Below are 461,373 nucleotides of genomic sequence, written 5' to 3'. Positions count from 1 at the left end.
ATTGGCACTGGCATTCCATCCACAATTCCTTCGAGACCTATTGGAAGGGACTTTTGAGCCATGACCTTGAGCCGAACCCGACGTACGAGGAAGCCGGGGTTTTCGGGCGTGAAATCGCGCAACCTGAGGTACAGAAGCATCTCAAGCACTTGAGGAAACGCAATCAGGTCGCCATCATGGTATCGAACGAGGCGTTGACGGCGCTGGACTGGTTTACGCTGGAAACCGGGTTCCCGGCTGATGGCGGGCTGCGTTATAACGACATCGTGCGTATGTATTACGATGCGTTGTTCGAGCTGAATGTCGAAGCCGATTTCGTGCCGACGGACGTCGATGCCGAAAATCTGAGCCAGTATAAACTCGTGGTGACGCCGGCGCTTTATTGCGCGTCGCAAAGCACCATCGACACCTTGCGTTCATACGTCAAAGCGGGCGGCCATCTGCTTTCCTCGTTGCGTTCGTTCGTCGCCGACGACGATGTCACGGTCTGGCATGATTCCGCCCCGCATGGGCTTACCGACGTGTTCGGGATGAGCTACAACCAGTTCACCCGGCCGAACGATGTCGGTGTTGTGGCTGCTGGAGACAGCGGCGAGACGGCTGCAAAGGCCGGAGCGCAGCTCGAAACACAGTCAGGAACGCAGAATGAAGCGAAAAGTGAGGTCCAAGGTGAAGCGAAGCCCGAAACCAAGGCCGAGGCACTTATCGAATTGCTCAAGCCGAACGACGGCAATACGCAGGTTTTGGCCAGCTATCGTCATCCGGCGTGGGGAGCGTATGCGGCGATTACGCGCCACGCCTTTGGCTCCGGTTGGGCGCAATGGGTCGGCACTGTACTGGACGCGGGTGCGACCCGTAATGTTGTTCGTGACACCGTTGAGGCGGCGGGCGTCGAATCGCTGGGTGCCGATCTGGCTGGCCAAATGACGGTGCGGGTTGGCTTCGACGAGCAGGGTGAGCGCATCGTGTATCTGCTGAATTACTTGCCTGACCCGGTGCAGTTTGTCGCCCCGATATCCGGCAGGGTCATTGTCGGTGGTGTCAAAGTCGCTTCCGACGGGTCGTCGGTAAAGGACGGTTCGGCAGGCCCTGCGTCCGGATCGCGGATTGAAGCCGGAGACGAGTTGGCGATTGGTCCGTGGAATCTGGTTGTGGTAGCTGAGGGTAATGCCATTGATGCCTAGGTGTCTGTTGAAGCCAAAAGCTTGCTCGATTGGTTTTCTTGCGAGTCGAATAATCGCCTACAAGGCACTACACGTTCTTTTATAATAAATCAAAAAGTCAAGGATGATAATAATGACTGAAAATGAACAACTTCCGTATCAAAACCCGAAACTGACCGACAATGAGCGTATCACCGACCTGTTGGGACGCATGACGCTTGAGGAAAAGGTCGGGCAGATGTTGCAGCTCGATGCCCGCGGCGGTGATCTGGAGCACCTCATCGTCGAGCGGCATGTAGGCTCCATCCTGCATACCAGCCCCGAGGATTTGCCGAAGTCGGTCGAGATGGTGCGCACGCAGACCAGGTTGGGCATTCCGCTGGTCATCGGTGACGATTGCATTCATGGCTATTCCTTCTGGCCTGGTGCCACAATCTACCCCGAAGAGCTCGGCATGGCCTCCTCCTGGGACCCGGCCAAGGTCGAAAAGGCGGCTCGTGCCACCGCCGAGGAAGTCTCCACTACTGGTGTGCACTGGACGTTCTCGCCGGTGCTGTGCATCGCGCGCGATACCCGCTGGGGACGCGTCGGTGAGACCTTCGGCGAGGACCCGACACTGATCGGCGAATTCGGCTCCGCCATGGTGCGCGGCTATCAGGGTGGTGCCAAGGCGGGGGAGCCGCTCGCCAAAGACGCCATCCTGGCCTGTGCCAAGCATTTCGCAGGATATTCCGAGACGCAGGGCGGACGTGACGCCAGCGAAGCCGACCTTTCCCACCGCAAACTGACCTCGTGGTTCCTGCCGCCTTTCGAACGGGTGGCGCGCGAGGGTGCGGGCACGTTCATGCTCGGCTATGAGTCCATCGAAGGCGTGCCGGTGACCTTCAACCACTGGCTGCTGAGCCAGAAGCTGCGTGGTGACTGGGGCTACAAGGGCATGCTGGTCACCGATTGGGACAACGTCGGCCGTTCGGTTTGGGAGCAGAAGATCAAGCCGGACTTCGTTCATGCCGCGGCCGATGCCGTCAAGGCCGGCAACGATCTGGTGATGACCACCGAACAGTTCTACGACGGGGCGCTTGAGGCGATCAAGTCCGGTCTGCTCAAGGAAAGTGAAATTGACGAGGCCGTGTCCAGGATTCTGGCGGTCAAGTTCCGTCTGGGGCTTTTCGAGGACCCGCGTCTGCCCGACCAGAAGCGCATCGATGCCGTCATTGGCAGCGAGGCGCACCGTCAGACCAACCTCGAACTGACCCGTGAATCGATTGTGCTGTTGCGCAACGGTTCGCAATCTTGGGGTTCTGTTGCTGCGACGGAAAATGTGGATGATTCTTCCGATGATTCTGCCAGTGGCTCTTCTGAAATCGACCGGCAAAAGACTGAAGGCGCTGACCAAGAGTGTATTGCAAACGTGGGAACGGATGCCGCAGTGAGCGCCGGGAACAATACCCAAGTCAACGCTGACTCCAATGATCTCCCCGAAACCGACAAGCCGGTGCTTCCCCTAGATGGCAAAGCCATCCGCCGTATCGCGGTGGTCGGGCCGCTTGCCGATGACGCGCAGACGCAGCTGGGCGACTGGGCCGGCAATTCCGGTCAGGTTTCCTGGATGCCGGAAGGCCAGCCGCGCGACATGATTACAACGGTGGTAGACGGCCTCAAAGCCATCGGCAAGGACGACGATTTCGAAGTCGCGTACGCCAAAGGTGCCGAGGTGGTCGAGCTCGTCGACGACCCGTCCGGTCCTGTATTTCCGGACGGCCAGCCGCGTCCGAAAGTGGCCCAATCCGCACCGATTAATCAGGCCCAGCTTGACGAAGCCGTTGTTGCTAGCAAGGCTGCCGATGCCGTGGTCGCCGTCGTAGGCGATGTCATCCCGCTGATCGGTGAGGGACGTTCGACCGCAACGCTCAGGCTTCAGGGCGGCCAGGTGGCGCTGCTCGATGCGCTCGCCGACGTGGCCAAAGCGCAAAACAAGCCGTTTGTCGTCGTCCTGATGAGCTCCAAGCCGCAGGTGCTTCCGGACAGCGCTTTGAACGCCGACGCCTTGCTTTGGGCCCCGAGCCCGGGCATGGAAGGCGGGCGTGCCATCGCCGAAATCATCATGGGCATCACCGCCCCGAGCGGCCGCTTGCCCATCACCTTCCCGCGCGACGCCGGCCAGTTGCCGGTCTATTACAACCAGATTCGCGGACAGCACGGCTGGCGCTACGCCGACCTCACGCAGGACCCGGCCTTCGCGTTCGGCGAGGGTTTGGGCTACACCACCTTCGCTTACGGCGAGCCGCACATCGAAGGCGGGGATACGCCGTTCGGCACCGACGATACGTTGCATGTTTCGATAGATGTGACCAACACCGGCAAGCGCGTCGGCACCGAAGTGGTGCAGGCCTACGTCGGTGATTTGGTGACGTCGGTGAGCTGGACGGACCGTGAGCTGAAGGCCTTCCGTAGGGTTGATCTCAAGCCGGGGGAGAGCAAGTCGGTCACGCTCGATATTCCGGTTTCGGCCTGCTCCATCGTCGATGCGGATGCCAACCGCATCGTCGAGCCCGGCGAGTTCGAGCTGCTGGTAGGCCATTCCTCCCGTCGCCGTGACCTCAAACGCACCACCTTCACGGTCGAGTAATCATCCGAAACGGTGAGTTCAGGAATGTGCGTGAATCTGTATCGGATGCTGGTGGGTTCACACACATTTCTCTTTGGTGCCTATCCGGTGTTCTCTATGTGCATGGTCCGAATAGAGTAATGCGCAACCCGCGTAATTGCTCGATAAAACGGGTGTGAGTGAATACGATAGAGGTTATGAATACTACTCCACGGGTGAGTTACGCACATGTCGGTGCGAAGGTGAACAGCAAGCATGTGGCCAGTCTGCTGCGCTTCTTCGAATCTGGCGCCAAGCCCGAGCGCAACGATGGCTACGGTGTCGAGATCGAGCATCTTCCCGTACGCAACGGCAGCGACCAGGCGGTCAGCTATGCTGAGCCGAACGGCATCGAAACGTTGTTGAAGCGGTTGCGGCCCTACTATGATGCCGACAAGGAATTCGTCGAAGACGGTCATCTGCTGGGGCTTGCGCGTCCGGGCATCAGTCTGTCGCTGGAGCCGGGCGGTCAGTTCGAGACCTCCATTGGTGTATTGCACGCGCCACAGGAACTACTTGATATTTATGGTAAGTTCCGCAGTGAAATCAATCCGATTCTTGACGACCTGGGCTTTCGCCTGATCAATTACGGCTACCAGCCGGTCACCAGTTTTGCCGATATCAAAATCAACCCCAAGCGTCGCTACGCCGCGATGAACGATTACCTTGGCCATGTCGGCGCCTACGGCCCCTGCATGATGCGCTGCTCAGCCTCAACTCAGGTGAGCATCGACTACAGTGACGAGGCGGATGCCATCGCCAAAATGCGTGTCGGCAGCGCGCTCGGGCCGATCATTTCCATGTTCTTCCGCAATTCCCCGTATTTTGAGGGGGAAAAGAATCCGTTCCCACTGCTGCGCCAGCGCATTTGGGACAAGGCCGACCCGCAGCGCACCGGCATCACACCGGGGCTTTTCGATCCGCGCTTCGGCTGGGAGGATTACGCACGAGACGTCTTGGCTACGCCGATGATGTTCGCCGACCTCACCCACACTCCCGAGGCCGAAGGGCTGAGCGAGGACGAGCAGGAATTTGTCGCTTTCAAGCGCAACGCGGCCGATATCTACCCCGACCGTGAGCTCAATGCCTACGAGGTCAGCCACATTCTTTCGACGCATTTCAATGACGTGCGCCTGAAGAATTTCGTGGAGCTGCGGCACTGGGATTCGCTGCCCATCGAGCGCGCGGAACTGCTGACACAAACCGTCAAAAACGTCTTTTACGACGATGCTAATTTCACCCGGTGGAAGTCATTTGTCGAAGGCCTTTCGATTGTCGACGTCGAGCTGGCCAAGGACGATTTGCAGGCGCGCGGCATGGATGCCAAGCCGTTCGGAAAGTCCATGGATGAATGGCAGGATGCGCTGGGGCTCAGAGATACCCGAGCCGACATTCCCGGCGACCCGCTTCATCCCGACGTGTTTCAGCGCTGAGGCTCACATTTTTTAGGGCGCACGAAAAAATGAGAGTCAAATGAACATTTGAGGGAATCGCCCAATCTTCGAAAACCCTTGATATTCCAATCTTTTCATCGATTATGCTGGCGGCAAATGTTCGGTTTGGACTCACATTTTTTCATGAGCCCTAAAAATGTGAGCCCGGCCGGTTTACCGATACCCTTCCCACATCGGTATCGGCATTAATTCCTTCTCGCACTCGGCCCACATCTCGTTCAAGTCACGTTCGGGTGCACGCAGCCATCGCAATTGGATGCCGTCCATCATGCTGAAACCGGCCTCAAGCAGGGCTCCTATATTCGTGCTCTGTGGTACGTACCAAGGAATCTGCAGCATCTCCTCGAGCAGATTCTGGTCGCGCTTTCTGAAGTATTCGTGAGCCGGATGCTTGGGGTCGATTGCCTCGGCGTCGAGCGTCGAAAACATGTGGACCTGCTCGGGCCGATTGGCGTTGATGGCCACGACTTCGCGCCACATTCGCGCCACATTCGGCCGGTCGGTCATCCTGAAATTATCCATGATGGTTTCGGTGCCGGGATCGTAGATTTCGTCGAGCACGATGTCGAGCAGCCCTTCTTTGCTGCCGACATGATGAAGCACCCCGGCCTTGGTCATCCCCACGGTAGTCGCGATTTTCTGCAGCGAAGTCCCGTAATATCCGCGTTCCCCGAACGAGATGACGGCGGCATTGAGTATGGCGGTGCGGCTATCGACGTTGGTGTCACGTTTTTTTGCACGGGAAAGATGCAGCATAATGGAAAGGCCTCTTTTATATACGACGAGTTCCTATTATTCCTTAAGAGCTAGACCGAAAGCGGCCCGATGTCGTATATCACAATTCGGATAATTTCGTCGCCGAATACAGTGATGCCGTGCCCTAACGGAGTTGAAGGACACGGCATCACTGGCGAAAATCGTCGGTCTTACTTGACCTTGCGAATCATCATGATGAAGATGGTGCCCACAAGCAGGAAGACGATGGCGACCGGGAAGACGCCCTTGTAACCGCCCGAGAGGCTGATGAACAGGGAAGTGCACCAAGGTGCAATGGCCTGGCCAACAGTGTTGGAGAGGTTCAGGATGCCGAGGTCCTTGCCGGCTTCCTTCGGATTGGGCAGAACGTCAACGTTCAGTGCCTGGTCGACGGACATGTAGCAGCCGTTGCCGATGCCGGCGAGTGCCGCATAGAGGTAGATGCCGGTGGTGGTGGGAACGAGCCATACCACGAGCATGCCCAAGGCGATGATGACGCAGGCGATGGAGACGATGACCTTGCGGCGCTGCAGATAGTCGGAGATGGGGCCGGAGACCGCCGCTGCGATGATGGTGGTGATTACGGTGATAATGGCGATGATCTGGGTGGCGTGGCCGGCATCATCCCTGTTCAAGTGGATGTAGCGCTCGAGGATGAGCAGCTGGAATCCGGAGATCATGAAGCAGCCGACGGTGAAGGTGAAACGACCGATGAGAGCCAAATAGAAATCGCGGCTGTTCTTGGTGGGAGGGATGAAGGAGCGTGCGACATCAGCGGCCGAGGTCGCCTTGTCGTTGTGCTCTGCAGACTGCTCACGAGGCCAGATGATAACCGTCAAAATACCGGAGAAGAGGAAGATGATGGTGCCGACAACGAGGCCGGTGTTCAGGTGACTCAGGAAGAAGCTGCCGATGAAGTTGCCGACCTGCATGCCGACGATTTGGCCGGCGCCATAAAGCGCGGAATAGGTACCGCGAACGTCTTCGGGGATGCGGTCGGAGAGAACGGCGACCGCAGGGGCGATCAGGCAGTTGATGCCGATCTGCACGATGCACCAGCCGATGACGATCCACAGCAGGGTCTTGGATTCAGCGGTGAGGAAGTAGCCGGCGGCGCCGATGATGCCGCCTGCGACGATCCATGGGGTGCGCTTGCCGATTTTGAATTTGGAAACGTCGGAAAGCGTACCGAAGACGATGTTGGCGACGAGTGCGAAGATGACGCTCACCGAGCTCATGGTGCTGACGGCATTCTCGGCGGAGACGCCGGAAAGGTGCTTGAACGTTTCGGGAAGAAGCACGCCGGAGCCCATGGCAAAGGGTGCCGCCCAGAGGACGGAAACCAGCACGAAACCCAATGCGAAACGTACCTTGTTCTGCAATGGCTTTTGGGTATCCGGTGCCAGGTTCGATTTGGTGACCTGTATTGTTGAGTCCATATACACCCTCCTTGGTTGGAGGTAACTTTCCTAGTTACCGTACGGTCGGTAAGTATTGTATCAGAGTAATTATTAGTGAAAAATAGTATACTTGAAAATGTATTACATTGATATGTCCGCATAATTGGAAAATCAATAAAACGAGGTATTGCTAAGTTTCTGGAATACTCTGCCAGCATAAAATGCTAAATAGTTGAACGTTGCAAGAATGGCGAATTATGGCTTGTTTGACGCGCGTTTCGGCGGTCCATATTGTAGCCGGTTTGTAATAGCGTTATATAGTCTGTCGGCTTCAGTAGTCCCTCGCTTCTGGCCGGGTACGCGCTTTGCATTACACGTCGTATCGGCATGGGCGGGACGAAAGTCATGGGGGAGAAGCGGCGGTTCGCGTCAAAGCAAGAAAAGAAAGAGGAATGGATGAGCAAGGCACTTGATGCTCCCCAGAATACACAGGTGATGGCAACGGATCAGGAACACCCCAAGCATCTGATACGCACGTTGCTGCACAGCCTGCGCGAATACAAGCGCGAAAGCCTGTTGGCTCCGGCTTTCGTGATGGTCGAAAGCGTCCTCGAAATCGTGATTCCCACCATCATGGCCGAGTTGATTGACCAAGGTGTCTCCGGCGGCTCCATGCCGGCGATATGGAAATTCGGCATTATTCTTCTGGGTTGCGCCGTCGTCTCACTGTTCGCCGGGTTCATGTCCGGGCGTTACGCGGCCATCGGCTCGTCCGGTTTCGCCAAGAACCTGCGCCACGATCTCTTCGAGAAGGTGCAGTCCTTCAGTTTCACCAATATCGACCGGTTCTCTACCGGTTCGATCATCACCCGCCTGACCACCGACGTCACCAACATCCAGTTCGCCTTCCAGATGATCATTCGCGTGGCCGTGCGTGCCCCGATGATGGTCATCGTCGCATGGATTTTCTCCTTCAGAATCAGCCATTCGATTTCAATGGTGTTTTTGGTTATTATCCCGATTCTCGGGCTGGCTTTGACGGGGCTCGCGCTTTCGGTTCATCCGATTTTCGAAAAAGTCTTCCATACGTATGACCACCTGAACAACATCGTCGACGAGAACCTTCAGGGTATCCGCGTAGTCAAGTCCTACGACCGCGAGGAGCACGAGGACCGCAAGTTCGGCCGTGTTTCGGAGCGGATCTTCAAGCTTTACTGCAAGGCCGAGCACGTCATGGCCTTCAACTGGCCGATTCTGAACACCTGCATTTACGGCGCGATGCTCGTCATCTCGTGGATGGGCACCAAGCAGATCGTCGCCTCGCACAACAACCCGCTGCTCGGTCTGACCACCGGTGACCTGACCGCGTTGGTCACCTACGCCATGCAGATATTGATGTCGCTGAACATGGTCTCGATGATTGTGGTCATGGTCGTCATCTCCCGCGCCGATGCCGAACGTATCTGCCAGGTGCTGAACGAAGTGAGCACCGTGCGCGACAACAGCCACCCGATCATGCAAGTGCCGAACGGTTCCATCAAATTCAACGACGTCACCTTCCGCTACTCCGAAGGGAGCGAACGGCCGGTACTCGAAGATATCAACCTCGACATCAAGGCCGGCAAGACCGTCGGCATTGTCGGCGGCACCGGCTCGTCCAAATCCAGCCTCGTTCAGCTTATCCCGCGACTTTACGACGTCAGTTCCGGATCGTTGGAAGTCGGCGGACACGACGTACGCGACTACGACTTGGTCGCCCTGCGCGACGCGGTGGCCATGGTGCTGCAGAAGAACGTCCTCTTCACCGGCACCATTGCCGAGAACATTCGCTGGGGCAACCCGGACGCCACCGACGAGGACGTGGTCCGCGTCTGCAAGCTCGCTCAGGCCGACGGGTTCATCCGCGAGTTCCCCAAGGGTTACGACACATATATCGAGGAAGGCGGTTCCAACGTTTCCGGCGGGCAGAGGCAGCGTCTGTGCATCGCCCGAGCACTGTTGAAGAAGCCGAAGATTCTGATTCTCGACGATTCCACCAGCGCCGTCGACACCAAGACGGACAAGCTGATTCGCAATGCTTTCTCCACCGAGATCCCGGACACGACGAAGATCATCATCGCCCAGAGGCTCGCTTCGGTGCAGGAATCCGACGAGATCATTGTGATGGAGGAAGGTCGTATCCTCGACCACGGCACGCACGACGAGCTGTTGAAGACATGCGAGGAATACCGTTCGATTTATGAATCCCAGACGAAGAACCAGGGCAAGGGGGATGATGACAATGAGTGAAGCAACGATGACTACGAAGAACAGCAACGAGCAGGACGTAACTGCTCAAAATGACACGAGCCAAGCCAAGGGTGCGATGAAAAAGAACAAGTCCGGCAAGTCCGGTATGCCTGCGGTGCAGAAAGCGCCGAAAGGCACCACCAAGCGGTTGCTCGGCTATATCTTCCACTATCGATGGCAATGCGTTGTCGTCATTATCGGCATCCTGATTTGCGCCTGCACCCAGTCGCTGCCCTCGTTCGTCTTGCAGCCGCTGATCGACAACTGCATCATGCCCTTCATCCACGCGCAGACACCCGACTGGGGTCCGCTCATCCGTATGACCATCATCGTTGGCTCGATTTACGCGCTGGGTATGGTCGCCTCGTTCATCTGGAACTATATGGTCGTCGGCATCGAGCAGGGCGTCTTGAAGACGGTGCGTGACGAGATGTTCGAGCACCAGCAGAAGCTGCCGATCCGCTATTTCGACACCCATGAACACGGCGACATGATGAGCCGCTACACCAACGACACCGACACCTTGCGTCAGATGGTCTCTCAGGCCCTGCCGCAGCTCCTGATTTCCGGTGCCTCTGTGGTGGCCGCGCTGTTTGCGATGCTCTGGCTTTCCGTGCCGTTCACCATCTTCACCATCGTCTTCGTGGCGCTGATGATGCTTCTGGTGCGGGTGATCGTCAGCCGTTCCGGTCGCTACTTCGTCAGCCAGCAGGAGAAGATCGGCGACGTCAACGCGTTCGTCGAGGAATCCGTCAACGGGCAGAAGGTCATCAAGGTCTTCAATCACGAGGACGCCACGCAGGCCCGTTTCGACAAGAAGAACGAAGAACTTTTCGAGGCCTCTTCCAAGGCGAACATCTACGCGAACATCACCATGCCGGTTATCGGCAACATGGGCAACGTGCTTTACGTGCTGTTGGCCATCGTTGGCGGCGTTGCTGGCATCAACGGCTGGTTCAACTTCGGCATCTCCGGGTCCGGCACGCTGACATTGGGCATGATTGTCTCGTTCCTGACACTTTCCAAGGCTTTGATCAACCCGATCAGCCAGATTTCCTCGCAGATCAACATGATCATGATGTCGCTCGCCGGTGCGGCGCGTATCTTCAACCTGATCGACGAACCGGTGGAATCCGACAATGGCACCGTGCGTTTGGTCAGCGTCGAGCTTGCCTCCGACGGTCGCACGATGACGGAAACCGACCGCGAGACCGGTCACTGGGCTTGGAAGCGCGCAGCGGACGACGATGGTACACGTTCGCTCGAGGCCGCCAAGAAGCTCAAGGGTTCGGCCCGCGAGGTGGCCTTGAAGGCGCATGAAAAGGCGATCACCTCGCCCGACGGCCGCCTGACGCTGTTGCGCGGTGATGTGCGATTCACCAATGTTTCGTTCGGATACAATCCAGACAAGGTCGTTTTGCACGACATCACGTGGTTCGCCAAGCCAGGGCAGAAGATGGCTTTGGTCGGCGCCACCGGCGCAGGCAAGACCACCATCACCAACCTCATCAACCGCTTCTACGACGTGCAGGAAGGCCAGATCCTCTACGACGGCATCGATGTCAACAACATCAAGAAGGCCGATTTGCGTCGTTCGCTCGGCATTGTGCTGCAGGACGTCAACCTCTTCACCGGCACGGTGCTCGACAACATCCGCTACGGCAAGCTCGACGCCACCGACGAGGAATGCATCGACGCCGCCAAGCGCACCAACGCCGATGGCTTCATCCGCATGCTGCCACAGGGCTACAACACCGTGCTGCAGGGTGACGGATCCGGGCTTTCGCAAGGCCAGCGCCAGCTGATCTCCATCGCACGCGCCGCCGTGGCCGACCCGCCTGCCATGATCCTGGACGAAGCCACCAGCTCCATCGACACCCGCACCGAGGAAGTCGTGGAACAAGGGATGGACGCGCTGATGAACGGCCGTACTGTCTTCGTCATCGCCCACAGGCTTTCGACCGTGCGCAACTCCGACATCATCATGGTGCTTGACCATGGCCGCATCATCGAGCGCGGCACGCACGACGAGCTCATCGCCCAGCACGGTGAGTACTACCAGCTCTACACCGGCAAGCTCGAACTGGAGTAGCGCAATAACCAAAAGCAGATAGAAGTTTCCCGGGATTTTCGGTGCCCGTCATGGTTCAACGACCATGGCGGGCATCTTGCTTAAATGAGGGCTCGAATTTTTATCAGAAGATATGGATGGTAGTTAATAATCTGCTTACAGTGATAATAATTAGACGGTTTGATTTCCAATAACTATTGCCTTACTATCGAGCCTGTTCGAATGTAGGTCAATTCACATACGTGTGTCGGTTTGACACGACTTGTGTGACGTATTAGGTTTATTTAGGAAAGAGTTTTAGGAAAATTGTTTCTTAACGGGTATAGCTGTTGGCAATGATGCTGTGCCGGTCATGAAAGATTGGTAAAGGTGGCATGAAAATGACGTTATGGCGTAGGATGCTTCATAGTATCATTTCTCAATTCTCCACGAAATCCCTCGTTTTGATTCCTATCGCTGTCGGGATCAACCTCATCGGCGGAACCTTGTGCTCGACGCTGAAACTGCCGTTGTTCATGGACATGATCGGCACCATGGTCATTGCCTGCCTGAGCGGGCCTTGGGTCGCAGCGCTGTGTGGTCTCTTGACCAACGTTTTCCTGGCAATTGTTGCGAACCCGGTTTATCTGCCTTACGCGCTTTCCAGCGTGCTGTGCGGCCTCGTCGTGGGCTTCATGGTCAAGGCGGGTCTGCTCAAGAAGCTGTGGGGCATCCTGCTGATCTGGCTGGCCTGCTCTGCGGTCAACACCGTCACCGCCTCCATGATTACCGTTTTCGTCTACGGCGGAGCCACGGGCGTCAATGGCACTTCCATCCTCACCGCGGCGCTTACCGTGGCCTGGAAGAACATCCTCATCTCGGTCTTTTCCTCGTCGATGCTCGAGAATCTGATCGACAAGGGCATCACACTGATCATCGTTACCATCGTCGTGGGCAAGATCCCGCGTCGTTTCATGAGCCAGTACGCCTCGGGCAATATCAAGACCACCAATTTCAAGCCGATCAAGGCCGACGTGGCGGCTCGCGGCTACGACCTCGAATCCATCCTCGCCGATTTACGCAAGGGCAAGAATGGCGGCAGCACCAACGCCAATGCTTTGCCGAGCGACGCTCAGATGGAAGAGCGTTTGCGCCGAGCCGATGCGGTGCACGATGCGCCTGGAGCGATGGGCAAGGCCAATCCGTTGGTCAAGTTCCTCGGTGTTTTGCTCTTCGGGCTTGCTGCGCTGATCTGGCCGGATTTCACTTTGGGGCTGGTCATCGTGGCGGCGCTGTTCGCTCTTGCATGGCGTATCGGTAGCCTCAAGCCGTTCTCAAAGCTGATGTTCGGCTTCGGCCTGCCGATGACCATCATGCTGATGTTCATCCAAGGCCTTTATAGCCCCAAGAACACCACCGTTATCGCCGATTTCGGCTTTGCTCAGCTCGGTCTTCAGGGCGTGTTGTACGCGGCGAAAATCGTGGTGACCGTGCTGGTCTTCCTTGGCAGCTTCTATATCGCCAACAAGACCACCTATATCGGCTCGCTGGTAGCGGCTTTGACGCAGATCGGCTGCCCGAGCAAACTTGGCTATCTGATTTTTGCCTCGCTGAACGTGGTGCCGCAGATGCAGCGCAAGATGACCGTGATCCGTCAGGCGCAAAGCGCGCGCGGGCTTTCCACGGGCGGTGGTTTGGTCTCGCGCTTCAAGGCCTTCCTGCCGTTGATCGGCCCGGTGGTCATGTCGTCGTTGACCGATGCCCAAGAGCGCGGCATGACGCTGGAAACCCGTGGTTTCGGCATCAAGGGTGTGCGCCGCACGAACTATGTCAAGGTTTCCTGGACGTCCAAGGACGCCGTGGCGTTGTGGTCGCTGATCGCTGCTTTCGCTGTGATCTTTGTCCTTTCGATTCTCGGCCATACCGGAACGCTTCCGGTGACCTATCCGTGGGGAGGTGTGCGATGAAAACTGTTGTTGAAGTCGAACATTATTCATTCACTTATCAAGATGCCAAAGTCCCGGCGATCAAGGACGTCAGCTTTATCGTGCGTGAAGGGGAGTTCGTCTGCGTCGTCGGAGCCAACGGTGCCGGTAAAACCACGCTGTGCAATGCATTGGTCGGGCTTATCCCGCACTACTTCACCGGCAAAACCGAGGGCAGCGTACGCATCAACGGTGCGGATACCGCTGACGCGAGCGTGGCCGATCTGTCGAACTATATCGGCCTGGTCTTCCAGAATCCGTTCAACCAGCTCACGTATGCCTCGGGAACCGTCGCTGAGGAACTTGCGTATGGCTTGGGCAACAGGGGCGTCTCGCGCGATGAAATGCGTCGCCGGGTCAAACTGGTCTCGCAGCTGATGCATATCGAGGACCTGCTCGACCGCGACCCGCTCGAACTTTCCGGCGGGCAGGTGCAGCGAGTCGCGTTCGGTTCCACCTTCATTCTGGAACCCAACATTCTCGTGCTCGACGAGTGCACCACACAGCTCGACCCGCTCGGCGCCTCCGAGATCTTCGATATCGTCAAGCAGCTCAACGCCTCAGGGGTCACCGTCATCATGGTCGATCACGACATGGAACGGGTCGCGCAGTACGCCGACACCGTCGTGGTGATGGAACACGGCCAGGTCAGGCTCACCGGAAGCCCACGGGAAGTATTCTCCACTTCCGATATCGAACGCTACGGCATCGATACTCCTGATTACGTCAAACTCTCGAAAGGCCTTGACCGGCGCGGTTTGGGTGACGGAAAACTCGCGATGACCTACGACGAAAGCCTCGCGATGGCCAAGGAGGTGCTTGGACGATGAAAATCGAATTGCGTAATGTGGGCTATAGCTATCAGTCCGACCGTCAGGCGCTCCGCGATATCAACCTCAGCTTCGAAGGCGACCAGTCGGTGGCCATCATCGGGCAGAACGGCGCGGGAAAGACGACGCTCGCCAAGCAGTTGAACGGGATACTTCGTCCAACGCAAGGTTCGTTGACCATTGACGGAACCGAGATTTCCGAGCGCACAACGGCAGAATGGTCCAAGCGAGTGGGCTACGTTTTCCAGAATCCCGACGACCAGCTCTTCCTGGAAACCGTACGCGAGGAGTTCGCGTTCGGCCCGAGGAATATCGGCATGGACGAGGCGACCATCGAGCGTCGCATCGCCAAAGTCGCGGCGTTGACCGGGTTAAAGGACAAGCTGGACGTCCATCCAGCCGACCTGAGCCCCACGGAGAAGAAATTCTGCGGCATCGGGGCGGTGGTGATGATGGATCCGGACGCCGTGGTCTTCGACGAACCGACCTGCGGGCAGGATTACGCGGGAGATGTGCGGCTGCACGACCTGATCGCGGAACTCAAGCGCGAAGGCAAGATGTGCATCGCCATCAGCCACGATATGAAATTCGTGGTCGCCAACTTCGACCGCGTCGTCGTGATGTGCCAAGGGCAGGTGCTCGTCGACGGCACGCCTGAAGAGGTGTTCTCACAAGTCGACGTATTGCGCAAATCCTACGTCACGCCGCCGCCAATCACCAGGGTGGCGCAAGGCGTCGGTCTCAAGGAAACCGTCTTTACCGTTCCGCAATTCGTTGAGGGACTCGAGGATGCCTGTTCAGCGCAGAATTCTTGAAATCTGTTCAAAAACAACAGCAAGAAATAGCCGGCCATGGTGGGGAATCGACCATGACTAAACACAAAAACAAGGGGAATGAATGTCAATGAAAATTCTGAATTTTGGCTCATTGAACATCGATTTTGTCTATGATGTCGTCGATTTCGTCACCAAAGGACAGACGATCACTTCAAGCGCTCTGAACCGATATCCCGGTGGCAAAGGGCTCAACCAATCCATCGCGGCAGGCAAGGCCGGCGCGTCAATCAGCCACGCCGGGCTGATCGGTCAAGACGGTGTGTTCCTGCGCGACCTGCTTGGCAAGGCCGGGGTCGACATCACCGACGTGAGGATAAGCGACAGCGAGCGCACCGGTAACGCGATCATCCAGCGCAACCAGGATGGCGACAACTGCATCATCCTCTATAGTGGCTCCAACCGCGCCTTCACCGAGGAGTTCGTCGATGAGGTGCTCCAGAAATTCGAAAAGGGCGACTGGCTGCTGGTGCAGAACGAGACCAATCTACTGCCCTATATCGTTGAGCAGGCGCATCGACGTGGCATGAAAGTGGCCATGAACCCTTCGCCGGCCGACAAGCTCTTGGATGAGGTTGATTTGAGCCTGGTCGATTGCTTTATTCTCAACGGCGGCGAGGCGGAGGCGATAACCGGCAAGACCGGTACGCCGGAAGCCTTGCTGGACGCGATGTGCGAGAAGTTCCCGAGCGCCGCCACCATCCTTACTTCAGGGTCGTGGGGTTCCGGTTATGGAAAGGGAACCCAGCGCGTCCGCCAGCGCGCCTATCGAGTGCCCGTGGTCGACACCACCGGTGCGGGCGATACCTTTACTGGCTATGTCCTGGCCAATCTGGTGGCCGGACAGGACATCGCCACAAGCCTTGATCGGGCCTCGCGTGCTGCGGCGATTGCGGTTTCTCGCCACGGTGCGGCCCCTTCAATACCGCTGGCCGACGAGGTCGAGCGTTTCCAATCTTCACCGATTATTTCAACGGAGGAATAACACATGAATACCAGAAAACCATTGATCATCGATACTGATCCCGGCATCGACGACGCCGCCGCCATCACCCTTCTGGTTGACGAGCCCAGCGTCGATATCAAACTCATCGCCTCGGTTTCGGGCAATGTCGGCATCGGGCACACCACCAACAACGCCTTGAAACTGCTGACCTTCCTCGGCCGCAGGATTCCCGTCGCCAAGGGTGCCGTGGCGCCGTTGATGCGCGACAACCAGTTCGCCACCGAAGCGCACGGCAAGGGCGGCATGGGCATGTTCGATTTCCCGGAACCCGACACTTCCCTTCTGACCGTCAACAACGCGGTTTTGGAAGAGCGTCGCGTCTTGATGGAAAGCAAAGAGCCAGTTACCATCCTCACGCTTGGTCCGCTCACTAACATCGCGCTGCTGTTCGCCACGTTCCCGGAAGTCAAGGAACACGTCGAGCGCATCGTGATGATGGGCGGCTCCACCAGCCGTGGCAACATCGGCGTCTACGGTGAATTCAACATCTCCGTCGACCCGGAAGCCGCCAAGATGGTCTTCCGTTCCGGCCTGCCCATCACCATGGTGGGGCTTGATATCGGGCGCAAGGCGCACCTGGTCGTCGACGATCTGGAACGCATGGAGCAAACCGGCGAAGTCGGCGTCATGATCGGCGCGCTCTTCCGTTCCTACGATGGCGGGCATATCGAAAACGGCATCAAGATGTACGATCCCTCCGCCGCTCTGGCGATGGTCGAGCCTGATATGTTCACCATGCGCGACGCCTTCGTGGACGTGGAGATCTCCAGCCCGCTCACCATTGGTGCCACCGTGGTCGACTTCGACGGCATCATCAGCAACAACCGCAACGTCTCCGTCTGCGTGGACGTCGACGTCGAGCGGTTCCGTAAACGTTTCGTCCAACGAATCGCATCCGTTGAACGCGAACAAAAATAAATAAGAATACTTTTCGAAAGAGAAAGGAAAGTACATGACTGAAACAACAGTCAAGGATGAGAGCAACGGAATACCGGTTCCTGAGGAGGGAACCCCGGAGTTCGAGAAAATGAACAAGATGGCCAAGGTCGCCATCCCGATTATTCTGGCATTGTTCACGCTCGGCGTGCTGCAGCAGCAGGCGTTCGGCATGATCTATGTCAACATCGGCAAGCAGCTGGGCCAGCCGAATCTGGCACCGTTGATCACCTCGATCCCGGGCATCGTGCTGGGCATCGTCTGCGTCATCTACGGTTCGTTGGGCGACTTCGTGTCGCTCAAGAAGATGGTCTGCCTCGGCACCATCGTCTTCATCCTGGGTTCGGTATTGGGCTGCTTCGGCACCTTCAGCATCTGGATTGTCATCGCGGCTCGCGTGCTGCAGTCCATCGGCTGGCAGGTCTCCGGCTCCATCTTCCTGGTGCTGGTCTCCAAGTACGTCGAAAAGCGAAAGCGCGTGCTCTGGTACGGCGTGTTCGTCGCGGTCTTCCGTATCGCCGCCGCGCTGGGCGTCTTCCTCGCCGGCTACATGACCCTGATCGATTGGCGTTGGCTCTTCGGCATCGGCATCGTCGCGGTCTTCTTCCTGCCCGCTCTGGCCAAGAACCTTCCTGACCAGCACGCCAAGGGTGCCCACATCGACGGTGTCGGCTTCACGCTCATCGGCCTGTTCGCAGGCGCGGTGACCATGTTCTTCACCGACATGAACTGGGGCTGGGGCATTGCCTGCATCGTCACGCTCGTGGCGTTCGTCATTTACATCAACAAGGCCAAGAGCCCGTTCATCACCCCGAAGATGCTCACCAACCCGGCATTCGCCGTGACCATGACCGTCATCTTCGTCGGCTACTTCTTCAGCTACACCCTGAACGCCGGCGTCAACAACATCGGCATGAACGTCTACGGCATCGACTCCTCCAAGGTCTCCAACCTGCTGGTCTGGTCGATCATCCTCGCCGCCATCATGGGCTTCGCCGCAGGCCCAATCATTCAGCGCATCGGCCGCAAGGCCTCGATCATCCTCGCTCTCGCCTGCATGGGCGGCGGCCTGATCGCCATCGCGTTCCTGATTCCTGCCGGCAAGATCTGGGCGCTCGCTGTGGCACCGTGCATCTACTACTTCGGTACTTCCTTCTTCTATCAGCCGATCGTCGATACCGCGACGTTGACTGTGGAGCCTGAGGAATCCGGACGTGCGCTGGGCTTCAACGATCTGATCCAGGCCATCACCGGCTCCATCGGCGTGGCGCTCTTCGGCCAGATGATGGCCAAGACCTCCATGGGCGGCGGCAGCATTGCGGGAACCCCTGCGGGCGCTGCGTCCTCGTACGCCAATGTGTTCATCATCGGCGGCCTGGTCATTCTCGCGGCCCTCGTCATCTTCGTCTGCTCGATGAAGATGATCTACAGCCACTCCCGTGCAGACAACGAGAAGTGAGTTGCCGTCCTTCTAGGACATTGAGATAAGCCGTAAAGGCAGATTATCGTGGGGCCATCATGGATGAGGTCCGTGGTGGCCCCACATATATACCCGTAAACGACAAACCCAACAAAGACGATGACGGTTAAGCAGTCGTCCGATAACGAAGTCGGGAATCCGGTTTTTATCGAAAAGATCCAACGATGTATGGTCTCTTTCGATTCCCGCATTCATCAGAAACCATATAGGAGAGTAAACACATGGCTGATGTAATTGCACAGATTTATGGAATACGTACCGTGGAAGATGCCAGGATGGTCATCGACTACGGCGGCGAACACATAGGCGTTTCGTATGGCAAGATCAAGCGTACGCCGGGCCAGCTTGATTGTGCACAGGCCAAAGAGATTTTTGAGGGCGTCCAGCCGCAGGCGGTACGTATCGGGCTGACCGTGGCCGAGGACATCGATGAGATCAGCGATAACCTTCGCGCGGTATTGCCCGATGTGCTTCACCTTTCCGGAGATATCGAGGCCATCGACCCCGATCAGATTCGCGAACTCAAGCGCCGTTTCCCGTCGCTGAAGATCATGCAGGCCATTCCCGTCCTGGCGGGTGTGCCGTTGGACGGGCAGCCGGTGATGGACTACGTGCGCGATTATTCGCCGGTTTCCGATTTCTTCCTTATCGATACCAAGATCGCCAAAGCCACTGATATCGGCGCCACCGGAGTGACGCACGACCGCGCGATTGACAGGAAGATCGTCGAATCCACCGATGTTCCCTGCATCATCGCAGGCGGGCTCGATGCCAGCAACGTGGCACAAGCCATTGCGGAAACACACCCCTATGGTGTCGATTCCTTCAGCCTGACCAATTATGACGACGAGCGTGCCGACACCCTCAGGTGCAAGGATCCCGCCAAGGTAAAGGCGTTCATCGAAGCGGCGAAAAATGCATGATGTGATTGTTGCCGGTGACGCCAACACCGATATCATCGTACCGTACCCGCGTTTTCTCAACAAGGAACGCACCAGGGTGAAATATCCCGAGCCGGAAATCCATGGCGGAGGCACATGCGCGAACACGGCTGTGGCGCTTTCGCGTCTTGGAATGGACACCACCTTTATCGGCACCATCGGTGATGACCAATACGGCCACTTCATCCAGCGCGATTTTGAAGACGCCGGTGTCGACGATTCCGGCTTGGTCGTGGATGCGTCGTTGAATACGGTCGGGGTTTTCGCTTTTGTCGACGAGCGTGGAGAACGCTACCTTTGGGGTTGGCCTCGTGTCGACAGGTCGTTCACCGTTTTGGACGAGTCGAAAGTCGATTTCAACGCTTTCAACGGGGCCCGTTGGCTGCACACTTCCGGCATGATGCTGACCTATGACACCAGTGCACGCCAGACGATCATCGACATCATGAAGGCGGCGCATGAGCGGGGCATCGCGACTTCGCTCGATCTGAACCTTCGCGTTGACGACGGGGTGCTCGACCCGGGCTTTGCCGCAGCCTTGCAGCGGATCATGCCTTACGTGACCTATCTGCTTGGTTCAGGCCCGGAGGAATTCTCCTATCTCGGCGATCAGGATTGGCAAGCGAATGCTGCGGCCCTCGCCGTCGATGGCAGGGTTGTGGTGGCACGCGACGGCTGCCACGGTTCGGTGGCCTTCACCGACGGCAAGCGTATCGATAGCCCCGCATACCACGTTGAGGTCGAAGACACCATCGGTGCCGGAGACGTGTTCAACGCAGGGTTTATCGCGGCCTTGCTCAACGGCAGGAATCTTCAACGTGCCTTGCAGGCCGGCAATGCCGTTTCCGGCTACAAAGTGGCCCGCAAAGGAGCCAGAAGCACGCCGAATCTTACCCAATTGGAGGACTTCATGGCGGCCACGCACGCCTCCGTGGCCGAGGAGGGTAAAGCCTCGTGAGACCTGCGGTGCTGGCGAAAGGAAAGGCGAATGGTGTCAGGCTATGATCTGATTCTTTGGGATTTCGATGGCACGCTTGCCGACAGCAGCGCCGACGTGTGGCAATCGATAGGGTATGCCGCCAAGCGTTGCGGGGCCATCGTCCCGGAGGAATACAGGAATGATCCGCGTAATCTGTCGGCTGCGATGACTGATATATTCGCCCATTTGCGTCCGTTCCCAGGTGCCGGGCGATTCGCTGCCTTCGACGCCGACGTGACGCGGCATTACCGTTCGTTGAACGCTTTCGACGCGACGGTGATGTATCCGGGCATGGAAGGATTGCTGACCCGGCTCCATCGACGCGGGACGCTTGGCGCGATTGTGACCAACAAGCCGTTGGAGGCGTTGGAACGCATTCTTGTCACGAAAGGTTGGGCTGATCTTTTCGACGGTTGGGTTGCCGTGGATTCGGATCCGTCTTTGCCGGACGGCATGTCGAAGCAGGAGATGATGCGGCGGATGGTCGATCGGTTTCACACCGACCCCGCGCATGCCTTGGCTGTGGGGGACAGCAGGCATGATATCGCGGCGGCGCAAGCTGAAGGAATCGATTCCTTGGCCGTGACCTACGGCGATGGCGACACCGCCGAATTGCTTGGCCAAGCCCCGAAATATGTCGCCGACGACGTGGCGGCAATAGCGTCAATAGTAGAAAGGGAATAATCAATGTTCCAGGATTTCACATTATGCATCAACACGAAGTTCGTCTTCGGTCACGATGCGGAAACCAAAGTGGGGGAGGAACTGGCGGCGCTCGGTGGGGTGCATACCGTCTTGCTTCACCACGACGGCGGGGCATATCTGACGCAACTGGTCGACACGATCAAAGCGAGCCTCAAGGCCGTTGGGATCGGGTTCGTCGAATTCGTCGGTGTCCAGCCCAATCCTCGACTGAACACAGTGCGCAAGGCGATTGATTTTGCTCGGGAAAACAAGGTCGACGCGGTCGTGGCGATTGGCGGCGGCAGTGCGATCGATTCCGGCAAGGCGATAGCCCTCGGCGTCGCCAACGACGGGGATGTCTGGGATTTCTTTACCGGCAAGAGAAAGGTCGAAAAGACGCTTCCCGTGGCAGCCGTGCTCACCAACCCGGCTTCCGGCAGCGAATCCAGCCAGGTCACGGTGGTCAACAACGAAGACGAGCACATGAAGCTTCTCGTCAGCGTACCGGTGATCCGCCCGGTGCTGGCGTTCATGAACCCGGCCCTGACCGCTTCCGTTCCGGCTTTCCCCACAGCCTGCGGCATCGTCGACATGTTCTCGCATATCTGCGAGCGGTATTTCACCGACAATGACGATTTCGGCGTCATCGACCGCATGGCCGAAGGTGCGCTGCGCACGCTGACCCAAGTCGGGCCGCAGTGCCTCGCCGATCTCTCCAACTATGAGTACCGCGCCCAGATCATGTGGACGGCCACCGTCGCACAGAACAACACTCTTGGCATCGGTCGAGAACAGGATTGGTCGACCCACCTGCTCGGCAACGAGCTGAGCGCTTTGTATGACACACCTCATGGCGCGACGCTTTCGATCATGATGGGAGCCTGGATGAATACCGCGTGCAAGAAGAACCCGCGTCGTTTTGCCCGCTATGCCCAGGAAGTGTTCGGATTGCACGACGAGACGATGGACGCCATGGTCTTGGCCCGCAGGGGCATCGAGGCCACGCAGCGCTTCTTCGTCTCCCTCGGGATGCCGATTTCGTTCGATGACTACCAGGTGCCGACCGACGGCGTGGAGCAGATGCTCGACAACATCGAGTTCTACGGGCCGGACCACACCATCGGGGCCGTCGCACGTCTGAACAGGGACGATTGCCGTCAGATCTACCGCGATGCCTTCCATCGCGCCGATGCGGCTTCGTTCTGGAAGTAGCCGGTTTGGTGGCGGAATGGATTGCGACGATCTGTTCCGCCATCATTTCCGTCAAAAAGTTGGATTTAAGACTTGCCGCATTGCCGGTATCGGTGTGCGGCATGGGCTGCGAACGAAGGTTCGTGGCGTGAATAGTAAGTAATAAGCAACGTGCATCAAGCGATGATGCAGGAAATACCAAGGAGCAAACAATATGAGCAAGAAAAAAGTGATTCTTGACTGCGACCCGGGTCATGATGACGCGTTCGCCATCATGCTGGCAGTGCAGAACCTCGACGTGCTGGGCATCACCACCATCGGCGGCAACTGCACGCTGGAGAACGTGACACGCAACGCCATCAAGACCCTTGAGGTTCTGGGCAAGGCCGATGAGATCGGCGTCTATCCTGGCCACGAGCGTCCGCTGGTGGCCCCGCTGGTCACCGCACCTCAGTTCCATGGCGAGACCGGACTGGACGGCCCGGTGCTGCCGGAGCCCACGCACAAGCCGCAAGACAAGTTTGCCGTCGATTTCATCGTCGACACCGTGATGAGCACCGACGACGTCACGCTGATCGCCACCGGCCCGCTGACCAATATCGCCGCGGCCCTCAACCGCGAGCCACGTCTGGTCGAGAGGGTCAAGGAAATCTGCATCATGGGCGGTTCGGTGACCTTCGGCAACTGGACGCCGGCGGCCGAGTTCAACATCTACGTGGACCCCGAAGCCGCCTACCGCGTCTTCAATTCCGGTCTGCACGTCAAGATGACCGGCATCAACCTCACCCGCCAATGCTGCGTCACCGAAAAGCATATCGCCAAGTTCCGCGAGATTGGCACCAAGGCCGCCAACTTCGCCGCCGATCTGGCCGATTACTTCCTGGAAACCTGTGAGGACGAAACCCACCTGACCGGCGCCACCATCCATGACGCGTGCGCCGCCGCCTGGGTGATTGACCCGAACCTGATCAAGTCCGCTCAGATGCATATCGACGTCGAGCTCGACGGGAAGCTGACCCGTGGCATGACGGTGTGCGATTACCGTCATCTGCGTGGCGTTGATCCGGCGGTCGACTTGGAGCGCGAGCCGCAGATGGACTTCCGAGGCGAGGCTCCCAACGCCGAAGCCGCACTGGAGCTGGATTTCCCGGGCTTCATGGATCTGCTTTACACCACGCTGCGCAACTACAACTGAAGCGAGCATGTAACTGAGGCTTCGCCGAAGCCGATATGTTATTGGAATATGCCCTGATTCCTTGATATTGAAAGGGAATCAGGGCACATTTTTATATACTCTTACATATTTCTGATTTCAGGTATGCGGCATATTGGGCCAAACAGCCGTTTCAATCGAAGGAAGAAATCAGGCCGGGAACCGGGTTAAAATCAGGCTAAAAATTAAGCCGCTTTCTCGTTTTCCCGCTCTTTTCCCTGCCGGTTTTCCTGTTGGACGCGCTCGATAAAGGAATCCAGGGTGAATCTGTCGATCAACGAGTCGATCACGCCCTGACGTGTGGTGGAAAAACCGGCGGCGTACGTGGCGATGGCCACCGCCTCGCTCAGTTCATAGCCGTAAAGCAGGTACGAGGCCAGGGCGCTGACAAAGGCGTCGCCTGCGCCAGTGGTGTCCACTGATTGGAAAGGTGCCGCGTCGTAATGGCGTTGCGTCGTCTCGTCGAGCAGGTAGCAGCCGTCAGCGCCTTGGGTGACGATGACGCATTTTGCGCCCTGCGTCCGAAGGTTTTGGGCCTTTGCCCGTATCGTTGCTTTTCCTGGCTGCAGAATGTCGAGCTCGTAGGTGTTGAGGATGATGATGTCGGTTTTGGCGAGCAGCTCATTGGGCAGGTCGCTGCCGGAGGAAAGCTTGAAAATGACTTTGGCTCCATGCGCGTTCGCCAGGTCGGCGGCGGCGATCATGGCATCAGCGGGTATTTCGGATTGAATGAGGCAATAGGCGGCATTGTCGAACAGCCGCTCGTTATCGTGTATGCAACGCCCGTTCAACGTCGCGTTGGCCCCGGATATCACCGAAATCATCGAGTCGCCGTCTGGGCTGACGAAAATATATGATTTCCCGGTGTTGGCGTCGTGGGTTCTGCGCACGCCCGAGGTATCGATGTTTGAACGGTTCATGGCCTCGAAAAGGTAGTCCGATTCGTTGTCGGAACCGACATTGCCGATCAACGCGACTTCGTGCCCGAGCTTCGCGGCGCCGATGGCCTGGTTGATGCCGTTGCCACCAGGCCTGCGGGAAGTGGTCTGCGAGATGGTCGTGGTTCCCTCGCTGGGAAGTTGGGGAACCGACAAATAGGTGTCGATGCTCAAGTCGCCCACCACCAGAATCTTGCGTTTGGTGCCCTGGGACGGTGCGGCGATGCTCTCGGTGTTGTCGAGGTGGAAATCCTGTTGCAGGGAGGAAAGCTGCGGCTCAGTCTGCTCCATGCTGGCAATGAGTTTTTGGCAGATATAGCTTCCGAAATAGGCGTTTTTGATGGTATAGGTGGAGATATTGGTATTGGTGGGGTAATTGAATATCTCGTTCGTGTCGTTTTTGATGGAAACCAACGATACGTCGGCGGGGATTTTATAGTGGAACGAATCCATCAAACGGCTGAATTCGAGCGCCTTGCGATAATGTGAACTGACAAAGCCCGTGAGGCCGTGACTGCCGATTTTCGTCAGAATCGACTTGTCCAGATCGTAGTAGACCAATGAATCGTCATACGATATGTCGTGCTCATAGAGGCTGCGTTTGAAGCCGTCGAGGAATGCTTTGGTGCGGCGGCCTTTGATCATCAGGCATCCGATTTTGCGGTGTCCGCGGTCGATGAGCTCGCCGGTAAGTTTGTACGCCGCCTCTTCGTAAGGCATCAATAGCGTTTTGTCGCCGCCGAAGGGGCCGATGGTGATGACGGGAATCGAGTTGTCGTCGAAATGACCTTTGAGCTTCAGGCTGTTTTCATTCACCGGTTCCCAGATGATGCCGTCCACATCCTGGCCGCACACCGCGTTGATGTTTTTGAGTTCCTGTTTTTCGTCGTTGAAGCCGTCGAAGACGATAACCGAATATCCTTGTGCCTGCGCGGTTTCCAGAATGCCGTCGAGCGTGGTGTCGAAAGAGATCGAAGAGCGCAGGAGCACTCCGATGACCCAGTGCTTGGCATGGGTCGCCTGAGTGGAATATGGCCGGTAGTGGTATTGGCGCACGAGCCGCAGGACTTTTTCGCGGGTTTTGTCGCTGATGGCGTCGTCTCTGCCGTTGACGATTTTCGAGACAGTCGATGGCGAGACTTTGGCGATACGCGCGATGTCTTTGATGTTCACTGATGCTCCCTGCTGCTCCTTAGCCGTATAGCATCATTGTAACTTGTCTAAAAAGAGGCCGTGTCGGCGCTCTCGCGGCTGATATAAATAGTGGCTTACGAATACGGATTCTAGGGTTTAGGACTTCACCAATCGTGTGATGGCGGCAATGGCCTCGTCCATCTTCTCATCGGCGACCGGCCCGCCTTTGGCTGCGGCCGTGGCCACGCAGCTGTTGAGGTGATCGTCGAGTAGCAGAAGTGCCACCGATTTCAAGGCGCTGTTCGAGGCGGCGATTTGGGTCAGGATATCGATGCAATAGGTGTCGTTTTCGACCATGGCGGTAATGGCCCGCACCTGCCCTTCGATGCGACGCAGGCGGGTGACCAGCTTTTTCTTGTCGTGGACGTAGCCGACGTGGGGGCATTTCTCGGAAGGGACTGAAGGCTCAGAAGGTTCGGAAGTCTGCGGATTATTGTGGGATTGCTCGTTGCAATGAGCGCAGGTGGTTTTGTTTTGCATGGCTGCTGGAGCCGTGTTGACGGTTGCTTGCCCGGATTTGTGGTTTTTGGCTTCATTTGTCGCTTTGTCTGGATGCTTGTTTCCGTTGTGTGCAGTGGATTCCATCGTTGTTCTCTTTCCGCTTGTTCTTGCATTACTTTCGTGTATCATGCATTGCAATGCTCGGCTGAATATATTGACATCATATACCCTAGGGGGGTATTGTAAGTTTTAGTTACAGTTGAATACATCGAAGCGGCCGGAAGGGATTCCGGAAGCGGATTGCGGGGGAATATGGTTGGCAACATCGCGGTGATTCTGGTGGCGCTGATAGTAAGCGTGGCGATTATCTGGTACTTTTTCGCGCCCCGGAAAGCGGCTCAGGCCAGCCGTGAAGGCGCGTTGCAGACCGCCCGAATCGTGGTCAAAGGCGGCTATACGCCCGCCGAAATCGACGTGGAGGCCGGTTCGCCGGTCCGCCTGCAATTCGACCGTCAGGAGGATGGCGAATGCTCGTCTCACGTCATCTTCAGCGACCTCGGCATCGACCAGACACTGCCGCCGTTCAAGACCACCGATGTCGAATTCACGCCGACGAAGCCCGGTGATCTGCCGTATGCCTGCGGAATGAACATGCTGCACGGCATGGTGCATGTGTTGCCGAAAGGCGCGAAAAGCAAGGAATAAGTTTAGGTTTTACGTGTCCTCGATATTCTGAGTAATTAGGTAGGCGTATCGGGCTCGCAGATACAGCGTGATGGAATCGTATTCAACACAAGAAAAGTCGAAACGGCAAAAACAATACCGCCAAACGAGGCGAGAAACGATACGGAGCAAGCAATGAGTCAAGTCAGCAAGCGGGCGGCGAAGCAATCTGTCGCAGCCAACGGGCAAGCCCAGGAAGATGACCCGGACGCGGTGCGCAAGGCCGAGATCAAGGCACTCGACCGCAGGCTTATCGTCGCCGCGGTCCTGACGATTCCCGTCTTTGTCTTTGCCATGTTCCACATGTGGCTCAAGGCGTTCATCCCCATGGGTGTCATCGATTTCTTTACCAACCCCTGGGTCGAGTTCGTCTTCATCACACCGGTCATGTTTTATTCCGGCTGGCCGATTCACCGCACCGGCTGGCTGGCACTGATTCACCGCGCTCCCGAAATGAACTCGTTGGTGGCGCTGGGAACCGCCGCGTCCTACACGTATAGCGTCGTGGTCACCGTGATGCCGGGTATTCTGCCGCCGAGCGCGCGCGAGCCATATTTCGAATCCGTCGGCACCATTATTACGTTGATGCTGCTGGGGCAGTTGCTTGAGGCGCACGCACGTTTGGGCACAGGCGAATCGATTCGCGCGCTGATTAATTTGACGCCGAAAACCGCCCATGTTGTGCGCGACGGCAAGGAACTCGACATCAACGCCGATCAGGTTGAGGTCGGCGATATCGTCGTCATTAAGCCGGGGGAGCAGCTTCCGGTCGACGGCAAAGTGATTTCCGGCCAGACTTCCATCGACGAATCCATGATTACCGGCGAATCCATCCCGGTTGCCAAAGGTGTTGGCGATACCGTCACCGGCGCGACCATCAATGGCAACGGAACCTTACGATATCGTGCTACGAAGGTCGGGCGAGATACGGTGCTCGCGCAGATCATCAAGCTCGTGCGCACGGCCCAGACCTCGAAGGCACCGATTCAGAAACTCGCCGACAAGATTTCCGGCTATTTCGTGCCGGGCGTCATCCTTATTGCCATTTGGACATTCGTCATCTGGTGGGTCTTCGGTCCCGCGCCGCAAGGTTTGTATGGTCTCGTTTCGGCCGTGGCCGTGCTGGTCATCGCCTGCCCGTGCGCGTTGGGTATCGCCACTCCGCTTTCAGTGACTATTTCCACTGGCAAGGCCGCGCGTTACGGCGTGCTCATCCGTTCGGCCGAAGCGCTGCAGACCGCGCGTGATGTCGATACCGTTGTGCTCGACAAAACCGGAACCATCACTCGTGGCAAGCCGGAACTGACCGACATCGGTTGGGTCGGTGATGCTGCGAGCAAAGACGACAGCGACAAGGCGAATACGCAAAAGCAACGGGACAATCTGCTCTCGCTAATTGCTGGGGCCGAGCAGGTTTCCGAGCATCCGCTTGCGCAAGCCATCGTCAAAGGCGCTGAGCAACGCAAACTGACCGTGCCTGCGGCAGATTCGTTTGAAGCCGTTCCTGGCAGCGGGGTAGTGGCGAAAGTCGCCGGCCACAATGTCATTGTTGGCAATGCCGGACTGATGAAAAGCCGCAATATCAGTACTTCAGAATCGTCGCCTGCGAATGGTGACAGCGAAAATCTTGCTGCTGCCGAAAACGGTAAAAAGGCGAAGGTATCAGATTCTGATAAAACTGGATTCGGGCATGATGCCCATTCGCAATCCAACCATGTTGAAAAGTTGTTTGCCGATTACGCTCAAAAAGGCAAGACCCCGATTCTGGCTGCTGTCGATGGCAAGTTGGTCGCCGTGCTGGCGGTGGCGGATACTGTCAAGCCGGATTCGGCCAAGGCTATCGCCGCGCTGCGTGAGCGTGGGCTTCAGGTGGTCATGCTGACCGGCGACAACAAGACGACGGCAACGGCGATGGCCAACGAAGTCGGCGTCGACCGCGTCATCGCAGGCGTGCGTCCCGAACGCAAGGCCGAGGAAATCGTGCGGCTGCAGAACGAGGGCCACATGGTCGGGATGGTCGGCGACGGCATCAACGATGCTCCGGCGCTCGCGGCCGCCGATGTCGGCTTCGCCATCGGCACCGGTACCGACGTGGCCATCGAGTCCTCTGACATCACGCTGGTCTCCGGAAGTCTCACCGGCTTGGTGACCGCCATTGATCTGTCGCGTGCGGCCATGCGCAACATCAAGCAGAACCTCGGCTTCGCCTTCGGCTACAACGGCATCGGCATCCCGGTTGCCGCCGGTATCCTCTACCCGCTCTGGCACATCATGCTTAACCCCATGATTGCCGGCGCCGCGATGGCGTTCTCTTCGCTTTCCGTGGTCCTGAATGCGAACCGCTTGCGTTCGTTCAACCCGGCCACGGTCAAGCCGCGTCGTTTCACCTTCAAGCTCCACGAACGCCACGTCGAGCTCAAAGGTGCTGTGACGACTGATGGCGAAGGCTCGAAGGACAAGTCTTCGACCGGTTCACAGGCCGACGGCACGTCACGAGTTTCGTCCCGTCCGTCAGCTTCGGCTCGGCCTTCCACGTCAGCCCGCCCGTCGGTTACATCTGCTTCCTCAGCATCGCCCTCTCAGCCCGTTTCGGCAGACTCGACTTCCATCCCCGCCTTGTCATTCGACGGTCGCAAGGTGACCACCCAATCTGTTGGCGCGTCTGAAGATACGCCGCAAAAGAACAACCAACCCGCGAAAGCGAAAGAAGGAACCACTATGGATATGAACATGAGCGGTAGCGCCAGCACCGTCAAGGACCCGGTCTGCGGCATGATGATCGACCCGAAGACAGCCGCCGGCAGCCAGGAATACAACGGCAAGACCTACTACTTCTGCAGCGACAACTGCGCGAAGTCCTTCGCCGCCGACCCCGCCAAGTACGCGGCGTGACGTCGAAGTAATCTTCGAAGATTTAAGGCTGTGGCCGTTCCGATTGTGGACGGCCACAGCCTTTTCGTTTTAGGTGCTTGCATCAACGCGTGATTATCAAAAGCCAAGGGAATACGCAGTATTTTTAGTAACCATGAGTCAGTGTAATCCGCTTTATTTGTAACTCCTCGATTGCGACGCAATGTCGCCTTTTAAGGCGCGACACGCCGGGAAATCCGCGGAATAAGTTGTTTTGAGACTAAATATTAACGAAATGTCTCAAAAGCTATTTGGAACGTGTACCATATTTCTTGTGACTTGAGAAGTCAAACCTTCTAATAGATATTATAACAGGTTTTTGTTAATCGGCCTGCGTTGATAGTTATTTGAAGATATTCAGCAGAAAACAGCCGTTTTCGTTGTAATTGTTGGGGTTTCTCGTGCCGATATTGATAATCACATTGGTGATAAAGCAGTGACGCTGATGTGATTACCGAAACGACATGGAAGGTTTGACGTAACCTGTCGGATGTATCTGACTGGTCTTGTCGACAATGACGTGCAACAGCGCCGTGCCGCGAGCCGGCAGGCATATCCGCATACAAGCAAAAGGAGAGATGAGGATATGCAAGAACCAGTAGCGACATTGGATGGTTGGTATTGCCTGGATTTGTGGTGGACGATGGATTGGCCGTCGTTCCAGAAGCAGAGTCCCGAGGTGCAGCGCAGGGAAGTCAACGAGTTCAAGCAGATGCTTGCCGAATTCGAGGCCAACGAGGAAGCCGGCAAAGGTAGCTGGTACCTCTTCGACGTCAGCGGCACCAAAGGCGACCTTGGCCTGATCCTCTACCGTGAGACGCTCGACGAACTCAACGAAATCGAGAACCGCTTGGCGAAGCTACCCCTTTCGGCGTACCTGACCAGGTCGGGTTCGTTCGTCTCGATCGGCGAGTCCGGCACCTATTCCGGCAAGCCGAAGACGGATCGCGGCTGGGGTTATGTCAACCGCGCGGTCAAGCCGAAGCTGCCGAAGAAGCCGTACGTCTGCTTCTACCCGATGTCGAAGACACGCAACCCGGGCGCCAATTGGTACACGCTTCCCTTCGAGCAGCGCCAAGCCTACATGAAGGACCACGGCAAGATTGGTCGTTCGTTCGGCGGCCGTGTGCTGCCGTTCATCACCGGCGCGATGGGGCTTGACGACCACGAGTGGGGTGTCCTGCTTTTGGCCGACGATCCGCTGGTTTTCAAGAAGATCATCGAAGCGATGCGTTACGCCGAAGCGAGCGCCATTTATGGTGAATTCCCTTATTTCGTATCGGGAACGTATTTGCCGGTCGAAGACCTTGATCACTTCTTCCTTGACGGCTGGGAGGTAAGTCGCCCGAAGCCGGGCGCCCGCCACACGCTCGAAGGAGAGGTCATCCCTGCCGGAGCCGATGAACCGGTCCCTTCGCAACCAGTCATGCCACAGCACCCAACCGCGTCGGAACAATCCGCCGCATCCGCACCAAACCCAGAGGCCAATCATCATGAGTGACGCTGTATCCAAAACCGCGACCAAAGCAGCTAATAAAGCCGCCGACGCAGCGAAAACCGTAGGTCGCGCCGTGCGCAAGCCACCAATCTGGTTCTACGCTCTGGTCGTCTTCGTCACCCAGCTCGACAGCGGATCGGCGGGCACGCTGCTTTCCTCGATTGTCAAGACCTTCGGCCTTACGACACTGAGCTCCTCGTGGGTCGCCGGCATCTACACGCTGGGCCTCGTGGTCGGCACGCCGATCATGGCGAACCTTTCCGACACCCGCGGCACCAAGAAGGTCTTCCTCTGGGAGCTTGGCTTCTGGTTCGTCGGCTGCCTGATTACTGCCCTTGCACCGATGTACCCGCTGATGCTCGCCGGCCGCTTCATCCAGGCCATCGGCGACAGCGGCATCATGGTGCTCGCGATGAACGAGCTCATGCAGGCCGCTCGTAAGAACCATCAGGGCCGCAGGGTTTCGTTCGTCGGCGTGGTCGCAGGGCTTTCCGCCGTGGCAGGTCCGGCGCTGGCAGGTATGGCTATCGGTGTGGCCAAGAACTGGCGCGTCTTCTATTACGGCATGCTCCCCGTTCTGCTCATCCTCTTCATTTTGGCTTGGTTTGTCATGGACAACCAGCTTGCAGCGACGAGCACCAAAACCGATTTGGCCGGCCTGTGCTCCTTCTCTGTAGCGCTGTTGACGCTGATGCTCGGCATCACGATGAGCCAGCACTTCAAGCAGTACTGGATTATGGTTCTCGCACTCTTCGTCATCGCCGTGGTCGCGTTCCTGCTCTTCCTCTACTTCGAAAAGAAGCTCGACAAGTCCACGATGCCGTTCCTGCCGATCAGCCTGTTCCGCAATCGTTCCTACGTCCTGACCCTCGCGCTCGCAATGGTCGGTGGCAGCCTCTTCTCGCTGTTCGTCTACATTCCCACCTACGTCTATGTCGTATTCCATCTTTCCAAGGCGCTTTCCGGCATGACCATGATGGGCACTGGCCTTGGCAGTCTGATCGGTTCATACGTCGGTGGCATTTTCGTCGATAAGCTCGGCAACAAGAAGGCTTTGATCGTTTCAAGTGCCATCAACGGCATTTCCGTAATCGGCATCCTTCTTACGGCGCACAGCCTGCCGGCATTCTTCGTGCTTTCGACCCTGTTCGGTTTCGGCCTGGGTGCGTTCATGTCTTCGCCGCTGCAGGTCATCGCGGGCCGCTTGGCCGCACCGGACCAGCGCATGCAGGCCATCGGCGGTGTCTCGGCGTGCAAGAAGATCGGCATGACCATTGCCCCGCTCATCTTCGCTTCCGCCCAGCTCGTCGGCAGCGTGCACGGCAATCCGACGTTGACCTCATTCCGTTGCATGTTCCTCGTGGCGCTCGCCATCGCCGTAGTGTGCATCGTACTGACCCTATTCATCCCCTTCAATAAAGGAAACATCGATAATGACAAGTGAAAATTCCGGCAACGCAACCTCCGCCCCCAAGAAGGCGGTGCTCCTCATGGCCTACGGCACCCCGTACAAAACCGAGGATCTGATGGGCTATTACACCAACATTCGTCACGGCGTAAAGCCGCCGCAAAAGCTGTATGACGAACTTGCTGGACGTTACGAAGCCATCGGCGGCACCTCGCCGCTCGCCAAGATTACCGACGACCAGGTGGCCGGCCTGCAGGCTGCGCTCGACCGCGATCATCCCGGTGAATACGTGGTGCGCAAGGGCTTCAAATACATCGAGCCTTATATCGCCCAGACCATCGACGAATTTGCCGAGGCCGGTATCACCCATATCTACGGTCTTCCGCTGGCCCCGCAGTATTCGGTCTATTCTGTGGAAAACTATCACGAGCGTGCGCAGGAAGCCCTGAAAAAGCATCCCGAAATCGCCTATCATCCCATTCGCAGCTGGTGGAAGGACGAGAACCTCATCAAGTTCTGGGCCGACCAACTCATCGCCATGAAGGATCTCACCGACCGTACCGACACCAAGGTCATCTTCAGCGCCCACAGCTTGCCGATGCGCATCATCAACGGCGGCGACCCGTACCTCGACGAAGTGACCAACAACGCCAAGACTGTCGCCAAGGCCGCCGGCCTGCGAAGCGACCAATACACCATCGCTTGGCAGAGCGCCGGGCGCACCGGTGAGCCGTGGATTGGGCCTGATTTCAAGGAAACCGCCAAGGACCTCATCCAAAACGGTGGGATTTCGACCATCGTCTCAGGTTCGCTCGGCTTCATCGTCGACAACCTCGAGATTCTGGACGACGTCGACATCGAGCTGAAAGGCGAAATCGAATCCGTGGGCGGCAAACTCCGTCGCCTGCAGATGCCGAATGCCGATCCGCTGCTGGAAGCTGCGCTCGAAGACGCGGTTTTGGCTGCCGAATAAAGACGGCATAATCCAATAAACAAATCAACATAAAGGAACAACGATGGGCCAACAAGTCACGGCGGTGCTGCTGATGGGTTTCGGCACGCCATATCAATCCAGCGACATCATGAATTTCTGCACCTGCATGTTCGGCGGGCACAAGCCGAGCGAGCAGGTCTACGAAGGCGTGAAATCGCATTATGACGCGCTGAACATGGGCGGCATCTCGCCGTTGGCCCACGTCACCGACGATCAGGCCGAGGCATTGCAGCACCGGCTCGACCGCGATTTCCCCGGCCGGTACAAGGTCTATACCGGCTTCAAATACATCGAGCCCTTCATCGAGGACGTGGCCGACCAAATCGCCGCCGACGGCATCACTGACGTGCGTGGCATTGCGCTGGCGCCGCAGTATTCCACTTCGACCAACGAGGGTTACCATCGCCGGGCCGAGGCTCAGTTCGCCAAGCATCCGCATATGGTCTACACCGCGGTGCGCGGCTGGTGGTCCGACGAGCATCTCGTCCGTTTCTGGGCCGACCGGCTTGAAGAAGTTCGCGAGACGGTGGACAAGCCGAATACCAGAGTTTTGCTGGTCTCGCATAGTGTCAAGAACACCGTGATCGAAGGCGGCGACCCCTACCGCGACGAGGCGGTCAACAATGCCAAGGCCGTGGCCGAGCGTGCCGGCCTTGTTGACGGAAAGTGGTCGGTGGCCTGGCAGTGCGGCGGTCCGTCCGCCGACAAATGGCTGGCGCCGGACATCGAGGTCGCCGTGCGCGACTTTATCGACAGGGGCGAGGCGGACACGTTCGTCGTGGCCCCACTGAGTTTCATCGCCGACAACGTCGAAGTGCTCTACGACATCGACATCGAGCTCAAGGCCAACGTCGAAAAGCTCGGCGGCACGTTGATTCGTCTGCGTATGCCCAACGATGATCCGCTGCTCGTCGAGGCGTTGGAGGACTTGGTATGTGAAGGCGAGATCAAAGCTCCGGCGAAAGCCGCCATGCCTTGTGCTCGTTGCATGAAAAGCGCGTAGTCGCGGTAATCACTGTCGTGCGGATTTCGCTGGCCTGCTTCGGATTTCAAGGAATCCTGTCAGCCGGAATTCTGCGAATAATTTCGACTGCTTTAAAGGCGAAGAAAATCCGCGCACTAATAATTATCGAATATTAATAATTTATAGTAATAAACGTTGATACCAACAGAAGAAGGTTGACAATCATGGCAGAGAACAAAACGGCTGTGTTGCTTATGGGCCTCGGTGCTCCCGACAACGTCGAGGAGATCCGGGATTTCTATACCGGCATCCACGGCGGCAAGCCCAGTGAGGAAATGTATCAGTCGGTGAAAGAACATTACGAGATCATCGGCGGCACCTCGCCGCTTGGTCGCATCACCGGCGAGCAGGCCGAGAACTTGCAGCAAAAGCTTGACCAGGATCATCCCGGCGAATATAAGGTTTATTTGGCATTCAAATATGCGGAGCCCACGATTTTCGGGACCATCGACCAGATTGTGGCAGACGGCTATACGAAAATCGTCGGCCTGCCGCTCTTCCCGGAGCGTTCCTACGCCAGCGGCGACTACCACAACCGCGCCGAAACCCGACTTGCGCTCTATCCGCAGGTCTCGTATCGTGCGGTGCGCGGTTGGTGGCTCGACCACAATCTCATCGAATATTGGGCCGACAGACTCAAAGACGAGCAGGAAGTGATTGACCGCCCCGACACGAAGGTCATCCTGAGCTCGCACAGTCTGCAGACCCGAGTCGTTAAAAGCGGCGACCCGTACACTGACCAGGCCGTTGAAGTCGCCGAAGCCGTGGCGAAGGCGGCCGGTCTTGACGAAAGCAAGTACGTCATCGCCTGGCAGAACGGCGGCAGCACGCCGGAGGAGTGGGTTCTGCCAGACATCAATGACGTGGCCAAAGACCTGGTCGAAAACCAAGGCATCAAGACCATCGTTTCGGGTTCGCTGAGCTTCATCGCCGACAACCTTGAGGTGCTGTTCGGCGTGGACGTTGGCTTCAAGAAGACCGTCGAGGGCTTGGGTGCCAAGCTCATTCGCCTCCCACTGCCGAACACCGACCCGCTGCTCATCGCCGCGCTGGAGGATGCGGCGCTCGGAATTTGAGAACGACATGGCAAAAGTGGTGCATAAATTCAGCTTTATGCACCGCTTTCTGTATTTTACTGCGAACCATCTAGGTTACGACGGATATCAGCGTTCTATTTTCTCCTCAAGATAGGCAGCCACCTCATCCACGGTATGCACGTCCTTCTCGTTCCATGAGAATCCTCTATCGGTTTCTTGCCTACGAATCCTGCAGAAGATGCCTTCGGGGTCTTCCGGATCGGCGAAAAAGGCGAAACCGTAACGGGCCGACGGCCACTCTTTGGAATAGGAGATATCCAAACAGCGCGGATCTATCAAGCCATCTTTGTTCATATAAGAGAACTCGGTGTCACCGTGGACGCCGTTAGCGTATTCAAGGTACGTCGTCCATTTGTGCTTCCCATGCACCCCGTTGAGCCGGGCGAGCGGTTCTCCGCGTTGCTCCTCGATTTTCATCCAACGGCTGATGAGATTGATGACATCGTTCGCCTTGCTAACGATTTGGTGGTTTTGTTCGTCGATGAACACGTCATCTGAGCCGCACGCGATATCCAATGCCTTTGCGGATTGGTTTACTTGTTGCAGTCTGTATGCGAGCAATGCCATTCTGCATATGGCCTTGGGCCGGTTGGCGCTTTTGAGCAACGTTAGATACCCGGAATCTTCGTCGCCGGCTTGCGAATGAAGCGGGCAGTAGACGAGATCGTAGATTGCCGTGTCGTTTTGGCCGGCATCTGTTGCCGTAACTACAGGAGTGGCCGTATGCGCCTTAACCAGCGAAACTGCCCCCGGCCTGGGTTTGTCGAATGAGAAGTATCGAGGACTGACATTGTATTGTAGAAAATCGATCGCCGCTTGCGGGTTCGTAGTAAAGTCATAGATGCTTAGCGCTGCCTGCCGCGCGCGGTCGGCGGTAGAGGAATCCGAGGCGAGCAGCAGATATAGGTAAAGGCTTTCCGGCTCTCGAACCGGCATAGGGTCGAACCTGCTTCCGTCGCATAATATGATTTGGTAGCCCTCTTGGCTTTTGACGACAGCCGAGATGGTCTTGCTGTCCAAGCCGTTGGTGAATATCAGCGGGTCGAGTTCGGCGAGGATGAAGAGCAGGGCCTTGTCGATGGAGCTGAATCGCAGAATGGCCTCGGCTCTTTGACCGGAAGGCTCTTCGAACGGCCACGTCACCTGCTTGCATGGCAGAGAGTACGACAGCGTGACGTGTCCGTTGCCGGTTCTGGGCACAGCGATGGTGATGATGAACGGTTTGCGACCTGGAGAAAAACAAAGGATGCGCTGGATTCCCGCCGTCTCTTGTGTCAATTCCGTGATTGCTTCACTGACGGGATCTCTGTTCGGGACGCTATTCTTCTCTGCGGTTTCCGCTTTGTCGTTTGCAGGCGTGCCCGGGACGATGGAATCGGGAATGAACCACCAACCGCTTCCGGCAAGCAGATATCGGAGACTGTCAAAGAGCCAATCCATGTCATGCTGGTTCTTGCTGCAGTTTTTGTCAACGTTTTCGTCAATTTCGTCATCAATGTCACTGACGTTTTGGGTGGCTTCTGTATCACCCGGAGTGCTGTTGAAAGCATTGGCAATGACATTCGCATCGGGTTTGACGTTTTCGGATTTGTTGTCTTCGGGTTCATTGTCTGACTCATCATTGCCGGAATCCTTGCTAAGGTCGGCAATGCCCGGATTGGCCAATATTTCATGAACGTCCGCGCAGCTGAATTTCCGGATGTCGATGTCGATTCGTTCCGCCAATTCATAGAGATTTTGCAGACGCCACGCCCACAAGGTGAATGCAAGGAGATAGTGCTTTTTTGAAGAGTTGTCCGGGTCCCATCCAAGCGGGTAGTTGTGGTTGCTGTAGTGCTCTCCCTCAGTGCAGACGAAGTCCAGGTCGTAATTGCTATATTCTTCACTCTGCGTGTATGTGAGACAGACCTTGCCGTCCGTGTCCTCACCCAACGAGTAATACTGAGGTTTCACCAGAGATGTGAGGAATTCCGGAGCGTTGGCGAGGTCATCGTAGTTGTCTTCGTTGCGTTGGCAATAGAGTTCGACCTTGTGTCTGAGCGTTTTGTGATCAGGTTCTCCATACGGGTCATCCGTCGGCTTTCCGGGGTTTGCGCGTCCAAGGTAAGTGACCAGATACAGTCTGGCCGCCTCGATTCCGTTCACGCTAACACTGCCGAGATCGACGTTTCCTTCGTTACGCAACAGATGGCAATGGTAGATATCGGTGGCATCGTTGGACATCTGCTCAAGATAAAAATGGAACGGATACGCTTTGTCGTTCGCAGTGATCAGAATGCCTCCGCAGCTTTTGATTTGGTCGGGCCAATGAGGGTAATCGGCACGATCGGCCGGTTCGTAGCCCAGTGGCAGCTCGGTCTGTTCGAAGTTTCGTTCGTCGAGGAGCGCCGAAAGGGTTGCCATGTCACGCCGACGGGTCGCAGCATGGTTGATGACGTTCCACATGTGGTCCATCCCATGCGAACAGCTTCTGGCATATCTCACCACGACGTCCTCGAGGTTCGCGTCGTGCTTGATTCCCAGCTGGTCGGCAAGTTCGTAGGCGGATCGCATCAGCATGGAAAGAGCCGTGAATGCCCTGAACGCATCTGTGTAGGTCGTCCTTGCAGGGATGTCGTCCTTTTGCCAAACGCTCCATTTGTAGGGTTCCGGGCTACTGATGTATTCGGAGGTCCCGTCTTCGCTTACGTAGTCGATTTCGTAAGTAAAGCCTTCTTTGATGTGCTTCCATGGGTTTTCGTGGATTTGTCCGTACATGTATATCTGCCCGCGGTTCGGTGGGCAAAATGAGAAGGAATCCCTGTCCGAGCGCCCGGGTGAGTATGCGAGCATCTGCTCCGGATCGACGTCAATTTCGTCGAGCTTTCGCGCCTCATCCAGCGCTGTCTGCGCCGTACGTGGGTCAGAGAAGAAACGTAGATAATAATAGATACTTTCCGATTGGTTGAGCTCGATTGACGCGATGCCCTGGCCGTCTTTGAAATAGACGGTGAAGCCGTCATCGTGAAGGCTGGCGAACGTAACGTCGTTGGGGGAGAGGGCGTGGTGCGTAAGGAGTGGGCGGAAATTCAGCGCCAGATAAAGAACGACCATTCCCGCTTCGCCTTTGATGTCGTAGTGCCGGTATTCGTGCTTGAATACGCAAGGAGCATCTAAATCAACAGAAGGGGTTACCTTGGTTTCTCTGGATTTCAGCTTCTTGGTTGCCTTGGTGATGAGGGTATGGATCCGGAAGCCGTTGAGCTTGGGGACGATGCAGATCATTTTCAATGTGGGTTCGGGCGAAATGCAGATGATGCGCTTCGCTTGCGGCATGTCGGGTTCGGGATCAATTTTCGTGTCGCGGAAGGCCAGTTCCGCTTCCATCCGCTTGTCTTCCGTGTCGAAGACGGTGTCTCCGCCGTAATCGTCCATAAGCGTGCGCCAGCCGTAATGGTCCATGAAGGGCTCGAGCAGTTTGAAAAGCTTGTCCATTCTCGCGTTGAGTTCGTTTTCCGGGGTTTCGGAGTTTTCCGGGGTTTCGCGGTTCTCGTGGTTTGTATCGTGCGTGTTGCTGTCGGCGTTGCTCTTTTTGACGCTGCCATCGTCGTTGTCGGCAGTCGGATTGTTGGGGTTTGTGGTGGTCATGAGCTTCTTCGTTGTAGATATTGCGCGGAATTTGGGCATTTACCTTCTTATGTCTACGATAGCATCCCTCTTGCTGGTGATCGCTGGAATACCGTGATGTAATGCGTTTATAAATTACTGCGAAATGATGGCGTCAATGATCAAAGTTTGAAAGCGAGTTGGGGGCGGGAACGCGATTGCCTTAAGGCAGAGGATTGCAGCCGCCGTCGTATCTGCCGAAGCCTTTGCTCCCACGAAGTTTTGCTGCCCGATGAATTCGCGAGAGGGTTGCCGGATTCTCTATTGGCCGGGCTATCTTTAGGGGCATAGCGTAAAACGGTTTTTCTCATTATTCTGTAATAAATTTTCATATTTCGAGACGAAACTTTGTTGAAGTGTCGCAAAAGACGATAAAAGCGTGTACACTGTAATCAGTGATTCGATGAAGGCCTTGTCTCTTATCTTTCGCTGGTTGTAACGGGTATCCGGTTTTACTGGAGGACTGGAAATCCGCAGGTTGTGTGGTGAAGCGGCGTCGCTTGTTCTTTCTTCCCAAATTCTTTTGGCGGGCTTCACCATGCCCGTTTCCTTCTGTCTGCTGACTTCTCTGTGATTGTGAATCGTTTGTTTGTTGAATTTTGTTGTGGGTTTCAGGAAACTTCATTTTCGCAAAGACATGATTTCATTTCTCATGTAAGGCTCGTTTTATGATTAATCGGGAACAGATTGTCGATATGGTTTTCAGGAGTGACAATGAGACGAGCAGTGGTGGGGATTGCGGCGCATGTGGACGCGGGAAAGACCACGCTGTGCGAGGCGATGTTGTATCGCGCAGGTGAGATTCGCAAGCTTGGGCGCGTGGATCACGGCGACGCGTTTCTTGACACCGATGCGATGGAGAAACGACGCGGCATCACCATTTTCTCGAAGCAGGCCATTCTCGATATCGGTGCGGGCAATGCTGACAGCACTTCGGTAAAACAAGGTGGAAATTCGAAAGCCAGCGCAAGCGAGAACGGCTTTGAATTCACGCTGCTTGATACCCCTGGGCATGTGGATTTCTCGGCCGAGATGGAACGGACGCTGCGGGTGCTGGATTACGCGATTCTCGTTATCGGCGCTAATGATGGATTGCAAGGTTATACCGAAACGTTGTGGCGGCTGCTGGCTCGCTACAATGTGCCGACGTTCATTTTCATCAACAAAATGGACGCGGCAGGTGCTGATAAAGCCGGGCTTATTTCGCAGATGCAGCAGCGATTTTCCGAGGGGTGCATTGATTTCGAAGGGGATACTGAGCCGGGCGAGCAGGAAGAAGTCGCCTTACTCGATGACAGCGGATTGGCGATGGACGAGTTGCTGGACGGCGGCAAGATTTCGGATGACACCTTGCGCTCGATGGTCGCCTCCCGTCAGCTTTTCCCATGCTATTCCGGGTCGGCGCTGAAACTTGAGGGCGTCGATGAGTTCTTGACTGGGCTGGAACGATTCACGAAGCAGAAGAATTACCCGGACGCATTTGGTGCTCGCGTCTACAAGATTTCGCACGATGAACAGGGCAATCGCCTCACCTGGCTCAAAGTTACGGGCGGTGCGCTGAAAGTTAAGGAAACGCTTAGTAACAAGCGTGACAGGGATTTTCAGAATGCAGAAAATGCCAGCGAAAATGTCGGAGATGACACTTTCGGCGAACGTGGGAATGATAATCAGAGTAAGGGCAATTCGGCTGAATCCAATCGCGGGTTGTCTGATTCCGATACCGAAATCTGGCAAGAAAAAGTTGACCAGATTCGGCGGTATTCCGGGGCGAAGTTCGAGCTGGCCGACGAGGTTGCGGCCGGTGATGTCTGTGCGGTGACCGGTTTGACGAAAACTTTCCCGGGTGAAGGCTTAGGATTCGAGACAGATGCTGGGGAATCCGTACTTCAGCCAGTGCTAACGTATACGGTGTTGCCGGGAGCCACGGATTCTAGGAATCCAGTAAATACCCAGAATGCTGGTAAAGGTGGTCAAACGGCAATTTCTTCGATTGCTGACGATGCTGGGAGAAAAACAGACGCTGGCAGCGGTGCAGGAAAGACCAAGAGATCCGCAATAAACGACGCTTCTGATGATGCTCAAGGCGCGCACAATCAGGGCAAGCCCGCCGAAGTCACGCCGGAATTGCACAAGATTCTGGTGGCGCTGCGCACGCTCGAGGACGAAGACCCGGCGTTGCACGTGCGCTGGGTGGCGAGGCTTGGCGAGATACACGTCCAGCTGATGGGTGCGGTGCAGGTTGAGATCATCACACAGATGATGCACGACCGCTTCGGCGTTGACGTGCACTTCGGTCCCGGTGGCATCCTTTATCGTGAAACCATCACCTCGCCCATCGAGGGCATCGGCCATTTCGAGCCGTTGCGTCACTATGCCGAAGTCCATTTGCTGCTCGAACCGGGAGAGCCGGGCAGCGGCTTGCATTTTGAATCGAGTTGCAGCCTTGACAATCTCGATCGCAATTGGCAACGCGCGATTTTGACTCATCTGCGCGAGAAAGAACATCTTGGTGTGCTCACCGGTTCTCCGATTACGGATATGAAGATTTCCTTGGTCGCCGGCCGAGGTCACGAAAAACATACGGAAGGCGGCGACTTCCGCGAGGCCACGTATCGCGCCGTGCGGCAAGGTTTGATGGAACTCAAAGCGAAGGATGAATGCCAACTTTTGGAACCGTGGTACAGTTTCCGCCTCGAAGTTCCGCAGGATATGTTAGGCCGTGCGATGGCCGATATCCAGCGGATGAGCGGTACGTTCGACGCCCCGAAATCCGACGGTGATTATGCCGAACTGGAAGGCCAAGCGCCGGTCTCTGAAATGCGCGACTATTCGATGGATGTCAACGCCTACACCCACGGCCGTGGCTCGCTTACTTGTGTTTTTGCCGGATACCAGTCCTGTCACAATGCCGACGAAATCATCAAGCAAACTGCCTACAACCCGGAAACCGACCTCGAAAACACCCCTGATTCCGTATTCTGCGCCCACGGTGCCGGCTATACGGTCAAGTGGAACAAGGTTCCGGACTTTGCCCACGTTGATAGTGGTCTGCAATTATAAATCGTGCTTTATCACGGACGAAGATTGATTCAGCATTAACGTTGATGGGGGCTGCGATTATCGCAGCAGCTCATCATGGCTGCCGGTACGCATCATGGTAATCAGCAGTACCCGTCCCTCGACGCGATAGATGAGCAACCAATCGGCGGCGATGTGCAGCTCACGATAATCCTTCAGACTCCCCTTGAGCTGATGATCACGGTATTTACGGTGAAGCGTCTCGGTGTCATCTCGCTCAAGGACGTGGAACACCTCGTAGAGTTTGCTCAAGTCGTAGTGCTTCTTCTTGAGTTTCTTGGCGTCGCGCAGGAACTCGTTCGAGAACGATATCTCATACATGCTCGATCATCCTTTGCGCCATATCGGCGTCTCCCGCGTAAACGAACCCGCTATTTTCCGCCTTGCGCACGGCTTTTTCCAGTGGGGTCATAGCCATTGGTTTGAAAGGCATTCCGCCTTCCTTCACCGCTTGCGAAAGGAACATGTTGATTGCCGCCGTCAGGTCGATGCCCATGTCGGCAAAAACTTCCGTCGCCTGTTCTTTGAGTGTTTTGCTGGTCCGAATCTGTATGCGAGTTTGGTTTGCCGCTGCTTGTACCATGATGACCACCTTTGTTGATTTAAAGTCGTTTGTCAGTATGATCGACTCTGAATTGAGTATATCAGAGTTGAATAAGCAAGCTTGTATCTTATGTTTCGATGGAGCGTTTTCAGTTCTTTAAGCGTAATATTTGCAATTTCGTGTCGTGCGGAACACTCTTTTTCGTAATAATTAGGCAGAACGGTAAATTCGTTCAATCTTTTAAAGCGCCGCGCATAATTTCGCACGACATTAATATCATGGGGTGAGCGCGGGTTTGCCGTGCGTAAGGCTTGGGGCTACAGGAGGTCGTGCGATGGCATATATCGACGTGCGAGGTGAAACAAAGCGATACAAAACCGGTGATACCACCATCTACGCCAATCACGATGTGACGTTTTCCATCAACCAAGGCGAGCTGGTGGTCATTCTCGGCGCGTCCGGCGCGGGCAAATCGACATTGCTGAATATTCTGGGCGGGATGGATACCTGCGACGCGGGTCAGGTTATCATCGATGGCAATGATATTGCGCAATATAACGCCCGGCAGTTGACGACCTACCGCCGTTACGACGTCGGCTTCGTCTTCCAGTTCTATAACCTCGTTTCCAATTTGACCGCGCGCGAGAACGTGGAGCTTTCCGCCGAAATCGTGCCGCATGCCGCCGACCCGACTCAGACGTTGATTGACGTCGGGCTTCAAAACAGACTTGACAACTTTCCGGCCCAGCTTTCCGGTGGGGAGCAGCAGCGCGTTGCCATCGCCCGAGCTGTGGCCAAGAAGCCGAAGATCCTGCTGTGCGACGAACCGACAGGCGCGCTCGACTATCACACCGGCAAACAGGTGCTGCGCATTCTGCAGGATCAATCGCGTGAGTTCGGCTCCACCGTCATCATCGTCACCCACAACGCCGCCATCGCGCCGATCGCCGACCGCGTCATCCACATGCGCGACGCCCGCGTGCAGGGCATCGAAGAGCACGCAACACCAGCCGATATCAGCGATATCGAATGGTGATAGGCATGGCAAGTGATGATACGATAGGCTCTGATTTTCGGCAGGAAGACACCGTTCGGATACCTCCTGTCACGTCGCAAGGTGCCACTACTTCAAATAATGCTGGAAAAGATTCGGAGCCGTCGCAAGGCCACACTTCGAAACGGATGTTGTGGCGCGATATCCGGCAGGCGTTCTCGAAATCCAAGGGCCGGTTCTTCTCCATTGTCTGCCTTGTGGCGCTGGGTTCCTTTGCGCTCGTCGGGCTCACCGTCTCCGGGCCGGATATGCGCGACACCGGCAACGATTACTTCGCCGATCACCATCTGGCCGATCTGAGCGTTATCTCGAGCTATGGGGTCGACAAGGCCGACCGACAACAGATCGACAAGGCGCCGGGAGCCTCGCGTATCGAATACGGGTATCTGAAGGATGTTGTCATACGAAATAGCGATGAAAGCGTTCGCGTGCTTTCCGCGCCGAAGGATATTTCGACCTACCATCTGGTGGCAGGGCGGATGCCGAAAACCGCTCGCGAGACGGTTATCGATTCGTCGCATCAAAGCAAATATCCGATTGGTTCCACGTTACGTTTGAGCGAAAAACCTGACGCGCTGGGGCGTAAAGTGTTGCGTCGCGACAACTTCAAGGTCGTCGGTTTCGTCGATTCCACCGAAATCCTAAGCTCGGTGAATATGGGGCCCTCGACCTCCGGTTCAGGCTCGCTGGACGGTTACGCGGTGGTGACGCCGAGTGCTTTCAAATCAGACGATTATATGATCGCAAGGCTTACCTATACCGACCTTGACCATATGCACGACCACTATTCATCGAAATATAATGACGCGTTGCAGGCTCACAAGAAGGCGCTTGATAAAATCTTGGCCGGGCGGCCCAAAGCGCGGCGGCAGAGCATCGAAAAGCAGGTCAAGCCGCAGATTGACTCCGGGCGGCAGCAGGTCAACGACGCCAAGCAGCAGCTCGCCAGTGCACGGCAGCAATTGACCGACGGCAAAGCACAACTCGATAGCGGCAACCAACAGTTGGCTACTTCCCGGCAGCAATTGGCCACGCAAGTCGCTTCGGCGCAACAGCAGATTGCCACGGCGCAGACGAAGATTGCGAACGGGCAGAACACCTACAACACGAACAAGCAGCAGTATGATATCGGCGCCGCGCAGGTCGGTGCGGCGGCGCAGCAGGTCAGCAACGCGTACGCGCAGCTCAATGCCGCGCAAGCGCAGATCGATACCAATTCGGGCAAACTTGCGGCGGGCAAGAAACAGGCCGATGACGCGGTGGCGCAGGTCGAGGCCGCGCAAACGGCCAATCAGCAGGGGATTGACGCTGTGCAGGGGCAGATTAATGCAGGCAATGCGCAGCTTCCATCACTTTCCGGCCCCGCTCACGACGCTCTGCAAGCTCAGCTTGCCCAGCTCAATACCCAATTGCAGCAACTTCAGGTTCAGGCTCAAGCCATCGCGCAAAAGTCGGCAGAAGCCAAGGCCGGACGCGACGCTTTCGTTGCCAATACCTATAACCCTGGCATCGCGCAGATTCAGGCGGCTCAGGCGCAGCTCAACGCCCAACGTGCCCAGGTGAATGCCAGCAATGCCCAGCTTGCCTTAAAGCAGCAACAGCTTGCCGCGGCCAAGACGTCGCTTGATCAGGCCGCGTCGCAACTTGTGCAGGCCCGCGCTAAAGTCCAACAATCGCAGCAGCAGCTTGCTACTAAACAACAGCAGGCACAGGCGCAGATTGACGCTGCTCAAGCCCAACTGACCGATAAAACCAACGAATACAACACCAAAAAGACGCAGTTCGATCAGGCCGAGCCCGGCGCGCAAAAGAAGATCAAGGACGCGGAACGCAAGCTCAACGATGCCACCGCGATGCTCAATGCCCTTGAGGATCCGGTTTATTCCGTGGATTCCAAGCGGGAGACGCCCGGCTCAGACGGCTACAAGATCTACGATTCGATTTCCGTGATCGTCGACTCGCTTTCGCGCATTTTCCCCTACTTCATGTATCTGGTCGCCGCTCTGGTCACGTTCACCACGATGACCCGCTTTGTCGACGAGGAACGCATCAATGCCGGCACGCTCAAGGGGCTGGGCTATTCCGACCGCGACGTGATGAAGAAGTTCGTGGTCTATGGCTTTGCCGCCTCGATTCTGGGAGCGGTTATCGGTATTTTCGCCGGCCACACGCTGTTGCCGATGATTGTTTACAACGCCTATAAGGTCGGCTTCAATGTGCCGGTGATCCATCTCGGATTCCACTGGCAGGTCACGTTGCTGGCTTTCGTGCTGGCCATGATAAGCGCCGTGGTTCCGGCCGTGTGGAGCGCTGCTCGCGAGCTCAAAGAACGTCCGGCCGCGCTGATGCTGCCCAAGCCGCCGAGTGCCGGTTCCAAGATTCTGCTGGAACGCATACCGTTCATCTGGAATCATCTGAACTTCACCCACAAGGTGACTGCGCGCAACATCTTCCGATACAAGCAGCGCATGTTCATGACTATTTTCGGCGTCTGCGGATCTGTCGCGCTCTTGACTGCAGGCTTCGCGGTGCAGGGCTCGATTTCGGCCATCAATCAGCATCAGTTCGGCGACGTTATGCACTACAATCTCATCGCCGCGGAGAATGCGCATGTCACCGATTCACAAGGCAAAGCCATCAGCAAGCGGCTTGAAAAGTCTGATATTAAGCGCTCGCTGCCGGTTCATTACGAATCGATAACCAAGGTCGCCGGACGCAACGGCGACAAGCAGTCCGTCACCATGCTCGTGCCGAAGAATACTTCCACGTTTAACGACTACATCAAGCTCAACACGCGCAAAGGCCACCACCCGCTTTCGCTGGAATCGAACGGGGCCATAGTTTCCGAGCGCTTTGCAAGCCTTGTGCACGCCAAGAAGGGCGACACCATCGACTTCCAGAACGGCGCGGGTAAAACCTACCGAGTCAAGGTAACCGGTATCTGCGAAATGTACCTTGGGCACTTCATGGTGATGAGCCCGTCCGCCTATCGTTCTGTGTTCGGGCAACGCTACCAGACCAACGCCTATATGGTGACACTCAAAGACGGCAGCATGGCCAACACCAAGCGGCAGGCGGCCTCGTTCATGCGGCTGGGCGGCATCGAGGGCGTGGTACAGAACACGACGCTGATGCACCAGATCGACGTGGTCGTTAAAGCCCTGAACCAGATCATGTGGGTGCTCATCATCGTGGCGGTGATGTTGGGCGTCGTTATCCTTTACAATCTCACCAACCTCAACGTCTCCGAACGTGTCCGCGAGCTTTCGACCATCAAGGTGCTGGGCTTCTATAACGGCGAAACCACGATGTACATCTACCGCGAAACGATTCTGCTTTCGCTGCTTGGCATCGTCGTCGGCTACGGTTTCGGCGCATGGCTGCACCGCTACATCATTACTGCCGTGCCGCCCGATGACGTGATGTTCGACCCGTCGATCGTCTGGCTGGCCTTCGTGGTGCCGCTGGTCGTGGTAGGCCTTATTACCGCCGCCCTCGGCTGGTTCGTCAACACCAAGCTCAAGCACCTCGACATGCTCGAAGCCCTCAAGTCCGTGGACTGATTATGCGGCTATAAGCAAATAAGGAATATAAGAAAAGGCCTGTCAGTTATTGCCGCTGGCAGGCCTTTTCCGTTGTAATAGTCGCTATTGGCGAGGTCTGATTAACGCCTGATTGAAGAAGCGGTATTCGTGCTCGGTGGAACCTAGGGCAGCATCCATCATGCGGTTGTAATCGGCCATGGTGCCCTTGGCAGCAAGCTTGTCGCAGATGCGCAGCTCCTCGAGTGTGCGCGAGGCGAAACCGGGGTCTGCATACATGCGGATCCACAAGCCGTAAGGATGGTGGTCAAGATCGAGCTGGCGCTTGCGGACCTGCACCTCCATCTCTTGTCCGATGACGGAATAGACCCAGTAGCAGGGCATGACCACGGCTACCAGCGCGGAGTAGGAGCCGAAGTCGGTGAAGCGGTGCTCGTGGCCCAGATAGGCGGCGGTCGTCTCGCTCATAGGCGCGCGTTCGACGCTGAAGCCGTGCTCCCGATACCACTGCTTGTGGAACGTGAGCCCCTCCTCAAGTCCGAACGAAGCGGCATCGGCGAAGAACGCACGTTCGTGCGGGTCGGTGGCACGGCTGCTCGCCAGTGCCAGCAGCGACGTGTAGTCGGTCAGGTAGAGGTCGTCCTGATGCAGGTAAAACGAGAAATCGTCAAGGGCCAGAGTCCCGTCGAGCATGCGTTCGATAAAGGGCATCTTGGCGATGCGTTCGCGAATTTCGGCGGTACGGCGCCAATAATCCTCGGTGAAGCTCAGCCCGGTCGGGGAGTGCTGCCAAGTGAAATCGACAGGACCGTGGCCGCATCCGACATGCAGACTGTCCGCTGCGGCGATGGCTCCGGTCATCCACGCCTTCGCACGTTTCGCGGTTTCGATCCAGTCTTCGCACTGTGGCCGCAAGGCCGCGAGCGTGCTCGACAACGTATCTCCGGTTCCGTGCACGTTCTGCGTCGGCACGGCATCGCCTTCGATGCGGGTAACGACTATTGGAGTTCCGTGTTCGGAATCGTGTTTGAGTGAGGGCTGGTGTGTCGAATTAAGTGCCGAAAGTGGGGTTGGCGAAGACGGCGATGCCGAAGTTGACGCGGTATCAGACGGACTATCGGGGTATGTTCTAATAGGTGATTCATCCGGGCAAACAGTTGAGTTGGCTGATTGGTTTGCGCTAAAAGTATCGGCTGCGTTATTTCTGGCGGTTTTACCTGCGGTTGCCGGGACGGCTAGAATGTCGTTGCATTCTTCATTGCCGTTAAGTGCCAGCGCGCCGCCTTTCGCGTAGACGGCCACATCGAAGTGAGCCGCCACGGATTTCGCCAACCGTTCCATCTCCTCGTAGGAACGTGGAGTTTGCGGAGCGGTGTAACCAGTGCTTGTCGAACTATCTGACGAAGTAGGGTTGCTTAATGGCTTGTTTTCAATATTTCTGATGGTTGAAATATCGCTGTCTAATTTTGTATCATTACCCAACGTGTCAAACGCAGCCAGCTCCATCGCATTCGGCGTGATGATGTCGGCCAGAGGAATCAGCGTGGTCAGCGTCTGCTCCGCTTCAGGGGTAAGCAGACGGTCGCCGGACTTGGCGTACATCACCGGGTCAAGGACCACGATCGGCTTGCGTTTGCCGCTAGTTTTGTAAGCATCCAGCAGTTCGACCAGCCATTCTCGCACGGTATCCACCAATTCCGGAGTACCAAGCATGCCGATTTTCATCGAGTCGATCTCGGCATCGTCGCTGACGGCCTTGAGCTGGGCGAGCAGAAACGATGGTTCGACGTTGACGATGTCGGTGACACCTTGCGTGTTCTGCGCCAGCACACTGGTCATGGCGGCGTAGCCGAAGACGCCTTGCGCGGTGAATGCCTTCATATCGGCCATCGTGCCGGCCCCGCCAATCGGGTCGGAGCCTTCAATAGAAAGCACGCGCAGACGCGATGGTTTGGTCTGATTCAGTTCGTCGTCATAGCGTTGCTGCATACTAAGCAATTCGACAATGGCTTGACCTGAATCGTCGTTCAGTTGGTCTGTCATATTTTTGGTTTCCGTTGTTGTTGGACTTTCGTTTAACGCGTCTGTCGTATTTTCCATATCTGTTGCACTCGAATCATTCGGATTTTCGTTGTAATTGGCAGGATTAATGGCATCAATTGTCATTAAAAACACTCTGTCTAATTTTTGTCACTGCGCCAAGCCCAAGCATGGTCCATTGGTCCAGAGCCTGCTCCGAGGTCGAGACCGGCAGCGATGCAACCGGTGAGATAGTCTTTGCCGTTTTGTACAGCTTCAGCAAGCGATTGGCCTTTCGCAAGGCCAGCGGCGATGGCGCTGGAAAGTGTGCAACCTGTACCGTGGGTATTGGGATTGGCGATGCGTTCATGGCGGAACCAGGTGATTTGTCCGTTGTCTAATAACAGGTCATTGGCGCCGTCGTGTCCATGTCCGCCTTTGACAAGCACTGCGCAACCTCCGCAACATTCCGTGATGCGTTGCGCGACTTCGACGGTGCTTGCATCGCTGGTAATTCTGATTGGTCTGGTGTCGGTCGTGATGTCTCGGTGGTTATCATCTGTATATTCAGCTTCACTGTTCATCGCTTCGGTGCTTGTATCTGTCTGTGTAGCTTGAGAAGTCGGGTCTTTGCTATGAATGCGTTCCGCGTCGAAGTTTGCCAATACCTCGGCTTCGGGAATATTGGGCGTGACCAAAGTAACCAACGAAAGCAACTGCGTACACAGCGTGTCAACTGCACTTTTACTGCTCAGCCGGTCGCCGCTGGAAGCAATCATCACCGGGTCGACCACAATATTGCTTGCGTGATAATGCGAAAGCCGATCAGCAATGATCTCGATGAGTTCGGCATCAGGAACCATGCCGATTTTGACGGCGTCGGGTCGGATATCCTCAAATACGGCATCAATCTGTGCAGCCAGCATGTCCGGAGATGTTGCCGCGGAAGCGCGTACGCCGGTCGTATTCTGAGCGGTCAACGAGGTGATGGCACTCATCCCGTAAACGCCGCAAGCCATGAACGTCTTAAGGTCGGCCTGAATTCCGGCCCCGCCGGACGAGTCGCTGCCCGCGATGGACAGAACTACCGGCAGCCTATATGGCTGGACAGCCGTGGGCTTTGCTGAATCGTTCATTGATTGTCTGCTTGTCATCTGTCTGAAGCGTATCTCCTGTGCTTTAGTCATCTACACGCCATGCTCTTGATTTACGAGACTTAAATCTCTCAATCGAATGCTTCTTATCGCTTTATGGTGTTCTCTCAAGGTTATTTCGCTTGGTTCACTATAAAGCGATAAGGGTGATTCGTGAGATCATCTCGCTTGTTTCAGCCACGCTTTGCGCGTGCGGCGTTCCACGAGTCCACCATGGCCTTGGTGGCGGCTTGCGGGTCGTCGGCCCCTGCGATGGCGGAGACCACGAACCAGCCTGCCGCCTCGGTCTGCGCCAAATCCGGCAGATCCTCAAGCTTTACGCCGCCACCCACGACGATGGGGTAGTGAGACTCGGTGCACAAGGCGTTGATGGATTCCGTGTCCTGCGTGTGGCGCTTGTGGTCGGCTCCGATGACGATGCAGTCAGGCTTGGTGGTGCTGGGATGCAGAGGGCCCGCGCCGATGTAGTCGATAGTGCCGGCGGGCAGGGCGTTGGCGGCTTTCACCTCGTCGAGTACCTTGCAGCTCAGTCCGATGATGGCGTCTGGGCCGAGCAGCTTTCGTGCCTCAACCGGGTTCATGTCATCCTGTCCGATATGCACGCCGTCGACCTTGATACCCATGTCGCGGCACTGCCAGGCCACGTCCGCACGGTCATCGATGACCAACGGCACGGAGTCGGACGCACCGGCCTGTGCAATGACGTCGGCGGTTTGCCGTGCGATTTCGGTGATGTCCCTGGCGTCACCTGGCTTGACGCGAATCTGGACGAAGGTGATGCCGCCGGCCAGTGTCTGCCGCACGATGTCGGGAACGGGTCGCGATTTGGTGTCCGCCGGGCCGAGCACGAGATATGAGCTCAGGTCAAAGTGGTCGCGCATGGACGGGGATGATGTCGAATTGGTTGTAGTCAAGATGGACTCGATTCTGTAAATAATCAATATTTGCGTCTATAAAGATTGTGTGATTGGCGTAAGCGCATCATGATGTCAGATTGCGCCAAAACAGGATATTCAGGCCAAAATCGGCGAAGCGGCGATCTGGTCGGGGGTGGTCGACCAGAGTCCGTCAAGGAACGCGACCTGGAAGGAACCCGGGCCGTGCGAATTGGTCTCGCCGGTTTCGCTGGCACGGTTGTAGAGCGCGCTCGCGGCGACGGCGGCGGTCAGCGGGTCTGCGACGGCCAGATAGGTTGCGACCACGCCGCCCAGCGAGCAGCCGGCACCGGTGATTTTGGTCATCATCGCGCTGCCGCCGGGCAGACGATAGGTGTGTTCTCCGTCGGTAACGAGGTCGGTTTCGCCGGAAACGGCCACAGCACCCTGGCGCTTCGCGTCGCCCTTGGCGATGAACCGGGCCAAAACTCGTGCGGAGGCTTCCGCGGCCTCGACGTCATCGGCTGATTCCACGCCGACAGGTCCGCTGGATTTCTTGGATTTGCCGGAATCCTTCTCATTTTCATCCAACGGCAGCTCCCACATCTCGCGCAGCTTGATGATTTCCGAAGCGTTGCCGCGAATGATGGTGGGCGGTGCCGCCTTGAACGATTTCAGGATATCGGTGCGGGTCGTTCCAAGCCCTGCGGCCACGGGATCGAGCACCCAGCGGTGATGGTCCGCGTGGAAATGCCTGGCGATTTCCTCGAGTGCGTCCTCGTAGAACGGCAGCAGCGTGCCGACGTTGATATAGCTGGCGCCGCTGGCCACCTCGCCGTCGGCGATGTCGTCGGGCAAGAAGCTCATCGCTGCCGTGCCGCCCGCCGCCAGTTGCGCGTTGGCCACGAGGTTGATGGTGACGAAATTGGTGAAGGACTGCGCCAAAGGCGTGGTGTCCCGTACGGTCTGCGCGGCCTTGCGGATGCTTGTACGCAACGGATCGTCCGTCGCCAAATCGTTCAGATTGCTGAGGTTGTTATTTGCTGATGAGTATGCGTCATTGACCATATTCGCGTCTCCCTACGATGGTATTAACCAACAGGTTCCAAGGGTCGAGCGTTGTGCTCGTCTCAACTTGCGCGCCCGCCGAAACGGGCCCGCAGGTTCCCCTGCACTTACAATCCACGACGCTATGCGCTTCATTGGACAAGCCGTTTCCATCTCGACACAGCTGGCATAGGGTAGTTGTTGCGACGGCTATTTTAGTCAATAATCCGGTAAACTTGACACGGTTTGCATAAGGGAGTTGCGAAAAGGTTAAGTCGCGTCTCCATCCCCGTCATAGAAACGAACGCAAGGCATAGCGATATACTTGGACGGTTGCTGCTCTGATTCATTGCGTTCCGGGAGATTCGTCTATGGCTTCGAGGATACGGTATTTCGACATCGCCAAAGGTATCGCCATGATTTGTGTGGTTCTCGGCCACAGCGTGCTGATGGTCGTCCCGATGAGCGAGGCGGCCCGGCTGATTTATGTCTTCTGTTTCTCGTTCCACATGCCGCTGTTTTTCATATTGTCGGGCTATTTCATGCATCCCGACCACCCGTTCGCCTGGCGCAAGGAATCCCATGAGCTGCTGTTCACCTATGTGCTGACCGCTGCAGCCGTGGTGGTCCTTCACGCCTTGCTCGCCTTGGCCCTGCACCATGATGCGGCCCATGTTACGGGCACTTGGTTTGTCGCGGCACTGTACGGTTCCGGTGCTGATGTCAGCAACGCGCTGATACCCATGTCCAGAAGCATCGGAGCCATTTGGTTTCTCCTGGCGCTGTTTTGGGCCCATTTGCTGGTCCATATTGCCTACCGCTTGCCTGCCACGCCCTTGTGGGTTATCGGTTTCTTTGCGCTTGGATATGTTTCATCGCGTTATGTTTGGTTGCCGCTCAGTGTTCAAGCGGGCTTGACCTCGGCGTTGTTCGTTTATCTTGGTTGCCTGGCGAAGCGTTTTAATGTAATGGGTCTGCTGCGTCGCAGGCCTTATCTGTGGATCGTGGCGGTAATTCCATGGGGCCTGGCCATGTGGAAATTCAGCTCGTTCGGCTTGGCGACCAATGCCTTTGGCAATACCCCGGCCCTTTCCATTATCGGTTCTGTTGGCGGCACTGCCTGCATCGTCGGCATTTCCATGGCGATTGACCGCTGGGCGGCTCCCATTGGCAAGGCACTGTCATTCGTCGGACGATATACTTTGGCGATTTTCTGCGCGCATCTGCTGGAAAACGACGTTTTGCCATGGGTCACCATCATGAGCAAGACCCAGCCGGCCATCGGCTATCAGCTTGAACCGTTCTTTATTTTTGCCGTCAAATGCGTGCTGATTGCCGTAATTGCAGTGGTGCTCTATCGCATTCCCGCAATCAATTCTGTCTTCTTCCCAACGCTGCTTAAAGACAAGAAAACAGCCGCGCTTAAAGAACAAACCGCCTGAGGCTAAGCCACAGACGGTCTATGAAAGGCTGGTATCAGCGAGATTGCCGGCACGCGATCAGTCTCGATGGTTGCCGGCCATATGCTCTGATACCGGTATCGGCGATTGGATTACCAGCGCACGGAAATGCGCTCGTGGTCGTGCGGCTTGTCCGCATCGATTTCGTCGACCATCGCCACCGCGTAATCGGCGTAGCTGATGGCGCTTTTGCCGTCCTTGTCGGTGGTGTATTCCTCGCCGGCCAGAACGTACTTGCCGGTGCGTGGGCCATCGGCCTGGAAATCGCTGGCAGGGCTCACGTAGGTCCAATGCACGTCGTCGCGCTTGCGCAGTGCATCCAGCGCCTTACCCATCGCCAGCGGCACACCCTTGATGTTGTCGGGGAACGAGTCGGAAAGCTGCTTGGTATGGGCTTTGTCGGTGTAGAGGCTTCCCGTGCCGCCGACCACCAGCAGCCGGGTGTTGCTTCCGGACAGGGCGTCGGCCAGGTGCTTCAGCGAAGTGCTGTGCTCATCGAGCTTGGCAGGGTCGAAGATGCCGAACGCGTCCACCACGGCGTCGAAACCGGTGAGGTCGGCGGCCGTCAGATCATAGAGGTCCTTGATGATGGCGTGTTGTGCTTTGGTTTTGTTCTCGCCTCGCACGATGGCGGTGACATCCATGCCACGGTTGACGGCCTCTTCGACGATCAGACGTCCGGACTTGCCATTGGCGGCGACCACTGCGATTTTCTTGCTCATAGATTCTTCTTTTCGTTGGAATTATTGGTTGGTTGTTGATATAAAGCTGATGACTCTACTGCCTTATCGGTTTGTGCCATTGCCGAAGCGGAATTGACTTTGGTGTTCGTGCAGATACCAAGATGCCCTAAATGCGTTTGCGATTCGGGCATGGTTAAGTATCGTTGAAGTTCATGGCAATGTCAAGGAATAATCGCTGGAATTATCCCTTGACGATAAGCCGCTCCATATTACTTGACGACTTTGAAACCGCTGGTCCACTGCGTGCCGCCGTTCATGGCCAGCACCATCTGTAGCGCGCCGAAGCCCTCCATGTAGGAGGCACGCTTGAGCGGACCGGCGTCCACGAAGCGCAGATCCGCGCCTTCGACGACGGCTTGCAGCGCCTTCTTCGCTTCCTCGCTGTCGGAAGCCGCCATCACGGTGGTCGGCGCACCGTCGTTGGTTCCGCTGGCCAGCGTTGCGGCAAAGTCGGTGTTGAACGCTTTGACGACCTTGGAATTCGGTAGCTTGGAAGCCAGTTCTTCGGCTGCCGAATGCACACCTTGCGGCAGAGCCAGGTCCATGGTGCTGAAATCGACGGGATTGCTCGGGTCCACGACCACCTTGCCCGCGAGCTGCTTGCCGTATTCTGCTACCACGCTCGCTTCGGCCGGGTAAGGCAGTGCCAGAATGACGATGTCGCCGGTGATTTCCTCGCTCCACGCTGCAGGCGTGACGCCCGGAATGGCTGCGGCCTTGGCCTTGTCGCGGTCGATAACCTGTACGTCGGCTCCCGCCGCGACGCCGATGCCGGCGACCGCCGCGCCGATGTGTCCTGATCCGAAAACGGTGATGCTTGTCATGATGTGCTCTTTCCTTTTGAAGGCTTAGTGAAGTGCTGCAATGGTCCCGTTTAGATCGAAATCATGTCATACACTGTGGTTTTCACTCTACCGAAGAACGGTTCGGAAAAACGGGAGTTACTTTCAACGCTTAGAGATATGGGAAATTTGGTGTAAAGAGACTAATTAAATGGTGAAAATAGTCGATAATATTCGTCAATAAACAGTTGTGTCACTAAACTTGCTTTAGATATTTCGCTGAATACAGGTGCCCTTTTTGAAGTTGTCAGTGTGCAGCTGTTGAAGTTCGCCAAAGGCGTCTGATAGAGGTTGGCACGGGTGTGCGTTGGGGTAGAGTGGCAGAACCGAGTTTTGGTGTGGCGAGAGACGCGACAATTAGGCAGGCAGGGAATTCGTGCTACAGATCAAAGACATCAGCAAGCAGTATAAGACGGGCGATTTCGTTCAGCAGGCGCTGGATCATGTGAGCCTTACCTTGCGCGACAACGAGTTCGTCGCGATTCTGGGGCCGTCCGGTTCGGGCAAGACCACACTTCTGAACATCATCGGTGGGCTCGACCGTTACGATTCCGGCGATTTGGTGATTAACGGAACGTCGACCAAGAAATACAAGGACCGCGACTGGGACTCCTACCGCAACCACACGGTCGGCTTTGTCTTTCAGAGCTATAACCTCATTCCGCACCAGACCATTCTTTCCAACGTCGAGCTGGCGCTGACCATCTCGGGCGTCTCGCGCGCCGACCGCCGCAAACGTGCGGAAGAGGCTTTGCAAAAGGTCGGTTTGGGCGAGCACGTCAACAAGAAGCCGAATCAGCTTTCCGGCGGCCAGATGCAGCGCGTCGCCATCGCCCGCGCGCTGGTCAACGACCCGAGCATCGTACTTGCCGACGAGCCGACGGGTGCGCTCGATTCCGAGACTTCTGTGCAGATCATGGACCTGCTCAAAGAGGTGGCGAAGGACCGCCTGGTCGTCATGGTCACGCACAACCCCGACCTCGCCCACCAATACGCCAACCGTATCGTCGAGCTCAAGGACGGCGTGATTCGAGGCGATTCCAGACCCGTCGAACCCGAGGAAATGGTTGATGAGAAACCCGCTGTGCACCGCACGATGGGCAAGGCTTCGATGTCGTTCGCCACCGCGGTCGCGCTGAGCTTCAACAATCTCAAAAGCAAGAAGGCCCGTACCATCCTGACCTCGTTTGCAGGCTCGATTGGCATTATCGGCATCGCGCTGATTCTTTCGGTTTCGACCGGCGTGAACCGCTATATCGCCGATATCCAGAAAGAAACGTTGACCTCGTACCCCATTGAGATCAATGAACAGACCTTCGATATGAACAAGATCATGGACACCGCGCAGGCTGCGGCCGATTCCAAGGAAAAGGCGAAGCCGCGCAACGGTATCTATCCCGATGATTCAAGCGTCAAGGGCGCCGCGTCGGTGACCAACGGCATCACCAGCAACAATCTGAGCCCGTTCAAGACGTATCTTGACAAACCCGGCAACGACGTGCGCAAATATGTCGGCGACGTCGGCATCCAATATTCCTATTCGCCGAAGTTCTCCGTGTTCACCCACGATTCGAAAGACACGCTCGTGGATGTGGACGGTGTAAAGGTCGGTGGCAGCTCTGTCGCTTCACAGTCTGCGGCCAGCACGTTCGCTGGGCTGAACTCGTCTTCCAACGACTTCGGAAGCCTGCAATCCCTGCAGATTTCCAAACTTACCGGCAAAACCGACAACAACAAGGCGCCGTCCACATTTTCGGAGATTATGCCGGGCGAGCATGCCGACAAGCAGCCAATCAGTTCGGTGATCACCGATAACTACCAGATGGTCAAGGGGCATTGGCCGAAATCGAGCGATCAGGTCGTGCTTGTTTTGGATAAGAACAATCAGATTCCGTTGACCCAGGTCTACGAGCTTGGCCTGCTTCCAAGCGCAGATTACAACGATATGATGAACAAGCTCAACAGCGGCGAAAAGGTTAAAACCGACACCTCTCGCATTGATTATTCCAAGGCGATGAACCAGTCGTTGACGCTGCTTCCCGCAGCCGACCAGTACGTCAAGGGTGCCGACGGCCACTTCAAATACGTGGGCAATGACGCCGATCAGGTCGGCAAGCTCATGGATTCGCAGGCTGCAGTGAAGCTCAAGGTCGTGGGTGTCATCCGTGCCGACGCGAACGCCAAGACCACGCCGTTGTCGCCGGGCATCGGCTATACGCGCATGCTCACCAATTCCTTGATTGACTATGCCAAATCAAGCGAAATCGTCAACGCTCAGAAGGCCGACCCGAACCATAACATCTTGAACGGCATGACCTTCGCGCCTTCCGACGACGCGACCAAGGCGGCGAATGCCAAGGCCTACGTGGCATCACTGCCGGTCTCCGAGCAGGCGAATATGGCCAAAAGCCTGATGACCCAAGCACCTGGCGGCATGGGTGCGGCGAGCTCCAACCAGTCGGCTGAAGTGACCCAACAGCGCAACGCCGCAGCGGCCGCAGCGGGCAATGCCGCCGTCGCCAGCAATCCTCAGGAAGCAGTCTCCGGAATGGGCGAGCAGCAGGTGGCACAGGCCTTCAGCAACTACCTTGCCACGGCTCCCGAAAACGTGCTGGTCTCGATTTACAACCAGTACGTCTCCACCGGCACCTACAACGGCAATCTTGCCGATTTCGGCGTCATCGGCCGCGACGCACCGAGCTCCATCAAGATCTACGCCGACAGTTTCGAAGCGAAGAACAAGATCGAGGATGCCATCAAGCAGTACAACAACGGCGCCAAAAAGAAGGACCGCATCGTCTACACCGACTACGCAGGCCTCATGATGAACTCGGTGACCACCATCATCAACGTCATCACCTACGTCTTGATTGCTTTCGTCGCGGTCTCGCTGGTGGTCTCGTCAATCATGATCGGCATCATCACTTACATTTCCGTGCTCGAACGCACCAAGGAGATTGGCATCCTGCGCGCCATGGGCGCCTCGAAGCACAACGTTTCCACGGTCTTCAACGCCGAGACAGGCATCATCGGGCTATGCGCCGGCGTCATCGGCATCGTGGTGACGCTGCTACTCATCATTCCCGGCAATGCGGTGATGCACCACTTCATGGGTACCAACCGCGTCAATGCCGCTCTGCCTCTTTCCGGAGCGATAATCCTCATTATCCTTTCGGTGGTGCTGACATTAATTGGCGGGTTGATTCCGTCGCGCAAGGCTGCCAAGCAGGATCCGGCTACCGCGTTGCGTACGGAATAATCCAGTCATAATTGCTGCATATGCGCATGCACTCCAAGGTGTATGCGCATATGTTTTATCTCCATGACAAGCCGTTTCTGTTGTGCCGTGTAGCCTCGTGAACCTTGTATAGATTTTTGATATGGCAAGGTGCGTGGCGGCGAAGGCGTGACACGGTAACCTAGTGCCCAATACGTTTCGATAGAGCGAAAATATTGGGGGAGCACTATGTCCAGTGACACCGAAAACGGCTTGGCAGGCTGTCCGAAGCCCGAGGATTGCCAAACCAACGATGCACCGACTGCTGATTTCCAAGCGGTAAAGCGGAAGAAACGGCAGCAGCAGGAACGACTAGGCTTCGAAACCCGTGCCGTCCACGCCGGCTATGATCCTTACGAACACAACGGTTCGGTGAGCATCCCGATCTATCAGAGCGCCGCTTTCGCCATGCACGACGCGGTTCGCGGCGACGGCCTTTCCTCCGGCGAAATCGAAGGATTCTCGTACTCACGTTGCGCCAATCCTACGGTCGATGCGCTGGAACGCCGCTTGGCTGACCTCGAAGGTGGGGTTTCGGCGGTGGCGTTGGCCTCGGGCATGGCTGCGGTTTCGTTCGCGTTGCTCTGTGCAGCGGAAGGCGGCGGCAGGCTCATCGCTCCGAAGGACCTCTACGGTGCCTCCATCGATGCGATGGAAAGTTTCTTTCCGCAGTTTGGTATCTACACCGATTTCGTCGAGGATATCAACGATATTGCCGAGGTCGAATCGAAAATAACGCCCGAGACCCGTGCCGTTTTCGCCGAATCCGTGGCCAACCCCTCCACCAAGATCACCGACATCAAGCCACTCGCCGACATGCTTCATCGCCACGGCGTCGCCCTCATCGTCGACAACACCGTACCGACCCCGTACCTGTTCCGCCCGATCGAGTTCGGTGCCGATGTTGTCGTTCACTCAACGACCAAGGGCATCAGCGGGCACGGCAACGCCTTGGGCGGGGTGGTCGTCGATTCCGGCAAGTTCGACTGGGCCAACGGACGTTTCCCGCAATTCACGAAAAAGGAACTGGTGGTCAGCGACGAGAGAAAAGGCATCTGGAAGAGCTTCTGCGAAGCCTATGGCAATGCCGCTTTCGCCGGCCGTGTGCGCATCAAATACCTGCACAACCTTGGCGCGGTGATGTCGCCGGCCAACGCCTATCTGCAGCTGATCGGTTTGGAGACGCTTCCGCAGCGTTTTCGTCGCGAAACCGACACCGCGCTTGAAATTGCGCGTCATCTTGAGACGGTGCCACACATCACCCAGGTCAATTACTCCGGTCTCGATTCCAGCGCCGACAAGCCGCTTGCCGACCGCTATTTCCCGGACGGCATCGGCCCTGTGCTTTCATTCCGCCTGGAAGGCGACGAATCGCATATCAATCGCGTCGTCAATGCCGTGCGCGTGTTTTCCTACGTTCCCAATATTGGCGACACACATTCGTTGATCGTCAATCCCGCACGCATCACCCACCGTGAGGTTCCGGGAGACTATCGTCGTGCCGCCGGCGTCGACGATCATTTGCTGCGGCTTTCCATCGGGTTGGAAGAACCGGTAGATCTGATTGGCGATCTGGACCGGGTTATCGCCCAAGCGTACTGACTGGCTATAATCCTATTCCTCAATGCCCTCAAGGTCTTTGCTGCGCTTGTCTGCAGCGGTTATCGCCAAAGAACTCACGAAGTTGACTGGCTGGTCGAAGTTGGGCTGGAAGAGCATGTCGGTGGAGGCCAGTTGGTCGACGGTGAATCCTGCCTGAATGGCCACAGAAATGAGGTTCGCGGCCATCGAGATGTCGTGCTTCGCCGCGAACTGTGCGCCCAAGATGCGCCCGGTCGCGCGGTCGTAGACGATGGTGGCGGTCACCGGGGTGGTGGAAAGCATGAATTCCGGACGGTAATTTTCCTGGATGGTCACGGAATCGGCTTCGATATGACGTCGGTCGGCCAGATCCAGAGTCATGCCGCTGGAAGACATCGACAGGTCGTAGAGCTGGACGGCGCTGGTGGCCTGTGTGCCCGCGTACGTCTTGGTGGGCTCGTCGATGTTCTCGCCAATCAGCATCGCCTCGCGGATGGCGTTGGTGGCCAGCGGGCGGTATTCGTCCGTGTTCGTCGGGTTGAAATGCACGGTCGCGCAATCTCCTGCGGCGAAGACGTCGTCGAGGACGTCGTTTTCGGGGGTGGCGGCACGCATGTATTTGTCGACGATGATGGCGCCGTAACCCAATGTGCGCAGCTGGGCGGCGACCAGACTGGTGTTCGGTACGAAACCCGCGCCCATAACGGCCAGATCCGCAGTGTATTCGCCAAGCTCGGTGACCACGGTGACTCCGGAATCAGCCACTCCGTCGCTGCCGGTTTCGGGACGGAAGGCGACGACCTTCTGGTTCATGGCCAGTGTCACGCCATGCTCCTCGAATGCGGCCTCAGCCTGATCGGTGACCGACTTGTCGTAATTGTTGTCGAGCACATGCGGCAGTGCGTCGACGAGCGTCACCTTGATGTCGCGGGTGCTCAGCTGTTCGGCCAGCTCGCAGCCGATATAGCCGGCTCCGACCACCACGACCGATTTGATTTTCTTGGCACGTTCGACGATGCGCTTGCCGTCGTTGAAGTCCTTGCACAACATGGCGCGGCCGTTGTCGAGCGCCTCGCGCAGTCCTTGGATGAAAGGAGCCGCCGGCGAGGAACCCGTGGTAATGACGAGTTTGTCGAACCGGTATTGCTTCGACTTTCCGGTTTCGAGATCGGTGGCGTTAAGCCTCTTGCCCTTGACGTCGATGTCGGTGACCTCGGTGCGCATATGCATGCTCGCCCCGGTTTCTTCGAGCTCTTCGGGGGAGGTGTAGAACATCTTTTCGGTGCTGCTGACATGGTTGCCGGCCCACAGGGCGATGCCGCAGGAGAGGAAGGAGACGGTATCGTTCTTCTCGAAGACATCAACCGTCCAATCAGGGTGATTGCGAAGAATGGAAGTGGTGGCGAACGTGCCTGCGTGCGTGCATCCGATAACAGCAACTGTAGTCATGAAAATCCCCTCTGATAATTCCGATGTGCCATGTTGTACTCCAAAGGGGGTAAAACTTAGGCTTTCTTAATATCATAGCTAGAAGGCTCGACGAATGCCTTGTAAACGTAGGTTTATTAAAACGTTTTAAGTGCCATTTTGGTTTGAAATTTTTACCTGTAAGTCAACAATATCAAACAGGCCAGCAGATTCTGAAATTGTGGTTTGACTTTAACATAGAAAGTTTTCTTCAAAAAGAAAATGCAAATATGTAAATAAATATGCAATATTCTGACATTTATTGTATATATAAATCGATTTGTCATATAGACGGATTATTTTTGTTGGTTCGGATAATGTATTGGCTTGCAGGTGGTCTTGGCATATATCCGGCATCGGATGTTGCCGGTGAATGGGGGATTGGGTCATGGCAAGAAAGTCGGGTTCCTTCACCGTTTCCACGCTGATGGTCGCGGCGAGCCTGTTTGTCGGCGGGGCCTGCGGGTCCTTGGTACGTTTGGCGTTGAGCGCGTTGCAGCCGGCCGATGTTACCTGGCCGTGGATGACCACAACCATCAATCTCACCGGTGCTTTTCTGCTCGGATTCATCACCGCATATATGGCCGCGCTCGGTCCTGATATCGGCGTGTGGAGGGTGACCAGACTCGGGCTCGGGACCGGGCTGATCGGTGGGTACACCACGTATAGCACCTTCATGCTCGAAGTCGCCAAACGCATCAAAGGCGGCGAGGCGGCAATCGCCGTGGCGTATCTGCTCTTCAGTATTATTATCGGGCTTCTTTGCGCGATGTTGGGCCTGGCCGTCGGCAAGGCCGTGGGCAAACACCGTGCCCGGCGCAATGGTCTGGAACTTGATGCCGCCGAGAGCCAGGGGAATCAGGGCAATGGCTCTGACGGGATGAACAGCCGGGTAGGAATGTACGTTTCTTCCGTTTCTGCCGCTTCTCGAGATTTGGCAGGATTGGTTGATGCCGATGAATCTGGTGAATCCGTTAAACCTGTTAAGCCCGATGAACCCGCTGATCTTGCTGAACCAGCCGAACCCATCAAGTTAGCCGAACCTATCGAGTCAACCGAGCCCAATCGCGGCCGGTTGGTAGGCGTCACCTTCTTGCTCTTCGCCTGCGTGACCGCCGCCGCGTTGCTGCTCAACCCGCATTGGCGGCAGGATATCGCCGCCCTTGGCCTGCTTCTTGTGGCCTCGCTGCTCGGCGGTTTGGGCGCGTTCGCCCGCTACGGCGTCGACGCGTGGGTCAACAACCGCATCCATCTCCCCTTCCCGTGCGGCACCATCGTCGTCAACCTCACCGCCTGCCTGGCCATGGGTTTTGTGGCCGGTTGGTGTGCGACGCACGTAGGCCTGACGACCTTGCAATACCTGCTCGCGTCTGGCTTCCTCGGAGGCTATTCGACCTTCAGCACCGCCAGCGTAGAAGGCGCGAAACTGGTGAATGGCGGCAAGCTGCTCTGGGCTTTCGTGCACACGGCGGGCATGATGGTCGTCTCTCTTGCGTTGCTGATGCTCGGCATGATGGTCTGAATGCCTCGTGACGCTGGCTATTTTCTGTATCGCTCAGTATTCATCGGGAATGGATACCAGAGGTTCTGCTACGATTTGACTAAAGGATGTATCCGGAAATCGCGAAAACGCACGATTGACGGGCATCGTTTTGATGTAATCCATACAGAAAAGAGATTGAAGGGAATATCATGGTAGGGCTTATCCTCCTGATTATCGTTCTGGTAATCATTATCGCGTTGATTATCTCGGGTATCTTCGTGGTGCCGCAGCAGCAGGCGTACGTCATCGAACGCTTTGGCAGGTTCCTCAAAGTCGAGCTGGCCGGCATCCATCTCAAGATTCCATACGTCGACCGCATCGCCACCAAGACGAACATGCGTGTCAACCAGCTGAACGTCAAGCTCGAGACCAAGACGCTCGACAACGTTTTCGTCACCGTCGTTGCCTCCACCCAGTTCCGCGTGGACCCCAACAACGTGGCCACCGCCTACTATGAGCTTCGCGATCCGGCCGGCCAGCTGCGCAGCTACGTCGAGGATGCCTTGCGCTCCGCGATTCCTGCGCTTTCGCTCGATGATGCCTTCGCCAAGAAGGACGACGTGGCCGCCGACGTGCAGAAGACCGTGGGTGGAGAAATGGCGAAGTTCGGCTTCACCGTCGTCAAGACACTGATCACCGCCATCGACCCGAGCCCGGCTGTGAAGACCGCCATGGACTCCATCAACGCCGCCCAGCGTGAGAAGGAAGCCACCCGTCAGCGTGCTGACGCTCAGCGCATCCAGATTGAGACGCAAGCCACCGCCGATGCCGAAAAGACCCGTCTGCAGGGCGAAGGCCAGGCCAATTACCGCCGCGAGATTGCCAACGGCATTGTCGACCAGATCAAGAGCCTGCAGGGCGTGGGCATGGATATCACCGACGTCAACAACGTGGTGCTTTTCAACCAGTACCTCGACGTGATGCGTTCGCTGAGCGAATCCGGAAACGCCAAGACGGTCGTGCTTCCGGCGTCCACGCCTGGCGGCTACCAACAGCTTTTCGACGAGGTCACCAAGGCGATGGTTACTTCCAACGAAGCGAAATAAAAATAGGTCGGATACGCTAATCGGCAGACCATTTTCTGGTGAGTTGCAAACGGTGTATCCACTATACTAAGCAGTACCGGCCAAGATGCCCAACAAATCCGGCAGCTTGACCAGGGCACAAGGATGTGTCAACAAGCTGGGCGGACCCCTCACTCACCCGAGGAATCCGCCCAACACTTATTTTTCGGCAGTTTGACACTTTGGTGCTGGTAAACGGCATGTCAATTGCGATAAGAGTCCGTTTCCCAGCACCAGTCACGAAGCCAGTTTCGACGGCCGATTAGTTCGTGAGGAATTCCGGCACGGCCTCGGCCGCGTCGAGCCCCTTCTGATACATCTTCTCCAAACCCTCGGCGTTCTTGCTCAACGTGTCCAGGCCACACAGGTCATCAGGCGCCAAAATCAGCACCTTGCCTTCGGCGGCAAGTTTCTCAGCCACTTTCATCTCTTCGTTGTAAGTACGATAACGATTCTTGAGCCGTTCCGCGGCAGCGGGGTAGGAGCGCTTCAGCAATGCGGCCGGAGCGGCGTCCTTCTTGGCCTCGCGCACGAAATCGCGCTGGTGGGTGAGGATGAGCACGATGCGGTCGTAGCCCTCGTCGGCTGCCAGTTGCACCGGAATCGGATCGGCGATGCCGCCGTCGTAATAGGGAATGCCGTCAACGACATACGGTTCGCAGGCGACCGGAACCGCGCTGGAGGCCTTCATCACGTCGTAATTGTCTTGATGCACATCCGACTTGTCGAAATAGCGGGCGTAGCCGTTGCGCGCGTCGCAGGCCACCACGGTGAATTCGATGGGTGAGGCGGCGAAGGCGGGGTAGTCCACCGGGTATTCGCCGTCCGAATTGGAAAGCGTGCCGTAGATATAGTCCAGATTGGCGTAATTGTGCAGCTTGAAGAAGTTGTTGGCGCTCGCGTATTCGGGGCGGAAGGCGTATTCCGTATAGAACTTGTGGGTGCGTCCGCGCTGGCCGGAAATGTAGGAGATCATGTTGGCGCTGCCTGCGGAGACGCCGTAGCACTTGTCAACGGTGATGCCCAAGTCCATGAGCCGGTCCATCACACCGGCGCCGTAGATGGAACGGAAGCCCCCGCCAACATCGATCAAAGCAGTTCTCGTCATCGTCTCACCTTTCCTTTGGAGCCGAAGTCACTATCTATAGTTAACCGAGCATACGTCTGCCTTACGGACATTATTTCGATGCTGGTTGAAGACATACAAAGGATGATTTGGTGACGAATTCTTATTGGCTAAGAAAGCCTGCAAGGGTTTATGAGATCGGTTTTCTCCGATAAAGTTACGCATTGAGGCGCTTGGCGGCCAGGACGGCCATGCGGGCACTCGTGTCAGAGTTTTCGAGCGTGACGCTGCCTTGGGCATCGGGGGCAGCCAGGGCGTCCGAGGCGGCGAGGAGGTCGTGCAGGCGGTGGGCGGTGCCTTCGTTGCCGTCGATGATGGCGGTGGAGGCGGGGAGCAGCTCGCGGAAATAATCGCGATAGAAGACGAAATGCGTGCAGCCCAGCACCACCGAATCGATGGTATCGAGGTCGTAGCTATCGAAATAACGGTGCAGCGTACGCATCACGAGATTGTGGTCTTCAAGTTGGTCGTGCTCCACGATTTCCACCAGGTCGGGGCAAGGCTGGCGATAGATGGTATTGGTGGCGCTGAAACGCTGCATCAACGCGGTGAATTTCTTCTCGCGCAGTGTCAATGGGGTAGCGGCGACGATGACCTGCTGTGGCTTTCCGTGCCCTCGGTCGCAGGCCACTTTAAGTGCCGGTTCCATGCTGATGATAGGCAGGTCGTAGGTGGCCCGCAGATCGTTGACGGCGGCTGAAGTGGCGGTGTTGCAGGCAATGACGATGGCCTTGACGCCCATGGCGACGAATCGCTCGACGATATCAAACGAAAGTTTGCGCACTTCTTCCGGGGTTTTGGTGCCGTATGGTGCGTTGGCGGAGTCGCCGAAATAGATGATGCGTTCGTTCGGCATTTCCCTGCGGATTTCGCGCACAACGGAGATGCCGCCCAGCCCCGAATCGAACACGCCAATGGGAGCGTTTAATGCCATGCCGTCCTCTTTCACCGCGATTTTTCAACCAGTCTGATTGTAAGCTTAGCGATTTTGCTCTTGTATCGTACTGGCTTGAGCGAACATCCACACGATAGGCAACTGCGCCGACTGAAGTGATTTCGTTCCACCGGTAATCCGAAAGCCATCTACTTACGAATTATTATTATTGTTTTCATTGCTGTTTTATATCTCGGTTCTCGGCATGAGGTGCGGGAGCAGGTAGACTTGTCTGTTATGAGTCTTCCGCAATTCGTCTATAAAGGGCATGGCACCGGCAACGATTTCGTCATCTATATCGACCTCGAGGGCAAGCTTGAGCCGACTGCCGACGAGGTTCGCCATATCTGCGACCGGCATTTCGGCATCGGTGCCGACGGTCTGATCCGCCTGACCAAGCCGGAATATGTCAGCGACCTTTCGGCAGTTGCGGCCGAGCAATGCCGCGAGGGCGGGGCCGATTGGTTCATGGATTACCGCAATGCCGACGGAACTCTTGCGGAGATGTGCGGCAACGGGACACGGGTGACGACGTTGCTTGCTCAGCGTGCCGGTATAGCGGATGTTCCCGGCGGTGCGCCTTTCAAGCTCGGCACACGGGCCGGGGCCAAGACACTGCGCTCGCTGGGAGCGCTTGAGCCTTACGGCGACGACGTGTTTCAAGTGAGTCTTGGTGCCGGCAAAATCGGGGAGTTGGATACCTACAAGGTTACTATTCCGGGAACTGACGGTGAGGCTGCCGGAACGTTCGTGGATATGGGCAATCCCCATGTCGTCTCCATTCTGGAGGATGGCAAGGCCGCACTGCCTGCCGTCGAGGATTTGAACCTCATCGTCAAGCCCGTGGTAAGCCCAATGATCGAGACCGACCAGAACGCCGAATTTGTACGCATCGACGCTTGTGACAAAGCCGCCGACACGGGCCGTGCCACCATGCGCGTGAACGAACGAGGATGTGGCGAAACGCTTTCCTGCGGTACCGGACTTGGCGCCACGGCAGTGACGTTGAGGGCGAAGACCGGTGTGAGCCATTGGGATATCAGCATTCGTGGCGGCCTGGTGCATGTCGACGTCAGCGATGAGGATGTGCTGCTTACCGGTGCGGCGGTCATCGTGGCGAAAATCGAACTGCTTGAGAAATAAGTGGTTGTAAAGGCTCAATCCGTACGACTGATCAGTGTCGTTATCAGCAGCAAACAAAGAAACCCGCATGGCCGTCTATCGTGACGAACGTGCGGGTTTCTTTTAAAGGTTTGTCAAACACTCAGGCGAAGATCGCGGCGCCTTCCTTGACGAAGATCAGCGCGATGATGGCGAAGATCCAGACGATGTTGACCATCCAGTCGTAGCGCATGCGGTAGTAGGTATTGAGCCCCTTGCGCCAGTGTTTCCGCGGTATCTTCTGCACCGTAACCGTCGCATGTGTTAGCGCCATGAACATAATCGTCGTGGCGAACATCATGGTCATGCACCAGGGGCAAAGCGCCTTGATGACGAACATGGACTGGCTCATCAGCCAGTAAGCGTAGGAAATCGCGGCCACACCGCCCCACCAGGCTGCCATGGAGAACCAGTAGGGAAGCTTGACGTTGCAGGCGCCCACCACGGCTACGGTGACGAAGACGGAATAGAAGCAGATGCCGAAGAACGCGTTCGGGAAGCTGAGCCCGCCGAACTTGATGATTTCAGCCTGCCAGGATTCGGCGACGGTGGAGCAGGAAAGCACGGAGTTCACGTCGCAACCCAACGCCTTGTTGGGGTTACGCGCCAGTTTCAGCGTATCGGCGGCCAGCATCAGCGAGGCGAACAGGCCGACGCCTGCGCCCAAGCACATCATGCCGTAATTCCAGATGGGCCCGTGGAAGAATCCGGTGGGTTCCCGGCTTTCGTTCAAGTTAGGGGGCAGCTGACCGTTCGGGTCTCTCGGCCCACTTTCCATGCTCCTCACGGCGGCGGCGCTGTGTTTAGTCGACATGCATATCCCTGCTTTCTTTTCCCCTAACATTCCATAGGCTGTCGGGCTCATAGGCCTACGATAGGTCTATGACTAGCGACGAATATAACGATTGCGGTCCGGTTTCCGGCTGGGACCTTCACTGTCATACGGTCTTTTCCGATGGTACCAAGACCCCTGCCGAACTTGTTGACCTTGCAAAAGCTAACGGCCTGCATGGTATCGCAATCACAGACCATGATACCACCGCAGGATGGGGTGATGCTCAAAAAGCCGCTGAGAGTCGCGGTTTTCCGTTGCTGCGGGGCAGCGAGATCACCGCTCAGGACCATCGCGTTTCGGTGCACATGCTGGCTTATCAGTATGACCCGCAAGACGAGGGTATTGTGAACCTGTTTTCCTCCACGCGTGCGGCGCGTATCGAGCGGGCGAAGCACATGGTATCGCGTCTGTCGAAGGATTTTCCTATTACGTGGAACGACGTGATGAATCAAACCAAAAAAGGCGACGAGACGACGGTGGGCAGGCCGCATATGGCCGATGCGCTGGTGGCGGCGGGTTTCTATCACACGCGTTCCGAGGCCTTTGCCGGAGCTATTTCCTCTTCGAGTAAGTATTACATACCGACGCCTTCGCCGAGTGCTTTGCAGGTCGTTGAAGTCGTGCGGCAGGCCGGCGGGGTGAGTGTCGTTGCGCATCCTGCGGATTACAGCCGCAACAAGGTTTTGCTTTCCGACTTCCAGATTCGTGAGTTGGCCGCGGCGGGGCTGGGTGGCCTTGAGGTCTGGCATCGCGGCAATGGCGCCGAAGATCGCAAGCGTCTGCTGGGTCTTGCGCGCGAACTTGGCCTGCTCGTTACGGGTGGTTCGGATTGGCACGGGGACGGCAAGCCCAACAAGCTGGGGGAGAATCTGACCGCTGACAGCGTCGTGGCGCAAATTGTGCAGCGCGGGGCCATTCCGCTGGTTTCCTGAGCTTGGGCTAAGTAGGACTGAATTGAGCTGGGCCGGGCAGAACTGGGCAAAGCTCTGGGCTTGTTGCTGCGTGTTCACCGGAAACTTTTCTGGGCGGTAAATCGCCATTCTGATAATTGATTTCGGCAATGCAATATCGTTGTGAAAATAGCCGGGTTGGCCTAGAAAACATCTTTGGAAAATGAAAAATACCCAGCTCGTGAATTGTGTCGCGAGAGGCTGGGCATTATCGATAAATATTATTCCGCAAGCGTAATTATATATTTGCGGCTGGTGTGTCTAAAGAGCTCCGAAGCCGACGGCGTGTTTGGTTTCCGAACCGATGATGGCATAGCCCAAGGCGCCGGCTGGCACCATGATGTGGCGGTCCTTGTCGTCGACCAAATCGATTGGTTCGCCCTTCGTCACTGCATCCGAAATGGCGCGGCTGACTTCATCGGCGCTCTGCTCGGTCGTGAAATTGACCGGACGTGCCACGTTCTGAATTCCGAGTTCGACATCCATGTGTTACCTCTTTCGTGTTTGAATGGTTCTTAGGTTTTATTGTGCCCGAAGGCTGGTCATTACGCTTCTGGCTAGGATTGGCGCGCTTGTCCACTGGCGGGGGAACAGGCCGAATCGGTTTCGTCTTTCGTCTCTGTGGGCGAAATCGGTGAGATGGAACCGATTCTGCCTCAGTCGGAAGTGTCTTGTTCCTTGCCGTCTTTGCTCGAGAGCGAGGTTTTGGCGGTGTCGGAGATGTCGGAGTTGGTATCGTCGGTCTCGTTGTCATCGCTGGAATCCGCGTCATCGGTTTCGACGGCAGAAGATACGCTTTCCTTGGCTTCCGTATCATCGTCCTTGCTCGCGTCGTCCTGTTCGGCCGCGTCATCGAGTTCATTGACGATTTCGGAATCCAACCCATCTTCGTCGTCTTCGCTCTGGGCGTTGATGTTGGTTCGTGAAGCAGCGCGTTCCTTCTCCGCCTTTTCCTCGACTTCTTCAAGCCCCATCTCGGCGTCGTGCAAGGCTTGCTGCTCCTGCTCGAGCAGAGGAATCAGCGTCGTGGGCGCGTCCCGGTCGACATTGCCCTTCTTCGCAGCCTCACCATAGGCGTCGTCTTCTTCGGAATACTGGACGTGCCAAGAAACCTTGCGTTCCCCGGTTTCGTCCTCGTCCTCTTCCGGCTTTGCTCCGGACCGGCTTTCGCTGTCGGCACGCTCGGTGCGTTCTGAACTTTCTGAGGCCTCGTCGGCATCGGTTTCGATGCCCTCATCCTCGGCCCTGGCCTGTTTCTCGGCTTCGCTTAAAACAAGCGTGGCGGAAGAGGAAGGATTGGGCATGTTGGCATAGAGAGGCTTGGATTGCGCGACGGGCTTCTTGTCGTCGGTGCGATCGTCGTCATCTTCGGATACGTCTGAGGTGGCGGGCTTGAAATGCACCGGGCAATCCGCGGTGCTGTCGCTCAAGTTCACCAATTTGGTGACTTCGGCGGAACCGGTTTTGTCGTCGTCTTCCTCTTCTTCTTCGGCACGTCGCGCATTCCTGCGCCCCGAAGCGGAAGAGACTTTGTCGTCTTTCGGCGGAACGACCGCCGAAGCGGCGGTGGCGGCGCCTGCGGCTTTGTTGGCCACGACGGTGAGCTGATGCGCCAGATGCTCCACCTGCGCCTTGAACTGCAGGATCTTGGTATTGTCCGCGCGCCCGAGCGCTTCGATGAAATCGCCTACCTGCTCCATCTGCAGCCAAAGGTTGGCGCGAAGCAGGATGAGGTCGTCGATGCGCGAGCCCATCATCGCGCCGTAGGCGTTCATCAACGAGTTGCGATGAGATTCATCCATTTTTGCGAATATCCATGCCAAGTCGCGAGCTGGATCGTTGACCTGCACATCCTGCCAGTTGCCGACTTGTGTGATGGTGGAGTCGGTGAAGAGGAAATCGCCGTCCGCGAACCCTCCGTGGGTCAGCGTGGTGGAGAAAGACCAAAGGCCTTCGGTCTCGATGATTTTAGCCCAGCTGGAAGTGATGGCGGGCGGCACATGGCCAGCCTGCTGCAGACGTTTGATCCAGCCGGTCAGTTGGGCGCGAATCTGCCCGGTGGTGAAAGCCGGATATTTCGCCTCGGTCAAAAAATCGGTACGCTGCCGATGAATGGCGCCGATGGCCGTCCCAACGCTTGCGGCGTCCTGAATGGTCAGCAAATCAAGCTGCCGTGGCTCGCCTTCCACATGGGGGGTGACCAATACCGAATTCTTGCCGGTCGGGCTGCCGGTTCCAGCAGCGCTGAACGCCAACGCACGGTCCACGGCGAAGCCCAAACCGCTCATTTCATGGGATTTGGCGAGGACTTTCGCGGCTTTCGCACGCCCTGCGAGCAGCTTTTTGCCTTTCGGCTCGCTCGAAACGAAGACGTCGTAACGTCGTCCTGCGGTATCCTGCACCACGACATAATCGATACCGACGGCGTTGTCGGCCTTGTCGCTGCGGTTGTGTTCGCACACCCCGGCCATGGAGGTCTCCGGCATGGCGGCGGAGGCGAGGGCCGCCAGCATAAACTTGCTTCGTAAAGTCACATGTACCAGATTAATACATCGTATGTCCTAGAGTTTGCGCGCTTTCAAGGGATTGCAAGACTATCGGGTGTGGCTGGCACAATAACAGATATGACCACCCGCGATGCCCAAGAAATGCTTGAAGGACTTGACGACGCCCAACGTGCTGCCGCCACGGCCCTCGACGGCCCGGTTCGCATCATCGCGGGAGCCGGCGCGGGCAAGACGCGCACCGTCACCCGGCGCATCGCCTACGCGTGTGCCAAAGGCGAGTGGGATGCAAGTCGCGCGCTCGCGGTGACGTTTTCGGTGAAGGCCGCCGACGAGATGAAGCAACGTCTGGCTGCGCTCGGCGTGGGCGACAAGGTCACCGCCGCCACCTTCCATTCCGCCGCATTGCACCAGTTGCGTCGCGTTTGGTACGACGTGAGCGTCGCCCCGTTCCCGCACGTCATCGAAGATGCGCAGGAGATCATGGCCCGGGCGCTTAAACGCGCCACTGGAACCGACGAATACGATGGAATCGCCAGGCGTAATCTGCTTGCCGAAATCAACTGGGCGAAGGTCTCGCTCGTTGCTCCGGAAGATTATGAGCGGGTCTGCGCGGCCGCGCATCGCCTGCCTCCAGCAGAGCTGGCCCCGCAACGTTTCACGGACGTTTACACCGCTTACGAGCAAGAGAAAACTTCGCGCGGCGAGATGGATTTCAACGATATTCTGCTTTTGTGCTGCCACGTGCTTGAGGCTTTCGACGAACAGGCCGCGCAGATCAGGCAGTCCATCGGCTGGCTCACCGTCGACGAATACCAGGATGTCTCGCCGCTGCAGCACCGCCTGATGGACCTGTGGCTCGGAGGCGATAACCGCAACGTGTGCGTGGTGGGCGACCCGGCCCAGACGATTTATTCCTTCGCGGGGGCCTCGAGCTACGACCTGCTCAATTTCGTGGGGGAGTTCGGTAAGCTTTCCGCTGACGTCAATCTCAATACCGATTACCGCTCCACCCCTCAGGTCGTTTCGATGGCCAACCGCGTGCTCGCCGCCGCGCCCGACCGAGACCAATACCTGCGTCTGGTTTCAGCAAGAAGCAAAGACGAGGGCATGCGCGTGGTGAAAACCGCATACGAAAGCGACGAAGAGGAGGCCCAAGGCGTGGCCAAGCGTATCGCTCAATTCATAGCCGAAGGTGCGAAACCTTCGCAATGTGCGGTGTTGACGCGGCTTAACGCCCAGCAGCAGGTGGTCTGCAAGGCCTTGAAAGCACAGGGGATTGCGTATCGTACGCGTCGCGATGCCAGCGGGCAGGACACGGTGCTTGAAGACAATAATGAGAGCCGCCGCGAAGCCATGGAAATTTTGGCAAGCAGGCGCGAGCCTGGCGTCATGATCTCGTCGATTCACGCGGCGAAGGGCCTGGAATTCAAGCATGTCTTCATCATCGGCTGTTCGGAAGGGCTGCTGCCGTACGGTTCTCCCGCGCCGGGGGAGGCTTTGGAAGAGGAACGCCGGCTTTTCTACGTGGCTGTCACCCGTGCCGAGGATTCGCTGCACCTTTCCTACGCGCGCAGCAAGGATGGCGCCTCCACTTTCTCCCGCACGCCGAGCCGTTTCTGGTGAATTCGAGGATTCGATGTCCTTATGGGATTTGGCGTTGATTAATGCTGCTAAGACAATAAGAAAAGCCGTTATCAACTTTCGATAAGTTGGTACCGGCCTTTTCTGTTGCCTTTATCGTTGTTTTTCAGCTTTGCGGTTTGTTGTCATCGTTGGGCTGGTTGCCGTCGGCTTGACCGGATGCGTCATTGCCGTTATCGGGTGTCTTGGAATCATCGGATTTCGACGAATCGTTGTTGCCGTCATTACCGTGCTCGCCAGCATCCTGATTGTTTTCATCGTCGTCGCCTTGGGCGTCGAGCAGCTTCTCGAGTTCGGCGTCCCAGTCGATGCCGGGCTTGGATGAAGAGGTGGCACTGCCGTCGGCGGCGAACGTGGTGATATTCGCGTCCGGATTCGTGACATTGTCGGATTCGGGGGTTTCCGTGTCGGCGATTTCAGCCTTCTGGCCGTCGATATCCGGCAGTTTCGGCAGCAGGTCGGGGTGCGACCACTTCTCGTCACGAGCCGCGTCGCCTTCTTGGGTGCCGATTTTCTCCCAGATATCAGCCGCCTCACGCATGCGCTTCGGGCGCAGTTCCATGCCGAGCAGGCTTTCGAACGTGCGTTCCGCGGGACCTCCGACAGCGCGCTCGCGGCGCACCATCTCGCGCAGCTGATCGATATGCGGAAGATGGGCCACGCCGGCTTTCCACGTCACTGCATCGACCCAGCCTTCGACCAGCGCCAGCAACGTTTCGAGGCTTTCGAGCGCCTCTTTCTGCTCCGGGGTATCCGCGATGCCGACTTTCGTCAGGTCCACGGCACCGGAAATCGAATCCGGATCCATCGAAGTCGCGTCGCGTAGCTGCTCTTCCATCGCGTCCAAATCGATATTGATACCGCGCGCATACTTGCCGATCAGCGCCTCGAAACGCGGCATGAGCCACGGCACGTGCGCGAAGAGGCGGGCGTGAGCCACTTCCTCAAGTGCCAGGAACGCCAACACCTCGGACTGGTCGATTTCCAGCGTCTTGGCATATTCGATCGAGTTCTGCGCGATCAAAGCCCCCGCCGGATTCTTTTGCAAAGCGATGCCTTGGTCGAAGCTGCCGCGCACCTCGTGCGAAAGCTGGCCGGCCGCATGCCCCAACTGCGTGGAGAAAGCCGTGTTGCCTAGAATCTTGATGAGATTGGCCGGGTCCTTCATATTGTCGGGAATCGGCACAGGAATCGGGCCTGCGAAAACTCCCGCGATTTCCCCTTCGCCGAACTCGTCGCCGAAACGTTCGGAAATGACGCTGGAGAGCGCATCGCTCATGGACTGCTCGACCGGGCTGGCGAATTTCGCCCAGGAATCGACCGTCGCATTGACCCAATCGGCGCGGGTGAAGACCTGTGGCTCGCCAGGAGCAGGATCAATCGCACTGGCCGTGTCAAGCCAAAGATTCGCCTCGCTCATCGCCTGCCGTACGGCTTCGCCTTCGGTTGCGGTGACGGTCTGTTCGCTGCCTTCGTCGTTGGCGATGGCCAGGGCCAGGGAGGTCGCCAGCTTCACGTTGACCGGACCTTCGTCGGCGCTCTGCTGCATATCGCCCATCGTGTTGAGTCCGCTGGTGGTGAACGCGTTCATCAGCGCCTTCACTTCGGCCGGCTTGGGCAGCTTGGAAGGATCCTGGCCGAGGAGCTGGTCTTTGACCGCGTCAGGCAGCGCGCTCAACTGTTGGAAGGCCATGTTGCCCTGCATCTGACCGAAGCAGTCGATCAGCCATTGGTGAATCGCGTTTTCGTCCATCGGTATCGTCCTTTATCTTGGAAGTCCTATCAAGCAATATACAGTCCGTATGTTGATTCCATATTATGGTCTTCCATGGTCTTCTCGGCGCAAACTTCCGCTACCGACGAGATTGCGGCAATGTCGGGAATATGTTGGGTGACGGGTGCTGTTTTCGTCGTTTCGTCGGGACTCTGAACAAAGGCGCTGCGTCTGGGCAAGGCAGCATACTGGTGAGTTATGGCACGCAGTAATCAGGACCAACGGCATTCGGGCGAGCAAACGCCGATATCTCCGTCAAGCGAAGGGACGGCGGATTCGTTGTCTTACAGCAGGAATGATTTCAACAGCATCATCGGATCATCCCAAACGGATAACGGTGCCGCCGGAACTGTCGGAGCCCTCGGGGCTGCCGAAAACTCAAACGATGCCGATGAAAATTCCCTACTTGACAGCAGTGCCGAAACCGAAGAGAGTGCTGTTTTCGTTCCCGGCCATTATGGAATCTGGCATCGTTTCATCTGCTATTGCTCGCGCCATTCGTTGCGATATTTCGCGGGAATTATCTGTGCGGTGCTGTGTTTCCTGGTATTGCTGCTTCCCAGCCCTTACGTTATCGAAATGCCAGGCCCCACCCAGGATGTGCTTGGCAAAGCCGACGGCAAAGAGGTCATCGCCATCACCGGCGCAGCCACGCACAAAAGTCGGGGCAAGCTGTTGCTACTCACTGTTAACGCACAAGGCATTCCCGGTGATCCGGCGCTTGGCATCAATACACTGATTGCGTGGATCGACCCCCAGCAGCAGGTCATGCCCAGCGAGGCCGTGTTCCCGGTCGGCCAGAGTACGGATGAATACAAAGAGACCGCTACCAAGCAGATGACCGGATCCCAAGATTCCGCCACGACCGCGGCGCTCGCCTTTGCCAAAAAACACAATATAGCAGGAGCGAAAACCGCCAAGGTCCAGATGCACGTCGACGACATCGGCGGCCCGTCCGCAGGCATGATGTACGCGCTGGGTGTCATCGACAAATTGACCCCGCAGGATGAGACCGGCGGCAAGACAATAGCGGGCACCGGCACCATCGATAACAAAGGCAAAGTCGGCAAAATCGGCGGCATCCAGCTTAAGATGCTCGGGGCCAAGCGTGACGGCGCCACCTACTTCCTTGCGCCAGCCAGCAATTGCGACGAGGTCGTGGGCCACGTGCCGAACGGTCTGCGCGACGTCAAGGTCTCGACGCTCGACGAAGCCTACCGCGCTTTGGTCGCCATCGGGCAGGGCAAGGCCGATAGCCTGCCGCACTGCACCGCGAATTAGCGGGCCGATACAAGCGATACAAATGTCTAGTAATGCCCGCAATGTGGATACGCCCGAACGTTGTTGCGTGCGCTGTTCCGTATCTTTGCTATATTGGAAGGGTGAATGAAACGGCATCAAAAAACGCTGAAGAGTTCGGTTTTCACGAGGGCGACATCGTGCAGGAATGGCTGTGGGATGACGACGTGAGTGAATCCACTCGAGAGAAAATCATGGATTTGACCGGTCAGGATCTGGTCGACGAGGATTATGATTCTGCTGTGGATGGCGTCATCATCTGGTGGCGCGACGGCGATGACGAAGACGCCTTGGCCGACACCATCATGGACGCACATGGAGTGATCGGCGAAGACGGTCCGCTGTGGATTCTTACCCCCAAGCCCGGTCGTCCGGGTGCTCCAGCCTCGAATACAGTGCAGTCCGCCGCCAAGACCGCCGGCATGAACGCCGCGACGCCGTTGACGGTTTCCGAGGATTGGAACGGCATCCGTCTCCGTGCCTTCGGCAAAGGCCGCTAAAGCAGCAATAGATTTTTCAGGCTGTATAAAATCCCCACCGGCATTTGAACCGGTGGGGATTTTGACTACTTGAGTTTTGGCTGCGATTTAAAGGCCCGGATACAGCGGGAAGTCCTCGGTCAGCTTGGTGACGCGGGCGTGCAGCGCGTCGACATCCGCGTCCTTGCCTTGGGCGAGAGCGGTGCCGATGATGTCAGCGACTTCTTCATACTGCGGGGCAGCGAAGCCACGGGTGGCCAGAGCCGAGGTGCCGATACGCAGACCGGAAGCCACGGAAGCCGGGCGCGGATCGAACGGAACGGTGTTGCGGTTGACGGTGATGCCGCATTGAGCCAGCAGGTTTTCGCCCTGCTGCCCGTCCATTTCGCTGTTACGCAGGTCGACCATGACCAGATGCACGTCGGTGCCTCCGGTCAGCACGGTGATGCCCTGGGCCTTGACATCGTCGGCGTTGAGGCGGTCGGCGAGAATCTTCGCGCCTTCCAGCGTGCGCTCCATACGGTGCTTGAAGGCTTCGGTGCCGGCGACCTTGAAGGCCACGGCCTTGGCGGCGATGATGTGCATCAGCGGCCCGCCCTGCTGGCCGGGGAAGACGGCGGAATTGATCTTCTTGCCGTACTCCTTCTTGGCCAGGATGAAGCCGGAACGCGGTCCGCCCAGCGTTTTGTGCGCGGTCGAGGAAACGACATCGGCGTAGGGGACAGGGCTCGGATGCAGGCCTGCGGCCACCATACCGGCGAAGTGGGCCATGTCGACCCAGAACTTCGCGCCGACCTCGTCGGCGATCTCCTTCATCGCTTTGAAATCCTCGATGCGCGGGTAGGCGCTCCAGCCGCCGATGATGAGCTGGGGATGAACCTCGAGCGCGCGCTGGCGAATGATTTCGGGATCGATGAGGAACGTGTCTGGGTTCACGCCATAGGATTCGGCGTGGTAGAACTTGCCGGAGAAGTTCATCTTGGTGCCGTGGGTCAGGTGCCCGCCATGGTCGAGCGCGAGCCCGAGCACGGTATCGCCCGGCTTGATCAGCGCCTGATAGACGGCGGCGTTGGCCTGCGCGCCCGAATGGGGCTGCACGTTGGCGAACTCAGCGCCGAAAAGCTCCTTGGCGCGGTTGCGGGCGAGCGTTTCGATGCCGTCGACGAATTCGCAGCCACCGTAGTAGCGGCGTCCGGGGTAGCCTTCCGCGTATTTGTTGGTCAGCACAGAACCTTGCGCATCGAGCACAGCGCGGGGCACAAAGTTTTCGGAAGCGATCATCTCAAGGCCGTTCTGCTGGCGCTTGAGTTCGTCATTGATAAGCGACGAGATTTCGGGGTCCGCTTGCGCGATGGGTGCATTGAACACGTCCGACGGACTCTGCACGACTGCAGGGTTGGATGTGTCGGCTTTATATGGTTCAGCCATTTCGAACTCCTTTTAATACTCGTTAATACTTGTGCTTGCCGGGAATACAGCAAGTTGCTTCCGCTTCGCCGCCCTTTATGAAAGGAATGGATTCTACGGATTGTGCAGTCTATGGATTTTGCCTCATTGCTGCACTATTTTATTATGCCAGAAAAGAGCATGAACATGCCCCGCTTGTCCTTTTTATGGACGACCGGCTATCGCAAGAATTGATAATCCGTTATATACAAGGAATACTCGTAAGCCGTTATCGATAAAACGGTGAAAAGGAAAGTGGGCAATAAGGGATTCGAACCCCTGACATCCACCGTGTAAAGGTGGCGCTCTAACCAACTGAGCTAATTGCCCGAAGACCTCATTTACTTTACCGCAACCGTTGCCCAGCGGGGTGTCGGGGAATAGCATGCCGATTCGTAGTGCGAAAAATATACAGATTTCGTTGTAATTGATATTTTATGATAAACGTCAGTCTTATATGATATTTTCGAGTAAGCTGTAATCGATTTATATCGAATACTTCGTTTCTGCCAGAATCGACGGAATCTTGTCAGGGGGAGAGGCTGGTGGCGAATAACGGCAATAGGTGGGTCGGCAAACGTTATGAGTTGCTGACGGAGATCGGGCGCGGTGGCATGTCCACCGTGTATCTCGCCCTTGATGCCACGCTGCACAAGCAGTGGGCGGTCAAGGAGATTCGCCATATCCCCGATAAAGAGCAACGTCGCTTCATCATCGACGGCCTGATCAGCGAGGCCAACCTTATCAAGACCTTCGACCATCCTGCCATACCCCGCATCGTCGATCTGATCGAGGAAAACGGCAGCCTTTATATCGTAATGGACTATATCGAAGGCGAAACGCTTTCGAAAGTGCTTGCCGACCAAGGCCCGCAGGACGAGGAAACAGTGACCTCCTGGGGCATACAACTCTGCGATGTGCTCGATTACCTGCACCAGCGCAACCCTCCCATCGTCTATCGCGATATGAAGCCTTCCAACGTCATGGTGACTCCGGAAGGAGCCGTGCGCGTCATCGACTTCGGCATCGCCTGCGAGATGCCTCCTGCCAAAGGCCCGTTGCCGCAGGGCTACGAGGCGAGGATGGGCACGCCGGGCTATGCCGCTCCCGAGCAGTACGACGAGTTCGGCCGCAGCGACGCACGGACTGACGTTTACGGCCTGGGCGCCCTGCTTTACGTCATGCTTACCGGTAAGCCCATCAAAGGCGAGCCTTATGACGCGGCGCCACTGCGGCAGGTGCTCCCCAACGCGTCGGCGGGCCTGGAGCGTGTGTTGAGCAAAGCCATGCAGCGCGATCCGGAGCAGCGATATCAGGATTGTGCGCAATTCGCCTACGACCTCGAGCACTATTCGGACAGGGATGCGAAGCGGCGCAAGACCATGCAACTGAAGTGGCGGACGTTCTGTGTGCTGTGCGTGGCGAGCGTGGTCGCTTTGGTGGGTGGAGGCGCCACATTGGCGGCCGGTGCGGTCAATGCGAATTCGAACTATGACCTGAAAATGAACCTGGCCGCGCAGTCCAGCGATGACAATGCCGCGGAAGCCTACTACGTAACGGCCGCGAACATCAGGCCGAGTTCCATCGATCCTTACGAAGGGATGATCAAGAGGTACGAATCCGACGGGGTGTTCAGCGCCTCCGAGGAACAGCAGTTGCAGCAGTCGCTTGATGACCATTCCGCGGTCCTGCAGAAGCAGGGTGGCAATTGGGGCCGTCTTTGCTTCGATGTGGGCAAGCTTTATTGGTATTACTATTCCGTCGATCCCTCCAAGAGCCCCGAAGTGGGCGGCGACACCATCGCGCAATCGCAATATCTGCGTATCACCGCCGCGTCGCATTGGATGAATGAGGCCAGCAGAACGAGTTTCAAGGATCAGAAGCTGGCCAAACTCTATGCCACCATCGCCGATTTCAACACCACGATAGTCCCCCTGATCAACGAAGGCTCCGACGCCGGAAAGTATGCGCCGTATTTCAAGAGCATGAACACGCTCATGCACATGATGCAGTCCAGCAACAACGACGTGATGAAGCTTTCGACGGTCAATACCGTGCTTGAAGCGCTGCGCACCTATTCCCGTAAGTTCCGTGCCGACGGCGTCACCCAGGAGCAGTTGAACAAGGCGATTGACGCCGCGCAGAACCTTTCGCAAAGCGTCGATCCCACCACGACCAAGCTGCGGCAGACGAAAGATCAGGCGACCAGCTCCATCGCACCCGCGCGACAGGCGGTGGCCGAAGCCTTTGTGGACATCGCAGGAACCAATGGTGCAGGCAGTGCCGCCAATACTGGCGGAAAGGAGACCAGACTATGAGTTCGGGATTCAAGATTACCGCCGTCGTGCTGTTCTCACTGGCCGTGGTCTGCGCCATTGTGACCGTCATTCTGTATTTCGCTTGGAACGTCAGAGGGATTCGCGACACGTTGACGGGTAAGACGGCTGAGCTGCGCATCGCCGAGTTGCGTCGCGAAAGCGGGCGTTGGAAGACGGATGTAAGGCGTTCTGAGGCACCGGAAGGCGGTACGCCTTGGCGAGCCAGCCAGATACACGGCGTATCCGATTCATTGGATTCTTCCGATTTGCAACCGTTGGGTAGCGGCCAGCCCTCCGTTGGGGATTCTGCCTCCGCTGCGTTGGTGGATGACGAAAACGTGGGCACCACGATGTTGGATCAAAGCCAGCGCTCGCAAACCGGTAACGGTGGAGCCGATGGCGATGAACAGCTTTCGACCACCTTGTTGAATCAGGTTCGTCAGGCTGGCGTTGGCGACGACGAAGGCGCGACAACGCTGCTGAAGGGTTCGAAGCACGTGGGGAAGCACATTGCACCCAGCGCGGCGGCTGACGGCGAGGGGCTTGAAACGACATTGCTTGGTGGCACTTCCACCCGCTCGGCAGATGCCGGCGAGGAGTGGGTTCCGACCACGTTGCTTCCTGAACGCAAGCCGGAAGGCGGTGGTCGACGATGACGCTCGATGGCGGGGCGGCGCTTTCGCTGGGTTGCGTTGGCGGCTGACTGTCGTGTTTTTAATTTTTGTAATTGTTGGTTTCGGTTGGGTCTGAGAGGTTTGGGGCTTGGCTGGTTGATTGAAAGGAAAAGAAGATGAGGTTTACGAAGAACGGTCTGCGTGGGTCGTTGGCGGCCTGCGTCGCGGGTGTCGCGGCTGTGGCGATGTTGGTGCCGGGTTCGGCGAATGCCGTGGAGACGAGGGGGAGTTGTTCGGTGGGCACGAGCACCATCGCCCAGTGCTTCCCAGATACGAGGCTGGCCGCTGATGTGGCAGTCAAGGGCGGTGTCGCGGTCGGCGACGTGTTTACCCAGCACATCGCCGACACAGTGCTTGAAGTAGACGGCAATTTTAATTCGTTACAGGGAGTTCAGCACCTCACCAATCTGGCCACGATTCATTCTCAGTACAGTGGCGTTTCTGATTTGTCTCCTTTGTCGGGGCTCAGGCATTTGACGAAGATAACCCTTGAACATTCCAGTGTTTCTGATTTGTCTCCATTGGCCGGCTTGACGCAATTGGTTAGGCTGGATTTTACCTATGGTCACATCTCTGATCTTTCCCCGATTAGAGGGCTTACCAATCTGGAGGTGCTGAATGTGGATCGTAATAATATCACTGATATCACTCCACTGTCCGGTTTAACGAGACTTCGACACATCGAAGCATGGGATAATCATATCCGTGATCTTCGGCCCGTAAAGGCGGTTGCGCCATATCTTAGTTGGACAGACCCCGATACTGGTGGCGGTGAGAATCCCTTTGCCGGGCAGTTTGAAGAATCCACTCCTTCGGCGACGTGGCTTCAGGCTCCCATGGGGCTTAATGGTGAATACATCGAACCTTATCAAATTACTCCTAGTTCCGGTACATACAATCCGACTACCGGTGTGGTGAGCTGGTCTGGACTTAACGAAGGTGATGAAATCAGCATCGATGTTGATTATCATTTCCCCAATGAGCCAGATCCGATTGCTAGTTACACCTATTCGGCAGTAGGGACTTATTCCACTTCCGGTCCTGCGGCCCCGCAGGCTCCTGCACATGCACAACAGCCAGGTTCTGGTCCTGCTCCTGTGAATCGGCAGAAGGCACAGACTGCGGCAACGAAGGCTTCTGGTGCTCTGCCTGAGACGGGCATATCGGTGCTCGGCATTGCCGGTGTGACAACGTTGATGCTGCTGCTCGGTGCAGGCCTATTCATGGCACGTCGCCATGCCTGAACGCTAATCCCATTGACAATCCGATGGTGGGTTATCTGTTAAAAAAGATGTTTTTTGTTTTGTGTTTTGTTGGTTTCGGTTGGGTCTGAGTGGTTTGGGGCTTGGCTGGTTGATTGAAAGGAAAAGAAGATGAGGTTTACTAAGAAAGGCGTGCGTGGGTCGTTGGCGGCTTGCGTCGCGGGTGTTGCCGCTGTGGCGATGTTGGTGCCGGGTTCGGCGAATGCCGTGGAGACGAGGGGGAGTTGTTCGGTGGGCACGAGCACCATCGCCCAGTGCTTCCCGGACACGACTTTGGCCGCTGATGTGGCGACTAAAGGTGGTGTCGCGGTCGGCGACGTGTTTACCCAGCATATCGCTGACAGTGTCGTTTCATTGCGAAACCATTATGTTTCGTTGCAAGGGGTCCAATATCTCACTAATCTGGAATATCTGAAGACCTCCAATACTACGTTGAGCGATCTTTCTCCGTTGGCGGGCTTGATCAAGTTGACTCATCTGAACGTGGCGTATTCGTCTGTTTCGGACATTTCCTCGTTAAGGGGGTTGACGAATCTCACGGATCTCGTTCTTGAGCGCGATGAGATTGTCGACATTTCTGCCATTTCCGGGTTGACGAAGTTGACGACTCTGATGCTTGATGGGAACCATATCGCTGATCTTCGGCCGATGAAGCCGCTTCTGGCCTTGCCTAATTTGCAGGATGAGAATGTCGTTGATCAAACGCCGGCTACGGATCCTCAGCCGGCTGCGACATGGCTGCAAACTCCGAGGGGCTTGGATGGGGAATATATTCGGCCGACGACCATCACCCCGAGTTCCGGGGTCTTCGATCCTGTGACGGGTGTGGTCAGTTGGACCGGCCTGAATGAGGGAGATTCGATAAGTTTTGTTGCTGATTATCATTTCCCTAACCAAGCACCCAATATTTATAACTATGATTATACCAGTTTTACGATGTATTCCACTTCAGGCCCTGCCGTTCCACAGGATCCCTCATCTGTGCAGCAGCCGGGTCCCGGTCCTGCTCCTGTGAATCCGCAGAAGAAGCAGCAGCAGGCTGCGACGGCGAAGGCTTCCGGGGCTCTGCCTGAGACGGGCACGCCGGTGATTGGTGTCGCGGGTGTGGCGGCGTTGACGCTGCTGCTTGGCGCGGGCCTATTCATGGCACGTCGCCATGCCTGAACGCTAATCCCTTTAGCGGATAGGTTTCTGTGGTTTGAGGCATTTTCAGTTTTATAGATGAATGATATGAGGAATTAGGATGAGAAACAAGCATTTTCATGGTATCCGTACAGCGGTTTGTGCGGTTGCGTTGTGTGCCGTGTTCGGATGCGGTGCTGCCGTTGCAGCGTCAGCTGCCGGGAATTCTCCGAGTTCTCAGCCTAATTCCTCACAAACTAATCTATCGTCAGGTTCACAAACTAATCCATCGTCAGGCTCACAGACCAATCCGTCAACAGGCTCGCAGCCTCAACCTTCTACGCCATCGGGTCCCAGTGCTCCTCCTGCTACGCCACAGCCTTCCAATATTCCCGATAGTGAGATTGCCGTGGCTCCTTATGCAAGAACCCCACAAAATATTCTGGCCTCTCATATCAAGATTACTTATGGCAATTTAGAAACATCTCCGGATGCGTATTGCTCGGGGAACTGGTGGAGTAGTGACGCAAATAGCCAGGATCCACAAAACGCCCCATTACGTATTTGGGCGAATAAAAAGTATCCTAAAATAACAGTAACTGTGGATTCTGCTTTTGCTGCCCAAGGATACCAAGTCTCTAAGGTTTCTCCTGTAGAGGGAGCAATTTCCTTCCCTGGCAACCCGAACTTAAACACCGTGACTGTCAAGCCAACTCCTTCGGATAAACCGATGTATGTTTATGTGAAAATTGGTTCAGACTTTACTGAAATTCCTGGAACAGGGAGTCCGGTGACATTTGTAAAAGGACAATTCGTAAAACTTCCGATTTATGCAGATACTCAAGCTCCTGACTTTACTGTTTCTCCTGATGAAATACATTATGCTGATGATCTTAACCCAGAAGGGATAGTGCCCTTACAAGGCTCATCAAAAGATTCCAGTGGCATCGGAATCACGATTCAGGTCAGGGCTTCAGATTCGCAGCAAAAAATACAATCAACTTCGGGTCAGCCGGATACCTTTGCCCCGGCTTCGGGTCTTGCCGGACAGAAGATAAACATACAATATCCATCTTATAAGGGCAGTTTAACGGATATTCATACTGAAACTTGTGCTATCAAACCTAATTCTCAATGTGTCCAGTTCACAATAAATCTGGACACATTGGTGCAACTCAAATATATACAAAGTAATCAGTACGGTCAAAGTATTTCTGTGGATCTGAGCAAGCTTGTTTTTTCAGTATCTGATAGGGCGGGCAATGAATCGACTCCCTCTTCTCTCGCCGATATGCCTGCATTTAAGCAAAATGGCATAAAAAAATGGAACATATACAATACGCCGAATAGTAATGATTTGCCTAATAATATTTCCGAAGTAATCACACCTTTGGATGACTCGAATAATATTCCTGACAATCCCGAAACAGCTCCTTGCTCAATATATGATGATAACCAAGGCGTTTGCACGCAAAAGACAGGAACAGCGCATTCTGTCTTGCTGACTGCACAGTTCAAGCCGGGCTTTCAAACACTGATTTATCAAATAAGGAATTTCGATCCGAGACTTACTTATACGTATACCGATACTACTTCTGTCCCTCAGAAAACAATCACATCAGATCCGATTGATATTTGCCCAGTTTCCGGAAATGATAGGATTTGCAAAAATCTAACTGGAATTGAAAAAGAATATTCCATGATGCTTCTCCACGAAGGTGGGTACACAAAAGTGCAATTCACCCTTTCCTATAGGAAATCTGCTAATTTACAAGGGCAAAACACCGATGATGAAAATGCTTCACGTGAGCGTTGGCCTATTCCTGAAGCGAATATTCTTGTAGATGGCACGGGTCCAAAAGTGACGGGTACGAAACTGGATTCTTCTCCTGCCGCTACCGACGATAATTCGTTCAGTCAGAAGCTATCCGGTAACAAGTCGATACCGGTTCTGGCGACTATTGTGCAAAAGCCGATGGCATACAGCATAAGGATGCAGGATATATTGCCAAAGGATATTTCCTCGGACAACATATCTGTTATGAACGAGAAATGGACGTCCCAAGTCAAGCTCACCCATAAATCCGACTCCGACAAGAGCAAAGAGTCTTGGATTGAGTATCGGAAGTATGATACATATGCGGAAGTCCTCGATGCGGCGAAGCGGGAAGGAAACAGCCCGGAACCGGCTTGCGTGGCGGATAATGGATGTCACTTGACGCATATTGATCTGACCGAAGACAAGTTTGACACTAGCAGCGGCTGGCTGAACGATGAAAATGCGTTGAAATTTAATGAGGATGGTGCATACCTGCTTTCCGACGTCGTTGTGCATGCCGCCGATAACGCCGGCAATGTGAGCGAGAAAAAGCTCAGTCAGCTCACTGATGGTGGCAACGAGATAATCGTAATAGACGGGCAAAATGAGACCGACAAGAAGGTGACTCTTCAAGTCTGCGACGTGGTGAAAGGCAAGCAGGAAGGTTGTACAGAAGCTAATACCTGGCACAGAAATTCCGCAGCGCTCAAAGTCACAGTCAATGACAAATGGTTCCCGGTCGCTTCCAGATTGGCGACCAACAGAAGCATGCTTGCTCCTCAGCTAGGCAATCCGGGTGAAGTCTCTTTGGGTGAATTCGCGGCTGGCCAAGGCAATAACTGGATTATGAATGTGCAATTGCCGACCAACGGCAGCGGAGATGGCGCGGGCAAAACCGTGGAAGGCCGATACGTCTTCGATCTGACATACCGAACCATTGGAGGAGTGCCAATTCAGAGTCCAACCCTTAAATTCGGTGTGGACTACACGCCTCCGAAGATCACCAAGGTGAATTTCGCGTTGGTTAATCCTTCGCAATGGAACTGGGTATTTGCGCCTGAGCCGGAAACCGTCGACATATCCACTTCCGATGACGTTTCGGGCGTCTGCAATGTCAATGACGACCAGTGCCAGGATGCCGGCCCCACATTCCATGGAGTCTTTTCCGAGCACGGAACCAACAATCCTCCCAGCAAGGTCGATAGTCGAGATGCCGGCAACCATACCACAGAGGTATCGGTGAATTTCGGTGACGATTCCGAGCGGTTGACGCTCAAAGGTTCAACGCTGCGTATCAGCGACAGGGCCGGCAACGTCAGCTCGCTGGACTTGGGAGACACGGTGATGCCTTCCGGCTATGTCCCCGAAAAAGACAAGCCCAAGCTGCTTTCCAACCTGCCCAAGGGCACCACGGGTATCGCCATCGATACCAAGGCGCCGACAATCGGTGTGGTCTATGACAACAACGACGTGCGTAATGGAAAGTATTACAAAGCCAAGCGCACGGCCACGGTGACCATCAACGAATCGAACTTCGACTTCATCAAGGGCAACGACAAATACCGCGATATCGTCGTCACCCGGGCCGATGGCTCGAAGTCGACGGTTGACGCCGACAAATTCGACAACCCGAGCAAGGACGGTTCGACGTGGGTGGCGCAGGTGCCCTGCGACCATGACGCCGACTGGACCTTCGACGTCTCGCTGACCGACCCGGCAGGTCATGTCGCAGCTCCGTACCATTCGGAATTCACCATCGACACGCAAAAGCCGATACTCGAGATGAAATTCGACAACAACTCCTCCGAGAACGGCAATTACTACAAGGCCACGCGCACCGCAAGCATCAAGCAGACGGAACGCAACTTCAGCCCTGCCGACACCGCGGTGACCGTGAGCGCGAAGGACGCCAACGGCACGGCTGTGACTCCGCCGGCTGCGGCGCCTTGGTCGGCACCCAGCAAGGACTACGAGCGCACCACCTCGGTTGCCTTCACCGGCGAGCTGCACTACTCGATCAAGGTGACGGCCACCGACTTGGCGGGCAACACCGCCGAGGCTGTCGAAGAACCCGAATTCATCATCGATATGACCAAGCCGAAACTGGCGATCAGCCAGGTCACCGACAAAACCGCCTACGCGGGCAAGGTGACTCCGCAGATCGATTTCAGCGACACCAATTTCGATCCGATGTTCGCCGACTACAAGCTGACGCGCACCAGAAACCCCGACCCGAGCAAGAAAGACCAGAACGCCAAGCGCGGCAAGTCGAACGCCAACGACGTCTACTTGCAAAGCAAGGAACAGGACAGCAGCACTTCGAAGTCCGTGGCCCTGCCGGACGTGGAGCACACCGTCGACAACGACGACGTCTACACGCTCGACGCGAAGGTGAAGGACAAGGCCGGCAACGAGAGCGAGCAGAAAGTGGTGTTCAGCTTGAACCGCTTCGGCTCCAACTACATCCTCGACGGGGCCACACAGAACATCTTGGGGCGTTACATCAAGGTTCCGCAGGAAGTCCACGTCACCGAGATCAACGTCAGCGGCCTCAACTTCGACAAATCGCATACGGAACTGGTGCACAACCAATCCGTCAAATCGATTTCGTCGGCGAAGGACTACCACCTGGTCAGCGACAGAACCAGCGGCTGGCAGGAAGACACCTACGATTTTCCCGCGAGCCTATTCAACGCCGACGGCTATTACCGGCTTCGTCTGACTTCCGTCGACGCTGCGGGCAACCTCTCGCAGAACACGATGAACAAGAAGAACGAGGCTCGCAACGGCGATGCCCAGATCAACTTCGCCGTGGACCAGGACATGCCCAGCGCTTCGGTGGACGAGCTCAAAAACAACTCCGTGGTTTATGCGCCTTCTCGCGCCCTTGTGGTCGATGCCAAGGATGACGTGGCGCTCAAGTCGGCCGAACTCAAGGTCGACGGGCGAACCGTGGGGCATTGGGAAGGCAAGCGGACGCTCTCTCCGATGAGCTACCGCCTCGAGGCCGACCAGCACGAGCACTCCGTGGAGGTCATCTCCACCGATATGGCGGGCAACCGCACCAAGACCGAGTATTCCGGCATTGTGGTGGCTACGAGTTGGTGGGCCTACATGATGGCGCGCGGGCTGCTGCTGCCGCTGATCTTCGGAGGCATCATCGTGGTGGCACTGGTGGCTATCGGCGCGGTCGCTGCGGTGCGTCGCAGCAAGTCCGTCGCCTATAGGAGGAACGTCTTCAGGCACTCCAAGTCGAAATAGACCGTGAGGGGTTCTTCGCCGGCTGCCGCTGTGGCAGTGCTTCCGCTTTGGAATTGATACACCGCTAGACCACTACTTAGCCATTGCGATTGCCGGTGGGTGCGGTGGGCTTGACGACAGGCGATAGGCAGCGGCCGGCGAGGAATAACAATTAAAGATTTTGCGTCGAAATCCGGCGCAAGCTTCTCCGGGCTAACCGGAGGAGACAAGGAAAGGAAATGAAAATGGCAGGACAGATTCGAATTACGCCGGATCAGATGCGTAGCCGTGCAGGTGAGTATGACCAGCAGGCCAGTGCTGTCGGCGATGTGATCAGCAGAATGGACACTCTGCTCAATGAACTCCAGGAAGAATGGGAAGGCGCTTCGAGCCAGGCCTATGCTTCGCGTTTCGCCGAGCTTCGTCCTAGCTTTACCCAGGCTCAGCAACTGATCAACGATATCGCCACCAGCCTGCGAAACACCGCGCAGTCCCTGGAAGAGACGGATCAGAATATCGCTTCTCAGTTCCGCGGCTGACATGGTTTGCCGTATCTGGTGAGGGAACGGCTGCGGGTAGCTGTTTCCTCACCAGATTACGCGGTGTTCTATTGGTTCATATCCGCCGTCGGTAGTGGCGGAACAGGGCGACCAAGCCAATCTTGTCATGGTTTTTCGGGAGGTAGCTATGCCCAGCAATGCGTATGTAGTGACATTGATCGATGCCCGGCAGCTTGAAAACTTTGCCGTCGAAAGCGGATCGTTCGGTGTCTGTCATATAGGCTTCAGCCGGCAGGGCTTGAACACTCCAAGCGCCACTGTGCGCACCGATAAAAACGGGATGACGCTGACTGCGGATTCCGGTTGCCGCCTGTTCGGCGATGACGGCAAGGCCGTTGAACGTTACGATGTAATGCGTAACCCACAAGGCTGTGTGGTTACGTTGCGGCAGATTGCCCATGATACCGTCGCATTGCTTTTCATCCACCCGTTATCACCAGGTGCCAAGAAATTTCATAAAGTCGCATTTGCGCAGCCTGCCGATATGCCGATCGGGCGCGGGGCGGACAATGCGCTCGTCTATCCGATTTCTTTTGTTTCGGAGCATCACGCCACACTGCGTTATAGGGATGACGGCTTTTCCATTGTCGACAACGGGAGCGTGAACGGTACTTTCGTCAACGGCGAAAGATTGGCCGCAGGGCAGGCAATGAGCCTGAATCCCGGCGATTTGGTGCAGATCATGGATCTGGTGTTCACCGTCGGTCTGCGTTTTATCTCGCTCAATGCCCCTGAGGGCGTGCTCCTCAGGACTTCGCGCAATTGGCACGAGGTTTCGCACGAGAACATCGCGGCCTCCTCTCCCAAGCCGGATGATGATGTGGAAGAGCCGGAACCCTTCTATCCCGCTCCCAGACTCATGCATACCGTGCATGTCAAGACCTTCCATGTCGACGAACCGCCGCAATCGCCGAAGCAGAAGGACCAGCCGGCGCTGATGCAGCTGGGGCCTTCGTTCCTGATGGGCATCGGCTCGGTGTTCATGGCCATTTCGGCGATGTCCAATATCTCGCACGGCGGCAATATCATGACCGCGTTGCCTTCCTTGGCAATGGCTGTGGCCATGATCGGTGGAACCGTAATCTGGCCGATGATCAGCAAGCGGTATACCAAGAAAGTGGAAGGCCGGGAGGAACGTCGTCGTCAAAACAAATACACCGATTATCTCAATTCGATAACCGCCAAGCTGTTGCAGGAGCGCGACCGGCAAATCGCGATCTTGAATGAAAACCGGCCTCCGCTGGCGCAGGTGCTGCAACGGGCCTACGACCTTTCGCCGCATCTGATGGACCGCAATGCCACACATGATGACTTCCTGCAGTTGCGGGTGGGGATGGGCCAGCAACACGTGCAGGCCAAGATCGAGGCCCCGCACCGCGGATTCAGCATGGATGATGACGCCCTGCTCGATCAGGCGGAGGCGCTCGCCGACAAGCCGACGATGATGGAAGCTCCCGTGGCCGTCGATTTGGCGGCGACAAAGACTTTGGGCCTGGTGGGGTCGCGCCCGCTCACTTGGGATTTCGTCAGAGGGCTTTTGACTCAGGTCTGCGGGTTCTACAGCTATAACGAGGTGAAGATAGCCGCTATCGTCAATCCCCAGGAAGAGCGTGAATGGGGATTCCTCAAAGACGCCCCTCACGCACGCAGCAACGACGGGAAAGTGCGGTATCTCGCAGGGGATTCCACCGAATTGTTGGCATTGGACACGATGCTGGGCAAGGTTTTGGCGGACCGCGCGGATGATCATGAAGCCTCTGCACGCACGTGCATGCCGTTCTATGTGGTGCTTTGCGCCAACAAGGATTTGACCTCGGGCTCCTCTAGTGTCGCGAAGCTTTCCCAAGTCGGAAAGAACAAAGGTTTTTGTGTCATATTCCTGGCCGATGAACTCAAGGATTTGCCGAGGGAATGCTCGCAAGTCATCGAACTTGCCAAACCCGACGATGCTCAATTGGCGCGTGGGGATTACGCGTTGGGTACTCCGGGTGTGCTTGCCGGGGTTTCAAGAATGTTCGACCGGAGCGACGTCGGGGGCACGGAACGCGATTTTCGCCCCGATATCCTGTTGTCTGAAAGCCGGGCGCAGGCGTTTGTTTTGGCGCTTTCGCGCGCGCATCTTGGCGCGTCTCAGGCTGAGGGGTCGATGCCCGAGTCGTTGGGCTTCATGGAGATGTTCAAGGCGGGCAGCGTGTTGCAGCTCAACGTGGCCGACCGTTGGAAGAAACATGATTCGTCACGTTCGCTGGCGGCTCCGGTGGGAGTGGGGGCCAAGGGCGAGCTGGTCGATCTCGACCTGCACGAGGACGCGCATGGCCCGCACGGTCTGATTGCCGGCACCACCGGTTCCGGAAAGTCCGAGTTCATCATTACGTGGATTCTTTCGATGTGCGTGAATTTCTCGCCGGACGAGGCCGCGTTCGTGCTCATTGATTACAAGGGCGGCGGTCTGGCCGGCGCGTTCGACAACGACCGGTATCGTCTGCCTCACCTAGCTGGCACGATCACCAACCTCGACGGGGCCGCGGTGACGCGAAGCATGGTCTCGATCCAGAGCGAGCTGAAACGTCGCCAGGCATTGTTCAACAAGGCCTGCGATATCACCGGCGAAGCGACGATGGATATCGGCAAGTACATCTCGTATTGGCGTCAAGGGGTATTGAAGGAACCCTGCCCGCATCTGTTTGTAGTGGCGGATGAGTTCGCGGAGTTGAAGCAGCAGGAGCCGGCGTTCATGGATGAGCTGGTTTCGGCGGCGCGTATCGGGCGCTCGTTGGGGCTGCACCTGGTGCTGGCGACGCAGAAGCCGACGGGTGTGGTCTCCGACCAGATCGCGAGCAACGCGCGGTTCCGTGTGTCGTTGAAGGTGGCGGATGCGGGAGACAGCCGCGAGATGATTCGTCGTCCCGACGCGGCCGAGCTCGACCGGCCTGGCGAATTCTATCTTTTGGTCGGCTACGACGAGCTGTTCGTGGGCGGGCAGGCGGCGTACGCGGGCGGCTCGTATGTGGAACGCGAGGTGTACGAACCCAAGCGTGACGTGTCGGTGGAGCTGGTCGGTCTGGCCGGCGAACCGTTGGCGCGGCTTCGTCCGGCGTCGGGCGGGACTTCGGGCTCGAAGGTCTCGGAACTCAACGCGGTGTTGGCGCAGGTGTGCGAGGTGGCGGGGGCGTCGGGGCTTTCGGCGCATGCCTTGTGGCTCGACCCGCTGCCGTCTCGTGTGGTCATCGACGGGCTACGGGAGAAATATACGAATGACTGGCCCGGGGATTCGGATCTGGTGCTGGTCGGCGGCGAGCTGGACGATCCGGAGCAGCAGCGACAGGCGTTGATGACGTTGGACCTCGGGCACGACGGCAACCTGTGCGTCTATGGAGATGTGTCCACCGACCCGGAGGGATGGCTGGCTGCGATGCTCACCGAGCTTGCCGGCCGGATGGACCCTGCGCATCTTCGTTTCTATGTGCTTGATTTCGGTGCGGGCGTGTTCTCGGCGTTCGCACACGACCCGCATTGCGGAGGGGTGGTGCTTTCCGGAGACGTCGAGCGGGTGGAGAGCCTGTTCCGCCTGCTGGAGCGCGAGATTGAGCGTCGTCGTGACCTGTTCGCCCCATATGGCGGTTCCATTGGTGGATACAACGACCATGTCGACGCCGGAGCCGTGGAACCGGAGCTTCTGGTGCTGCTGGTAGGTGTGCCGGCGTTCTACGAAGCATTCCCGGACATGGAGGATCGTCTGAATTCGATGACGCGCGACTGCGTGCGTTACGGAGTGCGTTTCATCGTCACGGCAGCCACCGCCAACGGTCTGCGTATGCGTCTGAGGGCGAATATGGGGGCGAGCGTGGTCACCGCGTTCAATGACGAGAACGATTACGGTACGGTGCTGGGCAGCGGGGCGCGCAAAATGGTGCCGCCGCATGCTTTGCGTCGCGGGCTGGTCGCCTCGGGCAAGAAGGTCTACGAGTTCCAAGGGGCGTCGTTGTGTGACGACCCGTCGGGTGAAGGTGATGTCATACGCAGTTTCGCGGATTGGGACGCGGGCCAGTGGCATGGACAGTCGGCACCGGCGATTCCTGTGCTGCCGAAGGTCGTCACGCCGACAATGTTCGCCGGGCTTTCCTTGGGACGTTCTTGCGTGCCTGCCGGTATTTCCGTCGAGGGCATCGAACCAGTCTGCTTCGATGCGCAGCGTACGCCGGTGATGCTGGTGGCCAGCAACGATGCGGACCAAATCGGTTCCTACTTCCGCGGTCTGGCGCGTGCGCTCTCCGACGCGGGAGTGCGTACCGTGACGTTGGACATCGACGGGATCGTTCCGGAAGGTTGCGGCGATGTGCGTTCGAAGGATACCGGGGTGCTCGACGCCCTGCATGCCGTCGAGCAGGGCGGCTTCGATTTGGTGCTCGTTCCTTCGGTGATGACGCTGGTCTCCGGTCTGTCGCCGGATACCGGGGCCCTGTTCACCCGTCTCGTCTCCTCGGACGAGATCAGGAGGCATACCGGTTTCGTGGTCGGCACCGAAGCGTGGAGAGCCAAAGGTGTTTACGAGGCGTGGTTCACCGCCATGACCGCCTACAAGGACGGCTTGTGGCTGGGGGCCGGATTCAACGCCGGCCAGACGCTGGTCAACACATACGGCGTGCCGCTGTCCGCTTTGAAGGGGGTCGGCGCCAAGGACGCGGTATTTGCCTCTCGCGGCAGCGTGATGAAAGTGAGGCCTTTGCAATATGAAGGGAATAAAGACGAATCTGAAAAGGAGGAGAAACAATGAGTGGTAAGGAAATCAAATCGAACGAGGCCGCTTGGCAGCAGGTTTCGAACAACTTCAAGCAGATGAGCGACGACATTGTGGCTTCTGCGCGCTATATCAAAGATGCGTCACAGGCCTTGGAATCGTGGCAGAGTGAATCCGGAGATATGGCACGGCAGATGTGTCAGCAGGCGCGAACTCTGGTGGATGTTCTGGCTCAAGGATTTGCAAGTTTTTCGTTACAATCGACGTCTGCGTCCGACGCTTTCATCGCGGCCGACAATGCGGCTGCCAGCAGCAACACGGGAGAGGTAAAATGCTGAATGTAAATACCGATGATGTCCTCGATGCCAAGAATGCCATGGACAGTTTGCATGACACCATTGCCTCGGTTGCCCAAAAATACAATACTGTAGATGTCTCCAGCCTCAATGCCGGAATGGCTTCAAGCTCGGCGGATGTGATGGCGAGGGGATGGTTTACTAGTGCTGATGCTCTTGCCATCGGTCTTAAGCAGTATTCGGTTAACTTGAGTCTTGCACACTTGGATTTGACTACTGATATCTCATTCAAAAGAGCTGCGGTGGCAGGGCTGCTGGGTGGTGGTTCTGTGGCCAATCCAGTCAATATTTTCTATGATGATGAGGCAAAGGTCGATCAGACTTCCACTAGTTTGGATCGAGCGTTCGCCTCCTTCATATTGGCGGTTGAGGCTGCTAAAGGCTTTGCCTTGATGTTGGACAACGGCGGAGGTGAAAAGGAAAATATTCTTGCCGCGTTGTTCCTGTTGTCAGGCAGACTGGTGGAAGAACAGATCCAGGTCAATTCCGCAAAGGAAGCGTGGGACAATTATGGGCAGGCGGTGCAGGATTTCGATGACAAGTATAAGGAGGAGTTCAGCCACTCGATAGTCGGTAATATTCCGAACTTGACGAAGACGCTTCCATCTCAAATTAAGGATAAGGTGTCGAAATTCCTCTCGGATTTCGTCGAGTATACCAAGGATCCGAGCAAAATTAAAGATCTCCGGAACCCCGAAAAAATGCTCGAAAACTTTAAGGATGAATTCAAGGATTTCCTGCCATATGAGACGTATTTTAAGAAATATGACGTTGGTGTTAAAGGGCATGAGTCTGGGGGACGCAAGATATGCAACGACTTCGATGAAATCGTCAAAGACTTAGATCATGGAGACGAATTTGGTGCGCTGGGTAAGGGCATGAAATTCGCAAACAAAGGCCTCGGCGTCGCAGGCAAGGCCATGGACCTGTACGATGTGGCGTCCAAGGGTGTTGGTGCATTTTTGGGTACCAATGGCTCCATCGGCGACAGGCTGGGTGCCGGTTTCAAGGCGTCTGGTAAAGAAGGCGTCAAGGTTGGTGTATCGACCGCAATAACAGCAGTAGCCACGATAGGGGTAGGCGTAGCTCTTGGAGGTTTGACCGGTCCGTTTGCCCCACTGGTAGTTGCTGGTGTCCAAGTCGGTGCCAGTGTGCTTATCAGTGGTAAAGCCGATGAATTTGGAGGTAAAGTCAGTGAACGTTTATTCGGACGGTAAGTATATGCACAGGCAGACTTCACCCGTTCAAGTTTCTTCATCTGATAGTAGCGTGCCAGAAGTGTTTTCGATTCCGAGTCGTGAAGAGGATCTGTCCGTTGGACGTTCTGCCGATGCTTGGTCGTTTGATTTCACGTTGACTGGGCCGATGTGGTGTCGGTTCGCGCAGGCGTCGAACGCGTATGGCAGGGGAATACGCCTCATCGGTGTACTCTTGGCCTTTGTTGGTTTTGGCTTTATGGCTCTTGGGTTCATTATTGGCATTAAATACGATTTGGGCATGTTTCTTCTTTTGGCGGCTATCGGTGCGGTTGGCTTGTTGGCGTGTACGCGGTCGTATTCGTGTTGGCTGCTGATGCATACGGTGTTGTGGTCGGCGTGTGACTGGTTCGATGTGCCGGCGTTGAATACGTGGCAGGCGAAGGAGACGGTCTCGGCGTGGCGTGAGCACCGGTTCGACGCGCGCTGGCTGACGCCGTGCCGCCTGTGGGTGGACGCGAACGGGGTGGTGCTGCTGCGCCGGGTGCGGGGCGAGGAGCATGAGGTGCGTGTCCCGTGGTCGCAGCTGGGATGTGTGCGGCTGACGGAGGAGGCGGTGGTGTTGTCGCCTTCGGCGAGTGGCCTGTCGGGTGTGGATATCATTCCGGCGGTTGCGGATGTGAAGTTCGCGGATTTGTCCGGTTGTGTGCTGGTGGACCGGCGTGTGATGCCGGATGTGGATGGGTTCGTGGTCTGGTGCCGGGAGCGTATCGCGGCGGCGTCGCCGCGGTTGCGTGGCCCGCGTCGTTGGTGGCGTGGGTTGTGTTCGTGGCTGTATGCGGACGGGAAGTATCTGGACGGCCCCCCGGCATGGGCGGCGAACAAATGAACGAGACGCGGCACGTGGTTGTTGACGGTGGCGTTAGTGGAAGGAGTCGGTGATGGCTGATGGTTTGGCCGGAAGTTTCCGTCCCGAGTGGACGTCGGGATCGATAGGTTCAATAGCGTTCAATCCGGAGCAGTTGTATATGTTGATTGGTGGCCCGGATTATCTGCGTTTCCTGGTGCCGGAGAGTTTGTTGCCGTTCTCGTATGTGGGTGAACCGGATACGTTGGAGAGGTTGCGTAGTCGCCTGGTCTTCTCGTTCCAGGGTCTGGGTTTGGTCGATGCCAATGGCGTCCCTTGCCCGGCGTTGGCATCGTTGGTGGCCCCGGTGCGTGACTGTGCGTTCGCGGTGGCAGACGGGCTGATGCCCGTTGTCGACAAAGGCGAAGAGGAGTACCGCTCGTTTGCTGCATATTTCGGTGCCCAGTCCGCTACGTTCACGCGTTTCGCGCCGGGGCAGCCTAGCAAGGACGAGTTCAATCTGGTTGGTCTGGGCGGTGCAGATGGCTGGGAGGATGCGTTCGCTCAAAATTCGGGTCTATCCTCGGTGTTCAGGTTCGCGCCCGCGTCGTTGTACGTGCGTTGCAAAGACGATGATGAGAAAGGGATGTTGGCCGGGTTGAGGGATGGCAGCGCGGACGCCGCCCGCGCGTTAGCGTCCGCCCATGGTGTCGATGCGGGACTGCTGGCGGGGTTGGCGGACGGGATCGCTTCAGGCCGGTACCGGGTGTATCCGGTGCAGGGAGTGGATTACCAGCGCACCAGGCTCGAGGGCATCGCGCAGGCGCGTGACCTTCGTGTGGGGCCGCAGCCGTGGGTGTTCTCGTTCGTGGTTCCTGATGCCGGTGTGATAATGCGTTCGGTGTATGTGCCCAACCCGGATCCGGATCTGTCGGTGTGGGACGAGCATCGGACGTTGTATTCGTATATGGACATCGAGTTCGTGGCGGGCGGGAGCCTGCTGGAGCGACTGTCCGGTGTGCCGCGCGCCGAATGGGGCGTGGTGCCGGGCCGGGTTGCCGGCCCTCATCAGGGAAAGGAAAACGGATGAGCAGGACAACGGAGCGGTTGCGGCGGGAGATTGATTCGAGCAACAGATCGGCCCAGGCGCATAGCCAGAACGCCGCTGCGGCGCAGAACACGGTCAATGCGCTTACCGGGCAGATTGATGCGGCAAACGCAGCCATTCAATATGCGAGGGATTTCAAGAACGGCGCGCTTAAAAATCTCAGGGATCAGAACGATGCCCTCATCAAGTCGTTGAAGTCGCTGGGCGATGAGGCCGGGAAGGGCATCGGCTGTCAGTCCGCCTGCTCGAACGCAAAGGATATCAGCAGCGGCAACGCAGGTGTCCTCGATACGGTTGGCTCGCAATGTGACTCGATCATCGGCCGTCTGCAGGGTCAGGTCGCAGGTTGGTCGAACGCCCGCACCGCCGCGCAGAACCAGGTAAACGCAGAGAATGATGCCGCGCGGAGCTGTTCGCAGGCGGCCGCACATGCCCAAGGTCAGCTATGGCAGATGCAGAACTGAGCCGTCGCAAACTTGTCCGGGGATTCACACGGGCATGGATATGGGAAAATACAAGGAAAGGTGAATAGGTATGTTCAGGACTGATGAGTGGCTTCCGATTGGCTCGGTGGTGCATGTGGAGGATACGAACCGTTTGCTGATGATTGCGGGGGCGATGCAACGTGACGAGGCGACGGGGAAGCTGTGGGACTACATGGGCTACCCATACCCAGAGGGAAGCACGGATCCGCTGAAGGGCGTGCTGTTCAACAAGTCGGGTGTCGACGGTGTCTATTCCATCGGCTATCTGCCGGCCGAGGGGCTTAATTATCTGCAGATGCTCAAGGAGAACGAGCCCGAGTACCTCAAGGCCAAGGAGCAGGCCGGTTCTGGCGCTGATTCCGTTCCGGCCGATGACGGGGATGAACCGGCCGGTGACGGTGGCGAGGCGTAGCTCCTCCGCGTGACATGGTTGTGGCGCGTGGCTTGTTCTGAACGTGGGCGCCCGATGATGGTGGTTTCGTTTTGGTGGTGAGAAGGGTCGTGCTGGATGGCTGAGTCTGGTGTGTTGGATGGCAAGGTGTTGGTGGAGGTGTTGTTGCCGGCTGATGGGCGGGTGTATTCGTTGCGTCTGCCGTGCGCGTTGCGGGTGGGGGCGGCGGCCGATCTGGCGGCGCGTCTGGTGGCGTCGCGCGCCTCGGGTGTGTTCTCGTATTCGGGTGGTGCCGACTTGGCTCGTCGTGACGGGTCGCCGGCGGGGCAGTTGCTGCCGCCGGGGGAGCTGGTGGGTTCGCTGGTGGCGCGTGGCGTGCTGGTCGACGGCAGCCCGCTTGTGCTGGTATAGGTGGCCGTATATCTGAGATCTGTTATGTATCGGTCAATGGGGAGAAAGCGTTGGCGCGTCCGATGTTGGAATGGCTGGTCGAGGAGGATATTAGGCATGGGTCTGGTGGGCGGTAGCCGGGTTACACTGGTGTGATGGTCGAGGGAGAACGTCGCAACTGGGAGCGCGGACGGCAGGCCGATGACGGTGCCGTGTCCGAGGAGGCTGGGTGCTGATGGATGGTGCTGAAAATGTGGAGTTGCCGGCGGATGGGTCCGCGGGCGCGCAAAGTTCCGATGGGTTGGGTGGCCAGTCTCTGGATTCATCCCAATCTGGTGCTTGGTCGTTTGATTTTACGTTGACCGGTCCGATGTGGGGTGAGTTTGTGGAGGCGGCGAATGCGTATGGGCGTGGGTTGCGTCGTATTTTTCTGCCTTTCGTTGTGTTCTTCGGCGCTTTGTGCCTGATGATTGTCGGGGTCATGCGGTCCAGGTTTTTCGGCGATAACGAGTCGGTGAAGTTGTTCGCTGGGTTATTTGCTTTCATGGTCCTTACTTTGCTTTTTTGTTGGGGTCGGTTGGATTCTTTGGTGGTGTTGCGTGCGATGTTTCGTTCGGTGTCGGATTGGTTTGCGGTGCCGAGCACGAGCACGGCGGAGTTGACGCGTGTGTTCGCCACGTGGCGTTACAAGAGTTTTGATGCTCGTTGGCTGACGCCATGCCGTTTGTGGGTGGACGACGCTGGCGTGGTGCTGTTGCATCGTGTGAATGGCGAGGAGTTTGCGACGCGTGCGGCGTGGTCGGATTTGGCTTGTGTGCGGCTGACGGAGCATGCGGTGGTGTTGTCGCCGTCGGCGGGTGGGAAGGCGTCGATGGATATCATTCCTGCGGTGGCGGAGGTGCGCTTCGCGGATGTGGATGGTTGTGTGCTGGTGGACCGTTCTGTGATGCCTGATGTGGACGGCTTCGTGGCGTGGTGCCGGTCTCGTATCGCGTCTGCTGCGGTCCCGTTGCCGTCGCGTGGCCTGCGTGCGTGGGTGCGCCGTTTCTGGTCGTGGCTGTATGGGGACCGTGAGTTCTTGGACTGCCCGCCGGCGTGGGCGGCGAACAAATGAACGTTTCGGAGACGCGGTAGGAGCTTTGGTCAAATGCTGACTATGTGACAAGTTTTCGGGCTTGTTCTAGGTTTTGGGAAGGAAGATAAGCAGTGGATATGACTGGTTCAAATTCTGATTTCGGAATGCCATCTTCTTCGGCGTCGCCGTTTTCTTCGGTAGAAGAGATGTTTGATTTTGTCTTGACGTCCGACATGTGGGATGAGTTTGTTGACGCGTCCAATGACGACGGGTACGGCATGAAGAAATTCGGGTTGGTCGCATTGCTGTTGTTCGGGAGTTTCGGAATTGTCGGTTTGGTGGCGGGGGCGGCTTCTCGTCACAGGATTGGTGGTTTTATCCGTCGGTGCTTTTGTTTGTGGCTTTTGGTTTGGTGATGATGTTCTCGCATGGCTGCCGTCATGTTCTGGTGATGAGCGAGATTGCGACGACCACGGCGATGTGGTTCGATATCGATCTGGCGCAGGCGTTTTCTGGGATTTGGCGGACAAGTGACAGGAATTGCCCTCCGACGCCGTGCCGGCTCGAGGTGACGGAGCGCGGCCTGTGCCTGTATCGTTGGCCGGGCGGCCGTATGGGCAAGACGGTGGTCTCTTGGAAGGACTTGCGTTGTGTGAGGGTGACGGATTCGCTGGTGGTGGTGTCTCCGTCGGCTCGCGGCAAGTTCCATGTGGACTGGCTGGCCGCGTATCCGTCGACGCGTTTCGGCGATGTCGATAATTGCGTGATGGTCGCTCGTTCGGCGTTGCCGGACCAGGACGGGTTTGTGAAGCTGTGCCGTATGAATATCGAGAGGGCCTTGGAGGATGCCGAGCCACCGAGCCGGTGGCGCAGGATGGTATATCGTTTGTCCGTCAAAAGAGGAGAAAAGTACTGACTGGTGTGGTACTCGAGTTCCATGAGGATTGGACGGCTGAGCAGCTGTCGTCTCTGGTTTTCACCAGTGAACAGTTGTACACATTGATTGGTGGCTCGGTCGGTGCGGTAGTGGGCATCGCGGCCGGCATTGCGATTAGCGATTGTATTGATTGGGTACATAAGCAGCCTTGGTATAAGGATGGTAAGAAGTGGGTCGGCTCGCAGACCGACAAGCTGTTCGGAAGGAGCAAGAGCGATGGCAAGTGAAGGTTATTCTGGTGTTGTTAAGAACAGCGAGAACTGGTTGGGTCCGTTTCGGTTCACGATTGATTTTGAGGGTTTCAAAAGGCTTTATCATGCTGAAAACGATAGATATCTCCGAAAAATAGGATTTTGGGGCTTGGTTTTCTCCACTCCGTTCGCTGGCGGAAGCTTTTTGGAGCTTATCGATCATAATAGGTTTGGTGGCCCTGGTACTGGAGGGGTGGCGGATGTGCTTTGGCCGTTAGCCTTTATCGTGTTGTGGTTGTTCTTCTTGTTGTTCCTAGTCCGCCCTCCGGTGGTGTTTGCGACGCGTTTCGACGAGGCGGTGTCGTTCTTTGCCGATCTTGGGTTGCGTGATGTGCCTGATGACCCCCGCGGGGTGTCGGTGTCGATATCTGTGTCGTTGGGAATATATGGGTGTGAAGAAGTGCTCGCGGATGAGTCAGTGGGCCGCGTGCCTTATGAGTTATTGCGCCGACCTTCGGTAGCGCATGGCTTCGTGTTCGCGGGCGTTCGTGATAGAAGCCGTGACTCAGTATTATGTAATGTCTGGGCTGGTGCGGCTAGCGCGGCTTATCGGAAGGCGTGGAATGGTTCGGGAGTGTTCGTGCCATGTGCCTTGCTGGATCATCCGTGGCAGGTCAGGTGGATGCTGGCTCGAAAAGTGCGGGAGTCGAGGCGTCGTTGCCGCCGTGCGGGATGGCTGTCGAGGTCCGGCCGCGGCGGTGAGGCTAGGGCGTTGCTGACCGATGAGGTCGCATGGCTGGCCGGTTCCCCGGGTTCAGCAGGCTCGGGTCATGGTGGTGATATCTCATGGATATCCAGCGAGGGAGATGCTCCTGTGCTTGGGGGCCAGCCATCCGGAGCATCGAGTGATAAGGATTTGTCGGGACCTGCCGTTCCGGCTGTGTCATCGGATGATTTGTTGCCTGTTGGAGCCGGTGTCGGGAGGACGAATGATGGGGAATTGGTGGAATGAGCAACGGGCCGAGGGGCAGATTTCGAACTTGTTGGCGGATGGGTCTGCGGGCGCGCAAAGTGCAGCCGGGTCGGGCGGCCGGTTTTCGAATTCGTCTCCATCTGCTGCTTGGTCGTTTGATTTCACGTTGACCGGTCCGATGTGGTGGGAGTTCGCTATGGCGTCGAACGCCTATGGGCGTGGGTTGAGGAAGATCTTCGTGCCTGGGGCGATATTCTTGACGGTGCTTGACATGATTCTTTTTGATTTACCGATAACCACTCATGATGATGTGTGGGAGCTGGCTTTTACGCTGGTCTTGACTTGTGTCTTCTATCTGTTTTGTGGTGGTTTGTTGCCTCGTCGGCTGGTGATGAACCAGTCGGCGGCGTTGGTGTCGGTCTGGTTTCCGGTGTCGAGCCGGAGCGGTCCGGAGATGCGCAGCGCTTTGGCCCAGTGGAAGGACGGTGATTTCGATGGGCGTTGGCTGACGCCGTCTCGGCTCCAGATGGACTCTGACGGGTTGACATGGATGTGGGCTGTGGCGGGTGATGTCCGTTCCACAAGCGTGCGCTGGGCGGATTTGGATTGTGTGCGTCTGACGGATCATGCGGTGGTGTTTTCGCCTTCGGCTGGTGGGAAGGCGTCGATGGATATCATCCCGGAGGTGCCCGATGTGAAGTTCATGGATCTGAATGGCTGCGTGATGTTGGACCGTTTGGCGGTGCCTGATGTGGACGGGTTCGTGCGCTGGTGCCGGAAGCGTGTGGCTGAGGCAGACCGTGGTGCGCGTCATGCTTCGCGTGGTTCGTCCTCGCGTGGCCCGGGTGTGTTGGCTGTGTGGTGGGGCCGGTTCCGGCGTTGGCTGTATGGGGATGACGAGTTCCTGGATGGCCCGCCGAAGAACTGGCTGCGTGGCTTGGGGTTTCGTGACGGTTCCGGCTCATCTGTCTGAGCGTATGCTGGTGACCTTGTCGTTGTGTTTCTGTTGTGGTTTCAATGGAGAAAATCGGTCATGGCTGAGGGTCTGGCAGGAAATTTCCGTCCGCGTGAGACCAACAGGGGCGTACTATTGCTAGAGATGGCCAGTTGGCATATGGGTTTGGCTGCCGGTAGAGTGATGGCGAATTACTTCCTTGGAACGGTGATGTCAGGGAGCGTGGATGGTTCCGGAGAGAGGACTGTTTTATGAGGTTTTTGGATGAGGGTCGTAAACCCTGTTCGTCTATTGTTCGTTACCGTGTGCAAGCGCGGTTGTATTCTGTGCTTTGTGTAGTTTCTGGCGTTTTGTTATTTATGGCGTTCCATTCAAAAATTGTCGGAACTGATTCCGTCCGGTACACGTGGATTATTCAAGGCGTGTCATTGTTGTTGCAGGGTCTGATGTTGTTGTTGCTTTCGCTCAGGCCAAAGGACAAACTATATGACTGGTTCCGTATTGCTGGGTGGTGCGGGATTATATTCCCCGGAACGATAATTGTCGCATGGTTTTTTGATTCTTCTCTTCGCTCTGGAATTCTGTATGTGTTACCGGGTTTGTTGGTTTCGGCTGTGGCTTTGTTTGGCGGGGATTGTCTGTTCGGGGAGGACTTGCCGGAGGACGTGAGGCGTCCCAAAACGATGCCGGATACTGCGGCGGTGCTCAAGTCGGGGCATGGCCTGATCTGGAGTGACGAGGCTGAGCACGGAGGCTCGGCCGAAGAGCATGGGTATGTGCCCTATCGCCGAAGGGCGCGTCAGTTCTCGTTTGTGATGTTCGGTATGGCAGCGCTGGCTTTGGGGATGGGCGTGTGGTTCCTTTGGATGGGGCACGGCGATTTCTCCGGCGGTAACCGTGCGGTGTCGTTGCTGGCTGTCTCGCTGGTTGTCCAGGCCGTGTTCATTGCGATATCAGGGTATTGGTATTTCAAAATTTCTGGCTTCTTGTCGGAGGGCTGTCTTTCGGGTCTGAAAGCTTCGTGCTGGCTTTCGGCGGGTGTGGGGCTGGTGTGCTTGCTGCTGCTGGTCGTGCTGCTTGACGGCGATGAGAAGGCGTTCTGCATGGCGGGGCTGTTCGGCTTCTTCCCGCTCCTGTGGGTCGGGCAGGTCAACCAGTGGATACTCAAACGGTGAAGAGCGGTGCATGCTGTACTAATAAACGAGAATGTGATGAGGGCAGGCATGGGAATGGCTTTCTGTCGGGTTTGGGATTAGTCTAAAGGGACAGGTTTGTATAAGAACGTGAAGAGACGGGTTCGGGAACGGTCCTGAGGTTTGCTGCTGGGAGGAGGGTGGTTTATGGGTGGCGGTTTTCTGTCGGATGGGTCTGCGGGCGTGCACAGTGCCGCCGGGTCGGGCGGCCAGTCTTCGGGTTCGTCTCCGTCTGGTGCTTGGTCGTTTGATTTCACGTTGACCGGTCCGATGTGGTGCCGATTCGCGCAGGCGTCGAACGCGTACGGCAGAGGGATACGCCTTATCGGTGTGCTTCTTGTCCTCGGTGGTTTCGCGGCCTTGTGGGTGGGGTTCTCTGAGTATACGCCGTTTGAGGCCCTTCTTTTGGCGGCTATCGGTTTGATCGGTTTGTTAGCGTGTACGAGGTCGTATTCGTGCTGGCTGTTGATGCATACGGTGTTGTGGTCGGCGTGTGACTGGTTCGATGTGCCGGCGTTGAATACGCGGCGGGCTCAGGAGACGGTTTCGGCGTGGCGGAGCGGCAATTTCGACGAGCATTGGCTGACGTCGTGCCGCCTGCTGGCGGACGGGGATGGCGTGGTGCTGCTGCGCCGTGTGCGTGGCAGAAAGCGTAAAGTGCGTGCCTCGTGGTCGGATCTGGCGTGTGTGCGGCTGACGGAGGAGGCGGTGGTGCTTTCGCCGTCGGCGGGCGGCCTGTCGGGTGTGGACATCATCCCGGCGATCGCGGATGTGAAGTTCGCCGATCTGTCCGGCTGTGTGCTGGTGGACCGTTCGGTGGTGCCCGATGTGGACGGGTTCGTCTCCTGGTGCCGGGGGCGTATCGCTGCGGCGTCGCCGCGGTTGCGCGGCCCGCGTCGTTGGTGGCGCCGGTTGTGGTCGTGGCTCTACGCGGACGGGAGGTACCTGGACGGCCCGCCGGCATGGGCGGCGAACAAATGAACGTGCCGGAGACGCGGTAGGAGTCTTGGCCAAAGGCTGGCCAGGAGGCAAGCTTTCGGGTTTGCTCTAGGTTTCGGGGAGAAAGAGAAGCAATGGATATGACTGGTCCGAATTCTGGTTCTGGAATGCGGCCTTCTTCGGCGTCGCCGTTTTCCTCGGTAAAAGAGATGTTTGATTTTGTCTTGACCCCTGAAATGTGGGATGAGTTTGTTGATGCTTCCAACGATTATGGCCGGGGCAGTCGAAGGTTTGGTTTGTTCGTTGTGGTGTTTTTCTCTGCGATCGGGATTGCCTATGTCGTTTTGTCCGGTGGTTTTAAGTTGAGTGACTGGCTGGTCTATCTTGTGGCTGGCATATTTGTCCTCATCGGCTTGGTGTACATGTTCTCTGACCGTTGGAATCATGCGCTGTTAATGATGTCGCTTTTGCTGGTAACGAGGACTTGGTTCGATGCCGGTGCTCCCGGAAGCGAATATGCCGCTGTTTTCCGTCCCTCAGGTCGAGACTGGCAACCAACCCCTTGCCGTCTTGAGGTGAGTGACCAGGGGTTGCGCTTAAGACGCTGGGTTTCGGGAAGGATGTTTGACACATTCGTTCGGTGGGAGGACCTGCACTGTGTAAGGATAACGGATTCGCTGGTGGTGGTTTCCCCCTCCGCTCGGGGAAAGTTTCATGCCGACTGGTTATCCGTGATGCCGGATGTGCAGAATGGGAACGTCGATAACTGTGTGATGGTGGCGCGGGCAGCGCTACCTGACGAGAAGGAATTCGTCAGTTATTGTCAAAACAAGATAGAGCTCGCCGGGCTGTCGCCTAAAAATTCCAGGGGCTGGCGGTATTGGCTTCTTACTCGTAACGGGAAATAAAAATGAATAGTGCCATATTGATTCCTCATAATGATTGGACTGTGGCTGAGCTGTCTGAAGTGCTATTTACCAGTGAACAGCTTTACACGTTGATTGACGGGCCGGATTATAACCGCTTTGTGATTCCGCAGGCTCTGGTGCCGGTCGGTTACATGGGTGACGACGCCGTGATGGAGGAGATGAGGTCGAAGCTGATATCTGCTTTTTCCTCCGTGGGAATTGTAGATGAAGGGGGTCGGCCGTGCCCTGCGTTGGCAAAGCTTGTTGAGCCTATAAGGGAGTGCCGGTTGGATCTTTCCAACGGTTTTCTGCCATCGGATGAGCGTGAGGATATGCGCACGTGGAGCATCTGTTTTGGAACGCGTTATGCAACGGTGTCCACGATTTCAACTGAACCATATCGTGTCGGCTATTGTTTGAGGAGTCTGGGGAAGCCGAAAGATTGGGAAAGAGAATTTGCTACGTTGACAGGACTGGACAGATTGTTCCATTACTCGCCTCAGCCGTTTGCATTTGTCTGTAACGGGGAAAAGGAAGGAAGACTTCTGGTTTCTACAATGAACGGGAATACGAAGGACGCCGAAAAACTCGCGTGGATCAAAGAGGTACCGCCGGATATGTTGAGAATATTCGCTGCTGGTATGGTTAGCCCTGAATCCGGATACGAGGTTTTCGAAGTCAACGATTATCGCCGTCAACAGCTTGCAGGGCCGGCTCAAGTACGTGATTTACGCCAAGGTCCACAACTAAAAACTGCTGTTGGTGTGCTGCCGAACATGGGTTTCGTCTGCCGAGATGAAGTTGAGTTTAGTCGCGCTATTGAAGACGGTTCATGGCAGTTCTCCGATTCTACTCAGCGAAGGCATTCTTTCGAATCTGTTGGTTCCGGCAGTGTCTTGGCTCGAGTCCTTGGGATTGATCAGCAGGGTTGGAACCAGTTGGTTTCAGGAGGAGAAAAATGAGTCCAGAGACTGCGGCAGATGGCCAGCTGGATATGGGTTTGGTTGTCGATAGAGTGATAGCGAGTTGCTCCTTTGGAGCGGTGATGTCGGGGAGCATAGATGGTTCCGGAGAGAGGAACGCTTTATGAGGTTTTGGATGAGGGTCGTCAATCCCGCCATAGCATGATGTGTTATCAGGTACAGATTGTGTTGTTTGCGTTGACAAGGCTGTCCGGCTTCTTTCCGCTCCTGTTTGTCGGGCAGGTCAATCAGTGGATACTCAAACGGCGAGGGATGGTGCGCATCGTATACCAAAGCGGAATATAATGTGGATAAAACGACTGGAACGATGCCGCTGTAACCAGTTTTGCAGAATCAAGTAAAGGCGCTGAACGCTGAGAATTCATCGATTGATGAGCGGATTCAATGGTTTATAATGATCAGATGTCTAAATATTTTGGTTGGAAGAATTGGGCGGAGGTAACGTTATGGCTGATTTTCCTCAGAGCGAGTGTTTGGGGCTTGCCCCTTACACGAAGACGTCCTATGAGCCGAATATGGGCCGATCTGGTCATGAACGGGTATACGAGTTCGTCCTTTCTCCTTCAATGTTTTCCGATTTTGCGTTCGAGGCTTATGGGAAGGGGATTGTTGATGTAATCGTCGGCGCGGTGTGTCTGTGTTTTATTGGCGTTTTCCTGTTTTTTGCCGTACCTGATTTCCCTACTCTGAGTATCACGCTGAAATGTGCTGTGGTCTTTTTCGGTATTGCCGAGCTTTTCTTAGTTGCAAGTCTTTGTTTCCCGGGTTTCCGTAAACGTTTTGTGACTTCCGGCCGTATACAGCGAGAGGTGGATTTGTTTGATTGGTTTGATTATGGCGGGCCGATGTTTCCCTCTCTGTATTCGGCGGAGCATCAGGGTACGTCGACGCCATGTCGTTTTGTGGTGATGGACGATAGGGTGCGTCTGATGCGTATGCCCGCGGGCCGGATGGTGGTCGAGGATGTGCCTTGGGCCGCATTCGGCAAGGTGACGGTCACGCGTTCGTGTGTGGTCTTACGTCCCGGTGCGCTGGATCGTGGCAGCATTCATTTCAGTGGCCCGTATTGGTCTCATGTGAGCGCTGGTGGAATCGGCTGTTCCGTATTGGTCGGCTTGGATGCGGTATCTGATGTGGATGCCTTTGTGAAGGATTGTCGTTCACGCATCGCCGAGGCGACGAGTCGTGTGAAAGAAGAGGCAATGATGGGTGGGGAGAGTGAATCGTGAGTGGTGAGGGTGCCATTCAAGGAACAGGCGATCAATGGTCAACGGAAGCCGTGAGCGGTGTGGCTTTCACGACCCAGCAACTGTATGTGTTGTTGGGCGGGACGGACTACGGCAGGTTCGCGGTGCTGCCTTCGCAGGCGACGATGGACAGTGTGGGTAATGATTCAGTGCTGAACAACATGCGTCGGGATATGGCGGCCTCGTTGTCTCCGTTGGGTTTGGTCGACGATCAGGGTGAGCCTTGCAGGGCGTTGGCGTATCTGCTGGATCCGATCCGTGACTGTCGGTTCGATGTGATGGATGGCAGGATTCCTGGCGGGGGAGATCTGGATGATGCCGAGGCAGCTGACATGCGTACGTTCTGTGTGTGCTTTGGCAGGAGTTCCGCCACGATGATGTGCCATGTATTTGCAGCTGACCAGCCTGGAATAGCTTTATTGGACTTGGGTGCGCCAGACGGATGGGGAGCTGCGTTCGTGCATCGTACGCACTTGGACACAATATGGCAATATGCCGATGAGCCGATGCGGGTTGAATGCGATAACCAGCGGGAACTGGATTCCGCTGAGGCCATGATGCGAGGCGATTCTTCGTCGGCCTCCAATTTTGCGTCGGGTCGTAAAGGTGGAGAAAGACTCATAGCCTTGGCGGATGGGCGTAGGCGCACGATGAAACCGAATCTTCGTATGGGGTGGATGGTGTCGCATGATTATCGTCGCACTAGCGGTTTGGCTGGTTCCCCGCAATTGCGGGATATGCGGATAGGGCCGGAGCCGAAAGTGGTCACTCAGATTATCCCCGAGGCAGGCGCGATGTTCTGCCGGCAGACCGTCTCTGGCTCTGATTTAGACGAGTCGGTCTGGGGGTCGGGTGGCAATGAGGGAACGCGTGGCGTGTTCGAGTTCGTTGCTTCGGGCAGTGTGCTTGAGAGACTTCTCGGTATCCCCCAAAGTCAGTGGGGCGAGGGTGCAGCATCTGCTCGAGAAGGCGATATAGCCGCAAGTGAAGCGCTTGACGGAGGGTGGGCATGATGGATGAGTCAGATGCAGACAGTGTTGTTGCCGGTGGCGGTAAGGTTCCGGTTTTTGGTCCTGCGGCCGATCGGGATGGTGCCGGCGATTCTGCTGGTGCTGGTGGCGATTGGGACTCGGTTGTCGGCCCGTTGCCGGCGGGTGACCGGTGGGACAGGCTGGTGGGCCATCTCGACCGTGTGGACGATCCGGAGTGGGATGACGACGGCCGCCCCGTGAAGGTGCCGTGGTATGCGCCTCATAATCCTCGAAAGTCTCATGTGCTCACGTATGTTTTGGGAATCACGGAATGCCTTGTCTCGCTTTTCCTGGCTTACGAAATGGTCGATTCGATTCGTGAGAAACTCGACCCTTGGGTCATTGACATGGTGTTGGTTGTGGCTGTTGCCGCGATGTTCGTTCAGGGGCTGTTGGCATGCGTCTTCGCGTTCCGTCTTACGCGCAGAACGCTACGGGTGTTTGGAATTGGCTGTAAGGCGTTAAGCCTGGTGTGTCTTCTGTGCCTTGTCTTCATGCTGGTGCTGGAGCGTGATTTCGCTTATCTTTCTGTTTGTATCACGGCTTTGTTGTATGTGGGGTTTGTCTCGCCGCTTTATATGAACATGGCTGGCGATCTGGAATTGAAATCATGAGTTTTGATATTGGTTTTCGAATCTGGTCGCCTTGAGCCGGATGCTGGTGGGTATATATATGAATCGAGCGGATACTGCTCGGAAGAGAACTGCAAGGGTGTGAACAAAGTAGCCAGGGAGGGAGAGCGGTGATGAGAGATAAAAGACGTACGGAACACCGGAGTATCTGGGAGGGCACGGACGACGAGGCGTTGATTGCGCAAAGGGCCAAGGGCAGAGTGTTCGGGGTCGGTGTGTTGCTGTTACTGTATATGGTGTTCATCACGGTGGTGATATGGTTCACGGATATAGCGGGCAGTGTGGGTGATTCTTCTTCGGCAGTGGTGGCTCAGGTTGCCAGCATGGTGGGTTCTTGTGTGTTTGGTGTGCTTGCGGTGGTGTTTGCGCATTGGCCGACGACGGTGTGGTACAGGCGCCTGTGGGTGAGCTATAGAGTGTTGATTGCCGTGATGGTGGTGTTGTGCATGCTTGTGGCGGTCGTGGCGCATGGCGAGAAGTATGTGGGCGACTATCTTGCTTTGTTCGGTGCCCCGATTTTTTGTGCTGTCGGTATCCTTCGCGAGGCCGCTTTGGTGAATGTCACGAATGCGGGGAGGCCCCGTTTAAGGCGGAAGACAGGCGGGCCGCATGGAGGGTGACGTGGGTGTCTGCGGTGCGTGAGGTGCCGGCTGCGGGTTTGTGGGAGCTAGGCGGTGCTATTTGGCACGGGATCACTGGATATTGCTGGATGGTGGCTGGGCACGCTGGTGTGACGGGCGGTTGGATTTGTGGGGAAATAAGCGTGGGAATGGCTTTCTGTCGGGTTTGGGATTAGTCTAAAGGAACAGGTTTGTATAAGAACGTGAAGGGACGGGTTCGGGAATGGTCCTGATGGCCTGTTGCCTGGAGGAGAACGGTTATGGGCGGAGGGTTTCTGTCGGATGGTCCAGTTGCGGGCTCTTCACCGAAGGTGTTGGGGCCTTTCCGTTTCGGTGTGGGTTATGACGATTTCGTGGAGCTGTACCATGCGGAGAACGACCGGTACATGCGCACGCTGGGGCTGGTTATGTCGGTGGCGGGTATCGCTTATGGCGGCATCTCCCTTCGGGTCCTTTTCGACTATGCCGTCGGGGAAGAGGTCCCGAACGGCTTCGGGGATGTCCTCGCACCGTTGATTATGATATGCCTGTGGCTTCTGAGTCTGTGGTGTTTGGTGTGTCCGTCGTTGCCGTTGACCACGCGTGGGGTGGTGTGTGGCCGGTTTTTTGTGGCTCATGGGGCGGTGGTGCCTGAGGGTGGTGTGCCGGATGGCTGGTCGGTGTCGTTGCAGGTGTCGTTGGGCGCGTTGGGCGGCGAGGAGGTGGCGGCGGACGGCAGGCTGGTGCGTACGCCGTACGCGTTCATGCGGCGTCGTCCGGTGCTGACGCGGAGGTTTTTGTTCATGGGGCTGCGTGATGTGTCGCGTGAGTCGGCGTTGTGGAACATGGTGGGTGTGAACTGGGCGTTCCGCAAGGATTGGAATGGCGAGGGGGTGTTCGTGCCGAGGGCGGTGCTGGGCGGCGCGCGTCGGGTGCGTCGCGGGGTGCGGCGTCGTGTGCGTGCGGGGTCGCGCCGGTATCGTCGTGCGGTGTGGCTGGCGCGTCTGGGGCGTGTGCGTCCGGAGTGCGGGCGTCGGGCGTTGGGGTTGATGCGTCCGGAGCTGGAGTGGCTGGCGGAGGGCGAACGCCTCAACCGGCAGCACAAACGGCAGAAAGAGAGCGATGCCGTGTCCGAGGGAGGTGGACGTTGATGGCGATGGATGGTGAAAGGCCCGTAGGGGTTGCTGCGGGGCCGTGGCTGGGTCCGTTCCGCTTCGAGATCGGGTTCGACGGGTTCAGGCAGCTGTTCCATGCGGAGAACGACCGGTACATGCGCAAGCTGGGGTTCTGGGGAACGTTGTTCTTTTCTATTGGCGGAATCTGTTCTATTTTCATTCTTGCCGATCCGAGGAAGAACGGCACAGGAGATGGAAGGATACATATCACGGATATAGTGTCCGCCATTGGGCTTTTGGCCGTTTGGATATTTTTTATTGTCTGTTTGGTCCGTCCTCCGTTTGGTTTTTCGTTTCGTTTGGATGAGGTGGCTCGGTTTTTCGTGGTGCATGGGGCGGATTTCGTGGGGCAGGATGTGGATCCGCGTGGTGTGGCGGTGTCGGTGTCTACGTCGCTGTGCGAGCTGGGCGGCGAGGAAGTGACGGCTGACGGGACGGTGATTCGTACGCCGTTCGCGTTCATGCGGAAGCGGCCGGCCTGGACGCGTGATTTCCTGTTTCTTGCCGTGCGTGACACGGGCCGGGATTCGGTGTTGTGGAACATTGCGGCCGAGGGCGACGGCGTGTTCCGCCGGGCGTGGGACGGTGACGGGGTGGTGTTGCCTCGCGCCTGCGTACCGGATCGGCGTGCGGTCTCGCGTGAGGTGCGGGCTCGGGTGCGTGAGGCGTCGGGCCGTTATAAGAGGGCGGTGCGTCTGGCGAAACGTGCCGGGCATAACAAGGCGAAGCGTGATGAGGCGCTGGCGTTGGTGGCTCCTGAGCTGGCGTGGCTTGGGGAGGCGGACCGGCTGAACGCGGAAAACAGGCGGTTGCGGGAGGCCGGTGTCGCGCCGCCGGTGGCGCAGAGGCTGGTGCCGGTTCCTGGTCCGGGCCTGGCGGGCCGGGCGCTTCGTGTGCTGTGGCGTTGGGTGAAAGGGGCGGCGAGGCGGCTGCGGGTTCTGGCCGTCAGATACAACCGGCCACTTTCCGAGATCATAGCCAGTAGACGCGTGCTGCGGAGGAAGGGCGGCGTCAGGGGTTCCCGGTCGCAGGAATGCGGCGAGGCGGGGCCCGATATGCAGGGTTTTGAGAATCACAACCTAAATATTTCGCAGGAGACGTCGCTTTCTGAGGATCAGATTGTGGACTGGCGGAAGGAGGACAGGTGATGATGGACGAAGGTTTTCTACCGAGTGGCGGAGCTGCGGGTTCGTCGTCGAGGGTGTTGGGTCCGTTCCGTTTCGTGTTGGGCTACCGGGAGTTCAAGGAGCTGTTCCGTGCGGAGAACGGCGTGTACATGCGCAAGATCGGGCTGATCGGCACGGTGTGCGCCGGGTGGGCTATCCCTGCCTCGTTCATCGGTGGAATAGTGCCGATGCTTAGGGGGCGGATTGAATGGACCGTGAGCAATGTCGCTGGGAATTTCGGCGCTTTTTTGATTGGTTGTTTTTTTGTGTGGTGTCTGGTGCGTCCGCCGTTTCTGTTCGTGTTCCGGTCGGGTAAGGCGCGTTCGTTCTTCCGGTTCCATGGGGCGCGTGTGCCGGAGGGCGCGGACCCGCGCGGGCTGTCGGTGTCGGTGTCGACGTCGTTGTGCGCGCTGGGCGGGCAGGAGGTGGCGGCTGACGGCACGCTGGTGCGTACGCCGTTCGCGTTTATGCGCAGGTGGCCGGTGGTGTCGCGTCGTTTCGTGTTTTTGCCGGTGGCGGATTGGCGCAGTGATTCGGCGGTGTGGAACATGGTGGGGGTGAACTGGGCGTTCCGTCCTGAGTGGGACGGTGAGGGTGTGGCGTTGCCGCGTTCGGGCGTGCGGGATGCGTGGCGTCTGCTGTGGGAGGTGCATGGGCGTGTGCGTGAGGCGTCGAAGCGGTACCGGCGTGCGAAGCGACTGGCCTCCCGCGGTGTGCGTGACCCGTCGGCCAGGGCGGAGGCGTTGGCGTTGATGCGTCCGGAACTGGAGTGGCTGGCCGAGGGCGAACGCCTCAACCAACAACACGAGCGGCAGGCGGATGGCGATGTCGCGTCCGATGAGGAGGAACGATGAGGCTGCGTGATCGTTTTCCGAAGCTGATCGGCCCGTTGGTGATGTCGGATGATGAGTTCTGGTCGTTGCATCCGTTGCGGCTGCGCGTGATCATGGGGGTTCTGGGGTTCGTCTATCTGCTGATGAGCCTCATGCTCTGGTGTTTGGTGGCGATTGGCCTGGGGGCCGGTGACCTGCTGGTGCATCATCCTGTCCCTTTGGGGCGTGTGATGCCGTGGTCTGATTTGTCGGCGCTGGCGGTGGCGGCGCTGACGATGACGGCCATGGGCGCAGGGATGTTCGTGCTGGCGTTGCATAGGAGCGTGGGCGTGAAGCGTGTGGTGTCGTTGCTGTGCCGTTATATGCCGGTGTTGTGTATGTTGACTGCTGTGGGCGTGTTTGCCTCGCGTGACCGTTATTGCGGGGTCTTCGGTACGTGTCTGTTGGCGATTGGTTCGTTTCCCGGTTTGATGTTGAACCGGTATGTCAGATGGGTGGAGGTCAAATGAGTTTCACGGTGATCAGGCTTGAGATGGCGGTTAAGGCCGCTGGCAACGCGTTTGGCAGAGGGCGGTCATGAAAGATGAATGAAAAGCGTTGAAGATGACATGGGTGTTGCGATGTGCTGGGGGCCTGCTTGGATTCGTGCCCTTGTTGTTCTTTTCGGTGGCGAGGCCGTGGGTGGTGGACGACTGACAGGTGTTCCGTGCGGGATTCCGAGGATTGTGACGAATCATCAAGCAATACAGTGATGTAGTGATAAAAGTGATGTAGCTATAAAAAGAAATATGAAGTGGTAAGCAACGGCTTATTCCGAAGGTGGCATGATGGCTAGGAAAGCATTTTGCTATGAATCGGTCTCAACGAGGTTCTGACGAACGGAAGTCAATAGCGTGGCCGTTGTTGTCGTAACAGAGAGGTGACGAAGATGAGAAAGCAAAGTAATGCGGGCCAGGAACCGGATCGTCAAGATGGCAATCGTCCGGTATATCGGCGTGGAGATGCGGTGCCGGTGGTGCCGTCGCGTGCCAAGGGTTGTCTGATTGCGATGGGCGTGCTGAACATGTGCGCGGCGGTGTTTCTTGGCGCAGCGATGGTGATGGCAGGCACGTCGATGTTCAGGCCGGTGGAAATGGTATCGCTGGGCGCGGCGGCTTTGGTGTGTCTGGTGGTGGGCGTGGTGACGTTGGCGTTTGTGGGTGTGCGTTCGGCCGCATTGCGTGAGGTGGTGCGTTGGTCATGCCGCGTGGGAATTGCATTGCTGGCTGTGGTGGCTGTGGTGGACGTGGTGCTGCGATCGAGCAGCGAGTATATCGCGGTGTGTTTCTTTGCCTTGTTCATGGGCGCGTTCTTGGTCGATGGCGTGCTGCATTTCCTTGATTCTGTAGGGTTGAAATCGTGAATCCCGGCACGGGCGTCTGTGATTTCTTGGCTGCGCATTGTCGGTATTATCATTAATGAATTAGAATGACTATATTCAAATAATTCTGCCAAGCCGTATCTCAGGATGCGCGTGTTGGAAGTGCTTGTTGCTCAGGCTTGAGGGGGAGAGCGTGAAAGAGAAGAAAGTAAAGGACCACCGTTCCGGTGCGCGCACGCTGACCATCCACACCACGCGCGGCGAGCAGCTGGATTATGAACGTGCCGAATGGCTGGCCACGTGGCCTTCCCCCGTGCTGCTCAGGTTCAAATACGAGGTCAAGGGCCATAACAACCTTTTCTATTACGACATCACCGGTTTGCCTACACTCAAGGAATATTTGGGCATGGGCATCTCGCGCTCGCAGTATGTCTCGCTGCTGCGCTCGCTGGGCAGGCTCGGCGACCTGTGTTCGAAGGCGAACCTGCCGATGGAGATATTGCGTTTCGAACCGGAAAACGTGTATGTAGCCAACGACGCAATGCTGTTCTGCTGCCTGCCTATGGCCCCTGTCGTCCAACAGACGCCTGTGCTCGGTCTCTTGGGGCTTCTCGCCGATGTGAACAAGGTGAAATTCGTGTTGCCCGCCGATCGGGAGCTCACCGCGCGCACAATGGATTTTGTGCGGCGTTCTCGCGTATTTTCCGCGTTTGATTTCAACGAATTTCTGGCTGATAACTTCGGTGTCGGTTCAGGCCGTTCGTCCGGGCTGTCTTCGCCGTCGCAGGATTTTTCGGCTCGAAGTCACCCGCAACAGGCCGTGTTTGATCCGTTTGCCGCTGATGCGCAACGTTCCGACGCCCGTCGTCAAAGCGTACACGACGATATGCGCCGGCAGGCCCCTACCTCGAATCCTTCGTTCGGGCAGACTGCCGCCAATCTGAATCCGGCTAATGCGTCGGTGGGGCCTGGAGGTGTGTCACTTCCTCCTCAAGTTGCTCAGATGCAGGCTCAGGCCCAAACTCATGGTCAATCTCAAGTTCAGAGGCAGGTTCAGGCTCCGGCCCAGGTTCAATCTCGAGTTCAGAGACAAGCAGCGTTTGGTGTCGGCATGCCGGCAAATCCGTCTTCGACCAACGCCGATTCCACTTCCCGCACCAACGAACAGACCAGACCCGGCCTCAAATATTCCGCTTCTGTGCCCGCCCAATCGTCACAGCCTTCAGCTCGTCCCAACCTACCCGCCGTTGAAGGTCATGAAGCCGAGAATGCAACGAACGATCGCGCAGGAAAGACGGAAGCCTCCTTTGATTCCGGTACCCGTGCGCTCTCCGGGGCTTTGCGGCCTTCAAACCCCGGTCTTGCCGGTGCAGATTCAGCAGGAAATTCGCAGGCGGATAACTACCCAGCGGCGTTGAATACGGCCGCGCCGAGCGGTATGAGCAATCAGGTCTTCCCCGTAAATTCCGGCTTTTCCCCGCAATCTGCAGCGCCCCGTTCCTTTGCGGTGGTGCGTGACCGCGACGGTTCCACGCTCTGCTCGGCTACCACTACGGTGGTCATCGGACGCTCAAAGCGTTGTGCCGCAAGGGTTACCGGCAACACCAATGTCAGCAGGATGCACGCTTCGGTCACCGATCTTGGCAATGGCCGGTTTAGTGTCGCCGATTTGGGGTCGGCAAATGGCACCACTGTGGCGGGCAGGGTTCTTCATCAGGGCGATCAGGCGCAGATAGCGCTCGGCGAGCATTTCAGCGTGGCTGACGAATCGCTTCATCTCGAATAATCCAACCAGGTGGTTGCAAGTTTGTTTGCGTATATATTCCGCCGTGTTTATGGTTTTCCGTTGTATCGGATAAGGGGATATGCCGGTATTTTATTGATATGCAACGCTTTTAAAAGATAACGTTTTGTGTATTACGAGAAAGCTTTGCCGTGAATCCTGGCTTTAAGTTTTACGACACTGGTAGTTTTCGTTTCCTGTTTGCAGTCGAAATGCGACAAGATGCCTGAAATGCCTCGCAAATCCAACAATTGTAATGCGTTTGGATTGTTTGGGACTTTTCCTTTAAAATGTGTCTTGAAAGGCGCATTGTCCTTTTTCGTCAAGTAGTATTAATATATGTTTGTATTAGTGTTTGCGATATTTACGTGAAGGCAATCGTATTGCGTCGCAGCGACCACGTATACTGGCAACTATGCATAGACCACCTCAGGAGGCAGAACTGATGGCTGAAGAGTCGGAGAACAACCAAAGCTCGACGGGAATAGAATATGCGGGAAAACGCAAGTGGGGTTATGACGTTGACCAGGTAGACGATTTCCTTGAGCGCGCCCACGAAATGTACGACAGGAATGATGGCGAGCTCACTCAGCAGGATATTCAGAGCGCTGCGTTTACCTTTACCAAGGGTGGTTATGTCATTGCCGAGGTCGACGCCGCGTTGGCGCGCCTTGAGCATGCGGTGGTAGACAAGGAGACGGCCCGTCAGATTGTCGGCAACGGCAACGTAGCATGGCAGGCTCGTACCCAACAGCTTTACAGCATGATTAGCTCTCACGCCAAGCGGAGCCACAAAGATCGCTTCATGCGCGGGGAGAAGAAGCGTCCTTCCTACGACGTCAAGCAGGTCGATCGCCTCGTCGACCAGATCATCACCAAGACGGCCGACGATTTGGGCGTCAGGTCGATGAGCAGTGAAGAGGCCAAGGATCTGGCTGATCTCAACTCCAGCACCGTTGCCAATGTCATCTTCACTCAGCGCAAGGGCAGCAAAGGTTATGACGAGCGTCAGGTCGATTATTATCTCGATGCCTGCGTCCAGCTTCTGAGCCGCGTCGAATCCTATGCACGTATCACCGATTACAACGAAAAGAACGTTGCTGCAGGAGCGGCTGCGCCTTCTGGTGCGCCTGTCGCCGCGCCGGTAACGGTTCCGGTCGTTCCTGAGACCCAGTCCACTGCTGCGCTCAACAATGGTTCTGTGAGCCCGTTGATCGACAGCAACGATACGACTTCGTTTGTGGATCCCACGATTCCGACCTCTCAATCGCAAACGGCGCAGACCACTGCGACCGCAACATTTGATTTCAATTCTACGGCTTCCAATACCGATGCTCCGGTAATCCCGAATTTGCCTGAGGGTGTCGCCGCGGCGACCAGTACTGCTGCTCCGGCGCAAACCAATGCTTCCAGCGCCGATGCCAATTCCTCGTTGGCGGCTTTGGCGAATATGGCTAATGCCACCAGTACTTCCAGCGAGCCCGAGACCGAGGCTTTCGTGCCTAAGGTCCCGACGCTCAACACCTCGCTTCAGGGCACGGCCGGCGCTGACAACAGTGGCGACCAGAAGATCGGTGAGTGACACTTACACCAGAAGCGTACGCTGTGCCATGGGTCGTTTATCATGAGCACTGTGGCGAACGAACATGACGTTTCTTCGGCGGTCAATGATTCCACGAACAAATCCAACGTATCGTGGGGCCTTGGCCGCCGTCTTTTGGTAACCATTCCGATTTTCATTGTGCTGCTTGGTGTTTTGGTCACGGTTTCCAACCTCACCAGCGTGCCATGGAAAAGGGAACCCACGGGGCAGTCGGTGTCCACGCTTTCACCCAATACCGCCGTCACGTTCGATAATCCGAATAATGTGCCGCTCGCGCATCGTGATAGCTTCAAGGTTTCCTCCCGGACGGTCTCGCTGGACATCAAACGTCCGGCCACAGGCGAAGTCCAACGTATCAACGTTTTGATTCGTGCGCCTAAGGACGTTGCAGGTGCGAACGTAAAGCACCCCGGCGTCGTTTTCATGCACGGTGCAGGTTACGGAACCGCGGAAAACAGCTTTGGTGATGCCGCCGCAGACCTTTCCTCAGCCGGTTTCGTCACTGCCGTGCTCGACAAACCCGTCTGGTCGACCAACGATCTGACCCGCGACTATCCGGGAAGTGCAAAGGCCTACGACCAAGTTGTCCGGTATCTGCGCACGCAATCCAACGTCGATCCCGACAAGGTCGGCCTTTACGCGACTTCCGAAAGCACATGGATTTCGCCTTACGTCATCAAATACGACAAGCGCATCGCTTTCCAGCTTCTCTTGAGTCCGATGGTCTACGGGCCCCGGCAATCGTTGGGATTCTTCGTTGGTCAGGATTTTTCGTTGGTCGGGGCCAATAACGGTTACCAGTCCATCGTCCGCCGGCTTTTCCACGCCGATACGAATATGATGGGGCTGACCAATCTTGACTTTCCAATGGATCTGCCGCAAGCCTATGCCGTGCCGACCATGGTGGTCTACGGTTCCAAAGACGTCTTGACCGCACAGGTCGAGGGGCTTCAGCACATCCTTTACTCGGCTCAACGCGCCGGCAACCAGAACGTGACGGTACGCAGCTATTCCGTGGCCAACCACGTCCTGCGGCTTGGCGACGAGGCGGACACCGGCACGCCGTTTGCCGACGATTACATCAATGACGTCATTTCGTGGGCCGTCGGCACTACCGCCGGGCTCAAGCAGACCAGCGAGCTGGTCGCCGGCACCACCATCCGCCAGTCCATCGCCGTGCCGCTGGAACTCAAAGCGGACCGCAACCTCACCATCTATGGGACCATCGTCAACGTCGGCATGGTGATTCTGCTTCTCGCGGCGCTGCTGATGGCGCTGGCTGGTTGCGGCATCAAGGCGTTCCGCATAATTCGCGGCAATCATAGTAAGGTGTTCGGTTTCATGCGCGGTTTCGGAAGCGAGCTGTTGGCCGTTGCTTTGACTACGCTGGCCACATTCGTGCTCTTTGCTGCGGGCCTCGGGCAGGTCATCATGGCTGTGGTCAAGCTCGGCTGGGGCGGTGCGCCTACGGAGAACCCGGGCATGATGTATTGGAGCTGGCCGGTCATCCAAGTGGTTTCGATTCTTGTGGTATGGGCGTGGGCCCGTATCCTCGCGCGTTGCATCGAGGTCGCGCAGGTGCGTGGTCTGGCGCAGATTCCACCGCGTAAAGGCGCGATTCGCGATGTGTTCAGCGGCCGCGACCCGGTCTTCGCCTCCAAGCGTTTCGGCCGCGTCTTCTTCTGGCTGGTCGCCGCCGCGATGTTCAGCGTCCTGCTTTTCTTCGCCTTCTGGGGCTTGTTCATTTTCTAAAAGTAGGCTTATAAGTTCGTCGATGGTCGCCGACATCCCTAGTATGGGTGTGGTGTTGTCATCATCGGGAGGTGGTTTTCAATGGCGCTGTATCGCGACGAAGGTGTGGTGTTGAAAACCGTCAAACTCGGCGAGGCCGACCGCATCATCACGTTGATGACCAAAAGCCATGGCAAAGTTCGTGCCGTTGCAAAAGGCGTTCGACGCACCAAATCGCGTTTCGGTGGCAGACTTGAACCTTTCATGCGCGACGACCTGTTGATTGCCGAAGGCCGTTCGCTCGATGTGGTCTCGCAGGCCGCTTGCATTTCCTCCTACGCCGCGCGGATCTGCGTGGATTACGATACCTATACCGCTGCCAACGTCATCGCCGAAACCACAGACAAACTCGTCTCAACCGAGCATGAACCTGCCCAGCGGCAATATATGCTTCTGATTTCCGCATTGGCGGCGCTCGCCCGCGCGCGTCACCCGGCCGAAGCGATCAGCGATTCCTACGTGATGCGGGCCTTGGCCCAGGCCGGCTGGACCCCGCGCCTTTCCTCATGCGCGGTGTGCGCCAAACGCGACGACCTCGATTATTTTTCCGTGGCTTCCGGCGGCATCCTTTGCTCCACCGACCATACTCCTGACTCACGCCGTATCGATGTCGACGGCCGCGAGCAGATGGAAGCGCTTATCGAGGGAGACTGGAATATACTCGACCGCGTGCCTTTGAAGGCCGAAATTCGCCGATTTGTTGAAGAATGGGGTGAATATTACCTTGAGCGGCCCATCCGTTCGCTGAAGTTGCTAGATTCGTAAGTATGGCTTTTGAACATGTGGATTACACGTCGCTCGACGTTCCCGCGGCACCGTTCTCCGACCCCTCGATCATTCCGGCATTTCCGAAAAACAAGGTGCCGTGTCACGTCGGCGTCATCATGGACGGCAACGGGCGTTGGGCCCAACAGCGTGGCCTGACCCGCACCCACGGCCATCAGGCCGCCGAGCCAGTCGTTTTCGACACCATTGCCGGTGCCATCGAGGCCGGTGTGCGTTATCTAAGCCTCTATACGTTCTCGACGGAAAACTGGAAGCGCAGCCCGCAGGAGGTCCGTTTCCTGATGGGCTTTTCGCGCGACATCATCCATCGTCGCGTGGCGCAAATGGACGAGTGGGGCGTGCGTGTGCGCTGGTCCGGCCGTCGCCCGAGGCTTTGGAAATCGGTGATCGACGAGCTCGAGGTCGCCATGGAGCGCACCAAGCACAATTCCACCATTGATGTGGTCTTCTGCATCAACTACGGCGGTCGTTCCGAGATCGCGGACGCTGCGGCGGCCATCGCCAAAGAGGTGCGAGACGGAAAGATCAGCGGCGACCGCGTCACCGAATCGATGATTTCCGATCATCTTTACAATCCCGATATTCCCGATTGCGACCTGGTCATCCGCACTTCGGGCGAGCAGCGCACTTCGAACTTCCTGCCGTGGGAAGCAGCCTACGCTGAGCTCGATTTCGCGCCCGAACTGTTCCCGGACTACGGACGTGAGGCCCTTTGGCGTTCCATCGACCACTACGTTCACCGCGACCGTCGTTTCGGCGGCGTTAAGACCAAGGCGAAGTGACGGGTCGCTGAACCAGATGCGATCAAACGCGCATCAAGTGCATATCACAGCATAGAACTGCAAATGATGACATAGAACATACGAATATGGGCTTCTTCCGGAATACTGCGGAAGAAGCCCATACTATATGACGATTTATTTGCTAAGGTAGGTAATCCTTATCAAGCCGACAATATCGCTGTGTCAGTGTTGCTCGACGACCGATTGGTTCTCAATGATTTGGCAATGAATGCATGCCGGAATCGCGGAGTTGATCGGCGGCAGATCGATGAGATTCTTCGGGAACGGATCGTCGCCCAAGGAACGCTTCTCAATCAACGAGACCAGCTTGCAGACCGCCCAATAACCCATTTCGTAATATGGCATGGCGACGGTGGTCAGCCTGGGGGAGAAGGTGTCGGCGATGTTGCTGTCGTTGCCCACGCCGATGACCGAAAGGTCTTTGCCCACGGTCAGACCGCGGCGTGCGGCGCATTCGTAGATGTACCAGGCGCGTGCGTCGTCGTAGCAGAAGAAGGCGTCGGGCTTCACTTCGTCGAAAAGCGAGGAAACCATTCCGAGCGCGTCCCCGTCCTGCGAGACGTTGACGACCAGCTTCTTGTCGAACGGCATTTCCGCTTCCTTCAGCGCCTTACGATAGCCCTCGAGCCTCGTGGCCTGGGCGATGGTCGGCGCAGCGTTGCCGATATACGCGATCTTCTTTCCGCCCGCATCGATCAGCCTCTTGGTGGCGTCGTAGCCGATGGCGAATTCGTCGGGCTCGACGATGGGGAAGCGGTTGTCGACGGTATTGGTGGAAATCAGCACCAGCGGCGAATGGACGAGGTCTTCGGGAACCTCGGTGACCTGGCTGGAAGGCTTGGAATAAAGGAATCCGTCCATGCCGTAACGCTGGAGCACGGAAATCTGGTCCGCCTGGCTGGCCGAACCGTCCGTATCGACGAACAGGATGATGTAGCCGTAATGGCTTGCGGCATCCTGCGCGCCTTGCAGCGTTTGTGCGGTATAGGGGATGTCGTAGATTTCATCGGCGATGAAACCCAGAATCCCGGTTTTGCTGGTACGCAGGCTGCGCGCCATCGGATTGGGCTTGTATCCAAGCTCGTCCGCAATTTCCCGCACCTTTGCGGCTATCTGTGTTTTTACACGTCCGGCATCCCTGTTGTTGAGAACCAAGGAGACAGTGGAGATTGAGACTCCGGCCTTCTCCGCGACGTCTTTCATAGTCATCATGATTTTTAATCTATACCTATTTACGGACTAAGTAAACCTCTTGGCTACAATTTGAAATAAATGTCTATTTCGTTGGAAATCGGTGTTTATTTCGTTTGACCTAAAATCTCGTCAACAAGCTGTTGCTTTTCTTTGATTTGACCGGAAAAACCGGGACGTATGTCAAGTTTAAGCGTGACTTCGGTACGATACCCTTGACCTGCCAGCGCCATGGTCGCGTTCCGAACGGTGTTGAGCACATCGTCAAGATCGCCCTCGATATTGGTGAACATCGCGTTGGTTTCATTGGGCAGTCCCGATTCGCGGATGACGTTGACGGATTGCGCGACGTATTCGCTGAGCTCCGAGCCGGTGCCGCTAGGCGCGATGGCCACGGCGGCGACGGTGTTGATATAGGGCTTGCCGGTTTTCGGGTCGGTCGGAACGGCTTGTTTGACGGCATTGCGGTCGAAGTTTTCGCTCATGTTGATCTCCTTGGATTGCTGATTGCATGCTACCTTCAAGGCTTGGCATTGCCGTCCGCCGCGTTCTCGCCGTGTGTCAGGCTGTGTCGGTAAAGTGGGCACACGAGTAAATGTCATGAAATGGCTGATTAAAGCCGAAAGCGGAAGGTGTGTCGTGGCTCAATCCAAACTAGATGAAGTCGTATCGCTGGCCAAGCGTCGTGGTTTCGTGTTCCCTGCGGGGGAGATTTACGGCGGCACGCGTTCCGCATGGGATTACGGCCCGCTCGGCGTCGCGCTGAAAGACAATATCAAGCGCGAATGGTGGCGCTCGATGGTGGTCACCCGTGGCGACGTCGTCGGTGTCGACACTTCTATTATTCTGCCGTCCGCTGTCTGGGAGGCTTCCGGCCACGTCAAGGTCTTCAACGACCCGCTGATCGAATGCCTCAACTGCCATAAGCGCCAGCGCGCTGACAAGCTCGAGGAATCCTACGCCGAGAAGCATGGCGACAAGATGCCGGAAGACGGCCTCAAGTCGATTGTCTGCCCCGACTGCGGCACCCGCGGCCAGTGGACGGAACCGCGCGATTTCAACATGATGCTGCGCACGCATCTCGGCCCGGTGGATGACGAGAACTCGCTGCACTATCTGCGCCCGGAAACAGCCCAGGGCATCTTCGTGGACTTCAAGAACGTGATGACCTCCTCGCGTTCGAAGCCGCCGTTCGGCATCGCCAACATGGGCAAGTCCTTCCGCAACGAGATCACGCCTGGCAACTTCATCTTCCGCACCCGCGAGTTCGAGCAGATGGAGATGGAGTTCTTCGTGGAGCCTGGCACCGATGAGGAATGGCACCAGTACTGGATCGACACCCGCACCCGTTGGTACACCGACCTTGGCATCAACCCGGAGAACCTGCGCCACTATGAGCATCCCAAGGAGAAGCTCGCACACTATTCCAAGCGCACCGTCGACATCGAATACAAGTTCGGTTTCAAGGGTTCCGACTGGGGCGAGCTCGAAGGCGTGGCCAACCGTACTGACTTCGATCTTTCCGCGCATCAGGAGCATTCCGGCGAGGATCTGGCCTTCTTCGACCAGGCCAGCGGCAAGAAGTACATCCCCTACGTCATCGAGCCGGCTGCGGGCCTGACCCGTTCGCTCATGGCCTTCCTTGTGGATGCCTACGCCGTCGATGAGGCGCCGAACACCAAGGGCGGCGTCGACCGTCGTACCGTGCTGCGTCTCGACCCGAGACTTTCGCCGGTGAAGGCCGCCGTCTTCCCGCTGAGCAAGAAGGCGCCGCTGCAGGGCATCGCCCACGACCTGGCCGCCGAACTGCGCCAGCATGACTGGATGATCGACTACGACGAGGCCGGCGCCATCGGCCGTCGCTACCGTCGCCAGGACGAGATCGGCACCCCGCTTTGCATTACAGTTGACTTCGACACTGCCGACGATCACGCGGTCACCATCCGCGAACGCGACTCGATGAAGCAGGAGCGCGTCGACCTCGACAACGTGGCCAAATATGTCGCCGACCGCATCGGCGAAAAGCGCGTGCGCTATCCCGAAGGCCCGGCTTCCATCGTCGGCACAACGGCAGCCGATGGCGGCGTAGACTTCGCCAAGGAATCCGGCGTCGATGAGTCCGCTCCCGTCAAGGTCGCAGAGGCCGGCGGGCTGTACTGAGCACTCTCGTTGTAGCCTTAGACTGACGTGTTTGGGGTCGGGGCATACGATGTCCGACACGCTCCGGGCCGCTCAGGCCAAGTCTTTACGGTCTGACATCGCATGCCCCGACCCCAAACACTCAGCGGTAGCTAACTGCCCAGAGAATGACTTTAGATCATTCGTTTTGAGATTTGTCTGTTCATTGTTCATTTAACTATCAGTTACGATGATGCGGTTGAGTGCTTGGGGCTGGGATATGCGATGATCGGGCGTAAGACACGGCCGAGCGGCCAAGGAGCGTCCCGAGCATTGTATATCCCAGTCCCAAGCACGTCAGTCGAAGTATTGTTTCGGCGAATATTGGATAAATAAAAATAAAAATAGGTGATACGTGAAGGATTTTAAGGAATGGCTGAAGCGAGTCGATTATTCGGAGGCTCGGCAGCGGTTTGATGACGGCTGGGACGAGGTACTCAGCAATCTGCCCGGGCTCGACTCGAGCGAAACCAGTGCGCAGGATGGCGAATACGAAGCAGCTGACGACGGCAAGCCCGTACCGAAGATCGCGCCAGTCGATTTGGGGCCGCTGCATATCGAGACCCCGGTCGTCCTCTCTCCGATGGCGGGCGTGACCAACTGGCCGTTCCGCACGCTGTGTCGTGCCTATGGTCCCGATGGGCTGTATGTTGCCGAAATGATTACCGCGCGTGCGCTCGTCGCTCGCAATCCCAAGGCGTTCAGGCTCTGCCGTTTCGCACCCACTGAGCAGCCCCGCTCGCTGCAGCTCTACGGCGTCGACCCCAACATCACCGCTCAGGCAGCGCAGATGGTGGTCCATGGAAATCTGGCCGATCACGTCGACCTCAACTTTGGCTGCCCGGTACCCAAGGTCACGCGTCGTGGTGGCGGTTCTGCGCTGCCCTGGAAAACCGACCTTTTCCGAGAACTCATTCACCGCGTGGTCGAGGTCTGCAGCGACGCCAATATTCCGGTCACTGCCAAGATTCGCGTCGGCATCGATGCCGATCACACCACGTTCCTCGATGCCGCCCGTATCGCCGAGGACGAAGGCTGCGCCGCGGTAACGCTTCACGCCCGCACGACCGCAGAATATTATGGTGGTCACTCAGACTGGAGCCGTATCGCCGAGCTGGTTCAAGCCGTGGATATTCCGGTTTTCGGCAACGGTGACATCTGGGGCGCCGAGGACGCGCTGGAGATGGTGCGGCAGACCGGTTGCGCCGGCGTCGCCATCGGTCGCGGGTGCCAAGGTAGGCCGTGGATCTTCTCTGACATCAAGCACGCCTTCGCCGGTTCCGAGGAACGTTTCAGCCCGACGCTTGGCGGTGTCTGCCAGATCATCCTGGCCCACGGCGAGCTCTTGCTGCGCTTCTACGACGGCGACGAGACCATGGCCGTGCACGACTTGCGCAAGCACATCGCGTGGTATCTGAAAGGTTTCCCGGTCGGTGGCAACACTCGTCGTGAGTTCATGGAATCCGAAACGTTGGATGACGTGAAGAAAGTAATGGACAGACTCGATCCCACTGTCACATATCCAGAACGCATTACAGATAAGCCCCGCGGCCGTGTTCGCTACGCGAAAAAGGTCCACGTTCCGTACGGCTGGTTCGATTCGCGCACCACGACCCATGAAGAACGCGAGCAGCTTTTCGGTGACGACCCGATGGATGCCAGCTATTAATTCATAAGGATAGATTTAACTATTTCGCAATCAAACATTTTGTGTTAAGAAACGAATCATCGCCCTTAATTGAAGATGTTAATTTTTGTCAAGCAATTACTATTGTAATGTCAAAAAATAATGACTGAAAGAAAAAAAGTTCGTTTCATGAGTTCAGTAATTGAGGTCTTGCAGTTCTTATATTCTATGAAAGGAGGTAAGGAAGCTGAGTCAAAGGGGATGAGGGTCGTATGTTGGATTCCGCTTGGAAACAGTGGTATTACGAAAGGCATAAATTTTTTTGTAATCAGACTGGAACCGATTTTGAACGGTATGTTACACATGCGCTTTCGTTATTCCATTCAGATTTCGACAATCCTAACCCTGCTGGGCGTTTAGGCGATCAAGGATGCGATGGATTGGCTGAAAATGGTACGATTCTTTATGCTTGTTATGGACAGTCGCCATTAAGCCCCAATCAACATAATCTCAAAGCGAAACTGCAAAGTGACTTTCAGAGGGCCCTTGAATGTTGGCCTGACTTTGTTATTTGGAGATTTATCACAAATGCAACCTTTGGTCCTACAGTACTAAAAGAATTCAGGAAGCTTCAGTCAGAGCATAATACTGGGGTTAAGTAAACAAAGGTGTGTCTTATTCTGTCCGGATGGTGGTCATGTTGACTGTCCGGCCCATCCTTTTCTGATGCCGAATCCTGATTCGTAGGGGTCGACGCCGGGGTCGTCGGGGGCCGGTTGTTGCACAGATCGGCGGTCGAGGCCGGGCAGGGCGATGGCGTCGCCGGCCTTCCTTGGTTCCGGTTCCCCGCGGCGGAGTGCGTTTTTGGCGAGCCGTTCGGGTTCGGGGTCCCGGGTGCGCATGTAGAGGATCCATTCGCAGACGCGTCTGGCGTGCTCCGGGCTGAGCCCGTTGTGGCGTCGCATGGCGTCCTTGATCGGCTTGTTGGTGCCGCCCTCGAGCATGTTCGTGTTCCACGCGACCGGCCCGCCGGCATTGAGGGCGGGGTCGAGCCAGGTGAAGAGCATGCCGGCGGCGTTGAGCCTGGCGAGCCGGTGGTAGGCGTCGCGGGCGCGCTGGTGGGTGTACCAGGTGCGGTGGAACCCGGTGTCGGGGTCTCTGGCCACGGTCCGCTCGCCCAGCCAGTCGCGGTTCTCCCGGTACCATTCGTTCAGGTCCGCCAGCCACTGCCGCGCCTGTTCCGGGGTGCCGCAGCGTTCCGTGTCGACGAGTCTTTTGGCCAGCCGGTAGAGCGCCCTGCCGGGTTCGGTGCGCGGCCTGGAGGTCAGGTCGGTCCTCGTGTTCCTGAGCACGTGCACGAGGCAGCGCTGGACCCTCATGCCCGGCCAGCGCGCGCCGATGGCGGCGAGGCAGCCGCGCCCGCCGTCGCAGACGATGACGTCCGGCCGCGGGATGCGCCTGAACAGGGCGAGCCAGGCGGCCTTCTTCTCGGTGTCGCACCACTGGAACGCCAGCGGCCTGCCGTCGCCGGCGTCGACGGCCACGAGCAGGCACCAGCCGTTCAGGTACGTGCCGTCCACCTCCACGCAATGCGCCCTGGCCGGTTTCGGAAGCCTGGGCCTGACGCTCCAGCACCAGGCGGTGCGTTTCGCGAACCCCTGACGGCTGGTCACCCCGATCGCCCGGGCGGCCTGCAGAACGTCCGTCCTTCCCAGCACCCACGGCAGCCATGCGCGGAACTCGGCCAGGCGCGTGGCGTCCGGCCTTGCGGCGACCCCGCTCGCCGAGCACGCGTCACACCTCCAGCGCTGCCGCCCGGCCTTCGTGTATCCGTTCCTGCGCATCGGCAGCCCGCACAGCGGGCAGCGCCTCGCCCTCGATGATCTCCTCCTGGCCATACCGCCATGCAACAGCCAGCACACAACCGCACGAAAGTCAACCCGGGAAGCAAAAGACCCGTGTTTAACACCACGGGCGTTAAACACAGGCCCGCACGCCTACTCCCGCAACACCAAACCCCGAAAATAAGACACACCTTTGTTTACTTAACTCTAATACTGCTTCTGTTCGTCCAATAAAAATGGAGCATTGGAACGGACAGAAGTTGTGGGATGATGTTGTTTCTGAACTAAATGAAAAGCAACGGGAAAAATTACTTCCAGGAGTTCCTCATGCCCAGAACGTGAATTTTGAAGAACTCGTTGGGTTAATAATGAATATTGAAAATGAGCCAGTTGTGTATAACCGACGTATCGGTGAAGTATCGCCTAAAAAAATGGATTGGAATGCGATTCCAGCTACAAAAAGGGCTGAATTTGAAGAGGGGCGGTTATCTGTACCTAGAATAGATCAATGGTTTGCAATGCAAGGAGACCCTGATTTGTGCGATCGGAAGGCTCAGTCTTTCCATGATAGATATGAATATTTTAGAAAAGTAAGTAATACGCCTGATGAAATACTTGAGGGATTGTATGTTGATTTGGGAGGACCGGATTTTCGTTACGATTCAGGACTTGCCAATGCTGTATACGCAGTAGTTGTTTACTTTTTTGATAGATGTGATATCTTTGAAGATCCTCTAGCTGAGACAAATGATGGAGGGAGAATTGCCGATGCTAATTCTCAATTACCTGAGTCCAATAGACAAGAGAAGTTGGCTACGGATAAATTAATCCAAGGAGCTTTCGATGATTTTACCGACTAAAGGGATTGAAAGTAATCGGGCCCTTCTTTCAATTGGTGCTGAGATAATAGAGTTACTTCGTCATGCTACCCCTGTTTCTGATTTATGGGAAAATTTTAGAGAAAAAACTAGGCGAGAAAATGTAGAGAAGGCGCTGGTAACTTTCGATTGGTTTGTACTTGCTCTTTCAATGCTTTTTGCTGTCGGAGTTGTAAAATTTGACGATTTAGGACGATTGGAGCTTCATCATGTTTCTTGAGAAGCTAGGTGCTGATGATTCTCGGTTCAAAACTCTTGATTTTCATGAGGGGATGAATCTGATTGTTGCTGACCGTGATGCTGAATCGACTGACGAAGATAGTAGAAATGGTGCCGGGAAAACAAGTTTCGTCCGTATTCTGCGTTATTTGCTAGGCGGGAAAATTAGTAAAACTGATGCACTAGCAACGTCTGCATTAAAGGATTTCGTTTTTAAAGGTTTTTTTGATTTCCCGGGTAGTAAGCGAGCTGAGAGTTACGTGGTCGAGCGTCCATTACATCCACAAACTAGATTAAAAATTAATCATGTCGATAGAAAAATCGATGAATGGAGAGGCCTACTGTGTGAGGTTTATGGCTTAACTCCTGGTATAGTGCGTCCCAGTTTAGGTCAGCTTGTTGAACAAACAGTCCGGCTTGAATTCGATGATGCCGTAAAAGTGAATTCTTGGGATTCTAAATGGGAAGATGGAGCTAGAATCGGATATTTTTTCGGATTTTCCCCGAAAGTTTTAAGTGCTGCTGGTGAAATTTCAGCAATAAAGAAAAATCAAAGACAAATCAAAAAAGCTGTGAAAGATGGAGCCCTCCCCGGAGTCTCGTTAAATGCAGCAGAAATTCGTCCATCATTGGTAGCCGCAAAGGCAGAACGAGATAATCTTGCTAACCAGTTACGTGAATTTACTGTCGATGAAGAATATGCAAATCATCAGAGATTAGCCAATTCTCTTTCAAGAAAATTAAAAGATTTAAGTGACGAGATTATTTCGCTTGGGCAAAGACGAGATGATTTGCAACGGGCTATGGATGAAGAAGAAGTTGCTTCTTCTGATGTTGTTGATAATGATGTTGATGTAAATCGACTGAGTGCTATGTATAAGGAACTCGGAGTCTTGCTCCCCGACACAGTATTAAAAAGGTATGAGCAGGTTGAAAAGTTTCATTCCTCGGTCATTCAGAATCGAAGATTATATCTGCAGTCAGAATTAACTGAAGTAAAACAAAAATTGAAAGAAGCAGAGAAAAAACGTAAAGAACTTGACAGCAAACGTGCTGAAACGATGCAGTTGTTGGAATCTAGTATGGCTCTTGAGACATTCATGAGTGCCCAAAAAGACCTGAACGACCTAGAAGTGAAAGTCGAGCGGTTGAACAATCAGCTGAAGCTCGCCCACGATTTTGAGAGTAATGGACTTGACCTTACAGAGAAAACTGCCGCAGCTCAACTTGGAGTGCGTCGGGAGATAGATGAGCATCAACTGTTAGTTGACGAGGCTATTGGTCTATTTTCACAATTCGGAACCGAAATATATGGAGACCGAGATGTTGAACTGATTATTAATGATTCGAAATCAGGAATGCTTGAGATTGACCCAAGGATAGGCGGCGATAAATCGGCTGGTATAGGTCAAGTTAAAACTTTTATACTTGATATGGTTTGCACCATTATGGGCATTCAGAATGGTCGCTCACCAAGGCTTCTCGTTCACGATAGTAAACTTTTTGATTCCATGGATAGTAGACAGGTAGCTTCATGTCTCAATATCGGCGCGAGGCAGGCAGAAAAATATGGTTTTGAATATATAGTTACAATGAATTCGGATCGTCTTGAACAGATAAAACATGAATTCAATAGTGAACGGTATGTGATTAATACTAAGCTTAGTGATCAAGGCTCTGATGGAGGATTGTTTGGTTTCCGTTTCGAATGATACTTCTTGGTGTTTTGAATTAACGCTATTAAGATTTTGGTAAGTTTGTGGATTGTGATTGATTAACCTCAATCTGTGTAATCACCGATAAGCCCCGCGGCCGTGTTCGCTACGCGAAAAAGGTCCACGTTCCATACGGCTGGTTCGATTCGCGCACCACGACTCATGAAGAACGCGAGCAGCTTTTCGGTGACGACCCGATGGATGCCAGCTACTGATTTCAAAAAATTCATAAAAAATATGTGGTACACCCCGGGAAATACTCTTAATTTAGGCGTGTTCTGCGATAGAGTAATAGGCATAACCGTGAAGTGACAGGAGACTATGGTGAGCGAGATTGCCCAGAATGACAATTTCAACGATAAGACGAGCATCAAGGTGGTCGGTGTCGGTGGTGCCGGGGGTAACGCCGTCAATCGCATGATTGCCGAAGGCTTGCAGAACGTTGAATTTGTAGCGATTAATACTGATGCGAAAGATTTGCTCCGCAGCGACGCGGATGTGAAGATTTCCCTGAGCGATCATTCGAGTCGAGGGCTTGGAGCGGGGGCCGACCCCGAAAAGGGTGCTAAGGCTGCGCAAGATCATCAGTCCGATATTGAAGAGGCGCTGAAGGGTGCCGATATGGTCTTCGTCACATGCGGTGAAGGCGGCGGCACAGGCACAGGCGCAAGCCCTATCGTCGCTCGTGCGGCGCATCAGCAAGGTGCGTTGACCATCGCTGTGGTCACTCGTCCGTTCGCTTTTGAAGGCCCGCAGCGTGCGGCCTCCGCCAAGCTGGGTATCGAGAACCTGCGTAAGGAAGTCGATGCGCTCATCGTCATTCCGAACGACCGTCTCTTGGAGCTTTCCGACAAGACCATCGGCATCGTCGACGCCTTCAAGACCGCCGACACCGCGCTTCTGGCCGGCGTGCAAGGCATCACCGACCTGATCACGATGAACTCCTATATTCACGTCGACTTCTCCGATGTCACTGCCATCCTGCGTGGCGCAGGCACGGCGCTTTTCGGCATCGGCTCGGCTCGCGGCGAGGACCGCGCCACCCAGGCCGCCGAGATCGCCATCAGCTCGCCGCTCTTGGAAGAGAGCATCGAGGGCGCTCATGGTGCGCTCATCAACATCGCCGGCCCCACCGACCTGAAGCTGCAGGAAGCCAGCGACGCCACCGAACTGGTGCGCAAGGCCATCCACCCCGAAGCCCAGATTATTTGGGGTCTCGCACTCGACGACGCTTACGGCGACGAAGTCCGCGTCACCGTCATCGCGGCAGGGTTCGATGCCGAAAGCAAGAAGGATGCCGAGAACCTCGATGAGGTTTCGAAATCCAACTCGCGCAATGCCAGCGAGCCGTCAGGCCAGGGCTATGGCTCCGAACCTGAGACTCCTCTGGTACATCACGTGCCCGATCTGGACACCCCGAACGTCTCGCATACCCCGGAGACCCAGTCCTACGACGATCCCGATGAATCGTCCTCGCCCGATGATCCCGGCGATCTCGATATCCCCGATTTCCTGCGCTAAAGAGTAGACGAAAGGATTTTTATGGCTGGATACATGAAAAAGGCGATGTCATATCTTGGTATGGCTGACGTTGTCGACGATGACGACGACGAAATGCAAGAGACCGGGGATGCCGCACCTACGGCTTTCGACTCGGACAGCAACGTGACGCCGATCGCCACGCAAACCTCCCCGGTTTCCACCCAGGAGAGCACCTCGTCTTCGCGCGCCGCCAAGCCTTTCCCGGGCCGCATCAACCGCATCACCACCATTCATCCCAAGTCCTATGACGAAGCGCAAAAGGTTGGCCGCGCCATCCGCGACGGCATTCCGGTGGTTTTGAACCTTACGGGTGTCTCCGAAGCCGTCGCTTACCGCATCGTCGATTTTTCGGCGGGTGTGGTCTTCGGTGTCCGTGGCTCGCTCGAACGCGTCACCCCCAGGGTCTTCCTGTTGAGCCCCGCGCAGGTCAACATCAAGGTGGACCAGTCATCATCCGATGAGTCCGAAGACGGCCTGTTCTGAGGCTTTATGTTGATTACCGTCCTTAGTCTGATCAAATGGGTTATCGCCGTCTACTCGACGGTGCTCCTCATCAGGGTGCTTATCGATTGGGTGTTCGCGTTGATACCTGGTTGGCGTCCAGGCCGCGTGATCAGGTCGATTGTCAATGTCTTCTACATATTGACCGATCCGCCGCTGCGTTGGTTGGGGCGCTTCATCCCCGTTATCCGGATGGGCAACATGGGTTTGGACGTTACGCCCGTAGTTTTGTGGTTTATCCTTGCGGTAGTGGATTTCATCATTTAGCTAATATCAATTTGGTTTATGTGTACTGAAAGGTCATCATGGCATTACTCTCTGCAGAAGAAGTACGTAATAAAGCGTTCCAGACGGTTCGTTTTAAAGAAGGCTATGATGTCGAAGAAGTCGATGATTTCCTGGATCAGGTCGCGCACACCTTGGCCGAAGAGGAACGGCAGATTTCCTATCTGCAGGGCCAACTTTCAGGCTCACCTTCCGGCATGGGCTTTGCTGCGGGAACCGCTAATCAGAATTTCGTGTCGCAGGCGTCGTCGCCGTTTTCCTCGCAAGGCCCGCAGACCGGACAACCAAGTTATGGGTTCCCGTCTTCACAAGGTCTACAGAGTGAACAAAACGATGGCGGATTCTCGTCTTCGCAACAGGTTTCATGGGAGCAATAGACAAACTTATAACAAGTATCTATGCGGGATTCCCGAAACTGACGGTAGACTGTATGGTATAACATCTATTCAAGAGTCAAAAAATCAGAGGCATCATGCCCAAAGTGAGGTGTAAAAGTTTATGGCACTGTTAACGCCGAAAGATATCAGGGAACATGCCTTCCAAACCGTACGTTTTAAAGAAGGGTACGACGTTGAGGAGGTTGATGACTTCCTCGATCAGGTCACCGAGACCGTCGAAGCTCTCGGCAAGCAGGCTATGGCAAACGGCAACGGACAGTCGACGCAGTCGCTCGGCCCGGATGTCAGCAAACTCAATTCCAAGATTTCTGATCTGACCAGTCAGGTCCAGACCCTCAGCCGTGAGAACCAGACCCTGAAGACGGCGGCCAGTCAGCAGCAGAAGGCTGCCAATCAGGCTGCAACGGCAAGTGTCGATGCCTCCAAGCTCGCAGAGGCCGAGGAAAGCAACAGGGCGCTGGCCGAACAGAACAAGCAGTTGAAGGATCAGGTCGATCGCTTGAATTCCCAGATCGATCAGCTCACCGCCCAGGCCGCTCAGGCCCAAGGCAAGAAGGACATCGACAATCAGCTTGTCGCCGTCCAGCACGAGCGCGACGAGTTCCGCGCCGGCAACGAGAAGCTTTCCCGCGAGCTCGAGCAGGCCAAGAAGCAGCTTTCCAGCACCAGTCAGCAGTCTCAGCAAATGCGTGATCTTTCCCGCCAGCTCGAAGAATCCAGGCAGCGTGAGAATCAGCTGCGTGCACAGGTCTCCAAGCTTGAACCGAGCACCGAGACCGGCAGCTTGCAGAAGATTGCAGGGGCCGCTGCTGGAGCCAACAGCGAACCTGAGCGCGCGACCGCCATGCTGACGCTCGCCATGCAGCTGCACGATCAGTATGTCGACAAGGGCAAGGCCAAGGCCAAGGAAATCACCGACGCGAGCCAGACCAAGTATCAGGAGCTGGTCAACAAGGCCAACGACTATTCGACCCGCACGCGCAATGAATCCGACGAGTATTCCAAGCAGATTCGCGGCAAGGCCGAGGACTATTCCAAGCAGACCCGTTCCGAGGCCGATGCATATGCGCAGAAGACCCGTGGCGCCGCCGACGATTACTCCACGCAGAAGCACACTTCTGCCGATAACTACGAGTCTGAGGTTCAGCGTCGCGCTGCCGAGTACGATCAGAAGACCCGTTCCGCTGCCGAGACCTATGCCCAGCAGGTGCGCGATAACCTCGCTTCGCAGTCCAAGGTCATCGAGGCCAATATCCAGAGCCTCAAGCAGTTTGAGACCGAATATCGTACCCGCTTGACCGAATTCTTGGGCCAGCTTGTCTCCCAGGTCAGTGATACGAATACGTACAACAAGATGGAAGAAGCCAAGAACTGATTCGGCCATCGATATGAAAAATGTATCACCTAAACGGCCGCGCACTCGTGTGGCCGTTTTCGTTATCGTGGCGGTTGTGGCGCTTTTGCTCGACCGCCTTACCAAGCTGTGGGCGCAAGCCGCACTCGGTGACGGCAAGACCGTCATAGTCATTCCCAGGTTCCTTGGCCTGACTCTGATTCATAACCCTGGTGCGTCGCTGGGGATGGGCTCGTCGGTCACATGGCTGATTTCCTGCCTTGCGTTGGTGGCCTGCGTGGCGCTTGTGTATCTGGCATTGACCACGGTTTCACTGTGGTGGACGGCAGCTTTGACTATCGCTTTTGCGGGGGCTTTCGGCAATCTCATCGACAGGGTGATTTTCGCGCATGGATTCCTCAACGGAAAAGTAGTGGATTTCCTCAACTATGGTTGGTCCGTGGGTAATGTGGCCGATATCGAACTGGGGATTGCCGCCGTTCTCATCATCATCCTGCTGTTGGTCAACGTGCCGTTCAGCGCGAAAGACGTCAAAGACGGTGACGATAGCGGCGATGCCCACAATCCCAACGACAGCCAAGAGCGTAAGAACATTCAGGAAGAACCGGTGAAAGCTGTAGAGGATAGAGGAGCGGACGGCCGATGAGCCGCCTGGTGCCAGCCCCCGATGCGTTGATCGGCAAGAGATTTGACGTGGCTGTGGCGAAAATGCTGGGTGTCTCGCGGTCCAAGGCTGTTGAACTTATCGAGGCCGGCGAAGTAAGCGTTCTTCAGCATAAGATTTCAAAATCCGGCACACTGTTGGGCGGCGATACCGTCGAATTCGACATCGAGGAGAAACAGCCGGAACCGGAACCCTTGGCTGAAGGCATGGCCGTCGTCTATGAAGATGACGACGTCGTTGTGGTCGACAAACCCGTTGGTGTCGCCGCGCACGCTTCGACCGGCTGGACGGGGCCGACGGTGCTCGGCAGCCTCTTGGCCCGCGGAGTGCATATCACATCTATGGGCGCTCCCGGCAGGCAGGGTATCGTCAGCAGACTCGACGTCGGCACCAGCGGGCTCATGCTGGTATGCAAGTCCGACTTGGCCTATCGCGAGATGCGCCGCCAATTCGCTCATCACGAAGTCATCAAGATTTATCACGCCCTGGTACAGGGCAACCTGACCCACGACAAAGCGACTATCGAAGCGCCTATCGGAAGGGCGAAAGTCTCAGACTTCCGTTTCACCGTCACACCGCTTGGCAAAAAAGCAGTCACTCACTGGGACGTGCTGGAACGCTTCAGCGAGGCTACGCTCGTGAGCGTCAATCTCGAAACCGGCCGTACCCACCAGATCCGTGTGCATTTTTCTTCCATCGGCCACCCGTTGGTAGGGGACTCGATGTACGGCGCGAATCCTGTGTTGGCTGAACGTCTGGGCTTGACCCGCCAGTGGCTGCATGCCATGCGTCTTGAGTTCAGGCATCCCCGTACGCACGTTCGCACGGTAGTGGAATCCCGCTATCCCGGGGATTTGGCGCATGCGCTCGGTATCGTGCGCGAGGACAAGCGCGAAAAAGAATAGATTTTGGTAGCGAATAACATCTAGTCGAAAATGGTTCGCTAAAGGCTTTCAGCGTCTGACCGGCTCGGTATCGTGGAGAGCATGGCTCATTCGGGAAACTTTGTTCAATTGCATAACCATACGCATTACTCGCTGCTTGACGGCGCATCCAAGATTCCCGATTTGGTCAATCGTGCCAAGGAACTCGAAATGCCCGCCATCGGCATCACCGACCACGGCAATATGCACGGTGCCTACGAAATGTGGAGCACGGCTGTAAACGCCGGTATCAAGCCGATTATCGGCATTGAAGCCTACGTTACGCCTGAAACTTCGAGGACGGACAAGGGCCGCGTGCATTGGGGCACGGAAGCCCAGCGCAGTGATGACGTCTCCGGTGGCGGCTTCATCACCCATATGACGCTCTGGGCCGAAAACGACGAGGGGTTGGTCAACCTGATGAAGGCCTCGTCCGTGGCCAATCTCGAAGGCCGTGTGGGCAAGTGGCCCCGTATGGATTATGACGTGCTTCAGACCTATCACAAGGGTGTCATCGGAACCACAGGATGCCCGTCGGGTATCGTCCAGACCAGGTTGCGTCTTGGCCAATACAAGGAGGCCTTGCGTGCCGCGCACCAGCTGCAGGATATTTTTGGCAAAGATAATTTCTACGTCGAACTGATGGATCACAATCTGGAAATCGAAAAGCGCGTCTCCGCCGACCTGCTCAAGATCGCCAAAGACCTTGGTGCCCCCATCATCGCCACCAACGATTCCCACTACGTTCACGAAGCCGATCGCGGTTCGCAGGACGCGATGCTCTGCATCAATTCCGGTTCGCATCTGGACGACCCGGACCGTTTCAAATTCGACGGTTCCGGCTACTACATCAAGTCGGCCGAGGAAATGCGTGCACTGTTCAAGGATCTGCCCGAGGCCTGCGACAACACGCTGGAAGTGGCCGAACGTTGCAACGTGATGTTCGATGACCATGAAGACGGCGCGTTCATGCCGCTTTTCGACTGCCCGGACGGTTGGGACGAGACCTCGCTCTTCCTGCACGACGTGCAGCAAGGTCTCGAAAAACGTTACGAGGGTAGCGTTCCCGACAATGTTCGCAAACAGGCCGACTACGAGTGCGGCGTGATCTGCCAGATGCAGTTCTGCGGCTACTTCCTCGTGGTCGCCGACTACATCAACTGGGCCAAGACCCACGGCGTGATGGTCGGCCCCGGCCGTGGTTCCGCGGCAGGCTCGATGGTGGCCTACGCCATGGGCATCACCGAACTCGACCCGCTGAAGCATGGCCTGATCTTCGAACGCTTCCTCAATCCTGAGCGCGTCTCGCTGCCTGATATCGATATCGATTTCGACCCGGAAGGCCGCCAGAAGGTACTCGATTACGTGGCCGACAAATACGGGCACGACAAGGTGGCGCAGTGCGTCATCTATGGCACCATCAAGACCAAGCAGGCGCTGAAGGATTCCGCGCGAATCATGGGCTATGAATTCTCCGTGGGCGACCGCATCGTCAAGGCGCTGCCGCCGAGCAAGAACGGCAAGGACGCCAGTCTCAAGGAGATGTTCGACCCGGCCTCCAAGAAGTACGCCGAAGCGCGCGAATTCCGCGAACTTTACGATTCCGACCCCGACGCCAAGCGCATCACCGACGAGGCCAAGGGCATCGAAGGCCTGATTCGGCAGACCGGAGTGCACGCCTGCGCCACCATCATGTCGGCCACGCCGATCACCGACACCTCGCCGCTGCTGGAACGCACCGATGGCACGGTGACCACGACCTTCGAATACCATACCTGTGAAACGCTGGGGCTGGTCAAGAACGACTTCCTCGGCCTCTCCAACTTGACGGTCATCCGCGACACCTTGAAGAACATCGAGCTCAACGGCAAGGAGCCCATCGACTACACCAAGATTCCGCTCGACGACAAGGAGACCTACGCGCTTCTGACCCGAGGCGACACCCTCGGTGTCTTCCAGCTCGATGGCGACGGGATGCGGGCCCTGCTCAAGAGTCTCAAGCCCGATAACTTCAACGATATTTCGGCACTCATCGCCCTCTACCGCCCGGGCCCGATGGATATGGACTCGCACAACAACTACGCCAAGCGCAAGAACGGTTTGCAGCCCATCACCCCGATCAACGACGAGGTGGCTGAGGCGCTCGCCCCGGTGCTCGACGAGACCTACGGCCTGATCGTCTATCAGGAGCAGGTGCAGTCCGCCGCTCGAATCCTCGCCGGCTACTCTCTGGGCCGAGCGGACGTGCTGCGACGCGCGATGGGCAAGAAGAAGCCCGAAGTGCTGGCCAAGGAGCAAGGTCCGTTCTTCGAGGGCATGAAGGAGCACGGTTACTCGCAGAAGGCCGCTCAGGACGTCTGGGACATCCTCGTGCCGTTCTCCGGTTACGCGTTCAACAAGGCCCATTCCGCGGCCTACGGGCTTATTTCCTACTGGACCGCGTATCTCAAGACCCACTATCCGGTGGAATTCATGGCCGCGCTCCTGCAGAACGAACGCACCAACAAAGACAAGACCGCGCTCTACTTGGGCGAAGCGCGGCGCATGGGCATCAAGGTGCTGCCGCCGGACGTCAACGAATCCCGGCTCGAATACGCCCCTGTCGGCAACATCATCCGTTTCGGCCTCGGTGCCATCCGCAACGTCGGCGACAACCCGGTGCAAGACATCATCGCCGAGCGCGAGAGCAAGCGCGGCAAATACATCAACTTCATGGACTTCATCCGTCGTGTGCCGTTGAGCGTGCTCAACAAGCGTCTCGTGGAATCGCTGATCAAGGCCGGTGCCTTCGATTCCATCGATCCGAACCGCCGTGCGCTCTTCCAGATTCACGAACCTGCCATCGATTCGGTGATCAGTCTCAAACGCAAGCAGGCCGAAGGCCAGTTCGACTTGTTCAGCGACCTCGGATCAGACGGCGACGGCGGCGATGGGTCCGGTGAGGACGCGATGGGTGACGCTCAGGTCAGCGTGCCCGACATCGAGGAATGGGACAAGAAGACCAAACTGAACTTCGAGCGCGAAATGCTTGGCCTTTATGTCTCCGATCACCCGCTTTCCGGCATGGCTTCCGTTTTGAACAGCCTGCGAGACATGTCCATCGCACAGTTGATCAACAGTGCTCCGAAGATGGACGACCGCCAGCAGGTCACCATCGCAGGGCTTATCACTTCCGTCGATCGGCGCGTCTCCAAGAAGGGTAACCCTTGGGCCATCGTCACCATCGAGGATATGGAAAGTTCCATCCAGTGCATGTTCTTCGGACGCGCCTATACTTCTGCGGCCGAATCGATGGCCGTCGACGAAGTGGTGCAGATTCGCGGTCAGATCGAGCTGCGAGACGAAACGGTGAGCATGCGCGCCAACGAGATGAACGTCCCGAACCTAGTAGCCGAAGACGAACGGCCGTTGGTGCTCACCTTGCCAAAGACCGCGTTGAACCGACCGCATGTCATGCAACTGGGAAAGATCATCACCAATCATCCCGGCATGTGCGAGGTCAAATTGGCCATTATGGATTCCGACGGCAACGCTAGGGTGCTGACGTTCGGCGACAGGTTCCGCGTAAAACGTGACACGTCGCTGTTCGCCGAGATCAAGATTCTCTTCGGCCCGAAGTGCCTGCCTGCGGCGTAGGAGCAGTATTTTGCACCGCAAACGCAAAGTGATGCAACACGTTGTTCAGATGGACAATGAATCTCAGAATGTGAGTTGTGTCTCATACCGATACATCGCGCGGAATACGATATAGAGGTATGGAAAATAACACAATGCGAATCATTGACCTGCGCGGAAAGCGCCTCACCAGAGCACAGATGCTGGAGGCTATGCCTCGTGCCGAAATGGGTACGAACGAAGCCAGCAGCGCTGTGCGTCCCATCCTCGACGACGTAAAGGCCCGCGGTGCTGCGGCCTTGCGCGATTTTGAGGAGAAGTTCGACCATATCCGTCCGCATCATCTGCGCGTGCCCGTCGAGGCGATGCAGAGTGCGCTCGAAGAGCTGGATCCGGAGGTTCGTGCCGCTATCGAGGAATCGGTGCGTCGTATCCGCAAGGTCTGCGCTTCGCAGGTGCCGAAGGACTTCTACACCGACTTGGCCGAAGGCGCTCGCGTTGCCGAACGCTGGGTTCCCGTCGAGCGTGTCGGCCTCTATGTGCCCGGTGGCAAGGCGGTCTATCCGACTTCTGTGATCATGAACGCCGTACCGGCCCAGGTCGCCGGTGTCTCGTCGCTGGCCATCGCCACACCTCCGAACGCTGATAACAACGGTTTGCCCAACAAGACCATCCTCGCAACCTGCGCCATTCTTGGCGTCGATGAGGTCTACGCGGTCGGTGGGGCACAGGCCATCGCCATGTTCGCATACGGCGCCAACGGAAGCGAGCCGCAGGACGGCGAAGTGCTTTGCGAACCGGTCGACAAGATCACCGGTCCGGGCAACATCTTCGTGGCTACGGCCAAGGGCATGGTTTCAGGCATCGTCGGCATCGACGCGGTGGCGGGACCCAGCGAAATCGCCATTATCGCGGACAAGACCGCAAACCCGAGCTGGGTGGCGGCGGATTTGATCAGCCAGGCCGAACATGACGAGCTCGCCGGATCCGTACTGTTTACCGACAGCGAGGAGCTGGCCAAGAAGGTGCAGGAAAGCCTTGATTACCGCGTGCCGCGCACCATGTCGCACGAACGTGTCTCCACTGCGCTCACCGGTCGTCAGTCGGGCATCATTCTCACCGACAATCTCGATCAGTCGGTGGATGCGGCCAACGCCTATGCCGCCGAGCATTTGGAGATTCAGACCGAGAACGCAGACGAGGTCGTCAAGCGTATCAAGAACGCCGGCGCCATCTTCCGCGGCCCGTATTCGCCGGTTCCGCTGGGCGACTACATGTCCGGCTCCAACCACGTGCTGCCCACCGGCGGCACCGCTCGCTTCGCCTGCGGTCTCGGCGTGCACACCTTCATGAAGCCGATCGAAGTCATCGAATACGACGAGCAGGGCCTGAAGCCGCTGGCGTCGCTGATCAACGCCTTCGCCGTCTCCGAAGACCTGCCTGCCCACGGCGAATGCGTGCTGAGCCGCTTCATCGACGACCCGTACGACAAGGCCACGATCAAAGAGCAGGAACGCAAGGCCGGCCTGCGAAAGTAGGTCATTCCATTTTCAGCCTCGGGTTCGGCGGTCTGAAGCCGCTGACCCGAGGCTATTGAAATTATCGCGAGGAAACCGGATATGATCGCCTACACGCATGAGCGGAGCATCACTGCCGAGCAGCTTGCTGCTGTATTCGATCGATCCGGAATCCATCGGCCGACCAAGGATTTGGCCAGGTTGCAGGCAATGCTCGATAATGCCGATGTTTTATGGACGGCGTGGGATGGCGAGCGTCTTGTCGGCGTGGCACGTGCCCTGACCGATTTCAGCTATGCCTGTTATCTCTCGGATCTGGCAGTCGACAAGGATTATCAGCGTCGGGGCATTGGCTCCGGACTGGTGGACGGACTTCTTCGTCAGCTTGGGCCGGATGTCTCGTTGGTGTTGCTGGCCGCGTAAAGTGCGATGGAATACTATCCGAAACTGGGTTTCGACCATATCGGCAACGCATTCTCGATCGCCAGGCGGCCTTTTTAGAGTTAACAGGATTCACACAGGATTGCCATATAATTGCGGGAATGACCGGTGAGGATAAAAGTTAAGGGGAACATCATGACCAATTCGATTCCACAGGAATTGCCGCTGCGCAACGACCTCATTGGGGAGGAGCCCTACGGGGCGCCACAACTTGACGTGCCGGTGTGCCTGAACGTCAATGAGAACCCGTATGCGCCCGCGCCCGCCGTGGTCAACGAGATCGCCGAGGACGTGCGCAAGATCGCCCCGACCCTAAACCGTTATCCCGACCGTGAGCATTCCAAGCTGCGCCAGGCGTTTGCCGACTATCTTGAGCGCGAGTCCGGTGTGAAACTCGGCGTCGAGCAGCTCTGGGGCGCCAATGGCAGCAACGAGATTATGCTCCAACTGTTCCAGGCTTTCGGTGGACCGGGACGCAAGGCTCTGGGTGCCGATCCGACCTATTCCATGTACCCCGAGTATGCGCGAGACACGTTCACCAAGTGGATCACGGTGAAACGAAACGCCGATTTCTCGCTGAACCTTGAAGCTCTGCTCGACGCAATCGAACGTGAGCAGCCGTCGATTATCCTTTTGACCAGCCCGAACAACCCGACCGGGACCATTCTGCCGATGTACCAGCTCGAAGCGGTGCTGAAAGCCGTTCAAAACGCCAAGGTGAATGGGGCGGCCGAAGGTGTGCACCCTGTGGTTGTGGTGGACGAGGCCTATATCGAGTTCCGCACCCCTGGTACGCCAACTGCGCTGGAATTGCTGGCTAAATACCCGAATCTCGCCGTCAGCCGCACCATGAGCAAGGCCTTCGCCTTCGCCGGCGCGCGTGTAGGTTATCTGGCAGCTTCACAGGGCATCGTCGACTGCGTGCGCATCGTGCGCATGCCCTACCATCTTTCCGCTGTTACCCAGGCCACGGCGCTCGCCGCGTTCAAGCACACCGACGAGCAATTGAGTCAGGTGAAGCACCTGCGTGAGACCCGTGAATCGACAGCAGCGTGGCTTAAGACTCAGACTTGGCACGGCAAGCCGCTCAAAGTCGCGGATTCCCAGTCCAACTTCGTGCTTTTCGGCGGCTCGTTCGAAGACCGCGAACGTATCTTCGACGAGCTGTTGAAACGTGGCGTGTTGATTCGAGTGGTGGGCCCCGACGGTTGGCTGCGCGTGTGCATGGGCACCGACGAGGAGATGGCCCGCTTCCGCGAGGCGTTGACACAAGTGCTGGAAATGCTCGAAAAGGAATAGCGGCTGTTCCGACTTGCGGCAATCTAGACGAATCGTGATTTCCGCGGAGTTGGATCTATTCTTGTCTTCGTCGGCACGATTAATCGCACGATGGTGCGATGTGCGCTCTTTGGCCTTGACTGTGTCATCGATATGACGAATAGCTGTAATGATGAAAATAGTTACTTCATAATATCGGCGGAACGACTTGGAAATATGTCGTTATCAAGATGATGCAGTACGATGTCTCCGCTTGACTTTGTAATGAATTATGATGGTAGAAGCGTTGAAATGTTTGTGAACAGCGACAAAGGAGCAGTCATGGCAAGAACCGCGACAATAGTACGCGAGACCAGCGAATCCAAGGTCGAGCTGAGCCTGGATCTTGACGGCACCGGCAAAACCGACATCGAGACTTCGGTACCTTTTTATAACCATATGATGACCGCGCTCGGCAAGCATTCGCTGATTGATTTGAAGATTCGCGCCAGCGGCGACACCGACATCGACGTGCACCATACCGTCGAGGATACGGCGATCGTTTTCGGCGAGGCGCTCAAGCAGGCTCTTGGTGACAAGCGTGGCATTCGCCGATTCGCCGATGCCACTGTGCCGCTTGATGAGGCCTTGGCGCGTGCTGTGGTCGATATTTCTGGGCGCCCTTATGCTGTGTGCATCGGGGAGCCCGAAGGCTTTGAATACGCCATGATCGGCGGGCATTTCACCGGCTCACTGGTGCGCCACGTCATGGAATCCATCGCCTTCCACGCCGACCTCTGTCTGCACATGACGGTGCTGGCTGGGCGTGACCCGCATCATATCGCCGAGGCCGAGTTCAAGGCGTTGGCCCGTGCGTTGCGTTTTGCGGTCGAGCCCGACCCTCGTATCGCCGGCATCATTCCCAGTACGAAAGGGGCGCTGTGATGAGCGAACGTCGTGATGACGACGAACAAGGCGACGATTTCAAGGATTTTGGCGATGAGAACGGTTCCAATAACGTGAACGACGCCAACGATTCCAACGCGTCTAGTAATGCCAATGATTTCAACGATTCCAGCGATGAAAATGGCGGATTGTTCAGCGACGAGGAGCTGCAGGAAGCACTCGCCGGCTTCGAGAAGGAATTCGCGGACGACTCGGACGATAACAACGAAGCACACAATAACGCGATGGGTTCCGACGATTCGGGCAACCCCGGCAGCGGGTCCGGCGTGAACAGCGAGAACGGCAACACCGAACAATCCGATCGCAAAATTACCGACGAACTAGACCAGATGGACTTCGACGAGGAGCTGGAAGGTCTTATTGGCAACCGCGCCAAGGTCGCCATCCTGATCACCCGTCTGATTTCTTCGGAGCTGCTCGCGGCGTTCTGCCAGATCGCGGACATTTCCGCCGATTGCATGGCCGACGAAAACGGGGCCGTCGCCATTCTGCACAACCTCGACGGTGACGCTCCGGAAAATGCGGCAAGGGATCTGACCCAAGTGGTCAACGGCATGCCGGTCGTGCTTTCGGTCAATCGCGCCGACAAACTCGTCTCCACGCTCTATGTCAGTGGCGAGCCGGGCCAGCAGTTCGCTCCTCCGGTGCTCTTCACCACCACGCCCAGGTGCGTCGAAGACCTGATGCTTGGCATCACCACCGTCGCCGAGCTCAAGGAGCAAAGCGAGCACATTGTGGCTACCGCCGATTTTGACCGCAAGAAGGCACTAGGGGTGATTGCCGATCACACGCGTTCGCGCGGTCGCGGCAAACCAAGCATTCAGTAAGCGACGGTTCGGCAACAAGGTATGCGAGCTGGTAAAAGGCTGAGAGACGGGAAAGTAAAAAAGTAACACTCAGACGGGCGCGACCCTGCCGATTTCTCTGCTTCTTCGTCTGAACCATTTCATATCGCATCGTGAATGATTCTCATGGAATGCGCGAATACGGACGATACTTGACATATCCAAACAAACTTACGGCAAACTTAGAGGAACGGGGAATGGCAATGACCGCAGTGGTGGTGTTCGATTACGGCTTCGGCAACGTGCGCTCGATGATGCGTGCGCTCGCGCATATCGGTCTTGAACCGACGCTGACGAGCAACCGCCGGCAGGCGCTCGAAGCCGACGGGCTGGTGGTGCCTGGCGTCGGCGCTTTTGCGGCGTGCATGGAAGGGCTCAAGGCCGTGGGCGGCGACCAGATCATTCTCGAGCGTCTCAAGGCGGGGCGTCCGGTGCTCGGCGTGTGCGTCGGCCTGCAGGTCATGTTCGCGCAGGGCACGGAAGGCGGCTCGAAAGCCGCGGGCCTCGGCGTCATCGACGGCAGCGTGGACTTGGTTGACGCCGACGTGGTGCCACACATGGGCTGGGACACAATCAGCGCCCCCGACGATTCGGTGATTTTGCACGGGCTTGAGGATGAGCGTTTCTATTTCGTCCATTCCTACGCTGCCATGAGCGCGAATATTCCCGAAAAGCCTGTGACGGCGGCAAATACCACGGTCGAAGATATTGACGGCTATCACGGCCATGCGCAATCTTCCATCGACAGCGTAGACGCGCAGAAAGTCGGTTTTTGCGATTACGGGCGCAGCCATTTTGTGGCATCCTACGAGCGCGGCCCGCTTTCGGCCACCCAGTTCCACCCGGAAAAGTCGGGGGAAGCCGGCGCACAACTGCTCAAGAACTGGGCTGCGACGCTATAGAAATCATCACTTCATTCAAAGGAGAACAACATGCTGACATTGCTTCCGGCCGTTGACGTCCGAGGCGGTAAAGCCGTGCGCCTGAGGCAGGGCAAATCCGGATCCGAAACCGATTACGGCAGCCCGTACGAGGCCGCGCAGACGTGGTTCGACGAAGGCGCGAGCTGGATTCACCTGGTCGATCTCGATGCTGCGTTCGGCACCGGCGACAATCGCTCGAAACTGCGTGAGATCGGCGAAAAACTCGGCGACAAGGTCCATATCGAAATGAGCGGCGGCATCCGCGACGACGCAAGTCTCGAGGCCGTTTTCGAGGCCGGTGCGACACGAGTCAACATTGGTACCGCAGCGCTGGAAAACCCCGAATGGACCGCCAAAATCATCAAAAAATACGGCGACAAGGTGGCCATCAGCCTCGACGTCAAAGGCCATACGCTGGCCGGGCGCGGCTGGACCAGCAAGGGCGGCGACCTTTTCGAGACCATGGCCATGCTCGATAAAGCCGGCTGCCGGCGTTACGTGGTCACCGACGTCGCCCACGACGGCATGATGGACGGGCCGAACCTCACGTTGCTGCGTGAAGTCGCCGAACGCACGCCGGCTCACGTCACCGCTTCCGGCGGCATTTCCAGCCTCGAGGACATCCGTGCGGTGGCTGGGCTCGAAAGTGTCGGCGTCGATGCGGCGATTCTCGGCAAGTCGCTTTATGCCCATGCGTTTACGCTCAAAGAGGCGCTCGCGGCAGTGGGGCAGAAGTAGCACGCCTGCCGAATATGATGTTTTGCGCTGGCTGAGTATGATGCTTTGGTGGATGCAAACGTTGAAACGAAGATAACCAAGAAAGAGAAAGAAAGAAGAAATCGATGGAAGGTGCACTTTTTGATTTGGACGGCGTCATCGCCGATACGGCCGTCTACCATTTTCAGGCCTGGCGCAAGTTGGCGAAAGACCATTTCGACCGTGAGCTGCCCGACGAACTCGAGGAAAAGACCAAGGGTGTCAGCCGCGTCGATTCGCTCAAAGTGATTCTGAATTATCTTGGCGTCACAGTGTCGCAAAAGGAGTTCGAAGCGATGGCCGCCGAAAAGAACGAGGCCTACCGTGGGCTTCTGGCAGGGCTCACTTCGGCCGACATTCTGCCGGGCATCCCAGAGCTCATCGCGCAGATGAAACAGCACGGCGTGAAGCTTTCGCTGGCTTCGGCGAGCATGAATGGTCCGTTTATCCTTGAAAAGCTTGGGCTTTCGAACACCTTCGATGCCATCGCCGACCCGAGCAAGGTGGCCGCTGGCAAGCCCGCTCCCGACATTTTCTTGGAAGCGGCTTCGGCCATCGGCGTCGAACCGGACCAGTGCGTCGGTCTTGAGGATTCCGTCGCGGGTATCACCGCCATCAATGCCGCCGGTGCGTTCTCGGTGGGTGTCGGCAGCCCCGACGAGCTCGGCCATGCCAAGTTGCTGGTCCCCAATACGGCCGCGTTGAAGTATGACGATATCGAAAGCGCGTGGGAGCGTCGATAATCCCAAAATACAGCAAAGAGGTCGGTCGATAGCAAATCGAACATGGCGGAATTCCGACAAATCGAAATTGCTATCGATTGACCTCTTTGCCGTCCGATGCCGATGAACGAGAAATGTGCGATCCGTTTTGAAACCCAATGACCGAAACCAGATATGAAACGGCTGAATCTTGCCGACAACCCAAAGTTTAACTGGAATGTAATAATGCCGTGAGACCATAGTGATTATGGATAAACAGCAAGAATTCGCCTTGCGTACCGTCGAGGAACGCGATGTGCGATTTATTCGTTTGTGGTTCACCGATGTGCTGGGGACGTTGAAGTCCGTGGCCATCGCTCCTGCGGAACTTGAGGACGCCTTCGAGGAAGGCCTTGGTTTCGACGGTTCGGCGATCGAGGGCATGACCCGCGTCTCCGAAGACGACATGATCGTCAAACCGGATCCGTCAACGTTCCAACTGTTGCCCTGGCGCGATGGTCCGCAAGGTACCGCCCGCATGTTCTGCAACATCCTGACCCCTGACGGCGAGCCCTCGCTCGGCGACCCCCGTCATGTGCTGGAGCAGGAGCTTCAAAAGGCCAAGGAGAAGGGCTTCACCTTCTACGTTCACCCGGAAATTGAATTCTATCTCTTCGAGCAGCAGGACGATTGGGGCGAGCCGCCCACGCCCGTCGACTACGGCACCTACTTCGACCACGTGCCGCGCAGCCCCGGGATGGACTTCCGCCGTGCCGCCGTCAATATGCTCGAGCAGATGGGCATTTCCGTCGAATACTCGCACCACGAGGTCGGACCTGGCCAGAACGAAATCGACCTGCGTTACGCCGACGCGATGGCGACTTCCGACAACATCATGACTTTCCGCACCGTGGTCAAGGAGATTTCACTGGAGCGTGGCATCCACGCCAGCTTCATGCCCAAGCCTCTGACCGACGAGCCGGGCAGCGGCATGCACACCCACCTGAGCCTTTTCGAGGGGGATTCAAACGCCTTCTACGAGGCCGGCCAGGAATTCAACATGTCGCTGATTGCCCGCCAGTTCGCCGCCGGCATCCTTTACCATGCCCGTGAAATCAGCGCGATCACCAACCAGTATGTCAACTCCTACAAGCGTCTTTGGGGCGGCAACGAGGCCCCGAGCTACGTCTGCTGGGGCCACAACAACCGTTCCGCCCTGCTGCGCATCCCGCAGTACAAGCCGGGCAAGGGCAATTCCGCGCGTATGGAATACCGTGCGCTCGACCCCGTGGCGAACCCGTACTTGGCGTTCTCGGTATTGTTAGCCAGCGGCCTCGACGGCATCGAGCAAAAGATGACACTGTGCGAGCCCACCAGCGACGCGGTCTGGGATCTGACCGACGCCGAGCGCAAGGCCATGGGCATCGAACCGTTGCCGGAAAGCCTTGACGAGGCGTTGAAGGTCATGGAAAAGTCCGACTTCGTGGCCGGAGTTCTGGGCGAGCACGTCTTCGAGTATTTCCTGCGCAACAAGCGTCAGGAGTGGGACGATTACCGTCGTCAGGTCACCCGCTACGAGCTGGAGAAGTTCTTGCCGAAGCTCTGACATCACATAATATGTAATACGGAATGAAAATAGTGCTATCGAAATAAGCCGCTTGCCTTTGAGGGGTAAGCGGCTTATCTATTGATGAACGATGAATATCGAGATTATTGTGTTGGTAAACGGAACTGCGCGCTTATTTGTATAGCCGTGCGGTTCTTCCCGAACGGCTTATTTGCGCGGGTCACCGAACCAGTTGTCATAGATCAGGGCGAAGTTGCGGTTGCCGTAGCTTGAGCACGAATCACCCTCGTTGAAGCCCGCGGCCAGCGCGGCGGTGTTGGGCTGGTAGGGCGTGTAGACGTAGAGCAGTGCCGTGGCCTGATTGCGGATGTAGACCTGCGAGCCGCCGCAGCTCTTGTTCGGATGGTACTGCACGTAGTTGAGCGTGCCGACGTGGTAGCCGTACTCGCTTTCGTGCGCCTGATAGTACTTGAAACGTTTCGCCGCGCCGTAGACCTGGTTGAAGAAGCCTGCGAAGTGCGGGTCGCAATCGGCGTCATCCGGGCAGCTCAGGCCCATGGCGGCCTTGTACTGAAAGTCGGTGGGATTGGCCGAGCCGATGAGATGCTGTTCCTTTTGCATGACGGTCAGGAGCACTTTTTCGCTGACGCCGCAGGCCTGCGAGGATTTGTAGATGATGGCGCTCGCGGATTCGGCTTTGGCACCCTTGTAGGCCTTGCAAAGACTATTGGCGGCGATATCGGTGGTGTCGAAGGTCTTGACGGGCAAGCAGTTGGTGGTGGTGCAGTTCGGACCATGTTTGATGATAAAGGCTTGCACTTCGGCCTGGCTCATGGCGTCAGCGTTGAAGAACTGCGCGTCGGAGATGATATTGCCGGGGTCGAAATCGTATTTCTGGACCAGCTCTTCCTGCCGTTTTTGCGCATCGGTGACTTCAATATGCCACTGGACCACGCGAATCAGTGCCATCACCAGTGCCATCACGCAGATTACCGCGACGATGCCGCCGAGCACCACACCCACTTTTGCAGGCACACCGGCCTTGCGCCACTTGCGTTTGCAGGTGCGGATGAATTTGCTGGGGGAGTGGGAACGGCTACGGGATTTGGAAGATGATGTCACAATATCAATATTATCGTTCGCCCCTGAGAGTTTCCCTATAGAAAAGTCAAGGTTGCCGAAGTTGTCGGCATGATTATGCCAAAGTCAAGACAGCAGCTTGCGGATGCGCTTGAGGCTGGCAGGGGACTTGGTGCCCAGTTCCTGCGCCCAGAGGGAAACGTAGAACTCCTCGAGCATCCAGCGGGCCTGCTCCACCTGTTTGCCGAATGCCTCGCGGCGAGGGCCGGCAGGTTCGGCCTTGAGCTTTTCCTGGGCTCGTGTGACCAGGTCCTTGGCTTCGTCGGCTTCCCAGGCCCAGCGGACGTCGCGGTTCTTGTTGGCCTTGGCCTTTTCCAAACGCATCAGGTCGGCGTGCAGGTAACGTTCGATGTTGGGCATCGCTTCGGGTGGGGTCTTGCCGATAAATCCCGGGTAGACGAGCGTGGCGATGTGTTCGCGCACCGATTGCAGCACAGCCAACATCGTCAGGTCGGCCTTGCCGCCCACCGCCGAGTCGACGGCGGCATAGCGTTTGAGAATGGCGATGACGTCGTGAGCCACGGCGTAGACCGTGTCTTCGAAGGTCTCGGACACCCCGCTCACGGCCTCGGCCAGAGCGGTATCGTCGGCGAGCTTGTCGATATGGGGAAGCAGACGCTTGACCGCCGCCAGCTCGAGGTCGTTGACAAGTAGTTTTGTCGACTTGTATGGCACGCTCGCCAACATCAGCGCTTCACTGCCAAGCCAGCGTGAGGAGATGCGGTCTTCGGGCAGCTTCAGCTTCTCGTATGCGGCTTGCCAGAGCATTTCGGCGCGGGAGACCGTGGTGGCTCCGGCCTTATTCAGTAGGTTCGCCTGAGCGACCACCTTGCCCTGTGACTTGGCCTTGCTGGCCTGACGTTCCACGGTTTTGCGGGCGCTGGCCTGTGCCTGACGGGCGAACTTGCGTTGCAGCTCGACCAGCGATTTTCCGGTGCCGAGCACTCGGTAACGCTGGGCTTTGCCGTGACGCTGGCCGCGGAAGGTCGCGTCGTCGATGATAACTGGATTATTGGCATTGCCTGAATTGTTTCGATTATCCCGTTCCGATTGTGCGTTGGAGTTGGCGTTATCCTTAGCATGATTCGAACTGGAACTGCTTGCGTACTTATTGCAGGGTTTCGTTGTGTTGCTGGTATTGGCGGCATCAACGTGGTTGTTGTTGCTTTTGCTGTCATGTTTAGCGCCGTGGTGATGGCCTTTGCCCGGTGCCGGCGGCAACGGTTCCTCGACGCTGAACGTCACGCGCAGATATGGCGAGAGTTTATCAAGCTGTTCGCTGTTGAAGTCTTCAGGATGGATGGTCGCGTTGACGCTCGTGATGGCGGCGTAGGTGAAGGCGTGCGCGAAGTCGGGCCAGCGTGAAGTGCCGGTCGCCTCGTCCACTGGGGGCAGGTTCGGTTTGCCCTCCGTACCCGAGCCGGGCAGATTAGGGTAGTGTTCGTCGATGGCGGCACGGATGGTGCGGGCCGTGTCGGGTGCGGGCACGAACTGGACGCGCAGCGACTTCGGCAGTGACTTGATATAGCCCAGGATAAGCTCGTCCAGTAGCCCGGGAACGTTCCAGGTGAATTGCTCGGGAGTCAGGCGGGACAATGCCTTGATGGGAATATGCACGGTCACGCCGTCGGCCGGGTCGCTGGGATTGTAGATATAGCTGAGGCGCAGGTCGATGGGGGTGCCGTCGGTTCCTAGCGTGTGCCACTGGTCGGGGTAGTCGCGCAGGTCCACGGATTCGTGCGATTGCAGTCGCTCGACCTTGTCCGGGTCGAAGTCAAGCAGATGCGGCTGCGCTTCGTGGATGGACTTGACCCACTTGCCGAGGTCGGCCACGCTGGTGACATCTTGAGGGATGACGGCGTTGTAGAAGTCGAAAAGATCCTCGTCGCTGACGGAATCGGAAATCTGGCGGGTGCGGTTGGTATCGTCCACCGCTTCCTGCAGAATGTCGCGATTGGCCTCGACAAAATCGTCGTAGGAGAAACGCTGCTGGATATCGCCTTCGACCAGCCCTTGACGAATCAGAAAATCACGGGCTTCGGGAGGATTGATACGTCCCCATTGCACCGGCCGGTCCTGTACAATCGGCAGACCGTAGAGCAGTACCTTCGAACTGGCGATGGCGCTGCCGCGCGAACCTGACCAATGCGGTTCGGCGTAGGTGACGCGGGTGAGGCTTCCGGCCAGCGGTTCGGCCCAAGCCGGATCGATGGCAGCCGAATAGCGCGCCCATAGACGCGAGGTTTCAGTCAGATCGGTCGACATCACCCAAGGCGGCGTTGACTTGGCCACCGAGGAGGCGGGGAAGAGAGCGAACCGTGTGCCGCGTGCCCCCTGGTACTCGTTCTTCGACTGCTTGGCAGCACGCTTCATCGCTCGTGCCTTTGCGGCGCCTTTGAGCCCAGAGAAGTCCGAGGCCTTAGGTTCGCGCACTACCTGCATGCCCATCATCGACAGCAGGCCGGCGAGCATCGAAGAGTGGATGCCTTGCGAATCCCACGAGCAACAGAGGGCGTGGGCCGCTTGCTGGTTGACCGGCAGCATCAAGATTTCCGGGGCCGGACGTGAGATCGGTGCGGGCTTGCCTACTTTGAAATGCATCTGCCGGCACATCTGCCGCAGCTGGGAGACCAGATCGCGCCATTGCCGCAGGCGAATGAAGCTGAAGTATTCGGACTTGCAGATTTTGCGCAGCTTGGCGTTGCCGGTATGGTTGCCGTCGTTGCCTTCGTCGGGGCCGAAAATATGGTCCCACATGTTGAGCGCCGTGAGGAAATCACTGGTCTCGTCGGCGTAGCGGTTGTGCACGCGGTCGGCTTCGGCTCGGATTTCGTCCGGTCGTTCGCGCGGGTCTTGCAGACTCAGGAAGGCGACGATGACCAACACCGCGGCGAGTGTGTTGGGCGTGGCCTTTTGCGCGGCCTCGAGAATCATACGGCCGAGGCGGATGTCGATGGGAATGCGTGAAAGCTGCCGGCCAGTGTGGGTCAGGCGCACTTCGCCGTGCTTGCGTGCGATGGCCTTGAGTTCGGTCAGTTCGTTGAAACCGTCGGAAACGGAACGGGTATCGGGTGGATCGATGAAGCCGAAATGGGTCACGTCGTCGGCCGTGCGGGCCACACCCACCGAAAGCATATGCAGCACTACTGCGCCCAATGAAGTACGCAGGATTTCCGGCTCGGTGAAGCGTGGACGGGACTCGTAATCATCCTTGGAATAGAGGCGGATGGCGATGCCGTCGGCGATACGCCCGCATCGGCCGCTTCGCTGGTCGGCGCTGGCCTGGCTGATGGCTTCGATTGGCAGGCGCTGCACCTTGGCGGATTTGGAATAGCGTGAGATACGTGCCTCGCCAGGGTCGACCACGTAGCGGATGCCAGGCACGGTCAGCGAGGTCTCAGCCACGTTGGTGGCGATGACGATGCGCTGATGGGAATGGTGCTCGAAGACGCGATGCTGCTCTTTGGAAGAGAGACGGGCATAAAGCGGTACGATTTCCAGTGCGTCCGGGCGGCGCATGTCGGCGGCACGGGGCCCAAAATGATGACGGATGGCATCTTCATACTCATGGATGTCGCGCTCGCCGGAAGCGAAAACGAGGATATCGCGCGGCCCGCGGTCATGCGAGGAATGGATGACCAGCTCGGCGCAGGCGCGTGCCACGGCTCGGGGCATATCCTCGCTGCCGGTGCTGCCGCCGGAACCGTTGCTTCTGTCGGCTCCCGGAATCTCGCCGTTTTCGTCCGGCAGCGAGCCGTCGGCAAACCCAGGTACGTGCCGCATCAACGCCGGCATGCCACCCAGCGGCTCGTAAACGATTTGCACCGGGTACGTGCGTCCGGAAACTTCGATGACGGGAACCTTGGTATGCAGCGCGTCCTCGAAATGCTCCTTGAATTTCACCGAGTCGATGGTGGCCGAGGTGATGATGAGTTTCAGATCGCGACGCTTCGGGAGCAGCGCTGTCAGGTAGCCGAGCAGAAAGTCGATGTTGAGGCTGCGCTCGTGCGCTTCGTCGATGATGATGGTGTCGTAGCGCGAAAGCCTTGGATCGTGCTGGATTTGCGCCAGCAGAATACCGTCGGTGACGATACGCAGGCGGGTTTTCGGTGAGCTTTCGTCGGTGAATCGCACCTGATAACCGATTTCCTCGCCAAGCTTGACTTCCATTTCATCGCAGATACGTTCCGCCACGGTGCGTGCAGCCAAGCGTCGTGGCTGGGTGTGCACGATCTGGTGACCGTGCGTGCCACGGCCCATTTCCAGCAGCATTTTCGGAATCTGGGTGGTCTTGCCCGAACCGGTCTGCCCGGAGACGATGACGACCTGCGAATCCCGCACCGCGTGCTGAATCTCGTCACGCGCCGCGCTGACCGGCAAGTCTGAAGGATAATGGTATTTCATAAGCTCTCTAATAGTACGCACAACCCCGGCGAACCGGGAAATATCGACTATCTCGGTAGCCGTTCAATAAATCATCGGTCACCATGACAGCGTAAAACTTTATCGAACGTCATGCATATTTTCGTAGGGTTTTACCTTCGGCGTCTTCTCAGCCGCGGCTATTGGTTGTGGTCTCTATATTTTTCGTTATATTGCTTGGTTTACTCTATGGTTTCGTTGCCTAACCGATGGGCTTCGATGACGCGGTAACCCTTGGAACTCGCGTATTTAGTCACGGCGAAATCGTCGCCGAGCTGCGCCGAAAGCCACTTGATCAGCGAGTCGCTGCCAAGGTTTTTCTGTACGACCAAATAGGCGTATCCGCCTGCTGTAAGCCGGGGAAGCCAAGCCATCAATAGCGTATGCAGCTCGTCCTTACCCACGCGGATCGGAGGGTTTGACCAGATGAGGTCAAAGGTCAAATTTGCCGGGATTTCCGTAGCTTTTACGGCGTGGATATGTTCGCCAAGCCCCAGTTTTTCGGCATTGGTCTTCGTCAGTTCCAGTGCGCGTTCGTTGACATCCAGTGCCCAAATATCAGCCTTAGGGGATTCCAACCCAAGAGCCAGCGCAATGGGTCCCCATCCGCATCCGATATCAAGGAAAGTCCCATTTTCCGGTGCTTGTGGCGCGTGCCGTAGCAACACAGAAGTGCCCAGATCCAGCCGATGACCCGAAAACACCCCGTTGGAAACTTCGACGTCCACGTCATGTCCGCGCAAGGAAACGTGCAAGTTTCGCCGCACGTCGCGTGACCCTGGTTGCGCCGAAAAATACTGTTCCACATGTTGTTGGTGCTCTGTGTCCGTTTTATCTTGTTGCTTTCCCGCTGTTTCGCTCATTGTACCCCGTATATTTCATTTTCCGCTTCTAGCCTTGCCGCAATAATAGGTTTCCAATATTAGTGGCATACCGGAACAGTGAAACGAGTTCACCTCACCGAATATGCTTGAGACCAGACAGATGTGTTGACTATCGGAAGGTTGATTTATTGGCGACAAACGACGGGCGTAAAGTCGAACGCGACGATCAGCGTGAGCAAAATGAGGTCTTGGGGCGCAAGTCCGACATCTTGCAGGAGCAGAGCGATGGCCGTGCTCCGGGGGCTGAGGAATGGAGCGAGCGCGAGTCGCGCAATGAGCTCAAGCACGTTACCGGTCTGGGCGAGATGCAGGACGAGACGGACGTCGAATACCGCAAGGTTCGCCTCGAACGGGTCGTGCTGGTGGGGGTGTGGTCGAACGTCGACACCACCATCGAGCAGGCTGAGGAATCTCTGCGAGAACTCGCGGCGCTCGCGCACACCGCCGGTGCCGTGGTCTGCGACGGCGTCTTGCAACATCGTCTGAAGCCCGACGCCGCCACGTACGTCGGTCGAGGCAAAGCCAAGGAGATCGCCGGCATCGTCGCACAGTGCGAAGCCGATACCATCATCGTCGACGGCGACTTGGCTCCCAGCCAGCGTCGTGCGCTCGAGGATGCCACCAAGGTCAAGGTGGTCGATCGCACTGCCGTCATCCTCGACATCTTTGCCCAACATGCCACCAGCCGCGAGGGCAAGGCGCAGGTGGAATTGGCGCAGCTGGAATACATGCTTCCGCGTCTTCGTGGTTGGGGTGGTTCGCTGTCCCGTCAGGCTGGCGGTCAGGCCGCAGGTGTCAACGGCGGCATCGGCTCCCGTGGCCCGGGCGAGACGCAGATCGAGATGGACCGTCGTGTCATTCGCACCCGCATCGCAAGGCTCAAAAAGCAGATTCGTGCCATGGCCCCGGCCCGTGCCGTTAAGCGCGGTTCCCGCCATCGTTATGGCTTGCCTACGGTGGCTGTGGTCGGCTACACCAACGCCGGCAAATCCTCGCTGGTCAACCGCCTGACCAATTCCGGCGAGCTGGTCGGCAACGCGTTGTTCGCCACCCTCGATACCGCGGTTCGTCGTGCCAAAGCCGACGATGGACGTCTCTACGCTTACGTCGATACCGTCGGATTTGTGCGCCGCCTGCCCACCCAGCTGGTCGAGGCATTCAAGTCCACACTTGAGGAAATTGGCGAGGCCGACGTCATCCTGCACGTCGTCGACGCCTCCACCACCGACCCGTTCGCCCAGATCGAGGCGGTCAATGACGTGCTCGCCGGCATCGACGGCGCCTCAGATATTCCTCGTATTCTTGCCTTCAACAAGGCCGATCAGGTCGACCAAGGCACGCTCGATCGTCTGCACAACATCCGCCCGGACGCGCTTATCGTTTCAGCTGCCGACGAAAGCGGACTGGATGATCTGCGAGCGACGGTCGAAAAGTCGCTTCCCGTCCCGCAAGTCCATGTTGAAGCGCTGTTGCCGTATACCGACGAAGCCGGTTCTTTGCTCTCCCGTGTGCGAGAGTACGGCAAGGTGGAAAAAGAGGATTACCGGGCCGACGGTGTCGCGCTGCAGGCAGATGTCGATTCGCGTTTGGCCGCGCAGTTGATGGATCAGGCGGTCGACTAAACAGTTACGTATGCTATTTGACTTTAAGACAATACAAAAGTCTTGCGATGGTAACGCTTCAAGAAGGCAATGGCGGTAGACAAGTCAGACTCAATTCCCATGTTTGATGCTCGCAAATATGCCGGTAAATGAGACAAAATCGCAACTGTGACGAATTTCAAATTATGTATGCCATCTGCTAAAATAAAGCAAGCCACAAATTCCGTTTTGTTGCCGATTGAACTTCGGCAGAGCGGAAACCGTCGGCGCCGCAAGCTTGCGATTATTCGCGGTTGGAGTGTGCCGGTCAAGGTTTGCGGCAATCACAATGACGAGATGCATGGCGCTGCTATACGGCGGTGTTCGGCATGCTCGCATAACTGTGTGAAAGAGGTCCGAACGAATGGACGCAACGTACCCGCCGGTCATCGCGCCTCTTGAAAACACTTATTTTGAAAGGGTTCAATCATATGTCCAATTCGATTAAACCGACCAAGCTTGCCATCATCGGAGCCGGTGCCGTCGGCTCAACGCTCGCCTTCGCCGCCGCTCAGCGTGGCGTCGCCCGCGACATCGTGCTCGAAGACATCAACAAGGAGCGTGTCGAGGCCGAAGTCCTCGATATGCAGCACGGTTCCAGCTTCTATCCCTCCGTCTCCATCGACGGTTCAGACGACGTGGAGATCTGCCGTGACGCCGACATGGTCGTCATTACCGCAGGTGCGCGCCAGAAGCCGGGCCAGACCAGGCTCGACCTCGCCAACGCGACCGTCAAGATGATGAAGTCCATTGTCCCGGGCGTCATCAAGGTGGCTCCGAACGCCATTTACATGCTCATCACCAACCCGGTCGACATCGTCACTTACGTGATGCTGAAGCTCTCCGGCCTGCCGGCCAACCAGATTTTCGGCTCGGGCACCAACCTCGACACCGCCCGCCTGCGTTTCCTCATCGGTCAGCAGACCGGCGTCAACGTCAAGAACGTGCACGCTTATATCGCCGGTGAACACGGCGATTCGGAAGTACCGCTGTGGGCCTCCGCCACCATCGGTGGCGTCACCATGTGCGACTGGAAAGCATTGCCAGGCCACGAGCCGCTCGACGCCGCCAAGCGCGAGGAAATCCATCAGGAAGTCAAGAACGCTGCCTACCGCATCATCAACGGCAAGGGCGCCACGAACTTCGCCATCGCCATGTCCGGCGTTGACATCATCGACGCGGTCCTCAACGATTCGAACCGCGTGCTGCCGGTCTCCTCGCTGCTACAGGACTTCCACGGCATCTCCGACATCTGCATGTCCGTGCCTACGCTGGTCAACCGTTCCGGCGTCAACTCCCACATCAACACTCCGCTTTCCGACCACGAGCTTGCGCAGCTGCGCCGTTCGGCTGATACGCTCAAGGAAACGGTTGCGAAGTTCGGCTTCTGATTGCCTTTGCAGCGTTGATGTTTTCGGACATGCCGTTTTCGAATGGCCGTTCGGAGGTTGTTTGCTTGAAACGGATAATCGCGGATTTTGACAGTTGAATTCGTCGTTATCGATTGGCACTGAACGATAATCCGCTGCTCGATATATTACGTATGCCGCTTCTGCCTTTATCGAGGTAGAAGCGGCATACGTCGTGTTGGAAGGTCAAAAACGCGAAGGCCGTTGTCCGTTCATTGAGACGTGAAACGCCCGGAAAATATCGGTTGTGTATAGTATCCATAACTCACGCAAAGAACGTCTGCCTGACATGTCGCGATTAACGATGCTCGCATGGACGCCGAAAAGGGGAGAGAGCGTGGGCGAGATGGAGAAATAATTTATGCTGAAGACTGTCATATTTGCGTTGTTGCCGATACTGGTCACCATGCTGCTCGGCGCCTTTGCCGCCAAACGCGGCGATTTCGATAGTACCGACAGCAGCCGGCTCATCAAATTCGTGATGAACTATGCGCTGCCCATGCACGTTTTCGGTGGTATCTGGGCCACCAAACGCAAACTGATCGTCGAGGATATTCCGCTGGCCTTATGGATGCTCGGCGCGATGCTCGTCTCCTATTTCCTGCTGTATTTCATTTATTGGAAGATCGTCAAAAACCAAAGCGGGCTTTCCTCGCTGCGTGCGCTTTCGGTGGCCGACCCGTCCATTCCGTTCATTGGTTCCGCGGTGCTTCCGCTCTTCTTCGATGAGACCATCAGCGCCATCGACATCGGCATCGCCAGCCTCATCATCAACGTGGTTCTGGTCCCGTTCGTTTTCGAAGCGCTCGCTGCGGACGTCAACAAAGAGGGCGGGCCGAAGATTTCCGTAGGCAAACGCCTGGTGAAAGGGCTCACCAAACCGTTGGTGCTGGCGGCTTTCCTTGGCTTTATCCTTTCGATCTGTGGCTTCTCGATGCCCAGTGTTCTCGAACCGACGTTCACGGTGCTCGGCAAGACCGCAGGAGGCGTGGCTATGTTCGCCACCGGCATCGTGCTCGTGACCCGCAAGATTTCCTTCAACCCGCACGTCTGGTTGACCGTAGGCCTCAAGAACATCGTCTATCCCGCCATCATCTGGGTGCTGATGGTCGCCACCGGCATGCCGAGCGAGCTGACGCGCATCGTCGTGATCACCATGGCCATCCCCACCGCCACGCTGCCGACGAACCTCGCCATCGATTACGGCATCCACGAGTCGGAGATGGCTTCGACTCAATTCTTGAGCACGGTGCTTTCGTTCATTACGTTGAGCTGCGCGATGCTCTTGTTGCAATAACGAGAATCGTTGGCATACAACAGGTTTTAAAGAATTCGGTGCTGGAACGTTGTTGATGTGGCAATGATTCTATCAGTCAATACAACCGATTGTTGACGGTTTCTTGGCTGACTGTCGCTCGATTCTTGACAATGAAAAAGATTGTCGGTTTTAGTGTCAAAGCAATACGAAATGCACAATATTGTGCGACCTGTTTGTTCTTCGGCTCTGAGTCGTAAAACCCAACTCCCGCTGAGGTTTTGACGCGTATAGTGTCACCAGTGGCGTGACGTTTTCGGCACACGAAAAGTGCATTTGCGTCAATCGACAAGGCTCAGGAATATCGGGTTCCTGGCTTGTCATGGACGATGAGTTACGGCAGGAGAGGATATGGCTTCGCAAGGGCAAGAGACAAGCACACGGACAGGCAAGGGGACGCAATCGGCGGATAGTCAGGGCAAGACGAAGGAGCATCAGACCAGACTTATGGTGACGCTGGGCCTTACCCTGACGATTTTCGTGGTCGAGGTCATCGGTGCCGTCATCACCGGCTCGTTGGCACTTCTGGTCGATTGCGCCCATATGCTCACCGATGTCGCAGTGCTCACTGCTTCGACGATTACGGCTGTGTTGATGCGCCGCCGGCCGAACAAGGAACGGACCTGGGGCTGGGCCCGACTCGAGCCGATTACCGCCGGTCTTGGCGCGCTGATTTTGATGGCAGTCGGCATTTACGCGCTGGTCGAGGCGGTACTGCGCCTGGCCGGTGTTTCCGGCGACGAGGTGCAGAGCGTCGGCATGTTGCTCGGTTTCGGCATTCTTGGCTTGGTGTTCAATGTGATTTCAGTGCTCGTGCTTTCCGGCCAGCATAAAGACAACATGAACATGCGCGCCGCCTTCCTGGAGACCATGAACGATGCCCTCGGATCGTTCACCGTCGTCGTTTCGGCCGTCGTCATCATGACCACCGGTTGGCATGGTTTCGATGCCGTCGCCGGAGCGGTTATCGCGTTGCTTATCGTCCCGCGTGCGTTCGTTTTGATGAAGAACGCCGTCAAAGTATTGCTTGAGGAGACGCCCGAAGGTCTTGATCTGGACGAGGTACGCAAGCACATGAAAAGCGTCGACCATGTCGTCGACGTTCACGATGTGCACGCCTCCACGGTGGCCACCGGCATGCCGATTCTGACCGCTCATGTCGTGGTGGAGCCGGGCCTGACGATGGCCCAGGGCGCCGATATCCTCCACCAGCTGCACACCTGTCTGACCGACCATTTCTCTGTTTCGATTCCCCACACCACTTTCCAGCTGGAGCCGCAAGGCTTCAGCCAGCTGCAGAGCGAGAAGATTCATCGCTGATTCGATGTTGAAACGTGGGGAGTGAGGCCTGGTAAATCAAGCTGTCTTTTGTTGACGTTGTGCTCTTGTCATAGAGCATTGATGTAGAACCTCATGTCTAGCCGATGCCGAGGCTCGATGTACTGCGTTGGCAAGAGTGATTGCGCAAATCAAAATGCCGGTATGCGGATTAACCCCGATACCGGCATTTTGGTTGAAGAAGAATTTGGCTCAGATCTTGCGCAGGACGGTGACGACCTTGCCCATCACCTTGGCATAGGTACCGTCGATGGGGGAGTAAGCCGGGTTGTGAGGCATCAGCCAGACGTGGCCATGGTCTTTTTGAAAGGTCTTGACCGTGGCCTCGCCGTCGAGCAGCGCGGCAACAATGTCGCCGTTTTCTGCCGTCTCTTGCTCGCGAACCACCACGAAATCGCCATCGCAGATGGCGGCGTCGATCATCGAATCACCGTGGACTTCAAGCATGAAAAGATTACCGTTGCCGGTGAGCCGTTCCGGCAGCCTCATCACATCGTCGACGTGTTGTTCGGCTGTGATGGGCGTGCCGGCGGCGATGCGGCCGACCAGAGGGATATCGTGCGACTGGGCGATGGCCTCGTCTGTTTCATCCTCAGAGCTGAACGGGAGCACGGTAGAGGTGCGATTGCCATTGGCGATGTTGGACTCGTTCTCCACCAACTCGATGGCACGGCCTTTGTTGGCGTTCATTCTGATATAGCCCTTGTCTTCAAGGACCTCAAGCTGGTGCTTGACCGAAGACGGGCTCTTGAGACCCGCTTCCTCACCGATCTCGCGGAATGACGGCGCGAAACCATAACGGGAAACGTGGCTGCGCACCGCATCCAACACTTTGTGCTGCCGGTCCGTCAACTGCTGGTTCGGCGTGGCCTGAGCGAAGTTGCCATGCTGGTTATGGATGGGTGGGAGGGTGCTCACGATAGTTCCTTTCGGCGTTTGACTTACAGCATAACCCATTTTCGCAGGAATTTCAAACAGATGTTCGATTTCACCTTGCTTTTTTCGAACAAGTGTGCCAATATAGAACAAACGTTCGTTAGTACAGATGTTCGAAGGAGTGCAGAGATGAGTGAAAAAGCAAGTGATTCCAAGACTCGCAGTGCCGCCAATCGTCGTCGCATCGCGCGCAACAGGGTTGTCGCAGCGATTGTGTTGGCCTTCGTCGTGTTCTTCGGATGGCAGGCCCTGGCCCCGCATGTCGCCAATTCCGCCACGGATGATGCCAACGTCGTCAGTTATACGGTTCGTCCGGGCGATACGTTGTGGTCGTACGCCCAGCAGATTACGCCGAAAAACAAGAACGTTGGAGATACGGTCGAGGAAATCATGGATTTGAACCAGCTGGATTCGGCTCAGCTGCAGCCGGGTCAGAGAATTGTGGTGCCGGAAGAGTCCTGAGTCCGTGTGCGGTTATCGTTTTCTGTTTTCTGCATCGCGAGATTGGCGAGTCGCGTCGAATGATAGGTAGATAGAATTGATATGTCTAATGAGAATATGGCTTTGAATCTGCATTAAAATAGACAATTGAGGTCAAACTTGTGAAAGTGCAGACACACCGGTTCTCCCACCCTCTGGATATGGTGACAGTATGCATTGTCCTTTTTGCCAGAATAATGACACTAAAGTAGTCGATACGCGTATCAGTGAAGATGGTCATTCCATCCGGCGCAGACGCGAATGCCCTGAGTGCGGCCGCAGGTTCACCACGGTTGAAACGACGATGCTTCTGGTCACCAAGCGTTCCGGCAGTCTGGAACCGTTCGACCGTAAGAAAGTCGTCAACGGAGTGCGCAAGGCGTGTCAAGGCAGGCCTATTGATGAAGATGCGCTGAAGCAACTTGGGCAACAGGTCGAAGAGGATTTGCGCAGCCAAGGCTTGGCGCAGGTCAAATCCGAAGATATCGGCAAGGCCATCTTGAAACCATTGCGTGAACTTGACGAAGTGGCCTACTTGCGTTTTGCCAGCGTCTATCAGAATTTCAATGGTCTGGCCGATTTCCAGAAGGCCATTGACGATCTCAAGCGCGATAAGGAAGCTACGGGGAAATAGGGCTTTCAAAGAGTAACAAGATTTCTGCGTATTCCAATGTTCTCAAATATGGGAATCAGACGATTTCAGTGGTTTCTATCGTTGCGTGCCTGAGTTACGGCGAGTCATTTTTCCAAACAACCAGATTTGCCGTGACAGCTCGATACTCGGTCGATGACGATTGAATGGAATTCACTACGGTTCCGATTATGTCTTTCTGCTATTAAATGCTCAACAGACGTTTGTCGCTTTGAGTTTCGACGATGACCAGGCGCTGGGTCGGGCGTGTCAGCGCCACGTAGAGATCGGCCGCGCCGGAGAGACGGGACGGGGCATCCTGTGCGATTTCGCCCGGCTTCACAAGAACCACCGCGTCATATTCTAGGCCTTTGATCATTTGCGTATCGCAGACGCTTAACGGCGCGTCGCTGAGTGATTCGGTGAAACGGGAGTCTGCATTCGCTTGCTCGCCCTGCCCGGAGATTCCCATTAGTTTCGAAGCGATTTCCTCGCCTTTAACGTCTGTCAAACGGTGGTAAAGATTCCGACGAATCTCGGTATTCAGCGAATCCGGAGCAATGACGGCGACACGTCCCGTGCCATCATCGGAGATGAACTGTTGAACCAAGTCCATCGCCTCATCGCCGATGGCGTGCAGAAGGCTGCCCGCTGAACCACCTTGGCTATCAGAGCTCAAATTTACACGTTTCACTGAATCGGCCATGGTGCGCACGCCCTTGGTGGTGGAAACGTAGAGCCCTTCGTCTTCGGCGAAACGGGTGGCCAGTTGCGAGACCTCCTGAGGGTTTCGATAGTTGATCGTCAGTTCCTTCAAGTCCCAGCCGTCGTGCCCGAAGAGACGGTCCATGGTCTTTTCCCAGCGTCGCGTTCCTCCGAGCGCCGAAGTCTGTGCCACGTCGCCCACAATGGTGAACGAACGCGACGGGCAGCGACGCATGAGCATCCGCCAGTCCATGGCGGTGAGTTCCTGAGCCTCGTCGATGACGATATGCCCGTAGGTCCATTCGCGGTCGGCGCCGGCTTTTTGCGCCACGGCCTCGGCGTCAAGCCCATTGATGTTGTCGACCAGCATTGAAGAAGTGACGATGCCGGAGCCGATGCCGGCCTGTGCCAGCGTGTCCTTGGCGAACTGTTCCTCTTCGGCGCGCTTGGCTTTGGCGGCGGCTTCGCGGGCCGAGACCTTTGGGTCGGGTCCGAGCAGCTCCATGGCCTCGTCGAGCAGCGGGATATCGGAAACGGTAAGCGGCGAACCCTTCGGCCGTGTCAGCGCCTTGATATCGGAATCGGACAGCCATGGGGCGAAACGACGCAGTTGCGCCGGCTTGGCGAAAAGCTGGTCGATGAGCCATGGCGCGTTCATGGGCAGCCAAGCGAGATTCAGGGCCTTGCGAATCTCGTCGTGCATTTTCAGCTGCATCGCCGCGTCGGAGATTTCCGACTGTTCCGGCGTGTAATCAAGGTTTTCGACGTATCGGTTGCGCATCGCGCTCAAGACGCTGCGAACGAAAGTTTCCCGTGCCTTGTTGTGTGGGGAATGCGTGCGTTTGGCATCTTCCAATGCCTGTATTACGTCACGTTTGAGCATCGGCACATCCATACCGTTGATGCGAACCGTCGGTAGATGCTTCAAAACACGTTCGCGTGCGGCGACGGCGTTGGCGACGGCGTGTGCCATGCGCGCTTCGCCCTTAAGCTGCGCGGCACGTGGCGAATCCAGCCTCTGCGCTGCGAAGCCCGGAACGAGGTCGCCGATGGTGCGCGAGACCACGCCGGTTTCACCCAACGAGGGCAGCACTTGGTTGATATAACGCAGAAAAGCGGGGCTCGGCCCCACCACGAGCACCCCGGAACGTTCAAGCCTGCGACGGTGGGTATAGAGCAGATAAGCTGCGCGATGCAGCGCCACTGCGGTCTTTCCGGTTCCCGGTCCGCCCTGCACCACGATGGCGCGGTCCATCGGGGCCCGGATGATGCGGTCCTGCTCGCCTTGGATGGTGGCCACGATATCGGTCATCTTGCCGGTGCGCTTGGAGTTGAGTGAGGCAATCAGTGCGCCTTCGCCGGTCAGCGTCCCGGCCTGCTGGGCGACGCCCACCTGCCCGGAATTGACGTCGAGCACCTCGTCCTCGATGCCGACCACCTTGCGGAAATTCAACGTGATATGCCGGCGCATGACGATATCGCCGTGATGCGATGGTGTCGCCTCGTAGAACGGCCGTGCAGCCTCGGCCCGCCAGTCGGTAAGAATGGGCTCGTGGTTCTCGCTGGAAAGTCCCATGCGTCCGATGTAACGTTTTTCGCCCTTGTCGCTGTCGATGCGCCCGAAAACCAGCCTGTCTTCGACGCCGCGCAGCTGGGTGAGCCTGTCCTCGTACATGGTGGCGAAGGAGTCGCGTTCGGTGCGCATGGTCGGGGAGCCGTGGGCACCCGCGGCGCGGACCGCATCGAGTCGTGAGCGTGTCTGGGAACGCAAAGAGTCCAGCCGCCCGTAAGCGCGATCGACCGCGTGCTGTTCTTCGTCGATTTGCGAGGAGTAGCTCGACATGTATACGTTCCCCTTTATCTGGGCGGTTCAGACTGTGTTTGTTGCTTGAAAACTCGAATTAATAATCTTAGACCGTGCTCTCTATTTCTTTGGGCCCGATTGTGCTCTTGGAAAATGCCGTTCCGATTGATGAAAATTTTCATTATTTGGACATTGCTCGGATATGTGCGTCGTTTTGATGTCCGACAAATTTTAAGTATTACGAAAGCGTTCTGCCGATTGCGTTTTTCGTATCGCAAAATGTTGAAATTGAATTACCGGTGATATATAAAAACGGCTCGATTGTCGCAATACAAAATTTTTTAAAGGAAAAATTGTGTTTTTTGCGTTTCTGTGGGGAAGAATGGTGATTAGTGGGGTAAAGTGGTGAACTAGTTGTAAGACTTATTACAAATGTCGGCAAACGTTAACAGGGGGGAGGCGGAATGGCGGGACGCGATACAAAATCCATTGACGGCGAACCGTTCCGTAATTCCTCAAGTTCTGCCAACCCTTCTGTGAGCGCTGAAACGGCTTCTGGTTTTGCCGATTCTGGCACCCCATCGACGCAAATTCCCGCGATGGCAAACGTTGCCGTTGCGGCGGACACGCCTCAAATGGAACCTTTGCTGCTAGGCACCTACACCCCGAAAATTGATCAGAAGGGACGCATGGCCCTGCCGGCCAAAATGCGCACCCAGCTCGGAGCAGGCATGGTGATGGCGCGCGGCCAGGAAAAGTGCGTGTATCTGCTTCCACAGACCGAATTCCGGCGTATAGCAGCGCGAATCCAGCGCGCTTCGATGGGCAACAAAGCCACCAGAAGCTACCTGCGTGTCTTCCTTTCCGGTGCCGTTGAAGGCGAGCCGGACAAGCAGGGCCGCATTTTGGTGCCGCAGAACCTGCGCAGTTACGCGGGCCTGGGCAGCGACATCGTCGTGATTGGCGTGGGCACCAGAGCCGAGATTTGGAACAAGGAATCCTGGGATGCCTATCTCGCCGCTCAGGAGGAAGGCTATTCCGATATAGCCGATGATGTGTTGCCGGCGGTGGAGTGGTGATGGCGGATCTGACGAATATTCATACCCCGGTTCTCTTGGATGAGTGTGTCCGGTTGGTCACCCCTGCGCTTGAACATCCAGGTGCCGTTGCGGTCGATTGCACCCTCGGCCTGGCCGGTCACGCGACGGCGTTTTTGAAAGCCGCCCCGCGGGCCCGCCTCATCGGTATCGATCGTGACGAGGAAGCGCTTTCCATGGCCACGCAACGTATGAAGGAAGAAGGGCTCGACGCCCGGTTCACCCCGGTTCACGCCGCGTTCGACGAATTTGACGATGTGCTTGAAACTCTCGGATTGAGACGCGTCGATGCCGCCTTCATGGATCTGGGGCTTTCCAGCCTGCAGATCGACGAGACCGACCGTGGGTTCTCCTATTCCCATGATGCCCCGCTCGACATGCGTATGGATACCAGCCAAAGTTTCGACGCCGCTCAGATTCTTGCGGAATACAGCGAGGCCGAACTCGTCCGGATTTTCCGCGAGTACGGTCAGGAGCGCTTCTCCAAGCCGATCGCCCGGGCGGTCGTCCGCGAGCGCGAAAAGGAACCGCTCAAGACCTCCCGCCAGCTGGATCAATTGGTCGATCAAGTGGTGCCGAAATTCCACCGTGGAAAAGGCAACCCCGCCAAGCGCGTTTTCCAGGCCTTGCGCATCGAAGTCAACGGCGAACTTGACAAGCTCAAATGCACGCTGCCGCAGATTGCCAACCGGCTCGCCCTTTCCGGCAGACTGGTCGTCGAATCCTATCATTCGCTCGAAGACCGCACGGTCAAGACGTTCATGGCCCAAGGCCTTAACGTCGACGCGCCGGCCGACCTGCCGGTAATCCCGGCAGATGCGCAGCCGTTCTTCAAGGAACTGACCCGTGGCGCGATCAAGGCCGATGAAGCCGAAATCGAGCACAATCCGCGTTCGGCCCCCGTCAGATTGCGTGGCGTTGAGCTTTCGCGAGAGCTTCCGGAGCGTTGGCGCCATCGATTTGCTCAGGATGCCAAAGGAAACCCTGGGCATAGTCCCGATAGGCGCGGCGAATTTTCGCATGACAAACGTAACTATCAAGAAAAACGCAACCATCAAGACAACCAGAAGAAAAGGAGGGGATGATGAGCAGCGCAACAGCACGATCGGTTCGTTCCCATGTCGCTCCGGCCGGGCGTGAAGACGATACCCGCGCGGCATCGTCACGTCCCCGGCTTCAGGTCGTCGCCGGCGGCAAGGAGAAAAAGGAAAACGAGAACGCGGCTTTCGGCATCTTGGGCCGTATCAAAACCGTTTCGGTGGTCCATGTCATCATCGCCGTTCTCTTCCTTTTCGCCGCCTTGCTCGGCTCGCTGGCGCTGCGCACCCAAATGGTGCAGAATTCCTTCGAACAGGCGCAGGTGCAGGCCAACATCAACAAGCTCAACCAGGATGTCGAAGACGATCAGGCGCAGCTCGACAGCCTGCAGGCAAGCCTTCCCGACCGCGCCCAGAAGATGGGCATGGTGCCGCAGTCCGGCCCATTGTCGATAGATCTTCAGGGTTATCAACCTACGGATAAGGGCCAGTGATATGCGTTCACCCGTTAGCACAACCAAAAGCAAGCAGTTTCTGTCGCGTTGCGCCGTGATCGCCACGGTGCTCGCACTCGTGTTCGTGGTCTGCTTCGGCCAATTGGCCAACCTTCAGCTGCTCAACGGCCGCGAGATGGCCGAGGCCGCCACCGCGGGGCGCACCCTCAAAGTGCCCGTCCACGGCATGCGCGGCAAAATACTTGACAGCAACGGAGCCGTTCTCGCACAAAGCGTGGAGCGCTATACGATCATCGGCGACCCGAAGGCCGCGCAGGAATACGATCCGATCTGCAGCACACAGATCACCGACAACTGCACGCAGACCAAGAAGCAAGGCGGCAAGACACTCGGCGTGGTTGGCGCCGCTCGTGTGGCCAGGATGGCCGCGCCGATACTTGGCATGGACGCCATGGAGCTCGGAGGCAAACTCGCCGGTCCCGGTCGTTACGTGGTCTTGAAAAAGGACGTGGAGCCTGCGGCCAAACGCAAGCTCGATAAACTCGGCTTAGGCGGCATTGTCTATGGAGAGCTTTCGCAGAACCGCGTCTATTCCGACGGTACGCTGATGGGCGCCTTCCTCGGTGGCGTCAACGACAAGGCCGACGGCGTTTCGGGCATGGAGCAGGTCCAGAACACGGCGCTCGCGGGTGCCGACGGCTACAAGATTTACCAGCAGGGCAACAACGGCGTCGAAATTCCCGGTACGTTGACCGATTCGAAGGCCGCGCGCAACGGCAGCGATGTCAAATTGACCATCGATTCGGACGTCGATTGGTACCTCAAGAAAGTGCTGACCGAAGGCAAGGCCCAATACAAGGCGGACTGGGCGATAGCCTGCGTGGAGGATATACGTACCCACCAGATCATCGCGCTTGACGATTCCGACGAAATTCAGGCCGGCAGCGACCAAGCCAAATTGAGCGTTTCCCGCGCGGTCTCGGAGACCTTCGAGCCCGGTTCCATCGGCAAGACCTTCTCGATGGCGGGACTGATGCAGCATGGCATCCACCAGATGACGGATCATTTCCAGGTTCCCGACAGGCTCGACAAAAACGGCCAGATTTTCACCGATGTCTCCCCGCATCCGCTTTCCAATTGGACACTGGCCGGCATCCTCCAGCAGTCCTCCAACGTCGGCATGGTCATGTCTTCCAACGATTACAAGGACCAGGACCGTTACGACATGCTCACCAAATTCGGCATCGGCCAGCCCAGTGGGCTGAACCTGCCAGGCGAGTCGCGAGGCACGCTGACCAATCCCAACGCATGGGACAAGCGCACCCGCGACACCATATTGTTCGGCCAGGGTTATGCCATCAACGTGGTGCAATTGACCAACGCGATTGCCGCCATCGGCGACGGCGGTATCTACCGTAAGCCCACCATCATCGATTCCACGATCGACGCCGACGGCCACGTTACCAAGCAGCCGATGGACGAGGGCACGCGCATCATGGACGCCAACGTCAACGCGCAGCTGATGAACGCGATGGAGTCTTCGGGCGAGGAATACGCGAAGACGACCGGCGTGGCTGGTTACCGGGTCGCCGGTAAGTCCGGAACTGCGCAGGTGGCCGGCCCCAGCGGCAAGCTCGACAGCATCATCAGTGATTTCACAGGCATCCTCCCCGCCGACAACCCGCGTTTCGTGCTCACTGTGGTGATGCGCAACCCGCAGGGCGTCTACGGCGGCCTCACTAGCGGCGCGTTGTTCAGGCAAATCGGTGAATTCCTTATGCAGAAGTATGAAGTCCCCGCCTCGCAGCCGCGTAACAATGCTATTCCTGTGACATGGTGACGATGACGGCAAGCGGTGACAATCGCATGAAACCAAGCAAGGCGTCGGCGGTTGAAGGCTGCCCGGCGCTTGCGGTGTTACCAACGCTTGTAGCGTCCGCAACGTTCCGAGCACTGCTGGCGTTTCCGATGTGTCCAGCGTTTCCGATGGGAAAGGTCGAAGCATGAGCGTGGTAAGCGAATCGATTTCGCGGCGTGTGACCTTGGGCTATATCGCCAGTCACTACGGTTTTGATCTGGAGCCCAGGTTCGCTGACGGGGTTACGGTCACCTCGATTGCCGATACCCCGGATTCCGTGCGCCCCGGCGCCCTTTACGTTTTGAAAGCCGATGGCGATCCTTCGCTGCTTGCCGTGGCCGTGGCGCGTGGCGCATACGCGGTGTTGGTGCCACCGTCCCTTTCTGCGCTCGCTCAAGCTGCGGGGGTTCCGGCTTTGCTGGCAACTCCCGACCCTGAGACGATGGGCGCTTTGGCCTCAGATATCGCCGGAACGCCGGCCAATACCATGGCGGTATTCGTGGTCTGCGGCGATGATGACGAGGAGATTCAGGCCGATGTGGTGCGTCTGGCCGATTTCCTGCATATGCTCGGCAACCCGGTGGGCATCGTGAGCCGTGCGGGTTCCAGCTCGCTGGAACGCGAACTTCAGATGACTTATCCTTTGGGAATCCTCGACGTTCAGCACACGCTTTCCGTCTGTTCCGAGGATGGGGCGGCGGCGATGGTGATTTCCGCTGACAGCGAGACTTTGCGCTCCGGCGCGCTCGAAGGCGTCAACGTCGATGTATTGGGCTCCATCGATAACCTTGACAAGGCGGAATCGGCGGATATGCTCAAATCGGCACGGCAACGTTACGGGTTCTCGATCGACGAACGCAAGCGCTTGGTCACCTGTTCCGATGAATCCAGCTGGCTGGTCGGTCAGACCGCGGCTTCAGGCAGTCTGCAGGGGCAGAGAAGGCTTTCGTTGGCGATCGCGATGGCGTTGGACGCCGGGGTGCGCCGCAGCAATATCCGCAACGCCCTGCGCGTCTCGAAGGAATTGCGATGAAGGCTTTGCTCGAAGGCATCGCGGATGATACGTTGAGCATGGGTTGATTGCGGTTTTATATTGCAAACAACATTGAAGTAAGACGAAAAAGGTGGCATACGTTGAATGTTAAGAGGACCGGGGCTTCGGATTGCCGACCCGGCATGATGCCGATGACGATTGGGGAAATCGCCGAAGCCGTGAATGGCCGTATCGTTTTAGGCTCCGGACGCAAAATGCCGGAGGGGGCCGTGGCCACTTCCACATTCAGCGATTCGCGGCAGATCAAGCCGGGGTCGGTTTTCGTGGCCATCAAGGGCGAACGCGTGGACGGGCATGATTTCGTTGCTTCCGTTGGAGCAAAAGGTGCGGTGGCCGCGTTGGTCGACCACGCTGTGGACGGGGCCGGCGATATCGCCCAAATCGTGGTTTCCGACACGATAGTGGCTTTGGGGCTTTTGGCACACCATAATATTGTGCGTCGGCGTCAGCTTGATTCGGCCTTTTCCGTCATTGGCATCACCGGTTCGGTCGGCAAGACCACCACCAAGGACCTGCTGCGTTCGCTGCTGGCCTCGCTTGGCGAGACGGTCGCCCCCGTTGGTTCATTCAACAACGACATCGGCCTGCCGCTGACCGCGCTGAAAGTGGGCGAAGGCACCCGCTTTTTCGTGGCTGAAATGGGAGCCAACCATGTCGGCGAAATTGCCAATCTGACCCGTATCGTGCCTCCCGACCTGGCCGTCGTGCTCAAAGTCGGTGTCGCCCATCTGGGAGAATTCGGTTCCGTCGAGCGCATCGCGCAGGCCAAAAGCGAGATCGTGCAGGGCTTGGTGCCGGGCGGTATCGCCGTGCTCAATGCCGACGACGAACACGTGGCGGCCATGACGAAATTCGCACCGGGCAAGGTGCTCTGGTTTGGACTTGATGGCAGTGCAAAGCCTGACGTCGCACGGATGAGTGCCACCGATGTCACTGTCGATGCGCTGGACCGCCCGAGCTTCACTATGGTAGCCCCGAACGGTTCTCGCGTCTCGGTGTATCTCGGTATCGGCGGGGCTCACAACGTCATGAATGCACTTGCCGCAGCGACAGTCGCCGATTATTTTGGCATGCCCTTGACCGATATCGCCTCCGGACTCGGCGAGGTGAAGCATATCAGCCCACATCGCATGGCCGTTTCCACCGTTTCACTTCCAGACGCCGATTTCACACTTATCGATGATTCCTTCAACGCGAATCCCGATTCCATGCGGGCGGGGCTCGACGGCTTGGCTCGTTGGGAGGCTGCGGAAAACCCTGCTAATAATTCTTTAGACAAATCTCAACCTGCAGATAACGCCGCTGCAAAGACCTCAAAACCCTACCGTATCGCTGTTCTGGGTGCGATGCTCGAGCTGGGAGGCGACGAACTGAAACTGCACCGGCAGATCGGTGCCTATGCCGCATCCCTCGGTATCGACGAGATCATCGCCGTAGGCAACGAAGCCGACAAGCATTTCGACCGGCTCGCCGAAGCCTTGGCACAGGGTGCGAAGCAGGAAGAGGGAAACGCGAGCGAGGGCGTGGCGGAGAGCCAAACGCGTACCCCCGTCGTGGTGCAATGGGTACATAGTTCAGTTCAGGCCGAGCGGTTGGTCGCCGAGGCCGCCCGCCGGCATGAAAATACCGTCGTGCTGCTCAAAGGTTCGCATATTTCCGGGCTTTCCACCTTGGCCGAACGTTGGGCGCACGCGCAAAAGCAGGAACGTAAAGAAGTGGAGCCGAAACATTGATTTCCCTCATCATCGGCATCGTGGTCTCGCTTGTGGTCACGATGGTTGGCACACCGCTCATGATCAGAGTGGTGCATCGGCTGCACTATGGCCAGTACATCCGTCAGGACGGCCCGCAATCGCATCTCTTGAAGCGTGGCACGGCTACCATGGGCGGCGTCGTCATTATTCTCGCCGTACTGCTCGGCTGGGGTGCTTCAGCGGTGTACCGCGGGTTGACCGGTGGCCAGGCCGTTTCGTGGTCGGCCGTATTGGTGCTTTTCGCGATGGTCTCGATGGGCAGCCTCGGATTCATCGACGATTTCGCCAAAGTGCGCAAGAAGCAGAACACCGGGTTGAGCGTCGGCGGCAAGTTCTTCGGCCAGTTCGTTTTCGCCACCATCTACGCCGTGCTGGCTTTGCTGATTCCCACCAAGTCGGGATTTCCCTCGGCCCAGGCGGGCATGAGCTTCATCGAGCATCCTTTCTTCAGCTTTGAATTCGCAGGCAAGGCCGTCGCCATCGTCGTCTTCGTCATCTGGGTCAATTTCCTGATGATCGCGTGGACCAATGCCGTCAACCTGACCGACGGGCTTGACGGGCTTGCCACCGGTTCCTCGATGATTTCCCTGGCCGGCTACACCCTCATCGCGTTCTGGGAGAGCTACCACGTCAAGGGTGGCCCGAAGGTAGGCTATTCCTACGCCGTTTCTGATCCGCTTGACCTGACGATTATCGCCGCCTGTGCCGCCGTCGCCTGCTTCGGTTTCCTCTGGTACAACTCCAACCCGGCCACCATCTTCATGGGCGACACGGGTTCGCTGGCTCTGGGCGGGCTTTTCGCCGCGCTTTCCATCGCCACGCATACCGAATTCCTCGCCGTCATCATCGGCGGCCTCTACGTCATCGAAGCGATGAGCGATGTCATCCAGGTCGGCTGCTTCAAGCTCACCCATAAGCGCGTTTTCAAGATGGCGCCAATCCATCATCACTTTGAGTTGATGGGCTGGAGCGAGCAAAAGGTCGTCGTCCGCTTCTGGATGATCGAATTCATGTTCGTGCTGATCGGCCTCATGATTTTCTATACGGATTGGGCCTCGCATACCGGTCTGTTGCTTTAGGGCGCGAATGCTTACGGCGTTCGGCGACGACAGGATAGAGGACAAGGAAAGGTGATTGGCATGCAGCATGCAGGGGATTCGGGATTTTCGCAGGTTAATCGTATCGGTTCGGCAAACGGTTCATCGCGTTTGGATGTAAGCGGTAAAACCGTCTTGGTGGCCGGTCTCGGGGTTTCCGGGCGCGGTGCCGTTGAGGCGTTACAAAGCCGGGCAGGTCGTGTGCTGAGCGTCGACGAGAAGAAGCCGGAAGCCGACTTGCATTCCTTCGACGATATCGATTGGGATACTGTCGATATCGTGGTGGCTTCCCCGGTGTTCAACCCTCGCACGCCGTTTATTCTCGAAGCCCAGCGTCGGAGCATTCCCGTGGTCAGCGAAGTCGAACTGGCTTGGGCGCTGCGGGTTCCCGCCGAGCATTCCGCTTCACATGAACCGGCACCTTGGGTCGGTATCACCGGCACCAACGGCAAAACCTCAACCACGCAGATGGTCTCCGCCATGCTCACCCATTGCGGCATGGACGCCCCAGCCGTCGGCAATATCGGCAAGTCCGTGAGCCTGGCTGCCGTCGATCCGAAACACGACGCGCTGTGCGTGGAACTGAGCAGTTTCCAGATGCATTTCACCGATTCCCTTGAACTTGATTGCGCGGCCATCACCAATATCGCCGCCGACCACCTCGACTGGCACGGTGGCATGGCCAACTATGCAGCCGACAAATCCAAAGTCTTCCATAATGCTCGACGCGTGCTGGTATTCAACGCCGACGATGCACGGGTTTCGGCTTTGGCCGACGAAGCCCAAACCGGCCCGGAATGCCGCAAGGTTGGCTTCACACTCAACGCCCCCGAACCCGGGCAGATTGGCGTATCCGACGGCTGGATCGTCGACGCCAGCGGCTTGGCCGGAGCTCCGACCGGCGATATGAATGCGCTGGCCAAAGTGACCGAATTCTCGCATCTGTGCGAGCCGGACGGGACGGTTTACCCGCATTTGCTGGCCGACTCCATCACCGCACTTGCTCTGGCGATGGGCTTGGGTGCCGACCCGGGCCATTGCCTCGACGCGCTGCGCGCCTTCGCACCCGGCGGCCATCGTATCCAGACCGTCGCCACCGCACACCTGCAGGACGGCGGCATCGTGCGTTTCGTCGACGATTCCAAGGCGACCAATGCCCACGCCGCCCACGCCTCGCTTTCCAGCTACAAGCCCAAATCCGTGGTCTGGATTGCCGGAGGGCTCGCCAAAGGCGGTCATTTCGAAGATCTCGTCGCCAATCAGGCCAAAACCATCAAGGCTGCGGTCATCATCGGCGTCGACCAGCAGCCGATGCTCGACGCATTCAAAGCCAGCGCCCCGGATATCCCGCTTACAGTGATCGATCCAAACGACAAAGCCGGCGTCATGGCCCGGGCCGTAGAGGCTGCCGGCAACTATGCCGAAAGCGGTGACGTGGTGCTGATGGCGCCGGCCTGCGCTTCGATGGACCAATTCGTCTCCTATGCCGACCGCGGTTCGCAATTCGCCGATGCCGCCCATGACTGGGTGCAAAAGCATGGCTAGACGCGTATACGATCGGGACGAAAAGTCGGGCAGGCAAGCACGAAACAAGCCGCGTACCGGCCGCAATGCCGTATCCAGAAACGCGCGAGGCGAAAGCATAGCCCCACGAAGCGGAAGTAGGGGTAAAAGCGGAAGCGCAAGTAGAAGCAGAAGCAGCGATAACGATAATAGGAAACAACCGCAATCGCGCCTCAGTATGATCTACCAAAAAGCCAAAGCCGTGGGCGTTTCCGACCAGCCGGACGATACTGGCGCAACCGACGTGCTCAAAGTCGATGACTATACCGGCATCCATGCTCTGCTAAACCCTCTCTGGTGCTATTACGGCTTCCGCATTTCGGTGATCGCCCTGACCTGCTTCGGCGTGGTCATGGTCTTTTCTGCTTCTTCGGTGACCATGATCGCTCTGGGTCTTTCGCCTTGGAAACAGGCGCTGTTGCAAGGCGTGTACTGTGTGCTCGGCTTTGTGTTCTGTGTCGTGGCGATGCGCATCCACTCCGAAAGCTACCGCAGATTTTCGTTCGTGTTCGTGATTTTCTCGATTTTCCTTCAGCTGCTGACCATGACGCCGCTCGGCGTTGAAGTCAACGGCAACAAAGGCTGGATCGGCATTCCCGACAAGTTCACCATGCAGCCGGCAGAGGTCATGAAACTCGCGCTGTGCATGTGGATGCCTTGGGCGGTGGCATCGGCCGCGAAACACTACAAGCTCGAAGGGCTGAAAGCCTATGTGCCCATGGTGTTCATCTTCCTGGCCTGCCTTGGTGCCGTCATGCTTGGCGGCGATCTCGGCACGGCGATGATCTTGGTGGCCATCGGCGTCACGGCGATGCTCGTCGGTGGTTTTCCGACAAAATGGATGATTGTTTCCGCCCTCGTGCTGGTGGCGCTGGTCGTGCTGTTCGTGGTCACCAGCCCGAACCGTATGCTTCGTATTACAGCAGCGTATCGTCCATGCCCGGCTTCGGCCTTGCAAGGGGAGTGTTACCAATCGATGCACGCAAAATACGCCATGGCTTCCGGTGGTTTTTTCGGCGTCGGCATTGGCAATTCGCGCGAAAAATGGAACTATCTGCCCGAAGCCCACAACGATTTCATCTTCGCCATCATCGGCGAGGAAACGGGGTTCGTCGGTGCCGCAGCCGTTATCGTCCTTTTCGCCATTCTCGGCTGGTGCATGTTCGTCATCGCCCTGCAGACCCCCGACAAATACGCCTCGCGGGTACTCATCTGCATCGCCATCTGGATTGTGGGCCAGGCGCTGGTCAACATCATGGTCGTCATCGGCCTGCTGCCCGTGATGGGCGTGCCGTTGCCGTTCGTCTCGGCTGGCGGGTCGAGCCTGGTGATGTGTCTTCTCGCGGCAGGCGTGGCTACCAGTATGATGAGGAAGCAGCCCCAGATTCAAGCCAACATTGCGGCGCAACGTGTCTGAAAGATGTCGGATAATTCTTATTAGAAGATGTTGAAAACAAGGTTTTTGAGGCAAGCCGAGGGAAAGAGCATATGAAACATATCGTATTGGCCGGAGGCGGTACGGCCGGGCATGTCAACCCGTTGTTGAGCGTTGCTGCAGCGATCAAGCGCGAAGATCCGCAGGCCGCCATCAGTGTGGTCGGCACCGACGTCGGGCTGGAACGTAATTTGGTGCCGCAAGCCGGTTTCGAACTTGACACCATTGCCAAGGTGCCGTTCCCACGGCGCCCCAATATGCAGGCGCTGCGTTTCCCGGGTCGCTGGCACCAGGAGCAGAAAAAGGTACGCGCGATTCTTGAACGTCGTCAGGCCGACGTAGTGGTCGGCTTCGGCGGTTACGTTTCGGCTCCCGTCTACGCTGTCGCGCATTCCATGGGGCTGCCCATCGTCATCCACGAGCAGAACGCCCGTGCCGGCATGGCCAACAAACTGGGCGCCCGTTGGGCCGATTTCATCGGTACTGTTTACGAAGACACCGGGCTCAAGGCGCATGGAAATGCCGAAATCCGGCGTGTCGGGCTTCCATTGCGGCCGGTGATGGCGGAATTGTGCCAAAAACTGGAAGATGACAGAGAGTCTGCACGCAAGCTTGCCGCCGCACAGCTTGGCATCGACCCATCGCGTCCGCTGGTGGTCGTCACCGGAGGCTCTCTGGGAGCGGTGAGCCTTAATGAAGCTGTAAGCGGTGCTGCCGCCGAGCTCTTGAAAGTCACGCAGGTGATCCATCTCACCGGACGCAAGAAAAGCGCCGAGGTGAGTCGGCGTGTGCGTGACGTTGCGGGAGAGCAGGTTCTTACCGATTTGGACCCGGCCCACGCTGGTCTTGGGGATTATCATGTCGCCGAATACTTGGAACGCATCGATCTGGCGTTTGCCGCCGCCGATTTGGTCATCTGCCGCTCCGGTGCAGGAACCGTGAGCGAACTGGCTGCCATCGGCATGCCCGCGGTCTATGTGCCCCTGCCTATCGGCAATGGCGAGCAGCGATTCAACGCGCAGCCGGTGGTCGATGCCGGAGGTGGGCTGATGGTCGCCAATGACGATTTCTCATCGGATTGGGTGCGCCAGCATGTCCCGGCGTTGATTGCCGACCGTAAGCGTTTGCAGGCCATGGGCCGCAAAGCCTACGATTACGGCATTCGCGACGCCGCCGAAACCATGGCCGGCGTGGTTTTGAATTTCGCAGGCCGAAACCGTTAATCATTCCAACCCTCAATGATTACATCCGAAGTCTCTCCGAAGTGCTGGTAAACGGCATCTTAGTGGCTTTTGAATGCGGTTTCTCAGCATGAATGTAACTTGCTGCTGGTAAACGACGTTTCGATAATTGTTATGTGTGGTTTTCCAGCATCAATATGATCAGCTGCTGGCAAACGGCATCTGGATCGTTGTTATGTGCCGTTTCCCTGCATGAATACCATTTGCGGCGCATGCTGCCGGTGCAGTTCGTCAAGTCGACAAGGCAATTGCAAGCAGTCTGCGTGGGTTTTTGACTTGCGGTACGACAAGGCCGGATTATCGGGTATAACAGCATCAGAGATGTTTCGCATCTTCAAAAACCTAGCGTCCAAGGAGCGTATCGTGCAGTCAACTATCGGCTCTGAAACTATCGTGCTTGACCCGACAAAGGCCGCGTTCGGCCCGTCGGATTCGTTGGCATCGTTGGGACGGACGCATTTCATCGGCATCGGCGGAGCCGGCATGAGCGTGCTTGCCGAAATGCTTCACGAAGAAGGCGTCGAAGTCTCCGGTTCCGATCGCGCTGCCAATGCCAAGACCGATCGGTTGACCGCTCTGGGCGTGAAGGTGTATTTCGGTCAGCGTGCCGAAAACGTGACGGGTGCACAGACCGTCGTCTATTCCAGCGCCATCAAACCCGATAACCCGGAAATCGTCGCCGCTGCAGCGGCCGGGGCTCGTATCGTTCATCGTAGCGACATCCTCGCGCTGCTGATGGCCAGCAAGTGTGCGGTCAGCGTCGCCGGTGCGCACGGCAAGACCACCACCAGTTCGTTGATTTCCCATATTCTCGTCAATGCCGGGGTTGAGGCTGATGCGGAAGATGGTGCACGAACCGGTATGAACGACAAGCCGAGCGCCGAAAGCAATGGGAAAACCAGTATGGGAGCCGTCAAGCTCGCCGACCCGAGCTATGCCATCGGCGGTTCCATCCAAGGACCTGACGGTGTCGCCATCGATGGCGGACATGCTGGCAGCGGCGACGTTCTGGTGGCTGAAGCCGACGAATCCGACGGTAGTTTCGAAAAGTACCGGCCGCAATTCGCGCTGATCACCAATGCCGAAGCCGATCACCTTGACCATTATGGCGACGCCGAACACTATCAGCAGGCGTTCGTCGAATATGCCAGCCATGCCAAGGGCTTTGTCGTCATGTCCATCGACGACAAAGGTGCCCAGGCTATCGTGCGTGCGCTGCCGGACGAGGTCGCCGCCAAGACAATCTGCTATACCATAGCGCCAATTGGTGATATTGCTCAAATCGTCGGGATGAATGACGCGGATAATAGTACTGACGTCGATAAAGAAGTCATGCAAAATGTTGCAGGCAGCGCCTGCCCACAGCTTGTCCGTATCCTTTCGGAACAGGAAAGTGCGGGAGACGGCACGGAACGATTCACCATCGAATTGCCCGCTGGTTTCGCCGGAAGCGACCAAGTGCGTCGTATACCGGTTACTCTGCGGATTCCCGGCATCCACAACGCTCGCAACGCGACTGCGGCACTGATCGTCACAACGTTGCTGGGCATGGACCCGGTGCTCGCCGCCCGCACGGCTGCAACATTCAGGGGTGCGTCGCGTCGTTTTGAGGTCAACGGCGTCGAGGATGACGTTACGGTCGTCGACGACTATGCCCACCATCCCACCGAAATCGCGGCGTTGCTCGACGCCGCACGTCGCCGCTACCCGGATTCGACTATCCGTGTGCTCTTCCAGCCGCATCTGTTCAGCCGCACCAAGTTCTTCATCAAGCGTTTTGCCGAAGCGCTGGCCAAAGCCGACGATGTCGTCATCGCGCCCATCTACCCAGCGCGCGAACGGCAGGAGGATTTCCCGGATATCACTTCGCAGATCGTCGTGGATGCGGCGGGCAGTCTGGATCACAACCCTGCCGAAGGTTGGATTTGCGTTTCGAAGACCCTTGAGGAAGGTGCCAAGACGCTGGTTCGCCACGCCAAGCCTGGCGATGTGCTCATCACTGTCGGAGCCGGCGATGTCACCACAATGGACGATGTTATGCTCGAAATGCTCAAAGCGCGTGCGGGGGAGTCGCGCTGATGGCCGGCCGCCGTGTAACCAGCGGAAGCGGGGGCAAAAGCGGTTCGCGCCGTCGCGGGCGTAATGGCCGTAGTTCTGCTTCATCGTCGTGGAGGTCTTCGGCTTCTGACGACGAGGAGATGGTCAATGATTTTGGTGTAGCCACAGGAAAGCGCAGAAAATCAGCGAATTCGGATTTCCGTTATAACGAAAAAAGGCACACATCCGCTGACCAGTCGAGAAAGAGTTCCGACGGCGGCTCCGGGCGTCGGGCGCGTTCCGTGGTCTCTGGTTCAACTGTCGGCGATGACTCGACGATAAATCCTCGCCGCAACAGGCGCAGGGTTGCCGTTTCGAAAACGGCGTCGGGTAGCGGACGATCTGGCCAATCAAGCCAATCTGATCAAACTGTTCAATCCGGACAATCTGGTCAAATCGTTCAATCTTCCCATTCCCCAAAATCCCGCAACAAAAAAGCCGTCGGTTTTTTCCATCGCCGTCAATCCGCTAAACCAAAATACGGAATCGACGAACCGTTGACTGATGCCGACCGGACTGCGCAGCCCCACGCTGTTCGCTCGCCGCGTTCGGCTTCTTCACTCGGCGGCCCCACCAAAAGCGCTCCTGGGGGCTTCGTCGATGCCAGAGCGCTTAAAAACGAGGATCTGGTGGGGGAGACCTTGAACCAGACCTCCAGTCCGTTGGGGGTCGCTGCGCGTCCGAAGATCATCGATTTCAACGCGCGTCTGAAGGAACGCCGACGGATCAGCGCATGGAAGACGGTGACCAAAGTCTTGGCTGCCCTCGTTGTTGTAGCGCTTCTTGCGGTGCTTGGGTGGGTGCTCGTCTTTTCTCCGGTCTTTCTGCTCGACCCGCACCAGATTTCCGTATCCGGCGAAAACCAGTGGGTCAGCAAATCCCGGGTCGTTTCCATCGCTGATAAACAGGCTGGCAAATCGCTACTGCTGGTTTCGGGCGGGGATGTCGAGCAGGAGCTGAAGGACATTCCTGGCGTTTCGATGGCCAAGGTCGAGAAAATATATCCTAAAGGGTTGAAAGTCAGTATTACTGCGCAAGAGCCGGCCGCCATGCTTAAAACGCCCGACGGCAGCGAAACCGCAGTTGACGGCTATGGCCGTGTGCTCAACAAGGTCGGCGATGTTTCCACCAAGGGCATCCCGGTCATCGAAGTCGACAATGTACAGGCAAGCCTTCGCGATCGTTCCGTCCAGCAGGCGTTGAAGGTCCTGAACCTTCTTCCACACAATATGCGCGGCTCCATCACCAAGGTCACCGCCAAAACGCAGGATTCGATTACCACGGAGCTCAACGGCGGTCAGCGCGTCATCGTATGGGGCGATGCCTCCGACATGAAGCTCAAGAAGGCCGTGGTCGACAAGATCATCAATGACCCCACCAAGATCGGTGACAAGCATCAGGTCGACGTTTCTGCCCCGCTGCGCCCGATTATCAAATAAGCGAACGCGCATGCACGGCCGAGGTACGGCACGAAGATGCGGTGAAAATCAGTGTTTTGTGCTGTTTTCCCTGATTGTGCTCGTATCCTCGTGCCGCTTTACCGGACAATGTTTGAGTATGGCCACCCATTCCTTTTGAAGCGAAATTGCACAGACGAAAATGTCACTGCCATTGGAATCGTCGGCTTCACATGTTGCCGTTATTTTTTGGCCATCAGCTCGTCGGTATCGAAGAGGATGGTCACCGGGCCGTCATTGGTCAGGCTCACTCGCATGTGCGAGCCGAAACGGCCCTCCTTGACGTTGATGCCTTCCGCCCGTAAGGCCTCATTGAATTGAAGCCAGATACGTTTGGCATGTTCCGGTTCGCCGGCGTTGATGAAACTCGGGCGGTTGCCCTTCCGTACGTCGCCGAACAGCGTGAACTGTGAGACCGACAGGATTTCGCCGCCGACCTGGGCCAGCGAAAGGTTCATCTTCCCGTTCTGGTCCTCGAAGACGCGCAGCTTGCTGATTTTTCGCGCGAGCCAGTCGATTTGTTCCTGCCCGTCTTCGTCGCTGACTCCGACGAGCAGCACGTACCCAATCCCGATATGCTGCGGCTCGAACGAGACATCAACCTCCCCGCTGATTTCATCGACGACGTCGATATCGGCTTTACTGACTTTCTGCAACACGATTCTCATAGTTACCAAGTCTAGCGCGACCTGATTGACGTTATGTCAACGAAAAACGCCGCCAAGGATAATCCTGGCGGCGTTTGATGAGTGGAGATGCGGGGAATTGAACCCCGGTCCGATGACCGAACCCTCAGTCTTCTACGTGCGTAGTCCGCTGGCCTTTTGGCAGTTTTTCTGCCCCCATCCGTGTCGCGGACAATGGATGGCGAGCATATCTACAGTTAAAGTCCCTGAGTCACCCTGTGGTTCAATGGCTCAAGCAAGTCCTCTAATGACGCCCAACATCCTCCCGAAGACGAGAAGGAGTGGACGGAGCAGCTGCTCACTGGTTAATCCTGGCGCGAAGCTCAGGCAGCGAGAGCGAACTCAGTGCGATTAGATTTAGCACTTGTTGTTTCGTGGAGGTCATCTCGAGTGGACTCCACATTCTCGGCACGCTTCCCTGCGACGAACAGGTCATCGTCGAAACCGATCATCCCCAAATCTTGAATTATCAAATATCAAGCCCGATTTGCACCGGAATAGTTCATATTAGCATCTGGCCCGGATCCAAGGCGATTTTGCTGTCGGAGTATGCAGCTGCTTTCCTAGTTGCTGACATAGTTTTGGGCGACGATGATGGCCGCTCCGGTCAGTGAAATGTCCGGGCCGCACTGGCAGCGTCGGATGGTGGTGTGCTTGCGGAAGCTTGAAGCCGTGGTAAGGTCAGCATAATGCTGTGCGGCGCCGCAGAACGTGCTGTTGACGATATCCGGCGGACCGTAGATGCAGACGTCTTCCACGTCGAGCAGTCCGATGGGCATCGACAAGGCCGATGCGAGTTGCTGGCCTGCATGGCTGATGATCTGGGTTTGTTCCTCCGCATCCTTGCCTCGCAGCTGTTCGCGCAGGGCAGGTGCCGACAACGTCATTTCCAAGCAGCCGCGTTTCCCGCAACGGCACAACGGTCCGTTCGGATTAATGGAGATATGTCCGATTTCACCACCCGCATGGTTTTCGCCCACAATCACCGTGTCGTTGAGGAGTGTCGCCGAACCGATGCCGCGATCGATTTTCACGAACAGCACGTTCGGGCCCGCCTGCCCGAAATAGCGTTCGGTCAATACCGAAGCCGCCGCATCGTTGGTCAGGAATACCGGCATTGAGAAACGGTGCTCCAAAGGAGTTTTCAGGTCGAGATTTTCCCAGCCTAGCTCGGTGGAGCGCCGAATCACGCCATCCTGCACTACGCCGGTTGTGGAGATTCCTATTCCGATGATGTTGTTCGTCCGCTTCGATAGTTCTTCGATGAGTTCGATGACAGTCTCGATTTGGACCTTTTCCTCGGCTCCCAGCACGGTTTCCGAGTGAATAAGCGGCGCTCCCAGAAGATTGGTCACAGCGCCCCGCACCAGATGCGCCTGTGAAAGGTCGATGGAGATGATGTGCAGCTGTGTGGTGTCGATGCCGAGCAGGGTGCCGCGCTTGCCTTTGCCGGTATTGTGCGTCTCTTGGCCGGTTTCGCACAGTATGCCTTCGTTGAGCATATCCTTTACGACGTCGGAAACCGCCACTCGTGAAAGCCCGGTTTTGCGGCCGAGCTCGGCACGTGAATATTGGTGGGAGGGAAACAGAAGCCCGAAAATGAGTAGCCGATTGTTTCTACGGACGTCAGTGGGGCTGGCCTTCATGTTTTTGCCGGGAGTGTGAAGGGTAAGGGAGGTAGCTGGCGAAGAAGTCTCCATATGTCCTCCTTATCGCAATTACGTTTTATTTTAGCCTGTGGCATTGAAATTATAGGGATATATACCTTCTTTATTATTTTTTGAATACGGTAAAACATGCCATAAACCTGAGAAATTGCATATTTTTAATTATGTAACTATTCTTAACAATTAACCAATGTGGACGCAGTTTTAGCTGTTTTAAAAAGTCCGCACAGCCGTAACGACACATACGAAACCGTAGACAAAGCCTGGTCTGCGGGGTCAGTGCTGCGGGCTGAATTGGGACGTGAACCTGAAGACAGGGAAGAAAGGAACCGATGAACACGGACAATGAGGTCACCCTGGCGAACGTTGCCGGGCACTTTCGGCTTGAGGGAAATCTTTCGACGATCGAGCCGTACGGCGACGGCCATATCAACCGTACATATCTGGTGACGACCAACGCAAAACGCTACATTCTCCAGAAGATGAACACCAACGTATTCCCGGATACCAAAAACCTCATGCGCAACATCGAACTGGTCACCTCGTATCTGCGTCTGAAAGGCAAAGAGACATTGGATATCATCAGAACGGATGAGGGTGCCACCTACTATTGCGATTCCACGGGCTCGTGGCGTGTCTACGCGTTTATCGAACACACGATTTCCTACAACCTGGTGCCGGATGCCATGGTCTTTCGTAACGCCGGCGCGGCTTTCGGCGGCTTCCAGAACGACCTCGCCGCGTTTGACGCCTCGCAGCTGAACGTAACCATCGCCCATTTCCACGACACTCCAAGCCGTTTCCATGATTTCAGGGCTGCGGTTAGCGCAGATTCGCAGCAGCGTGGCCAGACCTGCAAGGCCGAGATTGACTTTTATCGGCAGCATGCCGACTGGTATCCGCTGATTGTGGACGGCCTGGCCGATGGTTCGATTCCGCTGCGGGTGACCCATAACGACACGAAGCTCAACAACATCCTGATGGATGCCACCACGCATAAGGCCCGGGCCATCATCGACCTCGACACCATCATGCCCGGCTCGATGCTTTTCGATTTCGGCGATTCCATCAGATTCGGCGCATCCGCGGCGTTGGAAGACGAACCGGACCTCGACAAAGTGCATTTCAGCACGAAGCTGTTCGAGGCATACGCGCGTGGATATCTAGGCGAGGTCAAGCCGAGCATCACCGATCGTGAGCTGGCGTTATTGCCTGAAAGCGCCATCATGATGACGCTGGAATGCGGCATGCGTTTCCTTGCCGACTATCTTTGTGGTGATACCTATTTCGCCACTGCCTATCCGCAACACAATCTGGTGCGTTGCCGTACGCAGATCAAGCTGGTACAGGAGATGGAAGAGAAACTTGAGGTCAGCCATCATATCGTTGACAACGTGATGGAGGATTTGCGATGAGTGACGAACTGCAACGAGATCTGCAGAGCCGCAAACCCGAAGACGGGAATGGTCGTAAACAAGTCATGAAATCGGTCTGCGCCGCTCTTGACGCGTTGCTTGCTTACGCCCAAAGCTATCTTGGCTTGGACGCGCAGGATGTCGATTGGGCCAGGAACCGTGTGCTCTCGTGCTTCGATCTGACTGCGTATGCTCCTGTTGGCGGTATGGCGGAAAGTGCGGAGGAACCGTCCGGGTTCCCGAATCCCGAACCGTTGCTCCATCGCTTCTACCGGGCCTTGAAAGAGCTGGACGTGGCTGGCCTTGAGACCGAAGAGAGCGTCGATGACATGGTCATGGGCGAGTTCAGCGCTTCACCTTCCTCGCTGCAAAGGCGATTCGCGGATATCGAGTCCGGGGATGGCGGCATGAAGGCCATGCAATGGTTCTATCGTTATTGTGTCGTCGACACCTACGTCAAAAAAGCTAGGCTCGAGAGCAACCCGCGTTTCGAATCGCACGGGCTCGTAATCACCATCAACCAGGCCAAGCCGGAATTCAAAAACATGAAGAAGGCCGCTTCGGGCAATAGCGTATCCGGCGGCTATCCCCGTTGCACGATCTGCCATGAGAACGAAGGTTTTTCCGGTCGCGACAAGCGCACATTACGTACGATTCCGCTACAGCTTGGGGATACGCCGTTCTTCTGGCAATTCTCTCCATACGGGTATTTCCGCGAGCATGGCATCTGCGTCAACTACGAGCACACGCCCATGCATGTCAATCGCGAGACGTTCGGCAACCTCATGGATTTCGTCGACCGATTTCCCGGCTATTTCCTTGGCTGCAACGCGGCCCTGCCACGTATCGGCGGATCGGTGCTGGCCCACGACCATTATCAAGGTGGCGGCGAGTTGCTGCCGATGCACAAGGCTGCTGCTTGGCGCACGATTGAAGTGCCAAGCTATGACGATGCGTGCATCGAGATCCTTGACTGGCCGGGAACGGCGGTCCGCGTGGTCTCGCGCTCGCGGCAGAGCATCGTCGATATTTCCGACGCCATACGACATGCGTGGGAAGGCTACACCAACCCTGATCTCGACATCGTCTGCAGAGGCGAAGACGGCAGGCGTTCGGCGGTATCCCCGAGTGTCTGCGTGACCTCCCGGGGCTACGAGATGAACCTTATCCTTCGCAACAACGGTGTGAGCGCACAATATCCCGAGGGAATCTTCCATGCCCACCCGCAGTTCTGGGCGATCAAGCAGGAACCGATAGGTCTTATCGAAGCGCAAGGGCTGTTCGTCTTGCCGGGGCGTCTTGTCGCCCAGCTTTCCGTTCTTGAGGATGCTTTGGTACAAGGTGGCCCGTTGCCTGCGCAATATGAAGAGTTCGCTTTTCAGTGGGATGAATTGCAGAAGCTGACGCAAGGGGCCCGCGACCGTGAAAGTGTGCGTGCCGCAATGCGTGATGAGCTCGGCAGCGTTTGCGAACGTATTCTTGGCAACACCGCGGTTTTCAAACGCAAAGACGACACCCTTTCCTTCCTCAAAACGGTCGCCTTTGCTGGGTGACTGTTATCTATGACCAGATACTAATCACGTAAGGAATCAGGATATGACCGGCAAACAGTACGGCAATGAAGCGGAATCAACAGGAAAACGCGGTAGGCATCGTCCCGTTTTGGAAATCGCGGTGCAGGATCTGCAGGGAGCGCATATTGCGGCCCATGAAGGTGCGGACCGCATTGAGGTGTGCGCGGCGTTAGGGGCTACCGGCGGAATCACGCCCAGTTATGGAACGATCAGGCTTTGTGCGCAGGCTGGTGTCCGGCTGGGGGCGGAAGTGCTGATTCGTTCGCGAGGCGGTGATTTCGTGTTCGACCGGGACGAAAAGGTGACCCAGCTGGCGGAGATTGGATCTGCGCTGGAAGCTGGGGCGAGCGGAGTGGTCGTCGGCGGACTTGACAGGCGCGGAGATATCGATTTGGGTTTCGCCCGCGACCTTATCGACGAGGCGCATGCCCAGGCGGATCGTTTGGGACGAAGGGTCGACGTGGTGTTCCACCGCGCCTTCGATGTGGCCAGAAATCAGGATGACGCTTTGGAGACGTTGATTTCATTAGGCTATACAAGAGTCCTCACTTCCGGTGGGGCTCGCAGTGCACCTGCCGGCGCGGCGACCATCGCACGTTTGGTGGAGAAGGCTGATGGCCGTATCCAGATCATGGCCGGGGGAGGCGTGTATCCGAAATCAATGGCGAAGCTTTCGATGACCGGAGTCGATGCGTTGCATCTTTCCGCGCGTTTGCAGATTCACTCGGCAGGTGGCCCCGGTGGCGGTGGTGCCAGTGCTTTGGTCGAGCGCACCGATCCGGCGATGGTCCGTCGGTCTGTCGAAGCGGTGGGAACCATATAGATGGGCTTTGGCCCGCTACGGGCTATGCCGAGATATCGTTATCGGAATGAAGTGACACGCCGACATTAACTAAACCGTTTTAGTCCTCTCATTCTTGTAAAACAGAAACACAAACCGGTAACGTACCGGACGTTGCGGTTCGGTCGGTAATCGATCATTTCCAAGAAAGGCTTCATCCATGTTTCTTGTTCCTGACCAGGAGCTCTCGCGTTGTGATCGTGTGCTCCAGCAGCGTCTCGACCCGCATATCCATTCCGTGCTCTGCCATTGCCAGCTGCGCAGCGCCGCCAATCCCGGCGAGCCGGAACCGTATCGGCGCTTCCTTGAGCGTGCGCGTGAGGGACAGGTGGATTTCAAGCCGTTCGAGGTTCCCGGGCTTTGGGGCACGACTTGGGGAACGACGTGGTTCGAAGTCAAAGGGCGCATCGACCTCGATGCCGTCAATGGCAAAAAGGTCGAGCTTCTGGCCGATCTGGGATGGCTCAGCGAACGTGGTCCGGGATTCCAGTCCGAGGCGTTGGCCTATCGTGCCGACGACAAAGTCATCAAGGCCATCAATCCTCGAAACGGCTGGGTTCCGCTGATTGATGCCGATGGCACCAGGCATATCGATATCGATCGGGACGGCGGGTTCACCATCTATCTTGAGGCTGCCGCGAATCCTGTCGTGGAAGGGCCCACGCCCTATTCGCCCACACCACTCGGCGAAGGCCCGACCGGCCGGCCTGATCAGCCGTATACCTTGCGGCGTATGGACGTCTGTGTGTTCAATACCGACCTGTATGAATACCGGATGGATCTTGAAGTCGTCTCATCCCTCATCCGCGAGCTCAGTGACGACAATCCGCGCTATTGGCAGCTTTCCAAGGCACTCCAGCGTTCGCTCAATGTCTACGACGAACGCGACCTGGCGGGCACGGTGGCTCCCGCGCGAGCCGAGCTGGCCGACGTCCTTTCCAAGCACGCCGCGCATTCCAGCGTCAAGCACACCGCCGTCGCCCATGCCCATATCGATTCCGCATGGCTTTGGCCGGTGCGTGAGACCAAGCGCAAGGTGGCCCGCACCGTTTCCAACGTCCTGGCGCTGATGGACGAGGATCCCGATTTCATCTACGCCATGAGTTCGGCGCAGCAGTATGCCTGGCTCGAGGAGGAACATCCCGATCTTTTCAAACGTGTGCAGGCGCGGATTGCGGAAGGCCGGTTCGTGCCCGTCGGCGGCATGTGGGTCGAATCCGACGGCATGGTGCCATCCGGCGAGTCGTTGATTCGTCAGATCAGTTTTGGCCAGCGCTATTTCAAAGAGCATTTGGGGGCAAAAGCCCGCGGCGTATGGCTTCCCGACAGTTTCGGCTACACCGGTTCCTGGCCCCAGATCGCGCGCCGGGCCGGCTACGAATGGTTCCTCACGCAGAAGATCTCGTGGAACGACACCACGAAGTTCCCGCATCATTCCTTCATCTGGCAAGGTATCGACGGCACCGGCGTCCTCACCCATTTCCCGCCGTCGGATACCTATGATTCGCCGGTCGAGGTCAAGGATGTCGTCTATTCGCAGAAGAACTATCTCGACAAGGATCTTTCAGACCATGCCATCATGCTCTACGGTTACGGCGACGGCGGTGGCGGCCCCACGCGCGAGATGAACAGCCGAATCCGCCGCATGCGTGACCTTGAAGGCGTGCCGCAGATCGATTTCGGCACACCTGACGATCTGTATGCAAAGGTCCGCCATGACATCGTCGACAACGCCCGGGGCGAAACGCCGATGTATCGCGGTGAGCTGTACCTCGAGCTGCATCGTGCCACGCTGACCGCGCAGCAGGACATGAAACGCGGTTGCCGTCAGGAGGAATCGATGCTGCGCGTGGTCGAATACCTGTGCGCCGCGGCCAGCCTGAAGGACCCTGACTATGCTTATCCGCGCGAACGGCTTGATGCCATCTGGAAGACGCTGCTCTTGAACCAGTTCCACGACATTCTTCCCGGCTCGGCGCTCGCATGGGCGGAACGCCAGGCCCGTGAGGAATACCAGCGCGATATTCGTGCGCTTTACGCTATTGCCGACGAGGCTGCGGCCGCCGTCCACAAGGCCAGTCCGCAGCTGCCGGTGATGCGAGATGCCGTCGTGCTTCCTGTGGCCGACGGCGATGAAGGCGAAGCCTGGTCCGTGCAATCTGGCGAAAACGCACATGCCGTGCGCAACGTGTGGGCTGACCGGATCGAGAATCTTCCTGCCGGTGACCGCGAGCTGAATTTGGCGTCCGCGCCCGAAGTCCCGGATACCATCGCACCTGACAAGGTGCAGGCGGAACGTAATGACGACGGCACCGCGACCATGTCCAACGGTTTGCTCAGTGTCAAGATCGAGGCCGACGGCACTGTATCGTCGTTGGTCGATGAGAAGGCCGGACGTCAGCTGGTGCCTGTCGGAACCCGTCTGGGCCGTTATGAGCTGTTGCGTGACGAGCCGTATCAGTGGGATGCCTGGGACATCCATCGTGACGCCTTCCTGATGGCCAATGGCTTGGATGAGTCCAAGCTGGTCGAAGTGACCAGGAACGAGTCCGACGGTGCGGCAGTGGCAACGGTCAAGGCCCACGCTGCCGGTGTCGATATCGAAACGCGAATCATCCTTCATCCCGGCTCCCGCGCCCTCGATTTCGAAGCTGGTGTGGATTGGCATATTCAGGAGCATTTCCTCAAAGTCGACCTGCCGTTGGCTCTGGACGCGCGCAACGCCCAGTACGAGGCGCAATACGGTTTGGTCGAACGGCCGGTTGAGAAGAACTCGCGCAGCGATGAGGCGAAGTTCGAAAGCTGCACCCACCGTTTCGTGCGTCTTGCCGAATCCGGTTATGCCGCAGCCGTGGTTAACGCCACGACTTACGGCTCGGATGTGAGCCCGATCGGCAATGTCGTCGGTGCCAACACTGCGCAAGATGTCGATGAAGTCACGGCACCTTCGCGAGGCACGATGGTGCGTCTCTCCCTGCTTTCGGCGCCGCTTTATCCCGATCCGCACACCGATCAGGGCCACCATGAATTCGCATGGTCTCTTCTGGCCGACGCCAGTGTCGAAGAGACGCTTGCACAAGCCTCTCGTCTCAACGCTCCGACGTTCACTGCAATCCCCGCTTTCGGTCCCTTGGCTTCGATCGAGGCCGACAAGGGTGACATTGTGTTGGATTGGGTGAAGATGGCCGATGACGGTTCGGGCGATCTCATCCTGCGGCTTTATGAGCCTGCCGGGGGAGAGGCAAGCGGCACATTGCACGTCTGCGATGAGCTGGCCGAAGCCAAGGTCCGTGAAGTCAGCGAATTGGAGGATGACGAGTCATTGCCGGCAGACTTGCCAAGGGTTTTGGCTGGCGTGCGGAGCGTGCAAGGCGCGATATTAAAGTTCCGCCCGTTTGAGCAAGCGACGTTACGCATCACCAGATAAAAGGTCGAGCAAGAGGTCTGTGGAACTTAACCGATAAAGTTACGATGAGGAGTGAATAAAGACGCGACTTAAGTGTTGAAAATATGCGTCTATTCACTTCTTGTCGGGACAGAGCGGTGAAAGCTAGGGGCAGAAGTGGTTGAATACCTTGTAAATGTATGGCAATTCAAGGTTAATGACGATTTTGTATAGCTGGATTGACGACACACGATTGGTCGTTAACGATTTGACAAAACGGATGAAAAAGTCTTTAATATAACTAAAGCGTTTTAGTTATATCTTCATTTATATGACGATTCTGCGCTTTGATGTCCAGAGTAGGACAGAAATAAGAAGAAAGGAAAACAGATGTTTTCTCTGAAAAAAATCGTGGCCGTTACCGGCGCCGCAGCGATGTTGCTTTCTGTGGCGGCTTGCGGCAATTCCAGTAATAGTGCGGGTGGCAAGACCGAGGTATCGTTCCAGACGTGGAATCTGAAAAACGACAAGTACACCCCGTATTTCAAGGGACTCATCGCCGCCTATGAAAAGGCGAACCCGGACGTCACCATCAAATGGATGGATCAGCCCTCGGACAATTACGAGCAGAAGCTCTCCTCGCAGGCCGCGTCCAACGAGCTTCCCGACATCGTCGACGCCGCTCCCTCGCTGCAGTATGGCCTGGCCAAGGCCGGCGCACTGGCCAATGTCAGCAAGGAAGACCCTTCAGCGCAGAAGCAGTTCTATCCCAATGCATGGAAGGCCGTGACCTTCCAGGGCAAGAAGATCGAAAAGGCTGCCTATGGATTCCCATGGTATGTCAACGATGGTCCTATGTATTACAACACGAAGCTTATGCAACAGTGCGGCCTCGATCCCAACAAGCTGCCGGTGACTTATGACGATTACTTCGAACAGGCCAATACCATGGTCAAAAGCCATTGCGGCGCGTATATGTCGACCCTGACAGGCGGCGGCAGCGCCGATCTGTCGGCTGCAGGCGTCCCGATCATGAACGACAACGAGACCAAGTACGTCTTCAATAGTCCAAAGGCCGTCGCCTTGGTCCAGCGCTTCGTCGACCTTTACAAGGCCGGTGGCATTCCCCGCGAGGCTCTGAGCGTCCAGTGGTCGCAGCAGGGCGAGTTCTTCCAGAAGGGTTCCCTCGTTTCCATGAGCGGCAGCGCATACTCCGCCGATGACTTCAAGAAGAACTCCCCGGATCTGTTCAACAACCTGACCGTCGGACCGAAGATCAGCGATATCGGTCGTTCCGTCTACGTCTCCTATGAGATGCTGAGCGTCAGCTCGCAGTCCAAGCACAAGGATGCCGCCATGAAGTTCGCCCAGTATGTCACCAACTCGAAGAACCAGCTGGAGTTCGCCAAGAAGTCCAACACCTTCCCGTCCAGCAAGGGCGGGCTCGAGGATCCCTACTATCAGAAGATCGACGAGAGCACCCTGCAGGGCAAGGCTCTGAAGATCACGCTCGACGAGGTGAAGAAGGGCTTCGCCAGCCGTCCTCCGCAGTTCACCGACGAAGCAGGCAGCCTTTACATTCAGCAGCAGGTCGCCTTGGCGCTGCAAGGTCAGCTGACCGCCAAGCAGGCGCTCGACAAGAGCGTCAATTACGCCAACGAGAAACTCAATAAGTGATGAAACACTCGGCTGATTCAAGTGTCGGGCCAGAGGCTTCGGCCTCCGGCCCGACCGCCGGGCATGATGGGGAATCCAAGGCAGGGAAGCCCAAACGCTCCTGGGGCACGACCTTGGCTCCCTATCTTTTCGTTTTCCCGGCGTGCTTCATCGTCTTCGTCTTCGTGGTGATAGCGGCGCTCAACACGTTCCGCTTGGCGTTCACCGATTCGACATTGCTGGTACCGGGCAAGTTCATCGGGCTGCAGAACTTCATCGAAATCTTCCACGACGAATACTTCTGGACCGCGTTGCTCAATTCCTCGCTGTACGTGATCTGCGTGGTGCCGTTCATGGTGGTGCTACCCCTCATCCTGGCCAATATGGTCAAGGGCAATTCCAAGATCATGGGCTTCTTCCGCACCTCGTTCTATACGCCGGTGGTGATGAGCGCCGTGGTCGTCGGCATGATCTGGACGAATCTTCTGGACACCAAAGGCCTGGTCAACTCCTGCCTTGAGGCCATGCATATCATCACCAAGCCGATCCCGTTCTTAAGCGACCGCTGGCTGATTCTCTTCAGCGCGATGTTTGTGACGATCTGGCTGGGCTTGGGCTACTACATGGTCATCTATCTGACGGCCTTGGCCAATATCGATGATTCGCTCTACGAGGCTGCCTCGCTTGACGGAGCCGGTCCCGTTCGCCAGTTCCTGTACGTGACCATGCCCGGCGTGCGTTCGACCATCATGCTGATCCTGATGCTTTCGACCATCGCCGCGTTCCGCGTGTTCAACGAAATCTATGTGCTGACCAACGGCACGGCCGGGCCAGGCGGCAAAGACATCACCATGTCCATGTTGATCCAGCAGGAAGGCACGGGCATCCAGGCCCATACCGGCTATGCCAGTGCACTGTCGATCATCGTGCTTGTCATCGTCGGTGCCCTGCTCATCATTCAGCAGATCGTGCAGAGGAGAGGAGATGACGAGGTATGAACAGGAAACACAGAACCGTAACCGTCGGTAAGGTCGTTCAATACGCCGTCCTGATACTGGTGTTCATATTGCTCGTCGGACCTTTTGTCTGGGAGCTCTCCCTGTCCCTGAAAGGACCGGGTGACAACGTTTACGCGGTGCCGCCTTATGTCATTCCCAAGACGCCTACCTTGGAGAACTACAAGCAGGTCTTCCGACAGGTGCCGGTATTCCACTACATGTTCAACACCATTATCGTGGCCATTATCACCATCGCGGGCAACGTCGTTTTCTCCACCATGGCCGGCTATGCGCTGGGAAGGCTGAAATGGCGCGGTCGTGGCCTGGTCTTCGGCATGTTCATGGGCACCATGGTCATCCCCGTCGAGGGCGTCATCATCTCGCAGTTCCTGATTCTGCGCAGCATCGGCTTGCAGGACACGCTTCTTGCGGTCGCATTGCCCAATACGGTCGGGGCGCTGAACATCCTGCTGATGACCAATGCTTTCCGAGCCATTCCCATGGAACTTGAGGAAGCGGCGGAAGTCGACGGTGCCAATCTCTGGCAGCGTTTCTGGGATATCTGCATCCCGCAGGTCAAAGGCACCATGTTCGTCGTCGGTATCTTCTCGTTCGTCGGCGCCTGGAATGATTTCCTGTGGCCGTTGATCGTGCTTTCCGACGAAAAGAACTACACGTTGACATTGGGCATGAACAGGCTCAAGGGCATGTTCGTCTCGGATCCGCGTCTGATTGCGGCCGGCGCCCTTGTCTCGCTCGTCCCGATTCTGATCTTCTTCGCCTGCTTCCAGCGTTACTTCTTCCAAGGACTGGAAAAGGGCGGACTCAAAGGATGAAACGAATGCGATTCGGAGTTAACTACACGCCTTCCTCGGGGTGGTTCTACACCTGGCTCAAACCTGATTGGGACAGTATCCGTAGGGATCTGGACGCCATCAAGGGCCTCGGTGTCGACCATGTCAGGCTCTTCCCGTTGTGGCCGGTCCTGCAACCGAACCGTACGTGGATCAATGAGGATGGTCTCGCCGATGTACGCCATATGGCGATGCTGGCCAGCGAACGCGAGCTGGACGTCTATTCGGATGTGCTGCAAGGGCATCTGTCGAGTTTCGATTTCGTGCCTTCATGGCTGGTCTCTTGGCATGAAGGCAGCATGTTCACCGATGATAATGCGGTGGCTGCAGAGGCAAAACTCGTATCTGCTCTTTACGATGCGCTCGCCGACATCCCGCATTTCAAGGGGCTCAACATCGGCAATGAGTGCAACCAGTTCGCCGATGCCACGCATCCCCGACGAATGGCCGCCGACGAACACGGTGTCCAGGCTTGGCTTGAGGCGCTGATGGCGCCGGTGCATCAGAAAGCCCACGCGAACGGACATGTGTTGATGCACAGCGAGAACGATGCCATCTGGTATGAGGACGGTCATCCGTTCACTTCCCGTCAGGCCTGCAATATCGGCGACATTTCCATCATCCATTCCTGGGTGTTCAACGGTACGGCCCAGCATTATGGACCGTTGTCCGCCCAATCGCTGCGGCATGCGGAGTATCTTGCGGAGCTGTCGAAGGCGTTCGCCGACGATCCCGGTCGTCAGGTGTGGCTTCAGGAAATAGGTGCGCCGCAAAATGTCATCGACGAGGCGGATACACCCGAGTTTTGCCGCAAGACGGTGGAACATGTGCTCGATTGCGAAAATCTCTACGGCATCACTTGGTGGTGCTCGCACGACGTGAACCGAGGTATGAAGGATTTCCCTGTCTTCGAGCATGATCTCGGTCTTTTCGACGAGCAAGGCGAGCTCAAGCCCATCGGAAAGGCGTTCGCGGGTTTGGCAAGGCAATACCGTGATATGCCTGAGCCGGCTGCACGACGCCAGGCCATTGTTGTCAAGGTGGGGCAGGACGGTAACGCCGTCTTGAAATCCGCTTGCGCTCCTGGTGGTTCGGTGTTTGAGCGCTGGATGGAGATGAGCGAGGCCGGTCAACGCCCGGCGTTGGTCAGTTCCGCACAGGCCGTTGATCGGGACTTCTGCAAGGCACGCGGCATCGAGGAGTGCATTGAGGTTCCCATGACCCCGGGGCTGCAATATAATGCGGTCTCCGATCCGTCGTTGGAATCGAAGAAGCAATAGCGTTTCCTGACAAGCAGCCGGATTAGAACAAGAAATTGCGGCACCCCGGGTTTAGGCCTCGGGTGCCGCGATTCTTGCCTCGGGTTCTTGCTATAAATGGGAACTGAATTCTTTTAAAGTGGTTGGTTTGCTGTCGATGTCACTAAAACGTATCAGTTGGCTTATATGCCGGCAATGGGGTTCGGTGCGGGGGATTCGCAAATATCGTAAGTGTGACGAAAGAAGATGAGCGTTGTTGAGTGATATGGTTCCGCCTCATCGGGTCAGTCTCAAGGACGTGGCCGATGAGCTGGGTATCTCGCAAACCGCCGTTTCCTTCGCCGTCAACGACAAGCCCGGCGTCTCAGAGGAGACCAAACGCAAGGTCAAGGAGACGGCCGAACGCATGGGTTGGAGCCCGGTCTATGCCGCCCAGGCGTTGAGTTCGTCACGCACCATGACAGTGGGGTTCGTCCCATCGCGTTCCGGGGGCAACCTGCAGACCGAATCCTTCATGCTGCATTTCATGGCAGGCCTGCACGATTCGCTGAGCCGCAAAGGTTACGGCATTCTTTACCGTCCTGCGCAATCGCTGCAGGAAGAGCTGTCCATCTACCGGGATTGGAGCAAACGCAAACGTGTGGACGGCGTGGTGTTGGTCGATTTGCGCTCCGACGACCCCCGTCCGCAATTGCTCAACGAGCTCGGCATTCCGGCGGTGCTTGCAGGTGGTCCCGATCCCCGCGCTCTGGTTCCTTCGTTATCGATTGACGATTCCGGGACGATGGACAGGATTCTCTGCCATCTGATCGATGTCAATCGGACCCGAATCGCCTATTTCTCCGGAGACAGGGATCTTGATTACAGCAAGATGCGTGCTGCTGCGTTCAATGAGCTTTCCACCAAATATGCTTTGGAATTTTCGGCGGTGAGCTATACGAATTTTGATTGCGAGGCGGCTGCGGCCCAGACCTGTTCGATGATGAACGGCAAATTCGCGCCGAACGCGTTTATTTACGAAAACGAGACCATGGCTGCCGCGAGTCTGCGCGCCTTGGAGCGTCTGACGTTCTCGGACGAGGTGCCGGCCGGTTTGCAGAATCCCGACGGACGAACCTTTCCCGATAATCTGCCTGCAATCGTCAGTTTTGAGGACAGCTTCATCTGCACGGCGACCTACCCTTCGATTACCGCCGTGCATCGTGACCCGGGGGAGTATGGCAAGCGTGTCGCCAAGCTCTTGATCAAGCGTCTGGCAGGGGAGCCGGTATCGGGCAGCCGGCGCATCCTTCAGCCGAAATTGGTGGTACGAGAAAGCACGACGAATGGCAGTGATGGGGCCGTTCCAGCCGAGTCGTGAGGAAGACGGCATAGTTTAGATGACGTCTTGAACGCGATGACTGTTTGATAGCAAAACGAGGGTGTGGAACGGATAGAAATCCGACCAACATCCTCGTTCGGTTTTTAGATGACCATTGATTGGGAATCAACTCCGCCCTACTCTGCGTTCTTCACCGCCGTGGCGATCGAGACCGACGGGTCGAGGAACGGCACCAGCGTGGACTGGAAGGCATGATAGACGTCGGATTTGCCCGGCCATACCGTGCCGATGACGTGGTTGTTTTGGTCGAGCTGATGGAACCAACTGCCCTTTTCGTGGTCAATCAGGTGCTCGTCGACGTACCTGGCGAAGGTCGCATACCAGTCGAGGTACTCTTCCTTGCCGGTGACCTTGTAAAGCGTCGAGGAGGTATTGAGTGACTCCGCGAGCGTCCAGTGCATGCGGTCGGTCACCACCGGCTCGCCGTTCCAATCGACGGTATAGGCCATGCCCACCGTTCCGTTGCGGTTCCAGCCGTCGGCAACGGCCTGTCGGAAGAGGTGTTCGCCGGCGTCGATATAAGGTCGTGCGCCCGCACGGTTGGCAAAGGAGCTCAGCGCCCATTGCGTGATCAGACGCGCCCATTCGATGCCATGGCCCGGAGTGGCGCCGTAAGGCTTGAACTGGTCGTCCTTCTTGTCGGCGTTGTATTCGAGGTTGATCGACCAATCCGGTCCGAAATGCTCGGGGATGCGCCAGTGATTGTTCTTGGCCCACTCGACGACGTGGTCGATGATGCGACCGGCGCGTACGCGGTACTTGTTGTCGCCGGTGGCGTCGGCGACGGCGAGGAAGGCCTCGGTGGTGTGCATGTTGGCGTTGATGCCGCGGTAGTCGTCGAGCGTGCTGAAGGTGGAATCCCAGGTGTCGACAGCCAATCCGGCTTCATCGTCCCAAAAGTACTGGTCGTAGGTTTTCAAAACCTCATCCAGAAGCTCTTTGGCTCCGGGGCGTCCCGCGAGCAACGCGGAAGACGCGGAAAGCATGACGAAAGCGTGCGGATAGCAGGTCTTGCCCGCCTCGGGCGTGCCGTCGGCTTGGATCGAGGGATACCAGCCGCCATTCTCGTCGTCGTGCAGGATGCCGGTAAGTCCCTTGAGTCCCGCGTCTACGAGCGTTTCTGCGCCGGGGTAACCCAGCATCGCGGCGATGGAGTAGACGTGCGTCATGCGTCCGGTGATCCAGGTCTGAACGCCGTGCGACGGGTCGATGCGTCCTTCGTCGTCAAGCCAGCCTGAACCTCCTTGCGGCACAGGGAAGCCCTTGCCGAAGTTCAGCAATTCGTAAGTTTCGTTGGCCATAAACGTACGGTTGGCAACGGTGCCCAACTCGTATTTCGGATTCGTCATTGTATTCCTTTCATCTGCGGTTTCGGCGGTGAGGGAGGTGGCCTTCACTGCCTTGTCGCTTTGTTCATATCATGTGGGAACGTGCCGACAAACAGAAAGTCGAAATCCGTATATTTGTGTTTATTTGTTTGGTAAGTATACATAAACAGTGTTATATTGGAGTTGTTTCGATTTTAATCGTTATTTTGCTGAAATTCGGCGAAATTTCGAAAATGATAGCATTGCTGTGATCTTTCGAATAGTTAATTTTGAAACAAATAAGTAAACAAGGTAAACAATTCATTGATGCATTGTGCGACATGGCTTTGTGCTGTGAAGAAGCAAGGGGAGCAAAGGCTTTATGCAATTTCAAACTGTCTCATCGTCCGAACTGTCGGTGTGCGGCAAACCGGTGGCGCTGGTGCCGTGGCCTAGGAAAGTATCGGTAGCACCGGGCGAGACCGTTTCGTTCTTCGACGGTACGGTGGTGGAAAGCGATGACGTGGTCGAGCAGCCGGGATTCCTTGCGCTTGAACTGTCTAATGAACTTGAAAGGGCGACCGACGGTTCATGGCGGGCGGCCCGAGGGGGTTGGGACGGCGAAGTGACGCTCGATATCCGGCCCTCGTTGGGTGAGCAGACCTCTCTTATCGACATCAACGACGGTTCGATTGCGATCTGCGGCGGTGATTTCGCCGGGCTGCGTTACGGGGTGCAGACCGTGCGCCAGCTGATTCGTCAGTGCGGTGGAGTGCTGCCGGTGCTTCACATCGAGGATTCGCCGACATTCAAAGTCCGCGGCTATTATTTGGATACGACCCGCGGACGCGTGCCCACGCTGGATTGGCTCAAACGTTGGGCCGATATGCTTGAGGAAGAGAAGTACAATCAGCTTCAGCTTTACATCGAGCACTCCTTTGCTTTCCCTGGTTTGAGCGAGGCGTGGCGCGGCCTGGATCCGCTGACTCCCTCCGAGATCATGGAATTCGACCGTTACTGCCTCGAGCGCGGCATCGAGCTGGTGCCTTCCATCTCCACGTTCGGGCATCTCTACGTCGTGCTGCGCACCCAGAGCTTCCGCGAGCTGGGCGAGTTCCCTGAAGATGCCGACCGGCCCTTCAGCTTTATCGAGCGTCAGGAGCACCACACGCTGAACGTCGCGCTTGACAAGGCGTTCGAACTTTCCTGCTCGTTGATTGACCATTACCTGCCGTTGTTCACTTCGAAGAAGTTCAATATCTGCGCCGACGAGACCTTTGACCTGGGTCGGGGCCGTTCGCGTGCCTCGATGGGTGGGAAAAGTGAAAGCGAGATGTACTCGGATTACGTCAACAGGCTCAGTGCCTATATTTCCGCAAAAGGCCACGAGCCGATGATGTGGGCTGACATCGCCTTGCAGCATCCCGATATGCTTTCCAGGCTTGACAGAAAGACCACTCTGCTCAACTGGCAGTATGCCCCGCAAGTCACCGATGAGACCATGCAAACGCTGGAAAAGGCCGGGGCGCGCCAATATGTCTGCCCGGCTGTACAGGACTGGAACCAGTTGCTGCCTTCGCTGCACGACGCTTGGGAGAACATCACCAAGGTGGCTCGGTATGGTGTCGAGTGCGATGCTGCCGGTTACTTGGTCACGGATTGGGGGGATTACGGCCATGTCAATGACACTTGGTTAAGCGTTCCGGGCATGTACTATGGCGCGCAATGTGCCTGGAGCGGTGCCGGAGCAGGGTTCGACGAGCTCAATTCGAGGGTCGAGCGTCTGGTCTTCGGCGACACGCAGCCCGCGGTGCTCAACGCATGGAACGAGAGCCGGCTTGCCGCGAGTTTCACTTGGGCCGATGCCATTGATTTCCTCGAGCTTGACTATGGTGATGGCACGTTGAACAAGGACGTGCAGCACATTTTCGACGACATCGTCGATGCGAAACGTCAGGCCGTGGCCGATGCGCCTGATGTAGCCGGTGCTCGGAAGAATTTCCTGATCACTTTGCAGGAGCGTCTACGTCAGGTGCCCGGCAAACAGCGGGCACTCGAGGGTGTGCAAAAAGCGCTTAGCGTGGCAGATGTCGATGTCGCGCATCGACCTATTGCGCGCGTTTTGTTGCGTATGGCTCAAGGACAGGACCTTTTCGATGCGTGTGGCTGGCGGCTCGCCGCGGATTGTGGACTGCTTGAGGATGATGCGCGTATGGAGCGCCCCGAGGCTCTGGCCGCTGATCTGGAACGTTGGTTCGAGTGCTATCTTGCCCTTTGGCGCGAGACCAGCAAGGAATCCGAGGTCAAGAAAGTCGGTGGTGTGGTCTGGCGTTTGGCTGATTTGCTTCGGGGTGCCGCAAAGCGTTCCTAGGGATGGTCTCGTCATTCGTGTCGTTCGTGTTATTCACGCACGGCAGGTTTCGACTGCATCGTACATCAATGATTTCAGGAGTATTCATACAAAGTTATGGATTTGACAGCAATATGGTGAGCAATACCAAGGGATGCTATCTGCGACCAGCGATACAAGCTTGTGTCCAACAGTTGCGCGAAGAGGAAGAACGATTACGGAGATGAAAGGAGTTGAGACGAAATGAAAGAACATAGCACAGACTGTGCCGGTGATGCCGGTGAGTCGGATGAGATGGAGCAAAATGCTCGGTCAACCGCCCATGATGCCAAAACATTGTGCCGGCCGGGACGTTATATCGGCATAGACATCGGCGGCACCAAAATCGCTGGCGCCTTGTTGGATTTCGACTCTCAGGGCGTTTGCTGGGTGCTCGATACGGCTCGCGTACCGGCGCGCAGGGGAAGCCGGCAGGTTGTGCAGGACGTGAACCGTGTCGTCGGTTTGCTGGTTGATGGGGAGGCCGGAGCCCGGACTGAGCATGAAAGCGGACACCTTGAATCGGGCCAAGGCGGAAAACCGCGGGTAGCAGGCATTGGTTTATGCATTCCCGGCCGTGTCTACCCGAAAACCGGCGTGGTGGAGAATGTGGCGAACCTCGATATCTCGCGACTTGCGTTGACTGATGCGATCAGTGAAACCACCGGGTTGCCCGCCCACCTTGAAAACGACGTCAACGCGGCGACGTTGGGCGCCTACGTTGTGTTCGGTGGCCGAAACAAATCGAAAGCAGAAAGCCAATCGAAAAGCGATGTGTTCGCGTTCCTCAACCTCGGCACCGGACTGGCCGCAGGGGTGCTGCGTGACGGCATGTTGGACAACGGTTTCAGCGGCGTGGTCGGCGAAATAGGGCATATTCCGGTCGAGCGGCATCGCTGGCGTTGCACATGCGGGCAGATTGGTTGCCTTGAGACCGCGGCCGGCGGCAATGCCATCAAACGTCTGTGGCCGCAGGCTGACCCGCCAATGCCGGATATCATCGCCAAGGCGCATGATGCGGGCGAAAAGGAGCATGAGACGGCAAGCGAGGTCTTGGCTGCCGTTATCGGTGCCATTGCCGATGCCATTGACGTCCTTGCGCTCGCCATCGACCCGAGAATCATCATGATTGGCGGAGGAACGGCCAAAACCGGGGCTCCGTTGGTCGAAGCGATACGCACCGAGCTTCGTGCCCGCGCTCGCAACAGCCCGTTCATTGCCTCGTTGCATCTGGACGAACGGATCGCTTTGGTTGATGCCAGTGAACCGATCGGATGTATCGGAGCCGCGTACGCCATGGCCAAAACCATCAAAGGTCGGGCCTGATAAAGCTTGGGCCGCTTGCCCAATGGAACCATTGAAAATGTCGGAAATATAAAAGGAGTAATAATAACATGGCAGAAATCATCATCACCAAGAACGAAGACGAGGCCGGCGAGATCTACGCCAAGTGCGTGGCCGATCTGATCGAAAGCAAGCCGAATGCGGTGCTGGGCTTGGCCACGGGTTCAAGCCCGTTGGCGGCTTACCGCCATCTGGCCGCCGAAGTGAAGAGTCGCAAGCTCGACGTCAGCCAGGTCCGCGGCTTCGCACTCGACGAGTATGCCGGACTTGACCCGGCTCACCCACAGTCCTACCGCAGCACCATCACCCGTACGGTGGTGGAGCCGCTGGGCCTCGACCCGACCAAGGTGCGCGTGCCCAACGGCAAGCTGGAAACCATCAAGAACGCCGGACGTGAATACGATGCGGCTATCGAAGCTGCTGGAGGCGTGGACGTGCAGATTCTCGGCATCGGCACTGACGGCCATATCGGTTTCAACGAACCGGGCTCCTCGCTGGCCAGTGGCACCCGTATCAAGACGCTCGCCGAACAGACCCGCATCGACAACGCCCGCTTCTTCGATGGCGACATCAACCAAGTACCGACCCATTGCATCACGCAAGGCATCGGGACGATTATGAAGGCGCGCCATCTGGTGCTGCTGGCATTCGGTGACGGCAAGGCCGAAGCCATCAAGGAAACCTGCGAAGGCGGCATCAGCGCCTTCTGCCCGGCCTCCGCGCTTCAGCTGCATCCGCACGCCACCATCATCGTCGACGAGGCCGCCGCTTCCAAGCTCGCGCACAAGGATTACTACCGCTATGCCTACGAACACAAGCCTGAATGGCAGGAAATCTGAGCACAAGACCCTGCTTTAAGGATGCGGAACCGAAAACGAGAGGACGGGAAGCTGCAATGTCGGTAGAAAACAGGCAGGAGATGGTAGAACAGGTCACAAAAGCCGTTGAAGGTAAGGTGTGCCCTTGGCTGGTGGTGCACAACGCACGAAAAGTCGACGCGTGTGGCATTCAGGACGATTTCTGGCTCGTCGCACATGACGGCGTCATCGTGGCGACCGGTTGCGGGAAAGTGTCGCTGTCTTCGGCCTGCCGAGGGCTCGGCATCATGGATGAGGGCTCTCGCAATGGTGCAGACGATACCGATGACGGCAATGGTGAGATGGTATTGTCCTCGATTGCGTCGTTGCCGTTGAAAACGGACGTGGTCGTGGTCGACACAGAAGGCAAGAACCTGACTCCCGGTTATATCGATATCCACGCGCACGGTTCCTGGGGGCGTTCATTCGACGACGGGCCCGAGGGCATCGATATCGCCCGCGCCGGGCATCTGGTTCACGGCACGACGCGACAGGTACTCTCGCTGATCACCAACCCGATGGACGTGATGTGCTCGAATCTCAAGAATGTCAAGGCCGCTATGGGCAGGCGCCCAGACGTGCTCGGAGCGCACTTGGAAGGGCCGTTCCTGGCGCTTTCCCGCAAAGGGGCCCACGACCCGAACTGTTTGAAGGACCCGACCGACGATCTGGTCGATGAGCTTCTTGAGGCCGCCGACGGTTCGCTTCGGCAAATTACCATCGCCCCGGAGCTTCCGCACGGCATTAGCGCCATCAAGCGGTTTGCAGCTGCCGGCGTGGTTCCGGCCGTCGGCCATTGCGACGCGGATTACGAGACCGCCAGGCGCGGTTTCGAGGCCGGTGCCGGCATCATGACCCATATCTTCAACGCGATGAACGGTTTGAAACACCGTGAACCGGGCCCGATTCCGGCGGCCGTGGAAGACCCGCGCGTCACCATCGAGATGATCAACGATGGCTTCCACGTCCAGAACCCGGTGCTGAAAATGGCAATCAAATTCGCGCCGCACCGTATCGCCTTTGTCACCGACGCGATGTCGGCTACTGATTGCCCTGATGGGGCCTACAAGCTGGGCGCGCTTGACGTTACGGTGAAAGAAGGCCATGCTCGTCTGGTCTCCAACGGTGCCATCGCCGGCTCAACGCTGTTGCTCGAGCATTCCGTCGAGCGCGCCGTCAATGTGCTGGGCATGGCGCCAAGTGACGCGGTCGAGGCGGCAACACTCACACCGGCCCGCGCGTTCGGTTTCGATCATTCCAACGCTGTCACCGGAGCCCCGCTCGGTCTGCTCTCGCCAGGCTATGCTGCCGACCTTCTGATCAGTGACCCGGAAACGTGGCAGGTCGAGCACGTCTGGTGTGCCGGGCGTCAGGTTCGCTGAAATCGTTCTGTTCTGTGCTTTTTGAACACCTGGAGTTATCGGAAGAGAATATATGACATTTTAAATGTTTGATTGTTGAGCACAGAGCTGTTGCAAAGAAACGAAAGGCCGACACCGCAGAAACCATCTCTTGCGGTGTCGGCCTTTTATCTACCGGGTTATATACCGTTCGATATTTCGGTTTATATCCCGATATCGACGCTTACTTCTATTGACGCTTACTTCTCGGCTTCAGCCAGGTAGTCGGGGATGTTTTCCGGATACTCGGGCCAGGCGCCGTTCTGCGTGCAGACGAAGGCGGCGGTGTTGACGGCGGCGCGGTGCGCATCCTGCAGCGACGAGCCGGTGAGAATCTTGGCGGTGAACGTGCCGGAGAAGGAATCGCCGGCACCGACGGTATCGACCACGTCCACACGCGGGGTATCGAGAGTCGAGGATTCGCCGTCCTTGGCGATGATGGTGCTGAAGGTCGAGCCGCCGGTCAGGATGACGTAGTTCAGATTGTACTTTTCCATGAACCAGTTGCAGGCCGCCTCGTCGGAGGTGCCGCGGATGTCGAACATGTCGCGCAGCAGCAGGAGTTCGGCGTCGTTGATCTTGAAAACGGTGGCGTAGCCGAGCAGCTCCTCGATCAGTTCCTTGGAGTAGTGGTCGCCGCGGATGTTGATGTCGAAGAACTTCATGGCCGTGGGCTTGGCGTGCTTCAGGAGCTCGACGATGGTGTCGTGCGATTCCTGGCTGCGCAGTGCGAGCGTCCCGTAGCAGATCGCGTCGGCTTTCTGCACCATGTTGATCAACTCACGGGTGTAGAGGATGTGGTCCCAAGCCACGCCTTTGATGATGGTGTATTCCGGGATACCGTTTTTGAGCGCGACCTCGACGGTTGAGGTGGGCCATGCGTTGCGCTGCACGATGGATTCGACGCCGGACTTCTTGATGGCTTCGACAAGCTCGTCACCCAGCGGGTCTTCACCGACGGCGCTGATGGCGTGGCCTTCCGCACCGTTCATCGCGGCGTGGTAGGCGAAATTGACGGGGGCGCCGCCTGCGCGTTTGCCGGTGGGGAGCATGTCCCAGAGCAGTTCTCCCAGAGAGACAACGATTGGCTTGGTCATAATATGATCCTTTCTTACATCTTTTATAAAATTTTTAAGTTATAGTGTTTGAATTTTTATTCCGTTATCCGTTTTGATTCATGCATTCACTGCGGATTCGGTTCTATTGCGTTTCATTTTGTCTCGTTTCAACCGGTGTTTCCTGGCGGATGGGCGGCGCGGAAATAGGAAGGACGATCCAAAAATTGGGTGATGGCCGTGGCGGCAGCGCCGAGCACGGCCGCGTCGGTGGGAAGGCTGGAAAGGGTGATTTCGGTGGATTGCGCGATTTCGGGGATGACCCGTTCATTGACCACGGCCTGCGCTGCGTCGAGCAGCCGTTGTCCGCCGAGCGCTCCGATATCGCCCAAGACGATGCGACGCGGATTGAAGGCGTTGCAGATGGTGACGCACCCGAAGCCCACGTAACGGCCGATGTCGGCGACCAGATGGCGGGCTTTTGCGATTCGTTCGGCATCGTCGTTTTGTTTTTCGGCAAGTTCGAACAATGCTTGGCAAGCTTCGATATGAGTCATCGACCCAGAATTTTTGATAATGCCGAGCCTGTCGATCTGTTCATGAATCGCGCCTGCGGAACAGTAGCATTCAAGACATCCGACATTGCCGCATTCGCATTTCTTGCCGTTGACCGCGTCGATGGAAACGTGGCCGAGTTCCGTGGAGGCACCGAGATTGCCGTAGATCAGCCTGCCGTTTTCGATGACTCCGAGGCCGACACCTTCGCCGAGCAGGAAGTAAGCCAGACTTCCGGCATCGTCGAGTCCGCCGAAAAGCCGTTGCGCCAGAGCCCCGGCACGGGCGTCCTGTTCGATAAAAACGGGAACGGGACAATCCTGTCCGAATTCCTTCTGGAAGTTGATATTGCGCCAGTGCGGCATGCTGGAAACCAGCGCGGCGTAACCGGTGCCGTGCAGATACGGACCTGGAACCGCCATGCCGATGGCGACGATATCGGGGTCGGAGCTCAGCAGCGAATCAATGGTTTTGTGTGTGGCTGCGATGGCGGCGTCTATAGTGTCATCGCTGACGCGTGGCATGTCTTCGAGGCTCAAACGCTTGCCGTTGAGGTCGAAAACGCCGATTTGCACAAGGCTGCGCGCAAATTTGACGCCGATGAAATGGAAACGTGTGGTATCGATTTTCAGTCCGATCGACCGCCGGCGTTTGCTGCCTTTCATATCGCCGGTTTCGCTGACGATGCCGGCATCGATAAGCCGCGCGGTGATTTTCGTGATGGCGGCGGGGGTGAGGCTCAATGCTTTGGCGATTTGTGCTCGTGAGGAAATGCCGTAGTGATAGAGATGCCACAAGGTTCGTGAGCGGTTGCGTTCGGAGACGACGGATTGCGGCGCGTTGGCATGGCTTGGGCTGTCCGAAAAGTCCGGAGTAGAAGGGGCCAGATGATCGTTGGAGAAGGTTTGTGCTGCAGACGGGGGTGTCAATGGTTCGCTGCTTTCGCGCATCTGACACCTCCTCGGGCCATTCCTGCATCTGCAATCGTCGTTATGCGATTCCACATTGATGAACTGACTTCATATATTAACGAGGTTAACGCAAAACTGCAAATCCGATTGTGAAGAAGGTTATGTGAAACGAAAATCTAACTGATTGGTGTTTCACGCTGAGGTACCGGTACAGCAGTTAGGATCATCGTGGCTGAAGGCGCTATTGACCTCTGTGGTCAGTAAAGCTTTCCGTCGGTCATGAAGAGGGCATGAGCATCGCCGGTGGCCTTGTTGTGTAGGTATTCGTCGAAAATCTTGAGACGTTCGACGGTACTCTTGGCGAGCGGCTGGGGCAGGGCGTTGCATGAGAACCAGCCGACCTTGAGGCTTTCGTCGTCGCCGACAAACGGATCGGCGTTACCTCCTGGCTTGAGCCGGCACAAGAAGGAATGGTCCATATACTGCGTGCGGTCGCCGTTATCATAAGTGATGATTTCGGACGACGAAACGACGGCCACCAGGTCGGTGACTTCGGCGTCGACGCCGGTCTCCTCCTTGATTTCACGCACCACGGTGTCGGCAGGCTGTTCGCCGGGTTCGTTGATGCCGTATACCATCGCCCATTCGCCGGTATCCGCTCGTTGCCCAAGCAAAATTCGTCCCTGCGAATCCTCTACGAGCCCGGTAACTCCATTGAGCCAGAGCAGTTCGTGCCCGATTTTCTTGCGCAGATTCAAAATGAACGATGGTGTAGTCATGAATATTCCTTGCTATTACTTCCTTGCAGCCGCGCGCTGTGCCATCCACTCTTCTACGTCGTCGATCTGCTTCGGGATGTCCTTGGAGATCCATTCCGGGCCGTTTTCGGTCATCAAGACGTCGTCTTCGATACGCACGCCGATACCGCGCATCTCCGGAGGAATCAGCAGGTCGTTCTTGGCGAAGTAGAGGCCGGGCTCGATGGTGAAGACCATGCCCGGGGTGATCTTCGCGCCCTGGTAGGACTCATAACGTGCCTGCGCGCAGTCGTGTACGTCGAGGCCGAGGTGATGGGCGACGCCGCAGGCAAGCCAACGGCGGTGCTGCTGGCCTTCGGGGGAAAGCGATTCCTCCACGTCAACCTTGAGGATTCCCCAGTCGTGCAGTTTTTGCGCGACGACGCGCATGCAGGCGTGGTGGATGTCGGAATAGGTGGCACCCGGCCTGGCCGCTTCAAAGCCGGCCTGCTGGCTATCGAGTACCGCCTGATAGATCTTCTTCTGCAGTGGCGTAAACTTGCCATCCACCGGGAAGGTGCGGGTGATGTCGGCGGTGTAAAGGCTGTCAACCTCGATGCCGGCGTCGATCAGCAGCATCTCGCCGTGACCGACCACGCCGGTGTTGCGCATCCAGTGCAGGATCGGCGCGTGCTCGCCGGAAGCAACGATGGTGTCGTAACCGACGGTGTTGCCTTCCTCGCGTGAAACGGCGTTGAACTCGCCCTCCAGCATGCGTTCGCTGCGTGGCTTGCCGACGGCTTCGGGCAGACGAGTCAAAATGCGGTCGAAACCGTCCTTGGTGGCGGCGACGGCCTTGCGAATCTCGCCGACTTCGTAGGAATCCTTAACCATGCGGGCGGTCGAGGCGAACTCCTGCAGCTCGTCATCGGCCTTTTCGTTGGCAGCCGGGTCGGGGAAACCGTTGGCTTCGCGCACGTTCTCGACCTCTGCGGTCATTTGCGGGTCGGCCAGGCGAACCACGCGCATGCGCACTGCGCCGGCCTCAGCGCCGACATCCTTGCCCAAAGCATCGGGCAGCTGGGCGATATCGTGGGTGGCGATGCCGGTCATCGCGTTAAGCTCTTTCAGGCCTGCGCGCGGGCCGACCCAGTACTCGCCGTAATGGGCATCGACGTAATAGGCTTCGGTGCTGTTGTCGGCGCGGGGGGCGACAAACAGTTCCGGCGTATGCGTCTTGCCGGCCTTGGCCTCGTCGCTTTCTGGATCGACCGGGTTCAGCACGAGCACCGCTCCGGCCTCGTAATCCTGCCCAAGCCCTGTGTAATACGAAAACTCGGTGTTGGGGCGGAACGCGTAATCGTCATCGTTGTTGCGCACTTTGGGCGTACCGGCTGGAATGACGATGCGCTCGCCAGGGAAACGCTTGCCCAGCGCCTCGAGACGTGCGGGAATGAACTTGCTGGACTCCAGCGGCTCGATTTCCGGCTCCTGATTGTCCCAGCCGGTTTTCATGAATTCCGCGAATTTTTTGGACGTGGTGGGTCGCAACGTGCGGTTGTTCGTCCTGTCTTCCATCGGTTGGTCCGCTCCCGGCGCCTGTGCCATTTCCTGTGCCTCGTATTCCTTATCGTTTGCTGTGATGACTTCGCTCATACGTGTTCTCCTAATTAGTGAAATCTCGATTGCCATTCTAATAACCTGTACGGTCCGAGTGAAAGGGAATCTCAGGAACGCCATTTGTCATTCGCCGTTCGGCTTAGCGCTTTCGAGGCCGTTTCGTACAATTGGTATGTCTATTTTCCAAGGGAATCAAGCCAAAACGAGGTCTTATGTCATTCGAGCATCCGAAAACCAATGGGGTCACCATTCGCGAGGTCGAGCGCGAGATCATGAGCCGGCGCACCACGCACGAGGAGCTGGGTCACGACCTCGAAGTCATGGACCTGATGCTTGACCTCTTGGGACACCCGGAAGATACGTTCCGTATCATCCATATCACCGGTACCAACGGCAAAGGCTCCACCGCCCGTATGGCCGAGGCCATCTGCCGAGCCTACGGTATGCGCACGGGCCTTTACACTTCGCCGCATCTTCAGAAGATCAACGAGCGCATCGCCGTGGATGGCCAGCAGCTTTCCGACGACGATTTCATCGACACATGGATGCAGATCAAGGATTTCGTCGCGCTGGTCGACCACAAGATGGAGGCCGACGGCAAGGCGCCGATGAGCTATTTCGAGATTCTGACGGCGATGGCCGTCTGGAAATTCGCTGACGCACCCGTTGACGTGGCCATTTTCGAGGTCGGTATGGGTGGCAAGTGGGACGCCACCAACGCACTCAACGGCGATGCCGCGGTCATTGGGCCGGTCGATATGGACCACATGCAATGGCTGGGGGACACGGTCGAGAAGATCGCCACTGAGAAGGCCGGCATCATCAAGCACGAATCCACAGCCATCATTGGTGCGCAGCCGCATGAGGCCGAGGTCATGCCGATTTTGGAGCAGGCGGCGGTGGCCGAGCATGCCACGTTGATTCGTGACGGCGAGGAGATGGAAGTCGTCTCCCGTCAGCCCGCGGTCGGTGGCCAGCTGGTCACGTTCCGTACGCCGAACGGCACCTACGAGGACATTCCGGTCGCCAAGTTCGGCGAGCATCAGGCGCACAATGCCCTGGCAGCGCTCGCGGCGGCCGAGGTCGTCATGCCGGTCAACGGACAGCTCACGCAGGACGTGGTGGCCGAGGCATTGGGCGGGGTCAAGATTCCCGGACGCATCGAGCAGGTGCGTACTTCGCCGACCATCATCGTCGACGGCGGCCACAACGTCAACGCCGCCGAATCGCTGCGTGCAGCTCTCGAAGAAAACTACAACTTCGAGCAGCTGGTCGGCGTGGTCGCCATGATGAAGGACAAACAGGTCGAGGAATACCTCGGTACGCTGGAGCCGATCCTGAGCCATATCATCGTCACCGAAAACTCGTGGCGAGATCGCGTGATGCCAGCCGAGGAACTTGAAAAGATCGCCGTTGGCGTCTTCGGCCGTGACCGCGTCACCCGCATCGACAACCTTCCCGACGCCATCCAGGAGGCCGTCAACATGGTGGATGCCGACGACGAGCTGGGCGTCGGCTATGGCCACGGCGTGCTCATCTGCGGCAGCTTCGTCACCGCCGGCGATGCCCGCACACTGCTGATGGAAAAGAAGAATCCCGAACTGGCGCTACCCAAGGCGCAGCGTGTGTCCGGCAAGGCTACGGACAAGAATAAGGACGATACCGAAACTGAGAACGCCAAAGACGAAGATGAAGACATCGTCTCCGAGGTCTTCGGCGACGCGTTCGGCGATTTCGGCGTCAAGCAGGTTCCCTTTGAAGGCGAGCCTGAGCCCGGCAACACCGCCGAGCAGCTTCGTCGCAAACAGAATGGCGACAAAGACAACGACTGAGGTGATATAGCTCCGGCAATCCTGCTTGATTTGTTGGGTTGCCCTAAACGGTAAGATAGCTGAAGATAGCGAAAACGTCGTACAACGACGCTCAAGGGTAAGCGGGAAACAGAGGAAGTCAATAATCCATGTATTTGAAGGAACTGACGCTCAAGGGATTCAAGTCCTTTGCCTCCGCTACCACTTTGCGCTTTGAGCCGGGCATTACGGCCGTGGTGGGGCCGAACGGTTCCGGCAAATCCAATATCGTCGACGCGCTGACGTGGGTGATGGGGGAGCAGGGTGCCAAAAACCTGCGTGGTACCTCGATGGAAGATGTGATTTTTGCCGGCACTTCCTCGCGTCCGCCGCTGGGGCGCGCGCAGGTGAGCCTTACCATCGACAATACTGACGGCACGCTTGACATCGATTACACGGAAGTCACCATCAGCCGCACCATCTACCGCAATGGCGGCTCCGAATACGCCATCAACGGCTCGGCCTGCCGTCTGCTCGACATTCAGGAGCTTTTAAGCGACACAGGCCTGGGGCAGCAGATGCACGTCATCGTCGGGCAGGGGAGGCTTGACGAGATTTTGAAGGCCGACCCAGCCGGGCACCGCGCCTTTATCGAAGAGGCCGCGGGGATTCTGAAACATCGCAAGCGCAAGGAACGTGCGATACGCAAGCTCAAGAACACCGAGGCGAACCTTGCCCGCACTGACGATCTGCTGCACGAGATTCGTCGGCAGCTGGGGCCGCTCGGACGGCAAGCCAAGATTTCGCGGCGTGCGGCAAGTATTCAGATTTCCCTGCGAGACGCGCAGTCTAGGATTTTCGCTGAAGATGCTCAAAAATCCATGGAAAGTCGTGCTAAACTGCGCAACGATTTGGGCGACGTGCGGCGCGAGCTGGAAACCGCGCAGCGAGATTTGGCGAAAGTCAAGGTGCATATCGAGCAGGTCGAGGCGCTGAGTTCCGAGTCCAGCCCGGCCATGGAGAAAATCAACGAGACATGGCATGAGCTCTCAAGCATTGAGGAACGGTTCCGTTCGCTGGCCTCGCTTGCTGACGAGCGCGCACGTTCCCTCGCCGGCCAGATGATTACGAACTTCGGTGAGGATCCGGATATTCTCGAATCCCGTGCCAAGGAACTGGACGGACAGGCTGAAGCCCAGAAAAAGAACGTTTCCGACATGCGCATTGCGTATGACAAGGCCACGGAATCTCGCGCCGGCAATGAAAAACAGCTCGCCGCAGCCCGCCAGACCTTGACGGAACTGCGTAAGGCCGCGCAGGAGCACACTTCGAAAGTCGCCAATCTGCGTGAGCTCAAGACGCGCGAGGAATCGGCCATCGAACTGGCGCAAAGCCGTGCCAAGGATTTCAACGGGCAGCGCGAAGCCATTGCCAAACAGCGTGACGAGGCTACGGCCCAGCGTGATGCCCTTGAAACCGAAACTCAGAACGCTGGTGAAGAAGACAGCGCCGCGGAGCTTGAGGCCGCGAAAACCGCGATGCAGCAGCGTCAGGAAGAGCTTGACGCCTTGCAGGAGCAGCTTAGGGCCACGACCGCCAAGGTGACGGCGCTCAAGGCCAAGGCCGATGCGTTGAATGAGACGTTGGAAAGTCGTAACGCTTCCGGCGAACTGGAGCGGGATGACGCCGTGGCCGCGTTGGGCAGGCTTGCCGACTTCATCCACGTTGAGGATGGCTGGGAAGAGGCCATCGCCCACGCGCTCGATCAGTTCGCCAGTGCCATCGTGGTGCCGGGCAAATCCAATATGGTTGAGGCGTTGCGTCGGGCCAGCGAAGGCAAGCTCGGGCAGGCGGTTGTATTGCATCCGCTTGAAGGAAGTGTTGGTGATGACGCAGAAACTCAAAATACCAACGAAAAAGACAGCCGATATCCGGTTCGTTGTGCTTCGACTTTGGTAGGTGCCAATGATTCCGCCAAAGACACTGATTTTGCCGCTAATGTTGTGCGTGCCGTTCGGCTTTTGCTGGATGATGTAGCCGCTGTTCCTGATATGAATACTGCGCTGGAAGCCGTGGAAGGCAAACGGTTCAGTCAGGCCGTCACCAAATCCGGCGAAGTGGTCAATGCTGTGGGCGCCATCGGTGGTTCGTCGCGCTCGCAGAGTGATTTGTCGCTGGCTGCACGACGTGATAAAGCGGCTGCGGAAGCCAAAAAACTTCAAAGTGAAGCGGATGCTATACAGCCGAAAATCGAGGCGGCGCAAGAGGCTCGTGACAAGGCTCGTCTTGAGGTTGACAAGCAATCGCAGCAGCGCATCCAAGCCAAGGTCAGGGCCGATCAGGCGCGTAAGAATCTCAAGAATATCGAGGAACGGGTTAAGCAGCTCAATCGGCAGTTGAACGGGCTTGATGAGAAAATCAAGCAGACGGATGATGACCGGCAGACGCATCAGCTCAAGCTTGAGGACTTGAGTCAGGCGCTGGAAACCGCGGAACATTCCAACACTGAAAACGAGGACTTCGAAGATCTGGACAAGCGCGTCCATGAACTGGAGACTACGCTCGACAAGGCTCGTGAGCAGGAAGTTTCGGCGAAGATTGTCTGGAACGATGCCACTCGTAAGGCTGATTCGTTGGTGCGGCAGGCCGGTCTGCTCCACGATCAGTCAAGCGAAGCCGTCGCGAGGCGCGCAAAAATGAAGGCGCTCAACGAAAAGCGCGAACGTCAGCAGACGCATGACCAGCAGATTGCCGCCGATGCAAGAGGCATGGCTACGTTGGTTGCTGCCGAACTCAAGACTGTGGTCGCCAAGCGCGATGAGCTTTCCAAGGCCGCTTCGAGTCATGATGCTGAGCTGAAGCAACTGCGTGCGCAGCGCGATGAGGCTGAGCCAAAAGTGGCCGCCCTGCAGCAACGTGAACACGAACTCGATGTGAACCGTGAGCGCTTGGCCGCGCAATATGGTCAGATTGAGCAAAAGGTCTCGGATACGCTGGGCATGGATCTAGAGGCGTTGGTCAGTGAATACGGTCCGGACAAGCTGGTTCCGGTGCTTGACGACGAAGGCCATCCGATTCTGCTGGCAAGCAGTGGCGAAGAAAATGGCTCTAATGTTGAAAGCGCAAGAAGTAATACATCTAGTAATAATCACGATGATTCTGCTTCGCGTGCACAGTCTGTTGTTGAAAATGCTGAAATGCCAACAGTTGTAACGGATAGCGCTGATAATGGCGAGACCGTGGGCCATTCAGGGAATGTGTCTGGTTTCGACGGTTATCGTGATTCAAGCGAGGATGTATCTGACATCGATAACCAAAGTGATTCAGATGATGAGGCGTCTAACGCTGACGGCTACAACGATTCAAACCAAGATGCCCCAATTGACGCCGAACATTACCAGATGGTGCCGTACGTTCGTGCCGAGCAGCAGAAGCGTCTGCAGAAAGCCGAACGTGATCTTAAGGCGCTGGGCAAGATTAACCCGTTGGCAGCCGAGGAGTTCGACGCACTCGAAACGCGCAACCAGTATCTGAACGATCAGCGCAACGATGTTGCCAAGAGTCGCGATGACCTGCTGAAACTCATCAAGGACCTCGACCACACGATGATCGAAGTATTCAAGAACGCCTTCGACGATACGGCTGCTGCGTTTGAAAAGGTCTTTGCGACACTCTTCCCGGGCGGCAAGGGACGCTTGCGTCTCGAGAACCCGGACGATTTACTGACCACTGGCGTTATCGTTGAGGCGAGCCCGGCAGGCAAGCGTGTCAAGCAGCTGAGTCTGCTGTCCGGTGGCGAACGTAGCCTCACGGCCCTAGCGCTACTCTTCGCCATCTTCACCGCGCGCCCAAGCCCGTTCTACGTGATGGACGAGGTGGAAGCCGCGCTCGACGACATCAACCTGACCCGCCTGATTAACGCGTTCAACGACCTGCGCAAGCACGCCCAGCTCATCATCATCACCCACCAGCAACGCACCATGGCCATCGCCGACGCCCTCTACGGCGTCACGATGCGCTCCGACGGTGTCACTGCAGTAGTGAGCCAAAAACTCGAGCATGAATAGTAAAAAAGCTTCAGTCTTGGGTACCGTGGGGTCTTGGGATATACAATGTTCGACACGCTCCGGGCCGCTCAGGCCAAGTCTTTACGGTCGAACATCGCATATCCCAAGACCCCACTACTTAAGCGGATTAGGTTACGTTGGGAACAGGGTTAGTTCGTTCGCAACGCTGAAATAGCAAAATTTAGTTTTGCAGCGCCTTTGCACGGGTGACAGTGTCCTCCGCCAAAATCGTCTGGGCGTCGATGATTGGCCGGTCGGGGAGCGGGAAGGCTTCGTTCAAGACTGAGAGCTCAGTGCAGCCTAGGACCACGATATCGCAACGATAAGGAGCCGATGCGGACTTGTCGAGGAACGTGTCGACGACGTAACGGTAGCGCCCCAAATCAAGCGGCCCGCCGCTTTTCACGTCGTCGTAGATGAGAGAATCGATGCGCTTTTGCAGCTCGTCGTCCGGCTCGATGAAGATGTAGCCGGCGGCTTCGATTTCGTGCTGGTAGAGGCCGGAATGACGGGAGCCTTCCGTGCCCATGAATCCCACGCGCGGGTGTGTCGAAACGGGCAGTGTCGCCTTCATGCGTTCCACGGCGCCGGTCAACATGTTGAGAATCGGCACGTCGGTGAGCTCTTGGAAACGCGGCAGCATGAAATGGGCGGTGTTGCAGGGAATCGTAATGAAACTGGCACCAATGGCCGTCGCCTTAGAAATGTCATCGGCAATGACGGGGAAGGGGTCATCGGTGCTGTCGCCCAGCATGAAATCGGTGCGGTCGGGCACGGATGCGTCGTTGAACACCACGTAGTCGAGGAAATCCTGATCGGTGGTGGCGTCGCTCATCTTGTCAATGAGCCGGATATACGATTCGGTTGCCAAGGTCCCCATGCCGCCGATGACGGCGAAAAACGGTCGTCTCACTTAAGATCTGCCTTCTGCTTGAAGTATTCCGCATAGCGCTTTTTGTAAATCGAGAACGCGTGACGAATCAGGAGCCACCGCATAGGGTTCATATCCTTGCGATATTCCAGCGTCGTGCCCCAATCGCCGTTGGCGATCATTTTCATGCCGCGTTGCTTGTCCTCGCCATCAATCACGTAATCGCGGAAAATCGATCGCGGAATTTCCATCCAAAGCTTGTCACCGCGGCCGATGACGGTGTTGCCGTCGAACGCAGTGTCTTCCACCAAATCCTCGACAAAATAGCGGGCCAGATTGTAGCCGTTCAAAGTCACGAAATAGCTGGAACGGCCCTGCCGCAGGTTGATCTCGAAGAGCTTGTAGGTCTTGTCCCGGTCGTCGTATTTCATGTCGAAATTGGCGACGCCCTCATAGCCGATATCCTCGAGGAACGTCTTGATTTTCAGACATATTTCCTCGTTGTAATCAGGGATGATGGCCGCGTAATTGCCCACGGCCTCTGGGGTCGGGTCCTCAAGTAGCGGATGGCCGAGGAACATCATGCGCACGCGATGATGGCGGTCGACGTAGGCGTTGAGCACGCGCATATGCGAGTCATCGCCGGGAATGAAGTCCTGCAGAATCATTTCGGCGTGATAACCGGCACCGTAGGCGAGGTTGATGAGCTTGTCCAGCTCTTCCGGCGTCTCAATGACGAACGCCTTCTTGCGGCCCGGGAAATCGATATCGAGCCATGCCGCGGAATCGGCGGGTTTCATGGCGATGGGGAAGTTGAACGGCAGATCCTTGTATTCCCCGTTTGCCACGCCTTCCTCGGTCATGACCTTGGTCTTGGGGTAAGGCAGCCCGTAGCGTTCGCAGGTCTCGTAGAACGTGTTCTTGTAGCTCAGCTGCTTGTTGAGCGCCGGGTCGAGGGTGTTGAAAACGTAAAACAGAGCCAGGCCTCCGCTGTTCTCGCTCAAGAGGTTCGCATAGAGGTCGCCGCAGGGGATGAGTAGCAACGTGGTGTCGGGATGGCTGGATTTGAACGTTTTGGCGTAGTCGATGAGCGTCTTGCGGAACGTCACGGCCTCGCCGAATCCCTCGACGATATGGACGTCGACGATTTTGCTGAATCTGGTGGGCGCAAGCTGGAAGTGGGCGAAGGCAGTGGAGACGACGCCGTAAGCCTCGTGGAAGGCACGGGCCATGCCGTAGGCGTTGATATCGCTGCCCAAAAGTACCGGTTGGAATTGCTGCATGGTAGTTAGCTTACCTCTTAAAAAGTACGAAAACGGTGGATGATGACGGATTAACGCGGGAACAGCACGTTTGTGCCCTGGCGTGTTTCCGGGACGGCAGTATGTACAAGCCTTGACCTGAACGAACCATTGCGTTTTGCTGTCTTTGCAGGGACTAAAGCGAGTGCGTAATCCAGTGGTCGCTGGTGTCGTTTTTTCATATCGCTTGGAATCGGCAGATTATCGTCGTGGCCCGTGCTGGGTTCGCCGCCCGCTCGGTTTTATGAATCCGTCTGGCCGAACAGCCTGGTGACGATATGGGTATCGCCTTCGTAAGGGGCGTGTTTGCCGTCCACCTTGAGCCATTGCTCTTCGCCTTTGCCGACAATCAGCAACACATCAAAGCCATCGTGCGCCTGCGCCTCATTGATGGCGGTTTCCACGGCCTTTTGACGGTCGACGATGATGGTTGATTCCACATTGGGGTCGTTGACGGCAGCTTGCATGGTCTCGCAGATATCTTCCGCGCGTTCCCTGTCGGGATCGTCGCTGGTGATGATGATGCGGTCGACGCGGTGTTGCGCGGCATCGATGATTTCTTTCCTGCGGTCCACAGCCTTGCCGCCTGCAGATCCACTTACCAACGTAATGCGTGGTTTGTTCGCGCCATACCGTTCCATCGCGAAATCGATCAGCGCGGAGACGCTGGCATAATTGTGGGCGAAATCGACGATGGCGACGTTCGGTCCGTGCGTATCCTTGAACTGCTCCATGCGCCCCGAAATACGAACGTTCTCGAGAGCGTGCGAGATTTTCCTGTCATTGAGATCGGCACCGGCGAGCTGTGCGATGGTAAGCGCGGCGGCCGCGTTGGCATAGTTGAAATCGCCATCCATCTCAAGCCGGTAAGTATCGGCCGTTCCCGCAACGTCGATATGGAATGCGGTACGGTCTTTGTCTGCCGGCCACGCAACGGTATCGGCCTTGGTCCCGCTGTCACGTTCGTCAGCGGTGTGCAGCGCAAAAGTAGTGACGGGAACGCCCGCGGCCGCAGCGTCCTCTTCAATCAAATCGGCGTGGTCGCAGTCGGCTCCCAGTACCAGTGCCTTGCTGTTGACAGTAATCTGCCGTTTGCAATACAGATAATCCTCAAATGTGGGATGCTCGATCGGGCTGATGTGGTCGGGGGAGATGTTCAGGAATGCCCCGACGTCGAAGGTGAGCCCGTAGACGCGATCGACCTTGTAAGCCTGCGAGGAGACTTCCATGACGAGGTAGCGCATCCCGTTATCGAGAGCTTGCCTCATCATGCGGAACGCGTCCATCGATTCCGGCGTGGTGAGCGCTGAGGCCGTGTAGGTATGGCCGTCAAGGCAGTTGTCGACCGACGAGAACAGGGCAGCCCTGCCGTTGCTGGCAGCGTTCAGAATCGCCTGGACGAAGTAGGCTGTGGTCGTCTTGCCCTTGGTTCCGGTGATACCGATAACCGTCAGCTCATCCTGCGGTCGTCCGTAGAATTGTGCGGAAAGCAGGCTCATCGCCTTTCGTATGTCGCCCACGATAATGCCGATGGCGCTGGTTTCGGCGCTGAAATCCGTTTCCGCAACATAGGCCTTGAGCCCGCGCTCGTCGCAGCCGGCCAGATAGTCCGCCTTGAAATGGCCTTTGCAGCACAAAAGCGAGCCTTCACACACCTGCCTGGTGTCATAGGTGATGGAAGTGAAAGCATCGGTGGCGCCGCCAAAGCGGGCGGGGTTTCGCGACCAAGTCTCGCCTTGTATGATTTCCCGCAAAAGATGATGCTTTTCAAGCAATTCAACCGCAGTCGCCAACGTCAGAGCCATGCTAAACCTTTCTTGCCATTCACAAGGCTAGCGCATGGTGAGCTCGAAAATAAAGCGTGCGCGACACAATCGAATGGAACTTACACATCGCTATGATTCTTCCATCCGTTTGTGTGGGAAACCGGTACATACGATTATTCCCGATTGATATGGCGAAAACTGATGTTGTGCAGGGATTGCTGCGCCGTCCTGGAATCGCTGCCGAAGTACCGAAATTCCCGCTTACTGCGCAGTAGTCCCCGCCAAGTCAAGGAAATCGAATCACCTTGATCGCGTCGTTTTTGCCGGCAAACCAGTAGCGCCCTGGGCCTACAGCCAGGTGTCGTTGACCGGCCTGCGGCCGCGGGAAAGCATCCACTTGTTGAACGATTCCTTCCACTTCTTGTGTGCCTCGCGCTGCCAGTCCATGAGCTCGCTGAGTTTCAGGTTGCCGACCTGCGGGTAGAGCGTGGACATCGGCTTGATGAGGTCCACGGCCGCGGTGGTGTCGGCGGTGGCGTCGTGGAAATCGCCGTGCGGCTCCACACCGTAGTATTCCGTGGTGTAGGTCAGTGTGCGTTTGCCGCTGCGGTGTGAGATTTCGCGGTCGATGACCAGCGGGTCCACCACCAGAAGTTCGTCCGGCAGCGCTTGAAGCTTCCAGCGCTTGAGATCGCCGGAAAGCATGCGCACATCAAAAGGTGCGTTGTAAGCGAGCAACGGAATGCGTTTGGCCTGCGCTGCGTTGACGATGGAGCCGATGGCCGCGATGGCGTCGGCCGGTTCTGCGCCGTTGGCCTCGAGGAATTCGTCGGTGAACCCGTTGACCCGGCTTGCGCCGGCGCTCATGTGGTGGTGCGGGTTGACCACCCATTCCGCCACGGCGTCGCCTTGGTAGCCTTTGGCCGGGTCGCGCAAAACGAGGGAGGCCGATACGATGGCATCCGTGACGTGGGTGCCCGTGGTTTCTGTGTCGAAGCCAAGCAGCCAGGCTTGGCCGAGGGTGGTGTCGTCGCCCTGTGTAGGGGCTTGAGCTATGGCATCCAACAAAACTGCCGAGTTGTCACCATTCGATGTTTTTGGTGTTGAAGTCATAGTAATATTGTGCGTGTCGATTCCGACATTAAATTATCTTTTTCTCAAGATGAACCGGATTTTATGGTTTATTTTCGATTTTTACAAGTGGTTTATGATAAACGAATGCGGATTATAACAAAATAATATCGAATATCTGTCTAATTAAACATATGAAATATTAAGAAATGTCATAATAAAATCCTGAGAAGGCGCGTGTCGGACGTCGTAAGGTCAACGTTTAGAATGGTACTGTGACACGAACGGATGAAGCACAGCCCAAGCAGTCAGAGCACGAGACCACCGCGCAGAAGCGCGCACGTTTCGAAGCGCTCGCGATGCCTGCCGTCAACGCGCTCTACCGTCAGGCGATGAAACTGACGAACAATCCGGAGGATGCCCAAGACTTGGTGCAGGACGCCTACGAGCGTGCGTTCAAGGCCTTCGACAGTTTCCGCCCCGGCAGCAACTTCGAAGCGTGGATGACCACCATCGAGCGCAACGCCTACTTCAACCAGTACGCCAAGGCCAAGCGTCGTCCTCAGCGCGCCAACGATTCGACCGGGGAGTACGATGATTGGGATATCTACTCCGCCTCCGATCATTCCTCGGAAGGGCTTAAATCCGCGGAGCAGGAATACTTGGACGGTTTCGCGCCGGCCGAGATTATGCAAGCGTTGGACTCGCTTTCCCCCGAGCGTCGACAGGTTTTCATCGACACCGCCATCGATGGCAAATCCTACAAGCAGGTTGCCAAAGAGCAGGGTATCAAGATCGGCACCGTGATGAGCCGTCTCAATCGCGCGCGTTCGCAGCTCAAGGACGAGTTGACCGAGTACGCCCGGCAGCGAGGCTACGGCAAGGAGACAGGCACGGAGCCCGTGAAATCAGGGGAGAAGGATAAGCCTTCGGAATCGGCAAAATCTGCAACATCCAAGAAATCTACGAAATCTGTGGAGCTGACAGAAAAAGCCGAACCAACGAAGCCTGCAAAGCTTACGAAACCTACGAAACCTACCAAAGAGGCCGATAAATAAGTAAGTAAGCCGAAACCGCATCTTCACTATCCGCGAACCCCAAAACGGCCAAAATGAGTAATAATAGTCAATTAGATGTAACGAAAGGAGAACGACGATGGACGGACGAATCGAGCGTACCAGCCGAGTGGTGGTGAGAAGTCAACATTCCGATGGCATGACGCGTACCGACATCGAAATCTCCCGTTACGATTCCAGCAGCCGCGTCTCCGACGACGAATGCTTCAACCCGGAATCCTGCTGCGATGCCCGCGAAAAGGCATTGATTGCCGAACTGCGCGATTTGCTGCGTCCTACTTCTGCTCCGCAATGCCTGATCGCCAAGCTTGAGGCGACACTTGATCGCTGCTGCGTCGAGGAATCCTGCGGCGGCGAAGTCGCTTCAGCGTAAGATTTTGAGACCTATCAAATTCGTTTCCGGCCACGCTTCCGTGCGTGGCTTTTTTGTAGACTCCAGCTGGCATCATCGTCGCGGTCACCGATCAGGCAGCATAATTCGTATACGAAAAATGCCCCGCACTTGCTGCGAGGCATTCTTTTTATTCGCTTAACCTAACGAACTCAGGCATTTGGCCTTTTGCCGTGGTTGGCCGCCTTTTTGCGGCGTGCCTTACGCTTACGTCCGCGCATTCCCATGATGGACTCCTTTACCTTTAATGAATAAGCCTTAGGCATTATCGCACGTTGTTGCGACTTCGTGCAAGCCAACGGCAAAGATTTGGCGTTGGCTTGCAGTATAAGCCGTGTTGATTCAGCGCTGCTCGGCCTTGAAATAGAGGTTGGTCGAGCTGGTCTCGCCGGGCTTGATGACGATGAGATCCTTGCCGCTGTTGAACGCGTTGGCATAGGCGGTCTGCGGCTCGATGGCGACGCCGGCCGGGTGCGATTCGGGCGCGAAACCGGTGCCGGTGCACATCTGGAAAGAGGTGATGGCCTTGTCGCCACCGACGCTCACCGTCAGCCCGTCGGGGCGTGTGAGCGTAGCGAAAGTATTGCCGTCGGAGTCCCGCTCGACGTCAGTCCACGCGTCATCGTACGGCTGTTCGGTGAGCGCCGTGGGCTGACGCAGATCGTACTTGCCGCTGACAGGTTCGGTGCGGGTGGGCAGCAGCCGCTCGTTGACGGTGACGTGCGTGCGCGCCGGAATGGTGACCGAGCACTGCGCGTTTTGTCCGTCGATTTCGTCGCCGTAGCCGCCGAACCCGTTGGCGATCCACGGGTGGATGGCCAGGGCCCAGGGCGCATCGATGCTGTCATTGTTGGTTGCGCAGAGGGTGAGTTGAAGTCCGTCGTCGCTCAGGCTGAACACGGCGCGGACCAGCAGGTCGAAGGGATAGCCTTTCATGTTGCCGGTTCGCCAAGTAAGCGCGACGCGATCCTCCTCGAGGCTTTCGAGGTTCCAGAACGCCCGGTAACCGTAGCCGTGGATGGCATTGTGCTTCTCATGCTCGTCGATGGGCAGTGTGTAGGTCTTTCCTTCAAAGGTATAGACGCCGTCTTCGATGCGATTGGGGAAGGGGACAAGCAGCTCGCCATTGGTGCAGGGAACGGGCTTGTCTGCGTCCCACGAGGCGATCATGTCTTTGCCGCGGTAGGTGAGTTTGCGCAGCGTCGCGCCGAGTTCGGTGACCACCGCTGTGTAGTCGCCGTGCGAAATGGTGAATTGCTGGCCCGAGCGTGGGGGCAGGTTTGGTGAAGTCATGTCAACTCCTGTGTAGAAACGTTTTTGTTGCCGTTCACTATTCTAATGCATTGTCTTGGTCTACCACGTGCCGATTTTGGCGACGGTCGCGCCGAGTACTTTCACCAGATCGTTCGGGTTCACGCCGACGCTGAAGCCGCGCTTGCCTCCGGAGACGATGATTTCGTCATATTGCATCGCGCTTGCGTCGATTACTGTCTTGTGCTTGGTGCGTTGACCGAGTGGGGAGATGCCGCCGACCACGTAGCCACTTTCGCGCTGTGCCACCTTGGGTTCGGCCATGGCCGCCTTCTTGGCGCCGACTGCGGCCGCGAGATATTTCATATCCAAGTGCCCGCTCACTGGCACCACGCCGATGACCCGTTCGTCGCCCGTGTCGGCCATAAGCGTCTTGAACGAGCGATGCGGGTCGACACCGAGCTTTTCCGCACCTTCAAGCCCGTAGCCTTCGTCCATGTGGTCGGAGGAATGTTCGTATTCATAGATTTTAAAGGGAATTCCCGCTTCGGTCAGTTCCCGCGTAGCCGGCGTAGAAGCTGTCCCCGCTGCCTTTTTGTGTTTCTTGCTCATAACTCTCAAGTCTAATCTTCTGGTTTATCAGTATCGTTTCCAGATTCGTGCTTTGGCGATTCGATGAACTTTCGTGCGGAATGTCGGTTTGGTCAAGTCCCGAGCATAATTCATGTCAGGGCACGATTTACAGAGACGAATAAAGATTGGTCGCATAGGAAAGAACACGTTTCACATACAAAAATCCCCAACCGTTGGGCTGGGGATCTTTCGTTACGAATCACGTTTCGCTAATGGAAGCGAAACGGTTCTGCAGCTTATCGCCGCGACTTGCTCACTTGCTGATTTCGGCGAAGTAGAGCAGGGTGCGGATCATGTTGCAGGTGAAGCCGTACTCGTTGTCGTAGAAGGCAACCGTACGAGCCAGCGTCGTGCCGTCAATGGTGTTGACGTCGGTCTGCGTAGGATCGAAAACGCCACCGTGGGTGTCGCCGATGATGTCGGAGGTCACGATGCTGTCAGCGTTGTAGCCGAAGGTGTCGTTGTTCTCGAAAGCCTTCTTGGCGGCGGCGTTGATGTCGTCGGCGGTGACTTCCTTGTCGAGCACGGTGAAGAGCTCGGTGATGGACCCGTCCGGAACCTGAACGCGCTGGGCGTGGCCCTGCAGCTTGCCGTTGACCGAAGGAACAACCTTGCCGATGGCCTTGGCGGCGCCGGTGGAGTGCTCGATTGTGTTGATCGCGGAAGCGCGGTTGTTGCGCGGCTTGGAGCCACGGGGGCCGTCAAGCAGCATCTGGGTGCCGGTGTAGGCGTGGATCGTGGTCATGAAGCCGACCTTGATGCCGAACTGGTCGTCGAGCAGCTTGACGAGCGCCGCGAAGGAGTTCGTGGTGCAGGAGCCGGAGGAGACGATGTTGTCCGTAGGCTTCAGGATGTCCTGGTTGACGCCGTAGACGACGGTCGGGGTGGTCTCGTCCTTCGCCGGAGCGGAGATGAGGACCTTCTTGGCGCCGGCGTCCAGGTGAGCCTGGCTCTTCTCGGCGGAGGTGTAGAAGCCGGTGCACTCGAGCACGAACTCAACGCCATCGTTCTTCACCCACGGAATGTTGCGGGCGTCCTTCTCGGCATAGACCTTGTATTCCTTGCCGTCGACGACGATCGCGTCATCAGTGGACTTCACGTCGACCGGGGTGCCGTCATCGTGACGGAAGGTGCCGTGGGTGCTGTCGTACTTCAAGAGGTAGGCGAGCATGGAAGGCGTGGTCAAATCGTTGATTGCTGCGACTTCGATGTCACCGGCCTCGCCACCGCGGGCCTGAAGTTCGAAAATACGACGGAACGCAAGGCGTCCAATGCGGCCGAAACCGTTAATACCAATCTTTACTGTCATGTAATTCTCCCTAAAGGAACAGCTTGGAGACGCGGGCTCGCGCCTCATTGCTGTATATTTACCAACACTTGTTATTTTAACGTGTCTGCTGTACCAGAAAAGGCGTTTTGCCACGTTTCAGGGCTGAAACCGACCAATATTTTGTTAGCGTTCACAACTATCGGGCGCTTGACCAGCATCCCATTGGTTGCAAGGAGTTTCAGTTGCTCATCCTCGCTCATTTCAGGCAGTTTGTCTTTAAGTTTCATCTCGCGATAGGGCATGCCTGAGGTGTTGAAGAAACGCTTGAGCGGCAGGCCGCTCGCCTTCCACCATCGCTTGAGCTCGGTAGCTGTGGGGTTATCGCCTTTGATGTCGCGTTCGGTGAAATCGACGTCGTTTTCATTGAGCCATTTGCGTGCCTTGGCGCAGGTGGAGCAGTGGTTATAGCAGACAAAGAGCACCTTGCCGTCCTGCTGGGCGGGATCAGGCTTCGGGCTCGTGGTTTTTGCCTTGGTTTTTGCGTTGGTCATCGTGGGTCCTTTCATCGCGTTGTTGCTTTGATTCTAGGGTTTCTTGCGGTGGCGTGAAAGCAAGAAATGCGGGAAGCGTGACCAATATTGTGTTCGATGGCCCACAGTCAGGTTAGGGATGGGTGGCTTTACTCCAACCGGCTGGATTTCCAGTAAAAATTGTTGGGCAAATTTCAAGCTTTGCCCGATAGAAACTTTGTATCTGTGCGCGGTTTCGTCAGCGTGACTTATTGAGCAGCGCCGAGACGTGCGAAGCCAGCGGTCCCAGCGTTTCTGAGGCTTTGATATTCGTTTTGGACGTCGGCAGCGTCGCTTCGAAGGGGAAGGTGACGATAAGAGTGCCGTCGGAGACGCTGATGGATGCCGGGCGTTCGTCGAGTAGTTCATTGCTGACGCCGAGAACGGTATCGCTGCGCATCGTGCCGTTGTCCAGCTCGTATTTGAGTCCGGTTTCACTTACCCCATATGAGGTATCGGCGTGAGAAAAGACTGAGACCATGCGGTTTGCGGCATCGTCTTTCAGGGCGTCCGAAGCGAACGATAACGAGCCATTGCAGATGGCGGTGACCACGGTGTGTTCGCCGAAAAGCATCCCGTGCCCGCCGTTGTGCGCGAGTAATGCGAGCATCTGGATGTTGGCGATGGTGTGGTCGATTCGACCGCCCAGTCCACCGTAAATGCGGAAGTCCCTATATCCTCTCGACCAGGCTGCTTTCAGTGCAGATAACATGTCCGGATCGTCATGTTCCGGCGGAAGCTGTATGGTCTCTACGCCCTGTGGAATCTGTGTTTGCGTGGAGTCGAAATCACCGATGACCAGATTCGGACGTAGCCCCAAGGTACGCGCATGGTCGAGCCCTCCGTCGGCCGCCACGACAAAGGCGTCCCCAGGAAGTTCGTCGGCACATGGCTCATTGCCGAAATACGTTCCCGCGGCAAAGATGATGCAAGGCTTTAGAGAGGTCATAATATGGAGGTTACTCTTTTGAAGGCTCACATTTTTTCGGGCCTTTCAAAAAATGTGAGTCAAATGAACATTTACCATTTTTTCAATAGCCCGGAAACGTTGGGATTATGGTATTATGCCGTGAGCGATGTTCGTTTCGGGCTCACATTTTTTAAGATCCTCGAAAAAATGTGAGCCGGGAATATGAAGGGATTCATCCATGCCAGACCGTCACTTGGTCGTTCGTCACATCACGCCGGCCGATTTTCAGACCAAAGCCGAGGTGCACTCGCGTACTTGGCGCGAGACCTATCAGGGCAAGCTTCCGCAATGGCTGGTAGACAAGATCACCCCGGAGTTCGCGCTTGAGGTCACCAAACGCCATGATCCGGCAAACGTGTTCGTGGCGCTGGCGGACGGCGAAGTGGTGGGTTACGCCGAGCTTGTCAACCCCGCACGCGAACCGAGCAACTATCCCGATACTGGCGAATTGGCTGCAATCTATGTGCTCAAGCGTTGCCAGGGTTTGGGCATCGGGCGCAGGTTGGCTCAGGCGGTGTTCGATGCTCTGCCCACCAAGCGTGTCGTGTTGTGGGTGCTGGAAAGCAACGAAAAGGCGCAGGGTTTCTACCGTCATATGGGTTTTCATCCCACCGGTGAGGTACAGGTGGAGGACAATGGCGCAATGAAAGACCTTGAATACGCCAATTTCGATACGTCGGTGTGAGATGAAAAATGGCGGGCAACTCCGATTGAGTACCCGCCATTTTTTATTATTGCCTGCTACAGGCAATCACATTTGCACGATAATCTTGACATGGTGCTCGGCATCGTTACGCAGGGCTTTGAAACCTTTCTCCACGATGTCGTCGACTTCGATCCGGTCAGTGATGAACTGCGAGAGATCGATGTGCTTGTCGTGCACCAGTTTGATGACGGGTTCGTGATCGTGAGCATAGCCGATGGAAGCCCCGACGAGCTTTTCAGGCATGATAAGTTCAGGAAGCACGTTGAACGTGACGGGCTTGGCATGCAACGCCACGATTTCCAGCCTTCCTTCAGGACGTAGGGCGGAAAGCAACTGGTGAACCACAATTTCGGAGCCGGCCGCATCGAACGCGATATCCGCGCCGGCGCCGTTGGTCTCCTCGTGCACCCGTTTGCCAAGATCTTCCTTGCTGGGGTCGATGACGATGTCCGCAGACTTGGAGCTCAAGGCCTTTTCCTTACGGGCACCGGAGAGCTCGGAGATGATGACGCGGACGCCCTTGGCTTTCAGCACAGTGCCAATCAGCAGGCCGATGGGGCCGGCACCGCCGACCACGGCGGTCTGGCCAGGCTGGGGATTGGTGCGGCGCACCGCATGATAGGCCACTGACATGGGTTCGATGAGCGCAGCTTGGTCAAGCGGCAGATCTCCGATGGGGTGTACCCAGCGGGACTCGACCACGATATGCTCGCTCAGGCCGCCGCCGCCACCGTTGACTCCGATGAATCCCATCTTTTCGCAGGCGTTGTAATTGCCGGACTTGCAGGCATAGCATTTGCCGCAAACCATGAGCGGTTCGACGACAACATGGTCGCCGATCTTGATGGTGGTGTCGACGTCATCCGCGATTTCTTCGACGACGCCGGAAAATTCATGGCCGAAACCTGTGGGGAGTTTTTCGCCGGAAAGTGGATGGGCGACGCCGGGTGTGATGCCGCCGCTTTCGGGGCCGTCAAAGTAAAGATGCAGGTCTGATCCACAGATGCCGGTGTAGGCCGGTTTGATTTTGATGGTTCCCGGTTTCAGCTCCGGTTCCGGAATATCGTCAATCTGGATATGTTCTTTGCCGTAATAACGTACAGCTCTCATACCTTCTCCTTTTAAAATGTGATTGAAATCACATCTATGATAAGTCTTTGACATCGATGAGCCGGTTCGGGAATGTCGCGGATTGTCTGCAGGCAGGGTATACTAAAACAGGCTTGAGAAATCAAGAAAGTGGGTGCGCTCCACCTGGAAGCTTTTCGTAGCTTCGGGTTCAAGACATTCCTATGTTTAGTGGGAATCGAAAGCTCGGCATTTGCCGTGGCTTTTCGTTGCATCAATTAATTCGATGCCTGTGTTTTGAATCCCTGTTGCGAGTGATGCCGAAAACATTCGGTGTTATGAACTTTCCGCCGGCGGCGCGTCCAAGAGCAGCAAGGATTGGAGTTCATCATCAGCGCAGAACCACGCATTAACGACGAGATACGCGTTTCCAAGGTACGCCTGATCGGCCCGAACAGCGAGCAGGTCGGGGTCATCGCGACCTCAGTCGCATTGAATCTGGCCAAGGAAGCAAATCTCGATTTGGTTGAGGTGGCGCCGAATGCGGATCCTCCGGTGGCCAAGCTCATCGACTATGGCAAGTACAAGTACAACGAGAAGATCAAGCAGCGCGAGGCGCGTCGCAACCAGAGTGCGGCCGAGATCAAGGAAATCCGTTTCAGGCTCAAGATCGACGAGCATGACTTCGAGGTCAAGAAGAGCCATGTCATTCGCTTCCTGCAAGGCGGCGACAAGGTCAAGGTCACCATCATGCTGCGCGGCCGCGAACAGTCACGCCCTATCGGTGGCGTGGAGCTCCTGCAGCGTCTGGCCGATGAGGTCTCCGAGTACGGTACCATCGAGTTCTATCCGAAGCACGAGGGGCGCAACATCTTCATGACGTTGGCTCCCAAGGGCAAGAAGGTGCACGCCAAGTCCGAGCAGCGTCGTCGCGGCGCCGATACCCGTGCCGACCGTCAGGCCCGCCAGAAGGCAAGGCTTGCGGCCAAGGAGAAGGAAAAGGCACAGGAAGCCGGAGCGGCGAAAGCTGCGGTCAATGAGATTAAGGCAGCAGAAGCTTCCGCTCCTGCAAAGTCTGCGAAGGCAGCGGAACCGAAGGCCCCTGTCAAGGCAGCGTCCAAGGGCAGCAAGGCCGAAGCGCCTGCCAAGTCGGAGAAGCCTGCAAAATCCGCAAAGTCGGCTACAAGTGCTGCAAAGTCTTCCGCCAAGCCGAAGCCAGCGGCTTCACCTAAGTCTGCCAAGCCTGCGAAACCGGCCAAGCCGGCACCAAGGGCAAGCAAGAAGTAAATAAATTTTTGTGCCGGCCGATTCAAAAGTCGGCAGGTACAGGGCATCGAAGAATGATTCGATATCCGAAGATAAATAGGAGGGCAGCAATGCCGAAGATGAAAACCAATTCCGCCGCGAAAAAGCGCGTCCGCGTCACCGGTACGGGCAAGCTCATGCAGGCTGGCACCTCGATGCGCCACAACCTTGAGCACAAGTCCGCGCGCAAGCGCCGCAACCTCTCCCGCGACCAGGTGCTGGCCACGTCGCAGAGCAAGAACATGCGAAAGTTGCTTGGCCGCTGAAATCGGCTTGGTTTACAAGGGTATAAAAGGTTTATAGAAAGCTAGAGGAAACAATATGGCACGTGTCAAGCGCGCAGTGAACGCTCATAAGAAGCGTCGCGTCGTTTTAAAGAGGGCTTCGGGCTACCGTGGCCAGCGTTCCCGTTCGTACCGTCGTGCGAAGGAACAGCTGCTCCATTCATTTAACTACAACTTCCGCGACCGCAAGGCCCGCAAGGGTGACTTCCGCAAGCTGTGGATCCAGCGCATCAACGCCGCCGTCCGCGCCCAGGGCATCACCTACAACCGCTTCATGCAGGGCCTGCGCCTTTCCGGCATCGAGCTCGACCGTCGCGCGCTTGCCGAGCTGGCCGTTTCTGACCCGGACACCTTCAAGACCATCGTCGACAAGGCGAAGGCCGCGCTGCCCAAGGACGTGAACGCCCCGGTGGCTGCCTGAGCGATTTAAGCGTCTCAAGCGATTTATAGCAAGCCCTGCATTTCAAGATGTGGGGCTTGTTTGTTTGTGTATTCATCCCGAAGCAGTGATAATGTCATGCAATGATATATGACATGATGAAATCAGATCGATGTCGATTGCCTGTGGCTTTGGCTGCCGCATTTGTTTGATCAGGGCAAGTACTGGGCGTCGTATGACCCCTCAGGGGAGGGCGTGGAGATCATGGGCGAATTGAATCCAACTGACGGTAGTGGCAAAGTTGCCGGCTACGTGTCCAATCCAGACGGCGGCATTGCAAATACCGACATCTCGAATGACGCCATTGCTAATCGCGACATTGTCTTCGAAGACGTGCTCAGGCGTGGCAAAGTCCACTATCAGGTTATTCGCCGCAAACGCAAGGTCATCAACGCCCTCAAAACGGTGATGGCATTATGTGTGGTCGCGGCGGTGGCGCTGGCATTGTGGCTGCCAGCGAACCAGTACGTCAACTCCCGCGAGCAGGAGCGGCAGGCCGTGGCCGCCATGAACCGGGTCAAAAAATGGCCGCAGGGCCGCGTTGCCCAGGAACTTAACAAGGCCAGACAATACAATGCCGGCATCGCAGCCGGCAACCAGTCATTCGGCGAGTATACCGACCCCTTTGCTTCCGATTCGGCGGGTAAGAAAGACAAGAACAAAGCAGTCACTCGTTCCGAACGCGACACGGTCTATCAGGGACTGCTCAACAGCGGCAGTGGGGTGATGGGCATGGTACGAATCCCCAAAATCTCCGTGAAACTGCCGATTTACCACGGCACTTCGGATGCGGTGCTCGACAAAGGTGCCGGCCATCTTTACGGCACCAGCCTGCCGGTCGGCGGGAAGTCGACGAACGCCGTAATCACCGGCCACACAGGGCGACCCTATGAGCTGTTGTTCACCCGACTTGACGAGCTGAAAAAAGGCGATGTCATCTATATCAATACGCTCAACCATACCTTCGGCTATCAGATCACATCCATACACGTCGTGTTGCCCGATGACACGCGCTATTACAAAGTCGTGCCCGGCAAGGACCTCCTCACGTTGATGACCTGTACGCCTTATGGCGTCAATTCGCACAGATTGGTGATCACTGCCGAGCGGCGTCCGATTCCCCAGGACATCCCATACCCTGATGACGCATCTGGCGACGGGGTGCTTGCAGGAGGTTGCGCGGCTCTGGCGATTCTTGTTTTGGGTGTGATCATCAATGTAATTCGCCACCGGCGTAAATGGCCGGTGCGTCATGGCAGATGATTTTTTAATTCATTTGATGTAATAGTTTGACGTGATGCAATTACATGATTTGAGATATTTTATCAAACCTTATATGTCTAGTTGAAGTTGCCTAAGAAAACGCATAAATTCGGGCAAAAAATGAATTTGACGACCGTTTTGATTCTCCGGTGTACCATTTGTTATACAATATTTATTAATTAAATTTGTTAAACAATAGATGTTTGTGTAGTGCCGAAGGTGGCGACTATGTTACGCAATGGTGAAAGAATCAACAGGCTGGCGACCTCCCTGTGTGCGCTGTTGCTTGCGGTTTTCCTCGTCGTGACGCAGGGTGCAATCGGGACACTCGGCTCCGCTTCCTCAAAGAACGTCGCGAACGCAGCCGAGGTGTCGACGCAGGATGTTCCGCAGACCAGCAAGCCGAAGCTGACCAAGATGCTGGCCGACAACCAACATATTGTGCTCAACAACTATTATGTTCTGCCCCTCACGCCTACGCGTGAACAGATGCGTGCCGATTTTGTTGTTCGTGTGCGTCATGGCCAAGTCAATGTCAATGCGACGAATTGGTCGAATATGGCTTGGCAATGCTCCGACGGAACGTATCACATCGGTCAAAGTTGCGGCATGATTATCCGATATGCCTACAACATGAACCTGCTGCTCAGTGGTGCCATCAACACACTTGATTACAAGAACACGATGTCGGGTAAGACCGGCGCCATGAACTGGGCGGCCAATCAGGACGATTGCTTCACCATCCACAGCGTGCTGACGGCAGGGAATTATGATTATCTCACCATCTCGGTGACCTGCGCGCTTGATGTGACGGGGCTAACGACCAGTGCGTATGACGTAGGAGGTTCGAAGCTCAACCAGTATCTATGGGTTGAGGTGCCGACGGTGGCTTTGAATTCCATCCCACCCAATTATGGCGGGATCTATCCCGTGTTGACCACAGAGCAGCTGGGTGTCGACACCGACTATATGACCAATGTTCTCGCAGATTATCCGGCCTATATCTATCAGGATACGTTATGCGGCGATAATTCGGATGGACAGGGATGCAACGGACCTCGTGCCATGGTCGGTTGGAACAATAAACCGGCTTTGTGGAGCAACGGACAGGCCAATTGGGGGTTGGTCACCGATTTCGGCTTGACCGCCAACAGTACTGATTACAATCCCGGGGTCGCGCCGCCCACATCGTTCTTCGTCAAATGGTTCAATCGTGCATCGAACTTATCGCCATGTTCCAACACGTCTTCCTATTATTTCCAGTGGATTGGCTTGAAAGACGGCCAATGGGTGCCGGTAACCGATTTGACGCCGCATGCCCAGTTGGTCTCGCAGTCGGCGATCAACAGCGAACGGATTCAAGAGGCCGCAAATGATAATGCCGGATTCGCGTTTAACAACAATAGCTCCTCCTTGCATCTACGTTCGATGCAAGGTTCCGGGGGCGGATTGAGCATCGCGCAGAACGCGGACGGATCCATCGATTTTGCGAGGGCCAGGGCCGATCAGGGCCTTGACGGCTATTTCAAGCTGGTTACGTGGCCTGTTACCAATCCTGGCGACACCAGATGTACGACATCCACTATCTCTTCTTCCCCTTGGACTCAGAAATTCAGCCCACGCGATATTTTCAACCCGTTGCTTACCCAGTTGAACAACAATGAGGATCCCGGAATTTCGACTTCCATGACCCAGACCGAAATCGCCACTCTGGTCAACAAGGCTTGGGTGATCGATACGGTCTTCAACAAGTACGGTCTGCCGGTCCGCCCGCCGGTCATCACCACGCCGGTTGAAAATGCGTATGTCGGCTTGCATCCGACGATCAATGGCACCGGCGAACCGGGAGCCACTATCAACCTCTACGCCGAAGAGGACGGCAATCTTATCGATCCGAACAATCCCAACGATCCCGATAGGGCCGGTCGTCTGGTAGGAACGACGACCGTGGACGGAAGCGGCAACTGGTCGATCGTCGATACGGGCAACGCCAAGGTCACAGGATCCCAGCGCTACCATGCCACGCAGACCGCGACGAGGGATTCGGATGATATCACTTCGGAGTTCTCCAACATCCGCACGGTTCAATTCGCGGTGCCGAGTACCGCGCCGCCGGTGACGACGGTCGATGTTCCGCACACGACGAATCCCAATGGCGGTGTGCTTGTGGGTACCGATAGGGTTGTCATTCATGGCACGGCGAGTCCGAACTCACCGGGTGAGACGCTGAAGGTCTACGTTCGGCATGCGTCCGACCCGCCGATGAGTGAAGGCGATATCATCAGCGGCTGCACGCAGATCCTTACCAATGCCGGATCGCAGAATTGGTCGTGTGAGGTGGCTCCGTCGTTCTTTACCAGCGAGTTGGCTCAGGGCGAGGATTATGTGTTCGTCGCAAAACTGGTCAACACTACGGGAGGCGTGGATTCCGGCTTCTCCGCAGACAAGGAACAGATCGTCGATATGACAGCGCCTTTTGTCGCCTTTGATGCTTTGCAACCCTTGAACACGATCAGCGGCACTGCATATCTCGACGCGGCTCACACTGTTCCAGCCACCGGAGCGACGATTCATATCCATTGGCCCGACAATTCCGAGGATACGGCGACCGTTCAGGCGGGTGGCACCTGGTCGTTCTCTGTACCGTCGGGCATGACATCCGGCCAGGTCAGGGTGTATGGAATCGATCCGCAGACCAACGAGTCCGATTGGATTGTCCATGATCTTGAACTGTCGGCACCGGTCTACTCGTTGCCGTTGACCGGCGATCACAGCAAGCTTGTGTTGATCATCGCGGGAATTATCGCGGCGTTGCTGGCGATCGGAGCCGGTGTCTATGCGGTGATCGGTAAAAAGATGAAGTTTGGAAAGGCGGTGGCCGATGATCCCTAAATTGGTGTGTTCCCGGGCGACAGCTGTGTGGGTGCTGATGTCGCTCCCCGCCGCCCGGGGACGTCCGGCCGACTGCAGGCCGAGGAGGTATAGCGGCTGAATAAACAGTTGATTGCCGGACATCATCAATATCAATATTTGAAAAAACGAAATTTCACAGAGAAAGTGAACCATCATGAATATCAACAAAGGATTGAGACGCGGAGTTGGCAGCGTTGTCGCCGCTGCGGCTCTTTTGGCGCTGGCGATGGTGCCTGCGGGCACAGCGTCGGCGGATGACAACATTCCCATCGATCAGAACGCGACTACGACGTTGAAGATCAAGGGCAAGGGTGCCAGGCTACGTGGGCATTACTTCACCGCAATGCGTATTGGTGCCTATAGCAATGCACAGACCCCGACCGTCGGTGGCGGGAAATTGTCCTCGGTTGGTGTGGATTCCAGCCAGGTCGATGCCGGCAGCGTGCCGGCCAACGAGCAAATCATGCAGGCCATGAAGGATGCCTATACAACCACCAGCACCAGCGGCTCTTTGCCTTCCGGTTATTCTAACAACCCTGTTGGCGCGGTTGCGGTTACGTGGCTTGGCTTCCCCTCGTCTATCACACCTCCTTCCGGAGAGACGGCAGATACCACCTCGAATTCAAGCTTGGCGGCTTGGAGTGGCAGCCTTCGTAAGTTTGTCACCACGTTGACGAAGAACACGAATTTCAAGAATCGTCTTGCCGATGCCACCCATGGTCACGAGGTGCAGGCTTCGACTACAGTGCTTGATGATGCTGACACCACAGTTGACTTCAACGTCAAACAGGGCATCTACATCATTGTCGACACCACCGCCAATCACGGCACGGTGAGTTCCACCAAGATTCCGGCATCGATTCCGATGCTGGCAAGCACTGCAGTGGTTGACACCGCAAGCACTCCGAATGTCTACGATGCCTTCTCCACGAGTCCGTTGGTCAAGCTCGGTGAGGTCAGTGTGAAGAACGACCCGCTGATCGTAAAGAAGAAAATGATTGACCCGACCACTGGTAATGCTGCCGTCGGTGACACGTTGACCTATATGATCGTTGCCAAGGTCCCGTTGACCACAGGGTTCAGCCACTATACCTACGTGGTCCAGGATGATCCTTCGGCAGGTTTGACCTATCAGGGAGTAACCAGTATCAAGTTTTCCTCTGACGCCAATTTTACGGATACCGGGATTGATCATACATTGGGTTCTACCGATTACGCAGTGTCCGGTGGCGCCTCTTCCGGTGCCCCTGTACAGTTCAACTTCTCCGGGAGCATCATCAATTTCACGCAAGGTACCCCTTCGTATTACAATGACTATATCAAGATCACCTATACGATGAAGATCGATGACAGCGCACGTGAAGGCACCCAGTTGCAGAACGGCGTGTCGTTGACCCATTCCAACGATCCGGGCAATCCGCCAAGCGGCAACGGCGGAACTCCTGGAGACGGTACGACCACCACCATCGATAACAGCGGTGACCCGGTCGGCACTGTCAAGACGTATATGTACGGCTTCAGTCTTGCAGATGTCGATAAGAACAACCATGCGACGTATTTGACCGGTGGTGAATTCCAGATCAAGCAGGGCGCCACGGTGATCAAGTTCATGAAGCTGGGTGATGGAACGTATCAGAAGGCGGCGGACCAAACGGCTACTGTCGATGACATCACCGTATTCGATACGTTGACTCCTGCTGCCGGCGGTGGCAGTGGAACCTATGACCTGGCTATCGGCAGGATGCGGTTCACCGGTCTCGCAGAAGGATCCTACACTGTTGTGCAGAACACGGTGCCGGTACCGTATTCGTCTCTGGGCAAATCGACCTTCACCGTCACGGTTTCGACCGATACGGGTACCACTTCCGTTCCTTCTCCAACCGCTGAGACGCCTGCGTACTCCAACTCCCATGATGGATGGGACCTGGTTGCTGAGGATAACTGGAACCCGACAACCGAGCCTAATCATTACATCCTCGTGCAGGAGATCAACTCCTTCTCGCAGCTGCCTATGACCGGCGGTGCTGGTGCGATAGTGGTCGGCCTCGTTGTCATCGTCTTGCTCGGTGGTGCTGGAGCGCTCTTCTTCATCACCCGCCGCGGCGAGAAGTCCCTGAGCCAGGAAGTCTGATGTTCTAGCTTTCTCATCCGAGAAAAACCTGTGCAGCCCATATGCCGTCGCAAACGGTGTGTGGGCTGTGCGGGTTTTCCTGTCTGTTAGCACAATGGGGAATTGTGGCTGAAGAGTATGGCTATATTACGGGACGGGATATCTCAGTTATATATGACACGTTGATAGCGCTATGTCAAAGTCGTCTAATGAAGTGAAAATGGAACCATGAACGGATCGGACGCACTGCTTGGCCAGTTTTTGGCGCATATCGACGTGGAACGCGGGTTGGCGAAATCCACGGTAAAGGCGTACGCGGCTGATATCCGCAAGTATCTTGGATGGCTTGATTCCAACAATATCAAGGATTTGGCGGATGTCACCAGCCATGATGTCGAGGCGTACGTCGCCGCGCTCGACAAGGCGGGGGAGAGCGGGCGCAGCAAGGCGCGTCGGCTCGCCAGCGTCCACGAGTTCCACAAGTTCGCGCTGATGCAGGGCGTGGTAGCTGACGACGTTTCTGCGCGGGTCAAGGCGCCGAAGGCGAACGGGCACCTGCCGGACGTGCTGAGCATTGATGAGGTAGCGCGGCTGCTCGACGCGGCTTCGATGGGTGGTTCCGACGACCCGGTGGTCTTGCGCGACAAAGCATTGCTGGAGTTCATGTATGCCACCGGTTGCCGAGTTTCCGAAGCGGTCGATGCTGATCTCAACGATGTCGACACCGACGAGCGAGTGGTGGTGCTTACCGGCAAGGGCTCGAAGCAACGGCTCGTTCCGCTTGGGGAATACGCAATCAACGCCCTGCAACGCTATGTTTCGTTGGGGCGTCCGCAACTTGAAGCCAAGGCCAAAGGCGGCAAGGAACGTCGTGCGATATTCCTGAACAAACGTGGACGGCGGATTTCTCGGCAGTCCGTCTGGGAAGTCGTCAAAGTGGCGGGGGAGCGCGCCCATATCGACAAACCGCTGCACCCGCACACGCTCCGCCATTCCTTCGCCACCCACCTGATTCAGGGCGGTGCCGACGTGCGCACCGTGCAGGAGCTCCTGGGCCACGCTTCCGTGACCACCACGCAGATTTACACCCACGTCAGCCCCGAAACCCTCATTGAAACCTACCTGACGGCTCATCCCCGTGCGCGATGATATTGGCATGCGAACGGATTATGATGATTGGTGGTATGACGTTAGGCGATGAGGCGGGAGAATTCGATGGCACAGAACAGCGCAAAGTCTCGCAGGGCCAATAATAAAGGTATCGGCAAAAACGATCCCAAAGGCGGCAACGAGAATAAAGATGTAAAACGTAATCCTGCCAAAGGCGGAAACGGCGGTAAAGACGCAGAACGCAACTCGCCCAGAAGAGGGAACAGCAGTAAAAAGGCAGGTCGCAACCGCGTCAAAAACGGGAAGAGTGCTAAAGGAGCAGGCCGTAGCCGGGCGAAAAGCATGAGCAAGAGCGCGTATAAGTCCAAAAACGAATATCGCGACGGGGGATTCAGCGAGGAGCGATGGCTTGGTGAGGAGAAGCCGAAACGCGCGACACAAGGCAAGTTGCCGTTGCCGGGTACCGTGCATGTGCCGCCCGTTTCCGACGACGTTGCCAAGAAACCTTCGAACGGTTCAAAATCCCCTGCCCAAAGCGTGAACAGGCCTGTTGATAGCATAAAGGACATGCCTACCGATCTTCTTGGACGAAATTATGAGACTTTTCCCGCACCATTGCCGCTTGACCATCACGGCCCGGCGCGCATCATTGCGATGTGCAACCAGAAGGGCGGGGTCGGCAAGACCACCAGTTCCATCAACATCGCCGGGGCGCTGAGCCAGTACGGCCGGCGCGTGCTCATCGTCGACTTCGATCCGCAGGGTGCCGCCAGCGTTGGTTTGGGCATCAACGCGAATACCGTGGACGCCACTATTTACGACGCCTTGTTCGACACGTCACTCGACGTTCACGACGTGGTGCAGCACACCGATTTCGAAAACCTTGATATTATTCCGGCGAATATCGATTTATCTGCCGCCGAAGTCCAGCTTGTCACTGAGGTTGGCCGCGAGCGCATTCTTGCCAGCGTTTTGCAAGGGGTACGTGACGAATACGATGTCATTATCGTTGATTGCCAGCCTTCGCTGGGACTCTTGACCGTCAACGCCCTGGCTGCTTCCGACGGCGTGATCATCCCCGTGGCCGCAGAATTCTTCGCCCTGCGCGGCGTCGCGCTGCTGATGCAGTCCATCGAAAAAGTACGCTCACGCATTAACCCGCAGCTCGAGGTCTACGGCGTTCTGGTGACGATGTATACCTCGACCTTGCACTGCGAGGAAGTGCTGCAGCGCATTTACGAGGCCTTCCAAGACAAGGTCTTCCATTCGGTGATTTCCCGTTCCATCAAGTTGCCGGATTCTAGCGTTGCGGCTGCGCCGATCACGATTTATGCGCCGAATCACAAGACGGCCAAGGAATACCGCGAAACTGCACGCGAGCTTATTGCCCGTGGCATCGTCGACTGAGAAAATTTTCCGGAATATTGTTGAGCGACACTGCAAGTTCATTCTGTTCCCGAATGTATTATGTAAGTGAGGTGTCATGAGCGAAAACGAGCTGAGCGCTTCCGTTGATGACACGGCTTCGACGTCGGTTCCATCAGTCCAGTCGACCCCGGTGAGCGACAGCAATGCCGAAGACTTGCAAAAGGCTGAAAACAAAGGCTTTTCGGTCAATCTATCTGTCTATTCCGGCCCATTTGACGCACTGCTGGCGATGATCGCCAACCGCAAGCTCGAGCTTACGGAGGTCTCGCTTTCGGCTATCACCGAGGAATTCATCGAATACGTGCGCGGTCTCGACATGGCCCGCGATATGGAGCAGGTCAGCGCCTTCCTCGACGTCGCCTCCGTCTTGGTGGAGGCCAAAAGCGCCGCGATCTTGCCTGGCGACGAGAACGGGGAACGTGATGAACAGAGCATGGAGGCCTTGCGCGAGCGTGATTTGCTCTTCGCCCGGCTCGTGCAATATCGTGCGTTCAAAAGCGCGGCCAACGATTTCCGTGAGCTGTTCGCCGCCAATTCCGGGCGTTTCCCGCATCCCGCCTTCACTGACCCGGCCATCGCCGCCATGCTTCCGGAACTGGCGTGGACGCTTTCGTCGGAGGATCTGGCGAAGATTACCGTCGAAGTATTTCTCAATGCTCCGGCCGACCAGGTTCGCCTCGATCAGCTGCACGTCTCGCAGGTCGATTTAAAGAAGCAGTCACAGGTTGTGCGTGACCGGTTGCGAGGGTTGGGCGACGGCGATTCGATGACCTTCGCCGAACTCACCGCCGACGCCAAAAGCACGTTGGTGGTCGTCGCGAGATTTTTGGCAATTCTGCTCTTCTTCAAGCAAGGTGTATTACAGTATAAGCAGGCCGGTCCTTTCGAGGATTTGCACTTACGATGGGTACCGGGTGCCGATGACGGGGAAGCCGTTGAAGTGAATGAAGGTGATTTCGCATGAGCGAGACCAATGATATGGCCGAAAACGGCATGGAATCGACAAACGGGAACGTGCGCGACGCGAGCAGTGTCGGGATTGATATGGAAGAAACAAACATCTCTGAAACCGATAATTCTGTATTGTATGACGCTCCTAGCGAAACCCAGAAAATGAATGGGGAAGGGCAATCTGCCTCTGATGCCCCCGCGGATCCCAACCCTGCTCCGGCTTCCGCTCAAGGGCCGGATGCGGCACCCACGCGCCCCGAATATGTGGACTTTACCGTCGAGGATTTTCCGGGAGGGGTGGAATCCTGCCTTGAGGCGATTCTGATGGTCGCCGACCAGCCGCAGCAGGCCGCTGACCTGGGCCGTGTACTCGCCCTTGACGAGGACGAAGTGACGGCGGCGCTGGAATCGATGCAGCATGAATACGACGGCGATGAAACCCGGAATCTCGCGCCTCGCGGCTTTGAGCTACGACACACCGCACGTGGCTGGCAATACGGCAACCGTGCGGTCTTCGAACCGGTCGTTTCCGCTTTCGTCACCGATGGACAGATGGCTAGGCTTTCGCAGGCGGCACTTGAGGCGCTGGCCATCGTGGCCTACAAGCAGCCGGTCACGCGCGCACAGATCGCGGCTATCCGCGGAGTCAATTCCGACGGGGTGGTGCGTGCGCTGAGCGTCCGCGGGCTGATTCGCGAAGAGGGTGCCGACCCCGATTCGAGAGCGGCGCTTTTGGTGACCACCGGGCTTTTCCTTGAGAAAATGGGGCTCGATTCGCTTGACCAACTTCCCGAACTCGCGCCGTTCATGCCGGCGGCCAGCGATGTGGTCAACCAAGCTGAAGAGGCGCAACAGGCCGAAACCGAGCCGTCCGCTGCACTCTAGAAAATCCAACCCTCGCCGGTGAAGCCGTGATATGTCGTACTGGGTAATCTGGACTTGGTAGTCTTGGTTTGGGTAATGGCACCTAGGGATAATGAAGGAGAGCGGCGGCATGTGGCAGGGCAATGTGACGGAACGCAAGGCAGGCCCGCCCGAAGTCGGGGTCTCCGTCATCATTTTCGCGCTCGCGCATACGCACGCCGAAAGCAATGGCAAACCCAACCGCGACGAGCTGTGGATACCGCTTGTGCGGCGGGTACGTGAGCCGTTCAAAGGTAGGTGGGCACTGCCGGGCGGTGATCTGCTCGCCGGACGCTCGCTGGAATGGTCCGCTTACGTCGCGCTGGAATCGACCACAAACCTGCGCCCCCGCTATTTGGAACAGCTCTACACGTTTGGCGACCCGCATCGTTCCGGCTCAGCCCTGCCCATGGTCTCCATCGTCTACTGGGCGTTGATCGGCAGCGCGCAGGTCGACGATCTGCGCGACGGCGACAACGTGCAATGGTTCGCCGAATCAGCATTGCCGCAGCTGGCTTTCGACCATGCCGAAATCATCAAGTACGCGTTGGATCGTCTGCGATCCAAAATGTCGTATCCCGATGTGGCCTCGAAACTGGTTGGCCCGCGATTTACGCTCCGCCGTCTTCACGATGTCTACGAGGCCATCGCCGGACGCAGCTTCGACTTGGGCAATTTCCGACGCAAGATGCTCGCTTCCGGCCAGCTTGAGGACACGGGGGAGAAGCTGGCGGAAGGACGGCACAGGCCCGCTGCCGTTTATCGTTACATACCCGGGGTGGTCGCCGTTGGCAATGAAGTATGGAAACCGTGGGATACGCAGCTCAACCCGAAAGTAGGCGATGGCAGCGAAAGCCGTAGTGGTTCTGGCAATTCCGATGACATACTTTCTCCGCTGACGACGGACTGAACTGGTCGCGGACCGAGCCGGCTGCGGATTCAAGTATTGCAAATAGAGTGTTTTGCAAACTTTAGACAAGTTCGGCGCGAATCCGGCTTTCCGGCGCTTTGCAAATAGCGTATCCGTGTCGGGATACGTGGATACTATTGTGAAGGTTTGTGTGTAAGTAGAAGGTTAGAGTAGTTCTATCTGATAAGCACCCAAGAAAAGGTAATTAGGAGAGGCTTTTATGGCGGTACGTGGTGATATTCGAAATGTGGCGATCGTGGCTCACGTCGATCACGGCAAGACCACGCTGGTCAACGCGATGCTTCAGCAGTCGCATGTGTTCAGCGAACGCGAGGAAGTGCCGGACCGTGTGATGGATTCCAACGATCTCGAGCGTGAGAAGGGCATCACCATCCTCGCCAAGAACACCGCTGTGCAGTACACTGGCCCGTTGGCCGCCAAGTACGGCGAGCCGGAAGGCATCACCATCAACGTCATCGACACCCCCGGCCACGCCGATTTCGGCGGCGAGGTCGAACGCGGCATCTCCATGGTCGACGGCGTTGTGCTCTTGGTCGACGCTTCAGAAGGCCCGCTGCCGCAGACCCGTTTCGTGCTGCGCAAGGCGCTTGAAGCCAAGCTTCCGGTGATTCTTTGCATCAACAAGGTCGATCGTCCCGACGCGCGAATTTCGGAAGTCGTCAGCGAGACCACCGATCTGCTGCTCGGCCTGGCACAGGACGTCACCGAGGAAGGCGTCGACCTCGACGTCGACTCCCTGCTCGACCTTCCGGTCATCTATTGCGCGGCGAAGGCGGGTTATGCCTCCACCAACCAGCCTGCCGACGGCGGCCTGCCCGACAACGACAATCTCGAACCGCTTTTCGACACCATCATCTCCAACATTCCCGCGCCGGAATACACGGAAGGCGCGCCGCTGCAGGCGCACGTCACCAACATCGACGCTTCCGACTACCTCGGCCGTCTGGGCCTGGTCCGCATTTACAACGGCACCCTTCAGAAGGGCAAGCAGTACGGCCTTTCCCGCGTCGACGGTTCGATCGAAAACTTCAAGCTCACCGAGATCCTGCGCACGCAGGGCCTCGACCGCACCCCGGTCGAAGAGGCTGGCCCCGGCGATATCGTCGCCGTCGCAGGCGTTGACGACATCATGATCGGTGAGACCATCGTCGACCCCAACGACCCGAAGCCGTTGCCGTTGATCCACGTCGACGATCCCGCGATCTCCATGACCTTCGGCGTCAACGATTCCCCGTTGGCCGGTCGCGAAGGCAAGGACCACAAGCTCACCGCCCGCATGATCAAGGATCGCCTCGACCGCGAGCTCATCGGCAACGTCTCCATCAAGGTCTTGCCGACCGACCGCCCCGACGCATGGGAAGTGCAGGGCCGTGGCGAACTCGCGCTCGCCATCTTGGCCGAACAGATGCGCCGCGAAGGCTACGAGCTGACCGTCGGCCGCCCGCAGGTGGTCACCAAGACCATTGACGGCAAGCTCAACGAGCCTATGGAAAACGACACCATCGACGTGCCCGAGGAATACATGGGTGCCGTCACCCAGCTCATGGCCGATCGCAAGGGCCGCATGGACTCCATGTCCAACCACGGTTCCGGCTGGGTTCGTCTGCAGTTCACGGTTCCGTCCCGTGGTCTCATCGGCTTCCGCACCGCGTTGCTGACTGCCACCCGCGGCACCGGCATTTCAAGCTCCATCTCCGCCGGATATGCCCCGTGGGCCGGCGAGATCACGACCCGTCAGAACGGTTCGATGATCTCCGACCGCGCCGGCACCGCCACGCCTTACGCCATGCAGCGTCTGCAGGCCCGCGGCAACTTCTTCGTCGAGCCGCAGTCCAACGTCTATGAAGGCCAGGTCGTCGGCATCAACAACAAGCCCGACGAGCTCGACGTCAACATCACGCTGGCCAAGCACATGACCAATATGCGTTCCTCCACCGCCGATGTGCTCGAGACGCTCACCCCGCCAATCAAGATGAGCCTCGAAGAGGCGCTTGATTTCGCCAACGAGGATGAGTGCGTCGAGGTCACCCCCGAGGCCATCCGTGTGCGCAAGGTCATCCTCGACCGCGACGAATGGTACAAGTGGCACGCACGCCAGCGTCGCCAGAACGCTGCGAAGGCCAACAAGTAAGTTTTTGAAATTTCAGCAACCGCACCTCCTGAATCTTTATGTTCAGGAGGTGTTTTGTATTGGGCGAGACAAGCAGCAGAACCCGACTTATGCTATTTTTGACCGCCCGATGGGGCATACTGGCACTATGACTTCTCCTGCTGCAACCCCGAAAAACGCCGCACGCAAGGCCGACCTGCCGTTCTCGTTCCAATACAATGCGTGGATTCGTGCACTGATTTGTGTGGTGGCGGGCATCGTTGCTGGGGTGTGTGGCACGCTGGTGCACCGGCTCGGAGCGCAATACAACGTGCCGATTGGCTTGGTGATTGCCCTGCTGATCATCGGGCTTTCAGCCTGGAGCGCCCGCGCACGCAGTGGGGTAGTAGGGCTCGCATTGCATCTGATTGCATCTTCCGGTGTCATCGCCGTCGCGTCGATTACCGCCACATCGGGTGACATCCTGCTGCCGATGGGCTTCTACAGTTCGGGCATCCCGTTCTTCAGCCAGAACGCATTCTGGTTCTGGTTCATTGGCATGATTGCTATCCAGTTCGTGATGGTGTTCCTTCCCCGACGCTGGTTCACTATTCCCGCGCCTAAAAAGTCTTCAGCCGTCCATCGCGATGCTGCGTCGGACGAGACCATTACCGACGAGGTGCCACGGCCATGAATGCCAAGAATTCCATGAACGAGAGCGCAACCCGCGATAAAGACAAACAACCAAATCCGTCGGTTCCGAGCAAACTGTTCTTCCTGGGGCCGGAAGGTTCGTTCACCCATCAAGCGGCGGCAAGCGCGGCGGAGACGTTGGATCGACGAGGTGGCAGCGTCGGGCTCGAGGCGCGTGAAAACGTGCCGGCCATCATTCTCGACGTCGAGGCAGGCCGTGGCTGGGGTGTCATTGCGTGGGAAAACAGCGTCGAGGGTTATGTCGTGCCGAACCTCGATGCCGTGATCGATGCGAAGGATTTGGCTGGGCTGACCCGTCTGAGCGTGGATATTGCGTTCGACGCTTTTGTACGGGAGGATGGTGACGAGAGTACGCTGAATGCCGATGAGAACGGTCACACGCCGCTGCGCGAGATCACGGCGCATCCCCATGGCCTGGCACAATGCAAGAAATTCGCCGCAGCGCACGATCTGACACCGGTGCCCGCTTCCTCCAACGCCGCAGCGTGTCGCGACGTGAAACCCGGGCAGGTGGCGCTCGGGCCAGCTTTGTGTGGCAAACTGTATGGTCTCAAAACATTCGAACACAACGTTCAGGATTTCGGTGGTGCCAACACCGATTTTCTCGTGGTCGCTCCGAGGGACGACGTACGTGCCGTTCTGCAAGCCTACCGGCAAACTGACATCGTCGATTTCGAGACCATCATCGCGGTGATTCCGTTGAGCACTGGCCCCGGCGTCATCGCCAAACTGCTTGACTCGGTGCGAGACGAGGGCCTGAACATGACCAGCTTGATGTCGCGGCCGATCAAGGGCCACGCTGGCACCTACAGCTTCATCATCACGCTCGATGCCGCGCCTTGGCAGGGCAATTTCAGCCGTTTGCTCCATCAGATTGTCGATGAGGGGGACTGGGTCAAGACTTTGGCCGTCTATCCGAGAGGCGAACATCCGAATCCACCGGTCGACACATGGATGCTGCCGCAAGGTGGGATATGCCGCAAACGGATTCATTCGAGCGATGTAGAGACGAAAGAGGAAAGGGAACTGCTGTGGTGAAATCGGTCGGGATTGTCGGCCTTGGACTTATCGGCGGTTCGCTGGCGAGGCGATTGGCCGAGCGTGATGTGGAAGTGGTGGCTTGGAATCACCACGAAAAGCCGTATGCCGCCGCGCGCCGAGACGGAATTGACTGTGTAGGTTCGTTGGAGGCCTTGGCGGCAGCCAAACCTGAAGTGCTTTTCCTGTGCAATCCGCTCAAGGTCATGCCCGAAATGCTGCAGCGGCTCGCCCCGGTGCTGGATCGCGAGACGACCACATTGAGCGATGTCGGCAGCGTCAAAGGGATGGTGCGGCGGCAAGTCGAAGAGGCCGGTCTTGCAGATTGCTTCGTCGGGGCGCATCCGATGGCCGGCACGGAGTTTTCCGGGTTTGCGGCCAGCGACCCCGCCATTTATGACGACGCGCTGTGGGCGATTAGCGTTGATGAAACCACCGATTATGAGCGTTTCCTCAAGGTGGCGACGCTGATTACCGGCGTGGTCGGCAACCGCATCATCGTTCTGGACGATAAGACACACGATCGTGCCGCCGCCATGATTTCGCACGCTCCGCACGTCGTTTCGACCGCGCTCATCAACGAACTCAGTGCCAGCCCCGACCGCAACATCGCCGCCGCGCTCGCCGCCGGTTCCTGGCGCGACATGACTCGCGTGGCCCTGACCGACCCCGACCGCACTCGCGCGATGATCGAGGAGGACGCTGACAACGTCGAAGTGTTGCTGCGCGATTTGGCCGGCAGATTGACCTCGTTCGCCGACGATCTACACGCCCATGACGATGCCGCGTTGACTCGATTCTTCGCGGCAGGTCAGCCCTTCCGTGATTACAAGCTGCGCGAACGAGAATTCGGCAAGTCTCAAGATTCCGGCAAATCCGAAGAGTTGAAAGAGTCGAATGAATCCGTAAAACCAAAAAATAATGATATTGAACGTATCGTTATCACCGTCCCTAAATCGGGCTGGCAACGAGCGTTCCTGGATTCTGCCCGCCGCGGCGAGCACGTCATCCGTTTCATTCAGCCATGGCAGGTCGAGGTCGAGACACGTTCGAAGGTGTGAGTGCTGAGAAATATGAAGGGCCGGTTTCTGATATATCACTCATTTGATATTGCGCGGCTTCCGTTCGGGAATCGGTTTTAAGGCGACGATGCGTTCCTGCGGAATATCGACGTCCTGCGCGGGCCGTGAGCCGTTGGCGGCAGGGTCGCGGGTGATGGAAAGCGTTCTGCCATTCCATGAGCGGACGTGGCCGATGAAATCGCGGAACTGCTGGCGGCCGGTCTGTGGGTCGGTTCCATCGAGGGTACGCACCATCAGCCGTGCTCCGGCGGGTATGGTTTTCGGCAGTGGCATGTTTCCTCGTTTTGCAGTTCGAATGGTTTGTTGACGTTCTTTTATCATAGGTCCTCTTGCGTCATCGGTGACAGAGTTTGTGATCCTGCTTGGACGTGGGGCAAAAAGGCTATTGTAGATATGTAGATATGTTGAAATGTTGAAATAAAGATATAAAGAAATCAAGAAATAAGCAGGTTGCGGAAAATCCTGATGCGTTCAAACTGCGGAAAGGGAAGCTATGGAATATCAGCGGGAGATAGACCGGTTTCTTGACTATCTCAACGCCAATCGCGGGCTCGCCGACAACACCTTGAAGGCCTACCGCACCGACTTGCTGGAATGCATGGGTTTTCTTGCCGATAATGGCGTCGGTAGTTTGGGCGAAGTGAAACTTGAGGATTTGCGCGGCTGGATGGCGAACGAATCCGGCAACCACGCCCGCAGTTCCATGGCACGCAAGACCGTGGCGGTGCGTAACTTCTTCGCCTGGGCCGACGAGCACGGCGTCATCGCCACCAATCCCGCGGCGACGCTGATGACGCCGAAGATTCCGCAGACCTTGCCGACTGTCTTGAACGAATCGCAGGCCGAGCGGCTGATGGATACGGTCGATGCCGACGGCGTCGAGCCGCAGAAATCCGAAAGGGGAGCTACTGGTCAGCTTAAAGTCCAGGCCAATGATGACGTCGTACATGACGGTAATCAAGAAAAACTTCGAGATGATTCGACAAGACGCACGCCTAAAGACGAGGCGCTTGCTTTACGCGATGCTGCGATGGTGGAGCTGCTCTATGCCACCGGCATCCGCGTGGCTGAGCTAACCGGGTTGGACTTGGGCGATGTCTCCTTTGATACCAGGACCATTCGGGTCACCGGCAAAGGCGACAAACAGCGCGTTGTTCCGTTCGGCGCTCCTGCCTCCCGCGCGATTGAAGCCTGGCTGAGCAGTGCGGGTCGGCCGGTACTTGCGAAGTCACGAAAGCAATCTGCAAAATTCAAAAGGAATACTCAAGGAACAAGAAAATCCTCTGAAACCGCAGGGGCAGGCCGAGGAAAAGCAAACACGGCCAAGTCGCAAGACTCCGAAAACGCATTGTTCCTTGGTGCTCGCGGGGCGCGCATCGACCAGCGTATCGTACGCGAGGTGGTCCATGAAAAGGCCGAAGAGGCCGGTGTGCCAGACATCGGCCCGCACGCCTTGCGGCACAGCGCGGCGACCCATCTGCTTGACGGCGGCGCCGACCTGCGTGAGGTGCAGGAGATGCTTGGCCACTCCTCGCTCAAGACCACGCAACGCTATACGCATGTCTCAATCGAGCAATTAAAATCACGTTATCAACAGGCTTTTCCGCGAGCATAAAATAGGAAAATCCGTTTCATGCTGAATTACGTTGTGTGTGCTGAATTTCAGTTCTTTATTACATGAATGTTAACTTGCATAATCCATAAGCCAGCGTATAAATTAAAGTGAAAAGCAATGAGGTTGACATATTTGTCGACCTTTTTTGTTTGATGCACAGGTTTCTGTGCAATAAGACAAAAGGATAGGAGAAATCTTATGAAGAAGAAAGGTCTGGCCCTCGCAGCTGTAGTCTGCTCGGCGGCCATGCTCTTGAGCGCTTGCGGCGGCTCCGGCTCCGGTTCAAGCTCTTCGTCGAGCTCGGCGTCCAAGGACGGCAAAGACATCATTTCCATCTTCAACACAGAACCCCAGAACCCACTCGTTCCGGGCAATACCAACGAATCCGGCGGCGGCATGGTCCTGCGCGGCCTCTTCTCGCAGCTGGTTCGTTTCGACTCCAAAGGCAACCCCGTCAACGACGAAGCGCAGTCCATCAAGCCGAATGCTGACGGCACGCAATACACGATCACGCTGAAGCCGGGTCTGAAATTCAGCGACGGTACCCCGGTCAAGGCCGAAAACTTCACCAAGGCCTGGAGCTACGTGGCCAATGTGAAGAACGCGCAGAAGTGCTCGTCCTTCTTCTCCACCATCAAGGGTTACAAAGATCTGCAGAAAGCCGATTCGCTCAAGGGCGACGAACAGCTTTCCGGCCTGAAGGTCGTCAATGACACCACCTTCACCGTCGATCTGGATTCCCCGGACGCCACTTTCCCGGTCAAGGTCGGCTATTCCGGTTTCGCACCGCTTCCTGATGTCTTCTTCAAGGACCCGAAGGCCTTCGGCAACAAGCCCGTCGGCAACGGCCCCTACAAGTTCGATTCCTGGAACCACAACACCGATATCAAGATTTTGAAGAACCCTTATTACAAGGGCGAAGACAAACCGCAGAACGATGGCGTCGATTTCAAGGTCTACACCAAGTCCAGCGCTGCCTATGCCGATATTCAGGCCGGGCACCTTGACGGCATGAACGCCATCCCGCCGGAGGACACCAAGAGCTTCCAGACGGATTCCAACCTGCAGGCCTACAACAAGCCGGGTTCCTCGATTCAGCAGTTCACCATTCCTTCCGATCTTCCTCACTTCCAGGCCGGTACCGAGGAAGGCACGCTGCGTCGTCAGGCCATCTCCATGTCCATCGATCGCAACACCATCGTCAAGAAGGTGCTCAACGGCACCGGCGAGCCCGCCCATGAGTTCACCGCCCCGGTGATCCCGGGCTATTCCGCAACGCTCAAGGGCAACGAGAACCTCAAGTACAACCCGAAGAAGGCCAAGGAACTGTGGGCCAAGGCCAACGCCATCTCGAAGGACACCGATACGCTGAAGCTCGCCTACAACTCCGACGGTACCTCCAAGCCCGTCTTCGACGCGATGGTCAACTCCATCAACAACACCCTTGGTTCCGGAGTCACTGCCACCGATCCTCTGCCTACCTTCCAGGAATTCCGCGACGCCATCTCGAACCGCAAGGTCAAGGGCGGTTTCCGTTCCGGCTGGATGCCTGATTATCCTTCCGCCGAGAACTATCTGGTCCAGAACTTCTCGAGTTCCGCAGGTCACGGCAACGGCTCCAACGACGGCGATTACAGCAACCCGAAGTTCGACGAGCTGACCGACAAGGCCTATGCCGCCAAGTCCGTCGACGAGGCGAACAAGTACTACCAGCAGGCTCAGGAAGTGCTTCTGAACGACCTGCCCGCCATCCCGCTCTATTACATGGCGAATGACGGTGTGGCCGCGAAGGGCGTCAAGGGCTTCGCCATCGATTGGCAGTCCTACCCGACCTTCATCCAGATGCACAAGTGATGCATCGCTGAACGTTCCTCCCGGCCCGTGTTGTTGAGCGCCGGGTGGAAAGTCCGATGATTGCAAGGGAGCGCGTGTTCGTACATGCGCTCCCTTTTCATATGTTTACCCACGTTTTCACATTCCATGCCGGCCGGGGCGGCGTCTTATTGGGCGTCACGCTTTTCGTTGTCGGCTTTTGGTGTCCGTATAGTGTTCGTTTTTGCACTTTCGTAACATGAATGCGCTTCAATGACAGTTTACGGCTGAACTTATCACAGACGTAACAATTTCCGTCCGGATCGTGGTTGATATCCGGGCATGACGATAACAGATAGCAGAGAAGGACAGAGGGATGAAGAGAAGACTGTTGGCGGTTTCCGCCGTGCTGTGTTCCATGGGTATGCTGCTCGCCGGTTGTGGCGCGAACGGCGGAAGCGATTCCGGGCAAAAGGACTCGAAAAGCGTCATCACGGCATTCGACACGGAGCCGCAGAACCCGCTGATACCAGGTAACACCAACGAATCCGGCGGCAACCGCCCGGATTCCCTGATTTTTGCGGGGCTGGTCTCTTTCGATGCCAAGGGCAAGGCTTCCAACGAGGTGGCCCAATCGATCGAAGGCAACGCGAACTCGACGCAATATACCGTCAAGCTCAAGCCGGGCTGGAAGTTCAGCGACGGCACGCCGGTGACCTCGAAGTCCTTCACGAAGGCGTGGAGCTATGTCGCCAATGTGAAGAACGCGCAGAAGTGCTCGTCCTTCTTCTCCACCATCCAGGGCTATGACGACCTGCAGAAGGTCGGTAGCCTCAAAGGTGACGAGCAGCTCGCCGGTCTCAAGGACGTCGACGATACGACCTTCACCGTCACGATGTCGAAGCCGGACGCGACGTTCCCCATCAAGGTCGGCTACCTCGCCTTCGCGCCGTTGCCGGAAAGCTTCTATAAGAATCCCAAGGCGTTCGGCAACGCTCCTTTGGGCAACGGCCCGTACAAGCTGGAAAGCTGGAACCATAACACCGAAATCCGTCTGGTTCGCAACAACCTGTACAAGGGTAATGTGAAGCCGAAGAACGACGGTGTCACGTTCAAGATTTACACCAAGGTGGACTCCGCTTACGCCGATGTGCAGGGAGGCAACCTCGATGTACTCGATACCGTACCTACCGCCGACACCAAGAGCTTCCAGACCGATGCGAACCTGCAGGCCTACAATCAGGCCGGTTCGGTGATCCAGATGTTCACCATTCCTTCGAACCTGCCGCATTTCGTTTCGGGCACCGAGGAAGGCACGCTGCGCCGTCAGGCCATTTCCAAGGCCATCGATCGAAAGGGGATCATCAAGAAGGTACTCAACGGCACGGGCACCCAGCCGGTCGATTTCACCTCACCCAAGACCCCGGGATTCTCCAAGGATCTTAAGGGCAAAGATAACCTCGTCTACAACGCAGCCCAGGCCAAGGAGCTTTGGGCCAAGGCCAATGCCATTTCCAAGGACAATGACAAATTCACGATCTCCTACAACACTGACGGCGGCAACAAGGCCATTTACGACGCCATGATCAATTCCATCAAGAACACCCTGGGTATCGACGCCTCCGCCGACCCGATGCCGACCTTCCAGGAATTCCGCAACGCCGTCGACAAGCGCAGCATCAAAGGCGGCTTCCGTTCCGGCTGGCAGCCTGATTACCCTTCGGCCGAGAACTACCTGTTCCAGGAATATGATTCCGCCGCGGCCCACGGCAACGGTTCCAACGACGGGGACTACAGCAACCAGAAATTCGATGCGCTGATGGATCAGGCCTACGCGGCGCCTTCCACCGACGCAGCCAACGCCATCTACAGCCAGTCGCAGGAAATCCTCCTGAATGACCTTCCGGCGATTCCCATGTATTATGACAATGCTCACGGCGTGGCTTCCAAGAAGCTGAAAGGCCTGGTGGCCGATTGGGAGAATATGCCGGTATACAGCCAATTGCATAAATAACCATAGGTCTGTTTCGCTTTGAAATAAAAGGAAAATCCGTGTGAAGGTGATCTCGCAATGACATCACCTTCACATTTTTTAAACATTCTTGACTTGTGTCTGCGCTACACTTACAGGCATATGTCTAAAAGCCGAAAGGGTTATCAGTGCTTTCAAGCCATTTGGCAGATCCTCGGCTTAGGAAAATAAGGAGTTAACCGATGGGCAAGTATCTTCTGCGCCGTATCCTGCAGATGATCCCCGTGGTTCTCGGCACAACATTGTTGGTCTACGCCCTTGTTTTCGCGCTTCCCGGCGACCCGGTGAAGGCGATGTTCGGCGACAAGCCAGTCAATGCTGCGGTCGCAGCCCAGATTCGCGCGGAATATAACCTTGACAAGCCATTCATCATCCAGTATCTGCTGTTCCTGAAGAACGCGCTGACACTCAATTTCGGCAACACGTTCGCCGGTCAGCCGGTTATCAGCGAGATCGGCCGGGCCTTCCCGGTCACGATCAAGCTGGCGCTGATGGCGTTCGTCTTCGAAGCCGTTTTCGGCGTGGTCTTCGGTATCATTTCGGGCCTGAAAAAGGGGAAGTGGTACGATTCCGTCATTCTTATCGTCTCCCTGCTTCTGATTTCCGTGCCGACCTTCGTCACCGGTTTCCTGGCTCAGTATTTCCTCGGTGTCAAATGGCGTCTGCTGCCGGTCACCGCGGGCAATGATCCCGGTTTCCTCGATTTGCTGATGCCGGCCGTAGTGCTCGGTTCCGTTTCGATGGCCTATATCATCAGGCTCACGCGTTCCGAAGTCTCCTCGAACATCGCCGAGGATTACGTACGCACCGCACGCGCCAAGGGCATGAGCAACCGCTCCGTCATCGTGCGCCACGTGCTGCGCAACTCGTTGATTCCCGTGGTCACCTACCTTGGGCAGGACTTGGGTGCGCTCATGAGCGGCGCGATGATTTCCGAAACGATCTTCAACGTGCACGGCATCGGGTTCCTGACTTACCAGAGCATCCTCAAGGGCGAAAGCAACATGGTCGTTTCCATCGTTACTCTGCTGACCTTGATATTCGTGGTATGCAACTTGATCGTCGATATGCTTTACGCGGCGCTTGATCCGCGTATCAGGTACGCGTGAGTAAGGGAGGAGACCAAATGAGCGACAAGAATTCAGAAACTACTATGGCCAATTCCCGTGTGCTTCCCGGGCAGGAACGTTATGTGGCGCCTGCCGATGCAGTGAAGCTGCAGGATGTCGATTCGGTCGACGAATCGGCACCCGCCACCAGCATGTGGGCCGATGCGTGGAGGACGTTGCGCAAGAACCCGCTGTTCATCGTGGCGGCGATATTGATTCTCTGCGTCATCTTCGTGGCGCTGTTCCCGGGCGTCTTCACTCGCCAGAACCCCAATTTCTGCCAGCTGGAACATTCCCTCGACAAAAGCAGTCCCGGCCATCCCTTCGGCTATGACACCCAGGGTTGCGACGTCTTCACCCGCACCGTCTACGGCACCCGCACCTCGCTGAGCGTCGGCATCCTGACCACGCTCCTGGTCATGGTCGTCGGCTCCCTGATCGGCGCCCTCGCCGGCTTCTTCGGCGGCTGGATCGACGCGGTGCTGAGCCGTTTCACCGACATCTTCATGGCCATCCCGCTGCTGCTCGGCGCCATCGTCGTGCTGCAGATGTTCCGCACCTCCGGGTCGGTATGGAAGATCGTGCTTGTCCTGACGCTGTTCGGCTGGACGCAGACCGCGCGAATATCGCGAGGAGCGGTGATGGAAACCAAGAACCTTGAGTTCAACACGGCTTCCACCGCGCTGGGCTCCACGCCGTGGCGCAACCTGATGCGGCATATCCTGCCCAACTCGATGGCCTCGATCATCGTGGTGACCACCACCTCGCTGGGCACCTACATCGTTTCCGAAGCGACGCTGAGCTTCCTTGGTATCGGCCTGCCGAGCACCACCGTGAGCTGGGGCGGCGATATCTCCAATGCGCAAACCATCCTGCGCACCGACCCCTCGGTTCTCTTCTATCCGTCGGCCGCGCTGGCCATTACGGTGCTCGCCTTCATCATGATGGGCGATGCCGTCAAGGACGCGCTTGACCCCAAGAGCCGTACGGCGTGAGTGCGGAGGAAAACACGATGAGCGAAATGAATAGCGAAAACGAAAAGAACGACAAACTCTTCGAAATGCAGAAGGAGCAGGGGCCGATTCTCGAGGTCAAGGATCTCAAGGTCGACTTCACCACCGGCGACAAGCGCGCGGTACACGCGGTGCGTGACGCCTCCTTCAACGTCTACCCGGGCCAGTGGGTGGCAATCGTAGGCGAATCCGGTTCGGGCAAGTCCACGTCGGCCATGGCCGTTCTGGGTCTTCTGCCCGGCACCGGCCATGTTGTTGGCGGCTCCATCAAGCTGGAAGGCGAGGAGATCTCGCACTATACGCGCAAGCAGTATGAGCAGATCCTCGGCGACAAGATGGGCCTGGTCCCGCAGGATCCGATGAGCAACCTGAACCCTGTCTGGCGTATCGGCACCCAGGTGGAAGAGGCTTTGAAAGCCAACCACATGGACATCTCGCACGAGAAGCGCTCGAAGCTGGCCAAGGCGTTGGCCGGCGGCGAAGTCGCGGTGAAAAGCGAGGACGACGAGACCTTCATCGGCTCCAAAGAACTTCCCGACCTGCTCAAGGCCGCGCAAGCGGCACTTGCCGAGGCAGGTGTGAGTGACGACAAAGCCAAGAAGAAGATGGACTATTTCACGGCCGAATGGGTTCCCGGTTCGGAAACCCGTTGGCGCGTGGCCGATGACCTGATCAAGGCCGGCGTGAGCGACGACAAGGCGTGGGGAATCGCCAAGCAGTACGTGCTCGGCAGCACCATGACCGACCGTATCGCAGGCCTTCTTCAAGAGGCCGGTCTGCCCGATGCGGCGACCCGTGCCCGCCAGTATCCACACGAATTCTCAGGCGGCATGCTGCAGCGCGCGCTCATCGCCATCGGCCTGGCCTGCCGGCCCGATCTGCTGATCGCCGACGAACCCACCAGCGCCCTCGACGTCACCGTGCAGAAGAGGATTCTCGACCACCTGCACACCCTGACCGACGAGCTCGGCACGGCAGTGCTCTTCATCACCCACGACTTGGGTCTGGCCGCCGAACGCGCCCAGCACATCGTCGTGATGTACAAGGGTCAGGTCGTCGAATCCGGTCCTTCGCTCGAGGTGCTTCAGCACCCGCAGCATCCTTACACCAAGCGCTTGGTGGCGGCGGCGCCGTCGCTGGCCTCGCAGCGCATCATCTCCGCCAAGGAACACGGCGAAAACGCCGATTCCCTGATGGAACATCATGTCAAGGGCGAGGAAACGCTTGAAAAAAGTGAGCACATCATCACGGTGAGCCACTTGACCAAGGAATTCAAACTTCCGCGCAAGAAGGAAATGTTCAAGGCCGTCGACGACGTGTCGTTCTCGGTCAAGCGCGGTACCACGCTCGCGATCGTGGGCGAATCCGGCTCCGGCAAATCCACCGTGGCCAACATGGTGCTGAAGCTTCTGAAGCCGACCAGCGGAACCGTGACCTACGAAGGCAAGGACATCAGCGAGTTCGAAGGCAAGTCGCTTCTGGACTTCCGCAGGCACGTGCAGCCGGTCTTCCAGAACCCGTACGGCTCGCTTGACCCGATGTATTCGATCTACCGCTCCATCGAGGAGCCGCTGCGCATCCACAAGATCGGCGACAAGAAGAGCCGTGAGAAACGCGTGCGCGAACTGCTCGACCTTGTGAAGATGCCGCAGTCGGTGATGCAACGTTACCCGAACGAACTTTCCGGCGGCCAGCGTCAGCGTATCGCCGTGGCACGTGCCATGGCGTTGAACCCCGATGTCATCGTCTGTGATGAAGCCGTCTCCGCTTTGGACGTGCTGGTGCAGGATCAGGTGCTGCGACTTTTGAACGATCTGCAGGCAGAGCGTGGCCTGAGCTACCTCTTCATCACCCATGATTTGGCGGTGGTTCGTCAGATCGCCGACGAGGTCGTGGTGATGCAGAAGGGCAAGCTCGTCGAGCATGCCACCACCGACGAGGTCTTCGACCATCCGCAGAAGCAGTACACCAAGGATCTGCTTGACGCGATTCCTGGCGGCCATCTGAAGCTCGGCTTGGACTGAGGTTCGTTTCGGTGGGCCTCGGGCTCGTTAACGAAGCTTGAGATTCGCCGATAAATCCGATAGAAGGTTCTATTAATCCCGTCACCTTACGTGGCGGGATTTTCATATTCTGCAAACGAACGTAAAGTTGTGCCCGTCGCGACCACGCAAGCGTGTATCGTCGGGACCATGAGCATAACAGTGACTACTTCGAATCTCAACGGCATCCGTGCGGCCAAACGCAAAGGCGTTCTCGACTGGGCCGACGCCAATACCCCCGACATCTGGTGCATGCAGGAGGTGCGCGCCCCGCAGGAGGAGATCGACCCAATTTTCGATGCCATGGCTAAAGGATATGAGAAAGCCGGCAAAGTGGATGCCGCCGACGGGCTGGGACGGATGGACGAGGTCTGCCGTATCAAAGGGCGTGCCGGTGTCGGGCTGCTTTCGGACCTGAAAATCGAAGAACAGCGCTACGGGCTGATGGACTTGAGCGACGACGTGGATTCCGGCCGGTGGATCGAGGCCGACATCACCACGCCTAAGGGTATGAAACTTACCGTGGCCAGCGTCTACGTACATGCCGGCAACACCGATGACCCCAACAAGATGACCCAGAAATACCGTTTCCTCGACCGCATGCTCGAGCGTATGGAGCAGCTGCGCGACGAGGCCGAAAAAGGCGGGCGTCAGGCGCTGCTGTGCGGCGATATGAACATCGCTCACACCCCATTGGATATCAAAAACGCCAAGGCTAACGAGAAACATTCCGGATTCCTGCCCGCCGAACGTGCCTACGTCGACAAGTGGCTCGACCCTGCGCAATGCGGTTTCGTTGACGTGATGCGAAATCTCGCAGGCGACGTGCAGGGCCCCTACACGTGGTGGAGCCAGCGCGGACGTGCCTTCGACAATAACGTCGGCTGGAGGATCGACTACCAGCTGGCCACGCCGGGTCTGGCGCAAAAGGCCGTGTCATTCGACATCGACCGCGCCCCCTCCTACGACACCCGCTGGTCGGATCACGCGCCGCTGAGTGTGGTGTATAAGATATAGACTCCCATTTTTTTCAGGCGTTTAAAAAATGAGAGTCAAAGTGAACATTTTGCTATCGGCATACTCCTATGAATCGTTGTGACTCTTAGGTTTGTCGGTAATGTGATGGAAAAGTGAATGTTCATTTGGCTCTCATTTTTTAAAACGCTTCAAAAAATGAGAGCCATACTGGGGTGCAACCCGGGTGATAGGCTTGAAGCATCATTTTAGGTTTTGAAACGAGGAACTATGGGATTGTTCGGATTCGGCAAAAAGAAACACAACAAAGACGATGACGAGGCCGAGGAAAAGGCGAAAGATACCGAGGCGAAGGACGAGGATTCAGCTGCAGAGGCCGAAGATAACGGCACCGATGCTGACGAAGACGCCGCCAAAGATAGTGAAAGTGCAGAATCCGAGGATACGGAAACGGATTCCGACGAGGATGAAGACGCTGACGAGGACGCGGCGGACGAGCACAAGGTTCCCGACGAGCCGCGCGAGGAATACCCGGACCGCGGCGAACTGTACGGTCCGTGGGACATCGAAGAGGAGGAAGCGCCGAATTACGACGAATACCTCGATATGGGTGCCTATTACCTGCCTTTCATGCCCGGCATCGAACTGCGTGTGAAGGCCAATCGTGCCAGCGGCCAGGTGCTCGGCTGCACCATTTCCTACAAGACTTCCAGCCTGGAGATCGAAGCGCTTGCGGCCCCGAAGACCTTGAGCCTTTGGGACGGGGTGAGGGAGGACCTGCTCGCCGCCAATCCCAAAGCCAGCAAGGAACCTGGCATTTTCGGCACTGAAATCAAGCTGCCGGTCGTCGTCAAGGGTGGTAAAAAGCTCATCACCCGCATCGTCGGCGTCGACGGTCCGCGTTGGATGCTTCGCGGCATCTTCTCCGGACGTGCCGCTACCCACCCGGAAAGTCCCGAGACCAAAGCGCTGAACCAGTTCTTCTCCGATATCGTGGTCGACCGCGGCGAAGAACCGCTCGCGCCGCGTGACGTCATCCCGATGCATGCCCCAGTTTCTCCCGAGGAGCGTCGCAAGGCCGACGAAGCCGCCGCTGAAGCCGAAAAAGACGATAAGGGCCACAAGATTCCCAAGCGCATCAAGGGCCCGTTCGTCGCCGATCAGCAGACTGAGGTACAGACCACGATTTCACGTGGCCCGATGTTCTCGGAACTGCGCTGATTCGCTCGCTTTTCGATTCGCCGGTTTGCCTTTGCGGGCGGGCCGGCGAATTATGTACGGGCATCAACGAAATGAAAAATAAAAACTATCGGAACGTAGTTCTCTCGCAATTTTGATGGCAACGATATGGGCGCCGGTAATTGCGAATATCGGGCGATATCGGGATAGAACGATAGCGAGAGACAATAGATCTGATAACGAAACGAATAGGGAATCATGACAGAAACGAAGAAGCGTCAGGGATTCGCAGCGCTGGCTGCAGCGGGCAACGGCGAGGATTTTTCCGTCATTGACGCCATCGGCGGCATTCGTGGTGTCGTCGAGTCGATGCTGCCCGGTTTCGTCTTCGTAGTCATGTTCGTCATTACTTCCGACCTGAAAATGACGATTATCGTTTCGGCAGTGTTGGCCGTGCTGCTGGTCGTGGTGCGTCTTTTCCAACGCCAGACAGTGCTTGGCGCGCTGGCCGGGCTGATTTCCATCGCCATCTGCCTGATCTGGGCTTGGAATACGCATGAGGCCCGCAACTACTATATGTACGGGTTCCTTACCAACAGCATTTATATTGTCGTCCTTGTCATCACCTTGGCCATTCGTGTCCCCGGAGTCGGCTTTCTGGTTGAGTTCATCCGTTCGCTGCCCACCGAGCATTTCCGCGCTTGGCTGGCCGATTGGCGGGGCGACCGGAAGCTTATGCGTGCTTACGATATCGTCACTGCCATGTGGGTCGGTGTTTTCGCCCTGCGGCTGGTGGTGCAGGTCCCGCTCTACCTCACCAACCACGTCACTTGGCTCGGGACGACGCGTCTTTTGATGGGCCTGCCGTTCTGGGCGTTGGCGATTTGGGTTTCGTATCTGCTGATTGCCGACCCGATGAGGCACCATCCCAAATTCAAGTCAGAAGACAGCGATGGCGAAGACGACGATGATGATGCAGTCGTGGTAGACGCAAGCGCAGAAGCAAACGACGGGAAAGCCGATATTGATGCCAGTGTTCATACAAAAAATGAAGGCATTGCCGGCGACGCGGAGGCAACAACTGTTACGGATACGATGAACTGAGATTATCGCGAAATCTAGAAATGGCGCGAAAGCCGTAGGCGAGGGTGAACGATAGACTGGGATTCCAGTCGTGGGGATATGCTGCTTCGATACTCATTAATATCGGCGGCAATATGCCGTACAAAATGAATGGTTAGACACGGAATCTCATATTTCCCGTGTCGTTATTGAATTTTTAGAAGCAGAGGTTAATATGCAAGCCACAGTACGTATCGAACGTTACGCCGACCAGGGGCGCTGCGTCGCCCATATCGACGGGCGGGTGGTTTTCGTACGGTTCGCGCTGCCCGGCGAGCTGGACACGATCGAACTGGACGAGCCACACAATCGCGACGACCGGTTCTGGACGGGTGAGGTCGTTGACGTCGTGGAAGCCTCGGAGGATCGGGTTGAACCGCTGTGGCCGCTCGCCGGTCCGTTGGCGCAAGGTGGGGGAGTCGGCGGTGCCGATTTGATCCATGTCTCGCTGCCGGGGCAATTGAAGTGGAAGTCTGCGGTTATCACCGACCAGATGCGGCGTATGGGCCATCTCGATATGGATGATGTGCCGGTCGCCCGCATGGACGGCGACGTGGACGAAAAGGGTCTGCACTGGCGCACCCGTATCGAACTGATCGCCGACGAAGAAGGTCGTGTTTCGATGCGTCGCCGCGCCTCGCATACCCGCGTGCGTATCGACACGATGCCGCTGGCCACTCGCGCGCTGTTGGCCGTCGCTCGTGACCAGAAACTTTGGGATGAGCAATTCGAGCCTGGTGCCAAAATCCGCATCGCGGTGCCTGAACCTCGCGATATCCACACTTCCCGTGCGTCGGGCAAGGCGTTGCTCGAAGCTGTTGGCGACAATTTCGCCATCACGGTCGACGGGCATCTGCATGCCGGATCGAAACGGCTCAAGGAAGTCGTGGACGTGGACGGCAAACGCTACAAGTACGGCGTCGAGGCCGACGGGTTCTGGCAGGTGCACCGCATTGCTCCGCCGACGCTCGTCAAATACGTGATGCGTCTGGTCAGCCAGGAACTCTCTGGCGTGCAGTCCGCGACTCTTTGGGATCTGTTCTCCGGTTCCGGCCTCTTTACCGTGCCGTTGGCCAAGACCTTCGCCCATACGAGCATGCTTTCCGTGGAAGGCGGCCGTATGGCCGTGCGCAACGCGGCACGCAATTTGCATATCGCCAAGGACGCCAACGTCACCGTGATGCAAGGCGACGTTTCTCATTGCCTGCGCCGTGTGCCCGAAGAGCTTGCCAATCCCAACGTCGTCGTGCTCGACCCACCGCGCGCAGGAGCCAAGGCGCAGGTCTGCCGCCAGCTTGCCGAAGCCGGAACGCACGCCATCATCTACATCGCTTGCGATCCGACCAGCCTCGCGCGCGACACCGCCACACTGACCAAGCTCGGCTACACCCTGAAAACCATTCAGGCGTTCGACATCTACCCGATGACCCACCATGTCGAGACGGTGGCGTTGTTCGTACGTAACAGCGAATGAAGTAGGATGTTGTGATGCGTCGGGGATTGTCAATCGTGCTAAGCGTGTGCCTGGCGTTGTCGGCCGTGCCGGCACTCGCTTCGTGCGCCCCGAAGAATGCCGCGGTAGGGGATACCACTTCCGCTTCCCGACACATCAACCACGACAGCGTCGACAAATCAGACCTGCTGATCGGCGTGGTCACCACCGGCGACGAAGATCTTGACCGTACGGTGTTGGATGCCTTTAGCAAAGCCGATATCAAGGCCGTCTATGCTCCCATGCCCGATGGAACCACAACGCTCGATCCGGTTCAATCGTTCAAGGATATGGCCCGCAGGCCTGTCAATGCTTTCGTGGTCAATAGTCTCAATATGCAAGGCAACCAGGCGAACGGCTGGGATGAGGCCTTGCAAACGGCTCGGGACGCCGGTATTCCGGTGATATTGGTCAATGCGGGCAAAGTTCCGAGCGACGCGAATCTGTATGCGGAATCGCTGCAAATCGTTCCAACCGCGGAAGGCAAAGGCACGGTTCCGTTTGACCAAGCGGTGCAAGCAGCAATCAATGACAATCCGCACAGTAAGACAATGAGCGTGACATTACCGTAAATATGCGGCTGCGGCTCACCGCGAACGGGGCCGACACGATAGAGTGCAGAACATATACTAAAACACAGAAACAGGCCGCCTGCGGGATTTGAGATGGCGGTGGGTGAGTATGACAAATCACGGCAGTGACCGTGGTCCGACTTATGAGATCGGGCACGGGTAAGGGGCAATCAATGAGCGCAACCGGAATGTTCGGGCAAGGCGACAATGGCGGGAACGCTGGTAACAACGTGAAAAAAAACGGCAATGGCAAAAGCAACGCCAACGGCGGGCAGCAGGGCGCGTCCGCGATTCGTCTTCCTCAGATTTCCGAAGTCGGGCTGACTTCCGCTGAAGTCGCCGAGCAGGTGCAGCAGGGCAACGTCAACAAGATCGACACCGAAAGTTCGCGCTCGCTCGGGCAGATTATCCGCGAGAACGTCTTCACGCTCTTCAACGCCATCATTTTCGTGGCGATGGTCTTGGTGCTCCTGACGGGCCAGTGGAAAGACGCCGTTTTCGGGCTCGTTATCATCATCAACTCCGGCATCGGCGTCTTCACCGAAATGCGGGCCAAGCACACGCTCGACAAGCTTTCGATTTTGGTCGCCTCGAAATCGCTGGTACGGCGCAACGGGCAGGACGTTGAAATCGAGCATGAGGACATCGTGCTTGGCGACCTGCTTTGGCTGCGCAGCGGTGAACAGGTGCCGGCCGACGCCACCATTGTGCATACATGGGGGCTCGAGCTCGACGAATCGATGCTCACCGGCGAATCGCGAACCGTCAAAAAAGGCGAGGGAGCCGAGGTCTATTCCGGTTCCAACGCGACTTCCGGCATGGCGTTGGTGCGCGTGGACGCGGTGGGCGAGCAAGGCTATGCCGCGAAGCTGACGGCCAAGGCGAAGGTCTATAAGAAGACCGTCTCCGACTTGAGCAAGGGCATCAACACCATCCTGAAGGTGATGACCGTCATCGTCATTCCGCTTTGCATTTTGCTCGTTGCCTCGCAGATTCGCACGGTTGGCGGCTGGCAGGTCGCTTTCACGACGGGCGCGTGGCGTTCGGCTATCGTCTCTGCCGTGGCCGGTGTAGTCGGCATGATTCCCGAGGGTCTGGTCCTCCTGACCTCGCTTAACTTCGCCATTGCCGCGATGCGTTTGGCCCGTCAGCACACGCTCGTCCAGGAGCTGGAAAGCGTCGAGACGCTCGCTCGCGTGGACGCGCTGAATCTCGACAAGACCGGCACCATCACCGACGGCGGCATCGTCTTCAATCAGGTCGTGATGCTCGGTGAAGCGGATGTGGCAAGTCCGGCCGCCGACGCCGATATCGTCGTCGATGCCCCGTCTGGCGAGAACGCCGTGCACGCTAGCGTGACCGTCGGCACCACCGACGACGAGAAATCAGGTGCGGTGCAGGCTCTGTATGATCTTTCCAACGAGGAGAACCCCAACGGTACGGGTGCGGCGGTACTCAAAGCGTTGAATGCCAAGGGCGTCCATGCCCAAGCCGTCGACGCTCGCGTGCCCTTCTCCTCGGCCCGCAAATGGAGCGCCATCGTGCGCGGCGGCGATGTGTGGTACATGGGTGCCCCGGAAATGCTCTTCAGTGGATTCGTTGGTGATAGCACGGCTGCCAAGAACATGGTGGCCAAGTATGCCAACCAAGGCATGCGTGTCCTGTTGATCGCCCGTGCGGCCGGAGCTTGCGCTAGCTCCGAGGCTGCAAAGAACTTTGAAAATGACCCGCATCTGATTGCCGTTTCCCAGCCCGTAGCGCTGGTGCTATGTCAGGAGCACATCCGCGACGATGCCGAGGAGACGTTGGAATGGTTCCGCGAACAGGGCGTGCGCTGCCGTATCATTTCCGGCGACAGTCCGGCCACAGTCGGCGCTATCGCCAGAACCGTCCGACTGACCGGCGACCGCGAACCTGTGGCCATGGACGCCCGCGAACTGCCGAGCGATGTCAAGAAACTCTCCACTGTCATGGAGAACGTCGATGTGCTTGGCCGCGTCTTGCCGGAACAGAAGAAAGCCATCGTCGACGCGCTGCATGAAAGCAAACACGTCGTGGCGATGACCGGCGACGGCGTCAACGATGCGCTGGCATTGAAAGAAGCCGATCTGGGCATTGCAATGGGCAACGCCGCGCCTGCCACCAAGGCCGTGGCGCAGGTCGTGCTGGTCGATTCGAAGTTCTCTCATCTGCCCAGCGTCGTGGCCCGCGGCCGTCAGGTGATGGCTAACATGGAACGCGTCTCGTCGCTCTTCCTCGTCAAGACGGTCTACTCCGCGCTGATTTCGCTCGGCGTGGTCTGCACGTTCATCCCCTTCCCGTATCTGCCACGCCACATCACTTATATCGGTGCGCTGACCATCGGCATCCCGGCTTTCATCCTTGCGTTGGCCCCGAACAACCGCCGCTATATTCCGGGCTTCCTGGGTCGTGTGGTGCGTTTCGCCTTGCCGGGCGGCATCGCTGTGGCGCTTTCCGTTTTGCTTACTGCATGGACGTTGCCGGGCTTCATGAACTGGAACCTTTCCAAGCCGGGTGATTTGCTGAAACTGCGCGACATCTGCGCCATCATCGTCTTCGTGCTGGGCATTCTGGTGATGGCCCGCGTGGCCCAACCGCTTAAATCGTGGCGTGGTGTTCTCGTGGCTGCGTTCGCGGCGGCAGGCTTGATCGGCATGTTCATCCCGATCGTCTCGAACTTCTTCGAGCTGGTCATTCCGACCGGCTGGACCTTGGTCGCCACCATCATCGTGCTGGCCCTTTCCATCGTCATCTTCGCCGGCATCCAGACGATTGCCGATCTGATTGGCCGCCTGTATTCGAGCATTGCACATCGCAAGAAGAACAAGTAAGTTCGCGCTTGGTATGCGATTATTCTCCACTCACACGTGTCTGATGTCTTCGGAAATCAGAGAGTGTAAGACATGTTTTTGTATTTATAGATAATATTTATCAGATAATGTATCTCATTTCTGCTGGTATTTGCGCCGAGATTTGACCGTGCTTTTACAGGTCTCACATAGTGAATTGACCGCTTTCGTTGATTTCCCAATGGTTTTACCTTGTAATTATTGCAGAATCGACGAGGAAACGGCATTATTAACGTTTCCGACTTTCGATTGACCGATAATAAAAAGGGAACATCGTCAAAACGTTCGGAGGGTTCAATGTCATTGCGGGACGAGCAGCTGGATACATTGCAGGTCGGTGACAAAGAAGTCGATTACTATCGGATCGCGGATCTGCCGGGCATCGAACATCTGCCGTATTCGCTCAAAGTGCTGGTCGAAAACCTGCTGCGCCGCATCGACGGCGTCAACGTTACCGAAGATCAGGTCAATGAGCTGCTCAAATGGGATCCGAACGCCGAACCCAGCCATGAGATCGAATTCGGGCCCTCGCGGGTGCTGATGCAGGATTTCACCGGTGTGCCGTGCATCGTTGATCTCGCCACCATGCGCGACGCGGTGGCGGACTTGGGCGGTGATCCCGAGGTCATCAACCCGCAGGTCGAGGCCGACATGGTCATCGACCATTCCGTGCAGATCGACAATTATGCCGTCGCCGACGCGGTGGCGCGCAATATGGACCGTGAATACCAGCGCAACGGCGAGCGTTACCGCTTCCTGCGTTGGGGGCAGCAAGCGTTCAAGAACTTCCGCGTGGTCCCGCCGGGCACCGGCATCATCCATCAGGTCAATATCGAATACCTCGCCAAAGTCGTCATGAGCAAACCGGGGGAGCGTGGACGCGACCTCGCCTATCTTGACTCCTGCGTTGGCACTGATTCGCACACCACCATGGTCGGCGGTCTGGGCGTGCTCGGCTGGGGCGTCGGCGGCATCGAAGCCGAGGCGGCCATGCTCGGTCAGCCCATCTCCATGCTCGTTCCGCGCGTGGTCGGCTTCAAGCTCACCGGTTCCATCCCGGAAGGTGTCACCGCCACCGACGTCGTGCTCACCATCACCCAGATGCTGCGCGAGCACGGCGTGGTCGGCAAATTCGTCGAGTTCTACGGCGACGGCGTCGCTTCCGTGCCGCTGGCCAACCGCGCCACCATCGGCAATATGAGCCCCGAATTCGGCTCGACCTGCGGCATCTTCCCGATCGATCAGGTGACGTTGGATTACCTGCGCCTGACGGGTCGCAGCGACGAGCAGATCGCGCTGGTCGAAGCCTATGCTAAAGCCAATCGTCTTTGGGGCGACACCAGTGACCCTGATTATGTGGAACCGGAATATTCCGAATATATGTCACTCGATCTCGGCACGGTCGTCCCGTCCATCTCCGGCCCCAAGCGTCCGCAGGATCGCATTCGCCTGGATGAAGCCAAGGCGACCTTTGAAAAGACACTGCCGGATTACGAGACACCGAAGACCAGCCAGAACCCGGTGCCGGTACATACCGATTTCCGCGGTGATTTCGAGATTCAGAATGGTGACGTTGCCATCGCATCCATTACCAGCTGCACCAATACTTCCAACCCATCGGTGATGATCGCCGCCGGACTGCTCGCCCGCGCAGCCCGCAAGCATGGTCTGAAACCTAAGCCGTGGGTCAAGACCTCGCTGGCCCCTGGCTCGCAGGTCGTGGCCGACTACTTGAAGAAGGCCGGCCTGCAGGAAGATCTGGACGCCTTGGGTTATGAACTCGTCGGTTTCGGCTGCACGACCTGCATCGGCAACTCCGGCCCGCTGCTGCCCGAGATCTCCAAGGCCGTCAACGACAACGATTTGACTGTGGTCTCGGTGCTTTCCGGCAACCGCAACTTCGAGGGGCGTATCAGCCCTGACGTCAAGATGAACTACTTGGCCTCGCCGCCGCTTGTCATCGCCTACGCCATCGCAGGCACGCTCGATTTCGATTTCGAGACGCAGCCACTCGGCACCGATGCCAACACCGGCCGCGAGATTTTCCTGCGCGACATCTGGCCGAGCAACGAGGAGATTGACAAGGTCGTTTCGGCTTCCGTCAACCGCGAGATGTTCGTGCGTGACTACGCCGACGTCTTCGAAGGCGACGAACGCTGGAAGTCCCTCGATGTGCCGAAGGGAGAGCGTTTCGCTTGGGACCCGGATTCGACCTATGTGCGCAAGCAGATCTTCTTCGACGGCATGAGCGCCAAGCCGCAGCCGGTCGAAGATGTCCGCGGCGCTCGCGTCTTGGCGTTGTTGGGCGATTCGGTGACCACCGACCACATTTCGCCGGCCGGTGCGTTCCCCGCCTCGAGTCCTGCAGGCAAATACCTGCTGGAACACGGCATCGAGCCCAAGGACTTCAATTCCTATGGTTCCCGGCGTGGCAATCACGAAGTCATGGTTCGCGGCACGTTCGGCAATATCCGCCTGCGCAATCAGCTGCTCGCTTCGGTGGGTGAGGAAGTACGCCCCGGCGGGTTCACCTACGATTTCGATACTGGCAAGCCTTCAACGATTTTTGACGCCTCGCTTGATTATCGTAAGTCCGGAACCCCGTTGGTTGTATTAGCAGGCTCCGAATACGGCACCGGCTCCTCGCGTGACTGGGCGGCCAAGGGCACGCTGATGCTTGGCGTCAAGGTCGTCATCGCCCGCAGCTTCGAACGCATCCACCGTTCCAACTTGATTGGCATGGGCGTGCTGCCCCTGCAGTTCCCCGAAGGCCAGTCGGCCGAGTCGCTATGCTTGGACGGCACGGAAACCTACGATTTCCAAGGCATCGAAGCACTCAATAATGGCACGATTCCCGAAACGGTCCACGTTGTCGCTACCAAGCCTGCAGCTAACGGTAAGCCTGCTACCAAGCCGGTCGAATTCGACGCCACGGTCCGTGTCGACACCCCGGGTGAGGCGGAATACTACCGCAACGGCGGCATTCTCCAGTATGTCCTACGCAGGCTGATGAAGTAGCTTCCAACAAAAAGGTCGGTCGATATAAAACGAAAATGGCTTTATTCCGCCATTCTGATATTTCTATCGACCGACCTTTTTGCTGATTCTTAAAGATCCGCTCGTTCCACAATTCTGCCAAGCAACACCCGATTGACATCGAGCTTGGCACAAGCCGATGAGAGCTCTGCTTTCACTGTGCGTTCGGAAATGAACATGCTCTTGGCGATTTCGGCGTTCGAAAGCCCCTCCGCAGCCAGCATTGAGGCCTTGCGCTCGCGCTTGCCAAGCGAGTCGAGCAGCCTTCTCGCCTCGTCGCGACGCGAGCGGAAACAATCTTTTTCGAGGTCGTTCATGAGCTGGCGCTGGCTGTCGGTGTTGAATTGCGGACTTCCCATGCATACGTCTTGGATGTGCTTGACAATGTTTTCGGCTGGGTCAGTTTTCGAGACAAATCCTTCGGCACCGGCCTCAACAGCTCGTTGCACTGTGCTCGAGGGGCTCAAAGCCGTGAGAATTAGCACGTGCGGTCGCGGCGTGAGAGCGAGCATGAGGCGCGTCGCCTCAATGCCGTCCATGCCGGGCATATCGATATCCATCAGCACCACGTCGGGATGTTCCTGTTTAGCGTGTTCCAGAGCCTGAGCGCCATCTGTCGCCGTGGACAGCACTCCGATCGCGCCGTCGGAGGATTCGGCGAGGATCATGGCCAAGGTCTGGCAGATCAGCGGATCGTCATCGATGATGCTGACGGTGATTGGCTTGTTGGTACCAGTGCTGGTTTTGGTTTCTGTGTTGGTGCTATTGGCTGTTTCCTCGCTCATAGTTGCAATTCTAGCGAATCATGGGCCGCAAAGGCCTTCAGATATTGATTTTCCGGCTTGCGGTATATCGAAACCGTGGTTTCCAGTACAGATGTCACTTCGCGATCCACGGCAACGACACCTCAAGATTGAATTGTCGACGTTGATCAAGTCCGTAGGAACAGTTGCCTCCGGCCGTATGTACGCGTTCGGTAAGTCCGGGTAGTCCTGCACCGCCGTTGCCTTGGGTCAGGCCATTTTGAATCTTTTGTGGGATGGGGTTGGTCAGGTGTACGTGGATTCCCGACTCCGGACGGGCCGTGACCTCCAGGGAGACCGGCGCTCCCGGCGCGTGCTTGCGAGCGTTCGTCAATCCTTCCTGAATGGCACGATAGGCCACTTTGCCAATGCTCTCGTTCAATTCGCTGAGCTGGTTGATATCGATCCAGGTCGAAAGACGCATCCCGTTGTCGGTCGACGAAGCCAAAAGCTCCTCCAGGGTGGCTCGGCTCAACGAGGTCTCGTCGTTGGCCACCAGTGCATCCACCGCCGCCTGCGGGTCGCGTAGCATATCGATGACGATATGCGCTTCGTTGACCGCCTGCGCCGCTTGACTTCGTATCTGTTCGGATTCCTGTTTTGTCTGGTCAATTAATGTCGTCAGTGCTTTGTTGCTGTCCGTTTGCTGACTTGAACGTGCGATTTTGGCCAGTTTTTCCGTCTGTATGGTCAATGCGTTGGCGTTGAGCGCAACCAGTGAGAGGGTGTGCGCCAATGTGTCATGGGCTTCGGCGGCGATGGCGTCGGATAGTTGCTGGTTGTTGAGGCTTGTCTGCAAAGTGTCGGCCTGGGTGCGTGCCGCGTCGGCTTTTAGGGTTTCGGCCTTGAGATTGGCGCGCGAGCGGATATGCAGACCGATCAGCGTGGCGATGAGTACGCTGACAAGCGCCGCGATAATGGCGGTGATGCGCATGGTGGTGACGCTGGAAGCCAGAACGATGGGGTCGCGGGCGGTGTCTGCCCTCGGCTTGGCGAAGGAAATCGCCCATACCGAGCGATTCAATGGCTGGAAGCTATCGCGTGCTTGAGCGAATATCGCGATGACGGTGGCTATGATTATCGCCACTATCGAGCGTCGCCGTCCCGCTCGGCGTGCCAATAGTGCGCTTAACGCCATCGTAGAGATGATGGAATCAAACGGAAATATCAGCACTAGCGCGCAAGCGAGAAGAAAAACATATTCCGGGTATGTCGACCGTTTGAGAAAGATAAATCCCACAGCCATTGAGAGCAACATCGACAAGACACCCCAGAGCAAACCAAGTCCGCCTTGTTTGACGGCGTCGGACATCAAGAACACCGTTTCCACAAAGCACAGCAGATCGGCAACAACAATCATTGCGACGGTGCACCACCATTTGGTATTCAACTCCACGATTTGTGAATCATCCGAGTGCATACCCAAACGTGAAAGCAGATGCTGCAAGCGGGATGTTAAAGAGGTCATAAAAACCATTCTATGGGATGGATATAGGGAACGCTATTGGGCGTTTGGGTTGAGAATTCATGAGATTTTGCCTTTTTGGGTAATCATATTTGCCTACTAGTCCAATAGAAAAAGTCTTAGCAATAAAGAATAATCAATTGTATGGCGTTGCTTGAAATACAGTTATTCGTTTCTTGCACGCGTCGGTCATTATTGGAATGAAAGAGAGAATATTGTGTCAGATTCACCGAAACCCTTTAATAGTGGATATCAAAATCCCAAAGGTTCTGGAGACAATGTGTCGTATGATGGTCCCTCTGTTTCTTCTCAAGGAGCAGGTTATATACAGTCTGGTGGTAATCGGGCTAATATGACTAATCCGGCTGCAGAGCATTCTTATGTTCCCAATCCGGAAAATCCCTTCCCGGTTGCGGGAAACAACCAGCAATATCCAAATGGTAAAGGAGACCATAGTACGGTTCATAACAAACCTGAGCATCTCTCGGCCTGTGGCGTGACTGCTCTTGTGTTGGGCATTGTGGGTACCGTATTAAGTTTTATTCCCATAATCAACAACTTAGCCGCGGTTCTTGGTGTAATTGGGCTTGTGCTCGGTATCATCGGCTTGATTGGAGTATTCAGGGGAAAGAAACGTGGAAAAGCTCTCACCATCGCTGGTACAATACTCAGCGTTGTCGCTATTGTTGTTACATTGGCTATGCAATCAGCCACAGGCAAAGCCATAGACTCGGCTTCAAAGGGGCTTTCCTCCTCTTCTTCTCAGACTCAGTCTTCTGGTAAGCAAAATTCTAAACAGACGAAACCTGCAACCGGCAAACAAGACACTGAAGGTGATTTGTCAAATGCTCACGTCAAGATAGCGTCTGTCATCCGTAGCAGCAATGATTACAACAATGCACAGACTGTACTTGTGACATATCAATGGACTAACAAGACTGACAAGAACCAGGCTTTTCAGACTTTGCTGAATGCAAAAGCGTTCCAAAATGGTCAAGAGCTTGATACGGCAATTTATTCCCAGCCTCCTCAGGGTTATGACGCCCAGTCGGGGCTGTCTCAGCTCCAGCCCAATGCCCAGGGCACCGCCACGATTGGCTATGTGTTAAAGGATGATTCGCCGGTTACTGTCGAAGTAAGCGATTTGTTCGCCGTCAATAGCAATGCAAAAGTTACACACGTCTATAACTTGTAGATGAACAAAAAGGTCGGTAGATAGAAAATCAAAAATGGCTTTATTCCGCCATTCTGATATTTCTATCGACCGACCTTTTGACTCGATACGCCGAGAGCTGAGCATTCGACCACAGTGATCGAGATTTTCGCTGTAACTGTTGAGTTTCTGTTATGTTCGAAGTATGTATGAAATACAATTTGAACCACATCCCATGCAGCTGATGCGTCATCGTGCTTGGCAGATTCAGCAGTGGACGCTTCAATGCTGTCATAAAGCCAAGCAACAGTTAGGTTTTGAGCCGATTTTTGGTATGGATACGGCATTGGCTCTTTTAGGGATATCTCGGAAATCTGAAGAATCAACGGTGACTATTGTGCTCCCCTCTTCTCAGAAAAGGAGCCGTTTCCCTAGGGGAATTGAATGTCGTACTTGGTCGAAAATAATGACTGACGGTTATTGCGTCCGAGTTTTTGATGTTTGGTGCACTACGCCGGAAGCTACGTTTGCGCAAATGCAGAGAAAAATCAATCTTGAAAATAGCATTATTTTGGCTGACAGATTGTTGTGCCGTGATCAGTTACTGAGACGCTCTACACTCTGGAAGTTGCAGGATTTTCTGTTGGCGACAAAATACTTGGTTAAGGTTGACCAAGGGATTCGTGCGTTGCGGCTTGCAGAAACAGGCACCGATTCGCCTGCTGAGTCCCGTCTGCGTCTTGAACTGCTCCAGAGGGGCTTTCCCAATCCCAAAGTGAATTATGAACTTAAAGGAGAGGACGGAGAGAGCAGGTTTTTGGATTTGGCATATCCGCAATTCAATATCGCTCTGGAATATAACGGACAGCATCATTTGAAACAATATATTCAAGATTCAAGTAGGTTGAACGTACTACAGGCCCAGCAATGGAAGGTTTTCTATGCGTGGGACTCGACTTTATATGATGAATACGAAGCTGATTGTTACTTTGCTAATATCGAAACAGCTATGCGTAATGAGGGTTTGAAAGGCGTTTTGCGCGCTCGGACGCTTACGGAATTGGTGGATGGGAGAAGAAGAAACAAAAAGGTCGGTCGATAGAAAATCACGAATGGCTTTATAATGCCATTTTTATTTTGCTATCGACCGACCTTTTGGCTATTGCTCAGTTATCGCTGTTGCCGAAGATCTGAAGCAGATAGAGGAACATGTTGATGAAGTCGAGGTAAAGGTTCAGCGCGCAGATGATGGAGATGCGGTTGTACATCGCGGTGTCGCCGGAACGCTCGGCCACGTCGAACATGGCGCGCGTCTGCTGGGCGTCGTACATGGTCAGGCCTGCGAAGATGACGAGGCCGATGGCGCCGGTCACCATAAGCGTGGTCTGCGAAGGCGCGAGGAACATCATGATGACTTCGCCGATCAGGAGCACCAGAAGCGCGACAAAGAGAATCGGGCCGGCCTTGAGCATGTCTTTCTTGGTGGTCAGCGAAAGCATGGTGAGCACGAAGAAGAACGCGACGCACATCCCGAGCGCGATGCCGATGGACGGCAGGCTGTAGGTGTAGAAAATGGTCGCGAGCGTGAAACCGGTCAGCGCCGCGTAAAGGTAGAACAACACGTGTGCGGTGCTCACCTTCATCTTGTCGATGCGCCAGCCGAGCACGATGGCGATGGCGACCTGCACTACGGCGAGGCCGATCCAGCCGACCATGCCCGTGGCCATCAGGAAGCCCTCAAGCGCGCCGGTCATCTGCGTGAAGATGGCGATGACAGCGGTGAGCAGCAGGCCCAGTGTCATCTCGCCGTAGGCCTTGGTGGTGGAGACGTGACGTGCGTGTTCGAAGGAATAGGCGGTCTGCCCGTTCATCGTCGTCGGCGCGGCGGTTCCGGCGCCCGCACCTGCGTAGGCCGGCTGCCCATACTGCGGCTGCTGATACTGCGGCTGCGCGTAAGGCTGGCCGTACTGCATGTTGCCCTGGCCTTGGTTGTAGGGCTGTCCGTAAGGCTGACCTTGCGGCTGGGACTGCTGGTTATATTGCGGTTGACCGTAATTCTGTCCGTACGCGTTCGGCTGCCCGTAATTTTGTCCGTAGTTCTGCCCGTATGGCGCCGGCTGTCCGTAAGGCTGCTGTGCGTTGTTGTTTTCAGGCTTGTTCCCGAAAGCCATACCTGCTCCTTTTATCGATTTCCGATTGAAATTTTATTTATGACTAAATAATACCGGAAGACTCTGGCAATTGGCTGAGTGTGAACAATAAAATAGGGGAATAAAATTTCGCCGGCTTCTTGGTATATAGAAACCGGCGAAACGATTACCCAAAACGGCGCTTTGATGACCTTATTATTTCGTTATCCTCGCTATTCCTTCGGATTTAACGCTTGAGGTGATTGCGCTATCTTCGCTATTTCTTCGGGTCGAAGGCCTGCGAGGTCGGCGCTTCCTCTTGCTGGGGCGCACCGTTGATGTCGCGGTGGATGTTCTGCATCTGCGTCTCGATGTTCTGCAGGCTGCGCGCGCAATCGAGCAACGTCTGTGAATGTTCGGTCAGCTTGGCGTCCGGCAGGTTGGACTTGTAGCGCAAGGCGTGCTCAAGGCTGGCCCAGTAGTCCATCGCGATGGTGCGGAACTGCACCTCGACCGGCGTGTAATGCTCTCCGGTGGAAAGGAAAACGGGCACGGCGTAGATGACGTGCAGGCTGCGATAACCGTTCTGCTTCGGGTTCTTGATATAGTCCTTGACGCGCAGCACCTGGATGTCGGACTGGCTGGAAAGGTAGTTGGCCACCGAATAGACGTCGTCGCGGTAATTGCAGATCACGCGGATGCCAGCCACGTCGAAGAGGTTGTCGCGAATCGATTTCGTGCACATCGGCAGGTTGCGGCGCTGCAGTTTGCCGAGAATCGAATTGACGGATTTGAGCCTGCGTTCCATATGGTGGATGGGGTCGTGGGCGAAGTGGACGTGGAACTCGCTGTCAAGCACCTCAAGTTTGGTGCTGATTTCGTACATCGCGCCTTCGTAGACCTGCATCATGTCGATGAATTCGGTGATTTCCGCAGCCGGGAAAAGCGGTTTTTCCGGCTCTACGCTGCCGGTTTCGGCCACCTTTTCGAGTCTTGCCTGGATTTCTGCGGTGTTAATGCGTTCGTGTCGATCAAGTATCACGCCTTCCCATCTTAACGAGAGCCGTCTATCTAAACTGGACGTTTCCTTAAAAACCAACGTAAAAATCATAGGTTATGCCCGTCGTTAGAATCGCGAATGAGAGGTTGAACATCGAGCACCGGGAGACGAAAATATGGAAACGAATGGCAGCAACGCACGTGTCGTTTCCATTATCGGGCCTACCGCTTCAGGCAAAACCGGGTTGGGTATCGCTTTGGCACGACGGCTTGGTGAGCGTGGCCAGCGTACGGAAATCATTAACGCCGACGCCTACCAGATGTACCGCACTATGGATATCGGCACCGCCAAGGCGAGCGCCGAGGAACAGGCCGCGGTGCCGCACCATCTGCTCGACATCATTGATCCCAGCGAGACCATGACGGTCGCCAGATTCCAGAAACTGGCACGTCAGGAAATTTCGGACCTGCAGGGCAGGGAGGTGCGGCCGATTCTGGTCGGCGGTTCCGGCCTGTACGCCCGGGCCGCCATTGACGATATCTCGTTTCCCGGCACCGACCCCAAGGTACGTTCGCGCCTCGAGCAACGGGCTGACACCGAAGGGGCAGGTGCGCTTTACGACGAATTGAAAAGCAAGGACCCAGAAGCTGCCGAGCGTATGGACCCGCACAACGCCCGTCGCACCATCCGTGCGCTTGAGGTCATTGAAATTACCGGCAGGCCTTATTCCGCAAGCCTGCCGCGTTACCGTTACGTTATTCCGTCCGTACAGATTGGCTTGGATTTGCCGCGCGAAGAACTCGATCGTCGTATCGATATCCGTACCGAGCAGATGCGTGAGCAGGGATTCGTCGATGAGGTGCGCCGCATCCGCCCGGAACTCGGTGTCACTGCTTCGCGTGCCTTGGGTTACGCTCAGATTGAGGCGTATCTCGACGGAAACATGAGTGAGGATGAGGCGTTCGCCGACATCGCGCAGAAAACCAAGCGCCTGGCCCGCAAACAGATGGGCTGGTTCGGCCGCGACCCGCGTATCCATTGGCTCAATGCGCTTGACGATGATTTGGTGGACAAAGCGTTCGATGTCGTCATGCGAGCCGATGCCGGCGACTACGACGAGACCGACGCCCATGCCGACGACCACCATGTCACCCATCACTTGGGCGACATCGCCGACTAGTGAGAAAAGCACCAAAAACAACCGATAATGGTGCTTTTGGCACGGAACGAGTGAGAAAAGCACCGAAAATGGTCGAAAATGGCGCTTTTCTCCGCAGTAAACCGTAAATCAGTGCGAAAAGCACCAAAATGAGGCTAAAAAGGTGCTTTTCACACGGGTTTCCGCTCAGTGCGCCGGGCCTTGGTCCCAGCCGGAGATAAGAAAAATGCGCGTCGGGTTGGCCAGTCTGGTGATTGAGCCGAACATGCGTTCCAGCCCTGAGATGTCGTGCTCGAGCAGCGCAAGGTCGGTTGCGTTTCGATAGCTTTCGCATGTCACCGTGCCCCAGTTCAAATCCCAACCCACCGCGTGCGTGAGTTCTGAGATGAACATGCGCAGCACCATCCCGTTGCCGTAAGCAAATGGGCGCAGCGCGTTCAACTCGTCGTAGATGCTTGCCAGAGCACGGATGAATCCGGCACGGTCAAGCCCGGCGAAATAGTTGCCTTCGTCGAGTTGTGAGAAAATATTGGCCGCACCGGTTTCGATGAGCGGGGACGGGAAATAGGGACTTTGCTGTTGACGATACTGACGGGTTTGCAAGTCATCATTGCAGTTTGATTGGTTCGTAGCTCTTCCGTTGCCTCGGCTTGCGGCGTTGCCGTCATCGCTGTTGCTGCCATTATCACTCCGTGATTTTCCGGCACCAGCATCGTTGAGTAACTCACCGGTATTGATATCATCTCGCAATTTTCCCGCGCCGGCCATCGCTCCGACGAACAGCCCACGATGGATGATTTTCAGTTCGTCAAGCCCGCCGCTTGCCGGCCACTCGTAGTCAATCAGCCGCACTGAACGGGCGAAAATCCGGTCGTCGCGCAACTGCGATTCATCACGCTTCTTGGCTCGGCTTCCGCTGCTGTCATCATCGATACTTGGATCGGTACGTTTTGTCGACGGGCTTTCATCATCGTCGTAAGATCGAGTATTCCAAGGTCGCGATTCCACAGCTTTCCTGTGTTTTGTCTGGTTCTCAGGTACTCTGACGAAATCAGAAAGTTCCAGCGTCCCGCGCTGATAACCGTTCGCGGCCGCCACCATTGCGTTACTCGGCACGATTGCCGAAAGTTCGCAATTTTTATAGGAGAACGCGACGGCGCTCGCACGTTCTGCAGGGGTCATGACCATATCTCCATCGTAAGGCCCAAGGCGAAAGTTTCTGGCTTTGCGTGCCGTTGCGAAACACGAATGCAACGGACGGGCTTCAAAGGATAACCATAAGTATTACAAATTCATATGGAAGAATAATCCAATAATCTTTCTGGCATTTTGAAAGGGTTGGGCAGGTTGGCGGCCCAACGCGCCCAACGGGACGGGCTTGAAGTAGAATCGCTGTTGTTATGGCACGCAAGACACAAACGAATGGCAAGAACGCAAAGACCCGTCGCAGTAAGGCGAACGGGTCTTCTTCGGATAGTCAAACCGCGGCGACGAAGGTTATGCCGCCGGCCGACACATCGTTCTTCGTGCGTCACGCCACGCTGTGCCGCATCGCCGGTTTCTTCGCGTTGGTGATTGTCGCCATCATGTTCTGCGCCTCCGAATGGTTCCATGTCGACGGGTTCCTGGGCCATTGGCTGCACATGGTCGCCGCCGGCCTGTTCGGCGTGATGAGTGTGGTGCTGCCGATTTTTTTGCTGGTCGTGGCCTATCAGGTGTTGCTCGACCCGGCCAAGCACAAGCGCAACCTGCGTCTGATTATCGGTTGTGCGCTGCTGTTCTGGTCGATCTGCTCGATTATCGACGCCATTGTCGCTTCTCCGTCGCGCGATTTCAATATGGACGTGCTACGCGGGGCCGGAGGTCTGCTCGGTTTCGTGCTGGGCTCGCCTTTGGCTTGGGGACTTTCCAGCGTATTCGCCGTTATTATTTTCGTCGTCGTCGCGATATTTTCGGTGCTGCTCATCATCAAACTCGATATCACCAAGATTCCCGAACAGCTGCAGGATTGGTCACAACGACGGAAAACTGGCGTTGGTAACGAAAACGATGCCGATACCGGAAACGCTGGCGTGGATGCGCAAAGCGAGCAATTCCCCAACGAAGTACGTGTCGGCGATGAGACATTGCAACTTGCCGAGGGTGTGCCGGCCTACGACGGCGATGATACGAAAGAATCGGGCGATACCGTTCCCGAACAGCCTCGCAAGCGCGGTATTGGCGCGTTCTTCTCCCGCATTTTCGGCCATTCCGATAATGCCGGCGACGATGTTACGAAACTTGAACGTTACGCCGGCGATGAGGCCTTTGACCGTGCCGCTGACCTTAATGGTCAGAGTGACGAGACGCAGCTGATTGAAGGGCATCCGCAGGATCTGGTCAACCCGGTCACCGGTGAGATTCAGAGTGTTGCCGGCGCTCCCGCTTCTGCTTTAGCCGGTATGCCCGGTTTCAACGCAGGAAATAACGGGGTTGGCGCAACGCAGGCTGTGCCGATGAACGGCCAATCCAACGGTTTTGGCGCTCCGAAAGCCGCAAGTTCCACGGGTCCATACGGCTCAAGCGCTGAACCCGATGCTTCTGCTGCCGGAAACGCTATAGATCCGTGGGCCGCGGTCGGCAAGGACGGCAGCGCAACCGAGCCCGTACTTCCCCAAGTCAAAGGCATCGCCGGAGGAGCGGCCAACCTGCCCGCCTCCATTGCCAATCATGACGGTGATGATTCACTCGCCCGCCATGAGGCGGAGAACGCCGCGGACGAAGAGGACAACAGACCCTATCAGCTACCCAGCCTCGATATCCTGGTGAAAGGCAAGCCGCATCTGGCCCGCACACAGGCCAACGACAACGTCATCAAAGCCTTGACCGCCACCTTCCATCAGTTCCACGTCGACGCCAAGGTCGTCGGCTTCCTGCGCGGCCCGTCGGTCACCCAGTATGAGGTCGAGCTCGGCCCGGGCGTCAAGGTCGAGAAGGTCACGAACCTGCAACGCAACATCGCTTATGCCGTGGCTTCCACAGATGTGCGCATCCTTTCGCCGATCCCCGGCAAATCCGCCATCGGCATCGAGATCCCGAACATCGACCGTGAGATCGTGCATTTGGGCGATGTATTACGCAGCGACAAGGCCATGAACGACCCGAACCCGATGCTCGCCGGCGTCGGCAAGGACGTCGAAGGCCATTTCGTCACCGCCGATTTGACCAAGATGCCGCATCTTCTGGTCGCAGGCGCCACCGGTTCCGGCAAGTCCAGCTTCATCAACTCCATGCTCACCTCAATCATCATGCGCGCCACCCCGGAGCAGGTGCGTCTGATCATGGTCGATCCCAAGCGCGTCGAACTGTCCGCCTACGCCGGCATTCCGCACCTGCTGACACCGATTATCACCGACCCGAAGAAGGCCGCGCAGGCATTGGAATGGGTGGTCAAGGAGATGGACGCCCGCTACGACGATCTCCAGTATTTCGGCTTCCGCCACATCAAGGACTTCAACAAGGCCGTGCTCGCCGGAAAGGTCCATGCCCCGCTCGGCTCGAAGCGCAAGGTGGCTCCGTACCCGTATATCGTCGTGGTCGTCGACGAGATGGCCGACCTGATGATGATGGCCAAGAACGACGTCGAAAGCTCCATCCAGCGCATCACGCAGCTCGCGCGAGCCGCCGGCGTGCACCTCGTGCTCGCCACCCAGCGTCCGTCCGTCGACGTCATCACCGGTCTGATCAAGGCCAACATTCCCTCGCGACTGGCTTTCGCCACGTCGTCGGCCACCGATTCCCGCGTCATTCTTGACTCCACCGGCGCCGAATCGCTGATTGGCCAGGGCGACGCCCTGTTTCTGCCGATGGGTTCGGCCAAGCCGATTCGCGTGCAGGGCTCGTGGGTCGGGGAGTCCGAAATCCGCAAGGCCGTCGAATTCGCGCGCACCCAGCGCAAGCCGCACTATCGCGAGGACATCGAGGAGATGGCCAAGAAGGCCGAGGAGAACGAGACGCACCCAGACGAGGAAATCGGCGACGATATGGACACGCTCTTGGAGGCCGCGAAGCTCGTGGTCACCACCCAGTTCGGCTCCACTTCGATGCTCCAGCGCAAGCTGCGCATCGGCTTCGCCAAGGCTGGCCGCATGATGGATCTCTTGGAATCGCGTGGCGTCGTAGGCCCGTCAGAGGGCTCCAAGGCCCGTGAGGTCCTGGTCCAGCCGCAGGACCTGACCCAGGTCCTCGACTTCATCCAAGGCAAAACCAGCGCGATTTCGCCGACGTCTCTCGATGACAACGCACAGGCTCAATAAATGATTGCGGTATCGTAGCCGCGCTAAGGTATTGGTTATGCAACAACGAGATGGGAAACAATCACTTCTGGACGGGTGGAACAGTCCACCGAATCTGGTGACCTACACGCGCATCGTGCTGGTCCTGATATTTTTGTGGGCCGACATCGCCGCAGGACCATGGGGGCAGCGCAACCCGTGGCTGCGTTTCGCCGCAGCGATGCTGTTCATCGTGGCCGCTTCGACCGACAAACTTGATGGTTGGATGGCCCGTACCTATAACCAGGTTACGGAGCTGGGCAAACTGATGGATCCCATAGCCGACAAGCTGCTGATCTGCTCGGCCCTTGTCGTCGCCTCGGTGTTCGGCGAGGTGCCGTGGTGGGTGACGGTTCTCTTCCTCATCCGTGAAATCGGCATCACTGTCATGCGCTTCTTTGTCATCGACACCGGCGGCAAGGTCATTGCGGCCGAGAAAGCCGGCAAATACAAGACGCTTACCCAGTGCATTGGTTTGGGCATGCTGTTGATGCCGGTCTGGGCACTATCCCCGAATATCACCAATCCGGGCCTGGTCGCTTTTGGCGGTGGTGTTCCCGCATTCTCCCATATCGGGGCGGGGGTTCCGGTTTGGTGGTTCTGCTATTACACCGTCACCGATATGCTTATCGGTATTGCGTTGGTTCTGTGCCTCTATTCCGGATATATTTATGTCCGTAATGTGGTGCGGGCGCGAAAAACCAAGTAGGAGCTTGTAGAATCTGCCCCAAACCAATTACTTACCGAATGGTAGGCGGGTTTGGGGCGTTTTTATCGGTTGAGATATGTCGGATATCCTTGTTACCTATAGATTGCCCATTGAAGGAGGGAACATGCGGGAATATATGGAAACACCCGATGGGGCCTCGCAGGCTATACAAAATCTGAAAGGCATGATTGCCAGCGGTGCAGTCTCGGAAATCCAACCGCGTTGTGACGAGCTGGCTGCCCATATCCTTGACGGAGCCAAAGCTCGAGGCTGGAAGATTGCCGCGGCCGAATCGCTGACCGGGGGGCTACTGGCCGATGCCTTCGTGCGTATTCCCGGGGCTTCCGACGTTTTCCTCGGTTCGGCGGTGACCTACGATATCAACGCCAAGGCGAGCGTACTTGGAGTGGATGCGGATTTGCTGGAGCATGAGGGTGCCGTGCACCCGGAAGTGGCCCGGCAGATGGCGTTGCGAACTTCCCGACTTTACCGTCAGCCGCAATATGGTGATAAAGTTCTAGGACTATCGACCACCGGTGTGGCCGGTCCGGGCCCTGACGGCGACAAACCTGCGGGCCTGGTTTATATCGGTATCAGTGTTCCCGCTAACAGTAATACCGATATTCGTCGGACGGCCGCCGCCAAGCTGCGGCTTTCCGGCTCGAGAGAAGAGGTTCGGAGACTTAGCGTACTGAATGTATTGCAGCTTGTGACGCAGCTCACAACGCTCACAGAGGAATAAATGCTCCCCTCAACTGTTGATGAAAGTGACAACATGAACAGCACTAGGTAAAAGAGGGGTGGCGTAATGGAAACGATGACTCGACCACAGGAGCAGATGGGAATGAACACGCTTGCATCAGGGGCGACGCGCCCAAGCAATGCGCGCAACAGGGACTTGACCCCTGCTCAGCGACGCGCGGTGGCTTTCGCGCAACAACAGGTTTTGAAAGCACGTGCCGCCAAGAAGGCGAAGGATGAACGCCAGGCGGTACTCAACAGGATGTGGCAGGAGGAGGACGCCGAGCAGTCCAAGCCTCGGGCGGCCGCACGCAAACACGATACCGACGGCGAAAGCCGCGACATTTCGTTGCGTGAAGCCATCGGGCACGTGCTGCGCGACCTGCGTACCCGCGACCACAAGACCCTGCGTGAGGTCAGCGAAAAGGCCGGCGTCTCGCTCGGATATCTTTCCGAAGTCGAACGCGGGCAGAAGGAGGCCAGCTCTGAACTGCTGGCGTCCATCGCCGAATCGCTGGGCCTGAGCACCTCGCAGATGCTGCGTATGGTGGCGGATTACCTCGATTATAACGAGGCGTGACCTGCAGGTTTCATACCACTTTATTGAAGAGCTCATCGGCTTAGGCCGGTGGGCTCTTTTGGTGAATGTCGATATATCTTACCGATATTGGCGCTGCCGTCATTTCCCTTTTATTGCGTTTCGAATCCGCGGTTGCAATTAAAACCAGCGTTGCGAACTCATTGACAGACTGTTGCCGTTCTGGTACAGAAGACGTTGTTTGATACGGCAAAGTCAAGGATTGTCCCGAGAATTTCGCGCATAGATTCGTATTCGACTGCGCTGATAGACTTTTCGGTGTGAAAGAACGTGAATTTTGGCAGTTGTTGGAAGAAGTGCTCGGGCGAACGTATGGGCGCTCGCTGGCGCATGATCAGGTGTTGACGGCGCTTGACGACATGACGGTGGTTGAGGCGCTCGCTGATGGCGTCGAGCCCCGTGTCGTCTGGAATGTGCTGTGTGACCAGTTGCAGATTCCCGATTCGAAGCGTTGGGGCAAGGACCACAACGCGCCGCCGCTGCCGGCGAAATAAATTCTGCAGGCTTTAGCCTTCGGCAGCCCTTCAGCGCGCCTATTCGAACAAATGTTCGTATGTTGTTCTATGATTATTTTGTCAGTCAGGAACGGAAAAACGGGGTTAGGGTCTCAAAAGCCCGGAAAACCACGGCGTGTCGAAAAGGCAAGCATTCGACCACATAACCCCGTTCAGCTTGCATTTATGACGAATTGCTCCGTATTCTGGTAGTGCAGGAGCGGACGTAAAGGAGAACGATGGCACAGCAATCAAAGACTGCGAAAGGCAGCAAAGCCAAGAACGCCGAGTCTCAGGCCAGCAATGGCGGGCATGGCATCGATCCGCGCAAGCAGGCGGCGCTCGACACCGCGTTGAAGCAGGTTGAAAAGGACTTCGGCAAGGGCTCGGCGATGCGGCTTGGCGACAAACCGGTGCAGAACGTCGAGGTCATTCCCACCGGTTCCCTGGCGCTCGATATGGCGCTGGGCATCGGAGGATTGCCGCGTGGCAGGATCGTTGAGATCTACGGCCCGGAGTCTTCCGGCAAGACCACGCTTGCGTTGCACGCCGTGGCCAACGCGCAGAAAAACGGGGGAGTGGCGGCCTACATCGATGCGGAGCACGCGCTTGATCCGGTATACGCCAAGAAGCTTGGCGTCGATACGGATTCTCTGATCATTTCCCAGCCCGACAACGGCGAACAGGCCCTCGAAATAGCGGACATGCTGGTGCGCAGTGGCGCGCTTGATGTCGTAGTGATTGATTCGGTGGCGGCTTTGGTGCCGAAGGCCGAAATCGAAGGTGAGATGGGCGACAGCCACGTCGGCCTGCAGGCTCGTTTGATGAGCCAGGCGCTGCGTAAGATGACCGGCGCGTTGGCCCAGTCCAATACCACCGCTATCTTCATCAACCAGCTGCGTGAGAAGATCGGTGTCTTCTTCGGCAGCCCGGAGACGACCACCGGTGGCAAGGCATTAAAGTTCTATGCTTCGGTGCGTCTCGACATCCGCCGTATCCAGACGTTGAAGAACGGTGACGAGGCCGTTGGCAACCGCACCAAAGTCAAGGTCGTCAAGAACAAGATGGCGCCGCCGTTCAAGTTCGCGGAGTTCGACATTCTCTACGGCGAGGGTATCTCCAGGGAGGGCTCCGTGCTCGATATGGCGCTGCAGTGCGATGTCGTCAAGAAGTCCGGTTCCTGGTTCACCTATGAGGGTGATCAGCTGGGGCAAGGGCGTGAGAACGTCCGCCAGTTCCTCAAAGACAATCCGGCTTTGACAGACGAGATTGAGCGTAAGGTCAAGATTAAGTATGGTCTGATCGAAGATGATTCCAAGTCTGATGACGGTGGGGATGGAGCCGGCGACTCGGCCCAGTCCGATGCCAACAGCAGTGCCGGTGCTTCTGATGGTGGCGGCAGTGCCTCGTCGTCTGCGTCGGGTTCGAAAGCCTGATTAACCGGAGTTGGTTCGATGATCAGCGTCGAGGAATTTCTACAGGGCCGTCATTTGCCAGATGCATCCGACGATGGCGGCCATGCTCCAACTGATGCGGATGATTCAGCCCGTTTGCAGGATACTCAAGATGTTGCTGCATCCGATTCGCCGGATATTCGTGCGATGGACAGAAGCCCTTTGTTGGCAGGCGTTCGCCGGTCTGAGGCTGGTCGGGAGAGTCAAGGTAATTCCGATAACGGTGATGAAGACCGTTCCGCTGATTGTTCCGGTGTCGGCGTCTCCCCGATCGGCAGCGCCGGTGAATCGAGTAGGGCTTCCAAATCCATGCGGTCCAAGCGATCGAATCGGGCCCACACCCATGCGGTTGCAGTGACTAGCAACTACACCAGCGGATTCGGTGGCAGTCTTGATGCCGAGGACGTGTCCAACGGACGGCCTCAAAGGCGCAGGAGATACGGCAAATATGGTCGCGGGCGCGGTAATACTCATTACCGAAAATACCGCACTGGTGCGCCGACGAGGCGTGTGCCGGACGATCCGGCCGACGTGGATGCCTGCCGTGAAGCGGCGCTGACTCTGCTCGATGCCGCAGCCCGTTCTTCCGGAGCATTGATCAAACGCCTGGTCAGCAAAGGCTACGACCCGGTGGTCTCCGAAGACGTGGTGATGCGTCTGGTCGATGTCCATCTCATCGACGATGAGGAATACGCGCGCTCCGTCGTGCGCAGCTGTGCCGGACGGATGCTCGGTTTCAGAGGCACGACTATGGAACTGAAACGCAAGGATGTCGACGATCAGCTCGCGCAGAGCGTGGCGTCTGAAGCCCAAGAACAGGGTGTGTTCGAAGATGCCGCCTGGCAGCTGGGACGCAAGGTTGCTGCGAAAACGGAAGGCCTGGATCTTCAGGTCCGCCGTCGTCGTTTCTGGAGTGCCGGCGGTCGCAAAGGCCATGACCCTGAAACGCTGCGTCGTGTCGCCCATGAACTGTTCGATAAAAAGTGAAGTGAGACCTCGTATACCCCGGGTTCTGTCGTGTGTTGCCACACGGATGATCATCCATCTCGACCTGACGTTGCCGCCAGGCTCCAGCAGCCTACCCGAAGGCCGGGCGAGCAGCCCGTGCCGGGAAACCCCGACGTGCCTTCTGCTTGGCCTTGCTCCCGATGAGGCTTGCCAGCGGCCAGCTGTTGCCAGTGGCCCGGTGGTCTCTTACACCGCCGTTTCACCCTTACCCGGCCGAAGTCGGGCGGTCTGCTTTCTGTTGCGCTTGCTCTCAGGTCACCCTGGGCGGACGTTATCCGCCATCGTGCTCTGCGGAGCCCGGAAGTTCCTCAGCCGAATCGGTAAACCGAATGCGGCCGCGACCATCAAGAGGTCTCACAAACACCTGATTATAGCAAACGTGAAAGCACGGCGTTGCGGAAAAGCGAAAGGCGTATTTTCCGGGTAACATTCAGCTTGCCTCAAGGTAAGACGCTAGACTGGAACTAGCAGCACAGCAGTGATGTTGCTGCTGGCACATCAGGCGGGGCAGACCCGCCGAACCTAACAGGAGGTCGACCATGGATATTGTCGTCACCGGACGTCACATGCAAGTCAATCAAAAGTTCCGTGATGTTGTGGACACGAAGATGAAGCGTGTCACGTCGATTGCCCCGGACGCCGCGCGCGCCCAGATCGTCGTTTCGCGCGAAGGCAACCCACGCCAGGCCGACACTGCCAAGCGCGTAGAGATCACCATCGAGGCCGGCGCCACCGTGGTACGCGCCGAAGCCTCGAGCTCAGACGAATACAGCGCCCTCGATATCGCGCTGGACAAGCTGACGCTTCGTCTGCGCCGCGTGCGTGATCGCCGCAAGAGCCATCGCCCCACCCGCAAGGAACAGAAGACCGTCGACATGGGTGTGGTGCCAATCGATGAGCCGATCAACCCTGAACCCACCGCGCTGCAGGAACCCGAAGAGATGGAGCATCCGCTTTCCACCGATCTCGGCCCCGGCGAGAGCGTCGAGGTGCAGGTCGGGGATACCCCGATCGTTATCCGTCGCAAGCTGCATATCGCCGAGCCGATGACCATCGACGAGGCACTCTATGAGATGGAGCTCATCGGTCATGATTTCTTCCTCTTCGTCAACAGCGAGACCCATCGTCCGTCCGTCGTTTATCGTCGCCACGGCTGGAGCTATGGTGTCTTTGAAATCGATACCGCTGAAAACGTCAAGAAGGCGCAAAAGGCCGCGAAGAACAAGAAGTAGATATTGGGGTCCACATTCGGCAGGTTTTGAAGCCGACGGCCTGATGAAGGGCTTATAAGTAAGTGGATGCCAACGATAGATTCTCATCGACCCACCGGAAACAGACCGGTGGGTCGATTCATGTATGGTTGTAAATCATCGGATTTTGCAAGGTTGTGCAGACGATAATGCGGAAAATCTGCGCCGTCGCGTAAGATAGTCGCTAGTCTGTGCCAAGCCTCGGTTGGCTTGGTCTTGCTCGTTTATGGGAAACGAACTAGGGAGCGAAATTGGTAGATATCGTCGATAAGGCCCTCCGTATGGGCGAAGGCCACCAGATCAAGAAGCTTGAGAATGTGGCCAAGGCGACTAATGCGCACGAAGATGAGATTGCGGCGCTGAGCGACGAGGAACTCGCCGGACAAACGGCGAAGTTCAAGCAGCGTCTCGACAACGGCGAGGATTTGGACAAGCTCATGCCCGAGGCTTTCGCGACGGTACGCGAAGTCTCCAAGCGCACGCTCGGCCAGCGGCACTTCGACGTGCAGCTCATGGGCGGCGCGGCCCTGCACTGGGGCAACATCGCCGAGATGAAAACCGGTGAAGGCAAGACCTTGGTGGCGACGCTTCCTTCCTACCTCAATGCACTGAGTGGAGAAGGTGTCCACATCGTCACCGTCAACGACTACCTCGCCAGCTACCAGAGCGAGCTGATGGGCCGTATCTTCCGCTTCCTGAAGATGAACGTCGGCTGCATCATCACCGACCAGAAGCCCGCCGAACGCCGCAAGCAGTATGAAGCGGACATCACCTACGGCACCAACAACGAGTTCGGTTTCGATTACCTGCGCGACAACATGGCGTGGGAAAAGAACGAGCTGGTGCAGCGTGGCCATCATTACGCCATCGTCGATGAGGTCGACTCCATCTTGATTGATGAGGCCCGTACGCCTTTGATCATTTCCGGCCCTGCCGAAGGCGGCGTCACCCGCTGGTACCGCCAGTTCGCCAAGCTCGTCACCAAGCTCACGCGCGACGAGGACTACGAGGTCGACGAGAAGAAGAAGGTCGTCGGCATTCTCGACCCGGGCATCACCAAAGTCGAGGACTTCCTCGGTATCGACAACCTTTACGAGCCCAGCAACACCGCGCTTATCGGTTACCTCAACAATGCCATCAAGGCCAAGGAACTCTTCCTGCGCGACAAGGACTACGTCGTCACCGGCGGCGAAGTGCTCATCGTCGACGAACACACCGGCCGTGTGCTTCCCGGCCGTCGTTACAACGAAGGTCTCCATCAGGCCATCGAGGCCAAGGAAGGCGTCGAGGTCAAGGCCGAAAACCAGACCTTCGCGACGATCACCTTGCAGAACTACTTCCGTATGTACGACAAGCTCGCGGGCATGACCGGTACTGCAGAAACCGAAGCCGCCGAGTTCATGAACACCTACAAGTTGGGCGTGCTGCCGATTCCGACCAATAAGCCGATGATTCGTGTCGATCAGGACGATTTGATCTACCGCACCAAGAAGGAAAAGCTCACCGCCATCATCAAGGATGTCGCCAGGCGCTACAAGAAGGGCCAGCCGGTCCTGCTCGGCACCGCTTCCGTCGAGTCTTCCGAAGTCGTTTCCTCGCTGCTTGACGTAGCCGGCATTCCTCATCAGGTGCTGAATGCAAAGCACCACGAGAAGGAAGCGGCGGTCGTCGCCGTCGCCGGTCGTAAAGGCGCCATCACCGTGGCCACCAACATGGCTGGCCGTGGTACCGACATCATGCTTGGCGGCAACGTCGAGTTCCTTGCCGATCAGAAGCTTAAGAGCGAAGGCTATTCCGCCGACGATACCCCCGAAGAGTACGAGAAGCGTTGGCCTGGAACCTTGGCCGAGATGAAGGAACAGGCCAAGGATGAACATGAGGAGGTCACCAAACTCGGTGGTCTTTACGTGCTCGGCACCGAACGCCACGAATCTCGCCGTATCGACAACCAGCTGCGTGGCCGTTCCGGTCGTCAGGGCGACCCGGGTGAGTCCCGCTTCTACCTGAGCCTCGAAGACGATTTGATGCGTCTCTTTAACACCCAGCTCGTCGCGCGAGTCATGGCCAAGGGTCTTCCGGAGGGCGAGCCTATCGAGTCCAAGAGCGTTTCCAAGGGTGTGCGCACCGCGCAGAAGTCCGTGGAATCCCGCAACTTTGAAATGCGTAAGAACGTCCTCAAATATGATGACGTGATGAACAAACAGCGCAAGGTCATCTATTCCGAGCGTCAGGCGGTGCTGCGCGGTGTCGACATCCATGAAGATATTTTGCGCTTCATCAACGAAACCGTTGAAAGCTACATCAAGGGCGCCAACAACGGCAGCGACAAGCCCGATGAATGGGATTGGGACGGTCTGTTCAGCGCGCTGAAGACGGTCTACCCGATTTCCGTTGAAGAGGACGACGCCAAGAAGAAGGCGGAAGGACTCAAGGGCGAAAAGGCCGTGGACGCCGTCAAGGAGTTCATCGTTGACGATGCCAAGAAGCAGTACGCCGGCTATGAAGACAAGATCGGTGCCGACGGGCTGCGTCAGCTTGAACGTCGCGTTGTGCTCGCGGTGCTTGACAAGAAGTGGCGTGAACACCTCTATGAAATGGATTACCTGAAGGACGGCATTGGTCTGCGCGGTATGGGCCAGCGCGATCCGTTGGTCGAGTACCAGCGCGAAGGCTTCCAGATGTACAACAAGATGATCGACGCCATCAAGGAGGAGAGCATCCAGCTGCTCTTCCATGTCGACATTCAGCAGGTCGCCCAGACCGAGGATGCCGAAGCCGAAACATCTGCCGAGGATGAGGCTGTCGATGCTGCTGCGCAAGCCGCTGGAGTCGGGTCTGTCGATGACGGTGAAGCCGCTGAATCCGAAGCCACGGTCGCCTCCGCGCCTTCCGATCCTGATGCCACCGATGAGGACGCCGAGGAAGCCGATATCGCCGAAACCGAAGAGAGCGACGAAGGCAACCCCGAGCCGAGCATCGTCGGTCCGGAGCCGATGAGCCACGCCGAGGGCAAGGTTCCGGCCAATAAGCGTCCGAAGGCCGAAGAGCTTAAGAGCCCGTGGGCCGATGGCAGGACGTTCCCCGGCACCAAGAAGAACGATCCGTGCCCCTGCGGTTCGGGTCGCAAGTACAAGATGTGCCACGGTCAGAACGAGAAGAAGTGAAGTTCACAATGATTATCCGGTAGACCGAAATCGCCGGATATGAGAAGCGGTGGCTGACAATTGCATTTGTCAGCCACCGTTTTATTCGTCTATATGGTGCGAATTTTCAGACCCTGGACCCGTCGTCGTAATAATCCGTCTGCGTCTGGTGGAATCCTTTGTGCCGACTTAAAAGGCCCACGCCGCCGATTAAGGCGCACAGACCGAAAATGATGCCAAGGGTGGTCATGAATCTGCGGAAAAACAGTGCGGCGATCAGTCCGATAATGCCGATGATGAGCAACGCCCAGAACACGACCTTGACAGGATTGAGATGGCCGAGGTCGGGGTTCGGCGGCGTGAAGTCGTCCAAACTGTCCATGTCATCAACGGTGTCCAGCCAGCTTTTACCTTCGAAATCGCGTGGTCCATGCGCTTTTGCGGACGAAGATGATGATGAGGAGGAAGAAGAAAATCCGTCGGTGAAGGAATCCGGCGTGATGTCATCCACGGAAAGAAAGGCCTTCTTCTCCTCGCGTTTCGCATGTTTCTCGAAGCGCTTGGCATTCCTGGAACTGCTGATGTCGTCGAGATCATCGGCATGCTCGGCCTCGAACTGCTTCCAGGCGTCCTCAACGGATGCAGCGTCGGAAGGGGTGCTATGAACGCTCCCTTTTCCCCCCGATGCGGCATCGGAACCGGCGCTGGAATCGGCGTCGTCTCGCTTGTCGTCACTGTTGTTGCTATCCTTGAGGCTAGTCATACCGACCACTCTAACCCAGCGGTCGGCCAATTGTGTTTCTAAGTGCATGCCTGTGAGACGTGCGTGAACCAGGGAGGGAGAGCTCGTGCTCTATTGGTTCTTTGTCAAGGGGCTTGGCCCGATTGCTCGGTGGCGTATGCATCCGAAAGGCGTCGGCGTTGAAAATATTCCCAAGACAGGTGGTGGCATCATCGCCTCGAACCATCTGGCCGTCATCGACGACGCGCTGATTCCGCTGACCAGCCCGCGCATGATCCATTTCATGGGCAAAGCCGAATATTTCGAAGGCAAAGGCATCAAGGGCAAGTTCATCAAATGGTGGTTCACCTCCGTCGGCGTGTTCCCGGTGGACCGTTCCGGCGGCTCGAAATCGCTTGGCGCGCTGGCTCACGCTCGCGAGATCATCGAGGACGGGCATCTCTTCGGTATCCATGTCGAAGGCACACGTAGCCCCGACGGCAGGCTCTATCGCGGCCATACCGGTGTGGCCAAGCTTGCGCTGGAAACCGGTTGCAGCATCATTCCCACGGCCGTCATAGGCAGCAGAAAGATACAGATGCCCGGTCAGGTCATCCCCAGCTCGGGGCATACCAAGGTGATTTATGGCAAGCCGATTTCGGTGCGTAAAGTCGACCCGGAAACCATCACCCACGACGAGCTGCGCGAGCTGACCGACCACGTCATGGCCGAAATCGACAAGCTCAGTGGTCAGGAATACGTCGACGAATACGCCCAGACCGTCAAGGCGCGGATGAAGAAGGCGCAAGAAGCCAAGCAGACGAAATAATCCTCAGACTACGGTAAGCGTGACGACAGTGGGATTGCCGTCGTTGCCGCGTACGCGAACCTGCGCTCCGGGATCGGGGGACTGGAAACGGACCTGGTGGGTAAGGTCGCCCAAAGGTGCCGAAATCTTGACCTTCAGCCCCAACGCCTCCAGAGTTTTCTGTGCGTCGCTTTCGTTCTTGCCGCGCACGTCGGGTATGGTCACCGTCTCGGGCCCTTTGGAGACCACGACATCGACCTTGTCGCCCCAATGCAGCTGGGTGCCGGCCTTGACCGATGTGGAGATGATGGAGCCGGCCGGGACCGTATCGTTGAATTCCTCGGTGTAGTTCGGCTTGAGTTTCGCGTCGTTGAACGCCGCCTGCGCGTCGTCTTTCGAACGTCCAATCACGTCGGGCATGCTCACCGGCATCGGCCCCTTGGAAAGGATCAGCGTCACCTTGCTGTTGTGCGCGATGGTGGTTCCGGGCTTGGGGGAGACGGATTTTGCAGCTCCGGCGGGAAGGTCTTCGGAGTATTCGTCCTTGCTTTCCTCATGGACGATGTTCGTGAAACCGGCTTGGGAGAGCGTTTCCATCGGTTTCTTGCCGTCGGCGCTCGATGGGTCAAGGATGTCTTTGGGAATGGTGACGTGTCGGACGCCCCTCGAAACGACCACCTTGAGCGTCGCCTTGGTGCGCTTGCTTACGTGGTCTCCCACGTTGCTGGGATCGGTTGAGATGACCGAGCCCTTGGCCACCTTGTCGCTGAATTGCTGGGAGACTTCATAGGGAACCCCGGCCACCTTGAGGGTGCTTTCGTACGGTTTCCATTTGACGTCGGTGATCTGGCATACGCTGCTCTTCTCACAGCTCAGGTCTTCGGGCTTTGGCACGTTGTAGTAGCTGCCGGGGCCGAGGAAATACCACCATGCCACGCCGCAGGCTGCGAGTACCGCCAAAAGCGCCAGAATGATGGTGGTGATGACCACCGGTTTGCGCAGTTTCGAACGCTTCACAGGCTTGGTCTTGGTAACGGGATTATTGCCAGCCAAATCCTCGGACTGACCATTAGCTGGCGCATCCATCAAACCGATGGTCATGGTCGGGTTGTTCGCTGCGGCCGATCCGTCGTTGGCCAGTGTGCGGCCCGCAATGGCCTGCGTGGCGGCGTTGGGCGCCGATTGGCGCTCGTACGTGTCCGGTTGTATGGTCTGCGTCGCCCCGAACGCCGGTGCGTCGGCCGAAGCCGTCGGCGTTGTAGCGTTCGTCGAAGACTCCGGGGTGGTAAAAATGCCGGAGGCAGCAGAAGACTCAGCTGTAGGGGATGTTGACGCCAGTACTGAATTGGGTTGCGTGGGATTTGAGGATATGCCGTTTGATTCGGTTGCAGATGTAGGAGGAGCTGGTACTGCATTTTGGTAGATGGCCTCGCCGCCATCGTTATGTGCGAGGTGGGAAGGTGCGGTGTCGGCAGCCGTGGAAGCCAGTGGCGCCGCCGTGCCGACGAGTGGGGAAGTGGTTCCTTTCCCGGCGGTGCCGTCGCGTTGATTCGACGGAATATAGCGGTATTGCCATCCATCGACTCCGATACGTGAGCTCAGCGTCTTCAACTCCTGCAGCGCGGCCGCGGCATCGGCGGGACGGCCTTCGACCGCACGGGCCGTCAGATGACTGATAAAGGAGGAAATCGAAGGGTCGATGCCCGGGCAGACGGTTTGAAGCGACGGCACGTCCTCGTGGACGTGCTTGAAAACCATCGTCACGGGGTTGTCCGAAGTGAACGGCACCTGCCCTGCCAGCATCTCCCAGGCCATGATACCCACGGAATACAAGTCGCCCTGTGGGGTGGCGATATTGTTTTCGATCATTTCCGGGGCGAGGTAGGCCGCTGTGCCCAAGAGCATGCCGGTGGTCGAAAGTGTCGCCTCGCTCATCGCTTTGGCCAGCCCGAAATCGGTGATCTGGACTCGTCCGCGGTCGTTTAAGAGAATGTTCTCGGGCTTGATATCGCGGTGAACCACCCCGGCCCGGTGCGCGCTGGCAAGCCCGTCCAAAGTCTGCGAAATGATGCGCACCGTCTCGTGGACGCTGAAGGTGCCGCGCTCGTTCATCTCGTGGCGCAGGTTGACCCCGTGCACGTATTCCATTACCAAGTAGTCGCGTCCGCCGGCCGTTCCGGAATCATAGACCTGCACGATATGTGGATTGCTGATGGCCGCGGCGCTGCGGGCCTCGCGGTGGAACCGGGCGACGAACTGGTCGCGGTGCGGGCCTTGCGCCAGCTGCGTGTGCATCACCTTGATGGCCACGACGCGTTCGAGACGTTCGTCCTTCGCCTTGTAGACCGTAGCCATGCCGCCGTCAGCGATCGGTCCCAAGACGCGGTAACGTCCGTCGATCAGTTGGGTTTGCGGCTCGTTTTCGGCTTCGCTCATGACTTGGTTGCGTTCCTTGGCTATTGGTGGGTACGAATGTCTCAATATTACATGCCGCAAGGTACGGAAAGGGTTTCAGACGGACGAATTATGAATGTATTACTTTAATTCGTCGGGGATGAAGTGCGTGCAAGCAGCCGTCAAGGTCGCGCGGCCTGCGGAGGTCATGTCCGTTTTGTCGATGGCGTTTTTGGTTTGCTTCCACAAATCATGGATGCGTTTGCGCGAAATATCGATGGCTCCGGTTGAAGCGAAGAGGTCGAGTACATTAGCCACTTCGGCCTCGTTGCGTGTCGGCTGCTGGTAAAAGTTGATCAGTCTGTCTCGGTCCGGGGTGTCCGCCGATTTCAAAGCATCGGCGAGCAGCACGGTGTGCTTGCCCTCGCGGATATCGCCGCCGACGGGCTTGCCGGTGGATTGCGAGGTGCCGGTTACGTCGAGCAGGTCGTCGGCCAGCTGGAACGCGATGCCCAAAGGCAGACCGATGTCGTGGGCGGCCTGGCAGGCGGTTTCCGGGCTCATGCCTGCGGCGCACAGCCCAAGCTCGAGAGGAGCGATGGTGGTGTAGCTCGCTGTTTTCCAGGCAAAAACGTTCAGTGAGGCGTCAATCAGCTTGTCCGGTTGCTTGAGACTGATGGTTTCCGCACCCAAATCCAGCGTTTGACCGATTTCCACGGCCCGTTGCATCTGGGCAAACGTATGCAGATTGTCGTTGGCATGTTGCAATTCCGGGCTTTCCAGAGCTCTTGCAGCGATATCGAGCGACGCGGTGGCAAGCATATTGCCCAACATCAGCGCCAGTCCGGTTCCGAGGTTGCTTGGTGCGTCCTGCCGTGTCAGAGCGACGTGGGCACTGGGCCGGCCACGCCGCAGCGGTGAATCGTCGATGATGTCATCGTGGACCAGAGCGCTGGTCTGATAGATTTCGATGGCGCAGGCCAGGTCGAGTATGGCGTTTGGGACGTTGTGGGTTGTTGCAAGGTTTTGGCCGGAAGCGTTGACTTCGGCTGCGGCTGCAGGGTCGCTATGGTTTTGTATTGCAATACTGCTGTCTTTGCCGATGTTTGCCGGAGCCGTTGAGACCTGATAGGACTCGAACGCGGCCAAGGCGAGTAGTGCCCGGAGCCGTTTGCCGCCGCGATTGGCGGTCAAGCCCTCGTTGAAGACCGCTTGCAGGGTCGGTTTGAGATTCGCCGACACATCATAGTGGCTATCCCCATCCATCCATTCCTTGCAAAGTTCGGCGATACGTCGGTCGATGACACGGTTATCCACACTTGCTTGCATAAGTCCCAAGATTATCCACATCAGCCTACTTGACTATTCACATCGCCTTGTAGCCCACTAAAACGTTGGAATTCCAACGCTAAGAAGCATCCGACCACAGTGGCCGGAATTTGCACGGAAAAGAAGCGAAGTGTGCCATAGTGAATCGGACAGGATGGTTTATCCGTTTTCCGGCGATTACCGGCAAGACGGATACCAATAAAAAGAATACAAAGGAGCAACCATGGCAAAGCAAACATCAACGAAGTCGAACGGCAAGACCTCGCAATGCAAACCGGCGTCAATGCCTTCGGATTCACGGTCTCATCGTGCGGCGGATAGCCGCAGAAAACCGAATACGGGCAACGGTTCCACTGCTAAGAACAAGCGGGGGACCAAGTCAAGGAAACGGGCGATGTATGGCATGCCGATGAATGCATCTGGGCCGAGCAAGAGCAAGAAACAAGATCAACCGTATCGCTGCTGTGACCAGTTTGACAATCAAGCCCGGCATGGTTGCAGTGATCGGCGCGAGGAATTTGGCAGGGGCGTCGATCTGGATGCCGTGGATGAGCAGATCATCGACGCCGCGATAGCGCACCATGCCGCGGACGTGCTTGGGGATTTCGCACAAGATTCCGAAGGATCTCGAGATCCCCAATTGGAAGCCTTGGCCCGTCGCTTGCAGAAGTGCAAAATGGAGAAAGGCATCGCGCAGGCGAATCGCGACTGGCTCGATGAGCCCTTCGAGGAATGGAACGACAACCTGCGCAATCATGTGCACAGCATGTCGGAGGAGCATGCGCTGGCGATTTGCGTGGCCATGGCGGATATGCTTTCCTCTCGCGATGCCCTGATTATGTCGTTGGTTGGGGCGAACCAAGCAAAAGTGGGGGTCAAGGCGATGCTTGATTTGGCGGCCGAACCACACGACCCTGCCAATGTCATCCGGCTTTATCGGCTCTTGGACGCCGCTTTCAACGACGCGGACGCCTCGCCCGACCTTGAACGTTGCGTCTGTGGAATCGACATGCTTGCGGATATGGCACAGCTGGTCTGCGGACGTTTCGAGGTGCAGCCGCTGACCGTCGCGGCGTATGGTTCTTGGTGGGTGGGCAGCGATGACGCGCTTGATTATGCGCGCGAGGCGCTGTGCCTGGATGAACAATGCACGCTCGCCCGCATTATCTGCTCTGCGATAAATCAGGGTTTGCGCCCGGCATGGCGGATGTAAACCGCAAAAGACATTCTCGCGCCGCGAAAAGACCGTCTTTAGCCATGGCTGAGTGCGAATCGAAAATGGTATGAATTACAAATAAGACATTTTCGCTACTTTTGACGAAGCCATTTGCTTTCGACGGGAATAATCGTCCTTGTTAGATGGTTGACTTTTATAGTCACGGAATTTGTAATGTGGTGGATTCGCGCTGTCTTGTAGGCGTGGGGATAATTTTCATTCACTTGAGGAGGGTACGTTTGGCCAAGAAGGAACAGGCAACAACCGTAGAGTCTGAGCAAAGCGAGGATACCAAAGTCACTCGCAAGTCGAAGGCCACCCGTTCGTCTTCTTCAACTGCGACGCGCAAGGCGACGGCCAAAACGAAGAAAACCGAGAAAACCACTGCTGCGAAAAAGCCGACAAAGACTTCAAAGTCGTCAAGAAAGTCAAAGAAGGACAAGGAAGCGACCAAGCAAAAGCCGGATAACGTTGATATCGAGGAGAATTCCGAAGATATTACTGACGACGACGAGCTTCAGGACGCCGATCTCGAAGACGTTGAGGAAGTCGACGAGGATGAGGATTTCGACGATCTGTCGGACGATTCCTCCGCTTTGCCCGATGAAGATGACGAGGACGAGAATTCTGAGCCCGAGGACGATGACGAGGATGATGCCGCTTCCCATCGCACGGCTGCCGCGTTGCCGAAGGCGAAGGGTGCGTTCGTCGTCAGCAATAATGACGACGATGATGACAATCTGACCCCTTCGGGCAACCCGAAGCGCCGTGTGGTTGCGGCCGGTGCCACCGCCGATCCCGTCAAGGATTACCTGAAGCAGATCGGCCGCGTAAGCCTGTTGAACGCCGAGCAGGAAGTCGATCTTTCCGAGCGTATCGAGGCCGGGCTTTACGCCCAGCATCTGTTGGATACGCAGAGCGAGGGCATGGACTTCAAGCGCAAGCGCGAGCTTAAGTGGGCGGCGAACGACGGCAAGAAGGCCAAGGACCATCTTCTGGAGGCCAACCTCCGTCTGGTCGTTTCGCTGGCCAAGCGCTATACCGGCCGTGGCATGCTTTTCCTCGATCTGATTCAGGAAGGCAACTTGGGCCTTATCCGTGCCGTCGAGAAGTTCGATTGGAAGAAGGGCTTCAAGTTCTCCACCTATGCCACCTGGTGGATTCGTCAGGCCATCACCCGCGCCATGGCCGACCAGGCCCGCACGATTCGTGTGCCCGTCCATATGGTCGAGGTCATCAATAAGCTTTCCCGCGTCCAGCGCCAGATGCTGCAGGACCTGGGTCGCGAGCCCACGCCCGACGAGTTGGCCCGCGAGCTTGATATGCCTGTCGAGAAGGTGCAGGAAGTGCAGAAGTACGGCCGCGAGCCGATTTCCTTGCACACTCCGCTCGGTGAGGACGGTGATTCCGAGTTCGGCGACCTGATCGAAGACACTGACGCCATCGCACCGAGCGAAGCTGTCGCATTCTCCCTCTTGCAGGAGCAGTTCAAGCAGGTGCTCGAGACGCTTTCTCCTCGTGAAGCCGGCGTCATCAAGATGCGCTACGGCCTCGAAGACGGCCAGCCCAAGACGCTTGATGATATCGGTCGTGTCTACGGGGTCACGCGTGAGCGCATCCGTCAGATTGAGTCCAAGACCATGTCGAAGCTGCGCCACCCGTCTCGTTCGCAGACGCTGCGCGACTTCCTCGACCAGTGAAATCACGTTTGGATACCCGCCGTTCCGTTACGGCGGGTTTTCCATATTGTATGGATGCTGAATCACAGGGAATCCAACGTTTTGCGACATCTTTTCGATTGGTGTGAAACGGTGTTGGCGAGGCTGTTGGGTATTCTAATAACTCGTGGCTAAAAGCCTGATAGTCATTGGTAAGGTAGGTATAGAAGCGAATGGTTGAGGAATACAGTGCCAAGAATTTGTCCGTGCTGGAAGGGCTTGACGCCGTGCGCAAGCGGCCCGGCATGTACATCGGCACCACCGACAGCCAAGGACTCATGCACTGCCTCTGGGAGATCATCGACAACTCAGTCGACGAGGCGCTCGCCGGTGCCTGCGACAAGATCGTGGTCACCCTGCATACGGACGGATCCATCGAAGTGGCCGATAACGGGCGTGGTATCCCGGTGGACGTCGAGAAGAAAACCAAGCTTACCGGTGTCGAGGTCGTGCTGACCAAACTGCACGCTGGCGCGAAATTCGGCAACTCCTCCTACGGTGCTTCCGGCGGCCTGCACGGCGTCGGTTCCTCTGTGGTCAACGCGCTGAGCTCGCGTTTGGACGTCGAGGTCGATCGCAATGGCAAGACCTACCACATGGCGTTCCATCAAGGCCATCCCGGGGTCTACGACGATCCGGACGCCGAACATCGTTCACCGGACAACAAATTCAAGAAGACCCGTAAAAACAAGCCGACCGAACTTGAGATTATCGGCAAGGTCACTCCCAAGACCACCGGCACGCGTATTCGTTATTGGGCCGACCCCGAGATTTTCAACGACACCGCACGCTTCAGCTACGAGCAGCTGATTGACCGTGTACGTCAGACCAGCTTCCTGGTGCCGGGACTCAAAATCGTGGTCATCGACGAGAACATTCCCGAGACCGGCGATGCGGCCGTTGACGACATGTTCGAGGTCGATACGCCGCAACCGGAGGAATCGGCTGCTGGCAACGGTTCCGGCGGCGTGGATGCCGCTGAGACTTCTGAAGCGCCTACATTGGCTTCCGTTTTCGATGGCGATGATGATTCTGAGGTTCCATTCGATGATTCTGAGGTTCCATTCGATAATTCTGCGGTTTCGTTCGGTGATTCCGAAAATGATGGAGCCAGTGACGGCAAGGAATTATCAGAAGAGAATGATGACGAAGCCAGCGATGCTGATGATGACGCTGAAACCTCAGAAAAAGACGATCGTTCATCAGATGAGTCTCAAGGCGAGAGTGACGTCGATAAATCCGCAGAAGCCAACGCTTCTCTGAGTGTCGAAACCGATGGGAGACCGGCACATCCGCATAAGCGCGTCGAGGAATTCCTCCATACCGGTGGTGTGAAGGACTTCGTCGATTTTCTCTCCCACGGAGAGCCCGTCTCGACCGTCTGGAGCATTGCCGGCGACGCCACCTATACCGAGGAGACGCAGGCAGTGGACGCCGACGGCGACCTGCATGCGGAAAAGATCAAACGCGACTGCTCCGTCAACATCGCCCTGCGTTGGGTCAACGGCTACGACACCACCATCCGCAGTTTCGTCAACGTGGTGGAGACCCCCGGTGGCGGCATGCACGTCGACGGTTTCCTGCAAAGCATCACCAAACAGGTGCGCAAGGCCGTCGAGGCCAACGCGCGCAAGCTCAAGGTCAACCTCAAAGATTCGAAAAACAAGGTCGAGCGCGACGACATCCTCGCCGGCCTCGTCGCCGTGGTCACCGTGCGTATCGCCGAACCGCAGTTCCAAGGCCAGACCAAGGATGTGCTCGGCACGGCTCCGGTGCGCCCGATAGTCTCGCGAATGACTGACAAGCAGTTCGGCGAGATGATCAACGGCTCGCGCCGCGGTTTCAAGGAACAGTCCGGCCGAGTGCTCGAAAAGATCGTCGGCGAGATGCACGCCCGCATCCAGGCGCGTAAGACCAAAGAGGTCACCCGTCGCAAGAACGCGCTCGAATCCGCCTCCATGCCGGCCAAGCTTTCCGATTGCCAGCCGGGCAACGACGACGTGGCCGAACTGTTCATCGTCGAGGGCGATTCCGCACTGGGCACCGCCAAGGCCGCGCGCAACTCCGGCTTCCAGGCTTTGCTGCCGATTCGTGGCAAGATCTTGAACGTACAAAAGGCCAGCATGACCCAGATCCTCGCCAACAAGGAGTGCTCGGCGATCATCCAGGTCATCGGTGCGGGCTCCGGCGCGAACTTCGACGTCACCCAGACCCGTTACGACAAGGTCATCATGATGACCGATGCCGATGTCGATGGTGCGCACATCCGCATCCTCCTGTTGACGCTGTTCTACCGTTTCATGCGCCCGCTCATCTCGCACGGCCACGTCTACGCCGCCGTGCCGCCGCTGCACCGTATCGCCTTGGCCGGAAAGCACAAGGGCGAGTTCATCTACACCTATTCCGACGACGAACTGGCCGGCAAACTCGCCGAGCTCGACAAGAAAGGCATCGCCTACAACCCTGACGTGCAGCGCTACAAGGGCCTGGGCGAGATGGACGCCGACCAGCTGGCCGACACCACCATGGACCCGCGCACCCGCATGCTCCGCCGCATCTCGATGGAGGAGGCTGAGGATGCCAGCGGCATCTTCACGCTGCTGATGGGCGACGAGGTGCCGCCACGCCGTCAGTTCATCGTCGACAACGCCGATGATTTCGATCGCACCAAGATTGACACCTGATCGTCTGATAACGATTTCGCTGTTCCTTGCCCATACTGCAATAATGACGGTATGGGCAGGTTTTTTATACAAGACGAAAACAGCTGTCTCGCAGTGTTTTCAGAGTTGCGGATATGTCCCATATCGTGAGATACGGTCGCTTGGTTGTGTCGGGCTCGTCCCCACCTGTATGAGAGAATGAAAACGTTGTCTTTGGACGGCTGAGGAACCGCCAAAGCCTGAAACCGTAGTCATGGCCCAAAGGAGCTATCGTGACCAATCTGTTGCTGGCCGTCATATACCTCGCCTTCATTTCGCTGGGGCTTCCTGACTCGTTGCTTGGCGCCGCGTGGCCCAGCATGCGCCCGCAGATGGGTGTGCCGCTTTCCTGGGTCGGCGGCATTTCGATGATCATCTCGGCTGGCACTATCGTCTCAGCCTTGCTTTCCGACAGGATGACGCTGCGTTTCGGCACCGGCAAGCTGACCGCCGCCTCGGTAGGACTCACCGCCGTAGCGCTGTTCGGGTTCTCCGTGGCACCCAATTACTGGGTACTTGCCTTGATTGCGATTCCTTATGGTCTTGGAGCCGGCGGTGTGGACGCGGCACTCAACAACTACGTCGCCATCCACTACGCGAGCCGGCATATGAGCTGGCTGCACTGCATGTGGGGTATCGGCGCTTCCGTCGGCCCATACATCATGGGATTCGCGCTTTCCAAGGGTCAAGGCTGGCCGTGGGGGTATCGCTACATTTCCATCATCCAGATCGTGCTGACGGTGATTATCGTCTTCTCGCTGCCGCTTTGGAAAGGCCGAAAGGATGTTCCGGCGGCGGCCGGTTCGGACCAAAGCGAGGGCGAAGCTCCTGTCGATGAAACCGAAGCCGTTGCGGAAACCGAAGCCAAGGCTGAAACAGAATCCAAGTCCGTCAAGCCGTTGGGCGTGCGCGGGGTGCTCGCCATCCGCGGTGCCAAAGAGATCCTCGTGATGTTCTTCTGCTATTGTGCCATCGAAACCACCTCGGGCCTCTGGGCCTCGAGCTACATGGTCGGCCACGACGGCATCAGCAAGGTCACCGCTGCAAGCCTGGCGAGCCTGTTCTATCTGGGCATCACCGCAGGTCGTGCGCTGAGCGGGTTCATGACCATGAAATTCGATGACCCTACGATGATCCGCATCGGCCAGGCCGTTCTTGGCATCGGCATTGTCGTGATGCTCATTCCGTTGCCTGGGCATGCTGCCACCGTTGTCGGCTTGATTATGATTGGGTTGGGCTGCGCACCGATTTACCCGTGCGTTATCCATTCCACCCCTGCCTATTTCGGTGTGGAACGCTCGCAGGCGATTGTCGGGGTGCAGATGGCCTGTGCTTACGCGGGTTCTATGATTATGCCTCCCGTCTTCGGCCTCATTGCCCAGCATATTTCGATAGCCTTGTATCCGTGGTATCTGTTGGTGTTGCTGGTGCTCATGGTGGCGATGCACGAGATGCTGCGGCGCAAGGTGGGCCATAAGACCTGATATCTGAGTGTTCCGGATAGTTTAAGGGCAACGTCGTGAGGCGTTGCGATAATCGAACATATGTACGAATGTCTGGATCTGTTTTCGCCGCCTACCGCGGCGTGGTTCAGGCATGCGTTTGCCGCGCCCACCGATGCTCAGCAAGAGGCATGGCCACGTATCAAAGCGCGCGAGAACGTCTTGGCGGTCGCGCCTACCGGCTCCGGCAAGACACTGGCTGCGTTCCTTTCCGCCATTGACAGGTTGATTGGCGAACAATTATCGAAGCGTGATGAGTTCGTAGCCGAATCCAAAAAGACAGACACAGCTGGAGAGCAATCAGGCAGGTTCGCTGAAACCGATGACTCTCATAAACCGGCGGCTAAGTCCAAAACGACTAAGTCCGGCAAATCCGGTAAGTCGGGTGTCAAAGTACTCTATATTTCACCGTTGAAGGCGCTGGGAGCAGACGTCGAACGCAATTTGCGGGTTCCGTTGGAAGGCATCGCCGCGCAATGCGTTGCGGAAGGACTGGAACCGCCTGACATCGATGTGGCGATTCGTTCGGGGGATACCACGGCCAAGGAGCGTCGCCGCATTGCTACGCATCCGCCGGATATCCTGATTACCACTCCCGAATCGTTGTATCTGCTCCTGACTTCGAAGGCGCGTCGCATCTTGAAAAGCGTCGAGACCGTAATCGTTGACGAGGTGCATGCGCTCGCGGCCACCAAACGTGGGGCGCATCTGGCGTTGAGCCTGGAACGACTCGATTTGTTGACCGGCCGGAAGGTGCAGCGTATCGGTCTTTCGGCGACGGTCAATCCGCCGAAGGAAGCCGCGTTCTTCTTGGGTGGCGACCAGCCGGTCACGATTATCGACGCTACGGACCCGGTACATATGGACTTGAAGATTGTCGAACCTGTCGCGGATATGGGTGCGTTCGGAACTGCCTCGGATGACGAGGGCGGATTCCATGTCGGCGGCGCTGGTGGAAAAACCGGGATGCTGAGCAAAAGTGCTGGTAATAGCGGTGGGGGCGCTCATCACATTAGTGGTGTCAGTCCCGCCATGCGAGCGCTGGCTGAGGCTCGCAAGAATGATGCAACCGGCGATTTGGACATGCATGCAAGCCGATACCGCGAAATCGAAGCGGACATCGAGGATTCTGGCGAATCAGGCCAGGCCGCGAATCCGAAGGCGATTGCAGTTTCAAATTCGGATTTCTCGGATAAGGATGGCCGACTCGATAGTTTAAATTTGCCTGTCAAACACGGTGATTATTCCTCGCCGAATGCTTCAGCCTCTCATTCCATCTGGCCGGCAGTCGAGCGCAGCATTCTCGACGAGATTCTGAGTCATCACAGCACATTGGTGTTCGTCAATTCGCGCGGACTGGCCGAGCGGCTCACTGCGCGTATCAACGACCTGTACGCCGAAACCGAATGTGGCGTCGAAGTCGACAATCGTTCCTACGGTGACGGCAAACATTACGATTCCGTCGTCGGTTCTTCCACGGCGCTGGTCGGCTCGCACCCCAAAAGCGAGACCATCGCCATGGCCCACCACGGTTCCGTCTCCAAGGAACGACGCAAGGTCATCGAGGATGATCTGAAACACGGGCGTCTGCGCTGCGTGGTCGCCACCAGCAGCCTCGAACTCGGCATCGATATGGGTTCGGTCGATATGGTTATTCAGGTCGCGCCGCCCCTGTCTGTTTCGTCCGGTCTTCAGCGTGTTGGCAGGGCCGACCATCGTGTCGGCGGAGTCTCGCACGCGCTGTTCTATCCGTTGACCCGTCAGGAACTCATCACTTCCACGGCAACCGTGGAAAGCATGAGACGCAGTGAGATCGAACCGTTGGCTGTTCGTCATAATCCGCTCGATATTCTGGCTCAGCAGACTGTCGCAGCAGCGGCGATGGACGATCTGAAAACTGACGATTGGTATGCTGCCGTGCGCCGCACCGCGCCGTTTGCCACGCTTTCGCGAGACATGTTCGACAATGTCATCGGCATGCTGACGGGTGCCTATAATTCCGAGGAATTCTCGGCTTTCCGGCCTCCACTGCAACTCAATAAAGAGGAAGGCATCATCTCCGCTCGTCCGGGAGCTCAACGCCTTGCCGTCACCAGCGGTGGCACCATTCCCGACCGTGGCACCTACACCGTCGTCCTGCCTGAAGTCGATGCCGGTTCGGGGCGCAAGAAGGTGGGGGAGCTTGATGAGGAGATGGTCTACGAGTCCCGCGTCGGCGATGTCATCACGCTTGGCACCTCGACTTGGCAGATTGACGAAATCACCAACGACCGCGTGGTGGTTACTCCGGCTCCGGGTCGCACCGCGCGTCTGCCGTTCTGGCATGGGGAGGGGCCAGGACGTGATGCCGGTTTCGGCGCGTTGCTGGGCGCGTTCGTCCGTGAGATCGGCAACGGCCTGATACCGGCGTCATCGTCAGTGGTGGATATATCACAATCTGATAACGATAACGCTGAGACATTTTCTACTGATACTTCGTCGGATGTTGCTGACTTGTCGGGTTCTTCAAAGCATACTGACAGCAAATATTGGAGCGACGATGGCGAGCCGCATTTCGATGCATTCACCGAGAAACGCTTACGCGACAACGGTTTGGACGACAATGGCAGAGCGAATCTTGCGCGTCTGCTTGCCGAACAAAAGGTCGCCACGGGAGCGCTGCCCACTGACAAAACCATTGTCATCGAGCGTTGTCAGGACGAGGAAGGTGACTGGAGAATCATCTTGCATTCGCCGTTCGGCCGTCGTGTTCACGAACCGTGGGCGCTCGCCATCACCAACCGGCTCAAGCGCAAGTATGGCTTTGACGGCCAGACGTATGCCACTGATGACGGTATCGTGGTGCGATTGCCCGAGCAGGACAGCCATGTCAGTGCCGCTGAACTCTTCCAATTCGATGCCGACGGGCTGCTGCGTGACGTGGAAGAGGAGATCGGTGATTCGGTGCTCTTCGCCACTCGATTCCGCGAATGTGCCGCCCGTTCGCTTTACATGCCGAGGATGAACCCCGGCAAGCGTGTGCCGTTATGGCAGCAACGTCTGCGTGCCTCTGAGCTCTTGGCTGCGGCCAAGACCCAGCACAATTTCCCGCTGGTTCTGGAAACCGCCCGCGAGTGCCTGCAGGATGTCTATGATCTGCCGGCATTGAAGACGTTGATGACCGGTATCGATGACGGCAAAATCGAGATCGTTGATGTTGAGACGCAAAGCCCATCGCCGTTCGCGCAGAACCTGCTCTTCGGTTTCGTAGGTTCTGTGATGTACGAGTACGACTCGCCACAGGCCGAACGTCGCGCTTCGCTGTTGGCGATGGATCCGGAAGTTTTGGAGGAGCTTCTGGGCAGCGGGCATATCGCCGACGTCCTCGATCCGAAAGCCATCGAGCAGGTCGAGGACGAACTGAGTCATCGGCAGTTCTGGAATGAGCTCGACCCTGATGATATTAACGGAAGAATGGTTCGTTTCGCCAAGACCCATGGGCCGTTTACCGCTGATGAAGCTGTGAGGGAACTTGGCTTGGACGCAGCCACGGTCGTTCATGAACTTGACGATCTGAAGGCCCGTGGCGTGCTCATGACCGGGACGTTTGTCAAAGATTTGCCAAGTCCGCAATATCTGCACCGCGAGGTGTTCCGACGGATTCGCTCGCGCTCACAGACGTTGACCCGCAAATCTTTGAAACCCGTCAATCCTGAAATCTATCAATCGTGGCTACTTGTCCGGCAGGGAATTGGCACAAAAACCGGCGAAGGTGCTTTTGCACATGGTTTCGGCGATAAACGGCATCTGATCCGTGATGAGCAGGAAGCCGATGACGAAGCAATCGAAGATGTGCCATCGGAGATTCGGGCTGCCTGGCCGCGCTTTACTGGAACGGATGGCCTGTTGCGCGTCATCGAACAGCTGGAGGGCATGCCCTTGCCTGCTGCAATGTGGGAGTCGTCGGTATTTCCCGCCAGAGTGCCTGATTTCGACACATCCATGCTTGACGAGCTGCTTTCAGCCGGTGAAGCGATTTGGGTAGGGTCCAAGGACGAAAACGCAACTGTTAGTCCAGAATCGGCCATGAAGCCCGGCAAAATCGCGTTCTATCTTGCCGATTCGCCGTTGCTCACAAGTATCAATGATCAGCAAGATTTGCATGGTCGACCGGCTGATGAAAACATAAAACCCCAACTTCCGCAGAATTCGTCGGTTGACAAGCATACTGACAATAGCCGGTTGCAAGCTGATACTGTTCCTGCCGATCAGGAAAGTTCCGCCGACAATGGCATCGTCCCATTGCTGGCTCTTGGAGGCTCCTATCGTGCGGAGCAGCTGGAACATCAATGGCAGCTTCAAGGTGGAGACAAACCGCAGGAGGTCGTGAACCCTCTGACCGGAGAAGTACGAATGTCATCTGTCGGCGACTCTGGTTTCGAACGTGCAGTGTGGTCATTAGTGTGGCAAGGGCAGGTCACCAATTCATCATTCGCCCCGATTCGTGCATTGCTGCAAAATGGCAGCGGTTCTCAATCTTTGCGTCGTTCATATGCAAGAGCATCAATGAGCCGTCACCGGCTATACGGCCGCGCACGAGTGGAACGTCGGCCGCAATTGCCAGGGACGTTGGCCGGTCTCTGGTCGGCGGTGCCGAAATCTGAGGATGTGCGGCCGGAACAACGTGCCATCACGCAGGTCGAAACCCTTCTTGACCGTTACGGCATCATCGCACCGCCTCTGATGGATATGGACCCCGAATCCTTAAGTTTTTCGGATGTCTATCCGGTCTTAAAACAGATGGAAGCCACCGGCACGTTGGTTCGTGGCATGTTTGTGAAAGGCTTGTCGGCGGTCCAATTCGCCGAACGCGCCACGATCGACCAGTTGCGTCAGTGGCGTACGCAAAACGCTCCGTTCGCCGTGGCGTTGGATGCAGCCGACCCAGCCAGTCTCGCCGGTGGTGCCGTCGCATGGCCATCGTTAAATGCACCAACGGATGTTACGGAAGATTATGGGGATAATCCAGACGACCCCAATCAGGACAAGAATTCTTCAATGGTTCGTAAGCATGGAAAACCAGTTCAACCGATGCGCAAGGTCGGTTCCATGGCCATCTTCATCGAAGGCAAGCCGATACTCTACGCCATTCCGTCCAGCCACCATCTGCGGTGTTTCAAGGCCACCGATTTCGAGCTGCAACGTGCCATCACTCAGCTGGCTGATACCCTGCGCTCGCAGTATGAATCAGGTCGAAGAAGTGAGAATAAACGTGGCAGCGTCACTTTCCGCGATGTCAACGGTGAGCCTCTTACGGCCTTGAACCACTATACGCAACTCCTGCGTACCGCCGGTTTCACTCCGTCACCGCAAGGCATGAAACTCTATCGATAGAGCAAAAGTCTTGATAGCTGGACCTTGCACATCTTAATATTTCTTTATTTTCGCCTTTTAGTCTGAAATTGACCCGATAAAAATACGGTATTTTCGCTAAAAGGAGGGAACAATGTCTCGACTGAAGTTGCAAACCGTGGGATTGAGCAAACGGTTCGGTTCGCAGATGGCCGTGAATGAAGTAAATCTTCATGTCAACGAGGGTGAAGTCTACGGTCTGTTGGGGCCAAACGGCGCAGGTAAATCGACCACGTTGAAAATGATGACTGGCATGTTGCATCCGAGTGGAGGGGAAATTCTCGTCGATGGCCATCCTTGGTCACGTCGCGATTTGTACCATATCGGAGCGCTCATCGAGGAGCCGCCCTTGTATCCGAACCTCACTGCTCAAGAGAACCTGCGAGTGAGAACTCTTCTACTGGGATTGCCTGAGACTCGCATTGCGGAAGTCCTCTCGATCGTTGGTCTGCCAGATACCGGTGGCAAACGGTCTGGCCAGTTCTCCATGGGGATGAAGCAGCGGCTTGGCATCGCCTGTGCTTTGCTGGCCAATCCGGGGCTGCTGATTCTCGATGAGCCCACCAACGGTTTGGATCCCATCGGTATCGAAGAGCTGCGAAGGCTTATCCGAATGTTGCCACGTCAGGGAATAACGGTCATTATTTCAAGCCATATTCTCTCGGAAATCGCTCAGGTGGCTGATTGTATCGGTATCATTGCCGACGGTCGGCTGGCCTATGAAGACCGATTGGATAAGAATATCAATCTTGAAAAGCTCTTTATGGATGTCTGCAGGGAGACGAGCCGATGAACAATCCTCAATATCAAAGAAACTACTACATCGACGTAAGACAAGCGCAGGCCGCGATAAGCCCGAACCGGTTGCCATTTACCAGAATCTTGAAAGCGGAAAACCTCAAAAGCCGACGTTCGCCCTGTCTTAAACTCGCCTTGATCATGCCGTTGCCGCTCGCGTTTCTGGGTTTGCTTATGGCCGTTTCTACTCCGAAAGCGCTCTTGGCGACCTATGCATGGAATTATTGGGTGTTCCTGCTGTGTCCCATCATGCTCGTCCTTATCTGCAGCACGACAGCTAATCTTGATCGCAAGCAGCATCTGCGCACGATATTGGCTCTTCCGATAAATCCCGCGCGGATTTGGTTGGCAAAATGCTGCCGAGTGGTCATGTTGCTGGTTCTGTCCAATTTGGTGGTCTGGGTGCTTACTACGGTCTTTGGCTCGGCTTTTGGGCTACAGGTCCCAAAACCTCTTCAGGGGTTGGCAGCAGTCTTCTGTAGTACTGTGATGCTTTCCTGGATGGTTCCCGTCAGTTTATGGTTGGCCACGTCTTTGGGCAATCTCGCGGGTATCGCCATTCCTTTTCTCATTGAATTGGCGGGATCCGTTTTGGCCGGTGGAATATCTGTTTGGTGGCTTATTCCTCCTTGTGGAATCATGCGTGTCATCGCTCCGTTGATTGGTGTACTTCCGGACGGCAGTCCTATCACTGCCGGTGATCCGCTCAACTCGTTCGGCCTGCTCAATTGGCTGGCGTTATTGATGGCGCTGCTCATTACGGTCGTGCTCGTCGCGTTGACTGCTGGATGGTTTAGCCGCAGGGAGGCGAGATGAGCCGGGGAAAGATGAGCCTGTTCAGGGCGACACGTGCGGAATCGTTGAAAATGAAACGATCCATGCTGGTCTGGGTTCATGTAGGAGCAGGTGTCGCGGCAGGAGGACTCTGCGGAGCGTATTTTGCGGTCGCTTCCTGGGACACCAGTTATGGGACGGATGCCTTCGTACAGGTTCTTGGCGCAGTCCTTCCCCTTATGGTGGGGTTGGTATGCGGTCTGGCGGTGGAAGCCGAACAGGACGCCGGGGGAATGGCTAATCTTCTGCAGCTGCCAACACGGCGGATAGCATTGGCAGCGAAACTAATCGTGCTCGTGCTGTGGGGTCTGCTGGCACTTGCTCTGGCTGTGGGGCTGTTTGCGCTGATACTTTTGGTCGCCGGGCGCAATCACTTGCCGTTGCAAGTCTGGCTGGTCGCTGTCTTTGGTCTTTTGCTCGGTTCGCTCAGCAGCTACCTGATCGCTTTGTGGCTGGCTTTGATAGGCGGGCGCAGCCTTGCCATCGGAATCGGCGCCTTGGGCACCCTGGTCGCTGTCATGTCCGTCGGAGGGGTAGCGCATGGCTTGGTTGCCGGAAAACTGACGGCGGGACAATCCAGCATGGTCATGTCGTGGATGCCTTTCACCTGGCCCACCAGATTCGCCAGTCTTGCCGTTGAATATGGGATATCCGGTCAATATCACATGGGACAGGAAATTAGGCGACAACTTGGCGCGGCTTTATATGCTAATCTGTGTGCGTGCAGCGTGGTTACGGTTTCGCTTGCTACGATTTTGCTGGTGTGGATCAATTGTTTTGAAAATCGAAGAGGACGAAGCGTATGAACGCGCGTACAGACGATTCCGCTCATGCCCGGATATTGGTGGTTGATGACGAGCCTGCCATCACTGCCATGCTTTCCGCGATGTTGAGTAAGGAGGGCTATTATCCAACGACCATCAATGATTCGAGAAAAGTCAAAAATCTGGATTTGGAACATTTCGATGTGATGTTGATCGATGTGATGATGCCTCATTTGAACGGGTTTGACTTGGTGGGCCAAATTCGCGATCGGGTGGATTGTCCGATCCTTTTCCTCACCGCGAAGACCAGTGAGCAGGATGCGGTGGACGGATATGGTTTGGGGGCGGACGACTATATCCGAAAGCCTTTCGGCAAAGCCGAGCTGATGGCCAAGATAGCCGCTCACATCAGACGCTATCAACACCAACATCATCGGGCTTTGATTGTTGGCCCATATCGATTTGATTTCATTACCGAAGCATTGACTTACGCGGGTGACTCTGTGTCGCTCACCGGTGCCGAATACCGGATCTGTGAGTATCTGGCTCGTCATCGGTCGATGGTGGTGAGCAGACGGACGCTTGAGGAGATCCTGTACGAGGAAACCGACCATTCGGATTCATATCCATATAATGGTGGCGCACAGGTGATTGCCGTGCATATCAGCAATATAAGAACGAAGTTTAAGCGCTGGGGCGTTGACCCGATTCGTACGGTAAGGTCCAGCGGCTATCAATGGATAGGATGCTGATATGTCGGTTTCCGACGGACGGACGCGAGACAAGAATAAAACAATACGGTTTATTCAGCCGATAAGTCTGCTTATCATACGATACTTTCTGTATATCCTGGTCGGATTGGCCGGGTTGGCTATGGTCTACGCGATATTATTCAGCAATCTCGTCGTTATCTGGCCCTCCTCATGGGCGAATAATCATATTGATGCGACCATGGACTCGCTCACGCTGAAACACGCACGTGAGGTCAATGATGATGATATTCCTTCCGCCTATCACTGGCAGACGATGACCAAGCAGGGTGAGCCCATTGCCGGGGACATGAGTCCTCAGATGACATCGAGCGCTCGCAAGGTGATTTCGTTGTCCAAGCAGCAAGATGAATTCGGTAAGGGCTTTGTCTCTCTGGTGGATGGCAGACTAAGCGACGCCAGTACTCTGTTTTACCGGGGATTCCGACTTGCAGATGGCAATTGGTGTGTGCTCGCCTATAATACCCATCCCCAGTTTGTCAGCAGACAGTGGCGCGATCATTTGCCAAATCCCGATATCATGGCTTCCGTCATCGGCATAGCGGTATGTACGTTGCTGGTTGTCGGTGTCGCGATTCGTGCCGGCAGAAGCGTCACCAAAAGGTTGCGGCCTTTGCAAGATGCAGCTCAATGCGTTCAAAACGGCGATCTTCATTTTGTCATGGCACAGACCGATGTGCGTGAGGTCAACGTCCTGCTACGTGCTTTCGGCGATATGCGTGATGCATTGAACCGGTCTCTGACCAAACAGCGTGAGGCTCGTCAGACGCAGGAAAGGCAGATATCTGCTCTGGCCCATGACATCAAGACGCCGTTGACGATTATTCGGGGCAATGCGGAGCTGCTTCAGGAAACCTCATTGGACGATGAGCAGCAGTCCTATGCCGCTTCCATCATCCGAGCGAGTCAGCGGGTGGATGGCTATGTGCAGGAAGTGCTCGACATCACCGTCAACAAAGCGGAGTCGAGCAAAACGCAGACTTGTAATCAAGAGCGGGACCTGCAGTCACCGGATAGAGACGAGAAAGCCGAGCTTGTGCCCGTACGGCAGTTCGTCAAGCAACTTCTGGGGGAGGCCAGGCAATATATCGCTCTGGCAGATCTGAAGGTTCGCATTGTTGCGCACGGAGTTGATGGTATTCCTGAAGACAGTGATTTAGAAACAGGCATTGCCGGTTCTGATATGGAAGATACGGAAACGAGGAATATTACTTCCACCACTTACGTATTCATCAACCGACAAGAGGTTACCCGAGCCTTTATGAACATCGTAAGCAACGCGGTCTCTTATGCGCCGCAACATTCTGTCATAACGTTTGTCATCGTCAATGGCAAACAGAATCTGTTGTTGAACCTTAGGGATAACGGGCCAGGGTTTTCTGAGGAATCGCTGCGGCATGGTACGGAATGGCTGTATCAAGGCGATCACAGCCGAAGTGATTCCGCCCATCATGGAATGGGTCTCACCACAGCCGCAGCCATCATCGAGCGTAATCAAGGACATCTTACGTTGGGAAACCAATCCCAAGGCGGAGCGTCGGTGACCATCTCGTTGCCAATCAGGTCAGGAGAGACCGCATGAAAAGGAAAGCAAATGTTATGGCAAGGGATTGGTTTTGCTTTCGTAAATATTTATCAAGTGACTTAGGAACCGGGATTGTCTAGACCTTTTAGGAAACGTCGACGACGACAAATACGAGCGTGAATGGTCGCACCCACACCGCAGGAAATGAAGTTCTACGGGTAATCATAAATAGATAACGACAGGCAACCACAAAATCGACAGAATTGAATATTTATTGAGTCTGTGATAATGTCATTGACATCATTCTGGTACATGCAACTGGTGGTGTATGTACTGTAAAAGGCACCGTAATACTATTGAAGAAGATGGTTAAGGTGTCGGTAATTCTGCCTTCTATCAAAACCACGTCCTGTTTGGACGAGATAACTAATGCTACTGTGGCATGTAATCCTCGTTTGGAAGTACTGGTAAAGAACCCAGACGTTGGAACTCACCGCTCGCGAGTAGAAAATGCAATTGCGGGTGGTCGCAATACCGGTCTGGCGCAGGGAAGATCGATTTCGGTTGCTCGAACGGTCGGGGTTGATACCGATGACGAGTGAGGATCGTGGTTATTCGCTGCTGCTTGTCGTCGTGGTCACCGGAATGACGACCTATATGCTCTACCCGTTGCTGACCGTCCAGTTGCTGAAACAGGGATTCGATGCCGCCGATGCCGGCCTTATCCTCGGTGTGCTGTCCGGGGTCGGCCCGTTGTGTTCGTCGGTCTGCGGGCAGGTCATGTCGAGAACCGGAGCAAAGCCCATCGCGGTTGCCGGTCTTGCCTTGCGTGCCTGCGGATTGGCCGTGTTCGCCACCAACGCCACGTTGCCCGTGTATCTGCTATGTTCCGCGGCGGCATCGCTGGGAAGCAGCAGTGCCAGTCTGGCGGTCAAGACGGAACTGATGCGCCGCGCCACATCGCGTAGGATGGTGACCTTGCGGTCGATGGCGGTGAACTCTGGCGCATTGGTGGGGCCGGCGGTTGGTGCAGGTCTCTTTGCGCTATTGGGGTTCAGACGTTTGGTATTCGTATCGATTGCGCTGTATGCCGTTCTTGCGTTGCTGATGACCTTGCTAAGATTCAGTCCGCCGGAGGAATCGCGCAAGGCATCCAAGGGTTCATCGGCTGCGCAAGACTGGCGTGAGCAGAGCCGGAAGCTGTTCGGCCGTGCTAGCGCCTTCCCGATTCTGCTGGTATTGACTTTCATCTACTGGACCGTCTACGCGCAGTGGTCGCTGGTCGTGCCCATCGGTTCCTACGCGGGGTTCCATACGCAGACCGCCTCCAATGCGGTGTATATGGGCAATGCGGTCTTCATCCTTCTTTTGCAATATCCATTGCTGGTGCATGCGCTCGGTAAGGTGAAGGACACTACGATTCTGCTTTTGGGATTTGCTAGCTTTGTGTGTGCATTCGGTGTCTTGCTGATTCCGACCAGTGCGTTGCAGGTTGTGGTTTTCGCTTTGTCGTTCAGTCTTTCGGAACTGTTGATCAGCCCGACGCTTGATCTGTTGACGGGGAAGATCCGTGCGGTAGATTCCATGCTTGGCTGTGCGTACGGATGGACCGGCACTTTTTCAGGCATTGCCTCATTGGTGGGCTCGTTTGTCGGCGGATGGCTCATCAAAGTGTGCAATGGGATTTCCGGAGTGCCGCTTCTCTGTCTGCCTCTCGTGGCCTGCTCATTGTTGCTGATTATGTTGTTCAAAAAGAAGGAGCCATCACTATGATGCATTTTCCCTGTTCGAATATAAGCGTAATGCAATAGTAATGTGACGTAAGTGCTCAGATAAAACAATATGGCCGCAATCTGGACAAAGAATTCAGATTGCGGCCATATAAATTATCAATTCATTTTTATGCCACGTACTCGATCGGTGCAGGGAGATCAACGCCTGAGGCATCGCGACGCATATCCGGCTTGGGCAGCTCGACAGGTGCGCCACCAGACGTGCTGGCGTAGAGCGGGTAGGTGCCGATGGCTGCGCAGGTCAGAGTGTTCTGGCCCTTGAGGAAGCGCTGGGAACGTACGCCGCCGGTGCCGCGTCCCTTGGTCGGGTACATTTCCAGCGGGGTCACCTTGGCCGCCCCGGTTTCGGTACCAGGCAAGGCGCCGTCATCGCCGGCAACGGTGAGTATGACGGCTCCTGAGGCCGAATACAGACCGTTCTCTCCTTCGTCGTAGGTCCAGGCGATTTTGCCTGCCGACACCACGTTGAAGGCCACGACATGCTGATCTTCGGCCAACCTGATGCCGTTCATGCCACCTGCAGTGCGGCCTTGCGGGCGCACCACCTTGGTCTCAAAGGTCAGCAACGAGGAATCCGAGGAGATGAAGACGATACGGTCGTCGTCGGCTGCGGGTGCGGCGAATACGACGACGTCCCCGTCCTTCAAATCGATGACCGGCCAGGAATCCATGGTGCTGGGGGACTCTCGGTTCCAACGCTTGACGATGCCATTGCGCGTTCCGATGGCCAGCGGGATGTTGGTGGTGTCGGAGGCGTTATCGGAATCAGATGATGCAGTCTTCTCGGAAACATCGCCCATGGCAATCGCTGCCACGACGTGTTCGCCCGCAACGGGCTCGGTGCTGGTGGTCATGCCGAGCAACTCGTCGGCATTCACGCCGCCGGAGACGTTCAGATTCTCGCTTGCAGGCAGCGACGGCAGGTCGGCGACATGAGCCAGAACCAAGCGCCCTGCAGAAGTGATGAGCCCATAGCTGGAAAGCGTTGTGCTGGCGAAGATGGAGACGATTTGATCGTCGTGCGCACGCTTGCCGTTCGCTTCGCGCGTCTGCCAGAGGTCGACGGCGCTTGGCGAGGTGCGTGCGATGAGTCCGGTGGCGCTGAGCATCACGGCGCAAGGTTCGTCATCAAGACGCAGTGCCGCCGTAGCTTCCTCGACCTTGCCGGCCTTCTTGGCCTTCTTCGCAGCTTCAACATCCTGTGCTGCCTGCGAAACGGTATTTTCCACGCGAATTGCGGCCAAAGCGGAAGAATCCGGGTTGGCGTTGGCACCATCGTTCGCTGAAGCAGAGGAAGCCAGTGAACGCACCGGCGTCAGACTGCCGTCCTCGTGACGTTCCAGCAGCACCGTGCGTCGCGGGTCGCCCCACTTCTCCACGGCCTCGTCCATCTCGGAAACGATGACCTCGTCAAGCCGCTCGCCCGAGGCGAGGATGGCGTTGAGCTCATCGATCTGCTTCTTCAAATCGTCCTGTTCGGCCTCGAGCTCGATGCGGCTCATCTTGGTGAGTCTGCGGAGACGAAGATCGAGAATGTATTGGGCTTGGATCTCGTCCAGATCGAAGACGGCCATCAAGCGTGTTTTGGCGGCGTCAGCGTTGTCGGAGGTGCGGATGACCTGGATGACCTCGTCGATGTCGACCATGGCGAGCAGCATGCCTTCGACCAAGTGCAGCCGTTCCTGCGCCTTGCGAAGGCGGTATTCGCTGCGCCGGTGGATGACGTTGCGCCGATGCTCCACCCACACTTCGAGCATTTCCTTCAAGCCCATCGTGTGCGGCCGTCCGTGGACGAGCGCCACGTTGTTCATGGTGAAGTTGTCTTCCAATGGCGTGTTCTTGAAGAGCTGGGCGAGCACGGCGTTGGGGTCGAAGCCGGTTTTGATCTCGATGACAATGCGTGTGCCGTTGTGGCGGTCGGTCAAGTCGATGGCCCCGGAAACGCCTTCGATATGGTGGTTTTTCACACCTTCGGAAATGCGTTCGAGCACGCGTTCGGGGCCGACCATGAACGGCAGTTCGGTGACGACGATGGCTTTTTTGCGCGCGGTCACGTTTTCGATATGGGTGGCAGAGCGGGTGGTCAGCGTTCCACGCCCGGTTTCGTAGGCGTCACGTATGCCGTCGCGTCCGATGATGATGCCGCCGCCTGGCCAGTCCGGCCCGGGCACGTAGTCCATCAGTTCGTCGAGCGTGGCATCGGGATGCTTCATCAAATATTTCGCGGCGGCTACCACTTCGCCGAGGTTGTGCGTGGCCATGTTGGTGGCCATGCCCACCGCGATGCCCGAAGCGCCGTTGACGAGTAGGTTCGGGATGGCGGCCGGCAGCACGTCCGGTTCTTTGAGCTTGTTGTCGTAGTTGGGGGAGAAGTCGACGGTATCCTCGTCGATATTGGCGTTCATCCCCAGCGCCGCGGGCGCAAGCCTTGCCTCGGTGTAACGCGAGGCCGCGGGTCCGTCGTCAAGCGAGCCGAAATTGCCGTGCCCGTCCACCAGCGGCAGACGCATCGCAAACGGCTGGGCCAGACGCACCATGGCCTCGTAGATGGAGGAGTCGCCGTGCGGGTGCAGTTTGCCCATCACTTCGCCGACGGCGCGGGCGGACTTCATATACGGCTTGTCGGGGGTCAGGTTCATCTGACCCATCTGGTAGATGATGCGTCGCTGCACCGGTTTGAGGCCGTCGCGCGCGTCGGGCAGGGCTCGCGCGTAAATCACCGAATAGGCATACTCGAGGAACGATTTGCTCATTTCCTCGTCGAGCGGCGTTTCGACGATGTTCTCCTTGACCGTGTGCGGGTCATAGGCTGGTTTGGCCGTTTTGCGACGTTGAGCCATACTGAAAAGCACCTCTATCTACTAAAAGACAATCCGCTTTATCATACCGGTTGCCCTCGTCGGAGACCTTGCCGCACCTGCCGTTTTCCGCGTGCGGTGATTCAATGGGGGCATGAGTGTTGAAGTCGAGCCGATGAGCGAACTACTGAAATTCCGCCAAATTGATGCGTATAGCAGCAGTCGTCATATTTCCGCCGTGTTACCGGCTTTAAGTGCGACTATCGGCCATCCGATGCCTACTTGTGTCCATCCCGACCCCGAGGCAGCAAGGGTTGCGTTGGGTTTTCCAAAAGCCGATTCCGCGGTCATCGTTCTTGTGGATGGTTTGGGCTTCTGGAATCTCGCCATGCGTGCGGGTCACGCTCCGTATCTGCGTGGCTTGATGAATCAGGAACGTAACGCGAAACCAATCGCGACCTGTATTCCCAGCACCACTCCGATCGTCATGGGTGCTTTCGGTACCGGCACCTGCCCTGGTATGACGGGCATGACCGGCTTCACCCAGCGCAATGCGGAAACGGGGGAGGTGTGCCAACTCATCAGCTTCGCCGGTGCGCCCGATCCGGAGGATTTGCAGCAGCAGCCCACGATTTTCGAGCGTCTTGTCTCCGACGGCGTGCGCGTCACCAGCGTAGGTCTGCCGAAGTTCGCCCATTCGGCTCTCACCCGCGCCGCCTTGCGAGGCCCGGAATATCAGGGTTCACGGCACGAGGAGCTTCGCGTGCGTGCCGCCATTAAAGCCGCCGCCAAACCGGGAATCACGTATTACTATGTTGATGCTGTCGATAAGGCCGGGCACCACCATGGTCCGTTCAGCGAGGAATGGGCCACCGCGCTGGAAAACACTGACGAACAGTTGAAGGCATTGAGACGTGGCTTGAAACCTGGCACTCTGATGGTGGTTGTCGCCGACCATGGCATGGTCGAGGTTGATTTTGAGCACCAGATCGATATCGCGAATCGGGAGAATCTGACGCGCGATGTTGCGTTGGTCGCCGGCGAACCCCGCATGACGATGCTATACGCCGAGCCAGGTGCGGATATCGATGCCATAGTCAAGCGTTGGCGTGAGGAATTGGCTGACCGTGCGCAAGTCTTCACACGCGACGTTGCCATCGAGCACGGTCTATACGGCGATGTCGAGGCGCGTGTGAAGCCTTTGATCGGCGACGTCATCGTTTGTGCCAAAGGCAACGCCACGATTGTGGATTCACGTGCCCAAAGTGAAGGGGCGATGGGTCTTCTAGGCGTTCATGGCTCATTGACGCATCTCGAGCGCGAAATTCCGTGCCTGATTGATGTGGCCTAACTCGAACAGATAAGATGCGCTTCACTGCCCCGATTACACTAATACATCCGATTGAATATCGGGGATGCCCCTTTAATCAACGACTGACCAACGGTTTCGAAAATCACTCCCCGAAGAGGATTTCGTCCCAGCTGGGCACTGCGGAACGCCCCGACCTGCGTTTGCTGTGCTTGTGTTCGTCGTGATGCTGGCTTTCACTTGCGCTTTTGCCGCTTTGCCGTTCATTGGCATTTCGGGAAGTGTCGGAGCGGTCATTGCCTGTTCGTGCTTGTGTTTCGTCTCCGAACGCGGTGAACATCTGGGGTTGTGCCGCAGGCGTACGGTCCGGCAACGGCAATGAAGACAGGGCGTCGACCGGCACAGTTGCCATGTCTGCGGAATCCGACATTGGAGAGTTTTCTGAAGTTGGCTGTGAGTTGAGAACCGGTGCAGGATAAGGCAACGACACGTAGCCGTCATCTGCCGAATCCTGTTGTCTGCCGCCTTGATAAGCCAAATCGTCGGTCGCATACGGTTTGGCTGTCTGCGATGGACCCTCGTTCCGTTCCTGCATCGAGGCCACAGTGCTGGCAATTCGCGCGGAACGTACGGAGTTGCCGGGCAACGGTCGGCTCGGCGCGAATTCCGAGCCGGTCATCGCCTCGTTTTTGCGCTCTTGCGGTGAAGCTTGTGCTGCGGAAGGTATCATATCCTCGGTGTTTTCCCGGGAGCGACCTGAATCCGCGTTTTCTGCACTGGCATTTTCCGCCCTGTCGTCGGACCGTTCGGGCTGTCGCGTCGTGTCCCTTTCACCGAGCAGTATCTGCGCCGCCGCGTTCTGGCATTCGACGGTGTTATCGTGCATGTTCCATGTCCACTCGGCGCGTATGCGATTGCGCTGGGTGCTGAATGTCGCCGTAATCAGCCACGGTTCGCGCCCCCGGCGTGTCGCACCCCACTTGACCGATTCCATGCCGATGCGAGCGGCCGCCAGCGTGCGTGCGATGAGCTCTTCGACGGAATGGACCTTGCTTCCTTTCGGCGCCGAAACCGCCAGAAACTGTTCGATGGCGTATTGCTTTTCCGTCTCCACGGCGGCCGAAAAACGTCGTACCAACGCTTGGCTCAGACCGTATTTCTCGGCTACTTTTTCGGGTTGCGCGCCGGCGCGGATAAGTGCCTGAATGCTTGAAATCGGTAGGGTTTGTGCCAGACCCGGGTTGCTTGCCTCATCGGCTTCGCTTAAGATCTGACGTGCCTCTAAGATGGCATGTTCCAGTGTGTCGTCCACCGATATGCGGAACCTCAATCCCTTCGAAACGAACACCAGCTCGCCATCCTCGTCGACATGGTCGAACCGAGCATCCGCAACTGAACTGATTGGCATGCGAGCACCACTTTCCTGGAACAATAAAACTACGAGAATTTTACTTTATTCCATTATGTCCCTCGTGTCGTACTTTACGAATTTCCGAAATCGTGTATCCTTTAGCCCGTAAAAGACATTTTGACACGGACGCCAGCGGTATAGGATACCGTGAACCAACAAAGAAAGGAATGCGAGATGGCCCAAGATTACGATTCCCCTCGTAACAAGGACGAGGACGAGGAATCCCTTCAGGCGTTGAGCAAGAGCAACCGAGATTCCGCCGAGGACATCGACGACGACGAGAACGCCATCGCCGAAGACTACGAGCTGCCCGGCGCAGACCTCAGCAACGAGGACTCTTCGGTGACCGTCATCCCCATGCAGGGCGACGAGTTCATCTGCTCGGAGTGCTTCCTCGTCAAGCATCGCAGCCAGCTTGACCACATGGGTCCCAATGGCCCGGTCTGCAAGGAGTGCGCCGCCTGATGGCCTACGCCGAAAGCTATAACGAACCGGAAAACGTCGAAGTGCTCCTGAAGGCCGATACCGATGGGAACGTGCCCGCCTTGCGTTACGCCCACGCGGGCGACGCCGGCGCCGATCTGACCACTACGCAGGATGTCGAGTTGAAGCCGTTCGAACGCGCTTTGGTGCCGACGGGCGTTTCTATCGCGCTGCCCAACGGTTATGTCGGCCTGGTCCATCCGCGTTCCGGGTTGGCGGTGAAGATGGGACTGACGGTTTTGAACGCACCGGGCACTATTGATGCCGGATACCGAGGCGAGATCAAGGTGCCGCTGATCAACCTTGACCCCGAACATACGGCGGTTCTGCACGCGGGAGACCGCATTGCACAGCTGGTCATCCAACGTTACGTCGAGGCTCGGTTCGTCCCTGCGGCCACGTTGCCGGGCAGTGATCGGGCCGAGCGCGGGTTCGGTTCCACCGGGATGGCGAGCAAATAGAGACGGGCCGTCCTTCAATCAGATAGAATGAACGCATAACGGTGATGGGAGCGGGCATGGGCGATACGGTTTCGGACAACAATTCGGCGAGGATGCTGGGCTGTGAGATCAGCACGGACCCGCTCGACCCGCTGCAGCCCATCGTGCGCGCCTGCCGTGCTCACCATCCCGATGCAGACCTGTCCATCCTCGAGCGCGCCTACCGTCGGGCTGTTTGGCAGCACCGCAACCAGCGCCGTCGTTCCGGTGAGCCTTACATTATTCATCCGTTGGCCGTAGCCCAGATTCTTGCCGATCTCGGCATGGGTTCGTTGGTGGTCGCCGCAGGGTTATTGCATGACACCGTCGAAGATACGGATTACACGCTTGACGATTGCCGCGCGGAATTCGGCGATACCGTCACCGGTCTGGTCGATGGGGTGACGAAGCTCACCAACATGGAGGTCGGCGATTCGGCCCAGGCCGAGACCATCCGCAAGATGGTGGTCGCGATGAGCCGCGACGTGCGAGTGCTCGTCGTCAAACTGGCCGACCGGCTCCACAACGCCCGAACCTGGCGCTATGTCAAGCCTTCCAACGCGCAACGCAAGGCCCGCGAAACGCTCGATGTCTATGCGCCGCTGGCCAACCGACTTGGTATGAACGCCATCAAGACGGAGCTCGAGGAACTGAGCTTCAAGGTCCTTTATCCTAAGATTTATAACGAAATCGTCGTGCTTGTCAACCGTCGGGCCGGCCAGCGTGACGTCTATTTGAAGCAGATCATCAGCGAGATCAACGAAGACCTTGCCGACCAGCACATCAAGGCTACTGTCACCGGCCGGCCGAAGGATTACTTCTCGATTTATCAGAAGATGATTGTGCGCGGCCACGATTTTTCGAACATCTACGACTTGGTGGGCGTGCGTATCATCGTCAACACCATTCAGGACTGTTACGCCGTGCTTGGCGCCGTCCACGCCCGGTGGAGCCCGATCCCTGGTAGGTTCAAGGACTACATCGCCATGCCGAAGATGAACATGTACCAGAGCCTGCACACCACCGTGGTCGGCCCAGGCGGCAAGCCCGTCGAGATTCAGATTCGCACCTGGGACATGCACCGGCGCAGTGAATTCGGCATCGCCGCCCATTGGAAATACAAAGAGAACGGCCAGGCCGGGCGGAAGCTCAGCGAACCGGACAAAGGCGATCGCAAACGCGAAAGCGAAGAGAACCAGGATCTGAGCGAGGCCGACAACCTCAAGTGGATCCAGCAGTTGGCTGACTGGACCAGCGAGACCCCGGATTCTGACGAATTCCTTGGTTCCCTGAAAGAGGACTTGGGCAGCGCCGAAGTCTATGTATTCACGCCGAAGGGCAAGATTATTTCTCTGCCGGCTCATGCCACGCCGGTCGATTTCGCCTACGCGGTGCATACCGAGGTTGGTCACCGTACGATGGGCGCGCGCGTCAACGGACGCCTCGTCCCGCTCGATACCGTGCTTGAAAGCGGCGATACGGTCGAAATCTTGACTTCCAAGTCTGAGACCGCCGGCCCCTCACGCGACTGGTTGAGCTTCGTCAAGAGCCCGAAGGCGCGCAACAAGATTCGCCAGTGGTTCAGCAAGGAGCGTCGCAGCGAGGCCATCGACGAAGGCCGCGATGAGCTCACCCGTGCCATGCGCAAGCGCAGCCTGCCGGTCTCGAACCTTCTGACTCCTCAGGCATTGGTAGGTGTGGCCGACGAACTCAACTTTGACAACGCCGACGCCGTGTTCGCCGCCATCGGCGACGGCCAGGTCTCCACGCAGAACGTCATCTCCCGACTGGTCAAAGACGCGGGCCAGGACGAGGTCGAAGAAGACGTCGAGCAGGAGGCGCTGCCGCTCAAGCACGCCGAACGCCGCCGCGACACCAACAAGCTTGGCATTTCCGTCAAGGGCGTGGAAGGCGTGTGGGTCAAGCTGGCCCGCTGCTGCACCCCGGTTCCCGGCGACAAGATCCTTGGCTTCATTACCAAGAACGAAGGCGTCTCGGTGCATCGCGCCGACTGCCAGAACATGCTGAACCTGAAGAAGCAGCAGCCCGACCGCGTAGTCGAGGTCGCATGGACCAGTGCCAAGGGCCTGTTCATGGTCAAAATTCAAGTGGAGGCGCTCGACCGCCCGCATCTGCTGAGCGACGTCACCCAAGTGCTTTCCGACCACGGCGTCAACATCATCAACGCCACCGTCGCCACCGGCTCCGACCGCGTGGCCACCAGCCAGTTCTCCTTTGAAATGGCCGATCCGCAGCACATGAACACGCTCCTGAGCGCCGTGCGCAAGATCGACGGCGTCTTCGACGTCTACCGCCTGACTGGGGCCAAGGATTCCGCCGTTCCGCATATGCGCAAGATGTGACATTTATCAATACATAAAGAAAGTCCCTCGTCATCGAACCTGAGATGACGAGGGACTTTCTTGTTGTTGAATCGAAATTTACTTCACGACTTCAACGGAAACGATGCCGGCCGGTTCCAACGGCATGTCGTTGCCGTCGGTGGGCAGGTTCTGCAGACGGTCGACCACGGACTTGCCGGCGTCATCCGCCACTTCGCCGAAGATGGTGTGATGGCCGTTGAGCCACGGGGTCGGCACGGTGGTGATGAAGAACTGCGAGCCGTTGGTGCCGTGGGGCTGGCCGTCGCGTCCACGACGCAGTCCGGCGTTGGCCATGGCGAGCTTGTAGGGCTGGTCGAAGTTGAGGTCATCGGCGAACTCGTCGTCGAACTCATAACCCGGACCGCCGGTGCCGTTGCCCAGCGGGCATCCGCCTTGGATCATGAAATCTTTGATGATGCGATGGAAAGTGAGCCCGTCGTAGAAGGGCTTGTTCGACTTCTCGCCGGTAGCGGGGTCGGTCCATTCCTTATCGCCAGTGGCGAGACCGATGAAGTTCTTGACGGTTTCCGGCGCTTTGTCGTCGAAGAGGTTCAGGACGATATCGCCCTCGGTGGTATGCATAATTACATTTGTCATGAAGAATATTTTCCCACTCTGTTAGGACGAGCAGCATCCGGCGGTGCTATACATGGCACTGTAAAACGTTGAATTTCCAACGATTATTGTACTGGTTATAACGAATGTCAATAGGTTTTTCTGGCTGTCGTGTTGTGTCGAAAGCGTAAGAACGGGTATGGTTACGACAACGCATCCAATGAAATGGGGAATAAATATGACGTCAGAAAATGATCAGCAGAACGCCGACAATACGAATGGAAAAGCGCCTTTGGACAGCTTCCAAGGCCCGCAGGAACCGGTACGGGTGAACCATACCGCCCGCAACATCATCATCGCGGCCGTGGTTGTCGTTCTGGTTGTGGTTCTTGCTTTCTTCGGTTATCGCGGGTTTGCCGGGAAGAAGGCGGCCGCGGCCAAAGGCAGCGAATCCAATCCGGTCAAGATCGGCGTGGTCGGTGTCACCAGCCCGGAATGGCCGATTTTCAAGGCCGAAGCGCAAAAGCAGGGCATCTACGTCAAACTGGTGGATTTCCAGGACTACACGTCCGAAAACCCGGCGCTCGATTCCGGCGACCTTGATCTGAACGAGTTCCAGCACATCCTTTATCTGGCGGACTACAACGTCAAAAACCACAAAGACCTGCAGCCGATTGGCGGCGTCGCGGTCTATCCGCTGGGCATCTATTCCAGCAAGTACAAGGATGTCAAAGACATCCCGGCCGGCACCACCGTTCCTGTCCCGAATGACGAGACCAACCAGGCTCGTGCGCTCGGCGTGCTCAAATCCGCCAACCTCATCAAGCTCAAGCACCCGTGGACCGCGTTCACCACCCCGGCCGACATCGACACCGCCGCCTCAAAGGTGAAGGTGCTTCCCCTGAAGGCCGAGCAGGTCGCCAATTCGCTCAAGGATCCGCAGGTTTCCGCCGGTGTGATCAACAACGATTATGTCAAGGATGCAGGGCTCAAGGCCAGTGACGCGATCTATCACGACAGCGCCGAGACCAAAGAGGCAAGGCCCTATATCAACATCTTCGTCGCGCGCAAGGCCGATGTCAACAATCCCACGTATCTGAAGCTGGTGAAGATCTTCCACTCCAAGAAAGTCGCGGCGGGTATCATGAAGAAATCGGATAACAGCGCGTCCCTGGCCGACCAATACAGCGCCGAGCAGCTGCAGGGCTTCCTGCGGGACGTCGAAAAGGACGCGAAGGCCAAAGACTGACGATTTCTTTGAAGGGTGCTTCGACCGGTTGGCAGCTTGCGATGTTCGTTCGCTGCCAATCGGTTCGGTATATACTCGGGCAGGAACTTTAAGCAGAAGCGTCAGGCAAGAACGTTAATCAGTAACTTTAAGAAGCGAGGAATATGAGCGAGGCAATCATCGAGCTCGACCATGTGGTCAAGGAATTCAGGTCGAAAGACAAAAAGCAGCCGATGCGAGCGGTGGATGACGTCACGCTGAGCATCAACAAAGGCGACGTTTTCGGCATTATCGGCTATTCCGGCGCCGGCAAATCGACGCTGGTACGCATGATCAATGCCTTGGAACGACCGACTTCCGGCTCCGTACGTGTTCTGGGACAGGACATTACCGGGCTGAACGAATCCGGTCTGCGCCCGTTGCGCCGCAAAATCGGCATGATTTTCCAGCAGTTCAACCTTTTCTCCACTAAAACCGTCGCGCAGAACATCGCCTACCCGCTGGTGCTCGACCATTGGCGCAAGGACTATCAGGAACGCCGTGTCAATCAACTATTGAAATTTGTTGGTCTTGAGGAACACGCCAATAAATATCCTTCCCAGCTTTCCGGCGGTCAGAAACAGCGCGTCGGCATTGCTAGGGCCTTGGCCACGAACCCTGAGATTCTTCTGGCGGACGAGGCGACCAGCGCACTCGACCCGGAGACGACGGGGGAGGTGCTCGACCTGTTGCAGCAGATCAATCAGCAACTTGGCGTCACCATTGTGCTCATCACCCACCAGATGAACGTCGTGCAGAAGATCGCCAACCGGATCGCCGTGATGAGCGACGGCCGCGTGGTCGAGCGTGGCGATGCCTACAGCGTTTTCGCTGCGCCGAAGCAGGAGATCACCAAGCGTTTCATCGCCACGGCCATTTCCGGCATTCCCGATCCCGAGCGCGTCTCCGACATGCACCGTCAGTGGGCCGGCCGCATCGTCACCGTGCTCATCCGCCAGAAAGACGCGCAGAGCGAGCTGGACAATTCGGTCGTGCCGTCTTCCGGTCAGAATATTTCAGGTCTTATTGCCAAATACGGGGTTTCCACCAGTCTGATTTACGGGGGCATCGACACCGTAACCGGCTATGCGATAGGCGCCATGACCTACGAGTTGGGAGGGGAACCGTCGGTGATTGACGGGTTCCTTGAAGAATTGTCCCGTGACAGCGACGTGTTCGATTTCGGCACGGCACAGGCTCCGGCGGATTACGATACGGCGGTTTCCACGCCGCTTGGTGGGCCGAAAGCGCGTTTGGCGGGGAACGAGAGTGCTGATAGCGCTGATAAAGCTACCGAGCCCACGAATGCGGATAACAACGGGAAAGAGGAACAGGACTGATGAATACGTTCAATTTCGCAACCGGTTCGTTGGCGGCAAAGCCTACGGGAACCATCACGTTGGCGGCGGACCAGGATTGGTCGATCCTGAAGCCGATGCTCTTCCAGTCCATCGCCCAGACGCTGGAAATGGTGTTTATCACCCTCGTTGTCGGCGGCATTCTGGGCTTGGTTCTGGGCGTCATTCTTTATGGCACTCGTCCCGGCAATCTTTTCGAGAATTCCGTGGTCTACCGCATCCTTGACATCATCGTCAACATCGTGCGACCCATCCCGTTCATCATCTTCCTCGCGGCGATCCAGCCGTTGACCATGAAGGTCGTCGGCACGTCGATCGGCACGGCGGCGGCGATTTTCCCGATGATTATCATGGCCACCTTCGCCACGTCGAGGCTTGTCGAGCAGAATCTTGTTCCGGTTGACAGGGGAGTGATCGAGGCGGCGCGTTCCATGGGCGCTTCGACGTTCACCATCATCCGCACAGTGCTCATTCCCGAGGCGCTTGGACCGCTGATTCTGGCTTACGCTTTCCTTTTCATTTCGATTCTCGACATGTCGGCCATGGCCGGTTACATCGGCGGTGGCGGCCTCGGTAATTTCGCGATTTCCTACGGCTACCAGAAGTTTGATCCCGCCGTCACCTGGACGGCTGTGATCATCATGATCGTGCTCGTACAGGTCGTGCAGGCCATCGCCAACATGCTGGCCAAGCGCATCCTCAAACGTCAGAAGTAACTTCTTTGTTTCGTTTGTTGCGGATTCATATATATCGAACGTGACAAAATCGAAGATTGCGACGTCCGTTTTCTGCTTTCAACGGCAGGAAGCGGACGTTTCCTTTATTTCCGTAGCTTGTGTGCTGATTGTCGGAATACGGACGTCTGGAGCCATGACCGCGTTATGTGATTGACGAAATCATGAGGTTCTTCTACGCGTCATAACGAATACGGATAATTGTTTTTGATTTTTCGATATTTTCCGCTGTTTCCGCCGTGTATTCTTGCCATCAAGACATAGCAATAATCATCAATAGGGGAACAATATGTCATCACCAAATCCCAATACGCAACCCAATCCGGATCTGAGCCAGCTTTCGGCCGGCGGTCTCGGCCCAGAAGAGCCGGTACGCGTCAATCACACGAAACGCAACATCGTCATCGCGGTCATCGTCGTTGTACTGCTTGCCGCTCTCGCCTTCTTCGGTTATCGCGGTTTTGCCGCCAAGAAGGCAAGCGCGGCGAAAGGAACGCCCGGTAATCCGGTGAAGATCGGGGTGGTCGGCGTCACCAATCCCGACTGGGTGGTTTTCAAGCAGCAGGCGCAGAAGCTGGGCATCTCGGTCCAGCTGGTCGATTTTCAGGATTACACCTCCGAGGATCCCGCAGTGGACTCCGGCAGCCTTGACATGAACGAATCGCAACACATCCTGCTGCTCGCCAACTACAACGTCAAGAACCACAAGGACTTGCAGCCCATTGGCGCCACCGGCGTCTTCCCGCTCGGGATGTATTCCACCAAGTACAAGGACGTCTCACAGATTCCGGCCGGAGCGAGCATTCCCGTTCCGAACGACGAGACCAACCTTTCCCGTGCCCTGGGCGTGCTTGACCAAGCCAAGCTCATCAAGCTCAAGCACCCCTGGACCCCGTTCACCTCCCAGGCCGACCTCGACGAAGCCAATTCCAAGGTCAAGGTCGTGCCGGTCAAGGGCGCGCAGGTCCCCAAGTCGCTTAACGACCCGGATGTCGCTGCCGGCATCATGAACAACGATTTCGTGGCCGACGCCGGGCTCAAACCCTCCGAATCGATCTTCCGCGACGACCCGCACAGCAACCACGCCCGCCCCTACATCAACGTCTTCATCGTCAAGAAAGCCGATATCAACAACCCGCTCTATCTGAAGCTCGCCGGCATCTCGCATACTAAGGAGTTCAAGGCCGCGTTGCAGCAGAAGTCCAAGGGCACTTGCGTGTTTGCCGACCAATACAGCGGCTCCCAGTTGCGCGGGTTCTTAAGCGATGTCGAAAGCGATATGCGCAAGTCGCAAAGCGCGTGAGGCGTGGGCTTCAGGGCGCATACGTAAAGCATGGCTTAGGTTTCGCAATAAAATAACCGCTTGGTATTCTTAAACGGGAACAGATAAGAAAGAGTATTACATTATGACAGAGCAACTGGAGATTTCCGACGATCTGATCGCAATCAGGCATCATCTTCATCAATATCCCGAACTTGGTTTCAAGGAATATGAGACGACCAAATTCCTGCGCGACCAGCTGACCACGCACGGCATCGAGGTGTTGGATACCCCGCTCGAGACCGGATTGGTGGCCGAGATCAAAGGCGAGCAGCCCGGCCCGCGAGTCGTGGTCCGCGCGGATATCGACGGCCTGCCCATTCACGAGCAGTCCGGCCTTCCCTTCAGCTCCAAGAATCCCGGGGTGATGCATGGCTGCGGCCACGACATCCACATGACCGGCCTGCTCGCTGCCGCTTTCTGGCTTGCCGAGCACCGTGACCGTATCAAGGGCACTGCCGTCATCCTCTTCCAGCCTGCCGAAGAGACCGGCAGGGGAGCGCGCCACGTCATCGAGACCGGCGCGTTGGGCAAAGTCGATGCCCTTATCGGCACCCACAACACCCCCGACCACAAGCCTGGCGAAATCGCGGTGAGCAAAGACCCGATGATGGCCGGTTGCGTGAGCTTCGCCGTCACCTTCCACGCCGAGGGCACCCATGCCGGAAAGCCTCATCGCGGCACCGGCCCCATCGAGGCGCTCGCGTCCACGATTCTCTCGTTGCAGACCATCGTCAGCCGCAACATCGACCCGTTGCGTCCCGTGGTGCTTTCCATCACGGAGGTTCACGGCGGCGACGTGTGGAATGTGATTCCTGATACTGCTGGATTCCTCGGCACTGTCCGTTATTTCTACAAGGACGATCACGACCTGGTCACCCGTCGTTTCCGCGAGGTCGTCGAATCGACGGCAGCGGCGTACGACATCACCGCCGACATCAAATGGGATGAGCTTGCGGTTCCGCTGGTCAGTGATTCCACGCTGATTGTCCCCGTGGCCAAGGATCTGCCCAGCTATGCCACTTTCGTGCCGGTCATCACGTCGATGGGTGGCGAGGACTTCGCTGACTTCCAGCAACTGGGCCCGCTGGTCTTCGGCTCGATCGGTTCCAACGGACAGCCGGGACATCACGGTATCCACAGTCCGGAATTCGTGGCGTTGGACGAAGCCATCAAACCAACTGCCGAATTCATGGTCAACGCTTTGCTGCGCGTCGAAAGCGAACTCGCCTGAGTTTTCACGTTTAATCGGTTATTCGTTACGATGCCGCTCTTGCCTTTTCAAGGTCAGGGCGGCATTTCTCTATGCTGCATGTGGCGGAAAAGACATTGCAAAGACGGGTGTCGTGTGCGGTATTTACCAAAAGCGACATGGAAACGGATATGATGAAGACATGACTCAACTACGTTTCGCATTGGCCCAGATAGACACCTGCGTCGGTGACCTCAACGGCAATGCCGCCACCGTCCTGCAATTCACGCGCATGGCCGCGCTCAACAAGGCCCAGGTCGTCGTTTTTCCCGAGATGACCCTGACCGGCTATCCGATCGAGGATTTGGCCTTCCGTGCCACCTTCCGCAAGGCCGCCGCAGACAAGGCCGACGAGCTGGCACAAACGCTCGAAAAAGAAGGCCTTGGCAACCTTTACGTGGTGGTCGGAACTGTAGGAACTTCTTCAGCGGCCGATATCGACGGCAAGCCCACCAACCGTTTGGTGGTACTCCACTCCGGTTCCGTCTGGTCGACCTACGACAAGCATTTCCTGCCCAATTACGGCGTGTTCGACGAATTCCGTATCTTCGAGTCCGGCCAGCATTCCGTGATCCTCGATATCGATGGGGTGAAGGTCGGCGTGGCCATCTGCGAGGACATCTGGCAGGATGGTGGTCCGGTCGCCGAATTGGCTAGTCAAGGTATCGACGTTTTGCTGACGATTAACGGTTCTCCTTATGAAGAAGGTAAGACCCATACTCGGCAGGATTTGGCTGTTCGTCGTGCGCACGAGGTTGACGCTCCGCTCATTTATTTGAACCAGGTCGGTGGTCAGGACGATCTGATTTTCGACGGCGGCAGCTTCGTGGTCGATGCTGACGGTACTCTTCTCGAGCGCTCGCCGATGTTCGTCGAAGACCTGAGCTACTTCGATTTCGATTCCGCAGCCGAGCATCAGCAGATCGGCACGCTTGCCGCGTTGCGTGACCCGGACGAGGAAGTCTACACGGCCTGCGTTTTGGGACTCAAGGATTATATGGCCAAGAACCACTTCACCGGCGTCGTGCTCGGCCTTTCCGGTGGCATCGATTCAGCGCTGGCGGCGGCGATGGCCGCGGACGCCGTGGGCGGCGAAAACGTGCAGGGCGTCTCCATGCCGAGCATGTATTCCTCCGACGGTTCTAAAGACGATGCCGCCGATTTGGCCGAGAACATCGGTGCCCATTACGACATCCAGCCTATTGAGCCACTGTTCAAAGCCTTCCAATCCCAGCTTGAACTTGACGGGGTGGCGGCCGAGAACCTGCAGGCCCGCATTCGTGGCGTCATCGTGATGGCCTATTCCAATTCCAAGAACCTGCTGGCGCTCGCTACCGGCAACAAATCCGAATTGGCCTGCGGCTATTCCACCATTTACGGCGACGCGGTGGGCGGTTACGCCCCGATCAAGGACCTCCTGAAGACCCGGGTCTGGGAACTTTCGCGTTGGCGCAACTGTGCGGCCGCAGCCGGTGTCGGTGTAGGAGGTTTGAAGATTGTCGGCAACGAGAACGGGGGAGCGGGAGTGCCGCTCAAAGAAGGAGTGATGATTCCCGTCTCCAGTATCGAGAAGGCCCCGAGCGCCGAGCTGCGTCCCGGCCAGAAGGACTCCGATTCGCTGCCGGAATATGCGCTTCTCGACAAGGTGCTCGAAGCTTACATCGAAAAGGCCCACGGTCGCGCGGATCTCTTGAAAGACGGCTTCGATGAAAAGACGGTGGACACGGTGATGCGCCTGGTCGACCGCGCCGAATGGAAGCGCCGCCAGTACCCGCTGGGTCCCAAGGTGACTTCGCTGGCATTCGGTCGCGACCGTCGATTGCCGGTCACCAGTGCCTTCCGTGAGTAGACTCAACGTCTCAATGCGACGCTAAACGTGCTTCTTTGCGGCCACCGAAATGTGGCCATTAAAAAAGCAGTCAACTGATATGACGCAAATACGACGACATGCAGATGAAATGAATGAAGAAGTGGTCAGCTTGCATTTGGTAGTGTGGATTGATTAGTATTTTTCTTTGGGCGAAGAAGTCTAATGGGGACCGTCGGCCCGTGAAGAAGAAAGATACTACTATGAGCAATCCGATGCCGCAACCAAACGTTCCGCTTCCCCCTCTTCCGCAATCTTCAGGCTCACCTGCTGGCAACGTTCCGCAGCCCGATATGGTGCCGATACCACAGCCAGTGGCTGCGCCGCAATCTGCCGAGCCGCAATTTGCCGAGTCTCAGGGCGAGCAGAATTTCCAGCAGCCTCAGTCCGAAGCCCAGCCGCAGCAGGAGTATGTTCAGCAGACCAATGATCCCGCTTTCCAGAACTTCGGGCAGCAGGACGCTTCGCAGTTCGACACCGGTCAATACCAGCAAGGCCAATTCCAGCAGGAACAACCCGCGTACCAGGTCCCACAACCCGCGCCGCAGAATCCTCCGATTGACCCGACGGTCCAGCAGTATCAGCCCGGCTACAACACCATTCCGGTCCAGGCCAGTGCCGCACCGGTAGGTCAGCTCTATACGCAACGCAGTCTGGTCAAGTGGATTCTTCTCGGCATCATTACGTTGGGCATCTACAATATCGTCATCATGACCGGCGCCACCGATTCCCTCAATACCGTCGCCAGCCGCTACGACGGCAAGAAAACCATGCACTATTGCCTGCTCTATTTCCTGATTGCTCCGATAACACTCGGTATCGGCTCGCTTGTCTGGTATCACAAGATGAGCAACCGGGTCGGCGATGAACTCGCGCGCAGAGGCTATGAGCGTTCCGTATCGGCCTCCACGTATTGGCTGTTTTGCGCACTTCCCATGTTCCTGGCCCCATGGTTCTCGATTGCGGCGTTCTTCATCGCGCCCTTCGGCATCGCCTCAGTGGCTTGCCTTGCCTTGGAACTTGTATATTACTATAAGTATCTTGATGCGATCAACAAGCTCTGCGCCGATTACAACAGGCGTGGCTGAGTTGTTGTCCTACGCCCTCGGGTGAGTCCAGCGCGACGTGAAACCACTTTGGGTTAAGGTTGAAAAGCCCACGTTGACGATAAAAGGAAATGGCGATGGCAGAAAACACAGAGAACGCAAACGACGAGCAAAACAAGCAGTGGTATTTCAACACCGCCACCGGCAAGCCCGAGCTTGGCAAGCTTTCGCCGGTCAGCCAGCGCAGTGGCCCCTATAAGTCACGCAAGGATGCCGAAGACGCTTGGAAGATCGTCAAGGAACGTAACCTGATCTGGGATGAGCAAAACCGTAAGTGGAACGCCTGGGACAATGATTCCGGCTCCGAGGAAGGGCAGGAAAACCAAGAGTCGTGATTGAAGGTTTTCATCTTGAACAAAGAGACGGGTCGGTAGGCGAATCAAAGCCTATTGACCCGTTTCTTTCGTCTGAAATGAAAATGTGACGTACATCACATAATTTTCGAGTATCAATCGTTGAAGTCCAGAGAACACCAAAATCCCTGAAATCGTTCTTATTGCTGGGTTTGTGATTTTTCTCCCAATTTCAGAAAAGCGGCGCAAAGGGTCAAATGGTAAAAAAGTGATGTAGGTCACACTATTTTGGGCCTCTCTGTGACGAAGACCACTCTACAATGGTAGATGAACGCAACGTGAAGATGCGTTGCTCCACTAATAAGGAGTGCTAAATGACCGCAGTAGATCAGACTGCTCTCTCTCAGGAAGAGCTCCAAGCAAAGGCTTGGGATGGCTTCGTCGGAGGGAATTGGCAAAAGGAAATCGATGTTCGCGATTTCATTCAGAAGAACTATACGCCGTATGACGGTGACGAGTCCTTCCTTGCCAAGGCTACCCCCAAGACGAAGGAAATGTGGGAGTATCTCGACAACAACCAGCTTGCCGTAGAGCGCAAGCAGCGTGTGTATGACGTTGATACCCACACCCCGGCAGGCATCGACAACTTCGGCCCCGGCTACATCATGGACAAGGAACACGATAACGTGATCGTCGGCCTGCAGACCGACGAGCCTTGCAAGCGTGCCATGATGCCGAACGGCGGCTGGCGTATGGTCGAGCAGGCCATCATTGAGGCAGGCAAGGAGCCCGACCCCAACATCAAGACCATTTTCACCAAGTATCGCAAGACCCACAACGACGGTGTCTTCGGCGTCTACACCAAGCAGATCAAGCTTGCTCGCCACAACAAGATTCTCACCGGCCTGCCTGATGCTTACGGTCGTGGCCGCATCATCGGCGACTATCGCCGTGTCGCCCTCTACGGCATCAACTATCTGATTGCCCAGAAGAAGATCGACAAGGATTCGATTCCTTATCGCAACGACTTCACCGAGGCCGAGATCGAGCATTGGATCCGCTTCCGCGAAGAGCATGCCGACCAGATCAAGGCTCTGAAGGAACTCATCAATCTCGGCAACGAGTATGGCCTCGACCTCTCCCGTCCGGCGCAGACCGCTCAGGAAGCCGTGCAGTGGACCTACATGGGCTATCTCGCCTCCGTCAAGAGCCAGGATGGCGCCGCCATGAGCTTCGGCCGTGTCTCCGCCTTCTTCGATTGCTACTTCGAGCGCGACCTGAAGAACGGCAAGATCACTGAGACCGACGCTCAGGAGATCATCGACCAGCTCGTCATGAAGCTGCGCATCGTCCGCTTCCTGCGTACGAAGGATTACGACAACATCTTCTCCGGCGATCCGTACTGGGCCACCTGGTCCGATGCAGGCTTCGGCGATGACGGACGTCATATGGTCACCAAGACCTCGTTCCGTCTGCTCGCCACCCTGACCATGGATCATCTTGGACCAGGACCGGAGCCGAACATCACGATCTTCTGGGATTCCAAGCTGCCTGACGGCTACAAGCGCTTCTGCGCCCGTACCTCCATCGACACCTCCGCCATCCAGTATGAGTCCGATCGCGACATCCGCAACCACTGGGGCGACGATGCGGCCATCGCTTGCTGCGTCTCCCCGATGCGTGTCGGCAAGCAGATGCAGTTCTTCGGTGCTCGTGTGAACTCCGCGAAGGCTTTGCTTTACGCGATCAACGGCGGCCGCGATGAGATGACCGGTATGCAGGTCATCGACAAGGGCGTCATCGATCCGATTGAGCCCGAAGCCGACGGCACCCTTGACTATGAGAAGGTCAAGGCCAACTATGAGAAGGCCCTTGAGTGGCTCTCCGAGACCTACGTCGAAGCGCTGAACATCATCCATTACATGCATGACAAGTATGCGTATGAGGCCGTTGAGATGGCTCTGCACGACAAGGAAGTCTACCGCACCCTCGGCTGCGGCATGTCCGGTCTGTCGATTGCTGCAGATTCGCTCTCCGCTCTCAAGTATGCGAAGGTCTATCCTATCTACAACAAGGATGCGAAGAACCTCGAAGGCCATGAGGACGAGTATGTCGAAGGCGCGGATGACGACCTGGTGGTCGGCTATCGCACGGTTGGCGACTTCCCGATCTATGGCAACGACGATGATCGCGCCGATGATCTCGCCAAGTGGACCGTCTCCACGGTTATGGATCAGATCAAGGCTCTGCCGGTCTACCGCAACGCGGTTCCAACGCAGTCCATCCTGACCATCACCTCCAACGTGGTCTATGGCAAGGCGACCGGTTCCTTCCCGAGCGGACACAAGAAGGGCACTCCGTATGCTCCTGGTGCCAACCCGGAGAACGGCATGGATTCGCACGGCATGCTGCCGTCCATGTTCTCGGTCGGCAAGATCAATTACAACGACGCGCTGGACGGCATTTCGCTGACCAATACGATCACCCCTGACGGCCTCGGCCGTGACGAGGAAGAGCGCGTGACCAACCTGGTCGGCATCCTGGATTCCGGCAATGGCCACGGCCTCTATCACGCCAACATCAACGTGCTGCGCAAGGAACAGCTTGAGGACGCCGTCGCGCATCCTGAGAAGTACCCGCACCTCACCGTGCGTGTCTCGGGCTATGCCGTGAACTTCGTCAAGCTCACCCGCGAGCAGCAGCTCGATATCATTTCCCGTACGTTCCATCAGGGTGCTGTCACTGAGTGATGGTTTGCCTTTAAGAAACGTGGTGAACAATTGATTTTGAAGGGACGGGGCGTCAGTTCCGTCCCTTCAATCATGTTCCACGGGCCTGGAAACCGTTTCAAGAGGATAGGAATAATCGGTTTTCACTTGCGGAATATTCGTTGCATACATTGCGCTTGAGGCACACCGAACGAATGGGATTTAAGCTTGAAATCCGTTACTATGGAATCAGAATCTGACAAGGAGGGCAATGATGTCCGAAACCACTCAATTTAAAACCACAACGCAGCATATGTTGAAGACTTCGAAAGTATATGCCAAGCACACGTTGATGGGCGGTCTCTCGGGTTTCCAGTCTCCTATAGGTCTCGACCGCCACGACCGCATTGATGCGCTGCGCACCGGCGACATCGGCTTTGTCCATTCCTGGGACATCAACACGTCCGTCGACGGGCCGGGGACCCGCATGACGGTGTTCATGAGCGGGTGTCCGTTGCGTTGCCAGTTCTGCCAGAACCCTGACACCTGGAAGATGCGCGACGGCCAGCCGGTCTATCTCGATGACATGATTGAGCGCGTCACCCGTTATAAGGACGTCTTCCAGAGCACTGGTGGGGGAGTCACCTTCTCTGGCGGCGAATCGATGATGCAAGGCAAATTCGTTTCGCGCGTCTTCCATGCCGTGCACAAGGAAGGTATTCACACCTGTCTCGACACTTCAGGCTTCTTGGACAAGAGCTGGACCGACGAGATGATCGACGACATCGATCTGTGCTTGCTTGACGTCAAGTCCGGCGACGAAAAGACCTATCACGAGGTGACCGGCAGCCAGCTTGCCCCGACCATCGACTTCGGTCAGAGGCTTAACAAGGCTGGCAAGAAGATCTGGGTGCGTTTCGTGCTCGTTCCGGGGCTGACCGATAGCGTCGAAAACGTCGAAAACGTGGCCAAGATCTGTGAATCGTTCGGTGACGCTGTCGAGCATATCGATGTGCTCCCGTTCCATCAGCTCGGTCGCCCGAAGTGGCATCAGCTCGGCATACCATATCCGCTGGAGACCAAGGAAGGCCCGTCCAAGGAACTGAAGAAGCGTGTCCACGACCAGTTCAAGGCTCACGGTTTCGAGGTCTATTAAACAGACTTAAAACAGGAATATTCATTGTTCACGCACCGGACAGGGGGCTTATGCAATCCTCGTCCGGTGTTATAGTATGCAACATAAGCGCTGATCCGTTATCGGCGGGGAGCTTTTGGAAGAACGGTTGTTCACTGGAGTGGATGGCTTATTAGAACCGACGGGTGGGCCCGTGACAGCCTGTACTTCAAGCGGTTGTGTTGTGTGATACGTTCAGGTATCTACAGCTCAACAAGCGAGGTGGTACCGCGGTAACGGCGCGTGTTAGCGTCCGTCATCGTCCTCGTGGTAGTAATGACATCTGCCAAGCGAGGAGACAGCGGTGAGCGAAACCACCAATTCCCATGTGTATCCCAAGGCGTCCGTAGGCGAGCAAAGCGCGCACGTCGCGCCGAACCCAAGCTTTCCCAAAATGGAAGAATCAGTGCTCGACTATTGGGACAAGGACGACACCTTTGAAAAATCCGTCGAGCGCAACCCCAGCGGCGACCACAGCGACAACGAGTTCGTCTTCTTCGACGGCCCGCCATTCGCCAACGGCCTGCCACATTACGGCCATTTGCTCACCGGCTACGCCAAGGACGTTATCCCGCGCTACCAGACCATGAAAGGCCGCAAGGTCAGCCGTGTCTTCGGCTGGGACACCCATGGTCTGCCCGCCGAACTCGAGGCCCAGAAGGAACTCGGCATCGAATCGGTCGACCAGATCGAGGAAATGGGCATCGAGAAGTTCAATGACGCCTGCCGCAAGTCCGTCCTGAAGTATACCAACGAGTGGAAGGACTATGTCCACCGCCAGGCCCGCTGGGTCGATTTCGAGCACGGTTACAAGACCCTCAACACCACCTACATGGAATCGGTGATGTGGGCGTTCAAGACCCTCTACGACAAGGGTCTGGCCTACAAGGGCTACCGCGTGCTGCCGTACTGCCCGAAGGACCGCACCCCGCTTTCCGCGCACGAGCTGCGCATGGATGCCGATGTCTATCAGGACCGTCAGGACATCACCCTCTCCGTCGCCGTTAAGATGCGTGATGAGGACGACGCCTACGCTGTCTTTTGGACGACTACGCCTTGGACCGTGCCGACCAACTTCCTTATTGTCGTTGGTGAGGATATCGATTATGTCGAGGTCAAGCCTACTGAAGGCAAGTTCGCCGGCAAGAAGTTCTACTTGGGCAAGCCGCTGCTCGGCTCGTATACCAAGGAACTTGGCGAGAACTATGAGGTTGTTCGTGAACTTAAAGGCAAGGAGCTGGTCGGCCGTCGCTACTGGCCGGTTTTCCCATATTTCGCAGGTGAAGAAGCCGAGTCTGAAGGCCATGTCCCTGGGCCGAACGCCTACCAGATTCTCGCCGCCGACTACGTCGACACCGTCGAAGGTACCGGCATGGTCCATCAGGCTGTCTATGGCGAAGACGATATGAACACGCTGAACGCAGCCGGCGTCAATTGCATCGACGTGCTCGACGCTAGCTGCACCTTCACCGCCGATTGCCCGGACTACGAAGGCATGTACGTCTTCGACGCCAATCTGCCGATCCTGCGCAACCTGCGCAACGGCGACGGCCCGCTGGCCCGCATCCCCGAGAATCATCGCGCGCTGCTCTTCCAGGAGAAGAGCTACGTGCACTCCTACCCGCACTGCTGGCGCTGCGGCACTCCGCTGATCTACAAGCCGGTCTCTTCCTGGTTCGTCTCCGTCACCAAGATCAAGGATCGTCTGCTGGCCAACAACCAGCTGATCAACTGGATTCCCGAGAACGTGAAGGACGGTCAGTTCGGCAAGTGGCTGCAGAACGCCCGCGACTGGTCGATTTCGCGCAACCGCTTCTGGGGTTCGCCGATTCCCGTCTGGGTTTCCGACGACCCGAAGTACCCGCGCGTCGACGTCTACGGTTCACTTGAACAGCTCAAGACTGACTTTGGCGACTACCCGCGTGACGGTGAGGGCAATGTCAACATGCATCGTCCTTATATCGACAACCTGACGCGCGTCAACCCCGACGACCCGACCGGCAAGTCGCATATGCACCGCATTTCCGACGTACTCGATTGCTGGTTCGAGTCCGGCTCTATGCCGTTCGCGCAGTTCCATTACCCCTTCGAGAACAAGGAATATTTCGAACAGCACTTCCCGGCCGACTACGTGGTCGAATACATCGGCCAGACCCGCGGCTGGTTCTATGTGCTGCACGTCATGGCCACGGCCCTGTTCGACAAGCCCGCTTTCAAGAACGTCATCTGCCACGGCATCGTGCTCGGCGACGACGGCCAGAAGATGAGCAAGCACTTGCGTAACTACCCGGACGTCAACGGCGTGTTCAACGACTACGGCTCCGACGCGATGCGCTGGTTCCTCATGTCCTCGCCGATCCTGCGTGGCGGCAATTTGATTGTTACTGCTGATGGCATTCGTGACACCGTGCGTCAGGTGCTGCTTCCGGTGTGGAGTTCGTATTACTTCTTTACGCTGTACGCCAACGCGGCCAACGGCGGGAAGGGTTACGACGCTCGCGCGCTGAAGCCTGAAGAGGTCGCCGGTCTGCCGCAGATGGACCGCTACCTGCTGGCCCGTACCCGCAGGCTTGTGGTGTCGGTCGAGCATGCGCTCGATACGTTCGCCATCTCCGACGCCTGCGCCGCGGTACAGGACTTCATCGACATGCTCACCAACTGGTACATCCGCAACAACCGCGAACGCTTCTGGGATGAGGACGAGAACGCCTTCAACACCCTCTACACCGTGCTCGAAGTGCTCATGCGTGTCATGGCGCCGTTGGCCCCCATGGAGTCCGAGTCGATCTGGCGTGGCTTGACCGGTGGGGAATCGGTGCATCTGGCCGAATGGCCATTCGTCACCGTGCAGGACGAGGAATCCCATGATGTCGGCGCGAACGCCGAATCAACCGGTGAACTCAACCAGGGCAAGGAAACCGAGCTGGGACGCGTCTTGGTCGACGAGCCTGCGTTGGTGGATGCCATGGAGCAGGTGCGCGAAGTCGTTTCCAGCACGCTTTCCCTGCGCAAGTCCTGCCAGATTCGCGTGCGCCAGCCGCTCGCCAAGCTCACCGTTCTGGTCGACAATCCCGATGGCGTCGCCGCATACGACGATATTCTGAAGACCGAGCTCAATGTCAAGGACGTGGAGTTCTCCACGCTCGCTGACGCTGGCAAGCATGGCCTGAAAATCGTCCACGATCTGAAGGTCAACGCACGAGCTGCCGGCCCGAGGCTCGGCAAGCAGGTGCAGTTCGCCATCAAGGGCTCCAAGTCCGGCAACTGGCATGTCGACGAGTCTGGCGCTCCGGTCGTTGAGACGCCGAATGGCGACCTCAAACTGCAAGACGGCGAATACACGCTGATCAACCAGGTCGAGGAAGTCGGAGCGGATGACCGCGCCAACGACGTTTCCGCAGCGCTTCCCGGCGGTGGCTTCGTCATTCTCGACACGGCACTCAACGATGACCTTATCGCCGAAGGGTATGCCCGCGATGTCATCCGCGCCGTGCAGGACGCCCGTAAGGACGCCGACCTCGACATCGCCGACCGCATCAGCCTGAAGCTCGATGTGCCAGCAGCCGATGCGCCGAAGGCCGAGCAGTTCCGCGATCTCATCGCCCACGAAACCCTCGCCACGACGCTCGACATCAACGCCGACGCGTCCGCCGACGAGCTGAAGGTGACAGTCGCCAAGCAGTAAGTAGCCATTGCTGTTTCCCGTGCTCTGTTGCCGTTGCTGATTCAGCGGCACCAGAGCAACGTAAACAGCAACAAGCCAACATAATGAAGCGGTAAAACCATAAAAGGGTTGTGGATCAACTGGTCATTGCGCCAGTTGATCCACAACCCTTTTCTATTGTGATAGTCCTCGGCTGTGTTACGTTGTGATAGCCTTATTTCTTTATTATGTTTTAGACTTTGGATTTCTTGCGTAAGGAAACACACAGCTCACTAGCGTAGTTGAGTGGCGATAGGGAAGTACCCAAGTCTGAGCGAGAGCATCAAACCCTGTCACTTGATGACGCTGAGTACCCCGTCCGTGCCGATGGCAGGCAAAACGCTCGGGTCGCCCACCTTGACTGGATCGATGCCGATGCTGTGGCAGAACTGCTCCGAGCTGTGCGAAAGGTCGGCGAACACGTTCACCGGCCAGATATGTCCGTCGACCCGGATGGTGGGAGTGAAAAAGCTGTGGGTGCCTTGCACGGTGGTGTAAAGCTCCTTGCGTTTCGAGTCGTAGTTCGTGGCTTTGGTGATGTAGTCCGCATACATGCCGTTCATCGACGCTTTGGCGACTTCTGGCTTTACGCCGGCCTTGATGGCCTGGGCCGCAATCTGGTCGTTGCTGACGTCCTTGTAATGATTCTCGTTCGGTTGGAAGTCGCGTTCGAACAAGGCCGAGACGAAAGCGGCCGTGTGGTCGGGGTCGTGCTCCGAAACGTAGGCCACGGCGCTGGCCGTGCGCGTGGAATATTGCTTGGTCTGAGGGGTGTCGAGGAAATTGACCACATGGAATTCGAGATTGATCTGCCGGGCTTTTTCCATGCGGATCAGCGTCGGCTCGAGCTCGCGAGCGAGCTTGCCGCAGTAAGGGCACAGGAAGTCCTCATAGACTTCCACCGTTGGAGCGTCCGGGTTGTACTGCGCCTTGCTGTAGGCGCGCAGCCCGCCCTGCTTGGTCGCGTTCGCGGGTTTGCTCGCCACCTGCTGCAGCTGTTCGTACGACTTCGATAGCGCTTCGGGAGAGCTTTCGGCGACGGCAGCCTTGTGGCTGTTCCATACCTTGACCCCAGTGACGGCCACAATCGCTACCACGATGATTGCGGTAATGATGAGGATGACGTTACGTAGTTTGCGTTCCTTCTTGACGGCATGCGCCTCAGGCTTTCTCTCGCCCGGCGCAGCAGTCCCAGCTTCCTGAATCGGCTCGGTTTCCGCGCGCTCTGGTTCCTCGACGCTGTTGTTGGTATTCACTTCAATCTCTCCCATTGATATCAACGATGAGGATATGACATAGTACCGAATCGATATCGTCATCAAGTTTGAAATACAATTGAAGCTTATATTGTATTATGTCATACGTCAAGTCAAAAGATTTAAGCAAATATATTTAATACGTCGTTATAATTATTTGAAATCTTGTATTTATGTGGATATATAGGCGTATATAAGGCAGATTACTATCATTAAAATGGTTATATTTACAAAATATGACGTATATGCGTTTATCGTGAGACGTTGAAAACAAGCAGCGGTAGGATCAGAAAATAATTATAAAAATCATAAGATATTACCGCAATGCAAATATCTCCATTGTCGGTTTGGTGTTTCCTGCTTGCCTGACGTTTCACGTCATGTTGCGCTCAAACCGGCTTTTTCGATCTTCGTCCTCATCCGAAGCGGCCTCATCGATTCCCGGCTCGTTACTCTTCGGGTTATTCGTCCGGAGTTTCTCCGCCGGCTGCCGGCAGCACGTCTGGGTTGCCGACATCCATCGGCTTCAGACCGAGATTGGCAATGAACCGCTGGACGATTTTGCCGTCGTTGTCAGTGGTGTTGAGTGCTGATACCTTTCCGTTGATGCGGATGGTCGGAGGGAAGAAGCCCTTGGTGCCATGCAAGGCGGTGAAAAGCTCTTTGCGCTTCGTGGTGTAGACCGTCGCCTTGCTGATGAACGAAGAATATGGAGCTTTTACGGCCGTTTCAGCGACATCTTGGCTCACCCCGGCTTTGGCCGCCTGCTCGGCGATCTGCTCGTTCGTGACGTCTTTGTAGTGGATGGCGTCGGGCTGGAAGTCCTTCTCGAACAACGCTCCGACAAAGGCCGTTGCGTGGTTCGGGTCATGCTCGGAAACGTAGGCCACCGCGTTCGCCGCCCTGGTGGAGTATCGGTCGGTGGAAGGAGTGTCGTACAAATTGACGATGTGGAATTCCAAATTGATCTGCCGCGCCGCCTGCAGCTTCTCGAGTGTCGGCGTGAGTGCGCGGGTCAGGTCGCCGCAGTAAGGGCAGAGGAAATCCTCATAAATCTCCACGGTCGGGGCGTCGGGATTGCGCTCGCTTTGTCGGTAAGCCGGTAGCCCGCCTGTTTCGGTGGAATTGGTGGGTTTGTCGCTGACTCTCTGCAACTCGTCATAGGCCTGCGCCTGGGTTTCGGGAAGTGCTTGCTTCGATGACTTCTTGCTTTGGTTGATGCCAATGGAAATGCCGATGACCAGAATCAGCACCATCACGATGAATGCCGCGATACTGCCGATAATTATTTGTGTACGGCTGACAGCACCGCTGCCGTGACCTGCGCGCGGTATGTCGTCGTAGGTGCTTTCCGGAGGTGTGGAAGTGAGCAGTGACGGGCCTTTTCGTTTTTTGGGAGCGCGAGACCGGGAATGCCTGCCGACGTTGTTCATTTCCTGATCACCCGCTTTCCCTTCAAGGGTCCTTCCAGACGTTGCCGAATTGTCAATTGCATCACTATGTCAAATTTTATCGCTTTGTTCAGATAATCGCCCGGTCGCAGAAATTAAGCAAACAGTCGATTTCGGTATATACGAGGGTTGTTAACGTATAACAAGACCGAAGACAGCAAGAGGTTTAGCCGGAAATATCAAACCAGAAATAACTCTGTTCGATTCTGAGCACAAGAGGAGTGTGGCCTGAGCAAAAGCCAGAAAATGCAGGTCAGTGCACGGATTTGTCGGTGATCGTATATTTATCGGGCCTTCTCAGACCTTTTTCGGCTGCTCACTCGCTCCGATGGAAGGCAGCACCCTGCGATTGCCCACATCCTGCGACTTGATGCCAACGCTGTGCTCAAAGTCTGCGGCAACGTCGTCGTAATTGACGTCTTTCAATGACCAAATGCAATTGTTGACACGAATCAAAGGTGTGCCGAAGCCGCCGTTCGGGTAGAGCGCGGTGTCACACAGTTCGGGGCGGTGAAGAGTGGTGTAGGTGGTCGCTTTGTTCATGTATTCGGTGTAAGAGCCTTGCATGGCTTTGGTTGCTACGGTCTTGTCTACCCCAGCCTTGACAGCCTGGCAGATGATTTGGTCGTCGCTGACCGGCTTGTAGGCGGTTTCGCTGGGTTGGAAGTCCTTTTCAAAAAGCTTCGAGACGAAATCCATGAGATGGTCGGGGTCATTGTCCGCGATATAGGCCGCGGCGCTGGCGGTACGTAGCGAATAATGGTCGGATGATTGGCCGTCGAGGAAGGTGATCGGATGCACCTCGATGTTGATCTGGCGCGCCTTGTTCATTTTCTCCAGCGTCGAATCCAAGTTACGATTGAGCTCGCCGCAGGAGGGACACATGAAGTCGAGGTAGATTTCCACGGTCGGCGCTTTGGCGTTGAGCTTGGCTTTCTTGCAGGCGTAGAGGCCGGCTTTATCCGTAGCGTTGTTTGGCTTTTGGGCGACAGCCTGCAAATCGCGGTAGGCGGCGGAAGTTGTCTGGCTCTTGATTTGTACGGATTTGCTGTGCCGACTCCATCCGGTCACGCCGATCACCGCCACCAATGCTACGACAATCAGCATCACCAGGGCGCCGACCAGTGTCTGCTGACGACGTTCCTTTGCCGCGACTGCGAGGGCTTTCGCCTCGGCGGCGGCTTTGGCTTCGCGCCTTTGTGCGGCCTGCTTTGAAACGGCGCGTGCCTGCTTTGAAACGGCGCGTGCCTGCGTTGTGCGCGTGGTTGTGGAATGTCCTTTACCGTGTTTACGTGACATTTGGCCCAGCTTCCCGTGTTGCTCCGTTGCGGATTTTATTCGTTGTGCATTGCGACAAATAAATTCTGACCTGTTTGAATTATACAAGTAGGAGTGAAATTTCTGATGTAAATGTCAGGTCCGCATTTTAATGTATTGCATCTGTTTTGCATACGACGATAATTATTAGACAAAGAGTAATGATATTTCATCCTTTGGAACGATGGCGGTGACATCGTAAACCCGTATTCTTGGATGTTGGTTAGGGGATTATCAGCGGGCATTGCCAGCGGACTTCGGGTGTCGTGGCGGCGCTCGCAGCTTCTAAAGCAAAACAGACATTACTGAAAAATATCAAGATAAGAATCATTGACATCTACGGCTGATAGCCGCGAGAAAAATACTGAATGAAAGAGAATTTTAACGTTATGAGTAGGAACATGAACGGTCTGGCCGCGCTTGTGGCAAGCGTGCCGACCTTACCGCTGAGGCCTGTATCCGTGCCGTCTTCGGCTCCGGCTGGTTCCGGGCAGCATGTGCTTACCGGGCATGGCATATATGATGAGGAGGTAATGACGAACAAAACTGCTGCGATGGATCGCAATACTGCTAAGCCTACGTCGGGCTATGTTTCACAGGCAAAGTTCGACAACGCTACGGGGGCTGGACAGGGTAACGCTACTACAGCGATGACAGGTACTTCGCATACGGCGGCTGCGAGCAACGTCCGTCAATCAGGCAAAAGGGTACCTTCCGGCTTCTGGCGCAGGATTCGTTCCGGTCGCTTGGGTCTGACGACTTTCGACATCAAGATGATCGGCGTGGTGCTGATGGTGGTCGACCACGTCCACCAGATGTTCGCCTCGCAAGGTGCGCCGAGCTGGCTCGACTGGTTCGGACGGCCCGTAGCCACGCTGTTCTTCTTCGTCAGCGTTATCGGCTTCTCGCATACGCACAGCAAAAAGGCCTACATGGTGCGGCTTTACGTGTGCATGGCGCTCATGGCCGTTATGGATTACGTGCTGCAACAGACCATCAACTACGACGGTGCGCAGCTGGTCAACAACATCTTCCGAGACCTGTTTATCGGCACGATTTTCATGGCCGCCGTCGATTGCTTCGAGGCCGCGTTCAAGAAGCGCGGGAACAAGGCTTCCGCTGGGTTCGGTGCGGACGTGCGTGGTGGCGACGAGCGTACCGGTTCAATGCATGGTGTCGTCGACCGTAACGCCGTCGCTTCAGGCGCAACGAACGGTTCCGCGACTGGGCAGAATGTCATGCACGCGAATCGTCATGCCAGCAGCGTTACTCGAGGCTTCCGCGTCAAGAAGACTTTGGAAGGTTTGCTGCTCCTGGCGCTGCCGTTCATCCTCTCACTTGCGCTGTTGCCGTTCATGAGCCACGCGAACGGCGCGGAAAGCGGCGCGATGCTCTGGGTGTTGCGTGCGCTGACCGCTCTGGATCCCGCGATCCTGCTTGCCGAAAACACCGTCATGGTGCTGCTCATCCCGGTAATGTACGCCTTGCGCAACGTGCGTCACAGCCTTGTGTGGCAGAGCGTTGCGATTGCTGTGGTCGCGGTGCTATACGCCTTGACCGGGCAGACGCAATGGATGATGATCTTCGCCATCATCCCGATTCTGCTTTACAACGGTGCGAAAGGACGTGGCGACAAATACTTCTTCTATATCTTCTATCCCGCCCATATCGCTGCGCTCTACGTGCTTGCGAGCCTTGTTTGAATGGTCCTGTTTAACAGATTTGACAAGAAATTATTTATCGGGAAATGAGATATAAAAAGGTTCCGCTGCAACTTCATTGTTGTGGCGGAACCTGTGGTTTTCTATTGTGCCATTGCGTGATTGAGAAATGGCACAATAGAATTTCGTAACCAGTTCATCACAGATATTTCTGCTGTATTGGCAGCGCCTTGCCATCCGGGCCTATGGACGGCGTAACCTCCGGATCACCAACCTGTGAGCGTTGCAGACCCACCGAATGGATAAATGTTGGGGGAATATCCTGGAGTGTGTGAAGCTTGCGATAATGCCACATCTCGCCGTTGATGCAGATGGTCGGGGTGGAAAAACGGAACTCGTCCTGCATGTGGACGTAGAGCTCCTTACGGCGCAGCGTGTATTTCGTGGCCTTGTTGACGTAGTCGTTGTAGGTGCCTTTCGTCGAGCTTTCAGCGACATCTTTGCTGACTCCGGCCTTGAGTGCCTGCTTGACGATTTCCTGATCGCTGACCTCGCGGTTATTGCCTTTGTTCGGCTGGTAATCCTTGCTGAAAAGTGCCGTCGAAAAAGCGAGCAGCTTGTCGGGCTCGTGGGAGGAGACGTAGGCGAATGCGCTGGCCGAACGTGTTGAATAGTGGTTCTTCGTCTTGGAATCTAGGAAATTGACGGGGTGAATATAGAGGTTGATCTGCTTGGCCTGCTGCATTTTCTGCAGTGAATCGGAAAGGCCTCGTTCGACGGTTGAGCAGCCCGGGCAGAAGAAGTCGACATAGAGATCGACGCTGGGGGCCTTGGGGTTGTAATCGCTGGCTTTGAACGCGGGGAGGCCGCCCTGCTTCGTCATGCCTGTCGGTTTCTGGGGGAGTTGCTGGAGCTGCTGGTAGTTGTGTTCCTCGCCATGTTTGTGATCCCAGTAGGCATAGCAGCCCGCGACGACGATGACGACAGCCAGGATTGCAGCGAGGATGCTGCAGACGATGATGACGTGGCGTTGCTGGATTTTGTCGTGGGTTTCGAGGGCTTCTTCCTCCTCTACGGCTTCTTCCATTTGCGCTGATTCTACGGCTTGTGTTACTTCCGCTTGCGTTCGACTTTGCGTCTGCTTCTGGCTCTTGCTTGCCTTGAGAGCGGATGCCTTGGTTTTCTCGCTTGTTTTGTTTGCTTTATTTGCGGGTGTTTTGACGTTCTTGTCCATGTTTTTCGTATTCGTTTTTGTCGTTCCAGGCTTCTGACCGTCATTGACTTGACCATTGCCTGTTGCCATGGCGTTGCTCCTCTTGACCTGCTTCGTGGTGTGACGAAAATCTCAGTTTTATGTCCCTATGACACTCTACTAGTTTTGGTGCCCAAACACCAATAGCAGCAGTGTCTGAGTCGATATTTGGACAAGTCCACAATTAATCGTCTGTAATATATCAAACGTTTAATGTAATAAGTGATGTTGAGGGAAAATATTGATAAAAGTCTGTGTATATCTTTTGAAGTCAGGTTATTGATTCTGATGTGTAATTGTTCCTACATACTTGCTAGATTATGACATGTAGCTATGTGCGATAACAACGAGGTGATTAGCATGCTGATTCAACAATTGAGCGAAGCTGAAGAGGAGGGTTATGGGCCTAAATATTTGGTTTATAACCGGGGCTTGGCCCATTACCCCAACTCCCAGCTTTTGATGTACGACAAGAATAGTAACGTGTTTCACAACCAGCAATGATGTTAAACAACAATGAGAGGAATGCATAGATGCGTGAACTCAGCCTGGATGATCTCAATGCCGCAGCCAAGATTGGTGGGCCAAGTACATTATCCGAAAAGACGATGCTGGAACCTGCCGCTGGCACTGAAGGTATCGTTGCGCCGGCAAAGTATTTGGATGGAACCTCATCGACATATGTGTTCGAAGACAGGTTCATAGACGGGCAAGCCAAGAAAACGGTGCTAATTGATTCCCGAACTTCCCAAAACAATCGTCTTGAGGATTATATTTCCAAGGCCATTAAAGACGGGCATCCGGTATTTGCGAATATGCCGAGAATTCAGGTCACTTATCAAAGCGATGATGGTACCGGAACAATCCAGCCGGAGCGTTATCTGGACGTTGATCTACCGCATCGTGCTTTTGACGCGCACATCAGAATCGGTTCGGTTGATGGCACTCCCACTTCGCAGTTGCCGGAGTACATCAAGGCCAGAAACTCCACTCTTGCGGATATGCGTGCAATTTTCGATTTGTCTCCCATCACGGTAGCTATGGGTGCTTGGGATTCGACGCGTAACAAAAACCAGCTTCGCATTGCCTCATCGTTCAATGGAGAGATTATCGGGGTGTTGGCCAACCAAGAAGATGGGAAACCTGTGTATCGTGCTGGTGCTCGTGTGGATCCGATGGCGGCAAGCATGAAGTTCAATAAGGATGAGGCGCAACAGATTGAGAATAAAATACATGATGATTTGACCGATAAAACAAGTAAAAAATTCACAAAAGATGGTAATGGCTCAACAATCGGCCTTGGAGCAATTCCTCCAACAGCCGGGAGAAGCAGTTCTCTTGACGGTATCGCGGTCAGTAACATCATTCGAACTCATGTGCTGAGTTTTAGTACCTTGCGCTCGATGAGTTTCGGCGCAGGTAAGGAAGGTGATGAGGCAATTCGCGCGCTACTTGCGGCCATGCTGCTTGACGCCATGGCTGGTAGCAACACCGAATTGAATTTACGCGCCAACTGCATTCTTCGTGAGTCAGCAAAACCTGTGACGATTTTGGATAAGCGTTTTGGCGAGCAGGAAGAGCTGGAGATGTTGAGTCTTCAACATGCTGATGAGCTGTTGGAACAGGCTTACCAGCAGGCCCACGAAAAAGCGAAAGTTGACTGGAACGGGCAGATTCTGAATGTGGACGGTAATGAGTTGGTTCCGAACCGTGCTTCGGATAAAGACTCTGATAATGATTAGTGGGTGCTGAGATGCCATTTGTCATTTCCGCGCATTTTCTGATGGATACCTATCAGGGATCGGATGATGCCGGTCAGCCCGAGGCGTATCCATCGCCGGAACGTCTATACAAAGCCCTGGTTTCAGTGGCGCACACCGTATTCGGATTCCATGCTGCTTCATCGGAGAACGAACGACATTTTTTCGAGAGAGACATTGCCGCTGTCTTTCAATGGTTTGAACAGAATCCACCTGACGCAATTCATCTGCCTGGTAAAATGCGTCGCAACAGTCGTCGGAACAGAGATGTCATCGCATACAGGGACAAGGGATATTGGGATAAGGGGCAGAGTGCCAAAACAATCGAAAAAGTCGATGGGCTCCATGATGTCCAAAGCCTCAAGGAGTCAAGGGTGGGTATTGCCACGGCGTACGACGATATCGATGGTAACTTGGTTTGGCAATGGTCAACGGCCCCTGACAAACAGGTCTGTGACACGATTTCGGCATTGTGTTGGGAAGTGCCTTATCTGGGGGAGGCTTGTTCTCCTGTTGTGCTCCATGCCCGTGAGATGAAGGAAGAGAAGTATCCTCTATCCGGATCGTTGATACTCGATAAGCAACCGCTGTCGTTGAGGCATGCGTCCTTGAATGAGGAATTCCAGATTCCCGAAGAAGGACATCTGCGTGAGTTGGAAGATGCGTACGCAAAGGTAAATCCTCATCAGAAGGCACGAAAAGTCGCCTTTTCGGAAAATGAGAAGACGGTGGTCTCCAATACGCTGACACAGCACGTGCGCAATGTTGGATATCTACGTTCTGATACCGAAGACGATTCGTCCAAGCTTCGCGCTCCATGGTCCATCGGGATTTTTATTCCGGTTGACGTCTTGGACGAGAAGAAAGACCAGTGGAGGCCACGTGAATCACAGTATGTGGCTTGGTGCGTAGCATTGCATCGTCTTCTGGTGCGATTGGGTGGATTCGGCGTGACCCCAGTTCTGACGGGAAAATATGACCCAGGCATCGAACGACCGGCCAATAACGTCGCCATTCAGATATTGTGCGATGGAGATTTGCCAATCGACCCAGATGTGTCGCAGCAAATGGGCTTGCCTGGATTCCTGGTCATGGTGCCGCGGGACGCTGCTGGAAGTGATATCAGTACGATTGTTTCGTTATGCGAGTCGCTGCGCGGTCGCCGACTGTACTACTCCAAGCATTTTGAGACATTACGCTTGGGTAAGGCCGTGACGGATATCGATCTATCCCAGTTCTGGGAACCGGTTCGTCCGCATTTCAGGCGTTTGTGGTCGCCCTCACCCTTCTGTTTGCGGGAAACCAGACCCATTCCCAATGCGGACCCAACCCGACGTTGGAGAGCCCGTGAAGATATAGCTTTGGCCGTGGGCCATGTATGGAGAGACACTTTCCAGCTAGATTCTTTTTCTTCGAAAGAAGAGGAATATTGGGGTTTCGTCAACGCGGTTCTGGCCGCTGACTCTCCTGTGCAGGTTTCCAAAGCGTGGACCGTCGCAAGAACGCAAATGGGCGATTACGCGCATAGGACTGATTCATCAGCGCCATTGCTCGGCGCGATGGCCTCGTTGCATTTGGATTTGAAGACTGAAAGGGAAATCGTGGCAATCGGGCAGAGCCGACATCTGGGTGGCGGATTACTGATACCCGTCGATTACCCGGAGCGGTTGGCTGACGATATTGTGGGTGGAGGTAAGCGCCTATGAATTCTGATATCCAAACTTATGTTGATGAGCGATTTGACCGATTTGTCTCTGCTGTTCATGATGGTCGCCAACCGTATCAGTGGCAAAGGCGGCTGATGCATTATGCTCTTGAGCATGCGCAATGGCCGAATGAGATCGCGGCTCCCACCGGCGCGGGGAAAACCATGGTCATGGATATTCATGTGTTTCTCAATGCGCTTGCGGGATTATGCGAGACGGAACATGCCAAGGATGATGCTGATGCCGAGTTACGGCAGCTTGTGGACATGAATATTGCCCATATTCCGCGCAGGCTGGTCATGACGGTGAACCGGCGTTCTCTGGTCGACGATCAGTATGAGGAAGCGGTGAGGCTGGCGAGTCTTTTAGAAGACGAGCAGGCGCGGGCTAAGTCTCCCATTCTTTCAGAGGTTGCCGAAGGCCTCATACGCCGTGCTGGCATGGTCCGTGACATTCATGGCAATCGCCAACCAGCAGTCTCTTCCCCTTGCAGAGTGACTCGTTTACGTGGCGGTGAGGCCGCGGATAACGTCAAGAATGAATGGCGTTATTATCCGACCCAATGCCAGATTCTTTGCGCCACACCCGATATGTTTGGCAGTCGTCTGCTATTCCGCGGATACGGCATTTCGAAAGCCGCGCGACCCGTGGAAGCGGGTTTGTTCGCATATGACACCGTTCTGATTCTCGATGAGGCTCATCTCAATAGACAGTTGGCGCAGACCGCGACCGATGTGTTGCGATTGGAGGTTTTGCAGAAGAGCAAAGTGGCGGAGTGTGTGTTTCCTCTGCAGGTTGTCCGAACTACAGCGACCCCGGTCGACAAGCACGCTGTCGAGTCGGTGAAAGTAGACGTTGAAGATTTTCAAAAGGATTCGTATCTTCGTCGTAAATTGACTTGTTCCAAACCTGTTCATTTGGACAAGGTGGAGTGTTCTGATAAAGAATATGCAGAACACATTGCGCGGCGATGCGTGGAATTGTTTGACGCTCATGGCGGTGTTGTGGGTTGTATTGTCAATACGGTGGATACAGCCGGCAAGGTTGCCGATGTGTTGGCACAGCTACTACGAAAGAGCAGACAATACGATGCTCATTCGGTGAAAGATGCGATTCGCTGTTTCGTTGGTCCCATGAGGGCATACGACAAGAACCAATTGCAAGATCAGGGTGTGTTTTCGGCGTTCTGCGGTAATGCGGAGCAGGATTCCGCATTGCGGTTCGTCATTGGCACGCAGACTCTCGAGGTCGGTATCGATGCGGATTTCAGCGCGTTAGTGACTGAATTGGCGCCGGGGAGTTCTTTGGTACAGCGTGCAGGACGTGTGAATCGACGAGGATTGCGCGAAACAGGTCCCATAATCGTCGTCGTTCGCGAAGGCGAAAAGAAAAGGAAAGGGGTGTATCGCCCGGAGGATTTGGATTTAGCGCTGGCCTGGTTGCGTTCACTTGGCTTGAATTCTGGTTCGGACATCGACCTGAAGGTGTGGAATAACGTGGAGTATCCGGCTCCCATACCCGATTTAGATCGGATGGCGTTGCAGCGTTTGGAAATATGGGACGTTGAAAATCTATCAAGCACAGATGAGCGGTTGGCTGCTGAGCATGAGTCGCATGCCCGTAGTCCAGCGGATATCAATCTATGGCTTCGCGACGATTTATCTCCTGAGACTGCCCCTGACATCGGAGTGGTGGTTCGCGATTTGCCGCAAGATGGGGCTGGCGCGGCACAATTGGTGTCTTTGGCGCCCCCTGTAGCTGAGGAGTCATTCCCAATACGAAGTTATGGTCAGCTTAAAGATATCGGTGCTGTCTATACGAAATCTGGGGAAAGAGGGGAGAAGGACAAAGACTTTGGCCCTCTGTTGATTTACCGTCCTTCGGCGGAGGGCAAGCCTTTGGTATGGGATTGTAAAACGTCGCTAGATAAGCTGGTTCAGCCGGGTGACACATTGGTCGTTAACACGTCGGTTCCGCTCTTTAATGAAAATATCCATGTGCTGGATTGTTCCGGAGGCAAGGCCAATCAAACGGAAAGCGATGTGTACAACCAGTGTCAAGACTCTGGATGGATGCTGAAGGGCCGGCTATCCGACAATGGAGATGGACCCTACCGTATCTTGGATAATCTGGACAAAAAACGGGCTGCTATTGATAGCGCAGATACGGAATCTGACAATGACGATTCTGTGATGCCGACAATCCAGCAAATCGCTGATGAGTTGGGGAATGTTTTTGCGAGAAAGATATTTGGGTCTTCCTGTGATTCAAAAACCAAAATCGTTGTCTATCCAGCGATAAGAACAGAAGCGGAAAGCCATGACCAGCATGATGAAATTTGGATGGCCATAGAACCACTTGCGAACCTTGACGAGCATGAGTTGCAGGAGATTCGCATTGATGGGACTGATCGCATGGTTTATCTCAATACGTCGGATGGACACCAGCCATGCGTCGAAAGGCGTGCTTCGGATTTAATGAAGCTCCTTGGCTTTGATGAGTCGCTTTGTAATGAAGTGGCTGACGCCGGCCGGCATCATGATGACGGGAAAAAGGACTGGCGCTTCCAAAGGCTTCTACATTATCGGTTTGGAGAAGCTAAAAGCTATGAAGACTCTACGTATCTTGCCAAAAGTCACTTCCGTTCTGTTACATGGGAACAGCAAAAACGAAACGAGTTGAATTTAGCCGGGTGGCGTCATGAACAGCGTTCTGCAGCAGAATATTGGGCTAGTTCTGACCAGACGGATAACGAATATGACACGCGTTTGGTTACTAGGCTTATCGGGACTTCGCATGGACATGGAAGATCTGCGTTCGTGGCTTCCGCGGGAACCGTGTTTCCCGAGAGCGTGAAAGAAAAGGATATTAGACTCAATCCAAGTTTGAAGTTGGATTCTGTAGTCGAAAGCGCGCAGAAATTGTTCGACACAGGCGTATGGCAGACCATTGTCCATCAGACTGATTGGAAATACGGATTCTGGGGAGTCTCCTATCTTGAAGCCATTTTGCGTGCTTCGGATATCACCGTCTCGAAGGAAGGTTGATGGAGTATGGAACTTGTATTGAGCGGTAATTGTAATGATGCTTTCGAGCACCTTTATTTGGTAGGACTTGCTTCGATTCTTGAGGACGCCGACCCAAACCATCAACGGATCTGCCTGATTCGCTGGAAAGATCGTGAACACGCGGTTCTGAAAAGCAGTGATGATGTCTCGTGGCAACAATGCGCCGATATCGTCCATGAGCATGCGTTGCGTTGGAGCAAATCCTATTGGCTTAATGCGACAGGGGAATATTGGGAATCATCAAAGGAAGATGATTTCAAGGCATCGACGAAGCTTCCCGCCAGAAGAGCTACATTGAGTCCGCGACTCGGTAAGCCCAATACAAGACAATGTTGGCAGAGGCTCGAGAATGATCGGCATGAAGCCATCGATCAATTGAAGACACCTCTGGATCATGAGTATATAGGTGCGTTGGGAGAGCCTTCGTATTGGTCAGGCGATCTCACTGATAAGAACTACACTCCCGATTATGGTGCATCGAGTTGGGAGATGGTGGCTCGTAATCGAGGGCAAGAATTTATTTCCGGACGTCTGTTGCCTCTTGCCCAGGCTGTGGCCAACCGAAAGGTTGAGATGGTGTTGAGCGGCTTAAGGGGCAATAGTGTCGTCGATGAGGCAGGGAAAGACAGTCAGTTGAGCCGTACTCCCACCGGATTAAGACGGCCGACCAAAACCGATAATGCTCAGGCGTGGTGTGCGTTGTTTGGAGTTTCGGCGTTTCCTCAATTCAAATCGACCACATTGAAGCGGGGTGCCAAATCAACCAAGGCGAATCGAGGTGCCACAACCGGATTTTTCAGGATCAAAAGTTCTGGACAATATGCTGTTCTTCCGCTTTATGAGCAGTTCTGGACTGTGCAAAAGTACCGTTCCGTCGTGCGTAGTCTGTGGCTGGAGCAAGCTGCGATTTGCGAAGTGTGTGCTTCTGAGGACACGAGTGGTGAAACTAGGATCAACTCTTTTGCAGGTAGCCAGTGGCTTAAGGAACAAGGTGTCGCCCAATACGTGGTGTTTCCACAATACAAATCCAACAACGTCTCCGCTCCAGAGCGATGGTTACAGAAAGGCACGATTTTTGACGTCTTGGGAGGTGACTGATGAAAAAAGGAGACGACCAATTCGATTCTGAATTTGTTTGTTAGACTCAGCAGCTTGAGTACGTCTAGGAATGATTTTCCTTGAATGTGACAAATACTGAGATTTGGTAGTGCCCACAGTTATTTAATGATGATTAACAACAGTTTTATTTATTTTGATGCTTGAAAATTTCATAGTGGTAATGTTTCTGGTTTGTCGTTTGTGAGCGGTGAATCATTCCACTCAGTGTGGTTTGTCGTTCACACCGCTTTTGGCGTGGATTAGGATGTTTTTCTACTCTTGTAATTTAGACGTCGTGTTTTTTCTTAGCGCTCGCAATAATTGTTAGAATACGAAGCGCGAGTAAATAAACCCTAGTCGTTTTAAAGCTTCGATGCTCTGAACTTCATTGAGGACGGATTAACACGCAGCACTGTACACAGGGTCAGGCTTCTCAGGGTGTCAACATCCTGAGTTTCATTGAGAAGCATACCGTGTGGGCCTTGACGGATTCCATGGTGTCTCAGGGACTTCATTGAGTATAACGTTTGTTGAGGCTGAGGGTTCCGGTTTTAGGGTCTTAGGGCTTTACAATCTTGAGCTTCATTGAGGGTTGACCTGCAGGCCGACGTGTTCACGGATGGATTTTACTGTCCTGAGCTTCATTCAGCAATTCGAATGAATCAGATCGGATACGTTGATCAGATGTTTCTGGGCTTTATTGTCCTGAGCTTCATTGAGGAGACATGAACGGTGGAATCGACACCGGCGGTCGGCTCGTCTCAGGGTTCTAATTCCCTGAGCTTCATTGAGGAGGACTGGGCAATGCGCCGGAGGTCATGGCTAACGGGAGTCTTAAGGGTTTAGCTTCCTGAGCTTCATTGCGGAATGTCGTCAGCGTCTTCAGCCTCGTTCATATTCACTCGCCTCAGGTTTTCAATTCTTTTAGCCTCATTGAGGATCCGGTGAGGTGGATGTACTAATCGACATTGATATGTCTTGGGGTTTCACTGCTCTGAGATTCATTGAGGAGAGATAGCCAAGCAGGAAAGCAGGGACGCGCTGGTCTCAGAGTTTCTAACTCTGTGAGCTTCATTGAGGAAATTATGTTCCGGTTGCCCCCAGCACCAACATGCCCGTCTCAGGGTTTCAACCCCTGAGCTTCATTGGGGATGGGTGATGGTGTAGTAGTCAAGCCGGGGATTATGATCTCGGGTTTCAACCCCTAAGCTTCATTGAGGATGCCATGCCGCCGCGAAATGCCAAGAGCCAAGCGAGGTCTCAGGGTTCTAACTTCCTGAGCTTCATTGAGGACAGGGCGTGATGGCCATCGTCAACTAGTGCCTCGGGTCTCAAGGTTCCGACTTCCTGAGCTTCATTGAGGAAACGGCGAATGGAATCGGTACAACGTGAAATACTGGTCTTAGGGGTCTAATCTCCCCTGAGCTTCATTGAGGACAGCCAATCATCCTGTCAAGGATGATGATGGATTTTTGTCTCAGGATTTTAAATTCTGAGCTTCATTGAGGAGTCCGGGTCGAGCCGAGCGGCCGCGGTCGTTGAACAGGATGCCGTCTTGGGATTTCAGCGCTCTGAGCTTCATTAAGGATCTACTTCGAAACCTGTGGGCATCAGCGTGGCGTATATATCAGTACTTTACCGTTCTGAGCTGTAGTGAGGAGATTACAGCAACGCCGAACAAGATGATCTGGCGAACTTTCAAAGTTTCAACCCCTTGGGCTTCATTGAGGATTGGTACGGCAATTTTCCACAGGACGTTCAAGCATGTTGTCTTAGGGCTTGATACTTTGAGCTTCATTGAGGAGACACACAGGAGGAAGGTGCTGGTAACAAGGGCACCGTCTCAGGGTTTTAATGCCCTGAGCTTCATTGAGGGTGGATTACCGCCGTCGCCCCCGTCAAGACCGGCAAGTCTCAGGATTCTAACTTCCTGAGCTTCATTGAGGGATGTCAAGATCCTGCCCCTTGCCGCTGGAGGCCAGGTCTCAGGGTTCTAATTCCCTGAGCTTCATCGAGGGTTCACCAAAGAGGACCTGAAGGATCTCGGAGTGTCATATCTTAAGATTTTTTACAGTCTTGAGCTCCATTGAGGGTTGGCCTGCAGACTGACATGTTCACGGATGCGGTATCTTAGGACTTTACTGTCCTGAGCTTTATTCAGGAATGCGAATCAATTAGGCCGGATACGTCGGTAAGATGTTTCTAGGCTTTACCGTCCTGAGCTTCATTGAGGAGACCTTGCGGATGTGGCTCGCTGGGAGAGAGACCACGTCTCAGAGTTTTTACTTCCTGAGCTTCATTGAGAAAGTTCCAGGAAACGTTCTTCCACGGCGACACCGATGTCTTAGGGTTCTAACTTCCTGAGCTTCATTGAGGAACGTCCACGTCTCGTCAATTCATCGAACACAGCATGTCTCAGGTTTTTTCTTCCTCCTTCTGAGCTTCGTTGAGGAGGCGACATCGTGGCCAAAGGCGCTTTTACCGACACCAGTCTCAGGTTTCCAACCCCCTTGAATTTCATTGAGGAGTGGTCTACTACGTCATCGACCCGAATTCCAAGGCCATCTCAGGGTTCTAACTCCCTGAGCTTCATTGAGTGGGTTGCTGATATCAGGTTGAGTGTTAGATATTCTCATCTCTGTTGATTTACGGAATATATCGGCTGCGAATTAGACTGAAGTCATCGTCGATACTCGACCGAAAGGAAATCAAATGTCAGACGAAAAGAAGCCGGAACCGGAGAGCTTTAAGCTCGATCACACCAAGGTGAAGGCGCCGTATGTGCGCTTTATCGACACCGAGACTGGCGAGAAGGGCGACGTGATTTCCAATTACGACCTGCGCCTGGTGCAACCTAACGAAAACGCCATTCCGACCGGCGGTCTGCATACCATCGAGCACACCATCGCGGTGCTGCTGCGCGAGCGCATCCCGGGCTACATCGACTGCTCGCCGTTCGGCTGCCGTACCGGCTTCCACCTGCTGACCTGGGGCGAGCACAGCACCGAGGATGTGGCGAAAGCGCTCAAGGAATCGCTCGAGTTCATCGCCTACAAGGCGACCTGGGACGACGTGCCGGCCACGGACATCAAGAGCTGCGGCAACTACCGCGACCACAGCCTCTTCACCGCCAAGGAATGGTGCAAGAAGATCCTCGACGAGGGCATCAGTTCCGACCCGTACGTCCGCAAGGTGGTCTGATTCCAGGATGTTCGCGGCTTCTGTGAAAGTTGTGATTATCTGAATATGATAAGAGGCGCTGGCAATGTATTTGCTGGCGTCTCTCTCGTTTTTATGACATGATATCCGAATAGGTTTTCATAGATTTGCGCTCTAAATTCTTGGCAAATGTCCGACAGGTGCAGCGAGGAAAATTGGCATAGTACCGGCGATGATGTGGTGACTAAAACGGCCTCCTTCACTTAGATGTGAACGGCGATTCTCATTGAGCAATGATATTGCTTTGTTGGAAAGCCCCCATGTTAGGCTTTCGTTCGGTATTTGAAGCGAAAGATATATGTAGTGAGGTAGGCGGTTTCATGAGCGAGCAGCAGTCGGGCGAACGCATTCGAAAGGCGACGCAGGCGGATTTCGAGACGATCCTACGCAACTTCGAACGCGCGCGGAAACTCATGGCGGCAAACGGCAACCCGACGCAGTGGGGGACGACCTGGCCGCCGGCCGAACTCGTCCAGCAGGACATCGACGGCGGTAACGCTTTTCTTTTGGTGGACAACGAAGGTGAAAACGGCTCCGAGCGCATTCTCGCGCAGTTTGCCATGTTCACTGGGCTGGAACCGACGTATGCCGAAATCGAGGGCAAATGGCTTGACGACGACGATTACGCCACGATGCATCGTCTCGCTTCTTCCGGGATTAAGCACCATAGCGCCAAGACCTGCCTCGAATGGGCGGTCAAGACGTATGGCAACGTGCGCTGCGACACACATCCCGACAACAAGGCCATGCAGCACGTGTTCGAAGGCGACGGATTCCAGCGCTGCGGGCTGATTCACGTCATGAACATCACCGACAAGCCCGACGTGCGAGTTGCTTATCAGCGTCACGAACGCTGAAGCTGCTCGTACTGTCGAAACGGAAAGATTTTCGCATTACTGAAATCGCTAAAAGTCTGGAATGGATGGAAGTCATGCTTTGTCTGGAAACCGGGAGCCACGATTGAAACAGGAGGCTGCCGGAATTTACGGGCAGGCGCTTTTGCAAATAGGCAAGTAGCTGATTGGCGAAGTGCTGTGTGATTAATCGATAGCATAAATTTCCGATGTAATGATTTATGTTTTAATCAATAAATTTGCCGGTTGTGTGGCTGTTTTGGTTTGACGTTTGCGTTCGTCAGCGACCCGCGACACAATAATGACTATGACATTGAACGCATTGGAACCATGGCCGTTTTCATCCGCCCTCGGCAAGGCGAACTACACTGCAGCGCTGCGACGTTACCCGGGGCAGGCCATCGTCGACCTCAAGGCGATGCGCGACAACATGCGTCACCTGGTCGAGGTTGTCGGTGGGCCTAAATCCGGCACAGCCGTCATGGGAGTGGTGAAGGCCGATGGTTACGGGCACGGACTCATTCCTTCCGCGCTGGCGGCGCTCGCAGGCGGTGCGACATGGTTGGGAACCGCACAACCGCGTGAGGCGCTGTTGCTGCGCATGGCCGGCATCGATTCGAGCCGCTGCCATATTCTCACGTGGATGTACAACGGACGCAATGCCCCGCTGGTCGAGCTCATCGCCAGTGATATCGACATTTCGATTGGTTCGCTCGACGGCATCGACGCCGTGGCCGCCGCCGCGCGCAAGCTCGGCATGCCCGCGCGCGTGCATATCAAGGTCGATACCGGTTTTGGCCGCAACGGCTTCACCGAAGCCGGCTTCCAGTCCGCACTCGACAAGCTCGTGCCGCTCGCCAAGGAAGGCGTGTTTGACATCGTGGGGCAGTGGAGCCACTTCTCCGTGGCCGATGCGCCTGACGTGCCGGAATTCGTTGAGGCAACCGATCAGCAGCTCGAAACCTTCAAACAGTTCACTGCGCGTATGGAAAAGGCCGGTATTCCGCCGCAAATCCGCCATATCGCGAACACCGCAGCTACGCTTTCGCGCCCCGAGACGCGCTTCGAGCTGACACGACCGGGCATTGGGCTTTATGGCTATGAGGCTGACCCGGCGATGGGAACGCCGTCGAAATATGGTCTCAAGCCTGCGATGACCTTGCAGGCGCAACTGGCTACGGTCAAAAGCGTCGAAGCCGGGCACGGGATTTCGTACGGACGCACTTACATCACCGACGTGGCGACCAGCACGGCCATCGTGCCGCTGGGCTATGCCGACGGCATTCATCGTTCTGCATCCGGGTTCGACGAATCCGGCGCGAAACATACGAAGAAGCCTGGTGGACCGGTGCGTGTGATGACCTCCGAGGGCCCGAAGTTGATGCGCGTCTCTGGACGCGTGTGCATGGACCAGTTCATCATCGATCTGCACGGCGATTCTGAAAAACTCAACGTGCATGAGGGCGATACCGTCGAACTCTTCGGACCGGGTCGTGGCGAGCAGTTCGTCGAGCCGACCGCCGACGATTGGGCTCGCGCCGCTGACACCATCAGCTACGAGATCTTCACCTGCCTGCGCACCCGCATCCCGCGGCTCTATCTGCACGCGGCTGAAGTGCTCGAACCGCAGGATATGAGCAAACTCAGCCCCAAGACGTTGCTGTGATGTTTTGATTACTGCGTTGCTGCGATGCCGCACTGTGAGTGTTGTGACTATTACGTTGTCTCGATGTTGCTGACGCGAACATTGCTGCGTTGTGGTTCCAGAAGATTGCGGTGATCTTGCCGCTGTGATGTTGTAGACAATATTCCGCGCATGTTATCTTGGGTGGCCGTCGCTTTTGCTGCGACCACCTTTTGCTGGCTTTATAGAGAAGGCCGTAAAAAGTCAATGGAGACAAGGCGGCACGGTATTCATAAGAGCGCGTTTTGTTTGTGATTTATTCTGCAAAGTGTGCTTGTGATAGCTAAAGCCTGAAATGAGGAAACACCGTCAGCCGGATTGGGATTGCGTTTCTGTATCCTTAGTTATAGTCTTACTGACTATAAGTGAGAAACGAACGTTTCTATTGTTCCCGAGTAATCGAAGAAGGCGGTCTGAAACCGATGAATCTTTTGGAACGAGCGCATGGCGCATTGGTCGGTCTGGCGATTGGCGATGCGCTGGGAATGCCGGCGCAAAGCATGTCGCACGCCTCCATAGTCAAGGCGTACGGCGGCCCGATTCGCGACTTTCGTGACGCGGTTGACGACCAGCCGATTGCTCCTTCGATGAAGGCAGGATCGGTGACTGATGACACCGACCAAGCGTTCATCCTGGCCCACAAGTTGATTGACGACCGCGGCGACCTCGACGTCATGGCGTATGCGCAGGATTTGCTGGCGTGGGAGCAGCGTATGCGGGCCAAGGGTTCGCTGGATCTGCTTGGGCCTTCCACCAAGGCTGCGCTGGAAAAACTTTCGCAAGGCGTGTCGCCGGAACTTACGGGCAAGTACGGTACTACCAACGGTGGGGCCATGCGGGCGGCTCCGGTCGGCATTGCGTTCGCGCCCGGTGAGGCTTTGTGTGCTGCGGCGCGTCAGTCCTGCATCGTCACGCACAACACTACGCAAGGAATTGAAGCCACTACACTGGTCGCCGCTGTGGTGAGCTTCGGGCTTGAAGGCGGGCAGCTCAGAGACAATATGCGCAAGGCGATTTCCTTGGTGCGTGGAATGAGGCGGTTCGGTAACTGGAGCGCCAAGGCTTCGGTGGCTGCGAGGGTGGAGGTGCTGCTCGACTACCTTGATTCGCCGTCCGGACAGGCGGCTTGTCGTCAAGATAACGACTTTGCCGCATTCCTTCGCGATATTGTCGGCACCAGCGTTGAGGCCAACGAATCGGTTCCCGCCGCGTTCGCCATTGCCTACAGGTTTGCGGACAGACCGTTCGAAGCCTTGTGTTTCGCGGCGTCTCTGGGAGGGGACACGGACACGATGGCCGCGATGGCCGGGGCGATGTTGGGCGCTGCTTACGGGCCCGATGCGTTCGGCGAGGAACGGGTGCAGAAAGTCGAGAAGCTGAACGGGCTCGATGCGGATGAGGTCGCTTCCGGGCTGATCGCGCTGAGAAAACATGGTGCCCGATGAGTAGCGTCAATCATTCCATGGTGTTATCGCATGCTGATAACAGCTTGCGATCGGTCGATCGTCTTACGCACGGTTCGGTGATTTCGCTCGGACAGGCGATAGTGGACGTCTCGATGCAGATTGCCGCCATTCCAAACCCTGGCGAGAATCTTTTCGCGGATTATAGCCAGACTGTGGCTGGCGGTTGCGGTTTCAATGTGCTATACGCGGCTCGGGCGATGGGAGCAAGAGCTTCTCTCGCCTCCGTATTGGGGAATGGCGCTTGGGCAGATGTCATCAAAAGCGCGCTCTCGCAAAATGGCATCGAGCATACCGGTATGAACCTTGAAGGCGAGGACTCCGGTTTCTGTGTGGCGTTAACGGATAAACACGCCGAACGCACCTTCATTTCCACTCGCGGTGCCGAATGCCATGTGTCGAAAACGGCTTTCGACAAGATTCATCCCAGTGGAAGCGACGTGGTTTATCTCAGCGGCTATACGTTGGTTTCCGGGACTTGTGTTGCTTTGTTATCGTTTTTGGATAAGACCTGGCAACAGCGATTTACCGCGGTTTTCGATGTCTCACCTGTCATTGACGAAGTCGATTCGGCGACGTTGGAGCGGATCATTGAATATCGGCCGATATGGACGTGCAACGAGAGCGAAGCCGATTTGCTCGAGAGCAGGCTGGGAATAGAAGAAGCCGGATTGGATTCCGTTGCTTTGGCAGAGCGTGATGCTGAAACAGATGCCCGTGTGCTCAATAATCCCGTAATGAACGTTGGTTCAGCCAATGGTCGTTCCAAAAATGACGCTTCGGAAGATAATCTTGCCGGCGAAACCGCGGGAACGTCGTCCTCGCAAAGCCCAATTCCCAATACATCCAAACGCTATGCACGACTTGCGCGGGCATTGAATGCGCCGCTTATCGTCCACTGCGGTTGCCAAGGTGCCTGGCTGTGTTCGCAGCAAGGTCCCGCGCAGCTGATTCCGGCTTTTCCGGCTCACGCCGTGGATACTAACGGTGCCGGCGATTGCCATACAGGGGTGTTGTGCGCGTCGCTGCTGATGGGCATGAGTTTGCACGAGGCCGTGTCGTTGGCCAATCTTGCCGCCTCGATTTCGGTCGAAAGCCGGGGTGCGGCCAGCTGCCCGCCCTTGCCGCGCGTCGTATCGGATGTTCGTTTCAAAGAAGTGCTTCTGCGTGATTCCACGCGGTCTTTGCTCGACAAATTGTCTGGCAAAGGAAAATAGGAAGGTAAATTATGAGTGATGAAGGGAAAAGTTCGTCGCTGAGCGTCGAGGAACAAGGCATCGACGTCATCGACGAATCCGAGCGCAAGGGCAAGCCCTCGAGCCTGTTCTGGCCGTGGTTCGCGGCTAACATTTCGGTGCTGGCCATGTCGTACGGGGCTTGGGCGTTGGGCTTTGGGATTTCGTTCTGGCAGGCGGCGGTTACCACCATCATCGGCGTGGTGGTCTCGTTCCTGCTGGTCGGCATCGTCTCGATTGCGGGCAAGCGCGGCAACGCGCCGACCATGGTGATCACCCGCGCCATCTTCGGCGTGAAAGGTGCGAAAGTGCCGGCTGCGATGTCGTGGATCGCGACGTTGGGCTGGGAGATTTCATTGACCGTGACGGCGGTGCTCGCCATGGCTTCAACGTTGCAGAAGCTCGGCATGGGCTCCGGGCCCACGGCCAAAATCATCTCGGCCGTCGTGGTCGTGGGACTTGTGGTGGTGGCCGGCATCTTCGGCTATGACCTCATCATGAAATGCCAGCAGGTCATCACCATTGTCACCGGAATCGTGACCATTGGCTTCTTCATTCTGGGCTGGGGCAGCATCGATTTCTCCAAGATCGGCAGCGCTCCCTCCGGCGGTCTGCCGGCGATGCTCGGCTGCTGCCTGTTCGTGATGACCGGCTTCGGGCTGGGCTGGGTCAACGTGGCCGCAGACTACTCGCGCTATCTGCCTCGTAATTCCTCGAATACGGGCATCGTGGCTTGGACCACGTTCGGCGCCTCCATCGCCAACGTCCTGTTGATTATCTACGGGCTGCTGCTCGCGGTCTCGAACGGCTCACTGTTGAAGCAGGTCGGGCTTGACCCGGTCGGCGCGATGGCCTCGATTCTTCCGACATGGTACTTGGTGCCGTTCACACTGGTGGCCGTGCTGGGGCTGATGAGCGGGGCAATCATGGACAATTATTCCAACGGCCTCGCCCTGCTCTCCTTCGGCATTAAGCTGCCGCGCACCGTCGCCGCCGGGCTTACCGCGGTTCTGACCGTGATCGGCGTCATCTACGTGACGTTCTTCTCCGAGACCTTCATCGGGCCGTTCCAAGGGTTCCTGATTACGCTCGGCGTGCCGATGGCCGTCTGGGCTGGCATGTTTGTCGCGGACGTGCTGATGCGCAAACGCGATTATGACAGCGCCGATCTCTACAATCCGGAAGGCCGTTACGGTTCATGGAACGTCAAAGCGCTGGTAATCCTTGTAGTCGGCACAGCGCTCGGCTGGGGTCTTGTGGTCAATTCTTCCGCAAGCTGGCTGAGCTGGCAAGGTTATCTGCTTTCTCTTTTCGGCGGCAAATCCGGCATCTGGGCTCAAGCCAATCTCGGCGTCATCGTCGCGCTCGTGGTCGGCCTGCTCGGAACCTTGATTTTCCAGCGTGGTGACATCAAACGGCAGGAAGGAATCAACTGATGGTCGACAAGGATGAATGGCTGGTGGTCGTGGACCGCCAGAAGGTGTTCGCACAAAGCGATTGGTCGGATTGGGCGTGTGCCGATGGCACTTACTATGCCACCGACGAACCGTTCAAACGGCTCGCCAAGGCGTACGGCGAGCGAGTCGTCTATACCCGCTACATCGCACCCGACAAGCCGCAGGACGCGTGGGTCGATTATTTCAAGGGCTGGCCGCAGTTCCTCGTGCCGCCAGACGATCCGATGTACGACTTCACCGATGAAACGGCCGAGCTGGCGAAGGGACATCCTGTGGTCAGCAAGACGACGTTCGGCAAATGGGGCGATGAGCTGAAGGCCGCTATTCAGAACGCCAAGAAAATCGCCGTGTGCGGAGTGGCGACCGACTGCTGTGTGCTGCAGACCGCTTTGGCCGCTGCCGATGACGGTGTCGCCGTTCGGCTGGTCGAGGATGCCTGCGCCGGCAGCACGCCAGACAACCAGAAGCTGGCCATCGAGACGATGAAACTGTTCACGCCGCTGATCACCGTGACCAATACCAAGGAATTGCTGGGCTGAATACCGGTTTCAGCATCGTTGCGTTCTATGCGATTAGGATTTCCTCTATTTATTAAAAAGGATAAAAGATATTCCTTCGTGCCGTAACGATACATTTCTTGAATAGGAAAGAAAGCCGTTTGTCATAACACAATGACAGGCGGCTTTCTTCGTTTCGATAGTGACATGCGGTGCGTTCTCGCAATCGCTATTGGGTGCCAGTGTGATGTGGGCTATCATCGGATACATAGTGTCAGGTTGGATTGGCGATGTTCGCAGGTTGACAGGACGGCTTGGTTGTAAGCGGGAGGTACATGATGGAAACGGCAGATGGCGAGGAAGTGTTGAGCGACGAGGGCTATGATGCTTTCGATGAGGAGCGTTGGGCTCCGGAACCGCCGAAATCGCAGTCCCGCACTGCCTTCCAACGCGACCGTGCGCGTCTCATCCATTCCTCTGCTTTGCGCAGGCTTGGAGCGAAAAGCCAGATTCTGGTGGCCGGTACCGATGATTTCGCGCGAACTCGGCTGACTCATACGCTTGAGGTCGCCCAGATCGGCCGTCAGATCGGCTCGATGCTCGGCTGTGACCCGGATGTGGTCGATTGCGCCTGCCTCGCCCACGATCTCGGCCATCCGCCTTTCGGTCACAACGGGGAACGGGTGCTGGCCGACATCGCTTCCGGTATTGGCGGTTTCGAAGGCAACGCGCAAACGCTGCGCTTGCTGACACGGCTGGAACCGAAAATCTTCCATGAAGACGGACGTTCGGCTGGGGTCAATCTGACGCGGGCCTCGCTCGACGCGGCAGTGAAATATCCTTGGACACTGGCCGAGGCTTCACAACATCCGAAAGGGGAGCGGAGTCTCAAATTCTGCGTCTACCCGGATGACGTCGACGTGTTCAACTGGCTCAAGACCGGCGCTCCGAAAGACGCCAAACCGATGGAATGCCAGGTCATGGATCTTTCCGATGACATCGCCTACAGCGTCCATGACGTGGAAGATGCCATCGCCACCGGTGCCTTCAACCCACTTGCCTTGGCCGATTCGCGCGTGCTTGATGGCATAGTGGAGGCCACCCGCGAATGGTACGGGCAGCAATGGGATGCCGACAAACTGCTTGAGGCGCTGCATCGCTTGAAAAAGCGGCATATGTTCCCTTCGCATTTCAACGGTTCGAGGCAGGCGCTGGCTCAGCTGAAGAACATCACCAGCTCGCTGATCGGTCGGTTCGCCAGTTCCGTTGAACAGGCGACACGCGAAAAGTACGGTCAGGGCCCGCTGACACGATACAGCGCCAATGTCGTTATTCCCGACGAGACCAATTATGAGATTGTCGCACTCAAGGGCATCGCCGTCTACTTCGTCATGGCACCGCGCGAACGCGAGCCATTGCATGATCAGGAACAGCAGATTGTCGCCGATCTGGTCGACGTGCTGATGGCCGATTCTCCGCGGCCTTCCGATGCGCTGGAAACCGTGTTCTTGGAGGATTGGAACGAGTCCACCAACGATGACGAACGCCTGCGGGTGGCCATCGACCAAGTGGCCAGCTTGACCGACGGGTCCGCAATGACGCTGCATTCCCTGATTTGCTGAATGTCGCGCCGATTGCTCTCATGCACCGCGCGCGGTAAGGTGAACAATTATGGCTGGAATGATTCTCAAACAGGACGTGGAAAAGGTACGTGCCACGGCAGACCTTTACGATATCGTGTCGTCGACGGTGACGCTCAAACCCTACGGCAGCGGTACTTTCATGGGCCTGTGCCCGTTCCACGACGAGAAAACCCCCAGTTTCAGCGTCCGTCCTTCGCTCGGCGTGTGGCATTGCTTCGGCTGCGGGCTTGGCGGCGACGTATTCGGCTATGTGGAGCACAGGGAAAACATCGACTTCCGCGAGGCCGTGGAGCTTCTGGCTGACAAATACCATATCGAATTGCATTACGAGAAAAGCGACGGCAGCCGGGAGGAACACCGCGGTTCCAAACGTGCCCGCCTGCTTGAGGCAAACGAGGAGGCCCAACGTTACTTCGTCTCGCAGATCATGACGCCGGAAGCGCTCGCGGCGCGCAAGCTTTTGGGCGGACGTAACTTCAGCCAGGCCGATTGCCAACGTTTCGGGTGCGGATATGCTCCGAAGGGTTGGGACAATCTTGTCCGGCATCTGGCGGGTAAAGGCTTCACTCAGCAGGAGATGCTGGATGCCGGCCTTGCGCGTCAGGGGCAGCGCGGCATCTATGACTATTTCCGTGGCCGCGCCACTTGGCCGATTCGCGATTCCACCGGGCGTACGCTTGGTTTCGGTGCCCGTAAACTTTACGACGACGACAACATCAACTCCAAGTACATCAACACTCCTGATACGCAGCTTTACCGCAAGACGCAAGTGCTTTACGGCATCGATCTTGCCAAGTCCAGCATTGTCAAGAAACGTCAGGCCGTCATCGTCGAAGGCTATACGGACGTGATGGCCTGCCATCTTGCCGGTATCGACACGGCCGTGGCCACCTGCGGCACCGCGTTCGGCGAGGACCACGCCAAAATTATCCGTCGCCTTATCTCCGACGATTCCTTGGGTGCCGTCCAACTGGTCGGCCCGTTGAAGGTCGAAGGGCAATCCCTGAGCTCGCGTATCGTCTTCACTTTCGACGGCGATGCGGCGGGGCAGAAGGCCGCCATCCATGCGTTCGGCTTGGATTCGGCGTTCCTCTCCCAGACGTTCGTGGCCGTCGCCGACAACAATCTTGACCCCTGTGACCTGCGTATCCAGCAAGGCAATGAGGCGGTGCGTTCGTTGATCGACCATGCCAAGCCGCTTTACGATTTCGTCATCGACACCGCCATCGCGCGTTTCGACACGTCGTATACCACCGGCCAGATGGGTGCGGTGAAGGCCGTGGCCCCGCTGATCGCGCAGATTCGCGACCGGTCTCTGCTTGATATCTACACCCGCAAAGCGACCCGCCGTATTGGTGTGGACCTTGACATCATGCGTCGTGAGGTCAACAACGCCAGGCGACAGTTGCGTGTGCGTGACGACGATGCCTACGCTCCCAAACGCTGGGGCGGTGGCTTCGAAGCGCGTACCCGCAATGACGAAAACCGGTATGCGAATCCTGCAGCGCGTAAAGCCCTGCAGCACCGCGATGCCTCAGATCAGGCCTATTTCCGCGTCGACGATGCGGTGTTCATTTGTGAACAGCAGTTCATGGCCGTGCTCATTCAGGTGCCACGCGCCATCGATGCCAACTCGTTCGCCAAGCTCACCCTCGCCGATTTCATGACCCCGGTGTTCCGCTCGCTGTTTCAGGCAATCGCCGCGGCAGGTGGGTTGCCGGACAGCAGCACGCCGCAGGGGCTGTGGATGCACAATCTCACCAAGGCCGGCGGTCCGATGCTTGAGCAGGTCATCAACGAGCTGGCCGTCATGCCGCTGCCGTTGCCCGGTGGCGACGATCAGAACGGCAATGCCAATAGCGCGAATGCCGGTCAGGCGGGTGGCAGTAGTGCTGATTCTTCTAATTCCGCCGCTTCCCAACTTCGCGCGCCCACGCAGGAGGAGCAGCGTTACGCCGCGGAACTGACCGCGAGGCTGCTCGACGTCGGCTACATGCGTCGTATCGGGGCCGCAAAACGTAAGATGGCGCAAATGCCCGACGGTGAGGAGAAAATCAGGATTCTTGGGCAAATCACCAATATGGAGGCCGCCAGAAAGGACTTGCAGGCACAGGTTTACGGCAATGCCGTGGCCTAAGCGTTGCGCTGTCCGCGACACGACCAGCCGCAGTAAATTTCTACAACTTTTTTTGATGAATTTGGTCGCTTTTTGCCACCCTAAAAAAGGCCAATAAAATCTAGGAATTTTCTCTCAGATTTTCGTATTGCAATCGAAAATGGTCGCTGGAAGCCCGGTTTTTCGTACTTTTTCGCTTCTAAATACCCATACAATAAGAAATAAGAGAACGAATAAGCGCATTGCTGCGAGGCAAGTTTCTTGTCAGCATACGTCTTCGTTGACCGTTGTGTCGGCCTTGTGTGGATAGGGAAACTGGATGATTGAGACGTTTGGGTGTGCCGTGCGAGCATGTCACTTTCCGATTGGACTGCTTCGATGAGACGCAGCATTGATGTCGTATATTTCCGATCGACGGCTTGGCTGGTGTATTGATGCGCAAGTGGATCGTCAAGGAACTGAAAAACGACACCATTTTGGTGGTGGCGACGATACTCGCCATCATTTCATGTTTCATCGTCCCACCGGACCGTCAGTATCTTGGTTATATCCACCTCAATACTATTTCTCAGCTGGTTTGCCTCATGCTCGTGGTCTGCGGCTTCCAGCGCATCGGCGTTTTCCATATCATCGGCACCAAGCTGCTTGAGCATGTCCACACCGAAAGCGCTCTGGTGATTGCGCTGGTTTCGCTGACGTTCTTCTCCGCGATTTTCATCACCAACGACGTTTCCTTGGTCACGTTCATTCCCTTCGCGATTTCCGTACTTGTCATGGCGAAAATGGAGGACAAGGCCGTTCTGGTGGCCACGCTGATGACCATCGGCGCCAATACCGGCAGTATGCTCACGCCCGTCGGCAACGCGCATAATCTTTATCTCAAATCCGTCTCCAAGATGCCGACTTCGGAGTTCCTTGAAGTGATGGGGCCATTCTCGTTGGCTTCGGCGATTATGTTGTTCGTTGTCATTCTCGTGGTATTTCGGCGTCGCAGCAGCCAGGCCGATTTCGCAAGTCTTGGGCGCAAAGGCATTGAGCAATCGCTGTTTGCCCCGCAAAGTGAGCAGCAGCCAGACGAGGTGCGCGTGCTCAATTATGGCGCAGGTTACGGCGGCTGGCGTGCGGTCGTTTACGTTGCCCTGTTCCTGGTCTGCATTTTCACCGTCAGCGGCGCGATTCCGCTTTGGCTGATGTGCCTGTTGGTGTTTGGCGCGTTCCTGATCTGCGACCGCCGGGCATTCCTCAAGGTCGACTGGAGCCTGCCGCTGACCTTCGTGATGTTCTTTATCTTCATCGGCAACATGCGCCGCGTCCCGGAGTTCTCGAATTTCGTAGCCTCGATCGTCAACCAGCACCCGATGGAGGTCGCCGTCGCCTCCAGCCAACTGATCAGCAACGTGCCCACGTCCATCTTGCTTTCCGGTTTCTGCAGCCAGTGGCGAGAGCTGATCATCGGCACGAATCTCGGCGGGTTGGGCACCCTGATTGCCTCCATGGCTTCACTGATTTCCTATCAGCAGATCGCCCGCAAATACCCAAACCAAAAGGGCCGCTACCTGCTCGTCTATACGGTGACCAACGTACTGTTTTTGGCGGTGCTGCTGGGGTTGGCGCTGATTATCAACTGACAGTAAGTGTTACAATTATTGTCATTCATTATCGGTTTTCGGTGACCGTCAACTCACGGCGACCGGCGTGGCTATGGCTGTGGCTGCAACGTTGGATTGCAGGATAAGCCAGCTAAGACTATAGAAGTCAACAAATCTATTAAGGCAGCGAATAAGTCGTGGTTCCGGAGCGAGTGATGCTTTGCAGCTTCCCCTGATTTGTGAGCCCCTCGAGCGCATCGGTGAGATTGTCGGAGTTCGTGCCAAGTCGGTTCTGGATTTCCTTCAGGCTCATTTCGACACCTTGCTGTGCGAACAGATGCATGGTGATTTCCGAGAGCGTATCGATTTGGAATTGTTGCTTCTCTTTATTTCCGGATTTCATGTTGAGCTGGTTTTTGATGTTATCCGGCAGTGAAGCAGCTGAAAGATTGGCATTGAGAAAATCCCATGCCTTGCCGCCTGCGAGCACCAGGGAAGGCAAGGAAACCGCGGCGAGCCCACGGCTGCCTTTGAGCGCTTCTGCAGGATTGGTCGTGAAAAGATGCTGGCCACCCAATGGGAACGTATAGCGCTTGGCTTTCCCGGAACCTTTGTCAGGGGTGCCGTTACTATTACCGGCATCGTGCATGCCGTTCTCTGTCCCGTCGGCATTTTCGTCGTCGAGATGAGGTTCGGGCCATGCGGAATCAAACACGGGCTTAGGCAGAATCATTGCCACCGATCCAGGACCGACGCGTAGCTGCGGGCTGGCAAGGCTCTGCGAGTAGGCATCGAGGATGCGTTGCACACCGGTGCCGTAGTTTTCGCTCAGGTGCAAAGCTTCGAACACATCGGCGAGCCATGGGTTTCGGGATTCACTGACGCCATTCAAGAGGTCGTTGACTTCGAAACCATCGACCAAACCGCCGGGGGAGACGATTTCGATGCTCGAATCGAAGATGCTGATAAGAATCGGTCCGTTCTTGTCGTAATCACGGTGAAGGACGGCATTGACCAGAGATTCGCGCAGCGCGGCTTCAGGCCATGCGTTGTCGGGGTTGTGCTGGTTCAGAAACATCATCGTGGCGTCGATTTGCTTCAAAACCGAGCCGGAAACATTTTGCCGTTCGGTCAGCTTCGTCTTGGTGTCGCCATCGAAGACCGCGCATTTGACGAGATAGGGACATTGGTCAGAAAGCAGAAGTGCGGTGTTCGTAGCCTGTTTCTCGGTATCGAAAAGATGCAGACGAATGAGGCTTTCGTCAGACCACTCAAGTCCCGCAGAAGCAAACGCCGACTTTGCATATTCAAAGGTCAGGTTCTGATTTAAGCTCAGGCGATGATTAAAGGGCAGCGCAGCGGGAAACGGCTCGGCAGCTTGCCAAGCGTCGTCGTTACTAGCGGTCTGGGGCGTCTCGTTGTCCGAATCCATGTTTCGAGTTTATCGTCTGTTTGCGACACAGATTCAAGTTTTCCATTGCAATTCCGCCATATTGCGGTACTTATATGATTGCTGTATTGTTCATTCAGATTCTTCTAATTATTGTCAACTTTCATATCTGCTGTTGATTTTTTCATTCGATATTTTTCAAACATCTAAGGGAAAACAGTGACTTTCGGCACGGGGCATGGTCTCTTGGAATGTGTGACGATGAAAATATGAAAAATGAAAATATCTCAAGCTATACAACACAGACGTGTCCCTCACCGCAGCAAGCGTTGAAAACCGAGGAGGTTTTACGGGCCGAAGGTCTGGTCCGAGACTTTGGGTTCATGCTGGGGCCGATCGATCTGACGGTTCACGAAGGCGAGACGGTGGCGGTTATTGGGCCTTCGGGGTGTGGCAAGTCGTCGTTATTGCGGGCGATGGCCGGAATGGACAAGCCCACGCACGGCACGGTGACGTTCGACGGCAAGGTGCTGGCCAAACTTGGTGAGAAGAAATTGGCCCAACTGCGTGCCTCGCGCTTCGCATTGATTTTCCAGGACTACATGCTGCTTGAGAACCTGACCATAGGGGAGAACGTGGCGTTGCCCGCCTCTATTCGCGGCGAGCGGATGGGTGATGATGAGATGCTGCGGGCCTTGGCATGCGTGGGTCTTTCTGACAAACCACTGGACACCCCTGTCACCAGTCTTTCTGGCGGACAGCAGCAACGTGTCGCCATCGCCAGGGCGCTCGCCATCGGTGCCGATGTGCTGTTTGCCGACGAGCCGACCGGCAATCTCGATCCGAAGGCGCGCGACGAAGTAGTCGAAACCATCCATGCCTCCATGCGGGCCGGGCTCAAGGCGGCTCTGATTGTCACGCACGACCCGGTGGTCGCCTCATCGGCTGACCGCGTGGTCTTGATGAACGAAGGCCGAATTGTGCGTGAATATGGCTACGGGCTTTCTGCCACTCAGATTGAGGATTTACTGCTGGGAGGCCGTGATGAGTAAATCTGGCGTTGAGAAAGTACATGGAATGGGCGGTGTGCCGCGAAACAGCGTTAGGATGAGCAGCTTGCATATCATCTCTTCGCTTTGGAGGGGCAACAGGCGCTTGCAGTTGCTTAATGGCGCGGCGAATATGGCGGCAATGACGCTGGTGTTCGTGCTTGCATGGGCTGTGAACTCGGTTCCCAGCGTGGCCGGCGACTTGGGGACGTTTCTGGTTTTCATGATTGTTGCAGCAGTTCTGATCGACAAGACGACTACTGACCATGCCTTCATCACCAAGTGGAGTGATTTGATGCGTCTGCGGATAATGGGAGCGACCCCTCGGTGGCTAATCGGCGCCATCGTCGGTGTGCAGTTGCCCATCGCCTTCGTTTCCGCACTTGGTGCCTGTGTGCTTGGAGTGCCTTGCAATGTGTTGTTTTCGTTCTTGTTCAGGCTCATCGGCCCACAGGCGCTCAAGCGCACGGGATTTGGATTCTTCAATGCGGTTTGGCAGACTGTCCTGATCTCTCTGGTTTGCGCGATGGTCTCCGCTTATTTTTCCGCCAGAAAGGTCGGCAAATCGCGTTTGGCGCTTTCCACCGTTCCGGAACGCAAGAATAGAAGGAGCGTATACACTCGGTTCTCCATCGTTATCCGCAATCTCGTCACTGTGGCCATGTTCGTCATCGGCATCGGCTGGGGCATTGCCTCTTCGTGTTCAAACAGCGATATGGCGCAGATGGGCAACGGTGTGATGCCGCTTTTGGTCTGTTGGGGTATCGCCCGGCTGTCCAAACCGTTGCTGCGCGCCATAGGCGGTGGCATCAGCAAGCGGCTGCGTGGCCGTTCGTGGGCGGACATCGCCCTGCGCGATGTGACGGCGCTCAAATCCATGTCGATTTTCAGCATCACTGTGGCGGCGGTGGCCATATTCGTGTTTTTCTATGGGCTGCAGACCTTCCAGGACCATGCTGCCAGCACCTCGTTGCACGCGATTTTCGATGGCACGTCGGTAATGGAGACCGGACAGACAGGGAAAGCCGGAACCGGCAATCTGCGTTCAATGGCGACCAAAGCCGATCCTCGCGCATTGGTGCTGTCGCCGACCACACAGGTGAGGTATCTGTACTCCGATTCTGGTGGCTGCGACAAACAGATGAAGGAGGATCTGGCCGAAGGCTATCCGTCGGGTGAAGGCCTCTCTTCGGTCATTGACAGCGGGTCGCTTTCGGATTTCATACCGGTCGGCGCGAGGCAAGGCGACGTGGATGCCCGTAATGGCGTGGTATCGGCAGGGGAAAGCAAAATCGGCCAACCAGTCTGCATAGCTGGAGCGGACGGTCACTGGCATCGCAGCAAAGTCACTTCAGTCATACGAATGGGTGGCGGGTTGACCGGCAATCTGTATGTACCACGTTCACTCAACCCAGTGGAAAACCATCATGGTCGCCGTATGGCGATTATTCACCACGACCGTACGAGCGCGGCTCGCGTGTTGGCGTCGGATAAAGACGATCATTCTGTAAGTGTTTCGAACACTGCGGATGTCATCGACCAGCTGCCGTTTGGTGCGGTGTCCCAGCGCGAGTCCGCGGGTGGCAACCGAATCGGTGTATATTTCTTCGTCTACCCGATTCTGCTCATCTCAGTAGTGGGTTTGGTCTCCGTGGTCGCCAACGATGCGGAATCGCGCCGTCGCGAGGCCAGAGCTGCTTGGATGATTGGCATGAACGAACGACAGTGGGCTATGACCGGCTGCATCCGCACCGGTATTGAGGTTGGCACGGCAGGTCTGCTTTCGATGGTGACCGTCGCCATTTCCGCTAATCTCACCGAGCAGCCTAGGCTCGCCGGCTATTGGCATGCGGCGCGGGTATACGTGCCATGGCCACAGCTGGGCATGATGGCGCTCGCATTGCTGATTGTCATCGGTTGTGGCGGTCTGCTTTACCGTTCGGTCTATCGTGGCGTTGCTCGGAACGGCGGTCGATGAGTCTCGGTTTCAGTCCAATGTGCCGCCGAGCATGGCGGTCAGTTCGGTGCGATTGCGGACGTTGAGGCTGGCGAAGATGTGGCTGGCGTGGTTCTTCACCGTTCCTGGCGAGAGAAACAGCTTGTCTGCGATTTCCGAATTGGTGTGGCCTTGGGCGATAAGCAAAGCGATCTGCTGGTTTTGTGGTGTCAGCTCCGCAAGCAGCGCACGGGTTTCTGGGCTGGCTTGGGCGATGTCGGAAACGTCGCTTGCTGCGACATAGGAGTCTCCATCGGCTTCCATATTTCCATCGGTGCCCCTGTCGGATACAAATTCGTGGGAGGCTCCGGCAGAGGTTGCATCAAACTTTTTTGTAGTTCTTTTGTTCGCGGCTTGTTCGCCAGAGTCGGTCGAAAAAGCCACATTATCGCTGTTTTTATCGTCGTGATTGCCGGATTGCGAGATGAGACGCATGACGTGTGCGGTGGCGCTGGCGCCGATGATCCGGCCTCCTTCGGCCGCGCGATGGATGGCGTCGGCAAGGTCGGCTGTGGAGATGTCCTTAAGCAGATAGCCGACAGCCCCGGCTTTCAAAGAATCAATCAGATTATCGTCCTCATCGAACGCGGTGAGCAAAATACATTTGATATCAGGATATCTGTCATGCAATCGCGCGATCAGCTCAGGACCATCCATCTGTGGCATGCGCGCGTCGACGAGTGCGACATCAATCGAATTGAGTGTGCTGTCTGGCAGTTGAAGCACCGCCTGACCGCTTTGTGATTGTGCAGTTACTTCTATGCCGGGCATATAGGTGACAAGTTCGGCAAGTCCTGTAAGGATAAGCTCCTGATCGTCCACGATGAGCAGATGGATGGGCTGGCTCGTGGTTGCTTCGGATTTGACGGCATCGTTCATGACTCGTCCGCTCCTTTTGCAGGTGTCGTTGCGTTATTTTCCCCACTTTTCTGGGAAGTACGGTCTGTGACATCCGAATTCGATGGCCATGATGGTTTGATTGGTTCCGTCCCGTTTGGTTTCGGAATAGTCACCTTGATGCTGGCTCCGCCAAGCGATTGCGATTCCCCTAACGTCAGGTTTCCGCCGATTTGCTCCACGCGTTGGCGTAACGCAGCAAGACCGAAGCCGTGATCGATGTCGTCCGTATCGATGCCTGGCCCATCGTCTTCGACACGCAATGTCGTCTCACGGCCGCCGACGGCGATGGCGAGACATACTTTTGTGGCGTGGGCATGGCGCACGGCATTGGTTAGCGTTTCCTGCAAAGCGCGGAACAACAGCGTTTGTTCGCCACTTCCCAACAGCCCCACTTCTCCAGTGATGTCGGTCTGCATCTCAAGTCCGGCTTGGCCGAACGAACGTGCCATGGCGTCGATCGATTCATTGGTGAGCGTTTGACCGAACGCCGCCGGATCCAAGGCACGTGCCATCTGACGGACTTCGGACAAGGCACCTTCGGCAATCTCGTCGGCTCTGGTGATGGGTTTGCTGATGGCTGCCTGTTCTGCTTCGGTCAGGTTGGTGGCGGCGAACGTCGCGTTGGCCGCGGATTCATGAGCATAGTGTATCGCAGTAAGTTGTTGACCTATGGAATCGTGCATTTCACTGGCCATTCGTGCCCTTTCGCGCGAAAGGGTCAGCGATTCAATCTGCTCCACATTTTCTTGCAATTGGTCGTTGGCTCGTTGCAGTTTCTCCGATTGCACGGTGTAGACCATGAAGAGGATGCCGGCGAACAATATGTAGTTTGATGTGGCGATGAAATCCGGAACATGCAGGCTTTGCAGATCATTGAGTATCGGAGAGAGTATCCACATGGCGGCTGCGGAAAGCACGATGGTAATGTATCCGAATGCTGCATTGAACAGAATAGACGCTTCGGCTATGACGATGTAGGTCAGCAGTTGCCCACCGTGGCGCAGATACGGCGCCGACCAGATGCAGACCGCTATCAGAATCAGCGCAGCCGCACGTTGCCAGAACAGTTTTGGCGCTTTGATCATGGCAGCATAGAGCAGCAGAATAAGTACCGGTTGCAGAACCATAAGTACGAAATGACCCACATATGCCGAATCAGGAAGCAGAAAAACGAATCCCAAGGCGAATATCAATGCTGAATATTTGGGGAAACGGCGTTTGGGCGCCTGCCAATCGATGCTTATCTTTGATGATTTCGTCACTGAGATATCTCTGTCGTAATTGGTTATCCGGTTCCTTCGGCGACGGGTAGGGTCTCCGTCTCCGAGCCAAGTGATCCCGGCGAGATTCGAACTCGCGACCTACAGATTAGAAGTCAGTTGCTCTATCCAACTGAGCTACGGGACCTAACACCAATCCTTTATTGTATCAGTACTCCTGACGCAAGAAAGGCGGGAACGCCGTCACAACCGACTTTGACGACGTTCCCGCCATTCATATAGTTATCAACGAACCGCTTGGTCGCTTTAGTAGACGGACGCCACTTCGGTGGCGGCACGAAGCGCAATTGCCACGTCTTCAGGCGTTACTTCAAACGGCATGTTGGACATGGTGTCGTCCTTGCTGCAGGCCAGTTCGCCGACCTTCAGCAGATCCTCGTCGCTCGGGTTCTCGACGCCAATCTCGGCGAGGGTTGTGGGCAGGCCGACCTTGCGGAAGAAACCATAGGCCTCGCGCAGGTCCGCTTCGGGGCGGTCTTCAAGCACGAACTGAGTCAGCGTGCCGTAGGCGACCTTTTCGCCGTGCAGATACTTGTGCGTGCCGGGCAGCACGGTAAGCGCATCATGGATGGCGTGTGCTGCGGCGAGGCCGCTGGACTCGAAGCCGAGGCCACTTAAGAGGGTATTGGCCTCGATCACGTTCTCGACGGCCGGGCTGCACAGGCCCTGACGCACTGCGGCGACGGCCTTGGGGCCATCGGCGATGAGCAGATCGTGGCAGAGCTTGGCCAGCGCGATGGCGGCATTGGTGGAGTGCCCGCCGGTCATGGTGATCGCGTTCGACTGCTTGCAGGCCAGCGCTTCGAAATAGGTCGCATAGGCGTCGCCGAGGCCGGAGATCAGGAAGCGTACCGGGGCCTTCGAGATGATGGTGGTGTCCATGATGACCATGTCCGGGTTCTTGGGCAGAGGCAGGTAGTGGTCGAATTCGCCGCCGTCGGTGTAGACCACGGAAAGACGCGAGCACGGAGCGTCGGAGGAGGCGGCGGTCGGGGAAATGATGACCGGACGCTTGCCGAAGTGCGCGACGGCCTTGGAAGTGTCGAGTGTCTTGCCGCCGCCGATGCCGATGACAGCGTCGTTCTCGCCAAGCGCCGCGACGTGCTTGTTGATTTCGTTGTCGGAGCATTCGCCGCCGAAGACGACAAGCTGGTACGGGGTGTTGCTGCTTTCGAAGCTGGAGACGATCTGGTCGTGATAGGTTTTCTCGATGAATGGATCGACGATGATGTAGGCGCCTTTGCTGCCGAGGGTGCGGTACTGATCCGCGAGTTCGTTGATGGCGTTCGGTTCCTGGATATAGCTTCCAGGGGAGCACAGAATCTTCTTCAAGGTGTCCTTCTTTGACATTGATGAATAAAACGTGATGTATGTTACATCATTTTCTATTCTATTAGGTAAAGTCGTGCCACATGCCGATATCATGTGAGCGTTAACGATTCCTTATTTGTGCCGGTTTCGCCAGCGTTATCTTCAGGACAAGCCTTTGGGATATGGTGGAATCATCGAATATCGAATATTGCCGATTGCTCATTGATGGGGCGGGAATCGTTCGAGACGACCGGTGATGATGAGGAATGGAATCATATATGGCAACGAAACTGAACAAACGACAGATCAAGCAGCTCAAGGCTTTGGCGAGCAAGATTTCGCCGATGCTGTGGATCGGCAAGAACGGCGTCACCGATGCCGCGGTGAAGCAGGCTTCCGAGACGCTCGAATCGCACGAGCTCTTGAAAGGCGTGGTGCAGGACGGCTGCACGATTGACGAGCAGGAAGTCGGAGAGACGCTCGCCGGTCAGATCGGCGCGCAGCTGGTGCAGGTCATCGGCCATCGTTTTGTGCTCTACCGGCCCTCGAAGAAGCCCGGCATCACCAAGATCGAGCTCGTCCGTTGACGGATACGTTTAATGCTGGTAAACGGCATCTAAGTGAGAACTGAAGTCCGTTTTCCAGCACCAAGGCGGGGAATCGTCAGCTTACTTGCGTTGGTGCTGGTAAACAGGATTTTGATCAAAGTAAAAGTCGGTTTGCCGGCACTAAGTTGCATGCGACTGTATTTGTGCTGGTAAACCGCATCTGAAGAGTATTCAGAGGCCGTTTGCCAGCACTAGTACGAACAAAACGATAGTCAACACCACAATGCCAACGATATGCATCGGTGGCATTTTTGCTGAAACCGTACGTTTTGCAAGGAATTGAACAGGTATATTTTCTCGTTCCCGCCGCGTAAAGTAAGAGGCGGCTCAGCTTGTAAACGATACTTCGGAGGTATCATGGCAGCTCACGCACCAAAAGTAGCAGTGATTATGGGTTCGGCAAGCGATTGGGAGACGATGCGTCACGCTTGTGACACCCTCGACCAGTTCAATGTCCCCTATTCCAAACAAGTCATTTCCGCCCACCGGACGCCCGAGTTGATGGCGGATTTCGCACATAACGCTCGCAAGAATGGCATCAAGGTAATCATTGCGGGGGCTGGGGGAGCCGCACATCTTCCTGGCATGGTCGCCGCGCAGACCACCTTGCCGGTCATCGGCGTACCGGTGAAATCGCACGCGCTTTCCGGCGTTGATTCCTTGCTTTCCATCGTCCAGATGCCCGGTGGCATTCCCGTGGCGACGACGGCCATCGGCAATTCGGGTGCGCAGAATGCGGGCCTGCTGGCGGTGAGCATTCTCAGCATTTCCGACGATTCCTTGGCTACTAAACTCGCGGACTATCGCGAATGCCTCAAGAAGAAGGTGGAGGAATCCAATGCCCAGCTTGTCTGAAGAGACCAACGGCAAAATTGAAACGCTGATGCCGGGCGCAACCGTTGGCATCATTGGGGGCGGGCAACTCGGGCGCATGATGGCGCTTTCCGCACGTTACCACGGCTTCCGCATCGGTGTGCTCGACCCGACTCCGAATTGCCCGGTCGCTCAGGTCGCCGATTTTCAGATCATGGCCGATTACGACGACAAGGCGGCCATTCGCGAGCTGGCCGAACGCAGCGACGTGCTCACCTACGAGTTCGAGAATGTGGATGCCGACGCCATCGACGAGGTGCGTGGCAGCGTCGCGGTCCCGCAGGGAACCGACCTGTTGCGTGTGACGCAGGACCGTGTTTTCGAAAAGCAGTTCATCAACGATCACGGCACACAGACCGCTCCTTGGCGGCAGGTTGACAACCTCGAGGAACTCGACAAGGCTATCGAGGAAATCGGTTATCCAGCAGTGCTGAAAACCCGGCGTGGCGGTTATGACGGGCACGGCCAGGTCGTTCTGCATGGGCCAGATGATTTGGCAAACGTGCATAAGCGTGACGAAAAAGCAGGCACATTCCCACCGTCTGTTCTCGAAGGTTTCGTTGATTTCGCTTTTGAAGCCTCGATTTTGATTTCCGGCAATGGACATGATTTCGTTACGTTCCCCATCGTGCGCAACGAACATCGCTACAACATCCTGCACCTGACCATCGCGCCAGCTCAGGTCAGCGATGAGATCGCCGAGGAAGCCAACGCCTTGGCCTTGCGCCTTGCGAAAGGTTTCGAGCTGGCCGGTACGCTGGCCATCGAGCTGTTCATCACCAAGGATGGCCGCGTGGTGGTCAACGAGCTCGCCCCGCGCCCGCACAATTCCGGCCATTACACCATCGAGGCCTGTTCCATCGATCAGTTCGATGCCCATATCCGTGGCATCGCCGGTTGGCCGTTGCCACAACCGAAGTTGCTGAGCCCGGCGGTGATGGCAAATGTTTTGGGCCAACATGTTGCTCCAACCCGCAAGCTCATCGCCAAACACCCCGAGTGGTACGTTCATGACTATGGCAAGGCGGAAGTGCGTCAGGACCGCAAAATGGGCCATATCACGGTGCTCACCGACGATACGCAACGCACGGTCGATGAGCTTGAAGCCACCGGTTGCTGGGATGATTTGCGGCAATAAAGGAGCTTCAAACGGCTTACCGCATGTATCGTTCTGGGTGACGTTTACACAAAGTGACGCTTTAGAGGTTGCTCGTGTTTTGCCTTCGGCGGTGTGACGGGCCTTTTCAAGGCGGGCAAATACGGTTAAAATGGTCTTATCTCAAGATAAGAGCGCCGAGGATTCCGAGTATTCCGGCCGCCAAATAATTGATGTGAATGAAAGAGGCTTGTGACTTGGCAACCAACGAGCAACGCGACAACGAACGTTCCGTACGCAGAATGCTATCCCGCGGCGGCAGACGCGGCAGCCAGCACACATGGCAGAAAGATGCCGTGTTGAAGGCGCTTGCCGGTTGCGACGATTTCGTTTCCGCGCAGGATCTTTATCGGATCTTAAGCGAGGACGGGCAGGGCATCGGGCTTTCCACGGTCTACCGGCAGCTCAACGCGCTGGCCGATGACGGCAGGGCCGACACCATCCACCTGAACGACCAGCAGATGTTCCGCATCTGCAAGGACGGGGAGCATCATCATCACCTGGTCTGCGAGAACTGCGGCAAGACCGTGGAAATCGAACCGCCGGAGCAGTGGGTGCGTAAAGTCGCCGAGGAACATGGCTTTACGGTCAGCTCGCATACGCTTGAGGTCTTCGGATTGTGCCCGGATTGCCAGCGGCTTGAAAGCTCCGACATCGACTAAAGAACCGCCCTGATACTCAAGTATTACGAGTATTTTAACTATTCAGGTATCTGCTTTACTAGGATTCGAGTCATTCAATAGAAAGGATAATAGCCAGTTAATGATAACCGGCTACTATCCTTTTCCTGTTTTAGATGTTTGCTGCGCCCTTACTTCTTGCCGCCCTTGTCCGTTGAGGTCATGGATTTCACGATTTCGACGACCTGCTTCGGCTTGAGTTCCGGCACGTAGGCGTTGACCACGGCGATGCCGATCTGGGCGAGTTTGGCCGAATCGGGGTAGCAGATATAGATCGGGGCCGGGCTGGGCTGGAACTTCTTCTTGAAGAAGAACAGCGACTTGAAACCGTAGGCCGGTTCAAGCACGTCGGCCGCGATCTGCAGAGCATGTTCGATGATCTCAGTGCCGCTTGGCGATGTCGCTGTTTCAGCATCTGTATTCTTCGTGCCCTCGTTCTTGGCTTCGTCGGTGTCCTTATCCTTGTTTTCGGGCTTGTCGGATTGATCGGTTTTTGCGGTTTCGTCTGTCTTTTGGACTTGATCGGCCTTATCCGATTTATCGGATGATTTATCAGCCTTGTTTCCTTCAACCGCCTTATCTGCGGCAGCAGGAGCCTTCTCGCCCATGCCGGCCAATGGGGCCGCCGAAAGGCTCATGAATTTCACGGCATTGGCTGGATCGGCCTGGCCTTGGTCGCGCAAACGCTCGGCCATGCGGGCGATAAGGAATTCCATGATGCCGTTGGGGCTGTCGGTGCGATGGCGCATGAAGTCCAGCGTCCAGCCGATGACCCGGCCGTCGCGGTAGGTGGGCAGCCAGCTGGTGACGCCGAGAACCGTGCCTTGCTCGTCCACTGCATACAGCAGCGCCACACGGTCGTCGCGCAGTTCTTCTATGCCGCCGAGCGTGAACTTCATTTCCGGCAAAGCCTTGAGTTGGGCCCATTGCTCTGAAATGTCCACGATCTGCTGGTCGATGTTGAAACCGGCCTGGTCGTAAGTGGTGAGCACGTCGGTGATGCCGTCGCGCTTGGCCTTGTTGATAGCGGTGCGGATGTCCTGCCATTTCTTGCCGCGCGTCTGCCACTGACTCGGGTCGAGGACCATTTCGGTACCGACCTGGATGGAAGACCAACCCATGTTTTCGAGTTCTTCACGCTGGTCGTCATGGACGGCATAGAAGGAAGGAGACCAGCCTTTTGCGGTGCAGAATGCGCTGAATTCACGCAAATCGTTCATGTATTCGTTTGGATCGCCAAAGGGACCGGTGACGGTCAGGGCGATGCCGTGCAACACGCGGTAGGCGATGGCGGAACGGCCGGTGGAGGAGAACCAATAGTGATTGCCTTCCCAAGTGGTCATGAAGCTCATCGATTCGCCGCCAAGGGTGACCAACGCTTCGGCCTTCTTGCGGTCGCGCTCGTCGGGGGTGACGTTGTCACGGAACCAAAGGATGAAGACAATCAGCACCGTAAGCCAGAACAGAACGGTAAGGGCTTCGCTTACCAGTGTTGCGATTGTGGTTTGCGGAACGATAAGAGCCGTGGACTTGCGGCCGCCGAAACCGGTCGGCAGAAGCCTGCGCAGCATATCCATAATCATGAGTTTGACAGTTGGACGCGGCTTGAAGTCCTGGGGTGCGGCCACAGCGAAGCCGATATAGACACCGCTGGTGACCAGCAGCATGCCCACCATGGCAATGATACCGTTGCGGACGCGAGAAGAACCGGTGGAAACGCTGAAATGCGGGAGTTCCCGAACCATCAGGATAATCAGCACCAAAGGTGGAAGGGCAGTGGTGATGAAAGCCGGCATGAAGTTGTATTTAGTGGCCATGCTCGGGCTTATCGGTGTGACGGTGAGCGGGAAGACCACATAATAAAGCACGGAAAATACGACGGCCGCACCATTGAGCACGATGCTCACCCAAGCCGCCAAACGGCGACCGTGGTAAAGGCCCCATGCCACCAAAGCGAGGGCCGCGATGGGCAGCAGCATATGCAGCCAGAGACCTGCTATGGCAAGGTGCTGTCTGGTGGCGACCAAACGCAGACAGCTGGTCACCGACTGGTTCACGCTGCAGGAGGTCAGGAGCGAGGAATCGCCCCAGATGGAGGAGGTGAAGAGGCCAAAGGTCGTCAACGGTCCGAGATGGGAGGTGGAGGTCAGCGCCAGCAGCGGGCCGATGGCGAGCACCAGTTGGGCGAAGGCGAAGAGGCGGCGGATCTCATAGTCGGTGCTGTTGGCCCACTGGATGTGCTCCTTGATCGGGCCGTGCATCAGCAGGCCGGTGAGCTGGCCGACGATTGCCGCGCCGAGTGTGCAATAGTCGCCGGGATTGCCGCTGAAAAGCAGGAGCGTGCCGATGATGGTATAGCCGAGCAGCAGGATACGGCGTCGCCATAGTGCCGATTCGTAGGCGCTTTCCGCCATCAGCGCCCCGATGATGATGGTCAGAGGAGAGAGCAGCACAGGCAGGCGCTCCATGCTCTGCCAGTCATGCATGGCCATGTCGACCAGAACACAGACCAAAAGCCCCAGAGTGGAGCCGATAATGGCGCTGAACAATGCCGCGAACGTCGTTTTGAGAGCCCCGAGCCGTGATTGCGCCACGGCAAGGATGATGACGATTAAAAGCGTGTAGACGATGAGCATCAGGGGGCTGCGCACGAATACCGCGGAGCGCAGGATCTTCGTCAGCCAGGGGATGATGTCTTGGCTGTGAAGCGGCTGCTGGAACGGGTCGTTCGGTTTCCCGCCGTTGCGCATACGTCCCAAAAGAATTTCGGTGAGGCTTATGGTGCGTCCGTAGGCCGGAGTGCGCAGATGGCGGATGGCCGAAGAAACCATGTCGAAGATATTGACGAAAAGGAATACGGCAGCGACGACGATGGCGAAAAGATGTCCGCGCATCCAACTGACAAGGTCATGGCCCAGCACGGTCCAGCTTGAGGGGCCGCCCTTTCTGCTTTTCTTGTTTTTCGGGTCTTCGTGATTCTGCATGCTCAATAGCTTTCGTTCTTCGCTTCGTTTGACCATCATATCTGATGTAATAACAACATTGTGATGGATTTTGCTTTTTTGTAATAACTTTTAATCGTCGAATGTGTTGGTATTGTCACTCACTACTTCCAGCAGAGGATAGGAATCGATGCTCTTGCCTGTTTTCCCGAGCCCTGTTTCGGTGCCGAACAGATCGATTTGAGCGGTCATTCCGGCGTTGACGGTGTGCCAGTCGTGCCCGGTGCCTTTGACGATGACGGTGGTCACCGACATCCCCGAGTTCATGGCCGCTTTGGAGATGGCCTTCTGGTTCTTTTGTGATTTCGAATCGACCTGGCCGGCCGCGGAGAACCATGTCTGCTTGGACGGTGCGTTGCGCTCGATGATTTTAATCGGAACGTGCTTGTCGAAGGCCTTCTCATCGCCGCCGAAGTATTTCTTCACCGTGCTTTTGTGGGAACCGGTCGTAGGCTCGATCTCACCGCCTGCGGAATAAATATGGCCGTAAAGGTCGGGATGTGCCGGACCGAGCTGGGTGGCGCAGGTACCGCCCTGCGAGAACCCGCCGATCAGCCATTTGTCTGCGGATTTCTCCACGGGAAGATTGGACTTGATCCAGCTGGTCACATCCTTGGTGAGGTAGGTTTCCGCATTGCCTTCGGATGTATCGGCGCACAGCGAGTTATGCGTCAGCGAGCCGTTCTGATCGGGGGAAACGGCTATTGGCGCCATTCCGTAATGCTTGGCAGCGTAGGCGTCAAGTTTTTGTCCCAGCACTCCGGCGCTGAAGAAACGATCCGGTGTGCCCGGCTGCCCAGCGAGGACGACCATGACCGGAAGTTTTGGCGGGTTCTTCGTCAGCGCTGCCGGCGGAAGATAGACGTTGGCCGTGCGGGCCTTGAAATGCGAAAGGGTATTGGGAATGTCGACCGAATGGACCTGGCCTTGTTTCGGCATTGCCGGCAGCTTGCCTTCCTTGCCGAGCTTTTCCCACTTTGAGACGGTGTCGTCTGCCTTGTTGGTTGCCTTGCCGACCGTGCTCAGGTCGAGTTTGGAGAATTGGTTGTGTCCGAAAAGCGAACCTAGTGTGGTGTATTCGCCGTAGATGCCGTCAACTTTCAGCGCGCAGGTGATCAATGCCAGGACGATGGTGATGATGGCGATGACGCGACGCAGCTTCCCCGAATTCACGCACGCGGCGATTAACGCCGAAATTACTGCAAGACCGTAGGTTATGGTCGTTTCCACCAAACTTCCGAGGCTTACGCCAAAAACCATAAAAACGTCGGAAAGCAGCCAGACGACGACACGGCCCGCCAGGCCGCCGACCACACCCCATCCGAGCTGTTTCAAAAGAGGATCACGCCAGCCGTCCTTCGATTTGAGGACGACGACGATGACCAGACCGATAATCGTTGCTACCAACAGGGAAGTGGGTAGCCAGCCCTTAAGCAGTTGAATGTTGAAAAACCAGTCCATCATTTCCTTGAGTTGCGTAAAAATTCTTCCGTCACGATTCTAGACGCAGGGCAACGCCAAAAACAATCAGCCGCAAGAATGATTGTCGGATTCGCTCGAACTTTCACAGGAAAGATATAGTATCGTGTCGTTATGATTATTGGAAACGTTGCAAGAAACGATATGAATCTTTTCTGTGGGCTTTCCGTGTGAAAGCCGGAATATGAGGTTTTACGGCCATGGTACTTGGTAATGAACGGGGCATGGCGATGCAGACGGACGTGAGCGGATACCGCAATACACGTAATTGATTGAAGGAAAATCAGATGGACGAGGCCGAAAAAGCGAAATTCGCTGAGAAAAAAAATTCACGTGATGTGCACGATGGGAACGATATGTCATCGCCGGCGCAGGAAGCTGCGGCAAACAGGAACGACGATTCCGGCAGCGAAAGCAATGTGGAGGTGAAATCCGAATCTAAAGCGAAAACTGACAAGAAATCCAAGGGATTGCACATTCCCGCTTGGCTTTATGTGTTGCTGTTTGTGGTCTTCGGCATCATCATGGCGCTTATTCTGCAGCAGGGCGTCTCCCAGAGCGATACCCGCGTGAAGCTGGCCAGCCCGCTTACCGGCGTGTGGGGCATGATTTCCAAGATGTGGGAGAAGGGCAATTTCGTCCTCGTCCTGAACCTGCTTTTGCTGGGTCTCATTTATCTTGCTGTGATTATGTTGTTCAACCGTTTCTGGATTGCAACGCCGGTCATGTTTGTGTTGATTATTTTCATTGCTGTGGTCGAGCATTTCAAGGTCAGCGTTCGCTATGAGACGATTCTGCCTTCCGATCTGAGCTTTGTTTCCAACGGCGACGCCGGATCGCTGATGAGTTTCATTCCCTCTGGCTCCGGCGGGCTTATTGCCGGTGTTGTCGTGGCGATGGTCTTGGTCGTAGCGCTTTTCGTTGCGTTGAACCATTTCGACGTGCGGCATGGCAAGGTGTTCGGGTTTGAAAACCATAGCGTAGTTGCTGATGGCGAGGTGCGCAAAAAGGCGGATAACAGCGGAAGCGAGAGCGTCGAAAGCAGTAATGCTGAAAGTAAAAGTATTGACGGCAGTGGCAATGGAATTAATAATAAGGTAAAGAGCAAAAGCCTCGGCGCTGCACTGCGTATCGTACTTATCGTCATGCCGTTGCTTCTGGTGACCGGTTTCAGCTATCAGGTCGGCCAGATCAATACCTTCACCCATTCCTTTGCCAACACCATGGGCTATATTCCCTCGATGTGGGATTCCGTTTACGACGCTCAGCGCAACGGCCCGCTGGTCTCGTTCCTGGGTCAGGCCCATCCGAAAGTGATGGACCAGCCGAGCGATTATAGCGAGGCCACGATGAAGCAGGTTGCCAAGCGCTATAGCGCTGAAGCCGCGAAAATCAACAAGACGCGCACCACCAAGATGAACGACAGCAGCGTCGTCTTCATCCTCTCCGAATCATATTCGGATCCGTCTCGTGTGCCGGGACTCAAGCTCAACCATGATGCCATCCCCAATACCCGCGAGATCAAGGAACACACGACCGGCGGCTACATGCTTTCCTCCGGCTATGGCGGCGGCACCGCGAATCTTGAATACATGAGCCTGACTGGCATGTCGATGGCCAATTTCGACCCATCGCTTACCAGCCCATATCAACAGCTCATTCCGGGCGAAAAGTGGACGCCGACCATCAACCAGCTGTGGGGGAGCAAGGAACATTCTGTAGCCTTCCACCCCTACGAGCCGTCGATGTACCTGCGTGCCAACAACTACAAGAAATTCGGTTTCTCGCATTTCTACTCGCTGGAGCCACCCGAGGTCATCGCGCACCGCCAGAAGATCGATTCCTCGCCCTACGTTTCCGACGCTTCGGCTTATCAGAGCGTCTACGAGTCGATGAAGAAGAATCCTCAGAACGAATTCGTCCAGCTGGCCACGATGCAGAACCATATGCCGTACCACAACTGGTACAAGGGCAACACGTTCAAGGCCGAATCCACCGACCCTGCGCAGCCGCTTGGCGCCGACGAGAACGAGTCGATCAACACGTACGCCAAAGGCGCGAACATCACCGACAAAGCCACCGCCAAGTTCTTGGAGCAGATGGACTCGCTCAACAAGCCTGTGACTGTCGTCTTCTATGGTGACCATCTGCCTGGCATCTACAAGACCGCTTCGGCCGACGAGAAGAACTCGCTGGCGCTGCACACCACCGACTACTTCATCTGGTCGAACAAGGCCAGCGGGCGGCAAGGATACAAGAGCCCGGACGGAACCTATTCCTCGCCGAACTTCTTCATGGCGCAGGCAGCCGAACAGAACAACGCCAAGGTCACGCCGTTCCTAGCCTTCCTCACCCAGCTGCATGGCAAGGTTTCTGCGATGGAGCCGCCCGTGGTCAACCAGATTCAGGGTTGGTCGCGCATCCCCGAAGGTCAGCCGATCTACCTTGGTCCCAATGGTCAGCCGATGGCTGCGAGCGATTTCGACAAGGAAACCAAGCAACTCATGCACGACTACAAGCTCATCCAGTATGACGTCACTGCCGGCAAGGGCTATCTCAAAGACGCCGGATTCATGGGATAAGGCTTTCGTTAGGGTCCATCAACAAAAAGGTCGGTCGATATCAATTAAGAAATGGCTATTTCTCGCCATTCTTATTTTGGCAGCGACCGACCTTTTGTGCCGTTTCGAAATCCATTTCTGAGAATGGATTTTGCAGAAAAGTGTTACATGTGACTGTTTTAATATGTCTTGCTATTCAATATGATTCGGGTTATTCGGAACAATAGCTTCTAGAGCTTTCGCGCCGATGTCGTGGCGGTAGAAGAAGCCGGTGGTGTTCAGTGTGTCCAAAGTGTCGTAGATTTTCGACTGCGCGGCTTGGAGAGTGGGGGCGACGGTTTCGTAGACCAAGACGCGGCCGGAGGAGGAGACCAGGCCGGTTGAAGAGATCAAATCGGCAGGATCCTGATTTTCGGGATGCTTCGGCTTTTTCACGCCGGCGTAATAGATATGGGAATCTGAGTCAGTGGGGATGGCTGGAACCAAGGTGCCTTTCTTCGGCTTGCCAGGGTAACCTTTGGCGGCCAGCACCACACCAAGCGCGGTGGCATTCGTGCGCCAGGTGAATGTTGGTTGTTCGTCGTTGAGGATGGCGTTGATACCTTCGTCGAGGTCGCTGGTAAGCAACGGCAGTACGGCTTCCGTCTCCGGGTCTCCAAAACGTGCGTTGAATTCGATGACTTTTGGTCCATCGTCGGTGGCGATAAGGCCGGCGTAAAGAATGCCCGTGAATGGGGTGCCTTCTTCGGCCAACGCCTCGACGGTGGGGCGGATGATGGTGTTGATGGCCTGTTCGACCGTGTCGTCGCTGACTTGCGGGACGGGACTATAGGCTCCCATACCGCCGGTGTTCGGGCCCTTGTCGCCGTCGTATGCGCGCTTGTGGTCCTGCGAGATGGGCATTGGCCAGAATTCGGTACCGTTGACGAAGCTCATCAGGGAGAATTCCTGGCCTTCGAGGAAGTCCTCGATAACTACTTTCAGATCGTCATTGCCAAAACGACGTTCGACGAAAATGTCTTCAAGCGCGCCGAGCGCTGTCTGCGTGTCAAGCGCGACGGTCACGCCCTTTCCGGCGGCCAGTCCGTCGGCCTTGATGACGATGGGTGCTCCGTGTTCGGCAACATAGGCTGCAGCCGCGTCGTAATCGGTGAACGTGCGGTAGGCGGCGGTCGGAATGGCGTGGCGGGCCATGAGCTGTTTTGCGAAATCCTTCGAGCCTTCGACCTGGGCCGCGGCGCGGGTGGGGCCGAACGCTTTGAGGCCGACTTCGCGGAAATCGTCGACGATGCCATGCATCAGCGGCACTTCGGGGCCGACGAGCGCCCAGTCGTAGCCGCTGGACTGCATGAACTCGATAAGCGCCGCGTGATTGGACGGGTCGATGTGGGTGGTGCGGATGCCGTCGAGTTCCATGCCGGGGTTGCCGGGTGCGACGGTGACTTCGTCGACGCTTGCGCCTTTGAGCAGCGTGGCGGCGATGGCGTGCTCGCGCGCACCTGATCCGATGACCAAAACCTTCATACCCATTTCGTGTCCTTCCGCAGTTTCTGCCTTATTCAATTAAGTTGCAGTTCCTAGCTTTGCACCAAATACTTAGTCTATTTTAATGATTTATATTGTCTGATAAACACAGTACAAATCATTCGAATCGTACGCGTTGCGCATCTCCGGGTTCGGTGGTAATCGAGCCGATGATGTGGCCGGTTTCGCCCACCGATTCAAGGGTTGTAAGTGCCTGCTTTACATTCGCCGGGTCGACGGCCAGCACCATGCCTATGCCCATGTTGAAGACATTGAACATTTCTTCATGATCGATGCTGCCGGCGCGTTCGATGATGTCGAAAATCGGCGGAATGCTCCAGGTGCCGATTTTGATCGAAGCAGCAAGGCCGGCGGGAATCATACGGGGAATGTTCTCGATGAACCCACCGCCAGTGACGTGTGCGACGCCTTTGATAAGCCCTGCGGCAAAGAGCGGCTTGAGCGCCTTCACATAGATTTTCGTCGGGGTGAGCAGAACATCGCCCAACGTGGCGTCGCCCAGTTCGTCGAGTTTCGTATCGACGGTATAGCCGGCTTCGTTAAAAAGCGCTTCGCGTACCAATGAGAATCCGTTGGAATGAACACCTGAGGATTCCAAACCAATCAATGCGTCGCCCTCATGGATGCCCGAGCCGTCCACGATGGCGGATTTTTCGGCGACACCGACCGCGAATCCAGCCAAGTCATATTCGTTTTCGTCATACATACCGGGCATTTCTGCCGTTTCTCCGCCAATAAGCGCGGATTCCGCTTGAACGCAGCCGTCGGCCACACCGGAAACGACCTGTTCCAGAAGTGCCGGGTCGTTCTTGCCGCAGGCGATGTAATCAAGGAAGAACAGTGGTTGCGCGCCCTGGGCTGCGATGTCGTTGACGCACATCGCCACGCAGTCGATGCCGATGGTGTCATGCTTGCCGGCCATTTTGGCCACCATGAGCTTGGTGCCGACGCCGTCGGTGCCGGAGACCAGCATCGGTTCCTTATACCCGAGGCTGGCCAAATCGAAAAGCCCGCCGAACCCCCCGATACCGCCGACCACACCAGGTCGGTTGGTTCGAGCGACGTGCGACTTGATGCGCCGGACGACCTCGTATCCGGCCTCGACGCTGACTCCCGCTTGTTCGTATGCTTGAGGCATGCTATGCCCTCCTTGTGGTGGTGCTGGTAGTGTCAGCGACGCTTGCGCTGCTGCCGTTTTGTTCGGATGATTCTGCGCTGCTGTATTCGTTGTCGACGTATTGGCTTTCGTATTTGGCGAAATGCGGCAGGCGCTCACGTTCCTCTGGTTTCAACGAGGCGAGGAATTCGTCCTCGTAATCATCCAAAGCGGTGGGGTAATCGCCGTTGAAATAGGCGACGCATAGGCCTCCGTAAGGTGCGTCGGCATTGAGCCCAATGGATTCGATAAGACCGTCAAGGCTTAGGAATTGCAACGAATCGGCGCCGATGTATTTTCTTATTTCCTCGACACTCATGCGTGCGGCGATCAGTTCGCGGGTGGTCGAAATGTCGATGCCGTAGAAGCACGGATATTTTAGCGGCGGTGAGCTGATACGCATGTGTACTTCCGCAGCTCCTGCCTCGCGCAGAAGCTGGACGATGCGTTTCGAAGTGGTGCCGCGCACGATGGAATCGTCGATGACGATGATTCGTTTGCCTTTGACTACGCCGCGGACCGCCGAAAGTTTCATCCGTACACCTTGCTCGCGCAGTTCCTGCGTGGGCTGAATGAACGTGCGGGCGATGTATTGATTCTTGATAAGTCCCATCTCGTTCGGCAATCCGCTGGCTTCGGCGTAACCGGAAGCGGCGGAAAGCGAGGAGTTCGGCACGCCGATGACCATATCCGCGTCGACCGGTGCTTCCTTGGCAAGCCGCGCACCCATGCGTTTGCGGGCGGAATGGACGTTGACGCCGTAGATGTTCGAATCCGGGCGGGCGAAGTAGATGAATTCCATCGAGCAGATGGCGAGTTGGGTTTTATCGGTATAGGTCAGAATCCGGTAACCGTCATCGTTTACGACCACGATTTCGCCGGGTCGGATGTCGCGCACGAGCTCGGCACCGACCGTATCCAGAGCGCAGGTTTCGCTGGCCAGCACGTAGGCCCCGTTGCTCATTCGGCCGAGCGAAAGCGGGCGGAAACCGTTCGGGTCAAGCGCTCCGATCATCGCGTCCTCGGTCATCAGCAGGTAGGCGAACCCGCCATGGACGGTGTTGAGGGCTTCCTTGAGTTTTTCGACGAACGTGGGTTTGTTCGAGCGTCGAATCAGGTGCATCAGCACTTCGGTGTCGGAGTTCGAGTGGAAGATGGCCCCCTCGTTCTCCAATTTGGCGCGCAAGGCGATGCAATTGGTGAGATTGCCATTGTGAGCCAGAGCGAAGTCGCCGTCGTGGAAGCGGAAAATGAACGGCTGGATGTTGTCGATGCCACTGGAGCCGCTGGTGGCGTAACGAACGTGGCCGATGGCGCGGTCTCCGGTGAGTCGTTCGATCTCATGCTCGTCGTGGAACACTTCCGTCAACAGTCCCAGCCCGCGATGGCCGATCAGCCTGCCGTGGTCGTTGGAGACCATGCCGGCGCCTTCCTGTCCGCGGTGCTGGAGGGCGTGCAGGCCGAAGTAGGTCAGGCGCGCGGCTTCGGGATGGCCCCATACGCCGAACAGTCCGCATTCTTCGTGAATGTTTTCGAATTCGAATGACATCTCAGACCGTCCTTTCGCCTGTTTGGTCGTTCAGATTGTTTGCGTTCATCGGTTCCTCGACTGTTGCCGCAACTCCTGTGAAATAGCGGACTCCAGCCTCGAAAATCGGCTGGAACTCACGGCCGGGAACGTTCAAATACAGTCCGTCACCCCGACGCTCGGAATGACCCATCTTGCCGAGTACTCGTCCGTCAGGGCTGGTCAGTGCCTCCACGGAAGCCATGGAACCGTTCGGATTATCGGCTAGATTCATGCTCGCCTTGCCGTCTTCGTCCACGTACTGTGCGGCGATTTGGCCATTGTCGGCGAGTTGCTGAATCTGTTCCCGTGTAGCCACGAACCTGCCTTCGCCGTGCGAAATCGGGATGGTGTAGATATCGCCGACCTCGCTGCCAGCCATCCAAGGCGAAAGATCGCTGGAAACCCGGGTGCGCACCAAACGGCTTTGATGCCGTCCGATGGTGTTGAACGTCAGTGTCGGCTGGTGTTCGCTGGGCTCGACGATGTCACCGAAGGGCACGAGACCGAGTTTGATGAGTGCTTGGAATCCGTTGCAGATACCCAACATCAAGCCGTCACGGTTGTTCAGCAAGTCGCGCACGGCATCGGCCACGGCCGGGGCACGGAAGAAGGCGGTGATGAATTTCGCCGATCCGTCTGGTTCGTCGCCGCCTGAGAAGCCTCCGGGAATCATGACGATCTGGCTGGCCCTAATTTCCTCGGCCAGTTGGCGTGAGGATTGTGCCACGGCTTCGGGAGAGAGGTTGTTGACGATCAACGTGTGCGGGTCGGCACCTGCCGCCTCGAACGCGGCCGCAGCATCGTACTCACAGTTATTGCCGGGGAATACCGGAATGAGTACGCGCGGCTTAGCTTTGAGTGGGCTGCCGGTATAGAAAGCTTGCTGGCCCTTACGGTAGCTGATGGTCTGCGTGCCTGTTTCATTTTTGGCGGAGAGTTGTACGGAGGGTTCATTTGAAGCCGTTTGAATGTTCTCCGTTGTGGTGGTTTTGCCGTTGACGCTATGGCTGCGATAGGGGAAGATTTCCTCCATCGCGGATTCCCAAACGTCCTGCAATTCGCCGAGGTCGACGGTTTCGCCGGCCGCAGTGAATTCATAAGTAGTGGTGGTCATACCGATGACTTCGACATTGACCTGCTCATTGCTTTCAGGCACTTCGGCGCCTTCGGCAAGCTCCACAATAAAGGAACCATACGCAGGTTCGAACAAGGCATCGAGATTGATGTCGTTGTTCAGCCTGACGCCGATTTGGTTGCCCAGGGTCATCTTGAACAGGGCTTCGGCAATGGCACCATAACCTGGTGTCGAAATTGCGAGAACCTGGTTGGTGGCGGTCAGTTGTTCGACCAATGCCAACGTCCCGAGCAAATCGTCGGAATTGGGAATAAGCCGGTACGCGCTTTCGGCATCGTTTGTATTTTCGGAAGTGGTATCGTATCCATACCGTTCCGGTGCTATACGCACGATACGATGTCCGGAACCCTTGAATTCCGGGGATACTGCACCGTTCATATTTCCGGTGGACACGGCGAAGGAAATCAGCGTCGGCGGCACGTCCAGTTCCCGGCCGTCCTGCTCGAAGCTGCCGCTCATCGAATCCTTGCCGCCGATGGCTCCGACCTTGAGGTCAAGCTGAGCGCTCAAAGCACCGAGCAATGCCGCGGTTGGCTTGCCCCAACGTTCGGGGTCCTGGTGGAGTTTGCCGAAATATTCCTGGAAACTGAGATAGGCGTTCTCTCTGGTGAAGCCCGAGGCGACGAGCTTAGAGATTGATTCGACCACGGCCAGATAGGCTCCGGCGAATTGGTTGCGTTCCGTGATATACGGGTTGAAGCCCCATGCCATGGCGCTCGCCGTGTGCGTCAGTCCGCTGGGCACGGGAAGCTTGGCAACCATGGCTTGACTCGGCGTGAGCTGCTTGCGCCCGCCGAAGGGCATCAGTACGGTGCCGGCACCGATAGTGGAATCAAAACGCTCGGCAAGACCCTTGTTCCCGGCGATATTGATGTCGCTGACCAATGAAGTCAGGCGTTCACGCAGATTGCCGGATTCCCAATCATGGGGAACTGTGTAATCTTCGGCCGGCAGTACATGGACATTCTGATGTTTTGCGGCGCCGTTCGAGGCGAGGAATTCGCGGGAGAGATCAACGATGCGTTTGCCGCGCCAATCCATGACCATACGCGGTTCGGCAGTGACGGTGGCGATGACCGTGGCTTCAAGGTTCTCCTCGCGTGCGTAGCGCAGAAATTCGTCCACGTCCTCGTCGGCCACATCAACCGCCATGCGTTCTTGGGACTCGGAAATAGCTAGTTCCGTGCCGTCCAAGCCCTCATATTTCTTGGGAACCTTATCAAGGTCAATCCGCAAGCCGTCGGCGATTTCGCCGGTCGCCACGGATACACCACCAGCACCGAAATCATTGCAGCGCTTGATGAGCACGCTGGCATCCTGGCGGCGGAACAGCCGTTGCAGCTTGCGTTCCACGGTCGCGTTGCCCTTCTGCACCTCGGCTCCCGATTCCATGAGGCTATCCGTATCCTGAGCCTTGGAAGCACCGGTCGCACCGCCGATGCCGTCACGTCCGGTACGTCCGCCTAAAAGGATGATCTTGTCGCCCGGCGTCGGGGTTTCGCGGCGCACGTTGGCAGCCGGTGCCGCGCCGACCACGGCTCCGACTTCCATGCGTTTGGCGACGTATCCGGGATGATAGATTTCATTGACTTGTCCGGTAGCTAGCCCGATTTGGTTGCCGTATGAGGAATAACCTTGTGCGGCTGTGGTGACGAGTTTGCGTTGCGGCAGCTTGCCTTCCAGTGTCTGTGAGACAGGAACGCGCGGGTCGCCGGCTCCGGTGACACGCATGGCCTGATAGACGTAGGCACGTCCAGAAAGCGGATCGCGGATGCAGCCGCCGATGCAGGTGGCGGCCCCGCCAAACGGCTCGATTTCCGTGGGATGGTTGTGCGTCTCGTTCTTGAACAGGAACAGCCAGTCCTCGGACTTGCCATCGACGTCCACCTTGATCTTGACGGTGCAGGCATTGATTTCCTCGGACTTGTCGAGCCCGGCCAGCTCGTCCTCGGCTTCGAGTTCCTTCGCGCCGATGGTGCCCATATCCATCAACGTCACAGGTTTATTGGTGCGTCCCAGATTTTCCCGAACTCTGAGGTAGCGCTCGAATGCAGCCTTGACCACGCTATCGTCGATATCGACCTTCGTCAGCTCGGTGCCGAAGGTGGTGTGACGGCAGTGATCAGACCAATAGGTGTCGATCACCTTGATTTCGGTGATGGTCGGTTCGCGGTGTTCACCCCGGAAGTAGGTCTGGCAGCACTTGGCATCGCCCAGATCCATTGCCAGTCCACGTTCGGCGATGAAACGCTGCAATCCGGCGTCATCAAACTCGTTGAACCCGTCGATTACCTCGACGTCGGAGGGAACTTTGACCTCGGTTTCCAACGTTTCGCGCGTCTCAAGTCCGGTTTCGTGCGCATCGACAGGATTGATGACGTAACGTTTGATGGCCGTGATGTCATCGGCGGACAGATTGCCATATAGCGCATAGATTTTCGCCGTCCGCACGTCCGGCCGGGTCCCTTGGCTCAAGAGCTGGATGCACTGGCTGGCCGATTCCGCACGCTGGTCGAATTGACCCGGCAGATATTCCACCGCGAAAACCTGTGCGCCGCCCAAGTCGGGCAGGTCTCGTGTTGCGGTGTCCACCGGAGGTTCACTGAAAACCGTGGGGATGGCCGCTTCGAAAAGCGCGGCATCCAAACCTTGAGCATCGTAGCGGTTGATGATGCGGACGCGCTCGAGCCCGGTGAGTCCGAGCACATCCCGCAGTTCGGCCGTAAGATTGCTGGCCTCGACGTCAAAGCCGGGTTTCTTTTCTACATACACGCGAAAAACTGTTGAAAGCACTGATGTTCCTTAGCGTAGCTGAGTCAAGTGGTTGAGAGGGAAAGAATTGGGAAATGAAGAAATGGCTTGGAAACGGCACATTGCGCAATAACCAAAAATCGCTCGCATACCAGTGATTAAGGTATGCGAGCGATATGTCATTCGACCTTGACGCCTCGGCTCTCGGCCAGGTCAAGCAGTCGTTTGTAGATTTCCTCGTAGGCGGGAATGATATCGCCGAGGTCTCTGCGGAAGAGGTCTTTGTCGAGATGTTCGACTTTGCCGGAACCGTCCTTCAAATCCCAAAGTCTGCAAGTATCCGGAGTGATCTCGTCGGCCAAAACGATTTCGCCATCCTTGTTCTTACCTTCCTCGATCTTGAAATCGACGAGTTTCACATCGATGTCGCGGAAGATCTTGGTGAGCTTTTCGTTGATATCACGGGCTTGGCGTGAGACTTCGGCCATTTCCTCATCGGTCGCCAGCCCAAGGGCCACGATGCCGTCGACGTTGATGAACGGATCATGCAGTTCGTCGGATTTGAAGCAGAATTCGAGGATCGGGCGCTTGAGTTCGGTGCCTTCCTTGATGCCGTAACGCTGGGCGAAGGAGCCGGCGGCGGTGTTGCGCATGATGATTTCAAGCGGAAACATCGTGATTTTCTCGTTGAGCTGTTCGGTGTCGGAGACGCGGCGGATGAAATCCGTCTTGACGCCTTCGGCTTCCAGCAGCCGGAAAAGAACCGTGGTGATGCGGTTGTTGAGACTTCCTTTTCCTTGAATCTGTGCCTTTTTCGCGCCGTCGCCGGCGGTGGCCTGATTCATATATTCGACCCAGAGTACATTCGGGTCATCCGTTGAATAGAGTTTCTTGGCTTTGCCCTTGTAGAGCATATCCAGTTTCTCCATGATTCGCCCTTCCCGTAGAGTAACGAGATTGATTGAATGAGGTGAACTTACGTCAAAAATATACCAATGGAAGCCAACAAGTCCGGCGATTATTCTGCGCAAAAAATTCGACAATCGCTATTTTGCTTTCGCGGAAGCGTTTTACCAATCACGTTATTTCCCGCCAAATTCAGGTATTGTAAATTCCTTGTTACATCCATTATCCGCGAACAGGCGAGTTGCCGTCAGTTTTCTTTCCGCCCTTGAGCCGTTTTCAGATATCAGTACGGCCTTGCGTTGATCGAATTATCGCAATCGACAATTTTTATGAATTCGTGTTCTTTAAAGTCGGAAGCGGAATTGACTATAACTCGCAAAATAGATGGGGCTTTGCTCATTTGCCAATCGTGATATCAAGATTATCGGAGACCTGCGCAGCCTTGTTTCTTGCCTCGGCTTCGTCGCTACCTATAGCCAGAGCAACGCCCATGCGACGGTGGCCGTTTACCGTTGGCTTGCCGAAGATACGCAGGTCGGTATCGGGTTGTGAGAGGGCTTGGGAAACGTTGGTGAACGTGACTTGGCCGGTTCCGGTGACTACTACGGCATGGCTGGCTGCGACTTCATCGTTTTTGAGGCTTAGCGCAACGTCTTTCTCGGTAACCGGAATGCCCAGAACGGCTCTGGCATGCAGGGCGAATTCGCTTAAATGTTGGGAAACCATGGTTACCATGCCCGTGTCGTGCGGACGAGGGGAGACCTCGTTGAAGAGTACGTCGCCGTTCTTCAAAACGAACAGTTCGACGCCAAAAACACCCCAGCCATATTCGTGGTTTTCGTGGGCGATATCGACCAGTCCGAAGACCGCTTTCCGGGCGATAGCCTGCGCTTTTTGCAGAACTGACGGTTTGACAGTCGCTGGCTGCCAAGACTCGCGGTAATCGCCGTCTTCCTGCCACTGGCCGATGGGGGAGCAGACCACGATGCCGGCACTGGAAGAGACCGTGAGCATGGTCAGTTCGTAATTAAGTGGCGCGAACGCTTCGACGATGACGCGTGAAATGCCGCCGTCCTTAACGTCCCTTCGTCCGGTTTGGGCCTCTCGCCAAGCCGCTTCGAGGTCATCATCCGAACGAAGCACGGATTGGCCATGTCCCGAGGAACTCATCACCGGTTTGACCACACATGGATAGCCGACGGCTTGTGCTCCTGCCTTCAGCTCATCAAATGAACCCGCGAAACGATACGGTGTAGTCGGCAAACCCAGCTTTTCGTGCATCAGCGTTCGCAGGGCTTCACGGTCCATGCAGATCGCGGCGATGCGCGAGCTTGGTACAACCTGGATGCCATTCGAGGCCGCTTTGGCCAACTCGGCGGTCGCAATGGCTTCGACCTCAGGAACGATAATCGAAGGCTGCACCTCTCCGATTAAATTGTTAAGCGCCACGGCGTTCGTCATATCCAACACATGGCTTTCCTGCGCGATCTGCATGGCCGGCGCATGCTCATAGCTGTCGGCAGCGATAACGAACGCCCCGAGTCGTGTCAGTTCGATGGCGATTTCGCGTCCGAGCTCGCCTGAGCCAAGCAGGAGCACGCGAGTTTGGTGGGATTCGGCCGGGTTGCCCAGCGGGTAATTGACAGGTGATGATGCGGTTTCAGCGGTCATGATTTCATTGTCGCATGGGATAACCCCGAGTGTATTTGCTATCTGATAATTACTGATGGATTGTGTGATTCGCGATATTGCGTAAGCAAAGAGTATCAAGGATTTCGATGATTATTGACTGTTGCTAAACAGGAGAGTTAATACATTGAAGAATGCAAGATGTCGTACAACTTTGACAAAATCCGCTTGTTGTATTTCGATAGCCGCGAACTACGTAACGGCGTTAGGATTGAATTATGCCAGATTCCCGAAACGCCGCAGGTGAAGCCGACAAGCCGCTGACCATCGTGCTTGTCGTCGACTCCGTTGGCAACCGCGGCAACGGCACCTCGAATTCGGCGTTGCAGTATGCTCAGGAGCTTGAACGTCAAGGTCATCATGTTCGATTGGTTGGCGTCGGCGCACCCGATTATCCAGTTAACGTGCATCACTTGCCGTTCGTTTCGTGGCTTGCGGCCAAGCAGCAGATGCAATTTGCCGAGCCCGATGACACGGTTTTTCGCAAAGCCTTTGAAGGCGCTGATGTAGTACATATCTATATGCCGTTCAAGTTCGGCCGGCATGCGCTCGCCGTCGCGCAATCCATGGGCATACCGGTGACTGCTGGTTTCCATCTCCAACCCGAAAACGTCACGTATTCCGCTGGTCCATTGCGTTATATCCCGGGCATTGCGTCGCTGATCTATTATCTTTTCGATTTCTGGCTGTATCGTCATATCGGCCATATCCACACTCCAAGCGAAATGATTGCCCGCCAGTTGCGGGCGCACGGCTATCGAGCCCGATTGCATGTCATCTCGAACGGATATTCCAGTCGGTTTCATCCCGCGAAGTATAGGCTTATTTATGAAGAAGACAATGAATGTAATCAACATGAGGGAATCAGCAATAGCACCGAGGCTTTGAACGGAGAAATCAATGACAGCCGTGGCGACAAGGCGATTGAAATCAGCAAGGACGACAGTGTCGGAACCTCGGCTCGGGACCCGAATCACTCGCAGCGTGTGTTCCGCATCATCGCTTCCGGGCGGCTTACCCACGAAAAAGACCATGAAACGTTGATTCGTGCTGTCGCGTTAAGCAAGCATGCTTCGCAAATTGATTTGACCATCTGCGGTACCGGACCGCTGCAACGCCGTCTTCGTCGGTTGGCCAAGCGATTGTTGCCGAGGCCGGCGCATATCGGTTTCCATGCCAACGAGGATATGCCGAATCTGTTGCGTCAAGCCGATTTGCTCGTGCATCCCTCCATCGTCGACATCGAATCATTGAGCGTGTTGGAAGGCATCGCGTCCGGTTTGGTGCCGGTCATCGCCGATTCGCCGCTTTCGGCCGCCAGCCAGTTCGCGTTGACCGATTCCTCGGTTTTCCCGGCCCGCAATGCCAAAGCGCTCGTTCGCCGCATCGATTGGTGGATCGAGCATCCGCAGGAGCGTACGGCATGGGGCCTGAAATATGCGCAGGAAGCGCATGATAAGTATGCGTTGCCCCAGTGCGTGCGCCAGTTCGTCGCAATGGAGCGCGAAGCGATTGTCGAGGCATCGTTCCCTCGTAAAGACCGTTGATACTGTCGGTTATTTCAGGTGCTTTTCATCTCTAGTTGTAGCAGAACCAGTGCGAAAAGCACTAAAATCGCCCCGAAAAGGTGCTTTTCGCCTCTGATTATGATGAAACCAGTGTGAAAAGCACTAAAATCGCCTCAAAATGGTGCTTTTCCCACTGGTTTAAGAGCGAAGCTACGGTGCGCAGTTACAGCAGCGTGATGAGCTGGTCGGTGTGCTCTTGGGTGGTGGCCCAACTGGTGCAGATACGCATCACCGTATGCGTGTCGTCGTATTTCTCTAGGAAGCCCATGGCGACCTGCGGGGAAAGCCGGTCGATGGTGGGCTGATCCATGGCCACGAAAATCTGATTGGTCGTGTTCTCGTAGACGAGCTGGTAGCCTTTGGCCTGCAGCGCGGCGCGAATCTGGTCGGCCATCACGTTGGCGTTCTTGGCGATCTTCGTGTAAAGCCCGTCGGTAAAGAGCGTGTCGAATTGTAGGCCGAGCAGCCAACCCTTGGCTAGCAAGGCGCCGTGCTGCTTGATTTGGGTGAGGAAATGCTTGGGTGTGTTGTTCTTGGTGAAGACGACCGCCTCGCCGAACAGGGCTCCGACCTTGGTGCCGCCGATATAGAAGACGTCAGCGATGCGTGCAATGTCTTCGAGTCCCAAATCGTTTCCGGCTGCAGTCAACCCGTAGCCCAGGCGCGCGCCGTCGAGGAAAAGCGGCATGTCGTATTTGTGGGCGATTTCGGCGATGGCCGTAAGTTCGGCTTTGGTATACATCGTGCCGTATTCGGTGGGGTGCGAGACGTAGACGCAACCTGGGAAGACCATGTGGGTGTAGTTGCCGTCTGCATAGAAATCCTTGCAATATTGCTCAAGGTCGGTGGCGTCGATTTTGCCTTCGTGGCTGGGTAGCGTGAGCACCTTGTGCCCGGTGTATTCCACGGCACCGGCTTCATGGACATTGACATGCCCGTTGGTTGCGGCGACGACTCCCGCGTATGGTGGGGTGATGGTGTCGATGACGGTCTGGTTGGTCTGCGTGCCGCCGACGAGGAACCAGACATCGGCGTCCGGGCAACCGCAAGCCTGTTGAATCTTCTTTTTTGCGGATTCGCAGTATTTGTCGGAACCATAGCCGGGCAGCTGTTCCATATTGGTTTCGGCCATCCGCTTCAGGATTTCGGGATGGGCGCCTTCCGTGTAATCACTGGTAAAGTCCAGCATGTCGCTCCTTTATCTGCTCGTGTTGAGTATGTCTCTACCATAATCCCACGGGTGTCTATAGCAAGATAAAAAGGCGGCATTCTCTTTCCGGCTTGCCGATAAAAATAAGAAAAGGGCGTTCCCGCTTTCGTAAGAATACCCTTTTCAAATGTTTCGTGAGCCTCGCTTTCGCTCACGGACTTGGAAGGCGTTTGTGGCTCCCTATAAGGTTTTATTCTTTGTCCGTATCGGTAGTGATACCGCGTTCGTCGTTCATCGTCGCGAAGTTGAGGCCGATGAGAATGCCGCCGCCCACGAGATTGCCGAGAATGGCGACGACGATGACGAGAATCGCCTTCCATGCGTTGATGGCGCCGTGCATACCGAGGATGAGGAACATGGCCGAGTCCGCCACCGAATGCTCAAAGCCGCAGAACGTGAAGACGAGCACCGCGACCACCATGATGATGCACTTGGTGAAATCGTTGGAAAGCTTGCCGTTATAGACCATCAGCATGGCGATGTTGATGCAGAAGTTGCAGAAGATCGCACGCACAAAAAGGTCGCCGACACCTCCCACGGAGTTGAGATAGGAGAGTTTCGTGTTGGCCGCGGTGAGCATGACGTCATAGCTGGCGCCCGAAATGATGGTGGAGAATCGCAGGATAATGGCCACGATAAGCGCACCCAGCAAATTGCCGAGCAGGCACAGCCCAAGCAGTTTCAGTGATTTGATCCAGCCGATGCGCTTGTGGTAGGCTCCGACGCTCACGACCATCATGTTCGAGGTCAACAGTTCCGAATTGGTGTAGTAGATGAGCACCAGAGCCCAGCCGAAGGTCGTTCCTGCCAGCACTTTGCCTGCCAGCAGCAATCCCGGACCGCCTTTCGAGCTTGCTCCCATGATCACCCAGAAGGCGGTGAAGAATACGCCGACCAGAATGCCTGCCATGGTCGCGCGCTGGATGTAACGGCCGGTCATCTTGCCGGTCATGGTCTCTTTGTTGTCAAGCGCGTCGAGCACGGTCGAGATGAACGCGCGCCCGGGGAAGAGCGGCTTGGTTTCGTCCTCGGTTCCTTCGACTTCGGAAATGGTTGTTTTCAATTCGGATAATTTTCCCATGGTTCTTTCTGTGTTTTCTGCTTGTTCGTTTTCATTCAAAAATAAAACCCCGCAATTTCATTATGAAACGTGATTGTTTCCTATTCCAATGGAATCCGGCATTTTGTAATGAAGACCACAGTCTTTTTGTGACCAAGGTTACAGTTTTGCAGAATCGTGATTGCTTTATCAATGAATATCAAAAATCAGGGAAGTGGCCGAGGCTGCATTTTTAGGATTGCCGGGAACCGTTTATTTTACTTGCGACACGCTGGAAATCTTTCGGAATTTGATTTGTAACCGGTTTCATATTATTCTTATCAACATACATGATAAAAGTACTACGACAGTGCTTGTTATAAGCCTTATTGTGGGTGCTCTTGTGTGTATCACTGATATGGTATCGGTTACAAATCAAATACGAAGAAGTAGGAAGGCGTTAGATTGAAGCAGTCATTTGAATGGGGGAATGAGAATGTCCGGATACGTTTCTGCTATACGGATTCTTTTCCTGTAACAATCGAAAAGGTTTCGGCAGAAGGTTGCACCGCTGTATTCCCGAAGACAATCCCCATTCTTGAATTGTTGGCTGCGGGGCGTGGCGTCGGCCATGTGCCTGCCAATCGACGTCTTATCCAGACTTCACTCGGACAATCATTGCGTTACGTCGGTCACAAGGCGACGAGCGATGCGCAAGGTGAGCATCTGGACATCATGATGGAAAACGAGAAATTCGGTTTTTCCGCGGTTCTTCATTTCCTGCTTGCGCCGCATGCCTCGATGTTCCGCGTATGGGCCGATGTGACCAATACCGCTGAAACCCCGATGGTTCTTGAGGCCGTGACTTCGTTCGTGGGTTGCTTCGGAGTATCGCAGACAGTTGCGGAAGATGCGGATGCCGCAGGCAATGCGCTTCAAGGTGATTTCGATTCGTGGAAACTTTATGAGAGTTCCAATGATTGGCTGGCCGAAAGCCGTTGGAGCGTCAAGCCCATTCGCGAGGTTTGCCCATATCTCAACAATGCCATGGCCGAACGTGACCCGAACGGGGCTCATTGCGTCATTTCCGAAGGCACCTTCTCGACCGGCAGGAATGTGCCCATGGGCATGGTCTCTTCCGATAAGCTCGGCCTCACATGGATTTTCGAAGTCGAGAACAACGGCGCTTGGCGTTGGGAGACGGGCGACTATGGCACCGACGGGTACTTCGCTTTAAGCGGTCCCGATTGGCGCGATCATGGCTGGAGCGTGAGTCTTGACCGTTCTGAGACCTTCACCACGGTTCCCGCCTCGGTGGCGCTCGCGCCGAATTCCGACGCAGCAGTGGCGGCTCTTACCTGTTATCGTCGTGCGATTCACGACAAGGCGGCTGACACGGCTCCTGACAAGTTGATTTTCAACGACTATATGAACACCATCAACGGCGATCCCACCACGGCCAAGTTGCTGCCGCTGATCGATGCCGCAGCCGAAGTCGGTATGGAAGTCTTCTGCGTTGACTGCGGCTGGTACGACGATACGGGTGATTGGTGGCCCAGCATCGGCGAGTGGATGCCTTCGAAGACCAGGTTCCCCAACGGTCTTGAAGAGGTCACCGATCATATCCATAAGCGCGGGATGGTAGCCGGCTTGTGGATGGAACCCGAGTCCGTCGGCATCGACAGCCCGGTGGCCAAGCAGTTGCCGGATGGGGCGTTCTTCCTGCACGACGGGCAACGCTGTGTTGAACAAAGGCGTTATCAGCTTGACTATCGCAACCCTCTGGTTATCGAACATATGAACAAGAAGGTCGATTACCTTATCGAGCATTTCGGTATCGGTTACTTCAAGTTCGATTACAACATCATGCCCGGGCCCGGCACCGATTACCATGCCGACAGCCCAGGTGACGGACTTTTGGGCCATAACAGGACCTATCTTGACTGGATTCACGGTCTCTTCGTTCGTCATCCTGGTCTGATTATCGAGACGTGTTCGTCGGGCGGTATGCGAGCTGACACCGCCCAGGCTTCGCATTTCCAGCTTATTTCGACTTCGGATCAGCAGGATTATCGCCTCTATCCCGCCATCGCGGCCGCGGCTCCGATGACCATGCTTCCCGAACAGGCCGGCAACTGGGCGTATCCGGAGAAGTCGATGAATGACGAACAATTCGTCTTCTCGCTTGCCAACAGCATGCTTGGCCATTTCTTCCTGTCCGGCTATATCAACCAGTTCAGCGAGCGCCAGAAAGCAATGGTCGAAGACGCGGTGAAGGTCTACAGCACCGAAGTGCGGCCTAGGATCGTTTCCTCGGTGCCGTTCTGGCCGCTCGGACTTCCCGGATGGAAAGACGATGTCGTTTCGCTCGGGCTGGCCCAAGGACAGACCTTGCTCATAGACCTTTGGGATCGCCGGTCGGCAAGCGGAAACGCAAAGCTGAGCCTTCCTGCGGCGGAGGGCCATGATATCGACGTCCAGATCATTTTCCCGACATTGCTGGATTCAGAGGATTGGCATTTCAGCTGGAATAAGGAGGATGGGATTCTCGGCGTTGATATGCCCAAAGATATGTACGCGGCAAGGGTGTTGCGCGTGCAGATCAAATGAATTTTCGATATCGAGTAGTGCACTCTCTCATGGTCGAGTCAGTGTTTCGAAAAGAAAGGAAAATAAAATGAACAAAAAGATGAAGAAGGTAATTGCCTTAACGGCAGCTGCCGCTGTGTCTCTCGGTCTCTTCGGGGCCTGTGGCAATCCTGCCGCTTCCTCGGACAGTACCGATACCTCCGCCAAGGATTATTGGCCGAATCCCACCGGTCGTCTTGACGGAGTGAAACTGACGATGTGGGGCGGCGCGGAAGTCAAGAGCGTTCCTGCCCAGGTCATCAAGGACTTCGAAAAGCAGACCGGCGCCAAGATCAACCAAGTCACGGTTCCCGATGTCTATGAGAACAACGCACAGACCAAGGTCACGACAGGTGATGTGCCGGATGTCGCGTTCTGGCAGCCCACCGCCTCGATGCTCGCTGGTTTCGTTTCCCAGAACAAGCTGCAGAAGCTCGACAACAGTCCGTTCGTCAAGAACTACAAGAAGGGTATCGCCGAGTCCGGCGGCAGTTATAAGGGTCATCGTTACGGCGTGATGATTTCCGCTCCGTCTGTATTCGGTGTGTATTACAATAAGGACGTTTTCAAGAAGGCCGGCATCGAATCGACGCCCAAGAACTGGGATGAGTTCGTCACGACCGCCCAAAAGATCAAGGACGCCAACGTACCCGGCGTCGAATCCCCGCTTTTCGAAATGGGAGGCTCGCAGTGGGGCACCCAGTGGGCCGTTCAGGCTCAGCTGGCCGAGGCATCCAAGGGTGGTCTCTATCAGCGAATCAGCAAGCATCTGGAGAAGTTCACTGATCCGACATATATGAAGGCCATCACCAACTACAAGTCGCTGTTCGACAAGGGCCTTTACAACTCCGATGCTGGTTCCGCCAAGGACACCGAGCAGGAAGCCGCGCTCTGGCAGGGCAAGACCTCGATGATCTTCGGCAACAACAGCCAGTTCCTGGCCATTGCGGCTCTTGCTGGCAAGGACAAGCAGGCCCTGGATTCGAAGATCGGTTACTTCGGCATTTCTTCAAAGGGCAATATCTCCAGCATCATTCCCGATGGTTCCAACGGCATCGTGGCCTTCAAGACCGGTGATGCCAAGCGTGAGGCGGCTGCACGTCAGTTCCTCAACTTCTGGATGAGCGACAAGGAATATACGAAGTTCGTGGGCGATCAGAACATCGTCTCCGCTTTGAAGACCGTCAAGTCGCCGGCGGATGTGCCGCAGGCCATGCTCGATGCCTCGAACTCCATCGCCACAGGCGCCGGTTCCATGCAGTCTGAGGCCATCGCCAATCCTGATCTTTACATCAACCTCGCCAATATGGTCAATGGCACGATGACGCCCAAGCAGGTGGCTCAGACCACCCAGGACCAGTTCGACCAGGTTGCCAAGGCTCAGGGAGCCAAGGGCTTCTGATTTCTTCCTCATCGGTGCCTCGCGAAAATTGCGGGGCACCGATTTTAAAATTATCAACGGTTGCAATAAGAGAGTTGGTAGGTAATGTCAAATGCAACTATTTCGCCGCAACAGCGGTTGGCCGAGCAGAGACAGGAAGGTGACGCGAACCGTAAGGCGCTGATGAAGCAGAATTATCCGCTTCGCTTTCTGGTGCCTGCGGCCATCGTGCTGTTCATTTTCTTCTTTGTCCCCACGGTTCTGAATTTCATCTATGCGTTCACTGATTGGTCGGCGTTCAAGCAGACCATTAACTTCAACGGATTTGATAATTTCAATGCCTTGTTCAAGAACGGCATCCTTGTCAAGGATCTCGGCATCACTCTGGTGTTCGCGGTCTGCGAGGCGTTCTTCCAGAATTTCTTCGGTCTGATTCTCGCAGTGTTTTTGGAAGAGGACACGACTTTGAATCGCGTCGCCCGCGTGCTGTTCTTCATCCCCGTGCTCATGTCCGCGCTCGCTGTGGGCTATGTGTGGCAGGCCATATTGAAGAACGGCGGTGCTCTTGACCAGGTCCTCGCCGTTTTTGTGGGCCATGCGGTCAAGGTTTCGTGGCTGGGAAGCACGACCTGGTCTATCGTCGTGGTTTCTGCGATCCAGGGTTGGAAATGGGCCGGATTGGCCATGCTCATTTATCTGTCCGGTCTCAAGACCATCGACCAGGATGTGCTCGAAGCGGCGCAGATCGACGGCGCAAGCGGATGGCAGATCTTCTGGAAGATCAAGTTCCCGCTGCTCGCCCCTGCGGTGACGTTCAACGTCGCCACGTCCCTGCTCGGTTCGATGAACGGGTTCGATACGGTGCAGGCCACTACGGCCGGCGGCCCCGGCGGTTCCACCGAGATTCTGAACCTGTTCGTCTGGCGCACATTCGGCCAGGGCCTGTATTCTCAGTCGACGACCATGAGCCTCGTGTTGTTCATCATGGTCATGATCATCGCGATTCCATTGATTTGGTATCTGCGTCATAGGGAGGCAAAGATTCTATGAGTATGGCAAGTTTTGACGCGAAACCAACGGCGGATGACGCAAGTCGTTATCATGCCAGGAAGCCTATGTGGCGCAAGGTCTCGCATGTGGTGATATTGGTATTGCTGGTCATAGTGGCGCTTGGTCTGCCGTTCTATCTGTTGGTCGTCACGGCCGGCAAGGATCAGAAGGAGGCGTTGCAGCTTTCGCTTTCCCTACCCACCAAGTGGCATCTTTTCGAGAATTTCGGAACGGTTATCCGTGACGGCAAGATGATTCCCGCTTTCTTCGGAAGCATTATCGTCACCGTGCCGTCGGTGCTGATTGCTCTGGTCCTGGGCTCGATGGCTTCCTGGATCCTGGCTCGTCGTACGACACGTGCGATGTCGGTGGTCTATTCGCTGTGCATCTCCGGCCTGATTCTGCCGCCCGCAGTGGTGACGGTGATGATGCTGCTGAAGATGATCGGCCTTTCCGGTACCGCGGTTGGCATGATCTGCGTCTATGTGGGCATCTATCTGTCCACCGTGATTTTCTTTGTCACCGGGTTCATCCGCACCATTCCGCCGTCCCTCGAGGAATCGGCACGCATCGACGGAGCTTCCCCGATACGTATCTTCTTCAAGATCGTCCTGCCGTTGCTCGGGCCGACCATGGCGTCCGCAACGATTCTGCTGATCCTCTATATCTGGAATGATGTCTTCTACGCGCTGTTCATCCTTTCCGGAAAGATGGATACGTTGCCGTTGAACCTCTACAACGTGGCCAACGCGGGTCTCTACCTCAACAACTGGCATCTGATCTTCGCCTACATCATCCTGATGAGCCTGCCGCTGCTGATTATCTTCGCCTTCGCGCAGAAGAAGATCATCTCCGGCATCACAGGAGGCGCGGTGAAATAACGGAATAAGCCAATAAAATACAGAGCCTCCAATATCATGGAAAGCAAAGTTTTTCAGTAGTTGGCAAAGGTTTGCTTTTCAATTTTCGGCTTGGAATCATGGTCGGAAACAATAGCGAATATGAAGAGGTATCGGTTCAATTGGTACAAAAGAGGAAACGTCCGCCATCAATACGTGATGTCGCCCGCCTTGCGAATGTCTCTGTGGCTTCCGTATCGCGGTATCTGAATTCCAATCCGCATCTGAGCGATGAAAAGAAAAATTCCATCGGCCGAGCTGTGGAAGTGCTCAACTACCATCCCAACGTGGTGGCGCAAGCACTGAATTCAAATGTGCTGAAGACCATAGCCGTATTGCTGACGGACTTTTCCCTGTTCGGCCCCATTCAGATGATTCAGGGCATCGAGGACGAAGCCCGCAGCCATGGCTATCTGGTCAGCGTCACTTTGGTAGGCGAAGATCTGAAAGAGGCAGAGGAGGCGCTTGACGTCGTTCTGATGAACAAGCCCACCGGCTGCATCGTCATCGATCTTGACCGTGGCTCGTTGCTGCATTCGCTTATTCCCAAAATCGAACAGTCCGTCCCGACCGCCGTTATTGGCGAAAACAGTTCGACCTCGAAAGCTCTGGCCTTTGGTTCGTTCGAAGGCGGCTACGAGATGACGAAATATCTTCTGGGTCTCGGCCATCGCACTGTTTATCATGTTTCGGTTCCGGAAGACGGGAGCAAATATACGCGGACCCGTGGTTGGCGGCGTGCCCTTCGAGAAGCCGGGGCCACCGTGCCCAGGCCTATTCTTTCCACGTGGAAGACCGATGAAGCGGTGGGGATAGGGCAGTCCCTGGCCGATCTGCCCAATGTCACTGCGGTTTTCGCAGGCAACGACGAAATCGCGGTGGGTATCATCCGCGGAATCCTTCTTTCTGGTAAAAAAGTGCCTGAGGACATCAGCGTGGCTGGTTTCGACGGCAACCCGATTTCCGTGCTGTCCTATCCGAGTATCACCACTTGGAAACAGGACTTCAGGGGAATGGGCACCCGGTCGGTCAGGTATTTGTTGGGGGACAAGAACCAGCAAAATTCCAGCGATTCTTCCGAAGGTGATGTTTCTGAGCATCTCATCAAGGGCGAGTCCACAGCTCCTCCGAAGCAATGATTTATTGTGTTTTTTCGTTCGTTGTGACCGGAAGGCAAAAACGACGAACCGGGGCAACAAGTGTGAAGCATGACCGAGTTGGCGTGATTACGCGACGCGCCGGTTGCCCAAGGTCAAGAGAATCATGTATAGTTCTTATCTGTTGTGCGGATGTTGATTCGGCTCATTGAGTCGGTCGATTTCACACTTCGATGGTGGCCATAGCTCAGCAGGTAGAGCATCTGATTGTGGTTCAGAAGGTCGCGCGTTCGAACCGCGTTGGCCACCCCATCAATCCCTGGAATATTAACGTTCCGGGGATTTCCAGTTTTCGAACCTTCCGGGTTCCGGTAACGATTAGTAACGATTACATGCGCGACCGTAAAATCGTTCTCTTGTCTGTTCTATCGTTTTATACAGTCCTCGTTCGTGCTTGCCGTTACAATCGTCTGTATGGAACAAGCGCAGCAGAATACCAATGATGATGTTCAAGCGGTTGAGAAGTTTTATGTTAAATATGACGGAACCGCGTTGGACAACCACGAGATTGATGTCAAGCAACTTGCGCCTGCCCTTCTTGCGTTCTCTGCAATGTTCGACGCCGTGCAAGAACAGGTGGCTCCTGAGGCTCGTGTGAAGCTCAATGCAAAGGCGACGGAAGAAGGCTCGTTCGTAGTCGATCTCATTGTTCACATTATGCAGGAAGGTCCAGCTGTTCTCACCGGCACTACAGTGACTGCAATTCTCGCTGTCGATGGGCTCTCCGACATTGCCATGAAAGCCGTACGGCTTTTCAAAAGGATTATCAAGCATGGTAAGCCTAAGAAAGTAGATGAAAAACCCGAGGCCGACGCGTTCAGCGAAATCGATGTAGAACTTGCAGACGGAACCAAGATTAAAGCCACTAAGACATCCCTTGCGCTTGTCACCGACGAACGCTTCACGCAAGCTGTCAAGGATGCTACTGCTCCCGCGCTTACGGATGGTATCGATTCTGTCGAGTTGCGCAACGAACACGGTTCTGAGAATGTGGACTCCGAAGAAGCCGATGGCTTCGCTCACTACAACACAAAAGAGGAGGATACCACTGAATCCTCTGCGGAAATGGTTGTGCAGGCGCTTGATCCCTCTTTCCGTCCCAATGGCAAATGGCGTGTGACCGACGGCATCAAAACGCAATTCGTCGCGCTTGAGGACGAGGCTTTCAAGAAGAAAATACTTGATGGTGAAGAAGCACTGCGTGCCAATGATATATACAGGGTTGTCATGCGTGTTGAAAAGGCGCTCGACGAACATAACAGGCTCACCACGCGTTACGTTGCCATCGAAAAGGTCCTTAACCACGGGTCAGTCGCCGAACAGCCTACGCTTTTCTGAAATGATGCAGACTGGATATTGTCAATGACGTGGTGTCGTATATAAAGTTCGTTGTTCTATGTTATCCGAAGCGGAGATAAGTCGATTTGCTATAACCTATATGTAATACGTCTTGCAGTGTGAAGAGAATTATCATTATGAGATTGAAAAGATGGGAGTCGGCCACAGAATGGCCATTGACGATTCTTTCGGTTGTTTTTCTTGTGATTTATGCGTGGCAGATTCTTGCAGAACCGAGAGGAATGTGGAACACCGTTTCAGAATGGTCCATGAATGTACTGTGGCTGCTTTTTGTCATTGACTACTTGGTTTCTTTTATACTGGCTGATGGTAAATGGGATTTCTTCAAGTCGCATCTGTTTGACTTGGCTGTTGTCGTTTTGCCGATTATCAGGCCATTGCGGGCGCTGCGTGTTCTCAGTGCGCTCAATGCTTTGCACAAGACCAGTGGCATGGCGCTCCGGGGCAAAATCATCATGTATGTGGTGGCGAGTGCGGTTCTTCTGATAATCGTAGGATCTCTCGCTGTCCTTGACGCAGAACGTCACGCTCCAGGAGCCACCATTACAACGTGGCCGGATGCTTTGTGGTGGACATTCGTGACCATCACCACCGTAGGATATGGCGACTATGCTCCCGTCACTGCAACCGGAAGATTGATAGCGTTCTTTCTCATGGTCGCGGGCATCGGCATTATTGGCGTTGTCACGGGAACATTCGGTTCGTGGATCGTCGACGAAGTAAGTGTCGATGAAGAAAAGAATACGGAGATAACCCGTCAGCAGATTGAGGAGTTGTCTCAGCGTCTTGAGCACATTGAACAGATGTTAGAGAAGGATATTGAGGCTTCCTCTGCAAAAGGCATCTCGCGATAAGAAGATGCCTCTGATTGCTGCTACTTATGGTGCAGAGATATTGTCTGCTCTTGAATCACTGGTTTTTCATTTTTGGCACTTTCTGTATGGTGGGTAAGCCAACCGCAGCGTGTCGGGGAACGTCGGCTTGCTCGTCACAGTTTTGACGTGGCTGAATTCCAGGAAACCGGCTTTGCCGTGGTAGGAACCCATGCCGGAGGCACCGATGCCGCCGAAGGGGAGACGGCTGGAAAGCAGGTGACCGAGCGGAAGGTTGAAGCCAAGCGCGCCGGAGCTGGTATGGCGCTCGAACAGTAGCCGAGTGGCTTTCGAGCGGGAGAATACATACAGGGCAAGCGGTTTCGGGCGTCTGTTGATGAAGGTCACGGCTTCCTGGGCGTCTTGTACAGGAAGAATCGGTAGAATCGGGCCGAAGATTTCCTCCTGCATCACTGGGTCATGCGGGTCGACGTTGGTGAGGATGGTCGGTGCGATATAAAGACGTTCGCGATTGGTTTCGCCGCCACTGAACGCTTTTCCCTCGGCCGGCAGTAGATTCAAAAGCCTGTCGAATTGTTTGGTATTGACGATTCGTGCGTAACTTAAGGATTCTGCCGGGTTGTCGCCAAAGAACTTCCGTGTAAAAGCCGCCATTTTCCGGGCCAGCGGTTCGACTAAATCGGGAGTGGTCAAGACATAATCCGGTGCCACGCAGGTCTGTCCCGCGTTCGTAAACCGGCCCCAAGCAATGCGTCCGGCGGCGACATCGAGATTGGCGCTCGCGTCCACGAACACGGGAGATTTGCCGCCAAGTTCGAGTGTAACCGGCGTAAGCTGTTTCGCCGCGGCTTTCATGACGATCGAGCCGACCTTCCCGTTGCCGGTATAAAAAATATGGTTGAAGGGCTGTTTCAGCAGTTCCGTGGTTTCCGGCACGGCTCCCTGAACTACGGCAAATGCCCGCGGATCGAGATATTTGCCAATCAGCCGTTGCAGCAATGCACTGGTATTAGGGGAGAGCTCGGAAGGCTTGAGACATACACAATTGCCGGCTGCGATGGCGTCGACCATCGGCTCCAGACTCAGCATCAGCGGGTAGTTCCACGGCGAAATCACCAACACCACGCCTTTGGGCTCGGCTATCGTCCAGCTTCTCGCCGGTTGCATCAAGAGGGGCATGGCTACATGGTGTCGCCCGCTCCAGCGCCCCAGTCGTGGCTTGACAAACGCAATTTCGTCAAGCACGAGCTTGATTTCCATCAGCGCGGTTTCGGCCGCAGGCTTGCCTAGGTCGAGGTACACCGCCCGTTCGATGTCCTTGTGATGGGCCGTGATCATCCGTTTCATTCGTTCAAGCTGTTCACGCCTCCAAGCAAGAGGACGCGAGATTCCCTCATCGAATGAACGGTGCAATTGTTTTACTGTCTCTTCGCAGGTATCAGTCATGTTGCTCGCCCCATTATGCAGGAAATTTTTGGTATTGTGTATCCTACTTTGTATTCATTATTCTAGATTGCCGTCTGTTAAGCGATAATGGATTCCGTATTTGTCTCGGTAATGTTTTCAACAGATGAATCGTTAAGCTCGTTGGAGCAGATAGAGACGGGGATACGAATTAAGACGACAGATTTTGTTTTTTGACGAAAGTAAGTCAGAATGTCCGAAGCTCTATGTTATAGTTCTTACTTGTGTGTGCCAGTGGCATGCCTTATGTAACAGGCGTGGGCACTGGGATATCCCGGAACTCGTTAGATTGCGCGCAGCAATGCGGCGGCAGGAGAGCGAAGGGCCATCGGGCCGGTGGACTGTGGCTGTCTCATTTCGATTCGTCGATTGGGCTGCAGCGAGGCGGCTCCGCAAGAAATAATGATTAACGAATCGGAGAACTGAAGTTGCCTACTATAGAACAACTTGTCCGCAAAGGACGTAAGGCAAAGTCAAAGAAATCCAAGACTTTGGCCTTGAAGGGCAGCCCGCTGCGTCGCGGCGTGTGCACCCGTGTGTATACCACTACACCGAAGAAGCCGAATTCCGCGTTGCGTAAGGTCGCCCGTGTGCGCCTGAGCTCCGGCATTGAAGTTACCGCCTACATTCCGGGCGAGGGTCACAACCTGCAGGAGCACTCCATCGTGCTCGTCCGCGGTGGCCGTGTGAAGGATCTTCCTGGTGTGCGTTACCACATCGTGCGCGGCGCGCTCGATACCCAGGGTGTCAAGGACCGCAAGCAGGGACGCTCCCTGTACGGCGCAAAGAAGGCGAAGTAAGAGATATGTCACGTAAAGGACCATCCAAGAAGCATCAGCTGCTCCCTGATCCGATCTACGGCTCGACCGTGGTCGCTCAGCTCATCAACAAGATCCTGCTCGACGGCAAGAAGTCGATCGCCGAGGACATCGTCTACTCCGCACTTGACATGGTCAAGGAGAAGACCGATCAGGAACCCGTCGCCGTGCTGAAGCGCGCGCTCGACAACATCCGTCCGTCCCTCGAGGTCCGCTCCCGCCGTGTCGGCGGCGCGACCTACCAGGTCCCGGTCGAGGTCAAGCCCAACCGTGCAAACGCCCTGAGCCTTCGCTGGCTGACCGACTTCTCCCGCAAGCGTCGTGAGAAGACCATGGCCGAGCGTCTCGCCAACGAGATCCTCGATGCCTCCAACGGCCTCGGTGCTTCCGTGAAGCGCCGCGAGGACACGCACAAGATGGCCGAGGCCAACAAGGCCTTCGCCCACTATCGCTGGTAATTTCGATAGACGAGTTAGGGTAAGGATAGATTTATGGCACTTGATGTGCTCAGTGACCTCAATGAGGTCCGCAACATCGGCATCATGGCTCACATCGATGCCGGTAAGACAACGTGTACGGAACGTATTCTGTATTACACCGGTAAGAACTACAAGATCGGCGAGACGCACGAAGGCGCCTCGACCATGGACTTCATGGCCCAGGAAAAGGAACGCGGCATCACCATTCAGTCTGCTGCGACCACCTGCTTCTGGAACCGTCAGACCCATGATCCCGACAAGAAGTTCCAGATCAACATCATCGACACCCCCGGTCACGTGGACTTCACGGCCGAGGTGGAGCGTTCGCTCCGTGTGCTCGATGGCGCCGTTGCCGTCTTCGATGGCAAGGAAGGCGTGGAGCCCCAGAGCGAAACCGTGTGGCGTCAGGCCGACAAGTACGGCGTGCCGCGCATCTGCTTCATCAACAAGATGGACAAGCTCGGCGCTGACTTCTACTACTCCGTCGACACCATCAAGAAGAAGCTCGGAGCCGTCCCGCTGGTCGTCCAGCTGCCGATCGGCGCCGAGAACGACTTCGTCGGCATGGTCGATCTGATTCGCATGAAGGCTTATGTCTGGAACGACGTCACCACCGATCTCGGCGCTCACTACGACACCGTCGATATCCCTGATGACCTCAAGGACAAGGCCGAGCAGTATCGTTCCGAACTTCTCGACCAGGTGGCCGAGTCCGACGACGATCTGATGGAGAGGTACCTCGATTCTGGCGAGATGAGTGACGAAGAGATTCGCGCAGGCATCCGCAAGCTCACCATCGAGCGCAAGGCCTACCCGGTCCTCTGCGGTTCCGCCTTCAAGGACAAAGGCATTCAGCCGCTGCTCGACGCAGTGGTCGACTACCTGCCAAGCCCTGAGGACGTTCCCGCCATCGTCGGTTTCGAACCCGGCGACGAGTCCAAGGAAATCGATCGCAAGCCTACGATGGACGATCCGTTCGCCGCGCTGGTCTTCAAGATCTCGACTCATCCCTTCTATGGCAAGCTCGTGTTCGTGCGCGTTTATTCCGGCTCCATCAAGCCGGGCGACACCGTGCTCGATTCCACGAAGGACAAGAAGGAACGCGTCGGCAAGATCTTCCAGATGCACGCCGACAAGGAAAACCCTGTTGACGCTGCCGAAGCCGGCAACATCTACACGCTCGTTGGTTTGAAGAACGTCTCCACCGGTGACACGTTGTGCGACGACAAAGCCCCGATTTCGTTGGAATCCATGACTTTCCCGGAACCGGTGATCGAAGTTGCCGTTGAGCCGAAGACCAAGGCCGACCAGGAGAAGATGTCGATTGCTCTGGCGAAGCTCGCCGACGAGGATCCGACCTTCCAGGTCAAGACCGATGAGGAAAGCGGCCAGACGCTGATTTCCGGCATGGGCGAACTCCAGCTTGACATCATCGTCGACCGTATGCGTCGCGAGTTCAATGTCGACTGCAACGTGGGCAACCCGCAGGTCGCCTACCGTGAGACCATCCGCCAGGCCGTTATGAACCAGGAATACACCCACAAGAAGCAGACTGGTGGTTCCGGTCAGTTCGCAAAGGTCTTGATGAATTTCGAGCCTATTCCTCCGGAGGAGGGCAAGGACTACGAGTTCGTCAACGAGGTCACCGGCGGCCACATCACCAAGGAATTCATTCCTTCAATCGATGCCGGTGTGCAGGAAGCTATGGAATCCGGCATCCTCGCAGGGTTCCCGGTGGTCGGCGTCAAAGCGACCGTCACCGATGGTCAGATCCACGATGTCGATTCCTCCGAGCTCGCCTTCAAGATCGCCGGTTCCATGGCGTTCAAGACCGCGGCTCCGAAGGCCAAGCCCGTCATCCTTGAGCCGATCATGGCCGTCGAGGTGCGTACCCCTGAGGAGTACATGGGCACCGTGCAAGGCGATCTCGTCTCTCGTCGTGGCAGCATTACCGACATGAAGGACGCCACCGGCGTCAAGGTGATTGAAGCGAAGGTCCCGCTTAGCGAGATGTTCGGCTACATCGGCGACTTGCGTTCCAAGACGCAGGGCCGTGCGATGTTCACCATGCAGATGGATTCGTATGCGCAGGTCCCGAAGTCGGTCTCCGAGGAGATCATCAAGGCCCAGCGCGGCGAATGAAATACTTTGCCCAAGGCGTGTCTGTCTCCAGTCGGCGCTAAAATTTTCTAGCGCTGACTGGGTTCGGGCACTTTGTGGCAGGTAACCCAGAAACCCAGTAAACTGTAGCGAGTATCTCGAGGCCGAAAAGCTCGAGAATAACTACGAAACGTCCAGGAGGACAAAGTAATGGCAGAAAAGGAAAAGTACGAGCGGACTAAGCCGCACGTTAACATTGGCACCATTGGCCACGTTGATCACGGTAAGACGACCCTGACCGCGGCCATCTCGAAGGTGCTGCACGAAGAGTACCCCGACCTCAACCCGGAGTATGACTTCGATCAGATCGATGCTGCTCCTGAAGAGAAGCAGCGTGGTATCACCATCAACATCGCCCACATCGAGTATCAGACGGCCAAGCGCCACTATGCTCACGTGGATTGCCCCGGCCACGCCGATTTCGTGAAGAACATGATCACCGGCGCTGCTCAGATGGATGGCGCGATCCTCGTCGTCGCCGCCACTGATGGCCCGATGGCTCAGACCCGCGAGCACGTTCTGCTCGCCCGTCAGGTAGGCGTGCCGAAGATTCTCGTCGCGCTCAACAAGTGCGATATGGTCGATGACGAAGAGCTCATCGAGCTCGTCGAAGAAGAGGTCCGCGACCTCCTCGAAGAAAACGGCTTCGATCGTGACTGCCCGGTCATCCGCACCTCCGCCTATGGCGCTCTGCATGATGACGCTCCGGATCACGACAAGTGGGTCCAGACCATCAAGGAACTCATGGATGCCGTCGACGATTACATCCCGACTCCTGTCCACGACCTTGACAAGCCGTTCCTGATGCCTATCGAAGATGTCTTCACCATCTCCGGCCGTGGCACCGTGGTGACCGGTCGTGTCGAGCGTGGCCGTATCCCGGTCAACGCCCCGGCAGAGATCGTCGGTCTTCGTCCGACTCAGACCACCACCGTCACCTCCATCGAGACCTTCCACAAGCAGATGGACGAGGCCGAGGCTGGCGACAACACCGGTCTGCTGCTCCGCGGCATCAACCGTGACGACGTCGAGCGTGGCCAGGTTGTGGCCAAGCCCGGCACCGTGACCCCGCACCACAAGTTCGAGGGCGAAGTCTACGTCTTGACGAAGGATGAGGGCGGCCGTCATTCGCCGTTCTTCTCCAACTACCGTCCGCAGTTCTACTTCCGCACCACCGACGTCACCGGCGTCATCACGCTGCCGGAAGGCGTCGAGATGGTCCAGCCTGGCGATCACGCCACCTTCTCCGTCGAGCTGATTCAGCCCGTCGCGATGGAAGAGGGCCTGACCTTCGCAGTTCGTGAAGGCGGCCACACCGTCGGCTCAGGCCGTGTCACCAAGGTGATCGAGTAGTTCTAGAACGTAAGTTGTAGATTACTTAACTGTTTGTGCCCCGCATCGAAAGGTGCGGGGCGCAACTGTATCTATAAGTGAAATTCAAGCAACATACGATTTGTCTGCTGTACAGACGCCGTGGCATAATTGCTGAGGCATTTTATGGAATGCAAATCGTTTGAAAAGTAAATGACTAAGGTGACGAGACGTGGCACAAACTAGCAATGACATCAAAAACGGGTCGGTATTGAACCTCGACGGACAGCTCTGGACCGTCACGAAATTCCAGCACGTCAAGCCTGGCAAGGGACCGGCTTTCGTGCGCACCACCATCAAGAACGTGCTCTCTGGCAAGATCGTCGACAGGACGTTCAACGCCGGCATGAAGATGGAGTTCGAAACCGTTGATAACCGTACGCTGCAGTATTCCTATGAGGAGGGCGACACCTTCGTCTTTATGGATATGACCACTTACGATCAGGTCAGCATCCCCAAGGAGCTCGTCGGCGATCAGGCCAAGTTCCTGCTCGAAGGCACCGATTGCATCGTCAGCTTCCACGACGGCACCCCGCTGAGCGTTGAGTTGCCGGCCTCCGTCGTGCTCAAGGTTACTGAAACCGAGCCGGGCGTGCAGGGCAACCGCTCCAACGCCGGTACCAAGCCCGCCACCGTCGAAACCGGTGCCGAGATTCAGGTTCCGCTGTTCGTCGGCGAAGGTGAAATGGTCAAGGTCGATACCCGCGACGGTTCCTACCTCGGACGCGAAAACAACTGATTTTCCTTTCCGGCTTGGCGCGACGACGTCACCCAAGTCGGAATATTATATTTGCTTGCGGTAATTCGCGAAAACTTTCACTGGGAGGCTACTGGCTAAATGGCACGTTCGACAGCTCGCAAACGGGCGCTGAATACGCTCTACGAAGCGGATGAGAAGGGGCAGGATATTCCGTCGCTGCTTGCCGAACGCATCGCCGAACCAGGGGCTCAGACCCCATTGCCAGATTATGCCATTCAAATTGTCCGTGGTGTGGCCGACGAGCAGACCGGCATTGACCGGGCACTCGAAGATCACTCCACCAAATGGCCCTTGCGGCGCATGGCCGTCGTTGACAGAAATGTCCTGCGAATTGCCGCTTGGGAAATCCTGTTCAACGATGAAGTGCCCGACCGTGTGGCCATTGACGAAGCGTTGGGACTGGCGAAAACCCTTTCCGACGATGATTCGCCGGCGTTCATCCACGGCCTGCTGAGTGCTCTTTGCGATGACAAGGACACGGTTCTTGCCGATATCAAAGCGGCTCATGAAGCCGAAGCTAAGGAAAAGGCGGAACGCGAAGCGGCAGAACGCCGTCTCAATTCCCCTACCGCTCCTGGGTTCCTACAACAGCACGGTATTTCCGGTGAGGGTGATGGTGTTCCCTTCGAGACTGCACCTGAGACTGAGCAAGAAGCCAACGATGCAGTATCCTCTGGTGAAGAACAGGCTGATTCGCGTTCAACTGATAACTCAAATACCTCGGATGATTCTGCCAGTTCGGCTGACGAGGATGGAAGCTCAGGCGAAGGGTTGACTTCCGGCGATATCGTTTCCGATACCGTTGCTGGTGTTGATGACAGCCCTGTCGAGGCCGATTCATTTGGCAAGGTTGACGACGTTGCAGATACCGATTCTGCAGCGGCCGAAGCTCCAATCGGTGACGCAACCGATTCATCGCCATCCGACGACTTACCAACTCAGCCTGATTCGATTGGCGAGGGACAACCGTTGCCACCCGATGGCGACAATAATTCAATAATTGTGTAATTAGTTCTGACCGCGGTACGGTGGCCGGGCCGCGAATCTGTTTTTCCGGTCCAGTTATTTCCGAGTCCGCGCACGGGCCCGGAGCAAGGGGGGACTCGTGGTGAGTCAGCAATCAGCTTCAGCAACACGGTATTCGGTAAGCGATGCCGTGTTGTTATTGGAAGATGGCCAGCTTTACGTGGGTGAGCCCTACGGAGCGTTTGGATCGACATTCGGCGAAATCGTGTTCGCCACAGCGATGACCGGCTATCAGGAGACCATAACCGACCCCAGCTACGACCAGCAGATTGTCGTGCAGACCTTCCCTCATATCGGCGACACTGGTGTCAATGACGAAGATCCCGAGTCGAAACGTGTTTGGGTGGCCGGTTACGTCGTGCGCCAACCCAGTCCAAACGTCAGCAACTGGCGTGCGAACGACAGTCTTGACGATGATCTCACCAAGGACGGCATCGTCGGTATCAGCAATATCGACACCCGAAAACTGGTTCGTCACCTTCGCAGCGCGGGCGTGATGAGGGCCGGCATATTCTCCGGCGTCGATTTGATGGATAAGACTACCGGGGCGTTGCGCTCGGTGGATTCGCTGCTTGAAGAGGTACGCTCTTCCCCGAAGATGCAGGGCGCAAGACTTTACGACCACGTGAGCACCAAAGAAACATATACTGTCGAGCCGTGCGGAGATTTTGAAGGCAAGGAACCGCTGTTCACCGTCGCGGCCGTCGACCTTGGCATCAAGGGCATGACACCTCATCGCTTGGCTGAACGCGGTTGCCGGGTACACGTCGTACCTTCCACCGTCACATTTGACGAAATCAAAGCATTGAACCCCGATGGGGTGTTCTTCTCCAACGGCCCGGGTGACCCGGAAGAGGCGGCGCCCGAAGTCGATTTGCTGCGCCAGGTGCTTGATGCCGGATACCCCTTCTTCGGCATCTGCTTCGGCAACCAGCTTTTCGGTCGTGCGCTTGGGTTTGATACGTACAAGCTCAAGTTCGGCCATCACGGCGTCAACCAGCCGGTCAAGGACATGACCACCGGCAAGGTCGAGATCACGGCCCACAACCATGGCTTCGCAGTCGATGCTCCAATCGGCAAGATTATCGAATCGCCGTATAGCGATGGCAAATTCGGCAAAGTGTTCGTCTCCCATATCGATCTGAATGACGATGTGGTCGAAGGCCTGCAGTGCGTTGATATCCCGGCCTTCTCGGTGCAGTACCACCCTGAAGCAGCGGCCGGCCCGCACGATGCGGCTTATCTCTTCGACCGTTTCGTCTCGCTCATGCGTGCGCACAAGGCGGGGGAGCCGGTTTCGTCTGTGCTCGCAACGCCGACATCATTATCACAATCGAACAATTCTGTAAATGGCCAAACCGCCGCCACTGACAAGGAGAACAACTAATGCCGAAACGTCAGGACATCAAATCCGTCATGGTCATTGGCTCCGGCCCCATCGTTATTGGCCAGGCCGCGGAATTCGACTATTCCGGCACCCAGGCCTGCCGCGTGCTGCGTGAGGAAGGCATCCGTGTCATCCTCGTCAATTCCAACCCAGCCACCATCATGACCGACCCGGAAATGGCCGACGCCACCTACATCGAGCCCATCGACGTGCCGATTCTGGAACGAATCATCGCCAAGGAACGCCCGGACGCCCTGCTGCCGACGCTCGGAGGCCAGACCGCGTTGAATGCTGCTGAAGCGCTGGGCAAGGCCGGTGTGCTCGACAAATACCATGTCGAACTCATCGGCGCCTCGCTCGAAGCCATTGACCGTGGCGAGGACCGTGAGCAGTTCAAGCAGGTCGTGGAATCGGTCGGCGGGGAATCCGCACGAAGTGACGTGGCCCACACCCTCGAAGAAGTCGATGCCATTGTCGACAAACTCGGTTTCCCGGTGGTCGTTCGCCCCAGCTTCACCATGGGCGGCCTCGGCTCCGGCATCGCCCACAACGAGGAGGAACTGCACCGCATTGCCGGAGCAGGCATCCACTATTCGCCGACCAACGAGGTCCTGATCGAAGAGGGCATCGAAGGCTGGAAGGAATACGAGCTCGAGCTCATGCGCGACCGCAATGACAACGTCGTGGTCGTCTGCCCGATCGAGAACGTCGATCCGGTCGGCGTGCATACCGGCGATTCCATCACCGTGGCCCCGACCTTCACCCTGACCGACCGCGAATACCAGCGTATGCGCGATATCGGCATCGCCATCATCCGTGGCGTCGGCGTCGACACCGGCGGCTGCAACATCCAGTTCGCCGTCAACCCGAAGAACGGCCGCATCATCGTCATCGAGATGAACCCGCGCGTTTCCCGCTCCTCGGCTCTGGCCTCGAAAGCCACTGGTTTCCCCATTGCCAAGATCGCCACGAAACTCGCACTCGGCTACAGCTTGGACGAAATCCGCAACGACATCACCCAGTCCACTCCGGCCTGCTTCGAGCCGACCATCGACTACGTGGTCACCAAGGTGCCGCGCTTCACCTTCGAGAAGTTCCCGGGCGCCGACCCGACGCTCACCACTTCGATGAAGTCGGTGGGCGAGGCCATGGCCCTCGGTGGCAACTTCCAGGAATCGCTTGGCAAGGCCATGCGCTCCATTGACAAGCGCCACATGGGCTTCAGCTGGGACGGCACCAAGCCCGACCAGGCCGAGGTCGACCAGCTGCTCGAAGACATGCGCACGCCTACAGAGAACCGTTACCTGCAGGTGCAGCGCGCGCTTTGGGGTGGGGCCTCACTCGAACAGCTTTACGATGCCACCAAGATTGACCCGTGGTTCTTGAAGCAGTTTGCCTTGATCAACCAGACCGCGATGGAAGTGCGCTTCACCGAAATCCTGTCGCCGAAGCTTTTGAAGAAGGCCAAGCTGGCCGGACTTTCCGACCTGCAGATCGCACATCTGCGCCACTTGGGCGACGAGGGCGAGAACACGATTCGCGAGCTGCGCCACAATTATGGACTACGCCCGGTCTACAAGACCGTCGACACCTGCGCTGCCGAATTCGATGCGGTCACGCCGTATTACTATTCCTGCTACGCCGACGAATCCGAGCTCAAGCCGCGTAAACGCGAGGCTGTCATCATCCTGGGATCCGGCCCCAACCGCATCGGCCAGGGCATCGAGTTCGACTACACCTGCGTGCACGCGGTACAGGAGCTCGGCAAGGACTATGACACCATCATGGTCAATTGCAACCCCGAAACCGTCTCCACCGACTACGACATGTCCGACCGGCTCTACTTTGAGCCGCTCACCTTCGAAGACGTCATGGAGATTTACGAGGCCGAAAAGAAGCTCGGTCCGATCAAAGGCGTCATCGTCCAACTCGGCGGGCAGACCCCGCTTTCTTTGGCCGCACGTTTGAAGGCCGCTGGCGTTCCGATTTTGGGTACGTCTCCCGAGTCCATCGACCTGGCCGAAAACCGCGAGTTGTTCGGTGAGGTGCTGCGCCGCGAAAAGCTCAACGCCCCGCGTTACGGCACCGCGCTCAATATCGATGAGGCGCTTCAAGCAGCCCATTCCATCGGCTATCCGGTGTTGGTGCGCCCGAGCTACGTGCTCGGCGGGCGTGGCATGGAAATCGTCTACGATGATGCTCAGCTCGAGAAATACGTCGACCGCGCCCTTGACCAGGCCAAGGCCGATACGGTGGTTTCCGGCCGTCTGCCTTCGCCGCTGCTGATCGACAAGTTCCTGCAGGACGCCATCGAAATCGACGTCGATGCGCTCTACGACGGCAAGGAACTTTACGTCGGCGGCATCATGGAGCATGTCGAGGAGGCGGGTGTTCATTCCGGCGACGCGGCCTGCACGCTTCCACCTTCCACGCTTTCCGACGACCAGATCCAGCGTCTGCGCAAGGCGACGCTTGCGATAGCTGAGGGTTGCGGCGTACGAGGCGTAATGAACGTCCAGTTCGCCTACATGGCCAACACGCTCTACGTCATCGAAGCCAACCCGCGTGCCTCTCGCACCATTCCCTTCGCTTCCAAAGCGACCGGCGTGGCGCTTGCCAAGGCAGCGGCCCGCATCATGGTGGGGGAGACCATCGCCGAGGCGCGCAAACGTGGCTTGCTGCTGCCCAAGGGCGACGGCGGCACCATCCGCCCAGGCCAGCAGGTCGCCGTCAAGGAATCCGTGTTGCCGTTCAAGCGCTTCCGCACCGAGGCCGGTCGTTCCGTTGACACGCTGCTTGGCCCGGAAATGCACTCAACCGGCGAGGTCATGGGCTTTGACCGCGACTTCCCGCACGCTTTCGCCAAGTCCCAGCTCGCCGCCTACGAAGGCGGTCTGCCGACGCATGGCAACGTCTTCCTTTCGGTTTCCGACACCGACAAGCGCCAGTTGCCGCTGATAGCCACGCGTCTACTTGAGCTTGGCTTCACCCTGTGCGCCACCGACGGCACGGCTTCTGTGCTGCGCCGTTACGGCATCGATTCCAAAGTGGTGAGCAAGCTCAATGCGACAGAAGACGAGAAGCGCCAACTTCGCGAGCGCTACGGTGACGATGTCATCGGCAAGAACCCGGTCGAGATGATCGAGGACGGCGAGATCAACATGGTTCTGAACACCCCGAGCACGCGAGGCTCCCGTTCCGACGGCTATGCCATCCGCGCCTCGGCCGTAATCGCCGACGTCCCGCAATTCACCACCATCACCGAGTTTTCTGCGGTTCTGCTTGCCATCGAAGCGGTCAAGGCCAACGATTATCAGGTTATGAGCATCCAGGAGCACGCCAAGCAGCTTTTCGCCTCTGATAGGGAATAATACGGTAAGTTGCGCAGAAAGTAACAGATATCAATAGTGCGAGTGAGTAATGTCAGTAAAATTGCTCACGCGCTAACGGCGAGAAAAATGTGCCAACGCCGTTGAAAAGTGAACAACATGACCAAACGTGGTGTCAAAATTTGACCCGGCTTTCAAATATGATTGTCAAGTCAATTGTTGACATCACGTTTCCCGATATTCGCGTGATACGGTATTGTAGAACCTGTTCCAAGGTGTCGAATTAAAGGCTCAAAATGCATTACACAATTAAAGATATTGCAAAACAAGCCGGAGTCTCGAAATCGACCGTCTCCCGCTATATCAGGGGCGAACGGGACAAGATCTCGCCGTCCACGCAAAAGATCGTAGCCAAGGTAATACAGGAACTCGATTATCGGCCGAACCAGGTGGCCGTCGGTTTGGCGCGTGGACAGATGCCGACGGTCGGTGTGATCGTCTCCGACATCAGCAATCCTTTTTCGTCGGTATTCATGAAAGGCATTTTTGACGCCTGCGAGGAGCGCGACCAGTCCACGGCGTTCGCCATTTCGGATGGCAGCATCAGGCGGGAACGCGATATCATCAAAAATTTCAGGTCATCCAGCGTCGACAGGCTGATCATTCAGACCTGCGGTGACAATGAAAAGTTCCTTTCCAAACTGGATCCGCGCAAGACCGTCATCATCGACAGGCCGCTCAAAAAAGTGATGTTTTCCACCGTCACTTCCGACAATTACGACAGCACCTTGCAGGCCATCCATTACCTGCAGGACCAGCGGTGCACGCCCGTTGCTTTCGTCACGCTCGACATCAAATCCGTGACCACGCGTTCCATCCGTTGCGACGCCTACCTTGACGCAGTCGAAGGCAAGCAGGAGCCGATTGTCGTCTCCTTCGACACGGCGGCTGAAGCGGAGGAGCGGCTGACAAAGCTCTTCGCCTCGACTAGGCGGCCGAAGGGAATTTTCACCTCCAACGGCGAAGCATTGAAGATTTTCCTGAAATTCGCCAGGAAGCATGGCATCGCCATTGGCCGCGATGTCGGCGTGATCTCCTTCGAGGACTGGGATTGGATGGAGTTCCTGAACCCAGCGATTACCGCCGTTCGGCAGGATTCGTACACCATGGGCTACGTTTCGGCCAAGACGCTGCTGGAAGGCGGAACGCCGATTGGCGGCAAGCCCCAGACCCAGATCATCGAATCAAAACTGGTGGTCAGGGATTCGACGTCGCTTCGCTAGCTTTCTCTCTTTCGCCCGACCGTCTTCGACAAAGCGTGTCTCTTCAAGAGTTATGCGGTTTTGCGTTATGAGGATTTTTATTTGTCTCTACCGTCAACGATGCTTTTCGTGATTCATTAAAGATGCAAAGGAGAATCATTATGGAAAATGGAAATGCATTGGATTATCGCACCGACCCCAAGGTCCGCGCGAGGATCGACAAGGCCATCGCTTATCTTAATTCGCACGCCGCTGAGCTTTCTGGCAGAGCCGACGAAACGTATTCGCTGGACGGTACCGACGACATCGTGGTGCACTTGCAGAGCTACGATTCCATGGATTATCAGACCATCAGCTACGAAAGCCACCACGATCATATCGATCTGCACTATCTGCTTTCGGGGCAGGAATACGTGCGTTGGTGGGATACCGGCAGTGTCGAGCCCAACACGGAATACAATGCGGAAAACGACATCGTCTTCTACCCGCACCCTGAGCATCACAATCGCGTGCTGCTGACTCCCGGACACTATGTGCTCGTCTATCCCGAAGACATGCATGCCCCGCGTGGCATGGTGGGGGACAACGCCGAACCGGTGCATAAGGTCGTTGTCAAGATTTCGGTGCTTTGAGCGATTTTTATTCGACCCAGTCGCAAAACCTATTCGTTGAGAGAAAACAAAATCGGAATATGGCAAATGCAGCGTGTTTCATTTGACACGTGATTTTTTTCACATACAATGAGAAGTATAATTTGACTCAAAAAATGATACCGGTGTCATTAGGAAAGGCTTCATATGAAAAAAGAAAGATATCTTTCTGTTCCTTATGAGACCGGTGTCATCCTTGCAATGACGGGGTTTGAATTAAAAAACATATGCGCTTAACGGTTATCCGCTAACCAATCAAGGAGAACAACAATGACCGAGAAAATTCTGGTGACGGGGATTGTGCCTCGCGAAGGGCTTGACAAGCTGTTCGATCGTTTCGACGTGACGTATTCTGCCGAAAAGCCGTTCACCCGCGACTTCGTTCTGGAGCACGGCCACGAATACGACGGCATGATTCTTATGGCCCAGAAGGGCGACCGTGAGCTGATTGACGCATGCAGCAACCTGAAGGTCATCTCGGTCAACGGTGTCGGCTACGACCATGTCGATGTGGAATACGCCAAGCAGAAGGGCATTGTGGTTTCCAACAGCCCGCGCGAGGTGCGCATCCCGACGGCCGAGTTCACCATGACGTTGATGCTCGCTGCGGTCAAGCGCCTGCATTTCTACGACGGCATCGTCCGCCGTGGCGACTGGATCGATCCCTCCGAGCGCAAGTATCAGGGCCGCACCTTGAACGGCCTGACCTTGGGTGTCTTCGGCATGGGCCGCATCGGCAAGACCGTTGCCAAGTATGCGCAGGCCTTCGGCATGAAAGTCATCTACAACAACGATTGCCCGTTAGGCGAGGAGTTCGACCGCGAGAACAACTGCGAATATGTCGATTTCGACGAGTTGCTGAAGCGTTCCGATGTGGTGACCATCCACGCTCCCGAACTGCCGAGCACCCACGGCGTTTTCAACGCCGAAGCATTCGCCAAGATGAAGAACGACGCGTATCTTATCAATGCGGCACGTGGTCCGATCGTGCAGGAGAAGGCGCTGGTCGACGCGCTGGAATCCGGCCAGATCGCCGGTGCCGGACTCGACGTCTTCGAGTTCGAGCCGAAGGTCTCCGAGAAGCTGCGTTCGCTGCCCAACGTCGTGCTTTCGCCTCACGCGGGCACCGGCACCATCGAGGCGCGCATCGGCCTGGCTGCCGAAGCCGCCGACAACCTGATCAGCTTCTTCGACGGCAAGCCGATCAACGTCGTCAACAAGTAAGTTTCCTCAAGGCAAGGAGAGGTCATGCGATTTTCCAAGGTTTTCAAAGACGAGCTCGACCATGGTTACGCGATTTTGCGGATGAACGAACTCAGACGCGATTTTGTACTCATCGCTTCCGAGGAAAATCGCCCCTGCTATGCCTACGATCTCGACGACAACTATCGCCGCATCACGGTCTGGCCGGATGTCGGCGGCACGATGACCATGGTCCAGCTGCCGGGAACGCTCGATTTCCTGGCCACCCAACGTTTCTATCCCGGGTTCAACTCCAAGACCTGCCGCATCGTCCACGCGCATTTCAATGGCAAGGACTGGGATGTCAAACCGATAGCCGATACGCCTTACATCCACCGTTTTGACGTCATCAAGCATGACGGTGGCTATTGGTACGTCGGCTGCTCGATCGCCAACTCCAAGAAGTTCACCGACGATTGGTCGGACCCGGGTAAGGTTTTCGTGGGCAGTTACGACCCGGTGGCCGATTGTCTGAAAGACGTCCGTGAGCTTGATATCAGGATTACCAAGAACCATGGATACCGCCGCGAGACTCCGACGACTTCGCTGATTACCGGCCACGAAGGGATCTTCCGCCTGCATTATCCGCACGACGGCGAGGATTGGCGAATCGAGCGTCTGGCCGAAGACGAGACCAGCGACATCGCCATGATCGACATCGACGGCGACGGCCATCAGGAATACCTTGCCATCCAAGGCTTCCACGGCGATCACTTAAGACTCTATGATGACCAATTCCAGACGTTGGACGCCACTTCAGGCGGCTCGCCCTTCGGCCACGCCATCGACAGTGAAATCCTTTTCGGCAAGCCTTATTTCCTCTTCGGCTACCGCGGGGGAGACCAGAAGCTGATGACCATCACGGCTCCCGACCGCAAGATGCACAAAACCGTCATCGAATCCGGTGTCGGCCCCAGCAACGTCACCGTCTTCCGCAAGGACGACGAAGATTACCTGCTGAGTGCCAATCGTGAAAGCAACTCCATAGCCATTTACCACATCACTGACGAGGAGAAGTAACATGGCCGGACGCTATTTCCTCATTCTCGACAACGGCGGCACCAACACCCGCGCGCTGATTTTCGACGAAGAAGGAACCCAAGTCGGCGTATCCGTTTTTGATACCCCGTGGATTCAGAACACGCCGGAAATGCGCGAAATCGATCTCAAAGGCATGCGCGATTCGCTGTTTGCCGCGATTCGGCAGGTTCTTGAGCAAACCAAGGTTTCGCCCAAAGACATCTCCTGCATCACCTGTGTGGGGCACGGCAAAGGTCTCTATCTTCTCGACAAGAACGGCGAAATTTTCTGCAACGGCATCCTTTCAACCGACGAACGCGCCAACGACTTGGCGAAAAGCTTCGAAACCAGGGTGGAGGAGATCTACCCGATCAGCCACCAGCATGTCATGGCCAGCCAGGCACCGGTCCTGTTGCGCTGGATCAAAGACCACGAGCCGGAGCGCTACGCCAATATCGGCAGCATCCTTTCGGCAAAGGATTTCGTACGTTACCTGTTGACCGGCGGCATCCATCAGGAGGTCGGCGACGCTTCGGGCAACAATCTCATCAATCTTCAAACTCGCGACTATGACGACAGGCTTCTCGCTTTCTTCGGTATTTCCGAGGCCGCACAATGGCTGCCGAAGCTGGTCGAATCGGCGGATTTGGTGGATAAGGTCGATACAAACGCAGCGTATGACACCGGTCTCATTGAAGGAACGCCGGTCACAGGCGGACTTTTCGACATCGATGCCGGTACTCTGGGTTCCGGAGCGCTGGACCATGACCACTATTGCGTAATCGCCGGCACTTGGAGCATCAACACTTATCTTTCCCACGCACCGACCGTCCGTATGCCCGGCATCATGAACTCGCTGTTCTTGAAAGACAGGGTATTGGTTGAGGCTTCAAGCCCCACCTCATCGGGCAACCTCAGCCGGATTCTGCGCCTGCTTTCACCGACCGGCAAAGACAGTGACGAGGATTATGAGCGTCTGGAAGCGAACCTCAAACAGGAGGACGCAGATTTCACGCAGGTGCTCTACACCCCGTTCCTTTACGGCAGTAACAGCGACCCGGACGCCACGGCCTCGTTTGTGGGCCTCCAAAGCACCACCACGCGCATGCAGCTGGTCCGTGCGGTTTACGAAGGCGTTGTTTTCGCGCATCGACAGCATATCGACCAGTTGCTGCGCAGCGACACCACCCGCCCGCAATCGCTGAGGGTTTGCGGGGGAGCGGCCAACTCACCTTCATGGATGCAGATGTTCGCCGACATTATTGGTCTGCCAGTGGAAACCATCAAAGGCCATGAGATCACCGGCCTTGGCGGTGCGGTGCTTTCAGCCTACGCCACGGGCGGCGATTCCGATCTTCAAAAGGCCGCGAATCGTATGATTCACGTCGATTCACGCTTCGAGCCGGACGCGGTGCAGCATCGCAAATACGACGAGAAGTATGAACGTTATCAGACTTTGCTGGACGCCATGGACGGCGTCTGGTCGAAACTACACGCAACCCAGAAGGAAGGAACACGATGAATTCACTGGGCATATACGAAAAGGCATTGCCTGCCGTCGAGTCTTGGCACAAGACCCTGCAGCTGGTGCATGACCTAGGTTTCAATTTCATCGAATTTTCGGTGGACGAAAGCGACGAACGCCTGGCCCGCCTGGACTGGACTCGCGAGCAGCGCGAGGATCTGCGCAACGCCGCATGGGACACGGGCGTGCGCATCCACACGCTCATGTTGAGCGGCCATCGTCGCTTCCCGATGGGTTCGGCTGATACCAAGGTGCGCGAACACAGCCTCGAGATGCTTTACAAAGCCATCGACCTGGCCTACGACCTCGGTATCCGCAACATTCAGATGGCCGGTTACGACGTGTATTACGAGCCTAAGACGCTGGAATCGCGCGAATGGTTCGTCGAGAATCTGAAGAAGGGTGTCGAATATGCGGCGACCCGTCAGGTCATGCTTGACATCGAGACCATGGATGACCCCTTCCTCAATTCGCTGCAGAAGATCATCTACCTGAAGACCCAGATCCACAGCCCGTGGCTGCAGGCCTATCCCGACCTTGGCAACCTCTCCGGCTGGCCGGAAAACGATGTCGGCAAAGAGCTCGAAATGGGCATCGATAATATCGTCTCCGTCCACTTGAAAGACAGCAAACCCGTGAGCGCGACCAGCAAGGGCCAGTTCCGCGACGTGCCGTTCGGCGATGGTTCGGTCGATTTCGAGGGATGCCTGCGAACACTGCACCGCTTGGGCTACACCGGGGCGATGACCATTGAGATGTGGACCAATAAGGCTCCCGATCCCGTTGCCGAAGTCAAAAAAGCCAAGAGCTTCTTTGACGACATCTTCGCCAAGGTGGGCATCGAGCAGGAACCCGTCGACTGACTTTTGAAGAGAAACCCCAGGCGGTTGCGTCTGGGAACCACGATGAGAAAGAAGGATCTGATGACAGAGCTTAGCGATCAGGGGCTTGTGCCAGGGGTTGGAGCCGGACCGCCCAGAATCTAGAATGGTTCCAACCCCGCGCAAGAGGTCAGGCGCCGAATCTCACACCAACGGTGGGTGATGATGCGATTGACCTGGCGCTAGAAATGGGTGGTACAGCAAACCGAAAGCAATCGATGAAGTTGTCGTATTGCAAAGTTGAAGGCGATGAAGCCAACTCCTTCAATGCCGAACAGCGGTGCAGTGTGTGCACCGGAATGTTTCAAGGAATTCGTCGTACAAATGCCATTACCTGGCATGAACTGTACCTTGAAAGAAAGTGTGAGCGAAATGCTCCAAACCGTAAATCAAGTTTTCCAGACCTTCGGGGCCAGCGTTGTCGTCCCGATCATGATTTTTATCGTCGCGCTGTGTCTGCGGGTCAAACCCAAAACCGCCATGATGAGTGCGTTCTACGCCGGTGTCGGTCTGACCGGCTTCACCTGGATCATTCAGGCCTTCACGCCTGTGGTGACCAAGGTCATCAAGCAGATGGTCAACAACACGGGCATCAAGCTGCCGGTGGTCGATATCGGTTGGCAGGCCGGTTCGCTGGCGTCCTTCGGTTCGCCGGTTGGCCTGACGTTCTTCGTGTTCGGCCTGATCGTCGAGCTGTTGCTTTTCGCGCTTGGAGTCACCAAGATCTTCATGGCTTCCAACCTGTGGAACAACTTCGGCTTCATGATCTGGGGAACGCTTTGCTACTACGTCACCCATAACTTCGCCCTTTCGCTGGGCCTCTCTTTCTTCATGCTCTTCTACACCCTGCTGCTGGCCGAAGTCCAGGCCGACCGCTGGTCCGATTACTACGGTGTGAAGAACGCGTCGGTCGCCTCCCTGCACAACATCGAGCAGGTCGTCCCGGCCATCCTGCTTGACCCGCTCTGGAACCTCCTCGGTTTCAACAAGGTCAAGATGACCCCGCAGTACTTCAAGAAGAAGCTGGGCGTCTTCGGCGAGCCGACCACGCTGGGCATCATCCTGGGCCTGATCATCGGCCTGATCGCCAACATCACCAACCTGGCAAGTCTCAAGGCCTGGGGGCAGATCCTTTCCTTCACCATCGAGCTTTCCGCAGTGATGACCATCTTCCCGCTGGTCACCAACGTCTTCTCCAAGGCCTTCACCCCGTTGGCCGAAGAGATTGACCAGAATCACAAGAAGAAGGCCGGCGTTGAAGACGACGCGCCCATCGACGAAATCGATGACAAGAAGCGTTGGTTCCTCGGCGTGGACGACGGTGTCGGCTACGGCGAACCCGCGACCATCATCTCCGGCGTCATCCTCATCCCGATCATGGTGCTCATCGCCTTCCTGCTTCCCGGCAACAAGACCCTGCCCATCGTCGACCTCATCTCCCTGCCGTTCATGGTGGAGTCCATCGTGGCCATCACCCGCGGCAACATCCTGAAGGTCATCGCCAACGGCATCGTCTGGTTCAGCCTCGGCCTTTACGCCTCCAGCTGGCTCGGCGACATCTACACCGGAGCGGTCTCGCAGTATGGTGCGGCCATCCCCGCCGGCGTGGTGCTGATCACCAGCTTCAACCTCATGGCACGCCCGTTGAACGCGCTTATCTTCGCGGCATTCATCTCGAAGAACCCGTTTATCATCGGCGGCTGCGTGGTTGTGTATCTGATTTTGCTGTTCCTGCTTCGCAAGTATCGTTCTCAGATTTGGCGTTACCTGCGCAAGATGTCCGACAAGAACGCCGGATATGCGGGCAGCGATGAAAAGATAACGTACTGATAATAATAAATAACAAAGGAGTATATTATGAAAAAAATTGACGGACATCTGCATCTGGTTCGTTCGGTCTCCGGTTACAACGGCAAAGGCCGTATGACACCGCTGGGCGATGGCAAGGCCATCTGGGACAACGGTATGCCCCTGAAGCTCATTCCCGACGGCTGGGGCGACGACGACTTCCTCGCCGAATCCGCGCTGAAGGTCATGGACGAAAACGGCATCAACAAGGCCGTGCTCCTGCAGGGCAGCCTTTACGCCTTCCAGAACTACTACACCTATCAGACGGTCAAGAAGTACCCGGATCGTTTCATCGGCGCCTTCTCGTTCGACCCGTTCAGCGACGAGGCGATGACCTCTGTCAAGCGCCATATCGATGACCTCGGCTTCCGTGCGGTCAAGCTTGAGATCAGTCAGGGAGGCGGCCTGATGGGCTACCACCATGCGTTCCGTCTCGACAATGACCCACAGCTTGGTCTCTTCTTCCACTACATTTCGGATTATCCCGGCTTTGTGGTGACTGTGGACTATGGTGACTACACGCAGCTGAGCCACCAGCCTGAAGCCATCGCCAACCTTGCGCAGCGTTACCCGCAGCTTGACTTTGTGGTCTGCCACCTGTCCTTCCCGAACGCCGACCATCTCAATCGCTTGGAATGCGAGTTGCGTCAGTGGGAGCCGTATCCGAATATTTCCGTCGAGCTTTCTGCGATCGAGGATATTGAGGGCGAGACCGAGTTCCCGTATCCGCGCTGCCAGAAGGATACCGCTCTGGCCAAGAAGGTGCTCGGCGCCAAGCGCATCTTCTGGGGTACTGATTCGCCCTGGTCCTCGACCTTCAACTCGTACCACAACTTGGCCACTTGGCTGGAGGCCACGGACATCTTCACCGAGTCCGAGCTTGAGGATGTCTTCTACAACAACCCCGAGCGCATCTACTTCAAGCCGCAGAACGTCAAGGCCGTGGCCGACGCCGTCGACCCGATTACCGGAGAGTGAGCCTAATATGATGTAATGATTGGGTTGCGCGAGCGTGGTTAAGCCTGTGAGCATTGAATCCGGGCTCTCCAAGTCCCGCGCAACTCCGCCGAATTTTTCCATGTTTTGGCCCCGCCGGGTTTCTACGCCTGGCGGGGCCAAAACATATGTAGTGTTATGCGCAGTTGATACGTTTGTGCCGCGCGTGCTTTCTGCCTGCGTTGAAAGTCAATACTATCTTTTGCGGAAGGTTTTCTGTTATTTGGCCCGAAGATCCGGCCATGGTGAAGGTAGCAGTTCCTGCAGGGAAACCCCTAGAACCTGAGCTATGGCCATGATGTTGTGGAGGCTGGGATTGGCAGGCGTTCCGGGCATGGATTCGCCCTTTTCGAATTTCTGATAGGTATAGCGTGAGAGCCCCGCATCATACGCGACTCGTTCTTGTGTGAGGTTTCGTTCCAGTCGTAAGCGTTGTAAATTCAGTCCAAGTTCCTTGACGTAGTTGTTCCAAGATCCTAAAGGAGTATTTTTCGACATAAAACTCAAACTATGAAGTTTTTTTACTGTATATGGCCTCCCTTATATGGCATTTGTGATACTATGCTAAAAGCAAATCCGGATGGTTTCTCGTGCAAAAGACCACAAGGAAGGTTTCGGAAGAGCCAGAACGTGCAGTGTGGTACCTCCAAGTCGGATTTTAGGCGTGGAACGATGATGCTTTGCATGAGTTTTACGAAGCGGTGAAGAATTTATTGGCGTTTGAAGAGAGGTCAAGATGTCTGGAACAATCAGCGGGAATACCGATTGTAGTGCAAATACTGGTACGCATAACAGTAAGATTCTGGCACTGCTGGCGGTGCTTGTATGCGTGGTCACGCTTTTGGGCGGCTGTGGAAAGCCGTTCAGCATTGTGGGTTCATGGGAAAACGAGGGCCCAGGCACCTATGGCCAGGCGTATGAGCAGGGAAAACTCATCCAATTCGGTTCGAATGGGAAATGTAATCTCTGGAGCCCGAGTGACAAGTATGCCTTGAAGAAAGAATCCGACGGTTCCTACAAATTGATCGTCAACGGTTTGCTTGGTGGCGGCGGCGAGTTCGATGTGCAGGTCAAGGATAACGACCATATCACGCTGACTAAAGGCAATACCACTTTGAATTTCGAACGAGTCGGATGAGAGTGTGCAATGAAGTGATTTTGTCATTCTGCTATTTAAACAAACATAGAAAAGAGGAGTGATGTTGTCCGATTGCAACATGTCGACTGAGGTATCGACGGACGAAGTCCAGCAGAATAATCGTATCGGTGCGCCCAAGCTTATGGCGGCGCTGGCGGTCATTGCTTGTGTTTTGACGATGTTCAGTGGCTGCGGGTCTTTCAGTATCATTGGAACGTGGAAGAACAACGGTCCGGACAACTGGAGCTCGACGCATTCCACGACCGTCACATTCACCGAAGACAATTGCAATGTTTACAGTCCCAAAGATGCTTATACGCTCACTAAAAATGCGGATGGAACCTACGATTTGGAAGTCGATGGTCGTTCCGGCGGCGGCACTTTTCTCAAAGTGACCGTCAAGGACAACGATCACATAGTGCTCTCCAACCGTGCCACCAGCATGAATCTGGAACGCATCAAATGATTCATGGTGGTGGGATTTATTCAATATGAATTTTAATAACTATTGATGGATACAGTTAAAGGAAAACAACCATGGACAATATCGCGAATCCGCCTTTGCCAAGTAGCAGTGAAACCAATGACGTGGCGGTGCCGTTACCTCCAAAAGTGGTGCCTAAATTTCCTACCGAGTCGGTTGCTGTGGAGCAAAAGGTCGTGAACGACAAAGACTTGAATGGTATCGATAAGGTTTCCAAGAACATCTCTGAAGCTAAGCCATACCAGACTCCTCAGCAGGAGCAAGGTGAAAAGGTAATAGAAGCGAAGAAAAGCAAGGTGTCGGAGACTGGGAAGACAAAGAAAAAGCACCATTCGGTCGGCGACATCATTCTTTATGTCGTTTACGGTGTGATCACCTCGGCGCTAGGTATCGCCTTACTCGTCTGCAGCGATGGAGATACAGCGGGAATCCTCGTAGGTTTGGCGCTTCTCGCCTATGGGTTGTGGGTATTCAGCGGGGCGTTCACCGGTGGTTGGCGGCCGATTTTCTATATTGTCGGATAATGCGGCGAACTCTGAAGAAATGTGAGTTGTAAAGAGAAAAGAGAAATCAATGCAAACAATAGCGATTCTGTTGATGGTGGTTGCACTGGCTGGGATATGCGTGTTCGGCTATGTCGTCTACCACACCAGGGAGGTGCGCCCGAGTTGGGGTGGCGAATGGACCGCGATCCTTCGGCCGATGCTCTATCTCAAGTATGGTTGGACGCTTGCGATACCATTGGTGATTTCGGTGATTGGCATGCTGGTTTGCGGCTTCAGCAATGCTGGCTCGTATGACGGCTATACCGCAGGTTCGGTGCTTAATCCCGACAATTACGAAGATAATCCTACTTCGCTTATATACGGTTCCGATATCGGTATCAGTGCACAAGCGCTCAACAGGCATCTGGATGATCTGCGTGCCAAGAACCTGTTGTTGGTATCTCTGTTTTTGTTGCTTTTTGTCGCGGTCGCTCTGCTTCTTGTCGCATTGAGTTGGACGATGGCAGCCACCGTCGGTTATATGCATGACCAAATGGAGGGCATTGAAAAACTCAAGAATTTCATGCTATCCCAGTATCGACGAAAATTCGGGAAGTATGATCAAACGGGTCTGGAAAGGAGCTTCCCTTTTAAACTATGCCAGTTTGCGGTTGAATATGTGCTTTCGCAGGGATGGATGAAGGCCATGATCAAATCAGGTGAGTCTGGGAAGTCCAAGCAGATGTGGAAGGACTTGGCAGTAGCGGTAACGGTGCCGTGGGGCAAGCCATATCTTTGGTTCCAAGGCTTGAAGCAGGACCAATATGGATGTCTGATATCCTCATCCGCTGCAATGCCCGCTGCTAGACCTGAGAATAATGAACAAACTGGTGCCAAGCCTGTGCACAAGAAACACACTGTTAAGCCTGCATCCGAGAAACAGGCCTATACAAAGCATTCAGCATCTCAACAATCGAAACAAGCCGTTTTTAAACCTGCTCAACCCCTTCATGTACCTAATGCATCCCAAGCTTCTGGGCCTGAGTCCGTTCACGCGCAGAATGATATATCGATATCGTCCGTGTCTCTTCCAAAGAGACCACAACAGAACGAACAAGGTTAATCGAGCGTTAAACGGCTTAATACGTTTTCCAAAAGGAGAAGAAGATGAAAAGTTCAAAATTGATGAGAGCTGCTGCAGCCATGTTGTGCGCCGTGATAGCGTTCGCAGGTCTATCAGCTTGTGTCTCAAGCAGCAATAAAAACGAAGCCTCAGATAGCTCCAAAGAGATACAACGGCCACAATCTGATTCAAATTCAAATAATGAACAGAAAAATGAGCCTGAAGAGACGAAGAAGCAGACTTTTACACAAATGTTCAATGGCAAACAGACTATTTGGTTCTATCGTTCGAATAACTCTGTAGTTGCTAAAGATGACTCCAGTGAAACCATATTCGTCTTTGACCATGGAAAAGTGACGACATACATTGGAGATTTTCCTTTTGCGGACTTTAAAGATGTGCCGGATAGTAAGGTTCTCGATAAAGTAAAAGAGCTTCATAAAGTCTCTTTCAATCAGAAAATGGCCGGGAAAAATATACAGTATCGAGATCCTCAACCTTATGATGTCACATTCAACTCTATTTCTGATCAAACTGGTAATGGGATGGAAGGCGAAATAATAAACATTAAGTATTGGTCGCAATCATTGAATCAAGAAAAAGTATTTCGACTGCTATTTGAGACGAATTTGCCCTCGTACACCGAAAGTCCAGTTAAAACTCAAATCGTCTATGATAAACAGTTTACAGGATTTACTCAGGATGGCCGTTTGTTCTTTGGAAGAATGAGTGAGGCAGGAGGCCCAGAACCTGTTATGCCGAGCTTTGACTCGCTTAACAATGTTCCTCAGGAGACCGATTCCGATGTTTATTCTCATACAAATGGAAGTTTGGATGAATGATGTCTAAATATGTATTTGGAGGCTCGTTGTTTTGTGAAGTCGGCGTTCCCTTGTAAAAGGACGCCTAATTAATCTTTAATTCACCTCGTATTGCTGTACGGGTTGGAGACGTTAGGTTAGCGATGTTCTCCCACTCTTCGTTTGTGAGGTAAGACAGTGCAGAAATGAGATTGTATTAGGTCATGAAATAGGTATGAGAAAGGCAGTGTATACAAACCTTGGAGTTGATCTGCATTATCGATTGCAGACGTATCTGCTATCAATTATCTATCTGGACACCAGTTGTGTAAATACAGGAGAAAAGTCATGAATCAGGATTCCCAGGAACCAAGTGGTGCATCGAGTAATCAATCAAGCGGTGGACCTGATGGAGTAACTGCACAGTCTAAAATAAAGCAGGTACCGGCCGACACGTCTTGATGCAAATCGTAACAATACACCATCGAAACAGAATCTTTATAGCAACAATCAGAATCAGCCATCTCCACAAATGCTTGGTGCTGATAGTAGACAAAACCAAGTTTCGTCACCGTCAACTAGTTTAGATAACAATCGTAATTCTTCATTACCGACTTCAAGCTTCAGCGGCGACCATAATCAAGTGCTAGGTGAGCCTTCTGGGTTTACCTCACAACAATCAGCCAAGCACAAAGATGAAAATCGACGAAAACCACAAACAGATATCAGTGAAAAGCAAGCAACATTGAACTTTCTCAAAAGTGCTGATATGGATGAAAAGATTGAAAAAATAACAAAAAAGAAGCACGCAAAACGAAATATAGTTATTGCCTTGATAATCGTTGCTATATCTGCGGTTTTGATTACTTGTCTTGCCTTTTATGGTATAAACCACAAGAAGAAAAATGATTCAACCCATTATGGGCAATCTAATTCAGCGCAGGTAAGAAAGCATGATGAAGAGCAAACTCGAAGCGCACAAGAACAAACTAAAACTAAAGATAGTAATCAGCAAGATGAAGATAATGAAGGTCTGACCGCCAATAAGGTCGCAGAGGATCTCGGGTATAAAACTATTGGCGAAGCCAGTATGGAAAATCGTACTGCTTTGTCTGAATACATAGCAAGTCATATGAGGAATATGGGATACTATTCATGTACTGTCAACAGTAGCTATGCGGTAGATCATGATGGAGTTGCCGTACTTTGTGACTATTTAAATGGGCAAAGCGGTCTTTCTGTTGTTGTAGTTACTCATCACGATAAAAGTAAGTTCTATATCGATTACAATAACATTAAAGGACGTTATTCGACCACTTCAAATACCTTGCCGACAGCGGAACAAGCGGAAAAAATCGTTCTCGACAAAATATTGAATAAATAACTTCAAAATAAAAGTTATTTAATAACTCCTTCACCCTAGAGTATTGACGCTGTTCTACGGGTACACAGATATTTTCACAAGTTTGTACTGCAGTTCAGAGTTTACGGCTTTCTTGCACCGTATATCTTTTGTAGATACAATGGATTAAAGATTTAATCTCATTTGCGGGAGGCGTTTATGGAAACAGTCACAGTGTCGCAGTGGGGCAATAGTCAGGCGGTGAGGCTCAGCAAATCGATGCTGGAGCGCATGGGCGTGGAAAACGGCGATGAATTGTCGGTCGAAATCCAGCCTGATGGATCAATGGTGCTGTATCCCAGAAGAAAGCCGATTCGGGCTTCCGACCTTGCTGATCTGTTTGAGCAAGATACCAGCGGATACGCCGCAACCGAGCTTGATACGGGTGCGCCGGTCGGAAGCGAGCTGATCTGATGGTCAAAGGCAGCAATATCTTCCGATATAGCGATATCGTTTACGCTGACCTCGCTCCGGCGGCTGGGCATGAGCAGAATAAACGTCGCCCTTTGATTGTGGTCAGCAATGATGATTTCAACCGGCATAGCACGATGACTTTTATCTGCCCTGTTACCAGCAGTGACAATGGTTATTTCTTGCATGTCGATATAGGCGAAGTCAAAGCCAAGTATTCGGATGAACTCATTACCGGATTTGCCGCCGTTGAGCAGATTAAGGCGTTGGATTTGCCGGCACGAAACGCACAACTGTTGGGCAGAGCGCCGGATGAGGTCATGGAGAAAATCAGCGAATTGGCACAAATGATTCTGCTGCGTGATGACCAGATGCTGGTGCCCAATACCTACGTATGAGTTCTCATTGGAATCAGCTGACTGATTAAGCGTAGCAAGGTTGATAATGGTTCTTGGGTCGCAATGCCGTCGTGCTTTTATGCGTAAAGGATGCCAATGACCCATTCCTGAGGCTTGATTAGACTGTAAGCGTATATCTTTCAAGGAGTGGGTATGAGCCAGCAAAGTGATAGTGATACCGCGCGAAACGGACATAAAGGTCGTCTTATTGTTTTGACAGGTCCCACGGCCGTTGGTAAGGGGACCGTTGAAGCGAACCTGCTGGCCAAGCACCCGGAGGTCTGGGTTTCCGTTTCTGCCACCACGCGCGACCCGCGGCCGGGGGAGGTCAACGGGAAGAACTACTGGTTCATGAGCGAGGATGAGTTCGTCGCACGTGAGAAGCGGAACTGGTTCCTGGAGACCGCCGTCGTGCACGGCATGGCCCATTACGGCACGCCCTTGCAGCCGGTGCTCGATCACCTTGCCAAAAATATTCCGACGATTCTTGAAATCGACCTGCAAGGCGCTCGTCGCGTCAAGCAGCGTGCCGCCGAACTCAACCTTGAGATTGTCTCGGTGTTCATCGCTCCGCCGAGTTATGACGAGCTAGTCAAACGTCTGATCGGCCGTGGTACGGAAAATGAGGAACAGCGCAAAAGGCGCCTTGAAACCGCGAAAGTCGAGCTGGCCGCCGAGCCGGAATTTGATGTCAAAATCGTCAACGACACCGTCGACCGTGCCGCCGACGAGCTCTGGGATGTCATCGCCAAGGAATACGGCATCAAAGAGTAAATGGCTTACTAAAGCCGCTTACTCTGTTTATCTGTTTTGCATAGTTTATCCGATTCTCTTGGCATCAAGTTTACTGAATCAAGCCTTGACGAGCTGATGAACTCTTTGACACGAGATACTGAGCATCTTGCCGATATCACGAAGTGTAATACCCATTTCGTGGAGTGTTTTCGCAGTAAGACTAGTCTTGAGTTTAGCCTGGCGTTCCGTTTCTTCCGCCAAAAGCCCGTTCGCGGTTGGCATCAGTTACATACGCCTGTGCGGCTTTAGGAAGTTCAATACGGACCTCCAGTTTAATGTCTTTTAATGGTTCATTAGTCATGATATGGATGAGGCCGCGGGTCATGGTGTCCACTTCCTGCAGATTAAGGGCCTGTGTGGCATGTTCTACTTGAGGAACATCAACCAGTCACGCATCTTCATCTCTGCTGACATTGATTTGATAAACGGTGCTCGTTTCTACCAATTCTTGCCGAATTTTCCGCTGCTTCTTGTGTTCTGCATAGAACTTAAGGTGTAAGCGAGAAGTTACCGTGCATGATATACTGTTTGAGTGTTATAGGCCTGTCCTATTCCGAAAGTCGGCTTCATGCCGTCGTTGCTTCGCGCAGCTAGGATAGTGATGGGCCTTACCATTTTGGTTGCGTCCAGTTGTCAAAGTCAATTGCTTCCAGTGTAAGCGGTTTTGATTGGTCGTTATAGTAGTTCCTCGAGTTTTCATATCTGCTGCTATCGTACACATCGACGATTAAAGAAATTTTAGAACGTATAAAGTTAGGGATATAGGCCAAATTGTGTGTCTGGCGGTTTGGTTTTCTAGTAGGTCTGGTTGGGGTTTCTGGTGGCGGTGTGGAATTCGTTCCAGTGGGTTATAGGCCAAAAAGAGTTGGTTTAGAATCTGTTTTCCGGCCGGTCATGTGCTTGTTCCGGCCCATCCGTGTCTGATGCCGAAGCCTGATTCGTAGGCGTTCATGGTGGGTTCGCCGGGGTCGGGCAGCTGGACGGAGATGCGGTCGGCGAAGGGTTCGTCGCCGGTGGCGGACTCGGCCAGTCTTGTCTTTTCCCTTCGCCGCGCTTCGCGGTCGTGTCGGGTCTTGAGGTAGGCGTCGAGCGGGGCCCCGGTGTCGGGGTGCGGGCTTCTCGTGTAGCATTTCCATTCGCAGGCGCGCATCATATGCTTCCGGGGCATGCCGCGGTGGTCGTCGAGCATGCGCTTGATCGGGCTGTTGATTCCGCCCTCGAGCCCGTTGGTGTCGCGGGGCACCTCGCCGCCGGCCAGGAGGGCGGGGTCGGTGTAGGCGAACAGGCTCCCGTCCCGGAACAGCTTCTCGAGCCTTTTGTAGCAGCGGCGGAGTCGCTCGTGCGTCCACCACCATTTACGGCCCGCCGCGTGTGCCGGGTCGTCCTTCGCCGTGGTGCGTTCGTTGACCATGTCCTTCCACCGCTCATACCAGGCGTTCAGGCCCTCGCCCCACCGGGCCGCCTCCTCGGCCGTATGCACCTTGAACAGCCGCGAGGACAGCTTCTTCAGTTCCTTGGCGGCCTGCGTTTTGGGCTGGTGGGTGAGGTCGCGGCCGGTGTCGCGGTGCACGTGCACCAGGCAGCGCTGCAGACGGGTCCCCGGCCACTCCGCGGCGGCCGCCCGCTCCATTCCCCGCATCCCGTCGCTGACCAGCACGTCGGGGGCGGGCACCCCGCGGAACAGGGCCCGGTATTCCGCGATCGACTCGTGCGCGCACCAGCGGATCCGCACGACCAGGCCCGTGGTCCCGTCCATCGGCACCAGCAGACAGCGGCCGTTGACGTAGGTGCCGTCCGTCTCCAGGACATGGCTCTTCGTTCCGGGCACGGGGATGACGGGGTCGACCCGCCAGCACCATTCGCGGTCGCGCCTGAACGAGCGCCCCTCCTCGGCCAGCGTATGGCCGCCGAGCAGCCGGGCGACGAACGAGTCCAGCTCCCGGCGCATCGCCTTCCTGCCTTTGGGGTCGTGGAACACGCCGTTGACCGAGCATTCCGGGCAGTGCCACCGCTGCGCGCCCTTCCGGTCATGCCCGTATTTCTCCATCCGCCCGCCGCACGAGGGGCAGCGTTTCGCCCTCTTCGATCTCGTCCTCACACCGCTCAGGACTACCGGAAAAGCCCCTAAAAACCCGTGGGAAAAATAACAGGACGAAACGCCTACTCCCACAAAGCCAAACCCCGGTTATAACCAACTTTTTTTGGCCTATAACCCGTTCCAGTCGATGCCGGTGCCCCAGGTCTCCGGCGTGCCGAGGGTGTGCGCCGCGCCTTCGGGCGAGTGTTCCCATGCCCGTTCGTTGGCTTCCTCTATCTGTTCGTCGGTGATGGCGTGGCGGGCGAGCCATGCGGGGCTTTCGGGGTGTTCGGTGTGCGCGTGGCACCACCAGCAGATGGCCTTGATCTCGTGGGTCAGGGGCATGCCGTTGTGGCTGCGGAGCATGTCGCGCAGCCGCCGGTTCCATGACTCGACGAGGTTGTTGTCCGGCGGTATCGGTCCGTCGCACTCCGGCTGCATGGTGATGAAGGTGTCCATGACGTGTTCGGAGATCCGCCTGCGGATCATGGTGCGGGCGCGCACCAGCCTCTGGTGGGCGTCGGCGACGGTGCCGTCCCTGTATTGGCTTTTCTCGTCCAGGAACCCCTTCCATTTCTGTTCCCATTGGTTGTAGGCGGCGAGCCAGTCCGCCATCATCGGCCCGTCCTTGACGCGGCTGAGCTGCCGGGCCAGTTTCAGCAGCTCGCGCCCGGCCTCGAGTTTGGGCCGTTTGCCGGTCAGGGCCGTGATGTTCATGCACACGTGGAACAGGCAGCGCTGCATGCGCGTGCCGGGCCAGACGGCTCTCATGGCCTTGCCGATGCCGTTGCCGCCGTCGCAGACCAGCACCCTGGGCGGGGCGATGCGGCGCATGAGCTCCATCCAGGCCCGGCTGTTCTCGCTTCTGGCGACCCGCCAGCCGATGACGTGCCCGTCGGCCACGGCGATCAGGGCCACGGCCCGCCGGTGCAGCCAGATGCCGTCGACCTGAACCACTTCATGGCGTTCCCCGACCAGCGGGACGGGCGGGTTCAGACGCCACATCAGCCCGTTGCCGCGGCGCAGCGTGCGCGCGGCAACGCCCGTGCCGGCCTGCGTGCTCCCGGAGAACAGCCATTCCAGGCCTTTCCTGAGGTCCTCGGAGGCATGGTCGTAGGAGCGGGTGCGCGACGCCCCGCATCCCTTGCACCTCCAGCGGGTCCTGCCCGCGCTGGTGGTTCCGTTCTTCTTCATTCTTCCGCCGCAGGCGGCGCACAGGGGTGTCTCCATGCCTCCATCGAACACGGCACATTCGAACAGGCCGGAACCCATGCGGCACAACGGCCCCGGTCCCGTTCCGGACACACATTCTGGCCGCCCCCGAAAGTGTCCCGGCACACTTTCGAACCGGCTCCGGGCCATACGGCACAACCCCTCAAAACCGATTACAGACACACAATCTGGCCTATAACCCTAAAGTTATAATATTTAATATCTCCCTTCTCGTAGGCGCGTTGGACTGTCCACAAGCTGTAGTCTGCGAGGCTTAATAATGGCTCATGGTCATAAGGTTGGACATTAAATTTAAAGGTAGTATTGAATGGTGCGGAACTGGATTTTTTATGTCACTCTTTTGCGATATCCACGGCATGTTGCAAATTGAGGTTGGAAGTACTGCTGCCACGCTCCGCAACGTTGAGAATTAACGGGTCGATTTCATCCATGTATTTCAAAAGATGGGACATAAGGTCGGCATAGAACTCGCGGTCTAATTTATGGTGTTTAGTTCGATAGATTGACGGGATTTTACGTCCTACAACTATTTGTGCCTTGAAATCAAGGGTATTCATCAATTTGAGAAATTCGTAGCGCAACTCTGCAGGATCTTTGCAAGCGTGGGGATAATAGCCTCGCCAAGCAGATTGGCTACGTTTAGCGACACTAGGAAAACTTTGGAAGAATTCGTCTTGATTGACTGAGGAAGAAAATGAGGTAATGGCATCGCGGGCCTCGCCCAAATCTTGCCTAACGCAGACAAAACCAATCATAAAGCAACGTGATACTCCATTGTCACCGATACTTGAGACTCGATTTCCACGTTTCCCCGAAAAGAAAGTCATATCTCCGGCCTCATCAATGAAACGATGATGGTTTTGCGTTGGATCAGTCTTCTTCGTCGTCATGTTCTGAGCATCGATGATTGACGGGATTTTGTTTATTTTATGAAGTCGCTGGCACAATGGCTGATGGCAACGTATTGGTATTTTTATACAAGCGACCCTGCGTATGAATCAAGTCATACGCAGGGTCGCTTTGCAATTAACCGGTCGCTAAACAGCTAGCACATCACGCAAGCCCTGAGAGCTTGTTGATCAACTCGGGGTCGCGCGTCGCACCCTTGTCGGCGGAGCGAGCGAAGGCGGCGTAGGCCTTGAGGGCCAGCGAAACCTTGCGATCGCGGTGGGCGACGTAGCCGTCTCCTGCCTCGAGCTCCTTGCGACGCTCCTCGAACTGCTCGGGGGTGAGCTCCACATTGATAGTGCGGTTGGGGATGTCGATGTCGATCATGTCGCCATCCTTGATGAGCGCGATCGGGCCCTTGTTGGCCGCCTCGGGGGCGACGTGGCCGATGGCGAGGCCTGACGAACCGCCGGAATAACGACCGTCGGTAATCAGCGCGACATCCTTGCCGATGCCCTTGCCCTTGACGAAGGAGGTGGGGTAGAGCATTTCCTGCATGCCCGGGCCGCCCTTCGGTCCTTCATAGCGAATGACCAGTGCCTCGCCCTTCTTGAGTTTGTCTCCCAGAATGACCTCAACGGCCTGTTCTTGCGATTCGACGATGTGAGCCGGGCCGTGGAACTTCCAGATGTTCTCGGGCACACCCGCGGTCTTGACGACGCAGCCATCGGGAGCGAGGTTGCCGCGCAGAATGGCGAGGCCGCCTTCCTTCACCGCCGGATGGTCGATGTCGTGGATGGCGCCGTTGACGCGATCGGTGTCGAGTGAATCGGAAAGCGTCTCTTGGACGAACGGTTCGGGGGACTTGATGTGGCCCGGAGCCGCACGATAGAGTTCCTTCGCCTTGTCAAGGCAGGTCGGGCGCATGATGTCCCAATCGTTGAGCTTGGATTCAAGGTCGGGATAATCCACCGAATGTACGTCCTTGTGGAGCTTGCCTGCACGGTCGAGCTCGCCTAAAATCCCGCAGATGCCGCCGGCGCGGTGCACGTCGGAAATCTCCCAGTCACCTGAAGGGCTGGCTTTGCAGATGCAAGGCACGGTGTGGCTGATGCGCTCGATATCGTCAAGCGTGAAGTCCACGTCGGCGCTCTGGGCGGCGGCGAGGATGTGCAGCACGGTGTTGGTGGAGCCGCCCATGGCCACGTCCATGGTCATGGCGTTCTCAAAGGCCTTCTTGGTGGCGATGGCGCGCGGCAGGACGCTCTCGTCGTCCTCGTCGTAGTAACGGTGTGCGAGGTCGACGATCTTGTGGCCGGCATCAACGAAAAGCTGCTTGCGATAGCCGTGCGAGGCCAGCGTGGTGCCGTTGCCGGGCAGGGCCAGGCCGAGCGCTTCGGTCAGGCAGTTCATCGAGTTGGCGGTGAACATGCCGGCGCAGGAACCGCAAGTCGGGCAGACGGTCTTCTCGTAGGCGAGCAGATCCTCGTCGGAGACGTTGTCGTCAGCGGAGGCGTACATCACGTCAATCAGATCGGTGGTATCGGTCTTGCCGTTGGACAGGGTGGTTTCGCCGGCTTCCATCGGGCCGCCGGAGACGAAGATGGTGGGGATGTTCAAGCGCAGCGCGGCCATCAGCATGCCGGGGGTGATCTTGTCGCAGTTGGAGATGCAGATCAGGGCGTCGGCGCAGTGGGCGTTGACGGAGTATTCCACGGCGTCGGCGATCAAGTCACGGCTCGGCAGCGAGTAGAGCATACCGGTGTGGCCCATGGCGATGCCGTCATCGACGGCGATGGTGTTGAACTCGCGGGGGATGCCGCCGGCTTCTTCGACGGCCTTCGAGACGAGGCGTCCGACCTTGTTGAGGTGGACGTGGCCAGGCACGAACTCGGAGAACGAGTTGGCGATGGCGACGATGGGTTTCTTGCCCAAGTCGTCTCCGGCCACGCCTGCGGCGCGATAGAGTGCTCGGGCACCGGCGAACATGCGGCCGGTCATGATATTATGTGAGCGCATTTGCATAATTCCATATAAGTTCATCTGTCTCATATTTGCCGAATGGCGACCAAATGATGAAACGGATGAATGATTTTTACACGATTTCACTGTGTTGTGCGATTGATGGGCGGACGATATGAAAAGCCGATATAAAAAGTTTCTGCGCGTGGTGTGGATTGTCTTGGCTGCCATATTGGTGTTGTGTCTGGTAGCGGTTGCCGCCGTCACTATCAAAGATGTGTGGAGGCGGCATGAAATCAAGGAAGATGAACGCACGATATCCGTTGAACCCGATGTAAGAAAATCGTTGGATTCCTATGTTGCCCTGCTTGAAGCGACCTTGGAAAACAATCAGACGGTATTGTCGAATTATTCGCAAAGAGAACGGGATGTCGCGGCTGATTGCGAAGACATCTATCTTCATTCGGACGGTATGCCGAACATGGATCACGTGAAAATCAACGTGGAAATTCACTATATACAGCATGAGAATGGTCGTGTCACGCTGGGCGTTGACACCAGCACCATGGTTTTGGCAAATAAGGCCAGTTGTCTGACCGGTTCGGGATGGAAAAATACTGATTGCGAAGTCAGTGGTTGGAGTGATCCCCATGTATTGACCTTTATCGCCCCGTCGATGGCAGGTGTGGAAGGGAAAACTAAAGTTCCATACGTGATTCATGATGACGAGACGTTGTTCTGGCCGGACATGCCCGGATATAAACCGTTGAAGGATCTGCGTAAGTGGGATAAACGATAAGGTTTGCGCATGTGCGTTGCCTTCGGGAGTCCATATTTATGATTTTGATAGAAAGATTCATTTGGCAACTGATGTATTTGTGTTTCTCTTTTCAATAGAAACGGCAAAATATCAAAGGTATTGAGTATAATAAATCTTTTGAGTAGCTTTATTCTTCTTTAGGGAGCAAACAATATGGCATTTGGCACCGAGCCTACACCGAGCGGTCTTGCCGATCCGACGATCGACCAGTTGATGGAGCATTCCGAGCACAACAAGTATTCGTTGTCGATTTTCGCCGCGAAGCGCGCCCGTCAGATCAATTCCTATTTCACCCAGCTCAACGAAGGCCTTCTGCAGAACGTCGGCCCGCTGGTGGAATACCAGAACAACGAGAAGCCGCTTTCCATCGCCTTCCGTGAGATCAACGAAGGCCTGCTGGAAGAGACCCTCGGTGAGGACGACCTGAGCGAAGGCAGTATCGACTAGTCTGCTTTTTCAAGCGTTTTCTTTAACCCGATTCCGTTTATGGAGTCGGGCTTTTTGTCTTCTATGCTTCGGGTGTCAAACCGCGCGTTGAAATAGGGACGTAAGGGTAGTGTTGCCTTCTGTATGTATACACGTCGGCCGTTATGCGGCTCTGGCATGGAAGAAAGAAGTTCACTGTGTCTACAGAAGTGACAAAAGAGCGTCGCCTGATTTCAGCGGAATCGGTTACCGAAGGGCATCCCGATAAGGTCTGCGATCAGATTTCGGACGCGATCCTCGACGATATGCTTCGTCAGGACCCTCATTCCCACGTGGCCGTCGAAACGTCGGCCGCCATCGGACAATTCCTTATTTTCGGCGAGGTGACCAGCTCCGGTTATTCCGACATCCAGCGCATCGTGCGCAATGTCGTCAAGAACATCGGCTATACCTCCTCCGAAGTCGGCCTTGACGCCGATTCCTGCGGTGTGTTGGTCTCGCTGACCGAGCAGAGCGCGGAAATCAACCAGGGCGTCGACCGTCTCAACCCCGAGCAGGAATCCGCGGTTTCGCGCGAAGAGCGCTACGAGGCCCAGGGCGCCGGTGATCAGGGCATCATGTTCGGCTACGCCTGCGATGAGACGGACGTGCTGATGCCGCTTCCGATCTATCTCTCGCACCGCTTGGCCTATCGTCTGGCCCAGGTGCGTAAGGATGGCATCGTCCCGCATCTTCGCCCGGACGGCAAGACCCAGGTCACCATCGAATACGATGACGACGACCGCCCGATCCGCGTCGATACCGTTTTGATTTCCACGCAGCATGACCCTGAAGTCAACCATGACTGGCTCATGGAACAGCTGCAGGAGCATGTCATCAAGCCGGTGCTCGAAGAGGTCTGCGGCACGCGTATTCGTCACGACGATTACCGCGTGCTGGTCAACCCGACCGGTTCCTTCATCCTGGGCGGACCTGCCGCGGATGCCGGACTCACCGGTCGCAAGATCATCGTCGACACCTATGGCGGGGCGGCCCACCACGGTGGCGGTGCCTTCTCCGGCAAGGACCCGAGCAAGGTCGATCGTTCCGCGGCTTACGCCACGCGCTGGGTGGCCAAGAACATCGTTGCTGCAGGACTCGCCCACAAGGTCGAGGTGCAGGTGGCCTACGCCATCGGCGTCGCCGACCCGGTGAGTGTCAACGTCAACACCTTCGGCACCGAAATCGGCGGAGTGACCCGTGAACAGATCCAGGCCGCGGTGCGCAAGGTCTTCGACCTGCGTCCGGCCGCGATTATCGACGAGCTCGACTTGCTGCGCCCGATCTATCTGAAGACGGCGGCATACGGCCACTTCGGCCGTACCGACCCCGACTTCACTTGGGAAGCCACCGACAAGGTTGACGAACTGAAAGAGGCTATCGCCGAAGGCTGAGGTTTCGCAAGCTGATTGGTTTTTAAGAGCCGTATCCAAACGATTTGTGAGGATACGGCTCTTTTTGTATTTCGTGAGATAAAAGCGGAATCTTCGAGAATTTCACGGCCAGCAAAACCCTTACGGTGTCGTAACTGGGCAATAGGCTGAATATGGTTTTGCATGATGAGAATGCACCGAAATGCACTTATTTTGGAGGTTGCGCATGGCCACTATGACCGTAGCCGATATGGTCTCAATGTTCCTCAAGGACAATGGGAAAATCAACATCACCGCGTTTGATGGTTCTTCGTTCGGGCCGCAGGATGCCCCGCTGCATATCACGGTGAACAACTCGCGCGCCGTGTATTATATGGTCGACCATCCCAACGATCTCGGCCTTGCGCGCGCCTATCTGCAGGGCGACATCGCCTCGCCCGAGCTCATTCCTGGAAATCCGTATGAGGTCTTCAAGGAGCTCATGGCGCTGAAGCCGGATATGAAAAAGCCGAGCCCGGCCGATCTGGCTCGCATCGTCGCTTCCGTTTATTCGCATGGCATCCGTCATCCCGAAGCCCCGTCGATCGAAGGCCCGAGCCGCTGGAAGCGCCGCACCGAAGGTCTGCTGCCGCACTCCAAGGCCGGCGACGAGGCCACCGTGAGCTATCACTATGACCAGTCCAACGAGTTTTATCGTCTTTTCCTCGGTTCCTCGATGACCTACACCTGCGGCGTGTTCACCTCGCCGGAGGATTCGCTCGAAGACGCCGAATGGCGCAAGCTCGACCTCGTGCTCAACAAGCTCAACCTGAAGCCCGGAGACCGCCTGCTCGACATCGGCTGCGGCTGGGGCTCCATGGAAATCCGCGCTGCGCAGCGCGGCATCAAGGTTCTGGGTGTCACCTTGGCGGGCGAACAGGTCAAGTGGGCGCAGGAATGGATTAAGCGCGAAGGCCTCGAAGACCTCGCCGAAGTCCGCCAAATGGATTACCGTGACGTGCCCGAAGGCGATTTTGACGGCATCTGCTCGATCGGCATGATGGAGCACGTCGGCTTCAAGCACTATCCCTCCTACTTCAAGGAAATCTTCGACAAGCTCAAGCCCAACGGCCGCCTGCTGAATCACCAGATCACCCGTGTCAACTCCATGACGGGCAAGGCCGCCGGCGAGTTCATCGACCGCTACATCTTCCCCGATGGCCAGCTGGCTTCCCCGGGTGAGATCGAGACCGTTATCCAAGACACCGGCTTCGAGGTTGTCAACCAGGAGAACCTGCGTCAGCATTACGCGCTCACCCTGCACAACTGGAACAAGAACCTCGTAGCTGGCTGGGATCGCGCCGTCGAGTTGATGGGCGAGCCCAAGGCACGCCTGTGGGGCCTCTACATGGCCGGTTGCGCGCTGAACTTCGAGCTCAACAACATCCAGATCCACCAGTTCCTCTGCGTGCGTCCGGACGATGAGAAGATGACCGACACCTACCCGCTGCGTCCTTGGTGGGTGGAGGATTCGACGGTCAAGCCGACCGAGATCTGATAGTAGAGCGGAATAAAAAGTCACGGTCACGGCCGTGGCTTTTTTATTTTCCGTTGTGGCTCCCATTTTTTGACTCCTCGTAAAAAATGGGAGCCACAAACGAACATTGTGCTCAGAGCATAGGCTGTTAGCGTTGGAATGAAGCCATTGTGCTTAGAGCTGATGTTCATTTGGCTCGCAAAATTTAAACGTGTCGAAAATTTGCGAGCCACGTTATCATTGAAGCATGAGTGAACCGCAGGCCGAACAACCCGCGCTCGCCGGGCTGGCCCCGCGCAAGCGCCGCAAGACGGTCACCCATACGCCGGCGGCAGAAAATCCGATTGCACAAGTCGTGCTGGATGTACAGGCCACACACTTGGGGCAGACTTTCGATTATCTCATTGATGAGAAATTTTCCGAGGCGGCGCAACCGGGTGTGATGATTCGGGTCCGTTTCGGCGGCAGACGGGTCAACGGCATTATTTGGAACCGTGTTGAGGAAAGCCATACCGCCGCTTCCGCTTTACGATATATCGAGCGTGTGCTCACCCCGGATGTGTTGGTATCCGCCTCGATGCGGCGCGACATCACCGCCATCGCCGAAGCGTACGGTGGGACTCCCGCCAACATTCTGCGTCTGGCGGTGCCGCCCCGAGTAGCCAAAGTGGATAAGGAACAGCATCTGGCGATGGCGGGGACTTGGATCGGAAGCCGAGGCCGGGTGAAACTTGACGAGGACGAGCTCGAGCAGGGTTTACAACGGCTGCGGGGGAGTTACGACCAAGCCGTAGCATTGCAGGATGCGTTAAGCGGTGGCGGATTCGCCTCGTTCGTGGTCGATGCCTTGCCAGGAGTCGGCCGATGGGCTGACGACCTGGCCTACATGGCAAGTGAATCGCTCAAGTCCGGCCGAGCAGCCGTCATGGTGTTGCCGACTATGCGTGAAGTCAATGATGTAGCGTCTGCCTTACGTAGATTCGGCTTGAAACCTTTCCGGCAGACCAATGCGACGCACGGTGGTTTTGACGGTGATTTCGTGCTGCTGGCTGCTGCCATGGCTCCTTCCGAACGTTATCGTTCCTACCTTGCGGCCGCAAGTGGGCAGGTGCGTTGCGTCATCGGCACCAGGGCCGCGATGTATGCGCCTGTTGAGGGACCCGGGCTTTTTGCCATTCTCGAGGATGCGGCCTATCAGAACGCCGACGGCATGATGCCGTACGCTGCAGCCCGCGGGGTCTTGCGGCTTCGGGCAAAACTTCATGGCGGTACGTTTGTGGCCATGGCCAACGCCCGTAGCGCAACCAGCGAGTGGGAAGTGAGCGGAAACCTGAACCATACCGCTCCGGTTGGTAACGCTGAAATTGATGTCATTGAAAACGAACGTATCGATAGTGCGGATAGAGGCAGAAGCGAAAATGCCGATTCCTCAAATTCAGCGCAAATCGCAGCAGTCGACATTGATGATAGTTGTGCGCCTGCCAACAAAACTGCCACTGTAGGCGAGCCAAAGCGTGATGATGGCGACGCTGATGCGATTGCCGGAGCCAAACGGAAGAGCTTGGATGCTGTAGATCAGCTGAAGTTTAATAATGATAAAAATCATTCGGAGCCAATACTCGAGACCGGTGAGACTTATCCATTAGACCGTGCAGACAATCTGCGAGAAGACACGAACGCATCGTCATCTGCGCTGGCTCAAGCCGACGATGCGATATTCTACACCGAACCGACCTGTCACGTCGAAGTCTGCGAGACGCCGGTCAGCGGGTTCAGCACAGCGGTACACCCGTTGCCAGCCGTTCTCGAGGATGTCTCACCATGGGTCCGCTGGCTCAACCGCGACGAACTGGCACGTCTGGCCGACCCGTCCATCGGCGCTCGCGTGCCACACACCGCGGTTCGGGTTCTTTCGCAAGCCTTGGAAAACGGCCCGATACTTTTCTCCATTCCACATGATGGCATCGCTGAGGTGTTGAGTTGCGCGCGTTGTCATCGTCAGGCCCGTTGCCCGCGTTGCACCGGCCCATTGCAGCAGGTACGCGGGGGAGCTCCGCGATGCCGTTGGTGCGGGGCCCCGGCCAGCGATTGGACATGCCCCCATTGCCACAGCAAACGGATGAGCGTAGTACGTGTAGGAGCCGTCGGAACCGCCGCGCAGTTGCAGCATCTCTTCCGCGACATCCCGATGGTGCTTTCCAGCCCCAGCCAGCGGGGCGGTATCGTCGAATGGGTGCCGGACCGCCCGCTGATTGTCATTGCGACGCCGGAGGCAGAGCCTCGCGTGCGTAGGGAAGACGGCAGTATAGGCCATTATCAGGCCGTGGCGATTCTCGACGCATGGACAAGTTTGTATGCTCCGGGAGTGGACGCGCGTATCGATGCGCTCACCGCCTGGATGCGCGCCGCTTCGATGTGCGCCTGCCGTAATGAGGGCGGGCAGGTGCTCCTGATCGGAGAAACCGACCCGGCCATCGCCGAATCGCTGAAGCAATGGGATTCGCGTATCCTCGCCGCCAGGGAGCTTGACGAGCGTGCCGAAACCGGACTTTCCCCGGTCTTCGCCGTGGCATGCGTATGGGGGCGCAGGGACGCGGTGATGGAAACGTTGAATAATATCGGTACGCTGGCGGGGGATTGGGCCCAAGTGAGTACTGAGGTCGGTGAGCTCCCGTCTGTTCTTGGCCCCGTGCCCATCGCCCAGCCCAGAACGGTGGATGCGCGCGAGCTGGAGGCGACGCAGGACCGCGTCAAAGCCGTCGTGCGCGTCCCGCAGTGTCTGCGGGCTGATTTGGCCAAGCGTCTTCATACCGAAGTAGCCCGCCACGTCGCCACTCGTACGCCTGGCGAGTTGCGATTCCAACTTGATCCCAAGGATCTGATCTAGCCGACGAAGATTTAGCTCGCAGAGCGACATTTCTGGCTTTCGTCGTCGTTCCATGAAACCATGGAAACAGTCTTGATATCGAGTGTTTTTGCAAGGAGGAGCCATGAAAGGCTGGCCGGGCGAACCGGAAATGGATTACAACGTCATCAAGTCGGAAGATGCGGCGAAAGGCGCCGAAGGCAAGCCGATTGAGAACGTCGTCTTCGATTTTGGCAATGTACTCGTGAATTGGGATCCGCAGGCCGTTATGTTGCCGCGCTATTCGCAGGAACTGACCGACAAATTCCTCGACAACGACTTTTCCGGGTTTTACGATGCCAGCGACGCGATGGACGTCGGCGGTTCATCGGCTGAGGCGGTGGCTTGGGTACGCAAGAAGTATGGCGAGCCTTGGGCGACGATGATGGATTATTATTATCGTAATTTCGAGGATTCGCTGGTGGGTCCGGTCGAGGGCATGCGCGTTTTGGTCAATGACCTGAAGGCCGCGGGTATCGGCGTGTGGGGTCTGTCGAACTGGGCGACGGAACTGTTTCCACCAGCCAAGAAAACGTATCCGATCTTAAGCGATTTGGACGATGCCGTGGTCTCCGGTTATGTGAAACTACGTAAGCCGCATCGTGATATTTTCGAATACTCGCTCAAACGTTTCGGTATTCCTGCCGAGACGGCCGTGTTCGTCGATGACAAGGCGATGAACATCGTCGGAGCGAACTCTGCGGGCATGCGTGGCGTGAGATTCAACGATTCTTACAAATTGAGGGCATTGCTGAGGCAACAGGGTATCGATATTCCCGGTATCCAGAGCTGAAAGCACAGAGTTTGCCCGAATCGTATCGCGGCATATATTGTTGTTGACTGACCATGTTTTGAAGTGTCATCGCTTCGTTGCTTATGATGGCATTTTATATAGCGCTATTAGTGATATCGGCCTTGTCCGATTGCCGATTGAGATAAAGGAGTTTCCATGTTGAAAGTGTTGTTTGCCGGAACCCCGGATGTGGCGGTTCCCGCGTTGCGCCAGTTGGCCCAGGACAAGAATCATTTCGAGGTCGTCGCCGTGCTTACCAGGCCCGACGCGCCTCAAGGCCGGGGGCGCAAGCTCACTCCGAGTCCGGTCAAAGAAGCGGCGTTGGACCTTGACATTCCCGTTTTGGAATGCGATCCGAAGGAGCCTACTTTCATCGCCGAGCTCAAGGCCACCGGTGCCGAAGCCGGGGCTGTGGTCGCTTATGGGAAGATTCTCAAGGAAGATGTGCTGGGTGCGCTGCCGATGGGCTGGTACAACCTGCATTTCTCGCTGTTGCCGCAATGGCGTGGTGCGGCTCCGGTGCAGCGTTCCGTTTGGAGTGGCGACACCATTACTGGTGCCACCGTTTTCAGGCTTACCAAAGGCATGGATACCGGTCCGATTCTGGCACAGTCGACCTGCGAAATCGGAGCGCATGACACTTCCGGCGATATACTCGGTCGTCTTGCCGAAGATGGTTCGCATTTGCTAGCCTCTGCGTTGACGGCCATGGCCGAAGGTCGGATTGTGCTTCAGGAGCAACCGCAGGGCGCCTACGAAGTGGCCAAGAAAATCAGCCACGAGGATGCGCGTATCCGTTTCGATGTGCCTGTTTTTGCCGTTGACCGGCAGATTCGCGCCTGCACTCCCGAGCCGGGAGCTTGGTGCATGCTGCATCCGCAGGGTGCGGCCGATGATTTCATGCAATCTGCAGGAACCGATGCCACGGAAGCTTCCTCGAGCACTGAACATGATATGGGCGACTCTGAGCCGTTCCATGTTTTGAAGGCACACCCCGCCGATACCAATGATCCGCAGGTTCCCGCTGACCTCAAACCGGGGATGTTGGCAAGCACCAAAAAGCATGTATGGATAGGGACCGCCACCGCACCTCTTGAGCTTGAAGCGGTCAAGGCACAGGGCAAGAAGGCCATGCGCGCCGCTGATTGGGCTCGTGGTGCCCGCCTGTCCGCGGACGCCTATGCCGACTGAAATTTGAAGGGCTTGATGCCGTTTACTTAATACCGCTAGACTGGCAAGGTGAAAGCAAACGGCAGCATGTTTGAAATGCGGAATGCACAAGGGAGGCATTGATGAGGAAAGTAAATATTGCGAGGCAAAGTGTGCCGGCGGTCGGCATCGGTACGTGGCACATGGGCAATGAGCCGCAAAACCATGATGAAGAGGTCGCCGCGATTCGAGCCGGTATCGAGGCTGGGGCAAGGGCTGTCGATACCGCGGAAGTTTATGGCGATGGCAAATCCGAGACGCTGGTGGGCGAAGCGCTCAAGCCGTTCAACCGCGACGATATCTTCCTCATCTCTAAAGTAAAGCCGGACAACGCTTCCAAGGCTGTGATGGAACAGCATCTTGACGCCAGCCTCAAACGGCTTCAGACCGACCATCTTGACCTGTATCTTTATCACTGGCGCGGTGGCTCGATTCCGCTCGAGGAGACCGTTGCCGAGCTCGACAGGCTGCGCGGAACCGGAAAGATTGGTGCGTGGGGTGTCTCGAACTTTGATATCCCCGATATGCAGGAACTGGTCGGACTTCCCGCCGGTGGCAACGTCGCCGCCAACGAAGACCTCTATAACATCGAGTCTCGTGGTATTGAATATGACCTGCTGCCTTGGCAGCGTGAGCGCCATATCCCGCTGATTGCGTATAGCCCTGTCGGTGGTCTTGCCAATAATCTCAAAACCAGCATGCTGACTGATGCTGTTGTGCGTGAAGTGGCGGCCCGGCACGGCGTTTCGACTTACGAACTGCTGGTCGCATGGACTGTGCGCGACGGTAACACCCTGTCCATTCCGCAGACTTCGAACCCCGAGCATATGCGCGCCAATATCGCCGCAGCCGGCATCGAGCTGACCGATGAGGATTTGGCTCAGCTTGATAAACGTTACCCGGCACCGACCCATCACGTTCCGCTCGATGTGGATTGAGCCTAAGCGGGTTTTAAAGAGAAGTGGATTTGTGATGAACAACGGTGAGCAAGGCGACGACGGACAGGTATCCGAGCAAAGCGGAACGCATGATGCGACTGAAATGAGCAATGCAGGGAGTACCGGTGTGAACGACAGTCTCGATTCGGATACTCGGCATCGCAAAGCTTTCGACGACCTTGCGCGTGAGAACGACAATTTGCGGGCCAAGAACCATGCGCTCGCCGTTGCACTGACACGTGCGGGCAAGGAGCTGCAGAAGGCGAAGTCCCAGCTTGGGCTTATGGCCTCACCGCCGTTGAACTTCGCGACAATGGTGCGTGTCGACTCATGCAGCACCGATGAGCAGGGCGTGCAGCATGCTAAGGCCGAAGTGCTTTCCGGCAATCGACGGCTCATCGTGCCGGTCGCTTCGAATGTGTCTGCCTCACGCCTAGTTGGCGGCAGAACGGTGCTTTTGAACGAGAACATGGTTCTGGTCGAGCAACGTGGACTTGAGATCTCGGGTCTGGTCCGCACCGTCAAACAGGTCCTGGACGATGGGCGGCTGATGGTCGCCGACGAATCCGGCAACGTCACGCTGATTGAACGGGCGAGTGCGCTCGCAAATATCACCATCGAGCCCTCGGCACGGGTTTTGGTTGACGGCATGGCACGTTTGGCGCTGGAAGTGCTGCCGGTGGAGAACGCCACCGATCTGGTGTTGGAACAGACGCCGGATGCCACGTTCGACGACATTGGCGGGCTGGACTCGCAGATTGAGCGCATCAAGGACGCCGTCGAACTGCCCTTCCTACATCGCAAGCTTTTCGAGCGCTACGATCTGCGCCCGCCCAAGGGTGTACTGCTCTACGGGCCTCCTGGTAACGGCAAGACGCTGATCGCCAAGGCCGTAGCAAACGCGCTTTCCGGCGGAGATGCGGAGAATGGTGTATTCCTTTCCGTCAAAGGCCCCGAACTCCTGAACAAGTACGTGGGGGAGTCGGAACGCCTGATTCGCCTCATTTTCAAGCGTGCACGTACACGCGCGGCGGAAGGCAAACCGGTCATCGTTTTCATTGACGAGATGGATTCGCTGTTGCGCACCCGTGGTTCCGGTGTCTCCAGCGATGTGGAGACCACCATCGTTCCTCAGTTCCTCGCAGAACTTGACGGCGTGGAAAGCCTTGATAACGTGATGGTCATCGGTGCCTCCAACCGTGTCGACATGATCGACCCAGCCGTGTTGCGTCCCGGCCGCCTTGATGTCAAGATTCGCATCGACAGGCCGAATAAAGAAGCCGCGGCGCAAATTGTATCGCATTATCTCACCGATAATCTTCCATACGAGCCCGGTCAGAGTGCAGAAACGTTGACTCAAGTGCTGGTTGACAGCGTTTACGCCGATGACTCGCAACGGCATATCTGCGACGTGTGCGACGACCAGGGCCGTTGGTCGAGGGTCACCTTGGCCGACGTGATGAGCGGGGCAATGCTCAAGAATATCGTCGATCGCGTCAAGACGCATGCCGTCAAGGATTCCATCACACTCGGCCGTCCGATGGAAATCGGTGCGGATGCCGTGCTTAGAGCCGTGGACGATGAGTTTGAAGAGACCAGTGATTCAGTGATGGATTCCGACCCGGTCCAATGGTCGAAAATCAACGGCATCGCCGGTGGCCACGCGGTACGCATCCGTCCAGCCGAATAATAATTCGTTATCAAAAGCAAGGGGAGCGAGACGATGAGCGTACGCAGAATGATGGGAACCGAAACGGAATACGCGGTTTCAGACCTCGGAGCCGGCCATTACAACCCGGTTCAGCTTTCGTTTGATGTCGTCAGCGGTGCCGCGAATCCAGAAACACAGCATATTCGTTGGGATTATCGCCAGGAAGACCCGCTGAACGATGCTCGTGGCACCCGCCTGCCTCGTGCCGCCGCCCGGCCCGACATGCTTACCGACGAACCGCAACGGCAGATCGTCAACGTCATTGCGCCCAACGGTGGCCGAGTCTACGTCGACCACGCGCACCCCGAATATTCCGCGCCCGAAACGATGGATCCCTTCGAAGCCGTCTGCTTTGACCAT

The 461,373-nt window shown here is 56.4% G+C and carries 346 protein-coding genes, 3 tRNA genes, 2 other RNA genes, 7 pseudogenes and 1 riboswitch (2 of these 359 cut by a window edge); of the genes and pseudogenes, 269 read left to right on the top strand and 89 right to left on the bottom strand.

Going from position 1 to position 461,373, the window contains the following annotated elements:
- The 3 genes from OZX62_RS07830 to OZX62_RS07820 all read left to right on the top strand — a co-directional run.
- Positions 1-1,184, top strand: partial view of a beta-galactosidase gene (locus OZX62_RS07830; RefSeq protein WP_277175645.1) — the 3' portion only. Its footprint begins 1,048 nt before the window's first position; the window shows 1,184 of its 2,232 coding nt (coding positions 1,049-2,232); its start codon lies beyond the left edge, outside the window; the stop codon is at positions 1,182-1,184.
- Between the two features lie 112 nt (positions 1,185-1,296).
- Positions 1,297-3,792, top strand: a complete 2,496-nt coding sequence (locus tag OZX62_RS07825; RefSeq protein ID WP_277175644.1) for a glycoside hydrolase family 3 N-terminal domain-containing protein — start codon at positions 1,297-1,299, stop codon at positions 3,790-3,792.
- 176 nt (positions 3,793-3,968) lie between these two features.
- Entirely contained in the window at positions 3,969-5,243 is a 1,275-nt protein-coding gene (locus tag OZX62_RS07820; protein ID WP_277175643.1) for a glutamate-cysteine ligase family protein, read from the top strand.
- A gap of 174 nt (positions 5,244-5,417) precedes the next feature.
- Here OZX62_RS07820 and OZX62_RS07815 read toward each other — a convergent pair whose 3' ends face one another.
- Positions 5,418-6,020 carry a TetR/AcrR family transcriptional regulator gene (locus OZX62_RS07815; RefSeq protein ID WP_277175642.1) on the bottom strand — a complete coding sequence of 201 codons (603 nt, stop codon included), beginning with the start codon at positions 6,018-6,020 and terminating at the stop codon, positions 5,418-5,420.
- 170 nt (positions 6,021-6,190) lie between these two features.
- Positions 6,191-7,459: an MFS transporter gene (locus OZX62_RS07810; protein ID WP_277175641.1), complete on the bottom strand. Its 1,269-nt coding sequence runs from the start codon at positions 7,457-7,459 to the stop codon at positions 6,191-6,193.
- Between the two features lie 456 nt (positions 7,460-7,915).
- Here OZX62_RS07810 and OZX62_RS07805 point away from each other — a divergent pair, with 456 nt between their 5' ends.
- From OZX62_RS07805 to OZX62_RS07745, 14 genes and pseudogenes are all read left to right on the top strand, one after another.
- Positions 7,916-9,709: an ABC transporter ATP-binding protein gene (locus OZX62_RS07805; protein WP_277177078.1), complete on the top strand. Its 1,794-nt coding sequence runs from the start codon at positions 7,916-7,918 to the stop codon at positions 9,707-9,709.
- Between the two features lie 76 nt (positions 9,710-9,785).
- A complete protein-coding gene (locus OZX62_RS07800; RefSeq protein ID WP_277177077.1) occupies positions 9,786-11,801 on the top strand; it encodes an ABC transporter ATP-binding protein in 2,016 nt (671 codons plus the stop codon).
- A gap of 359 nt (positions 11,802-12,160) precedes the next feature.
- A pseudogene (locus tag OZX62_RS10010) lies at positions 12,161-12,772 on the top strand (ECF transporter S component); the annotation flags it as partial.
- Between the two features lie 123 nt (positions 12,773-12,895).
- Positions 12,896-13,726, top strand: a complete 831-nt coding sequence (locus tag OZX62_RS10005; protein WP_348519311.1) for an energy-coupling factor transporter transmembrane component T — start codon at positions 12,896-12,898, stop codon at positions 13,724-13,726.
- Complete coding sequence (locus OZX62_RS07790) at positions 13,723-14,574, top strand: ATP-binding cassette domain-containing protein (protein ID WP_277175639.1); 852 nt, start codon at positions 13,723-13,725, stop codon at positions 14,572-14,574. The genes OZX62_RS10005 and OZX62_RS07790 overlap by 4 nt, the downstream gene beginning before the upstream one ends.
- Positions 14,571-15,389 (top strand): ATP-binding cassette domain-containing protein, encoded by an 819-nt coding sequence (locus OZX62_RS07785; RefSeq protein WP_277175638.1) that lies wholly within the window; start codon positions 14,571-14,573, stop codon positions 15,387-15,389. Before OZX62_RS07790 ends, OZX62_RS07785 begins: the two co-directional genes overlap by 4 nt.
- Before the next feature lie 82 nt (positions 15,390-15,471).
- Positions 15,472-16,392: a ribokinase gene (locus OZX62_RS07780; protein ID WP_277175637.1), complete on the top strand. Its 921-nt coding sequence runs from the start codon at positions 15,472-15,474 to the stop codon at positions 16,390-16,392.
- Between the two features lie 3 nt (positions 16,393-16,395).
- Positions 16,396-17,331 (top strand): nucleoside hydrolase, encoded by a 936-nt coding sequence (locus tag OZX62_RS07775; RefSeq protein WP_277175636.1) that lies wholly within the window; start codon positions 16,396-16,398, stop codon positions 17,329-17,331.
- A gap of 34 nt (positions 17,332-17,365) precedes the next feature.
- Positions 17,366-18,808 carry an MFS transporter gene (locus tag OZX62_RS07770; protein ID WP_277175635.1) on the top strand — a complete coding sequence of 481 codons (1,443 nt, stop codon included), beginning with the start codon at positions 17,366-17,368 and terminating at the stop codon, positions 18,806-18,808.
- A gap of 242 nt (positions 18,809-19,050) precedes the next feature.
- The gene (locus tag OZX62_RS07765) at positions 19,051-19,752 is read left to right on the top strand and encodes a phosphoribosylanthranilate isomerase (RefSeq protein ID WP_277175634.1); all 702 of its coding nucleotides are present in this window, start codon (positions 19,051-19,053) and stop codon (positions 19,750-19,752) included.
- Positions 19,745-20,728, top strand: a complete 984-nt coding sequence (locus OZX62_RS07760) for a sugar kinase (RefSeq protein ID WP_277175633.1) — start codon at positions 19,745-19,747, stop codon at positions 20,726-20,728. Before OZX62_RS07765 ends, OZX62_RS07760 begins: the two co-directional genes overlap by 8 nt.
- Before the next feature lie 30 nt (positions 20,729-20,758).
- A complete protein-coding gene (locus tag OZX62_RS07755) occupies positions 20,759-21,433 on the top strand; it encodes an HAD hydrolase-like protein (protein WP_277175632.1) in 675 nt (224 codons plus the stop codon).
- Between the two features lie 3 nt (positions 21,434-21,436).
- Complete coding sequence (locus OZX62_RS07750) at positions 21,437-22,645, top strand: iron-containing alcohol dehydrogenase (protein WP_277175631.1); 1,209 nt, start codon at positions 21,437-21,439, stop codon at positions 22,643-22,645.
- A 193-nt stretch (positions 22,646-22,838) separates the two neighbouring features.
- Positions 22,839-23,819, top strand: coding sequence for a nucleoside hydrolase (locus OZX62_RS07745; RefSeq protein WP_277175630.1), 981 nt, complete (start codon positions 22,839-22,841; stop codon positions 23,817-23,819).
- 203 nt (positions 23,820-24,022) lie between these two features.
- Here OZX62_RS07745 and OZX62_RS07740 read toward each other — a convergent pair whose 3' ends face one another.
- Together OZX62_RS07740 and OZX62_RS07735 are read right to left on the bottom strand one after the other, a co-directional pair.
- Positions 24,023-25,948, bottom strand: coding sequence for a PfkB family carbohydrate kinase (locus OZX62_RS07740; RefSeq protein ID WP_277175629.1), 1,926 nt, complete (start codon positions 25,946-25,948; stop codon positions 24,023-24,025).
- Positions 25,949-26,065: 117 nt separating this feature from the next.
- Positions 26,066-26,317, bottom strand: coding sequence for a metal-sensitive transcriptional regulator (locus tag OZX62_RS07735; RefSeq protein ID WP_277177076.1), 252 nt, complete (start codon positions 26,315-26,317; stop codon positions 26,066-26,068).
- Positions 26,318-26,722: 405 nt separating this feature from the next.
- Between OZX62_RS07735 and OZX62_RS07730 the strand changes: the two genes are divergently transcribed.
- The 7 genes from OZX62_RS07730 to hemH (OZX62_RS07700) all read left to right on the top strand — a co-directional run bounded on the left by OZX62_RS07730 (position 26,723) and on the right by hemH (OZX62_RS07700) (position 36,043).
- Positions 26,723-27,115, top strand: a complete 393-nt coding sequence (locus tag OZX62_RS07730; RefSeq protein ID WP_277175628.1) for a cupredoxin domain-containing protein — start codon at positions 26,723-26,725, stop codon at positions 27,113-27,115.
- A gap of 153 nt (positions 27,116-27,268) precedes the next feature.
- The gene (locus OZX62_RS07725; RefSeq protein WP_277175627.1) at positions 27,269-30,025 is read left to right on the top strand and encodes a heavy metal translocating P-type ATPase; all 2,757 of its coding nucleotides are present in this window, start codon (positions 27,269-27,271) and stop codon (positions 30,023-30,025) included.
- 604 nt (positions 30,026-30,629) lie between these two features.
- Positions 30,630-31,544 (top strand): hydrogen peroxide-dependent heme synthase, encoded by a 915-nt coding sequence (gene hemQ / locus OZX62_RS07720; RefSeq protein WP_277175626.1) that lies wholly within the window; start codon positions 30,630-30,632, stop codon positions 31,542-31,544.
- Positions 31,537-32,985: an MFS transporter gene (locus OZX62_RS07715; RefSeq protein ID WP_277175625.1), complete on the top strand. Its 1,449-nt coding sequence runs from the start codon at positions 31,537-31,539 to the stop codon at positions 32,983-32,985. The genes hemQ and OZX62_RS07715 overlap by 8 nt, the downstream gene beginning before the upstream one ends.
- The gene (hemH, locus tag OZX62_RS07710) at positions 32,975-33,922 is read left to right on the top strand and encodes a ferrochelatase (protein WP_277175624.1); all 948 of its coding nucleotides are present in this window, start codon (positions 32,975-32,977) and stop codon (positions 33,920-33,922) included. The genes OZX62_RS07715 and hemH (OZX62_RS07710) overlap by 11 nt, the downstream gene beginning before the upstream one ends.
- Before the next feature lie 43 nt (positions 33,923-33,965).
- Positions 33,966-34,946, top strand: a complete 981-nt coding sequence (gene hemH / locus OZX62_RS07705) for a ferrochelatase (RefSeq protein ID WP_277175623.1) — start codon at positions 33,966-33,968, stop codon at positions 34,944-34,946.
- A 185-nt stretch (positions 34,947-35,131) separates the two neighbouring features.
- Positions 35,132-36,043 carry a ferrochelatase gene (gene hemH / locus OZX62_RS07700; protein ID WP_277175622.1) on the top strand — a complete coding sequence of 304 codons (912 nt, stop codon included), beginning with the start codon at positions 35,132-35,134 and terminating at the stop codon, positions 36,041-36,043.
- An 87-nt stretch (positions 36,044-36,130) separates the two neighbouring features.
- Here the strand turns inward: hemH (OZX62_RS07700) and OZX62_RS07695 are convergent, their stop codons facing one another.
- Positions 36,131-39,691, bottom strand: coding sequence for a hypothetical protein (locus tag OZX62_RS07695; RefSeq protein WP_277175621.1), 3,561 nt, complete (start codon positions 39,689-39,691; stop codon positions 36,131-36,133).
- A 297-nt stretch (positions 39,692-39,988) separates the two neighbouring features.
- Complete coding sequence (locus OZX62_RS07690; protein WP_277175620.1) at positions 39,989-40,249, bottom strand: hypothetical protein; 261 nt, start codon at positions 40,247-40,249, stop codon at positions 39,989-39,991.
- Positions 40,250-40,423: 174 nt separating this feature from the next.
- On the opposite strand from OZX62_RS07690, the gene OZX62_RS07685 reads away from it, so the two are divergent.
- On the top strand, positions 40,424-42,769 hold the full coding sequence (locus OZX62_RS07685; protein WP_277175619.1) for a TetM/TetW/TetO/TetS family tetracycline resistance ribosomal protection protein: 2,346 nt from the start codon (positions 40,424-40,426) through the stop codon (positions 42,767-42,769).
- Between the two features lie 57 nt (positions 42,770-42,826).
- On the opposite strand, the gene OZX62_RS07680 is transcribed toward OZX62_RS07685, so the two are convergent.
- Positions 42,827-43,108, bottom strand: coding sequence for a type II toxin-antitoxin system YafQ family toxin (locus OZX62_RS07680; protein WP_277175618.1), 282 nt, complete (start codon positions 43,106-43,108; stop codon positions 42,827-42,829).
- Positions 43,101-43,370, bottom strand: coding sequence for a type II toxin-antitoxin system RelB/DinJ family antitoxin (locus tag OZX62_RS07675; RefSeq protein ID WP_277175617.1), 270 nt, complete (start codon positions 43,368-43,370; stop codon positions 43,101-43,103). Before OZX62_RS07675 ends, OZX62_RS07680 begins: the two co-directional genes overlap by 8 nt.
- A 295-nt stretch (positions 43,371-43,665) precedes the next feature.
- Between OZX62_RS07675 and OZX62_RS07670 the strand changes: the two genes are divergently transcribed.
- Both OZX62_RS07670 and OZX62_RS07665 read left to right on the top strand, forming a co-directional pair.
- Entirely contained in the window at positions 43,666-44,367 is a 702-nt protein-coding gene (locus OZX62_RS07670; RefSeq protein ID WP_277175616.1) for an ABC transporter ATP-binding protein, read from the top strand.
- Positions 44,368-44,372: 5 nt separating this feature from the next.
- A complete protein-coding gene (locus OZX62_RS07665; protein ID WP_277175615.1) occupies positions 44,373-47,948 on the top strand; it encodes an FtsX-like permease family protein in 3,576 nt (1,191 codons plus the stop codon).
- Between the two features lie 84 nt (positions 47,949-48,032).
- Here OZX62_RS07665 and OZX62_RS07660 read toward each other — a convergent pair whose 3' ends face one another.
- The 4 genes from OZX62_RS07660 to OZX62_RS07645 form a co-directional block, all read right to left on the bottom strand.
- Positions 48,033-49,970 carry a bifunctional hydroxymethylpyrimidine kinase/phosphomethylpyrimidine kinase gene (locus tag OZX62_RS07660; RefSeq protein WP_277175614.1) on the bottom strand — a complete coding sequence of 646 codons (1,938 nt, stop codon included), beginning with the start codon at positions 49,968-49,970 and terminating at the stop codon, positions 48,033-48,035.
- A 137-nt stretch (positions 49,971-50,107) separates the two neighbouring features.
- Entirely contained in the window at positions 50,108-51,082 is a 975-nt protein-coding gene (locus OZX62_RS07655; RefSeq protein ID WP_277175613.1) for a hydroxymethylpyrimidine/phosphomethylpyrimidine kinase, read from the bottom strand.
- 191 nt (positions 51,083-51,273) lie between these two features.
- The gene (gene thiE / locus OZX62_RS07650) at positions 51,274-52,014 is read right to left on the bottom strand and encodes a thiamine phosphate synthase (protein WP_277175612.1); all 741 of its coding nucleotides are present in this window, start codon (positions 52,012-52,014) and stop codon (positions 51,274-51,276) included.
- A gap of 99 nt (positions 52,015-52,113) precedes the next feature.
- The gene (locus OZX62_RS07645; protein ID WP_277175611.1) at positions 52,114-53,043 is read right to left on the bottom strand and encodes a hydroxyethylthiazole kinase; all 930 of its coding nucleotides are present in this window, start codon (positions 53,041-53,043) and stop codon (positions 52,114-52,116) included.
- Positions 53,035-53,156, bottom strand: a riboswitch (TPP riboswitch). Its footprint overlaps the gene before it by 9 nt.
- Before the next feature lie 237 nt (positions 53,157-53,393).
- Here OZX62_RS07645 and OZX62_RS07640 point away from each other — a divergent pair.
- Positions 53,394-54,464, top strand: coding sequence for an acyltransferase family protein (locus OZX62_RS07640; protein ID WP_277175610.1), 1,071 nt, complete (start codon positions 53,394-53,396; stop codon positions 54,462-54,464).
- A 110-nt stretch (positions 54,465-54,574) separates the two neighbouring features.
- Here OZX62_RS07640 and OZX62_RS07635 read toward each other — a convergent pair whose 3' ends face one another.
- Both OZX62_RS07635 and OZX62_RS07630 read right to left on the bottom strand, forming a co-directional pair.
- Complete coding sequence (locus tag OZX62_RS07635; protein WP_277175609.1) at positions 54,575-55,204, bottom strand: NAD(P)H-binding protein; 630 nt, start codon at positions 55,202-55,204, stop codon at positions 54,575-54,577.
- A 230-nt stretch (positions 55,205-55,434) separates the two neighbouring features.
- Positions 55,435-56,049 (bottom strand): NAD(P)-binding domain-containing protein, encoded by a 615-nt coding sequence (locus OZX62_RS07630; RefSeq protein WP_277175608.1) that lies wholly within the window; start codon positions 56,047-56,049, stop codon positions 55,435-55,437.
- Positions 56,050-56,443: 394 nt separating this feature from the next.
- Here OZX62_RS07630 and OZX62_RS07625 point away from each other — a divergent pair, with 394 nt between their 5' ends.
- Both OZX62_RS07625 and OZX62_RS07620 read left to right on the top strand, forming a co-directional pair.
- Positions 56,444-59,326 carry an ABC transporter ATP-binding protein/permease gene (locus OZX62_RS07625; RefSeq protein WP_277175607.1) on the top strand — a complete coding sequence of 961 codons (2,883 nt, stop codon included), beginning with the start codon at positions 56,444-56,446 and terminating at the stop codon, positions 59,324-59,326.
- A gap of 207 nt (positions 59,327-59,533) precedes the next feature.
- Positions 59,534-60,946: a PLP-dependent transferase gene (locus OZX62_RS07620; RefSeq protein WP_277175606.1), complete on the top strand. Its 1,413-nt coding sequence runs from the start codon at positions 59,534-59,536 to the stop codon at positions 60,944-60,946.
- A 12-nt stretch (positions 60,947-60,958) separates the two neighbouring features.
- Here OZX62_RS07620 and OZX62_RS07615 read toward each other — a convergent pair whose 3' ends face one another.
- A complete protein-coding gene (locus OZX62_RS07615; protein WP_277175605.1) occupies positions 60,959-62,374 on the bottom strand; it encodes an FAD-dependent oxidoreductase in 1,416 nt (471 codons plus the stop codon).
- Positions 62,375-62,780: 406 nt separating this feature from the next.
- On the opposite strand from OZX62_RS07615, the gene OZX62_RS07610 reads away from it, so the two are divergent.
- Entirely contained in the window at positions 62,781-63,914 is a 1,134-nt protein-coding gene (locus OZX62_RS07610) for a CrcB family protein (protein ID WP_277175604.1), read from the top strand.
- A 170-nt stretch (positions 63,915-64,084) separates the two neighbouring features.
- The gene (locus tag OZX62_RS07605) at positions 64,085-64,981 is read left to right on the top strand and encodes an SPFH domain-containing protein (protein WP_277175603.1); all 897 of its coding nucleotides are present in this window, start codon (positions 64,085-64,087) and stop codon (positions 64,979-64,981) included.
- Between the two features lie 280 nt (positions 64,982-65,261).
- On the opposite strand, the gene OZX62_RS07600 is transcribed toward OZX62_RS07605, so the two are convergent.
- The gene (locus tag OZX62_RS07600; RefSeq protein ID WP_277175602.1) at positions 65,262-66,107 is read right to left on the bottom strand and encodes a patatin family protein; all 846 of its coding nucleotides are present in this window, start codon (positions 66,105-66,107) and stop codon (positions 65,262-65,264) included.
- Positions 66,108-66,282: 175 nt separating this feature from the next.
- Positions 66,283-67,059, bottom strand: coding sequence for a glutamate racemase (murI, locus tag OZX62_RS07595; RefSeq protein WP_277175601.1), 777 nt, complete (start codon positions 67,057-67,059; stop codon positions 66,283-66,285).
- 237 nt (positions 67,060-67,296) lie between these two features.
- On the opposite strand from murI, the gene dapF reads away from it, so the two are divergent.
- Entirely contained in the window at positions 67,297-68,202 is a 906-nt protein-coding gene (dapF, locus tag OZX62_RS07590) for a diaminopimelate epimerase (protein WP_277175600.1), read from the top strand.
- A gap of 121 nt (positions 68,203-68,323) precedes the next feature.
- Here the strand turns inward: dapF and OZX62_RS07585 are convergent, their stop codons facing one another.
- Positions 68,324-68,896 carry a vitamin K epoxide reductase family protein gene (locus OZX62_RS07585; RefSeq protein ID WP_277177075.1) on the bottom strand — a complete coding sequence of 191 codons (573 nt, stop codon included), beginning with the start codon at positions 68,894-68,896 and terminating at the stop codon, positions 68,324-68,326.
- A 206-nt stretch (positions 68,897-69,102) separates the two neighbouring features.
- On the opposite strand from OZX62_RS07585, the gene OZX62_RS07580 reads away from it, so the two are divergent.
- Positions 69,103-69,987, top strand: coding sequence for a PHP domain-containing protein (locus OZX62_RS07580; RefSeq protein WP_277175599.1), 885 nt, complete (start codon positions 69,103-69,105; stop codon positions 69,985-69,987).
- A 279-nt stretch (positions 69,988-70,266) separates the two neighbouring features.
- Here OZX62_RS07580 and OZX62_RS07575 read toward each other — a convergent pair whose 3' ends face one another.
- The gene (locus OZX62_RS07575) at positions 70,267-70,491 is read right to left on the bottom strand and encodes a DUF3107 domain-containing protein (protein ID WP_277175598.1); all 225 of its coding nucleotides are present in this window, start codon (positions 70,489-70,491) and stop codon (positions 70,267-70,269) included.
- Between the two features lie 170 nt (positions 70,492-70,661).
- Entirely contained in the window at positions 70,662-72,518 is a 1,857-nt protein-coding gene (locus OZX62_RS07570; protein WP_277175597.1) for a phosphotransferase, read from the bottom strand.
- Positions 72,519-72,629: 111 nt separating this feature from the next.
- Between OZX62_RS07570 and OZX62_RS07565 the strand changes: the two genes are divergently transcribed.
- A complete protein-coding gene (locus OZX62_RS07565; protein ID WP_277177074.1) occupies positions 72,630-74,135 on the top strand; it encodes an ATP-dependent helicase in 1,506 nt (501 codons plus the stop codon).
- Positions 74,136-74,259: 124 nt separating this feature from the next.
- Here OZX62_RS07565 and OZX62_RS07560 read toward each other — a convergent pair whose 3' ends face one another.
- Positions 74,260-75,906, bottom strand: coding sequence for a zinc-dependent metalloprotease (locus tag OZX62_RS07560; protein WP_277175596.1), 1,647 nt, complete (start codon positions 75,904-75,906; stop codon positions 74,260-74,262).
- A gap of 219 nt (positions 75,907-76,125) precedes the next feature.
- Between OZX62_RS07560 and OZX62_RS07555 the strand changes: the two genes are divergently transcribed.
- Positions 76,126-77,208, top strand: coding sequence for a S16 family serine protease (locus OZX62_RS07555; protein ID WP_277175595.1), 1,083 nt, complete (start codon positions 76,126-76,128; stop codon positions 77,206-77,208).
- Between the two features lie 101 nt (positions 77,209-77,309).
- On the top strand, positions 77,310-77,726 hold the full coding sequence (locus tag OZX62_RS07550; protein ID WP_277157956.1) for a DUF3052 domain-containing protein: 417 nt from the start codon (positions 77,310-77,312) through the stop codon (positions 77,724-77,726).
- A gap of 87 nt (positions 77,727-77,813) precedes the next feature.
- On the opposite strand, the gene glyA is transcribed toward OZX62_RS07550, so the two are convergent.
- A complete protein-coding gene (gene glyA / locus OZX62_RS07545) occupies positions 77,814-79,133 on the bottom strand; it encodes a serine hydroxymethyltransferase (RefSeq protein ID WP_277157954.1) in 1,320 nt (439 codons plus the stop codon).
- Between the two features lie 274 nt (positions 79,134-79,407).
- Positions 79,408-79,481, bottom strand: a tRNA-Val gene (locus OZX62_RS07540).
- Between the two features lie 215 nt (positions 79,482-79,696).
- Between OZX62_RS07540 and OZX62_RS07535 the strand changes: the two genes are divergently transcribed.
- The 4 genes from OZX62_RS07535 to OZX62_RS07520 all read left to right on the top strand — a co-directional run bounded on the left by OZX62_RS07535 (position 79,697) and on the right by OZX62_RS07520 (position 84,569).
- A complete protein-coding gene (locus tag OZX62_RS07535) occupies positions 79,697-81,469 on the top strand; it encodes a serine/threonine-protein kinase (protein ID WP_277175594.1) in 1,773 nt (590 codons plus the stop codon).
- Entirely contained in the window at positions 81,466-82,125 is a 660-nt protein-coding gene (locus tag OZX62_RS07530; protein ID WP_277175593.1) for a hypothetical protein, read from the top strand. The genes OZX62_RS07535 and OZX62_RS07530 overlap by 4 nt, the downstream gene beginning before the upstream one ends.
- Before the next feature lie 134 nt (positions 82,126-82,259).
- On the top strand, positions 82,260-83,387 hold the full coding sequence (locus tag OZX62_RS07525) for a leucine-rich repeat domain-containing protein (RefSeq protein WP_277175592.1): 1,128 nt from the start codon (positions 82,260-82,262) through the stop codon (positions 83,385-83,387).
- 129 nt (positions 83,388-83,516) lie between these two features.
- Positions 83,517-84,569 (top strand): hypothetical protein, encoded by a 1,053-nt coding sequence (locus tag OZX62_RS07520; RefSeq protein ID WP_277175591.1) that lies wholly within the window; start codon positions 83,517-83,519, stop codon positions 84,567-84,569.
- Positions 84,570-84,992: 423 nt separating this feature from the next.
- Here OZX62_RS07520 and OZX62_RS07515 read toward each other — a convergent pair whose 3' ends face one another.
- A complete protein-coding gene (locus OZX62_RS07515) occupies positions 84,993-85,235 on the bottom strand; it encodes a hypothetical protein (RefSeq protein ID WP_277175590.1) in 243 nt (80 codons plus the stop codon).
- A 1,333-nt stretch (positions 85,236-86,568) separates the two neighbouring features.
- Between OZX62_RS07515 and OZX62_RS07510 the strand changes: the two genes are divergently transcribed.
- From OZX62_RS07510 to OZX62_RS07345, 34 genes are all read left to right on the top strand, one after another.
- Positions 86,569-89,607, top strand: coding sequence for an Ig-like domain repeat protein (locus tag OZX62_RS07510; RefSeq protein WP_277175589.1), 3,039 nt, complete (start codon positions 86,569-86,571; stop codon positions 89,605-89,607).
- 224 nt (positions 89,608-89,831) lie between these two features.
- On the top strand, positions 89,832-90,125 hold the full coding sequence (locus tag OZX62_RS07505; RefSeq protein WP_277175588.1) for a WXG100 family type VII secretion target: 294 nt from the start codon (positions 89,832-89,834) through the stop codon (positions 90,123-90,125).
- Positions 90,126-90,273: 148 nt separating this feature from the next.
- Positions 90,274-94,920: a type VII secretion protein EssC gene (essC, locus tag OZX62_RS07500; protein WP_277175587.1), complete on the top strand. Its 4,647-nt coding sequence runs from the start codon at positions 90,274-90,276 to the stop codon at positions 94,918-94,920.
- Positions 94,917-95,222: a hypothetical protein gene (locus OZX62_RS07495; protein ID WP_277175586.1), complete on the top strand. Its 306-nt coding sequence runs from the start codon at positions 94,917-94,919 to the stop codon at positions 95,220-95,222. The genes essC and OZX62_RS07495 overlap by 4 nt, the downstream gene beginning before the upstream one ends.
- Entirely contained in the window at positions 95,216-96,457 is a 1,242-nt protein-coding gene (locus OZX62_RS07490; protein ID WP_277175585.1) for a hypothetical protein, read from the top strand. Before OZX62_RS07495 ends, OZX62_RS07490 begins: the two co-directional genes overlap by 7 nt.
- Positions 96,435-97,325, top strand: a complete 891-nt coding sequence (locus tag OZX62_RS07485; RefSeq protein ID WP_277175584.1) for a hypothetical protein — start codon at positions 96,435-96,437, stop codon at positions 97,323-97,325. Before OZX62_RS07490 ends, OZX62_RS07485 begins: the two co-directional genes overlap by 23 nt.
- 52 nt (positions 97,326-97,377) lie before the next feature.
- A complete protein-coding gene (locus OZX62_RS07480; RefSeq protein WP_277175583.1) occupies positions 97,378-98,373 on the top strand; it encodes a hypothetical protein in 996 nt (331 codons plus the stop codon).
- A complete protein-coding gene (locus tag OZX62_RS07475; RefSeq protein ID WP_277175582.1) occupies positions 98,370-98,855 on the top strand; it encodes a hypothetical protein in 486 nt (161 codons plus the stop codon). The genes OZX62_RS07480 and OZX62_RS07475 overlap by 4 nt, the downstream gene beginning before the upstream one ends.
- 70 nt (positions 98,856-98,925) lie before the next feature.
- Complete coding sequence (locus tag OZX62_RS07470; protein WP_277175581.1) at positions 98,926-99,288, top strand: DUF4176 domain-containing protein; 363 nt, start codon at positions 98,926-98,928, stop codon at positions 99,286-99,288.
- 96 nt (positions 99,289-99,384) lie between these two features.
- A complete protein-coding gene (locus tag OZX62_RS07465) occupies positions 99,385-99,678 on the top strand; it encodes a hypothetical protein (protein WP_277157940.1) in 294 nt (97 codons plus the stop codon).
- 208 nt (positions 99,679-99,886) lie between these two features.
- On the top strand, positions 99,887-100,771 hold the full coding sequence (locus tag OZX62_RS07460; RefSeq protein WP_277175580.1) for a hypothetical protein: 885 nt from the start codon (positions 99,887-99,889) through the stop codon (positions 100,769-100,771).
- Positions 100,772-100,863: 92 nt separating this feature from the next.
- Positions 100,864-101,148, top strand: coding sequence for a hypothetical protein (locus OZX62_RS07455; protein WP_277175579.1), 285 nt, complete (start codon positions 100,864-100,866; stop codon positions 101,146-101,148).
- The gene (locus OZX62_RS07450) at positions 101,148-101,648 is read left to right on the top strand and encodes a hypothetical protein (protein WP_277175578.1); all 501 of its coding nucleotides are present in this window, start codon (positions 101,148-101,150) and stop codon (positions 101,646-101,648) included. The genes OZX62_RS07455 and OZX62_RS07450 overlap by 1 nt, the downstream gene beginning before the upstream one ends.
- A gap of 5 nt (positions 101,649-101,653) precedes the next feature.
- Entirely contained in the window at positions 101,654-101,896 is a 243-nt protein-coding gene (locus tag OZX62_RS07445) for a hypothetical protein (protein ID WP_277175577.1), read from the top strand.
- Entirely contained in the window at positions 101,886-102,872 is a 987-nt protein-coding gene (locus OZX62_RS07440) for a hypothetical protein (RefSeq protein ID WP_277175576.1), read from the top strand. The genes OZX62_RS07445 and OZX62_RS07440 overlap by 11 nt, the downstream gene beginning before the upstream one ends.
- Positions 102,850-103,806, top strand: a complete 957-nt coding sequence (locus OZX62_RS07435) for a hypothetical protein (protein ID WP_277175575.1) — start codon at positions 102,850-102,852, stop codon at positions 103,804-103,806. Before OZX62_RS07440 ends, OZX62_RS07435 begins: the two co-directional genes overlap by 23 nt.
- 233 nt (positions 103,807-104,039) lie before the next feature.
- Positions 104,040-104,963 (top strand): hypothetical protein, encoded by a 924-nt coding sequence (locus OZX62_RS07430; RefSeq protein ID WP_277175574.1) that lies wholly within the window; start codon positions 104,040-104,042, stop codon positions 104,961-104,963.
- Positions 104,964-105,128: 165 nt separating this feature from the next.
- Complete coding sequence (locus OZX62_RS07425) at positions 105,129-105,962, top strand: hypothetical protein (RefSeq protein ID WP_277175573.1); 834 nt, start codon at positions 105,129-105,131, stop codon at positions 105,960-105,962.
- A gap of 92 nt (positions 105,963-106,054) precedes the next feature.
- Positions 106,055-106,828, top strand: a complete 774-nt coding sequence (locus OZX62_RS07420) for a hypothetical protein (RefSeq protein ID WP_277175572.1) — start codon at positions 106,055-106,057, stop codon at positions 106,826-106,828.
- A gap of 41 nt (positions 106,829-106,869) precedes the next feature.
- Positions 106,870-107,790 (top strand): hypothetical protein, encoded by a 921-nt coding sequence (locus tag OZX62_RS07415; protein ID WP_277175571.1) that lies wholly within the window; start codon positions 106,870-106,872, stop codon positions 107,788-107,790.
- Positions 107,791-108,257: 467 nt separating this feature from the next.
- Positions 108,258-109,040, top strand: a complete 783-nt coding sequence (locus OZX62_RS07410) for a hypothetical protein (RefSeq protein ID WP_277175570.1) — start codon at positions 108,258-108,260, stop codon at positions 109,038-109,040.
- A complete protein-coding gene (locus OZX62_RS07405) occupies positions 109,037-110,071 on the top strand; it encodes a hypothetical protein (protein WP_277175569.1) in 1,035 nt (344 codons plus the stop codon). Before OZX62_RS07410 ends, OZX62_RS07405 begins: the two co-directional genes overlap by 4 nt.
- On the top strand, positions 110,068-110,703 hold the full coding sequence (locus OZX62_RS07400; protein WP_277175568.1) for a hypothetical protein: 636 nt from the start codon (positions 110,068-110,070) through the stop codon (positions 110,701-110,703). Before OZX62_RS07405 ends, OZX62_RS07400 begins: the two co-directional genes overlap by 4 nt.
- Positions 110,704-110,834: 131 nt before the next feature.
- The gene (locus tag OZX62_RS07395) at positions 110,835-111,341 is read left to right on the top strand and encodes a hypothetical protein (protein WP_277175567.1); all 507 of its coding nucleotides are present in this window, start codon (positions 110,835-110,837) and stop codon (positions 111,339-111,341) included.
- A gap of 260 nt (positions 111,342-111,601) precedes the next feature.
- Entirely contained in the window at positions 111,602-112,471 is an 870-nt protein-coding gene (locus tag OZX62_RS07390) for a hypothetical protein (RefSeq protein WP_277175566.1), read from the top strand.
- Positions 112,471-113,643 carry a hypothetical protein gene (locus OZX62_RS07385; RefSeq protein ID WP_277175565.1) on the top strand — a complete coding sequence of 391 codons (1,173 nt, stop codon included), beginning with the start codon at positions 112,471-112,473 and terminating at the stop codon, positions 113,641-113,643. The genes OZX62_RS07390 and OZX62_RS07385 overlap by 1 nt, the downstream gene beginning before the upstream one ends.
- A complete protein-coding gene (locus OZX62_RS07380; RefSeq protein WP_277175564.1) occupies positions 113,643-114,515 on the top strand; it encodes a hypothetical protein in 873 nt (290 codons plus the stop codon). The genes OZX62_RS07385 and OZX62_RS07380 overlap by 1 nt, the downstream gene beginning before the upstream one ends.
- Positions 114,512-115,003, top strand: coding sequence for a hypothetical protein (locus OZX62_RS07375; RefSeq protein WP_277175563.1), 492 nt, complete (start codon positions 114,512-114,514; stop codon positions 115,001-115,003). Before OZX62_RS07380 ends, OZX62_RS07375 begins: the two co-directional genes overlap by 4 nt.
- Positions 115,004-115,422: 419 nt before the next feature.
- Positions 115,423-115,896, top strand: coding sequence for a hypothetical protein (locus OZX62_RS07370; RefSeq protein WP_277175562.1), 474 nt, complete (start codon positions 115,423-115,425; stop codon positions 115,894-115,896).
- A gap of 151 nt (positions 115,897-116,047) precedes the next feature.
- Positions 116,048-117,640: an FHA domain-containing protein gene (locus OZX62_RS07365; protein ID WP_277175561.1), complete on the top strand. Its 1,593-nt coding sequence runs from the start codon at positions 116,048-116,050 to the stop codon at positions 117,638-117,640.
- A gap of 442 nt (positions 117,641-118,082) precedes the next feature.
- Positions 118,083-119,219: a DivIVA domain-containing protein gene (locus OZX62_RS07360; RefSeq protein WP_277175560.1), complete on the top strand. Its 1,137-nt coding sequence runs from the start codon at positions 118,083-118,085 to the stop codon at positions 119,217-119,219.
- A gap of 42 nt (positions 119,220-119,261) precedes the next feature.
- Positions 119,262-120,992 (top strand): alpha/beta hydrolase, encoded by a 1,731-nt coding sequence (locus OZX62_RS07355; RefSeq protein ID WP_277175559.1) that lies wholly within the window; start codon positions 119,262-119,264, stop codon positions 120,990-120,992.
- Between the two features lie 81 nt (positions 120,993-121,073).
- Positions 121,074-121,796, top strand: a complete 723-nt coding sequence (recO, locus tag OZX62_RS07350) for a DNA repair protein RecO (RefSeq protein WP_277175558.1) — start codon at positions 121,074-121,076, stop codon at positions 121,794-121,796.
- Between the two features lie 2 nt (positions 121,797-121,798).
- Positions 121,799-122,599 (top strand): isoprenyl transferase, encoded by an 801-nt coding sequence (locus OZX62_RS07345; protein ID WP_277175557.1) that lies wholly within the window; start codon positions 121,799-121,801, stop codon positions 122,597-122,599.
- 183 nt (positions 122,600-122,782) lie between these two features.
- Here OZX62_RS07345 and OZX62_RS07340 read toward each other — a convergent pair whose 3' ends face one another.
- A complete protein-coding gene (locus OZX62_RS07340) occupies positions 122,783-123,832 on the bottom strand; it encodes a LacI family DNA-binding transcriptional regulator (protein WP_277175556.1) in 1,050 nt (349 codons plus the stop codon).
- Between the two features lie 86 nt (positions 123,833-123,918).
- Positions 123,919-124,296 (bottom strand): thiamine-binding protein, encoded by a 378-nt coding sequence (locus OZX62_RS07335; protein WP_277175555.1) that lies wholly within the window; start codon positions 124,294-124,296, stop codon positions 123,919-123,921.
- 154 nt (positions 124,297-124,450) lie between these two features.
- Here OZX62_RS07335 and OZX62_RS07330 point away from each other — a divergent pair, with 154 nt between their 5' ends.
- From OZX62_RS07330 to OZX62_RS07320, 3 genes are all read left to right on the top strand, one after another.
- On the top strand, positions 124,451-125,971 hold the full coding sequence (locus OZX62_RS07330; RefSeq protein WP_277175554.1) for a glycine--tRNA ligase: 1,521 nt from the start codon (positions 124,451-124,453) through the stop codon (positions 125,969-125,971).
- Between the two features lie 463 nt (positions 125,972-126,434).
- Positions 126,435-127,658 (top strand): tRNA dihydrouridine synthase DusB, encoded by a 1,224-nt coding sequence (gene dusB / locus OZX62_RS07325; protein WP_277177073.1) that lies wholly within the window; start codon positions 126,435-126,437, stop codon positions 127,656-127,658.
- Positions 127,659-127,888: 230 nt separating this feature from the next.
- On the top strand, positions 127,889-128,278 hold the full coding sequence (locus OZX62_RS07320) for a hypothetical protein (protein ID WP_277175553.1): 390 nt from the start codon (positions 127,889-127,891) through the stop codon (positions 128,276-128,278).
- 33 nt (positions 128,279-128,311) lie between these two features.
- On the opposite strand, the gene OZX62_RS07315 is transcribed toward OZX62_RS07320, so the two are convergent.
- Entirely contained in the window at positions 128,312-129,514 is a 1,203-nt protein-coding gene (locus OZX62_RS07315; RefSeq protein WP_277175552.1) for an IS1249 family transposase, read from the bottom strand.
- Between the two features lie 182 nt (positions 129,515-129,696).
- Here OZX62_RS07315 and OZX62_RS07310 point away from each other — a divergent pair, with 182 nt between their 5' ends.
- The 21 genes and pseudogenes from OZX62_RS07310 to OZX62_RS07210 all read left to right on the top strand — a co-directional run bounded on the left by OZX62_RS07310 (position 129,697) and on the right by OZX62_RS07210 (position 150,566).
- Positions 129,697-130,320, top strand: coding sequence for an ABC-three component system protein (locus OZX62_RS07310; RefSeq protein WP_277175551.1), 624 nt, complete (start codon positions 129,697-129,699; stop codon positions 130,318-130,320).
- A complete protein-coding gene (locus tag OZX62_RS07305; protein WP_277175550.1) occupies positions 130,304-130,558 on the top strand; it encodes an ABC-three component system middle component 6 in 255 nt (84 codons plus the stop codon). Before OZX62_RS07310 ends, OZX62_RS07305 begins: the two co-directional genes overlap by 17 nt.
- Complete coding sequence (locus OZX62_RS07300) at positions 130,548-132,269, top strand: ABC-three component system protein (protein ID WP_277175549.1); 1,722 nt, start codon at positions 130,548-130,550, stop codon at positions 132,267-132,269. The genes OZX62_RS07305 and OZX62_RS07300 overlap by 11 nt, the downstream gene beginning before the upstream one ends.
- Before the next feature lie 80 nt (positions 132,270-132,349).
- Positions 132,350-132,487 (top strand): annotated as a pseudogene (locus OZX62_RS07295) (tRNA dihydrouridine synthase DusB); the annotation flags it as partial.
- A 109-nt stretch (positions 132,488-132,596) separates the two neighbouring features.
- Positions 132,597-133,793 (top strand): cell division protein FtsZ, encoded by a 1,197-nt coding sequence (ftsZ, locus tag OZX62_RS07290; protein ID WP_277177072.1) that lies wholly within the window; start codon positions 132,597-132,599, stop codon positions 133,791-133,793.
- A 21-nt stretch (positions 133,794-133,814) separates the two neighbouring features.
- On the top strand, positions 133,815-134,297 hold the full coding sequence (locus OZX62_RS07285; protein ID WP_277175548.1) for a cell division protein SepF: 483 nt from the start codon (positions 133,815-133,817) through the stop codon (positions 134,295-134,297).
- 6 nt (positions 134,298-134,303) lie between these two features.
- Complete coding sequence (locus tag OZX62_RS07280; protein WP_277175547.1) at positions 134,304-134,582, top strand: YggT family protein; 279 nt, start codon at positions 134,304-134,306, stop codon at positions 134,580-134,582.
- Between the two features lie 38 nt (positions 134,583-134,620).
- The gene (locus tag OZX62_RS07275) at positions 134,621-134,977 is read left to right on the top strand and encodes a DivIVA domain-containing protein (RefSeq protein WP_277175546.1); all 357 of its coding nucleotides are present in this window, start codon (positions 134,621-134,623) and stop codon (positions 134,975-134,977) included.
- A 121-nt stretch (positions 134,978-135,098) separates the two neighbouring features.
- Positions 135,099-136,373 carry a DivIVA domain-containing protein gene (locus OZX62_RS07270; protein WP_277175545.1) on the top strand — a complete coding sequence of 425 codons (1,275 nt, stop codon included), beginning with the start codon at positions 135,099-135,101 and terminating at the stop codon, positions 136,371-136,373.
- A 13-nt stretch (positions 136,374-136,386) separates the two neighbouring features.
- Positions 136,387-136,998, top strand: a complete 612-nt coding sequence (locus OZX62_RS07265) for a signal peptidase II (RefSeq protein ID WP_277175544.1) — start codon at positions 136,387-136,389, stop codon at positions 136,996-136,998.
- Positions 136,995-137,921 carry an RluA family pseudouridine synthase gene (locus tag OZX62_RS07260; protein WP_277175543.1) on the top strand — a complete coding sequence of 309 codons (927 nt, stop codon included), beginning with the start codon at positions 136,995-136,997 and terminating at the stop codon, positions 137,919-137,921. Before OZX62_RS07265 ends, OZX62_RS07260 begins: the two co-directional genes overlap by 4 nt.
- A gap of 81 nt (positions 137,922-138,002) precedes the next feature.
- Complete coding sequence (gene dnaE, locus OZX62_RS07255; protein ID WP_277175542.1) at positions 138,003-141,575, top strand: DNA polymerase III subunit alpha; 3,573 nt, start codon at positions 138,003-138,005, stop codon at positions 141,573-141,575.
- Positions 141,576-141,694: 119 nt separating this feature from the next.
- Positions 141,695-143,092 (top strand): histidinol dehydrogenase, encoded by a 1,398-nt coding sequence (hisD, locus tag OZX62_RS07250; RefSeq protein WP_277175541.1) that lies wholly within the window; start codon positions 141,695-141,697, stop codon positions 143,090-143,092.
- An 81-nt stretch (positions 143,093-143,173) separates the two neighbouring features.
- Positions 143,174-143,494 carry a GNAT family N-acetyltransferase gene (locus OZX62_RS07245; protein ID WP_277175540.1) on the top strand — a complete coding sequence of 107 codons (321 nt, stop codon included), beginning with the start codon at positions 143,174-143,176 and terminating at the stop codon, positions 143,492-143,494.
- 153 nt (positions 143,495-143,647) lie between these two features.
- Positions 143,648-144,811, top strand: coding sequence for a histidinol-phosphate transaminase (locus tag OZX62_RS07240; RefSeq protein ID WP_277175539.1), 1,164 nt, complete (start codon positions 143,648-143,650; stop codon positions 144,809-144,811).
- 300 nt (positions 144,812-145,111) lie between these two features.
- Positions 145,112-145,714 (top strand): imidazoleglycerol-phosphate dehydratase HisB, encoded by a 603-nt coding sequence (gene hisB, locus OZX62_RS07235; protein WP_277175538.1) that lies wholly within the window; start codon positions 145,112-145,114, stop codon positions 145,712-145,714.
- Positions 145,714-146,562, top strand: a complete 849-nt coding sequence (locus OZX62_RS07230; protein WP_277175537.1) for a hypothetical protein — start codon at positions 145,714-145,716, stop codon at positions 146,560-146,562. The genes hisB and OZX62_RS07230 overlap by 1 nt, the downstream gene beginning before the upstream one ends.
- Before the next feature lie 221 nt (positions 146,563-146,783).
- Positions 146,784-147,482 (top strand): imidazole glycerol phosphate synthase subunit HisH, encoded by a 699-nt coding sequence (gene hisH, locus OZX62_RS07225; RefSeq protein ID WP_277177071.1) that lies wholly within the window; start codon positions 146,784-146,786, stop codon positions 147,480-147,482.
- Between the two features lie 30 nt (positions 147,483-147,512).
- Positions 147,513-148,241 (top strand): bifunctional 1-(5-phosphoribosyl)-5-((5-phosphoribosylamino)methylideneamino)imidazole-4-carboxamide isomerase/phosphoribosylanthranilate isomerase PriA, encoded by a 729-nt coding sequence (gene priA, locus OZX62_RS07220; RefSeq protein WP_277175536.1) that lies wholly within the window; start codon positions 147,513-147,515, stop codon positions 148,239-148,241.
- Positions 148,242-148,345: 104 nt separating this feature from the next.
- Positions 148,346-149,002 carry a beta-phosphoglucomutase gene (pgmB, locus tag OZX62_RS07215; RefSeq protein ID WP_277175535.1) on the top strand — a complete coding sequence of 219 codons (657 nt, stop codon included), beginning with the start codon at positions 148,346-148,348 and terminating at the stop codon, positions 149,000-149,002.
- 226 nt (positions 149,003-149,228) lie between these two features.
- Entirely contained in the window at positions 149,229-150,566 is a 1,338-nt protein-coding gene (locus OZX62_RS07210) for a glutamine synthetase family protein (RefSeq protein ID WP_277175534.1), read from the top strand.
- Positions 150,567-150,734: 168 nt separating this feature from the next.
- Here OZX62_RS07210 and OZX62_RS07205 read toward each other — a convergent pair whose 3' ends face one another.
- The 3 genes from OZX62_RS07205 to OZX62_RS07195 form a co-directional block, all read right to left on the bottom strand.
- Positions 150,735-151,598, bottom strand: a complete 864-nt coding sequence (locus OZX62_RS07205) for a hemagglutinin (RefSeq protein WP_348519310.1) — start codon at positions 151,596-151,598, stop codon at positions 150,735-150,737.
- Positions 151,599-151,733: 135 nt separating this feature from the next.
- Positions 151,734-156,071, bottom strand: a complete 4,338-nt coding sequence (locus tag OZX62_RS07200) for a DUF3418 domain-containing protein (protein WP_277175532.1) — start codon at positions 156,069-156,071, stop codon at positions 151,734-151,736.
- Between the two features lie 200 nt (positions 156,072-156,271).
- Entirely contained in the window at positions 156,272-156,952 is a 681-nt protein-coding gene (locus tag OZX62_RS07195) for a methyltransferase (RefSeq protein WP_277175531.1), read from the bottom strand.
- Between the two features lie 149 nt (positions 156,953-157,101).
- Here OZX62_RS07195 and hflX point away from each other — a divergent pair, with 149 nt between their 5' ends.
- The 4 genes from hflX to OZX62_RS07175 all read left to right on the top strand — a co-directional run bounded on the left by hflX (position 157,102) and on the right by OZX62_RS07175 (position 162,657).
- Positions 157,102-158,595 (top strand): GTPase HflX, encoded by a 1,494-nt coding sequence (gene hflX / locus OZX62_RS07190; RefSeq protein WP_277175530.1) that lies wholly within the window; start codon positions 157,102-157,104, stop codon positions 158,593-158,595.
- A 449-nt stretch (positions 158,596-159,044) separates the two neighbouring features.
- Positions 159,045-160,004, top strand: a complete 960-nt coding sequence (locus OZX62_RS07185) for an L-lactate dehydrogenase (RefSeq protein WP_277175529.1) — start codon at positions 159,045-159,047, stop codon at positions 160,002-160,004.
- 379 nt (positions 160,005-160,383) lie between these two features.
- Complete coding sequence (locus OZX62_RS07180) at positions 160,384-161,319, top strand: AEC family transporter (protein WP_277175528.1); 936 nt, start codon at positions 160,384-160,386, stop codon at positions 161,317-161,319.
- A gap of 465 nt (positions 161,320-161,784) precedes the next feature.
- On the top strand, positions 161,785-162,657 hold the full coding sequence (locus tag OZX62_RS07175; RefSeq protein WP_277177070.1) for a cation diffusion facilitator family transporter: 873 nt from the start codon (positions 161,785-161,787) through the stop codon (positions 162,655-162,657).
- 210 nt (positions 162,658-162,867) lie between these two features.
- Here the strand turns inward: OZX62_RS07175 and lexA are convergent, their stop codons facing one another.
- Entirely contained in the window at positions 162,868-163,575 is a 708-nt protein-coding gene (lexA, locus tag OZX62_RS07170) for a transcriptional repressor LexA (protein WP_277177069.1), read from the bottom strand.
- A gap of 165 nt (positions 163,576-163,740) precedes the next feature.
- On the opposite strand from lexA, the gene OZX62_RS07165 reads away from it, so the two are divergent.
- Together OZX62_RS07165 and nrdR are read left to right on the top strand one after the other, a co-directional pair.
- Positions 163,741-164,073, top strand: a complete 333-nt coding sequence (locus OZX62_RS07165) for a LysM peptidoglycan-binding domain-containing protein (protein ID WP_277175527.1) — start codon at positions 163,741-163,743, stop codon at positions 164,071-164,073.
- Between the two features lie 190 nt (positions 164,074-164,263).
- Positions 164,264-164,725, top strand: a complete 462-nt coding sequence (gene nrdR, locus OZX62_RS07160; protein ID WP_277175526.1) for a transcriptional regulator NrdR — start codon at positions 164,264-164,266, stop codon at positions 164,723-164,725.
- Positions 164,726-164,927: 202 nt separating this feature from the next.
- Here nrdR and OZX62_RS07155 read toward each other — a convergent pair whose 3' ends face one another.
- The gene (locus tag OZX62_RS07155; RefSeq protein ID WP_277175525.1) at positions 164,928-167,270 is read right to left on the bottom strand and encodes an AAA family ATPase; all 2,343 of its coding nucleotides are present in this window, start codon (positions 167,268-167,270) and stop codon (positions 164,928-164,930) included.
- A 560-nt stretch (positions 167,271-167,830) separates the two neighbouring features.
- On the opposite strand from OZX62_RS07155, the gene mraZ reads away from it, so the two are divergent.
- The 12 genes from mraZ (at position 167,831) to OZX62_RS07095 (ending at position 183,358) form a co-directional block, all read left to right on the top strand.
- Positions 167,831-168,310, top strand: a complete 480-nt coding sequence (mraZ, locus tag OZX62_RS07150; RefSeq protein ID WP_277177068.1) for a division/cell wall cluster transcriptional repressor MraZ — start codon at positions 167,831-167,833, stop codon at positions 168,308-168,310.
- Positions 168,310-169,413, top strand: a complete 1,104-nt coding sequence (gene rsmH, locus OZX62_RS07145) for a 16S rRNA (cytosine(1402)-N(4))-methyltransferase RsmH (protein WP_277175524.1) — start codon at positions 168,310-168,312, stop codon at positions 169,411-169,413. Before mraZ ends, rsmH begins: the two co-directional genes overlap by 1 nt.
- The gene (locus tag OZX62_RS07140) at positions 169,413-169,859 is read left to right on the top strand and encodes a hypothetical protein (protein ID WP_277175523.1); all 447 of its coding nucleotides are present in this window, start codon (positions 169,413-169,415) and stop codon (positions 169,857-169,859) included. Before rsmH ends, OZX62_RS07140 begins: the two co-directional genes overlap by 1 nt.
- A gap of 1 nt (position 169,860) precedes the next feature.
- Entirely contained in the window at positions 169,861-171,660 is a 1,800-nt protein-coding gene (locus tag OZX62_RS07135; protein WP_277175522.1) for a penicillin-binding protein 2, read from the top strand.
- A 163-nt stretch (positions 171,661-171,823) separates the two neighbouring features.
- Positions 171,824-172,711, top strand: coding sequence for a UDP-N-acetylmuramyl peptide synthase (locus OZX62_RS07130; protein ID WP_277175521.1), 888 nt, complete (start codon positions 171,824-171,826; stop codon positions 172,709-172,711).
- A gap of 143 nt (positions 172,712-172,854) precedes the next feature.
- The gene (gene murF / locus OZX62_RS07125) at positions 172,855-174,465 is read left to right on the top strand and encodes a UDP-N-acetylmuramoyl-tripeptide--D-alanyl-D-alanine ligase (RefSeq protein ID WP_277177067.1); all 1,611 of its coding nucleotides are present in this window, start codon (positions 172,855-172,857) and stop codon (positions 174,463-174,465) included.
- On the top strand, positions 174,462-175,565 hold the full coding sequence (gene mraY / locus OZX62_RS07120) for a phospho-N-acetylmuramoyl-pentapeptide-transferase (RefSeq protein ID WP_277175520.1): 1,104 nt from the start codon (positions 174,462-174,464) through the stop codon (positions 175,563-175,565). The genes murF and mraY overlap by 4 nt, the downstream gene beginning before the upstream one ends.
- A 129-nt stretch (positions 175,566-175,694) precedes the next feature.
- Complete coding sequence (gene murD, locus OZX62_RS07115; protein WP_277177066.1) at positions 175,695-177,128, top strand: UDP-N-acetylmuramoyl-L-alanine--D-glutamate ligase; 1,434 nt, start codon at positions 175,695-175,697, stop codon at positions 177,126-177,128.
- 196 nt (positions 177,129-177,324) lie between these two features.
- Entirely contained in the window at positions 177,325-178,563 is a 1,239-nt protein-coding gene (gene ftsW / locus OZX62_RS07110) for a putative lipid II flippase FtsW (RefSeq protein WP_277175519.1), read from the top strand.
- Positions 178,564-178,634: 71 nt separating this feature from the next.
- On the top strand, positions 178,635-179,804 hold the full coding sequence (locus tag OZX62_RS07105) for a UDP-N-acetylglucosamine--N-acetylmuramyl-(pentapeptide) pyrophosphoryl-undecaprenol N-acetylglucosamine transferase (protein WP_277175518.1): 1,170 nt from the start codon (positions 178,635-178,637) through the stop codon (positions 179,802-179,804).
- A 381-nt stretch (positions 179,805-180,185) separates the two neighbouring features.
- Complete coding sequence (locus tag OZX62_RS07100; protein WP_277175517.1) at positions 180,186-181,901, top strand: Mur ligase domain-containing protein; 1,716 nt, start codon at positions 180,186-180,188, stop codon at positions 181,899-181,901.
- On the top strand, positions 181,901-183,358 hold the full coding sequence (locus OZX62_RS07095; RefSeq protein WP_277175516.1) for an FtsQ-type POTRA domain-containing protein: 1,458 nt from the start codon (positions 181,901-181,903) through the stop codon (positions 183,356-183,358). The genes OZX62_RS07100 and OZX62_RS07095 overlap by 1 nt, the downstream gene beginning before the upstream one ends.
- Positions 183,359-183,558: 200 nt before the next feature.
- On the opposite strand, the gene dtd is transcribed toward OZX62_RS07095, so the two are convergent.
- From dtd to OZX62_RS07080, 3 genes are all read right to left on the bottom strand, one after another.
- Positions 183,559-184,044: a D-aminoacyl-tRNA deacylase gene (dtd, locus tag OZX62_RS07090; protein WP_277175515.1), complete on the bottom strand. Its 486-nt coding sequence runs from the start codon at positions 184,042-184,044 to the stop codon at positions 183,559-183,561.
- 79 nt (positions 184,045-184,123) lie between these two features.
- Positions 184,124-184,518, bottom strand: a transfer-messenger RNA (tmRNA) gene (ssrA, locus tag OZX62_RS07085).
- Positions 184,519-184,625: 107 nt separating this feature from the next.
- Entirely contained in the window at positions 184,626-185,762 is a 1,137-nt protein-coding gene (locus OZX62_RS07080; protein ID WP_277175514.1) for an ROK family protein, read from the bottom strand.
- A 299-nt stretch (positions 185,763-186,061) separates the two neighbouring features.
- Between OZX62_RS07080 and OZX62_RS07075 the strand changes: the two genes are divergently transcribed.
- The 9 genes from OZX62_RS07075 to OZX62_RS07035 all read left to right on the top strand — a co-directional run bounded on the left by OZX62_RS07075 (position 186,062) and on the right by OZX62_RS07035 (position 199,071).
- Positions 186,062-187,144 (top strand): aminoglycoside phosphotransferase family protein, encoded by a 1,083-nt coding sequence (locus OZX62_RS07075; RefSeq protein WP_277175513.1) that lies wholly within the window; start codon positions 186,062-186,064, stop codon positions 187,142-187,144.
- A 65-nt stretch (positions 187,145-187,209) separates the two neighbouring features.
- On the top strand, positions 187,210-188,697 hold the full coding sequence (locus tag OZX62_RS07070; RefSeq protein ID WP_277177065.1) for a galactose-1-phosphate uridylyltransferase: 1,488 nt from the start codon (positions 187,210-187,212) through the stop codon (positions 188,695-188,697).
- A gap of 43 nt (positions 188,698-188,740) precedes the next feature.
- Positions 188,741-189,541: a copper homeostasis protein CutC gene (locus OZX62_RS07065; protein ID WP_277175512.1), complete on the top strand. Its 801-nt coding sequence runs from the start codon at positions 188,741-188,743 to the stop codon at positions 189,539-189,541.
- Positions 189,542-189,719: 178 nt separating this feature from the next.
- Positions 189,720-192,986 carry an alpha-mannosidase gene (locus tag OZX62_RS07060; RefSeq protein ID WP_277175511.1) on the top strand — a complete coding sequence of 1,089 codons (3,267 nt, stop codon included), beginning with the start codon at positions 189,720-189,722 and terminating at the stop codon, positions 192,984-192,986.
- Between the two features lie 348 nt (positions 192,987-193,334).
- Complete coding sequence (locus tag OZX62_RS07055; RefSeq protein WP_277175510.1) at positions 193,335-194,621, top strand: sugar ABC transporter substrate-binding protein; 1,287 nt, start codon at positions 193,335-193,337, stop codon at positions 194,619-194,621.
- Positions 194,621-195,598, top strand: coding sequence for a sugar ABC transporter permease (locus tag OZX62_RS07050; RefSeq protein ID WP_277175509.1), 978 nt, complete (start codon positions 194,621-194,623; stop codon positions 195,596-195,598). The genes OZX62_RS07055 and OZX62_RS07050 overlap by 1 nt, the downstream gene beginning before the upstream one ends.
- Positions 195,595-196,434: a carbohydrate ABC transporter permease gene (locus OZX62_RS07045; protein WP_277175508.1), complete on the top strand. Its 840-nt coding sequence runs from the start codon at positions 195,595-195,597 to the stop codon at positions 196,432-196,434. The genes OZX62_RS07050 and OZX62_RS07045 overlap by 4 nt, the downstream gene beginning before the upstream one ends.
- A gap of 5 nt (positions 196,435-196,439) precedes the next feature.
- Positions 196,440-197,732 (top strand): glycosyl hydrolase, encoded by a 1,293-nt coding sequence (locus OZX62_RS07040; protein ID WP_277175507.1) that lies wholly within the window; start codon positions 196,440-196,442, stop codon positions 197,730-197,732.
- 244 nt (positions 197,733-197,976) lie between these two features.
- Positions 197,977-199,071 (top strand): LacI family DNA-binding transcriptional regulator, encoded by a 1,095-nt coding sequence (locus tag OZX62_RS07035; RefSeq protein ID WP_277177064.1) that lies wholly within the window; start codon positions 197,977-197,979, stop codon positions 199,069-199,071.
- A gap of 137 nt (positions 199,072-199,208) precedes the next feature.
- On the opposite strand, the gene OZX62_RS07030 is transcribed toward OZX62_RS07035, so the two are convergent.
- Positions 199,209-200,441, bottom strand: coding sequence for an AGE family epimerase/isomerase (locus tag OZX62_RS07030; RefSeq protein ID WP_277175506.1), 1,233 nt, complete (start codon positions 200,439-200,441; stop codon positions 199,209-199,211).
- 340 nt (positions 200,442-200,781) lie between these two features.
- On the opposite strand from OZX62_RS07030, the gene OZX62_RS07025 reads away from it, so the two are divergent.
- From OZX62_RS07025 to nagA, 4 genes are all read left to right on the top strand, one after another.
- Positions 200,782-202,770 carry a family 20 glycosylhydrolase gene (locus tag OZX62_RS07025; RefSeq protein ID WP_277175505.1) on the top strand — a complete coding sequence of 663 codons (1,989 nt, stop codon included), beginning with the start codon at positions 200,782-200,784 and terminating at the stop codon, positions 202,768-202,770.
- Between the two features lie 222 nt (positions 202,771-202,992).
- A complete protein-coding gene (locus OZX62_RS07020; RefSeq protein WP_277175504.1) occupies positions 202,993-204,114 on the top strand; it encodes an ROK family protein in 1,122 nt (373 codons plus the stop codon).
- A 68-nt stretch (positions 204,115-204,182) separates the two neighbouring features.
- Entirely contained in the window at positions 204,183-204,971 is a 789-nt protein-coding gene (gene nagB, locus OZX62_RS07015) for a glucosamine-6-phosphate deaminase (RefSeq protein WP_277175503.1), read from the top strand.
- A 56-nt stretch (positions 204,972-205,027) separates the two neighbouring features.
- The gene (nagA, locus tag OZX62_RS07010) at positions 205,028-206,371 is read left to right on the top strand and encodes an N-acetylglucosamine-6-phosphate deacetylase (protein WP_277175502.1); all 1,344 of its coding nucleotides are present in this window, start codon (positions 205,028-205,030) and stop codon (positions 206,369-206,371) included.
- 218 nt (positions 206,372-206,589) lie between these two features.
- Here the strand turns inward: nagA and OZX62_RS07005 are convergent, their stop codons facing one another.
- The 4 genes from OZX62_RS07005 to OZX62_RS06990 all read right to left on the bottom strand — a co-directional run bounded on the left by OZX62_RS07005 (position 206,590) and on the right by OZX62_RS06990 (position 211,303).
- On the bottom strand, positions 206,590-207,486 hold the full coding sequence (locus OZX62_RS07005; RefSeq protein ID WP_277175501.1) for a carbohydrate kinase: 897 nt from the start codon (positions 207,484-207,486) through the stop codon (positions 206,590-206,592).
- A 128-nt stretch (positions 207,487-207,614) separates the two neighbouring features.
- Positions 207,615-208,949, bottom strand: a complete 1,335-nt coding sequence (locus OZX62_RS07000; RefSeq protein ID WP_277175500.1) for an ROK family transcriptional regulator — start codon at positions 208,947-208,949, stop codon at positions 207,615-207,617.
- Between the two features lie 218 nt (positions 208,950-209,167).
- A complete protein-coding gene (locus OZX62_RS06995) occupies positions 209,168-209,689 on the bottom strand; it encodes an NUDIX domain-containing protein (protein WP_277175499.1) in 522 nt (173 codons plus the stop codon).
- A gap of 15 nt (positions 209,690-209,704) precedes the next feature.
- Entirely contained in the window at positions 209,705-211,303 is a 1,599-nt protein-coding gene (locus OZX62_RS06990) for an aminopeptidase P family protein (protein ID WP_277175498.1), read from the bottom strand.
- A gap of 176 nt (positions 211,304-211,479) precedes the next feature.
- Here OZX62_RS06990 and OZX62_RS06985 point away from each other — a divergent pair, with 176 nt between their 5' ends.
- Positions 211,480-213,099 (top strand): folylpolyglutamate synthase/dihydrofolate synthase family protein, encoded by a 1,620-nt coding sequence (locus OZX62_RS06985; protein WP_277175497.1) that lies wholly within the window; start codon positions 211,480-211,482, stop codon positions 213,097-213,099.
- Between the two features lie 128 nt (positions 213,100-213,227).
- The gene (locus tag OZX62_RS06980; RefSeq protein ID WP_277175496.1) at positions 213,228-217,124 is read left to right on the top strand and encodes an AAA family ATPase; all 3,897 of its coding nucleotides are present in this window, start codon (positions 213,228-213,230) and stop codon (positions 217,122-217,124) included.
- A gap of 181 nt (positions 217,125-217,305) precedes the next feature.
- Here OZX62_RS06980 and OZX62_RS06975 read toward each other — a convergent pair whose 3' ends face one another.
- The 4 genes from OZX62_RS06975 to OZX62_RS06960 all read right to left on the bottom strand — a co-directional run bounded on the left by OZX62_RS06975 (position 217,306) and on the right by OZX62_RS06960 (position 222,175).
- Complete coding sequence (locus OZX62_RS06975) at positions 217,306-218,037, bottom strand: amino acid racemase (RefSeq protein WP_277175495.1); 732 nt, start codon at positions 218,035-218,037, stop codon at positions 217,306-217,308.
- Positions 218,034-219,278, bottom strand: coding sequence for a carboxylate--amine ligase (locus OZX62_RS06970; RefSeq protein ID WP_277175494.1), 1,245 nt, complete (start codon positions 219,276-219,278; stop codon positions 218,034-218,036). Before OZX62_RS06970 ends, OZX62_RS06975 begins: the two co-directional genes overlap by 4 nt.
- 260 nt (positions 219,279-219,538) lie before the next feature.
- Positions 219,539-221,101, bottom strand: coding sequence for a UDP-N-acetylmuramoyl-L-alanyl-D-glutamate--2,6-diaminopimelate ligase (locus OZX62_RS06965; protein WP_277175493.1), 1,563 nt, complete (start codon positions 221,099-221,101; stop codon positions 219,539-219,541).
- Positions 221,102-221,410: 309 nt separating this feature from the next.
- Positions 221,411-222,175: an exonuclease domain-containing protein gene (locus tag OZX62_RS06960; RefSeq protein WP_277175492.1), complete on the bottom strand. Its 765-nt coding sequence runs from the start codon at positions 222,173-222,175 to the stop codon at positions 221,411-221,413.
- Positions 222,176-222,492: 317 nt separating this feature from the next.
- Here OZX62_RS06960 and OZX62_RS06955 point away from each other — a divergent pair, with 317 nt between their 5' ends.
- Both OZX62_RS06955 and OZX62_RS06950 read left to right on the top strand, forming a co-directional pair.
- Complete coding sequence (locus OZX62_RS06955; RefSeq protein ID WP_277177063.1) at positions 222,493-223,191, top strand: sigma-70 family RNA polymerase sigma factor; 699 nt, start codon at positions 222,493-222,495, stop codon at positions 223,189-223,191.
- Between the two features lie 157 nt (positions 223,192-223,348).
- Positions 223,349-223,582, top strand: a complete 234-nt coding sequence (locus OZX62_RS06950) for a hypothetical protein (protein WP_348519309.1) — start codon at positions 223,349-223,351, stop codon at positions 223,580-223,582.
- Between the two features lie 360 nt (positions 223,583-223,942).
- Here the strand turns inward: OZX62_RS06950 and OZX62_RS06945 are convergent, their stop codons facing one another.
- The 5 genes from OZX62_RS06945 to OZX62_RS06925 form a co-directional block, all read right to left on the bottom strand.
- On the bottom strand, positions 223,943-224,893 hold the full coding sequence (locus OZX62_RS06945; protein WP_277175490.1) for an aldose 1-epimerase family protein: 951 nt from the start codon (positions 224,891-224,893) through the stop codon (positions 223,943-223,945).
- Positions 224,894-224,953: 60 nt separating this feature from the next.
- A complete protein-coding gene (gene ybaK / locus OZX62_RS06940; protein ID WP_277175489.1) occupies positions 224,954-225,463 on the bottom strand; it encodes a Cys-tRNA(Pro) deacylase in 510 nt (169 codons plus the stop codon).
- Between the two features lie 274 nt (positions 225,464-225,737).
- Positions 225,738-226,793 (bottom strand): type I glyceraldehyde-3-phosphate dehydrogenase, encoded by a 1,056-nt coding sequence (gap, locus tag OZX62_RS06935; protein WP_277175488.1) that lies wholly within the window; start codon positions 226,791-226,793, stop codon positions 225,738-225,740.
- 71 nt (positions 226,794-226,864) lie between these two features.
- Positions 226,865-227,236, bottom strand: a complete 372-nt coding sequence (locus OZX62_RS06930) for an arsenate reductase family protein (RefSeq protein WP_348519308.1) — start codon at positions 227,234-227,236, stop codon at positions 226,865-226,867.
- A 286-nt stretch (positions 227,237-227,522) separates the two neighbouring features.
- Positions 227,523-228,272, bottom strand: a complete 750-nt coding sequence (locus OZX62_RS06925; protein ID WP_277175486.1) for a thiamine diphosphokinase — start codon at positions 228,270-228,272, stop codon at positions 227,523-227,525.
- A 199-nt stretch (positions 228,273-228,471) separates the two neighbouring features.
- On the opposite strand from OZX62_RS06925, the gene OZX62_RS06920 reads away from it, so the two are divergent.
- Positions 228,472-228,978: a GNAT family N-acetyltransferase gene (locus OZX62_RS06920; RefSeq protein WP_277175485.1), complete on the top strand. Its 507-nt coding sequence runs from the start codon at positions 228,472-228,474 to the stop codon at positions 228,976-228,978.
- A gap of 66 nt (positions 228,979-229,044) precedes the next feature.
- On the opposite strand, the gene OZX62_RS06915 is transcribed toward OZX62_RS06920, so the two are convergent.
- Complete coding sequence (locus OZX62_RS06915) at positions 229,045-230,109, bottom strand: 2,3-butanediol dehydrogenase (protein ID WP_277175484.1); 1,065 nt, start codon at positions 230,107-230,109, stop codon at positions 229,045-229,047.
- A gap of 336 nt (positions 230,110-230,445) precedes the next feature.
- Between OZX62_RS06915 and infC the strand changes: the two are divergent.
- The 15 genes and pseudogenes from infC to OZX62_RS06840 form a co-directional block, all read left to right on the top strand.
- Positions 230,446-231,108 (top strand): annotated as a pseudogene (infC, locus tag OZX62_RS06910) (translation initiation factor IF-3); the annotation flags it as partial.
- Between the two features lie 335 nt (positions 231,109-231,443).
- A complete protein-coding gene (gene rpmI, locus OZX62_RS06905) occupies positions 231,444-231,638 on the top strand; it encodes a 50S ribosomal protein L35 (protein ID WP_277151572.1) in 195 nt (64 codons plus the stop codon).
- Between the two features lie 55 nt (positions 231,639-231,693).
- Positions 231,694-232,077, top strand: a complete 384-nt coding sequence (gene rplT / locus OZX62_RS06900; protein WP_277157851.1) for a 50S ribosomal protein L20 — start codon at positions 231,694-231,696, stop codon at positions 232,075-232,077.
- A gap of 222 nt (positions 232,078-232,299) precedes the next feature.
- Positions 232,300-233,358: a class C sortase gene (locus OZX62_RS06895; protein WP_277175483.1), complete on the top strand. Its 1,059-nt coding sequence runs from the start codon at positions 232,300-232,302 to the stop codon at positions 233,356-233,358.
- A 228-nt stretch (positions 233,359-233,586) separates the two neighbouring features.
- The gene (locus OZX62_RS06890; protein WP_277175482.1) at positions 233,587-236,250 is read left to right on the top strand and encodes an LPXTG cell wall anchor domain-containing protein; all 2,664 of its coding nucleotides are present in this window, start codon (positions 233,587-233,589) and stop codon (positions 236,248-236,250) included.
- Between the two features lie 175 nt (positions 236,251-236,425).
- Complete coding sequence (locus tag OZX62_RS06885; RefSeq protein ID WP_277175481.1) at positions 236,426-238,402, top strand: isopeptide-forming domain-containing fimbrial protein; 1,977 nt, start codon at positions 236,426-236,428, stop codon at positions 238,400-238,402.
- Between the two features lie 207 nt (positions 238,403-238,609).
- Positions 238,610-239,530, top strand: coding sequence for a site-specific tyrosine recombinase XerD (xerD, locus tag OZX62_RS06880; RefSeq protein ID WP_277175480.1), 921 nt, complete (start codon positions 238,610-238,612; stop codon positions 239,528-239,530).
- 528 nt (positions 239,531-240,058) lie between these two features.
- Positions 240,059-240,898 (top strand): AAA family ATPase, encoded by an 840-nt coding sequence (locus tag OZX62_RS06875; protein ID WP_277177062.1) that lies wholly within the window; start codon positions 240,059-240,061, stop codon positions 240,896-240,898.
- A gap of 76 nt (positions 240,899-240,974) precedes the next feature.
- Complete coding sequence (locus OZX62_RS06870) at positions 240,975-241,883, top strand: segregation/condensation protein A (RefSeq protein WP_277175479.1); 909 nt, start codon at positions 240,975-240,977, stop codon at positions 241,881-241,883.
- 149 nt (positions 241,884-242,032) lie between these two features.
- Complete coding sequence (scpB, locus tag OZX62_RS06865; RefSeq protein ID WP_277177061.1) at positions 242,033-242,755, top strand: SMC-Scp complex subunit ScpB; 723 nt, start codon at positions 242,033-242,035, stop codon at positions 242,753-242,755.
- A 109-nt stretch (positions 242,756-242,864) separates the two neighbouring features.
- Positions 242,865-243,683, top strand: coding sequence for an NUDIX domain-containing protein (locus OZX62_RS06860; protein ID WP_277177060.1), 819 nt, complete (start codon positions 242,865-242,867; stop codon positions 243,681-243,683).
- A 220-nt stretch (positions 243,684-243,903) separates the two neighbouring features.
- Positions 243,904-245,835 carry a translational GTPase TypA gene (gene typA, locus OZX62_RS06855; protein ID WP_277175478.1) on the top strand — a complete coding sequence of 644 codons (1,932 nt, stop codon included), beginning with the start codon at positions 243,904-243,906 and terminating at the stop codon, positions 245,833-245,835.
- 127 nt (positions 245,836-245,962) lie between these two features.
- Entirely contained in the window at positions 245,963-246,487 is a 525-nt protein-coding gene (locus OZX62_RS06850; protein WP_277175477.1) for an alcohol dehydrogenase, read from the top strand.
- A 14-nt stretch (positions 246,488-246,501) separates the two neighbouring features.
- Entirely contained in the window at positions 246,502-247,545 is a 1,044-nt protein-coding gene (locus OZX62_RS06845) for a prephenate dehydratase domain-containing protein (protein WP_277177059.1), read from the top strand.
- Positions 247,539-248,606, top strand: a complete 1,068-nt coding sequence (locus OZX62_RS06840) for a prephenate dehydrogenase/arogenate dehydrogenase family protein (RefSeq protein WP_277175476.1) — start codon at positions 247,539-247,541, stop codon at positions 248,604-248,606. Before OZX62_RS06845 ends, OZX62_RS06840 begins: the two co-directional genes overlap by 7 nt.
- A gap of 39 nt (positions 248,607-248,645) precedes the next feature.
- Here the strand turns inward: OZX62_RS06840 and OZX62_RS06835 are convergent, their stop codons facing one another.
- Positions 248,646-248,900 (bottom strand): DUF6725 family protein, encoded by a 255-nt coding sequence (locus OZX62_RS06835; protein WP_277175475.1) that lies wholly within the window; start codon positions 248,898-248,900, stop codon positions 248,646-248,648.
- A gap of 220 nt (positions 248,901-249,120) precedes the next feature.
- Between OZX62_RS06835 and OZX62_RS06830 the strand changes: the two genes are divergently transcribed.
- The 13 genes from OZX62_RS06830 to acnA all read left to right on the top strand — a co-directional run bounded on the left by OZX62_RS06830 (position 249,121) and on the right by acnA (position 269,478).
- Complete coding sequence (locus OZX62_RS06830) at positions 249,121-250,242, top strand: tyrosine recombinase XerC (protein ID WP_277175474.1); 1,122 nt, start codon at positions 249,121-249,123, stop codon at positions 250,240-250,242.
- Positions 250,243-250,440: 198 nt separating this feature from the next.
- Complete coding sequence (locus tag OZX62_RS06825) at positions 250,441-252,096, top strand: ABC transporter substrate-binding protein (protein WP_277175473.1); 1,656 nt, start codon at positions 250,441-250,443, stop codon at positions 252,094-252,096.
- Positions 252,097-252,430: 334 nt separating this feature from the next.
- Complete coding sequence (locus OZX62_RS06820) at positions 252,431-254,068, top strand: ABC transporter substrate-binding protein (protein WP_277175472.1); 1,638 nt, start codon at positions 252,431-252,433, stop codon at positions 254,066-254,068.
- 200 nt (positions 254,069-254,268) lie between these two features.
- Positions 254,269-255,195: an ABC transporter permease gene (locus OZX62_RS06815; RefSeq protein WP_277157832.1), complete on the top strand. Its 927-nt coding sequence runs from the start codon at positions 254,269-254,271 to the stop codon at positions 255,193-255,195.
- A 17-nt stretch (positions 255,196-255,212) separates the two neighbouring features.
- Positions 255,213-256,190 (top strand): ABC transporter permease, encoded by a 978-nt coding sequence (locus OZX62_RS06810; protein WP_277175471.1) that lies wholly within the window; start codon positions 255,213-255,215, stop codon positions 256,188-256,190.
- 17 nt (positions 256,191-256,207) lie between these two features.
- Positions 256,208-258,232: an ABC transporter ATP-binding protein gene (locus OZX62_RS06805; RefSeq protein ID WP_277175470.1), complete on the top strand. Its 2,025-nt coding sequence runs from the start codon at positions 256,208-256,210 to the stop codon at positions 258,230-258,232.
- 168 nt (positions 258,233-258,400) lie between these two features.
- Complete coding sequence (locus OZX62_RS06800) at positions 258,401-259,267, top strand: exodeoxyribonuclease III (protein WP_277175469.1); 867 nt, start codon at positions 258,401-258,403, stop codon at positions 259,265-259,267.
- 228 nt (positions 259,268-259,495) lie between these two features.
- Positions 259,496-260,446, top strand: coding sequence for a DUF3710 domain-containing protein (locus OZX62_RS06795; protein ID WP_277175468.1), 951 nt, complete (start codon positions 259,496-259,498; stop codon positions 260,444-260,446).
- Positions 260,447-260,662: 216 nt separating this feature from the next.
- Positions 260,663-261,508, top strand: a complete 846-nt coding sequence (locus OZX62_RS06790; RefSeq protein WP_277175467.1) for a DUF3159 domain-containing protein — start codon at positions 260,663-260,665, stop codon at positions 261,506-261,508.
- Positions 261,509-261,701: 193 nt separating this feature from the next.
- The gene (locus OZX62_RS06785; RefSeq protein WP_277175466.1) at positions 261,702-263,000 is read left to right on the top strand and encodes a TRAM domain-containing protein; all 1,299 of its coding nucleotides are present in this window, start codon (positions 261,702-261,704) and stop codon (positions 262,998-263,000) included.
- Between the two features lie 14 nt (positions 263,001-263,014).
- Positions 263,015-263,590, top strand: a complete 576-nt coding sequence (locus OZX62_RS06780) for a hypothetical protein (RefSeq protein WP_277175465.1) — start codon at positions 263,015-263,017, stop codon at positions 263,588-263,590.
- 173 nt (positions 263,591-263,763) lie between these two features.
- On the top strand, positions 263,764-266,442 hold the full coding sequence (locus OZX62_RS06775) for an HAD-IC family P-type ATPase (protein ID WP_277175464.1): 2,679 nt from the start codon (positions 263,764-263,766) through the stop codon (positions 266,440-266,442).
- A gap of 315 nt (positions 266,443-266,757) precedes the next feature.
- Positions 266,758-269,478, top strand: a complete 2,721-nt coding sequence (gene acnA, locus OZX62_RS06770) for an aconitate hydratase AcnA (protein ID WP_277175463.1) — start codon at positions 266,758-266,760, stop codon at positions 269,476-269,478.
- 89 nt (positions 269,479-269,567) lie between these two features.
- On the opposite strand, the gene OZX62_RS06765 is transcribed toward acnA, so the two are convergent.
- Positions 269,568-270,281, bottom strand: a complete 714-nt coding sequence (locus OZX62_RS06765) for a response regulator transcription factor (RefSeq protein ID WP_277175462.1) — start codon at positions 270,279-270,281, stop codon at positions 269,568-269,570.
- 94 nt (positions 270,282-270,375) lie between these two features.
- A complete protein-coding gene (locus tag OZX62_RS06760) occupies positions 270,376-271,386 on the bottom strand; it encodes a sensor histidine kinase (protein WP_277175461.1) in 1,011 nt (336 codons plus the stop codon).
- Here OZX62_RS06760 and OZX62_RS06755 point away from each other — a divergent pair.
- The 3 genes from OZX62_RS06755 (at position 271,373) to OZX62_RS06745 (ending at position 274,019) form a co-directional block, all read left to right on the top strand.
- Complete coding sequence (locus OZX62_RS06755; protein ID WP_277175460.1) at positions 271,373-271,867, top strand: hypothetical protein; 495 nt, start codon at positions 271,373-271,375, stop codon at positions 271,865-271,867. The two genes, OZX62_RS06760 and OZX62_RS06755, sit on opposite strands and share 14 nt — an antisense overlap.
- 114 nt (positions 271,868-271,981) lie before the next feature.
- Positions 271,982-272,959, top strand: coding sequence for a DUF5067 domain-containing protein (locus OZX62_RS06750; protein WP_277175459.1), 978 nt, complete (start codon positions 271,982-271,984; stop codon positions 272,957-272,959).
- Positions 272,960-273,122: 163 nt separating this feature from the next.
- Positions 273,123-274,019, top strand: coding sequence for a DUF559 domain-containing protein (locus tag OZX62_RS06745; RefSeq protein ID WP_277175458.1), 897 nt, complete (start codon positions 273,123-273,125; stop codon positions 274,017-274,019).
- A gap of 64 nt (positions 274,020-274,083) precedes the next feature.
- On the opposite strand, the gene OZX62_RS06740 is transcribed toward OZX62_RS06745, so the two are convergent.
- Together OZX62_RS06740 and OZX62_RS06735 are read right to left on the bottom strand one after the other, a co-directional pair.
- Positions 274,084-275,088: a Bax inhibitor-1/YccA family protein gene (locus OZX62_RS06740; RefSeq protein ID WP_277175457.1), complete on the bottom strand. Its 1,005-nt coding sequence runs from the start codon at positions 275,086-275,088 to the stop codon at positions 274,084-274,086.
- Between the two features lie 235 nt (positions 275,089-275,323).
- Positions 275,324-276,088, bottom strand: a complete 765-nt coding sequence (locus OZX62_RS06735; RefSeq protein ID WP_277175456.1) for a GTP pyrophosphokinase family protein — start codon at positions 276,086-276,088, stop codon at positions 275,324-275,326.
- A gap of 133 nt (positions 276,089-276,221) precedes the next feature.
- Here OZX62_RS06735 and miaA point away from each other — a divergent pair, with 133 nt between their 5' ends.
- On the top strand, positions 276,222-277,226 hold the full coding sequence (gene miaA / locus OZX62_RS06730) for a tRNA (adenosine(37)-N6)-dimethylallyltransferase MiaA (RefSeq protein WP_277175455.1): 1,005 nt from the start codon (positions 276,222-276,224) through the stop codon (positions 277,224-277,226).
- Between the two features lie 165 nt (positions 277,227-277,391).
- Here the strand turns inward: miaA and OZX62_RS06725 are convergent, their stop codons facing one another.
- The gene (locus tag OZX62_RS06725; protein ID WP_277175454.1) at positions 277,392-278,387 is read right to left on the bottom strand and encodes a cell filamentation protein Fic; all 996 of its coding nucleotides are present in this window, start codon (positions 278,385-278,387) and stop codon (positions 277,392-277,394) included.
- A 218-nt stretch (positions 278,388-278,605) separates the two neighbouring features.
- On the opposite strand from OZX62_RS06725, the gene OZX62_RS06720 reads away from it, so the two are divergent.
- The 7 genes from OZX62_RS06720 (at position 278,606) to OZX62_RS06690 (ending at position 286,501) form a co-directional block, all read left to right on the top strand.
- A complete protein-coding gene (locus tag OZX62_RS06720; RefSeq protein WP_277175453.1) occupies positions 278,606-281,500 on the top strand; it encodes a DNA translocase FtsK in 2,895 nt (964 codons plus the stop codon).
- A 37-nt stretch (positions 281,501-281,537) separates the two neighbouring features.
- The gene (pgsA, locus tag OZX62_RS06715) at positions 281,538-282,227 is read left to right on the top strand and encodes a CDP-diacylglycerol--glycerol-3-phosphate 3-phosphatidyltransferase (RefSeq protein WP_277175452.1); all 690 of its coding nucleotides are present in this window, start codon (positions 281,538-281,540) and stop codon (positions 282,225-282,227) included.
- Between the two features lie 211 nt (positions 282,228-282,438).
- On the top strand, positions 282,439-282,969 hold the full coding sequence (locus OZX62_RS06710; protein WP_277177057.1) for a CinA family protein: 531 nt from the start codon (positions 282,439-282,441) through the stop codon (positions 282,967-282,969).
- Between the two features lie 66 nt (positions 282,970-283,035).
- The gene (locus tag OZX62_RS06705; protein WP_277175451.1) at positions 283,036-283,548 is read left to right on the top strand and encodes a helix-turn-helix transcriptional regulator; all 513 of its coding nucleotides are present in this window, start codon (positions 283,036-283,038) and stop codon (positions 283,546-283,548) included.
- A 278-nt stretch (positions 283,549-283,826) separates the two neighbouring features.
- Positions 283,827-284,060 (top strand): DUF3046 domain-containing protein, encoded by a 234-nt coding sequence (locus tag OZX62_RS06700; RefSeq protein WP_277175450.1) that lies wholly within the window; start codon positions 283,827-283,829, stop codon positions 284,058-284,060.
- A 239-nt stretch (positions 284,061-284,299) separates the two neighbouring features.
- Positions 284,300-285,496 (top strand): recombinase RecA, encoded by a 1,197-nt coding sequence (gene recA / locus OZX62_RS06695; protein ID WP_277175449.1) that lies wholly within the window; start codon positions 284,300-284,302, stop codon positions 285,494-285,496.
- Positions 285,497-286,024: 528 nt separating this feature from the next.
- On the top strand, positions 286,025-286,501 hold the full coding sequence (locus tag OZX62_RS06690) for a regulatory protein RecX (protein WP_348519307.1): 477 nt from the start codon (positions 286,025-286,027) through the stop codon (positions 286,499-286,501).
- Here OZX62_RS06690 and rnpB read toward each other — a convergent pair.
- An RNA gene (gene rnpB, locus OZX62_RS06685) (RNase P RNA component class A) lies at positions 286,500-286,879 on the bottom strand. The genes OZX62_RS06690 and rnpB overlap by 2 nt on opposite strands.
- Before the next feature lie 182 nt (positions 286,880-287,061).
- Between rnpB and raiA the strand changes: the two genes are divergently transcribed.
- Positions 287,062-287,754 (top strand): ribosome-associated translation inhibitor RaiA, encoded by a 693-nt coding sequence (gene raiA / locus OZX62_RS06680; RefSeq protein ID WP_277175448.1) that lies wholly within the window; start codon positions 287,062-287,064, stop codon positions 287,752-287,754.
- Positions 287,755-288,023: 269 nt separating this feature from the next.
- Positions 288,024-290,936 (top strand): preprotein translocase subunit SecA, encoded by a 2,913-nt coding sequence (gene secA, locus OZX62_RS06675; RefSeq protein WP_277175447.1) that lies wholly within the window; start codon positions 288,024-288,026, stop codon positions 290,934-290,936.
- Between the two features lie 106 nt (positions 290,937-291,042).
- Here the strand turns inward: secA and OZX62_RS06670 are convergent, their stop codons facing one another.
- Positions 291,043-291,678, bottom strand: coding sequence for a hypothetical protein (locus OZX62_RS06670; RefSeq protein WP_277175446.1), 636 nt, complete (start codon positions 291,676-291,678; stop codon positions 291,043-291,045).
- 85 nt (positions 291,679-291,763) lie between these two features.
- Between OZX62_RS06670 and OZX62_RS06665 the strand changes: the two genes are divergently transcribed.
- A complete protein-coding gene (locus OZX62_RS06665) occupies positions 291,764-292,465 on the top strand; it encodes a lysophospholipid acyltransferase family protein (protein WP_277175445.1) in 702 nt (233 codons plus the stop codon).
- 3 nt (positions 292,466-292,468) lie between these two features.
- Here the strand turns inward: OZX62_RS06665 and OZX62_RS06660 are convergent, their stop codons facing one another.
- Complete coding sequence (locus OZX62_RS06660) at positions 292,469-294,880, bottom strand: Stk1 family PASTA domain-containing Ser/Thr kinase (RefSeq protein ID WP_277175444.1); 2,412 nt, start codon at positions 294,878-294,880, stop codon at positions 292,469-292,471.
- Positions 294,881-294,979: 99 nt separating this feature from the next.
- Positions 294,980-296,167, bottom strand: coding sequence for a polyprenyl synthetase family protein (locus tag OZX62_RS06655; RefSeq protein ID WP_277175443.1), 1,188 nt, complete (start codon positions 296,165-296,167; stop codon positions 294,980-294,982).
- 223 nt (positions 296,168-296,390) lie between these two features.
- On the opposite strand from OZX62_RS06655, the gene OZX62_RS06650 reads away from it, so the two are divergent.
- The 11 genes and pseudogenes from OZX62_RS06650 (at position 296,391) to OZX62_RS06600 (ending at position 315,160) form a co-directional block, all read left to right on the top strand.
- Positions 296,391-297,380, top strand: coding sequence for a hypothetical protein (locus OZX62_RS06650; protein WP_277175442.1), 990 nt, complete (start codon positions 296,391-296,393; stop codon positions 297,378-297,380).
- A gap of 242 nt (positions 297,381-297,622) precedes the next feature.
- A complete protein-coding gene (locus OZX62_RS06645) occupies positions 297,623-299,083 on the top strand; it encodes an RNA polymerase sigma factor (protein ID WP_277175441.1) in 1,461 nt (486 codons plus the stop codon).
- 191 nt (positions 299,084-299,274) lie between these two features.
- A complete protein-coding gene (locus tag OZX62_RS06640) occupies positions 299,275-301,785 on the top strand; it encodes a DNA topoisomerase IV subunit B (RefSeq protein WP_277175440.1) in 2,511 nt (836 codons plus the stop codon).
- Positions 301,786-302,036: 251 nt separating this feature from the next.
- A complete protein-coding gene (locus tag OZX62_RS06635) occupies positions 302,037-303,287 on the top strand; it encodes an MFS transporter (RefSeq protein WP_277175439.1) in 1,251 nt (416 codons plus the stop codon).
- A gap of 60 nt (positions 303,288-303,347) precedes the next feature.
- Positions 303,348-307,040 (top strand): annotated as a pseudogene (locus OZX62_RS06630) (DEAD/DEAH box helicase); the annotation flags it as partial.
- A gap of 1,750 nt (positions 307,041-308,790) precedes the next feature.
- A complete protein-coding gene (locus OZX62_RS06625) occupies positions 308,791-309,489 on the top strand; it encodes a lantibiotic protection ABC transporter ATP-binding protein (RefSeq protein WP_277175438.1) in 699 nt (232 codons plus the stop codon).
- Positions 309,486-310,310, top strand: coding sequence for an ABC transporter permease (locus OZX62_RS06620; protein ID WP_277175437.1), 825 nt, complete (start codon positions 309,486-309,488; stop codon positions 310,308-310,310). The genes OZX62_RS06625 and OZX62_RS06620 overlap by 4 nt, the downstream gene beginning before the upstream one ends.
- Complete coding sequence (locus OZX62_RS06615; RefSeq protein ID WP_277175436.1) at positions 310,307-311,134, top strand: ABC transporter permease; 828 nt, start codon at positions 310,307-310,309, stop codon at positions 311,132-311,134. Before OZX62_RS06620 ends, OZX62_RS06615 begins: the two co-directional genes overlap by 4 nt.
- Entirely contained in the window at positions 311,131-311,844 is a 714-nt protein-coding gene (locus OZX62_RS06610; RefSeq protein ID WP_277175435.1) for a response regulator transcription factor, read from the top strand. The genes OZX62_RS06615 and OZX62_RS06610 overlap by 4 nt, the downstream gene beginning before the upstream one ends.
- A 1-nt stretch (position 311,845) precedes the next feature.
- Positions 311,846-313,444: a HAMP domain-containing sensor histidine kinase gene (locus tag OZX62_RS06605; protein ID WP_277175434.1), complete on the top strand. Its 1,599-nt coding sequence runs from the start codon at positions 311,846-311,848 to the stop codon at positions 313,442-313,444.
- A gap of 534 nt (positions 313,445-313,978) precedes the next feature.
- A complete protein-coding gene (locus OZX62_RS06600; RefSeq protein WP_277175433.1) occupies positions 313,979-315,160 on the top strand; it encodes an MFS transporter in 1,182 nt (393 codons plus the stop codon).
- A gap of 127 nt (positions 315,161-315,287) precedes the next feature.
- Here the strand turns inward: OZX62_RS06600 and OZX62_RS06595 are convergent, their stop codons facing one another.
- On the bottom strand, positions 315,288-318,020 hold the full coding sequence (locus tag OZX62_RS06595; RefSeq protein WP_277175432.1) for a DNA topoisomerase IV subunit A: 2,733 nt from the start codon (positions 318,018-318,020) through the stop codon (positions 315,288-315,290).
- Positions 318,021-318,132: 112 nt separating this feature from the next.
- On the opposite strand from OZX62_RS06595, the gene OZX62_RS06590 reads away from it, so the two are divergent.
- Positions 318,133-319,329: a nucleotide pyrophosphatase/phosphodiesterase family protein gene (locus OZX62_RS06590; RefSeq protein WP_277175431.1), complete on the top strand. Its 1,197-nt coding sequence runs from the start codon at positions 318,133-318,135 to the stop codon at positions 319,327-319,329.
- Positions 319,330-319,432: 103 nt separating this feature from the next.
- Here OZX62_RS06590 and sepH read toward each other — a convergent pair whose 3' ends face one another.
- On the bottom strand, positions 319,433-320,695 hold the full coding sequence (gene sepH / locus OZX62_RS06585; RefSeq protein WP_277175430.1) for a septation protein SepH: 1,263 nt from the start codon (positions 320,693-320,695) through the stop codon (positions 319,433-319,435).
- 177 nt (positions 320,696-320,872) lie between these two features.
- Here sepH and OZX62_RS06580 point away from each other — a divergent pair, with 177 nt between their 5' ends.
- The 3 genes from OZX62_RS06580 to OZX62_RS06570 are packed head-to-tail and all read left to right on the top strand — an operon-like array spanning position 320,873 to position 324,023.
- The gene (locus tag OZX62_RS06580; protein ID WP_277151701.1) at positions 320,873-321,163 is read left to right on the top strand and encodes a DUF4193 domain-containing protein; all 291 of its coding nucleotides are present in this window, start codon (positions 320,873-320,875) and stop codon (positions 321,161-321,163) included.
- The gene (dut, locus tag OZX62_RS06575) at positions 321,163-321,642 is read left to right on the top strand and encodes a dUTP diphosphatase (RefSeq protein WP_277175429.1); all 480 of its coding nucleotides are present in this window, start codon (positions 321,163-321,165) and stop codon (positions 321,640-321,642) included. The genes OZX62_RS06580 and dut overlap by 1 nt, the downstream gene beginning before the upstream one ends.
- A 56-nt stretch (positions 321,643-321,698) precedes the next feature.
- Positions 321,699-324,023 carry a bifunctional (p)ppGpp synthetase/guanosine-3',5'-bis(diphosphate) 3'-pyrophosphohydrolase gene (locus OZX62_RS06570; protein ID WP_277175428.1) on the top strand — a complete coding sequence of 775 codons (2,325 nt, stop codon included), beginning with the start codon at positions 321,699-321,701 and terminating at the stop codon, positions 324,021-324,023.
- A 78-nt stretch (positions 324,024-324,101) separates the two neighbouring features.
- Here the strand turns inward: OZX62_RS06570 and OZX62_RS06565 are convergent, their stop codons facing one another.
- Positions 324,102-324,641: a peptidylprolyl isomerase gene (locus OZX62_RS06565; RefSeq protein ID WP_277175427.1), complete on the bottom strand. Its 540-nt coding sequence runs from the start codon at positions 324,639-324,641 to the stop codon at positions 324,102-324,104.
- Positions 324,642-324,837: 196 nt separating this feature from the next.
- Here OZX62_RS06565 and OZX62_RS06560 point away from each other — a divergent pair, with 196 nt between their 5' ends.
- The 11 genes from OZX62_RS06560 to ileS all read left to right on the top strand — a co-directional run bounded on the left by OZX62_RS06560 (position 324,838) and on the right by ileS (position 341,364).
- Entirely contained in the window at positions 324,838-325,848 is a 1,011-nt protein-coding gene (locus OZX62_RS06560; protein ID WP_277175426.1) for a MetQ/NlpA family ABC transporter substrate-binding protein, read from the top strand.
- A gap of 143 nt (positions 325,849-325,991) precedes the next feature.
- Positions 325,992-327,206 (top strand): methionine ABC transporter ATP-binding protein, encoded by a 1,215-nt coding sequence (locus OZX62_RS06555; RefSeq protein WP_277175425.1) that lies wholly within the window; start codon positions 325,992-325,994, stop codon positions 327,204-327,206.
- 95 nt (positions 327,207-327,301) lie between these two features.
- A complete protein-coding gene (locus OZX62_RS06550; RefSeq protein WP_277177056.1) occupies positions 327,302-327,940 on the top strand; it encodes a methionine ABC transporter permease in 639 nt (212 codons plus the stop codon).
- Between the two features lie 307 nt (positions 327,941-328,247).
- Positions 328,248-329,261: a MetQ/NlpA family ABC transporter substrate-binding protein gene (locus OZX62_RS06545; protein WP_277175424.1), complete on the top strand. Its 1,014-nt coding sequence runs from the start codon at positions 328,248-328,250 to the stop codon at positions 329,259-329,261.
- Between the two features lie 103 nt (positions 329,262-329,364).
- Positions 329,365-330,513 (top strand): amidohydrolase, encoded by a 1,149-nt coding sequence (locus tag OZX62_RS06540; RefSeq protein WP_277175423.1) that lies wholly within the window; start codon positions 329,365-329,367, stop codon positions 330,511-330,513.
- Positions 330,514-330,673: 160 nt separating this feature from the next.
- Positions 330,674-332,380 carry an NAD+ synthase gene (locus OZX62_RS06535; protein WP_277175422.1) on the top strand — a complete coding sequence of 569 codons (1,707 nt, stop codon included), beginning with the start codon at positions 330,674-330,676 and terminating at the stop codon, positions 332,378-332,380.
- A 221-nt stretch (positions 332,381-332,601) separates the two neighbouring features.
- Positions 332,602-333,486 carry a DUF4234 domain-containing protein gene (locus tag OZX62_RS06530; RefSeq protein WP_277175421.1) on the top strand — a complete coding sequence of 295 codons (885 nt, stop codon included), beginning with the start codon at positions 332,602-332,604 and terminating at the stop codon, positions 333,484-333,486.
- A gap of 95 nt (positions 333,487-333,581) precedes the next feature.
- Complete coding sequence (locus OZX62_RS06525; RefSeq protein ID WP_277175420.1) at positions 333,582-333,839, top strand: hypothetical protein; 258 nt, start codon at positions 333,582-333,584, stop codon at positions 333,837-333,839.
- Positions 333,840-334,171: 332 nt separating this feature from the next.
- Complete coding sequence (pflB, locus tag OZX62_RS06520; protein ID WP_277175419.1) at positions 334,172-336,547, top strand: formate C-acetyltransferase; 2,376 nt, start codon at positions 334,172-334,174, stop codon at positions 336,545-336,547.
- 232 nt (positions 336,548-336,779) lie between these two features.
- Positions 336,780-337,661, top strand: a complete 882-nt coding sequence (gene pflA / locus OZX62_RS06515; RefSeq protein WP_277175418.1) for a pyruvate formate-lyase-activating protein — start codon at positions 336,780-336,782, stop codon at positions 337,659-337,661.
- 322 nt (positions 337,662-337,983) lie between these two features.
- Positions 337,984-341,364, top strand: coding sequence for a mupirocin-resistant isoleucine--tRNA ligase (ileS, locus tag OZX62_RS06510; protein ID WP_277175417.1), 3,381 nt, complete (start codon positions 337,984-337,986; stop codon positions 341,362-341,364).
- 311 nt (positions 341,365-341,675) lie between these two features.
- On the opposite strand, the gene OZX62_RS06505 is transcribed toward ileS, so the two are convergent.
- From OZX62_RS06505 to OZX62_RS06495, 3 genes are all read right to left on the bottom strand, one after another.
- Complete coding sequence (locus OZX62_RS06505; RefSeq protein WP_277175416.1) at positions 341,676-342,638, bottom strand: thioredoxin domain-containing protein; 963 nt, start codon at positions 342,636-342,638, stop codon at positions 341,676-341,678.
- A gap of 461 nt (positions 342,639-343,099) precedes the next feature.
- Positions 343,100-344,071, bottom strand: a complete 972-nt coding sequence (locus tag OZX62_RS06500; protein ID WP_277175415.1) for a thioredoxin domain-containing protein — start codon at positions 344,069-344,071, stop codon at positions 343,100-343,102.
- A 315-nt stretch (positions 344,072-344,386) separates the two neighbouring features.
- Positions 344,387-345,388, bottom strand: coding sequence for a thioredoxin domain-containing protein (locus tag OZX62_RS06495; protein WP_277175414.1), 1,002 nt, complete (start codon positions 345,386-345,388; stop codon positions 344,387-344,389).
- A 407-nt stretch (positions 345,389-345,795) separates the two neighbouring features.
- On the opposite strand from OZX62_RS06495, the gene OZX62_RS06490 reads away from it, so the two are divergent.
- Positions 345,796-347,109, top strand: coding sequence for a TraX family protein (locus OZX62_RS06490; protein ID WP_277175413.1), 1,314 nt, complete (start codon positions 345,796-345,798; stop codon positions 347,107-347,109).
- Between the two features lie 157 nt (positions 347,110-347,266).
- On the opposite strand, the gene OZX62_RS06485 is transcribed toward OZX62_RS06490, so the two are convergent.
- On the bottom strand, positions 347,267-348,370 hold the full coding sequence (locus tag OZX62_RS06485) for a thioredoxin domain-containing protein (RefSeq protein WP_277175412.1): 1,104 nt from the start codon (positions 348,368-348,370) through the stop codon (positions 347,267-347,269).
- A 482-nt stretch (positions 348,371-348,852) separates the two neighbouring features.
- Between OZX62_RS06485 and cas7u the strand changes: the two genes are divergently transcribed.
- The 14 genes from cas7u (at position 348,853) to OZX62_RS06415 (ending at position 371,747) form a co-directional block, all read left to right on the top strand.
- Complete coding sequence (cas7u, locus tag OZX62_RS06480) at positions 348,853-350,061, top strand: type I-U CRISPR-associated RAMP protein Csb1/Cas7u (RefSeq protein WP_277175411.1); 1,209 nt, start codon at positions 348,853-348,855, stop codon at positions 350,059-350,061.
- A gap of 11 nt (positions 350,062-350,072) precedes the next feature.
- Positions 350,073-351,785 carry a type I-U CRISPR-associated protein Csb2 gene (gene csb2 / locus OZX62_RS06475; protein ID WP_277175410.1) on the top strand — a complete coding sequence of 571 codons (1,713 nt, stop codon included), beginning with the start codon at positions 350,073-350,075 and terminating at the stop codon, positions 351,783-351,785.
- A complete protein-coding gene (gene cas3u / locus OZX62_RS06470) occupies positions 351,782-354,832 on the top strand; it encodes a type I-U CRISPR-associated helicase/endonuclease Cas3 (protein WP_277175409.1) in 3,051 nt (1,016 codons plus the stop codon). Before csb2 ends, cas3u begins: the two co-directional genes overlap by 4 nt.
- Before the next feature lie 6 nt (positions 354,833-354,838).
- On the top strand, positions 354,839-355,951 hold the full coding sequence (locus OZX62_RS06465; RefSeq protein ID WP_277175408.1) for a hypothetical protein: 1,113 nt from the start codon (positions 354,839-354,841) through the stop codon (positions 355,949-355,951).
- 2,712 nt (positions 355,952-358,663) lie between these two features.
- On the top strand, positions 358,664-359,152 hold the full coding sequence (locus tag OZX62_RS06460) for an S-ribosylhomocysteine lyase (RefSeq protein ID WP_277175407.1): 489 nt from the start codon (positions 358,664-358,666) through the stop codon (positions 359,150-359,152).
- Positions 359,153-359,490: 338 nt separating this feature from the next.
- Complete coding sequence (locus OZX62_RS06455; RefSeq protein WP_277175406.1) at positions 359,491-360,027, top strand: N-acetyltransferase; 537 nt, start codon at positions 359,491-359,493, stop codon at positions 360,025-360,027.
- A gap of 304 nt (positions 360,028-360,331) precedes the next feature.
- Entirely contained in the window at positions 360,332-361,690 is a 1,359-nt protein-coding gene (gene alr, locus OZX62_RS06450) for an alanine racemase (RefSeq protein ID WP_277175405.1), read from the top strand.
- 440 nt (positions 361,691-362,130) lie between these two features.
- Complete coding sequence (locus OZX62_RS06445) at positions 362,131-363,153, top strand: ADP-ribosylglycohydrolase family protein (RefSeq protein ID WP_277175404.1); 1,023 nt, start codon at positions 362,131-362,133, stop codon at positions 363,151-363,153.
- Positions 363,150-364,388: a PfkB family carbohydrate kinase gene (locus OZX62_RS06440; protein ID WP_277175403.1), complete on the top strand. Its 1,239-nt coding sequence runs from the start codon at positions 363,150-363,152 to the stop codon at positions 364,386-364,388. The genes OZX62_RS06445 and OZX62_RS06440 overlap by 4 nt, the downstream gene beginning before the upstream one ends.
- A gap of 11 nt (positions 364,389-364,399) precedes the next feature.
- Entirely contained in the window at positions 364,400-365,842 is a 1,443-nt protein-coding gene (locus OZX62_RS06435; protein WP_277175402.1) for a cytosine permease, read from the top strand.
- Complete coding sequence (locus tag OZX62_RS06430) at positions 365,842-366,402, top strand: cysteine hydrolase (protein WP_277175401.1); 561 nt, start codon at positions 365,842-365,844, stop codon at positions 366,400-366,402. Before OZX62_RS06435 ends, OZX62_RS06430 begins: the two co-directional genes overlap by 1 nt.
- A 293-nt stretch (positions 366,403-366,695) precedes the next feature.
- Positions 366,696-367,982: a deoxyguanosinetriphosphate triphosphohydrolase gene (locus OZX62_RS06425; protein WP_277175400.1), complete on the top strand. Its 1,287-nt coding sequence runs from the start codon at positions 366,696-366,698 to the stop codon at positions 367,980-367,982.
- 49 nt (positions 367,983-368,031) lie between these two features.
- Positions 368,032-370,140 (top strand): DNA primase, encoded by a 2,109-nt coding sequence (gene dnaG / locus OZX62_RS06420; protein ID WP_277175399.1) that lies wholly within the window; start codon positions 368,032-368,034, stop codon positions 370,138-370,140.
- 413 nt (positions 370,141-370,553) lie between these two features.
- Positions 370,554-371,747, top strand: coding sequence for an SLC13 family permease (locus OZX62_RS06415; protein ID WP_277175398.1), 1,194 nt, complete (start codon positions 370,554-370,556; stop codon positions 371,745-371,747).
- 139 nt (positions 371,748-371,886) lie between these two features.
- Here the strand turns inward: OZX62_RS06415 and OZX62_RS06410 are convergent, their stop codons facing one another.
- Entirely contained in the window at positions 371,887-373,140 is a 1,254-nt protein-coding gene (locus OZX62_RS06410) for an ATP-binding protein (protein ID WP_277175397.1), read from the bottom strand.
- A gap of 227 nt (positions 373,141-373,367) precedes the next feature.
- Between OZX62_RS06410 and OZX62_RS06405 the strand changes: the two genes are divergently transcribed.
- Together OZX62_RS06405 and OZX62_RS06400 are read left to right on the top strand one after the other, a co-directional pair.
- On the top strand, positions 373,368-374,150 hold the full coding sequence (locus tag OZX62_RS06405; protein ID WP_277175396.1) for an ABC transporter ATP-binding protein: 783 nt from the start codon (positions 373,368-373,370) through the stop codon (positions 374,148-374,150).
- Positions 374,143-376,125, top strand: coding sequence for a hypothetical protein (locus OZX62_RS06400; RefSeq protein ID WP_277175395.1), 1,983 nt, complete (start codon positions 374,143-374,145; stop codon positions 376,123-376,125). The genes OZX62_RS06405 and OZX62_RS06400 overlap by 8 nt, the downstream gene beginning before the upstream one ends.
- A 9-nt stretch (positions 376,126-376,134) precedes the next feature.
- On the opposite strand, the gene OZX62_RS06395 is transcribed toward OZX62_RS06400, so the two are convergent.
- The 4 genes from OZX62_RS06395 to OZX62_RS06380 form a co-directional block, all read right to left on the bottom strand.
- Positions 376,135-377,022, bottom strand: coding sequence for a response regulator transcription factor (locus tag OZX62_RS06395; protein ID WP_277175394.1), 888 nt, complete (start codon positions 377,020-377,022; stop codon positions 376,135-376,137).
- On the bottom strand, positions 377,019-378,305 hold the full coding sequence (locus OZX62_RS06390; RefSeq protein WP_277175393.1) for a sensor histidine kinase: 1,287 nt from the start codon (positions 378,303-378,305) through the stop codon (positions 377,019-377,021). Before OZX62_RS06390 ends, OZX62_RS06395 begins: the two co-directional genes overlap by 4 nt.
- A gap of 71 nt (positions 378,306-378,376) precedes the next feature.
- Positions 378,377-378,450 (bottom strand) — tRNA-Arg (locus OZX62_RS06385).
- A 119-nt stretch (positions 378,451-378,569) separates the two neighbouring features.
- Positions 378,570-379,673: a glycerol dehydrogenase gene (locus OZX62_RS06380; RefSeq protein ID WP_277175392.1), complete on the bottom strand. Its 1,104-nt coding sequence runs from the start codon at positions 379,671-379,673 to the stop codon at positions 378,570-378,572.
- Between the two features lie 239 nt (positions 379,674-379,912).
- Between OZX62_RS06380 and OZX62_RS06375 the strand changes: the two genes are divergently transcribed.
- The 4 genes from OZX62_RS06375 (at position 379,913) to OZX62_RS06360 (ending at position 382,933) form a co-directional block, all read left to right on the top strand.
- Entirely contained in the window at positions 379,913-380,221 is a 309-nt protein-coding gene (locus tag OZX62_RS06375; protein ID WP_277175391.1) for a YhbY family RNA-binding protein, read from the top strand.
- A gap of 378 nt (positions 380,222-380,599) precedes the next feature.
- The gene (gene purE / locus OZX62_RS06370) at positions 380,600-381,097 is read left to right on the top strand and encodes a 5-(carboxyamino)imidazole ribonucleotide mutase (protein WP_277175390.1); all 498 of its coding nucleotides are present in this window, start codon (positions 380,600-380,602) and stop codon (positions 381,095-381,097) included.
- Positions 381,081-382,253, top strand: coding sequence for a 5-(carboxyamino)imidazole ribonucleotide synthase (purK, locus tag OZX62_RS06365; RefSeq protein WP_277175389.1), 1,173 nt, complete (start codon positions 381,081-381,083; stop codon positions 382,251-382,253). The genes purE and purK overlap by 17 nt, the downstream gene beginning before the upstream one ends.
- 260 nt (positions 382,254-382,513) lie before the next feature.
- Complete coding sequence (locus tag OZX62_RS06360) at positions 382,514-382,933, top strand: transcriptional repressor (protein WP_277177055.1); 420 nt, start codon at positions 382,514-382,516, stop codon at positions 382,931-382,933.
- Between the two features lie 149 nt (positions 382,934-383,082).
- On the opposite strand, the gene OZX62_RS06355 is transcribed toward OZX62_RS06360, so the two are convergent.
- Both OZX62_RS06355 and OZX62_RS06350 read right to left on the bottom strand, forming a co-directional pair.
- Positions 383,083-385,935, bottom strand: coding sequence for a DUF2156 domain-containing protein (locus OZX62_RS06355; protein WP_277177054.1), 2,853 nt, complete (start codon positions 385,933-385,935; stop codon positions 383,083-383,085).
- A gap of 90 nt (positions 385,936-386,025) precedes the next feature.
- Positions 386,026-387,417, bottom strand: a complete 1,392-nt coding sequence (locus tag OZX62_RS06350; RefSeq protein ID WP_277175388.1) for an alpha/beta hydrolase-fold protein — start codon at positions 387,415-387,417, stop codon at positions 386,026-386,028.
- 302 nt (positions 387,418-387,719) lie between these two features.
- Between OZX62_RS06350 and OZX62_RS06345 the strand changes: the two genes are divergently transcribed.
- Positions 387,720-390,014, top strand: a complete 2,295-nt coding sequence (locus OZX62_RS06345; RefSeq protein WP_277175387.1) for an LTA synthase family protein — start codon at positions 387,720-387,722, stop codon at positions 390,012-390,014.
- 171 nt (positions 390,015-390,185) lie between these two features.
- Here OZX62_RS06345 and purD read toward each other — a convergent pair whose 3' ends face one another.
- From purD to purT, 6 genes and pseudogenes are all read right to left on the bottom strand, one after another.
- A complete protein-coding gene (gene purD / locus OZX62_RS06340) occupies positions 390,186-391,523 on the bottom strand; it encodes a phosphoribosylamine--glycine ligase (protein WP_277175386.1) in 1,338 nt (445 codons plus the stop codon).
- 112 nt (positions 391,524-391,635) lie between these two features.
- Positions 391,636-392,676 carry a phosphoribosylformylglycinamidine cyclo-ligase gene (gene purM, locus OZX62_RS06335; RefSeq protein WP_277175385.1) on the bottom strand — a complete coding sequence of 347 codons (1,041 nt, stop codon included), beginning with the start codon at positions 392,674-392,676 and terminating at the stop codon, positions 391,636-391,638.
- Position 392,677: 1 nt separating this feature from the next.
- Entirely contained in the window at positions 392,678-394,243 is a 1,566-nt protein-coding gene (purF, locus tag OZX62_RS06330; protein WP_277175384.1) for an amidophosphoribosyltransferase, read from the bottom strand.
- Positions 394,244-394,319: 76 nt separating this feature from the next.
- Positions 394,320-398,192: pseudogene (locus tag OZX62_RS06325) on the bottom strand (phosphoribosylformylglycinamidine synthase); the annotation flags it as partial.
- Positions 398,193-398,329: 137 nt separating this feature from the next.
- Positions 398,330-399,079: a phosphoribosylaminoimidazolesuccinocarboxamide synthase gene (gene purC / locus OZX62_RS06320; protein WP_277175383.1), complete on the bottom strand. Its 750-nt coding sequence runs from the start codon at positions 399,077-399,079 to the stop codon at positions 398,330-398,332.
- A 373-nt stretch (positions 399,080-399,452) separates the two neighbouring features.
- The gene (gene purT / locus OZX62_RS06315; protein ID WP_277175382.1) at positions 399,453-400,727 is read right to left on the bottom strand and encodes a formate-dependent phosphoribosylglycinamide formyltransferase; all 1,275 of its coding nucleotides are present in this window, start codon (positions 400,725-400,727) and stop codon (positions 399,453-399,455) included.
- A gap of 236 nt (positions 400,728-400,963) precedes the next feature.
- On the opposite strand from purT, the gene OZX62_RS06310 reads away from it, so the two are divergent.
- Positions 400,964-402,292 carry a glycosyltransferase gene (locus OZX62_RS06310; RefSeq protein ID WP_277175381.1) on the top strand — a complete coding sequence of 443 codons (1,329 nt, stop codon included), beginning with the start codon at positions 400,964-400,966 and terminating at the stop codon, positions 402,290-402,292.
- Positions 402,293-402,476: 184 nt separating this feature from the next.
- On the opposite strand, the gene OZX62_RS06305 is transcribed toward OZX62_RS06310, so the two are convergent.
- Complete coding sequence (locus OZX62_RS06305) at positions 402,477-403,502, bottom strand: aminotransferase class I/II-fold pyridoxal phosphate-dependent enzyme (RefSeq protein WP_277175380.1); 1,026 nt, start codon at positions 403,500-403,502, stop codon at positions 402,477-402,479.
- Between the two features lie 211 nt (positions 403,503-403,713).
- Positions 403,714-404,604: a formate/nitrite transporter family protein gene (locus tag OZX62_RS06300; protein WP_277175379.1), complete on the bottom strand. Its 891-nt coding sequence runs from the start codon at positions 404,602-404,604 to the stop codon at positions 403,714-403,716.
- A gap of 591 nt (positions 404,605-405,195) precedes the next feature.
- On the opposite strand from OZX62_RS06300, the gene OZX62_RS06295 reads away from it, so the two are divergent.
- The 8 genes from OZX62_RS06295 to OZX62_RS06260 all read left to right on the top strand — a co-directional run bounded on the left by OZX62_RS06295 (position 405,196) and on the right by OZX62_RS06260 (position 413,890).
- Positions 405,196-407,172 (top strand): glycoside hydrolase family 36 protein, encoded by a 1,977-nt coding sequence (locus OZX62_RS06295; RefSeq protein WP_277175378.1) that lies wholly within the window; start codon positions 405,196-405,198, stop codon positions 407,170-407,172.
- Between the two features lie 67 nt (positions 407,173-407,239).
- Positions 407,240-408,592 carry an extracellular solute-binding protein gene (locus tag OZX62_RS06290; protein WP_277175377.1) on the top strand — a complete coding sequence of 451 codons (1,353 nt, stop codon included), beginning with the start codon at positions 407,240-407,242 and terminating at the stop codon, positions 408,590-408,592.
- Positions 408,593-408,676: 84 nt separating this feature from the next.
- A complete protein-coding gene (locus OZX62_RS06285) occupies positions 408,677-409,621 on the top strand; it encodes a sugar ABC transporter permease (RefSeq protein WP_277175376.1) in 945 nt (314 codons plus the stop codon).
- Positions 409,618-410,502, top strand: a complete 885-nt coding sequence (locus OZX62_RS06280; RefSeq protein ID WP_277175375.1) for a carbohydrate ABC transporter permease — start codon at positions 409,618-409,620, stop codon at positions 410,500-410,502. Before OZX62_RS06285 ends, OZX62_RS06280 begins: the two co-directional genes overlap by 4 nt.
- A gap of 98 nt (positions 410,503-410,600) precedes the next feature.
- Positions 410,601-411,659 carry a LacI family DNA-binding transcriptional regulator gene (locus OZX62_RS06275; RefSeq protein WP_277175374.1) on the top strand — a complete coding sequence of 353 codons (1,059 nt, stop codon included), beginning with the start codon at positions 410,601-410,603 and terminating at the stop codon, positions 411,657-411,659.
- Positions 411,660-411,853: 194 nt separating this feature from the next.
- Positions 411,854-411,929: transfer RNA gene (locus OZX62_RS06270), tRNA-His, on the top strand.
- Positions 411,930-412,091: 162 nt separating this feature from the next.
- Positions 412,092-413,015 (top strand): hypothetical protein, encoded by a 924-nt coding sequence (locus OZX62_RS06265; protein WP_277175373.1) that lies wholly within the window; start codon positions 412,092-412,094, stop codon positions 413,013-413,015.
- Between the two features lie 137 nt (positions 413,016-413,152).
- Positions 413,153-413,890: a potassium channel family protein gene (locus OZX62_RS06260; protein WP_277175372.1), complete on the top strand. Its 738-nt coding sequence runs from the start codon at positions 413,153-413,155 to the stop codon at positions 413,888-413,890.
- A gap of 66 nt (positions 413,891-413,956) precedes the next feature.
- Here the strand turns inward: OZX62_RS06260 and OZX62_RS06255 are convergent, their stop codons facing one another.
- Positions 413,957-415,315: an aldehyde dehydrogenase family protein gene (locus OZX62_RS06255; protein ID WP_277175371.1), complete on the bottom strand. Its 1,359-nt coding sequence runs from the start codon at positions 415,313-415,315 to the stop codon at positions 413,957-413,959.
- 446 nt (positions 415,316-415,761) lie between these two features.
- Here OZX62_RS06255 and rpsL point away from each other — a divergent pair, with 446 nt between their 5' ends.
- The 16 genes and pseudogenes from rpsL to OZX62_RS06175 all read left to right on the top strand — a co-directional run bounded on the left by rpsL (position 415,762) and on the right by OZX62_RS06175 (position 436,069).
- The gene (gene rpsL, locus OZX62_RS06250; protein WP_277141808.1) at positions 415,762-416,133 is read left to right on the top strand and encodes a 30S ribosomal protein S12; all 372 of its coding nucleotides are present in this window, start codon (positions 415,762-415,764) and stop codon (positions 416,131-416,133) included.
- A gap of 5 nt (positions 416,134-416,138) precedes the next feature.
- Positions 416,139-416,609 (top strand): 30S ribosomal protein S7, encoded by a 471-nt coding sequence (gene rpsG, locus OZX62_RS06245; protein WP_277141807.1) that lies wholly within the window; start codon positions 416,139-416,141, stop codon positions 416,607-416,609.
- Between the two features lie 33 nt (positions 416,610-416,642).
- A complete protein-coding gene (fusA, locus tag OZX62_RS06240; RefSeq protein WP_277175370.1) occupies positions 416,643-418,772 on the top strand; it encodes an elongation factor G in 2,130 nt (709 codons plus the stop codon).
- Between the two features lie 168 nt (positions 418,773-418,940).
- Positions 418,941-420,143, top strand: coding sequence for an elongation factor Tu (gene tuf / locus OZX62_RS06235; RefSeq protein WP_277150714.1), 1,203 nt, complete (start codon positions 418,941-418,943; stop codon positions 420,141-420,143).
- 190 nt (positions 420,144-420,333) lie between these two features.
- Complete coding sequence (efp, locus tag OZX62_RS06230; protein ID WP_277141802.1) at positions 420,334-420,900, top strand: elongation factor P; 567 nt, start codon at positions 420,334-420,336, stop codon at positions 420,898-420,900.
- Between the two features lie 99 nt (positions 420,901-420,999).
- A pseudogene (gene nusB, locus OZX62_RS06225) lies at positions 421,000-421,386 on the top strand (transcription antitermination factor NusB); the annotation flags it as partial.
- A gap of 643 nt (positions 421,387-422,029) precedes the next feature.
- A pseudogene (carA, locus tag OZX62_RS06220) lies at positions 422,030-423,223 on the top strand (glutamine-hydrolyzing carbamoyl-phosphate synthase small subunit); the annotation flags it as partial.
- 110 nt (positions 423,224-423,333) lie between these two features.
- Entirely contained in the window at positions 423,334-426,705 is a 3,372-nt protein-coding gene (gene carB, locus OZX62_RS06215; RefSeq protein ID WP_277175369.1) for a carbamoyl-phosphate synthase large subunit, read from the top strand.
- A 254-nt stretch (positions 426,706-426,959) separates the two neighbouring features.
- A complete protein-coding gene (locus tag OZX62_RS06210) occupies positions 426,960-427,946 on the top strand; it encodes a LacI family DNA-binding transcriptional regulator (protein WP_277175368.1) in 987 nt (328 codons plus the stop codon).
- 140 nt (positions 427,947-428,086) lie between these two features.
- Complete coding sequence (locus OZX62_RS06205; RefSeq protein WP_277175367.1) at positions 428,087-428,557, top strand: YhcH/YjgK/YiaL family protein; 471 nt, start codon at positions 428,087-428,089, stop codon at positions 428,555-428,557.
- Between the two features lie 288 nt (positions 428,558-428,845).
- The gene (locus OZX62_RS06200) at positions 428,846-429,799 is read left to right on the top strand and encodes an NAD(P)-dependent oxidoreductase (protein WP_277175366.1); all 954 of its coding nucleotides are present in this window, start codon (positions 428,846-428,848) and stop codon (positions 429,797-429,799) included.
- A gap of 24 nt (positions 429,800-429,823) precedes the next feature.
- Positions 429,824-430,837: a hypothetical protein gene (locus OZX62_RS06195; RefSeq protein ID WP_277175365.1), complete on the top strand. Its 1,014-nt coding sequence runs from the start codon at positions 429,824-429,826 to the stop codon at positions 430,835-430,837.
- Position 430,838: 1 nt separating this feature from the next.
- Positions 430,839-432,359, top strand: coding sequence for an FGGY-family carbohydrate kinase (locus tag OZX62_RS06190; protein ID WP_277175364.1), 1,521 nt, complete (start codon positions 430,839-430,841; stop codon positions 432,357-432,359).
- Positions 432,356-433,225, top strand: a complete 870-nt coding sequence (locus OZX62_RS06185) for an L-ribulose-5-phosphate 3-epimerase (RefSeq protein ID WP_277175363.1) — start codon at positions 432,356-432,358, stop codon at positions 433,223-433,225. Before OZX62_RS06190 ends, OZX62_RS06185 begins: the two co-directional genes overlap by 4 nt.
- A gap of 390 nt (positions 433,226-433,615) precedes the next feature.
- Positions 433,616-435,073, top strand: coding sequence for a PTS transporter subunit IIC (locus tag OZX62_RS06180; RefSeq protein ID WP_277177053.1), 1,458 nt, complete (start codon positions 433,616-433,618; stop codon positions 435,071-435,073).
- Between the two features lie 27 nt (positions 435,074-435,100).
- Entirely contained in the window at positions 435,101-436,069 is a 969-nt protein-coding gene (locus OZX62_RS06175) for an amidohydrolase family protein (RefSeq protein ID WP_277175362.1), read from the top strand.
- A 237-nt stretch (positions 436,070-436,306) separates the two neighbouring features.
- Here OZX62_RS06175 and OZX62_RS06170 read toward each other — a convergent pair whose 3' ends face one another.
- Positions 436,307-436,585, bottom strand: a complete 279-nt coding sequence (locus OZX62_RS06170) for a helix-turn-helix transcriptional regulator (RefSeq protein WP_277175361.1) — start codon at positions 436,583-436,585, stop codon at positions 436,307-436,309.
- Between the two features lie 238 nt (positions 436,586-436,823).
- Here OZX62_RS06170 and OZX62_RS06165 point away from each other — a divergent pair, with 238 nt between their 5' ends.
- From OZX62_RS06165 to gmk, 9 genes are all read left to right on the top strand, one after another.
- Positions 436,824-437,225 carry a hypothetical protein gene (locus tag OZX62_RS06165; protein ID WP_277175360.1) on the top strand — a complete coding sequence of 134 codons (402 nt, stop codon included), beginning with the start codon at positions 436,824-436,826 and terminating at the stop codon, positions 437,223-437,225.
- A gap of 58 nt (positions 437,226-437,283) precedes the next feature.
- A complete protein-coding gene (locus OZX62_RS06160) occupies positions 437,284-437,691 on the top strand; it encodes a hypothetical protein (protein ID WP_277175359.1) in 408 nt (135 codons plus the stop codon).
- 71 nt (positions 437,692-437,762) lie between these two features.
- Positions 437,763-438,233: a hypothetical protein gene (locus tag OZX62_RS06155; RefSeq protein WP_277175358.1), complete on the top strand. Its 471-nt coding sequence runs from the start codon at positions 437,763-437,765 to the stop codon at positions 438,231-438,233.
- Positions 438,234-438,282: 49 nt separating this feature from the next.
- Positions 438,283-439,317: a hypothetical protein gene (locus OZX62_RS06150; protein WP_277175357.1), complete on the top strand. Its 1,035-nt coding sequence runs from the start codon at positions 438,283-438,285 to the stop codon at positions 439,315-439,317.
- A 44-nt stretch (positions 439,318-439,361) separates the two neighbouring features.
- The gene (locus OZX62_RS06145; RefSeq protein WP_277175356.1) at positions 439,362-440,159 is read left to right on the top strand and encodes a hypothetical protein; all 798 of its coding nucleotides are present in this window, start codon (positions 439,362-439,364) and stop codon (positions 440,157-440,159) included.
- Positions 440,160-440,649: 490 nt separating this feature from the next.
- Positions 440,650-441,501, top strand: coding sequence for a hypothetical protein (locus tag OZX62_RS06140; RefSeq protein WP_277175355.1), 852 nt, complete (start codon positions 440,650-440,652; stop codon positions 441,499-441,501).
- A 177-nt stretch (positions 441,502-441,678) separates the two neighbouring features.
- Positions 441,679-441,933 carry an AbrB/MazE/SpoVT family DNA-binding domain-containing protein gene (locus OZX62_RS06135; protein ID WP_277175354.1) on the top strand — a complete coding sequence of 85 codons (255 nt, stop codon included), beginning with the start codon at positions 441,679-441,681 and terminating at the stop codon, positions 441,931-441,933.
- On the top strand, positions 441,933-442,328 hold the full coding sequence (locus tag OZX62_RS06130) for a type II toxin-antitoxin system PemK/MazF family toxin (RefSeq protein ID WP_277175353.1): 396 nt from the start codon (positions 441,933-441,935) through the stop codon (positions 442,326-442,328). Before OZX62_RS06135 ends, OZX62_RS06130 begins: the two co-directional genes overlap by 1 nt.
- A 153-nt stretch (positions 442,329-442,481) precedes the next feature.
- Complete coding sequence (gene gmk, locus OZX62_RS06125) at positions 442,482-443,102, top strand: guanylate kinase (protein WP_277175352.1); 621 nt, start codon at positions 442,482-442,484, stop codon at positions 443,100-443,102.
- A 193-nt stretch (positions 443,103-443,295) separates the two neighbouring features.
- Here gmk and OZX62_RS06120 read toward each other — a convergent pair whose 3' ends face one another.
- The 5 genes from OZX62_RS06120 to ilvD form a co-directional block, all read right to left on the bottom strand.
- Complete coding sequence (locus OZX62_RS06120; protein ID WP_277175351.1) at positions 443,296-443,448, bottom strand: hypothetical protein; 153 nt, start codon at positions 443,446-443,448, stop codon at positions 443,296-443,298.
- 567 nt (positions 443,449-444,015) lie between these two features.
- A complete protein-coding gene (locus OZX62_RS06115) occupies positions 444,016-445,221 on the bottom strand; it encodes an IS1249 family transposase (protein ID WP_277175350.1) in 1,206 nt (401 codons plus the stop codon).
- A 108-nt stretch (positions 445,222-445,329) separates the two neighbouring features.
- Positions 445,330-446,430 carry an IS1249 family transposase gene (locus OZX62_RS06110; RefSeq protein WP_277175349.1) on the bottom strand — a complete coding sequence of 367 codons (1,101 nt, stop codon included), beginning with the start codon at positions 446,428-446,430 and terminating at the stop codon, positions 445,330-445,332.
- A 335-nt stretch (positions 446,431-446,765) separates the two neighbouring features.
- Positions 446,766-447,323, bottom strand: coding sequence for a hypothetical protein (locus OZX62_RS06105; RefSeq protein ID WP_277175348.1), 558 nt, complete (start codon positions 447,321-447,323; stop codon positions 446,766-446,768).
- A 163-nt stretch (positions 447,324-447,486) separates the two neighbouring features.
- Positions 447,487-449,349 carry a dihydroxy-acid dehydratase gene (gene ilvD, locus OZX62_RS06100; protein ID WP_277177052.1) on the bottom strand — a complete coding sequence of 621 codons (1,863 nt, stop codon included), beginning with the start codon at positions 449,347-449,349 and terminating at the stop codon, positions 447,487-447,489.
- A gap of 109 nt (positions 449,350-449,458) precedes the next feature.
- Between ilvD and OZX62_RS06095 the strand changes: the two genes are divergently transcribed.
- From OZX62_RS06095 to dop, 10 genes are all read left to right on the top strand, one after another.
- Positions 449,459-450,082: a hypothetical protein gene (locus tag OZX62_RS06095; protein ID WP_277175347.1), complete on the top strand. Its 624-nt coding sequence runs from the start codon at positions 449,459-449,461 to the stop codon at positions 450,080-450,082.
- Between the two features lie 174 nt (positions 450,083-450,256).
- The gene (gene rpoZ / locus OZX62_RS06090) at positions 450,257-450,550 is read left to right on the top strand and encodes a DNA-directed RNA polymerase subunit omega (RefSeq protein WP_277150744.1); all 294 of its coding nucleotides are present in this window, start codon (positions 450,257-450,259) and stop codon (positions 450,548-450,550) included.
- A 188-nt stretch (positions 450,551-450,738) separates the two neighbouring features.
- Positions 450,739-451,962, top strand: a complete 1,224-nt coding sequence (metK, locus tag OZX62_RS06085) for a methionine adenosyltransferase (protein ID WP_277177051.1) — start codon at positions 450,739-450,741, stop codon at positions 451,960-451,962.
- A gap of 205 nt (positions 451,963-452,167) precedes the next feature.
- Positions 452,168-453,478: a class I SAM-dependent methyltransferase gene (locus tag OZX62_RS06080; protein WP_277175346.1), complete on the top strand. Its 1,311-nt coding sequence runs from the start codon at positions 452,168-452,170 to the stop codon at positions 453,476-453,478.
- Positions 453,479-453,704: 226 nt separating this feature from the next.
- The gene (locus OZX62_RS06075) at positions 453,705-456,344 is read left to right on the top strand and encodes a primosomal protein N' (protein ID WP_277175345.1); all 2,640 of its coding nucleotides are present in this window, start codon (positions 453,705-453,707) and stop codon (positions 456,342-456,344) included.
- A 103-nt stretch (positions 456,345-456,447) separates the two neighbouring features.
- Entirely contained in the window at positions 456,448-457,155 is a 708-nt protein-coding gene (locus OZX62_RS06070; RefSeq protein ID WP_277175344.1) for an HAD family phosphatase, read from the top strand.
- A 156-nt stretch (positions 457,156-457,311) separates the two neighbouring features.
- The gene (gene fmt / locus OZX62_RS06065) at positions 457,312-458,346 is read left to right on the top strand and encodes a methionyl-tRNA formyltransferase (protein ID WP_277175343.1); all 1,035 of its coding nucleotides are present in this window, start codon (positions 457,312-457,314) and stop codon (positions 458,344-458,346) included.
- 101 nt (positions 458,347-458,447) lie between these two features.
- Complete coding sequence (locus OZX62_RS06060; protein WP_277175342.1) at positions 458,448-459,302, top strand: aldo/keto reductase; 855 nt, start codon at positions 458,448-458,450, stop codon at positions 459,300-459,302.
- Between the two features lie 34 nt (positions 459,303-459,336).
- A complete protein-coding gene (arc, locus tag OZX62_RS06055) occupies positions 459,337-460,992 on the top strand; it encodes a proteasome ATPase (protein WP_277177050.1) in 1,656 nt (551 codons plus the stop codon).
- A gap of 33 nt (positions 460,993-461,025) precedes the next feature.
- Positions 461,026-461,373 carry the start of a depupylase/deamidase Dop gene (gene dop / locus OZX62_RS06050; protein ID WP_277175341.1) on the top strand. The gene runs 1,353 nt beyond the window's last position, so the window shows 348 of its 1,701 coding nt (coding positions 1-348); it begins with the start codon at positions 461,026-461,028; its stop codon lies off the right edge, out of view.

The sequence above is a fragment of the Bifidobacterium sp. ESL0690 genome (assembly GCF_029392315.1).
Lineage (GTDB): Bacteria > Actinomycetota > Actinomycetes > Actinomycetales > Bifidobacteriaceae > Bifidobacterium.
This window is presented reverse-complemented; position numbering and strand designations above follow the sequence as displayed.

What these genes read in the sequence shown, in the direction of transcription:
- acnA (WP_277175463.1), top strand. Translation starts at nt 266,758, where the DNA reads ATGTCATTGCGGGACGAGCAGCTGGATACATTGCAGGTCGGTGACAAA.
- OZX62_RS07470 (WP_277175581.1), top strand. Translation starts at nt 98,926, where the DNA reads ATGTTCAGGACTGATGAGTGGCTTCCGATTGGCTCGGTGGTGCATGTG.
- dnaG (WP_277175399.1), top strand. Translation starts at nt 368,032, where the DNA reads ATGGCTGGAATGATTCTCAAACAGGACGTGGAAAAGGTACGTGCCACG.
- OZX62_RS07620 (WP_277175606.1), top strand. Translation starts at nt 59,534, where the DNA reads ATGTCCAGTGACACCGAAAACGGCTTGGCAGGCTGTCCGAAGCCCGAG.
- OZX62_RS06375 (WP_277175391.1), top strand. Translation starts at nt 379,913, where the DNA reads ATGGCAACGAAACTGAACAAACGACAGATCAAGCAGCTCAAGGCTTTG.
- purD (WP_277175386.1), bottom strand. Translation starts at nt 391,523, where the DNA reads ATGGGTATGAAGGTTTTGGTCATCGGATCAGGTGCGCGCGAGCACGCC.
- OZX62_RS06950 (WP_348519309.1), top strand. Translation starts at nt 223,349, where the DNA reads ATGACGCGTACCGACATCGAAATCTCCCGTTACGATTCCAGCAGCCGC.
- OZX62_RS07815 (WP_277175642.1), bottom strand. Translation starts at nt 6,020, where the DNA reads ATGCTGCATCTTTCCCGTGCAAAAAAACGTGACACCAACGTCGATAGC.
- OZX62_RS06615 (WP_277175436.1), top strand. Translation starts at nt 310,307, where the DNA reads ATGAGCCGGGGAAAGATGAGCCTGTTCAGGGCGACACGTGCGGAATCG.
- OZX62_RS06305 (WP_277175380.1), bottom strand. Translation starts at nt 403,502, where the DNA reads ATGCTGGACTTTACCAGTGATTACACGGAAGGCGCCCATCCCGAAATC.
- OZX62_RS06290 (WP_277175377.1), top strand. Translation starts at nt 407,240, where the DNA reads ATGAACAAAAAGATGAAGAAGGTAATTGCCTTAACGGCAGCTGCCGCT.
- murF (WP_277177067.1), top strand. Translation starts at nt 172,855, where the DNA reads ATGATGCCGATGACGATTGGGGAAATCGCCGAAGCCGTGAATGGCCGT.
- OZX62_RS07005 (WP_277175501.1), bottom strand. Translation starts at nt 207,486, where the DNA reads ATGACCAAGCCAATCGTTGTCTCTCTGGGAGAACTGCTCTGGGACATG.
- OZX62_RS07750 (WP_277175631.1), top strand. Translation starts at nt 21,437, where the DNA reads ATGTTCCAGGATTTCACATTATGCATCAACACGAAGTTCGTCTTCGGT.
- OZX62_RS06720 (WP_277175453.1), top strand. Translation starts at nt 278,606, where the DNA reads ATGGCACGCAAGACACAAACGAATGGCAAGAACGCAAAGACCCGTCGC.
- OZX62_RS06415 (WP_277175398.1), top strand. Translation starts at nt 370,554, where the DNA reads ATGCGCAAGTGGATCGTCAAGGAACTGAAAAACGACACCATTTTGGTG.
- OZX62_RS06835 (WP_277175475.1), bottom strand. Translation starts at nt 248,900, where the DNA reads ATGCCACTGCCGAAAACCATACCCGCCGGAGCACGGCTGATGGTGCGT.
- OZX62_RS07020 (WP_277175504.1), top strand. Translation starts at nt 202,993, where the DNA reads ATGAAAGAACATAGCACAGACTGTGCCGGTGATGCCGGTGAGTCGGAT.
- OZX62_RS07505 (WP_277175588.1), top strand. Translation starts at nt 89,832, where the DNA reads ATGGCAGGACAGATTCGAATTACGCCGGATCAGATGCGTAGCCGTGCA.
- OZX62_RS06080 (WP_277175346.1), top strand. Translation starts at nt 452,168, where the DNA reads ATGGCCACTATGACCGTAGCCGATATGGTCTCAATGTTCCTCAAGGAC.
- OZX62_RS06740 (WP_277175457.1), bottom strand. Translation starts at nt 275,088, where the DNA reads ATGGCTTTCGGGAACAAGCCTGAAAACAACAACGCACAGCAGCCTTAC.
- OZX62_RS06885 (WP_277175481.1), top strand. Translation starts at nt 236,426, where the DNA reads ATGAATATCAACAAAGGATTGAGACGCGGAGTTGGCAGCGTTGTCGCC.
- OZX62_RS06280 (WP_277175375.1), top strand. Translation starts at nt 409,618, where the DNA reads ATGAGTATGGCAAGTTTTGACGCGAAACCAACGGCGGATGACGCAAGT.
- OZX62_RS06075 (WP_277175345.1), top strand. Translation starts at nt 453,705, where the DNA reads ATGAGTGAACCGCAGGCCGAACAACCCGCGCTCGCCGGGCTGGCCCCG.
- OZX62_RS07635 (WP_277175609.1), bottom strand. Translation starts at nt 55,204, where the DNA reads ATGAGCAAGAAAATCGCAGTGGTCGCCGCCAATGGCAAGTCCGGACGT.
- OZX62_RS06815 (WP_277157832.1), top strand. Translation starts at nt 254,269, where the DNA reads ATGGGCAAGTATCTTCTGCGCCGTATCCTGCAGATGATCCCCGTGGTT.
- hisH (WP_277177071.1), top strand. Translation starts at nt 146,784, where the DNA reads ATGACCGCAGTGGTGGTGTTCGATTACGGCTTCGGCAACGTGCGCTCG.
- OZX62_RS06790 (WP_277175467.1), top strand. Translation starts at nt 260,663, where the DNA reads ATGACAGAAACGAAGAAGCGTCAGGGATTCGCAGCGCTGGCTGCAGCG.
- OZX62_RS06255 (WP_277175371.1), bottom strand. Translation starts at nt 415,315, where the DNA reads ATGACTGATACCTGCGAAGAGACAGTAAAACAATTGCACCGTTCATTC.
- OZX62_RS06165 (WP_277175360.1), top strand. Translation starts at nt 436,824, where the DNA reads ATGTCTGGAACAATCAGCGGGAATACCGATTGTAGTGCAAATACTGGT.
- OZX62_RS06355 (WP_277177054.1), bottom strand. Translation starts at nt 385,935, where the DNA reads ATGCAGAATCACGAAGACCCGAAAAACAAGAAAAGCAGAAAGGGCGGC.
- dnaE (WP_277175542.1), top strand. Translation starts at nt 138,003, where the DNA reads ATGGCTCATTCGGGAAACTTTGTTCAATTGCATAACCATACGCATTAC.
- OZX62_RS07520 (WP_277175591.1), top strand. Translation starts at nt 83,517, where the DNA reads ATGAGGTTTACTAAGAAAGGCGTGCGTGGGTCGTTGGCGGCTTGCGTC.
- OZX62_RS07630 (WP_277175608.1), bottom strand. Translation starts at nt 56,049, where the DNA reads ATGACAAGCATCACCGTTTTCGGATCAGGACACATCGGCGCGGCGGTC.
- OZX62_RS06110 (WP_277175349.1), bottom strand. Translation starts at nt 446,430, where the DNA reads ATGGAGACACCCCTGTGCGCCGCCTGCGGCGGAAGAATGAAGAAGAAC.
- OZX62_RS06190 (WP_277175364.1), top strand. Translation starts at nt 430,839, where the DNA reads ATGGCCGGACGCTATTTCCTCATTCTCGACAACGGCGGCACCAACACC.
- OZX62_RS07575 (WP_277175598.1), bottom strand. Translation starts at nt 70,491, where the DNA reads ATGGATGTCGAACTCGGAATTCAGAACGTGGCACGTCCGGTCAATTTC.
- OZX62_RS06070 (WP_277175344.1), top strand. Translation starts at nt 456,448, where the DNA reads ATGAAAGGCTGGCCGGGCGAACCGGAAATGGATTACAACGTCATCAAG.
- fusA (WP_277175370.1), top strand. Translation starts at nt 416,643, where the DNA reads ATGGCACTTGATGTGCTCAGTGACCTCAATGAGGTCCGCAACATCGGC.
- OZX62_RS07320 (WP_277175553.1), top strand. Translation starts at nt 127,889, where the DNA reads ATGTTGGATTCCGCTTGGAAACAGTGGTATTACGAAAGGCATAAATTT.
- OZX62_RS07200 (WP_277175532.1), bottom strand. Translation starts at nt 156,071, where the DNA reads ATGAAATACCATTATCCTTCAGACTTGCCGGTCAGCGCGGCGCGTGAC.
- OZX62_RS06535 (WP_277175422.1), top strand. Translation starts at nt 330,674, where the DNA reads ATGACTCAACTACGTTTCGCATTGGCCCAGATAGACACCTGCGTCGGT.
- OZX62_RS07180 (WP_277175528.1), top strand. Translation starts at nt 160,384, where the DNA reads ATGCTGAAGACTGTCATATTTGCGTTGTTGCCGATACTGGTCACCATG.
- OZX62_RS06545 (WP_277175424.1), top strand. Translation starts at nt 328,248, where the DNA reads ATGTCATCACCAAATCCCAATACGCAACCCAATCCGGATCTGAGCCAG.
- OZX62_RS07185 (WP_277175529.1), top strand. Translation starts at nt 159,045, where the DNA reads ATGTCCAATTCGATTAAACCGACCAAGCTTGCCATCATCGGAGCCGGT.
- OZX62_RS06745 (WP_277175458.1), top strand. Translation starts at nt 273,123, where the DNA reads ATGTATGAAATACAATTTGAACCACATCCCATGCAGCTGATGCGTCAT.
- OZX62_RS06660 (WP_277175444.1), bottom strand. Translation starts at nt 294,880, where the DNA reads ATGAGCGAAGCCGAAAACGAGCCGCAAACCCAACTGATCGACGGACGT.
- OZX62_RS06925 (WP_277175486.1), bottom strand. Translation starts at nt 228,272, where the DNA reads ATGACCTCTCTAAAGCCTTGCATCATCTTTGCCGCGGGAACGTATTTC.
- recA (WP_277175449.1), top strand. Translation starts at nt 284,300, where the DNA reads ATGGCACAGCAATCAAAGACTGCGAAAGGCAGCAAAGCCAAGAACGCC.
- OZX62_RS07660 (WP_277175614.1), bottom strand. Translation starts at nt 49,970, where the DNA reads ATGACAGACCAACTGAACGACGATTCAGGTCAAGCCATTGTCGAATTG.
- OZX62_RS06705 (WP_277175451.1), top strand. Translation starts at nt 283,036, where the DNA reads ATGGAAACGATGACTCGACCACAGGAGCAGATGGGAATGAACACGCTT.
- OZX62_RS07260 (WP_277175543.1), top strand. Translation starts at nt 136,995, where the DNA reads ATGAGCCGCCTGGTGCCAGCCCCCGATGCGTTGATCGGCAAGAGATTT.
- OZX62_RS07685 (WP_277175619.1), top strand. Translation starts at nt 40,424, where the DNA reads ATGAGACGAGCAGTGGTGGGGATTGCGGCGCATGTGGACGCGGGAAAG.
- OZX62_RS07315 (WP_277175552.1), bottom strand. Translation starts at nt 129,514, where the DNA reads ATGGCCAGGAGGAGATCATCGAGGGCGAGGCGCTGCCCGCTGTGCGGG.
- OZX62_RS07790 (WP_277175639.1), top strand. Translation starts at nt 13,723, where the DNA reads ATGAAAACTGTTGTTGAAGTCGAACATTATTCATTCACTTATCAAGAT.
- OZX62_RS07600 (WP_277175602.1), bottom strand. Translation starts at nt 66,107, where the DNA reads ATGACGAGAACTGCTTTGATCGATGTTGGCGGGGGCTTCCGTTCCATC.
- OZX62_RS07490 (WP_277175585.1), top strand. Translation starts at nt 95,216, where the DNA reads ATGCTGAATGTAAATACCGATGATGTCCTCGATGCCAAGAATGCCATG.
- OZX62_RS06985 (WP_277175497.1), top strand. Translation starts at nt 211,480, where the DNA reads ATGTCATTCGAGCATCCGAAAACCAATGGGGTCACCATTCGCGAGGTC.
- OZX62_RS06345 (WP_277175387.1), top strand. Translation starts at nt 387,720, where the DNA reads ATGGACGAGGCCGAAAAAGCGAAATTCGCTGAGAAAAAAAATTCACGT.
- OZX62_RS07430 (WP_277175574.1), top strand. Translation starts at nt 104,040, where the DNA reads ATGAGGTTTTTGGATGAGGGTCGTAAACCCTGTTCGTCTATTGTTCGT.
- pflA (WP_277175418.1), top strand. Translation starts at nt 336,780, where the DNA reads ATGTCCGAAACCACTCAATTTAAAACCACAACGCAGCATATGTTGAAG.
- OZX62_RS07715 (WP_277175625.1), top strand. Translation starts at nt 31,537, where the DNA reads ATGAGTGACGCTGTATCCAAAACCGCGACCAAAGCAGCTAATAAAGCC.
- rpmI (WP_277151572.1), top strand. Translation starts at nt 231,444, where the DNA reads ATGCCGAAGATGAAAACCAATTCCGCCGCGAAAAAGCGCGTCCGCGTC.
- ftsW (WP_277175519.1), top strand. Translation starts at nt 177,325, where the DNA reads ATGATCTACCAAAAAGCCAAAGCCGTGGGCGTTTCCGACCAGCCGGAC.
- OZX62_RS06175 (WP_277175362.1), top strand. Translation starts at nt 435,101, where the DNA reads ATGAAAAAAATTGACGGACATCTGCATCTGGTTCGTTCGGTCTCCGGT.
- OZX62_RS06550 (WP_277177056.1), top strand. Translation starts at nt 327,302, where the DNA reads ATGCTCTTCCAGTCCATCGCCCAGACGCTGGAAATGGTGTTTATCACC.
- OZX62_RS06300 (WP_277175379.1), bottom strand. Translation starts at nt 404,604, where the DNA reads ATGGGAAAATTATCCGAATTGAAAACAACCATTTCCGAAGTCGAAGGA.
- hemQ (WP_277175626.1), top strand. Translation starts at nt 30,630, where the DNA reads ATGCAAGAACCAGTAGCGACATTGGATGGTTGGTATTGCCTGGATTTG.
- OZX62_RS07050 (WP_277175509.1), top strand. Translation starts at nt 194,621, where the DNA reads ATGAAACACTCGGCTGATTCAAGTGTCGGGCCAGAGGCTTCGGCCTCC.
- OZX62_RS06775 (WP_277175464.1), top strand. Translation starts at nt 263,764, where the DNA reads ATGAGCGCAACCGGAATGTTCGGGCAAGGCGACAATGGCGGGAACGCT.
- OZX62_RS06310 (WP_277175381.1), top strand. Translation starts at nt 400,964, where the DNA reads ATGCCAGATTCCCGAAACGCCGCAGGTGAAGCCGACAAGCCGCTGACC.
- alr (WP_277175405.1), top strand. Translation starts at nt 360,332, where the DNA reads ATGACATTGAACGCATTGGAACCATGGCCGTTTTCATCCGCCCTCGGC.
- OZX62_RS07400 (WP_277175568.1), top strand. Translation starts at nt 110,068, where the DNA reads ATGATGGATGAGTCAGATGCAGACAGTGTTGTTGCCGGTGGCGGTAAG.
- OZX62_RS06920 (WP_277175485.1), top strand. Translation starts at nt 228,472, where the DNA reads ATGCCAGACCGTCACTTGGTCGTTCGTCACATCACGCCGGCCGATTTT.
- OZX62_RS06540 (WP_277175423.1), top strand. Translation starts at nt 329,365, where the DNA reads ATGACAGAGCAACTGGAGATTTCCGACGATCTGATCGCAATCAGGCAT.
- OZX62_RS06440 (WP_277175403.1), top strand. Translation starts at nt 363,150, where the DNA reads ATGAGTAGCGTCAATCATTCCATGGTGTTATCGCATGCTGATAACAGC.
- OZX62_RS07025 (WP_277175505.1), top strand. Translation starts at nt 200,782, where the DNA reads ATGCAATTTCAAACTGTCTCATCGTCCGAACTGTCGGTGTGCGGCAAA.
- OZX62_RS07175 (WP_277177070.1), top strand. Translation starts at nt 161,785, where the DNA reads ATGGTGACGCTGGGCCTTACCCTGACGATTTTCGTGGTCGAGGTCATC.
- OZX62_RS06890 (WP_277175482.1), top strand. Translation starts at nt 233,587, where the DNA reads ATGTTACGCAATGGTGAAAGAATCAACAGGCTGGCGACCTCCCTGTGT.
- OZX62_RS06795 (WP_277175468.1), top strand. Translation starts at nt 259,496, where the DNA reads ATGGGATTGTTCGGATTCGGCAAAAAGAAACACAACAAAGACGATGAC.
- nagB (WP_277175503.1), top strand. Translation starts at nt 204,183, where the DNA reads ATGGCAGAAATCATCATCACCAAGAACGAAGACGAGGCCGGCGAGATC.
- OZX62_RS07390 (WP_277175566.1), top strand. Translation starts at nt 111,602, where the DNA reads ATGGGCGGAGGGTTTCTGTCGGATGGTCCAGTTGCGGGCTCTTCACCG.
- rsmH (WP_277175524.1), top strand. Translation starts at nt 168,310, where the DNA reads ATGGCGGATCTGACGAATATTCATACCCCGGTTCTCTTGGATGAGTGT.
- OZX62_RS07155 (WP_277175525.1), bottom strand. Translation starts at nt 167,270, where the DNA reads ATGTCGAGCTACTCCTCGCAAATCGACGAAGAACAGCACGCGGTCGAT.
- OZX62_RS06395 (WP_277175394.1), bottom strand. Translation starts at nt 377,022, where the DNA reads ATGAACGATGCCGTCAAATCCGAAGCAACCACGAGCCAGCCCATCCAT.
- rpoZ (WP_277150744.1), top strand. Translation starts at nt 450,257, where the DNA reads ATGGCATTTGGCACCGAGCCTACACCGAGCGGTCTTGCCGATCCGACG.
- OZX62_RS06875 (WP_277177062.1), top strand. Translation starts at nt 240,059, where the DNA reads ATGCCTACCGATCTTCTTGGACGAAATTATGAGACTTTTCCCGCACCA.
- carB (WP_277175369.1), top strand. Translation starts at nt 423,334, where the DNA reads ATGCCGAAACGTCAGGACATCAAATCCGTCATGGTCATTGGCTCCGGC.
- OZX62_RS07675 (WP_277175617.1), bottom strand. Translation starts at nt 43,370, where the DNA reads ATGGTACAAGCAGCGGCAAACCAAACTCGCATACAGATTCGGACCAGC.
- gmk (WP_277175352.1), top strand. Translation starts at nt 442,482, where the DNA reads ATGAGCCAGCAAAGTGATAGTGATACCGCGCGAAACGGACATAAAGGT.
- OZX62_RS06895 (WP_277175483.1), top strand. Translation starts at nt 232,300, where the DNA reads ATGGGCGAATTGAATCCAACTGACGGTAGTGGCAAAGTTGCCGGCTAC.
- OZX62_RS07060 (WP_277175511.1), top strand. Translation starts at nt 189,720, where the DNA reads ATGTTTCTTGTTCCTGACCAGGAGCTCTCGCGTTGTGATCGTGTGCTC.
- OZX62_RS06960 (WP_277175492.1), bottom strand. Translation starts at nt 222,175, where the DNA reads ATGACTTCAACACCAAAAACATCGAATGGTGACAACTCGGCAGTTTTG.
- OZX62_RS06945 (WP_277175490.1), bottom strand. Translation starts at nt 224,893, where the DNA reads ATGACTTCACCAAACCTGCCCCCACGCTCGGGCCAGCAATTCACCATT.
- OZX62_RS07000 (WP_277175500.1), bottom strand. Translation starts at nt 208,949, where the DNA reads ATGCGCGAAAGCAGCGAACCATTGACACCCCCGTCTGCAGCACAAACC.
- OZX62_RS06605 (WP_277175434.1), top strand. Translation starts at nt 311,846, where the DNA reads ATGTCGGTTTCCGACGGACGGACGCGAGACAAGAATAAAACAATACGG.
- OZX62_RS07480 (WP_277175583.1), top strand. Translation starts at nt 97,378, where the DNA reads ATGGCTGATGGTTTGGCCGGAAGTTTCCGTCCCGAGTGGACGTCGGGA.
- purF (WP_277175384.1), bottom strand. Translation starts at nt 394,243, where the DNA reads ATGTCATTCGAATTCGAAAACATTCACGAAGAATGCGGACTGTTCGGC.
- OZX62_RS07270 (WP_277175545.1), top strand. Translation starts at nt 135,099, where the DNA reads ATGGCACTGTTAACGCCGAAAGATATCAGGGAACATGCCTTCCAAACC.
- OZX62_RS07140 (WP_277175523.1), top strand. Translation starts at nt 169,413, where the DNA reads ATGAGCAGCGCAACAGCACGATCGGTTCGTTCCCATGTCGCTCCGGCC.
- OZX62_RS06810 (WP_277175471.1), top strand. Translation starts at nt 255,213, where the DNA reads ATGAGCGACAAGAATTCAGAAACTACTATGGCCAATTCCCGTGTGCTT.
- OZX62_RS07300 (WP_277175549.1), top strand. Translation starts at nt 130,548, where the DNA reads ATGTTTCTTGAGAAGCTAGGTGCTGATGATTCTCGGTTCAAAACTCTT.
- OZX62_RS06980 (WP_277175496.1), top strand. Translation starts at nt 213,228, where the DNA reads ATGTATTTGAAGGAACTGACGCTCAAGGGATTCAAGTCCTTTGCCTCC.
- OZX62_RS06210 (WP_277175368.1), top strand. Translation starts at nt 426,960, where the DNA reads ATGCATTACACAATTAAAGATATTGCAAAACAAGCCGGAGTCTCGAAA.
- miaA (WP_277175455.1), top strand. Translation starts at nt 276,222, where the DNA reads ATGGAAACGAATGGCAGCAACGCACGTGTCGTTTCCATTATCGGGCCT.
- OZX62_RS06620 (WP_277175437.1), top strand. Translation starts at nt 309,486, where the DNA reads ATGAACAATCCTCAATATCAAAGAAACTACTACATCGACGTAAGACAA.
- OZX62_RS07410 (WP_277175570.1), top strand. Translation starts at nt 108,258, where the DNA reads ATGGCTGATTTTCCTCAGAGCGAGTGTTTGGGGCTTGCCCCTTACACG.
- OZX62_RS07375 (WP_277175563.1), top strand. Translation starts at nt 114,512, where the DNA reads ATGAGGCTGCGTGATCGTTTTCCGAAGCTGATCGGCCCGTTGGTGATG.
- hemH (WP_277175622.1), top strand. Translation starts at nt 35,132, where the DNA reads ATGGCAGAGAACAAAACGGCTGTGTTGCTTATGGGCCTCGGTGCTCCC.
- rpsG (WP_277141807.1), top strand. Translation starts at nt 416,139, where the DNA reads ATGTCACGTAAAGGACCATCCAAGAAGCATCAGCTGCTCCCTGATCCG.
- OZX62_RS07760 (WP_277175633.1), top strand. Translation starts at nt 19,745, where the DNA reads ATGCATGATGTGATTGTTGCCGGTGACGCCAACACCGATATCATCGTA.
- OZX62_RS06990 (WP_277175498.1), bottom strand. Translation starts at nt 211,303, where the DNA reads ATGAGCGAAGTCATCACAGCAAACGATAAGGAATACGAGGCACAGGAA.
- OZX62_RS07425 (WP_277175573.1), top strand. Translation starts at nt 105,129, where the DNA reads ATGGGTGGCGGTTTTCTGTCGGATGGGTCTGCGGGCGTGCACAGTGCC.
- scpB (WP_277177061.1), top strand. Translation starts at nt 242,033, where the DNA reads ATGAATGGGGAAGGGCAATCTGCCTCTGATGCCCCCGCGGATCCCAAC.
- OZX62_RS07665 (WP_277175615.1), top strand. Translation starts at nt 44,373, where the DNA reads ATGGCAAGTGATGATACGATAGGCTCTGATTTTCGGCAGGAAGACACC.
- OZX62_RS06650 (WP_277175442.1), top strand. Translation starts at nt 296,391, where the DNA reads ATGGCAAAGCAAACATCAACGAAGTCGAACGGCAAGACCTCGCAATGC.
- OZX62_RS06150 (WP_277175357.1), top strand. Translation starts at nt 438,283, where the DNA reads ATGCAAACAATAGCGATTCTGTTGATGGTGGTTGCACTGGCTGGGATA.
- OZX62_RS07355 (WP_277175559.1), top strand. Translation starts at nt 119,262, where the DNA reads ATGAGCACTGTGGCGAACGAACATGACGTTTCTTCGGCGGTCAATGAT.
- OZX62_RS07800 (WP_277177077.1), top strand. Translation starts at nt 9,786, where the DNA reads ATGAAAAAGAACAAGTCCGGCAAGTCCGGTATGCCTGCGGTGCAGAAA.
- purE (WP_277175390.1), top strand. Translation starts at nt 380,600, where the DNA reads ATGGCAGCTCACGCACCAAAAGTAGCAGTGATTATGGGTTCGGCAAGC.
- OZX62_RS06350 (WP_277175388.1), bottom strand. Translation starts at nt 387,417, where the DNA reads ATGATGGACTGGTTTTTCAACATTCAACTGCTTAAGGGCTGGCTACCC.
- OZX62_RS06495 (WP_277175414.1), bottom strand. Translation starts at nt 345,388, where the DNA reads ATGTCACGTAAACACGGTAAAGGACATTCCACAACCACGCGCACAACG.
- OZX62_RS06120 (WP_277175351.1), bottom strand. Translation starts at nt 443,448, where the DNA reads ATGACCCGCGGCCTCATCCATATCATGACTAATGAACCATTAAAAGAC.
- OZX62_RS06755 (WP_277175460.1), top strand. Translation starts at nt 271,373, where the DNA reads ATGATTATCGCCACTATCGAGCGTCGCCGTCCCGCTCGGCGTGCCAAT.
- arc (WP_277177050.1), top strand. Translation starts at nt 459,337, where the DNA reads ATGAACAACGGTGAGCAAGGCGACGACGGACAGGTATCCGAGCAAAGC.
- purC (WP_277175383.1), bottom strand. Translation starts at nt 399,079, where the DNA reads ATGGAGAAACTGGATATGCTCTACAAGGGCAAAGCCAAGAAACTCTAT.
- OZX62_RS07555 (WP_277175595.1), top strand. Translation starts at nt 76,126, where the DNA reads ATGGCACGCAGTAATCAGGACCAACGGCATTCGGGCGAGCAAACGCCG.
- OZX62_RS06800 (WP_277175469.1), top strand. Translation starts at nt 258,401, where the DNA reads ATGAGCATAACAGTGACTACTTCGAATCTCAACGGCATCCGTGCGGCC.
- OZX62_RS06060 (WP_277175342.1), top strand. Translation starts at nt 458,448, where the DNA reads ATGAGGAAAGTAAATATTGCGAGGCAAAGTGTGCCGGCGGTCGGCATC.
- OZX62_RS06570 (WP_277175428.1), top strand. Translation starts at nt 321,699, where the DNA reads ATGGGCGATACGGTTTCGGACAACAATTCGGCGAGGATGCTGGGCTGT.
- OZX62_RS06845 (WP_277177059.1), top strand. Translation starts at nt 246,502, where the DNA reads ATGAACGAGAGCGCAACCCGCGATAAAGACAAACAACCAAATCCGTCG.
- OZX62_RS07335 (WP_277175555.1), bottom strand. Translation starts at nt 124,296, where the DNA reads ATGAGCGAAAACTTCGACCGCAATGCCGTCAAACAAGCCGTTCCGACC.
- OZX62_RS07615 (WP_277175605.1), bottom strand. Translation starts at nt 62,374, where the DNA reads ATGACTACAGTTGCTGTTATCGGATGCACGCACGCAGGCACGTTCGCC.
- OZX62_RS07465 (WP_277157940.1), top strand. Translation starts at nt 99,385, where the DNA reads ATGGCTGAGTCTGGTGTGTTGGATGGCAAGGTGTTGGTGGAGGTGTTG.
- nrdR (WP_277175526.1), top strand. Translation starts at nt 164,264, where the DNA reads ATGCATTGTCCTTTTTGCCAGAATAATGACACTAAAGTAGTCGATACG.
- OZX62_RS07820 (WP_277175643.1), top strand. Translation starts at nt 3,969, where the DNA reads ATGAATACTACTCCACGGGTGAGTTACGCACATGTCGGTGCGAAGGTG.
- priA (WP_277175536.1), top strand. Translation starts at nt 147,513, where the DNA reads ATGCTGACATTGCTTCCGGCCGTTGACGTCCGAGGCGGTAAAGCCGTG.
- OZX62_RS06860 (WP_277177060.1), top strand. Translation starts at nt 242,865, where the DNA reads ATGTGGCAGGGCAATGTGACGGAACGCAAGGCAGGCCCGCCCGAAGTC.
- OZX62_RS06525 (WP_277175420.1), top strand. Translation starts at nt 333,582, where the DNA reads ATGGCAGAAAACACAGAGAACGCAAACGACGAGCAAAACAAGCAGTGG.
- OZX62_RS06170 (WP_277175361.1), bottom strand. Translation starts at nt 436,585, where the DNA reads ATGTCGAAAAATACTCCTTTAGGATCTTGGAACAACTACGTCAAGGAA.
- OZX62_RS06780 (WP_277175465.1), top strand. Translation starts at nt 263,015, where the DNA reads ATGCGTCGGGGATTGTCAATCGTGCTAAGCGTGTGCCTGGCGTTGTCG.
- OZX62_RS06195 (WP_277175365.1), top strand. Translation starts at nt 429,824, where the DNA reads ATGCGATTTTCCAAGGTTTTCAAAGACGAGCTCGACCATGGTTACGCG.
- OZX62_RS06655 (WP_277175443.1), bottom strand. Translation starts at nt 296,167, where the DNA reads ATGCAAGCAAGTGTGGATAACCGTGTCATCGACCGACGTATCGCCGAA.
- OZX62_RS07725 (WP_277175627.1), top strand. Translation starts at nt 27,269, where the DNA reads ATGAGTCAAGTCAGCAAGCGGGCGGCGAAGCAATCTGTCGCAGCCAAC.
- OZX62_RS06915 (WP_277175484.1), bottom strand. Translation starts at nt 230,109, where the DNA reads ATGAGAGCTGTACGTTATTACGGCAAAGAACATATCCAGATTGACGAT.
- OZX62_RS07695 (WP_277175621.1), bottom strand. Translation starts at nt 39,691, where the DNA reads ATGACCACCACAAACCCCAACAATCCGACTGCCGACAACGACGATGGC.
- OZX62_RS06610 (WP_277175435.1), top strand. Translation starts at nt 311,131, where the DNA reads ATGAACGCGCGTACAGACGATTCCGCTCATGCCCGGATATTGGTGGTT.
- OZX62_RS06560 (WP_277175426.1), top strand. Translation starts at nt 324,838, where the DNA reads ATGACGTCAGAAAATGATCAGCAGAACGCCGACAATACGAATGGAAAA.
- OZX62_RS07655 (WP_277175613.1), bottom strand. Translation starts at nt 51,082, where the DNA reads ATGAACGATTCAGCAAAGCCCACGGCTGTCCAGCCATATAGGCTGCCG.
- OZX62_RS06600 (WP_277175433.1), top strand. Translation starts at nt 313,979, where the DNA reads ATGACGAGTGAGGATCGTGGTTATTCGCTGCTGCTTGTCGTCGTGGTC.
- OZX62_RS06825 (WP_277175473.1), top strand. Translation starts at nt 250,441, where the DNA reads ATGAAGAAGAAAGGTCTGGCCCTCGCAGCTGTAGTCTGCTCGGCGGCC.
- OZX62_RS10005 (WP_348519311.1), top strand. Translation starts at nt 12,896, where the DNA reads ATGGAAGAGCGTTTGCGCCGAGCCGATGCGGTGCACGATGCGCCTGGA.
- OZX62_RS06805 (WP_277175470.1), top strand. Translation starts at nt 256,208, where the DNA reads ATGAGCGAAATGAATAGCGAAAACGAAAAGAACGACAAACTCTTCGAA.
- OZX62_RS07105 (WP_277175518.1), top strand. Translation starts at nt 178,635, where the DNA reads ATGAAACATATCGTATTGGCCGGAGGCGGTACGGCCGGGCATGTCAAC.
- cas3u (WP_277175409.1), top strand. Translation starts at nt 351,782, where the DNA reads ATGAATTCTGATATCCAAACTTATGTTGATGAGCGATTTGACCGATTT.
- OZX62_RS06130 (WP_277175353.1), top strand. Translation starts at nt 441,933, where the DNA reads ATGGTCAAAGGCAGCAATATCTTCCGATATAGCGATATCGTTTACGCT.
- OZX62_RS07610 (WP_277175604.1), top strand. Translation starts at nt 62,781, where the DNA reads ATGGCAAGAAAGTCGGGTTCCTTCACCGTTTCCACGCTGATGGTCGCG.
- OZX62_RS06485 (WP_277175412.1), bottom strand. Translation starts at nt 348,370, where the DNA reads ATGGCAACAGGCAATGGTCAAGTCAATGACGGTCAGAAGCCTGGAACG.
- purK (WP_277175389.1), top strand. Translation starts at nt 381,081, where the DNA reads ATGCCCAGCTTGTCTGAAGAGACCAACGGCAAAATTGAAACGCTGATG.
- xerD (WP_277175480.1), top strand. Translation starts at nt 238,610, where the DNA reads ATGAACGGATCGGACGCACTGCTTGGCCAGTTTTTGGCGCATATCGAC.
- tuf (WP_277150714.1), top strand. Translation starts at nt 418,941, where the DNA reads ATGGCAGAAAAGGAAAAGTACGAGCGGACTAAGCCGCACGTTAACATT.
- OZX62_RS06185 (WP_277175363.1), top strand. Translation starts at nt 432,356, where the DNA reads ATGAATTCACTGGGCATATACGAAAAGGCATTGCCTGCCGTCGAGTCT.
- OZX62_RS06140 (WP_277175355.1), top strand. Translation starts at nt 440,650, where the DNA reads ATGCTTGGTGCTGATAGTAGACAAAACCAAGTTTCGTCACCGTCAACT.
- OZX62_RS07580 (WP_277175599.1), top strand. Translation starts at nt 69,103, where the DNA reads ATGACTAGCGACGAATATAACGATTGCGGTCCGGTTTCCGGCTGGGAC.
- OZX62_RS07730 (WP_277175628.1), top strand. Translation starts at nt 26,723, where the DNA reads ATGGTTGGCAACATCGCGGTGATTCTGGTGGCGCTGATAGTAAGCGTG.
- OZX62_RS07210 (WP_277175534.1), top strand. Translation starts at nt 149,229, where the DNA reads ATGGATAAACAGCAAGAATTCGCCTTGCGTACCGTCGAGGAACGCGAT.
- OZX62_RS06595 (WP_277175432.1), bottom strand. Translation starts at nt 318,020, where the DNA reads ATGGCTCAACGTCGCAAAACGGCCAAACCAGCCTATGACCCGCACACG.
- OZX62_RS06625 (WP_277175438.1), top strand. Translation starts at nt 308,791, where the DNA reads ATGTCTCGACTGAAGTTGCAAACCGTGGGATTGAGCAAACGGTTCGGT.
- pgmB (WP_277175535.1), top strand. Translation starts at nt 148,346, where the DNA reads ATGGAAGGTGCACTTTTTGATTTGGACGGCGTCATCGCCGATACGGCC.
- OZX62_RS07230 (WP_277175537.1), top strand. Translation starts at nt 145,714, where the DNA reads ATGAGCGAACGTCGTGATGACGACGAACAAGGCGACGATTTCAAGGAT.
- OZX62_RS06405 (WP_277175396.1), top strand. Translation starts at nt 373,368, where the DNA reads ATGAAAAATGAAAATATCTCAAGCTATACAACACAGACGTGTCCCTCA.
- OZX62_RS07245 (WP_277175540.1), top strand. Translation starts at nt 143,174, where the DNA reads ATGATCGCCTACACGCATGAGCGGAGCATCACTGCCGAGCAGCTTGCT.
- OZX62_RS06500 (WP_277175415.1), bottom strand. Translation starts at nt 344,071, where the DNA reads ATGAACAACGTCGGCAGGCATTCCCGGTCTCGCGCTCCCAAAAAACGA.
- OZX62_RS06380 (WP_277175392.1), bottom strand. Translation starts at nt 379,673, where the DNA reads ATGTCAAAGAAGGACACCTTGAAGAAGATTCTGTGCTCCCCTGGAAGC.
- OZX62_RS07380 (WP_277175564.1), top strand. Translation starts at nt 113,643, where the DNA reads ATGATGGACGAAGGTTTTCTACCGAGTGGCGGAGCTGCGGGTTCGTCG.
- OZX62_RS06555 (WP_277175425.1), top strand. Translation starts at nt 325,992, where the DNA reads ATGAGCGAGGCAATCATCGAGCTCGACCATGTGGTCAAGGAATTCAGG.
- OZX62_RS07195 (WP_277175531.1), bottom strand. Translation starts at nt 156,952, where the DNA reads ATGAGCGAAACAGCGGGAAAGCAACAAGATAAAACGGACACAGAGCAC.
- OZX62_RS06445 (WP_277175404.1), top strand. Translation starts at nt 362,131, where the DNA reads ATGAATCTTTTGGAACGAGCGCATGGCGCATTGGTCGGTCTGGCGATT.
- dtd (WP_277175515.1), bottom strand. Translation starts at nt 184,044, where the DNA reads ATGAGAATCGTGTTGCAGAAAGTCAGTAAAGCCGATATCGACGTCGTC.
- typA (WP_277175478.1), top strand. Translation starts at nt 243,904, where the DNA reads ATGGCGGTACGTGGTGATATTCGAAATGTGGCGATCGTGGCTCACGTC.
- OZX62_RS07440 (WP_277175576.1), top strand. Translation starts at nt 101,886, where the DNA reads ATGGCAAGTGAAGGTTATTCTGGTGTTGTTAAGAACAGCGAGAACTGG.
- OZX62_RS06145 (WP_277175356.1), top strand. Translation starts at nt 439,362, where the DNA reads ATGAAAAGTTCAAAATTGATGAGAGCTGCTGCAGCCATGTTGTGCGCC.
- OZX62_RS06155 (WP_277175358.1), top strand. Translation starts at nt 437,763, where the DNA reads ATGGACAATATCGCGAATCCGCCTTTGCCAAGTAGCAGTGAAACCAAT.
- dapF (WP_277175600.1), top strand. Translation starts at nt 67,297, where the DNA reads ATGAGTCTTCCGCAATTCGTCTATAAAGGGCATGGCACCGGCAACGAT.
- OZX62_RS06580 (WP_277151701.1), top strand. Translation starts at nt 320,873, where the DNA reads ATGGCCCAAGATTACGATTCCCCTCGTAACAAGGACGAGGACGAGGAA.
- hemH (WP_277175624.1), top strand. Translation starts at nt 32,975, where the DNA reads ATGACAAGTGAAAATTCCGGCAACGCAACCTCCGCCCCCAAGAAGGCG.
- OZX62_RS07475 (WP_277175582.1), top strand. Translation starts at nt 98,370, where the DNA reads ATGAGCAGGACAACGGAGCGGTTGCGGCGGGAGATTGATTCGAGCAAC.
- OZX62_RS07360 (WP_277175560.1), top strand. Translation starts at nt 118,083, where the DNA reads ATGGCTGAAGAGTCGGAGAACAACCAAAGCTCGACGGGAATAGAATAT.
- dut (WP_277175429.1), top strand. Translation starts at nt 321,163, where the DNA reads ATGGCCTACGCCGAAAGCTATAACGAACCGGAAAACGTCGAAGTGCTC.
- OZX62_RS07305 (WP_277175550.1), top strand. Translation starts at nt 130,304, where the DNA reads ATGATTTTACCGACTAAAGGGATTGAAAGTAATCGGGCCCTTCTTTCA.
- OZX62_RS06105 (WP_277175348.1), bottom strand. Translation starts at nt 447,323, where the DNA reads ATGACGACGAAGAAGACTGATCCAACGCAAAACCATCATCGTTTCATT.
- OZX62_RS07240 (WP_277175539.1), top strand. Translation starts at nt 143,648, where the DNA reads ATGACCAATTCGATTCCACAGGAATTGCCGCTGCGCAACGACCTCATT.
- OZX62_RS06965 (WP_277175493.1), bottom strand. Translation starts at nt 221,101, where the DNA reads ATGGCTCTGACGTTGGCGACTGCGGTTGAATTGCTTGAAAAGCATCAT.
- OZX62_RS06530 (WP_277175421.1), top strand. Translation starts at nt 332,602, where the DNA reads ATGAGCAATCCGATGCCGCAACCAAACGTTCCGCTTCCCCCTCTTCCG.
- OZX62_RS07045 (WP_277175508.1), top strand. Translation starts at nt 195,595, where the DNA reads ATGAACAGGAAACACAGAACCGTAACCGTCGGTAAGGTCGTTCAATAC.
- pflB (WP_277175419.1), top strand. Translation starts at nt 334,172, where the DNA reads ATGACCGCAGTAGATCAGACTGCTCTCTCTCAGGAAGAGCTCCAAGCA.
- OZX62_RS07280 (WP_277175547.1), top strand. Translation starts at nt 134,304, where the DNA reads ATGTTGATTACCGTCCTTAGTCTGATCAAATGGGTTATCGCCGTCTAC.
- OZX62_RS06285 (WP_277175376.1), top strand. Translation starts at nt 408,677, where the DNA reads ATGTCAAATGCAACTATTTCGCCGCAACAGCGGTTGGCCGAGCAGAGA.
- OZX62_RS07775 (WP_277175636.1), top strand. Translation starts at nt 16,396, where the DNA reads ATGAATACCAGAAAACCATTGATCATCGATACTGATCCCGGCATCGAC.
- OZX62_RS07690 (WP_277175620.1), bottom strand. Translation starts at nt 40,249, where the DNA reads ATGGTGAAGCCCGCCAAAAGAATTTGGGAAGAAAGAACAAGCGACGCC.
- OZX62_RS06410 (WP_277175397.1), bottom strand. Translation starts at nt 373,140, where the DNA reads ATGGATTCGGACAACGAGACGCCCCAGACCGCTAGTAACGACGACGCT.
- OZX62_RS07585 (WP_277177075.1), bottom strand. Translation starts at nt 68,896, where the DNA reads ATGATGTGCTTGGGCGCAGGCGTCGGCCTGTTCGCCTCGCTGATGCTG.
- OZX62_RS07530 (WP_277175593.1), top strand. Translation starts at nt 81,466, where the DNA reads ATGAGTTCGGGATTCAAGATTACCGCCGTCGTGCTGTTCTCACTGGCC.
- OZX62_RS07135 (WP_277175522.1), top strand. Translation starts at nt 169,861, where the DNA reads ATGCGTTCACCCGTTAGCACAACCAAAAGCAAGCAGTTTCTGTCGCGT.
- OZX62_RS07165 (WP_277175527.1), top strand. Translation starts at nt 163,741, where the DNA reads ATGAGTGAAAAAGCAAGTGATTCCAAGACTCGCAGTGCCGCCAATCGT.
- OZX62_RS07805 (WP_277177078.1), top strand. Translation starts at nt 7,916, where the DNA reads ATGGCAACGGATCAGGAACACCCCAAGCATCTGATACGCACGTTGCTG.
- OZX62_RS06275 (WP_277175374.1), top strand. Translation starts at nt 410,601, where the DNA reads ATGGTCGGAAACAATAGCGAATATGAAGAGGTATCGGTTCAATTGGTA.
- OZX62_RS07340 (WP_277175556.1), bottom strand. Translation starts at nt 123,832, where the DNA reads ATGATGACTATGAAAGACGTCGCGGAGAAGGCCGGAGTCTCAATCTCC.
- essC (WP_277175587.1), top strand. Translation starts at nt 90,274, where the DNA reads ATGCCCAGCAATGCGTATGTAGTGACATTGATCGATGCCCGGCAGCTT.
- OZX62_RS07570 (WP_277175597.1), bottom strand. Translation starts at nt 72,518, where the DNA reads ATGCTGGCGGCCCTCGCCTCCGCCGCCATGCCGGAGACCTCCATGGCC.
- OZX62_RS07075 (WP_277175513.1), top strand. Translation starts at nt 186,062, where the DNA reads ATGAACACGGACAATGAGGTCACCCTGGCGAACGTTGCCGGGCACTTT.
- OZX62_RS06400 (WP_277175395.1), top strand. Translation starts at nt 374,143, where the DNA reads ATGAGTAAATCTGGCGTTGAGAAAGTACATGGAATGGGCGGTGTGCCG.
- OZX62_RS07495 (WP_277175586.1), top strand. Translation starts at nt 94,917, where the DNA reads ATGAGTGGTAAGGAAATCAAATCGAACGAGGCCGCTTGGCAGCAGGTT.
- OZX62_RS07095 (WP_277175516.1), top strand. Translation starts at nt 181,901, where the DNA reads ATGGCCGGCCGCCGTGTAACCAGCGGAAGCGGGGGCAAAAGCGGTTCG.
- OZX62_RS06850 (WP_277175477.1), top strand. Translation starts at nt 245,963, where the DNA reads ATGACTTCTCCTGCTGCAACCCCGAAAAACGCCGCACGCAAGGCCGAC.
- OZX62_RS07370 (WP_277175562.1), top strand. Translation starts at nt 115,423, where the DNA reads ATGAGAAAGCAAAGTAATGCGGGCCAGGAACCGGATCGTCAAGATGGC.
- OZX62_RS07345 (WP_277175557.1), top strand. Translation starts at nt 121,799, where the DNA reads ATGGCTTTTGAACATGTGGATTACACGTCGCTCGACGTTCCCGCGGCA.
- OZX62_RS07755 (WP_277175632.1), top strand. Translation starts at nt 20,759, where the DNA reads ATGGTGTCAGGCTATGATCTGATTCTTTGGGATTTCGATGGCACGCTT.
- purM (WP_277175385.1), bottom strand. Translation starts at nt 392,676, where the DNA reads ATGCCTCAAGCATACGAACAAGCGGGAGTCAGCGTCGAGGCCGGATAC.
- OZX62_RS06955 (WP_277177063.1), top strand. Translation starts at nt 222,493, where the DNA reads ATGCCTGCCGTCAACGCGCTCTACCGTCAGGCGATGAAACTGACGAAC.
- OZX62_RS06870 (WP_277175479.1), top strand. Translation starts at nt 240,975, where the DNA reads ATGAGCGAAAACGAGCTGAGCGCTTCCGTTGATGACACGGCTTCGACG.
- OZX62_RS07680 (WP_277175618.1), bottom strand. Translation starts at nt 43,108, where the DNA reads ATGTATGAGATATCGTTCTCGAACGAGTTCCTGCGCGACGCCAAGAAA.
- OZX62_RS07130 (WP_277175521.1), top strand. Translation starts at nt 171,824, where the DNA reads ATGAGCGTGGTAAGCGAATCGATTTCGCGGCGTGTGACCTTGGGCTAT.
- OZX62_RS07080 (WP_277175514.1), bottom strand. Translation starts at nt 185,762, where the DNA reads ATGGAGACTTCTTCGCCAGCTACCTCCCTTACCCTTCACACTCCCGGC.
- hemH (WP_277175623.1), top strand. Translation starts at nt 33,966, where the DNA reads ATGGGCCAACAAGTCACGGCGGTGCTGCTGATGGGTTTCGGCACGCCA.
- OZX62_RS06830 (WP_277175474.1), top strand. Translation starts at nt 249,121, where the DNA reads ATGGAATATCAGCGGGAGATAGACCGGTTTCTTGACTATCTCAACGCC.
- OZX62_RS07285 (WP_277175548.1), top strand. Translation starts at nt 133,815, where the DNA reads ATGGCTGGATACATGAAAAAGGCGATGTCATATCTTGGTATGGCTGAC.
- OZX62_RS06590 (WP_277175431.1), top strand. Translation starts at nt 318,133, where the DNA reads ATGAGTGTTGAAGTCGAGCCGATGAGCGAACTACTGAAATTCCGCCAA.
- OZX62_RS07035 (WP_277177064.1), top strand. Translation starts at nt 197,977, where the DNA reads ATGGTTCCGCCTCATCGGGTCAGTCTCAAGGACGTGGCCGATGAGCTG.
- OZX62_RS07450 (WP_277175578.1), top strand. Translation starts at nt 101,148, where the DNA reads ATGATGTTCTCGCATGGCTGCCGTCATGTTCTGGTGATGAGCGAGATT.
- OZX62_RS06430 (WP_277175401.1), top strand. Translation starts at nt 365,842, where the DNA reads ATGGTCGACAAGGATGAATGGCTGGTGGTCGTGGACCGCCAGAAGGTG.
- OZX62_RS06725 (WP_277175454.1), bottom strand. Translation starts at nt 278,387, where the DNA reads ATGACCCCTGCAGAACGTGCGAGCGCCGTCGCGTTCTCCTATAAAAAT.
- OZX62_RS07640 (WP_277175610.1), top strand. Translation starts at nt 53,394, where the DNA reads ATGGCTTCGAGGATACGGTATTTCGACATCGCCAAAGGTATCGCCATG.
- OZX62_RS07605 (WP_277175603.1), top strand. Translation starts at nt 64,085, where the DNA reads ATGGTAGGGCTTATCCTCCTGATTATCGTTCTGGTAATCATTATCGCG.
- OZX62_RS07780 (WP_277175637.1), top strand. Translation starts at nt 15,472, where the DNA reads ATGTCAATGAAAATTCTGAATTTTGGCTCATTGAACATCGATTTTGTC.
- OZX62_RS07745 (WP_277175630.1), top strand. Translation starts at nt 22,839, where the DNA reads ATGAGCAAGAAAAAAGTGATTCTTGACTGCGACCCGGGTCATGATGAC.
- csb2 (WP_277175410.1), top strand. Translation starts at nt 350,073, where the DNA reads ATGCCATTTGTCATTTCCGCGCATTTTCTGATGGATACCTATCAGGGA.
- OZX62_RS06260 (WP_277175372.1), top strand. Translation starts at nt 413,153, where the DNA reads ATGAGATTGAAAAGATGGGAGTCGGCCACAGAATGGCCATTGACGATT.
- hisD (WP_277175541.1), top strand. Translation starts at nt 141,695, where the DNA reads ATGGAAAATAACACAATGCGAATCATTGACCTGCGCGGAAAGCGCCTC.
- ybaK (WP_277175489.1), bottom strand. Translation starts at nt 225,463, where the DNA reads ATGAGCAAGAAACACAAAAAGGCAGCGGGGACAGCTTCTACGCCGGCT.
- OZX62_RS06205 (WP_277175367.1), top strand. Translation starts at nt 428,087, where the DNA reads ATGGAAAATGGAAATGCATTGGATTATCGCACCGACCCCAAGGTCCGC.
- OZX62_RS06785 (WP_277175466.1), top strand. Translation starts at nt 261,702, where the DNA reads ATGCAAGCCACAGTACGTATCGAACGTTACGCCGACCAGGGGCGCTGC.
- OZX62_RS06265 (WP_277175373.1), top strand. Translation starts at nt 412,092, where the DNA reads ATGGAACAAGCGCAGCAGAATACCAATGATGATGTTCAAGCGGTTGAG.
- raiA (WP_277175448.1), top strand. Translation starts at nt 287,062, where the DNA reads ATGGATATTGTCGTCACCGGACGTCACATGCAAGTCAATCAAAAGTTC.
- OZX62_RS06135 (WP_277175354.1), top strand. Translation starts at nt 441,679, where the DNA reads ATGGAAACAGTCACAGTGTCGCAGTGGGGCAATAGTCAGGCGGTGAGG.
- purT (WP_277175382.1), bottom strand. Translation starts at nt 400,727, where the DNA reads ATGACCGCTGAAACCGCATCATCACCTGTCAATTACCCGCTGGGCAAC.
- sepH (WP_277175430.1), bottom strand. Translation starts at nt 320,695, where the DNA reads ATGCCAATCAGTTCAGTTGCGGATGCTCGGTTCGACCATGTCGACGAG.
- mraZ (WP_277177068.1), top strand. Translation starts at nt 167,831, where the DNA reads ATGGCAAACGTTGCCGTTGCGGCGGACACGCCTCAAATGGAACCTTTG.
- gap (WP_277175488.1), bottom strand. Translation starts at nt 226,793, where the DNA reads ATGACAGTAAAGATTGGTATTAACGGTTTCGGCCGCATTGGACGCCTT.
- OZX62_RS06640 (WP_277175440.1), top strand. Translation starts at nt 299,275, where the DNA reads ATGGTTGAGGAATACAGTGCCAAGAATTTGTCCGTGCTGGAAGGGCTT.
- OZX62_RS06970 (WP_277175494.1), bottom strand. Translation starts at nt 219,278, where the DNA reads ATGCAGCAATTCCAACCGGTACTTTTGGGCAGCGATATCAACGCCTAC.
- rplT (WP_277157851.1), top strand. Translation starts at nt 231,694, where the DNA reads ATGGCACGTGTCAAGCGCGCAGTGAACGCTCATAAGAAGCGTCGCGTC.
- OZX62_RS06565 (WP_277175427.1), bottom strand. Translation starts at nt 324,641, where the DNA reads ATGACAAATGTAATTATGCATACCACCGAGGGCGATATCGTCCTGAAC.
- cas7u (WP_277175411.1), top strand. Translation starts at nt 348,853, where the DNA reads ATGCGTGAACTCAGCCTGGATGATCTCAATGCCGCAGCCAAGATTGGT.
- OZX62_RS07645 (WP_277175611.1), bottom strand. Translation starts at nt 53,043, where the DNA reads ATGGTCAATGACGCATACTCATCAGCAAATAACAACCTCAGCAATCTG.
- pgsA (WP_277175452.1), top strand. Translation starts at nt 281,538, where the DNA reads ATGCAACAACGAGATGGGAAACAATCACTTCTGGACGGGTGGAACAGT.
- OZX62_RS07765 (WP_277175634.1), top strand. Translation starts at nt 19,051, where the DNA reads ATGGCTGATGTAATTGCACAGATTTATGGAATACGTACCGTGGAAGAT.
- OZX62_RS07070 (WP_277177065.1), top strand. Translation starts at nt 187,210, where the DNA reads ATGAAATCGGTCTGCGCCGCTCTTGACGCGTTGCTTGCTTACGCCCAA.
- OZX62_RS06465 (WP_277175408.1), top strand. Translation starts at nt 354,839, where the DNA reads ATGGAACTTGTATTGAGCGGTAATTGTAATGATGCTTTCGAGCACCTT.
- OZX62_RS07670 (WP_277175616.1), top strand. Translation starts at nt 43,666, where the DNA reads ATGGCATATATCGACGTGCGAGGTGAAACAAAGCGATACAAAACCGGT.
- OZX62_RS07065 (WP_277175512.1), top strand. Translation starts at nt 188,741, where the DNA reads ATGACCGGCAAACAGTACGGCAATGAAGCGGAATCAACAGGAAAACGC.
- OZX62_RS06995 (WP_277175499.1), bottom strand. Translation starts at nt 209,689, where the DNA reads ATGACTACACCATCGTTCATTTTGAATCTGCGCAAGAAAATCGGGCAC.
- OZX62_RS06095 (WP_277175347.1), top strand. Translation starts at nt 449,459, where the DNA reads ATGAAAAGCCGATATAAAAAGTTTCTGCGCGTGGTGTGGATTGTCTTG.
- OZX62_RS07510 (WP_277175589.1), top strand. Translation starts at nt 86,569, where the DNA reads ATGAACGAGAAATGGACGTCCCAAGTCAAGCTCACCCATAAATCCGAC.
- OZX62_RS07395 (WP_277175567.1), top strand. Translation starts at nt 110,835, where the DNA reads ATGAGAGATAAAAGACGTACGGAACACCGGAGTATCTGGGAGGGCACG.
- OZX62_RS07055 (WP_277175510.1), top strand. Translation starts at nt 193,335, where the DNA reads ATGTTTTCTCTGAAAAAAATCGTGGCCGTTACCGGCGCCGCAGCGATG.
- OZX62_RS06820 (WP_277175472.1), top strand. Translation starts at nt 252,431, where the DNA reads ATGAAGAGAAGACTGTTGGCGGTTTCCGCCGTGCTGTGTTCCATGGGT.
- OZX62_RS06490 (WP_277175413.1), top strand. Translation starts at nt 345,796, where the DNA reads ATGAGTAGGAACATGAACGGTCTGGCCGCGCTTGTGGCAAGCGTGCCG.
- OZX62_RS07265 (WP_277175544.1), top strand. Translation starts at nt 136,387, where the DNA reads ATGAAAAATGTATCACCTAAACGGCCGCGCACTCGTGTGGCCGTTTTC.
- OZX62_RS07030 (WP_277175506.1), bottom strand. Translation starts at nt 200,441, where the DNA reads ATGACGAATCCGAAATACGAGTTGGGCACCGTTGCCAACCGTACGTTT.
- OZX62_RS06180 (WP_277177053.1), top strand. Translation starts at nt 433,616, where the DNA reads ATGCTCCAAACCGTAAATCAAGTTTTCCAGACCTTCGGGGCCAGCGTT.
- OZX62_RS06455 (WP_277175406.1), top strand. Translation starts at nt 359,491, where the DNA reads ATGAGCGAGCAGCAGTCGGGCGAACGCATTCGAAAGGCGACGCAGGCG.
- nagA (WP_277175502.1), top strand. Translation starts at nt 205,028, where the DNA reads ATGTCGGTAGAAAACAGGCAGGAGATGGTAGAACAGGTCACAAAAGCC.
- OZX62_RS06200 (WP_277175366.1), top strand. Translation starts at nt 428,846, where the DNA reads ATGACCGAGAAAATTCTGGTGACGGGGATTGTGCCTCGCGAAGGGCTT.
- OZX62_RS07785 (WP_277175638.1), top strand. Translation starts at nt 14,571, where the DNA reads ATGAAAATCGAATTGCGTAATGTGGGCTATAGCTATCAGTCCGACCGT.
- OZX62_RS07825 (WP_277175644.1), top strand. Translation starts at nt 1,297, where the DNA reads ATGACTGAAAATGAACAACTTCCGTATCAAAACCCGAAACTGACCGAC.
- OZX62_RS07525 (WP_277175592.1), top strand. Translation starts at nt 82,260, where the DNA reads ATGAGGTTTACGAAGAACGGTCTGCGTGGGTCGTTGGCGGCCTGCGTC.
- OZX62_RS07420 (WP_277175572.1), top strand. Translation starts at nt 106,055, where the DNA reads ATGGATATGACTGGTCCGAATTCTGGTTCTGGAATGCGGCCTTCTTCG.
- OZX62_RS06435 (WP_277175402.1), top strand. Translation starts at nt 364,400, where the DNA reads ATGAGTGATGAAGGGAAAAGTTCGTCGCTGAGCGTCGAGGAACAAGGC.
- OZX62_RS06460 (WP_277175407.1), top strand. Translation starts at nt 358,664, where the DNA reads ATGTCAGACGAAAAGAAGCCGGAACCGGAGAGCTTTAAGCTCGATCAC.
- OZX62_RS06670 (WP_277175446.1), bottom strand. Translation starts at nt 291,678, where the DNA reads ATGACTAGCCTCAAGGATAGCAACAACAGTGACGACAAGCGAGACGAC.
- murI (WP_277175601.1), bottom strand. Translation starts at nt 67,059, where the DNA reads ATGGCATTAAACGCTCCCATTGGCGTGTTCGATTCGGGGCTGGGCGGC.
- hisB (WP_277175538.1), top strand. Translation starts at nt 145,112, where the DNA reads ATGGCAAGAACCGCGACAATAGTACGCGAGACCAGCGAATCCAAGGTC.
- OZX62_RS07770 (WP_277175635.1), top strand. Translation starts at nt 17,366, where the DNA reads ATGACTGAAACAACAGTCAAGGATGAGAGCAACGGAATACCGGTTCCT.
- OZX62_RS07560 (WP_277175596.1), bottom strand. Translation starts at nt 75,906, where the DNA reads ATGGACGAAAACGCGATTCACCAATGGCTGATCGACTGCTTCGGTCAG.
- OZX62_RS07310 (WP_277175551.1), top strand. Translation starts at nt 129,697, where the DNA reads ATGGAGCATTGGAACGGACAGAAGTTGTGGGATGATGTTGTTTCTGAA.
- OZX62_RS07040 (WP_277175507.1), top strand. Translation starts at nt 196,440, where the DNA reads ATGCGATTCGGAGTTAACTACACGCCTTCCTCGGGGTGGTTCTACACC.
- OZX62_RS07275 (WP_277175546.1), top strand. Translation starts at nt 134,621, where the DNA reads ATGGCATTACTCTCTGCAGAAGAAGTACGTAATAAAGCGTTCCAGACG.
- OZX62_RS06425 (WP_277175400.1), top strand. Translation starts at nt 366,696, where the DNA reads ATGATGGAAACGGCAGATGGCGAGGAAGTGTTGAGCGACGAGGGCTAT.
- recO (WP_277175558.1), top strand. Translation starts at nt 121,074, where the DNA reads ATGGCGCTGTATCGCGACGAAGGTGTGGTGTTGAAAACCGTCAAACTC.
- OZX62_RS06765 (WP_277175462.1), bottom strand. Translation starts at nt 270,281, where the DNA reads ATGAGCGAGGAAACAGCCAATAGCACCAACACAGAAACCAAAACCAGC.
- fmt (WP_277175343.1), top strand. Translation starts at nt 457,312, where the DNA reads ATGTTGAAAGTGTTGTTTGCCGGAACCCCGGATGTGGCGGTTCCCGCG.
- OZX62_RS07810 (WP_277175641.1), bottom strand. Translation starts at nt 7,459, where the DNA reads ATGGACTCAACAATACAGGTCACCAAATCGAACCTGGCACCGGATACC.
- OZX62_RS06360 (WP_277177055.1), top strand. Translation starts at nt 382,514, where the DNA reads ATGCTATCCCGCGGCGGCAGACGCGGCAGCCAGCACACATGGCAGAAA.
- OZX62_RS07565 (WP_277177074.1), top strand. Translation starts at nt 72,630, where the DNA reads ATGACCACCCGCGATGCCCAAGAAATGCTTGAAGGACTTGACGACGCC.
- OZX62_RS07435 (WP_277175575.1), top strand. Translation starts at nt 102,850, where the DNA reads ATGATGGGGAATTGGTGGAATGAGCAACGGGCCGAGGGGCAGATTTCG.
- OZX62_RS07385 (WP_277175565.1), top strand. Translation starts at nt 112,471, where the DNA reads ATGGCGATGGATGGTGAAAGGCCCGTAGGGGTTGCTGCGGGGCCGTGG.
- glyA (WP_277157954.1), bottom strand. Translation starts at nt 79,133, where the DNA reads ATGGCTGAACCATATAAAGCCGACACATCCAACCCTGCAGTCGTGCAG.